The organism is Cuneatibacter sp. NSJ-177 (assembly GCF_022867805.1).
GTDB lineage: Bacteria > Bacillota > Clostridia > Lachnospirales > Lachnospiraceae > Pseudolachnospira.
The window spans coordinates 403701-865073 of the sequence record NZ_JALIFO010000006.1; the positions used below are offsets into that span (position 1 = coordinate 403701).

Below are 461373 nucleotides of genomic sequence, written 5' to 3' on the forward strand. Positions count from 1 at the left end.
GGTACTGTATGCCGGTGGATCTGCCGTTTCGGTCCCACGATGAAATTTTGCGGTATGAGGAGATAGAGCGGGTCTGCCGCGCGGCGGTCCGGGCGGGGATCCGCCATGTCCGGGTGACCGGCGGGGAGCCGCTGGTGCGGAAAGGCTGCCTGGATTTTTTGGAACGGCTGAAACAGATGCCGGGGATCGAGACCGTGGCGGTCACCACCAACGGGGTTCTGCTTGAGGAAGCGGCGCCGCGGCTTGCGGCCATGGGGATTGACAGCGTGAATATCAGTCTGGATACCCTGAGGGAGGATACCTTCCAAAAGATTGCCCAAAGGGATTTATTCCGGGAGGTGTGGAAGGGGCTGATGACAGCGATTGAAGCCGGACTTCGGGTCAAGGTGAACTGTGTGCCCCAGAGAGGCGTGAACGACGGGGAACTGGAAGCCATGGCCCGCCTGGCCGAACAATACCCCATTGACGTTCGATTCATTGAAATGATGCCGATGGGATATGGAGATGAAACCCCGACAATCGGGAGCGAAGAAATAGAAGAGCGTTTCAGGGCGGCATTTCCAGGCCTTCAAGTCTGCGGGGAGCGGCGGGGATTCGGTCCGGCTCATTATTACGAGGTGCCGGGGTTTCAAGGGAAGATTGGGATCATCGACGCGGTCAGCCATTGTTTCTGCCAGGAATGCAACCGGATCCGCCTGAGCAGCGAGGGGTTTTTAAAGCTTTGCCTATACTACGATCAGGGCGTGGACCTGCGGGCTTTGCTCCGGTCCGGAGCTGCCGATGAGGAGTTGTTCCAGGCGATCAAACAGGCGGTTGCGCAGAAACCGGCGCGCCATGGGTTTGACTCCGGGCGGCGGGAGGAATCCCGGACTATGTCCCAAATAGGAGGTTGAGATGGGTAAGATCATAGCAATTTGCATCAGTGATGTGCGGGGAATTCAAAAACATCCGGTGGATGAGGTGGTTTTGGAGCCAGAATGCGGGATCACCACCGACGCGCACCGGGGAAATTGGCACCGGCAGGTCAGCCTGCTCTCCGCCGGGAAGATCGAGGAGTTCAACCAGCGCGGGGCCGGTGTGACGCCGGGGGCTTTTGGGGAAAACCTGGTGGTCGAAGGGTTTGACTTTCGGAATCTGCCGGTGGGCACCCGGTTTACCAACGGGGACGTGGTGCTGGAAATGACGCAGATCGGCAAGGAATGTCACACTCACTGCCAGATTTATCAAAAGATGGGGGAGTGCATCATGCCGAAGGAAGGCGTTTTTGCAAAAGTGATCCAAGGGGGCAGGCTTCATGCCGGCGATGAGCTTACGGCGGAACTGCCCCACGCCGGTAGGCCCTTGACGGCGGCGGTGCTTACCCTGAGCGACAAGGGAGCCCGCGGGGAGAGGAAGGACGAGAGCGGCCCGCTGATCGCCGCGCGCCTGGAGGAAGAAGGTTACGAGGTGGTGGAAACACTGATCCTGCCGGACGAGAGGAAACGGCTGGAGACAGAGCTGATCCGTCTCTGCGACGGGCGTCAGGTGAACCTGATCCTGACCACCGGCGGCACGGGCTTTTCCGAGAGAGACCAGACGCCGGAGGCTACGATGGCGGTGGCGACCCGGAATGCTCCGGGCATCGCGGAGGCGATCCGGGCCTATTCGATGCAGTTTACCAACCGGGCGATGCTGAGCCGGGGAGCTTCGGTGATTCGGAATCAGAGTCTGATCATCAATCTGCCGGGCAGCACGAAGGCGGTTAAAGAAAGTATGGATGCGGTTCTTCCCGCATTGAAACACGGCCTGGAAATCCTGAAAGGGACGGCCGGGGAATGCGGCAGAAAATAAGACGTCTCCCTAGGGAGACCAATGGAAGGTAAGAAAGGAGTACGAGTTATGAAAAAAGGAATTTCTATGATGCTGGCCGGCATTCTTGCCATGGCCGTGCTTGGGGGATGCGGATCCTCCAATGAGGGTACTACAGGGGCCGCTTCGACGGCGGCGGTGACAGCTACGGAGGCGCCCACAACGGCCGCCGCGACTACTGCCGCGTCCGCATCCAAGGAAAAAGTTACGATTTTGGTGGCGGCGGCAGCCAGTCTGGAATACTCTTACACGGAAAAACTGATTCCCATGTTCCAGGAAAAGTACGACTGGATCACTGTGGAGGGAACCTACGACAGTTCGGGAAAATTACAGACCCAGATTGAGGAAGGCCTTGCGGCTGACGTATTTATGTCGGCGGCGACGAAGCAGATGACAGCGTTAAAAGATGAAAATTTGATCGACGCGGGCTCCATTGTGGACTTGCTGGAGAACAAGATCGTTGTGATCGTCCCGGCGGATAAGAAGGACAGCATCACCACCTTTGAGCAGATCGCCGATGTGGAGACCGTAGCTCTGGGGGATCCGGAGAGTGTCCCGGTCGGCCAGTATTCAAAGGAAGCTCTGACTAACCTGAACCTGTGGGATACGGTCTCCGCAAAAACCAGCTTCGGCACCAACGTGACGGAGGTTTTAAATTGGGTGGCGGAAGGCAGCGCGGATGCCGGTATTGTGTATGCCACGGACGCGGCTACCACAGATAAGGTAGCGGTGGTGGCCGAGGCTCCGGAGGGCAGCCTGGAAAAGAAAGTGATTTATCCGGTCGGGATGGTGGCTGCTTCCGAGCACTCGGAGGAAGCGAAGCTTTTCATCGAGTTCCTGCAATCCGAGGAAGCGATGGCTGTCTTTGAGGAATATGGCTTTTCAGCCAACAAATAAGGAGCGGTGCGGATGGATTTCTCACCGATTCTAATATCCTTAAAAACCGCATCTTTGTCCATTGTGATCACCTTTTTTCTGGGAATTGCCTGCGCCAGGCTGGTGGTCCGGTTAAAGCACGACAAGCTGAAAATGGTTCTGGACGGCATTTTGACACTGCCTTTGGTGCTGCCTCCGACGGTCATGGGATTTTTCCTTCTGTATGTGATTGGCGTGAAGCGGCCAGTCGGTGAATTTTTCCTGGAATATTTCGGCGTGAAGCTGGCCTTTTCCTGGACGGCCACCGTGATTGCCGCCGTGGCGATCTCCTTTCCCATGATGTACCGTTCGGCCAGAGGGGCCTTTGAGCAGGTGGATCAGAACCTGGTTCATGCGGCCAGGACCTTAGGCATGTCGGAGCGGAAGATTTTTTGGAAAGTCATGATGCCGCTGGCGCTGCCCGGCGTGGCGTCCGGCGGCGTGCTTTCCTTTGCCAGGGGCTTGGGTGAGTTTGGGGCGACGGCCATGGTGGCCGGAAATATCGCTGGAAAGACCAGAACCCTTCCGCTTGCCGTGTATTCCCATGTGGCGGCCGGAAATATGGAAGGTGCGTATCAGTACGTGGCGATCATCGTAGTGATTTCCTTCATGGTTGTGGTGAGTATGAATTATTTTACGATGCGGGGGAGCGTATACGGAAAGCGGAAACGGAGGAGGGAACCATGAGCCTGGAGGTGTCCATCCGTAAAAAATTGAAAGGGTTTTACCTGAATGTTTCGTTTGCCCAGGAGGGCCAGGTAAATCTGGGGATTTTAGGCGCGTCGGGTTGCGGAAAGAGTATGACGCTGAAGTGTATCGCCGGTATTGTGACGCCGGATGAAGGTCGAATCGCCGTGAATGGAAGAGTCCTCTATGACTCGGAGAAAAAGATCAATCTGCCGCCGGGAAAACGCAAAGTCGGCTATCTGTTTCAAAATTATGCGCTGTTTCCCCATATGACGGTGGAACAGAATATTGCCTGCGGCTTTGGAAACAACGGCGGCGGGAAGGCGATCATCGAAGAGCTGCTTGGCCGGTTCCAGTTGGAAGGGCTCGGCGGCAGGTATCCGGGGGAACTGTCCGGAGGACAGCAGCAGCGGGTGGCGCTGGCGCGGATGCTGGCAGGGAATCCGGAGGTGATTCTTCTCGACGAGCCCTTCTCGGCTCTGGACGCCCACCTAAAAGAAGCCATGCAGATTCAGATGATAAAATCTCTGGAAACCTGGAAGAAGGATGCGATTCTGGTCACCCACAGCCGGGATGAGGCATACCGGATCTGCCGGGATCTGATGGTGATGGAAAGCGGCCGGGAGGTGGCTTTCGGCAATACAAGGGAGTTGTTCCGGGATCCGAAGACGTTGGCCGCGGCCCGGCTGACCGGCTGCAAAAATATCTCCAGGATCCGGCGGCTGGGGGATCATCAGCTGGAGGCTCTGGATTGGGGCGGAGTGCGGCTGATGTCGAAGGACGAAGTGACGGAGGAGATCCGGTTTGCCGGCGTGCGCGCTCATGATTTTCATCCGGCGGACGGCTGTGCGGAAATGGTGAATCGAATCCCAGTCCGGCTTTCGGAGCTCACGGAGGCTCCGTTTGAGATGGTGATACTCTTTTCCTGCGGGGCGCAGGCGGAGCATGAAATCTGGTGGAAGGTCAGCAAACCGGATTATCGGGGCATCCCGGAGGATCTTTCGGTAGCGCCGGAGGATATCTTGCTGCTCCGGGAGTGACATTACAGAAAAAAACAGACGGAAAAGCCATAGGATCATCCGGACAGACGATCCTATGGCTTTTTTCTTATGGGGATTTTATCTCGTCTTCATCGGCAGGAATCCCTTCGGACTCCGGAAAGTTTGCGAGAAAATAAGACAGCAGACGGGCTGCCGAGTCCAGCTTACTCCACAGGTCTTTCATCCTCCGGAGCGCCGTCTTCCTTGGCTTCCACAGGTTCAGAAACCTCGGCTCCGGTAATGAATCCAGAAGCTTCGTTTCCTGCTGCCGGAGGGGCGCCGGCAAGGTCTCCGGTTCCGGGGGTGAGGGTTCCGCAGCAGGGTTTACAGGGTGTCTCGCACTCTTCTTTCAAAAATTCCTCATACTTCGGCGGTCCAAGCTCCAGCGGCTTGATAGACAGATCCAGCAGATCACCGGACACAAAGTCCATGCAGATGGTGTCGGCGGTGGGCTGCAGGCAGGCCTTCGGAACGGCTGCCTTGCCCTGGTGAGGGATTTTGTACTGAGAAAAGTATATGCTTTTCACGTAGAGGCTGAGGCCAATCGTGGCAGTCCGGGTGGTCAGATCGAAATCCAGAATCTTCGGGATCGCAATCAGGTTCAGGCCTTCGCGCACCACGTTGGAATCCGTGTTAAAACCGGTAAACTGGATCGTCGGGGTTCCGGCATAGGTGCAGGAGCTGGCGACTCCGTAAGGGGCGAAGATTTCCAGCTCAACGGAGTTGGGGTTGGTATCCTCGTCAAAATAATCATAATCAGGAGTTGAGGTGCTTCCCGGCAGGTAAACCGCGGTGGCGGTTTCGGTTGCCAGAAGACGGTTGGCACAGTCGTACAGGTTGAAGACGAATGTGACGGTCAGGTTGGTCAAGGAGACCAGATAGCAGTTGGGGCGGCCATTGATCGGAGTTACCGTGGTGGCCATAGGCCCTGTGGTATCAAACGTTACATTGATTACCTGGGCGGAAATACAGGCGACGGTTCCGGTCAGGGTAGGGAAATCAATGGGAACCGCACGGCACAGGTTGATGCCAAGCTCATCGTAGACCACCGGCGCAAGCAGCGTCAGGGTGTCCGGGTCGCCGCACATCGGATTGGTGCAGACGTCATGGCATTTCCCCTTCGTGTGAACCCCATTGCTGATATAGCGTTTCGGACGGCATTTACAGCCGTTTTGTTTGCTCTTCGGCATTTGGTGAATGTCCTTTCCATTGGAATGCTTACTTTATCCTATGCCTTCGGTTTCTTTTTGTTCGCCCTGTGTGCATAAGATAATAACAAGATAATTGGGAAAGAAAGGTGCAAATATGAATGAGATCTATCAGCGGGCCGAGGGAGGCCAGATCGCTTTGTACCAGGAAGGGAATAAAGTGATGGCGGCCTGGTTCGCCCTGCGCCGGGGCGTCCAGCCGGTACAGCAAAAAGGCGACTGCCTGGGAGGCTTGACCTCGGTTTTGTTCCAGGGGAGCATTTATTTTGCCTATGAAAATCTGCAGCACCAGGTGGCGGTGGATATCCTGGGAGGCGGGAGGGAGAAGATCGTCTTAACGGAAGGGACGGACCGGTGCAAGTTCAGCAACTTGATTCTGGCTGTCAGAGGGGAACTTTTGATCTTGCTTTACCAATCCCTGAATCCGGTCAAAGGGCGGTACGAGATTCACGCCGTGGCGCCGTATCTGCCGGAGCAGTCCGTCATGATCCGGGAGTGCGGGGAGGCTCCCAACAGGCTGAAACTGCTGGAATGGGAGAAGGAACAGTACCTCCTGACCGGCGGGGACCTGGCGGGCGGCGGAATGATATACCGCTGGAAGGCGGATACGGAATGGGAAGTTATGGAAGGATCTAAGTGGCTGAGGGAGGAAGAAACAATCCGCCGGCAGATAGAACAGGACGCGGAGACTAAGCGGCTCAAAGATGAATGGGAGGAGGAGGCAAGAAAAAACCAGGAGAAGCGGGAGGAGGAGATCCGGCGGCTGCAGGCGGAGCGGGAGGCGGTTTACCGGGAGCAGATGGAAGAACTGAGAAAGGAAAAGGAGGAACTGATGGAGAAAAGCAGGGAGGAATCAGACCGTCAAAGGGAAGCTAAAGAGGAAGCCTTCCGCGTCTTGAAAGAGCAGGCGGAGGCGGAAAAAGAGGAGCTTATGGGTGCCCTTGAGGCGAAAGACGAGGAAATCCGCCTTTTAAGGAGCGATCAGGCGCGGGCGGCGGCCGCGGATCAAAGAATTCTTCGGATCAAAAAGGAGTATGAGGCGCAGCTTGAAAGCGCCCGGATTCAGTACAATGAGCTGGCGGGCACGGCGGCCGAGCTCCAGAGGATCGGAAAGATGTGGCGGGATAAGTGTTATCAAATGGAAGGACGCGACCTGGAAAACGATTCCGACCGTTCATAAAAATTTCAGATTCCGATCCCTTGTTGACATTTCCTGGATCTGTTATAATTCTTGTGATTGAAGAGACGAGAATTCGAGATGAATCGAGAGATAGAAAATGAGGAGTGAAGAAAACTTGCAAAGCAGGGACATGAGACTGGTGGACCTGCACGCTCATACTGACTGCTCCGACGGGACGTTAAGTCCCGCGGAGCTGATCCATCTGGCAAAGCAAAAAGGCCTGTCCGCAATCGCCGTGACGGATCACGACACCACAAGAGGGCTGACGGCCGCCATGGCGGAAGGAGCGCGGATCGGGATCGAAGTGATTCCCGGCATCGAGTTCAGCACCAGCCTGGAGGAAAAAGAGATCCATATGATCGGCCTGTTTTTGCGGCCGGAGTGCCCCAAGCTTCAGGAAAGTCTGGAGGAAATGCGGAGAGACCGTCTTGAGAGAAACCGGAAATCCGTTCGGAAGCTTCAGGAGGCGGGCTTTCTGATCTCGGAGGTAGATCTGGGGCGTTTCGGCGGCGAGGCGATATTGACCAGGGGACATATCGGAAAACTTCTGGTGGAGCGAGGCTATGCGCCGGATGTAAAGACAGCGATCCGGACCTACCTGACCAGAGGCGGGGCCGGGTATGTGAAACGGAAAACGCCGCCTCCTGCGGAGGCTATCAAACGGATTCACGAGGCGGGAGGCCTGGTTTTCGTGGCCCATCCCCATCAGATTTCCCGGAAAGACCCGGAGGAGAGCCTTCGGATCTGCCGGGATATCATAAAAGCGGGAGCGGACGGCCTGGAGACTCGCTATTGTGAGTACGATGACTGGTGGAGGGAGCGGACGGAGGCCATCGCGGAGGAGTTCGGATGCCTGCGCTCCGGCGGCAGCGATTTCCACGGTTCCCTGAAACAAGGGTTGGAATTGGGGAGCGGCTACGGAGATCTTGCGGTGCCCTACTGGTTTTTGGAGAAAATGAGAGGGGCTTTGTAGACATTTTCCTCCATTTATGCTACACTAAAACAGACGGCGCCAGGGATAAGTCCGGCGCGGAAAAATACGAATTTGAGGGAGAAATTCCATGGAAAAACAGAGGAGAGTCCTGCTGAAATTGAGCGGGGAGGCTCTGGCCGGAGATAAGAAAACCGGATTCGATGAGGAGACGGTGCGCCGGGTGGCGGCCCAGGTGAAGCGCTCGGCAGAGGCCGGGATCCAGATCGCCATCGTGATCGGCGGCGGGAATTTCTGGAGAGGGCGCAGCAGCAATGCCATTGACCGGGTGAAGGCGGATCAGATCGGGATGCTGGCGACGGTGATGAACTGTATCTATGTGTCGTCCCTGTTTCAGCATCTGGGAATGAAGACAGAAGTGTTCAGCGCTTTTCCGATCGGCGGAGTGACGAAGCTTTTCACGAAAGAAGAAGCGGAGGAAGCTTTGACCGCAGGGAAAATCGTATTCTTTGCCGGAGGCACCGGCCATCCGTATTTTTCGACGGATACCGGGGTGGTGCTCCGGGCCATCGAGATGGAGGCCGATGAAATCCTGCTGGCGAAGGCGGTGGATGGCGTCTACGACAGCGATCCGAAGACCAATCCGCAGGCGAAAAAATTCGACACGATCACGATCGAGGAGGTCGTGGAGAAAAAGCTCCAGGTGATTGACCTGGCGGCTTCGATCCTCTGCCTGGAAAACCGGATGCCGATGGCGGTGTTCGGCCTGGACGGAGAGGACAGCATTACCCAGGCGATGATGGGACATATTACCGGTACGCGTGTGACCGTTTAAGGAGGAAGTTATGGACGAGAGATTACAGGTTTACGAAGAAAAGATGCAGAAAACCCTGAACAACCTGCTGGAGGAATTTTCGACGATCCGGGCCGGGCGGGCCAATCCGGCGATTCTGAATAAACTGACGGTGGACTATTACGGTTCGGCGACGCCCCTCGCCCAGGTAGCTACCATCTCGGTGCCGGAGGCACGGATTCTCCAGATCCAGCCCTGGGACAAGACATTGATCAAAGCCATCGAGAAGGCGATCAACATGTCGGATCTGGGGATCAACCCGAATAACGACGGTTCGATCATCCGCCTGATTTTCCCGGAGCTGACCGAGGATCGCAGAAAAGAGCTGGCAAAAGATATCAAGAAAAAAGGCGAGGCCGCCAAGGTGGCGGTGCGGAACATCCGCCGGGACGCCAATGATAAGGTGAAGAAGCTGGAAAAAGGCGGGGAGTTCACTGAGGACGATGTAAAGTCTGCGGAGGAAGATATCCAGAAGATGACCGATAAATTCATCGGAAAAGTGGATAAGGAAACCGAAGCGAAGACAAAGGAGATTATGACGGTTTAAGCTGTGCTACGGCAAGGACCGGGTTTGTGAGGAAAAAGAGTCATTCTGAGCGAGAAGGCGGGGGAGATATCCTTCGGGCGCGTCTGCCCTCAGAATGGCCTTTTTCCTGTTATGAAGCTTTGCGAAAGGAAAAACTTATGGAAGATTTACGGGTTCCCAACCACGTAGCGATTATACTCGACGGAAACGGCCGCTGGGCCAAGGCCCACGGACTTCCCAGAAAGCTGGGACATAAGGCGGGCTGTGAGAATCTGGAACAGATCGTGGAGGACGCCGCCAGGCTCGGCATCGGCTATCTGACCGTCTACGGCTTTTCCACGGAAAACTGGAAGCGGTCCGCCGATGAGGTCGGCGCGCTGATGCAGCTGTTCCGCTACTATATGAGAAAACTGCTGAAAGTCGCCATGGCCAACAATGTGCGGGTGAAGATGATCGGCGAGGAGAGCCGGTTTGACGATGATATCATCGACGGAATCGATACCCTGGTGCGGGAGACAAGAAACAACACGGGGATGACTTTTGTGATTGCGGTCAATTACGGCGGCCGGGACGAGATCACCCGCGGCGTGCGGCGTCTGGCGAAGGATGTGGCGGCCGGATCGCTGAATCCGGATGCGATCACCGAAGAGACCATCCAGTCCTATCTGGACACGGCTGAGATTCCGGATCCGGATCTGATGATCCGAACCAGCGGAGAGCAGAGGCTCTCCAATTATCTGATGTGGCAGATGGCCTACACGGAACTTTATTTTACCGACGTGTACTGGCCGGATTTCCACAAAGAGGATTTGGTCCGCGCGATCGAAATCTACAATGAGAGAGACCGCCGGTTCGGCGGCCGTTAGGAGAGAGTTATGTTTTGGGTGCGATTCCGCAGCAGCGTGCTGCTGATGCTGGTGACGATTTTCCTGCTGGTGATGGGGGGCAATGTTCTTTTTGCCGGGCTCCTTCTCATATCATGGATTGGGATGATGGAGCTCTACCGGATCTTTGATTTTCACAAATCCCTGCTTGGGGCCGTGGGCTATCTGGCGGCGGCCGGGTATTATGCGCTGATCTATTTCGGAAAACAGGATTTGGTGCTATTGGGGCTGGTCGGATTTCTGATCGCTCTGATGGCGGTCTACGTGCTGACTTTTCCGAAATATAAGGCAAACCAGGTGATGGCCGCGTTTTTTGGTTTGTTTTACGTGGCCGTCATGATTTCCTTTATCTATCGGGTGCGGATTTCGGAAAGCGGGGCGTTTTTGGTCTGGCTGATCTTTATTTGTTCCTGGGGTTGTGATACTTGTGCCTATTGTGTGGGCATACTAATCGGGAAGCACAAGATGGCTCCGGTGCTGAGCCCGAAAAAATCCATCGAGGGCGGCGTCGGCGGCGTGCTGGGCGCGGCTCTGATCGGAGTGATTTACGCGGCTGTTGTGAAGGAGCATATTACGATTTTCACAAGCCCGGTGTTCAGTGTCGCGGTGCTTTGCGCGGCGGGGGCCGTGATTTCCCAGATCGGGGATCTGGCGGCATCGGCAATCAAGAGGAATACCGAGATCAAGGATTACGGGAAGCTGATTCCCGGCCACGGCGGCATCTTGGACCGGTTTGACAGCGTGATCATTACGGCGCCGATTATTTTTGCCCTGATGCAGGCGTTTGGCTGATCCGCAGGGGAGGTACCTGATGAGAAATATTGTGATACTTGGCTCCACGGGTTCCATCGGCACCCAGACTCTTGAGGTGGTCCGCGCCAATGGAGACCTTGCGGTCACCGGCCTGGCCGCCGGATCCCGGACCGAGCTTTTGGAAGAACAGATTCGAGAGTTTCACCCGTCCGTCGTCTGCGTCTTTGACGAGAAGGCGGCGGGAGAGCTGGCGGTCCGCACGGCGGATCTGCCAGTCAAGATTGTCACCGGCATGGACGGCCTGATCGAGACGGCGGCGGAGCCCTCGGCGGATCTGGTGGTGACGGCTGTGGTGGGCATGGTGGGAATCCGTCCGACCATGGCGGCCATTGAGGCGGGAAAAGACATTGCCTTAGCCAACAAGGAAACCCTGGTGACGGCGGGGCACCTGATCATCCCGCTGGCAGAGAAAAAAGGTGTGCGGATCCTGCCGGTGGACAGCGAGCACAGCGCGATTTTCCAGGTGCTTTCCGGGGAGAGAGGGAATGCGGTTAGCCGGATTCTCCTGACGGCCTCCGGCGGTCCGTTCCGCGGCTGGACCAGAGAACAGATGAAAAACGTCCGGGTGGAAGATGCCCTGAAACACCCGAATTGGACCATGGGAAGGAAGATTACGATTGATTCCGCCACCATGGTCAATAAAGGACTGGAGGTCATGGAGGCCGGATGGCTGTTTGGCGTGCCCCTTTCCCGCGTGGAGGTGGTGGTGCAGCCCCAGAGCGTAATCCACTCCATGGTGGAATTTGAAGACGGAGCCGTGCTTGCCCAGCTGGGGACGCCGGATATGAGACTTCCGATCCAGTACGCCCTGTACTATCCGGAGCGCCGGGATCTTTCCGGCGGCCGTCTGGATTTTCGGGCGATGGGGCATATCACCCTGGAAGCGCCGGATCTCGTGAATTTCCGCGGCCTGGCGCTGGCTTACCGGGCCGGTGAGACTGGGGGAAGCCTTCCCACAGTTTTCAATGCGGCCAACGAATGGGCGGTGGCGCGTTTTCTGAACCGGAAAATTGGATTTTTGGAGATTACGGATTCCATCGAGGCTGCCATGGAGGCCCACCGGGTGATCCCGAATCCATCGGTCTCCGAGATTTTGGAGACCGAGGCCTCGGTCCGGGAGTTTTTAAACCAGCGAAGCAAGTTTTAGGCTGCTGATCCGGAACTGCGCTTTTGCAGGATAGGGAACCGGAACAATTATAGAAAGTAGGGTATAAGTTTTTGAGTATTCTGATTGCGTTTCTCGTATTTGGCTTTTTGATTTTGACTCATGAGCTCGGTCACTTCCTGCTGGCAAAAAAAGCCGGCATCGGCGTGATCGAATTTTCGATCGGCATGGGACCGAGGATCGTCAGCAAGCAGATCGGGGAGACCAAATATTCGTTGAAGTGGATCCCCTTCGGCGGATCCTGCATGATGGTCGGCGAGGACGCCGAGAGCGATTCCCCGGACGCCTTCAACAAAAAGTCGGTTTGGGCCCGGATTTTGGTGGTGGCGGCCGGACCTTTGTTCAATTTCCTGTTTGCGTTTCTCCTGGCGTTGGTAGTCATTGCCATCGCCGGGGCGAATCCTGCCAAGATCTATCAAGTTCAGTCGGGATACGGCGCGGACCAGGCCGGTCTGCAGCCGGGCGACGTGATTCAGGAGATCAATGGAAAAAGTATTTCCCTGGGTCGGGATATTGACCTGTATTTTCTGAACCACCCGATGGACGGCAGTAAGATCGCCGTTACCTATGAGCGGGAGGGGAAGGAATATACGGTGCAGCTGGACCCCAACTATACGGCTTACCGGATGGGGATCAGCTATTATGCCACCGCGGACCGGCCGTCGTTTTCTGAAGTCACGGAGAATTCTCCGGCGGCTAAGGCCGGGATCGAGGCCGGCGACGTGGTTGTCAGTATCAATGGGACTGCGGTTGCCACAGGCGAGGAGATGGCCGCCTACCTGGCGGAAAATCCCATCGACGGCACTCCTTTAAAACTGATTTTGGAACGGGACGGAAAACAGAGGGAAGTGTCGCTGACCCCGGAGAAATACGAGGGAACCACTCTTGGCCTGAAGGCCAGCGATTACCGGGAAAAGGCAGGCGTGCTGGAGGTTTTAAAAGGCGGCGTACAGGAAGTCCGGTACTGGGTTTCGTTCTGCCTTACCTCCTTAAAAATGCTGGTGACCGGCCAGGCCGGGATCAAGGATATGTCGGGGCCGGTGGGAATCGTGTCCCTGATTGATACGACGGTGGAGCAGAGCCGGAGCGACGGAGCTCTCTACGTCTTCCTGAATGTGGTGAATCTGGCGATTCTCCTCAGCGCCAATCTGGGCGTCTTCAATCTGCTTCCCATCCCTGCGCTGGACGGCGGACGCCTGGTCTTTTTAGTGATCGAAGCGCTGAGAGGAAAACCGGTTCCGCCGGATAAGGAAGGCATGGTGCATACGGTGGGCTTTGTGCTGCTGATGCTTTTGATGGTGGTCGTCTTGTACAATGATATTGCGCGGCTCTTCGGCTAGCGCGGGAGGAGACGGATGAGAAGAAAGTCGAAAAAAATTTGGATCGGAGGAATTCCAGTGGGCGGCGGCGCTCCGGTTTCCATTCAATCCATGACCAATACGAAGACGGAAGATGTGGAGGCAACGGTGGCCCAGATCTTGGCTCTGGAGGAGGCCGGTTGCGAGATCATCCGCGCAACCGTGCCGACGCCGGAGGCGGCTTTGGCATTTGGGCGGATCAAACAGAGAATCCACATCCCGCTGGTGGCGGATATCCATTTTGATTACCGCCTGGCCATCGCAGCCGTGGAAAACGGAGCGGATAAAATCCGGATCAATCCCGGAAATATCGGCGGCCGGGAAAAAGTGAAAGCCGTGGTGGACTGCGCGAAGGAGCGGAATATTCCGATCCGGGTCGGCGTCAACAGCGGCTCTTTGGAGAAAAACCTCCTGGAAAAGTACGGCGGCGTCACGGCGGAGGGGCTGGTGGAGAGCGCCATGGACAAGGTGCGGATGATCGAAGACCTGGGCTATGACAATCTCGTGATCAGCATCAAATCCTCCGATGTGCCGATGTGCATCCGTGCCCATGAGCTGATTGCGGATCAGACGGATCTGCCGCTCCATGTGGGAATCACAGAGGCCGGTACGGTGAAGAGCGGCACCATCCAGTCGGCGGTGGGACTCGGCGCGATCCTCTCCCGCGGCATCGGCGATACGATCCGGGTTTCCCTGACCGGCGACCCAAAAGAGGAGATCTTCGCCGCGAAAAAGATTCTTCAGGCGCTGGGACTCCGGCAGGAAGGCATCCGGGTCGTGTCCTGCCCTACCTGCGGCCGGACTAACATCGATTTGATCGGGCTTGCCAATCAGGTGGAAGAGATGACTGCCCGCTATGATTTGAATCTGAAAGTGGCCGTGATGGGCTGCGTGGTGAATGGGCCGGGTGAAGCAAAGGAAGCGGATCTCGGCATCGCAGGCGGAAAAGGCGAGGGACTGTTGATCCGAAAAGGGGAAATCCTGCGGAAGGTGCCGGAGGAGGAGCTTTTGTCGGCGCTGGAGCTGGAATTGGCCCATTGGGAGAACGAGAATGAATAAAAGTTTTTGGGAAGTCCTTCCCAATTTGCAGACCGCGGACCACTTGATGCAGCTGCTGGACCGGGTGTCGGTGACCAGGGTGACCATGCCGAGGGACCGGAGCATGATCCGGATTTATATCGAATGCCGCGAGCTCATTGCAAAGCGGGATATTTACATACTGGAAGCTGCGATCAAAAAGCAGTTTTTCGCCCATAAAAATGTAACGGTTAAGATTTATGAGCGGTATGAGCTGGGAGAGATGACCGCCGAGGAAGCCTTGACCCGCTACCGGGACAGCATCCTCCTGGAGTTAAAGGGCTGGCATCTGATGGATTACAACCTGTTTCGGACTGCGAAGATGTCCTTTGCTGATCCCCAGGTGCTGGTTTTGGAGGCGGAGGACAATATCGTCAATCACGCCCGCAGCCAGGAGCTCTGCCGGATTTTAGAGAAAATTTTCAATGAGCGTCTGGGGATTCCCCTGGAAGTCCGGTGCCACCTGGGCAAGGTCGTGCATAAGTCCTGGAATCAGCTCAGCGAGGATGCGATGCTAATGGAGGCGGCCGAGATCAGCCGCCATGCCCTGGAAGCCAAAGCCGGTGAGGATGCGGTGGCGGCCAAGGAGCAGAAAAAGCAGGAGTACCGCCGGACGCCGCGGGCCAGACAGCTGGAGGAATCCGAAGGCTACGGCCGGGATTTTTCCGACGACCCGATTTCCATCGACCAGATCGTGGAAGAGATCGGAGATGTGGTGATTCAGGGAGAGATCATCAAGGTGGACACCAGGGTGATCAAGACCGGAAACTGGATCGTCACCTTTGTGGTGACGGATCATAGGGATTCCATCCTGGTGAAGATTTTCTGCAAGCCGGAGGAAAAAGACGGCCTCCTTGGGCTGGTGAAGGAAGGCCAGTGGGTCGCGGTCAAAGGCCGCACGGTGCTGGACAAGTTTGACAAAGAACTGACCATCGCTTCGGTCCAGGGCATCAAAAAGCTGGATCACGGATCCGGCGGCCGTCAGGATAAAAGTCCCGTCAAGCGGGTAGAGCTTCACTGCCACACGAAGATGAGCGATATGGACGGCGTTTCCGACGCCTCCGCCATTGTAAAGCGGGCTGCGGCCTGGGGACAGAAAGCCATTGCCATCACGGACCACGGCGTGGTCCAGTCTTTCCCGGAGGCCATGCACACCGCAGAAAAACTGGATATTAAGATCATCTACGGCTGCGAAGGCTATCTGGTGGACGATCATCCGGGGGATACCGTGGAGGATATCAAAAAGGCGAAAACCTACCATATCATTTTGCTGGCCCAGAATGATATCGGACGGATCAATCTGTACCGGATGGTGTCGGAATCCCATCTGACCTATTATCACCGCCGCCCGCGGATTCCCAAGAGCCTGCTGACGGAGTGCCGGGAGGGGGTTGTCGTGGGTTCCGCCTGCGAGTCGGGAGAGCTGTTCCGGGCCATCGTGGAGAAGAAGCCGGAAGAAGAGCTGATTTCCATTGCGAAATATTACGATTATCTGGAAATCCAGCCGGTCGGCAACAATGAATTTATGATCCGGGACGAGAAGTATGAGGCCAAGACCCTGGAAGACCTGCGGGACATGAACCGAAAGATCGTAGACTTGGGCGAACAGCTGGGGAAACCCGTGGTGGCCACCTGCGACGTCCATTTTCTGAATCCGGAGGATGAGGTTTACCGCCGGATCCTGATGAAAGGCAAAGGGTTTGCCGACGCCGACCTCCAGCCGCCTTTGTATCTGCGGACCACCGAGGAAATGCTGGAAGAGTTCTCCTATCTCGGAAAAGAAAAGGCCGAGGAGATCGTGATCACCAACACCAACCGGGTGGCGGATTCCTGCGAGAAGATCCTTCCGGTCCGGCTGGACAAGTGCCCGCCGGTCATTGAGGGATCCGAGGAGGAGCTCCGGGATATGTGCTATCAGAAAGCGGAGAGTATCTACGGAAGCCCGCTGCCGTCCATCGTTTCGGAGCGTTTGGAGAAGGAATTGACCTCTATTATCGGAAACGGTTACGCGGTCATGTATATCATTGCCCAGCGCCTGGTGAAAAAATCCACCGACGACGGGTATCTGGTGGGATCCCGTGGGTCCGTCGGCTCGTCCTTTGTGGCGACGATGTCGGATATCACCGAGGTAAACCCGCTGAGCCCCCACTATGTCTGCCCCCACTGCAAATACAGCGACTTTGATTCCGACGAGGTCAAAGCCTACGCCGGAAGCGCCGGCTGCGACATGCCGGATAAGGCGTGCCCGAAGTGCGGGACGCTGATGACAAAAGACGGGTTTGACATTCCTTTCGAGACGTTTCTCGGCTTTAAGGGGGACAAGGAGCCGGATATCGACCTGAACTTTTCCGGCGAATACCAAAGCCATGCCCACGACTACACGGAAGTGCTGTTCGGGAAGGGACATACCTTCCGGGCCGGGACCATCGGCACGCTGGCCGAGAAGACCGCCTACGGCTTTGTGATGAAGTACTACGAGGAAAAAAATATCATCAAGCGCCGCTGTGAGATCGAGCGGATCGCGGCAGGCTGCGTCGGCGTGCGCCGGAGCACCGGACAGCATCCGGGCGGCATCGTGGTCATGCCGAAGGGGGAAAACATTTATTCCTTTACCCCGATCCAGCATCCGGCCAATGATATGACCACCAACACGGTGACGACCCACTTTGATTACCACTCCATCGACCAGAACCTGCTGAAGCTGGATATCCTCGGACACGATGATCCCACCATGATCCGGCGTCTGGAAGATCTGATTCACATCGACGCACGGACGATCCCGCTGGACGATCCGAAGGTCATGTCTTTGTTTAAGGACACTTCGGCACTGGGCGTAACTCCGGAGGACCTGGGAGGCTGTAAGCTGGGCGCTTTGGGAATCCCGGAGTTTGGCACGGACTTTGCCATGCAGATGCTGATCGATTCCCAGCCCAAATGCTTTGCCGACCTGGTGCGGATCGCCGGGCTGGCCCACGGCACGGACGTATGGCTGGGGAACGCGCAGGATTTGATCCTTTCGGGCAAGGCCACGCTGCAGACGGCCATCTGTACCCGTGACGACATCATGCTGTATCTGATCTCCATGGGCATGGATAAGAGCCTGTCCTTCAATATCATGGAGAAGGTAAGAAAGGGAAAAGGCCTGACGCCGGAGCACGAAAAAGCCATGCGGGAGGCCAATGTGCCGGATTGGTATATTGATTCCTGTAAAAAGATCAAATATATGTTCCCGAAGGCCCACGCGGCGGCCTACGTCATGATGGCCTGGCGGATCGCCTACTGTAAGGTCTATCATCCGCTGGAATACTATGCGGCATTTTTTGGCATCCGGGCTACCGGCTTTAACTATGAATTGATGTGCCGCGGACGGGACATCCTGGAAATGAATCTGAAAATGTATAAGAGCAACGGAGACAATCTGACGGAAAAAGAAAAGGTCACGCTCCGCGATATGAGGATCGTCCAGGAGATGTATGCGAGAGGCTATGAATTTATGCCCCTTGACATTTACCGCGCCCACGCCACCCACTTCCAGGTGATCGACGGAAAGATCATGCCTTCCTTGAGCAGTATCGAAGGAATGGGAGAGAAGGCGGCCGAGGCCGTGATGGAGGAGGCGAAGAAAGACCGTTTCCTCTCAAGGGAGGATTTCTGCCAGCGCACCAAGACCAGTAAAACCGTGGCCGATCTGATGGCGGATATGGGACTTTTCGGAGACCTGCCGATGACCAACCAGATCTCGTTGTTTGATATGGAACTTCTGTAAGGGCCGGAGGGTCTGAAAAGGGAGGAAGTTATGTGGCTTCTTTTTGCAGCTGGTTCCGCAGTGTTTGCAGGTTTGACGGCAATACTTGCGAAGCTTGGCATGGAAAAGGTGAATTCCCATTTGGGGACGGCGGTCCGCACCTGCGTGGTGGCGGTCTTTGCCTGGCTCTTGGTCCTGATCTCCGGGGCTTTCCGGGAAATTTCTGAGATCAGCGGGAAAACCTTGCTGTTTTTGATTCTCTCCGGCCTTGCGACCGGCGGTTCCTGGATCTGCTATTTCCGGGCTTTACAGCTTGGAAATGTGAACCAGGTGACTCCCATCGATAAGTCCAGCACCGTATTGACCATGGTGCTGGCCTTCTTCCTGTTGGGCGAGCCCCTGGGGATCTGGAAACTGTTCTGTATGATTTTGATGCTGGCCGGAACCTACCTGATGATTGAAAAAAAAGCAGCGGACCCAGAAAAGAAGGAAGAAAACGGCTGGCGGTGGCTGATCTATGCCATAGCCTCCGCGGTGTTTGCGGCTTTGACTGCGATTCTTGGAAAAATCGGAATCCAGGGGATTGATTCCAATCTGGGAACGGCGATCCGCACTTTGGTGGTGCTGGCGCTGGCCTGGGGAATCGTATTTTCGCTGGGGTTACAGAAAGGGATCTCTTCCCTGACCCGGAAGAACTGGGTTTTTCTGATCCTGAGCGGCCTCGCCACCGGGCTTTCCTGGCTTTGCTATTACCGGGCCCTCCAGGAGGGGGAAGCCAGTATTGTGGTGCCGATTGATAAGCTGAGCATTTTAATTACGGTGGCGTTCTCGGCATTGATTTTAAAAGAAAAGCTTTCGGGAAAGGCGGCGGTGGGACTGGTCTTGTTGACGGCCGGCACGCTGCTCTTGCTCCGATGAATTACGGGAGAGAAAAGATGAGTGAAATGAAGAAGGTTTTGACGATTGCAGGTTCGGATTGCAGCGGCGGCGCCGGGATTCAGGCGGATTTAAAAACGATGTCCGCCCATGGAATGTACGGCATGAGCGTGATCACTGCCCTGACGGCGCAGAATACCACCGGTGTCTATGGGATTCAGGAGGCGAGTCCGGATTTTGTGGCGCAGCAGATGGACTGCATTTTTACGGACATTGTCCCAGATGCGGTAAAGATCGGAATGGTCTCCAGCGCGGCCCTGATTGACGTGATTGCGGATAAGCTGGAAGAGTATCACGCGAAAAACGTGGTGGTGGATCCGGTGATGGTCTCCACCAGTGGAAGCAGGCTTTTGGCAGAAGATGCCGCAAAACAGCTGATTTTGCGTTTTCTGCCGCTGGCCGTGGTGATTACGCCGAATATTCCGGAGGCGGAGGTGTTGTCCGGCCGGAAGATCCAGACCGTAGAAGATATGACGGCGGCCGCTGCGGAGATCGGAAAGAACACAGGGAGCGCGGTGCTGGTCAAGGGCGGCCATCACTTGAACGACGCCAATGACCTGCTGTACCAGGCCGGAAAGGCAACCTGGTTTTACGGGGAGAGGATTGAGAATCCCAATACCCATGGAACCGGATGCACCCTGTCATCTGCGATTGCCTGCGGCCTGGCGGCGGGACTGAGCTTGGAAGACAGCGTCCGGCAGGCGAAAGCCTACATATCCGGCGCGCTTCGGGCCAACCTGGATCTGGGCAAGGGCAGCGGGCCGATGAATCACTGCTTTTGCTTTGAGGGCTTTCATCTCGGAGAGTGACGGCTGCCGGACGAAAAAAAATGGATTAATTTAACTTTGACCTAACCTTGCTTTTGCTATAATACCGGTAAAGATTAACGCAAAAGAAAGGGGATTCGTTATGAAATTTCGATATGTAACCAGGATATTGGCCGTGGTTTTGAGCGTCAGCCTGCTATTTGGCGGGTGTGCTTCCAACAACCGGACGGCGGGGTCTCAGGCAGGAGGAACGGAGAACTCCCAGGTATCCCCAAAAGATCCAGTAAAAGACTTGGGCACTGGGGATACAAAAATAGCCGCGCCAGCCGGCGATGAGCTGCTGACATTGGGAAAGGCGGCTGATTTTCTGCTCACGGCCGCGGCAAAGTACAATAAGAACCTGCCCAGCCGCGAAGAGCTGATGGACAATTTTATCGGCCTTGGGGAGAACGACGAATTACCGCGGCTTCAGGCTTTGATCATGGTTAGCCGGGCGTTCGGCGAGCTTCCCGCACCAAAGGGGAATGCGGCGCGCCTGGCGCCGGAAGCGGTGGATCTCTCCCAGGTGCCGGAGTGGGCGCAAGAAGAGCTGGAGAATTTGAAAAAGGGCGGTGTTCTGGCTCAAAGCGACCTTTCTGCTGCGCTGGGGAATTCAGATGAAATGGGTCAAAGTGACGCCGGGGCTGGACAAACGGGAGACCAGGCGGCGGATCCTGCCGGAGGCCGGAAAGAAACTTTGGGGGCGGATTCGGATCAAGTCATGACCGACCGGATCGATCCCGGCGCGTCGGATTCTGTGGAAGGAGAGAGCGGGGCATCCGCGGAGGCTTCAAATCCCAAGGAGACGAAGCAGAGCGGCGGCGCAACCGGTAAGGAGCTGAAAATTCTGCTGAACCGGATTTACGCCCTGTACGGCACGAATTTAAAAGATGATTTCTATACGGCGGTCAATCAAAACGCTCTTCTAAACAAGGAGATACTAGACGGAGAGACCGACGCGGGCGGCCTCTATGATCAGACGATCACCGTGCAGAAACAGGTGGACGGCATTATTAAAGAGATTGTCGAGGGCAGCGGCTATGCACCCGGCAGCAGAGAGCAGAAAATCAAGGATTTTTATGAGAGTGCCGTGGATTTTCAGAAGCGGAATCAACTGGGAGCAGAGCCTCTCAGGAAATATTTGAATGCGATCGACAGCGCATCCAATTTAAAAGAATTGAGTGAGGCCCAGGTCCTTTCTCTGCGTGAGACGGCGTCGGGCGGTTTTCTTGCCATCGCTTATATGGGGGATATGCGGGATTCTCGGAAGATAATTCCCACGTTGATGCCGCCGGCGGAGCCAATGGACGACGAAGAGATGGAGCAGTTAAATATCCGGCTTCTTGTTCTTTCCGGGGAATCAGAGGAAGAGGCGGCCGCACATAGTAAGGCATACCGGGAATGGATGGAGGCGTTGGCCGAATATGCGCCTGCGCCCGAAGACTATGGCGATCCCAGTAAGATTACGCGATATGTCACGTTGAAGGAGCTTCAGGATTTACTTCCGGGAATGGATGTCAAGGCGATTATTGAAGCGTCCGGGGATGAGATTCCAACGGAATTCTGCCTGATGTCTCCCACGCTGTTTGAGGGATTCGGAACGTTAATGCAGGACGAAAAATATCTGCCTGCCATCCGGACGGCGTTAAAACTGAATTTGCTCAATGCCAACTATACAAACCTGAGCAAGGACTTCCTCGATGCGTTTGATGCCTATAATCAAAAGACCATGGGGCAGTCACCCAGCAACAGCACGCCGGAGGAGATTGCCTATGCCATGGTGAAAAATTCCCTGGGAACCGAGATCGACCGCCTGTATGCAGAGAGGTATTTCTCCCCGGAGGCGAAAAAGGGCGTGGAAGATATGATCAAACAGTTCATTTCCGTCTATAAGGAACGCATTCAGAAGCTGGACTGGATGGGGGAAGAGACCAAAAAGGCAGCGATTGAGAAACTGGATTCCATGAAATTCTTTATCGGCTATCCGGACCGGTGGGACGATACGCTGGATCAGCTGGAAGTGACGGACCATTACTTTGAAAATCAAGTTGCGGTGGCAAAACTCACCCAGCAGCGCAACAGGGAAGAAGCCGCGGCCAAAAACGAAGGCAGGCAGAAGACGGATATGAGAATTCCGGTGGCCACTGTAAACGCGTACTATGACCAGTTTACCAACACGATGTGTTTCCCCGCTGGAATTTTGCAGGTGCCTTCCTACGATGTGAATGCTTCTTTAGAGGAAAATTTGGGCGGCATCGGAGCTACCATTGCCCACGAGATTACCCATGCCTTTGACAATAATGGGGCGAAATACGATAAAAATGGGCAGCCGAATAACTGGTGGAGTCCGGAGGATGAACAGAAATTTCAGGAACTCTGCGGGAGAGCAGCGGCATTTTACGATGGATTCGAAGCTGCCGCGGGCATCCCGATCAACGGAGAGCAGACTTTGGGAGAGAATATTGCGGATATCGGCGCAGTGGCCTGCGCTCTGGAAGTGCTGAAAAAAATGGAAAATCCGGATTATGACAAGTTCTTCCGGGCGTACGCCGAAGGATGGCTCAAGTGCACGACCAGAGCCCGAGCGGAGAGCCTGGCCGAAGTCGATGAGCACAGTTCCAGCAACCTCCGGGTCAACCGGGTGCTCTCCAATTTCCAGGAATTTTACGATACCTATGGCATTCAGCCGGGAGACGGCATGTACGTGCCTGCCGGGGATCGGATTCAAATCTGGTAGGGAAAGCTAGGAATAAAAAATCTCCGTCAAGGTGAGCCCCTGGGGAGGCGCCGTAAAGCCCGCGTATTTCCGTTCCCGCGCCTTTAGGATGGCTGGGATCTCTTGAGGGGATCGCTGGCCGGATCCCACCTCAAGCAAGGTGCCCGTCAGGATTCGGACCATGTGATAGAGAAAACCATTTCCCTGGAAGGTCAGCCTCAGCTCGCCGGGAAATTCTTCAAAACGGATTTCATCCAGACGGCGCACCGTGGATTTTTTGCTCTTTTTTGCGCAGAAACTTTGAAAGTCGTGGGTTCCGGTCAGGAAATCCGCGGCTTTCTTCATGGCGGAAAGGTCCAACGGCTCCTGCCATGCGGTCATGTACTTCCGCTCGAAGATATGTCTGGCCGGATCGGTGGCAAGCCGGTAGCAATAAGTTTTTCCGATGGCGTTCAACCGGCTGTGAAACCGGTCAGAAGCAGGGACGACGGAGACGATTCCAATGTCCTCCGGAAGATAGGCGTTCAAATATGCCCGGATTTCCTCCGGGCTTTTTTCTGTCTCAAGCCGTACGTTGGCGATTTGCCCCAGGGCGTGAACACCGGCGTCCGTGCGGCCGGCCCCCTGGATTTCCACCGGAATATCTGTCATCCGGCTCAGCACCCCTTCGATTTTTCCCTGGATGGTGTCTGCGTTTCCCGACTGTCTCTGCCAGCCGGCATAGCGGGTTCCGTCGTACTGAATGGTGAGACGATAGTTCATCTTCGCAATCCTCTTTTCTTTTATTGAGCCCCCCAATCTGTCTAAAGCTCCCGGTAGTAGGGGCAGATATCCACGTATTCCCCATCTTTTCGCCGGAATCCGCCGGGGATTGTTCCCAGCTGGATAAAGCCCAGCTTTTCGTAGAGACGGCGGGCAAAGGTATTTTCCTTCACGACAGCGTTATACTGCAAAATCCGAAACCCCTGTTTTTTGGCCTGTTCGATGGAGTCCGCCACCAGCCGTTCTCCGATCCGCTGTCCCCGCATGCCGGGACAGACCGCATAGCTGGCGTTGGCGATATGGCCGCATCGGCCGATATTGTTGGGGTGTAGGATATAAAATCCGAGAAACGAACCAGTATCCGCGTCCTCCGCAAGGCCGCAGTACGTCTGGGAAGAAAAAAAATCCCGGCTGCCTTCTTCTGTCAGCCCTTCTTCCTGGGGAAAAGCCTGGCCTTCTTCCACGATTTGATTCCAAAGTTTCCGCATCGAATCCAGGTCGGCGGTTTGATAACTGCGCAGAATCAGATTCATGCTGCGCCCTCCTTTGTGGTTGAAAAGTATAATGAAAAATATCAGCTTTGCTGATATTTTTCATTATAGCACAAACTTTGCCGCGAGAAAAAGCCTTTTCTCCGCACAGCGCTCTTTTCCTGCGTTAAACCCGCATCATCCGGTAGCCGACTCCTACGTGCGTCTGGATATACTTCGGGGCGGACGGGTCCGCTTCGATTTTTTTTCTCAGCGTGGCCATGAATACGCGGAGGGACGCCACGTCGTTGTCCCAGGCGCTGCCCCAGATTTCCTTGGTGATGGTTGTGTGCGTCAGCACCTTTCCGGCATTTTTGGCGAGAAGGCATAAAATCTTATACTCCATCGGCGTCAAGTGGAGCTCTTTTTCTTTGACATAGACGCAGCCGGCCGCATAATCGATCCGCAGATCCCCGTTGGTGAACACCATATCCCCCGGCGCGCTGCCCCCGGAATCGTAGAGTCTCCGGAAGGTGACGCGCAGGCGCGCCAACAGTTCCTCCACGGAAAACGGCTTGGTCAGATAATCGTCCGCCCCAGCGTCCAGAGCTTCAATTTTGTCCGTGTCCTCGCTTCTCGCGCTGATCACGATGATCGGCATCTTAGACCAGGTTCGGATCTTCCGGATGATCTCGATTCCGTCCATGTCCGGAAGCCCTAAATCCAGCAAAACCACGTCCGGATTGTGGGACACTGCTTCTAAGATCGCCGTTTCTCCGGTGGGCGCGGCCTGGAACCGGTAGCGCTGTGTCTCTAAGGTGGTGGTAATGAGGTTCCTTACCGCGGAATCATCCTCTACCACAAGAATAAACGGTTTATTCATGTAACGTTACCTCCTCAATCGGCAATGTAAAAGTGAAGACGGCGCCGTGCGGGGCATGGTCCGAGACCGAGATCGTCCCTCCGTGGGCGTTGACAATGGATTTACACAGGGCCAGGCCCAGCCCCAGGCTGCGGCGTCCGTCGGCCACCTGGGCTCCTGTGGTGTAGAACATATCGAAAATGTGTTTCTTGGCTTCGTCGGAAATACCGTCCCCGCTGTCGGAGACGGATACGATGGCCTGCCCCTTGGCCTGACTGGTTTCTATGATAATTTCCGAGCCCTTGGGGGTATATTTGATGGCGTTGTCCACCAAATTGATGATTACCTGCATGATGAGGCGGGCGTCAATCTTGACCAAAAGAAAAGAATCGGCTGCCTTCAAGGTAATCTTGTGTTCCTTTCTTCTGCGGTCCGTGTGCTGCAGCGCTTCTGAGATGATCTCTTCTAAAAGCTCTGTGGTCCGTTTCAGCTTCATGGAGCCGTCCTCGATCCGGGTGACGGAGAGGAGATTTTCCACCAGATTGATCAGCCATAGCGAATCGTCGTAGATATCCGTGTAGAGCTGTTTCCGTTTGGAACGTCCGATCTCCTCCTCGCTGGACAGGAGAATCCCCGCATTGCCGGAGATGGAGGTTAAAGGTGTACGCAGGTCGTGGGAGATGGAGCGGAGCAGATTGGCCCGCAGCTGTTCATTTGTGGCCAGCAGGGCGGCTTCCTCCCGCTCCCGCGCTGCCTTTTCATTTTGCAGTGCAAGGGCGCATTCCCCTAAAATGGATAGCATAATGCTATTTTCAAAGGCGTCGAGAGGCGCGCCGGCTGCGATTCCGATCACGCCGTAGACCTCCCGGCCGACTCTCACTGAGAGATAAAGGCATCGGGAATCGCCCAGGGTATCGGTGGTCGCTCCCGCGCGCTTGTTGTTATGAAAAACCCAGGATGCCACGGCGCGCTCATTGCCGCCGGCGTATTCCGGGGGAACCGCCTCTTGGGGAGCCCCGGCGCCGTCCCTGGGGAAAAATTGGGGGCCGGAAAGTTTTTTCTCAAAAACCCGGTAGAACAGAACGTCTCTTTTCAGCAGTTTGGTCAGTTGCCGGCAGGTTACGGAGATGATGCCGTCCGGTTGCTTTTCACTTCCCAGCAGACGGTTGGTGTCAAACAGGATTTTCGTCCGGTAGGCGGTTTCCGCTGACTGTTTGGCCTGCCGCTTGATCCTCACCGCCAGAGAGCTGGTCAAAAAAGCCGAGACGAACATGATCAGAAAGGTGGCGGGGTAACCGGCGTCGTAGGCGTGAAGCGTGTACCGCGGCACGGTGAAAAAGAAGTTAAAGAGCAGGACGCTGATCAGGGAACTGATCAGGCTGTAAACCCGCTGCGGGGTAATCACGGCGATCACCAAAACGCCGAGAATATACACAGTGATGATATTGGCTTCGCTGAATCCGAAACGGAAGAACAAAAAGCCGATAGCCGTCGATCCGGCCAGCACCAGGAGACTCTTCATTAGATCGGTCACGGAAAACCGGACTTTTTGTGAAACCTGCTTTTTTTGCTGAGGGGGCAGTGTATTTTGATCCGGAATGATATAGATGTCCAGGTCAGGAGCCAGCTGCGTGATTTTTTCTGTCAGAGGCTGGCGGGTGAAAAAGAAGCGCCGTCTGGCGCTGCTTCTGCCGAGCACAATTTTAGAAATGCCGGAGAGCCTGGCAAATTCTGTGATCTGATAGGCAATGTCATCCCCGGAAATCGTCTCAATCGCCGCGCCCAGCTGTTCGGCCAGCCGGATGTTTTGGCGCAGCCTCTCTTTATCCTCCCCGCCCATCGCAGGACTCTCCGGCGTTTCCACATACAAAGCGGTGAAGCTGCCGCGGAAAGCGCTTGCCATCCGGGCGGCAGTACGGATGATTTTTCCGTTGGAGGGGGAGGAAGAGAGGCAGACCAGGATGTGCTCCTCGGTGAAACGGCTGTTGGATTTCCTGCCGGATTGCCGGGAGATCTTATTGACCCGGTCGGCGCAGCGGCGCAGGGCGATCTCCCGGAGCGATTCCAGATTCTGCACGGTAAAAAAGTTGCCGAGGGCTTTTTCCGCCTGGGCCTTCCGGTAGACCTTTCCTTCGCTGAGACGGAGGATCAGCTCTTTGGGCTCAATATCCACCAGCTTGACCTGATCCGCCTCGTCGAAGATGGAATCTGGAATCCGCTCTTTCACCGTTATCCCGGTGATGGAAGCCACCAGGTCGTTCAGGCTTTCCAGGTGCTGGACATTGACGGTGGTATAGACGTCGATTCCATGACTCAGCAGTTCTTTGATATCCTGATACCGTTTCCGGTGGCGGCAGCCGTCCGCGTTGGTGTGGGCCAGCTCATCCACTAGAATCAGCCGGGGGTTCCGGGCAATCGCGGCGTCCAGGTCGAATTCATGTAGCCGGATCCCGCCGTGGACGATCTCCTGGGTGGGAAGAAGCTCCAGACCATCCAGCAGCCGGGCCGTCTGCGGGCGGGCGTGGGGTTCCACATAACCCGCTACTACGTCCATCCCCTGCTGCGCTGCTTCCTGAGCTGCTTTCAGCATGGCGTATGTTTTGCCGACCCCGGCCGCATATCCAAAAAAGATATACAGGCGGCCGCGGGCCCTTTCCTCTTTTTCCGTCTGAATCTGCTGAAGAAGCTCGTCGGGATTTTTTCTGGTCTCTTCCACGTGTATCACCTCCATCAATCAGAGTATACTGGATCTTCACTAAAATTCGCATTAGGGATTTCGGTGGGAGATTAAGATTACATAAATACCGGGCTTATAAAATCCCGTCCAGCATCAGATTTACTTTCAGTACATGGACGGTTTCCTCCCCGAAGAGACCGAGGAACCGGCCGGTGGTGCATTGATCGATGATTTCCAAGACCTCCTGCTCAGAGATCCCTCGGGCTTCGGCGATCCGGGGCGCCTGGTACCGGGCTGCGGCCGGGGAGATGGCGGGATCCAAACCGCTGCCGGAACAAGTCACGAGGTCGACCGGAACGGCGGAATCCTCCATCGCCGGGTTTGAGGCCCGGAGTTTTTCCACTCGCTCCGCCACCAGCTTTTCATACTCCTTGCTGGCGGGGCTCAGGTTGGAAGGCGACGCATAGAGAAGCGTCTTTCCTTCCGCGTCCTTGTAGGTGGAAACGTCCAGATTCATGATTCGCCCCCACAGATGAGCGTCGTCCGTGTACTGCTGGCCCAGAAGTTCGCATCCGTATTTTTTTCCGTCCACTTCGATGATGCTGCCGTTCGCCTGATCCGGAAAGATCAGCTGGGCGATGCCCGTCACCAATGCGGTGTAGAAAATCCCGCAGACAAAAGTAAAGATCAAAAAGATGGCAATTGCCTTTGGCAGCACAGCTTTTATCGTTTTCATTTTTTCCTCCTTATACCAATCCGAACCAAACCAACAACAGATCGATTCCTTTGATGCACAAAAACGGCGTGACCAGGCCGCCCAGGCCATAGACGAGCAGGTTGCGGGAGAGCAGTTTTCCCGCCGGGTATTCCCGGTACTTTACGCCTTTTAAAGCCAGTGGGATCAGGGCGATGATGATCAGGGCGTTGTAAATAATCGCCGAGAGCACCGCGCTCATCGGAGAGTGCAGGCCCATGATATTCAGGCTGGAAAGACCGGGGTAGAGTCCCACGAACATGGCCGGAATGATTGCAAAATATTTCGCCACGTCGTTGGCAATGGAGAAGGTGGTCAGGCTTCCGCGGGTCATCAAAAGCTGCTTGCCGATCCGGACAATGTCGATCAGCTTGGTGGGGGAGGAGTCCAAATCCACCATGTTTCCCGCTTCCTTCGCCGCCTGGGTGCCGCTGTTCATGGCGACCGCCACATCAGCCTGGGCTAGGGCGGGCGCGTCGTTGGTGCCGTCTCCGGTCATGGCCACCAGATGGCCTTTTTTTTGGTAATCCCGGATCATTTGCAGCTTCCCTTCCGGCGTCGCCTCAGCCAGGAAATCATCCACGCCGGCTTCGGCGGCGATAGCAGCGGCGGTCATCGGATTATCCCCGGTGATCATAATGGTCTTAATGCCCATTTTTCGAAGGGCGGAAAACTTTTCTTTGACCCCTTTCTTGATGATGTCTTTCAGGTGAACGACGCCGAGAACCTGGTGATTTTTTGCCACCACCAGCGGCGTGCCGCCCTGGGAGGCAATGGTTCTGACCAAAGCGTCGCATTCGCCCGGATAGGTCCCGCCTTTTTGGATCACATAATCCCGCACTGCGTCGGCTGCGCCCTTTCGGATCTCATTGCCTCCGAAATTTACTCCGCTCATCCGGGTTTTGGCAGTAAAGGGGATGAATTCCATCTTTGCGTCGGATAGGCGCCTCTCCCGGATTCCGAATTTTTCTTTGGCCAGGATGACGATGCTCCGGCCTTCCGGCGTCTCATCTGAGAGGGAAGAAAGCTGAGCCGCATCGGCCAGGTCTTTTTCGCTGACTCCCCCGACCGGCAGGAAGGCGTCCGCTTGCCGGTTTCCAAGAGTGATCGTGCCAGTCTTATCCAGCAAAAGGACATCCACATCCCCGGCGGCCTCGATGGCGCGCCCGCTCATGGCCAGAACGTTAGCCTGGTTCAGGCGGCTCATGCCCGCAATGCCGATGGCGGAGAGGAGAGCTCCGATGGTGGTGGGCGCCAGGCAGACCAGCAGAGCCACCAGAGTGGTGACAGAGGTTGGATTGTCAATCCCAGCCTGCTTCGCGGAAAACACGGAGAAGGGATAGAGGGATACCGTGACTAATATAAAGATGATGGAGAGGGCGATTAGAAAAATCTGCAAAGCAATTTCATTGGGAGTCTTTTTTCTGGATGCGCCCTCGACCATGGCGATCATCTTGTCGAGGAAGCTTTCGCCCGCTTCGCTCACGACTCGGATGATGATCCAGTCTGAGAGAACCGTGGTCCCTCCGGTGACGGCGCTACGGTCGCCGCCGCTTTCCCGGATCACCGGCGCGGATTCCCCGGTGATGGCGCTCTCATCCACCGAGGCCGCGCCCTCGATGACCTCGCCGTCCGACGGGATCTGTTCCCCGGCCTTCACGATTACGAGATCGCCCTTTTTTAAGGAGGCGGAAGGAACATTGGTGACGGAATCTTTTTGTCCGGTGGAGGGAATCTTGTGGGCCTCCACATCTTTTTTGGAAGCCCGCAGCGCATCCGCCTGGGCCTTGCCGCGGCCCTCCGCGATAGCTTCCGCAAAGTTGGCGAACAGTGTGGTAAACCAAAGGATGACGGCGATTGCCAGGGTGTAGCCTGCCGGCGCGTCCTGGATCCCGAAAAGGGAGGTCATCCACAGGCCGGTGGTCAGGATCGCGGAAAGATAGACCAGCAGCATCACGGGGTTTTTCGCCTGGGTGCGGGGGCTCAGTTTGAGAAAAGAGTCCTTGACCGCCCTGCCAAATATTTTTTTATTGACAAAGGCATTTTTTTTCTGTGCAGTCATATGAAGAACCTCCTTATGCGATACTGCTGAAAAACTCTGCGATCGGTCCCAGCGCCAGCGCCGGGAAGAAGCTGAGTGCGCCGACCAGAAGAACAATGAGAATCAGCAGAAAAACAAACATGGCGTTGGTGGTGGAAAGGGTGCCCGACGTGGCGGCAACTTTCTTTTTTCCCACCAGGCTCCCGGCGATGGCCAGCGTGCCGGCGATAGGGAGAAAGCGGGCGAACAGCATCACAATCCCCAGGGACAGGTTTAAGAAAACCGTATTGGCGTTGAAACCGGCAAAGGCGGATCCATTGTTGCCGCCGGCCGAAGTATAGGCGTACAGCAGTTCGGAAAAGCCGTGGGCTCCGCTGTTGTTCAGGCTGTCCGCCACTTCCGGAACAGCCGCTGCGATCCCGCTGCCAAGCAGAATCGCAATCGGGGTGGCCAGGCAGACCAGGACCGCCCATTTCATCTCATAGGGCTCGATCTTTTTGCCGAGAAATTCCGGCGTCCTGCCCACCATCAGTCCGGCGATGAACACGGTCAGGATTGCAAAAGCCAGCATTCCGTAAAGGCCGCAGCCGACGCCGCCGAAGATCACCTCGCCCAGCTGCATCAAAAGCATGGGAATCATGCCTCCAAGCGGAGTGTAACTGTCGTGCATGGAGTTGACTGAGCCGTTGGACGCCGCGGTGGTGAAAGCAGCCCAGGTGGCGGAAGAAGCGATGCCGAAGCGTGTTTCCTTTCCTTCCATGTTGCCGCCGGCCTGATCGATCATGGAAAGATTGACTGAGCCTTCCTGGGCCAGCTGCAAAGTGGCAGCCTGTTCATTGACGGCCACGATGGCAAGCGCTGCAGCAAGACAAAGGAACATGGCCATGAAAATTGCCACCCCTTGTTTTTTATTCTTGATGCAGCTCCCAAAGGTAAAGCACAGAGCGGCCGGGATCAAAAGGAGAGAGATCATCTCCAGCAGATTGGTAAACGCATTGGGATTTTCCATCGGGTGGGCGGAATTTACCCCCATATAGCCGCCGCCGTTGGTTCCCGTCTGTTTAATCGCCACCTGGCTGGCCGCAGGGCCCATGGGTACAAACTGTTCGGTCACGATCTCGGCTCCCTCCACCTTGACGCCGTCCACGGTCACCGTCTGGGAGGCGAGATCAATCTCAGCGTGATCCAGGATCTCACCTTCCGCGTTTACCGCCACCGGCTCTAGGAGCGGTACGGTCTGACCAGGGCTCAGATTTTGGATGACGCCGCCGCCAGCCAGGGCCACTGCGATCACAAGATTCAGCGGGAGCAGGACATGAATGGTGATTCTGGTCAAATCCACCCAAAAGCTGCCGAGTCCTTTGGACTTTACTTTCTGGAATCCGCGGATCAAGGCAAACAAAACGGCGATGCCGGTGGCGGCGGAGACAAAGTTCTGGACCGTCAGGCCGAGTGCCTGGGACAGGTAGCTGAGAGTCGACTCTCCGCTGTAGGCCTGCCAGTTGGTGTTGGTGATGAAACTTGCCGCCGTGTTAAAGGACAGATCCCATTTGACACCGGAGAGCCCTTGGGGATTGCCGGGCAGGACGCCCTGTAAAAGCTGGAGCAAAAACAGGAAAACCAGTCCGGAGCCGGAAAAAATCAGGACGCTTGCGCAGTATTTTTTCCAACCCATCTCTTCGTCTTTTTTGACGCGCATGATTTTGTACACGGCGTTTTCACAGGGGGTGAGGATGGGGGAGAGAAAGGTTTTTTCTCCTTCCATCACTTTTTTTATGTAGGCCCCCAGCGGGATTGCCAGTACCACCAGGATGGCAAGATAGAGAATATACTGGATCACGTTGCTCATTTTTGATCGTCTCCCTTCATTAAGATGACCACATAATAGATCAGAAGTAATGCGGCGCTGCTGCCGATGATGCCAATCATGAAATTCATATCGTGTTCCTCCTTCGTGAACCGATTCTATCATTTCCTTTATAAAAAAGGCATTAGCGGGCCGGGCGTGAGATTAAGATCGCATTAAAACGTCACAGCCAGCCCAAAAGCAGGGCGAGGGGCAGCAGAACAGCCGAAGTGCAGGCGAAGACCGCAGCCAGAATGAAAAACGGCATCCCGACAAAGAGGCAGAAAATGGACAGATAGGGATGAAGCCTGGCAAAACCGGCGGCGCTATGGTTCAAGTGATTTTTGTCAATATGGATAATTTGTAATATGTGCAGCATCAGAATCCCTCCTATGAGGGGATCTTATCATTTCCGGCATAAAAACGGTAAAAGAGAACGGCGGGAAAAATAAAGGTAGGATTAAGAGAACGCGGATTAGGGATTGACAAAAAGAGGAAAGTTTGTTATGCTTCTTATATACCCCATGGGGGTATATAAAACCACCGGTTTTTCGTATGAGAGAATGGTTTTCCACACATACTAGAAAAAAGCGGAGAAAGGATGGAAGAGGTATGATCACCGAAGTTTATAATATTGAAGGTATGAGCTGTGCCGCATGCAGCAGCGCGGTGGAGCGGGTGACGAGAAAGCTGCCGGGCGTGGAGGCCAGCATGGTGAATCTGACCACGGCGAAGATGACGATCACCTATGATCCGGAAAAGCTTTCAAGGGAACAGATCGAGGCGAAGGTGGAGAGAGCCGGATTTCACGCCAGCTATGCGCCCCCGGAGGCAAAACGGGAGCAGGACATGGAACTTTTTGAGAAGCAGGAGGAGGCTTTGGAACACAGCAAGCGCCGCCTGATTGTAGCCATTGTTTTTGCGGTGCCGCTGCTCTACATTTCCATGGGGCATATGCTTCCGTTTGAGCTGCCTCTGCCCTCCTTTTTAAGAATGGACGAAGCGCCGTTTAACTATGCGCTGATTCAGCTGATTCTGACCGTGCCCGTTTTGATTGCCGGACAGAAATTTTATATTGTGGGATTTCGAACCTTGTTTAAAGGCCACCCCAACATGGATTCTCTGGTGGCGATCGGAACCTCCAGCGCCTTCCTTTACAGTTTGTTTATGACGGTCCGGATCCCGGCGGACGTCCACGCGGTTCACAATCTCTACTATGAGTCGGCTGCGGTGGTGGTTACGCTGGTCATGCTGGGGAAATTCATGGAGAGCCGCAGCAAAGGAAAAACCTCTCAGGCGATCCGGAAGCTGATGGAACTGACGCCGGATACGACGCTGCTCTTGGTGGACGGCGTGGAATCCGAAGTGCCGACGGACACGGTGGCGGCCGGAAGTCTTATCCTGGTGAAGCCCGGAGCCAGAATTCCCCTGGACGGTGTTGTGGTAAGCGGCGTCAGCAGCGTGGATGAATCCATGCTGACCGGCGAGAGCATCCCGGTGGAGAAAAAAGAAGGGGACGCGGTCATCGGCGGCAGCGTGAACTTCAACGGAGCCATGGAAGTGGAGGTGACGCGGGTCGGCAAGGAGACCACGCTTTCGAAGATCGTGCAGCTGGTCGAGGACGCCCAGGGCAAGAAAGCTCCGATCTCTAAGATCGCGGATTTGGTAGCCGGATATTTCGTCCCTGCGGTGATTGCGATTGCGCTGGTCGCGGCTTTAGCCTGGGCCATTTTGGGCGGCAAGGAGCTGTCTTTTGTGCTGACGATCTTCGTATCGGTGCTGGTGATCGCCTGTCCCTGCGCCCTGGGACTTGCGACGCCGACGGCGATCATGGTCGGAACCGGCGTCGGCGCTAATCATGGGATTTTGATCAAGAGCGGCGAGGCGCTGGAGATCATGCACAAAACAAATGTGGTAGTATTGGATAAAACCGGAACCATCACGGCGGGAAACCCGCAGGTGGTCGATGTCCTGACCGGAGACCCGGAGCTGGTGCGGCTTGCCGGAAGCTGCGAACTTTTGTCGGAGCATCCGCTGGGCGAGGCCATTGTGGCCTATGCCAGAGAGCAGGGACAGGAATTGACCAAGCCGGAGAGCTTTACGAGTATTACCGGAAAAGGCATTCAGGCGGTTTGGGAAGGTCATGAGGTATTTATTGGGAACCGGGCGCTGCTTGCCGAAATTTTCTCTCAGATCCCGGAAGGGCGTGTGATGGATTTTGCAGAGGAGGCGGCGAAAAAGGGCCAGACGCCGATGTTTGTGGCAGTGGACGGGGAACTGCGCGGGATCCTTTGCGTCGCGGACACGGTAAAGCCTACCAGCGCGGAAGCGATTGACCGGATGAAAAAAGCCGGTGTGGACGTCTATATGCTGACCGGCGACAACCGGGCGACGGCGGACGCCATCGGAGCCCAGGTTCATCTGGATTCCGAGCATGTGATCGCAGAAGTTTTGCCCGGTGACAAGTCTTCTGTCGTAGAAGGGTTGCAAAAAAAGGGCTGGACGGTTATGATGGTAGGAGACGGCATCAATGATGCCCCGGCGCTGGCCCAGGCCCAGGTGGGCGTGGCCATCGGCACCGGCAGCGATATCGCCATCGAGTCTGCAGACGTGGTGCTGATGCGGTCGGATTTGATGGACGTATACCGGGCCAGAGAGCTGAGCCGCCGGACCATTAAAAATATTCATGAAAATTTGTTCTGGGCGTTTTTCTACAATACGCTGGGGATCCCTGTTGCGGCAGGCGTCCTTTATCTTTTGGGCGGCCCGCTGTTAAGCCCGATGATCGGCGGATTCGCCATGTCCCTCAGCTCCGTATTTGTGGTTGGAAATGCGCTGAGGCTGCGGGGAGTCCGTTTATAGGAGGAGTTCGATGGATTGCTGCTGCACGAGAAAAAAGCACCGGGAGGACGACGAATACAAGGATCTGATTCACCGGCTGAACCGGATGGAAGGACAGATCCGGGGTATTCGTTCCATGGTGGAGGACGAACGGTACTGCGTCGATATCCTGACCCAGGTTTCGGCGGTGAAATCGGCCCTGGACGCGTTCAGCCGGGTGCTGCTGAACAATCATATTAAAAGCTGTGTGGTGGAGGACATTCAAAGCGGCCGGGAAGAGGCTGTGGATGAACTCTGCCAGGTCATACAGAAATTGATGAAATAGGAGGAAGAAAAGATGACTGTTTTAAATGTACCGGAAATGCACTGCGAGAAGTGTGTGGAGCGGATCAACAAAGCCTTGACCGAAGAAGGTTTGACTTTTTCCGTCAGCCTGGCGGACAAAACCGTTTCCGTGGACGGCTGTGAGAACTGCATCGCCAAGGCAAAAGAAGTCCTGGACGATCTGGGCTTTACGGCAGAGTGAAGCGAGGCGATTGGCTCCTGATGGGAGGCGTGGCACTGTTGGCCGGTGCCGCGCTTCTTTGGATTCAGCTGACGAAAGAGGAAGGCGCGCAGGTCGTCGTAGAGGTGAATGGAGTAAAGACCGCTTCCTACCCTCTATCAGAGGATAACAGCGTCACCATAGAAGGTTTCGGCGGAGGCGCCAACCTGCTGGTGATCGAAGATCACGTGGCGACGGTGGCAAAAGCCAGTTGTCCGGACCAGTTATGCGTCCATCAGCCGGATATCCAGTATCAGGGGCAGACCATCGTCTGTCTCCCCAACCGGGTTGTGATCTCCATTGAGGGCGGAGATGAGGCGGATGTGGACGGCGTCGCAGAGTAGGGAGGACATATGGCGGGAAAGCGGGTGGCGCAGTACGGCCTTCTGGTCGCGCTGGCGCTGGTTCTCAGTTACATAGAAGCGCAGATTCCGGCGTTTTTCGTAGTGCCCGGAATGAAGCTTGGCCTGACCAATGTGGTGGTGCTGGTGGCGTTGTACCGGATGGGGAGCAAGGATGCGTTGATTTTAAACCTGGTTCGGATTCTGTTGGTGGCGTTTACCTTCGGCAATACGTTCAGCATGCTGTACAGTCTGGCGGGCGGATTTTTCAGCTACCTTGCTATGCTGGCCGGGAAAAAGAGCAAAGCATTCAGCGCCGTGGGCGTCAGCGTGCTGGGCGGCGTGGCCCATAACATCGGCCAGATCTTGGTGGCGATGGCTGTGCTGGAGACGGGAAAGCTGGTGTATTACCTGCCGTTTCTTCTGGTCTCCGGTCTCGCCGCAGGCGTGCTCACCGGCGTGCTGGGCGGACAGCTGATCCGGCGGCTTCCGGGGCGAAGTCTGTAATCAGAGGGACAAACTCAAAGAAAAGGGGTAAAAATGCAGATAAAAATGACGGTCCGGCTTTTGGATGAAAACGGAGAAAAAGCATTCGGAACCGGCGTGGCTTTGCTGCTCCGCCGGATTGAATCCACCGGATCGCTGAATCAGGCGGCGAAATCCATGGAGATTGCATACAGCAAGGCGTGGAAAATCCTGCACAATGCGGAGACCCTTCTGGGAATCTCCTTTGTGGAGAAATTCATCGGCGGCGCCCATGGCGGGGGCTCCCGGCTGACAGATGAGGGGAGAGCGTTTTTGGAAAAATACGAAGTCTTTTCCCAGGAGGCAAACCGGCGGACGGAAGACTTGTTCCGGCAGATGTTCCCGGAGGCTTTGGACTAAGAAATTTTTTTGACATTCGTTATATTTTTGAAAGGACAACGAAGAGATGAAGGAAAATCGGATTTTTTGTAAAGGCGGCGGCTGCACGGCGAAGCTGGGACCGGCGGCGCTGCAAAAAGTGCTGAAACAGCTTCCAAAATTTGAGGACCCCAATCTTTTGGTCGGATTTGAGGGCAGCGACGATGCCGCGGTCTACCGTCTGACCGATGAGCTGGCCATCGTGCAGACCTTGGATTTTTTTCCTCCCATGGTGGAAGACCCCTATCTTTTCGGCCAGATCGCGGCGGCCAATGCGCTGAGCGATGTGTACGCCATGGGCGGGACGGTAAAGACGGCGCTAAATATCGTCTGCTTTCCAGAGACCGAGGATTTGAACTTGCTGGGAGAAATTCTTCAAGGGGGAAGCGATAAAGTCCGGGAGGCGGGAGGCGTGCTCTCCGGCGGACATTCGATCGCGGATGAAGGAATCAAGTATGGTCTTTCGGTCACCGGCGTGATTCACCCTGGGAAAATTTTGAGGAACAATACCTGCCGCCCCGGCGACCAATTACTCTTAACCAAGCCGCTGGGGGTGGGGATCGTCACCACGGCGGACCGGGTGGGGGAAGCCTCCGAGGAGGCGAAAAAGCTGGCGGTCCGGTCCATGTCTTTCTTGAACCGGAGAGCGTCGGAGATTTTACGGGAATATCCGGTGCATGGGTGTACCGATGTGACGGGATTCAGTTTTCTGGGGCATCTCATGGAGATGCTGGACGGAGGCTATACGGCGGCGGTGGACAGCGGCGCGGTCCCCTACATCCCGGAGGCAAGAGCCTACGCGGACGAATTTTATCTGACCGCCGGAGGGCAGAGGAACCGGAACTTCCTGGGGGATTTGGTGGAGTTTCGCCGGGAGGATTTTGCGATGGAGGAGATTTTATTCGATCCTCAGACCAGCGGCGGTCTTTTGGCGGCGCTTTCGCCAAAGGACGCGTCGGAGGCGTGTAAAAGAATCGAGGAGCTGGGGCTTCCCTGCGGGATCGTCGGGGAGGTTTTTCCGGGAGAGAAGAAGATTCTGGTTAATTGATGAAAATAGAGAATCGAAAGGAGAATGGAAAAATGAAGACAATCGAAGTAGACGCAAGGGGGGAGCAATGTCCGATTCCCATGATCAAGGCCAAAAAGGCCTTGGAGGAGCTGGGCGGAGCCGGAACGGTGCAGATCCGGGTGGACAATGAGATCGCGGTGCAGAACCTAAAGAAGATGGCGGCGCAGAAAAAGCTGGGCTTTCAGTCTGAGAAAAAAGGCGAGCGGGACTACCAGGCGGAATTAAAACAGGATTCCCTTCCGGAAGCAGCGGATGGAAGGGGCGGCGCGGAGCAAACGGGCGGCGAGGCGGTCTTTCAGGAGACGGAGGAGTCCTATATGAACTGCGCCGTGGGACCGCAGAAACACCTGGTGGCAGCCGTGGGCAGCCGGTTTATGGGGGACGGATCGGAAGAGCTGGGACGGATTTTGATGAAAGGATTTCTCTTTGCCCTCAGCCAGCTGGATGAACTGCCGGAGACCATTCTGTTTTACAATGGAGGGGCCTATCTGACCACAGAATGCCCGGATTCTCTGGAAGATTTGAAAGCCATGGAAAATCAAGGGGTGGAAATCTTGACTTGCGGCACCTGTCTCGACTATTATGGACTGAAAGAGAAATTACAGGTGGGCGGAGTGACGAATATGTATCAAATCGCGGAAAAACTAGCCGGGGCCACCCAGGTCATTCAGCCGTAAGGAGGAGACAATGAGAGAGATCATTGTGGTCAGAGGAGCAGGCGATATCGCCAGCGGCACGATCCACCGTCTGCATCGCTGCGGTTTTCGCGTTCTGGCTTTGGAATGCGAAATGCCGGCGGCGATTCGCCGGGAAGTGTCATTTTGTGAGGCCGTATACGATGGGGAAGCAGAAGTGGAGGGGGCGGTTTGCCGGAAAATCGAACAGGTCTCCCAGGCGGAAACAGTCTGGCAGGCTGGGAAGATCCCCCTTTTGGTGGATGAATCCGGTTCCTCGGTTTCGCTGCTCCGGCCGCGCGTTCTGGTGGATGGGATTTTGGCGAAGAAAAACCTGGGAACCAGCCGGTCCATGGCTCCTTTGACCATCGGACTGGGGCCCGGCTTCACGGCCGGACAGGACGTGGATTACGTGATTGAGACAATGCGGGGACACGATTTGGGGCGGATCATCACCCAGGGACAGGCGCTGCCGAACACCGGAACCCCTGGACTCGTCGGCGGGTTTGCGAAAGAGCGGGTGATCCACGCCCCGGCTTCGGGCGTAATCCGGAATCAGGCAAAAATAGGGGATCTGGTGGAAAAGGGCCAGACGCTGGCGATGATCGGGGATACCCCGATTCCGGCCAGCCTGACCGGCGTGCTGCGCGGGATCATCCGGGATGGTTATCCTGTACCCCTTCGTATGAAGATCGCCGATATCGATCCGCGGGGGTCGGAGAGAAAGAACTGCTTTACCATCTCAGACAAAGCCCGCTGCATTGCGGGGAGTGTTCTGGAGGTTATCTGCCATGATCTATCTCGATAACGCCGCCACCACGCTGCGTAAACCGGAATCCGTGATTTTAGCCGTGGCAAATGCCATGGGAAACATGGGAAACAGCGGCCGGGGCGGTTATGCGGACTCCCTTACGGCCTCAAGGATGATCTATGAGGCCAGGGAGGAGCTAGCGGATCTGTTCGGCTGCCCGCAGGCCGATCATGTGATCTTTACCTGCAATGCAACCGAAGCGCTGAATATCGCCATTCAGGGGCTGTTCGGCCCAGGGGACCATGTGATTTCCACGGATTGGGAACACAATTCAGTGCTGCGGCCGCTGTATCTGTTGGAAGAGCAGGGGCTGGAACTTTCCTTTGTCCCCAGCGACGCCAAGGGACGCCACCGGGAGAGCATGTGGGAGCAGCTGATCCGGCCTAATACCAAAGGGATTGTCTGTACCCATGCCTCCAACCTGACTGGAAATCTGCTGGATTTGAAGAAGGCCGGGCGGTTTGCGAAAAAACACGGGCTGCTGTTCGTCGTGGACGCCTCCCAGACCGCCGGAGTCTTTCCGATCGATATGAAGGAGATGCAGATCGATGTGGTCTGTTTTACCGGGCACAAAAGCCTGCTGGGTCCTCAGGGGACCGGGGGGCTTTGCGTCGGGGAAGGGGTGAAGATCCGTCCTTTGAAGGTGGGGGGAACCGGAATCCTTTCCTATGAGAAAAGGCAGCCGGAAGTCTATCCGACGGCCTTGGAGGCGGGAACCTTAAACGGGCACGGCATCGCCGGACTTCTGGCCGGGGTCCGGTATGTGAAAGAATATGGGATCCAACATGCCAGAGAAGAAGAGCAGCACCGGATGAGAGAATTCTATGAGGGAGTGATCCAGGTTCCCGGCGTTACGGTCTACGGGGATTATTCCAGCTGGAACCGGGCTCCGGTGGTGGCGCTCAACGTCTGGGATTATGATTCGGCGCTGGTCAGCGATGAGCTGGAGGTGCGGTTTGGGATCGCCACCAGGCCGGGAGCCCACTGCGCGCCGCGGATGCACCGGGCTTTGGGGACGGAAAAACAGGGAGCCGTGCGTTTCAGTTTTTCTCATTTTAATACGAGAAAGCAGGCGGAAGCGGCTGCGGCGGCGATCCGGGAGATTGCCGGAGAGTAGGTTTCAAAGCGTATTGCGGAAAAAGCCGGGAAATCAAGGGAAAAGCAGCGGATCAGGGAGGGGAACGGTGAGGGAAAAGACACGGAAATTGGTGATTACCTTTCACACGACAACGGATGCCATGGCCATGGAAAAATTTTGCCGCGGGAAAGGGCTTCCCGGCAGGCTGATCCCGGTGCCCCAGCAGATCTCGGCGGGGTGCGGGATGGCCTGGCGGGCGGAGCCTGGGGAGGAGCCGTCTCTCCGCCAAGCCATCGAGGCGGCTGGACTGACGGTGGAAGGCTATTATGAGGTGCTGATGTAGATGAGAGTTTGGGATCAAGAGGGAAAAAAGCGGTGGTCGCTGACCGAGGCGCTGGCCCTGGACTGGGAACGGCATTCCGTGATCGCTGTGGTCGGAGGCGGCGGAAAGACCAGCCTGTTGTTTCGCCTGGCGGAGGAATGCCGGGAAGCGGGAAAAACGGTAGCGCTGACCACAACCACCCATATGGGAAAGCGGAGTGATTTCCCGATGGCGGCTGGTGGTGCAAAAGAAGAGATCTTTAATCTGCTGCAACAGGAAAAAGTGGTGTTGGTGGGAGAACAGGATCAAAAAAGCTCGGAAAAAATTTCGGGAGTGGATTTAGATACACTGAAATACCTGAAAAAATCGGCGGATGTGGTGCTGGTGGAGGCGGACGGAGCCAAACGAAAACCTTTGAAAGCACCGGCAGATTGGGAACCGGTGATTCCCGCGGACAGCGATCTCATCATCGCTGTGGCGGGAAGAAGCGGAATCGGGGGACGGATTGGGGACGTCTGCCACCGGCCGGAATTGGCCGCCGCTATGCTGGAAAAATCCATCAAAGACCGGGTGACCCCGGAGGATGCTGTGAAACTGGCTGTCAGTGAAGCCGGTCTTCGCAAACAGGTGAATACAGAATTCCGGGTGTTGGTCAATCAAGTCGACACAAAACCGGACGAGGAACTGGCCCGCCGGATGGCGGCGCTGTTTCAAAAAGCCGGCGTCATCGCGGCCTTTTCCCATCTCCGGGATTCCCTGGCATTGATTTTGTTAGCCGCAGGCAACAGCGTGCGTTTCGGCGGAAATAAGCTGCTCTACCCGGTGGAGGGAGTCCCGATGTACCGCGCCATGCTGGAGAAAGGGCTGGCAGTGGACGCAGACCGCCGGATTTTGGTCACCCAGTACGAGGAGGTGGCGGAGACCGGTAAGAGGATGGGGTATGCGGTGGTGAAAAATCCGGCTCCGGAACGTGGAATCTCCTCTTCGATCCGGCTGGGCGTGGAGGCGGCCGGGGATGCGGAAGCCTACTTGTTCGGCGTGTGTGATCAGCCGTATCTTCGCGCCTGGACCCTGGGACGCCTGACGGAGCGGTACCAGCTGGGGCCGGAGAGAATCGCGGCGGTCCGAAGTGGGAGCCGGATGGGGAACCCCAATATCTTTTCCGCCCGGTACCGGCAGGAATTGTTGGAGCTATCCGGGGATACCGGCGGAAAAGCAGTGATGAGGCGGCATCCGGAGGATGTGGCATTTGTGGAGGCAGGGGAACGGGAGCTGGTGGATTTGGATGTGAGGCCGTAGAAAAGTGAGCTTCCAGCATTTGTCTTATTCTTGTCGTGCCGGTTAGAACAAAAAGCAGGAGCTGCTGCAATGAAAGTTTTGCAGCAGCTCCCGTTGGTTTTTTATGCAGAGCCAGAACCGTTATGCAGGGCCAGAACCGTGTCTTCATGGCTCTGAACTTAGGCGGGGAAGATTTTTCCCACTACCGGTCAGGCAAAGAATTTCTGCCAGTAGCCGACCACGAAGATCAACAGAATGATGACCGGAAGCACATAAGCCATATAAAACTTGGTTTTTTGCGGGAATTTGATTCCTTTTCCGGCGTCCGCTTCCGCAATGAAATTCTTCCATCCCCAGCCGCACTTTCTGGTGATGAACAGAAGGTACAGGCAGCTTCCCAGAGGAAGCAGATTGTTGGAGATGATGAAGTCTTCCAGATCCATAATCGTGCTTCCGGCCCCCAGAGGCTGTACACCGCTCCAAATATTGAAACCAAAGACGCAGGGCAGGGAGAGGATCGGAATCAGGACCAGGTTGAAGACAACTGCCTTTTTCCGGCTCCACCCCCACAGATCCATGGCAAAGCCGATCAGGTTCTCAAAGATGGCGATGACCGTGGACAGTGCGGCGAAGCTCAAGAAGATAAAGAACAGGGTACCCCAAAGGCGGCCGCCGGTCATCTGAACAAAAATATTCGGAAGCGTGACGAACACCAGTCCGGGGCCCTGGCCGGGATCCACGCCGAAAGAGAAGCAGGCCGGAAAGATGATCAGGCCGGACATCAGGGCCACCAGGGTATCGAGTACTTCAATATGGATCCCCTCCCCGGTCAGCGAGCGGTCTTTTCCGATGTAGCTTCCGAAGATTACCATGGAGCCCATGCCGATGCTGAGGGTAAAGAAAGCCTGGCCCAAAGCCGCATAGATGGCTTCCCCCAATCCGGCTTCCACCATCTTGGAAAAATCTGGCACCAGGTAGAATTTTAAGCCTTCTGCAGCTCCTTCCAGAGTAAAGCTGCGGACGCAGAGCACGCCCATGATGACGAAAAGAGCGGCCATCATCCATTTGGTGATGCGCTCCACTCCCTTTTGAAGCCCCAGGCTGCAAATTCCGATCCCGATCAGGCAGACCAGCAGCATCCAGAAAATCATGGTGACGGGCCTTGCCTGCAGGCCTGTGAACGCCTCCCCCACCTGGTCCGCATTCATCCCGCGGAAGCCGCCGGAGGCCATCTTAACCGTATAATAGAGCATCCAGCCGCCGATCGTGGTGTAGAACATCATCAGCAGATAGTTCCCGATCACGGCGGCGTAGCCGTACAAGTGCCATTTGGTACCCTTTGGCTCCAGCTCTTTAAAACAGCGGGCAATGGATTTCCGGCTGGCGCGGCCCATGGAAAATTCCACCACCATGACCGGCAGTCCCAAGATCACCAAAAACAGCAGGTAAACCAGGACAAAGGCGGCTCCGCCGTACTTTCCCGTAATATAAGGAAAGCGCCAGACATTCCCCAGGCCGATCGCACATCCGGCTGAGATCAGAATAAATCCCAGCCGGGAGGAAAATCTCTCTCGTTCTTTCATGTTCCCTACCTCTCACTTTCACAAAAATATGGTTGTTTTGCGTTGAAGCGATTGGACATTAACGCCAAGACGCTTTAACGCGAAAAAGGAGCAAGGGGAAAAAAGAAAGGATTTCCAACCGGTGAAATCCTTTGACCTGGGAAAGCTCCCTTTGTGTGTATTCTAACATAAAACCATAGGGGTGACAAGCTCGAAAATCAAGGGGACGGCTCTTGTTTCATGAACCAGAGGGAGCATGGAAAGGAGCCTTTTCCTGATGATAGGCTTCGGAGCGGGCTGTGATAAAATCGATTAGGTCCATGGGAACCGATTCCTGGCAGAGCAAAAGGAACGGCCAGGTATAGGGCGGCCGGCCGATATAAAATCCTTGGACCTGGGAGCGAAAATCGCTCTTTTTTAAAATGGATTCGGGAATCAAGGTAAGCATGTTTTTATTCACCACCAGTTGAAGCGCTGTATTGTAATTAAACACGCTGACGATTTCCCGTGGTTTGAGACAATAGCTCTCCAAAATGTGTTGGGCAACCATATGGATCCGCTGCTGTTCATTTAGCACCACCATTCCCTGACGCTCTATTTCATCCAGGCAAAGAAAAGGATAGGAGGAAGCGTCCGATGTATTGTTGTCTTTTAGCCTGGACAGATCGGGGTGCCTTTGGGAGGCAATCATTAAAATGGGCTCTCGTTCCAGTTCAACAAAGCGGGCTGACGGTTTTTGCAGAGGAGCGTTTAAGATACAAACGTCCAGCTTTTTTTCGTAAAAAAGCCGTTCCAGCAGGTAAGAATATTCCAGTTTGATTTCTAATTCGAAATCCGGAAAATGTGATTCTGCCTCAGGAAGTATCTGGGAGTAGAGATACAGTCCTCTTTCCGGAGCGATGCCGATCCGTATCTTTTTTTTAAAAGGCGCCGTGGTCCGCTGGATTTGCCTCAGCATTTTTTGCTCCAGCTCCTGGATCTGCTTTAAATATTGGAGGTATCGTTCCCCCTGCGGGGTCAGGCGTATGGGCAAGGTCTTTCTGTTGAAGATGGAAAATCCCAGTTCCCGCTCGACCAGATTCAGAATCCGGCTTAAGGCCGGTTGGGATATATAGAGCTGCTCGGAGGCCTTCGAAATACTTTTTAGTTCGTCTATCTTCAAAATATAGTGCGCATATTTTAATTCTCTCACGGAAATTCCCCCTTTGCACCTATAACAAAAATGGTATATCCGGCTATATCGGTTTTGGCATTGGCACTTTTTATTGGATTATTATACAATTACATTGTAGATATTGCAATATCCAAATTTTATTTCTGTAATTTTCTGAATGATTAAAACGATACAATTCGTTATTTGGAAAGGAGCTGTTTTGTGAATCAGATAGAGCGAGTAGAACGGGCGCTTCAACGCAAGAAGCCGGATCGTATCCCCTTTTCCTTTTGGACTCATATGGCGGGGGTCGATCTGGACGCAGAGGCGCTGGCCGACAAAACATATGAATTCTGCCGGGAATATGATCTGGATTTCATCAAGACCATGAACAACGGAATGTATTCGGTGGAGGATTATGGATGCAGCCTGGATCAAAGTCAGGTTGCCGCCGGCGGGGTGACAAAGATTTCTTCAACTCCGATTCAAAGCGTGTCGGACTGGTCAAAAATCAAAACATTAAGCCTGAATCAAGGGGCACTGCGGCGGGAACTTCGTTCCTTGGATTTTCTGGTAAAGAAAACCAAAGGAAGAATCCCTATTGTATTTACGATCATGAGCCCGATGACCACAGCGGAAAAGCTTTCGAGGGGAACGGTGTTACAAGATCTGAAAGCCGGGAGAGAAGCGGATATTTTACCCGCGCTGGAGGCAATCACCGAAACCACCTGCCGGCTGGCGGAAGAGGGAATCCGGCGGGGGGCCGCAGGGATCTTTTTTGCATCCGACATGTGTTTTTACGGGGAAAAGGACGAGGCATTTTGCGAGAAGTACGAAAAACCCTTTGATCTTCAAATCCTGAAAGCCGCTTCGGGAGGTTGGTTTAACGCCCTTCATGCCCACGGAGACCAGATTCTATTTTCTTTGCTGAAAGACTATCCGGTGCAGGCGTTCAACTGGCATGTCGGCGAGTCTCTTCCAGACATCGATGAGGCGGCGGACGTTTTAACCGGCGGGCTGATGGGCGGGTTAAACCGAACGGATGTGACCCAGGGAAACCGGACGGCTCTGTTTCATCAGATCTACCGGATGCTGAAGGAAACCAAAGGGCGAGGCTGTCTGGTGACTCCAGGCTGTGTGGTCCGCCGTCCCTATGCCCCAGAAACCATTCACTTTATACGTAAGGCGCTTAGTCAGCTGGAACAACAGATGATCGTACAGGAGGAAAGCGTATGACAGAAAAAGAATATGTGGCCGGAAGGGCCCGAAAATTTATTGCATGGATGAAAGAACAAAAGCTGGATGCCGCGGTTATTTCCCGGCCAGAGGATATCTTTTATTTCAGCCGTTTTAATCCGATTATTGCGAGCAAACCGCCCTATTTTATCTTTACTGCGGAAGGGCGGGCCTGTCTTCTGACCCAGAGCCTGCGTCTGAACCATGCCAGAGAGGAAAGCGCAGTAACGGATATTCAAGGCTATGGCGTTTGGGGCGATATCCCCATTCTGGACGGGGATCCCATCGGGGCCATAGCAAAGATCATCGGGGCAAAGAACGGTAAAATCCGCCTTGGCGTGGAGTACGGAGCGTTAAACCTGCTGACTTATCGGAAACTGACGGACGCCATTCCGGTTGGCGAGACGGTGGATGTGTCCGGGCAGGTGGAAAAAATGAAGCAGATTAAAGATATTTATGAGATCGGACATATCCGCAAAGCTTCTGCTCTGGCGGACGTCTGTGCGGATACCATGCGTAAAGAGCTGGCCGCCGGGGAAACGGAAGCGGCTGTGTGTGTGAAAGGTCATTACGCCATGAAGAAATACTGGCTGACGCATTTTCCGGAAGAAGAAATCGCTGGCTTCTCCGAGGGAGGAATTCTGGACGCTTTAATGTGTTGGTGCAACTCAGGATCCCGCATTGCCTTTGCCTGCGACTGTCCGAAACCGCAGCTACCGAAAAAAGGAGAGCTGGTTGTCTCTTACATCTGGGGAAAGATTTCCGGTTATCATTCCGAGGTGGAGCGCACCTATTTTACGGGACGGCTGGACGCTCTAAGGGAGCGGGCGGTGGCAACGGTGCAGGAGTCCCGCACGGCCATGCTGGCGGCGTTGAAACCTGGAATCACTTTTGGGGAGCTGTTTGAAGTAGGATGCGAGGCCTACCGGCGACATGATCTGGAGCAGATGATACCAGGCAGTTTCGGCCACGGCATCGGACTTTCGGCCCATGAATCTCTCGGAATCGGCAAAAATCGCAGGGAAGTGATACAGCCGAACATGGTATTTACCGTGGAGCCGGGACTTACCTCCTTAGAGTGGGGCGGAGGCCGCATATCGGAGACGGTTCTGGCTACGGAGGATGGATATGAACTGTTGACCAAAGCGGACGCTTCCATCTGTTCCGTCCGTGAATGACGTCGGGGAGTTGTGGGAGAACGGAAGAAAATCTGTAGAAGAGAAAGGAGAACATATGAGTAGAGAGACAAGACGGGAAAAAAATTGGCTGGACCGAGCTTTGACGCGGATTGAAATCGCAGGAAATAAAATCCCCGACCCAATGATCCTGTTTTTGGGGCTGGCGGTTGCCGTGGTACTTCTCTCTTTTCTGCTGTCCAAGCTGGGCGTTACGGCGGTCCACCCTGTCACCCAGGATGTGGTGGAGGTAAATAATCTGCTGTCCGTCAGCGGACTGGTGAATTTTATCAGCGGAGCCACAAATACTTTTTCCACTTTCACCACAATGACAGTGGTTCTGGTGGCCATGCTGGGCGTAGGTATCTGTGATTCTTCCGGATTTTTCGGCGTTGCCCTCCATTCCTCCATGGCGAAAATCAGAGGATCACGGATTAAGACCACTATTATTTTTGCCTTTATCTGCGTAATGGCTGATTTTACCGGAGGGACCGGTTTTGTGGTGATGCCGCCTCTTGCCGCCATCATTTTTGCCTCCTTGGGGCGAAACCCTTTGGCAGGAATGCTGTGTGCCTACGCCTCGGTGTCCGGCGGGTTTTGTGCGAATTTGTTGATTCAGTCCATGGATATCCTGAACAGCAGCTATACGCAGCAGGCCATTGACTTGATCGGATTTGACCTTACGGTATCCCCGGCTATGAATTATTATTTTGCGGCGGCGGCTACTTTTGTTCTGACTGCGGCGTCTGCCTTTGTTACGCTGAAAATCGTGGAGCCGCGCCTCCCTTACAAACCGGAAAAATTGGCGGAACGCACCGATATCGGTCCGGGAGAGAAAAAGGCCATGAAATACGCACTGATTGCCTTTGGTGTATTTATCCTTTTCCTTTGTGCCGGCGCAATCCCTTCCAACGGATTTCTGCGGGATGCAGAGGGAGCGGCCCTGAGTTCCTCCGCGCCACTGATGAAAGGATTAACTTTTCTGATCGGTTTGATGTTTTTTATTCCGGGAGCCATCTACGGCCGCAAATCCGGGACTTTTAAAAACAGCAAAGACATCATCAATGCTCTGGGGAAGGCAATGGCAGATATGGGGCCTTATATTGCTCTTTGTTTTGTGATTTCTCAGTTTCTGGGATTGTTTAGCGCCTCCAATCTAGGTATTATCCTCGCGGTGAATGGGGCGCAATGGCTGGAGAGTGCGAATTTTCCGATTGCGGTGACGCTGATCCTGTTCGTTCTTTTCTGCGGGATTTTAAACCTGTTCATGGGTTCAGCCTCTGCCAAATGGGCGATCCTGGCCCCGGTGTTCATTCCGATGTTCCTTTTATTGGGGTACCATCCGGCTTTGATTCAAATCGCCTACCGGATCGGCGACGCTTGTACGAATCCGATCAGTCCTTCCTTGGCCTATTTCGGAATCCTGCTGGCCAATGCGAAAAAGTACGATAAGAACGCGGGAATGGGTACCTTGATGGCGAATATGCTGCCGTACACGATTTCCTTTACGGTGCTGATGATTCTCCAACTTTTGGTCTTTTATTTTTTCAAGCTTCCGCTGGGACCCGGCGCGCCGATCCTTCTTCCGTAAGAAAGAGCCTGGAAATGACGAAAAAACGTTGTTTTCCAGGCTTTCTTAATGGGGTGAAAAGATGTCTTGCCTGAATGGCGGTAGCTCATAAAGAAACAAGCATCAAAACTATGTAAATGGAACCATTAAAAGTCTTAAAACCGGGAATACAGAGATTGCAGCTTGTATGATTCAAAAGTTTACGGGAGGCGACTTATTTCAGATAGAGCCTATCCAGGAATACTCCAAAGATTATAACGGTATCGCACAGGCACAGGCGGATCAACGGCGGGATGCCAGACCAGAGTTGAAGCGATACCCTGAAAGCATAGACTCCTATGACACGATTTATTTGGGGTTCCCAAACTATTGGAGTGCCATGCCGAAGGCAGTCTTTACCTTTCTGGAACATCTTGGTTTTTTAAGGAAAGATTATCCGGCCCTTTTGCACCCATGAGGGCAGCAAAATGGGAGGCAGCGAAAAAGATATTCGCCGAATTTGTCCCAATGCCAGTGTGGAAAAAGGTCTGGCAATTCATGGGGGCGGTGTGGCAAATGCTGAGCCGGAAATTCTGGCATGGCTTAAACATTTTAACCATAAAGGAAATATGACCTGAACTTTGAAAGGAGCACAAGAAAATGATTTTAATAAAACTTATACGCTTTCAAATGGCGTGACGATTCCGAAGCTGGGCTTGGGAACTTGGCTTATTTCAGATGATACCGTGGCCGACGCTGTTCGTGAGGCAGTCAACATCGGATACCGGCATATTGATACGGCACAGGTTTATGAAAATGAGCGTGGCGTGAGTTAGGGAATCCGCACCTGCGGCGTTTTGCGGGAGGAACTGTTCATAACCACAAAGCTAGCTATCGAAGCCAAAACCTATGAGGAAGCTGCCGCTGCAATCAACGGTTCATTGGAAAAGCTGGGACTTGACTACATTGATCTCATGCTCATTCACAGTCCTCCGCCGTGGGCGGATTTCCGGGGCAGTGATTATTCACAGGGAAACCGAGAGGCATGGAGAGCGCTGGAAGATGCCTACAAAGCCGGAAAACTCCGGGCAATCGGTGTATCTGATTTTAATGAGGCAGATCTTGAAAATATCCTTGCCTCTTGTTCTGTAGCCCCGATGGTAAATCAGCTTCTGGTTCATATCGGTAATACTCCGAACGCTTTGATGGCCGATTGCCGCAGCAAGGATATTTTGGTAGAGGCATATTCTCCGGTGGCGCATGGTGAGATTTTGAAACATTCCGAGGTAGCAGCAATAGCGGAGAAATACGGCGTATCCATTCCTCAGCTTTGTATCAAATATGATTTTCCGGAGGGCAGTGCCGCAGGAGATGTGTTTTACAATATCTCTTTCGGACAATCCCCTTATTATAAGCATCAGGGCTGGCTGTCAGGGCGAGTGACAACAGATGATAACTTTACCTTTGGCAAGAAAGGAGAATTGACTGAATGGCAGAGAAAAAAGATTTGAGTGTACTTCCGCAGTTTTTAAAACCGGAAGTGACGGAACGTGCGGCAGAGCATTTCAAAGATGGCGTGTTTGAATTTGGTTTTGATACCGAGGAACATATCGCCGTGGAGGGCAACACGGTTTCCGCAACACCATCTTCTTTATGGATGACGGATTCTCAGGAACGAGTTTTCAAAGACCCGGATTTCAGAAAATGATGAAATATGTGGAGGACTATTCTGTTTCCACTCTGATTGTCAAAGACCTGTCCCGGCCTATGATGTCCGCTTTATCGCAATCAATGATAATGTGGACAGCGCCAAAGGAGAGAATGATTTTGCCGTTTTCAAAAATGTGTTCGAGAACAAAGGTTGTTAGTGTAGGGTATGAGAAAAGCACAAGAAGTCCAGTAACCATGCGGGGTGTGGGCATACGGCTTTTAGCGGCAAAGACAAATTGGCAAGCAAAAGCGAAAAGGAATAAACCGAAAAGCGCTGAGGGCTGATGGTACAAGCCATTGGCGCTTTGCCTATCTTTTTCGCACGGTTCATGGTAGAATAAACATAGAAAATGACAGAAAAGAGGCATGCAGATGAGTAACGAATTAATACAACCTCAGAATACCGAAATTATCATGTATCAGACGGAAGATGGTCTGACAAAAATAGATGTTCAGATGAGCGATGAAACCGTCTGGCTCACCAGGGAACAAATGGCCGAACTGTTTCAAAGAGATAGAAGTGTGATTGGAAAGCATATAAAAAACATTTTTGATGAGGGTGAATTGCGGAAGGAATCAGTATGGGCAAAATTTGCCCATACTGCCGAAGACGGCAAGGTCTATCAGGTGGATTACTATAATCTGGATGTCATTATTTCCGTTGGATACAGAGTAAAATCCCTGCGCGGCACGCAGTTCCGTATATGGGCAAATTCTGTACTCAAGGAATATTTGATCAAGGGCTTTGTCATGAATGATGAGCTTCTGAAAAAAGCAGGCGGTGGCAATTACTTTGATGAGCTACTCGAGCGTATCAGGGATATCCGGTCTTCGGAAAAAGTATTTTGGAGGAAAGTGCTTGATATTTATGCGACTAGCATGGATTATGATCCCCGAATGGAAGCATCTGTTTTATTTTTCAAAACAGTTCAGAACAAAATGCACTGGGCCGCTCACGGTCAGACGGCGGCAGAAAAAATATATTTTAGTGCGGACAGCTCTAAACCCAATATGGGACTGTACTCTTTTAGCGGAAGTCATCCGACACAAGCGGATGCTTTGGTAGCGAAAAACTATTGCAATCAGGAAGAACTAGAAGCACTCAACGGGATCGTTTCCGCCTACCTTGAATTTGCCGAGATGCAGGCAAGACGTCATATACCGATGTATATGAAAGACTGGATCGAAACTCTGGATGGATTTTTGAAGCTATCTAAGCATGAAATTCTTACGGGAGCAGGACGAATTAGCGCTGTGATGGCGGAGAAAAAAGCAAAGGAAGAATACCATAAATTCAGATCATTACAAGATAGCCAGCTTGCAAAATCAGATAAAGATTTTATAGCCGCGTTAGAAATTGCGGAAAAGGCATTGACCGAAAATGAAACGGATAAAGAATTATGATCAAGGAGAAAAGCACTTATAAAGTCGGTATTTATGCCAGAATCAGTAAAGACAACGGGTGCACCGAAATATCCGAAAGCATTGAAAACCAGAAAGAGTCATTAAAGAGCTATGCAGAAAGCAGGCGTTGGTCGGTTATCAAATATTATGTGGATAGAGGTTGCTTAGGGACAAATTTTGAGCGGCCGCCCTGCAGGAGATGCTGGCTGATGCAAAGGAAGATCTCATTGATTTAATTCTTGTAAAAGATTTGAGCAGGCTTGGCAGGAATCATTTATTGGTAGGTGCTTTGATTGAAACGATACTCCCGGAAATGAACTGTCGTTTTATTGCGCTACCTGATCCGGAGACCGTTTCCATTGTCAAGCGTATTTTTCATATGAGATGTATGGGCAACAGCTTTCGCAGTATTGCCGCAGCGCTCAATCAGGAGGGGATTCCCTCGCCAAGAACTCTTTACTATCAGCAGCTGAAGAAAAAAAATATTTTTTTCTAAAAAGTGGTTGACATTTTTCGAATCCTTGTCTATAATACATTTTGTTCGCGGCTCACAAGAGCACAGCAACATGGTTCCTTGGTCAAGCGGTTAAGACGCCGCCCTCTCACGGCGGAAACAGGGGTTCGATTCCCCTAGGGACTATTTAGCCACAAAAGATTTTATCTTTTGTGGCTTTTTATTTGATAGGAAATTCCTTTGGAATTTCCTATCAAATAAAAAGAACGCTCCGCTATGGATGCACAGGGTCTGCCCCTTAGGGTACGCAAATGCAGATGAAAAAGCCAGAGACATGGGAAACAGGTCTCCGGTTTTTTAAAGAATCAGGAAACGAAAAAACAGCCTCCCGCATGAGAAGCTGTTTTCCTCGAATCGAATTCGATTTCGTCGAGGCGACAGGATTTGAACCTGCGACCTCTGCGTCCCGAACGCAGCGCTCTACCAAGCTGAGCCACACCTCGAAACCTCTGCTATTATATCTAGTCCAAAAGAATTTGTCAAGCAAAATTTTTATCTTTTTTAAAAAAATTCAAAAAAGCCTTGAAATCCGCAGGGAAGGGTGTTATACTGCCATATGGTAAATGTTGAATAGTAATAAGGTAGAAGAGTGGACGCGAGTCCACTCTTTGAACGTATTAAGGAAGAAATTTCGGAAAGGGGCGCAGGATTTGGCGAAAAGGGAAGATTACGAGCGGAAGACGGAGGAACTGCTTACACCCATACTGGAGGCGAACGGCTTCGAGCTGGTGGATGTTGAATTTGTAAAGGAGGGAAGCAGCCGATATCTGCGGGCCTATATCGACAAACCCGGCGGAATCACGATCGACGACTGCGAGCTGGTAAGCCGGAGTTTGAGCGATGTGCTGGATGAAAAAGACTTTATTGAAGAAGCATATATATTGGAAGTCAGCTCTCCGGGGCTGGGACGTCCGCTGAAAAAGGAGAGAGACTTTGCCCGCAGCATCGGCGAAGAGGTGGAGATCCGTTGTTTCCGGCAGGTGGACGGGGAAAAAGAGTTTACCGGTATCCTGACTGATTACGATGCGAAGACCGTCACAATACAGGAAAATGAAGAGACCAAGCGGACCTTGGAGCGGTCGAATATCGCCCTGATCCGCCTGGCGTTTGACTTTTAAAGGAGGAATAAGGAAAAATGAATAAGGAATTACTGGAGGCTCTGAATATACTGGAGAAGGAAAAGGACATCAGCAAAGACACGTTGCTGGAGGCCATTGAAACTTCCCTGCTGACGGCCTGCAAAAACCACTTTGGAAAGGCGGACAATATCAAGGTTCACATGGATCCGGAAACCTGCGACTATGAATTGTACGCAGAAAAGGAAGTGGTGGAGCTTGTCGAAGATCCGGTGCTTCAGATCAGCCTGGAGGATGCCAGAAAGCTAAGCGGCACCTACAGCGTCGGCGATATTGTGCGTCAGGACATCAAGTCCAAGGAATTCGGCCGGATCGCCACCCAGAATGCCAAAAATGTGATCCTCCAAAAAATCCGTGAGGAAGAGCGCAAGGTTGTGTTCGACCAGTTCTACGCCAAAGAACGGGAAGTTGTGACCGGTATTGTTCAGCGCTATATTGGAAGAAATATCAGCGTGAATCTTGGCAAGGCCGACGCCATGCTCAATGAAAACGAACAGGTCCGCGGCGAGGTCTACGAGCCGACCGAGAGAATCAAGGTCTTTATTCTGGAAGTAAAGGATACCACCAGAGGCCCCAGGATTCTGGTGTCCCGGACGCATCCGGAGCTGGTCAAACGTCTGTTTGAAGCCGAGGTGGCGGAGATCCAGGAGGGAATCGTGGAGATCAAGGCGATTTCCAGAGAAGCCGGTTCCCGGACCAAGATGGCGGTTTGGTCAAATGATCCGAACGTAGATCCGGTCGGAGCCTGCGTCGGTGTCAACGGCAGCCGTGTGAACTCTGTGGTGGATGAGCTGCGGGGCGAAAAGATCGATATCATCAACTGGAGCGATAATTCCGCCGAGCTGATTGAGAATGCGTTGAGTCCGGCGAAAGTCATCTGTGTCCTGGCCGACGACGATGAGCGAACCGCACAGGTGGTGGTTCCCGACTATCAGCTGTCTCTTGCTATCGGTAAGGTTGGGCAGAACGCCCGTCTGGCGGCCCGCCTGACCGGATATAAGATCGATATCAAGAGTGAGACGCAGGCCAGGGAGAGCGGTCTCTTTGAGGAGATCGGGTACATCGAAGATTATTACGAGGAAGGCGGAGAGGACGAAGGAACCCCCGAAAGTTTCGAGAATCCAGAAACCGCCGGACTGGAATACGAGGATGTTCCGGAGGCATATGATTTCGATGATGCGTTTCAGCCGGAGGAGATCCCGGAGCCGGACGAAGAGAGATAGGAAGTGAGTGCGTGGGTACAATTCGGAAACAGCCCCAGCGGGCCTGCATTGGCTGCGGGGAAATGAAAGATAAAAAGAAGCTGATTCGCGTGGTAAAAACGCCGGAAGGCGAGTTCGTTCTGGATACAACCGGAAAAAAGAACGGGCGCGGCGCTTACCTTTGCCCCTCGGAAGAATGTCTGGAAAAGGCAATCAAGACCAAAGGTCTGGACCGGTCCTTTAAGATGGCGGTGCCGAAGGAGGTCTACGACAGGCTGAGAGAGGAGTGGAACGCTCTTGCATCAAAATAAGGCAATGTCCTATTTAGGCCTGGCGGCCAGAGCCAGGCATATCGAAAGCGGAGAATTCTGTACCGAGCGGGCCGTAAAAAGCGGCAAAGCAAAGCTGGTTCTCGTGGCCGAGGATGCTTCGGCAAATACAAAAAAAGCGTTCCGCGACATGTGCGCCTATTATCACACGGATCTGCTGATTTTTGGAGATAAGGAAAGCCTGGGCCACGCCATCGGCAGAGGAGCCAGAGCATCTCTGGCCGTGCTGGATGAGGGCTTGGCAAAAGCGGTGAAGGAGCAGTTGACAGACAGGAATCAAGATGGAGGTAGTGAGCATGGAGAATGATTTGAATAAAGAGGAATTGATAAAAGAACCAAAGAACACTCCGGAAAAGGCCGGAGAGGGAGAACCGAAAAAGAAAAAGATTACGGCGGTGTTCCGGAAACAAAACAGTACCCAGAACAGTTTAAAATCCCGTCCGAACGGAGGCGCGCCGAGACGTTCTTCTGCGAAACCGGCAGCGGATCGGGCAGCGAAGACGGATTCGGAAAAAGCAGGAAAGCCGGCTGCGAAACCGGCCAGGCCCGCCGCGAAGCCTGCGGCTGAGAGACCTGCGCCGCGTCCCGCCGCTAAGCCAGCGGCTCCCGCGGCAAAGTCAGAAGTTAAGGCGGAGACTAAGCCGGTGGAGACGGCTCCCGCAGCGAAAACTGTGGAGGAGAAGGCGCCGGAAGTGAAAACGGCCGCCCCTCGTTTTGTGGATATGGAAAAAGTAAGGGAGGCGGACCGCGCCGCGTCCCGTGCGGCGGCCGCAGCCAGAAACCGGAGCAATGAGCGCCGGAACGGAAGCCGCAGCGGAAATAATACCGGGGACCGCCCGCAGGGAGGCTACCGTGGGAGCAATACCGGGGACCGCCCGCAGGGAGGCTACCGCGGAAATAATACCGGGGACCGTCCCCAGGGAGGCTACCGCGGAAATAATACGGGAGACCGGCCGCAGGGAGGCTACCGCGGAAACAATACCGGGGACCGTCCCCAGGGAGGCTACCGCGGAAATAATACGGGAGACCGTCCCCAGGGAGGTTACCGCGGAAATAATACGGGAGACCGTCCCCAGGGCAGCCGTGGACCGGCAGGCGGAAGACCGGCCGGAGCCGGAGACCGTCCCCGCACCGGCGGAGCGGAGTTCGGCGGAATGGCGAAACCCAGCGCCAAGAGCCCGAAGAGCACCAATACCAAGGGGAACAGCCGCTATGATAAGAAGAACAGTGATGAGCTGAGACGGCCCGGCGGAAAGCAGGTTTCCAGCAAGGATCTGTCGAGACCCGCGCGGCCGCAGAGACAGGAGCCGGTGGAGCCTGAGATCAAAATGATCACCCTTCCGGATAAACTGACGATCCGCGAGCTGGCAGACAAGATGAAGATTCAGCCTTCCGCGATTGTGAAAAAGCTTTTCCTTTCCGGCAAGATTGTGACGGTAAACCAGGAAATTGACTATGAGACCGCAGCAGATATTGCGGTGGAATTCGATGTCCTGACGGAGCAGGAAGTGAAGATCGATGTGATCGAAGAGCTGCTGAAGGATACCACAGAGGATCCGGAGACCGCCCTGAAGTCCCGCCCGCCGGTTGTCTGCGTGATGGGTCACGTAGACCATGGTAAAACTTCTCTGCTGGACGCCATCCGGAAGACCAATGTGATCGCGAAGGAAGCCGGCGGCATTACCCAGCACATCGGCGCCTATGTGGTGGAGATAGGCGGCGAGAAGATTACCTTCTTAGATACGCCCGGACATGAAGCCTTTACGGCAATGCGAATGCGCGGCGCAAAGTCCACGGATATTGCGATTCTGGTTGTGGCCGCGGATGACGGCGTGATGCCTCAGACCATCGAGGCTATCAACCATGCCAAGGCGGCCGGCGTGGAGATCATTGTCGCGATCAATAAGATTGATAAGCCCGGCGCCAATGTGGAGCGGGTGAAGCAGGAACTGGCGGAGCATGAGATCGTGTCCGAGGACTGGGGCGGAAAGCATATTTTCGTGCCGGTATCGGCAAAGACCGGCGAAGGCATTGACACTCTGCTGGAGATGATTCTGCTGGCGGCGGAACTGCGCGAATTGAAGGCAAATCCCGACCGGAATGCCCGCGGCCTGATCATTGAGGCCCAGCTGGATAAGGGCAAAGGCCCGGTGGCTACGGTTCTGGTCCAGAAGGGAACGCTGCATGTCGGAGACACCGTGGCGGCGGGACCTTGCTTTGGTAAAGTCCGCGCAATGATGGACGACAAGGGACGCCGGGTCAAGGAAGCGACGCCCAGCGTGCCGGTGGAAATTCTCGGCCTGAACGACGTTCCCAATGCCGGAGAGGTATTTGTGGCCACTGACAGCGAGAAGGAAGCCCGCACCTATGCCGAGACCTTTGTGGCGGAAGGCAAGAAGAACCTGCTGGACGACACCAAGGGCAAGCTTTCCCTGGACGATTTGTTCTCCCAGATCAAGGCCGGCAATGTAAAAGAACTGAACCTGGTGATTAAGGCAGACGTACAGGGATCTGTGGAAGCAGTGAAGCAGAGCCTGGTGAAGCTCTCCAACGAGGAGGTCGTGGTAAAGGTGATCCACGGCGGTGTCGGTACGATCAACGAGTCCGATGTCTCCCTGGCAGCCGTATCCAATGCGATCATCATTGGCTTCAACGTCCGTATGGATGCAGCGGCCAAGGCGACCGCAGACCGCGAGCAGGTGGATGTCCGCCTGTACAAGGTCATCTATCAGGCCATTGAGGATATGGAGGCAGCAATGAAGGGCATGCTGGATCCGATCTTCGAGGAGCAGGTGATCGGCCACGGTATTGTGCGTCAGACCTTCAAGGCGTCCGGAATCGGAACCATTGCCGGCGCGTTCATTCTCGACGGCAAGTTCGTGAGAAACTGCAGCTGCCGGGTCAGCCGCGACGGCGAGCAGATCTACGACGGCCCGCTGGTTTCCCTGAAGCGGTTTAAAGACGATGTAAAGGAAGTGGCCACCGGTTATGAGTGTGGTCTGGTGTTTGATAAATTCAATGATTTGAAGGAGGACGATTCCATCGAGGCTTATATGATGGTGGAGGTTCCCCGCACCTGATTTCCGAAGCAGACGGCTCTGTGAAATCCGGTGTACAAAGCAGAAGCAAGGAGCAAGAATGAGAAAAAATAGTATCAAAAATATCCGTATCAACGGAGAGGTTCAAAAAGAGCTGAGCAACATCATCCGGGGCGAGGTAAAGGATCCGCGGATTCATCCGCTGACCAGCGTCACCTCGGTGATCGTGGCTCCGGATCTGAAGACCTGCAAAGCCTTTATCAGTGTGCTGGGCGATGAAGCTCAGGCTGCGGATACGCTGGCTGGTCTTCGGAGCGCCGAGGGCTTTATCCGGAGCCAGCTGGCCCGGAACCTGAACCTGAGAAATACACCGGAAATCCGGTTTATTCTGGATGAATCCATCGCATATGGCGTGGAGATGTCGAGGAAGATCGATGAACTGACGGGAGGCAAGGATGAGACGGATTGAGGAGGTACTGGACGGGGCGGAGAAAATCTGCATCACCGGCCATATCCACCCGGACGGGGACTGTGTCGGTTCCTGTCTGGGACTGTACAATTATATCCGTGAAGTCCGCCCGGATCTGAGTGTGACGGTATATCTGGAGCCGTTCTCCGAGAACTTTTTGTTTCTCCGGGGAGCGGACCGGGTGGACCACACGTACCCGGATGCCGGGCCGGCCGATGTGTGCCTGGCCCTCGACTGCGGGGACAAGGAGCGCCTCGGCGCGTCCGGAAAATATTGGGATGCGGCAAAGCGAAAGGTCTGCATTGATCATCATGTGACCAATACAGCGTTTGGAGATATCAATCAGGTTTGTCCGAAAGCCAGTTCAACCAGTGAAGTACTCTTTGAGCTGATGGAAGAGGAGCGGATCACCAAGGAGACGGCCGAGTGCCTCTATCTCGGGATCGTCCACGACACCGGGGTTTTCAAACATTCCAATACGGCCGGGCGGACCATGGCGATAGCCGGAAAGTTACTGGAAAAGGGCGTTTCTTCTTCCTATATTATTGATGAAACATTTTATAAGAAGACGTTTCCCCAGAACAAGGCTCTGGGCCGCGCGCTGGCATCCGCCAGACTTTTACTGGATGGAAAATTTATCGCCGGAGCCGTGACAGCGGACGACCTGAGAGAACTGGGACTGCTGCCGCGGGAGCTGGACGGGATTGTCGATCAGCTTCGTGTGACTTCCGGCGTATGCGCCGCTGCGTTTTTGTATGAAACCGGAGAAGCCGGACAGGAATGGAAGGTCAGTCTGCGCGCCAATGACGGCGTGGATGTCAGCCGGATCGCAACGCTCTTTGGCGGCGGCGGGCATGTGAAGGCAGCCGGCTGCACGATGCACGGAGAGTGGAGTGAAATTGCCGGGCAGCTTGCCCGTCTGGTCGAAAAACAACTGTGACGGATGAATCGAATATGGATGGAGTTATTAATATATATAAGGAAAAGGGATTCACGTCCCATGACGTTGTGGCAAAGCTCCGCGGCATTCTGAAACAGAAAAAGATTGGACATACTGGCACGCTGGACCCGGATGCGGTCGGCGTGCTTCCGGTTTGTCTGGGGAAAGCGACAAAGCTTTGCGATATGCTGACGGATACAACCAAAGAATATCGAACCGTGCTGCGTCTGGGAGCGGAGACCGATACCCAGGATATGACCGGGACGGTTTTAGCCGAGCGGCCGGTGAACTGCACGCTGGAACAAGTCAGAGAGACAGTTTTCTCTTTTCTTGGCCCCTACGAGCAGATTCCGCCGATGTATTCCGCTTTGAAAGTGAACGGGCAGAAACTTTGTGATCTGGCCCGGCAGGGGAAAACCGTGGAGCGGAGATCCCGTGCGGTGGAGATCTTTTCCATCGAGGTTCACCGGTTGGAGCTGCCCCATGTAGAAATGACGGTATCGTGCTCCAAGGGCACCTATATCCGCACTCTGTGCCATGACATCGGACAGGCCCTGGGCTGCGGCGGAGCCATGGAAGAGCTGATCCGCACCCGCTCCGGCCGGTTCCGGCTGGAAGAAGCGCTGACCCTTAGCCAGGTGGAGGAACTGCGGGATGCCGGGACATTGCCGGAAAAGATCCTGCCGGTGGAGCGGATGTTTGATCACTTGCCGGAGTACCGCTGCGAGGAAGCTCAGGAGAAGGTTTTGAGGAATGGGAACCCTCTGCAAATCTGCGGCGGCTCTTTGGAAGCCGGGGAGTATCGGGTCTGGGATTCCTTTGGGAATTTTGTGGGGATCTACCGCTATCTTCCGGAGGAGGGGGTTTTAAAGCCCCGAAAACTGTTTTTTGTTTCATAAGAAATTCCTTTGGAATTCCCTATGAAACAAAAACGCTCCGCACACACTTTGGTCTTTAAACAGAGAATATAAACCAGCGGATTAGGGAGAAAATGGTGAAATACATTCATGATACCACGGATTTTCGGCTGGAAAATCCTTCGATTGTAACGTTGGGAAAATTTGACGGTTTCCATCAGGGCCACCGAAAACTGCTGCGCCGCGCAGCGAAACTCAAACAAAAGGGAGAAGACTTGGTTGTATTTACCTTTGCGATTTCTCCTCAGAGCTATTTGTCGGGGCGAACAGGGGACTGCCTGACCACTAGAATGGAAAAGATACGTCTGGCCGAATCCTTGGGAGCCGGCGTTTTGATTGAATATCCTTTTACCGACCAGGTCAGGCGCATGGCGCCTCTGGATTTTCTGGAAAATGTCCTGACCGGCCAGTGCCGTGCTTCGGAGATCGTGGTCGGGCCGGACTGCCATTTTGGCTACGGAGGCCGCGGAAACGTGGGGCTGCTTCAGGAAATGGCAGGCGCGTTCGGCTACTCTTTGACGGTGGTGGAAAAAGAGCTTTACCACGAGGAGGCAGTCAGCAGTTCCCGGATTAAGGATTGCCTCCGGCAGGGACAGATTCGGGAGGCCAACCGGATGCTGGGCTATTGCTACGGTGTCCGCGGGCCGGTGGTTCACGGAAAGCGCCTGGGACGGACGCTGGGCGTTCCAACCATCAATCAATGCGCTCCCGAAGAACAGCTGATGCCGAAGTCCGGCGTCTATCTGGCGCGAATCTCGATTGTCGGGGGGATCTATTTCGGCGTGGCCAATGTGGGCCGGAAACCGACTATCGACGGGGAGCGGCCGGTGGGGGTGGAAACCTATTTGTTTGACTTTTCCAGGGATGTTTACGGAGAAGAAGCCAGAGTGGAATTTCTGGAATTTTTAAGGCCGGAGAAAAAATTTTCGTCGGTGGAAGAATTAAAGGGTCAGATCCTTTCCGACGAGCAGGAAGCAAAGCGGATCTTGGAATCTCTTGGAAAAAATAAATTGGGAGGTTGACAAAGGGAAGGATACCTGTTATCATTGGTATGTAACAAATGTAACAAATCTGTAATAAATGAGCTGGGGGTGTGAATTTGACTCGGCGAGGAAAAAAACAGCTGGGAGTCTTAATTACCTTAAGTGCCTGTTTGGCGGCCGGACAGATTGTCCTGGCGGCGGACAAGCCTGCCAATGAAAATTCTCTGGTCATCGGCGGAGCCGCTGCAGTGATCAGCGGTTACACCGGCGATACGGCCGGAACAAACCATACAAAAGCGGAGAGTCAGCCGCAGACACAGCCGGCGCCAACCGTACCGGAAAAGCAGGCGCAGGGCCAGAAATTGGCGATTGTCGGCGTGGCGGAGAAACAAGTGACCACGGAACCGGAGACGGAACCTCAGACTGAGCCGGAGACGGAAGCGGCGCAGCCGGCAGAGACGGCGGCTCCCGAAACCACGGCGGCGCCGGAGACATCGGCCCCGGAGACAACCGCAGCGCCTGAGACGGCGGCGGAACCGGTGGACACGGAGGAACAGCAGCGCCAGGCAGCAGTGGACAAGTATGAAAAACTTGGTTTGGCGGACGCCGGATATTCTTATCTGAATGTGCGGGAAGAAGCCGGTACCAGCGGCAAGATCATCGGCAAGATGCTGAATAACTATGCCTGCGAGATATTGGACACTGTAGAGAAGGATGACGGATATTGGTACAAGATCAAATCCGGATCCATCGAAGGTTATGTCTATGCCGACTATATCCTGACCGGAGACGATGCGAGACAGCAGGGCAAAGAAGCCGCGGAAAAGCGGGCCTTGATTTTGACCGACACACTGAATGTCCGTTCGGAGCCGAATACCGAATCTGCGATCTGGACCCAGGTGGATAACCATGAACAGTTTGACGTGGTTCAGGAGCTGGACGGCTGGTATGAGATCGAGCTGGACAGTTCCACCGGATATATCGTCAGCGATCCTTCCCTTGTCAGCGTACGCTATACGCTGAACACGGCGATTCACTTTACGCCGGAGGAGGAAGAAGAGAAGAAAGAGCAGTCCCTGAGAAGCCAGATCGTAAACTATGCGATGCAGTTCTTAGGAAACCGGTACGTGTGGGGCGGCGAGAGCCTGACCAACGGCGTGGATTGCTCCGGATTTACGATGAAGGTTTACGAGCACTTCGGCATTTATATGAGCCACTATACCGGTTCACAAGCCCAGGAAGGAAAGAAGATCAGCTTCTCGAATTTGAAGAAGGGTGATTTGATCTTCTATGCAAAGAACGGAACCATCAACCATGTCGCCATGTATATCGGCGACGGGCAGGTAATCCAGGCCAGAAGCAAGCGCCGCGGAATTACGATCACCGAGTGGGATTACCGGACGCCGGTGAAGGCCGTAACGTTCTTGGACGATTGATCTTTTGAAGGAAAAATGATATTGAAATGATGAAACACGCCGCCCGGCCAATGATGACCGTGCGGCGTGTATTTTAATTAATAGGAATACCTTCTTCTTTACAGATATTTTGCCGTAATACTGTCCGGGGCCGCCCGAAGCTGTTCCGGGGTGCCCTGAAAGATCAGGCGGCCTCCCTTTTCCCCGCCTTCCGGACCGAGATCAATCACCCAATCGCTGTTTTTGATCAGCTGCTGGTTGTGTTCCACCACAATGACCGTATTCCCGGCGTCCACCATGCGGTCCAAAAGCGCCAGGAAATGTTTGATGTCCTGGGGGTGAAGGCCGGTGGTCGGTTCATCCATCAGGTACAAACTCCTTTTTTCTGGGGAACTGCTAATCAGTTCCCTGGCAAGCTTCAAGCGCTGGCACTCCCCGCCGGATAACGTAGTGAGGGATTGACCCAGCTGCAAATACCCCAGACCGGCGTCTGCCAGAATCCGGAGAATCCGAAGGATCCGGGGCTGGCCGGTGAATACTTGGATGGCTTCCTCCACGGAGAGGTTCAGGATATCCTTGATGGAAAGTCCCTGATACAATACGTCCAGAACCTGCGGCTGAAATTGATTTCCTCCGCAGACCGGACAAACTACCCTTGTGTCGGCGAAAAACAGCATGGAGTTATCCACGTAGCCCAGGCCCTCACAGTTTTCGCATCTGCCTCCAGGCGTGTTGAAGGAGAAGTGTTTCGCGGTCAATCCGGCTTCTTTGGCAGCGCTGCTCTTGGCCATAACGGAGCGGATTTCTGTGTAGACCTCTGAGTAGGTTGCCACATTGGAGCGTTTCATCTTTGTGATTGGCGCTTGTCCGATTTCCACCACCTGATCAAAGGCATCTAGACCGATGACTCGATTCCTTAACGATCCGGCGTTCCCTCTGGCCAGCACTTCAAAGATCAGAGTCGACTTGCCGGAACCGGATGGGCCGGTGACGGAAATGAGGCAGCCTGTCGGGATTTCCACCGTCAGATTTTTCAGATTGTACCGGCTGGCGTTTTCAACGCGGAGGATCCCGCCGCCTTTCCGGAATCTGGATTTCCCAGCCGGGGGATTTTTGAGATAGGCTCCGGTCAGCGATGTCTCCTCATTCTTGATTTCTTCCAGCGTCCCGCACGCCAGAATCTCACCTCCGAACTTCCCGGATCCGGGTCCCATATCCACCAGGTAATCTGCGGATGCCATGATGTCCATGTCGTGTTCGATGACAATCACGGTATTTCCCAGATCACGCAATTTTTTCAAAATGACCACCAAGCCGGCGGTATCCTTCGGATGAAGTCCGGCCGTGGGCTCGTCCAAAAGGTAGATGATACCGGATAACTCGGAGTCCACGGTGGCGGCGAGGCGCAGGCGCTGCAATTCCCCGCCGGACAGTGTCAGGATTGTACGGTCCAAGGTTAGGTAACCGAGTCCGACGCGAAGATAGCGGTCCAGCTTTGTTTCCATATCCGTCAGGTACGCGCGTACCAGTTCCAGATGCCGCGGGGGCAGAGACGCCCGCAGTTCCCGCACCCACTGAACAAGTCTTTCCAGCGATACAACGGAGAGTTCCGGCAGACGGACATGGGACACGGTCACATTTCTGCTCTGCTCGCAGAGGCGCTCCCCATGGCATTCGGGACATTCCGTCACATCATAGTAGGGGCTAAGCTGAGCAGCGTCTTTTGTTTTATCCGCCAAACGCCGCCGCAAGATCGGAAAGACACCTTCGAACTTTCCCGCCATCGTGTTTTTCGGCGGCTTTTGATCGGGAAATGCCTGGCGGACCGCCTCGCACTCTACACCATGGAACAGGATCTCCCGCTGGATCTTGCTCCACTGCCGGACCGGGAGATGGGCGGCGTCCGGAAGGCCGTAATGCCGGAAAGCTTTGTACAAAATCGAGGTTTGATACTGGCCGTACTGCTTTTCCCAATAACTCACGGCGCCTTCTTCCAGCGGCAGGTCTTCCTGGATCACCTGTTCTTTTTTTATAATGTGAATGTTTCCCAAGCCTTCGCAGGCGGGACAAGCGCCTTCTTTGGTATTAAAGGAAAAATTAGTGCGGGTGATCTTGTCCATTCTCCTTCCGCAGTGATCGCAGTACATATAAACATGGAAATCCTGGCCCTTCTTTTTGGTTTCCTCTTTGCAGTCCGCGGAGGAGATGATTGCCCCGCAGTAAGGACAGGCGCGGACTCCCAACTTTTCGTAAATCATCCGCAGGTCAGTGTAGACGTCCGTCATGGTTCCCACTGTGGACCTGGGGTTTTGATTTCCGTACGTCTGGGAGATGACAATCGCAGGCGACGCTCCCCGGATTCGTTCCATCTTCGGTTTGTGAATCCCTTGAAATGCCATTGCCTCCAGATATTGCCGCTGGCATTCGTTGAACAGAACATCGATCAGCAGAGTGGATTTGCCGGAGCCAGATAGTCCGGTAAAGACGACGAGTTGATTTTTGGGAATGGTCAGGGAGATGTTTTTTAGGTTGCCCTCGTATGCACCGGTGATTTCAATATTGTTCACAAAGTCCTCCTTGCCGGAGAATTTGCCGGATCGTGCGGACGGCAAATTCATATTTGAGTAGTGTCTTTTTATTATAGAACAAGAGTTGGTAAATAAAAAGATAGTAGAGAATACAATTTGCACAATCGTATCCAAAATAAAGACGATCAGCCAATACACTTTTAAAATTGTTCGGAATACCACCCATTGGAAGAAGAATTGCATTGAAGCTTTTTACGTTTTGTGTTATGCTGAGTCTAACAGTATCGGACTAAAAACAGATTTTCCTTTTTTGTATTCGATTCGAATGGATGCGGAAGGGATGGCATGACGGCTTTTGGAGGCCGGATGAGGCTGTGAGATGAGACCAAAAGGAATAGAGAAGGCGCGAAGGGATCAGGACGGGTTCACGCTGGTAGAAGTTATCGTTGTCTGTACGATGATGGCAATATTGGCGGCTGTCTTGATTCCTTCCTTTATTGGATATCTGGAACAAAGTAAAGCGAAGGAATGCGAAGCGAACCGCAAAGCATTGGTGCTGCAGCTTTCCGCAGCGAGAATCCGAAAACCGGAAACCACGGTGAGTGAGATATTGGCCGGTGAGGACGGGAAAGAGATTACCTGCCCGTCCGGAGGCGTTTATTCGGCAGCGGATGCCGATACCGTGGTCTGTAGCATCCATGGGAAGGATGCCGCCGCTCCGGGGGAGGCGGAAACGGTGGAAAAGGGCGAACCGGACCGGCCGGGAGATCTTCCGACGGAACCGGAGACCACGCCGGAGGAAGAGGAGAGCACGGAGCCCCAGCCAACAACGCCGGAGGAGGGGTTGGAGGTGTTGGGGGGAAGTTACCGGGAGCTGTATGAATATTGCAAAAAATATGAATTTGACCGAACGGTAACTTTACCTGCCTGGAGTGTATTTTACGATGAGACAGGGTTTATCTGCATCACCAATAACACCAGCTTCTGGTCTGGGGCAATCAAGAATAAAGACGAAGTTTCTAAATTGCCGAGGGATAATCATGGTTCCATGTGGGTACTGGATGTGGATCCGATCCTCGACAGCGCAGAACGTTTTGAGGAACAAAAACATAAAGTAAAAACTGGGTCGGTGGCTTTTTACCAGGGGAAATACTATGCGGCCGGCGGAAGCTGGATCAGCTGGCCCCCCACGGGTGCGGATTGGCATGAATTGCAGTCGCCTGGGAACTGGCGGCCAGAGTAAGAAAGTGAAATAAAAGAGGCTATTATGAGACAACCGCAGGACAAAAATCGAACAAAGGGTTTTACCCTGGTCGAGATGATTGTGGTCGGCGTGATTCTTGTGATTCTGCTGTCGGTGGGAGCCGGTGCGATCGTGAAATATCAGCATTTCTCGATGTATAAGCAGAATAACGAGTACGCCAGGACCCTGTTCAGCTCGGCCCAGTCTGCGTTGTCCTATTATCAGTCGGGCGGGGGTTTAAAGGAGCTGGCTGAGAAGGTGAAAACCCCGGAACATAAAGTGAGCTCCGGCACGGCAGGCGAGCCGGGCGATTGGTATTACCTGGAGATCAAAAAGGGGGATGATTTGGAAACAAATCTTCTCTATCAAATTCTGAAAGACTATGTCTACCTGGAGGCAGTCTGGGATGCGGCGATCCGGCTGGAGTTTAATCCGGATACGGGAGCCGTTCTTTCTGTCTGCTATAGCGACCGGGCGGACCGATTTGATGAAAATCCTCTCTCCGCCGGTTTAAGAAGCGGCGTTCTTGGCGTGTCCGGGCGCGCGGAGGAGGACTGGGACAGTCTGCGGCAGAAATATATCCTTGGCTATTACAGTGCTTCGGCGCCGGAGGAAATTCCGGATGCCGGAGACTCGGTGGATGTGACGTCCGTGGAGTGGAGCAATGGGGAGGAACTTCGCCTGCTCTGGACCGTGGATGGGAAATTGCCGGCGGAACAGTATCGGTATCAGGTGGCGTTGTTCCAGGAGACGACATACAGCCCGAAGGTAACGATTCAGTTTGACGGCACGTATCTGGCGGACGAAACGCCGGCGCTGGCCTCGACGGACTGCACTGTGACCTGGCAGGACGGGACGGAAAAGACCTTTGCCTGCCGGGCGGCAAAAAAGGACGGCAAGATCATGCTGGTGCTGGATTCTGTGGATCTGGCGGCAGCCAGGCAGCAGGATGCGGGCAATAAGGAGAGCAGCGCATACGACGGAACTTACAGTATCATGCGGCTGGGCTTAGAGCCCTCCCAGCGGATTCTGGCCACTGTTTCCGCCTCGGCGGAGGGAGTGGTATCGGGAATGAGCGCCACCACGGCCACCTGGGAGCAGCCGGTTTTGGGGAGCTCCAGCAAGGAAGAGATCCGTGAATATCAGGTGGAAAATGTAAGACATTTGTTTAACCTTCGTTTTTTGGAAGCAGGCGGGACGCAGCATTCCTATATTCAGAAGACGGATTTATCCTGGGGCGGGGAAAACGGTCTTTTGACAGCCGGGTATGTCTACGACGCCTGCGGTATTGTGACCGCGGACTCCGGCGCAGCCTTCCCGACCATTCCGGTTTTAAATGCAGGCTCTTCTTACCAGCCGGAGGCGGTTCAGATACTGGCGGACTTTTGTTTCGGGTCGAGCCGGCCGCTGAGCGAGGCGACACAGGAAAATGCGGTGGAAAAGAGCGGCCTGTTCGGAGAAAATAAAGGTGAAATTCGGAATCTGACGCTGAAAAACAGCACATTGCGGCCGGAATTTGTCAATGATGCCGGTCTCGTCTGCGGGTATAACACCGGTGTAATCGAAAATATTACGGCACAGCAGGTCTCGGTAACCATGGTTTCCGAGGATGCTTATTATGCGATTACCAATCTGGGCGGAATTGCCGGGACGAGCGATACCACGATTACCAACTGCAAGGTGGATGGGATTTTCTCTCTGGGCGTCCAGGGCACTGCCGGCGGAATTGTGGGATATGGGAAGGAAGACATTGCCGGTTGCACGTTTCAGGGGGAACTGACGGTAATGGGCGCCGGAAGCGGCGTTGGTGGAATCGCCGGGGTCCTGGAAAAGAATGTGGAAAATTGCCGTTTGGGCGATAAGGAAAACCCTGTTACCCTTGAGGTGGACAGTGTGGACCGGAACAATGCCGGGGCTGCTGTCGGCGGTGTTGTCGGAGTTTCCCGCGGCAGCGCGAAAAACTGCGAATATTGGGGAAGCCTGTCGGTGGGGGAGGAAGCGAAACTTGCCGGTGGTATTTTGGGTTCTGTGACCGGGACGGCAGAGCTTTGTTCCTATTATGGCGACTTGCTGGTGGAGTCGGAATCGGCACAGCAGATCGGAGGAATCGCAGGGACCGTGGGAGGCGGACTGATTCAGTGTTCCTTCGAAGGAAATCTGGAAACAAATTCTGCGGATTATTTGGGAGGAATCGCCGGAACGGCGCAGCTGGATATCAGGGAATGTTCTTTTAAAGGATCCATTCTAGTGACGTCTGCGCAGATGTTTGGCGGAGTGGCTGGCGAAGCCAATGGAAACGTAATCCAGTGTTCTTATCTGGGAACCGCAGAGGCGGAATCGGCGAATCAGGCCGGAGGCATCGCGGCAGCCGCCAATCAGGAATTGAGTCAGTGCGCAGTCGGCAGCGAAGAAGAACCTGCGGAATTTACCGTAAAAAATGGGTTCGCCGGTTCCGTAGGAGGCCTGGCAGGCGTTTGCCAGGGTAAGTTAAGTGAAAGCTCTTACTGGGGAAACATTTTCCTGGAAGGAGGAAAAGGGCTGGGAGGCATCGCAGGTATGGCGATGGATGAAATCACCAGTTGTACGTATCAGGGGGAGATTGCCACGAAGACCACGGGAAATGTCGGCGGGATCGCAGGAGAAAGCTGGGGAGATATCACAGGCTGCCGGATCCAAGACAGTAAAATTGCCGTGGGGAACAGTATGGCGGTGGGCGGAATCAGTGGTTACAGCCACGAAACCATCTCCGATTGCACGGCCCAGGAGGTGGAATTGAACGCCCAGGAAGGCTCCACGGTGGGCGGCATTGCCGGCAGCAGTTATGGAACCATCAGCGGCTGTTCTTATCAAGGATCCATTCAAAACGAAACCAACTCTCCTGGCTACAGCGCCGGAGGCATTGCCGGAGCGGTGGAGGATAATTCCAAACAGGTTCTTGCCTGTGATTCTGACGGCAGCTTGACAGGATTTTCCGGTCAGGAGCTGGGAGGAATCGTGGGAAGCTGGACCGGCGATGGCGAAGTCTCTTCCTGTGTGAACCGAATGAATATCACAGGCGGCTCCGCCAGCGCAGGGATCGTCGGAGGCCAAACGACGGAAGGATCTTTGACCATCCGTCAGTGCCGGAATTACGGAAAGCCGCTGGAGGCGCTGGTGGAGCCGGCGGAGACTGCCGCGGAGAAACTGCCGGAATTTGAATTCAGCGGGATCCTGGGGTACCGGATGGAAAGCTTGAAGGCGGAGACCAGCATTTTAGACTGTTACGGGGTATCGGATGTGAAGTATCCGATTACGCGGTACACGGTTCAGGCGGAACAGACCCGTAAGAAAGAAGATCTCGTTTCCGATCAGGATAATTATTATTTCGTCGAGCCGGAGAATGAGATTCGAGTGATTGAGATCGACGCCCCTGCCCCGAAGTGGAATTGGTTTTATGAGAGTTTTCTCAATACAAACAATCCATATGCAAAGGATCGGATGCTTACGCCGTCGGGAAATTATTTTTATTGGATTGATGATACTTCCGCCAAGTCCTACGAGATCACTTTTACATTTTCGGATACGGTTGAGCTGGAGAGTCTTCAAGTTGATTGGAGATTCGGGAGCGCTATTTTATCCCGGTTTACCAAAGAATATGAATTTGAAATTTGGGGCGGAAACGAGGGAACCTTCGAAAAAATTTATGATGGTACATGCGGACAGGCGAACGGTTCTTCCCACGGGGTCAGCGGAATAAGATTTGCCCCTTCCGCCGGTATGGACCAATTAAAGATATCCTTTCAGGCGACCACATCCGGATGGCTCATTAACTCCGGGATCTGGAGCGTCCGCTTCAACCCGTCCGATGATCAGCAGGCCGTCCGGGATTACGGCGCCGGCATTCCCCTGGACGTCCGTCAGGATCCGGATCAGACCTACCGCGGCGATTACCGCGGGAAGCCGGGAAGCAAAGTAGCCGGAATGGAGATTCATCCGCACCTGTGGGCCTGGGAGGGCACCGGCCAGGCGGTGAGCAACCGGGAAGTGTTTGACCAGATCGACCCCTATCTGTATCTGCTGGTAAGCAATTACTCGCTTCCGGAAACGCCTGGGGCCCCGGATGTGACACAGAAACCTTCCGGGGAATCATCCACACAGGAACCCTCCGGTTCTCCGGAGAGTACTGCTGAAGCCGGAACTTCTGCGGTTCCCGAAAGCTCGGACACCGCTGCGTCGTCTGAAAGTCAGGGACCGGAGGAGAGCGGGGAGGAAAATACATCCGGATCGGAGTCCTCCTCCACAAGCAGTTCCACTCCATCGCAGGATCCTTCTTCCACGGGAAGCTCTATCCCTTTGCAGGGGTCTTCTTCCGCTCCCAGTGAAGAGGCGTCCCCTTCTATGCAGAGCGGAATACAGGAAGGAGGCGGTTTAGATGGCTGAGAAGAAAAAATCCAGGCCGCATCCAGATTCCAATACCCGCGGGGCGGCGATGATTGTCGTGCTCTGCGTAATGGCGGTTTTGCTGGCTTTGTCCCTGACCATGCTGTTTGCAGCCTCTTCCGTAGTCGGCACTGCGAAAAAGAGTGCGGCCTTTGACCGATGCCGGATTCTGGCGGAATCGTTCAGCGACCTGCTGGAGAAGGACACAGTCGGAGAAAAATGGCTGGTGGAGAGCAGCTGGCCGGAAAAAGATAGAGAGGCACTGCGCTATTTTGCCATGCGTTCCCTAAGGTCCCGCTTGGAGGATGGAACCAGCGCCGGGATTCCTTTCTATGACAATACGACCATGAATACGACAGGGGTCAGCCTGGAGGAACAGCAGAAGGCGGAAAAAGAAGCCGAGAAATCGGCGGTCGAATACGAGCTGATGATCTCCGACAGCGATGTATTGAATGTTAACGGCTACACCATGCAGGTGAAAGTTTATCTGGAGGGAAACGCCGCGTATCTCGAAAAACAGAGGAAAGCGCAAGAAGACAGCCACAGCTCCGACTGGGAATATTACCGGGCTTTGGCATATCATGGAAATGTGCGGCTGATGACGCTGGTGACGGCGGAGAAAGGGGAGACCTCGTACCGCCTGAAAACCACTTACCGCCCGCAGGTCCTCCTGAAGTCGGAGGGCGCCGGTTCGGCCCCTCAGATCACATGGCAGTGGGAAGTGGAGGGGAGAGAGACATGAAGAAGAATGCGAAAAGCGGATCCTCCCTGGTGTCGGTCATCGTTGCCTTTGCCGTGCTGATGATCGGAATCGCTATGTTCACGACCACGATGCTGACATCCCTCAAAGCTGCGGAGACGGCCCGGCTGCTGCGGCAGAAGGGACGGCAGGCAGCGGAGAATTATTATCTCGGCGGAAGCGGAGCGCGGGATCCCTACTATGATTCGGACGGTTCCGGAAATCCGATTTTATTCCGGCTGAAAGCGGCGGATGGAAGTGATTTTGTGGTCTCCGGCGAAGTGATGACCTACACGGAGAACAAAGGGGAAGAAGAGGAATACGCTCTGTACTATTTTGCCCCGCCGCCGGAGGTGAGCCCATGAAAAAGCGAGGGAACCGACGGGCCGGCTATACGCTGGTGGAGCTGATTGTCAGCTTTGCCCTGATTGGAATTTTTCTGGTGGCGGCGTCCACGGTGATCGGAAGTTTTCTTCGGATCCAGGCCAGGGTATCCGCCCAGGCCGATGCCCAGACTCTGTCCGATACTTTGCTGAACACGATTTCCGAGCCTTTGGTATCCATGCGGTACAATGAGGACAAGTGGAGCATCGAAGAAGGATCCATCCAGTTCCAGGACAAGGAAGGCCGGATCGTAAAGATCCGGGCGGAGGACGGAAGATTGGTCTTTGACTATGTGGAGAATGTCTCCACTCCCGGAGCGGTGCGGCCGCTGGCGGAAAAAGTCTATATGGGAAATGAGATCACCGAACTGAAATTTTCTCAGGACGGGGCCAATATCACGATCCGTCTGACCCTGCAAAACCAAAACGGATTTATTTGGGAAGACGGGAGAACCATTCGGTGTTATAATTGGAAGAAGTAACTGAACAGGCATAGGAAGGGAATTTTCCTTTTTATGATAGATTTAAGATGTGGGAACCAAAAAGATTGGAGGATGAGACATGAATTTATTTGCAAAAGCAAAAGCTGCGAAGGAAAAACGCGGCAGCAAAAAAGGTTTTACCCTGGTAGAGCTGATCGTTGTACTGGTTATTCTGGCGATCCTGATGGCGATTCTGGTACCTTCGCTGGTAAAATGGATCGATAAGGCGAAGGACAAACAGATCCTGATCGACGCGCGGACAGCTTATCTGGCGGCGCAGACGATTGCTTCGGAGAAGTATGCGAAAACCCCCACGATTAGTGGTTTTACAGCGGATGAGCTCAAGGAAGTAACTACTTTGGCTGAGGTGGCTGAGGGAAGTGTTACTGGTGTTGTGATTACGGGAGGTAAAGTAGTTAATCTGACGTACACCGAAGGTACTAAGACGGTAGCGATGACAGGTGGCACTTGGGGAGATGTCAAGGATGTAACAGCATCAACGTAAATAACCTGATTTTCCCGCGGCAGGCCCGTTCCACGGGCCTGCCCGCCCTACTAAACTTCCAAGAAACGGAGGAGTCTACCCATGGCAAGAGATGACACAAAAAAACGCCGTCTGCCCTTTACCCCACATCTGCTGATTACTTTGGCGGCGCTCTGTGTGATTGCTCTTTTGGTGCTTCCTCTGTTCACTCATTTCCGCCGTCAGGCGGAAGCCAGAACGGTGTTGAACCAGGCAAAGAATGTGGAGCTGGCGCTCCGCCTTTTAGGCCTGGAAAGTTATGGCGAGAATAGCCCTCTGACGGATCATACCCGCCTGAGTGGCCTCACTTCCCAAACCGAGAGGGAGCTTATGGAGCTGACTGGCTGTGAAGGCCAGCTGTATCTGCTTTCGTGGGATTCGGATGCCCACCGGCCTGCGGAATTCCTGTATCGGGAAGGGGAGTATCTGGTGACCTTTGAGAGGGAGGGGGAGGAATCTCTTTCCTGGGAGGTTAACCGTCTTCAAAAGATGAAGGCCGGAGGCCAGACGGAAGAATAGCCGGAAACGCCGCCTTGCCTGCTGTTTGTTCCCGGCAGGAGCGGAAGTCTCTCGCTGCGTCTGGCGATGGCCAAAACACAAAATAAGAAAGGAGGGGAGGAGCCATGGTTTTTGTATTGTATCTTATTTTATATGGTTTGCTTTTTGCCGTTGGTGCCTGCCTGTATTCCTTTTTAAATGTAATTATCTACCGGATTCCGCGCGGAGAAAGTTTTCTTCGCGGAAGAAGCCGGTGTCCTTCCTGCGGCCGGGAGCTGACGGCCGGGGATCTGGTTCCTATTTTCAGCTTTCTCTTCCTTCGGGGGAAATGCCGCACCTGCGGCGAAAAAATCCCGGTGAGAGACACCCTGACGGAAGGTTTCGGCGGGGCGTTGGCCTGCCTTTGTTTCTGGCAGTACGGGGGAAGCCCGAAAGCGATTTTGGCTTTTGGGTTCCTTTTTCTGCTGACGGCCACGGCTTTGATCGATGCGGATACCATGGAAATTCCGGACGGATTCTCCATCGGTATTGCCCTTCTCGGTGTGCTCGCGTTTTTCATTTTTCCGGAAATTGATGGGAAGGCGCGGCTGATCGGGGCGGTTGTGGTCAGTCTGCCGCTTTTTCTGCTCACCCTCTTGATTCCAGGGGCTTTTGGCGGCGGCGATATCAAACTGACCGCGGCGGCCGGCCTGTTTTTGGGGTGAAAACTGGTCCTGATTGCTTTGATGCTGGCGATTTTATCCGGCGGCGGCTACGGGGCTTATTTATTGGCGAAGAAAAAACTGGGGCGCAAGGATCATTTTGCCTTCGGCCCTTTTCTGTGCGCCGGCATGGGAATCTCCCTGCTCTGGGGAGAAGCATTGCTGGCGTGGTATTGGAGCTTGTGGTGGTAATCGGGAGGTCAGAGTATGGCGATCTATCAGTATAAAGCCAAGACGGCGGAAGGAAAAACCGTCAAAGGCAGTATCGAGGCACCGGATGAAAACGGGTTTTATGCCCGCCTGAAGGAACAGAATTATTATGTGATTTCCTGGTCCGAGGCTGAAAAAAAGCAGAAAACCCCAAAGCTGAAACCAAAGCAGCTGGCGGAATTCTGCCGTTCTCTCGGCACGCTGCTGGCGGCCGGCGTCTCTTTGGTGCGGGCCCTCGGCATTGTTTCCCAGGAAGAGGCGTTGAAAGAGAACCAGAGAAAAATCTATGAGAATCTCTTGGCCAGCGTCCGCCAGGGCAATACATTGTCGGATGCCATGGAGGCGCAGGGGGATTCCTTTCCTCAGCTGCTGGTCCATATGACCCGTTCCTCCGAAGCCAGCGGGAACATGGATCAGGTGTCTATGCGGATGGCGTCCCACTATGAGAAGGACTACCGGCTCCGCTCCAAGGTCCACGGAGCCATGATCTACCCGTGTATCTTGGGATTTCTGATTGTGGTGGTGGTGGCGTTTATCTTTACTTTTGTGATCCCTCAGTTTTCCGATATGTTCGCCCAGATGGAATCCCTTCCTCTGCCGACCAAAGTGATTATGGGCCTCAGCGATTTTCTTTCGAACCATTGGATCGCAGCGATTCTGGGGTTGATCGGGCTGGTGATTTTGATCCGGATGATTTTCCATATCCCGGCCGTTCGACTTTGGAAAGACCGGACCAAGACCCGGATGCCTTTGATCGGAAAGCTGTTGAAGGTAATCTATACGGCCCGTTTCGCCCGCACGCTGAGTTCGCTCTACTCATCGGGCATCCCGATCGTGACAGCGCTCCAGATCGGAAAAAAGACGGTGGGAAATGCCTACATAGAGGCCCAGTTTGACCGGGCCATCGACCAGGTGCGGTCCGGCGAAAAGCTTTCCGACGCCATCGGCGGGATTGACGGTTTTGTACGCAAACTGATGGAAAATGTGCGGATCGGCGAGGAGACCGGAAGCCTGGACGGCATGCTGGATTCCATTGCGGACACGCTGGATTATGAATCGGAGATTGCCATCAACAAGATGGTCTCTTTCCTGGAACCAGTTATGATCATTTTGATGGCTTTGATCGTAGGGTTTGTGATGATTTCCGTGATCCTTCCGGTCTACAATTCCTACGGCAGTATCGAAGCGTCCGCATACCACTGAGAAAGAAGGAAAATTTGAATATGATTACCTCTATCTATCTTTCCAATCGGAATATTCAGGTGACACTCGGAGATCGGGGAAAGACCGGTCAGGTTAAGAAATCTTTCTCGGTCCAGATTCTGGAGGGGAGCCTGCTGAACGGCATGGTGACGGACGAGGCGGAGCTGACCAGACAACTGGAAGAAATCTGGAGCAAATACCAGCTGCCGAAAAAGAATGTGGAACTGGTGGTGGACAGCTCCCGCTGGGTCTCCAAAGTCGTGACGGCGCCCCAGGCCAAACCATCGGTTATTTTAAAGAATCTCCCTCTGGAATTTGCAGATTCCGAGCGGCAGGAAGATGCCTGCTATGATTATATGACGCTGCGGAAGCTCCCGGAAGGGAAATTGCAGGAAGTCATGGCAATCATGGGGGACTCTGCTTATGTGGAAAACTACTGTCAGATTTTCCAGCATATCGGCGTGGAGCTGACGAAAATGACGTCGGCCCGGACCAGCGCGATTAAGCTTTTAACCCCGCTGCTGGCGCCCAAAAAGCAGACCTGCGTGGTGATGATTCTGGACGGATCGACGCTAAACAGCATGCTCTGGCTGAACGGCGCTTTTGCCTACGTGAATAAAAAACGGCTGTTTTGCGAACGGGGCGGGGCTGAACTGGGAATGGAGCTGGTGCGCAACATCAGCAGTATGATCCAGTTCCATGCCTCTCTGAAAAGCGGCCAGGAAGTAAAAAGTGTATACCTGTGCGGGGTCAGCGAGACAGAATTGGACCTGTGCCGGGATAGCGCGGAGGCAGCCGGCTTTTCGCTGGGGATCAACCGTCTGCCAAGTCCGGAAGAGTCCGAAATTTATTCGGCGGGAAATCTTTACGAGGCGCCGAAAGATATCAATCTGATCCAGGTGCGGAAAAAGCAAAAAAAGGCAGACGGCGGCTTAAAAAAAGCGCTGCGGTTCTGGGCCTTTCCGCTGATTTTGCTGGGAGTGCTTCTGGCGGGATTCGCCGTGATCTGGGGGATTAATTTCAGCAGAGAGAACACGGTAAAAGAGCTGGACGCCTATCTGATGGATCCGGAAAATTTGGACCGGCTGTCGGAAGCAGATGAATTGGAGATGGAGAACCAGGCGCTTTTATCCATTGTGAATCAGCTGGAACAGGCTTCGGAACTGGTGAAATCCTATCCGTGGATGGATACCCAGGTGGCGCTGGCGGTGGAGACCAGCTGCCCTTCCGGTCTGACCGTGGAAATCAAAAGTTATGCAGCGGAAGAAGGCAAGCTGACCATGGAAGCCACTTTCGTCGATGTCACGAAAATGAATCAATATGTGGATGCACTGTCCGAGGCAGGCTGTTTTGATGCGATCGGCTACTCTGGATATGCACTAAAAGGCGACGGAGCCTATCTGGCCACAGTGACGGTGGTTTTGTCGGAAGAAGCGGGAAAGTAGAAAGGAGGAAACAGCGATGAAATTGACAGATCGGGATCAGAAACTTTTGCGTTTTCTTGCGGTTTTTCTCCTGGCGGTAGGCTTTACCTACTTTATCCTTTTGCCTGGAATCGAAAAGTCGGAAGATTTATCTCAGAAAATTTCCGACCGGGAACTGCAAAAATCAGAGATGGATATGAAACTGGCCCTTTTGCCTCAGATGCAGAAGACCAACGAGGAGATGATTCAGAGAAGGGAAGAGGCCGCCGGGCTGTTTTTGCCCCGGATGTCCAGCCAGAGGATTGACCGGATGCTCTTGGAAATGCTGCAAGCCTGTGGATTGGAAGCGATGAATATGAATATTTCCATCTCGGAAGAGGCTTTCACATTGGAACCGTTTCCAGGTTCTGCCCTGGCGCAGGAGCAGGCGGTCTCCGGCGGTTCTGCGGGCGGTACGGAAACCACGGATGGAACAGAAGCCGCGAACGCCAGTCAGGAAACCAAGTTTTCCGCGGAGCAGCTTCGCTCCGCTAAGGTGGATCTGACTGTTGCGGGCGAAGAGAACGCCTGCCGGCAGCTATTGGACCAGTTTTGCGAGAATACGCCGGCCTTCCGGGTGGTGCAGTATTCCAGAAGCAGAAAAATGATCAACGGGCAGGACAGCGGATTCGTCCAGCTGAATGTCAGCCTGGAACTTCTGATGATGCAGGAGTAGGCGGGGGGATAAGACATGAACCAGTTTAAAAACATCCCGATTGGGGAAGTTTTAAAAGAATATGGATACATCACGGAAGAGCAGATCAAACAGGCCCTGGCCTACCAGAAGGAAGAAAAGGGAAAGCGCCTCGGAGCGATTCTGATCGAGAAAGGGTTCATCACCGAAGCAAAGATGCTGGAGGCATTGGCCCACCGTCTGGATTTGCAGATCGTTTCCATGGACGGTATCTCCGTGGACGCCTCGGCCGTCGCGTTGGTTCCGGAGCCCTTGGCGTCAAAATACGGCGTCCTTGCCGTCTCCAAAAAGGACCATCTGCTGACGGTTGTGACCAATGATCCTCTGAACTTTTACGGCCTGGAGGATATCCGCCAGACCACAGGGCAGGAGTTGGAAATCCGGCTCTGTGAAAAGGGACCGCTGGAAAAAGCGATTCAATACTATTATGCCGAGGTATCGGCTCAGAAAGCGGCCAAATTTGCCAACAGCAGCGCGGAAGCCGCGGGCCCCCTGGAAGAGATCGAGGTGGAGGACGGCGACACGCCGATCATTAAACTGCTGAATTCCCTGGTGCAGCGGGCCTACACGACGACGGCCAGTGATATCCATATCGAGCCTTTTGAGCATCAGACTTTGGTGCGGATGCGGATCGACGGGACGATTGTGGATTATGTGACCTTGCAGCGGTCCATCCATGCTCCGCTGGTGGCCCGGATCAAGATTCTTTCGAATCTGGATATTGCCGAACGGCGGATTCCCCAGGACGGCCATTTCCGGATGAAAGTGGAGGATGGTTTTATCAATATTCGTGTCTCCACCATTCCCACCGTATTCGGGGAAAAGGTAGTGCTCCGTCTGCTGGCCAACAATGCGGTGATCAGCTATGCGGAATCCTTTGGCATGGAGGCGGAAGACTATCGGAAATTCCAGTCGATACTCCGTTCGCCCAATGGGATTATCTACATGACCGGCCCCACCGGCTCCGGAAAAACCACGACCCTTTATATGATCCTGGAGGAACTCGCGAAGAAACAAGTGAATATTTCTACGATCGAGGACCCGGTGGAAAAGAATATGATGCGGGTCAATCAGATGCAGGTCAATCCGATGGCGGGGCTGACTTTTGAGGCGGGCCTTCGGGCGCTGCTGCGGCAGGACCCGGATATTATCATGGTCGGAGAGACCCGTGACTCGGAGACCGCCAGCATTTCCATCCGCGCCGCCATCACCGGGCATTTGGTCCTGTCCACCCTTCACACCAACGATGCGTCCTCCACGGTAGCCCGGCTGATGGATATGGGTATGGAGCCTTACATGATCTCCAGCGCTCTGGTGGGCGTGGTGGCCCAGCGTCTGATGCGGAAGCTTTGCCCGGAATGCCGGGTGGCCGACGTGCCGACAACAGAGGAACACCGTTTTCTGGGGGAGGGGATTGAGACCGTTTATCGGGCCAAGGGCTGCCGCCACTGTAATCACACCGGATACCGCGGGCGGACGGCGATCCATGAGATCCTGATGATTGACGAGGAGATCCGGAAGATGATCCACCGGAAAGCGTCGGCGGGAGAGATCAAGGAATATGCGGTTCGGGAACAGGAGATGCACCTGTTAAAAGAAAGAGGCCTGGATTTGGTGGCAAAAGGCGTTACTTCGGTGGAAGAGCTGCTGAAGGTTGCCTACTACTCATAAGGAATGGAACAAGGATGACCATAGAAGAGATGATTTTGGAAGCCCGTGCAAAGGGCTGCTCTGACATTCATTTGTCGGAGGGCATGCCGGTGTTTTACCGGATCGATGGAACGCTGGCGGAAGCCGGGCTCCCTCTGGGAGAAAAAGAAATCCGCTCTATGATTTTAAACGCGCTGAGCGAGGAGCAGCAAAAACGGCTTGCGTCGGGACAGGATGTGGATTTTGCCATCCAGACCCCGGACGGCTGCCGGCAGCGTGTGAATGTGTTCCGCCAGCAGAAAAAGCTGGCGGCAACGATCCGCCTGTTAAACGACCGGATCCCAAGCCTGGGAGAACTGAAACTCCCGAATATCCTGCAGGAGCTGGCCAGCCAGCCGCGGGGACTGATCCTTGTGACCGGGCCTACCGGGAGCGGGAAGTCGACAACCTTGGCTGCCATGGTTGAGTATATCAATGAGAGACGGGCGGATCATATCGTGACCATCGAAGACCCGATCGAGTATGTGTTTACCCGGAAAAAGGCTTTGGTTCACCAGCGGGAAGTCGGGGAGGATACGGATTCTTTTGCCGCTGCGCTGCGCTCGGTGCTCCGGGAAGACCCGGATGTGATTCTGGTCGGGGAGATGCGGGACTATGAGACAATTTCTGCGGCCGTGACCGCGGCGGAGACCGGACATCTGGTGCTTTCGACGCTTCATACCACCGGGGCGGCCCAGACCATCGACCGGATCGTGGACGCCTGTCCGGCCGAGGCCAAGAACCAGGTGCAAATCCAGCTGGCCGGGATCTTAAAAGGCGTTGTGACTCAATGTCTGATTCCCTCATTACAGGGCGGGCGGATCGCGGCCACGGAGGTGCTGACCGGAACCGATGCGGCTTTGAATCTGATCCGGGAAAACAAATGCCATCAGATGGGGACGGTGATGCAGTCCGGCGCGGCCTATGGAATGCACACGCTGAACAAGGATCTGGTGCGTTTGGCCACGGAAGGGAAAATTTCGGTGGAAAATGCGTTCCGGTATTCCAACAACCGGAAGGAATTGGAGCAGATGTTTTAAGGATAGGAGAAAAAGGAAGCTGTGCTGGCCTCGGAGTCAAAGTTCGGACCGGCACGGCTCTTTTATTTCCTGTGAATATCAGCGGCGATGGCGGGAAGGCACAGCACGGGATGGTTACCAAAAAGTGCGTACTTTACGATTCCGGTCGTTTCGTTTATAGTAGAGGATAGAAGGCCCGCAGAGGGAGTGTCTGTCAGGGACGGCACAGGCGCGCCGGATCAAACCGGTTTGTCCGCTTTTTGAGGAATTCCTTCTGCGGAGAATGGGAGGGCGCTATTTTGGATCAGGAGAAAATAAGGGAGCTGGCACGGCGGCTGGAATGCGCGGATGCCGTGGTGATCGGGGCCGGGGCCGGCCTGTCCGCATCCGCCGGAATGGATTACGCCGGTCCGCGGTTTCAAAAGCATTTTGCCGATTTCATCGAGAAATATCATTTTTCGGATATGTATTCCGGCGGTTTCTATCCGTTTTCTACCTTAGAAGAGTATTGGGCCTATTGGAGCCGGTATATCTGGATCAACCGGTACCAGGATCCTCCGAAGCCGGTGTATCGAGATCTCCTCCGGCTGGTCGGGGAAAAGGACTATTTCGTTCTGACCACCAATGTGGATCACTGCTTTCAAAAAGCAGGCTTCGACAAAAACCGCTTGTTTTACACTCAGGGCGATTACGGTCTTTGGCAGTGCTCCCTACCCTGTCATGCGAAGACCTATGACAATGAGAATACGGTCCGCCGGATGGTGAAAGAGCAGAAAAATATGCGGGTTCCGTCAAAGCTGGTGCCTGTCTGCCCAATCTGCGGCCGGCCGGTGAGTATGAATCTGAGGGCGGACGATACCTTTGTGGAAGATGATGGCTGGCGTCTTGCAGCAGGACGGTACGCGGAGTTTTTAAGGAGGCAGGAGGGGAAAAGCGTTTTATTCCTGGAGCTTGGCGTCGGAGGGAATACTCCGGGAATTATTAAGTATCCCTTCTGGCGGATGACGTACCAGAATCCCAGGGCAACCTATGCCTGCATCAACCAGGGGGAAGCGGCGGCACCGGATGAGATAAAGGAACGCTCTGTCTGTATGGATGGGGATATTGGGGAGGTATTAAAACAACTAATTTAAAAACAACAGATTCAACGCTATTTTGATACCAGAGCGCATTTTCTGTGATCCTTGCTGTCTCCTGTTTCGTTCTACTTATTCTAACCATTTTTGTTGACAAGAACGGTTAGAATGAGTAAAATGTGGTTAGAATAAAATCAGGAGGCAGTCAAATGATTTTTCAGGAAAGCGAAACGGTTGAATTGAAAGCAATCGTGGTGGAGGATATAAAAAAAGAAATCGTTGCTTTCGCAAACTGTGAGGGAGGCAAGCTGTACATTGGCGTTCAAGATGATGGAACTGTATCAGGATTGGATAATCCGGACGAAACTTCTTTGCAAATCAGCAATATGGTTCGGGATGCAATCAAGCCGGACTTAACGATGTTTCTTCACTATGAAACATTGACGGTAGCCGGTAAGAAAATTGTTGCAGTTGATATTCATCAAGGAACAGAGAGGCCATATTATATTGCCAAAAAAGGTCTGCGCCCGGAAGGCGTCTATGTCCGTCAGGGGTATTCCTCCGTTCCGGCTACCAATACAGCAATCCGTCGCATGATTAAGGAAACAGACGGCGACCGCTTTGAGGAAATGCGGTCTTTGGAGCAGAATTTGACATTTGAAAGTGCGAAAAAGATATTTGCCCAGCGGCATGTAACGTTTGGACCTGTACAGATGAAAACACTCGGATTGGTAACGCAGGATGGTGTCTATACAAACTTAGGGCTGCTGCTTTCAGACCAATGCGTGCATACAATTAAGGCTGCTGTTTTTCAGGGGACGAAACAAAACGAATTTAAGGATCGGAAAGAATTTACCGGTTCTTTATTTCAGCAGATGGATGAAGTTTATGATTATATTGATTTCCGTAATCAGACACATTCTACCTTTGAGAAGCTGTATCGTATTGACAGACGGGATTATCCCGAAACCGCAGTAAGGGAGGCTCTTTTGAATCTCCTGGTTCATCGGGAATACTCGTTCCGTGCCAGCTCCTTCATCAGTCTTTACACAGACAGACTGGAATTTACCTCTATTGGCGGTTTGGTAAGCGGCGTAACTTTAAAGGATGTAACAATGGGGATATCGGTCTGCCGGAACGTGAAACTGGCAAATATATTTTACCGTTTGGAACTGATAGAAGCATATGGAACAGGGCTTATAAAAATCATGGATGCCTATGAGGGAACCGGGATGACACCACAGATTGAAACATCTGACAATGCGTTTAAGATTATTCTCCCAAATTTGAACGTGATTTCAGAATCAGTAAAACAGGCGCAGACCGGGTCAGAGAAAGACACATCAGAAAAGAAAGTGATTGCTTTGACAAAAGAACGGGGATTTATTACAAGAAAAGAAGTTGAAATGCTGCTTGATATGGGACAGTCATCATGCGGACGTCTGTTAAGGAAAATGACAGAAAATGGCCTGCTTATTCAAGATGGAAAGGGAAAGAACACCCGATACAGCCTTCCACGATAAAATTCCTTTGTGCCGCAACAGATCGCCGGCCAGTCGATCTGCCTGAAGGCAGATATCGGACAGGTTTTAGAGCAGATGATAAGGAGGAAAACCCTATGACACAGGAGGAACGCAGGATCCAACTGATCCGGATGATGCAGGAAGAAATGCCGCAGTACGGTGAATGGGAAATTCCCGGTTCAGAGGGGGAGCAAAAGCGGCTCCTCCGTTCGCTGATGAACCTCCGTCCGCCGATGCCGGCAGGCCTGGAATTTTTAGAGCTTCAAGACGCTTATCTGTCGGAGGAGAATGAAAAGCGCGGTATCATAGACAGCGCTGTCTTCACCCCGACAGGCCGGGATGGCCGCATCTTTCTCTGGCAGGGAGATATTACCAGGCTGAAGATCGACGCGATCGTCAACGCGGCCAACAGCGCATTGCTTGGATGTTTTCAGCCCTGCCACTCCTGCATCGACAACGTCATACATTCCAACAGCGGAGTTCAACTGCGCTTAAAGTGCAATGAAATGATGAGTGCCCAGGGGCATGAAGAACCAACTGGGCAGGCAAAAATTACACCGGCCTACAATTTGCCCTGCCGGTACGTTCTGCATACGGTGGGCCCGATCATTCAAAGCAGAGTCACGAGAGAAGATCGAAAACGGTTAGCCTCTTGTTACCGTTCCTGCCTGGAACTGGCGGCGGAAAATGGACTGAAAAGCATTGCCTTTTGTTGTATCTCAACTGGCGTATTTCATTTTCCCAACGAAGAGGCGGCAGAGATCGCCGTGGAAACAGTCAAAGGATTTTTACAGGCGGACAATCGGATCCGGCAGGTTGTATTCAATGTTTTTAAAGATACAGATCTGGAAATTTACCGCAGATTATTAGGGGAAGTCAAATAGCATCCCAATGGAGATACGCGAACCATACGTAGAATGTTTGGATTGCGGGGAAATGACAAACATAAGCATTTTCTGACATGGTAAATTGCCGTCATAAAACGTATCTCTAGAAAGGCAGCGTCGCTTATCTGTTTAGCGCGGAGTTCTTTGATACGATGCTTACCATTACAGACCCTTTTTCCGCGCCCTGGGAGAAAATCCCCGGCGCTTATGGTAAAATCTATGAATATGCGAACGAGCATCATATTTTAGCCAAAAGTTATGAGAACCGTATCTGTATGGAAGAAATTTATGAAAAAAATGGCGTTACTTATATGGATGTCTATGTTCCCATCGATGAGGGATCCCATTAATCGATTGACGGCGGACCGCCTGCGGGTATTAAACCGGCAAAGGAGCCATGAAACAAAAATTATGGCGAACCGCCCAGGCACAGCCTGTTACGGCCTTATGAAAAGGAGATAAAAGAATGAATCATGTTTCACATTTTTATGGAATGATTCAAAAGGAGATGGCGGTGACGCTTGCTACGTCATCCGATCAAAGCGTCACCATGCGGTTAGTCAGCCCCGTATATTACAAGGGAAACATTCTAATCTTTACCGATCCCGGTTCGACGAAATATCAGCAGCTAAAGAGCAACCCTCATTGCTGCATTGGCGCCGGAAATTATTTTGCAGAGGCCAAGGCAGTGTTTTTAGGTTCAACCATGCTGGACGCCAACGAGAAATTGAGAGCAGTTTACTGTGAAAAGTTTCCCGGCGCATTTGACGAAGGTGTTGCTCTTGGCGGCAGAGACGCTGAATTTGTGCTGCTTATGCCCACGAAATTAAAGGGCTGGACTTTTGAGGGCGACACTCCCAGTGCAGAGGGCGTACCAACAATCCCGTTTGAAATCAATGTGGAAAGCGGCCCTGTTTTATTATAAATAAAAAGGATGGTTTCTAATATGCAGGCGATTTGAATTGCTGGATTTACAAAAATGAAAGCGGTTATCAGCCGGATAACGAATGTTCAGCATTTTAGGCGGGGAAATTCCCCGCCATTTTTTTCCGGTACCGCCGCATCAGGAACACGACAAGCACGGCGACAATCACCTCGGTCAAAGGCATGGAAAACCAGATCGCATCCGCCCCGATCAAAGCGGGCAGCGCGTAGATCAAAATGCCGCTGACCACCAGGCCCCTGGTGACGGAGATCAAAAAAGTCGCGCCGGGCTTCATCAGGGATTGGAAGTAGTAGGTGGAAAAGATATTAAAAGGAAGCAGGAGAAACGAAATCCCATAGCTTCGCATGATAAAGGGCGCAATCCGGTAGATTTCCTCGGTCGGGGCCATAAAAATGCGGATAAAGCCGTTGGGGATAGCAAAAATCAGGGCGGTCCAGAACAGGCTGAAAAACGCCGTAGAATAGAGGGCATATTTCAGGGTCTCCTGGATCCGGTCCCATTTTTTGGCTCCAAAGTTTATCGAGAATAACGGCTGGGATGCCTGCCCCACACTGTAGGCGCAGCACTGGACAATGGTGCTGATATTGACGATCACACCGTATACGGAAAGCGCTTCGTTGCCCAGATATCGGACAATCTGGCGGTTAAACAGCATGGTTAAAATTCCCATCGCCACATCGATGAAAAAGGTGGAAAAGCCGGTCACGAGAATCTTTTTCAGCTTTGACGCAAGGCGTTCGGGCCGGGCCAGGCGCAGGGTGTTTTTCTTGGAGAAAAAGTGGGTCAGCATCACCAAAAACGTGATCAGCGCGCCGATCGCCGTGGCGAGGCCCGCGCCGAAGATCCCCATGTCCATGGTAAACACAAAGAAATAATCGCCGAACACGTTGAAAAGTCCGCCGGCCAGCACCGCCGCTGTGGCGAGCCCCGGATGATTGTCATTTCGCAGAAAAGCCGCCAGCATCTGGTTGAACAAAAAAAGCGGCACGGCGAATTTGACCGGTTGGAGATACCGCTCCGCAAGGGCCAGCAAGCCATCCCCTGCGCCGAACAGGGTCAGCATCTGCGTGTCAAACAGCGCGATCACAATCCAGCTGAGCGCGGCAAAAAATACGGTTCCAATCAGCGCGGAGGTAAAGTATTGATTTTCTTTCTTCTTTTCCCCGCCGCCTTTCGCCGCACTGTACAGCACGGATCCGCCGATCCCCGTCAATAATCCCAGGCTGTAGATGATATTCCATACCGGGGCGACCACGGCCAGGGCCGCGGTGCCGTCGGGGCCTTGGTACTGCCCGACGATCGCCATATCCACAATTCCATAGATTGAGCTGATCATTGCGCTGCCGAAAGCGGCGCTCAGATACCGAAAATAAGTAGATTTGATTTTACCATTCAATAAATCCATCGCATCTTCCCCCTATGAAACAAAAAAGCTGGATAAGAAACAGGCTTTTCAACCTGTCACCTTATCCAGCTTGTCATTTCTAAACGAATGACTCGCCCTCCGAGTGAGCAGTACATATTATACAAAACAGAGATTTCTTTGTCAAGTCAAAACCACAGTTTTTTCTGTTACAAAAGGCAGAGCGAAAGCGCCGGGATGTAGGTGATCACCAAAAGGGCAACGAGAAAGGCTCCGATAAACGGAAGCGACTTCTTTCCCACGGCCATCGGGTCCGCGCTGATCATGGGCGCGGAGATGAATAGGTTCATCCCAAAAGGCGGTGTCACAAAGCCGATGGCAAGATTCGTCACCATGATAACTCCCAGGTGGGTGGTGTCGATGCCGAGCGCCTGCGTGATATTTAACAGCATGGGCGCCAGAATCATGACGGCCGGACCGGCATCCATCACCATTCCGATGATGATCAGGATCACGTTCAGTATCAGCAGGAAAACAATTTTGCTGTCCACGATGCCGGACAGGAAAGCCGTCAGCTGCTGCGGCGCCTGCAAGAGAACCATGATTTTGGCGAAGGCCATGGCCAGTCCCATCATCAGCCCCAGAGGGGCATAGGAAGTCAGCGCCTGCTTAAACAGGCCGTAGAGCTGTTTCCATGAGATCGTCCGGTAGATGAACAGACAGACCAAAATGGAGTAGAAGACCGATACGCAGGCAGCCTCGGTGGGCGTTACGATTCCGGAATAGATGCCTCCCAGGATGATCACCGGTGAGAGGAGGGCCCAGAAGCCGTCCAGAATGACATGGAGAAAACCGCGTCTCCGCAGGCTCTGGTACTTTTCTTCTATTTTTTCCCGGTCCTCCCCGTGTTTCCGGCAGAAAAACTGAACGTAGACGATAATGCAGAGGGCGATCAGAATTCCAGGGAGAATCCCGGCTAAAAAGAGGTTTCCGACCGAGATGTCCGTGACCAGGGCAAAGGAAATAAACGGTACGCTGGGAGGGATGATCACGCCCAGGCCGGCCGAGGTGGCGACCAGGGCGGCGGCGAAGACTTTATCGTATCCCAGGGAGGTCAGAACCGGGATGCACATGGCGCCGACCGCCGCGCAGGTGGCGGTACCAAAACCGGAGATCGCGCCGTAGAACAGACAGGTGACCACGACGGCGCAGGGCATGCCCCCTTTGATTTTTCCGATGAATACGGCAAAGACGTCGAACAGCTTTTCTGACAGCCCGCCTTTGGCCATGATCGCGCCCGACAGCATAAAAAGCGGAATGGCGATGACCGTCGTGGTGTTCAAACCCGCAAAAATAGAACGGTAGACAAAGGCAAGGTTTCCCTTAAAAGCAGGATCCAGCAGGCCGGGGAGTATGGTGGAAAAACCCAGGGAGACTGCGATCGGAACGGATAAAAACAAAAGTACGAAGAAAAAGGCAAAAACCAGCAGACTCATACCAAAGGCTCCTCCTTGTTTTCTTTCTGTTTTGACAGACCGCAGAGCGCCTGGATCTGCCGGATGATTCCGCAGGCAAAGCCGATGGGCCCGGCCAGATAGAAGATCCACATGACCCAGCCGGTGGCGGAAGACGTCTGCCCTTTTTCATAGCAGGTGATTGTGACCTGAATCGAGGCGTAGAGCAGCAGCGCATAAAAGACGATGGACAGGAGGCCGGAGAGGTACTCCAGAACCCGGACCGCTTTTTGGGGCAGCAGATTGGTGATCAGGGTCACCTGCAAAAGGTTATGATTCTTAATACAGTAGCCGATCCCCAGGAACGCGGAATAGATAAAGGCGTAGCGGCAGAATTCCTCCGGCCAGGGAAGGGCCTGCTTAAAAACGTAGCGCATGATGACTTGAAGCATCATCACGCAGGAGAGCGCCGCCATGGCGGCAATGCTGACGGCCTCTTCAAAATAGGCATCCAGCCATTTCAGAACTTTTTTCATGTTTTTCCTCCCTTGTCATTTTATCTGGAATCATGATTTATTTCATCATATAATTGAGTTTCGATAATGTCTAATATATAATGAATTATAGAATGATATCAAAATTGTTATTATACACAAAAGGAGGAAAATCATGGAACTGCATCAGATGCGATATTTTATGAAGGTGGCGGAATTGGAGCACATGACGCAGGCGGCCAATGAGCTGCATGTGGCGCAGCCCGCGCTCAGCAAGACGATTAAAATGTTGGAGGAGGATCTGGGAACGCCTTTATTCGACCGGCTGGGAAACAAAATCCGGCTGAATCAGGCCGGCCAGATTTTTCTGGATTATGCCAAAGGAATGCTGGCGGCCGAGGAAAATGTCAAGCGGGAACTGAATGAGTACCGGCAGACCGAGATGGCGACGATCACCATCTCCCAGAATCTGTCCTTTGAACTGATCTATCTGGCCATCATTGAATTCAATAAGATTTATCCCAGCATCCACTTTGAGTTTACCCCGTTTACGGCTCCGGATGGGAATCTGCCGATCAAGCATGATTTTGTGATTTTTGCTTCCGTCCAGGAAATGGAGGAGCCAGACTGCAAGACCGTGCTCTCGGAGCGGATTCAGCTGGGAATTCCTTTTAACAATCCTTTGGCCCAGAGGAAAGAGATCGCTTTAAAAGAAGCGAAGGATGAGAATTTTATTTTTACCCATCCGTTTCATTCCGTGCTCAACGATATCATGCTGATGCAGTGTGAGCTCAATGGATTTTCTCCGAAAAAGTTTATGATGACGGCCACAAGAGACGATGTCACCTATATTCTGCGCAATGGGATGGGAGCGACCTTCGCCCCGGAGCTGACCTGGTATTATATGATGCGGGAGACTGGATTTGCCCTGATTCCAATCGCGGATCCCGTATGCCGGCGGCACATCAACGTGCGGTGGAAAACCAGCGGGTATGTTTCCAAGGCGGCCCGGCTTTTCCGCGATTTTATCCTGGATTTTGTCCCCCAGGAGATTGCCGCGGTGCGGAAAGGAAATGGTTTGGAGGAATAAATAAAGGAGGAGCATGCCAAAAAGATTATCAAACAATATAGAATTATATATTAGACATTATGATAAACCGCGCCTAAAATAAGGGTCAGAATTAGCTGCGCAGCTAAAGAAAGTCTGCCGGGCAAAATGCCCGAATTTTATATATCACAGGAAATTCTTTTTCATCAGTCAAGGGGGTTTTTAACGATGGAACATTCACAGCTCTTAAAAGAGCGGAAAGTCCTCCAAGCAGGCCAGCGCGCAGTGGATCCGTCACAGTTTGCAAAGAGTTTTACCGATGTTTCTTATGCTTCGGACAGCGAAGACCAAAAATTGGACGTGTTTCTTCCGGAAGCGGAGGGCGTATGGCCGCTGGTTGTATTTGTACACGGAGGCGGGTGGTATTTTGGAGGGAGAAGGGAAGAGTGTATTTCTTCCGTATTTAAAATCGTATCCCAGGGGTATGCGGTGGCGTCCGTGGATTACCGTCTGGTACCGGATGTGGAGTTTCCGGCTCAGATCCATGATGTCAAGGCTGCGATCCGGTATCTCAGAGCCCACGCGGAAGAATTGCAGGTGGATACGGACAAAATTGTCATCTGGGGAAATTCGGCCGGAGGGCACTTATCCGCCTTGGCAGCCGCCCGCGGCGACTTCCCGGAACTGGAGGATCTCTCCATGGGGAACGCCGGATATTCCAGCCGGGTGGACGGGCTTTTAAGCTGGTACGGCGTCTATGATTTGCTGACCCATCAGTCTCAGCTGAAGGAGGTCTTTCCCGATCAAGAAGGAGCGGAAGACGACGCGGTACCCGCTATGCTGGGAGACGGGAATTTTGAGGAGAAAGCGTGGAAGGCTTCCCCGATCCGGTATGTGACGGAGGATTATCCGCCTGCCTTGATTCAGCAGGGGAAAGCAGACCGGCTGGTTCCTTATCTTCAGGCTGAGGAATTCTGCCGGAGGATCCGCGAGGTCTGCGGGCCATCGCGGGCGGTTGTGGAATACTTTCCGGCCGCGGGTCATGGGGACCCTCAGATCAAAGCGGATTCCAATATTCTCCGGTGCGTCCGGTTTTTGGACGGGATTTATTTTGCAGATAAACCTTGTACGTATCCGCGCCCAGCGCTGCCGGAGCTCCATTTTGTGGCCAGCACCTGCAGCCGGATCGATCCTTACGAGGCGGTTTGAGAGGAGAGACAAGGATTTCTTACATCGGAGTTTCCACAAAGAAAATGTTTTTTGCTGCGGATGGTTGAGATAGGGAAGCACTGGCCGGACGGCCCGGCTTTCCATGTCTTACAGGAATATAAGAAAAGGAGAACAGGATATGAAAAAAGGAATGGCAATGTTGATGGCGGTCTGCATGACCGCGGCGATGACCGGCTGCGGAGGAAATGGAGCTGCTGCGACGACAGCGCCGGGGTCAACGGCGGCGACGGCTCCGGCAGCGACCACGGCGTCGGAGGAAGAAACCACGGCGGCGCATGGTGAGGCTGCCACGGCAGCTTCCGGCGCACAGGCGGGAAGCCTGATGACCATTGAGGAGGCCTGCGCGGCAGCGGTCGGAAATCTGAATTTGAATGAGGCCGATTTCGCGGATCTGGATCCGGTTACCCTGACGATTGCAAGTTCCGCCTCATCCTCGAACTTTGGCTACACCGTGATGACGGAACTGGCGGATGCGGTCAAAGAGAAAACAGGCGGAAAATTGAATTTCAACATCGTCTGGGACGGAACCTTGGGCAGCGACAATGAGCTGACCGAAAGCTGCGAGGCCGGCGATATCGATATCGTATTTGAGTCGACGTCTTCCCTGGCCAATTATATCCCGGAATCCGCTGTTTTCGACATGCCGGGCCTGTTCACCAATGTGGAGGAAGCCACGAAAGCCTGCCGGGCATTTTTAGACACCTGGAATGAGATCTGCGCCAAGTACGATCTCTACACCCTGGATTTGACCTGCCCGATGTTCCGCGCCTTTTCCTGCAACAAGGAAGTGAAGGCTCCGGAAGACTTCTCCGGCATCTCGGTCCGCTGCGCAGAGAACAAATATTATCAGGCGTTTTACAGCAACTTAGGGATGAGCCCAACGCCCCTTGCATACTCTGAACTTTACATGGCTCTTTCGCAGGGCCTGGTGGGAGCACAGGACAATCCGATTTCCGTGATCTATGCGGCGAAATTTTATGAGGTGCAGTCCCATTATATGGAGATCAATGCGATTGGCTATGCCTCCAACCTGCTGATCAACAAGGACATCTACGAAGCTCTGGACCCTGCCTACCAGGATGCGTTGAAACAGTTTGCGGTCCAGTTTTACGACGGGGAAATCAACGGCCAGGCCTATGCCGATCAGGAAGCCTTTGACGCGATCGGTGATGTGATGACTGTGCTGCCTGTCACCGGCGAGATCCAGGCGGCTGTGGCTGAAGCCGGCCAGCCGGTATGGGAGATGGTGGCCCAGGATGTGGGGCAGGAAATTGTGGACAAATTCCTTGCCTGCGCCGGAAAGTAAAGACGAAAAGAGGGGCTGTCACAAAAGTGATATGCCCCTTTTGGGTTAAAACGTAATATCCTGAGGATTCCATCCCAGAATCGAGACCCGCCGTACCATTTGGTAGTAGAAGACCCCTCCTTTTTCCCGGATTTCCGACCGGATTTGTTTCAGAAGAGCTTCCGGGATACAGCCGGGACCTGGAAGCGGGGGAAATATTTGATTCAGGATTTCCTCCGGGGAATGCCCCACATAGTCTTTTCTCTCAATGTCGTATTTTACTTCCGGATTTGCCCCTGCGTCATAAAGAATATTAAAATGGACATGAAAGCCAAACAGGCGGCCGTTGGGTTCATTGTAGATTCTTCCGGGATTCTCTCCGGGGGCGGAGAGGACGCCGGGATTTTCATGGTAATTTTCTTCCTCCAGAGGAGCCACGTTCCAGAGGGAATAGCAATATTGAGAAGCCGCCTTGCTGAACCCCAGGATATCGCTCTGACAAGGGGCGTGTCTGGCAGCCGCGATATCGCAGATGGGAAAGTCTCTTCCCGGCTCCATCTCGTACCAGTTGCCCAGAATCGGTACAATATTGGAAAGGCCCTGGGATCTGGCTTTTTCCATCAGGATATTCAGCATGGCCTGACTGCTGTCCAGCGCATAGACTTTTTTTGCCCGCCGGGCCAGGGGGAGCGAAAGCGGGCCGGTTCCGCAGCCCACGTCCAAGACCGTATATTCCGGCCTCAGCCTGGTCATCAGGCGGACCTGCCGCTCTCCGGCGTCCCCTTCCCGCCGGGCGCGCTGTTCCCACTGTCCGGCGCCGGCATCCCAGCGGAGCGCTTCTTCCCGGTCCTTCCTGCGGACGCCCCAGACATTCATTTTTTCGATCTCCCGCCAATTCAGCCAACGTTTCATCTGATTTCCTCCTCCAGCAGGTCGAAACGGATCTCATTGGGGTCCCATCCCATAACGGATATGGAGCGGGTCCTCTCCAGCAGATAGCAGCCGTCCTCCTGCCGGACGGCGTTCCGTTTGACGTACTCCAAGGCAGCCTCATCGGTTCGCCCCGGAAAACAGGCGAGGGCCAATTTCTCCCAGGTTTCGCCGCGCAGAATTTCGCTGTCGGATACGTATTGAATTTCCGGATGGGCGCCCAGCTCGTAGAGCAGGTTGAAATGGAGATTGATGCCGTACAGCCGTCCGTCCGGCCTCTCGTCCCAGTTCTCTTCCTCCCGCTCGGATTTCAGCCAGCGGCCGCGGGAGCGGCCGAAAAGCGAGCTCCAATCTTGCTTCTGCTGTACCATCCAGAGCGAATAGCAGTATTTTCTCGCGCACCGGCTGAATTTCAAAATGTTGCCTTGCGCGGGAGAGTGTCGTGTCACCGCAATATCAGCTTTCGGGTAGTCAAGTCCCGGCTCCATATGGTTCCAGTTCCCCTGGATAAAATCGACGTTCTTTAGGCCGGAGGCCTGAACCTTTTCTTTGGCAAATCTCAGCATATTCTCACTGAAATCCAAAGCCGTGACTTTTTTAGCCCTGGCGGCGAGCAGGGCGGTCAGGGGGCCGGTGCCGCAGCATACGTCCAACACCGTATCCTCTTTTGAAATCGCAAGGGCTTCGGCCTGCTTTTTCGCGAAGGCTTCTTCTTTTTGGGAACGTTTTTCCCAGCCGTCCGCGCCCTGATCCCAGAGTGCTGCCACAGCGTCGTTTTTTCCTCTGACTCCCCAGTCATTATGTTTCTCCAATTCCAGCCAGTTCGCCCAAAACATGGATTTTCCTCCTATTAATTTGCTGTTTCTCTTCCGGCAGGGTAGAGGACTTTTTCCAGCTGTTCTTCGGAAAGCTCATATCCGTAGAACGTCGAGAAGAAATCCTTTACGGTTTGTTCCGCATCGTATTGATACACTTCCGGCTGAATATAGTTTGCGGCCCACTGCCAGACCAGAGGATTTTCCGCATTGGCCAGGCCGGAGCAGGAAAGTCCGTAAGGAACAACGTAGAGTGCGCCGTCTTCGACCGCTTTTAAGGAACGGTACTCGTCGCCGGAGAGGAATTCCAGTGTCTGTTTACTCTCGCAGAAGATGATATCCGGGTTATAATTCAGCAGTTCCTCTGAGGTCATCTCCGCCGCGTAGGCTTCGATGCCCGCCAGCTCTCCGATGTTAATACCGCCGGCTGCGGTGATCCATTTTTGAGGCATGGAATTTGGTCCGCATACAGCGCTGTTTCCTCTCATGTAGGCGACTTTTGGTTTCTTTTCCTCGGCAATGGAAGCGCTTCGATCCGCCACATCCTTCATGATCCCCTGGTAGAATTCCTGATAAGCTTGTACCTTTTTCCCGGTATCTCCTCCCAGGGCGTCGCTGACCAGCTGCATGGTCTGGATTAGCTCGCCGTCGTCCTTCAGGTTGCAGAGGGCGACCGTAAAGCCGCTGTCTTGAAGCCGGACGGACAGATCATTGCTGGGTGTGGTTCCGTAGATCAAGACGAGGTCCGGATCGATGTTGAGCAGAGATTCCAGGTTCATGTCATTTTCCCCGAACGTTTCCAGCCCGTGAAGCGAGGGGAACATGGCGTGCATAAGCGTGCCTTCGGAGCAGTCGGCTCCCTGGCCGAGAGTTGCCACCGCAGACGGGCCGCCGACAATCAGCGTGATCTGAGTCAGGTTTCCTTTTCCGGAGGCGATGGTCCGGGTGCCGGCAGGGATCTCAACAGAATTTCCCTGCATATCCACGATGGTACGTGTGGCTCCTTCTGACTGCGCCGCAGAGGCGGATGGTTCCGCCGCAGATGTGGCCGTCTGTTCAGCGGCAGTAGGGGAAGCGGCTGTGGCAGCGGCGGTTGTGCCTGCCGTACTGGAATTTCCGGCGCAGCCGGACAGAGATGCCGCAGCGAGAAGCATTGCCGCCATGACGGCGGCCCATTTTCTGTTTTTCATTTTTCTACTCCTTTTTCTTTATGAATCGTTCTCTCTATGCCGGTGGACGGGATTTCGCCTTCCTCCCGCAGAGGGATACAGATTTTTCGATTGATATCTTCTCCAAACCCGCGGATCCGGACCGGCACATGATAGATGGAGTGCAGATTTTCTTCCGTGATCACTTCCTCCGGCTTTCCCACGCTGGTGAAAGTTCCCTGATTCATAATCGCAACCCGGTCCCCGATCAAAAAGGCGTGATCCGGGTTGTGGGTCGTCATCAGAATGCCGACTCCCCGTTTTTTCATCTTTAAAATCAGATTCAGCGTTTCCATCTGTTTGCCAAAGTCCAGGTGAGAGGTCGGCTCGTCCAAGAGAAGAAAATCCGCTTCCTGAGCGACGGCCCGCGCCAGCATCACCATCTGGAGCTGGCCCCCGGATAACTGATTGCAGGGCCGGTGAAGGACGCCTCCGAGATCCAGCGCTTCCACGGCCTCCATCACTTTATCGTAGTCTTTTTTGGCAGGCCGGTTCATACTGTTCAGGTGAGGAGTGCGCCCCATCAGGATTAAATCCAGGACCTGGTAAGGGAATACCAACTGGTAGGTTTGGGGAATGTAAGCGATTTTTTTCGCCAGCTCCTTCGCGTCGTAGCTGCGGATATCTTTTCCATCCAACTGTACCCGGCCATTGAGAAGCGGATGCAGGTTCATGATGCCTTTTAGCAAGGTGGATTTTCCGATTCCATTGGGCCCTAAGATGCAGAAAATCTGATCGGTTTCTATGTCACAGGTTAAATGGGAAAAGATTTCGGCCTTTCCGTCGTAGGAAAAAGTAGCGTCTTGAATCGAAATCACGGACATCACAGCCACCCCTCTTTCGCCCGTTTTAAAATCAGCAGGAAGATCGGGGCCCCGATCAGGGAGGTGACGATTCCCACGGGGATTTCCGCCACCAGGAGGGTCCGGCAGACCACATCCACGATCATCAAAAAGACCGCCCCGACGAAAAAGGCGCAGGGGATCAGGCGGCGCGTGTTAGGGCCGATCTGCATCCGTGTGATCTGGGGGATGATGACCCCGATCCAGCCGATCATGCCGCAGACGCAGACGGATACGCCGGTGATCAGCGTGGAACAGACAATGATGAGAAGGCGTGTCCGGGCTATATTTACGCCGAGAGTCTTGGCTTCATCGTCCCCCAGGGCCAGCACGTTCATCTGCCAGCGCACCCGCAAAAGGAGCAGCAGGCAGACGGAGATGAGGGGGATCAAAAGTCTCAGGCTGGAACCGCTGATTTTGGCAAAGGATCCCATCAGCCAGAATGTGATCTCCGGCAGCGCTGTCTCGGTCGGAGCGATGTATTTGATGATGGAAAGTCCCGCGGAAAAAATGCTGGAGACAACGCTGCCGGCCAGAACCAAAAGCAGCGTCTGATTGCCCCGCAATAGTTTGCTCGACAAATAGGTCAAGGTGACGGCCAGCGCGCCGCTGCAGAAGGCGAACAAGGTGGTAAAGCCGGATCCGAGGGTCAAAAGAATGCTGATGGATGCGCCGAAGCTGGCGCCGGATGACACTCCCAGGATGGATTCCGAGACCAGCGGATTTCGGAACAGACATTGATAGCTGGCGCCGGATACAGCAAGCCCGCCGCCGATAAAGATCACGGCGAGAATGCGGGGAACCCGGATCGTCCAGATGACCGTTTCCACATTGCTGTCCCAGGTCACAGGAATCGGATTGGCTAATGCGTAATCCAGAGAGGGAAAAATTTTTGCGGGAAGTTCCAAAAGATCGAAGAATCGATCTACTATTCCGTGGAGAAAAGCATAAAACACTTCGGTTCTCGTGCAGGAGTACCGCCCGGAAAGAATGCAAAAAAGAATGGTCACAGCCATGGCGGCGGTGATGATAAACGCAGCTTTCCAGAAGAAGCTTTTTTCCTGTTCTTCGATTTGTCCGGCCATACCCGGACCTTTGTTTCGCGGTACATTCGCTGTCCGATATAACTTTTTCACTTTCCTATTTCCTGCTCTTAACTTTATTTATTCTTTGAAACAAATAACGAAAAATATTGTACCATGTAAATTTGGGAAATACAAGATGATATAGGGATTTAATGGAAAATATAAAAATATCAAAGAATTAATTAAAAAAATATGGAACGGAAAGAGGGGAAAATTATTTTGATTTGAGGGGAAGAAGAGAAAAGCGGCATCCTGGCCGAGGGAATGATTGGAGACAGGAGGGAGAGCTTTCCGGCTCCGCCGTTGATGAAAGAACGGCGGAGCAATGGGAATGGGAATTACATTTCCGTTTCTTCGCCGGTCAGACCGTGGTATTGGCGGCAGAAATCCAAGAAGTGAAGAGCAACCGCCGAACGATTTCCTTCCTTTAAAGTAGTGACTGCGCGGGTGCAGAGAAAATTCCGGTCCACACAGCCTTTGGCTGTCAAAATCGGCCGGCAGAATAAGGCGTCGGTTTCATACTGGGCGGCATTGTCTGTGGTGATCACCGCGAAGGCATGTCCATGCTCCGCCCACATCAGCGCGTTGGTGCGGCTGGTGGAAATGCTGAGAATCTGCGGGGTAAACCCACTACGCTGGCAGGCGTCCGTAAAACGTTTATATACGCCGGGAGTGATGCTAAGCGGGATATTCTTAAGCTCTTCCAGGTGAATTTCTTCTTGATCCGGCGAGATCCATGGATTGTCCCGGCGGCCGGAAACCATCATCTGCTCGGTAAAGGATAAATGAGCGGTTAAAATCGGAGGCAGGATCCGGGAGGTGCGAATGATCCCGACCTCGATGACGCCATCCTTCAGCAGATCGATTAAATCATTGGAGGAGGCTTCGTAGAGTGTGAATTGGATGTCCGGATTCTCCTCATGAAAGTGGATCAGAAGATCTTCGAAAAAAGGATCCGGATATGCCTGGGTGATGCCGAGACAGAGCGTTCCCCGGATCCCTTTGACGCAGGCGCTGATTTCTTTATAGGCGGCGTCCTCCAGGTAAATCATGTGCTTGGCTTTATCGTATAGGATTTTTCCCGCGTCGGTCAGTTCCATCTGCCTGGTGTTGCGCACAAACAGCGTGGCGCCGAAAGTCTCTTCAAAGTGCTTCAACTGATTGGTCAGGGCCGGTTGGGCGATATGCTGTTTCAGCGCTGCGGCGGAGAGGCTTCCGGCCTCCACAATGGCGACATAATTTCGGTAATGCTCCAGATTCATACTCATGCCTCCTTTCCTAGCTTGATTATACAAAAATATGGTCTGCAATACAATATAGAAAAAAAGTAATTTATAACGTGACGTTATAGATTCTATCGTTTTTTGTTATTTAACATTTTGGCTGATTCGTGTTATATTATCTGTAACCAGCAAGGAGCTGACTTGTCTTGCCGGACTTCTGTAACACTGCTTCCCTCATCATCAGGGCGGGAAATGGTAAATCCATCTGCCATGTGGGTCTGCCATTTCCCATCTGTCAAAAGTCCGGACAGACAGGAACGGGAGTGATGAGAGGACGAAGTAGGGCGTCCTTATGTAGACGCAGAAGAGGCTTGCACCGGCTGCGGACTGTGTGAACAGCGCTGTCCGGATTTCGCAATCCGTGTGGAGTATAGAAAGGCTGTCTGAGTGTCATATTAAATATAGAAAAAAAGAAACCGATTGCGTTCCTACCGAACGAAAAAACTATTTGCCTATCGTTTTATCCGAAGGCGCCGGACCGATTTCCTGACAGGCACAGGAGACGGAGCCGGCGTTTTTGGGGCGGATAACGTTAAAAAAAGATATTTACATTCCGATTGAATTATGCTATACTACACTAGTATTACGCCGCGGCCAAGCTTTTGGACACTCCGACCAAAGCTTAGCGGACGGTAAGAATTATATTTTAGGAGGAAATCAAGATGATTTCAAAGGAAAAGAAAGCTGAAATTATTGCCGCATACGGCAGAAAAGCGGATGACACCGGTTCGCCGGAAGTGCAGGTTGCCCTGCTGACCGAGAGAATTACGGAGCTGACCGAGCACCTGAAAGAGCATCCGAAGGATCACCATTCCCGCCGCGGCCTGTTGAAGATGGTAGGTCAGAGACGTGGTCTGCTGGATTATCTGAAGAGAAACGATATCGAAGGCTACCGGCAGCTGATCGAACGCCTGGGTATCCGTAAGTAATAGCGTACAGGCTAGGGTGGAGAACGCTTTCCACCCTAGCTTTTGTATATGTATAGGAAATTTCTGCTAGGGGAAAGAACTTCGAGACCACTGAAAAGGGTACGGGCTTCGTGCATTTTTCAGTAGTTTCGATGATTCTCCCTGGCAAGATTAGTAAAAAGGAGAAACAAATATGTACAAGAGTTACAGTATGGAACTGGCCGGGCGTACGTTGACCGTAGAGATCGGCCGCGTGGCTGCTCAGGCGAGCGGGGCCGCTTTGATGCACTATGGCGATACCGTGGTGCTTTCCACCGCTACCGCTTCCGACAAGCCCAGGGAGGGGATCGACTTCTTCCCGCTCAGCGTGGAGTACGAAGAAAAGATGTATGCGGTGGGCAAGGTCCCCGGCGGATTTAATAAGAGAGAGGGAAAAGCCAGCGAACATGCGGTCCTGGTTTCCCGTGTGATCGACCGCCCGATGCGTCCTCTGTTCCCGAAGGATTACCGGAACGACGTGACGCTGAGCAACCTGGTCATGAGCGTGGATCCGGACTGCAATCCGGACGTGGTGGCGATGTTAGGTTCTGCGATCGCGACATCCATCTCGGATATTCCCTTTGACGGCCCGATTGCGGCGACGATGGTCGGCATGATCGGCGGGGAACTGATCTTTAACCCGACGATGGATCAGAAAAATGATTCCGAGCTGGCCCTGACTGTCGCGTCCACCAGAGAAAAGATTATCATGATCGAGGCTGGCGCCAATGAGGTGCCGGAGGACAAGATGCTGGAAGCCATCTTTGCCGCCCATGACATGAACAAAGAAGTGATTGCCTTTATTGACCAGATCGTGGCAGAGTGCGGAAAGCCGAAACACGACTATATCCATGTTTCAACTCCGGACGACCTGTGGGAGGATATGGTATCCTTTATCACCCCGGAGGATATGGAAGAGGCTGTGTTCACCGACGTGAAGCAAGTCAGAGAAGAAAACATCCGTCAGATCAAAGACAAGCTGGCTGAGCGCTATGAAGAGGCTCATCCGGATTGGATCCCGGCCATCGATGACGCTGTGTATAAATATCAGAAGGTGACGGTCCGCAAGATGATCCTCAAGGATCAGAAGCGTCCGGACGGCCGCGGAATCAAGGAGATCCGCCCGCTTCACGCAGAAGTGGATATTCTTCCCCGCGTACACGGTTCCGGTATGTTCCAGAGAGGCCAGACCCAGATCCTGACCGCCGCGACCCTGGCGCCGATGTCTTCGGCACAGAAGGTAGACGGCCTGGACGAGTCCGAGACCAGCAAGCGCTATATGCACCACTACAATTTCCCGTCCTGGTCGGTCGGCGAGACCAAGCCTTCCAGAGGTCCGGGACGCCGTGAGATCGGACATGGAGCTCTGGCGGAGCGCGCCCTGATCCCGGTGCTGCCCACCGTGGAAGAGTTCCCTTATGCGATCCGTACGGTTTCTGAGACGTTGGAGTCCAACGGTTCCACGTCCCAGGCCAGCGTTTGCGCCTCCACTCTTGCTCTGATGGCGGCCGGCGTTCCGATTAAGCGGATGGTGGCTGGTATTTCCGTCGGCTTGGTGACTGGCGACAGCGACGATGATTATATTGTTTTGACCGATATTCAGGGCCTGGAAGATTTCTTCGGCGATATGGACTTCAAGGTGGCCGGTACCCATAAGGGAATCACGGCGATCCAGATGGATATTAAGATCCACGGCCTGACGGATCAGATCATCCGCGAGGCGATTGCGAGAACCAAGGAAGCCAGAACCTATATCCTGGATGAAGTGATGGCTCCGGTTATCTCCGAGCCGCGCAAGGAAGTCAGCAAGTACGCTCCGAAGATCCGCCAGATCATGATCGATCCGGAGAAGATCGGCGATGTGATCGGCAAGCAGGGCAAGGTGATCAACAAGATCATCGAGGATACCGGCGTTCAGATCGACATCGAGGACGACGGCAGCGTAGCAATCTGCGGCACGGATCTGGAGATGATTGAGAAGGCGGTTCACATTGTGGAGACGATTGTTCACGATGTGGAGCCCGGCCAGATCTTTACGGGCAGGGTGGTCCGGATCATCAATATCGGCGCATTCGTGGAGCTGGCTCCCGGCAAGGACGGCATGATCCACATCTCCAAGCTGTCCCAGAAGCGGGTGGCAAAGGTCGAGGACGTGGTGAAGGTTGGCGACGAAGTCACCGTCAAGGTATTGGAAGTCGACAAGATGGGCCGCATCAACCTGTCCATGAAGGATGTCGAGCAGAAAAAATAAATTCGGATTTCTCCGATGAGAGAAACCGGAATTCATACGAGAAGTAAAAGGCAGGACGTTTTTGTCCTGCCTTTTTTGTTTCATAGGAAATTCCTTTGGAATTCCCTATGAAACAAAAACGCTCCGCTATGGATGCACACGCAAATGCAAAGGAAGATGTCGCTGACGCGACGCATTTGCGGCGCAGAATTTCGCGGAGCGAAATTCTTTGTTCCGGATAATCCGCGGTCTGTCCCGGATGTCTGCCGCACCGTCTAACAGCCGGCCTCATCGGCAAACAATATTTTTTCCTGGCGGACAGAATAGTAGTAGATTTCATTGGACAGCCATTCTTCCGCTGACACAGTGGTGGTATTGATCTCCACCAGCATGTCATGGAGTTCAGCGGGCGGAACGCCGGACGTCTCCGGAATCAGGATAACTTCATGGATACTGCTGGGCAGAATAAAAAATCCACAGTCCCATTCGGCGGCAAACTGCTTCAGCAAGTCCTCCTGGAGAAGACCTGCGGCGCCGAGATAGCGGTGGGCGTTGGTCAAAACAAACATGGGAAGCTCCGACGGGTCTCCGCAGAGCTCGCGGATTAAAGCAGGAGTATCCGTACTTTCTTCTTCCTGCCGGAAATTGGAGATTTCTTCCCGTATAATTTGATAGATGAGAGCGTCCAGCGGCAGGAGCATCGGCTCCAAAATATGGGAAGCATTTTGAATCGTATCCATCTGCAAGGTTTCGGGCGAGACGTCCCAGAGTTTCAGATGCTTATTTTGGATCAGAGCCGAAGCCGGTGGATAACCAGGAGAAAAAAAGCACAGACAAGAGACCACCGCCAGGTCCAGGAAAGCCTGATACGGCGCTTGTTCTAAGAGCGTCTGGTTCCGGTTCCGGTGAATGAGCTTTGGCGCCAGATATGGCCTGGCATTCGGATAGGAGACGGCGCGGGAAAAATCCCAAGGGCACTTTCCCGCGGCAAATTCGCAAGAACGGATGATCTCTTCCAGAATCTTGTCTTTGTCCTCTCCCTGCTGATACCGTTTCCAGCAGTCAGAAAAATAGATGGCCGGGCAGGCGGACTCTCCGGCGGACAGGACACAGATCGTATCAACCGGTATGCCATTGTTTTTTGGAAATTGATGGAGATGGACCTCAGCTGTACCGTCAAAAGCGGCGCGGAGCCCGTCCAGAAAATAGTGAAGCAGTTCTTCGTATCCCATTGGATAACCTCCTGAAATCATATTGTCCCAGGTGGAGGTTGTGTGTAGGTGGGATAAAAGGTAAGATAAACGGACGGCGGTGAGAAGAAAAATGCCGCCTGACAGGGAATTCCTCTGCGAAAGATGCTTTCATTATAAGCTGGTTTCCGGGGGAAGTCAAGCCTTCTGTACCTCTAATTGATTCTGTTCTCTGTATTTGCCTGGTGTCATGCCAAAGTGCTTTTGAAATATCTTATAAAAATATCCCTTGTTATGATATCCGACGCACTCCATTATTTCGTCGATGCAGCAGTCCGTATGCAGCAGGAGTTGTTCTGCGCGGTTGAGACGAACTTGCTGAAGATAGTAGGAGTAGGTCAGACCAGTTTTTCTTTTGATCAGCCGGTTAAAATAATCTGCCTGAAAATGAAAAATTTCTACCAGCTGCTGAATTGTGACGGTATCGCAGTTTTGCTGGATATAAGAAGAAATTTCTTCAAAAATAACCCAATTCATGGCATTTTTGTATTCCTGTGAGAGGGAAAAATCATACTGAATGCTCAGGGTGTGGAGAATGCGAAAAAGAAGTCCTCTACAAATATACTTGTAGCCAGTGTTACGAAGCGACAGTTCTGTTAAAAGCATGACAAGGCATTCCTCCATATCCTGCACAGCTCCGTCATTCGGCTTAAAGTGTAGATACTGGTGAATATCTTTTTGCTTTAACAATGCGGAATGTAGAAAAGCATGGATTTTTTGCGGGATGGCGGTCGCGTCGTTCATCAGTTCCGTAAAGATATTATTGGTAATTCCGAGAAAAACAATTATGGAATTCTGAGCCAGCAGATAATCTTGATGCAGGCAGTTCTTGTCGATCAGACAGAGTTCCCCTTTCTGAAATACTACTTTTTTTCCAAGAATTTTTTGATGAAATTCCCCTTCTACAATATAAGCAAGTTCAATATAATCATGTGTGTGAAGCTGCGTTTTTTCACCAGGGACGAAGGAAAAATGATAACTGAAGGGTTCCGGGGCCGGATATAGTGTGGCGGATAGTTTAGAAGAGGCATGTAGGTTCCAGCAGAGCGCAAAAACTGGTTCTTGTTCTGGAAATGGATGAGTTTTAATTTCTTGGACGGATTTCGAATATTCAGGGCATATGAGACGGGAACCCAGAGGATGTTCTTTTTGAAGATACAGAGAAGCCGAATCTGTAATTTCCCGGCATAATTCCAGCAAAGTCATTCCAAAATCCTCCCTTCGAGAGCAGCTTAAAATAGAAAAGTCTTCATGAAAGCAGCTGTAGCAGTTCCTATATTCTAATCTGTACGTATTATAACACAATTATTTTTGATTAGGAAGTCGGAATAGGTAACTTTTTGCTAAAAATAGCGGCAATTGTAAAATTGCGATATATGAAGGAACGGCTTATAATTAAAAAAAAGTTGAGAGAAATAAAGAATGATTTGGGGAAGAAGTGAAAATACATGGAAAGAGAGAAAATGGTTATCGAAAATGGGAAGGCGATTCTCGGGATTGAATTGGGCTCTACACGAATAAAAGCAGTTTTGATTGATGAAATGAATCATGTGCTTGCATCGGGCAGCCATACTTGGGAGAATCGTTTGGAGAATGGAATTTGGACTTACGCACTGGATGACATTTGGACAGGTCTCAGGAACTGCTATGCAAAGCTGAATGCAGAAGTTTGTGAAAAATACGGCGTGCCTTTGAGACGGCCGGGCGCGATTGGATTCAGCGCGATGATGCACGGATACATGGCTTTTGATAAAGCGGGCCGCCTTCTTACGCCGTTTCGTACATGGAGAAATAGCACGACGGGGCCGGCGGCGGAAGCGCTAACCAAAGCATTTCGTTATCCTATTCCCCAGAGATGGAGCGTCGCTCATTTATATCAGGCTATTTTAAATAAAGAGGCTCACGTGAAGGATGTGGCGTTTTTTACGACGCTTGCCGGATATGTTCATTGGCAGTTGACGGGGAAAAAGACTCTGGGAATTGGAGATGCGTCCGGCATGTTTCCTATCAACTTAGAGACGAGGAATTATGATGAAGACATGCTGGCCGCTTTTGACTCCCTGACTGCCGATTATGATTATGAATGGAAGCTGAAAGAAATTCTTCCACAGGTATGTATCGCAGGCGAGAGCGCAGGGGTTCTTACGGAGCAGGGGGCAAAGCTTCTGGATGAGAGTGGCATTTTGGAGCCGGGAATTCCGTTTTGTCCTCCGGAGGGCGATGCAGGAACCGGTATGACGGCGACAAACAGCATAGCGAAGAGGACAGGGAATGTGTCGGCGGGCACATCTGTGTTTGGTATGGTGGTTCTGGAAAAAGAACTGAAAAAGGTACATCCGGAAATTGATCTTGTAACAACGCCGGATGGGAAACTGGTCGCCATGGTGCATGCCAATAATGGTACCTCGGATTTGGATGCCTGGGCGGGGCTGTTTCGAGAATTTGCCGAAGCGCTTGGAGCCGAGGTGGAGCAGAATCAACTCTTTGAAATTTTGTATGGCAAGGCTTTGAAGGGAGAGGCAGACTGCGGCGGAATGCTGTCCTACGGTTATCTTTCCGGCGAAAGTATTACACAAACGGAAGAAGGTAGACCGATGTTTGTGCGTCTTCCATGGGGACGATTCAATCTGGCGAATTTTATGCGGACCCATCTGTCGGCAGCGTTTGCTGTGCTGAGACTAGGAATGGATATCCTGTTAAAGGAGGAACAGGTCGCACTGGACAGGGTCTTGGGTCATGGCGGTTTGTTTAAGACAAATGAGGTTGGCTCCAAATTGCTTGCGGCAGCGCTTCATACGCCGGTGTCGGTTATGGAAAACGCCGGAGAGGGCGGACCGTGGGGGATGGCGCTTCTTGCCGCTTATATGTGCCGCAGAAAACCAGGAGAGAGCTTGGAACGATACTTGGAAAAAAACGTGTTTTCGGGAGAGCAAGGACGCTGTGTAAAGCCAGATGCAAAAGATGTGGAAGGCTTTGAACTCTTTATGGAGCGTTACAAAAAAGGAATCGCCATGGAGCGAATGGCGGTTGAAAATTTTGTATAGGAGATGGTGGGCTGTGCTGGAGCAACTGAAACAGAAAGTATATGAAGCGAATATGCTTCTTCCAAAGTATAAGCTTGTAACCTTTACGTGGGGAAATGTCAGCGGAATGGATCGGGAAAGCGGTTTTTTTGTTATTAAGCCCAGCGGCGTCGCGTATGAAAGGCTGGAACCGGAGGATATGGTCGTCGTTGATCTTCAGGGCAGAAAGATAGAAGGGCGGTATAATCCCTCGTCTGATACGGCGACCCACGCGGTGCTATACAGTAGGTTTCCAGGTATCGGCGGTGTAGTACATACGCATTCCCCCTGGGCGGTCAGTTGGGCTCAGGCGGGACGGGGAATTCCATGTTACGGGACGACGCATGCCGATTATCTCTACGGGGAGGTTCCCTGCGTGCGAAATTTAACGGAAGAGGAGATTGCGGGGGATTACGAAAGGAACACGGGACTGGTGATTGCAGACGAGTTTGAACGTCTCCATATTGACAGCGAGGCGATGCCTGCTGTGCTTTGCAGGAGTCATGGACCTTTTACGTGGGGGAAGGATGCGCATGAGGCGGTGCGTCATGCCGTTGTACTGGAAGAGGTGGCAAAAATGGCGGCGTACAGTGAAGCCATCAATCCTCATGGCAAACCTGTCTCCCAAGAACTGCTAGACAAACACTATTATCGAAAGCATGGAGCAAATGCCTATTATGGACAGCCGGGAAAAAAGTGAGCCGGGGAATGTGCAAAAACACCTGAGAAGCTAAGCCGCGGAGGATAGAACGATGCTGAAAGTAACACATAACACACTTGAAATTTTTCGTGAAGGCGAGATCGTTCGGGTGGAAGCTTATGGGCCGGACGTTGTCAGGGTGCGCGCTGCGGCAGCAAGGATGAAAAGCCAGGACTGGACGTTGCTGAAGCCGGCGGATGCGGAAGTCCAAATCCGGAAAGAGGAAAATGGCTATACGCTCCAAAATGGAACGATCAGCGCAAAAGTCACAAAGGATGGACAGATTTCTTTTTGGAATCAAAAAGGAGAGCTTCTTTTGAAAGAACTCTGGCAATCGGAACGGGATCTGGATGCGCGGAAGCTGAAAGGCAGGACAGGAGACCTTTTCTATATCGAGCAGTGCTTTCATGCGGTAGAGGGAGAACACTTTTATGGACTGGGTCAAGAGGCGCATGATTTATTTGACCTGAAAGGAGCCGTGTTGGATTTGTGTCAGCAAAATACAAAGAGCACAATTCCATTTGTGATTTCATCAAAAGGCTACGGCTTCCTGTGGAACAATCCGGCAATCGGCCGCGTGGAGTTCGGGACGTCGCGGACTCGTTGGGTTGCAGAAGCGGCCAGCCAGCTCGATTATCTGGTGATCGGAGGAGACCTGCCGTCGGAAATAGAAAAAAATTATTGTAAGATTACGGGATACGCCCCTGAACTTCCGATGTGGGCGACAGGCCTGTGGCAGTCTAAGCTTCGCTATGAGACGCAGGAAGAACTTTTGGAGACGGCTAGAGAATACAAGCGAAGAGGCATCCCGATTTCTTTAATTGCGTGCGATTACTTTCATTGGCCCCAGCAGGGGGAGTGGAAGTTTGATCGGACATACTGGCCAGAACCGGAGATTATGCTGCGGGAATTAACCGAGATGGGTATAAAGCTGCTGGTATCGATTTGGCCGACGGTAGATCCGCGGAGTGAGAATTTTTTTGCAATGCGGGATCAGAACATGTTGATTCGCACGGAACGGGGACCGGGGCCGCTCGTATACTGCAGAGGCCCGGAAACATACTATGACGCTATGAACCCGGATGCGCGCAGTTTTGTGTGGGAGAAGGTGAAGCAGAATTACTACGAGTTGGGCGTGCGGCATTTTTGGCTTGACGAGGCGGAACCGGAAATTGGCCCGTATGATTATGATAATTTAAGATATTGGGAAGGCAATGGACTGGAAGTCAGCAGCCTGTATCCGTTTTATTATGCAAAAACATTTTATGATGGGCAGAAAGCGGCGGGACAGGACGAAGTGGTGAATCTGATTCGATGTGTATATACGGGAAGTCAGCGCTTTGGTATCGTTTTATGGTCAGGGGATATATGCGCAGATTTTGACAGCCTGAGACGGCAGATTAAGACGGGATTGCACGTGGCGCTAAGCGGGATCCCGTGGTGGACAACGGACATCGGCGGTTTTCATGGGGGCGATCCGGATTCGCCGCAGTACCGTGAGTGCTTTATCCGTTGGTTTCAATTCGGAGTTTTCTGCCCGATTTTCCGGATGCACGGGTTCAGATGCCGGCCGGACAGACCGGTATCGCCTCCGATCACTCTGGACGGTTTCTGTCATTCGGGCGGTCCGAATGAACTCTGGAGTTATGGAGAAGAGGCATATGAAATCATTCGGAAATATGTGATAATCCGCGAGCGGATCCGGCCCTATATCCACCTACATTTGCGCAAGGCGTCAAAAGATGGCACGCCTTTGATGCGTCCGCTCTTTTATGATTATCCGGCGGAAGAATATTATGATATTTTTGATCAGTATATGTTTGGACCGGATATTATGGTATGCCCCATTTATGAAGCTTCAGTGCAAGAGCGAGATGTGGTCTTACCAAAAGGCGCGGACTGGATCGATACCGAGACCGGAATAACCTACAAGGGCGGACAGAAGGTCAAAGCCAGTGCGCCGCTCAAAACCATTCCGGTATTTCTTCGAAAGGGGACAGATCTGACGTATAGGATGTTTCGTTAAAGAGTTGCACATTATTGCCATTGGCAATCAATGATAAAATTTAAGAAAGGGGTACAAATTATGGAAAAAAAGAATAGGAAGATGCTAACTGTTTTCCTTACAACGGCGCTTGCAGTGTCATCACTGGCTGGTTGCGGGAGTTCGGGTGGAGAAAAAACAGCAGCAGCGGGAACAACAGCAGCGCCAGGAACGGCGGCAGTGTCAGGAACGGCGGGGGGCTCTGCGGAGAATACAAGCTGGGAAGGCGCATCAAAGGCGGCGGAGTTGAGCGGCAAAGTCACTTACATGCACTCAGGAGACGACTATGAGCGCGAAATGTATGCGAATGTATTTAAATCTTATCAGAAATACGCTCCCAATGTGGAAATTGAACAGATGTACGTGCCCTCAGATTATTCGACAAAGCTGAAAACATTGGCGACGGCGGATAACCTTCCGGATCTTTTCTGGGCAAGCGAGTCGACCGTGAAAGATTACAATGACGCTGGTATGCTCGCCAACATGAATGATATGCTGGCGGAGTATCCGCAGCTTACGGAAGATATCATCGACGGCGTTCTTGATTTCGGCAATATCGATGGAAACCAGGTCGCATTTCCGAAGGATTGGACCTCCTACGTTATGTATATCAACCGGGATTTGTTCGCGGAGGCGGGCGTAGAGGTCCCGACAAACGACTGGACGGTGGAAGATTACAAAGAGATCGCAGCGAAGCTGACACAGAAACGGGACGACGGTACGGTGGATGTTTACGGTACGGCTGTCAACAACTACCGCGCAGATTGGATTAACTGGATGGGCAACTACGGTGCGGAGTGGTTCAAAGACGGAAAGTCGAACCTGTCTTCTCCGGAGGCGCTGGAGGGCTTAAAGGTTATGTCGGATGTCATTGAAGCAGGCTCTGCCCCTTCCCCTGGCTCCGTATCATCCACCGGGGACAGCGAAGATCGTCTTTTTATAATCGGAAAAGTTGCCATGTACCCTTCCGGACGCTGGGTTATTCCTTCCTTCCGTTCAGAATGTGATTTTGAATGGGAGGCATTGGAGATGCCGAAGGGAACTACACGTAGCTGTCCGTTCATCTGCAGCATGGTATGTATTTCTGATAAAAGTGAAAACAAGGACATCGCGGCAAACGTTTTGTCTTATCAGATGAGTGACGAGGGGCTGAAGCTCGTGATGGAATCCGCCCTTTCGCTTCCGGTATACTCTGATTTGATGAAAGATGAAAGCTTTGTGAATACGCCGCCTTCGGCAGACGCGTTTATCAATTCAGCGGAGTATCTTGGAAGTTCGTCACAGCTTGCAGTAAGCAAGACAGGGAAGTGGGCGGAATACAATTCGATGATAGTAGCCGCTCTTTCTGACGCCTTTGAAGGAAATACAACGATTGAAGAGGCGGTTTCGAAGATCGACGAGCAGGCAAACTCGACATTGTTCAATTAAACGGTTGTTTCTTGAACGCATCCTGCTGTGATGCAGGATGCGTTCCTCTGGTGCGCCTGGCGGCGAACCCTATCTCTAGTATATCGAAGGGAATTGCCTGGGAGGATGAGGCGAGGAGAGAATATGAGTAAAGTGAGACTTTTGAACAAAAAAACTGGCGGTTTGACATTGAAGCAGAAAGAGGCGGCAACAGGCATAGGGTTTATTTTGCTGCCGTTGATCAGTTTGGCGGTCTTGATGTATTATCCGATTATTCGTTCGTTTTTTATTAGCTTTTTTGATTGGAATCTTCTTTCGGATCCGGTATTTAACGGAGGCGAAAACTACAAGACGCTGATGAAAGACGAAGTGTTTTTTCAGTCGTTGAAAAATACACTCCATTGGGTTGTGATGTATGTCCCCATGTCTGTTATCACATCGTTTTTACTGGCGCTTTTATTGGACCGGAAGCTCAAGGGATCGGGCTTTTTTCGAACGATGTACTATTTACCGGTCGTATGTCCCATCGTGGTGGTGGCACTTCTTTTCGTCTGGATTTACAATACGGATTATGGTATTTTGAACTTTATTCTGAAAGAATTGTTTCACATAGATCCGATTGGCTGGCTGACCGATACAAGATATTCCCTGTTTGCGATTGCCGTCATGTCCGTATGGAAATGGGCGGGATATAACATGCTGATCTTTCTTGCAGCGCTGCAGGGGATTGATGAGAGTTTATATGAAGCGGCGGCGCTCGATGGAGTGAAGCCAATGACGCTGCTGTTTAAGATCAAGATTCCGTTGGTAATGCCGTCCATTTACTTCGTGATGCTTACCGCGGTGATCGATGCCTTCCAGATGTTTACGGAAATCTTTATTATGACAAAGGGAGGTCCGGGATATTCCACATATACGGTTTCCTATTACCTCTGGTCGAACGCATTTGAGTATAATAAGATGGGCTACGCATGCGCGATGGCGGCGGTCATGTTTGTGATTATTATGGTGGTCACCCTGGTACAGAATAAGCTTATGAATAAAAAGGTCCAGTATGACGCATAGAGGAGACCGGAAAAAATGGTAAAAAAGAAAAGAAGCAATTTTTTGGCCTATGTGGCAGTTATTCTTGTGGCGATCGTGGTTATCCTGCCGTTTGTGTGGATGGTGGTGTCAGCGTTCAAAAGCCAGAGGGAACTGTTTGCGTTCCCGCCGACATTTTTCCCAACTGAATGGAAATGGGAAAATTTTGTGGAAGCGGCATCCAGAGGGAGTATCAGCTTCCTACATATGTTTTTCAATACGATGAAAATAGCCGTGCCTTCGACGGTGTTTAACATTATCTTTTCTTCTTTGGCAGGCTATGCGTTTGCACGCTTAAGATTTCCATTCAGAGAAAAAATTTTCATGGCGTTTCTGGCCGCTATGATGGTTCCTTTTGCTATTACGCTGATTCCTAGATTCCTGATGTTCAAGGATTTGGGCTTTTATGACACGTATGTACCGTTGATCGTGCCGGTGATGTTTGGAACTCCGTTTTCGATCTTCCTGACAAGGCAGTTTTTCATGACGCTGCCGAAGGAGCTGGAAGAGGCGGCTATTGTCGATGGGTGCAGTCATGTACGTATTTGGGCCCAGATTTTTATGCCGTTGTGCAAGCCGATTATCGCTACATTGACGGTATTCCAATTTCAAAGTTCGTACAATGATTTTATGGGACCGGTGATCTACATTGCATCCGATGCGAAGTTTACGATACAAATGGGCTTGTCTTCGTTCCGGAATTCGTTCACCTCAAGATACGACTTAATTATGGCAGGTTCTATCCTTGCGTTGATTCCGGTTGTGATTATATTCATCTGTTGTCAGAAATATATTGTGCGCGGAATTGCCATGAGCGGCTTGAAAGGATAAGAAGTTTAGAAAAGATTCTGCCGGGACCGTTCGGGTACGGGAGAATTTTTTCTGTTATCACTGGAGAGATAAGATGATTGAAGTAAATGGACTTGTAAAAAAATATGGAAAGAAAACGGTTCTGAATCATGTGAGTTTCAAGGTGAACGAAGGAGAAATTCTCGGATTCCTCGGTCCAAATGGCGCAGGAAAATCCACGACAATGAATATTATTACTGGAAATATATCGGCGACGGAGGGGACGATTGCGATTGATGGAAATGAGATCCGGGAATCGCCGTTGGCTGCCAAAAAAAAGCTGGGTTATCTCCCGGAGCTGCCTCCGCTTTATCCGGATATGACGGTAAAAGAATATTTAAGCTTTGTCTATCGTCTGAAAAGGTGCGGGATTACAAAGAAAGCGCATCTGGAAGAGGTGTGCAGCGCAGTTAAAATAACGGATGTATACAACAGAGCCATTAAAAATCTGTCGAAAGGCTACAAACAACGGATCGGAATTGCGCAGACGCTCATTGGGGCGCCGAAAGTATTGGTTTTAGATGAACCGACAGTTGGACTTGATCCGAAGCAGATAATTGAGATCAGAAATTTGATTCGACAGCTGGGAAAAGACCGCACGGTTATTTTGTCCTCGCATATTTTATCGGAAATACAGGCAGTCTGCGATCGGGTGGTTCTCATTAACGATGGAAAAATTATCGCGGACGATACCACGGAAAGCCTTTCGAACAGGCTGGAAGGCAATTGTCTGAAAATCCGGGCAGAGGGAAAGGCAAAAGAAATTGAGACTGCCCTGAGAAATCTGAATGGAGTTAGGAGCGTACAGCGCCTTGGCTGCAAAGAGGAAGGCTGCTGTGAATTTGAAATACGGGGGAGGGAACAGACGGATATCCGGAGAACCGTCGCCGGTTATTTTAAGAACAGCCCTTGGCTTTTGCTGGAACTTTCCGTCGCCGGCTTATCACTGGAAAACATTTTCTTGAAATTGACTGGGGAAAGGATAGAAAACGGGGAGGATGAACTTTAATGACGGCGATTTTTTTGAGAGAATTACATTCTTACTTTATTTCTCCGGTGGGTTATGTTTATTTGGCTGCTTTTTACGCTTTGGCTGGTTATCGGTATGCGGTTTTAATATTGGGAGGCCAAGCGGATATGAGCGCGGAATTTGCTTTTTTATTTACCATGATTCTGTTGCTGACGCCGATTTTGACGATGCGCCTTATCAGTGAAGAACGAAAGCAAAAAACAGAACAGCTTTTATTTTCTGCACCGATTACTCTGGGAGGTATTGTCGCAGGAAAATATCTGGCTGCGGTTGCCGTTTATGTGGCGGGTGTTGCGGTGACCGTATTTCAAGCGCTTTTGCTTGCCCCCCACGCGGAGTTTAATTGGATGATTTTTTGGGGGAATTTTTTAGGAATTCTTTTGACTGGTATGGCGAGCATTGCGCTTTGTATGTTTATCTCTGCTCAAACGGAAAATCAGATCATCGCAGCGATCGGCGGACTTGCATCGATGGTTATGGTGCTTTCCTTAAATTCGCTTGCCGGCCTGATCGCTTTTGAGCCTGTACAAAATGCGCTGTACAGCGTATCCTTTTATACCCGCTACCATAATGTCACAATGGGGATTTTTAAGCTTTCGGATTTGTTTTTCTTTGTCAGCTTTGCAGCGGTATTCTTTTTACTTACGACACGTTCGCTAAAAAAAAGGAAGGGGGCGCTTGCTACATCCATTACGATTTTAAGCATTGCGCTTATTGTCGTAATGAATATTACTGTTGGCAGACTAAGCGACCGGTTTGATCTATCGGTGGATTTGACGGCGGACAAACGCTATGCGATATCCGAAGATACCATACGTTATCTGGAAAATTTGGATGAAACGGTTAAAATCACGGTTCTTGTGGATGAAGAATCGATGGCCTCCGGGAGCTATTATATTGTGCAGGCGTATCAGAATCTTTTGCAATATCAGAGGAATTCGCAGCACATTGATTTGCAATTTGTGGATCTGATAGACAACCCTACGTTTGCCTCAAAATATGAGGGCTTGAATTTACACTCCTATGATATTGTGGTGGAACAGGGAGAAAGGATTGAAATTCTTTCGTTTGCAGAGCTGTATGGATATAATCAAAGTGGTTCGCAGATTGTATCTTCAAAAGTCGAGCAGATGGTGACGAATGCAATTGTAAGCGTCACATCAAAAGATAAAGCGGTTGTATCCGTATTGACCGGATATGGCACTGTTAAGCCGGTAGAACTAGTAGAGCTTCTGGAATCCAATCGGTATGAGACAAGGGAATCTTCTCTTTTGACAGATAAAATGGACCCGGATGCGTCGGCGGCCATTCTATTCGCACCGCAGTCGGATCTGGAAGAAACAAGCTTAAATAAACTGGAGAAATGGCTGGATCATGATGGAAGACAGGGAAAGAGCCTTTATATATTTCTAGATCCTTCCATTCCCAATATGCCGAATTTCGAAGCGTTTCTGGAGGAATGGGGAATTTCTCTTGGGGAGGGATACGTGTTTGAATCCAACGGCAGCCTTTATTATGACAAAATTTATTATCCGGTCGCACAGTACGCGGATATGGAGTATGCTTCCGGCATGACAAGCAGCGACCTGACGATTATGGCGCTTTGCCGCCCGCTGGATCTTTTGTTTGAAGAAAAGGAGAACTATAAAACGTCTGTACTTTTAAACTTTTCGCCGGCATCGGGGAGCGCAAAGCCTGGGCAAACCAGTATTCATCAGGAAGACGTAACGGGAAATGTCAAGGGAATGGTGATGTCAAGCCATAGCTTGTATGGCGCGGAAGTGACCAGTTCTCATATTGTCGTCTCCGGATCGGCTCTTGCTTTCAGCGGAAGCCTGGTATCCGGCAGCACATTTGCAAATGCAGATTATATCTTAGGCGTATTCAAAAAACTTACGGGAAACTCAGATCATTTGAGTCTTGTACCGAAAGATTTGTCTGTACCGACGCATACGATAACCAGCGCAGGGGCGAGCGCCTATACATGGTTTTTTATGATTATCCTGCCGCTGCTTGCGTTGGCAGGCGCGGCGGCGGTGTGGCTTTATAGACGACATCGGTGAGCGAGGAGAGAAAACGGATATGAAGAAGCAATGGCTGGCGCTTGGAGTGATTTGCCTTTTCCTTTGCCTGTTTTCCGGAGCGCTTTTTCTCATCCCGGAGTCCGAGAGGGATGAAAAGGAGCCGCCGGATGATCTAAGGCTGGTAGCTGAAACTCAAACAATCCTTTCCGTAAATGTGAAAAATGCGCAGGGTGGGTATGCGGCGGCGTGGGAAGACGGGAAAGTGAAAATAGAAGGACTCGAAGAAATTCCGATAAAAGATAAGGCAATCCGGGAAGTGACGGAAAAAACCGCGTTTATTCAGGCAGAAAAAGAGATTCCAAATGGTGAAGGAAGGCTTTCGGATTTTGGACTGGAGTTTCCGGAGGCGGAAGTGGAATTTGTGTTTGAGGAAGCCGGTGAGGAAACATTGCTGATCGGACATAAGGTTCCGGATACGAACGCAGAAAGCCGGTATATCCTCTGGAAGGAGAAGGTATACGTCGCAACAGAAGCAGCGCTTTCCCCCTTCTTTTTCGGCCGGAATGATTTTGTTTCTGATGAGGTAAGCCCGGCATATCAGGATTCCCAGGCTTCCATTCTGGTCCAAAAGATATCGCTGACGAGAACGGAAGGAGAAACAATCGTGATAGAACTGGCGGATAGTTCTAAAATAGCAGGCTACTTGGTGAATTCTTATCAGCTTACTTCTCCGTTGGAATATCCGGCCAGAGACGATCTTTCTGAAAATTTCCTCCCTTCGCTGTTTGATATCACCGCATGGAAGGCGGTGGAACTCTATCCAGGTGAAAAAGAACTGGAGGAATACGGGCTGCGGACGCCATACGTGAAAGCAGAGGTCACCTATCTCGTTTCAGGCTCGGAAAATAAAAATGCGGAGAGGACGTTTACGCTTTCGGCCTCTAAGCCAGATGAAAACGGCTTGGTATATATCACAAGGGACAGTATTCCGGTTATCTATCAATGTACGTCCGCAGAGCTTGAATGGCTGGATGCCGACGAAAAAAAATTGCTCAGCGGTGCAATCCTGTCACCGGCAATTCGTTCGCTGTCAAAGCTGACAGTGAAGGCGGCTGAAAATACCTACGAGATTATCCTGAATCATATGGGAGAAGAAAACGAGGAAGTTTTTTGCAATGGAAAGAAGGTGGATTCGGACAGTATCCGCAACCTATATTATATGATGATCAGCCAAACGGCGGACGAGATATTATTTTCCGATTTGCCCGATACGGACAGAATGAAAAAAAGAGCGGAAATTATTTATACCTACGTGCAGGGAACTGCAAGCGACCATGTAATATATTATGAAGAATCCACAAGGAGGCTTTACGCGGCTCTAAACGGAGAGGAAAGAGGCTACCGGCTTTCTTCCTCCGGTCTGGAGAAAATCCTTTTTAATCTGGAAAAGCTGTCAGCCGGGGAAAAAATCGAAGCCAGATATTAAGTTTCGGCGTCCGCGGAGGTTTCTTTTTCGGCCGTAGCTTTTGCATCGAGGGCTTTTTTAAACGCAGGCTCTAAGAGCCGTTCGGAAGAGGCGGCAAAGCAGGCGGGCAGCAGAAAGCCGGACACCGGGATAAGAAAAAATGCGACCGCGCAGATGAAAAATATGATGATTAAAAGCAATGTGAAGCCTGGGCGCGTAACCGCAAGGGCCACTGAGTTTTTCAAGACGTCTTTGGTCGTCATGTAAAACCTGGATAAAACAGGGAAGGCATAGGTTGCAATGATGAAAAGGAGGAGAAGATCCAAGATAGCGATGGCAAAATAGAAGTAAGCGAGCAGATTGCCCTTTGGAAGGCTATTTGCGAAGAGGTAACATACCACTCCGAAAACAGCGGCGGGAATACATAAGAGCGTCAAAAAAATGCCTTGCTTTAAATTCACGCGAAAGGATTTCCAAAATGTGGAGAATACATATCCCTCGTTTTGGCAAATCACTTTATGTGTCGTATGATAAAGCGCGCAGGACGAAGCGCCGATGGTTATTACAGGAAGGCTGAACGCTAGCCATAAAAGACTGACGAATAGCATATCGCAAAACTTGTTTAAAAGTTTAAATATCGGCCCTTCAAGACTAAAAATCTGATTCATATGAGATTCCCCCTTCAGTTGTATGACTTTATTTTACTATAATACAACTGGCGTTCCGTGTCAAGTATGAGGGGAAATGGCATAGAAAGAGAGGAAAATAATGAGCGAAATCAAGAGCACATTGGCGGCGCGGGAAATCATTCTAAAAGACCTGGCGGCGATTTATATCGGAAATCTGAACACCGTAGACAACGATCTGATTCTTCCCAAAACCGGTAAATATGGTTCCAGTTTCTGCTGGAGTACCAATGAGAGCCGATTCATCGATGAAACCGGAAAGGTGCACCGGCCCCTGCATGGAATGGGGAATCGGAATGTTACGTTAAAGGTGACTGCTGCCTATGAAGATGCAGAAATGGAAAAAGAATTTCTTGTTACCGTGCTTCAGGAAGCAAAAGAGACAAAGATTGTTTCGGTTCGGGACGTCAATGTATACGCAAAGCCGTATGAAAGGGCGGAGCTTCCTTCGGTGGTCATTGTAGATTGTGCAGACGGACGCAGAATGACTCTGCCGGTCGCCTGGGATTTATATGAGCCATTGTCTTATGAAGGAACGGTTTGCGTGGCCGGAAGCATTATGGAAGGTGAAAAGAGGGCCAGAGCGATCATCCATTATGGCGAAAGGAAACCGGAAATCAATGTTCCATGTGAGAAACTGCGATATTATCCCATTACGGACGTAAAATTGCTTGACGGGACTCTGTATTATGAATATCAGCAGGATATGCTTACCTATCTGCTGAATTGTGACGATGACCAGATGCTTTATAATTTCCGAAAAGCAGCCGGTCTCGATACACTAGGCGCACCGCCGATGACAGGATGGGACGATGAGAAATGCAAGTTGAGAGGCCATACGACAGGCCATTACCTGTCAGGCCTTGCGCTCGCGTGGGGAGTTTCTAAGGATGACCGGCTTTTTAGAAAACTGGTCTATCTGGTAGATGAATTGCAAAAGTGCCAGGAGGCATTCGCGGAATCCGGAAACTGTCACCGGGGTTTTTTGAGCGCATACTCGGAAGAACAGTTTGACCTGCTGGAACAGTTTGTAAAATATCCGGAAATATGGGCGCCTTATTATACACTCGATAAAATCATGTCGGGACTCTGCGACTGCTATGAAATTGCAGGGATAGAAAAGGCAAAAGAAATTCTGACATTAATGGCCGACTGGGTATTTGAACGTTTGTCACGCCTTTCCAAAAAAACATTGGATCAAATGTGGTCCATGTATATTGCGGGAGAATATGGAGGGATGATTGGCACCATGGTAAAGGTGTACCGCCTGACAAAATCCGTCCGTCATTTGGAGGCTGCAAGACTGTTCGATAATGAGAAACTTTTTATTCCGATGGAAGAAAATTGCGATACGCTGGAGGATATACATGCGAACCAGCATATCCCGCAGGTCATTGGTGCAATGGAGCTGTTTCGCACGACAGGGGAGGAGCGATATTGGAAAATAGGAAAACACTTTTGGGAAATCGTCACGGGCGGACACATCTACTGCATAGGCGGCTTGGGAGAAACAGAGATGTTTCATCGTGCAGGCACCACGTGTTCTTATTTGACGGAAAGAGCGGCGGAAAGCTGCGCAAGCTACAATATGCTCCGCCTAACAGGACAGCTTTTTGCATATACTGCAGATGGAGATATGATGGATTATTACGATAATACACTTCGTAATCACATCCTGACATCGTCAAGTCATGCCTGCGATGGCGGGACGACATATTTTATGCCGTTAGAAGCCGGTGGATCCAAAATGTATTCTACGGAGGAGAATACATGTTGCCATGGAACCGGGATGGAAAGCCGCTTTCGTTACATGGAACATATTTACGCCTACAGTGAAGATTTCGTATATATTAATCTTTTCATTGATTCTGAATTGTCCGGAGAGGAAAACCTTGAGATACGAAATGCCGAGGAAGACAAAATCAAAATTTTCTGCCGGAAAGATATGAGCCGGAGGCTAAAACTTCACATTCCGGAGTGGGCGCGGAAAAACTTTGCGGTTTGGGTAAATGGGGCAAAAGTGAAGGCTGCGGAGCTGGAGAAGGAATATTTTACAGTTCCGGGCCTGCGCCGCGCCGGAGATGAGATTGTCATTCATATGCCGATGGAGCTTCGCCTGATCGGGAACCATTCCGACAGCAGCTTTGTAAATATCGCATATGGCCCGTATATCCTTGCAGCATTGTCGGAGGAAAAGGAGTTTCGGACAGTCCCGAAACTTTCTGATCTGAAGCCGGCGGAGGGAAGGCTTCTTTTTGAGGCGGACGGGATTCGGTATCTGCCTTTTGCAATGGTGGATACGGAAGCGTACCATGTATATTTTAAAAAGAGAACCGATTAATCATTATAAATCAGGAGGAGAGAGATGAAAAATATACCAGATGTAAAAATTGGGATTGTTGCAGTCAGCCGCGACTGTTTTCCAGAGAGCCTGTCGGTATCCCGTAGAGCAGCTTTGGTAAAGGCTTATCGGGAACGCTATGCCGCAAATGAAATTTATGAATGTCCGGTCTGCATTGTGGAAAGCGAGATTCAGATGCGGGAAGCGTTGGAGGATGTAAAACGGGAAGGCTGCCAGGCGTTGGCCGTATATTTGGGAAATTTTGGGCCGGAGATTTCAGAAACCATGCTGGCTCAGGAATTTGACGGCCCGGTAATGTTTTTGGCTGCGGCGGAGGAAAGCGGCGGAAATCTGTGTCAGGGGCGCGGAGACGCTTATTGCGGGATGTTGAATGCCAGCTACAATCTGAAACTGAGAGGCGTGCGGGCTTATATTCCAGAATATCCGGTGGGGGATGCGGATGAGTGCGCCTGTATGATTCACGAGTTTCTTCCGATCGCCAGGGCGCTGGTTGGCTTATCTCAGCTGAAGCTGATCACCTTCGGGCCGCGGCCGTCGAACTTTTTCGCCTGCAACGCTCCGATTCAGGCGCTTTGCCGGCTGGGGATCGAGATAGAGGAAAATTCGGAACTGGATTTGTTTGAGGCGTTTCACCGTCATGCCGGAGATCCGCGGATCCCTGATCTTGTAAAAGAGATGGGAGAAGAGCTGGGGAGCGGAAATGGCAAGCCGGAAATCCTGCCGAAGCTGGCCCAGTATGAACTGACCCTGCAGGATTGGATCGAAGAGCATAAGGGTAGCAGGGAATCGGTGGCGATCGCCGGAAAATGCTGGCCAGCCTTCCAAACGCAATTTGGTTTTGTTCCCTGCTATGTGAACAGCCGCCTGACCGGCAGAGGGATTCCCGTATCCTGCGAGGTGGACGTCTACGGCGCCCTCAGCGAATATATAGGGGCCTGTGTCAGCCTGGACGCAGTAACGCTGCTGGACATTAATAACACGGTTCCGAAGGATATGTACGAGGAAGAAATAAAAGGAAAATTTCCTTACTCTTACACGGATGTCTTTATGGCCTTTCACTGCGGCAACACACCTTCCCGGAAGCTGTCGTCCTGTTCTATGAAATATCAGATGATTATGGCCAGAAATCTGCCGGAGGAAGTGACGCAGGGAACATTGGAGGGCGATATTATGCCGGGCGGCATCACCTTGTTCCGTCTGCAGAGCACGGCGGATAATATTCTTCGCGGGTACATTGCCCAAGGGGAGGTGCTTCCGGTGGCCTCGCGTTCTTTCGGCTCAACTGGCATATTTGCCATTCCGGAAATGGGAAGATTTTACCGCCATGTGCTGATCGAAAAAAATTATCCGCACCATGGGGCGATTGCATTTGGCAGCTATGGAAAAGCTCTTTACGAAATATTCAAATACCTGGGGATTCCTTCGGATGAAATTGGATACAACCAGCCGGCAGGCGTCAGATATCCCACGGAGAATCCTTGGAAATAACGGAAGACGCTTAACCGCTCGAAAATATGGACAGAATATTTTCCTTATTAAAAAGGAATCGAAAAATCCGCATAAAAAATGGATTTTTCGATTCCTATATAGATACCAAGCCCTCTCGTTGTGCGGGACTTTGTCTACCGTCTGCCTCCCGGTTATTCACCAGGGGCAAAAAAATTTGCAATATCTTTCTGGAAGATCTGAGGATCTTTCTCACACCAAATTTCAATCAGTTCGGTAAGAAGATCTTTAAAAGCTTCCTCCCGGCTGACCAACGGATGGTATAAAAAGCTGCGGCCTTGGCGATACATATTCAAAGCCTTCTTTTTTACCAGGCGGGTCAGAAAGGTTGACACAGTCTGCGGTTTCCAGCTCTTTTGATACCGATGGTTTACCAGATCCATAATTTCCGGCAAAGCCATATCATAATCGGTAGACCATATAATCATCATTACTTGACTTTCACACTTGGTTAATTCCATTTTAATTCCCCTCCTGTTTTCTAACATTATACTATAATCTACATAGAAATAGAGTTGGTAAATAATGGAATTAATACACATAAAAAAGAGGCGGCAGCATAAGAAATGAAAAAGTAGGATCTTGGGAAGCGTGTCCAGTTTCAGGCAGTGCGAAAGGAGCGCGCCGGTCTGCCGGGCCAAAATGGATTTGGCTTGGGAAGTTGGGATTGCCTATCTAAGGGGTTATTGATCGGAGCAGCCGTCTTGCGTTAAGGCAGTAATATTGGCATGGACCTCGCAGACAGCACGATGGGCCAGGATACTCGCAAGCATGTCGGCAAGGGTTGTCAGGTCTGCGGAGAGGACGGCAAGTTCTTCGTCTGTCAGGCAATTAGATAGTTGACACGCAATCGTAGAGAGAACATAGAGATCGGAACAATTCATGGATGATTCCCCAATGGTTTTGTATTAGAATATGCGATAAAAGCAAAGTGGGAACAATCATTTGGCAGATAATAAATTCTGGAAAACCGGAGAAGGGGAGGACCAGTTTTTCCTTTGCAGAAGAGGGGAGGGGCGTGCCGCAGGACGAAAGAAAAATTGGATCAAGAAAAATCCCCCGGAAGATGGCTGAAACCGCCGCCTCCGGGGAATTTTACATCACACTGCAATGAATAAAAAGAATGGAGACAACAGGACTCGAACCTGCGACCCTTTACACGTCAAGCAAATGCTCTCCCAGCTGAGCTATGTCTCCATCGCAGACTATTCTACCGGAAAAAGCAGAAAAAAGCAAGTGGAAATTTCATTTTTTTTCGGAAAATGTTTTTTCTGTTCAAAGAAACGATTTCATGTTATACTAGCCGCAAAAGCAGAGGAGTAGGGACGGCAGGTGGAAAAGTGGATTTCAGAAGCAACCAAAAAAAACTGGAAACGTCTGTATGGGGATATTCCGGAAGGGCGGCTGACGGCGAGAGCGAATAAATCCCTGTCCAAACGATATATTCTGCCGGAGGAAATGCTGACCTGCAAAGAAAACCGGGAGCTGGTTCAGCGTTTGGCCGAAATGACGGTGGCGGGCGGGTGTGAGATAAAGGATGCGTTATATACGGTAGGAATCCGCCTGCTAAAAGAAGCTGGACTCTGGGAGAAAAGAGAGGAGAGGCCGAAGTTAAAGCGCTTTTTGAAAAAGGAAAGGCGCCCCCAGGTTCCTTTCCTGAAAAAATGCCCTCTGCCAAAGGGCGAGGAGGACTTCCTGGGCCTTTTTTATCAGTGCCTGAGGAGAGAAGGGGAAAAGAACCGGCAGGGGGCCTACTATACGCCGCCGTCTTTGGTGGAGCGCATGACCGCCTCCCTGGATCTTTCCGATGGAAAAAAGCTGTTGGATCCCTGCTGCGGAAGCGGAGCCTTTCTTTTGGGCGCAAAAGCAGGGGCGCCGGAGCAGCTCTTTGGCTTTGATATCGATCCGACCGCTGTGATGATCGCCGGTTTTAATTTTTATCTGCATTTTCCGGAGGACGATTTTGAACCCCAGTTGTTCTGCCTGGATTTTTTGAATCCCCCTGTGAGACTCCGAAAAAAATGGACCGGTCCGTTTGACTATATTGTGACCAACCCGCCCTGGGGATCCGCCGCGGAGGAACACGCGGAAGTGCCGGAAATTATATCGGGGGAAAGCTTTTCCCTTTTCCTGGTCCGGGCTTTTCACCTCCTCTCGGAGGGAGGGGAACTGAGGTTTCTTCTGCCGGAATCTGTCCTGAACGTGAAGCTGCACCGGGATATCCGGCGTTTTTTGCTGGAGCAGACTTGTTTAGAGGAGATTGCTTTTTGTCCGGAGCGGTTTGCCCGGGTCTCTACAAGGGCTGTGTTTTTTTCGGTAAAAAAGGAAGCGCCTAAAAGAGAAGTCCGGATTGTCCGGCCGGATGAAACTTACTTTGTGCCGTGTGAGTTCCTGCGGATGGACGAGAATTTTGTTTACCGTTTATGGCGGGACCGGGACCGGAGGATTCTCACGGAAGTCCTCGCGCGCGGCCAGGTTTCCCTGGAGGAAAGTTTGTGGGGACTGGGCCTGGTGACTGGGCACAACAAAGAATTGCTTTCCGACCGGCCAGGGGAGGGGCTGGAGCCGGTCTATACGGGAAAGGAAATTCAACCGTACCGCCTGCTGCCTCCGGTCAAGTTTATCTGCTATAAAAAGGAAAATTTACAGCAGTCGGCAAGAGAAGAGCTGTACCGTTCTCCGGAGAAGCTGGTCTACAAATTCATTTCCAGCAGTCTGGTTTTTGCCCACGACACATCCGGCAGCCTGCTTTTAAACAGCGCGAATCTTTTGATCCCGAAAGTTCCGGGAATGTCGGCGGAAGCTTTGCTTGTTTTTTTGAATTCAGAGCTTTACCGGTATTTATACCGGCGGCTGTTCGGTGAGATCAAGATTTTGCAGGGGAATCTGAAAAAACTTCCGCTTCCTCTTTTAAACAGGCAGGAAAACGAGACGGCCGAAGGGATCTGCCGCGGGATTTGCCGGGGAGGGCCCCGCGCGGAAGAATTGATCGAAGAGGCGGACCGCTTTGTCTATGCCTGTATGGGTGTAAGGGAAGAAGACCGCAGCTATATTCACCAATGCCTTTCCCTGGAAAAGGGCTGAGCGTCCGGGACCGCTTGTCTCCGGAAAAAAAGTGTAGTATAATGAACCAAACAACAGATAAACGGGGGAATGAAAATGGGAGCAAAAAAAAGTTGGGTCACTTTCATCGCCGCGATGTCTTTGCTGTTGACTGCGTGCAGTCAGGAAAGCGGCGCAAGCGCAGCAGAATCAAATACCGGAATTACAGAAGAAGTGATAGAGACCATGGAAGCAGAGACGTTCCGGGTCAGCCAGGAGATCTCCCTTCCGGGAGCTTCGGGGGGAGAGAGGACCGGGGAGCCGGTCACCGTCCGCTTTGCGGGGGATTTTTGTCTGGCGGAAGGGTTTGCAATCACCGAAGCGCTGGACAGACGGGGGGACATCCGGGAATGCTTTTCCGACGATCTCCTAAAACTAATGTCCGACGCGGATCTCTTTATGCTGAACAATGAGTTTACCTACAGCGACCGCGGCACGCCCACCGAGGGGAAAGACTGGACATTCCGCGCCGGGCCGGAACGGGTTTCCGTTCTCAACACCCTGGGCGTGGATATTGCGGGCCTTGCCAATAATCACGCCTACGACTGGGGAGAGGACGCTTTGCTGGACACGGTGTCCACCCTTCAAAACGCCGGGATTGTGACGGTGGGGGCCGGGAAGAATTTGGAGGAAGCCAGAAAGCCCGCCTATTTTACGCTGCAGGGCAGAACCATTTCGGTGGTGGCCGCCACGGCGGTGGAGAAAGTCGGAGACCGGGAATATGGGATGACAAAGGCTGCCACGGCGGATTCCGCCGGAGTGTTCAGCACCATTGATCCGGCAGACTGTGTGGATACAATCCGGGAGGCCAAGGCAAACAGTGATTTCGTGTTTGTCTATGTCCACTGGGGCACGGAGATGACCACGGAGATTGATGCGGATCAGAAAGATTTGGCAAAGGCCTATATTGACGCTGGCGCCGATGCGGTGGTGGGGAATCATCCCCATGTGCTGCAAGGCTTTGAGTATTATAACGGAAAACCGATTTTATACAGCCTGGGAAATTTTTGGTTCAACAGCAAGGACCGGGAAACCTGCGTGCTGGAGTTTGCCATTGACCCCGAGACCATGGAGGCGCAGATGAAATTTTTACCGTGCCTGCAGTCGGATTGCTATACCAAGCTGATCACCGAGGAATCGGAGAAAAGCCGGATGATTCGTGAGATGACGGAGATTTCTTTCGGGGGAGTTTCCATCGATGAAAACGGAATTGTGACGGAGGGAGAAGGATGAAACCAGCAAAACGGGTGGAGGATTCCATCACGGAGCAGCAGTATCTGCTGACGCCCGGACATTTGAACCATTATGGACGTCTGTTCGGCGGCCAGCTGATGATGTGGATCGACGAGGTGGCCGGAATCGTGGCGAGACGCCACGCTAACAGCCTGATCACCACGGCTGCCGTGGATAATTTGCAATTTAAAGGACCTGCCTACTGCGAGCAGGTTGTGGTTCTGGTAGGACGGATTACCCATGTGGGCCGCTCTTCCATGGAAATCCGGGTGGATACCTATGTGGAAGATCTGGACGGCACCCGCCGGGTCATCAATCGGGCCTACTTGGTGGAAGTCGCCATCGACCGGGAGGGAAATCCGATTGAAGTTCCGGGACTGATCTTGGAGACGGAGGTCCAAAAGGCCGAGTGGGAAGGGGCGGAGCGCAGAAAGCGGCTCCGCATCGAGCGGAGGAAAGAGTGCTACTGATTTAGGTATTCCGATGAACGTATTCCAGATCCATCATGAGATTGATCAAGTGTTTGCTGTGGTTGTCCAGACGCCGGTATTTGGTCAATACCTTGTCTTCACTGGGCAGGTAGCTGCGCTCGGCGTAGGCCAGGATTCTGGCGGAAAATCCTCTTAAAGCCGGTTCCGGTTCGGAAAAGCCGAGAAGCAGACAGAGACTGGTGCCGTAGATACTGGCCAAATGGAGCAGCTTGTTTAAGGGGATGTTGTGGATTTCCCCTTTCTCATAGCGGTGAAGGGTTGTTTTGTGGATATGGGTCAGCTGAGCAGCTTTTTCCAGAGTGTATCCACTTCTTTTTCTTGCATCTTTCAGATTATCGCCGAGGAACATGGCTGGATCACCTCGATTTAAAAATGTAGTGTATTTATTATACGATAATTGTAGAAAAAAGAAAAGAGGAAAAATGAAAAAAAGTGATTTTTTTCGGGCGATCATATAAAAAATCAATGGGAAATAATGAAAAATCAATGGATCACATTAAAAAAACATGGTAGACATATCAGAAAAGACGTGATAAAATGAAATACGTTAATCCGTTAAAGGGGATGGAGGAGGCAGTGATGGAGAAGAAAATTGTGTTGTCGGTGCTGGTGGAGAATTCGTCGGGTGTTCTGAGCAGAGTCGCCGGGCTTTTCAGCCGCCGGGGATATAATATCGACAGCTTGACGGTGGGGGAAACCCAGAATCCGGCCTTTTCCCGTATGACGATTATCTCCACCGGTGAGGAGGATGCGCTGGAGCAGCTCCAAAAACAGGTGAAAAAACTGGTGGATGTGGTGGATGTAGAGGAATTGCAGCCGGATGCGTCGGTCTGCCGGGAACTGATTCTTGTGAAGGTTCAGGTGGGACCGGAGGAGAGACAGCAGGTGTTAGCGATTGCCGACATTTTCCGCGCGAAGATTGTCGATGTGGCGGAGAGTTCCTTGATCGTGGAGATGACCGGGAATCAGAACAAAATCGACGCTTTCCTGCGTCTGCTGGAAAAATTTAAGCTGCTTCAGGTGGCGAGGACCGGAATTACGGGACTGGCCAGAGGCATGAAAGATGCGTAAGCTACAAAATTTTTTACATATTATATGGAGGTAACACTATGGCAAAGATTTATTATCAGGAAGACTGCAATCTGTCCTTACTGGAAGGCAAGAAAATTGCCATTATCGGTTACGGCAGCCAGGGTCATGCGCACGCGCTGAACCTGAAAGAGTCCGGCTGCGATGTAATCGTAGGACTGTATGAAGGCAGCAGATCCTGGGCAAAAGCTGAGGCGCAGGGCCTCAAAGTATATACGGCGGCAGAGGCGGCTAAGATGGCTGATATCATCATGATTCTGATCAATGATGAAAAGCAGGCAGCGCTCTACAAAGAGTCCATCGAGCCCAACCTGGAAGAGGGCAACATGCTGATGTTTGCCCACGGCTTTGCCATTCATTTTGGACAGATCGTGCCTCCGAAGAATGTGGACGTGACGATGATCGCGCCGAAGGCTCCAGGCCACACGGTGAGAAGCGAGTATCAGATCGGAAGAGGAACTCCCTGCCTGGTGGCCGTTCATCAGGATTTCACTGGAAAGGCCAAAGACATGGCGTTGGCTTATGCAGGCGCTTTGGGCGGAGCTAGAGCCGGTGTTCTGGAGACCACCTTCCGCGTGGAGACCGAGACGGATCTGTTCGGTGAGCAGGCGGTACTTTGCGGCGGTGTTTGTGCGCTGATGAAAGCCGGATTTGAGACGCTGGTGGAAGCCGGCTATGCTCCGGAAAACGCATATTTTGAGTGCATTCATGAGATGAAGCTGATCGTGGATCTGATCTTCCAGAGCGGTTTCGCCGGAATGCGCTATTCGATCTCCAACACGGCTGAGTACGGCGATTACATCACCGGACCAAAGATCGTGACCGACGAGACCAAGAAAGCCATGAAGCAGATCCTGTCCGATATCCAGGACGGTACCTTTGCGAAAGACTGGCTGCTGGAGAACCAGATCGGCAGTCCGCACTTCAACGCGATGCGCAAGCAGCAGGCAGAGCATCCGGCAGAGAAGGTCGGCGAGCAGCTGCGTAAGCTGTACAGCTGGAACGAAGAAGGCAAGAAGCTGATTGATAATTGATTGACGGATCAATAAAATGATTGGGACGGGCTGCTGTGCTACAAGTCCTTGAGACAGCAGCTCGTTTTCCCTGTTCATGAAACAAAGCATTCACCTGTGCCCTGGCGGGCTTGGTTCGATGGGTTTCATAACGATGATGGAAAGAAAGGGATTCAAATGAATCAGGTATTTTACAAGAGCACGAGAAGTGACAGCGCTCCGGTGACCGCGAGCCAGGCGATCCTCCAGGGATTGGCGAAAGACGGCGGCCTGTACGTTCCGGAGACGGTGCCGAAGCTGGATGTGCCGATGAAAGAGCTGGCAGGGAAACCTTATCAGGAGGTGGCCTATGCGGTGATGAAACAGTTCCTGACTGATTTTACAGAGGAGGAACTGAAGTCCTGCATTGCCCGCGCTTACGACAGTAAATTCGATACGGAAAAGATTGCTCCGCTGGTTCCGGTGGAAGACTGCTATTATTTGGAGCTGTTTCACGGCGCTACGATTGCATTCAAGGACATGGCTCTTTCGATTTTGCCCCACCTGATGACGGTGTCTGCAAAAAAGAATGGGGTGAAGAATGAGATTGTCATTCTGACCGCTACCTCCGGCGATACGGGAAAAGCTGCCCTGGCGGGTTTTGCCGGTGTGGAGGGCACCAAAATCATTGTCTTTTATCCGAAGGACGGCGTCAGCCCGATTCAAGAAAAGCAGATGGTCACCCAGCGGGGGGACAATACCTTTGTGGTTGGGATTCACGGCAACTTTGACGATGCTCAAAACGGCGTAAAGGCTATTTTTAACGACCGTGAGCTGGAAAAGGAACTGGACGCGGCCGGATTCCAGTTTTCATCGGCCAATTCCATCAATATCGGACGCCTGGTGCCGCAGGTGGCTTACTATGCCTATGCCTACGCGCAGCTTTTGGACCGCGGAGAGATTGCCGACGGGGAGCCGATGAACGTGGTGGTTCCGACCGGGAATTTTGGCAATATCTTGGCGGCTTACTATGCCAAGTCTATGGGAGTTCCGATCGAAAAGCTGATCTGCGCTTCCAATGAAAATAAGGTATTGTTTGACTTCTTCCGCACCGGTACCTATGACCGGAACCGGGATTTCATCCTTACCAGTTCTCCTTCCATGGATATTCTGATTTCCAGCAACCTGGAGCGCCTGATTTATAAAGTGGCCGGGGAGAGTGCGGAGCAGAACGCGGCCTTTATGAAACAGCTGGGTGCGGAGGGCGTCTACACGCTTCCGGAGGAGATGCGGGGACAGTTAAAAGACTTCTACGGAAACTATACCGATGAAGCCGGGACGGCGGAAACGATCCGGGAGGTCTATGAGAAGACGGGATATATCATGGACACTCATACGGCGGTGGCCGCTCATGTGGCGAAAACTTACCGGAAAGAAACCGGAGATATCACGAAGACCGTCATTGCCTCCACGGCAAGCCCCTATAAATTTACGCGCAGCGTCATGTCGGCCATTGATCCAAAATATCAGAAAGAAGAGGATTTTGCGCTGATCGACGAGCTGTCCCGCCTGTCGGGCACGAAGATCCCCCAGGCCATTGAGGATATCCGCTCAGCGCCGGTGCTGCACAAGACCGTGTGCGAAAAAGACGAGATGATAAAAGTGATTCAATCGTTTTTAGGAGTATAAGAAAAGAGCAGCCTTTCGGCTGCTCTTATTTGTTCAAAATTTATCAAACTTAACATGAATATTATAATAATCTTTAGAAATAGTCTTTTTAAATTTAGTATTTGTATGAAAAATTAGCGGAGAATAAGTTGACATCCAACGGGAATCGTGGGAGAATGTACAAAGAGAACAGGAAATTGGGAGGTTACTTTTTATGTCTACACAAGCAGGTTTTGCGAGAGAGGAAATTGGAGCAAAGAGCTCCTACTTCAGCAAGACGAGAACCATCATCGAGACCGCCTTTTATGGCAATAACGTCGTTAAGGTTCCGAGCCTTCGGATGGCCTATGAGCTGGCAAAGAAATCACCGGGCACGATTGTGACCGACATGCCGGTTTTCCATGGTGATACTTTTGGCTTGCCGACAGATGCCAAGGTGTTGCTCTGCAACGATGGGGCGGTGACAGGACGGACGGCCGTGGCCAGAAGAATTGCCGGGGAACCCGGTGTGGATACGGCGGACCTGGACAAGAAGCTGATGGAAGCCGTCTATGAAAGCCGGTTTCGGAAAATGTATCACGCCGAGGTGTACATTGGACTGGATCCGGAATTCATGGTTAAGGCGCATTTGCTGGTCCCGGAAGGATTTGAGAACAACCTGTATAACTGGATGCTGAACTTCCAGTACCGTTCCGATGAGTATGTCCGGATGTACAAGCAGTCCCGTCCGATCGATAAAGAGGGCGATATTTATATCTTTGCGGATCCCTACTGGCAGCACAGCGAGCATCCCAATGGACTTGCCTATTTCAACACGGCGCAGAACTGCGCATCCATTTTAGGAATGCGGTATTTCGGCGAGTTTAAGAAAGGTACGCTTACCATTGCCTGGGCGATTGCCAGCCGGAACGGCTATGTATCCTGCCACGGCGGGCAGAAGCGGTATAATCTGCCGAACGGAAAGAAATATGTGGCCAGTGTATTCGGACTGTCCGGATCCGGAAAATCCACGATCACGCACAACCGCCACAATGATAAATATGATATTACGATCCTTCACGATGATTCCTTCGTCATTAATTCAGAGACAGGCTCGTCCATCGCACTGGAGCCGACCTATTTTGATAAAACCGCGGATTACCCGCTTTCCTGTGATGCCAGCAAATATCTGCTGACCGTCCAGAACTGCGGAGCCACTCAGGATGAGGACGGCAAGATCGTTTTGGTGACCGAGGACGTCCGCAATGGAAACGGCCGCGCAATTAAGTCAAAACTTTGGTCTCCGAACCGGGTGGACAAGATCGAAGAGCCGGTAAATGCGATCTTCTGGATCATGAAGGATCCGACGCTTCCGCCTATTTTAAAAGTAAAAGGCGGCGCTTTAGCCTCCGCCATGGGCGCGACCCTGGCGACGAAGCGGAGTTCTGCGGAAAACCTGCTGAAAGGCGTTGATATCAACGCGCTGGTTTATGAACCCTACGCAAATCCGTTCCGTACCTACCCGCTGAAATATGACTATATTAAATTTAAGCACCTGGTGGATGAGAGAGGCATTGACTGCTACATCATCAATACCGGGGACTTTATGGGCAAGAAGGTGAAACCCTCTGATACCCTGGGGATCATTGAACATATCGTGGAAGAGAAAGCGGACTTCAAACCTTGGGGACCTTTCAAAACTCTGGAGATCATGGAGTGGGACGGCTTCGTGCCGGATATGAACGATAAGGAGTATCTGCAGAAACTCCAAGAAGGCATGAAACGCCGCCGTCGTTTTATCAGCATGAAGTATACGGAAAAGGAAGGTTATGATCAGCTTCCCTCCGAGGCGCTGGAAGCCATCGAGGAAGTGATTCAGCCTCTCTGCGATTTGGTGTAAAAATCTGACTCCTGCGGAGTCTGGGCTTTCCGTCCGTTTCTTATGAGCGTCGGAGCGCAAGAAAAAGTCCCGGCACACAATTTTCCGTGTGCCGGGACTTTTTATTTGCGCTCTGTAGGAGATCCATGGTTTTAACCGGACCTACAGCAGGATACGGAACGGTTTCAGGACAAAACCCAGTACATGCCAGAAGATTTCCTTTCCAACGCCTGCCTCCTCAACGGAAAGGTGTTCCGGCTTTTCGTATCCGTCCTCCGTCACCTTCCAGGAGTCGGCCACCATGGGAAGCAGATAGCCTTCCAACTGCTGGTTCAGCTCCTCGCTGTCGATGGCCAGCATCAATTCCGTGTCGACATAGGTGCTTCTCAGATCCAGATTATAGGAACCAACCAACGTCATCCGGCCGTCGATTAGCACGGATTTTCCGTGGGAGGAGGTTCCTCCGGCATATTCGTAGACAGGAATGCCAGTTTTGACAATACTGCTCTTTTTCCAGGTATAGTCGGAGGAAGCCACCACATTGTCCCCGTTTTCCCTGGCGTTCAGGAGCAATTTGCAGTCGGCGTTCCCGCCGGCAAGGCGGCGCAGTCCGTCCAGCATTTCAGAAGAACAGACTGCATAAGGCGTCTGAAAAATCACCCGGTCCTTGGCGTTCTCCATCAGTTTTTGTATCTGGTACCAGACCAGAGGGGATTTGCCGCCGATTCCGGTGTCCCCGGAAATCAGGGTGACTTTATGAGCCGGCAGGGTAGAATCTTCAAAATGACTGTCTTCCGTGAACAGATGAGGCCATTTCTCTTTCATTGCAGACAGATGTTCCGCAAGCAGCCGGCCTTCCCGCTGTGAATCTTCTTTTTTCTGCTCCGGGTCCCGCGAGGTAAATTCCGCGCAGTCTTCCGAAGCCCATATTTTCTCAAAATAGTCTTTGACCTGATTCAGAGAGCTCTCCGTGGAGTTTTCTTTTCCGTGGGCGGTGTTATAGATAAGAACTTCCCGGTCCAGGCTTTTTCCGTCGGTGGGATAATCACCGAGGAAGTAGTCGAAGGTATTTCTCCCACCCAGGATATAGCCGATGTCGTCGGCAATCACATACTTATCGTGCATCCGGCCGTGATAAGTCCAGGGCATCAGGAGATTCGGGCGGTTATAGAGCCGGATTTCAATGTTCGGATGGGCCGCCAGCAAATCGAACGGCTGATTTCCTTCCATGCGGAGCCTGCCGCTGATGCCGTCCACCAAAATTCGCACCGAAACGCCCCGGTCGGCGGCTTCCAGAATGACCGCGGCCAGGTCGTCCATGCTGCTGCCCTGGCGCATATCAAAGGTGGTTAAAATCAAGGAATTTTTCGCCCTGGAAATCAGGCGGATTCTCTCGTCGAGCGCTTGCTCGCTGGTCTCCAGAATAGCGGCCCGGTCCACGGAATTCCCGTCCCCATAAAAATCCTCCGCGGCAAAGTTGCTTACGTAGAATGGATTCACCTCCGGGTGCAGCCAAAATGGGAGGCACATTCCTACGATGATATAGCAGAGAAACAGCAAAACGACGGTCAGGATTATTTTTTTGAGAGTCCAGAAAGGGTGCTCTTTGTTTTTCTTCCGTTTCTTTGTCTTCTTTTTCTTCGTCTGTGTCATGACTTCTCCTTGCAGAACGCTTCCGGCGTTCGCATTTACCATTTTCTCACATGTATATGTATGTATTCGACATTATATCACAAAGAACCGGTAACTTCCAGGAAGATTTCTCCGGGTTTGACAAGCGGTGCAGAATCCGGTATGCTAATGTTGTCAGACGTTTTGTTACAAAATGGATACAATTGGAAGATAAAATAAAAATGGACGGGTAATATAGCGGGGGCCGTTCCTGGATCTCAATTATCCGGGGTGAAAAAGGGGAATTTTCAGCGGCCGCAGCGCAGGAAAACGGGGAGGAAATGCGATGCTGGAAGTGTTGATTGTGGAAGATGAGAAACCGATCCGGGAGCTTTTGGTCATGAGCCTGACGAAGGCAGGGTATGACTGCACGGAAGCAGCGGACGGCCTGGCCGCCGCCAATCTGCTGGAAAACCATACATACGATCTGGCGCTGCTGGATATCATGCTGCCGAAAGTCAATGGCTATGAGCTCTTGGAATATATCCGGCCGGTGGGGATTCCGGTCATCTTCCTGACTGCGAAAAATACGGTGGACGACCGGGTCAAAGGACTTTTGGCAGGCGCGGAAGACTATATTGTGAAGCCCTTTGCCATGGCGGAGCTGCTGGCCCGCATGGAAGTGGTGCTCCGGCGTTTCCACAAGGTGGATTCTCACCTGAGCTACGACGACTATGAGATTGACCTGGACTCCAGAAAAGTGACCGGGCCTGAGGGCGAGATTGCCTTGACGCCCAAAGAGTTTGATCTATTTGTCCTGCTGGTGCGCAACCGCGGGGTAGCCTTGTTCCGGAGCCGGATCTTTCAGATCATCTGGGAGACGGATTTGGATGGGGACAGCCGCACCCTGGACCTGCATATTCAGCGTCTGAGAAAAAAATTACAGCTGGGAGAGCGGTTGAAGACGGTCTACCGGATCGGCTACCGGCTGGACTGAGCGATAGGAGGTTTCCTTGAAGTTTCGTACGAAAATACTTCTGGTCAATCTGATTTTGATTGCCGCGGCCTTTGCCATCAGCGGAACCCTTTTGTTGAACCGCAGCTATCAGGCGCGCCTGAACCGGGAAATCACCGGGGCCATGGATGAAAACCAGATGATCCAGGCGTCCGTGGAAGCAGAGGTCATCAACCGGATTCTGCGCGATGAATTTACCGGCGGAGCCGATCAGTGGCGGACGGTGGGACAGACGGTAAAAGATACGCTCCAGGGGACCGGGGCGTGGTTTCAGATTTTGGATCAAAACAAACAATTGCTCTACGAAGGAGAACTGCAGGCTCTTCTGGAAGAAGATTCCGGTTGGCTGAATCAAGTGAGCGAAAACCTGACGGAGGGGAAAAAGCAGTACGTCATCTATCCGGAGGGGGACAGCCGGATCGTCGCCGCCGCCGGTATGATGGTGCTGGATGAAAAGCAGTATTATGTGGTGAACCGAAAAGATATCACAGAAATTTTCTCCGAGCGGGACCAGCAAGTAAAATATTATCAGGTCATGACCTTGACGGCGTTGACCGTGTGCGGGCTTTTGATCTATTTGATTTCCGGCTGGCTGATGAGGCCCATCGTGCGGCTCAGCGCAAAAGCGGAAGATATCGCGGAGGGGAACTACGGGAGCCGCGTGCGGGTGCGCACGGAGGATGAAATCGGACGTCTGGGCCGGGATTTTAACCGGATGGCGGATACGGTTCAGGAGCATGTCCAGGAGCTGGAGGATGAAAACCGGCGGAAGGAAGATTTTGTGGCGAATTTTACCCACGAACTAAAAACGCCTCTGACTTCTGTGATCGGTTATGCAGAGATGCTCTCCTCCCAAAACCTCAGTGAGGAAGAGCGGGCCATTGCCGCCAACTACATTTTTAAAGAAGGGCTGCGCTTAGAAGCCATGTCCATGAAGCTGTTTGATTTGATCTTGCTGGACCGGGAAGGCCTGGAGCTGAAGGCGGTCTATATGCCGGACTTGATGGATTCCATAAGGGAGAGCGTGGAGCCTTTGATCACCGGCGATGAAAAACAGTTGGTGGTCCGGCCGGTTCCCGCCTACATCCGGGGGGACGCCACACTTTTGAAGACCGTATTTATCAATATGCTGGACAATGCGAGGAAGGCTTCCCCGAAGGGAGGGAAGATCGTGTTTGTCGGAATGGCTGCGGAGGAGGAAGTGACGCTCCAGGTTGTGGATTTTGGAATCGGAATTCCGCCGGAAGAGGCCAGCCGGATTACCGAGGCGTTTTATATGGTGGATAAATCGCGGTCCAGGGATGCGGGAGGCGCGGGACTTGGCCTGTCCCTGGCGGCGAAGATCTTAGAAAAACATGGGGCAAAACTAACCATTGAAAGCGAGGTCGGCAAGGGAACCGTGATGAATGTTTGCTTCCGGAGGGAGGCGGATATCTATGAGGAGTGAGGCCAAAAGGGGGGCGGCAGGCCGGACAATCGCTGCCCTTGGTTTGACTGCCCTGGTACTGGCGGCCTGTCTGATTCTTCCGGAAAATCTATTGCAGGCATGGGATCAGGAACGGCTGGGCGCCGTCAGGGAGGCGGATACAGAATATTACAGCAGGGAGATGGCGGCTTATACCGGAGAACTCAATCTGTACCGGAAACTTTTACTGATGCAGGGGGTATGGAAAAGTGAGAAGCGTTTTGTCACGGAGGGAACTTACCTGAAGTATGAATTTGTGGATGACTCAAATATCCCGATGGATTCGCTCAACCAAACGCAGGCAGGGGCTGTCTTAAACGAAACGATCATGCAGATTCAGGACGTCCTGATCCAATCGGGGGTGGAAATCCGCGACACGGACGGTGCGGTGAAGATCTATGAATATCAGGATACGGAGCTGGGGAAATACCGTTTTTCCGTGGCGGATTTGAACGTGACGATGTGGATGTCAACGGCTGCGGAGGTTCCTTATCCGGGGGGTGTTTCGAATGAAGCGGAGGCTTCCAATGCGGCGGACCGGAAGGGAAATATCCGCTGTCTGATAGATCTGGAAAATGGCGATATTCTGGCGATGCAGCTGTCTTTGGAGATGGAAGAGAGCGGGTGGATGGCAGACTGGATCCCGGCGATAAAAAGGATGGTTTTTCAAGATGATATCGATTGGACCGGTGTGGATGTTTTGGAAGAGGACTGGTTTCCTGAGCCGATGGGATGGGAGCGCTCGGCGGATTTTACGATTTACAGTCAGAATTATAAACTCCGGCGGGAAAGCACATCCACAGAATGGATTTACTTAGTGATCCAGAATGATACGGAGGGCCTTACTTTCTTTTACAGTCTGGACAAAAAGGAAACCGCAGCATAGCGTTTTTTAATCCGTTCAGACCGGTAGGAGGAAACGGCGGGGGACCGGCAGAGAGGGGGCGGAAAACATAGGGAGAAAACGGAAAATAAAGATCAGGATAGGCAGGGGAAAAGAGGCGCTGGTCTATGGATTGGCCGCTGCATTTTTGGCCGTTTGTCTGATTTTGCCCGGCAATGTGCTCCATGTCTGGGAGGCGAAACAACTGGGCTCCATTTTGGAGGCGGATAAGGAATATTACAGCAGGCAGATGGCAGCTTATACCGGCGATCTGAATCTTTACCGAAAGCTGTTGATGACCCATCACATCTGGAAGAGTGAAAGAAAATTGGTGACGGAGCAGAATTTTTGGTCCTACGTGTCTAATGGTGATGTGACAGATAACGTGGAGGGGATGGAGAATACTCAGATTAAAAATACGGCAGTCCTGCTGGGAGAGGTAACAGAAAACTTATATTATTACTTGAGGCAGACGGGAAATTGGTATTTTTATCCGGATGCCAAGATTCGGGTATACGAGTATCAGGATTCCGTGTTGGAAAAATATTGTTTTCAAACGGTGGAGGCTGTTATCAATTTTACTCAGATGGAATCTATGGACAGCACTCAGATACGGCTGGTCTGTGATCCGGAGACAAATATCATATTGGCGATTTACGTGGGAAAAATAATAGAAGAAACATTTTTACTGGCGAATGGGATGGAGATTGTCGCATCTTACATGCAGTACGATACGGATACCGGCGTGGAAAATAGGTTTCCGGATAGCCTGGCGAAATCACTGAAAAAGCCGGAGCAGCGATTTCCTGAGCCGGATTTTTGGGAGCAGCCGGAGGATTTCCAAGTTTATGAGCAGTACTATGCTTCTTGGATAGAAAATTCGGATCATGAGAAAATTGTGGTTGTGGCACAGGATGATTCGGCAGGGTTTAAAATATTCCTGAGCCCAAAGGAGTGAGCCAGTGGAAAATTGTTGGATGCCCTTGCAATCTAGTGTTCGATATGTTAGAATAGAAACAGAACACATGTACGGGTGAAGGGTATGCTGATACAGGAGAATTTATCGTTGCAACAAAAATTAGAGATTCTGGCGGACGCCGCCAAATATGATGTGGCCTGCACGTCCAGCGGCGTGGACCGAAAAGGGCGGAAGGATGCGATGGGAAGCGCGGTTTCCTGCGGCATCTGCCACAGCTTTGCGGCGGACGGCCGCTGCGTTTCGCTGCTGAAAATTCTCCTGACCAATGAATGTATTTACGACTGCAAATACTGTGTCAACCGCATCTCTAATGATACGGTCCGCACTTCTTTTACGCCGGAAGAGATCTGTACTCTGACCATGGAGTTTTACCGGCGGAATTACATTGAGGGACTGTTTTTAAGTTCCGGAATTCTGCGCACGCCGGACTACACGATGGAACAGATTTACCAGACCTTGTGGCAGCTTCGGGAAGTGCACCGGTTTTGGGGGTATATCCATGTCAAAGCGATCCCAGGAGCCGATCCGGCCCTGATCGAGCGGGTCGGCCATCTGGCGGACCGGATGAGCATCAACTTGGAGCTTCCCACCGGGGACGGATTGCGGAAGCTGGCGCCGGGAAAGACCAGGGAGAAGATCCTGACGCCGATGAGACAGATCCAGCACGGCATCCACGATAACCGGCTGAAGCTGGAGGATCAGAAACAGGAAAAAAAGATCTTTCTTCCCGGAACGCCGGAATCCGGAGGGGCTCCGGCCAAGGTGAAGAAAAAGGCCGGCCTGCCTGCTCCGAAGGGTATGCTCCGCTATGAAGAAAAGTCGAAATTTGTCCCGGCCGGGCAGAGCACGCAGATGATTATCGGGGCCACGCCGGAGACAGATCATCAAATCCTTTCGGTCACCGAGGCGCTTTATCACAGATTTGAGTTGAAGCGCGTTTTCTTTTCCGCCTACACGGCGATCAATGACGATTCTTTCTTGCCCGCGCTTGGGACAAGGCCTCCGCTTCTAAGGGAGCACCGCCTCTATCAGGCGGATTGGCTGCTCCGGTTTTACGGCTTTGAGGCAGGGGAGCTTTTGACGGAAGAAAAGCCCTATTTTAATGAAGCTCTGGATCCGAAATGCGATTGGGCGCTGCGCCATCTGGAACTGTTTCCGGTGGAGGTGAACCGGGCCGATTACATGACACTTCTGCGGGTGCCGGGGATCGGGGTCAAGTCAGCCAAACGGATTTTACAGGCGAGGAGAAGCGCGAAGCTGGATTTCCCAGATTTGAAAAAGTTCGGCGTTGTCTTAAAGCGGGCTTCTTATTTTATTACCTGCGGCGGAAAGATGATGGGAAATACGCCGATTGAGGAGGACTTTCTGACCAGGGCGCTGACCGCAGAGGACCGGGTTAAAAACCAGCGGATCGCCAATGCCGGCGCATTCCGTCAGATGTCCCTGTTTGAGGATTTCCATGTGGAAAATCCATCGCCGGGGCCAGATGATGTTTGGAAGAGCCTAAGCGGCCAGCTCTAGGAGGAAACATGGAAAACGAGTGGGAAAAGACCATCTATGTCTGCGGAGAGGAACTGGAATCCATACTGACGGCGGTTTACGATGCCTGGGCATCCCGAAAGGGCCATTCCAGGGTTAAAATAGAGATGGAAAAAGAAGATACGATGGAGCTTTTCGCTACCTATGTTCCGGTAAAGCAGGATCCGGAGAAAGCGGAGAAGGTGATGCGCTCGATCCGAAGGAAGATCGGGGAGGAAGCCTGGTCGATGGTATATCGGGCGGCGCTTTCCGAGCATGAGAGCAGGGCGGATGATATCTATCGTTTTTTGATCGGTGGTTTTTACTATGGGCCCAAGGCTCTGAAAATGTTGGCGGAGCCTGCCGTCTACCGTCTGATGGAACTGAACCGAGCGGTGGGGAACGAGTCTCATTTTTTTAAAGAGTTTCTCCGGTTTGACGAACGGGAGGGACATGTGCTTTTTGGCCGGATCCGCCCAAAAAACAATGTCCTTTCTTTAGTTATGCCGCACTTTGCCGATCGGCTCCCGAAGGAAAATTTTCTGATTCTGGATACCGGACGGGCATCGGCAGGCGTCCACCCGGCCGGAAGAGAGTGGTATCTGACCAGCCTCAAACCGGAGGCGGCGGAGGCGTTGATGGCCGCCAAATCCGACGGCTACCGGGATCTTTGGAAGACCTTTTACCAGGCGATCGCCATTGAAGAACGGAAGAATCCGAAACTGCAGCGGAACATGATGCCTCTGCGCTACCGGGAGTATATGACCGAATTTTTGGAGGACTAGAAGGTGTCTCCTATTTGGTCATGATCTCTTGATAAAAAGCGATCCAACCAATTCAACCACGAAGACTCTTAGGATTATATCGCAAAAAACCAAAAAAGTTTTGCATATTTTGTTATACCTAGAACCATTTGCAAGACGACTTCTTTTATGTTAAACTATTTTTTATAGCTATGAAAAAAATGGGGAGACAGTCCCCAAGCGAGAAGGAGCGAAGCGGAATCTCGCTTTGAGCGCTGCGGACTGGGCTCTGGCTGGTCCAATAAAATTGAAACAGGATTGTGACGCCAACTTCATTGGCATAAGAAAAAGGATTCATGGAAGGATGTGAAAACATGAAACGTGTCTTTTTGATTGTACTGGACAGCTTCGGCGTAGGAGAAATGCCGGATGCTGCCGATTTCGGGGATAAGGGAAGCAATACGTTGGCCGCAGTGTCGCGGGGAAAAGGCTTTGCCATGCCGAATATGGCGAAACTCGGACTTTTTTCCATCGACGGAGTGACTGTTGGCCCCGCGGTCGAAAATCCGGAGGGAGTCTTCGGGCGGTGCGCCGAGGCTTCCAAGGGCAAGGATACCACCACCGGCCATTGGGAGATTTCCGGAATCGTATCGAAAAAGCCGATGCCGACATTTCCGGACGGCTTCCCGGAAGAACTGCTGAACAAATTGTCGGAAGCTACGGGAAGAGGGATCCTCTGTAACCGTCCCTATTCCGGTACGGCTGTCATACAAGATTATGGCGAAGAACATGTGAAGACGGGGGATTTAATTGTCTATACCTCCGCGGACAGCGTGCTCCAGATTGCAGCCCATGAATCCGTGGTGCCGGTGGAGACCTTGTATGAATACTGCCGCATGGCGCGGAAGATCTGTCAGGGGCCTTGGGCGGTGGGCCGCGTGATTGCCAGACCTTTCGAGGGAGAGCCGGGACATTTTACCCGGACGTCCCGGAGGCATGATTTTTCTTTGGAACCGCCGGAGAACACGATGTTGGACTGGATCCGCGAGGACGGAAAAACCGTGCTTGCAGTGGGAAAGATCCGGGATATCTTTGCCGGGCGGGGCATCAGCGAATTTGTTTTTACCGGTGGAAATCAGGAAGGAATAGAGAAAACTCTTACTTACATGGACCGGGATTTCGAGGGGCTGTGTTTTACCAATCTGGTGGATTTTGATATGCTGTACGGCCATCGGAACGATGTGGACGGCTATGCGGCTGCCCTGACGTATTTTGACAGCCGGCTCCCGGAGCTGCTTGCGAAATTGAGGGAAGAGGATCTGCTTTTGATTACGGCCGACCATGGCTGCGATCCCTCGACAAAGTCCACCGACCATTCCAGGGAATACATTCCCATCGTGATGGCGGGGGCTCCTTTAAAAGCAGGTGTGAACTTAGGAACCAGGAGTACGTTCGCTGATATTGGCGCGACCGTCCTCGATTATCTTCACGTGCCCGGAGAGACAGCGGGCGTCAGTTTTTATCAACAGATCCAAAAGAACTAGGAAGGAGACTGGAGTATGGATAAGAAAGAAGTTTTGCGGAAGGTAGATCACACCTTGCTAAGCTCCACAGCGACCTGGCAGGAAATCCAGCAGCTTTGTGATGATGCGATCACCTATGAAACAGCCTCCGTCTGTATCCCGCCCTCTTATGTGAAGCGGGTGAAAGATTATGTGGGAAACCGTCTGCGGATCGGAACCGTGGTTGGTTTTCCCAACGGTTACAGCACCACGTCGGTTAAGGCCTTTGAGGCGGATGACGCGCTGAAAAAGGGCGCGGATGAACTGGATATGGTCATCAATCTGGGAAACGTGAAAAACGGGGACGACACCAGCATTTATAATGAGATCCGGACGCTGAAGATGCTTTGCGGGCAGAGAGTGCTTAAGGTAATCGTCGAGACCTGTTTCTTGACTCAGGAAGAAAAAATCCGGCTCTGCCGTGTGGTCACCGAGGCAGGCGCCGATTTTATCAAAACCTCCACCGGTTTTGGCCCCGGCGGAGCCACCTTTGAAGATGTGGCGCTGTTTGCCGAACACGTGGGACCGGGAGTCCGGATTAAGGCAGCCGGAGGAATTCGTTCCTTTGAGGACGCGGAGGAATTGATCCGCCTTGGCGCATCTCGCCTTGGCACCAGTCGCCTGGTGAAGCTGATGAAGGAGAAAAAGGGATGAACCAAAAGGCATTGGTTGAGGCCGCCTTTGCCATGCTCCCGAAAGCGTACGCTCCTTATTCCCATTTTCACGTCGGCGCGGCTCTCCTGACCAAAGACGGGGAAGTATTCACCGGCTGCAACGTGGAGAACGCCAGCTATGGGGCGGCGATCTGTGCCGAACGGACGGCTTTTGTCAAAGCGGTCAGTGAGGGAAAAAGGGAGTTTCAGGCGATCGCAGTGGTCGGCGGGAGAGAGGGAGCCGTGGCGGATTTCACGCCTCCCTGCGGGATCTGCCGCCAGGTAATGGCGGAGTTTGGCGGGCCGGATTTTCAGATTTTGCTGGCGAAATCCCCGGAGGAAATCCGCTGCCTGACTTTGGCGGAACTGCTTCCGGAGGCTTTTGGCGGAGCGCAGCTGGAAAAGGAGGATGGTTCCGATGCGGATGTATGATCTGATTGAAAAGAAGAAACGAGGAGAGGCTCTGACCGAAGCGGAGATTTCGTACATGGTCCAGGGGTTCGTGGAGGGAGAGATCCCGGATTATCAGATGTCCGCCATGCTGATGGCGATCTGCTTTCAGGGGATGACCCCGGACGAAACCTCGGCGCTGACCCTTTCGATGGAGCATTCCGGGGATGTGATGGATCTCTCCCCGATTCAGGGATGCAAAGTGGATAAACACAGCACCGGCGGCGTCGGAGACAAGACGACCTTGATTTTGGCCCCCATCGTAGCCGCCTGCGGCGGCCGCGTCGCAAAAATGTCGGGCCGGGGACTGGGCCATACCGGCGGCACCATTGATAAATTAGAGTCGATTCCTGGATTTTGTACCTCTTTAGACCGGGAGGAATTTTTCCGAATCGTGAACGAGACCGGGCTCTGTGTCATCGGCCAGACCGGAAATCTGGTTCCGGCGGATAAGAAGCTCTATGCCCTGCGGGATGTGACGGCAACGGTGGACTGCATCCCTCTGATCGCGTCCTCCATCATGAGCAAGAAATTGGCGGCCGGGAGCGATGCGATTTTGCTGGATGTAAAAACCGGAAGCGGGGCCTTTATGAAGACACCGGAGGAAGCGGCGAAGCTGGCGGAAGCCATGGTTTCCATTGGAACCGCGGCCGGCCGCCGGGTGGTGGCCATGATCACGGAGATGGATATTCCCCTGGGCCGCATGGTCGGCAATGCGCTGGAAGTGTCGGAGGCCATCGCAGTCTTAAAAGGCGGCGGGCCGGAGGATTTGGCGGAAGTCTGCCGGACCCTTGCGGCGGAGATGCTGATTTTGGCCGGAAAAGCGGAGCCGGGGACGGCCGCCCGCAAGGTGGAAGAGACCATTTCGAGCGGCAGGGCGCTGGACCGGTTGAAGGCGATGATCAAGGCCCAGGGCGGAGACTCCTCCGTGGCAGATCATCCGGAGCGTCTGCCCAAAGCTCTTTTTCACCATGAGGTAAAGGCGCCTGCAGGCGGCTATGTAAATCATATGGACGCAGAAGGGATCGGCCTGGCCTCCATGATGCTGGGAGCCGGGAGAAGCCGGAAGGAGGACGTCCTCGATTACGGGGCTGGTGTGGAGCTTGTAAAAAAGACCGGGGATGCCGTAAAAGCGGGGGAAATCTTGGCGGTGCTCTGGGCGGGAAACGAAGGGCTTTTTGCGGAGGCGGAGGCTCGTCTCCTTTCTTCCTATGAAATCAGCGGATGCCGTCCGGCGCTTCGTAAACGGATTTTAGCGAAAACCGATGTCAATGGCACCCGGTTCTTTTGAGCTGTAAATGTTATGAAAATTCAGCAGGCCATCCGCAAAAATTTTTGTTCCTAGGATGATTCCTGCCGGTTATCGTTAACTTGAATTGTAGCTGCAAACCCAAAATCAGGAAGGAAAATCAGTTGTAGAAACAGATTTTTTGTGATATACTATCTACTGGAAACAGAGTACGCTTTGTTTTCACTCAAGGAAACAGAAATAAATTTTTCCTGGGGTGTTCGCACATTCCTGTATTTTTGAACCTACATGTTGACCTTCGGGATTCCTATATTGCCGCATCGATGTCAGGCCTCCTTTGAGTGGAAGGCAGGAATGCGTGCTGCGGTTACCCACCTAGCTTTGCTAGGAGTCAAAAAACAGGAAAACGGCATTCTGGGAATTGAAAACAAGCGGCGAAACAAGCTGCACGAAGAATAGAAAACAGCGGATGCAGCAGCTTCCGCTGTTTTCTATTCCGGTGGTATGCCTAGCGGCAACGGCGTCCGCCGCGAACGGAAAAATATTTGCGATCCTGACTTCTAGGATCGGTCAAGCCTTCATACCTTGTCTTTAAGACAGGATATGGAGGCTTTTTTATGCGTTATCCCGGAAGAAGAAAGAAGAGCGGAGGAATGGTTTTTCCGGCGGTTGCCGCCTTGCTTATTGTTACGGCTGCCATTAATTTCTGGTTTGGCTCAGAGACGGCCGGCGCCGGAGAGGAGAGCAGCGAGGCGGTCACGGAAAACACGAATCCCTCCGGGAACGGGGAAGAGACACAGACTTCCCAGGAAGATGGACAGGACCAGCAGCCGCAGGACGAGCCGCAGGCGGCGGTGATCCGTGTCGCCTTGTTTGGTGATGACTACGGTTCCCTGTATCAGGAAGAAATCCGGATCAGTTCATCGGAAGCCTACACGCTGAGCTGGAACGGCGGGGAGCGGCAGATGCCTGGAGACTCTATTTTGACTCTGGCGCCGTCCGACGAGTGTTTTGCGGGCGGATCGGCCCGCATCCGGGGAACCGCCGGACTGCAGCTTTTGAGTTCCCATCGGGAATGCGGCTATCCTCTTTATCCAGGGGAGATGGAAGTGATTCCCGCAGAGGGGAAATTAGCGGTCGTCAATGAGGTATCCCTGGAAGATTATCTCTGTCTGGTCGTGCCGGGAGAGATGCCGGTTTCCTACGGGCTGGAAGCTTTGAAGGTCCAGGCGGTCTGCGCCAGAAGCTATGCCTGGTGCCAGATGCAGGGGTACGGCGTTCCGGCGCTGAACGCTCATGTCGATGACAGCACCAATTTTCAGGTTTACAACAACCAGGATTCCAGTGAGAAGGCCGACGAGGCGGTGAGGGCCACGGCAGGACAGGTGCTGAACTATCAGGGGGAGACGGTCAACACGTATTATTATTCTTCTTCCTGCGGCTCTTCTACGGATATGGATGTCTGGAAATCGGACCCGGCGGAATACCCTTATTTCCCGGCGGCCTGCCTCAACGCTTCGCGGGATACACCGGATCTGACCGACGAAGCGGCATTCCGCCAATTCATTGACGATCATACGGACAGCTTTGACCAGGAAGACGGCTTTTACCGGTGGCAGGTGGATCTTCCGAAAGACGCGCTGGAGAGCTCCGTCAACAAATATTTGACGGGACACAAAATGTCGTCGGTGGGTGAGATCGCGGCGCTGGAGGTGACGGAGAGAGGGGCAGGCGGTATCATTCGGGAACTGACCGTGACCGGGAGTGAGGGAAAGGCGGTTTTGAGCCGGCAGGAAGCGGTCCGCAAGGCGCTGGGGAATTCTTCGATGGAAATTACCCAGCACACCGGCTATGTCGTGAAGGGGTGGTCCATGCTTCCCAGCGCATTTTTCTACCTGGAACGGCTGGAGGAAAACGGATCTCTCAGCGGCTACCGGCTCCACGGAGGAGGCTACGGACACGGCGTCGGCATGAGTCAAAGCGGAGCGGGCGGGATGGCGGAAGCCGGATACACCTACGATGGGATATTATCCTATTTTTATCCGGGAACGGAGCTATTCCATATTTATTGAATTTTTATATCATTTCATTTAAAAAAAGAAGGCAGACAGATCGTCGAATTTTATTTGTATTATTGACATGATTCCCTATTTGGCATATAATCAAGACGTACTATAGGCCGGCCAAAAAATACAAAAAACCAATCGGCCTGTAAAATAAGGAGGATGATTCCAATGGCTAAGATTCAGATGAAGACGCCGTTAGTCGAGATGGACGGCGACGAGATGACCAGAGTTCTGTGGCAGTGGATTAAAGATGAGCTGCTGCTGCCCTTCATCGACCTGAAGACCGAGTACTACGATCTTGGGCTGAAGAAGAGAGACGAGACGAATGATCAGATTACCGTAGACGCTGCCAACGCGAACAAGAAATACGGTGTTGCTGTTAAATGCGCTACGATCACTCCGAATGCGGCTCGTGTAAAAGAGTATGACCTGAAGCAGATGTGGAGAAGCCCGAACGGAACGATCCGTGCGATCCTGGACGGTACCGTATTCCGCGCTCCGATCTTTGTTAAGGGAATCGAGCCTTACGTAAAGACTTGGAAGAAGCCTATCACGATTGCCCGTCACGCTTACGGCGATGTTTACAAGGGCGTTGAGATGAAGATCGATCAGCCCGGCGTTGCTGAGCTGGTATTCACCGCTGCCGATGGCACTGTTACCAAGGAGACCATCCAGAAGTTCGAGACTCCTGGTGTGATCCAGGGTATGCACAACATGAGCAAGTCCATCCGTAGCTTTGCTAGAAGCTGCTTCAACTATGCTCTGGACACCAAGCAGGATGTTTGGTTTGCCACGAAGGACACCATCTCCAAAAAGTACGATCATACTTTCAAGGATATCTTCCAGGAAGTATTTGAGGCTGAGTACAAGGAGAAATTCGAAGCTGCTGGCCTTACATATTTCTACACTCTGATCGATGACATTGTAGCTCGTGTTATCCGTTCCGAGGGTGGTTACATCTGGGCTTGCAAGAACTACGACGGCGACGTTATGTCCGATATGCTGGCTACCGCTTTCGGTTCCCTGGCTATGATGACCTCCGTTCTGGTTTCCCCGGACGGCAACTATGAATATGAAGCTGCTCATGGCACGGTTCAGAGACATTACTATGCTCATCTGGAAGGCAAGAAGACCTCCACGAACTCTGTTGCTACGATCTTTGCTTGGTCCGGTGCTCTGAGAAAGCGCGGCGAGCTGGATGGCATCAAAGAGCTGCAGGAGTTCGGCGACAAGCTGGAAGCTGCTACGATCAAGACCATCGAAGAGGGTATCATGACCAAGGATCTTGCTTCCATCACCACGATGCCGAAGGAGAGCGTAACTCAGGTTAACAGCGAAGAGTTTATCAAAGCGATCAGAAAGAATCTGGAAGCTGCTCTGTAAGAATTAGGATTGAAGCGCAGGATGCGGGAACGCATCCTGCGCTTTTTATTCAATTTTCACGCTTTTTTCAGTGGGAAGGTGATTTCAGGCCGGAAGATAGCGGAATCCGTCGGAATGCCGGGTTGCAACTTGACCGAAAATAGTGTAGGATAAAAGAATCAACCAATCGGAGTCAAAGGAGGAAACCGGATTGCTGTATCAAAATTGGATGCTGGGACACCGGGTGGAGCTTCCGGAAATGCTGGACGGCCGGGAGCGGCGAGCTCTGGTACAGAGGCGTCTTCTGGAAAACTACCAGAAAACTCTGGTTTGCTTTACTCTAAACATTGCGGGGCCGGTCAAGGTATTTCCCTTGTCCGAGGAAGCCTTTTCGATCGGGCGGCAGAGGATCGGGGACGCGCTGGAGCGGGCCGGTATGCGTGTGGTGGAAGAGGAAGTGCTGTCCTGCGCGTATGGAACGGAATCCTATTGGGTGGTGCAGGAGAACGCTTTGGAGGTAAAGCGGGTTCTGACGGAGATCGAAGAGAAAACACCGCTGGGCCGCCTGTTTGATATCGATGTACTTTGGCCCGATGGGAGTAAAGTGTCCCGTCAGGACATCGGATATTCCCCCCGCACGTGTATAATCTGCGGCGAACCGGCATCGGACTGCGCCGGCGGGCGTGTGCACTCGGTGGATGAACTGCAAAAAAAGACCACGGAGATCATTGCGGATGAGATCCGCCGGATTGGAGTGTCTCCTCAGATGGCCGGCCGGGTTTGCCGGATGGCCATGCTTCACGAGGTGTATACGACGCCGAAGCCGGGCCTGGTGGATCAAAATAACACGGGTTCCCACCGGGATATGGATGTGGAATTATTTGAAAAGAGCGCCCGCGTCCTGGAATCCTATTTTGTGCGCTGCGTTGAGGTGGGGGAGGAAAACGCCAGTTTGCCGCCCCATTGTCTGCTGAAGGAGCTGCGGCCTTTGGGGATTCAGGCGGAGCGGGATATGTTTCAGGCGACCGGCGGAATTAATACCCATAAAGGGATGATTTTTTCTCTGGGGATTCTTTGCGGCGCGTTAGGCCAGTTCCTGGGGAGAGGCGAGAAACCAGACACGGCATCTCTCTGCAAAAGAGCCGGTGAAGTGGCGTATCCGGCCTTGGAAAAGGACCTTGCCGAGCTGAAGATGAGACCGGCTCAGACGGCCGGGGAACGGCAGTTTGCGGCTCACGGCATTGCCGGGATCCGGGGAGAAGCGGCGGGAGGATTTCCTTCGGTGCAGGAGTACGGCCTTCCGGTTTTACAAAGAGAGATGGCGGCTGGAGCCGGTCTATACCGGGCGGGCGCAGTAACATTGCTGTATCTGATTGCCAATGTGGTGGATACCAATATGATTTCACGTTCCAGCTATCAGGTTCAGCAGGAGCTTCAAGACCAGGTGGCGGAGCTGTTGGAGAAGGACTCCTCTCCAACAGACGAAGAAATCCTTGCGCTGGACGGCCTATTTATTGAAAAGAATGTCAGCCCTGGGGGCTGTGCGGACCTGCTTGCCATTTCCTATTTCCTGCTGTTTTTGGAAGAAATCCTTTAAACAGAGGCGGGGAAATTATTCGGTGCCAGGTGATCCGCAGATCCAAATTGGAAGAACGATAGATCGGTAAACAAAAAGCTGCTTTCCTCGATGCGTTTTGAGGAAAGCAGCTTTTTAATTCCAATCCTTTCGCTTATTTCTTCGATTCGTTATTCCCGGACGGATTTCCATGCTTTCTGCGAAGGAAAACCAGAACCAGGACAATGCCCAGGGAAACGGCAAAGACGGCGCTGAAGACCGGCAGAGACAGCGCCGTGTCCCCGGTTTTAGCTCCCTTCCGTTCGGTCTCGGAGGTGGTAGGCGTTCTCTCTTTTTCTCCCGTGGAGGAGGCCGGATCGGATGATTCCTTGGTTTCCGGAGGCAGCGTCGGCGCGATCTCATCCGGATTGGCAGTGGATTCTTCTGTCTGGGACGTCGGTTCCGTCCCTGCCGCGGAGGTGGGTTCCGATTCTTTTTCGGAATCCAGATAGATCAGGGTGTAGGTGGAAAAACGGCCGGACCGGATAGTGACGGAGGTTTCGGAATGATCTAAATCTTCCAGAAACGTGGTGGTCAGCGCACCTTCGGACAAATGGGTGCGGAGAACCGCAAAAGAGCGTTGGATCGTTTCCGGCGGCATCAGGCTTTCCGGGATGGTGAAGACGAGTTCCAGAGGAATCTCCAGTTCATTAACCGTCTTTTTCACTGCCGGTTCGGTGTCATCGGCCCGAAAATAGATTTCTTTCTGGATGGAAACATCAAAGTGGCTTCCTATCTGATACTGATTCAGGGCCGGAGTCAGAGCGGCCAGCTCATCATCACCGACCTGTTCCTTGGCTGAGGCAATCAGCTTTACCACATAGCGCTCCGACGAACCATCCATTAAGTCCTGCGCCTCCGCTGCGGTCATGCCGGTAAGAAGATACGCTTCCTGGCCGGCGGAAAGCGGTGCAGACACGCCCTCAGTGACTTCCGTGCGCACTTCCACTGCAGGAAGCTGAAGGAGTGCATTGGCTAGAGTCTTTTTGGTTTCCTCGGAAATTGTTTTTTGTTCCTCCTCATTTAAAGCTTCGTATTGCAGCTTCGTATGCAGGATATTTCTGGCGTCCTGACTGGTCTGGACCGAATCCGGCAGCGTACCGGCCAGATCGGTCACGTCGCTGGCTGAAATCGGCTCGAATACGGCGTGAACCGTTACATCCTCGGAAGCCTTAAGATCCAGGTACGAGCAGATAATCTCTTCGGCCGGCCTCAGTTTGGAGGTGACGTCCACCCCGTTTAGAGACACGGATTTTAGTTGATAGCCATAGGCGGGGGTAAAGGTCAGGGTCTGGCCATCCGCCGGAAGATAGTTCTGGTCGGGTGTAATGGCTCCTGGGCCTTCGGTCTCTGTCCGCAGACGATAACCGGCGACTCCGGTAACCACGGCGGTTCCGGTGATCGGATCTGCCTTATAGTTCTCGGTGTCAGCAGGCGTATAGGTATAAGCCGCGGTCTGTTCTCCGTCTGCCAGCACAGCGTCCGGGGTATCCCAGATCAGCGTTCCCGGCGTGCTGCCGGGGCTTAACATCAGATTCAGTTCGGACAAAGGCGTTCCGATCAATGCTTTTTCCTGGAAAAACGGAGTACAGACGGGATTCGCCTTTCGGATGGTCAAATAGGTGGCAAAATAGTCGTACCATGCGCTCATAGACCACTTCCCGCGGTATTCGGGATGCGCCTTATCATACATTTGTACATAACAGACATACATTCCGGAGTCACTGACATTTTTTACCGGATAAACGAAAGGATCGTCGCTGACATAGAAGAATCCGCCGTTGTCCTTTAGCGTACAGTAGAGGAAGGTGTAGGGACCGTCGTCTCCGGCGAGAGGATGGCTGGCCGTGCAGCGGATATATTCGGTCTTTCCATCATAGTCCTTTGTGGGCGCTTCCTCGAATGTAATGGTAGGAGCGGAGAGGGAGCAGGAATAATAAAGGGCATTTCCCGTTACCACGCTGGCCGGGGTGATGACTTTTCCTCCCTTGCTAAAACTCCAGCCGGTATCATATCCGGTCTTTTCCTCTCCGTAAGCGGGAAAAGAAAAACTCGGATCCGGTTCCCATCCGTTTTCCGTCTGATCATAATGGACCGGACGGTTAAACAGAACGTCGCGGGTGGTCAGAGTCTGTTCTTCTGCATCCAGAAAGGCGACTGTGACCGGGTAGCCGCAATAAGTCCGGGTGCTTTTGACCAGCTTCGTGAGATCCGCGTCATAACGCTCTTTGGATGGAAATACAGCGGCGTTTAACTTGGCTCCCAGAAGGAAATTATCGGAATAAGTCACATTTCCGTTGTCCGGCAGGTAGATGGTGTGAATCCCGGAGCCCTGGAAAATTTGGGCGCCCAGATTCGCCGTGAGATCGGGAATTTTTACCCACCCGGATAACTGGGTACAGTTTTGAAATACGAAACCGCCCAGGGAGGTCAGGGCATCCGGAAGCTGAATCGCTGCGGACGTCTCTTCTTTGCCGGCCACTTTTACTTTTTGCAGCTGGCCGCAGTCCTGAAAGGCAGAGCCGCCAATGCCGGTAATCCGGCTGGAAAGGATCACCTCACTGAACTGATTTCCCTCAAAAGCGTGAAAATCTGCGATTTCCGTTACGGATTCCGGGATGCGCAGCGTTCCGGTGAAATGACATTCCATAAAGACCTGGCTGCCGAGCTTCTGGAAGGATGAATTCTCCGGAAGCTTTAACGCGCCGTTAAAGCCGCAGCCCCGGAAGGAGTTGTTTCCAATGGTTCCGACACTGTCGGGAAACGTGAGGCTTCCGGTCAGCGCGCTTTGGAAGGTAAAGGCAGTCTCGCCGACGGATTCCAGGCCGTCCGGAAAGGTCAGCGTACATGCCTCCATTTCACTGTACAGAGAACCGTAGGCGTAAAATGCCTGGGCCCCGATTGACTTCAAATGTTTGGCCTGGGAGAGATCCAGGCGGCGTACCCGCACCTTCTCGTACTTGTTCCCTAAAAAAGCTTGATAGCCGATCTCCGTCACAAAAGTGCCGTTAATTTCATCCGGGATAACAAGGTCGGTATATTTCAGCCCATTCTCTTCCGGCAAACTGTCCAGATAGGACTGCTGGAATCCGGTGATCGTTCCGCCGGAAACTGTAAACTGGGTGGCGGTATCCGCTGGTTTCTGGGCAAACTCCAAGGATTTTAGAGTATCTTCCAGGGAAGCTTCGGTTTCTGCGCTCCCTGCGGAGGAGGAAAGCGTAACATTCGGGGCGGCAGAGCCGTCCGTGTTTTCCACGCCGGAATTTTTCGCAGGATTCCCGCCGGCTTCGTTGTCCTGGTATTCTAAGGTGTCCTCTGGGCCGGTGCTTTTCGATGGGGTTTCGCCCTTTCCGGTATCCGGATTTTCTAATGTGTTTTCTTCCCCAGAGCTTACCGCGGGTTCTCCGGTGATTCCGGTATCCGGATTTTTAGAAGAATTTTCTTCCCCGGAACTTTCCGAAAGCTCCCCGGCCGTAGGTTTTTCCTTGGCGTCATCCGAAGGAACCTCAGCAGGGGCCTGGCTGGTTCCTTCCCCAGCCGGGTCAGGGGGCACGCCGTCCGCTTCGCTGGTCGGCGCTTGAGCCGCAGGTTTGTCTTCCTCTGCCCGGACCGGACTGAGCCCGGCAGCTACGGACAAAAAAAGAGAAAAGCTCAAAAGTACGGCAAGTCCTGCCGCAAATTTGTGTTTCATAGTTCCCCTCCTATTCTTCCGCCAGACAATCATTCGCCCATGTCTGATAAGCGGAACATCTTTATTCCATCATACCTCGTTTTCAATTTTTATACAATGACCGAAGTTTTGTTATGGTGACAAAAATTTACCGAAATGTATTTTGTCTAAACAATTCTTGGTCAATCCCCCAGGCACTGAAGCAGTAGGTTCCCAAGGGCGAGAGCAGCCTTGGACCGGTAAGCAGCCGGCGGATAGATTAAGCCCAACTCCAGGAAAATCCCCTCCGGATCCAGGGAGAGATAGGCCACGTTTGGGTAAGCCTCCGCACAAGAGTGGTAGGTGAATGCGAGTCCCAGGCCTTCCCTCGCCATAGCGGCGGCAAAGGCCGCGGTAATGTTGGTGTTCTTCACCAATGGTTCCAGCTTTGCATTTTTAAACTGTTTCCGACTGACACTGCCGAGAATCGTATCAAAATCGCTTAAAATAAATTCAAAACGGGCGGCGTCTTCCAGCTTAACCCAATAACCGGGGCCGTTTTCCTTGGGGCGGGCAAATTCCATCACGGGATGTTGTTGATTGGCGACGATCAGGATTTCATCCCGCTTTAGAAATTTGCTCTCGCATTTCAGCCTGCTTAAAGGCAGTGCGGTTAAGGCAAGATCCAAGGTTCCGTTCAAGAGATCTTCTTCCAGCGCCATACTGTTTTTTTCCACGATCTCCACATGGACGTTGGGATATTTTTGATAAAACAGTTTCAGCGCAGGAGGCAGCAGATAACTTCCCCGAAAGGAACTGATGCCAAGGGTCAAGCTGCCTCCTTGGAGCTCTTCCCGGTCCCAAAGTTCCCGCTGTACCTGGCGGTAATGCTGAAGTATCTGCCGGGCATGTTCGATAAAAAAGGCGCCGGATGCGGTGGGGCGCACGCCTTGGGAAGTGCGCACAAATAAGGTGATGCCAAGTTCCGATTCATATTGCTGCAAAAATTGGCTGAGACTGGACTGAGCCATGTACAATTTGTCTGCGGCTCTGGAGATGCTCCGCTCCTCGGCGATGGTGATGATATAGGTTAATTCTCTTAAATCCATGGGCACGGCTATCGGTTTTTCCGATACCTCCTATTCATTTTTTTCTCTTTCAGAGAGACTGGTTTCTAGTATAAAATGGGGACAAGTAAAAGTAAATACGTATTTAAATATATTATTTAGGAATGTATGGAAGCAGTAGTTGAAAGTTTTTCGTTCCGCGGGCGGAAAGCTTTTCCATAAGTTTAAGGAAATGTTCCATGAAAAAGGAGGAACCAATGGGCAAAATTACATTAAAAGGTGTCATTGACATGCACGTCCATTCCAACCCGGATATCCGGAAACGAGCCTACGACGACCTGGAACTGCTGGAAGCCGGAGTCCGCGCCGGAGCCCGCGCCATCGTCATTAAAACCCACCAGGGCGCCACCATGGACCGGGCTTATCTGTGCAACCGTTATAACGAGCGAGTGCACGGCGGGGACAATGATTTCACCATGTTCGGCAGTATTACGATGAACCGCCAGGTGGGAGGGATCAATCCTGTCGCGGTGGAAGTCGCCTTAAAGCTTGGGGCAAAGGTGGTTTGGCTGCCGACCCAGTGGGCGGGCAATCATCGGATCAAGATGGGGATCAGTCCGGACGGCTGTGTGGAAGTTGTGCGGGACGGAAAGATCGTGCCGGAACTGAAAGAGGTCTTTCGATTGATCCGCGAATATGATGCGGTGCTGGGGACCGGACATGTTTCGCCGGCGGAATGCTTTACCGTGGTGGAAGCAGCAAAGGATGCCGGTCTCTCCAAAATCGTGGTCACACACCCGGAATGGTCTCTGGTCGGGATGAGCCTGGAGGATCAGATTCGGATTGTGAAAGATTATGATGTGATTTTGGAGCACTGCTATGCGCAGCCCTTGGGGGGCGGAAAGTATAAGAGCAATCTGCCGGACAACCTGGAAGCGATTCGGGCCTGCGGATATCGGAATATTTTGGTCAGCACCGACGGCGGACAAGTGGAAAACCCTCGCTGGGAATTGGCGCTGGAAGAGTATATTCAGTATCTGGCGGATGCGGGGATTCCGGAAGAGGAGATTTCCTATATGACGCGCGAGCTTCCGGCCCGTCTTTTGGGTTTGGATCAATGAGATTGGATCAATAGGAGGGAAAAACAATGTTGAGTGTTGTGATTGTGGGAGCCATCGCGGTATCGGTTGCGATTGGGTATAAGACGAAGTATAATACGGGATTGTTCGCCATCGTGTTTGCCTATCTGATCGGCTGCTTTGCCCTGGGGATGAAGCCGAAGGCCGTCATTGCCGAATGGCCGGTCAGCACCATGTTCGTGATTTTCAGCGTGTCGCTGTTCTATAATTTTGCCCTGGTCAACGGAACGCTGGAAAAGACAGCGCGTTACCTGCTTTATGCGTGCCGGAGATTTCCCGGACTGCTGCCGTTCGCCCTTTACCTGGCCAGCGCCGGGATCGCAGCTCTCGGCGCAGGTTTCTTTACCGTCATGGCGTTTATGGCTCCGATCACGCTGCTGATCTGTGAGGAAGCCAAGATGGACAAGCTGGTCGGCGCTGTGGCCGTGAACTGTGGCGCACTGTCCGGCGCGAATTTCATGACCAGCGGCAGCGGCATTATTTTCCGCGGCCTGATGGATGAGGCAGGTATGAATGAGATGTCTTTCCACTACTCTGCGGTCATCTTTGCCGCAAGCGTGATTTTTTCTCTGCTGCTGATCGCTGCCTTCCGCTATATTCCAAAGAAAAACCGGAATATTGGAAAAGGCGTGTTCTTCGAGAAGCCGGAGCCTTTTACTCCCCAGCAGAAAACCAATCTGTATCTGATCATCGCAATGATCGTGATCGTGTTGATCTTCCCGGTGCTGCATATTATTCTGCCGGATGTGGAAGTGATTACCTTTATCAACAGTAAAATGGATGTAGGACTGGTTGCGGTTTTGTTTTCCGTGCTGGCTCTGTTCCTGAAACTGGCGCCTCAAAAGGATGTAATCGCAAAGGTTCCGTGGAATACGATCATTATGATCTGCGGGGTCGGCATGCTGATCGGCGTGGCCATTGAAGCCGGCACCATTGACCTTTTGGCCGCCTGGGCTGGTTCCAGTCTGCCGGTATGGCTGGTGCCGGTTGCCTTCAGCATTGTGGGCGCAATCATGAGCTTTTTCTCCAGCACCCTGGGCGTGGTATGTCCGGCTTTGTTCCCGCTGGTGCCTGCCCTGGCGTCCGCCACTGGGATCAACCCGCTGATCCTCTTTGCCTGCATTGTAATTGGAGCGCAGAGCTCGGCTATTTCCCCTTTTTCTTCCGGCGGCAGTCTGGTGCTCGGCTCCTGCGCCACGGAAGAAGAGCGAAATGTCATGTTCCCGCGCCTGCTGTTTTTGGCGGTTCCCGTCAGCGTGTTATCGGCTACGGTATTTAATACTGTGATGTCGTTTGTCCTGTAACAGCGCTCGCTTCGGTATTTTTGAGAAACGCAGAGGATGTCCTGTGGAAAAAGGACGTCTTCTGCGTTTCTTTTTCAAAAAGGATCCAGATTTTGCCTTGTGTCATGGGACGGGCTTTGTTATAATAGTTCTGTGTTGCTTTGTCTGGGAAGGCAAAGAAGGTAGGAAGGGAGATTTCATGCAGGAAGAATTAAAATTTGCAGTCCTGATTGATGCGGACAATATTTCCAATAAATACATTAAAATAATTTTGGATGAGATCGCAAATTACGGGATTGCCACTTATAAAAGAATTTACGGAGACTGGACGGATACCCGTCTGGGCTCGTGGAAGCCGGTGCTTCTCGACAATTCCATTGTGCCGATTCAGCAGTACAGTTACACCACCGGGAAAAACTCGACGGATTCTGCGATGATCATTGACGCGATGGATATTCTGTACTCCAAAAGCGTACAGGGATTTTGCATCGTCTCATCGGACAGCGATTTCACCCGCCTTGTGGCAAGGCTGCGGGAGTCCGGCATGAATGTGATCGGGATGGGGGAGAGCAAGACGCCCAAGCCCTTTATCGCCGCCTGCAACCAGTTCAAGTATCTGGATATCCTGCTGGCCAACGCCAATAAAGCCGAGAAAAAGGCCCAGGCACCGTCTCCGGCGGCTCCGGCGAAGGAAAAGGAGAAAGAGCGGGAGAAGGAAAAGGAGCGCTTTCGGACACCTGCCAAGCAGGAGCTAAAGATGGCGGAAATCCCGGAAGAGGAAAAGCCCGCGGAACCAAAGACAAATCTGGAGATGATCAAACAGGCGATCCGTTCCCTGGTGGAAGAAGGGTCGGATGAGGATGGCTGGATGTTTTCCGCGGATCTGGGAAATCAGCTGGCAAAACGGTTTCCTGATTTTGACGTCCGGAATTTTGGCTTTACAAAGCTGACGCCGTTTATCGAGTCCCTGAAAATATTTGAAGTCAAGCGGACCCGTTCCAGCGGCAACCGGAACGTACAGCTGGTTTACGTGCGGAACCGGCCGGTAGAATAAAACGAATCTCGCCGGAGAAGGCTTTCTTCCCCGGCATTTTTGTTGGCTTTTGCTGTTTCTTGTGAAAATTTGGCGAGACCGGCAATCGGATGGTTGACATGCTTCGCCAGGAAATGCTAAGATAAGGAGTCGTAGAAAACAAATATGGCTCGCATTTAGGAGGAAAGAAAATGGGTGGCTTTTTTGGAGTTGCCTCGAAAGAGGACTGCGTCTTTGACCTCTTTTTCGGCACCGATTATCATTCGCATTTGGGAACACGCCGCGGCGGCCTTGCCGTCTACGGGGAAAACGGTTTTGACCGTGCAATTCATAATATAGAAAATTCTCCTTTCCGCACCAAGTTTGAAAAGGATATCAATAAAATGACCGGAACCATGGGGATCGGCTGTATCTCCGACTATGAGCCGCAGCCCTTGATCGTCCGGTCTCACCATGGCACTTACGCGATCACGACGGTCGGCAAGATCAACAACAGCCAGACCATCGTCGATACCTTGTTCCAAAACGGATTTTCCCATTTCCTGGAAATGAGCGGAGGGGATATCAATCCGACGGAGCTGGTGGCTTCGATCATCAACCAGAAAGAGCACCTGGTGGATGGAATCCGTTATGCGCAGGAGTTGATTGAAGGCTCTATGACCATCCTGCTGATGACGCCGAAGGGAATCTATGCGGCCCGCGACCGGCTGGGGCGCACTCCGGTGGCGATCGGTAAGAAAGAGGGAGCCCACTGCGTCTGTTTTGAAAGCTTTGCCTATCTGAATCTCGGCTACACCGTGGAGCGGGAGCTGGGTCCGGGGGAGATTGTGGTGATTACCCCGGATCACGTGCAGACGCTGGCGGAGCCGGGAAAGGATATGAAGATCTGCACGTTCCTTTGGATCTATTACGGGTATCCATCCTCTTCCTATGAGGGAATCAGCGTGGAGGAGATGCGGTACCGCTGCGGCGCCAAGTTGGCGGCCCGCGATGACGCCGGGCCGGATATTGTGGCAGGGGTTCCGGATTCCGGCACGCCTCACGCGATCGGCTACGCGAATGAATCCGGGATTCCATTTTCCCGGCCCTTTATCAAATATACGCCTACCTGGCCCCGTTCCTTTATGCCGTCGATTCAGAGCAAGCGGAACTTGATCGCCAAGATGAAACTGATCCCAGTACACGATCTGATCCAGGGAAAGAGCCTGCTTTTGATCGACGATTCCATCGTCCGCGGCACGCAGCTGCGGGAGACCACGGAATTTTTATATCAAAGCGGGGCCAAAGAGGTCCATATCCGTCCGGCTTGTCCGCCGTTGCTGTACGGCTGCAAATATTTAAATTTTTCCCGTTCTACCTCGGAGATGGATCTGATCACGAGACGGGTCATCGAGAAGCTGGAAGGCGGGGACGTGACGGACGAAGTTCTGGAAAAGTACACGGATCCGGATTCGGAAGAGTATGCGGCGATGCTGGAGGAAATCCGCAAGGAGCTGAATTTCACCTCCCTGCGCTATCACCGTCTGGACGATATGATTGAGTCTGTGGGGCTGGATCCCTGCAAACTCTGCACCTATTGCTGGAACGGAAAAGAGTAAAATCGATACGGCACAGCTTTTCGACTGCCTTTTACCTGTGTGTTTGCCTGTAGACAGACCGGGGAAGGGGGATCCGGGCTGTGCCGTTTGAATTTTGAGATGCCCTTGTCAGGGGGCTTTCCCTGTGCTACGATAGGGACGACGACCGTGAAAAGGAGAAGTTTCATGAGCGGATTAAATCAAACGTTATTGAATCAAGTGCGGCAGTTCCGGGAACGGCATGCCGTGCCGGAAACGGCGAAAAGCCGGGTGGCGCAGCCGCCGATCCCCTACTTTGGGGATGAAATTTTAGAGATGGCAGTGACTGCCTTGCTGAAAGGCGAAAACATTCTGCTGACCGGAGGCAAGGCGACCGGGAAAAATATCCTGGCGGAAAATCTGGCCTGGATGTTTGGACGGCCCGTTTACAATATTTCTTTCCATGTCAACACGGACAGCAGTTCGCTGATCGGTACGGATACCTTTGTGGACAATCAGGTGAAGCTGCGGCGCGGCCCGATCTATCAGTGCGCGATGTACGGTGGGTTCGGTATCCTGGATGAGATCAATATGGCAAAAAATGAGGCGGTTTCCGTGCTGCACGCCGTCCTGGATTACCGCAGAATGCTGGATATTCCAGGATATGAGAAGGTTCCCCTGGCGGAGGAGACCCGCTTTATCGGGACGATGAACTACGGCTATGCCGGAACCAGAGAGCTGAATGAAGCGCTGGTGTCCCGGTTTTTGGTGATCGACATGCCGGAGCCGGAGGAGGATACGCTGGCGCAGATCTTCCTGCACCTGTTCCCCAATATCCGGACCGGGGCGCTGAAGCAGTTTATCGGTCTGTTTTTAGATCTCCAGGCAAAGGCGGCTCACGGGGAGATTACGACAAGGACGTTAGACCTGCGCGGGATGGTCGGGGCTCTCCGCACCGTGGAGATGGGGCTTTCTCCGAAAAAAGCTGTGACCATGGGAGTGACCAACAAGACATTTGATCTGTTTGAAAAAGAGATTGTGGGAGATGTGGTGCGGACCCGGATCCCGGACGGGTGGGGCAGAGAGGACGTATTCGAATGAGTTTTCAGTGGGAAAACCGCTTGAAAAATATGATGTGGACCGTCAGCGGCGAGTATGAGCAGGGCGGGAGCGCGGCGGAGGAAGAGCAGGAGCCAGAAGCGGGGTCCGTGGACATTGCCCTGTACGATGCTGTCAAGCAGGGAGCGCTGACCCGGTATTTCAACCGGGACGAGCTGTCCTTTTACCTGATCAAGAAGATCTATCTGGGGGCGGAGGAAGGAAAGCTGCTCCGTTTGGCGCGTTTGGCCGCAGACAGCGCCACCGCCCGGCGGTTGATGGCGGAGCGGGCCGGAATCGCTTCGATCCGAAAGGCCGCCTTTGCCGAGACGCTGGAAGCACAGTTCGGCACGCTGGTGAAAGATGAGATCGGGCGCCTGACCATCCAGTGGATGAAGCAGGAGCTGAGCGGACCGTCCGCTGTGACTAAGCGGGAAGAACAGGCGTTGTCTTTGCTGGCGCGGCTGCAAGATTCGTCTGATACCCGAATGCTTCTTAAAACCATTGACCAGCTTTATAACTTGCTGGGGGATCCCCGGTTTGAACAAAAATATGGGGATCTGGATCAGGTCCTTGCCGTCACGCTGGACGACTTAAAGGAGATGGACTGGCGGGATTTCCTGAAAGAAGAGGCTCTGGAAGAGGCGTTGGAGGCCTACCGGAGACAGCTTTCTAACCAGGCCGGAGAAGTTCCCGGTACGGACCGGAAAGCGCCGCGGCAGGGGAGCTGCCCCACGGTGATTCAGGTGGACGAGGAAGCGCTCCAAAAACGGCAGACGTATGTGGAGCTGAACTTTGGCCCTTCCTGCCTTCCGGAGGCGGAGACCAACCGGCTGAACCGTCTGCTCTGCCGGGGAGCCCATGATCATTGCCGCCTGCATTTCACGGAAGGAATCTTAACGCATCCATTAAAGCGGAATTATCAATATCAGTATGCGAGAAAGCAAAAGGAACAAAATGAGATTTATTACCGCCGGCATGCCGCGCTGACAAGGAAAAGTGTGGTTATTTTGACCTCCCTGCTGAAAAAATCCCTGGTGCGCCGGAATGAATCGGAATTTGCCGCATCGGAGTCGGGACGGCTGATCCCAGCGAAGCTATGGATGGTAGGGCGCACAGAGCCGCGCCGTTTGTTTTTAAAAGAAGAAAAAAGAAATCAGGAAGACTTTGTGGTGGATATCCTGATCGATGCCAGCGGTTCCCAGCGAAAGCGTCAGAGCCAGGTGGCGGTTCAGGGGTATATCATCAGCGAGACCCTGAGCGCTCTTTCTATTCCGCACCGGATTTTGAGTTTTTGCAGCTTTTGGGATACCACGGTCTTGCACCGTTTCCGAAACTATGAGGACGGGCCGGAGGCGAATTCCCGGATTTTTGACTTGTTTACCTCCTCCAATAACCGGGACGGCCTGGCTATCCGGGCGGCTGCCGAAGGACTTTTGCGGCGGCCGGAGGACGGAAAGGTCCTGATCGTGCTTAGCGACGGGAGACCCAACGACCGGGTCGTAAGCCGGGGAGGAATCGAGAGCCCGCGGATGTATGCGGACGCCTACGCCGTAAGGGATACCGCCTATGAGGTGAGAAAGATCCGTTCCCGCGGCGTGTCGGTGCTGGGGGTTTTTGCCGGGGAAGAGGAGGATCTTCCGGCGGAACGGCGGATTTTTGGCAAGGACTTTGCCTACATTCGGGACATCTCCGGCTTCTCCCATACGGTCGGACGGTATTTCAAGCAATTAATCGAAGAAGCGGAATAGGGGCGAACTTCCGTCGCGTCTATTCCGCTTTCAACCAAAGGCCGCGAGGCCGCCGGATTTTATAATCCGAACCCTTCCCTGTAAATCTGGGCGATCTGTTCTTTGGCAGGGGGAAGCAGGGAATTGGGAATGTTTCTTCTGCCGCTTACCTCCTCGCTGTAAGTTTGGATTTCCTCTTCGGAAATAAGTTCTTTCTCTCCCAGAAGTTGATCCAGACAGGCCTGGAATTCCAGGGAGTCTTTCATTCCGAGAGCGTCCAGAATGCTTTTTACAGTTTCCGGGTAAACCGTTTCCGTCAGGCGGAGATAGCCGCCGAGACAGATCCCATTGGCCCGTCCGTGGGGAATTCCTTTATAATAGGTGAGGGAATAGCCCATGGCATGGACCGCGGTTGTGCTGGTGTGAGCCAGAACCAGCCCGCCGAGCAGAGAGCAGTACATCAAAGATTCCCGGTCTTCATAGGAAAAGGTTCCGAGGGCCAGGGCTTTCCGGCAGCGGCTGAACGCCTGGATCCCGGAGAGGGCGATGGCGGTGATCATCGGGTCGCCCTGCTTTGAGAGGATTCCTTCCACGGAGTGCGACAAGGCGTCAATGGCTGTCCAGCGGGTGGTGGCTGTGCCGACGCCGAGGGTAAAGGCAGGATCCAGGAAAGCGGCCTTCGGGTACAGGTACGGCGTCGAGATGCTGGATTTGGATTTTGCAGCATCGTTCATCAAAACGGCGTATTCCGTGACTTCGGACCCGGTACCGGAGGTGGTCGGAACCATCAGCAGCGGCAGGGTTTTATCCTGATAACAAGTCCCATCAAACAGTTTCTCGTCCGGAATATCCTGATTGGCCAGAAACGCGATGGCTTTGGCGGTGTCCATCGGGGAGCCTCCGCCGATGCCGATGACAAAGTCGGCTTTTTCTTCTTTTAAAAGGGCCAGGCCTTCCCGGACAGAGGGGATGGTGGGATTGGTTACGGTCCGGTCGAAGATGCACCAGGACTGATTCTGTTCTTTTAATACGGCGCAGACCGCGTCCAGAGAACCGTTTTTGCGGGCGGAATGGCGTCCGGTGACGATCAGCGCCTTTTTGCCGCATTCCCGGAAAACTTCCGGGTGGGCAAAAAGGCAGTCTCTCCCAAAGAAAATCTGCGTTGGGTTATAATAGCTGAAATTCATAAAATCCTCCTTCTATCCTAGGTTTTGCAGCGGTTAGATACCGAACAGCAAATTAGAACTCTAAATCGGTAAAATAGTGGAAAGGCCTGGAAATGTCTAGCGCCATTATAGCATGATTTCCAAAGGCCGGATTATTTGTTTTTTATAAATGCTTATATCTTTACAGACGGATCCGCTTGTCCGTATGAAAGTTGGAAAGGAATTGAGATGGAGATGACTGAGAAAAAATGGAACCTGGAATTGCTGCATCTGGGGAAGATGCGCTGTAAAAAATCCCGTATGATCCTCACCGAAAACCCGGAGGAGGAAATCGATATTCCCGTATCCGCCGTTTTGCTGCGCCATCCGGACTACGGCAATGTGCTGTATGATACCGGAAACGCTGAAGATTGGAGCGAATGCCTGCCAGAATCCATCCAGCAGGGATTTCCGGTGACGGAGTGGGTTTCCATCCGGACCGCTCTGAAAAAAAAGGGGCTGTCTCCGGAGGAGATCGATGTTTTAATTTTATCCCACCTCCATTTTGACCATGCCGGAGGCCTCCGGGAATTTGCAGGAACAAAAGCAGGAAACGCCGTCCGGATTTCCCGTTCAGAGCTTTCCCACGCGTTGGTCAAAGTGTTTACCGGAACCGTGGGAGGCTATGTGAAATCTTTGATCGATGTGCCGGGGATTACGTATCAGCCGGTGGATCAGGATACGGTTCTCTTTCCCGGCCTAACACTTTTTTTGCAGCAGAGTCACGCGCCGGGGCTGATCGGACTGGAGGTGGAGACGGAGAACCGGGGAACCGTGCTCTGCGTCAGCGACGCGGTTTATCTCCGGGAAAATGAGGAGAAAGAGCTGCCGCCGGACAGCCCGAACCGAGAAGTGGCCCAGGGATTTCTGGAGCATTTGAAACTGCTCCAAAAGCGCAGGGAACAGACCGGGGCGGTGATTCTTTACGGCCATGATTTAAAGCAGGAAGAGCAGTGGATAGAGGAAGAGGAAAGCGATCGGTGAAAGGAAAAAGGATGTTCAGGCGATGGAAGAGGAATGGACCTACGTCGGTTTTCATTGTGAAAAAGGATCGGAAGTCCGAGGAAAAGAAAAAACGCTTTCAGGAGTTATTGGAGCTGGTCCGGGAATATGCAGTCCCGCGCAAAGCCCCTCTGACGACAGAGGAAATGATGGAGCATTTAAAAACTTTTTATGAGGCGGTGGAGATTCCGGCCTCGCCGGGGCAGATCTGGGCCATGAAAAGAAATGTGATTTCCAATTTTTTCCCAGAGATTTTGCCCTTTCCTGTCCGGCCCCCCAAGGGAGCGGGAAAAAAAGAACTGCTGACATGGGCGGAGCAGGAAGAGAAAGAGAACGGGGCGTTCATCGACCGGCTCTCTCCGGATGAGCTGGGGCTGGTTCTGCATGTGTTTCGGATCCCGGAGCAAAAAAAGCAGGAGTATTGGGAAGAGGAGGATCAGACGGATCAGGATCTTTTGATCGAGTGGGAGGAGAGGACCGGACACATGACGGTCAGCGGGCCGGGCTGCCGGAAACTCGGCGACGAGCTGATTTTGTGGAAGGGAGTCACCAAAGAAGACTTGGAGAAGGAGACGCCGGTGTTTTATTCCTATGCGGCTGCTCTGCGGGATTCCGGCAGGCTGGACCGGGGAGAACTGCCATGGTGATCAGCGCCAGCCGCCGCACGGATCTTCCCTGTTTTTATTCGGATTGGTTTTTCCGCCGTCTGTCCGAAGGCTATGTATGCGTGAGAAATCCGTTCAACGCCCGCCAGGTCAGCCGGATTTCACTGGATCCGCAGGAGGTGGAGGGGATCGTGTTTTGGACGAAAAATCCTCTGCCTATGCTGAAACGCGTCTCCGAACTGCCGCCGGTCCCTTCGTATTTTCAGTTTACCCTGACCGGCTACGGCCGGGATGTGGAGCCGGGCCTTCCGGATAAGCGGGAGGTTTTGATTCCCGCCTTTCAAGAACTGTCGCGCCGTCTGGGGCCGGGGCGGGTGGTGTGGCGGTATGACCCGGTCTTTCTCAGCCCCGATTACCCTGCAGAATATCACAAAAAGGCCTTTGCAGAGATTGCCGGACGCCTTGCCGGCTATACGGATGAGGTGGTGATCAGCTTTTTGGATCTTTACGTCAAAATCAGAAAAAATGTCCGGGATCTGAACGCGGCCGTGGGGGAGGAAGAGACGCTCCGCGAATTGGTCCGGTATTTCGCAGGGATTGCAAAACAGTGCGGGATGACGATTGTTTCCTGCGCGGAGGAGATGGATCTTTCCGGCGAAGGGATTGCCCACGGCTCCTGCATCGACTCCGTCCGGCTGAAGCATCTGGGAGCCGCCCGGCTGAATGGAAAAAAGGATTCCGGACAGCGCGGCGCCTGCGGCTGCATCAAAAGCGTGGATATCGGGACCTACCACACCTGTGGAAACGGCTGCCTTTACTGTTACGCCAATTTCAGCCCGGAACGGGTGAATCGCCAGCGTGAGAAATACCGGGAGGGATCTCCTCTGCTGTGCGATGAGCTTTGGGATCAGGACACTATTAGGGAACGGAAATGACGAAATACATTTTTCGGATAAATATATCCAATATATGATTTCATAAGTATTTTCAATATGAAACCTACGTTTTTTATGCGTAAATCCGTTGCATTTTCAGACAAGCGTGTGTATAATGAAAGTGTTTAAAAATGATTTACCTCTGTGGGGGTAAACAAAACAATGAGGAGGATATCTCATGGAAGTGAAAGGCACGGCGATGGCTGGAACGCTGGAATCCAGTGATGCCCAGGTTACAGTAGAGCCTGGCACCAACGGAATCGAGCTGACCATCGAAAGCAGCGTAATCAATCAGTATGGAAGAAAGATTCGCGCGACGGTAATGGAGACCTTAGAGCGTCTGGATGTAAAGAATGCTAAGGTGACCGTAGTGGATAAGGGCGCACTGGACTGCACCCTGAAAGCGAGAGTGGAAGGCGCGGTATTCCGTTCGAACGGGATCACTGAAAACCTGCCGTGGGGAGGTGCTATTAGATAATGAATCCGAATTTAAACAGATTAAGAAGAAGTATGATGTTCCTGAACTGCCAGAAACCTGGCCTGATCAAGGATCCCTATATCTATAAACCCGACTCCATTATGCTGGACCTGGAAGACGCTGTTGCGGAAAACCAGAAAGACGCCGCCAGATATTCCCTGTACCATGCGCTGCAGGAGATCGACTACCGCGGAGTGGAGAGAGTCGTTCGTATCAATGGTCTGGATACCCCTCACTGGAAAGAAGATGTGCGTGTCTGCGTAGCAGGACGCTGCGATTCCATCCGTATCCCGAAGGTAGAGAGCGCTCAGGACGTCGTGACGATTGAGAAGGCGATGGAAGAGGCGGAAGAAGAGTTCGGCGTGGAGAAGGGAAGCATCCTTCTGATGGCTGCCCTGGAGTCCTGTAAGGGCGTAATCAACGCTTACGAGATCTGCCAATCCTCCCCGCTGCTGTTCGGCGTGGCTCTGTCCGGCGGTGACTACACTAAGGATCTGCAGACCACCATCTCCGGCACCGGCGTAGAGTTTACTTGGGCCAGAGGCATGATGATCAACGCGGCCCGCGCGGCTGGCGTACAGTGCTTCGATACGGTATTTACGAACCTGGATGACATGGACGGCTTTATTGCAGAGACCAAGATGATCAAAGCCATGGGCTTCGACGGAAAATCTATCGTGAACCCCAGACAGATCGAGCCGACCCACAAGATTTTCACCCCTACCGAGAAGGAAATCATCAAGGCGGAAAAGATTGTCAAGGAAGTCGACGAGAAGAAGGCCCTGGGCATCGGCGTATTTACGGTTGACGGCAAGATGATTGATATTGCGTTCTATCCTGGAGCGAAGAGAACGATTGAGCTGGCCAAGGCTGCCGGCGTATATGAGGGGGATTTGTAAGATGATTAATGCTGTAGGTAGAGATATTCCTGAAAAAGTATTGCAGGATACTGGTATGAAAGTATTCCAGGGCGCCTATGCTCGTCACAACCAGACTTATAAAAAGGCTGCCCCGACGGTCCGCGGAGTTGTGGATCCCAATGAGAGCAAGATGGTGGAATCCATCGCAGAAGTTCTGAAAAAGTGCGGAATCAAAGATGGTATGACCCTTTCCTTCCATCATCATTTCCGTGAAGGCGACTATGTGGTAAACATGGTCATGGAAGAAGTACATAAGATGGGCATCAAGGACATCACGATCTGCGCCAGCTCTCTGGGTAAGGCGCACAATCCGATCGTTCCGATGATCGAGGACGGTACGGTCACCGGCATCCAGTCCTCCGGCGTCCGCGGCAAGATCGGAGAAGCGATTTCCACCGGTAAGCTGCAGGGCTACGCGATCATGCGTTCTCACGGCGGCCGTGTCCGCGCCATCGAAGAGGGCGATGTGCATATCGATATCGCTTTCATCGGCGCTCCGACCTGCGACGAGTACGGCAACATGAGAGCTGTCGGCGGAAAGAGTGACTGCGGCGTTCTGTCCTACGCGGTGGTGGATGCAATGTATGCCGATAAGGTGGTTGCGATCACCGATACCCTGGTTCCTTATCCGAACCTTCCGGCCAGCATCTCCCAGATTTATGTGGACTACGTTGTGAAAGTGGATGAGATCGGAAACCCGGCCAAGATTGCGACCGGCGCTGCGAAACCCACTACGGACGTTCGTAAGATCATGATGGCGAACTACTGCACCCAGTTCGTAATCAACACCCCTTACTTCAAGAATGGTTTCACCTATCAGACCGGTGTCGGCGGAGCTTCCATCGCTTCCACGATTTCCCTGGGCGAGATCATGAGAGAAAGAGGAATCAAGATGGGCCTCGGCCTCGGCGGTATCGCGGGTCCGATGTGCAAACTGCTGGAGGAAGGCCTGATCGAGAAACTGGTAGATACCCAGGACTTCGACCTGACCGCCATCGAGTCCATCAAGAACAACCCGAATCATTATGAGATCACTGGTTCCGAGTATGCGAACCCGATGAACAAGGGCGCGTATGTCAACCAGCTGGATTTCGTGATTCTGGCATCTCTGGAAGTAGACGTAAACTTCAACTGTAACGTGGTAGTGGATTCCAACGGCATGGTTACCGGTGCTCAGGGCGGACATCCCGACACGGCTGCCGGCGCGAAGTGCACGATCGTTATCGCTCCGCTGTTGCAGGGCCGTACCCCGGCGATCTGCTCCAATGTAACGACAGTTACCACTCCTGGTGAGACGGTTGACGTTGTCATCACGGACTATGGTATTGCCATCAACCCTCGCCGCCAGGATCTGATCGAGGCGATGAAGGGTGTCAAGCTGCCGTTCAAGACCATCGAAGAGCTGCGTGACATTGCTTACTCCATCGTTGGAGAGCCTGAACCGGTTGAGTTCGGCGACAGAGTCGTTGGTATCATCGAGAGCCGCGACGGCACGATCATCGACGTAGTTCGTCAGATCAAGCCTTTTGAGTTCAACGACTAATCATACTTTCATAAGAGAATGATAAAAAGACCGGCGTCCGTAGAGGGCGCCGGTTTTGCTATTCAAGCAGTATTCATATTTTGTATCAAAGAGATGCGGAGTCCTTGTCCTGCCGGATTCTTGGCAGATTCCAGCGATAGTGGGCCGCCAGCAGCCGGATTAAGAAGATCACGAATCCGCCTGCGATCATGGAAGGGATATCTCCGATGGCCTGCCGCAGATAAATACAGGCCAAAGCGCCGACGAGCGAGGCCACGGCGTAGACATGCTTGGAAAAAATATAGGGAACCGAACCGGCCAGCACATCCCGGAGTACTCCGCCGCCGACACCGGTGATCATGCCGACGAAAAGCAGGAGGAAGGTACTTTCATAGGAAGCGGAGACGGCCGTGTGGATTCCGATTACCGTAAAAGCGGCGAGACCGATGGAATCACAGGTGGTCATCACCCGTTCATAGAGGCAAAAAAAACGCCTTTGCAGAATTGCCTGATTGTGATACACGATCACAAACAACAGCGTGGAGATGGCGGCGGCGCAAAGCGTGTAGACCGGAGCCTGGAACGTACTGGGCGGATTGATCCCCAAGGTCACGTCCCGGATGACCCCTCCGCCGACAGCCGTCACGATCCCAAGTACATTGACGCCGAACAGATCCATTCCCTTCCGGATTCCGGTTAAGGCCCCGGAAGAGGCGAAAGCAAGAGTTCCCATAATTTCCATCAAAAATACGGCAAGAGCAGAATAACTCATTTTCCATGATCTCCAGTCATTTTCTAGCAGTTCCATTATACATTGGTAAAATAGGAAAAGCAACGCATCGCACCTAGGAAATTTGGAGGGGATTGGAGATTGCATCCTGATCTTTTTTGTGTTAAACTAAATGCAGAAAATGTCGAATTTTAGGGAAAGAAAGAACAGGTGTGTAGGGGGACATCGTATGAAAAAAGGATTAGGATTATTCGTCTTGGCCGCGGTTGTTTTTACAGTCGCATGGGGGCAGCCCGTTTACGCCGAAACGGAAGAAAACCCGGTTATTGAAACCGGCGTCTGCGCAGGCGAGGTGGATTTGGGCGGCCTGACAAAAGAAGAAGCCAAGGAAAAATTGGATGCCTACTATCAGCAGTTGGCGGAGTCGGCCTTCACGGTCACCGCAGACGGCCGGCCGGTGGAGACCACTCTGGCTCAGCTGGGCTTTTCGTGGGACTCCGAATCCGTGGCGGAGGAAGCGGTCCGGCAGGGAAAGGGCGGTTCGATCTTAAGCCGCTATATCGAGCGCAAGGATCTGGAGAACGGGGAAGTTAATTTAACGGTTCCCTATACTCTGGATACCAAGGCGGTGGCCGCTTTTGTCGGAGTACAGGTGGCTGCTCTCGACACGCCGCCTCAGGATGCCACGATCACACGGGAGGACGGCGCTTTTGTCGTCACCAGTGAGATCAATGGATTGCAGACCAACAAAGTGGAGACCGTCAAGGCGGTGGAAGACGCCGTTGCCCAGCAGTTGGGAGAGAACATGACGGTGGAAGCCATCGCAGAGGTTACAAAGCCGGCATGCACCAGCGAGGTTCTGAATCAGATTCAGGATCTGCTGGGAGATTGCACCACGGATGTTTCCGGAACGGACGCCCGTTATACCAATGTGAAGGTGGCGTCGGGAAATATCAATGGCAAGGTTTTGATGCCGGGCGAGTCTGCGTCGGCCAGTACCATGATGAAAAAGAGAACAGCGGCCAACGGATACAAAAAGGCGCCGCAGTATGTGGATGGAAGATCCGAGGATGCTTACGGCGGAGGCGTCTGCCAGGTGTCGTCGACGCTCTATAACGCTTTGCTGGATGCGGAGCTCCAGATCGACGAGAGGCATCCCCACTCGATGCTGATTTCTTACCTGAAGCCTTCCAAGGATGCCGCGATTGCGGACGGCGCCAAGGACCTGCGTTTTACAAACAACACGGAAAATCCGATTTATATTGAAGCATATTGTTCCGACCGGAAACTGACCTTCAATATCTATGGTGTAGAAACCAGACCGTCCAACCGCGAAGTGGTCTATGAATCCCATACGGTTTACCGCAGCCAGCCTGCGGACATCATTAAATATGATCCCAGCCAGCCGGTGGGGTATACTTCCTCCACAGGGCAGCGCCATCCGAACGCCAAGTCGTATCTGGAAAAGGTGGTCTATGTGGATGGACAGGAAGTCAGCCGGGAGCGGCTGCACACCGACAGCTACAGCAGCTCGGTGAAGACGATTATCCAGGGGACCGGCGGGGTGGATCCCAATGCGCCGGTGGATCCGGTGACGCCGGATCCTCAGCCGAACCCGAATCCTTCGCCGAGTCCGGATCCTTCGCCGAGTCCGGATCCCGCGCCTGACCCGCAGCCAGATCCAGAACCTGCTCCGGAACCGGAACCTGACCCGGAGCCTGCGCCAGATCCAGAACCTGCCCCAGCGCCTGAGGAAGGTGGAGCGGAAGCCTGACGGTTGACAGACAGGCGGAGATCCCCTTTTCGTGGGGGAAGGAGAGCCTGACTGAGAGCGGCAAGAAAAAGAGAATATGGATCAAAACAGCCTCCGTGAAATTTAAGGAGGCTGTTTTTTGTTCGATAGGAAATTCCTTCTTCTCCTTCGTTCACTGGGAAGGGAGGCTGCATTCCCGGTATTCTTGTCAATGCGAGGAAGTTTCTTTGAAATCGAAAGTTTTGGGCGGGTTTCTTCCCAAATAAAGTAAGATATGTTATACTAATAACAAACTTAGTCCGCTGCGGGGAGAGGGGAAGAGCCTTCCGCCGGCAGCAAAGAATTTCGCCTGCGGAATTCTTTCAAAGAAATCATTTGGAGAAAGGGGTGACCAATATGTTAAAAAATTTGGTCATGCGTGACGCGGAGGAGAAAGACGTTCCGGTCATGTATCAGTTTGCCAGGGAATTGGCAGAGTATGAAGGCATGGGGGAGGAAATGGTGGCAACCGAGGAATCCTACCGGGAGTGGATTTTCCAGAAAAAATTTGCCCGCGCCAAGATTGCGGAGCTGGACGGAGAACCAGTTGGATGGATGGTGTATTGGTGCACGTTTTCCACTTTCCTTGGGAAGAGCGGTATTTTCCTGGAGGATTTGTACGTCAGCCCCAAACATCGGAGAAAAGGAATCGGGACCGCGATGCTGCAATACCTGGCGAAACGGGTGGTGGAGACGGGATGCGGGCGTCTGGAATGGGCCTGTCAGGACTGGAACGCGCCGACGATCCGTTTCTATAAATCTTTTGGGGCAAAAGCCATGCGCCAGTGGAGCAGTTACCGCCTGGACGGAGTGGAGCTGACGCAGCTGGCCGGGATACAGACGGAGGGAAGCGGCGAGTGAATCGGGAATTGACGAAAGCACTGTGGAGCGATGCGCTGGAGTTTTTCCGACAGGCCGGGGAGAACCGGGTAGAGCCTTCCTATGCTCTGCGCGAAGACCTGGCCGGTCTTCGGATCTATGAGGAACCGATTTTTGCAGTGGCCGGCGCCGGAGATGTGATGTTTGAGGGTTTGAAACAGGAACATGCCATTGGACCTCACTATTTGACGCCGAAAGAATGGCTGCCCTCTGCGCTTACCGTAGTGGCCTATTTCCTGCCGTTTTCTGAGACGGTCCGCCGCAGCAACCGGATCCATCCTTCCCACCCATCCACCGAATGGCAGCACGGGCGGATTGAAGGCGAGCTGATGAATACGGTGTTTCGCCGTTACATCGCAGCCTGGCTGAGGGAGCAGGGATTTGAAAGCCTGATTCCCGGAGAGGATCCCCGCTATCAGGTGCGCGAGCCGGTCAGCAGTAATTGGTCGGAGCGGCATGCGGCTTATATCGCGGGGCTGGGAACCTTCGGGATGTCTAAGGGCTTGATTACAGAGAAGGGAATTGCCGGGAGAGTGGGGACTGTGATCACCTCGGCTCCTCTCGCGGTGACAGAGCGGCCCTACCATGATCTCTATGAGTACTGCAATCGCTGCGGCGCTTGTGCGAGGCGCTGTCCGGCGGGCGCTATCACTCCGGGACCCAACCTGCATAGCTGTAAGAGCAATCCAGCCTGCGGAGATTTTTTACAGCCGCTGAAAGATTGGTCAGCCGCAGGAGGCGACACGAGACCGCCGGAGGAGCAGGACGAATATCGCCCGGAAAAAATGAGAATTCGTTTTGGATGCGGGAAATGCCAGGCGGGCGTGCCCTGCGAAAGCCGGATTCCAAGACAAAGAAGCGAATAGATTTTCCGGGATGAAAAGAAAGGGCATTGTAAAACCGTAGGTCAGAAGCAGCCGGAGCGGCGGTTCCTGAGAGGTGGTCTGCAATGCCCTTTTGAGGTTTTGACGTGAAAACGGGTTCTAATCAAAATTTATCAGAGGCAGGAGATCTTTGGAATGAGGTTTTCACTGTCTCGCTGAACGTTCCCATGTAGGTCAGGCGCGCTCGGCAATTTTGCTGACGCCGACAAAAATTTCCGATATTTTAAACCAGGTTGCGTAATCGGTGATGCCTGTGGCAGGCAGGCCGAACACCGACTGAAATTCCCGCACGGCGTTTTTGGTCGCTTCCCCGTACATCCCGTCTACGGTAATGCTGGGGATTGCGGGATAAGCGGTGCCGATCGTGTTCAGCTGTTCCTGGAGCTGATAGACTTTCTGGCCGGATGAACCAATGTCCAGGTTGGTGCCGGGCCAAGAGTACGGAATACCGGCGATTTCCTCCGCTGTGTTGATATAAATGGAGCTTCCATAATAATTTCTCAGGATATCGATCGCCGAATAACCTTGGTCTCCCAGGGCCTTGGATCCCCACTGGCTCAGCCAGTTGGGACAGGTTACGTTTTTTCCGTCGCAGTATTGGGTGAAGATCGGCTGTTTCACATTAGGCCGGGAGAGATAGGCGGTGAAAATCTCATCAACCACTTCCGAGATACTGTCAAAAACCGGCCGGCCAAATACGTATTTTTGATCGTAGGCCGTGGATGTGGTGATGGTGAAGTCAAATCCTTTATTTCGATACCATTCTGTGTAGACCCGGTTCAATGTGAACGACATGATGGCCAGCACATTGGCGGTGATGGTGGACCGGGGCCAGGTGGAGTAGATTTCACTGCTGGCTACATTTTTAATGTAGTCCTTATAGGGGACGAAGTAGTCGGGCGCGGAGCTGTTGGTAGGGACGCCGTCATGAACGACAACGGTTTCCGGCACAACGACCCGGCTGAGGACGATCTCTCCGGTTTCGTTCACTGGTTTGATTTCTTCTTCCGCAATTTTAGGAGGAAAATCGCCGAACAATGTATTGGGCGGAATCACAATCGAAGAGGGCGCTTCCACCGAGCCCAGAGGCCGGAGAATCGCCGTCTGGATGGATTTTTGTCCGGAGAATACCTCGGAACCCTGAATCGTCAGAGTCTGATAGCCCTCCGCCCGGACAAACAGGCTGTACTCGGAATAGGGCTGAATGTCTCCCGGTTCCATACTGAGCTCCACCGGAGGCGCCGGCAGGGAAATGATCTCGGTCTGGCCGGAGGTGTCGGTGGACAGTGATTCGGTCACGGGAGCCGCCTCTATTTCCTGAGTCGGCTGGATTTCCACCTGGGCCCCGGATATGGGAAGTCCGGTGAAATCGGATAGGACGGTTACCTGAAAAGTGCCGGAATCCAGCAGCTCCTGACTGGTTAGGATAGGATAAGCCATGAGAACTTCCTTATGAATATCATTATTATCTAGTCTATGATGGGGAAAGCCAGATATGATTCCGCGTGAGCAGAAAAACGGAACGGCTCTTGCAATCTCAGCGGGATCGGGTTATAATCAGGAAAAATGTTGGAAAGTGAGAGACAAATGAAAAGAATTCAGTTTGGGCAGATGTCCGAGTCCCGCCAGATGGGGATTGTTTTGGCTTTGGCGGGTGGATTCATGGATGCCTATACCTATACGATCCGCGGACATGTATTTGCCAATGCACAGACTGGAAATATTGTACTGCTGGGACTCAATCTGGCGGAAAAAAACTGGGCGGGAATGTTTTCTTATCTGATTCCGATTCTGGCGTTCTTGGCCGGGATTTTTATCGCGGAGTTTGTCAGGGGAAAGTTTCGGAACAATGCGTTTCTCCATTGGCGTCAGATCTGCGTGGCCATTGAGATCCTGCTTTTGATTGCGGTGGCGTTTCTTCCGCAGTCGATGAATATGGCGGCCAACATCACCGTATCTTTTGTCTGCGCCCTACAAGTGCAGAGTTTTCGGAAACTCAATGGAATTGTCTGTGCGACCACCATGTGCACCGGAAATCTGCGGAGCGGGGCGGACCTCCTCTGTCAGTATTTCCGCACAAAAGACGTTTCCTTGCGCAGAAAAGGAATGCAGTATTTTCTCGTGGACGCCATTTTTTTGCTGGGAGCCGTGACAGGCGTCCTCTGTACGAACGGAATGCGGGAGAGATCTATGCTGATTTGCTGCGGGATTTTGCTGGTTGGCTTTCTGATTATGTTTATCCGGGAGGATTTGCCTCTGGCGGAGGAGAGGGCCAGGGACTAGGCCTGGTTCATCTCTGACGGGATCTAGGGCGGAGTCTTTTTATGCCATAGGAATTTCCTATCAAATGAAAAAAGGAGAATGCCGCCCTCTGGCAGCATTCTCCGAAATGTAAGGAATGGATGATCGAGAAAAGGTCTTAGCCCTCGATGGAAATATATTTGCTCTGTTCCGGCTGGGGAGCGGGCTGTTTCGGGAAGACGAGGGTCAGGATGCCGTTTTCAAAACGGGCCTGAATATCCTCCTGGCGCAGAGCCTCTCCAATATAGAAACTTCTGGCGCAGCTGCCGGCATAGCGTTCCTGCCGCAGGAAGCCGTTTTCCTCTTCTCTGCTTTCTTCGCTGCCGATGGCCTGGACGGTCAGCGTGCCGTTTTCCAGCTTCACGGAAATATTTTCTTTTTTATAGCCGGGAAGCTCCATATCTAATACATAATTGTCGCCTTTTTCACGGATATCGGTGCGCATCACGCTGACCTTCCGGGCATTTGCCTTTTCCGGAGCCGTGCGGGTGCTGTTCCACGGATCTTTCATCCAATCGTCCAATAAACTTTCGCCAAAGAATCTAGGGATTAACATGATTTATCCTCCTTATTATCGTCAGGCAACCTCAATTGACCGCCCTGTAATTGTTTGTTTTTCTCTTACGGCATCAGTATAGTACGGATTGTTAGCACTGTCAAGAGGTGAGTGCTAATTTTAGAAAATGTTTAGAAAGAAAAAGAAAACCGGAAGAAACCATAAGAAATCGGGGAAACAGTTGCTTTCAAAAGAGAGGACATGCTATAATAGGAATACTTGACGGACGGTTTTTGACCGGATGAGAACGTATGCCGTGTGATCTTGGAATCTTTTACAGGGCAGAAGGAGGAAGGAAGATGAAAGTATTATTGATCAACGGGAGCCCTCATGCCGGCGGCTGTATCTATACGGCTTTGTCGGAATTTGCCGGGCAACTGCAAAAATATGGGGTGGAGACCGAGATTTTTCAGATTGGAAAGGAACCGGTCCGAGGCTGCATCGACTGTAAAGGCTGCTGGGGAAAAGGGCGCTGCGTGTTTGACGACAAGGTGAATGTGTGCATTGACAAGATCATCGAGGCGGACGGCCTGGTGGTTGGATCTCCGGTTTACTTTTCCGGGATTACCGGGAGTCTGAAATGTCTGCTGGACCGTGTCTTCTACGATGCCAAACGGCTGTTTTCCTATAAGCCCGCCGCCGCTGTGGTGAGCTGCCGTAGGGGAGGCGCCGGGGCGGCTTTTGAACAGATCAATAAGTACTTTACGATTTCCTCCATGCCGGTGGTGTCGTCTCAGTATTGGAACAGTGTCCATGGGGATACCCCGGAAGAGGTGAAGGCAGACCTGGAAGGCATGCAGACGCTGCGGATGGCCGCCGACAATATGGCCTGGCTGTTACAGTCCATCGCAGCGGCGAAGGAGGCCGGGGTGAAGCTGCCGGAAAAAGAAAAACGGGTGAAGACCAATTTTTACAAACCGGAATTGCCCCAGGTTACGGAGTAGTCGCGCGGTAGCCCGGCGGTGGGAGAATGTGTGCGCTTTGCCGGAGGCAAAGGAAGAGAGAAATAGGAATTAGGAAGAGAGAAAGAGTACGAATGGAAACAGAAGGACGAAAGATGTGGAGGGCGCTGTATCCGGCTCTGGCTTATTGGGGAGTTTCCATGTTGGTCTCCATGCTGTTCAGCGCAGGCATCCTTGCTTATGTCATCTCCCAAAACGGATTGATGAGCGTGGATTCACTGATCGAACAAGCCGTGCTTGTCATGTCGGATTACATGTATGAAATGAATATTGCCAGCGCCTTGGCGGGCCTGCCTTTGATGCTGTTGTTCCGGCGCTGGGATAAGAAGCGGGCTGCCCATATGGGAGGAGAGCGCCGGTTCGAGAAGGTAAAGCCTGGGGAGTATGTTCCGGTTTTGATTCTCGGAGTATCCGCCTGTATCCTGCTGAATAACCTGATGAACCTCAGCGGCCTGATGGGGGTGTACCAGGAAACCGCGGACGAGCTGAGCGGCGTCCTCTATCAGGGACACCTGGCGGTTGAGATTCTGGGCGTCGGCCTCCTGGTCCCGGCAGTGGAGGAGCTGGTGTTCCGCGGGCTTACGATGACGCGGATGGAAGAATACTGGGGCAAACGAAATGCAATCCTCCTTTCCGCCTTTCTCTTTGCCGCTATCCACGGAAATATCCTGCAGGGCCTCTATACCCTGCCTTTGGGGCTGCTGCTTGCTTATGTGTATGCCAAATACCGCTCTTTGGCCGCGCCGGTTTTATTCCATATTGCGGCCAATCTGATCTCGGTTACGGCATCGGAGCTGGGATACCTGGATTTCATGGCAAAATCCGAACCGCTCTACTGGGCGATCACGGTGGGCATGGCGGTGGTGGTGCTGGCTGCGCTCTATGCGATCCAGAACCGCATCTTTGTGAAAGAGATTACCAAACAGCCGGAAGCTCCTTCGGATGGCATTTGATGTCCATCCCACGGTAATAGCCGAGCACTTCTCCGTCGGTGTGAAGCGGCAGCGGCGTGTTTAGGCGAAGCGAGGCCTCCCGGCAGCGGATCTGCCGGACGCCGCGAAGCCGGACGTGGCGGCCGCCCAGCAGGGCGAAGAGAAGGACAAGGGTGAAACGGAGTCTGGATTTTGCGGTTACGACGCACAAATCCAGATATCCGTCATCAGCCTCTGCTCCGGGGGCAAAAGGAAAGCCGCCGCCTTCGTAGGGAAGGTTGTGGCAGGAAACGAAGGCGATATTTTTGAGCGGGATCGTTTCCCCGCCCTCTATTTTTAAGGTTCCGTCGGTGAGACGGCAGAGGATAATCTGTTTGATTCCGATCAGAAGGTAGGAGATTTTACCGAGATGAAGGGCGTTAAACAGATTTTTTACTTTGGTTTTATTGATATTATGACAGACAGCCGCGTCGTACCCCATTCCGCAGCTGACGAGAAAACGGCGGGAGGCTGGCCGGTTTTCTTCTCCGTAGAGGACAGCGCCGTAATCCAACTGGTAAAAATATTTGGGGTTCAGGATGTGATCCAGAGCCTGTTTGGGCTCCGGTGGCAGTTTCATGCCGCGGGCAAAGTCATTTCCGGAACCGGTGGGAAGGTAGCCGAGGATCGGGGCGTTTTCCATGTGGAAACCGTTCAGAGCCTCATTGAGGCTCCCGTCTCCGCCCATGACCGCGACGATCGGGGCGGGATCTTCTTTTTCTTCCGTCAGCTTCGCGGCCAGCTTGATTCCGTGTCCGGGATATTCCGTGAGAACGCATTGGTAGTTCAGGTCTTTGGGAAGAGAAGCCTTCAGATCTCTCCAGATTTTTTTCCCTTTCCCGGAGCGGGAGTGGGGATTGATGATGAAACGAAGCATAGCGAGTCCTCCTTTTGTTCAGTATAGCACACAGAGCGGAAAGTTGTGCCGTTTTACGAGAAAATTTTACAAAAAAAATTGCAGGAAATGCTTGACAATTTTACAGGAAACAAGTATACTATCTAAGCGGTCGGCAAACAAGACGAGCCGCGGACATGGGGTCTTAGCTCAGCTGGGAGAGCATCTGCCTTACAAGCAGAGGGTCATAGGTTCGAGCCCTATAGGCCCCAGACCCAAATATGGCGGAGTAGCTCAGTTGGCGAGAGCACACGGTTCATACCCGTGGTGTCAGGGGTTCAAATCCCTTCTCCGCTACGCCTTATATACAATACGCCGAGACAGAGGGCAGCCCTCTTGTCTCGGCATATTTGTATTTCTGACACACAAGCGTTTCCGATTGCTTTTGGCTTATCGAGCAAATCGAAATTTTCTTGAAATGAAAATCAAAAAGACTTTATCTGCAATATTGTCCCGCATGTGGGTGCAAAATGTGTGGGATGATCAGCATAGGAGATGACTTACAGCGCACAGCGGGAAATAAAATTCCGGTATTCCGGTGGAATATGGCGCAACGTCATATTGCTGATAATAAATTACTCCATGGCAAGACTCCAAATAGAAATTATTTTCGTCAAACGCACTTCTTGACAAAACTCTGAAATCATCAAAAAATGATCCCGGATTTGCGCTTAATCTTTCTTCAATTTGTTGATTGATACAATTTTGAAGTTGAAATAATGAAGAAGGAAAGAGCGGGTATATGTCGTTAAGTTTTATTCTAGTACCAGTATTAAAATTCCATGTATCAGATGTTCGTTTTGTTTCTCCGTGAGCGCCGCCCATATAGGTGTAGGTGTCTGTGTAAAGGCTAACAATACATTGGGCGTTATACGTTATTTTGTATGATGAAACAAAAGTATAGCTGTTTGCCGGCTGACCCTCTTGACTGTATTTCAAGTCATTAACTGCCTGTTTAAAAAGTGTGTTTCGGCAATAATCCTCAGCTCTTTTAGCGGCACTGAAGTAATAATCATTTATGATTTGTGCAGCGGAGACATCACATGATGTATGGAAAGAGGGATAGGAAATTTTATAATCAAACACAAATGTGTTATCAAAATACATTTTATCTTCCAAAGTCTTTCGAGCGACAATCTGCATAACAGCCTCTAACGAAAGGAGTTATATTAGTCTATTCAAAAGGTTAGAGGCGGTGAAAAGATCCATGTATTGATATCCGGATACAGAGCTGGTCATCTCAGCGGCGGCCTCTGTCCGCTCTACGGTCAACAATCTTTTTTCTTTCCGATCATCTTCCAGGAAAGCGCTGGCGCCTGCCCCGGCCGCCCCCGTTAACGAAGAAGCGGTGGATTCCTGCGTGAAAGCGTTTGTGTTTTTCGTCTCATCGGAATCAGAGGAAAAGACAAATTTCCAGAGCAAAAAAACAGCCAGCGCACAGATGGCAAGTGCGATTACAGCGAGAATGACTCCTCGTTGAATGTTCTGACGTTTCTTTTTACGTCTGCTGCGCACGCTTTGCCGAACCACCCGCTCACTGTAGGAGACATTTTCCTGCCTCGCTCTTCCTGAATTCTGGGTTTGGAATTGGATCTCTCCGCCCCGTTCCTGGGTTCTCATACCACTGTTTTGACCGGCGGGTCTCCGTCTGGCAGGCTGGCCGGTATTTTTCGCCCCTGCGTTCCGATCATTGGGGTCCGGCCCGTCCTGCTGAGGAATTCTCATTTTCACCCGGCAGTCATAGCAGAGATAATATCCGGGGTATTTCGGTGTGGTTACCATTTGTTTTCCGCAATGTGGACATTTCATTGTTTCTCCCCCAACACGTAAAATTTGATGGATACGGATTCACCGTCTCCAAACGTTCCATCTGGCTTTCCCAGATTCCCCTTGTCGTCCAATAACAATCTGAGTATAACATGAAAAAAATATAATTTCAAGAATATTTAAAAACATTAGTTTCGGAGCCTCGCGCGAATCAAAAATAGAAAAGAACGTCAAAGATTCACAAGCTGTTCCGTATAAAGTCAGGAATCGGAAACCGGTATTTAAAATTTGCACACCATCTAAAAATTAACCACTGATTTCCCCGGACAACCTTGCTATAATTTTCATACAGGTTCCGATTCGGAGCAAGAAAAAGGAGGGTAAAAGATGGAGTACAGGAGGAATGGGAAAAAACGATGGTGCAGCCTTTTGCTGGCGGTCTGCCTGACGCTTAGCCTTACGGCCTGCAGCAGCGGTGCGGCGGCAACCACGCAGGAAAGCACGGTTCCGGCCGTGGAAACAACGGCGGCAGCGACGACGGCAACAGCGGCTCCCACCGAGGCGGCAACAACGGCGGAGTCCGTAAAAGCAGATGTTCCGGAGAAATCTGACGCATTGGCGGAGCCCATGTCCCGCCCGGTACGGGTGGCCAGTATCTGTCTGGCGCCGGGCTATTCCACAGAGCCGGATGCGATTTTAGCCGAGATCGACCGCGTAGGCGCAAACGGTGTGGATCTGGTGGTGACGCCGGAAGTATGGACCGGAGAGACGGCGGAGCCGGATGGAGAGGATTATACCTCGCCGGTGCTGGACCGGGCCAAGGAAGCTGCAAAAAAATACAGCACCTATCTTGTCGTCTGCATGGGAAGATATGCCAGTGACAAAGAATCCCAGGCAGCGCGGGATGCCGATACGGATGGCGTCTGGAAGGACGTGAAACGTTTTAAATACAACAGCTGCTTCCTGATCGACCGGGAAGGAAAGATTGTCTATATTTACGATAAGGTTTATCCGTATCCTCCGGAGTTTAATACGGCGGACGGTGTGGAGATGAATTTTAAGGAGATGACCGAGGCTCCCATGCAGGAAGAAGCGACGCTCCCCGGAACCCATGCAGGGATCTATGACTGTGATTTCGGCAGACTGGGCCTGGCGATCTGCTTTGACATGAATTTCCCTGAGCTGTGGCGTCAGATGGCAATTGAAGGGGCCGAGCTGGTGGTGTGGCCTTCCGCCTACTCCGGCGGAAGGAACGCAAGCGCGCGGGCGGCGGCCAACAATTACTATATTGTATCCTGCACCGGCATCGGAAAGGGAGACTGCCGTGTGGTGGATGTCAACGGAGACGAGCTGATCGTTCAGTATCCGGAAGCGGGCGCGGTGACCAACACGGTGGAGGTGACTTTGAATCTGGACCGCACGGTCTTCCACAAGAACTTTAACGACGGCAAGATTGAACAGATCTTGAAAGATTATCCAGGAAAGGTGGAGGTCGATAAATCCCTTTATTACGAGGAAGAGTGGATGATTCTCTGGACTACCTCGGACGGCCTGACCGTAAAAGATCTCTGTGAAGAATACGGCCTGGTGCCTCTTCGGGAATTTAAAACCACAGCGGTGGGCGATTATGTGGACGGCCTGAGAGGCGGCCATATCTATTGGAACGAGTGAAAGAGATGAGATTGGTGGGGAACTTTGCGAAAGCAGGTTCCCTGCCTTTTCGGCGTTTGGTGAAAGGACGATCGGAGAATGGGAAAATGGCGGAGATGGGGTCTGCTGCTCTTTCTGCTATGCCTAAACGGCTGCGCTGGAAAACAGGAGGATCCCTATGTGGTAGGAATGTCGGTAATGGCGATGGGAGCGCCGTTTATGGAGGGAATGGTGCAGGGCGCCCAGAAGGAGGCAAAGGCCCAGGGAATCCAGCTTGTGGTCTGTGATGCTTATGGGAACATGGAAAAGCAGATGAACCAGATTGCGGATTTGGTGGCAAGAGACGTGGATGCCCTGCTGATTCAGCCGAAGGATATCGGCTGCCTGGCTTCCTCGGCGGAAAAGGCAAGGGAGAATGGGATACCGGTTTTTTGTATTGATACCAATCTGGAAAGCGACGCGGTAGCTTGCTGGATCGCCTCGGATAACCGGGAGATGGGAAGGGAGGGCGCCCGGCTGCTGGCGAAGCTTTTGTACGGGAGGTATGGAGCTTACCAGGGAAAAGTGGTGAATTTGATGGCGTCCCTGACTTCAACCTCAGGCATCCAGCGTTCCGAGGGGTTTCTGGAAGTGATGCAGGATTACCCTGAGATCGAGATTGTCGCCACGCAGAATACCGATCTGTATTTGGAGGAGGCGCTGACCGTCACTTCGAATCTGCTGCAGAAATTTCCGGACTTGGATGGGATTTGGTGTGCCGGGGACAATGCCGGACTCGGCGTCATCCGCGCAATTGAACAGGCGGGCCGTTTTTATCCGGCAGGCGAGAAAAACCACATTTACGTCGTGTCGGCGGATGGGGCGGCAGAGGCCCTGGAAGCGGTCCGAAACGGCGAGATGGACGCCTGCGTGTCCCAGAACCCGGTTCATATGGGACAGGCTGCCATGGGACTGATTGGGGAGTGCCTGCGCACGGGTGAACTGCCGGACAAGCCTTTTTACGACTGGCCGTTGTTTTTGATCACACCGGAGACAGTGGACTCGAAGGAGCATCAAAAATATGGGATCTGGTCGGAGGAGCTGCAATGAAACGAGGAAAGAACGGGAAGAAAAAGGGGACTGGCTGGCTGCCTCTCTTGATCATGCTGGCGTCCCTCCTTGTATTTTTTGGCGTGATGGCGGATGGGTTTTGCACGGCGGCCAATCTGATCAATATTTTGTTGCAGAGCAGCACGATGGCGATGGTGGGGATCGGCCTTTCCCTGGTATTAATCGGCGGGAACTTTGATTTTTCCTGCGGCGCCGTCATCGCATTCACGGGGTGTATGTGCGCCCGCCTGCTGGCGGCGGGGATCCCCTCCGGCCTTGTCCTGATCGCGGGGGTGCTGCTGGGGGCCGTACTGGGAGCAGTAAACGGAATCTGTGTGGTGTGGATTCCGGTATCCTCCTTTTTGCTGACGATGGTGACCTCCCTGATTTTCCGCGGCTGCGCTCTGGCGCTGGTGGGGAGTAAAAATTTATACGGCCTGCCGGAAAGCTTCTGCTTTCTGGGAAGCAGTGCAGTCTGCGGTATTCCAGTACCGGTATTGGGGACGGGAATTTTACTGCTGCTGTTTACCTTGCTTTTATCCGGGACAGTCTACGGACACCGGCTTTATGTGACCGGAGGCAGTAAAAAAACGGCAAGAATGCTGGGATTTGAGCCAAAGCACGTGACTTTTGTCTCTTACGTTCTTTCCGGGAGCCTGGCTGCTGCCGCCGGAATCGTGCTGACCGGGAGGATGGCCTCCGCCAATGCTTCGATGGGGGAAGGGGTGGAGCTCTATGTTCTGGCGGGCCTTGTAATCGGCGGAGTCTCCATCGGAGGAGGGCGAGGGAAGCTGCCCCAGGCGCTGGCAGGCGTTCTTTTAATCGGGGTGCTGGTCAATGGAATGAACTTCCTGGATTTACCGCCCCATTACGGGGATTTAATCCGAGGACTTTTAATATTGTTCGCCCTTTCCTGCGAAATGCTGCGGGGAAAAGCCGGAAGAGAAAGAGAGGAAATGGATGTATCGTTTGATCATCGCGGATGATGAAAAGAAAATTTGTACGCTGATCCAAAAACTGGGATGCTGGGATGCGCTGGGAATCGAAATTGTTGCCGTCTGCGGGGATGGGCTGGAGGCGTTGGAGAGCATTTTAGAGAAAGACCCCGATATTGTTCTTACGGATATCCGGATGCCGGGATTGGACGGCTTGGAACTCGTGAGGCAGGCGGCGGAGAAAGGGAAGCATCCCTATTTTATTGTTTTAAGCGGCTATCAATATTTTGAATATGCCCACACGGCGATGAAGTATGGAATTGCCGACTATCTGCTCAAGCCGGTCAGTGGGGAGGAATTAAATCAGACCTTGAAAAAAACTTGCGAGAGCCTGGCGCAGCGCCGGAAAATCCGTCAGGCCGAGGAGGAGCTGGAGCAATGGAGAAAGCATCAGCGCCAAGATCAATACGAGAAGCTGTTTCGGGATCTGCTGGATCCGCCGGAAGCTGTTTCGGATCATCCCGGAGAGTGGAAAGAAAAGTACGGCCTGGACTTTTCCTATTCCCGGTCTCAGGCTTTTTACCTTGGCTGCGGGGCAGCCGGGGACATGGATCGGATCTCCTTCGGGCAAAAAATTTTGGAGCTGGGGGAGAAGGTACTGAACGGGGAAAGAATCCTGGCGTTCCTGGGAATCTGTGAAGACGGGATCGGCGGAGTTTTAAATTTTGAACCGGAACGGTCGGACGGGGCAAGGAACCGCCTGGACGCCTTTTTTCAGGATGTTCTCTCCTTGGCCCGGCGGCAGGGGCTGCGGACAGTGACCCTTGGGGTCGGGAGCGTGGCAGACGCTCTCTCCGGTCTGCCTTCTTCAATGGCGTCAGCCAGAGAGCGGGAGCGGGCGAAGGCAGTGTTGGGAGGAAACCGGATGATAAAAGAGGAAGACTGCTGTTTTTCCCGTCTGCCTCTGGAAATGATCCTGGATAAAAAGCGCAGGAAGGCGTTTGAGATTTGTCTGGAATCTTTTAATCCGGAGAAAGCGGCCGCCTGGTTTGACAGCTGGGAACGGCTGGAGCAGGGAAAGCCCCGGATCGACCCGGAGCGGCTTTTTGAGATCCGGGAGTGGGTTTTGGAGCGGTTTCGGGATTTTTGCGGCGCCGTGGAAGTAATTGGGGCCGGCCGGAAAGTGGATTGGATTCGAAAGCAGACCGGTCAGGCGGCGGGGATCTCGGAGTTCTTTCTTTTGCTCGCGGAGGGCATTGTTCCGTTTTTGGGAGAACTTCGGGATCAAAAGCAGCAGGAGGAGAGCCGTCCGGTTCGCATGGCAAAGGCTTTTATCGAAGAAAATTATCGGCGTCCCCTGGGGCTTGCCGAGGTGGCCGAGGCGGTGGGACTGTGCGAAGCCTATTTTAGTTCTAGTTTCAAAAAATATACGGGAACCTCTTTCACGGAATATCTGAATGAAGTAAGGATCCGGGCGGCGAAAACGTACCTGCGAACCACCGCCTATACCAATGGGGAGATTGCGGACCTGGTAGGATATGCAGATGACAAATATTTCTTGAAAGTATTTAAGAAAAGCACGGGAATCCGTCCCGGAGAATACCGGAAACTTCATTACAGGGAGGGGGGAAGACATGGGATGTAATCAAAAGGTGACCGGCCCTGCCGCGTGGTACGGTTCGGCAACCGCACTGCTGCTCCTTTTTCTTTTGTGGGCGATGGGTTACCGGATGGGGGCCCTTGGCCTGCTCTGTTTTTTCCTGGCGGCAGGACTGGTCTGCTCGGAAAAATGCCGCCGCAGGCAAGAGGCCCGCTGCCGCAGGGAGACACAGATTACGGATTGGGTCAACAGCCCGGAATTCCTTCGGTTTTTTACCGGGGAGGAGGGACCGGAACTGGTTCCGGAGCCGGTCCGAAAAGCAGTTTTTTCAGCCAGGGAGGCGGGACGGAGTAAAAATCAGTCGCAGTCGCTGCGGGCTCAGATGGAATATGCGGCCTTGCAGAGCCAGATCAATCCCCATTTTTTGTATAATACTCTGGATGTCATCCGGGGGCAGGCGCTGGAAATTCAGGCCCAGGAAATTGCCTTGATGACGGAAAAGCTGTCCCGCTTTTTTCGGTACAGCATCGGGAAAAGAGGCGACCTGGTCACACTGGCCGATGAGCTGAAAAACACGGAGGAGTACTTTTATATCCAGCATTTCCGGTTCGAGGACCGCTTCACATTGACTGTGCTGGGGGAAAAGGAGGTTATTGAGAACTGCTATATCCCGAAAATGACCTTTCAGCCCATTGTGGAGAATGCGATTTTTCACGGTCTGGAAAAGAAACGGGGAAAAGGCAGGGTAACCATCCGGATTCAAGCCCTCGCCGGGCGTCTGGAAATTCGCATCGCGGATGACGGCATAGGGATGACGAAGGAGAAGGCGGAGCGGATTATGGAACGGCTCCGCCATCCCGAATCGCAGCGCCCGGAGCCGGGAAAAAAGCATGGGATTGCGCTGATCAATGTGAACCGCAGGCTGAAATTGCTGTTTGGGGAGGAATATGGCCTCCACATCAACAGTCTGGAAGAGGTGGGCACGGAGGTGGAAATCAGCCTGCCCTATGTGGACGATGAATCCAGACAAAAATACCGGAGCATACTGCCGGAGGAAGGGGCCGCAGAGTGAAAGAAGAGTATCTGCGCCTGGTTCATGCAGAAGGAAATGGATGGAAGGATGTCAATTTGACCCTGATCCGGGGAGAGATCGTATTTTTGGCAGATCCCGGAAGAGACGGAGCGCGGGTTTTCAAGGATTGGGCGGAGGGAAAAACAGGGCGGATGAGAGGCTCCTATTTTCTGAGAGGGGAAAAGATACCGGGCTCCTGGTTTCCCGGTCCGGATGCTGTAATCCTGGATGGAACCATGCGGTATTCCGGCGCGGTGAGCGTGGCACAAAATCTGTACGGCGTCGGGCCGGAGGGCGGCTTTTTCCGGGGGAAACGCAGGATCGGGCGACTGGCGGATGCCGCTTTAGTGGGAGCGGGGCTGGAAATTTCGCCGCACCGGCCGGTTTGGGAATTGAATCCGTTTGAGCAAACGCTGCTGGGACTTGCGGATGCCTGGAAGAAAAAGGCCGGAATTTTGATCTTGGACGGGACCGGCAATTCCTTTGGGGAAGCGGAATATCAGTATCTGGGGGAGCGGATGTCCCGGCTGACGGAGCGGGGGACCTGCGTTTTGATTCTGGCGGACCGAGCGAATCCTCTCCTGGAATGGGCGGACCGATCTGTTTTACTGGAAGACGGAAGAGACCGGATGGTTTTTTATGAGCCGTCGAAACTGCGCCGGTATCTGGAACAGAAAAGGCAGCCGGGCTCTTTGCCGGAAGACACGGCGTCAAGGGGACGGGAAGTCCCGCTGGACTTATCTTTTTCAGGCGGGATTACAGGCATCCTGGCTCCCGAATGGGGATTGCAGGAGACGATGCCTGCATATTTAAACCATTTGTCCGGGGCACTTTCCCTGCCGCTTCCTTTTTCTCTGGACCGCCGGAGATGGAAAAAAGAGCGAGTCGCCTATGTGCCGGAGGACAGCGGGCATTTCCTCTTGGAGGATCGGACGCTGGGAGAAAATTTGGCAGCCGCCATGACTTCCGAAATCACTTATCCCTGGGGGTGGGTAAAAAGAGGGATGCTGTCTTATCTTGCCAGAGAATTTGCGGAGCGTTTTTCCTGGACCGGCGAAATCCCGCCGTCCGGTTGGAGCGCGTCGGAGAAAAAATGGATTTCGATCTGCCGGATAGCATTCGCGAACCCAAGATACCTCTTACTGGAAGAGCCTCTAAAAGCCGCCTCGGAACAGGAAAAACCCGTCTGGATGGGGTATCTCTCGGAACTTGCGTCGGAAGGCTGCCGCGTCGTTCTCTTATCCCGAAAACGCGAAGAACTGTTCCGCTGGTGCGATACCGTGATCGAGGTGAGCCGGGAACAGGAAATTGGGGCAAAAAAGATCGCCCTGCGGAAGGAAACGGGGAGGGGCGGGCGATAAAAAAGAGGCTCCGGATGGTCTCATCGGACCGCTCAGAGCCTCTTTGGGATGTGATTTTTTGCCGGATCGCCGTCAGGTTAACACTTTTTCATAGATCAGCCCCAAGAGAAACCAGCCTGGGGCATAATCCAGCCGGATTACCCCATCTACATTCAGCTTGGCATCGCTGTAATCCCAGGGACAGACATCGTGTTTTTTTAAGAATTTGCCGGTTATAAATTCTGCGCCGTAGATCAGGCAGGTATAGATACTGCCCCTGACCCAAAAGGGTTTTTTCTTTACCACCTTGGCAACTGGTTTTAAAAGCGCCGCGGATCCGTAGATCGGGAACATAAAGAGGGAAGTTTTTCCCATTAGCTTGTGGTCAAAGTCAGGGCTGGCCAGGGTATGCAGGCTGGTATAGATCAATTCCCAGCACCAGCCGATGACTCCGCACCGGATAAAATTACTTTTCATACGCAAAGTATTCCCAGGCGCACTGCAATTTATAGCGGAAAATTTTTCCGATCAAAGAGAAAACAGCGGACGGCGGGGCGGATCATTGACCGCCGGCCGGAGGTTCGGGCGTTTCCGCCGGTTTCAGTTTTCGGAACAGCCGCATTAAAACAAGCACCGCGGCAGCGGACAGGATGATTTCTGCGGTAAGCTGCGCATAGGCAAGACCGTACAGAGGGAAAATCAAATTTAAAAGAAACAGCGCGGGAATCTCCAGCACGATTTTCCGGAGAATAGCAAAAAGGAAGGATTCCCGTCCCATCCCGGTGGCCTGGAAAACGCCTACCGCCAGGAAATCGATACAAAGAAACGGCAGGGCAAGGCAAAAACCATGGAGGAAGCTGGCGCCGTAGGCGATGATCTGTTCGTTTTTCATGAACAACCCGATCAGACCTTCCGCTCCGATATAGTAGCCCGCAGCGACGGCCAATAAAAACGATACGGCGAGTTTGGCTGAAAAAAGAAGAGTCTTTTTCATGCGGTGAATATTGCCGCTGGCGTAGTTATAGCTGATCAAGGGCATAATTCCCTGGGACAAACCCATGGCGATGTACATCGGCACCATGTTGATTTTCTGCGTAATCCCCATTGCGGCCACCGCATCGGAGCCGAAAGAGGATGTGAAATTGTTCAATACCGTCATTCCGGTTACGTTCAGCAGGTTCTGGATGGAAGCGGGAATCCCCACGCCGCAAACGCCAACGAGAATCGTTTTTTTCAGGCAGAACATCCGGGGGCGGATACAGACATAAGTATTTTTTCTCTTGCCATACAGCAGGACGAAGAAATAAACGCAGGCCACGCAGTTGGAAAGGAAGGTGGCAAGCCCTGCTCCTTCCGCGCCCATGTTCAGCCCCCACGGAAGGATGAAGATGGGATCCAGGATGATATTTAAGAGGCAGCCGCTCATCGTGCCGATGCTGGCGTGCAGGGCTGACCCCTCTGCGCGGATCAGATAGGCCATCACCACATTCAAAATGGATGGCACGGCTCCCAGGGAAACAGTCCATTTGGCGTAAGCCGCCGTGGTCGCCGCTGTCTCGGTGCCGGCCCCCAGCATGGGCAGGAGCTGCGGCTGAAACGTGGTGTAGAGAAGAGAAAACAGGAGGCCGAAAAAGATGGAGCAGTAAAAACCAAAGGCAGAGCTTCGGTAGACCGTATCGTAATCTTTTCTGCCGAGGGCCCGGCTCATCATGCTGGAGCTGCCCACGCCGAACAGGTTATTAATGGCGTTGAAGGCCAGCAGAAGAGGGGCCGCCAAGGTGACGGCCGCATTTTGTATGGGGTTATTCAGCATGCCGACGAAATAGGTGTCGGCCAGATTATAGAGAACCATAACCAGAGAACTGAGAATGGTGGGTACCGCCAGTTTACCGACTGCCTGAGGAATCGGCGTCCGCTCAAACAAGTCAATTTTATTTGTATGATCCAATTTTGTTTCCTCTGTATTCCATTTTTGTCTGTTATCCTGAAGCCATTATACTCCTTTTATCTGCTGGGTTCAAGAAGGTTTAAATGCTGGAGGCGGGAAACAAAAACACTTGACATACAGCAAGATCTGTGCTAGTATGTGAAAAAATTAAAAGCGTTGATGGAGAAAAGTAAAGCAGTCTGCTGTTCCAGAGAGTGAGGGTAGGTGAGAGCCTCGCGCCAGGGATTGCCGGAAAGAACACTCCGGAGCTTCAAACTGAAACCAAAAGGGAGTAGGGGAGACGGGATGCTTCCGTTACAGGGCTAGCGTTTCAAAGGCGAACGCGAAAAGGAGGCCGTAGGCAAGGCGGCAATTTAGGTGGCACCGCGGATAGGCAGCTATTCGTCCTGAATTTGATTCAATGGGACGAGGAGCTGCCTTTTTGTTCCCGGAAAGAGAGGATTTTTTATGTGTGCAATCTTTGGTTATGTAGGTCACGACATTCCGGTGGAAACTCTGCGGGACTATCTCCTGCGCACGGTGCGGCGCGGGCCGGACGATCAAAAACTGGTGGAAACGGAGTTCGGGGCGATTGGCTTTGACCGGCTGGCAATCATGGACTTGTCGGACGATGGGATGCAGCCCTTTGAGAGGGACGGCAGCTGGGTGGTCTGCAATGGGGAGCTGTACGGTTTCCGCACAATGAAAAAGGAGCTGGAAGCGGAAGGCTATGAGTTTCACAGCGAATCGGACTGTGAACTGCTGCTTCCCCTGCTCCAAGAATACGGGCTGGAAATGTTCCGCCATCTGGACGCGGAATTTGCCTGCCTGATCTATGACGCAGCCTCCCGGCGCGTGATCGCGGCTAGGGACCCCATCGGTATCCGCCCGCTGTTTTTCGGCTATTCCGAAAGCGGGCATATTGCCTTTGCCAGCGAGGCCAAATGCCTTGTGGGCTGGGTGAAGGAAGTTTTCCCGTTTCCGCCCGGCTGTTATTACTGCGAGGGTAAATTCGTCCGCTATGCCGATATTGCGGCAGTCGCCCAGTACCGCCATGAAGAACTGGATACGATAACAAAAAATATACGGGAAAAACTGATTGCCGGTGTGGAGAAAAGGCTGGACGCGGATGCACCCATGGGATTTCTGCTCTCCGGCGGCCTGGATTCCAGCCTGGTCTCGGCGATTGCCGCAAGAATTCTAAAAAAGCCCATCCGCACCTTTGCGATCGGGATGGATACGGATGCCATTGACCTAAAGTATGCAGGGCAGGTGGCGGAGTATCTGGGATGCGAGCACACCGAAGTGATTATGACAAGAGAGCAGGTGCTCCGGTCTCTGGAGACAGTGGTCGCAGCGCTGGGGACTTACGATATCACGACGATCCGCGCCAGCATGGGGATGTATCTGGTCTGTAAATATATCCATGAGAACACGGACGTCCGCGTTCTGCTGACCGGAGAGATCTCCGACGAATTGTTCGGATATAAATACACAGACTTTGCGCCGAGCGCCCAGGCGTTCCAGGAGGAGGCGGAAAAACGTCTCCGGGAGCTGCATTTCTACGATGTACTCCGGGCGGACCGGTGTCTCGCCGATAACAGCCTGGAAGCAAGAGTGCCTTTCGGCGATCTGGATTTTGTCCGCTATGTCATGTCCATTGATCCGGAAAAGAAGCAGAACCGGTATGGAAAAGGAAAATTTCTGCTTCGGAAGGCATTCGAGGAAGGGGGCTGGCTGCCGGAGGAGATCCTTTGGAGGGAGAAGGCGGCGTTCAGCGACGCGGTGGGCCACAGCATGGTGGATGATCTGAAAGCGTACGCGGAGAGTCTCTACACAGACGCGCAGTATGAGGAGAAGAGAAAAAAATATTCCTTTGCCCGGCCGTTTACCAAGGAGAGCCTTCTCTACCGTGAAATCTTTGAACGGTACTACCCCGGCCAGGCAAAGATGATTCCGGATTTTTGGATGCCGAACCGGTCCTGGGAGGGCTGTGATGTGGATGATCCCAGCGCCAGAGTGCTGAAGAACTACGGGGACAGTGGAAAATAGTGGGAATATTCCGAAAAAGAGCGAGGAAGGCGGTAAAGAGAAGAAACAAAAAAGAAAATAAGGATGTTTGACAAAAGAGACGGAAATTTATATAATGTAATAAATTTTATAGATTCGTGAAAAACAGATTATCATACGAAGGAAGCGAGAGACAGGATGAACCTGCAGCAAATCACCTATTTTAAAGTCATTGCGGAGTTGGAGCACTATACGCGGGCGTCGGAACGTCTTTTAATTTCCCAGCCCAGTCTGAGCTATGCGATGTCCGAGCTGGAGAGGGAGTTGGGGGCGCCGCTGTTTCAAAAAGCAGGCAGGGGTGTGACGCTGACGAAATACGGCAAGTCTTTTTTAAAGCATGCGGAGCGGTCGCTTTTGGAATTGGAGGAAGGAAAGCAGGAGATCGCGCGGATGCTGTATCCGGACCGGGGGACCATTGTCCTGTCCTATGCCAGTTCCATGGGATTTAATTTCATCCCCTATATCGTCAGTTGCTTTTACGAGGAAGCCGGGAATAAGGAGATCGAGTTTATCTTTGAGCAGAGGCCGACTCCGGAGACGGTGAAACTGTTTCAGGATGGAATCATCGATATTGGCTTCGGTTCCAAAACGGACAGTCCGGACATGGTTTTTTCGCCGATCTACACAGAGCGCATGGTGGTTGTGGTGCCTTTCGGCCATCCCCTCGCCGGCCGGAAATCCGTACGCCTGGAGGAGATCGAGGGGGAAGGCCTGGTGACATGGAAAAAGTGCTGCGCCAGCAGGCTTGAGATTGAGCACCTGTATGAACAGGTGGGAATCACGCCGCGGATCGCCTATGAGGTGCAGGATGAGGTGATGATTACGGGAATTGTGGCAAAAGGCCTGGGAGTCGGGATCGTCCCCCGCCTGCTGGGGCGGGACTACCAGAATGTCACGATGCTGGATATTGAAAATCTGGAGGCCAGCCGGACCATGTATATGATCTGGCCGAACAATTATTTTTTCTCCCCGGTGGCCAGGAAATTCCGGGATTTCGTGATCCGGCGTATGGCAGAATTCCGGGAGGAGACCGTGCGGTTTTGAAATTTTGACTAGGGCAAAACATAGGGAACAGCTTGTAGCGATACAGGCTGTTTTTTTGTTTAATTAGGAAGTTTTATTCAATCATAGAACCTGTCTATCATTCCGATAAAGAGCCGGTATTTGTGCTAAATGAGAATACACGTTACAATCATATCAGAAAAAGCGGAACAGAAACGAAGAAAATATATATGTATTCTGTCTAAAGAGGAGGAAACAAAATGAACTCGTATGAGCGGCTTCGTGCAATGGTGGAGGGACGACCGGTAGACCGTCCCGGTGCAACGATCTGGAAACACTTTTTCCTGGAGGACCGGGTGGTCGAGGACTCGGTGAAAAAGCACACGGCCTTCCAGGAGCAAAACCAGTGGGATCTGATCAAGATCATGTCCAACGGGGTTTACTTTCAGGAACAGTACGGGGCGGACATCACCTGGTCCCGCCACCAAAACGATTTCCCTTCCACCAACAAGCGGATTGTCAACAGCCCCAGGGGCTTCCGGGATTTAAAGCCCGTGGATGTAAAGACTGGCGCGGTGGCGCGGGAGGTGGAGGTGGCAAAACGCTTGGTGGACAAGTACCATGGGAAGGTGCCGGTATTGGCCACGGTCTTCACACCGGCCACCTATGCCATGGAGCTTTACAACGGCTGGCAGAACCCCTGGCCCTTTGCGGATTTGATCCGGTATTACAGGGACGACCTGGAGGCGGGCTTAAAGGTTATCACCGAGGTGACCCGGAATATCATCGAAGAGTTTGTGAAAGCCGGAGTCGACGGAATCTTCTATTCCAGCCAGTTCATGAACGATAAACTGTTTACCCCGGAGCTGTACCGCCGTTTCGGAGTCCCCTATGATCTGGCAGCCTTTGAGCCGGCTGTAGGGAAGACCTGGTTTAACATGATGCACGTCCACGGCCAGACCAATCTGTTCATGGAATTTGCCGCGCAGTATCCGCTGGAAGCCGTGAACTGGGAGGACATCATCACCAATGTTTCCCTGAAAGAAGGAGCGGAGAGAATGCCGGACAAGGTGGTGGTCGGCGGCGTGGAGCGCTGGCAGGATTTCCGGGTGGAAGACCGGGAACAGCTGCTGAAAAACATGATCGCCCGCGTGAAGGCGGCCAGCGAATCCGTTCCCAGCGGGAAGCTGATCATCGCGTCTGGCTGCGCTCAGGGAAGTGATATTCCGGAATACCGGTTCAACACGTTAAAGGAAGCCATGGATCTGGTCTTCGGACCGGACCGGTAAATCCGGCGGATGCAAGTACAGGACAGAAGGAGGAAGAAGAGATGAAAGAGAAGAAAATGAGAGCTATGGCGATCGTTCTGGCGGCGCTTTTGATTTCCGGCTGCGGCGTAAGCGGCGAAGGGACGACGGCGGCATCATCAGCCGGGACGGCGGCCGGCACTACCGAGGCTGCGTCCACGGCTCAGGAAGCCACCGGCGGGACAGGGAACATCACCAAGCACACGCTGGCGGCCTCTGTGCCCCTGACCGGCACCATGATGCAGTACGGAACCTCCTACAAAAACGCCATGGAGATGGCGGTGGCGGACTTTAACGCGGCCGGCGGCCTGAACGGCGAGGATGTGATCCTGGAGGTCTATGACGACAAGGGAGAGCAGAAGGAAGGTATCAACGTAGCCAATATGATCATTGGAAACGAGGACACCTTCGCCATGATCGGAAGCTACGGTTCCAGCGTTTCCATGGCGGCGGCCCCGGTCTATCAGGAGGCAGGGATGCCGATGATCTCCCCCAACACCTCCCACCCGGATTACCCCGATATGGGAAGCATGATGATTCCTTTGGCATGTAAGTCGGAGGTCGTGTTCGGCGAGGTGGCTCAGAAATTATTTGATCAGTTCGGAGCCTGTAACCTGGCTGTGATCTATCAAAACACGGATGTGGGAATCACTACATTGGACGCGGTGAAGGAAAGATTTGAATCCCTTGGCGGGACTGTCTGCGCGGCGGAGACCTTTGTCCCCAACCAGACGAAGGATTTTACCCCCCTGCTGTCAAAAATCAAAGCAACGAACCCGGATATCCTGTTCCTCGTGGCCGAGTACAGCGACGGCGCGTCCATTGTTCTTCAGTCCAAGCAGCTTGGGATGGAGGATGTGCAGCTGGTCGGCGTGGGAAATGTATTTAAACAGGAATTTTTGGATCTGGCCGGAACCAAGGCAGACGGCATGCTTTTGATGGGAATCAGCCGTATTTACACGCCGGAAATCATGGAGAGCAGCAGTTTTGGCACGTATACGGAAGACATTGTCAAACGGTACAATGAAACCTACGGCGCTAATGGCATTGCCTTCGACAACTTTGCAGCGCTGGCTTATGACGCAGCCATGGTGGCCATGAATGCGGCGAAAAACGCAGGAACGGACAACACGGAGGCGTTGGTTCAAGAGATTAAGAAGCTGAATATCCCGCTGTGCGCCGGGGACGCCCATTTCGATGAAAACGGCGATTTGATCCGCGAGATCTTTGTCTTCTCGGTTCAGGACGGAACGTTTGTGTTCGAGGCCAGCAAGTAAGGGCGAAAGAGGGGGCATGCCATGTTTTTACAGCAGCTTATCAATGGAATTACCATCGGCAGCACCTATGCGCTGGTCGCGATCGGCTATTCAATGGTATTCGGCGTACTGGAATTGATCAATTTTGCCAACGGCGCCGTGTATATGCTGGGAGGTTACCTGACTCTGATGCTGTACACCGGCCTGGTTGGAAATTTCGGACTATCCTTTGCCCTGGGGATTTTGCTGACAGGGGCCATCGGGTACTGCATTGACCGGTTCGGGCTCCGGCGCCTGAGAGCGAAAAAGGTGCCGAAAATCACCGGACTGATCACCACGCTTGGAATTTCCACGATCATTGAAAACGCGGTGCGGATTTTCTTCGGGAGCGAGACGAAGCCCTATCCCAACAGGATAGACTTCGGCCAGATTACGTTGGGAGGGGTGACCATCTCCTCCTCCCAGATGATCATTTTGCTGGTCTCGGTCTTCTTGATGACCATTACCTCCCTGATGGTCTACCGGACAAAGATGGGAAAGGCTATGCTTGCCATTTCCCAGAGCCAGGAGGCTTCCCTTTTGATGGGAATCAATGTGAATGCGATTATCTCCCTGACCTTCATCATCAGCTCGGCGCTGGCAGCGATCGCCGGAACCATGGTCGGAATGTACTACCAGAACATCGATGCGTCCATGGGCTTTTCCGTCGGCATGAAGACCCTGGCCTCCGCCGTTTTGGGCGGTGTCGGCGTCCTGCCGGGTGCCATGGTCGGCGGTGTTTTGATGGGAGTATTTGAAACCTTGGGAGCCAGCTACATCAGCTCCGGCTACCGGGACGCAATTTCCTTTGCAATTCTAATTATCGTGATCCTATTCAAGCCGTCCGGGCTTTTCGGACGCAAGCAGATCACTAAGGTATAAGGAGGGCGGCATGAATAAAATTTTTGAGTTTTGCGCGCGGAATACCTGGAAGCTTTTGGGGACTCTGCTGGTTCTCTTAGCGGTATTTCCGTTCGTGTTCACCTCCTCCTATATCCTCCGGATCGCGATCACCGTGCTGATGTTTATCGTGCTGAGCCTGAGCCTGAATCTGCTGATCGGCTATCTCGGGCAGATGTCCATGGGACACGCCGCCTTCTGGGGAATCGGGGCTTACACCGCGGCGATTCTGTCCACCAAGCTGAATGTCAGCTCCCTGGGGACCTTCCTTGCTGCCATGCTGGTGGCCGGCGTTTTCGGATTGCTGCTGGGGCTCCCGGTATTGAAACTAAAAGGCTATTATCTGACGGTGGTGACCCTGGGTTTCTGTGAGATTATCCGTCTGGTGGAGCTGAACTGGATGGATTTGACCCGCGGATCCCTTGGGATTGCCGGGATCCCGCCGCTAAACTTCTTCGGCAAAGCCTTTAAGAGCAGCCGGAGCGTGTACTTTATCGCGCTGCTCTTGGTGATCTTTACGGTCTATCTGGTGCACAGCATCATCAACTCCCGGATCGGCCTTGCCATCATGGCGATCCGGGACGACGATGTGGCGGCGGCCTCCATCGGCATCCATGTCTTTGTGTACAAGGTGATGGTCTTCATCATCGCCGGTATGCTGGCCGGGCTGGCGGGAGCGTTTTACGCCCATTACATCAGCTTTATCGATCCCAGCGGCTTTACGACCGGCCAGTCCATGGAGCTGGTGATTTTGGCCATCTTCGGCGGCCTGGGCAGTATTCCTGGCGCGATTTTAGGGGCTACGATTCTGACTGTTCTGCCGGAGACTATGCGGGCGCTGATGGAATATCGCGGGATGATTTACGGCATTATTATCGTTGTCATGATGCTGGTGAAACCGGACGGGCTGCTGGGACGGGTGAACTTTAAGTACATCCGCCAGCGCCTGTCGGCGGAAAAGGCGAAGAAGCAGGAGGGGAAAAGCCATGAGTGAGGTGTTAAAGGTTGTGGATGTGACACAGCGTTTCGGCGGCCTGGTAGCTCTGGCCGGCATCCATCTGTACATCAAGCCAGGGGAGATCGTCGGCATCATCGGGCCAAACGGAGCCGGGAAGACAACGCTGTTCAACGTCATTACCGGAATTTATCACCCGACCGAGGGAAAGGTCTATCTGGAGGGCGCCGACATCACCTCCTATAAAACCCATCAGATCGCCAAGGCCGGATTTGCCAGAACCTTCCAGAACATCCGGCTGTTCGGTAAGCTCAGCGTCATGGACAACGTGATCGCCGGGATGCACACCTGCCGGAAGACCAATCTGCTGGACGCGATTCTCCACACAAAGCGCCGCAGGCGGGAAGGGAGAGAGGCCCAGGAAAAAGCAGAAAGCCTGTTAAAGCTGATGGACCTCTGGGAGGACCGGCATTCCCTTGCGAGCGCGCTTCCCTACGGCCATCAGCGCCGGCTGGAGATCGCCCGCGCCCTGGCCACGGAGCCCAAGCTTTTGCTGCTGGATGAGCCCGCGGCTGGGATGAACGAGCAGGAGACCCTGGAACTGAGGGAAATGGTGCTGCAATTAAAAAAGATGGGGCTGACGATTCTCCTGATCGAACACGATATGAAATTTGTTATGAACATCTGCGAGAGAATTTATGTGCTGAACCATGGGGAGCTGATCGCCCAGGGAACACCCAAACAGGTCTCCCAGGATCAGGCGGTAATCGAGGCATATCTGGGAGAGGAGGAGTGAGGAAATGCTGCGGCTGGAACATGTGGTAGTCAATTATGGAAGCATCCAGGCTCTGCGGGACGTGTCCTTCACCGTGGAGGAAGGCGAGATCGTCACTCTGATCGGCTCCAACGGGGCGGGGAAATCCACAACCATGCGGGCGATCACCGGGCTGAAAGAACTGTCCGGCGGGAAAATTTACTATGAGGACCAGGATATCAGCGGTTGGACGACCCGGAAAAAAGTAGAACATGGGATCATCCTGTCCCCGGAGGGGCGTCAGATCTTTCCCCGGTTTTCCGTACTGGAAAACTTAAAGATGGGAGGGTACCTGCGGACCAAGGCTCAGTGCGAGGAGACGCTCCAGGTGGTCCACGAGCTTTTTCCGATTTTAAAAGAACGGGAGGGACAGGCGGCTGGCACCCTGTCCGGCGGCGAACAGCAGATGCTGGCAGTGGGCCGGGCCATGATGGGAAAACCGAAGCTCCTGCTGTTAGATGAACCATCCCTGGGACTGGCGCCATTGATCGTAAAGGATATTTTTCATCTGATCAAGCAGATCCGGGAAATGGGGACCACGGTCCTTTTGGTGGAGCAGAACGCCAGGAGCGCTTTGAAAATTTCCGACCGCGCCTATGTGCTGGAGACAGGGAAAATCGTGCTTGCGGGAACCGCCGGGGAGCTTTTGCGCTCGGACGAGGTTCAGAAGGCTTATCTGGGAATGTAAAGGAGAAAATATGGTTCGCATTGTGATCATCGGAAGCGGAGATATCGCGAAAAAGCGTCATATTCCCGGTATCCTTCAGACTTCCAACGGGGAAATTGCCGGCTATTATAACCGCAGCCGGGAACATTCAGAGGCGGCCGCCGCCCAGTGGGGAGGCAAGGTCTATTCTTCTCCGGAAGAGATTTGGAAAGATCCGGAGGCGGACGCGGTGCTGGTCGCCGTGCCGACGCCGGCCCACTATCCCCTGGTAATGGACGCTCTTCGGGCAGGAAAGCATGTGCTGTGCGAAAAGCCCCTGGCTTTGAACAAAGAAGAGGCAAAAGCCATGGTGAAAGAGGCGGAAAAACAGCAAAAAAAGCTGATGGTCTGCCATGTCCAAAGACTGTATGCGCCCCACGAGAAGGCGAGAGAGCTGATCCGGGACGGGGTTCTGGGTAAAATTCTTACCTTCCGCACCTTTCTGGGAGTGAAGGGAGGCGCTGCGGTGGACGGAAAGACGCCCTGGAAGAATGCGGTGGCGGAGCTGGGCACCCACCGGATCGACCTGATGCGGTATCTGCTTGGGGCAGAAGCCAAGAGGGCGTTTGGCTGCCTGGTGCGGCTGGAAGAGACAAGCCCGGAAACTCCCGCCATTACCGGGGAGGACAATGCGTTCTGCCTGGTGGAATATGAAGGCGGCATCTACGGGATGATGGGGTTCAGCCGCACCAGCTATGGGGCGAGCGACCGGACCACCTGGATCTACGGCACCGAGGGCGCCATGACGATTTACGGGGAGCAGAGCGCTCTTCGCCTGGACCTGCGGGACGGAAGGAGACTTGACTTCGACTTTCCGGTGGAGGACCAGAAAAAATTAGAAATTACCCGGATTCACCAGATGTTCTGCGACTGCGTGGAGCAAGATACGGAGCCGGCGATTTCTGGGGAGGACGGTCTTGCCGCCATGCGGCTGGTGGACGCTCTGCGAAAATCCCAGGATGCCGGCGGGTGGGTCCCGGTGGAAGGAAAAGAGGAAACGATAGAATGATTGGACTGGGAGTGGCAGTGGCGGAAAGGGTGCCGGAAGGGACGCCTGTCCTGTTTCAGGGAGCCTTTTCCGAAACAATAAAAAAAGCGGCAAAGATCGGTTTTGACGCGCTGGAAATCCATGTGCAGAATCCGGAGCTGGTGGATGCGAAGGAGTGGAAGCGGCTTTGCCGGGAATACAACATCCAGGCGGCCTCCCTGGCTACGGGGAGCGCTTACCTGATGGAGGGGATCAGCCTCAGCAGTCCGGAACCGGAGAAACGCCGCCGGGCTGTGGAACGGATGATGGGACATATCCGTCTGGCAAAGGAGTTGGGGGCGATCGTCACGATCGGTGTTCTGAAAGGGCTGGCATCCGAGTGCGCGGGCCGGGAGGAGTTCGAGAAGAATTATCGGGAAAGCCTGGAGAAATGTATCACGTATGCGGAGGAAAAGGGCGTGACGCTTGCCATGGAATGCGTAAACCGAAAAGAAAGCGACACGTTCCACACCATAACCGAGTGTGCGGAATTTGCCCGAAGCTTCCGGTCAGAAGCCTTCCGGATCTATATTGACACGTATCATATGGATTTGGAAGAGACTGATATTCCGGGAGCGATCCGCGGGGCCGCGGACATGATCACCTACGCGCAGGTCTCTGACCGGAACCGGAAAGCTCCGGACGGAAAACATTGTGAAATCCGCCAGATGACGGATACCTTAAAAGAAATCGGATATCAAGGCTTTCTTTCCCTGGAATGCCTGCCCGATCCCACGGCGGAGGAGGCGGCCGCAAAGGGGCTGGCCTTTATGAGAAATTTAATGAGGGAATAGGAAGAGGGAATTTTCATGCAGAAAACGAGCGTAAAATACCGTACCTATGTACAGATTCTGGCGGAGGAGCTGGTGCCGGCCATGGGCTGCACGGAGCCGATCGCCATCGCCTACGGGGCTGCGAAGGCCAGGGAAACTTTGGGGAGACTTCCGGAGAGGGTACTGGTTCAAGTCAGCGGAAATATCATTAAGAACGCGAAGAGCGTGGTGGTGCCCAACACCGGGGGCCGGAAGGGAATCGAGGCGGCCGCGGCCGCCGGCATTGTGGCAGGAAAGGCCGGCCGGGAGCTGGAAGTGATCGCTCAGATGGAAGAGCGGGACCGGCTTGATATCGACGCTTTCCTGCGAGAACATCCGGTTCAAGTGGAGGGGCTTGAGGGAGGATTGACCTTTGACGTGCGTGTGACGCTCTGGGCGGGAGAGGATCAGGTGAAGCTTCGGATCGCCAATTACCACACGAACATTGTCTATCTGGAAAAAAACGGCGAGGTTCTCCATCGCCTGCCCGTGGATGGGGAGGAAGAAAACGGTTTGGCGGACCGGAGCCTGCTGAATGTTTGGGATATCTATGATTTTGCAGAGACCGTGGATTTGGCCGACGTGCAGGAAGTGATTGGCCGCCAGATCACCTATAACATGGCCATTTCCCAGGAGGGCCTGACCGGAAATTACGGCGCAAATATCGGAAAAGTACTGCGGAATACTTACGGTTCCGAGGATGTTGTAATCCGGGCGAAAGCGGCGGCCGCTGCCGGATCGGACGCCAGGATGGGCGGCTGTGAGCTGCCGGTGGTGATCAATTCCGGAAGCGGAAATCAAGGAATCACCGCGTCGGTGCCAGTGATCGTATTTGCGGAGGAATGGGGGGCCAGCCGGGAAAAGCTTACCCGCGCCCTGGTGCTCTCCAACCTGGTCACAATCCATCAAAAAAGCCGGATCGGCCGCCTGTCCGCCTACTGCGGGGCCGTCAGCGCCGGGGCCGGAGCCGGGGCGGGCATCGCCTACCTGGACGGCGGATCCTATCAGGATATCATCCACACGGTGGTGAATGCCCTGGCGGTTGTATCCGGGATCATCTGCGACGGAGCCAAGGCATCCTGCGCGGCGAAAATTGCGGCGGCCGTGGACGCCGGTATTCTCGGCTACCATATGTACCAGGAAGGGCAGCAGTTCTACGGAGGGGACGGTATCCTCTCCAAAGGAGTGGAGGCAACCTTGGAAAACGTGGGACGGCTGGGGAAAGTCGGCATGAGCGGGACGGATCGGGAGATTTTAAAGATCATGCTAAAGGAGAAGGCTTGATTTGTTCCATTTTCGACCCGGACACGCCTGCGCCGGCCGGGAAAAAACTCAAATAAAGATCAGAGAAGGAAAGAATCGGTAAAAAGTGTTTTTACCAGTCCTTTCCTTTTTTCTTGATCAGAAGAATCGTGCGGCGGATTTTGGCAAGGAGCAGGCAAGAGGGGCGGTCTGCGAGACTTGATTTCCCTCTCCTCTCTATGCTATATTAGACAAGACTGGAGAGAAGAGGGCTGCATTTGATCTGCCGGATCAGGCCCTTAGAGAACGATGAAGACAATAATTGATTTACAAGTGCAAATTTTTCTTTTGGTGGCAATCGGATTTTTTCTGACCCGGAAGGGGTGGGTGAATGACACGACCCAAAAGCAGATGGTGGATATTGTTTTATACATCATCCTCCCCTGCAACATATTCCGTTCCTTTCTCAGCATCGAGATGACCGCGGATCTCCTGAAAAAGACTGCGGTGGTGGGGATCGTGGCGGCGGCCATGCAGTTTTTCTACATGTTCGCCAACCGATTTCTCTATGTCCGATTTAACCGGAGCAGAGCCCTTTTGCTGAAATACGCGACCCTCTGCACCAACTCGGTGTTTATCGGCCTGCCGATCATCGAAGAAGTGCTGGGAACCGAGGCACTGCTCTACGCGTCCATCGCCCTGATTCCCCCGCGGATTGTGATGTGGACGGCGGGGCTGTCTCTCTTTACCGAGACGGACCGGAAGACAATGGTTCGGACTCTGGCCTTGCATCCGTGTATCCTGGCCGTGTTTCTGGGCTTTCTTTTCATGGGGATGAACTGGGGGTTGCCTGCAGCTCTGGACCGGACTACTCTGGGTCTCAGCAGTTGTACCACCTCCCTGTCCATGGTGATGGTTGGGTGTATCTTGGGAAAAGTGGATCTGCGCAAGATTTTTGACTGGTCGGTGTTCTATTACAGCTTTGTCCGTCTGCTGGCCCTCCCGTTCTTCTTCTATGTGGTACTGCGGCTTCTTCAGGTGGACGGCATGGCGATCGGCGTGACGGTTCTGATTGCCGCGATGCCCGCGGGGAGCAGCACGGCGATGCTCGCAAAGAAATATGATCAGGACACGGAATACGCCTCCAAGTTGGTCTGTGTGTCGACGCTGTTGTCACTGGTGACGATTCCTCTGTTTTCTATCCTTCTCCACGGAGGGATGGGCTGACCGTAACTTCCAGATTTAAGCATGGAATTTTAGCAAGAGATGCGATATAATAAAGAAAAAAAGAAAATTAATAGGTAAACGGAGAAAATATAGAGACGAAATCAAACGTGGGAAAGGAGGAAAATGGAATGCCTGAAAAAGAGCAGCCGAACCACCAGGGCAATGCCTGCAAAGAAAACGGAATCGAGGTAAAAAAAACCTGCTGCGGAATCTGTAATCAGTATTCCCACTGCGGGATAGACGCCTATGTCCGGGACGGAAAGATCATCCGGGTGGAGGGCTCCTCCGATAATCCCCATTCCAAGGGGCAGCTCTGTGCCAAAGGCTCCGGAATCCGGCAGTATGTATACAACAAAGACCGGGTCCTCTATCCGCTTATGCGGGTGGGGGAAAAGGGAGAGGGGAAGTTTGAACGGATCAGCTGGGAGGACGCATACCGGATAATCGCGCAGAAACTGACGGGATACAAAGCTGCTTTTGGGCCGGAGACCGTGGCTTTTTTCTCCGGTTTTTCCAAGTGGTTCCGGCCGCCCCTGCGGCGTCTTTCCGAAAGCTTCGGAAGCCCCAACTATATTACGGAGGGCAGCGCTTGCCAGGAGGCGCATAAGATGGCCTGGTGGCTGACCTTCGGAAAAATTGGAGGGGCGGACGTGGCCAATGCGCAGGTGGTCTTGGTCTGGAGCAAAAATCCGTTTTATTCCACGTTGGAGGACAACCGAGGTTTTTACGAGCAGTTTGAAAAAGGAAAAATTTTCATTGTGGTGGACCCCCGCAAAACCTCTTTTACACAAAAAGCCTGTCTGCACTTACAGCTGCGTCCGGGGACGGACGGCGCCCTTGCTTTGGGGATGGCCAATGTGATCATACAGGAGGGGTTGTATGACAGAGAGTTTGTAGAGCAGTACGTAAAAGGGTTTGAAGAATATGCCCAGCTTGCGGAACGCTATACTCCGGAGCGCACGGAGGCTCTTACCGGTGTTCCGAAGGAAAAGATGATCCGCGCGGCCCGGCTTTACGCCACCGCCAAACCGGCGGCCATGATCACCTCCGCCGCCCCGGTGGTGCATCATGTAAATGGAATCCAGAATTACCGGGCGGTGATTTCCTTGGTGGCCCTGACCGGAAATTATGACATTACCGGGGGGAACCGGGTGCTGCCTGTGGGCTATCTGTTGGTGACGGGCTTTACGCCCAGCAATGTGGATGCGTATATCGGGGAGCGCCATGTGGGTATTCCAGCCATGGGGCACCGGGAGTTTCCCGTATGGGCGGAATATACCCCGGAGCAGGGCCAGGCCATGGTGCTGCCGGACTATATCTTGAAGGGAAAACCGTATCCGATCAAGGCCGTTTTTGCCATGGGACTCAATCATATGATGTGGCCGGACAGCACATATATGCTGGAAGCGCTTCGAAAACTGGAATTTTTTGTGGATACGGAGCTCTTTTTGACAGAAACCGCCCGTTACGCAGATCTTGTTCTTCCTGCCTGCAGCTCGGTGGAGCGCAGCGATGTAAAAATTTTTGCGGACGGTTATGTGCAGTGTTTTCCTCCGGCAATCAAGCCTTTGGGGGAATCCAGACACGACATCCAGATTATATTTGAATTGGCGGAGGCGCTGGGACTGGAAGATCCCCATCTCAGGATGGGGTATGAGGAATATATGGATTTTATCCTTGCACCGACAGGCCTGACCGTAGCGGAAATCCAGAAAAACGGCGGGATTATGAAAACAAAACATACCCTTCCGCCGTACGAGGAGAAGAAATACAAAAAGAAGGGGTTTCCCACCCCCAGCGGGAAAGTGGAACTGCTCTCCAGTGTGCTGGAGCGGTATGCCGGTGAGTTTGGATACGATGTTCTGCCGGAATACCGAAGCTACAGTCAGATCTACCCAAGGTTCGCCGAGGGAGAATGGCCGCTGCTGATGGATACCGGCTCCCGCAAGCCTCAGTTCATTCATTCCCGTACCTTCCGGATGGAGTGGATCGCTGGGTTGGAGGGAACGGATCTGCTGGACATCCATCCGGAAGATGCGGGGAATCTGGAAATCAAGGATGGCGACCGCGTGCGGATCAGTACGCCCTCCGGCAGCGTGGAAGCCACCGCGCATCTCACGGCGACCGTGCTGCCCGGCGTGGTTCATATGTACCATGGAAATGAGAAGGCCAATCTCAGCTATCTGATGGCCCATGATTTCCTCGACCCGATATCTGGTTACCCTGGTTATAAAAGTTTTCCTTGCCGGGTAGAAAAGCTGTGAGCGACAGGAGGCGCCTATGTCTAAGATCGTATTGGATCTGAATCCGTCCCGGTGCGTGTGCTGCTATGCCTGTGTGGTGGCCTGCCTGGATCAACATTATAACATCGAGGAATCCGGCCCCCCGCTTCGGAGAGCGGTTCGGATCGAAAGCAAAGAGGGAAAAATCTCCTGCGTGTCAGTGGGGTGTATGCACTGCGCGGACGCTCCCTGTATGACGGCCTGCCCCACAGGCGCAATCTACCGGGATGAGGAGACTGGTTTGGTGCAGGTTCAGAGCAGCCGGTGCGTGGGCTGCCGGAAGTGCCGGCGCGTATGTCCTTTTGGCGCCCCTCAATTTACGGAGGAGAAAAAGATGGTGAAATGTGACGGCTGTCTGGAACGGGTCCGCCACGGACTTCTCCCCGTGTGCGTGCAAACCTGTCCTTCCGGGGCTTTGTCTGTCCGGGAGGAAGACGGTCTGGAACGCACCGAGCGGGTACGCCGCCTGCTGGCCGGGGAGGAGCTGTGAGGGGGAGAGCCGGTAGCGGAAAAAACGCAGAACAACGGTCTGCTTCTTCGGTTGGAATCCTAGTACTGGCCGGCGGCGCGGGTAGTCGGATGGGCAGGGAGAAATCTACCTTGTCCTTGGACGGGAAGACGTTTCTTTCTGTTATAACGGAACAATTCCAGGATTTCCCGGAGCGCCTGCTGTCTGTCGGTCAGAAGGAGCTTCTGGAGTGCCATGGATTCCATCCCGTATTAGACCGGTATCCGGGGTGCGGTCCCATCGGCGGGATTCACGCCGGACTTCTGGCCTGCCGATCCGCCTATCTCCTGGTTCTCGGCTGTGATATGCCTTTTTATCCGGCCGCTTTGGCCCGCTATTTGTCGTTGTTTCTGGAGGAGGGGGTTGATGTGCTGATCCCCGTGGACGGCGGCGGGCGGAGCCATCCCCTGGGAGGAATTTACGCGAAATCCGTGGCGCCGGTACTGGAACAACAGATTCGGGAAGGCGATTACCGCCTTCAGTCAGCCCTAAAAAAGCTGTCGGTAAAAAGAATTCCCCTTGATACATCGGGATTTTCGGATCAGGCGCTGTCCAATATCAATACGCCGGAGGACTATGCCGCTATGTGCGGCGGGAAGAGCTTATGAAAAACAGAATTTGTTATCTGAACGCACGAGACCGGCTTCTGGAACTTGCGGTCCCAGTGGGAGTGGAACCGGTTCCCTTGGAAAATTGCAGGGGGCGTGTGCTGGCATTTGATTTTACGGCCGGAGAAGACGTCCCTTCTTTTGCGCGTTCCGCCTTTGACGGATATGCGCTCCGGTCGGAGGATAGCCTGCCTGCTTCTTCCGAACGGCCGGTTACTTTGAAACTTTTGGAAGAGGTGCGGGCCGGGAAGGTGCCCAGCTGTACAGTGACTTCCGGAACCGCCGTAAAAATACTGACGGGAGCGCCCATACCCCAGGGAGCGGACGCGGTGATCCCCTATGAAAAGACCCTGTACACGGCGGAAACGGTGACCTTGCGGTCGGCTGTCCGGGAAGGCGAGAACGTGATCCCTGCCGGGGAGGACATGCAGGCGGGCCGTCTTCTGGCAACGCGGGGAACCGTGATCGACGCGGGCTTGGCCGGAGTGTTGGCGGCCCAGGGGGTAACGGATCCGGCCGTGTACCTTCGGCCGAACATCGGCCTGATCTCCACCGGGGATGAGCTGGTGGAGCCAGGGGAGACGGTTCCGCAGGGAGCACTAAGAAATTCCAGCCGCTATTTGCTGGCGGCTGCGCTGGAGGAGATGGGATGCCAGCCGGTTTATCTGGGACTTGCCGGCGACCGGATGGAGGCCATAGCGGACCGGATTGCGGACGGGATTTCCCGCTGTGATGCGGTACTCTTGACAGGAGGTGTTTCCGCAGGGGATTATGACCTGACTCCGGCCGGGATGCGGATGAGCGGCGTGGAGATTTTTGTACAAGGAGTGGACATGAAGCCGGGGATGGCCTGCGCTTACGGCGTGAAGGACGGCCGGCTGGTATGCGGTTTGTCAGGCAACCCGGCTGCCGCTGTCACGAATTTTTACGCGGTTGTGTGTCCGGCATTCCGGAGGATGTGCGGAAGAAAGGATCTCATACCCGAAGAAATCTTGGTCACCCTGCTGGATGCCTTTCCCAGGAGCAGCCGGTCCACACGCCTGCTGAGAGGACGGCTGGACCTGTCGGAGGGCGTGGCCGGGATGCGGCTGCCCTCCGCCCAGGGGAATGCGGTGATCAGCAGTTCCGCCGGCTGTAATGTGATCGCCGTGGTACCTGCCGGAAGCGGGCCGATTCCGGCAGGTACTGTGCTGAAAGGATTTCTGCCGAACGGCGTCTGAGAGAAAGGAATAGGAGGCAATGTTTATGACGGTTCCTACCGTAGGGTTTGCCGGATACTCCGGGTCGGGAAAAACCACTTTGATTGAACAGCTGGTGAGGAGCCTGAAAGCGCGGGGGCTCCGGGTTGCGGTGATCAAACATGATGTCCACGATTTTGAGATGGACCGGGAGGGAAAAGATTCCTGGCGTTTTTCCCAGGCGGGAGCGGACATTTCGTTGCTCTGCTCGCCGCAGAAGGTGGCTTTTGTGGAACAAAAAAGCCGCCCTTTTCCTCAACTTCTCTCCCTAATTCAGGATGTGGACTGGATCTTGGTGGAAGGTTATAAATCGGAGAATTTGGCGCAGATCGGGCTGTACCGCCGGGCGTCCGGGAAGCCGCTTCCCCATCCGCCGGAACACTATGCGGCCATTGTCACCGATGAGGATTCACTGAGGCCGCAGGTGCCGGTATTCCGTTTTGAGGAGATATCAGAGATCACAGATTTTTTGCTCAAAAACCGGCCGCTTTTTACAGGCTAGTTGCCGTGACTGAGCTCTTTTTCCCCTTGACAAATCTAAAATCCCTGTTATAATGGCCTCATAACTGCATGACGAATGGCAATGACAGGAACTAGTAGCAGAAGCAGGACCCACAGAAAGCAGCCGGATGATGAGAGGCGCGGGAGACCATTTTTGTGAATACATCCTTGAGCCGCTCACCGAACGGATGACAAGTAGGCTGAGTCGCGGGGCGCGCGTTACAGCGCCGGAGTATCCCGGAGAGATCCGATGTACTCGGTAAGACCGGCTGTGTGAACAGACGGTGAAGTAAGGTGGTACCACGAGCATAACCCTCGTCCTTTCAGAAGGACGAGGGTTTTTTGTTTATAGGAAATTCCAAAGGAATTTCCTATTTCATTAAAAAAACCAATGTCCTTCCTTCGGTTCAAAAAAGATAAGGAGAAAGAAAAGATGAAAATTTACGAAGAACTGCAAGCGCGGGGCTTGATCGCCCAGGTAACCGATGAGGCGGAGATCCGCGAACTGGTAAACAATGGGAAAGCCACGTTCTACATTGGCTTTGATCCCACGGCGGACAGCCTTCATGTCGGTCATTTTATGGCTCTTTGCCTGATGAAACGCCTGCAGGAAGCGGGAAACCGTCCCATCGCCCTGATCGGCGGCGGCACCGGCATGGTCGGAGATCCTTCGGGCCGGACGGATATGCGCCAGATGATGACGGTGGAGACGATTCAGCACAACTGCGACTGTTTCAAGAAGCAGATGAGCCGTTTCATTGATTTTTCAGAGGGCAAGGCCCTGATGGTAAATAACGCCGATTGGCTGCTGGATTTAAATTATGTTGAGCTGCTCCGCGAAGTGGGATCCTGCTTCAGCGTCAACCGTATGCTGACGGCCGAGTGCTACAAACAGAGGATGGAAAAAGGCCTGAGTTTCCTGGAGTTTAACTACATGATCATGCAGAGCTACGACTTTTACGCCTTGTATCAGAAGTACGGCTGCAATATGCAGTTCGGCGGCGACGATCAGTGGAGCAACATGCTGGGCGGCACCGAGCTGATCCGCCGGAAGCTGGGCAAGGATGCCTATGCGATGACGATAACCCTGCTCTTAAACTCTGAGGGCAAGAAGATGGGCAAGACCCAGTCCGGAGCGGTCTGGCTGGATCCGGATAAGACGACGCCCTATGATTTCTACCAGTACTGGAGGAACGTGGCGGACGCCGATGTGCTGAAATGCCTGCGGATGCTGACATTCCTCCCCATCGAGCAGATCGACGAGATGGATCACTGGGAAGGCAGCCAGTTGAACACCGCCAAAGAGATCTTGGCCTTTGAGCTGACAAAACTGGTGCACGGCGAGGACGAGGCAAAGAAGGCCGAGAGCGCAGCCAAAGCCCTCTTTGTAGGAGGAGGGGACTCCGCCAATGTTCCGACTGCCGAGCTGGAGGAAGCGGACTTTACCGACGGATCCATCGATATTCTGGCGCTTTTGCAGAAGGCCGAGCTGGTCCCCTCGAAATCGGAGGCCAGGAGAGCGGTGGAGCAGGGCGGCGTGACCGTGGAGGGCGAGAAAATCACGGATATCCATAAGACCTTTACGGCGGAGGACTTGAAGGATGGAATCATGGTAAAGAAAGGAAAGAAAAATTTCCGGAAAGTGATTGCAAAGATTTGATGTAAAACAGTAAGAAGGAATTTCCTACGAAATAATAAAGGAACTGCTCCTGTGTGACAAAGTCACAGACAGAGAGCAGTTCTTTTGTTATACTAAAGCCATCCAATCAAACAAAACAGCTTTTTCGAAAGGAGCTTTCTTATGGCAAAACAAATTACGACAGCAAATTTTCAGCAGGAAGTTTTGGAGTCTTCGGTACCGGTCCTCGTGGATTTTTGGGCGACCTGGTGCGGCCCGTGCCGGATGCTGGGGCCGGTGATCGAGGAGCTGGCCGAGGAGGCCGACGGCTATGTGGTCGGGAAGGTAAATGTCGATGAAGAACCGGCGCTGGCCGCCCAGTTCGGCGTCCGCACGATTCCTACGGTCATCCTGTTTCAAAACGGGAAAGCGGTAAAGCAGTCCGTCGGCGTACAGCCGAAAGCATTCTTCCAGCAGATGCTGAGCGCCCAATAAAAGGAAATCGTGATCAATATGAATCAGCGCACCATCTCATAGAGCTTTTTCCGGTCCAGAATTTGGATCTCCCCCCGAAGCACTCCCAGGCAGCCGGTTTTCGCCATCTGTTTCAGCGTCCGGCTGACGGCTTCGCGGGCGCTGCCGATGGACTGGGCAATCTGTTCATGGGTCAGGGAGAGGGTGGATGTCTTCAGCCTTGCGGATTCATCCAGCAGGAAGGAGGCAAGCCGTTGTTCCAGACTGAAAAACAGAAGACGTTCCACAGCCCCGATGACATCGGAGAAGCATTCGGTGGCGGAGCGATAAATAAAATTTTCCACATAGATATTATTTCCCATCAAAACGGACAGGCATGAGGACGGCAAGATCAGCACCTCGCTGTCCGTTTCTGCATCGATTTGGACTTCAAAGGTGATCGCGGACAGCACGCAGGATGCAGAGAGCACGCATGGCTCCCCGGCCGTAACGCGGGAAATCGTGGCCTCCTTTCCTTCCTCCGAGGAGAGATAGACCCTCAGCACGCCGGAGGTGACGAACAGGATGCCGAGGCATCCGTCGCCGGCGGAGCGAATGGCCTGACCGGCGGAATAGCGGATGGTTCGAACCTGATTTTGGATCAGTTCTTTTTCGTCTGATGTTAAATGCTCTTCAAAAGGAAAGTGAAAATCCGAATTATTTTTCATAGTAGCTCCTTATTGGATGCCGTGTCTGAGACATCCCTCCGCGAAGGATATACGCTCTGCGGGCGGCAGAGCGCGTTTCATTCATTTGCTTTGTGGCCATTATATCATGAAAAGAACCAGAGTGCCACCGGATGAAAGAAAAAGGCTCCGAGTACAAAAGAGCGAAATTCACAGTGGGATTTTTGGCTGTTTTATGCTAAAATAAATTCTACAGGGTAGGGAAAAGTAACTGGTTTCGGAAACGAGGGGTATATGAGAAAAAGAAGCGTGGTGGCATTGACAGCAGCGGTGAGTATCCTACTGGCGTCCTGCGGAAACGGCGGCCCGGCATCGACAACGGCCGGTTCTGATAAAAAAACGGAGCCGGTCACCAAGATTGAAATAGGAGGGCAGCCTGCCGAGATGGGACCGGCGGAGCCGGTTACGCTGAACGTGGTCACCACCTATGCGGATACGGACAGCAATGCGGGAAATTTCCAGACGGCGGTGGCCGAGTGGGAGAAGATGACCGGGCACGGCGTGAACGATGGATCCGCTGTCTCCAACGAAGCGTTCAAAGCCCGCGTTCAGGCCGATTTTGAGAATGGAACAGAACCGGACGTCCTTTTCTATTTTAACGGAAGCGGCTCTAATAATTTTGTGAAGAGCGGAAAAGTAGTCCCTTTGGAGGAAATTCGAGCGGAATATCCAGAGTATGCCTCCAACATGAACGATTCTCTGATGGCGCCTTCCCCGGTGGACGGAAAAATCTATGCCGTGCCGGTGAATGGTTATTGGGAGGCACTGTACGTAAACAAAACAATTGTGGAAAGCTGCGGATTTTCTGTCCCCGGCCCGGATACGGCCTGGGATGAATTTCTGGAGATGTGCGGGGGGATCCGGGAAAAAGGATATACTCCCATCGCTGTTTCCCTGGGAGAGGTTCCCCATTATTGGTTTGAGTTTACCATCTATAATCATTTGAATCCGGCCAAACACAGCGTCCTGCCGTCATCGGCTGAGGATGAGTACGGCCTTGCGTGGCAGGCGGGACTGGAAGATATCAAACGTTTGTATGAGGCGGGGTATCTGCCGGAAGATACTTTGACCGCGACGAATGATGAGATTTCCGATCTGTTTTTGCAGGGGCAGGCGGCATTTTTGCTCGATGGGTCCTGGAAAGTCGGCAGCATTGTAAAGAGTTTTCGCACGCCGGACCAGGCAGAGGCGGATGAGACCAAGCTGCAGAATTTTACGATCACCTATGTTCCCGGCGCAGGAGAGCGGAAGAGCACCGATATCATCAGCGGACTTTCCTCTGGTTATTATATCACCCGGAAGGCCTGGGAAGATCCGGAGAAACGGGCCGTCGCCGTCTCCTTTGTGGAATATATGACCAGCGCGGCCGTGGTGACTAGATTTGCCGGCACCGGCGCAACCGCTTTAAAGAACGGTGCGATGATTGATGAAGACAAGCTCTCCTCCCTGGAGCGGTCTGGGATGGCGATGTTAAAAGGAATGACAGGGACTGCGGCGGTGACCCAGGATAATTTGACCGATGGCGCGAGAGAATGGCTGTTTGCCCAGATCCCGGAGATTGTCACGGTCCAGGCGGAGATTCCGGAGGTTGTGGAGCAGGCGTTACAGAAGAATGCGGGGTAAGAGGGTTAAGGCTGCGGGCAGGGAAAAGGCGCGGCCTTTTTTAAGCGTCTGCCGGAGATTATGACAGGAGGAACGGATTGATATGAGCCGGATGAGCGACTGCATCCTTTGCCCGCGGGAGTGCCATGCGGATCGAACAGCGGAGGAGCGCGGATACTGCGGGATGACCGACCGGATGAAAATTGCGAGGGCGGATCTGCATATGTGGGAAGAACCTTGTATCTCTGGGGAGCGGGGATCCGGGACTGTGTTTTTCACCGGATGCCCGCTTCGCTGTGCATTTTGCCAGAATCACGAGATTGCCTGCGACCGTATGGGCTGGGAAATTTCGGCGCAGGAGTTGTCCGATATTTTATTTCGCCTAAAAGAAAAAGGCGCCGCCAATATCAATTTGGTGACTCCGGGACATTTTGCAGAGCCGGTTGCGGACGCGTTAAAGGAAGCCAGAAACCATGGCCTTGACCTGCCGGTGATCTGCAACACCGGCGGATATGAAAAAAAGGAGACCCTGCGTCTTTGGGAGGGACTGGTGGACGTCTATCTCCCGGATTTTAAATACATGGATCCAAGGCTTGCGGAGAAATACTCCCACGCGCCGGATTATCCGAAGGCGGCAAAGGAGGCGTTGAAAGAGATGGTGCGCCAAGTGGGCGTATGCGAGTTCAACGAGGATGGGTTTATTCAAAAAGGAGTGATTGTCCGCCACCTGATCCTGCCGGGCCATACCAGGGATTCCAAAGACGTGCTCCGCTACTTGTTTGAGACCTACGGCCATACCATCTACCTTAGCATTATGAACCAGTATACGCCGATGAAATGGATGGGGGAGGATCAGGACCTGTCTCGGAAGGTAACCCGAAGAGAATATCAAAAAGTGATCGACTATGCCCTGAAACTCGGTGTGGAGAACGGCTTTATCCAACAGGGGGAGACGGCTTCGGAAAGTTTCATTCCTCCTTTTTCCGGAGAACGGCCCTGGTAGGAGCAGAGGCCGTTCTCTGATTTCTCAGGAAAAACCGGGATCAGTCTTCCGGCTGAAAACGGCGGGGATCCTTTTTGGCCGCCCGTTTTTTGGGCTTGGGCGCGGGGAGCTCCCGCCAGGTCTCCTGGACGAGAAGGGTCATAAGCTCGGAATCGTCGGGGTTCTCAATCAGAAAATAAGGTTTGGCCCCTTCGTAGGGAGGGGCTTCGATGGGGTCAGACAAGATTCGTGCTCCCGCTTCCGTTATTTTTACGTAGAATTGATTGTCACAGATCAGGCCGATGATCTTGCCGTCGCAGTAGATGCCGTATTCTCCGAACATCTTGAGGCTGCGGATCGCACCGGCGCCGCTTAGCTGTTCGGTGATGTATTGGACAAATTCCGGACTGGATGCCATTTTTTACCTCCAAATTTGATGTAATGAGTCGCCTTACAGCGGTGCAAAAGGATATCTTCCTTAACTGTTTTTTTTTATTTTTTAGCCGGTGGTAAGAGGCGAGAGAAAAGAAGAGCGCTGCCGGGAAGCAGAGTTTCCTGTTCATCCGGGGTACCACGATGGCCAGGGATGCCTGTTTCTTCGGCGGCGCTTTTAACGGGATCGGATAAACCGATTAGTTATGAGTTGCCTTCTGATCGCAGTAGATGCAGCGGTACACGCCGCTTTCCCGGTCGGCCAGCTTGAACACATGATCCAGCTCCTGCTCCGTGGAAGTGATGCAGCGGGGGTTCTTGCACTTGACGACATTGACAATTTTTTCCGGGAGCTCCAGGCGCTTCTTTTCTACGGTCACATCATTTTCAATGATATTGACCGTAATGTTCGGGTCGATATAGCCCAGCACATCCAGATTGATATCAATGGTATCATTGATTTTGATGATATCCTTTTTCCCCATCTTATTGCTCTTTACGTTTTTGATGATGGCTACGCTGCAGTCCAGGCGGTCCAGGTTCAGATACTGATAGACCTGCATCGCTTTGCCTGCCTGAATGTGATCCAACACGATTCCTTTTTCAATACTGTCGACTTTTAACATGATTGCCTCCTATTGTTCTACCTTCTTGTCCAAACCTAAAAGCTTCAGCATCAGGGCCATCCGCACGAATTTTCCGTATTCTACCTGATCGAAATAGACGGCGCGGGGATCATTGTCGACTTCGGTCGCAATCTCATTGACTCTGGGCAGCGGATGCAGAATTTTCAGATCCGGCTTGGCGTTTTCCAGCTTCTCCAGCGTCAGTATGTAGGTGTCTTTTAAACGGATATAATCTGCTTCGTTGAAGAAGCGCTCTCTCTGTACGCGGGTCATGTAGAGAATGTCCAGATCCCCGATCACCGCATCCATCTCGGAAACCTCTTCAAAGGGGATATTCTTTTTCAGCAGAGTTTCTTCTTTAATATAATCCGGAATTTGCAGTTCAGGCGGGGAGATCAGAATGAATTTCACGTTTTCATAGCAGGATAGCTGTTTGATCAGAGAATGTACGGTACGGCCGAATTTCAAATCACCGCAAAATCCAACGGTCAGATTGTTTAAACGTTTTTTTGTCTCCTTGATGGTCAAAAGGTCCGTCAGAGTCTGAGTCGGATGATTATGGCCGCCGTCGCCGGCATTGATAACCGGAATGTTAACATACTGGGAAGCGACAAGAGGAGCGCCTTCCTTGGGATGTCTCATGGCGATGATATCCGCATACTTGGAAACCGTGCGTGCGGTATCAGCCACGCTTTCTCCCTTGGCAGCCGAACTGGCGTCAGCAGAAGAAAAGCCAAGTACGCTGCCCCCAAGCTCCAGCATTGCTGCTTCAAAGCTAAGACGGGTCCGCGTGCTGGGCTCATAGAATAAGGTCGCCAATTTTTTTCCTTTGCACACCTCCGAATATTTCTCTCTGTTTGCAATGATGTCTTCCGCTAAATCCAGGATTTCGTCGATTTCTTTCAGACTTAAATCCGTCGGGTCAATTAGATGTTTCATAAATGCACCTGTCCTCCCTATGGTAATCTTCACCCTTTCGGGCAAATTTTTTCAATTATATAATTTTTTGTCGTACCTTGTCAAGAGGAGAGGGAAGAAAAATTCTGGAAAAAGGAATGTATGAAAAAACAGCGGAAGGGAAAGCATAACATTAAAATTTGATGAGGTAAAAAAGGAGGAAACAAGTGGCAGCAATTCATGTAAAAAGTGAAATTCAGCCGTTGAAGAAAGTGCTTTTGCACCGTCCCGGCAGAGAAATCGAAAAGCTGACGCCTTCGACGTTGCATCACCTGTTGTTTGACGATATTCCCTATTTGAAGATAGCCAGAGAAGAGCACGACGCATTTGCGGATCTTCTGCGCGCCCATGGGGCAGAGGTGGTCTATCTGGAAAATCTGATGGCAGAGGTGATTGCAAAGGAACCGGACATCCGGGATAAATTCCTGATGCAGTGGATTACGGAGGCAGGTATTTCCACGGAAAAATGGCAGCGCCGGATTTACGACTATATGATGCAGTTCCAGGACGAACCGCTGGAGCTGGTACAGAAGTCCATGGAAGGCCTGATCCTGGGGGAGGTTTTCTTTAACAAGAGCGAGTCCCTGGTGGATATGATGAGCGAATCATCCAAAGTGCTGATCGATCCCATGCCCAACCTGTATTTCACCCGCGATCCCTTCGCCTGTATCGGGGACGGCGTCAGCCTGAACCGGATGTATTCCATCACCCGCGGCCGCGAGACGATCTACGGGGAGTATATCTTCAAATATCACCCGGATTTTGCCGGTCAGGTGGATCTCTACTATGACCGCTATGCGCCGTTCCACATCGAAGGCGGAGACATCTTAAATCTGAGCGATACGGTGCTGGCTGTGGGAATCTCCCAGAGAACTCAGTCGGATGCCATTGAGCAGCTGGCGAAAAATGTGTTTTCCGACGAACTGGCTACGATTGATACGATCCTGGCCTTTGACATTCCGGACAGCCGTGCGTTCATGCACCTGGATACGGTGTTCACTCAGATCGATTACGACAAGTTTTCCATTCATCCGGGAATCATGGGGCCGCTGGTCGTGTATGAGATCACCAAGGGCCACGGTCCGGATGGTCTGAAAGTGTCCCGTGTGGAGACAAGCCTGGAGGAAATTCTGGAAAAACATCTAAAAATTGACAAGGTAACCTTGATAAAATGCGGCGGAAATGATAGAATTGCCGCAGAACGTGAACAGTGGAACGATGGTTCCAATACGCTTTGCATCGCGCCTGGCGTAGTAGTGGTTTACCAGAGAAACGAAGTCACAAATCATTTGATGCGGGAAGCAGGAATCACGGTGCTGGAGATCCCAAGCGCCGAGTTGTCCCGCGGCCGCGGCGGCCCCCGTTGTATGAGTATGCCTTTGGTCCGGGAATCCTGACCAGGCGGTTGGCTGTGCGGAGCAAATTAAGATCAAGAAGGAGATTAAAACATGGCTGTTAATTTACGCGGAAGAAGTTTTTTGAAGCTGTTGGATTTTTCCCCGGCGGAGATTCGCTATCTGCTGGATTTATCGAAAAATTTTAAGGATATGAAGCGGACTCATACCCCCCATAAGGTATTGGAGGGTCGAAATATTGTGCTGCTTTTCGAGAAAACCTCCACGAGAACCCGCTGTGCCTTTGAGGTGGCGGGGATGGACTTGGGCATGGGGGTGACCTACCTGGATCCGGGCAGCTCTCAGATGGGGAATAAGGAGAGCATTGCGGACACGGCGCGGGTGCTGGGCCGCATGTTCGACGGAATTGAGTACCGCGGGTATAAGCAGGATCTGGTGGAAGAGCTGGCGAAGTTCTCTGGCGTACCGGTCTGGAACGGCCTGACCGATCAGTTCCATCCGACCCAGATGCTGGCGGATCTGCTGACCATCGAAGAGAAGCTGGGCCGTTTGAAAGGCGTGAAATTCACCTATATGGGCGATGCCAGAAACAACATGGGCAATTCCCTGATGGTGGCCTGCGCGAAGATGGGCCTGCATTTTACGGCCTGCGCACCCAAGGAGCTGTTCCCGGAGGAAAGCCTGGTGGAGGTCTGCAAAAAGCTGGCGGCGGAAAGCGGCGGCAGCGTGACCTTGACCGAGGATGTGGAAGCCGGCACCAAGGGAGCCGACGTGGTCTATACCGACATCTGGGTATCCATGGGCGAGCCCAAGGAGGTTTGGGAGACCAGAATTAAACTGCTGCAAAAATACCAGGTCAATGCCAAGGTTATGGCGAACGCAGGTCCGGAGGCGATCTTTATGCACTGCCTGCCGTCCTTCCACGATACCAAGACAGCGATCGGCGAGGATATCCATCAGAAATTTGGCCTGACCGAGATGGAGGTTTCCGACGAAGTCTTTGAGTCCAAGCAGTCGGTGGTATTTGACGAGGCGGAAAACCGGATGCACACGATTAAAGCAGTGATCTACGCGACTCTTTGCTAGAAAAAAGCAGGGCCACCTGGGGCAAAATCGGGATAGACGGGGAAAGATTGAAACCGAGTCCCAGCCTACCGGCGGCTGATGTAAAATAGATGCAGATTTTAGACGGTGCTGAAAGCAATCGGCGATGAGGCTGCCGCAAAACGATGAATTCCACAGGATAGGGACTATGGTTCAATCTTGTATGAAGCATTCGTTTTGCGGCAGTTTTTTATTCGATGATGCGAAAATGTAGAGTAAGATGTCGTTGACGCAGCGCACTTGCGGTGCAGAATTTTGCAGAGCGAAATTCTTTTTTTGATGGTAAATAGGAGGAAATTATCGGCAGTACAGAAATGGATGATTCAGCGAAAACGGGGAAAACTAGGAAAAAGAAGTGTGGGCAACTGCACGGATGGAGGAAAAAATGGAACATAAAAAACGAAAAGCGCTGCGGATGCCGACCGCCTACAGCATCCTTCTTTTGCTAATCATTTTCATTTCCTTGCTGACTCATCTGATTTCCGGAGTCCGGGGAGCCACCCTGGCGGAGGTGGTGATGGCAATTCCGGAAGGTTTTCTGGACGCCATCGACGTTTGCCTGTTTATCCTGATTCTGGGAGGATTCCTCGGAATGGTGGCGAAAACCGGCGCGTTGGACGCAGGAATTGCTTCTGTGGTCAGGCGTTTCCAAGGCCGTGAGATGGTTTTGATCCCTATTTTGATGCTCTTGTTCTCCCTGGGCGGAACCACTTACGGCATGGCGGAAGAAACCATGGCTTTCTATGCGCTGATTACAGCGACCATGATTGCCGCAGGGTTTGATGCGATGGTCGGCGCGGCGACGATTTTGGTCGGGGCCGGCGTCGGCGTTCTGGGTTCTACGGTGAATCCTTTTGCGGTTTCCGCTGCAATTGACGCCTTAAAAAGTTCTGGAAACGGGATTGAGATCAACCAGGGTGTGATCATTTTAATCGGCGTGATTTTGTGGATCACTTCCTTAGTGGTCGGTACGATCTTTGTCATGCGGTACGCCAAAAAGGTGAAATCTTCCGGGCATTCGATCTTAAGCCATGCCGAACAGCAGGCGGCTAAAGAAACCTACGGCGAGGGCGGTGACAAAGGCGGCGAGGCGGTGCCGGAAAAGCTGCCGAAACGCCAGCGTTTTGTTCTGGTGGTTTTCGCCCTTTCCTTTTTGATCATGGTCGTCAGCCTGATTCCCTGGGAGAGCTTTGGAGTGACCATTTTTCAGAATACTTCCCAACTGACCGGAATCAACCTGGGTGAATGGTATTTTCAGGAATTGCAGGCTTGGTTCCTTCTCTCCTCAATATTGATTGCGTTTGTGGCCAAGGTCCCGGAGCGAGAGGCAATCGGCGCATTCGTGTCCGGTGCAGCCGATATGATTGGCGTTGTATTTGTCATTGCGGTTTCCCGCGGGATCTCGGTGATCATGAGCACAACAGGTTTGGACCTCTATGTGCTTGATCACGCTTCGCGGGCTCTGGCGGATGTGTCGCCGATTTTGTTTGCCGTGGGCGGATACTTTATCTATATTGGCTTGTCCTTCTTGATCCCGTCCACCTCAGGTCTGGCCGCGGCATCGATTCCAACTTTCGGAGGATTGGCCGCCAGCTTGGGACTGTCCCCGGAGGTCATGATTATGATTTTCTGTGCGGCTTCCGGCGTGGTGAATATGGTAACGCCGACCAGCGCCGTGGTGATGGGCGGTCTTTCCATCTGCCGGATCGAGTGGCCCACCTGGCTGAAATTTGTGGGGAAGCTGCTGGTGGTGTTGATTGTGATCAATTTGATCATTCTTTCGGCAGCGATGTTGTTTTTCTAAAATAATATCTGAAACAGGCTTTCCGGCCAGGAGATGAATGGAAAGCCTGTTTGTTGGTTGAACCAGGTGATGGAAAGATACGGAGGGAAGGACAGAGACTTGATTTCATAAATATCTCTGTCAAGCCTCTTTTTTTTGTGCGGCAAAATAGGAGCAGTTATAGAGATAGGCCGGATCATTTGGCTTTAGAGCTCCCGCTTTTTCGTTCCAAGTCTCAGCCTTTTCTCGTTCTCCCAGATGGTCATAGCAGACGCACAGCTGCATGCAGGGGATATATCCATAACAGTCGATCTGGCAAAATCCTCCGTTTTGAGGGGCGGGATTGCTAGCGGCAGCAGTCTCATACCAGAATGCGGCGGTCCGGTATTGTCCGTGGGAAAGGAAAACTTTTCCTATTTCGCAACAAATTTCGGCGCGCGGTACATCATAGGTGAAGCTGCGCAGCAAGGTGGCCAGGGCGGCGTCCGGTTTTCCAAGGCGTTCTTGACAGCGGCATAGGTCGAGGCAAGCGGAAATCTGATTTTCCACCCAGCCTTGCCCGCCATCTAAAAATTGGAGAAACGCCGCCTCGGCCGCCGTGTCGTCTCCATTGTACATGAGTTCACGGGCGTAATAAAATTGCTGACGGGAGTCGAGCGTTTTTCCATCCGCAAGCATTTTCCGGAAAATACGGAGGTTCCGTCCCTTTTCAGTAGGATGCAGCTTTCGATGTTCAATGTGGATGTCAAAATACCCGATACTTCCTTGAGGGACGATTATTTCGTGAATTTCACCGGTCCAATGATATTTCAGGGAAGTACGGACGATGCGTTCCCGGTAATAGGACAGAGTGGGATTTCCTTGTGCGTCAAATGCTACGTCGTATCGGAGAAAAGCCATATCGGTGGAAAGCGTTTCTTTGAGCTTTTGTAGTTGAAAACGGTTTTTTTCAGACAGATAATCGTCAGCGTCGAGCCACATGGTGTAATCCATGGTAGCCTTAGAAAAGGAAAAGTTGCGGGCGGCGGAGAAATCGTCACTCCACGGAAATTCATAAACATGAGTGGTAAACTGTCTGGCAATATCCTGAGTTCTGTCGTCGGAACCAGTGTCTACAATGATGATTTCATCCGCAATTCCTTCCATACAGGACAAGCATCGTGCGAGAACGTCAGATTCATTTTTTACAATCATACAGAGACTCAAGGTCATATTAAGGATCCTCCTGCTATCAAAAAATCCCACCGGAGCCGTGGGGCAATCTGCCTGCGGCTCCGGTGAGACAGTTTATAGGTTACTTCGTAATTACTTCCATTTTACAGTTAGAGACAAAGGCAGGATTGCTGTTATTAGGGCCGGCAATAACCGTCATGCCGTACTCATTCTTCAGGACTGTACCTTTTGCTACTGTCTGCCCGCCGGAATTGATACTGACGCCAGTGGTTCCAACCGGCAGATAAGCGCGTATTGCCGCCTGGCAGTCGGCATCGCATCCCGTAGGTGCAGGAGTCGGCTGAGGCAAATAAGTGATGCTATTGTTGTAGGTGCTGCTGGTAATCCAGACAGCGGCGATTCGGCACAGGGAAACCGCTTCATCCGGGTTTCCGTGCGTATCATTTAACTGGAATAGACCAGAATTCGGATTACTGTTCGGCGCGGGCAAAAGAGCGCCCGGACGGCCGCTGGCATTATTTCCGCCTTCCATCGCAACGATGAGGTTATCGTTCGGGTAGAGCTGAATCAACTGTTGTAAAACGTGGCGCATTTGCTGAACACAGGCACATTCAACCGGCGTACAGGCTGCACCGGTAGGACCGGTGGGCCCGGTAGGACCAGTGGGGCCTGTGACACCAGTTCCGGTAGGGCCGGTAGGGCCAGTAGGGCCAGTGGGGCCGGTAGGGCCAGTAGCGCCAGTAGCGCCAGTTCCGGTGGGCCCGGTAGGGCCGGTAGGGCCAGTAGCGCCAGTTCCGGTGGGCCCGGTAGGCCCAGTGGGGCCTGTGGCACCAGTTCCGGTAGGGCCGGTAGGGCCAGTAGGGCCAGTGGGGCCGGTAGGGCCAGTAGCGCCAGTTCCGGTGGGCCCGGTAGGCCCAGTGGGGCCTGTGGCACCAGTTCCGGTAGGGCCGGTAGGGCCGGTAGGGCCAGTAGCGCCAGTTCCGGTGGGCCCGGTAGGACCAGTAGCTCCAGTAGGACCAGTGGGGCCAGTGGCACCTGTTCCGGTGGGCCCGGTAGGCCCAGTAGCGCCAGTAGCGCCGGTAGGCCCAGTAGCGCCAGTATGGCCAGCAGCGCCGGTAGGGCCAGTAGCCCCGGTAGCACCAGTGTGTCCGGTGGGCCCAGTAATGCCTGCTAATCCGGTAGCGCCGGTAGGGCCGGTAGCGCCAGTAGGACCGGTGGGCCCAGTAGGCCCGGTCGGTCCGCCGGAAGGGCCGGTGGGGCCGGTAGGACCAGTAGGCCCGGTAGGACCAGTAGGCCCGGTAGGGCCGATCGCTCCCCGTTTCCCTCTGGGACCATGGCATTCACAGGAATCCTGACAACCCCAAACGGAAGCGAATTCCTGGGCAGTTAGGTCCTTTTTTTCGCGTTTATGAAAAAACATAGCATGAATCTCCTTAACGTTCTCTTTTTAGAATATGTTCGAAAGAAGGGTTGGTGTTCTTAAGACAAGTAACTTGCGGCCGATTCTCTAATTTTTCCTGACACAATTTTAGCTGCCGCAATGGGATTTCCCGGTAACATTCCGGAGCAGAAAACCCTCCCTTTTGGGTACAAAGCTGGGATTGTAGTGCCTGGCGGTACCACCACGCCGCCGTCTCATAGTTCCGGTGATCGATGAAATACTGCCCTAAATCACAGCAGATTTCTCCTCGCGGAATATCATAGGAGAAACTTTTCAGGAGTGCTTCGGCGCGTTCCTCCTCTTTTCCGACGGCGCGATAGCATTCTGCCAGAATGCGGCAGGCTTCGATTTTGTTTTCCACCCATCCGTCCGGCCGGTCCAGAAAATGTAAAAAGATCTCGATGGCTTCCGCATACCTCCGGAAATAATACAGTTCCCTGGCATAATAAAACAAGTCTCTAGGAGAGAAGGTTTCTTTCTCGCGGCGCATCTCTTCATATATTTTTAGATTTCGATCCGTGTAGATGGTCGCCTCTTTTCGATGTTCAATGACAACGTCACCATAAAGAACCCTGCCGACGGGAGGGACGGCTTCATGGACCCGGCCGGAAAATCGATAACCGGCATGGTTTTTCCAGATTCGCTCTCGGTAAAAAGAACAAGAGGGGATTCCGGCCTGATCGAATCCCATCTCATATTTCAACATTACCAAATCAATGGAAGGGGTGAGTTTCTTTTTGAGCTCAATCAGCCGAAGCTGATTTTCCGGCGTCAAAACATCGTCCGCGTCCAGCCAGAAGCAATAGTCCATTTCTGCATGCGAAAGAGAATAATTGCGGGCGGCAGAAAAATCATTGCACCAAGGGAAGTCATAGATGCGGGAGGTAAATTGTCCGGCGATCTCTTTTGTCCGATCTTCGGATCCGGTGTCCACAATAATAATCTCATCAACCGCATCCTGGACGTTTTTCAGACAGCGCGCTAAAACGCTCTCCTCATTTTTTACAATCATGCACAAACTGATCGTGGCCATTATTTCCCCATAATTCGAATTTCTATTTATTTTATTTCAAGCCTTGGGAATAGGTTCCGAAACAGAAGCGAAGAAATAAGGTTTTTGCTCTTTCTTTCGAAAAAAGGAGATTTTTATTTTAAAGGATCGGTATTTGGAAATGAAAACCAAGGATTCGACGCTTGCAATTTGCATTGTTTAAATGTATAATTATACTAAATTAACGTATAAATTCTCTGCGCTTCGATAAGGCAGGGCCAGGGCAAGAAGCAGGAGGCAGCATGACTTCCAAGGAAAAGAAAGATGGCAAAGATGCCAATAGCATGAAAATGACGCGGCGGGAAGCGATATTAAAGTTGATCGCAAGCGAAAAGATAGCAACGCAGAACGAGCTCTCCAAGCGGTTGGAGGAGGAAGGCTTTCCGGTAACGCAGGCCACGATTTCCAGGGACATCCGGGAACTGCGTCTGGTAAAGACAGCCAACAGCGACGGAGGCTATCATTATGAGGTCGGGAAACCTTCGGGGAAATATCACGCGCCGCATAAATTTTATTCCATCTATCAGGCTGCGGTGCGGGATGTGGATTCGGCTCAGAATCTGGTGGTGATTCACAGCGATACAGGAATGGCTCAAGCGGTCTGTGCAACCATGGACGCGATGGAGTGGCCGGGAGTACTCGGTACAATCGCGGGCGATGATACGGTATTAGTGGTAACCAGAGATGAAGCGTGCGCCATGGAGTTGGTGCAGACCTTAAGAGAAATTCAAAAGGGGCAGTAAAAAAGATTCGTTTGATTTGTCAAAAAGCCGTGTCAAGCGGTACAATAAGGAGGGGCTGTATGAAGTTAGGCTTTATCGGGACGGGAATTATCAGCAGCGCGTTGGTGACCGGTTTCTGTGAAAGCGGCCGGGACGTGTCCGTACTTGTGTCTCCCAGAACGAAAGAACGGGCGGAAGCCTTGCGGGATCGATATCCAGATCAGGTGCGGATCGCCTTGGAGAATCAACAGATTGTGGACGAATCGGAATGGATTTTTTTAGCCGTGCTTCCGCAGCAGGCCATGAAGGTTTTGGAGGAGCTGCATTTTGGCCCGGAGAAGAAACTGATCAGCCTGGTTCCCTCCCTGGATATGGAGGAAGCGTCGAAGCTGACGGGACCGCTGGCTGTGTTTGCGGACGTGGTTCCGCTTCCCTTTGCAGCGAAGCGGATCGGCCCGGTGGTGTTATATCCGCCGGTTCCGGAGGTGAAAGAACTGCTTTCCATCCTGGGTACGGTTGTAGAAGCTGAGACGCGGGAGCAAATGTCGATCCTGCGCACTTCGACGGCCTTGATGAGCCCTTATTACATGCTCTTGAGTAAAGTGGTATCCTGGTGCGAGTCCAAAGGACTTAAGGAAGAGAAGGCGAGGACTTATTTAACTTCCTATTGGGGAGCTTTGTCCCAGATGGCGGCGGAATTCCCAGGGCCTTTGGATGAATTGGCGAGGGAAGCGACTCCGGGGGGCCTGAACTGGCAGGCGCTGAATGATCTGGAAGAGAAAGGGGCGCTCGACGAGTGGCAGAAGGTTCTGGATCCGGTTTTAGAGCGCGTCAGAAAGAAGTAGGATAGGTATAGCAGATGGAAGAGGAACAAGAAGAGATTGTCAGCGGATATTGCCGGGCCTGGAATCAGAGCCGAACGGTTGTCTGCGAGTACCGGGAAAGCAGAGAAGGGATTTTGTTGGTGACGGACTGCGATTATCCTAACTGTGTACACAGCGGGAGCTGTGAGGTAATAAAGAAGGTCCGTCAGGACGTATAGGATAAGCGGATCTGGCCGGGCGGAAGAAACGAGAGTAACGATTGAATGCGGTTTAGCCGCAAGATCTATCAGGGATGCTGGGAAGGAAAAAGCCGGTTCCAGCGTCCCTTTTTATTACACAAGAATCTTCCGAAGGGGATTTTCTCGTTGTTTGAGCGCGGGAACCAAAGGGAGCATGGATTGAGGGCGGTTTCAGAATAACGATTGACAGGAGTGAGAAGATTTGAAAAGTTCCGAAGCACAGCGAAAAGGAAGAGGGATGGCATCTGACGAAGACGTCAGTTCGATGGCGGATTTATCGGTGGAAGAGTGGATCGGAATCCTGCATGGCAGCGAGCCGGTAAAAAGGACTGCCGCCGCGGTTTGTCTTGGTTCTGCCGTCGGTCAGGCAGACGGCGAATTGCTGGCGCAGCTGTCAAAGGAGACATGCCTTTATACTCGCCTCGCCATCTGCGAGAGCCTGGAACGCGGGGGGAGGGAGACGGCAAGGAAGATGGCTGCCAGCCTGGGAAAGATCGGGAGCAATCAGCACAAAAAACTTCCGGCACGGGTATCGGCAAAGAAATCTTTTCCTCTGCCCAGGGACCTGATGGCCCGCAGCCTGGGAAAAATGGATACTTCGGTTTTTCCTGTGCTGCTGGAAGTCCTGGAGAAAGGTAAAACCGAACAGATCTTAGAATGCCTGGACGCGGTCGGCTATCTGGCTTTCTATCACCGAGAATTGGATACAGAGGAAAATGGCAGGAAAGTCATGTCCGTCTCCGACAGGCTGGGGGATAATCCGATGATTCAATGGAAATTGATTTTGTGCCTGTCTGCTTTTTCCTGCTGGGAGAGCAGATCCTACTTATCCCGATTTGCGGGGGAGCCTTCGATCCTGGGGGAGGAAGCCAGGCGCTCCCTTCACATTTTGGAAAGCCGCCCGTCCGATATAGTTTGACATTTTTTGGCGAATACGCTAGAATGAAAAATAGCTTCAGGATGAAGCAAAGTTCGGGCTACCGTCGTTTTATGAGCGGCGGAGGAGCGCATTAAAAAGAAATGGAATGTGATAGGTGCCTGTGTTCTTTCATCGCACAGGAGAATAGGGAAGCGGGTGAAATTCCTGCACGGTCGCGCCGCTGTAAAAGGCAGGGACATTCAAAAAGCCACTGGGTAACCGGGAAGGCGAATGTTCGGGATGCCTTGAGTCAGAAGACCTGCCTGTCACATGAAATTGGCATTCAGTTACGAACGATGGCTGGGTGTTGGGCAGAAAAAAGCGTGCCTGCTTTTTATGTCCGGACGCCTGCTGACGCAGGCTTTTTTTTCGGCCGGAGATCGGGTCGGCCTCCGCCGTAAAATCAGGTGAAAGGAGAAAAAAATGACCAAACTGCAAAAGAAATTTGTCTTTGCGGCCGGCGCACTGGCGGTGCTGGTCGGATTCTCGCCCTCGGTGCAGGCCATGCACATCATGGAGGGATATCTGCCGGGAGGCTACTGTGTGCTCTGGGGAGCCCTTTGCCTGCCGTTTTTAATCGCGGGTTTTTTCTCGATTCGGAAAAAACTCAATGAGAACCGCCGGTCCTTGACGGTTCTGGCAATGGCCGGCGCCTTTATCTTCGTGATTTCCTCGCTGAAGATTCCTTCGGTAACCGGAAGCTGCTCCCACATGACCGGAACTGGGCTGGGCGCAATTTTATTTGGACCTGCCGCGGTCAGCATTCTCGGCATCATTGTCCTGCTGTTTCAGGCGATCCTGCTGGCCCATGGCGGGCTGACCACCCTTGGAGCCAATACCTTTTCCATGGCGATTGCCGGACCGCTGGTCTCTTTTGGTGTGTATCAGCTTTGCCGGAAGTTAAAGGTAAACCGGTTGGTGGGAATCTTTCTGGCGGCGTTTCTTGGGGATCTGTTTACCTACTGCGTGACGGCCGGACAGCTCGCGATCGCTCACCACGCCGATACCACGTTTTTCGGCGCGCTTGGGGAATTCATGCTGGTATTTGCGCCGACTCAGCTGCCGCTCGCCGTCATTGAAGGACTGCTGACCGTCGTTGTCATGATGGCGCTGGAAAACTATGCCAAGCCGGAGCTGAAGGCAATCGGCTTTTTGAAATAAGGAGGGGGAAAAATGAAAAAAATTGTAATCACATTGTTGATTGCCTGTGTGCTGATTGCTTTTATCCCGCTCTTTGCCAAGAAAGACGGCGAATTCGGCGGATCCGACGACGCGGGCAGCACGGTGGTGGAAGAAGTACATTCCGGATATGAACCCTGGGCGACCCCGATCTTAGAAAAGATTCTGGGCCGGGAACTTCCTGGTGAGGTGGAAAGCCTGTTTTTCTGCCTTCAGACCGGAATCGGCGTCGGTATCATTGCATTTATCATGGGACGCCTGGTAGAGCGTAAAAAATGGATGAAGGAAGAAGGGGCGGAATGATTGCCATTGATAAGCTTTGCTATCAATCCAAGCTACGCTATGAAAACGCCGGAGTGAAATTTGCATTTGCAGGGGCTACGCTTTTGATCTGCGTGGTGAGTCGTTCGCCTGTCATTGCAGGGATCACGCTGGCGGTCAATGGGATTCTCACCGTATACAAGGGGGGAATCCCCCTTTTTCGTTATTTGAAATATTTGACGCTTCCCTTGGCTTTCTTGATTTTCAGTACGATTGCGATCCTGGTACGATACCGGGAGATCCCTCTCGATCTTTTTGCGATTCCAATTGGAAACCATTATCTGACGGGCAGTTGGAATTCTCTGAAATATGCAGGGCAATTGATTTTTACTGCGTTGGCAGCGGTTTCCTGCCTCTATTTCCTATCCTTCCACACCCCGATGCCGGATATTTTAAATGTTCTGCGCGCCATGCACTGCCCGCGCATCTTGATCGAACTGATGCTTTTGATTTACCGGTATATCTTTGTTCTGCTGGACACGGCGTCCGCGATCACCACGGCGCAGCACAGCAGGCTGGGGAACCGGAACTACCGGACCTCCCTGAAATCGTTTGGAAATATGGTCTCGGTTCTTTTTATCCGTGCGATGAAACGCTCCGGCGCTCTCTATGATGCTATGGAGGCCCGCTGCTATGACGGGGAGATCCGGGTTTTGAAGGAAAATTACCCACCGCGGAAAAAAGCGATTGCCGCGGTGATTTTATATGAGGCGGCTCTGCTTTTGATCTGGCTGCTGGAGAGAGGATGATTCACATGAAAGATGTTGTGATAAAAGCGGAGGATATTTATTTTTCCTATGACGATGAGAAATCGCATTCCCTGAACGGGCTTTCTCTGGAGATTGAGCGCGGAAGAAAAGTGGCGGTTATGGGGGCCAACGGTTCCGGAAAATCCACGTTTTTCCTGACCTGCAATGGCATTCACCAGCCTTCCCGCGGAACTTTGTATCTGGACGGCAAACCCATTGCCTACAACCGAAAGGGCCTATTGGAGGCCCGCAAAAAGGTGGGGATCGTCTTTCAGGATCCGGACAACCAGCTTTTTTCCGCCAGCGTCTATCAGGAAATTTCTTTTGGGATTCTCAATCTGGGAGCCGGGGAGGCGGATGCGGAAAAAGCCGTGGAGCAGGTGATCGAAGAACTGGAAATCTCACCGTTTCGCCATAAGCCGACCCATGCGTTAAGCGGGGGGCAAAAAAAGCAAGTGTCGATTGCCGACATCCTGGTCATGGACCCGGAAATCATCATATTCGACGAACCGGCGGCCGCGCTGGACCCCAAACACAGCCGCATGGTCCGCGGGATTGTGGACCGGCTGTCCGAGAGAGGGATCACGATTCTGATTTCCACCCACGATGTGGATTTTGCTATGGACTGGGCGGATGAGGTTTTGCTGTTTCACGAAGGCAAGGTGAAAATGCACGGATCGCCGGAGCAGGTGTTCTCCAATCCTTCGGTGCTGGCTCAGACAAACTTGGAGCAGCCCGCCTGTCTCCAGCTTTTTGACAGCTTGTGTAAAAAAGGCATTTTGAGCGCATCCCTCCCGGTTCCCCGGAATCTGAAAATACTGGAGACCTACATCGAGCAGATTCAGGACCGGGCTTATCGGGGAAATGCAGGGGAGAAGAGGGAGCGGAAACAGGCAATCCTGGCGGTCAGCTTCGGCACCACCTGTGAGGAGGCCAGAAAATCAGCGATTGAAGCGGTAGAACAGGAGTTTTCGGAGGCGTTCCCCGGCTGGCCGGTCTACCGTGCCTGGACCAGCGGGATCATCCGCCGGAAACTTCGGGAACGGGAAGGGCTCCTCATCGACAGTGTGCCGGAGGCCATGGAACGGATGCGGGCGGACGGGATCACCGATGTGCTGATCCAGCCGACCCATATGGTCAATGGCATCGAAAATGAGAGGATGAAGGCGGACGCCCTAGCCCGACAGGAGGAGTTTCTCTCCCTTACTTTTGGAGAACCTCTTCTTTCCGGCACGGCGGATTGTGAGGCTGTGATCCGCGCAGTGCAGGAGGGATTTTCATCCCTTTCCAGGGACGAGGCGCTGGTACTGATGGGACACGGCACCACGCATCACGCGAATTCCGTCTATGCGGCGCTGGACTATCAGTTTAAAAACTCCGGAAGTCCCAATGTCTATCTGGGGACGGTGGAGGCATACCCGTCGATGGAGACGATTCTCAGCATGCTGAGGGAAGCGCGCCCCACCCGCATCACGCTTGCCCCGTTTATGATCGTGGCGGGGGAACATGCCAGAAATGATATGGCGGGGGAAGGAGAGGAATCCTGGAAAAAACGGCTGGAGAAGGAAGGCTTTGAGGTCGCCTGCGTGATGAAGGGGCTGGGAGAGTATCCGGCGGTCCGCAAGCTCCTGGTCCGCCATCTGAAGGAAGCCTGGAACCTTCTTCATTTATCCTGACAAAATATACTCCGTTCTGCGAAAATCTGCGCACACATGCGTGGGACAGCGAACTCTTTCTTATAAAAAGCAGACTCCCAACCAGACGGCCGTTTCTTAACGGAACGGTTTGCTGGTTGGGAGTCTGCTTTTTTGGTGAACGGTATTGGATTTTATGTTTATTTTAGGAAGCCGTTGACAATCTGAGCTTCTGCTTCCTGTTCGGTTAGACCTAGGGTCATCAGCTTTATGATCTGTTCCCCGGCGATCTTTCCGATTGCAGCTTCGTGGATCAGGGCGGCATCCGGGTTGTTGGCAGTGATCTCCGGGATGGAGCTGACCTTGGCGTTGTCCATGATAATGGAATCACACTCGGTATGTCCGGCACATTTGGCATTTCCATAGATCTTTGCGATAAAGGTCTGAGTGGAATCCTCTTTAGCCACGGAACGGGAGAGGATATTGGCGCTGGAGCCGTCCCCGTTGAGGTTGGCGATGATTTCACTGACGGCGTCCTGTGTTCCGTGGGTCAGGAGGCGCTCTTTGATCACCAGTTTCGCATCGGCGGCCAGATCCACGGCGGTGCTCCGCTTCGTGGAGTCCACGCCTTTGATCTGAACCATCTCCATCTCCATGTATCCGCCTTCTTCCATATGGACCTCGGTGGTCGGATTCATGATGCGCTTCCCGCGGCCGTCGCCGCTTCCGTAATGCTTCTCAACATATTTTACTCTGGAATTTTTTCCGACAAAGAAACGGTGAATGCCGTCGTGCTGGGACGCCGCGTCGCCGCCGTTGTGGATGCCGCAGCCTGCTACGATCGTCACGTCGCAGTCCTCGCCGATATAAAAATCATTGTAAACCATTTCGGTAAGCCCGCTCTGGCTCAGCACCACAGGGATATGCACACTTTCTTTTTTTGTGTGCGGTTTAATATGAATATCAATGCCGGTCCCGTCTTCCTTGGAGACGATCTCGATGTGGGCCGTGTTGTGGCGGGTCGCCAGCTGGCCATTGGCCCGGATATTAAACGCGCCTTCGGGAACCTCATGCAGCCCCGCAATCTCTTCCAACAGGCGCAGTTGAATTTCGTCTATTCCCTGCATTTATTTGTCCTCCTGATAAAACTTGCATGCGTCCACAGCGGAAGCGGTTCCTAGGATTTCCGGCAGAATCCGGTCCTTTGGCCCTTCTTTGGTCACTTGTCCGTCTGCGATCACCACGATGCGGTCTGCAATATTCAAGATGCGCTCCTGATGCGAGATGATCATGATGGATCCCTGGGTCTGTCTGCGCATTTTTTCAAAGACCTGTATCAGGTTCTGGAAGCTCCAAAGGTCGATACCGGCTTCCGGTTCGTCAAAGACCGAAAGCCTGCTGCCTCTGGCCAGTACGGTGGCGATCTCGATTCTCTTGAGTTCTCCTCCGGAGAGGCTGGAGTTCACTTCCCGGTTAATATAATCCTTGGCGCAAAGGCCCACCTCGGAGAGATATTCGCAAGCGTCGGCGGGAGCTAATTTTTTCTTGGCTGCCAGGCGGATCAGATCCAGGACCTGAACCCCCTTAAAGCGCACCGGCTGCTGAAAGGCAAAGCTAATCCCCATGTTGGCGCGCTCGGTGATGTTTTTTTCCGTGATGTCCACGCCGTCAAAGTAAATACGGCCGGAGGTCGGTTTTTCAATCCCTGCAATCAGCCGGGCCAGGGTGGATTTTCCTCCGCCGTTGGGGCCGGTGATTACCAGAAATTGATTGTCTTCGATCTTCAGACTAATGTTCCGGATGATGCCGATTTCTCCCTTTTCCGCCGGCACGTCAAAGGAAATATTTTCTAGCGTAAGCAATGGTAATCCTCCTTGTAAGTTCGGAACGGCTGCCCGTCCGGGATAAAAAGAATTTCGCTCTGCGAAATTTTGCGCCGCAAATGCGTCGCGTCAGCGACATCTTCCTTTGCATTTGCGTGTGCTTCCTTAGCGGAGCGTTTTTTTGTTTGATAGAAATTCCTATCAAACAAAAAAGGTGCTATACTGCGCCCTGAGGGAGAAATCCCCTAATTTCACAGTATAGCACAGGTGAGTCGCGCTGGGCAAGGTTTTCCCGGCGTTATTTCTTTATTTTTCGTCAGAGTTTTGTTTGTTTTAGAAAAATAGGCGGAATTTCTCACGGCCTCTTTCCGGCAGATTTCCTTCCGGCTACTTTTTGTACAAAATCCGGATGGAATTCAGCACACAGAGCATGGCGACGCCGCTGTCGGCAAATACGGCCATCCACATGGATGCTTCTCCGGCGAGCCCCAAAACCATGACCAGTGCTTTGACGATTAGGGCAAAGACAACGTTCTGCACGGAGATCCGGCTGGTCGCCTTGGCAATCTGGAGCGCCTGGGGAATTGCACTCAGGCGGGAGGTCATAAAGACGGCGTCGGCGGCCTCAATGGCAGCATCGGCTCCGCTGCCCATGGCGGCGCCCACATCGGCTCCGGCCAGAACCGGCGCGTCATTGATGCCATCCCCGATAAACATGACCGGGCCATAAGTTTTCCGGACTTCCTGCAAAGCCGAAAGTTTTTCCTCCGGAAGCAGACGGGATCGGTAGCTGTCAACACCGGTTTCCTTTGCCACGCGGGCTGCGCCTTCTTCCGTGTCGCCGGTCAGCATAACGGTCTTAAATCCGTCCGCCCGCAGCCTTGCGATGGCAGCGGCGGAATCTTCCTTTAGCTGATCGGAGATGAGGAGCCGCCCCGCATAGGCGCCGTCTCTCGCCAATAACACTTCACTGCCGGAAGGATCCGAGAGTGACGGGTAGGGAATCTGTTTCATCTCCAGGAGACGCCGGTTACCGCAGAGCACTTCGGAGCCTTGAATGCGCGCCAGAATGCCTTTTCCGGCGATTTCTTCTATGTTTTCCGGCGTTGCCGGGGATATGCCCCTTTCAGCTGCGGCGTCGCGGATACTTTGGCCGATGGGGTGCGTAGAGGAAGTCTCGCAGGCAGCGGCCAGGCCAAGGAGCTCCTGCTCGGAAATTCCGGCCGCTGCTTCACAGGAGCGCAGAGCAAAGGTTCCTTCGGTGATGGTTCCGGTCTTATCCATGACAATGGCTTTTACCCTCCGCATTGCTTCCAGGGAAAGCCCTCCTTTAAAAAGGATCCCCCTCTTGGAACCTGCTCCGATTCCGGAAAAGAAGGCCAGGGGTACGCTGAGCACCAGGGCGCAGGGGCAGCTGATGACCAGGAACGTCAAAGCCGTGTACACCCAGTAATTCCAGTCTCCTGTGAGGAAAGAGGGGATGAGGGCGGTGCCAAGCGCCAACAACAGGACAATAGGCGTGTAAACTCTGGCAAAGCGGGTGATGAAACGTTCCATCTGCGGTTTGCCGGCAGCAGCATTTTCTACAGATTCCAGAATACGGCTGACCATAGATTCGGAAAGCGGCTTTTCTACCTGAATCTTTAAAAGCCCCGAAGTGTTGACACAGCCGGAAAGAATGGAAGATCCCGGCGCTACGGCAACCGGTACCGGCTCGCCGGTGATCGGCGAGGTGTCCAGCCGGCTTTCGCCCTCCACAACCGTGCCGTCCAGCGGAATACGGTCTCCGGGACGCACCAGAAGGAGGTCTCCGGGAACCGCATCTTCAGCGGCAATGGTCTCTGTGCGGCCGTTTTCCAGGCGCTGCACGGTTTCCGGGCGAAGATCGGCGGCGTCCATGATCTGCTTTCTGCTCCGTTCCACCGCGCGTTCTTCGAAATATTCACCGATCCGGTAAAAAAGCATAACGCCGACGGCTTCGCCGAATTCCTGGATCACAAAGGCTCCCAGGGTGGCGACGCTCATCAAAAAGTTTTCGTCAAAAATTTTACCGTGGAGCAGATTCGTTCCGGCCGTCTTTAGAATCGGCGCGCCGAGAACCAGATAAGCAACCAGGAACAGGATGAAGGAGAGTGTGGAATGAAATTCCGTCAGTTCCCCGGCGATAAATAAAACGGCTCCTGCAATCAATGCGGTCAGTGGATGAGCCAGGAGCTTCCGAAGAGAAAAAGAAGTTTTCCCGCCAGCAGCCTGCTCTTTCAATTCCCGCCGGTCTCCTGAGTGGCTCTCGGAGAAGCGGTCTCCGGCCTGCTTGCTGTTTTCCGGAGAGGGCCCCTGCTTCTCGCCGTGTTCGTGCGCGTGATTCAAATGACCGGCGGCGTTTTCGGATGAGGAAGGGCGTCCGCCTTTTTTCTGGGTGATCACCACGCCCGGCTCCGCCGCCTCGGCCACTGCCTGAATCTTTGAGAGCAAAGCATCCGGATCCTCGGCGGTAATGCGGAGCTGATTAGTGGCAAAGGTTAAGACTGCTTCCTGAACTTCCGGTATTTGATTGATCTTACGCTCAATGTTGGCAGCGCAGTTGGCGCAGTCGATATTGTAAATGTAATAGACCTTTTTTACCAGAGAAGCGCCGTCACCGTGCGAATGCCCCTGCTCCCCGTCATGGCTGGCATGCGGATGATTCTGTTCCGGCTCATGAGGATGCTCGTGATCGTGGCCGCAGCCACAGTCGGAATGGTGATGCGGATGTTCGTGCTCATGGCCGCAGTCACAGTCGGAATGCTCGTGGTGATGCTCATGGTCATGGCCGCAGTCACAGTCGGAATGTCCATGTTCCTGTTCTATTTCACAGGCGGAATTTTCTGGATGGCTGTGTGCGTGGGCAGGAGCCGGAGGGCGGCGTTCCCGCTTAGGGGTGATAGTCACGCCAGGTTCGACGGCTTCTGCAAGCGCCTGGATTTTGGGAAGCAGTGCGTCCGGGTCTTCAGCGGTAATACGGAGCTGTTTGGTGGCAAAGGTTAAGATTGCTTCCTGGACCTCAGGCATTTGGTTGATTTTATGCTCAATTTTGGCGGCGCAGTTGGCACAGTCAATGGATTGGATGTAGTAAACTTTTTTTTCCATAAAATCTCTCCTCACTGGAATATGAATATATGAATTCTTGTTCATATAATAATATATATAAATCGCTTTGTCAATAGGAAAGAGAGAAAAAATGAGTCTTGAAATGATTTTTGACGGAACAAGAAAAATGATTTTCTTTTCTGGTATGATATGGTATAATGTCGCCAGACATTATACCGGCCCGAAGCGGAGCGATACTATGTCGGAGACATAGTATCATGAGAACACTTGGTCAGAATCCGTTGAGCTCAGGGAGAATGGCCGTGTCGTGTCGGAGGGGAATCGTTTCGTGAGAGTTTTATCGGCCTAAGTGGGAGAGAAACTCTGCAAGCCGAATGGAAAATCACCAAAGTGGGAGGCCCCCTCATTTCAGCGAATCATTTAGTTTTCTTAGGTTGCGCAGAAAAGCGAAAAATTATTTCCAGTAATCTACAAAGATCTTTCCTCGAATCGGAGTATATGTTATAATATCGAAAGACATTCAAAGGATACCCGCCGGCCTGCGGCAGAACATGGCGAGGCGTGTGGTATCATGGCTGAAAAGCGGCTGCTTTGCGCTTTTTAGTTAGAACGAAGAAAGACTCGCCCGCAAGGGTGAGGAAGGGGAGTACACATGAAGAAATGGTTTCGATGCGTATTGTTTCTTTGCGTCGGATTGCTCCTTGCGGGCAGTACGCTGGTCTATGCAGAGCCGGCTGCGGATCCGCTTTGGACAATAGCCGGAGAGAAGGTAGACCCACCTGAGGTCAATTCTCCGACAGCAATTTTGATTGACAAAAAGACAGGCGTGATCCTGTATCAAAAAGACGCCAACACTGCATACCATCCAGCCAGCATTACAAAGGTCATGACAGCACTGTTGACTTTAGAAAATTGCTCTATGGATGAAACGGTGAAATTTTCTTACCGCGCAACCCACGAATTGGAAGACGGCGCGACGCATATCGCCAGAACAGAAGACGAAGAAATGTGTGTCAAGGATTGCCTCTACGCGCTTCTTCTGGCGTCCGCCAACGAGGTGGCTCAGGCTCTGGCGGAGCACATTTCGGGAACCATCGAAGATTTCGGCGTAAAGATGACGGAGCGGGCCAAAGAACTGGGCTGCACCAACACCAGTTTTAAAAATCCTTCCGGCCTGAATGACGAGGATCATTTTACCACGGCCCATGATATGGCAATTATTATGAGGCAAGCTTTAAATACGCCGGGATTCCTGGAAATTGATTCTACGACAGTCTATGAAATTCCTCCCACGAATAAACATTCGGAAAGTACCTGGGTGGCGACGAAACATCCTCTTTTAAAGGGCGGGGACACTCCCTACGACTATGCTATCGCGGGTAAAACCGGTTATACGCAGATCGCGGGAAATTCTCTGGTGACCTACGCAAAAAAAGACGACGCAGAGCTGATCTGTGTTATCATGAACAGTCAAAAAGGCAACCGGTCCAGCGATACGAAGAATTTGTTTGAATATGGCTTTAACAATTTTACCTGGTATTCGATGGCGGATGACGCAAGGCAGCGTTTGGCAGAAGGGTCCGACGCGGACGGACCTCAGGTTGAATACACGGTCGCGGAAGAGGATGCTTGGGTGGTTCTGCCGAATTCGGTAAAGCCGGAAAACCTGACGGCAAAGGTCGAACAGACGGAAGGAGCGGACGGCTTTTCTGGAACCATAGCTTATAGCATCAATGGAGAAAAGGCCGGAGCGGTTCATTTCTCCGGTACGGTTCAGCAACCGGTTACGCAGGCAACAGAGCCGGAGACAACGACGCAGGCCCCGGAATCTGAGTCGGAAGGCGGATTTTCTTGGATGAAGATTTTAATGTGGGTTGGAATCGGTCTTGCCGTACTTCTTGTGGCATTCGGGATCTTTTTTGTGGCGTATAACTGGCAGCAGATCAAGCACAGACGCCGTTCCCGCAGCCGCTATAAGAGAAAGCGCCGTCGCCGCCGCTGGTAATTCATCATCCGCAAAGGCGCGCTTATTTTTGGGGTTTCCCATCGGACGGACTTACAAGGGCCAAAGGATGCAAAACTGGATGAAATAGGATCAGCCGCCGGCTGATTGTCAAAATAGGGAGCTGCAAAAAGAATTGTAACTTTTTGCAGCTCCCTTGGCGTTCACTGGCTTTTCCTATCCCAGCCGCGTTGCGCGAGAATCAATCCTCCTCCACAGTAAAGATCTCTTCAATGGGAACGCCGAAAACTTTGGCAATATTCCAGGCCAGAACCAGGGAGAGAACAGGGCAGCCCGTAGGACGGATTCGGTGAGGAAGACACAGAGAGAACGGAGATAGATATGACAAGACTGTCGAAAAATAAAATTTTGAGCGGCTGCAGCAGCGCTGCTCTTTGTGAAATCTTGTTTGGTTTTAGTTATCTGTTCACGAAACAGGCAACAGAGTCGGCAAGCGTAATGACGCTCCTTTGCTGGCGGTTCTTGATTGCCTTTGCGGCCATGAGTTTTTGCCTGCTCACTGGAATTGCCCGCATTCATTTAAAAGGGAAGAATCTCCTCCCTCTTTTCTGTATCGCAGTGTTTCAGCCCACGATCTATTTTATAGCGGAAACTGTGGGAATCGGAGCGACGACAGCCTCGGAGAGCGGTTCTTTTTTGGCGTGCATCCCGGTCGGAACATTGTTGGCATCGTCCTTGATTTTGAAGAAAAAGCCGAAAAAGATGCAGATCATCGGAATTACGGTTACCTTGGCCGGCGTTTTGGGCTGTGTGCTGGCAAAGGGGATGGAGGCGTCATTCTCGTTATCTGGGTATTCGATGCTGCTGCTCGCCGTCGCCTCCTATAGCCTATACTGTGTTTTTGCAGAAAAGGCGGATGGTTTTACGGATTTTGAGAAAACTTATGGGATGATCGCCATGGGTGCCGTGGTATTCACAGCCATTGCTGTTTTTCAAAATCAGTCGGCGGGAACCTTAACGGAGTTTTTCAGGCTGCCGTTCTCAGACCAAAACTTTCTGATTGCTGTACTCTATCAAGGGCTGGGATGCTCTGTGTTCGCGTTTTTCTTATCCAACGCAGCGATCAGAAAAATCGGGACGAACCAGGCGTCTTCTTTTGTCGGGCTTTCCACGGCGGTTTCTATCCTGGCCGGAGTTTTAATCCTGCAGGAACCCTTTTCCTCCCCTCAGATCATCGGGACGATCGGGATTGTCGGAGGGGTATATCTGGCCAATATCAAGTGACATCTGGAGGGGAAAACTTCGGGTATTTCCAACGTTTTCGGGATTATTCTTCCTGCATAGGCGCCACGATCAGAGCGCATTCCGGCTGATCCACTGGTATGGGAGCGCGGGACATTACGATCAGCCCCGTATTAAAATCGACCCGGAAAAAGGTCAGCGTGCTGGAATCGTAGTTGGTGCAGAACAAGTGCTTTTCATCCGGAAATACGCAGACATCCGTCGGGTACTTCCCGCTGATCGGAAGGACGCTCATCTGACGCAGAAGTCCGGTTTCCCGGTCCCTCTCAAAGATTCCCAGGCTGTGGTCTCCGGCGTTGGTGCACAGCAGACGGTCGCTGTCTTTTGCAAATTCCATGGTGACAGCGGCGCTGTAGTCGTTGAATTGCTTTCCCAATGTGGAAATGGCTTGGATCTGTTCAAACACCGGCTGTTTCCCGGAACCGTCATAAGTATAGACAGAGATCTTGTTGCTCAGCTCTTTGATTGTATAGAGGTACTTCCCGTCCGGTGAGAATAAGAGGAAACAGGGGGCTGCCTGGAGACGGCAGCGGATCACATCGACCGGGGTCAGCTCGCCGGTCTCATGGTGAAAACGGTAGATTTTAATCTGGTCAATGCCGGAATCTGCAACGCAAAGATATTTTTCATCCGGAGTCAGGACTGCGCAGCGCACATGGGGACGGAGATTCCTCTCAGCCACGCTTCCAGGCCCTTTGTGGAAGATTCCGTCTGCAATCGGGCCCACGGAGCCGTCCTCGTTGATATGCAGAACTGTGATCTTTCCATCAAAATAGCCGGAGACAAAAAGAAAACGGTTGTCGGCTGTGGTCGACAGATGGCAGCCCCGCATTCCGCGGATGGCGGCTGTGTTCAGGCGCCGCAAATTTCCATCGGGCAGGATCCGAAAAGAAGCCACTCCCTTATCCGTGGCTGCATACAGGTATCTCCGATCCGGAGACGTTATTAGGTAAGTTGCATTGCTGACTTCGACTTCCCCACGTTTCTTTAAGTCCCCGCGTTCTACATCTACATCGAAAATAGTCAGGCCTTTGCAGGTATTGATATCCGTATAAGAACCGACGTAGGCAGTATAAAATTGGCTCATGGCAGCCTCCTTCCGGAGTGAAAGAATTTTCATTTCATGCCCATTATATCATAGAACTGGAAATTTGTTAAGATTCCGGAGGAAAACTATTGACAGAAGAAAGGCTCTGAGATAATATGTATCTTGCAGTTTAGAATTACTAAACTTTATGTTTAGCTTCTGCTTCTTTCGGCAGGCGCTTGGATCAGAAAGCAGGTGGAGCGATGGATATTGGACCGAAGATCAAGGAACTCCGGGTGAAGATGGGACTGACGCAGGAAGAACTGGCGGACCGGGCGGAGCTGTCGAAGGGCTTTATCTCCCAGCTGGAAAGGGATTTGACTTCGCCTTCGATCGCGACTTTGACCGATATCCTGCAGTGCCTGGGTACCAGCCTGAAAGATTTCTTTGACGATTCCGCGGAAGAGCAGATTGTATTTCAAAGGGAGGATTTTTTTGAAAAACTGGATTCGGAACTGAAAAACCAGGTGGAATGGATTATTCCCAATGCCCAGAAAAACCAGATGGAACCGATTCGCCTGACACTTAAAAAAGGCGGATCCACTTATCCGGATAATCCCCACGAAGGGGAGGAGTTTGGTTACGTGATCCAGGGGGCCGTGACAATTCATTTGGGAAAACGCACATATAAGGCAAAAAAAGGGGAAGCTTTTTATTATAGGCCGGATCAGACCCACTATCTCAGTTCCCTGTCCGGCGCAGTAATCATTTGGGTCAGCACGCCGCCCAGCTTTTAAAACGCGTGGATTTACATAGGAGGAGAGTCGGGATGGGTTCATTGATTGATTTAGTGAAAATATCGAAAAGCTTTGACGGCGCCAAGGTGCTGGACGAGCTGGACCTTTCAGTGCAGGAGAACGAATTTATTACGCTGCTGGGTCCGTCCGGTTGCGGCAAGACTACAACGCTCCGGATCATCGGGGGATTTGAAAAGCCGGACGAGGGACAGGTTTTGTTTGAAGGAAAAGACATTGCGGCCGTGCCGCCCAATAAACGGCATCTGAACACCGTATTCCAGAAATATGCCCTGTTTCCTCATATGAATATTGAGGAAAATATCGCTTTCGGGCTGAAAATCAGCGGAAAAAGCAAGAATTATATCCGGGATAAGATCCGATATGCCTTAAAGCTGGTCAACCTGGACGGCTATGAAAAAAGGAGCGTGGCGTCTCTTTCCGGCGGCCAGCAGCAGCGGATCGCCATTGCCAGGGCCATTGTCAATGAGCCGCGGGTCCTCCTGCTGGACGAGCCTTTGGGCGCTCTGGACCTGAAACTCCGCCAGGATATGCAGTATGAACTGATCCGCCTGAAAAATGAGCTGGGCATCACCTTTATTTATGTCACCCATGACCAAGAGGAAGCGTTGACCATGTCGGACAAGGTGGTGGTGATGAACCAGGGCTATATCCAGCAGATGGGGACGCCGGAGGAAATTTACAACGAGCCGGAGAACGCGTTCGTGGCGGATTTCATCGGGGACAGCAATATTCTGAACGGAATCATGCTTCAGGACCGCCTCGTGGAGATTCTCGGATATCAATTTGCCTGCGTGGACGAGGGATTTGGCCGGAATAAGCCTGTGGATGTGGTAATCCGGCCGGAGGATATTGTATTAAAGCAGCCGGGGGAAGGAACCTTGGACGGCGTGGTTTCCCATCTGATTTTTAAGGGCGTCCACTATGAGATGGAAGTTCAGGCAGGCGGTTTTGAGTGGCTGATTCAGAGTACAGGCTGCTATCCGGTCGGAACGCCGGTCAGCATTTCCGTGGATCCGTTTAACATTCAGATCATGAATAAACCGGCTTCGGAGGATGAGGAGGCGATCGGTGTCGATGAGTAGAAAATTATTGGCAGGGCCCTATCTGATCTGGATGATCTGCTGCACGGTCGTGCCTTTGGGGATGATCGTCTATTACGGTCTGACCGACCGGAGCGGCGCTTTTACGTTCGCCAACCTGTCCGCCATCACGGTCCCGGCCCATGCGAAAGCTCTTGGCCTGGCTCTGCTGCTGGCGGTGATCAGCACTCTGATCTGTCTGATTTTAGCTTATCCCCTGGGCCTGATCCTGCGGAAAACCGGACTGGGCCAAAAAGGCTTTGTGGTGTTTCTTTTCATCCTCCCGATGTGGATGAACTTTCTGCTTCGGACCATGGCTTGGCAAACTATTCTGGAAAAGCATGGAGTGATCAATGGAATCCTGTCCTTTTTGGGGCTTCCCAGCCTGCGGCTGATCAACACGCCAGCCGCCATTGTCATGGGCATGGTTTACGATTTCCTTCCCTTTATGGTGCTGCCGGTCTATAATGTGCTGATGAAGATTGACAACAGCGTGGTGGAGGCAGCGCGGGATCTGGGGGCAAGCAACCGGCAGATTCTGTTTAAAATCCTGATTCCTCTGAGCGTTCCCGGCATTGTCAGCGGCATCACCATGGTGTTCATCCCATCGCTGACCACCTTCGTGATTCCCAATATGCTGGGCGGCGGCAAGTTGCTTTTGATCGGAAATATCATCGACCAGGAGTTTACCGTGGGATCCAACTGGCATCTGGGCTCTGGCCTTTCCCTGGTGATGATGGTCTTTATCCTGATCAGCATGCTGTTTCTGGCAAAATTCGATAAAGGCGGGGAGGGGAATGCGTTCTGATGAAGAAAATAGTGGAGCGTTGTTATTTGGGAATCATCTGCGTGTTCCTGTACGCGCCGATTTTTACCTTGATGGTGCTCTCCTTTAATGAGAGCAAGTCCATGGCGAAGTGGGGCGGTTTTTCCCTTCGCTGGTACCAGGAAATGTTCCAGGATGAGGCGATACGGGAGGCGATCTGGAATACGCTGGCGATCGCGCTGATCTCCGCTGTGGTGGCGACCCTGCTGGGAACACTGGCCTGCATCGGCATCCAGAAGATGAAGAGCAGTTCCAGGGCGGTCATCTTGATGCTGAACAATATTCCAATGGTCAATTCGGATATTGTGACCGGTATTTCCCTGATGTTGATTTTCGTGGCCTTTGGGATCTCCCTGAACCGGAATACGGTGCTGATCGCGCATATCACCTTTTGTATTCCCTATGTGGTTCTGAGCGTGCTGCCGAAAATGAAGCAGGCGGGGAAAACCACTTATGAGGCGGCATTGGATCTGGGGGCGACCCCGATCCAAGCTTTTATCAAAGTGGTGCTGCCGGAGATTCGTCCGGGCATTGTCTCCGGGTTTCTGATGGCGTTCACCATGTCGGTGGACGACTTTATCATCACCCATTTCACAAGAGGCGCCGGTGTCAATACGCTGTCCACCCTGATTTACAGCCAGGTTAAAGTGGGAATCCGCCCGTCGATCTATGCCTTGTCGACGGTGATGTTTGCAACCGTATTGATTTTGCTGATCGTCGCCAATTTCCTGCCGGGCTACCGGGAGAAGCGGACGAAAAAAGCCGGAGGCTGAGGAGGTAGTTTTGAAAAAATTTATGCTTTGTTTCTTTAGCCTGTTAGCGGCCGGAAGCCTTGCCGGGTGCGGCAGTTCCCCGGAATCCGCAGGCGGGGAGAACGGACAGGTGTATATCTTTAATTACGGGGACTATGTTGCTCCGGAGGTGATCCGGATGTTTGAGGAAGAGACCGGGATCGAAGTGATCTATGATACTTACGACACAAACGAGGAGATGTATCCGGTGATCGAATCCGGCTCCGTAAGGTACGATGTGGTCTGCCCTTCGGATTATATGATCGAAAAGATGGTGAAAAACGGCCTGCTGACGGAGATCGACTACGCCAATGTCCCCAATTTTGACTATATCAGCGAGACTTGCCGGAATTTCTCCGACAGTTTTGATCCGGGCAACCGCTATTCGGTGCCGTACAACTGGGGTACCGTAGGGATTTTATACAATACGGAGGTGATCCCGGAAGGATCGATTACCAGCTGGGCCGATCTCTGGAACCCGGCTTACACTGACGAAATTTTGATGCAGGACAGCCTGCGGGACATCTATATGATTGCATTTAAGCGGATGGGCCTCTCCTGCAATACTACCGATGAGGAAAAGCTGGCCGAGGCCACGGAGCTTTTGGTCGAGCAGAAACCTTTCGTCTATAAATACGTGAATGACTCGGCGCGGGATTTCCTGATCGGGGAATCTGCGGCGATCGGAGTGATTTATTCCGGGGAGGTTCTCTACTGCCAGGATGAAAATGAAAATCTGAAGTACGTGATCCCGGAAGAGGGAAGCAACGTCTGGCTAGATTCCTGGGTCATTCCGAAAAATTGCCGGAACAAGGAGAATGCGGAAGCCTGGATTAATTTCATGTGCCGCGGTGATATCGGCATGATGACTTATGAATACCTGACATACCCGACGCCGAATACTGAGACCATGAAGCTGATGAGTGAAGAAGAATTGGAAAACGAGGCTCTGTTCCCTCCGGAAGAGATCCTCGCGCGGTGTGAAGTCTACCATTACCTGGGAGAAGAAATGGATGACCTTTTCAGCAGCTATTGGAAAGATTTCAAGTCGCGGTAAAAAGTGATAGACAGATGGCAGAAAACATGCTATCCTACCCCTATATCGGGCGCTGCCCATGACAATTAAAAAAGGTGTGTCCAAATAAAAGGAAAACTGCCGAAAGTAATCGCAGGACTGTCAACCAGTCCTGCCATGCTTTCGGCTTTTATTTTGTCAATACAGAAGCGTGCCCAAGAGGGGGGAGCGCCGAGGGGGGCCGTTCGGGCATCGCAACGCTGAGATCGGCCCCCTTGGCATAATCACACAAGGAGGATAAAAAATGTATGTGATGGTGGACAATTATGATTCTTTTGTCTATAACCTCGCCGTCTACCTGGAATGTCTGGGAGGCAAGGTTACCTTGTTCCGGAACGATAAGATTTCCCTGGAATGGTTGGAGTCAGCCTGGGTGTCCGGGATGCTGGAGGGCGTGATCCTCTCCCCTGGACCGGGAAGCCCATCCGGCTGCGGGCGCTCCGGCGCCGTCCTGCGCCGGATGATGGGAAGAGTTCCGGTTCTTGGCGTTTGTCTGGGACATCAGGTGATCGGCAGTGAGCTGGGCGCTTCGGTAAAAAAAGGGGACCGGCCGATGCACGGCAAAGTGACTTGGATTCGAAACGAGGGGCTCGGACTGTTTGCCGGACTGCCGGCGAAGTACCAGGTGACCCGGTATCATTCCCTGGTTGTCAGCCAAAATCAGCTGCCGGACTGCTTGGCGGTAGATGCGGTGGCGGAGGACGGCGCGGTCATGGCCATCCGTCACAAAGAACTGCCGGTCTATGGAGTGCAATTCCACCCGGAGGCTGTGCTGACCCAATATGGGCCGGAGCTGCTAAGAAATTTTATGAATATATGCGAAGAATGGAGGGAGAACCATGGGAACAAAGGTGACGGCTCTGAAGGAGTATTGTCAGCTGGCCGATTTGTTTGAGGGGTATCGGGAGGAACGTCCGGCTTCTTTTCTTGACTCATCCTTGAAAAACAATATGGGACGTTTTTCCGTGATAGGACGGAAGCCCTGGCTTATTTTGCGGGAGGAATCGGGGATCCTGTACGAGAATGGAGCGCGGACAGAAGGGACGATGGAGGAGCGGCTTGGCCGTGTCATATCCGACTGCCGCGAGGACAACCTGACGGAGCTGCCGTTCCTGTCCGGCGGGATCGGATATTTTTCTTATGATTATGGGAGAAAGTTTGAACAGATTCCCACCCGTCACTCTAAGACGGATGGAGTACCGGAGGCAGTTTTTGTCTTTTACGATGAATACTTGATTGAGGATTTTCAGGCAAAACGCATTTATCTGACTTCCGGGGAACGGTTCCGCCCATTAGAGAAGGCGGCGGCGGAAGCGGAGCGGGACATCCGAGATCATCTCCCGTCCCCTGTTCCAGCCAAGAATAAGAAACAGGCAAATTTTTCCGCCAATTTTGAAAAGGAAGAATACAAAGCAGCGGTCCGCCGCATGATGGAGTATATTGTGGAGGGAGAGATCTACATCGCCAATATGACACAGCAGCTGACGGTGAAAAGCAGCCGGAAGCCTTATGAGGTGTTCCGCTATCTGCGCCGGTACAACCCGTCCCCTTTCGGTGGATTCCTGGACTATGGGGATTTCCAGATTCTCAGCGCTTCGCCAGAACGGTTTCTGCGGGTGAAGGATTGCGTTGTGGAAACACGGCCGGTCAAGGGAACCCGGAAGCGGGGAAAAGACCCGGAGGAGGATGCGGCCCTGCGGCGGGAGCTGGAAGAATCGGACAAGGACCACAGTGAGCTTTTGATGATCGTGGACTTGGAGAGGAATGATCTGAACCATGTCTGCCGGCCGGGCAGTGTGCAGGTGACGGAACATTTTTCAGTGGAGGCCTATGCCACCGTCTTTCATTTGGTCTCTACAATCGTGGGTAAACTGAGGGAAGGGAGAAGCGCAGTGGATCTGCTTGCCCCTGCTTTTCCCGGCGGTTCTATCACCGGGGCTCCCAAGATCCGCGCCATGGAAATCATCGATGAATTGGAGCATGGGCAAAGAGGCATCTACACAGGGAGCATGGGGTATCTGGGCTTCGATGGAAGCTGTGACTGGAACATCGTGATCCGCACGGCGCTGCACCGGGACGGCACGTACACCCTGGGGGTGGGTGGCGGCATCACCTGTGAGTCCGATCCGGAATTTGAATATGAAGAGACACTGCAAAAAGCCAAGGCTTTGCTTGAGGCGCTCTCGGAGGAATAAGGAGGAAGTCATGATTTACGACGAAGGGTTTTATTTTGGCCTGGGGGCCTTTGAGACAATCGCAGTCGAGGACGGCATTCCGCTGTTTGCGGAAGCGCATTGCAACAGGCTGCGGGAGGCGCTTGGATTTTTGGGCATTCCTGTGCCTCCGGAGGCTTCCTGTAATGTGATTCGCCGGGAGGCGGAACAAAACGGAAGCGGCCGGTCAGTGCTGAAGCTTGCGGTGTCCGCCGGAAACGCGGTATACAGCCGCAGAAAAAATCCGTATGGTTCGCAGGACTATAAAAAGGGGTTCTCTGTGGCGTTCAGTCCAATTCTTCGCAATGAGACGTCCCCGTTTGTCCGCTATAAAACTCTGTGTGCCGGGGAAAACCTTTGGGAAAAGCGGAGGGCTGCGCAGGAAGGCTTCGATGAGGTCATTTTCGTTAATACCAGGGGAGAGCTGACTGAGGGAGCCGTCACAAATCTGTTTTTGGTGCGGCGGGGAGAGGTTCTCACGCCTCCTGCATCATCCGGCCTTCTGCCTGGGATCCTGCGCCGGTGTCTCCTAGAGCGGCTGGGGGTGAAAGAGCAGACGCTTTATCCGGAGGACCTCTCCACTTGCGACGAGCTGTTTTTGTCAAATTCCCTGATGGGGATTATGCCGGTGCGCAGCGTGTGGAAGCATGTCTTTTCGAGGCGGGCGGTTTCGGACCGGCTCAGGGAGGAGTACCGGAAGCTGGCGGAAGCGGAGAAGAAACGTCTCCTCTAAGGCGCTGCGCTTATGAGGAAGGTTCCTTTGAAATCGCCCCGGAACGGAACAGGGCAAACTTGGCGCAGGCCGGTCCGATCAGTTCATAGAGCACCGACGAGGAGAGGATGATGGTCAGGAGCAGATTGCCTTCCTGTGTCGGGAGAATCCGCTGTCCCAGGAAGGCAAGGCCGATGGCGACTCCTGCCTGGGGAACCAGAGCAAAGCCCAGATAGGTGCGGACGCCGGATGAAGTATCCTTATTCATACAGCCGAGGTAGGCTCCCAGGTATTTTGCCAGGATCCGAATGATAAAATAGGCGACTCCGGCGACGCCGACCACGGTCAAGGTTGTAAGATCCAGATTCAATCCGGAGACCACAAAAAAGAGCGAGAGTATCGGCGGGGTAAAATTGTCCAGCTGTAAGTAGAGACTGGTATCGCCGGTCTTGTTGGCATATACCGCGCTGAAAAGCATACAGGCAAGCAAGGGGGAAGTGTCGAAGGCGGCGCAGATTCCTGCGATTCCCAAAAGCATGGCCACAGCCAGGATCAGCCGGTTGTCACGGCTGCGCTTTGGGGAGAGGAGGCGGGATAAAAGCAGCGCGCAGAGAACACCGAGTACCAAAGCTCCCAGATTGTAGAGAATCGGCAGCATCATGCTGGAAATAGAAAAGCTGCCGGTTTTGTTTCCGGAGAGCAGGGCGGCGGCGGCACTGAACACCAAAAGACAGACCACGTCGTCCAACGCCACGACCTGGAGCAGCACATTGACAAATTCTCCTTTGGCATGGTATTGCTGGATCGTCATGATGGTGCTGGCCGGCGCGGTGGCCGTGGCGATGGCTCCGAGAAGCAGGGAGAAATCCCATTCCATCTGGAACAGAAAGTGCATTGCCAGGGTGATGGCGGCACCTGCGGCCAGGGACTCCCAGAGAGTGATCCGGATTACTTTCAGGCCGGTGCTGCGGATGACGTCCCGCAGAAAATATTTTCCGACGCTGAAAGCAATAAAAGAAAGCGCGATATCGCTTAAAAACCCCATATGAGCGATCAGCTCCGCCGGAACCAGGTTCAACACGTGGGGGCTTAAAAGCACGCCTGCGATGATATAACCGGATACGTTGGGGAGCCGGAGCAGTTTGGTAAAACGGGTCAGCAAAAAGCCGGAGAAGAGCAGAAGCGAAAGTGTAATCAGTACGGCTGTATTGCTGTTGAATCCTTGGTATAATTGAACCATCTTGCCCTCCTAAGCAATCTGAAAATTTTGAAAACCAGATTGCTTTTTCCTCTATCGATGCTATAATTATATCAGATTAAAAAATAAAAGATCATGATGATATTTTGCAGGAGGATAAGGAAAACTTATGGAGGTGGGAAATGCTGGATCCAAAACTGACCACGCTGCTCAAAGTTTATGAAACCGGAAGCTTTACCAGGGCGGCCGAACAGCTATCTCTGACTCAGCCCGCCGTCAGCCAGCATGTGCGTCAGTTGGAAAATGAGCTGAAAGTGAAGCTGTTTAACCGGGGGGAGGGACAGCTGCGCCCCACCAGAGAAGGGGAGATCGTAATCAAGTATGCGAAACGGATGTGTTCTCTTTACCAAAATATGCTGCAGAATATTGCAGATGAAAAAAAGCAGCTGACCAAGCTGACCATCGGCATCACCCACACGGCGGAGAGCAGTGCGATCGCCGAAGTTCTGGCCACATACGGCAGCGAGAAAGAAGATGTATCCATAACGATGCTTTCTGACTCCATAAATAATCTTTATGAAAGGGTCAAAAATTATGAGGTGGATCTGGCTGTTGTCGAAGGAAAAGTGACCTGCGCGGGACTTCGCTCGGTGCTGCTGGACACCGACTGCCTGGTTTTGGCTGTCTCCAACAGCAATCCGCTGGCAAAGAAAAACATTGTCACTCTGGAGGAACTGAAGCGGGAGCGGATGATTCTGCGGCTTCCCAGCTCCGGGACCCGAAACCTTTTCGTGGCCCATCTGGAAAGCCAGAACATGTCCATCGATGAGTTTAATATTATCCTGGAGGTGGACAATATCGCCACAATCAAGGATCTGATCCGGCGGGATTTCGGTGTCTCCATTCTGGCAAAGAGCGCCTGTATGGATGAGTGGAAGAAAAAAAAGATCACAGTGCTTCCGATTGAAAACCTCAGCATGATCCGGGAGATCAATCTGGTTTATGATCCGGACTTCGACCATCGGGAAGTTTTGCAGGATATCATCAAAATTTATAATGAACGAGTGCGGCTGTACCAGGTATGACGGCCGGGAAGGAGAGAGATGGTAAGTGAAGATTATGCCACCCGCGCCATTCGGGATATGGTGCGCGCGCTGGGGAAAATGGTGTTGAATGAAGAGCTGATTCGCTATGAGCTGCCGGAGGAGGCGGAGGATTCTGCGGAGGATGCCCTTTACCGGAAACTGCTGATCTTGGCGGATTCCGGAGAGATCAATGAAGCGGAAAATCTGCTGTCCGAGGAGCTGGATCCGGAAAATCCGGAACATTTCCGGCTGGCCATGGCGTTTTACCTGCATCTGAACGAGATGGCGGAGGATTTCTTAGATGACCATGACTACAGCAAGGAAGAGATTGCGGACGGGGCCAGGAGCGTGGGAGAAGACTTCGGTTACCGGTACGATTTTGAACTGCTTCTTTAACGGCCGGAGCGGAGACAAGGAGGAGTATGAAAGAAAAGACAGGGAAGAGAACGTGTTGGCTTGTCCTTTTGTTTGTCCTGTTTTTTGCCGCTTCTTGTGGGCCTGCCGCCTCCGCGGGGAAAGTTCCCAAGTGCCAGGTGGAGCTTTCAGAGGATCGGGAGCTTTCCTTTTACTGTCCGGAGGGCTGGGAGTATGAGGCAAGTCGGGAAGAATCCTTGGAAGGGGACAGCTCTCCCGGATCAGAGGTTTTTGTGTATGTGGAGGGGGACCGGGAAGAGACGCTCCGTCTTTACTACAGCCATTTTACAATCTATCCTATGGCGGACCACCAAGGGGTGATGACCGATTTTCGAACCGATTGGGGCGTGAAGGGGGAATTGTATTGGAAAGAGACCGGCGAGGGAGACATCCGGCTGGAGATGATTTTAGGCGATCAGCACTACGGCGCCGAAGGCATCCTTTCCAAAGCGGTTTTTGAGCGGCAGCAGGAGGAGATCATGGCCTTGCTCCAGAGCTGCCGGTTGAAGGGGAATTTTTCTATGGAAATCACGGATGGGATTATCCTGATTTTTGGCCTTTACCAACTGGTGGCCGGAGCCGTAGTCTATCTGGATTTGAAAAAAGGGAGGGCGGTGCCGGAAGAAAAAAGACGGTGGTTAAAGGGCGTCCGCCCGGAGATGGAGCAAACCTATATGGGACGGTCAATCGCCGTCGGCGTGGCGCTGCTGATCGTGTTTGTGTTCCGACTGTTTTTGACCAGCCGGTATGTCTGGGGAAGCGACATCAGGAGTCTATCCGGGGCCGCCGGCCTTTTCATTTTTCTTGGGATCTGCTATTTTTGGGTGGACCGGCCCTGCCGGGAAAAACAGGTAAAAACCTGGGGCCGGGGATCGGAGCTTATCCTGTGGCTGATCGCGTTCAGCATGATCTTGTCGGTTCTCTGGCTGAAAAGTGTGTACCGGCTGCTGTGCTTGGATCCTTTGAATTTGTATTGGATCGGTTTGGCCGGGGCGCTTTTATTCTTACTTACCCGGAAAAAGAAATATTGCTGGATCGCCTGCGCGGTATCCCTGGCATTTTTCTGGGGAATGCTTTTGACAAGGATGCCTTCCCTGTCTTATCCGGAAGCACTGGCTTTTGCCGAAGAACAGCTGGGGGATGCAGCCGTGTACCGACAGGAAATCTCTTCGGTCTATGGGGCCAGCTGGAAGAAGGATCCTTTTTGGGGCTGGAGAAAGCCGGGATATTTTCTTCGGTTCCAGGTGAATGGGGTCGACCGGGATTATCTGGTGGACCCGTTTGAAGAGATCCTTTATCCGCTTCAGGAGGAGTAGAAAAAGGACGCTGCAAAATAGAACTTGCAGCGTCTTTTTTTGTGCGGTTTTATGCCATATTCTTGACCGCCGTCGCCAGCATCAGCTTGATCCGATTTAGCTGATTGACTTCGCTGGCCCCCGGATCATAGTCCACGGCAATGATGTTGGAGTCCGGGAAGCTGCGCCGTAGCTCTTTGATCACTCCCTTGCCGACCACATGATTCGGCAGGCAGGCAAACGGCTGGGTGCAGACGATATTTTTGGCCCCGCTGTGGATCAGTTCAATCATCTCTCCGGTCAGGAACCAGCCCTCCCCGGATTGGTTGCCGATGGAGACAAACGGTTCGGCATAATCAGCCAGCTGGCGGATCTTAGCCGGAGGCGTAAAACGCTTGCTGGCTTTCAGGGCGTCCGCCGCCGGTTTCCTTAAGTATTCCAGGAAACGGATTCCCAGAAGGCCCGTGTAGGCGGAGGATTTCTTCCCGCCGAGATACTTGGCTTTGAAATCCCCGTCGTAGAAACAGTAGGAGAGGAAATCCATCAGGTCCGGCATCACAGCCTCAGCGCCCTCCCGCTCCAAAAGCTCCACCAGGTGATTGTTGGCGAGGGGCAGGAATTTCACCAGAATCTCTCCGACGATGCCGACTCTGGGCTTTTTCAGGTTTTCATCGATCGGAAGCTCGTCGAATTCCTTTACGATGTTCTGGATATTCCGTTTGAATTCTTTCATTCCCCAGCCGCCGCTTGTCAGAGAACGGACGCAGTTCTGCTTCCATTTCTCATGCAGCGCATTGGCGGAGCCCGGCTCTTTTTCATAAGGGCGTACCCGGTAGAGCACCCGCATGAAGACGTCGCCGTAAATGATGGCCTGCATGGCCCGCACCACCATGGCCGCCGAGTAATGGAAACCGGAGTTGGTCTCCATCCCGTTGACGTTCAGGGAGATGACCGGAATATGGGCCAGACCCGCTTTCTCCAGCGCCCGGCGGATGAAAGCCAGGTAGTTGGAAGCACGGCAGCCGCCGCCGGTCTGGGTCATAATGATAGCCAGCCGGTCGGTGTCATATTCTCCGGACAGGATGGCGTTCATCAGCTGTCCGACCACGATTAGGGACGGGAAACACGCGTCATTGTTGACATATTTTAAACCGGTGTCGATGGCCGCCCGGTCGCCGTTGTCCGGAATCACCACGTGATAGCCGTACTGGTTCAGGGCGGGCTGGAGCAGATCAAAATGAATCGGCGACATCTGCGGGCAGAGAATCGTGTAGCCGTCTTTCTGCATCTGATCCGTAAATTCCGCGCGGTGGTAGGCGGAGGTGATGATTTTCCGTTCCGTCGGACGCTCCGTCCGGATCCGCAGGGCGGAGAGCAGAGAACGAATCCGGATCCGCGCTGCGCCAAGGTTGTTCACTTCATCGATTTTGAGGACCGTATAAATCTTTCCGGAGTGGGTCAGGATGTCGCTGACCTGATCCGTGGTGACCGCGTCCAGGCCGCAGCCGAAGGAGTTCAGCTGGATCAAATCCAGATCATCGCAGCCTTTGACATACTGGGCCGCCTTGTAGAGGCGGGAATGGTACATCCATTGGTCATTGACGATCAACGGCCGTTCCGGATCCGCCAGATGGGAGATGGAATCTTCCGTCAGCACCGCGATGCCGTAGGAGGCGATCATCTCCGGGATTCCGTGGTTGATTTCCGGGTCGATGTGATAAGGACGCCCGGCCAGCACGATCCCGTGCTTTTTATTTTCTTTAATCCAGGCGAGAACCCTTTCCCCTTCTTTTTGCAGGTCGGTTTTGGCCTGGATCAGTTCCGCCCACGCCGCATGACCGGCTTTTCTTACCTCGGATGCCGGGATGGCGAATTCTTCTTTGCAGACTTCCTCCAGACGCTTGATGGCTGTCTTTTCATCGGTGAAGGCCATGAATGGGTGAATAAAACGGATTCCATCGGCCTTGATCCCCTCCACATTGTTTTTGATATTTTCCGGGTAGGAGATAACGATCGGGCAGTTGTAATGGTTCTGCGCTCCCTTGGCCTCCGTCCGCTCGTAAAAGACGGAAGGATAAAAGATGGTTGAAATCCCCTGATCTAGCAGCCATTGAATATGCCCATGGCTGATCTTGGCCGGATAGCACTCGGATTCGCTGGGAATCGACTCCATCCCCAGTTCATAAATTTTCCTGGTGGACTTGGGGGAGACAACCACCGAAAAGCCCAACTTTTTGAAAAATGTGGCCCAGAACGGGAAGTTCTCGTACATGTTGAGGACCCTGGGGATTCCGATCACCCCGCGGGGCGCGTCCTCCTTGGAGAGCGGCTCATAGCCGAAAATCCGGTTGAATTTATATTCAAACAGGTTCGGAACCTTCTCCGAAGCCCGTTCCTTTCCCAACCCTTTCTCACAGCGGTTCCCGGTGACGTAACTGCGTCCGCCGGGGAACCGGTTGATCGTCAGAAGGCAGTGATTCGTACAGCCCTTGCAGCGGGTCAGAGAAGTCGTAAAGCTCAGCTTTAAGATCTCATTTAACGGGAGCATGTGGGTTTCTTTTCCCTGTCCCCGCTCTCTGGCGATCAGGGCGGCTCCGAACGCGCCCATGATACCGGCGATGTCGGGGCGGACCGCGTTGCAGCCGGAAATCTTTTCGAAGCTCCGGAGCACGGCGTCGTTGTAGAATGTTCCGCCCTGTACCACGACATTTTTGCCGAGATCTTTCGGATCGGTGATTTTAATTACCTTAAATAAAGCGTTTTTAATGACCGAGTAGGCCAGGCCCGCCGAGATGTCGGAAACCGGAGCCCCCTCTTTTTGCGCCTGCTTTACATTGGAATTCATGAATACCGTGCAGCGAGTGCCGAGGTCGATCGGATTTTGGGCAAACAGCGCCTCTTTGGCAAAGTCCTCCACCGTGTAGTCGAGGGAGTTGGCAAAGTTCTCGATGAAAGATCCGCAGCCCGACGAGCATGCTTCGTTCAGCAGAATCGTGTCGATGGTCTGGTTTTTAATCTTGATACATTTCATATCCTGGCCGCCGATATCCAGAATACAGTCCACGTTCGGGTTGAAGAAGGCGGCCGCATAGTAGTGGGCCACGGTTTCTACCTCGCCTTCGTCCAGCATCAAAGCGGACTTTAACAAGGCCTCCCCGTAACCGGTGGAGCAGGAATAGGCAATCGAGGCGTCGGAGGGCAGCAGGTTTTTGACCTCCTCCATCGCGTGGATCGTCGTGGTCAGCGGGCTGCCGTTATTGTTGCTGTAAAAGGAATAGAGCAGGGTGCCGTCCTCGCTGACCAGGGCCAGCTTTGTGGTCGTGGAGCCGGCGTCAATGCCCAGATAGCATTTTCCGTGGTACTGGCTGAGGTAGCCCCGGTTGACCTTATGGCGGTCGTGGCGGGCCCGAAAGTTTTGATATTCCTCTTCATCGGCAAACAGCGGTTCCATCCGCTTTACCTCGAAATCCATCTGGATCCCGGCGGTCAGGCGGCGGATCATCTCGTCGATCTCCACCTCCGTGTCCTGGCTGTTCATCGCCGCGCCGATGGCGGCGAACAGGTGGGAGTGGTCCGGAGCGATCACCTGCCCGTCGGAGAGGTGAAGGGTCCGAATGAAAGCGGTCCGCAGCTCCGAGAGAAAATGAAGCGGTCCGCCGAGAAAAGCCACGTTTCCGCGGATCGGCTTGCCGCAGGCCAGGCCGCTGATGGTCTGGTTTACCACAGCCTGGAAAATCGAGGCCGACAGATCTTCGCGGGTAGCCCCTTCGTTGATCAGAGGCTGGATGTCGCTCTTTGCGAACACGCCGCAGCGGGCCGCGATCGGATAGATCGCCTTATAATTTTTTGCGTACTCGTTGAGTCCAGAGGCATCGGTCTGTAAAAGAGCCGCCATCTGGTCGATAAAAGAGCCGGTTCCCCCGGCACAGATTCCGTTCATCCGTTGGTCGACGCCGCCGGTGAAATAGATGATTTTAGCGTCTTCGCCACCGAGCTCGATGGCAACGTCGGTCTGCGGCGCAAAGTCCTGTAAAGAGGCCGCAACCGCGACCACCTCCTGGACAAAGGGAACCTGTAAATGTTTCGAGAGCGTCAGCCCGCCGCTGCCTGTGATGACCGGATGCAGGGTGACAGAACCTAAAGAGGCTTTGGCCCGCTGCAAAAGCTCTGCCAAAGTCTCCTGAATGTGGGCCAGATGCCGTTCGTAATCCGAAAATAATACTTTATATTCCTGGTCCAGAATCGCAATTTTTACGGTTGTGGAACCAATATCAATCCCTAGGGAATACTTGGGTGTCATGATAATCCTCCTCACTTTTCACCATAATACGTTATATCCTTTTTCCCCCGGAAATACAAGTTAAAATTCATAAACAAACCCTGAAAATCTACAAAACGCGACAGGGGCGTAGGAGACAGCTGGAAAAAGGGTTAAATTTTAGTAAAATGGCTGGGAATGATTTGACAAAATTGAAAAATCCCCCTATAATATAGTTTAATTTTCTAGCCTGAGATGGCTAAAAACAATGAAAAATATGGAAAAACCGGGGTGTTCACCGGATCCGTGTTAAGAAATGAGGGCAACATGAATTTTATCAACAAGCTGGAACGGAAGTTTGGGCGTTTCGCAGTGCACAATCTGATGATTTATCTGATTGCGATGCAGGCGCTCGGGTTCTTTTTGCTTAACAGTAATCCCGCTTTTTATGTAAATTGGCTGAGCTTGGATATTTCAGCCATTCTGCATGGCCAAATATGGCGGCTTGTGACCTTTTTGATTTTTCCTTCGAATACAAGTATCGTATGGTTTCTTATCAGTTCCTTCTGCTTTTTCTCGATTGGAAGACTGCTGGAGCAGATGTGGGGGACATTCCGTTTGAATCTGTATCTGATTGTTGGTATCATCGGAATCATCATCGGGACTTGCCTGATCATTCCTTTTTATGGATCTTATCTTGCCTCTATCGCAGCTGCCGGCTCTTCCACGCAGCTATATTTGTCCATGCTGCTTGCCATCGCTGCGACGATTCCGGACGCACAGTTTTTCCTGAATTTTATTATTCCGGTGAAAGCAAAATGGCTGGGAATCTTTTATGGTGTGCTGTTGGTCTATGACTGCATCAAGGGCACCTGGCCCTCCCGTATCATGCTTGTTATGACCCTGCTCAACTTCATCCTGTTTTTCTTCCTGTACCGCAAGCCGGTGCAGCAGGCGAAGCAAGTCAAGCGCAAAGTCGTCTATCAGCACGAGGTGAAACACTCTGCGTCTGGCCCCCGTCACCGCTGCGCGGTCTGCGGCCGGACGGAACTGGATGATCCGACACTGGAATTTCGTTATTGTTCCAAATGCGAGGGGAATTACGAATATTGCCAGGAACATCTCTATACCCATAAACATGTGACGAAAGGAGACGGCCAGGCATGAAGAAGAAAACAAAGATTATTTGTACGATGGGACCGAATACCGAAGATCCGGCGGTGATGCGCCGCTTGATGGAGGAGGGGATGGATGTCGCCCGCTTTAATTTTTCCCACGGCACCCACGAGGAGCATAAGGCGAAGCTGGACCAATTAAAAAAGCTTCGGGAGGAGATGGATCTCCCGGTGGCGGCGCTGCTCGACACCAAGGGGCCGGAGATCCGCACCGGGCTTTTGGAGGACGGCGCGCCGGTGACGCTTTTGGCCGGAGAGGAATATACGCTGACGACGAAGCCGGTAATAGGAAATGGAAAAATCGGCCATATTACTTATGAAGGCCTCCCGGAAGATGTGGGGCCGGGGAACTTTATCCTGATCGACGATGGCCTGATCCAGCTTGTGGTCAAGGAGGTCACGGACACGGACATCATATGTACGGTGAAAAACGGCGGACAATTAGGCCAGCAAAAAGGCGTCAACGTGCCCGGCGTTAAGGTTCGCCTGCCTGATATCACGGAACAAGACCAGGATGACATTGCTTTTGGAATCGAACAGGGCTTTGATTTCATTGCTGCGTCCTTTGTCCGAAATGCCAACTGTATCCGCTCGATCCGGCGGATTTTAAACGCCTTTGATTCCAAGATTCAGATCATTGCGAAGATTGAGAACCGGGAAGGCGTGGATAATATCGATGAAATTCTGGATGTCTGCGACGGCGTCATGGTAGCCAGAGGGGATATGGGCGTGGAGATCCCGCCGGAAGAGGTTCCTTACATACAAAAGGAAATCATCCGCAAATGCAATGAGGCATCAAAGCCGGTGATCACCGCCACCCAAATGCTGGATTCCATGATGCGAAATCCCCGGCCGACCCGTGCCGAGGTGGCGGACGTCGCCAATGCGATCTATGACGGGACGGATGTGATCATGCTGTCCGGAGAGACGGCCGTGGGGAAATACCCGGTTGAGGCCGTGCAGATGATGGCCCAGATCGCCCGGACCACCGAGGCGCATCTGGATCATGAGGCCTACCGCCAGCGCAAGCTGAGCCGGCACAAGGCCAGCGTGACCAATGTGGTTTGTTACTCGTCTGTATCAGCGGCGACCCAGCTGGAAACAAAGGTGATTCTAGCGCCGACCATGTCCGGTTATACGGCAAGGATGCTGTCTAAATGGCGTCCGGCCGTGACCATTCTGGGGATGACGCCCAACGACCGGGTGCTTCGCCAGCTGCAGCTCCTCTGGGGCGTGAAACCGGTCAGGATTCAGTGGGAAAGCTCGACGGAGGACCTGATTCCCGCCTGTCTGCGGGAAGCGCGGGAGCACGGATATGTGACGTCCGGTGAACGCGTGGTGGTTACCGCGGGCGTTGTCAACGAGCCGAAGGAACAAATTCGCGGTGTCGGCTCCACCAACATGATGCGGATTTTGGAAGTAGACTGAGGAGTTAAGAGGCAAAAGAATCATGAGAAAATCAACATTTGTGACAAAGGAGCAGCTGGAGCAGATTGTTTCCAAGTATCCGACCCCGTTCCATCTTTACGATGAAAAGGGGATCCGGGAAAACGCCAGACGGGTCAAAGAGGCATTTTCCTGGAATCCGGGCTACAAAGAGTTTTTTGCGGTCAAGGCCAATGCCAATCCGGTGATCCTTCAGATTTTAAAAGAGGAGGGCTGCGGCTGTGACTGCTCCTCCTTTACGGAACTGATGCTCTCGAAGGCCTGCGGCATCACGGGAGAAGACATCATGTTTTCTTCCAACGATACACCGGCGGAAGATTTCGAGTATGCAAGAGCGCTGGGGGCGATCGTCAATCTGGATGATATCACCCATATCGAATTTCTGGAGCAGCACGGCGGCATCCCGGAGACTGTCTGCTGCCGTTATAACCCCGGCGGGGTTTTTGAGTTCGGCAACGGAATCATGGACAATCCGGGCGACGCCAAGTATGGTATGACCACGGAGCAGATGTTCGAGGCCTACCGGATTCTGAAAGCAAAGGGCGTAAAACGGTTCGGCATTCACGCATTTTTGGCCAGCAATACGGTGTCCAACGATTATTATCCGGCGCTGGCGAAGCAGCTTTTTGAGCTGGCGGTCCGCCTGGAGAAGGAGACCGGGGCCGATATTGCCTTTATCAATCTGTCCGGCGGCGTAGGGATTCCTTACCGGCCCGACCAGGAAGCGACGGATATTATGGCGGTCGGTGAGGATGTGAGGAAAGTCTACGAGGAAGTGTTGGTGCCGGCCGGCATGGGCGATGTGGCGATTTACACGGAGATGGGGCGTTTTATGATGGGGCCCTACGGCTGCCTGGTGACCCGTGCGATCCATGAAAAGCACACCTACAAAGAATATATCGGCTGCGACGCCTGCGCCGCCCATCTGATGCGGCCTGCGATGTACGGCTCCTACCATCACATTACGGTGATGGGAAAGGAGGACGAGCCCTGCGATCACAAGTACGACGTGACCGGCTCTCTCTGCGAGAATAACGACAAATTTGCCGTGGACCGGATGCTGCCGGAGATTGAGAAGGGCGATCTGCTGGTGATTCACGACACCGGGGCCCATGGATTTTCCATGGGGTACAATTATAATGGAAAGCTGCGGTCCGCTGAGATCTTGCTGAAAGAGGACGGTGGGACCAGTCTGATCCGCCGGGCGGAAACGCCGCAGGATTTGTTTGCGACTTTGGACGTGACGGGCGTAACGATCCCTTATGAGGATGAGAAATCTTTTCCGAAGGGTTGACAGAAACTACAGTTTCCAGTATGATAAAAGATAGAAAAATTGATCAGGCAAAAGCTCGAAGGTGGATTTCCGTCTTCGGGCTTTCCGGTTATCTTTTGGATGCAGCCGTGTGTATTTCAAACGGAATGCGCGGTGAAATATCCTTCTCTTGATCCAATTTCCGATTCGAGAATCACCTTCTTTATCCGGCTGGGGCCGGTCTGGATTTCTTCCTAAATTGGTTTACAGGCTCTTTTTTGCAGGACGTTTTCGCATGTTTTTCAGGAGCTGTGAATCACAATATTTCCTTTTTCTTTTCCCCTGTTTTCAGTTGACAAGTTCATGAAATTATATTACTATAGATGAGGAGACGAACATTAGTTCGTGATGGAGGATGAGATATGATCAGCGAAGAAAAATTAAAAGCTTTAAATGATGCGATGGCGCAGATTGAAAAAACATACGGCAAAGGTTCCGTTATGAAACTGGGCGATGAGAATGCCCATATGAATGTGGAGGCGATTCCGACTGGTTCTTTGAGCCTGGATTTGGCTCTGGGTGTCGGCGGGCTTCCGAGAGGACGTGTGATCGAGATTTACGGCCCGGAGTCCAGCGGTAAGACCACCGTGGCGCTGCGAATGATCGCCGAAGCACAAAAGCGGGACGGAATCGCCGGCTTTATTGATGCGGAGCACGCCCTGGATCCGAGGTATGCGAAGAATATCGGTGTCGACATCGATAACTTATATATTTCCCAGCCGGATAACGGGGAACAGGCTTTGGAGATCGCTGAGGCCATGGTTCGTTCCGGCGCTCTCGACATTATTGTCATCGACTCGGTGGCCGCGCTTGTACCGAAGGCGGAGATCGACGGGGAGATGGGGGACATGCAGGTAGGCCTTCAGGCCAGACTGATGTCCAAGGCTCTCCGGAAGCTGACTGCCGTGATCTCCAAGTTTAACTGTACCGTGATTTTTATCAATCAGCTCCGGGAAAAAGTGGGTATTTCTTACGGGAACCCGGAAGTCACCACCGGCGGCCGCGCGCTGAAGTTCTATTCCTCGGTCCGTCTGGAAGTACGCCGCGGCGAGGCATTGAAACAGGGCGGCGAAGTGGTCGGGAACCGTGCCAGGATCAAGGTTGTAAAGAACAAGGTGGCGCCGCCGTTTCGGGAGACCGAGGTGGATATCATCTTCGGACAGGGGCTGTCCAGCGAAGGCGATATTCTGGATTTGGCGGCAAAGGTCAACATTGTGGAGAAGAGCGGATCCTGGTATGCTTACAGCGGAGAGAAGATGGGTCAGGGCCGGGAAGCGGCGAAGAAATTCCTGAAGGAGAACCCCGCGATCATGGAGGAAATCGAGACAAAAGTACGGGCCTATTATGCCCAGAAGGACGAGCCGAAAAAGGAAAAAGCACCGGCGCCCGAAATGCCGGCGGAAGAGTAAGATTGTACTTGACAGGCACCGAAAAAAAGATTAAACTTTATATGTTGTATTAATATTTCGTGCAGAAATTTCTGCCGGCCGAATAGATATTTCGGTAACATGTACAATGAAAATCAAATAAGGAGGTGCTCCTGTGACAGAAATCATCATTTCTGTGCTGATTACTCTGGTCATTGCGGCTCCTGTTTCCTGGTTCCTGGCGATTTCGTACCGGAAGGGCGTCTATGAGAAGAAGATCGGCGCTGCGGAAGAAAAGTCAAGAGAGATCATTGATGAAGCACTGAAAGTTGCTGAGACAAAGAAACGGGAAGCTCTTCTCGAGGCGAAAGAGGAATCTCTAAAGACCAAGAACGACCTGGAAAAGGAATGCCGGGAACGTCGGGCCGAGCTGCAGAGAATGGAGCGTCGTCTTCAAAACAAGGAAGAAAATCTGGATAAGAAGACGGAAGCTTTAGAACGGCGGGAGAGCAGTTACACAGCAAAGGAAGAAAACCTGAACAAGAAGAACGCGGAAGTGGACGCGCTGCTTGAGAAGGAAAAGCTGGAATTGGAGCGAATTTCTGGACTTACCTCCGAACAAGCAAAGACCTACCTGTTGCAAACTGTTGAAGAAGATGTAAAACATGACACCGCAAAAATGATTAAGGAGATGGAAGCGAGAGCCAAGGAAGAGGCGAACAAGAAGGCGCGGGAATACGTAGTGACCGCGATTCAGAAATGTTCCGCCGATCATGTGGCTGAGACAACCATTTCCGTCGTGCAACTCCCCAGCGATGAGATGAAGGGAAGGATCATCGGTCGGGAAGGACGAAACATCCGCACGTTGGAAACCCTGACAGGCGTTGATTTGATTATCGATGATACGCCGGAAGCTGTCATTCTTTCCGGTTTCGATCCGATGAGGAGAGAGATTGCGAAGATTGCTCTGGAGAAACTGATTCTGGACGGCCGGATTCATCCGGCTAGGATCGAGGAGATGGTGGAGAAGGCGCAGAAGGAAGTGGAGACGATGATCCGCGAGGAAGGCGAAGCCGCTACGCTGGAAGTCGGAATCCATGGGATTCATCCTGAGCTGGTCCGCCTGCTCGGCAAGATGCGTTTCCGTACCAGTTATGGGCAGAACGCGTTGAAGCATTCCATAGAGGTTGCACACCTCTCCGGACTTTTGGCCGGAGAGATGGGATTGGATATTCGACTGGCAAAACGTGCCGGTTTACTTCATGATATTGGAAAAAGCCTCGACCACGAGATGGAGGGATCCCATATTCAGATCGGCGCAGACCTGTGTAAGAAATACAAGGAGTCCGCTGTTGTGATCAACGCAGTGGAATCCCATCACGGGGATGTGGAACCGACAAGTTTGATCGCGTGCATCGTGCAGGCGGCGGATACGATTTCCGCGGCCAGACCGGGTGCCAGACGCGAGACCTTAGAAACATACACCAACAGATTGAAACAGTTAGAAGATATCACCAACTCCTTCAAGGGAGTTGAGAAATCCTTTGCGATTCAGGCAGGTAGAGAAGTTCGTATCATGGTTATCCCGGATCAGGTCAGCGACGACGACATGGTGCTGCTTGCGAGAAATATCTCCAAGCAGATCGAATCCGAACTGGAATATCCGGGCCAGATCAAGGTCAATGTCATCCGCGAATCCCGTGTGACGGATTACGCAAAATAGGAACAAAATGAAAGAATGGCTGAGTTCTCAGCAAGCTTACGGCTTGCAGGGAACACAGTCATTTTTTATTTTCAGAACACGCTGGGCCTGTATTTCACACTTCCTCACCATTTCATTCTTTAGAAGTTCTTTCGATTTTTTTTCCGAATTTTTGTCCTCTTTCCGCCGAGGATTTTTCCCTTTATTTGATACCCTAATGGACAGAAAGGAAGTTCTTATGATGGGTAGAAAAAAGACACAGCAAACAAGGGAGAAGCTGATCCGGCAAAATCCTTGTCCCGACCAGGGATTGACCATAGAGCAGGCTGCAGAGCGTTACCGCAAAGGATACGATAACCGGACGCCGAAATCATTATCAAAGACCACCGGCCAGATCATCCGGGACAATGTTCTAACGTTTTTCAACTTTCTGTTTTTTTCACTGGCTTTTTGTTTGTTTTTAGTCGGCGCTTACACGGATATGATGTTTTTGATCGTGGTGATCGTCAATATCCTGATCGGCATCGTACAAGAACTGCGGGTCAAGAGAGTGCTGGATCGGATCTCCCTGGTCTCAGCGAAAAAAGTAACGGTAATTCGAAACGGGGAGGAATCCCAGCTGCCGCCGGAAGACCTGGTTCTCGATGATATCATCAGACTGCGGCCAGGCGCGCAGATTCCGGCGGATGCCGTGATCTGCGAGGGAACCGTGGAGGTCAACGAAGCCCTTTTGACCGGGGAGGCGGATGTGATCCGGAAAGGAGAGGGAGACTATCTTCTCTCCGGCAGTTTCCTGGTATCCGGACATTGTCTGGCCCGGCTGGACCGGGTCGGCGAAGATTCTTATGCGTCCGGACTGACCAAGGAAATGAAGAGGAAAAAGAAATACCGTTCCAAGATGATGAAAGCACTGGACCGGCTTTTAAAGATCGTCGGAATCGCCATTGTGCCGGTGGGTCTTTTGATGTTTGGAAAACAGGCGGTGCTTCTCCAGACCGGAATTTCCTATGCGGCCCGCTCCACCGTGGCGGCGGTGGTCGGCATGATTCCGGAAGGGCTCTATTTGCTGGTCAGCGTGGCCCTCGCGGTCAGTGTGATCCGGCTGGCAAAAAGCCGGACCCTGGTCCATGAATTATCCTGTATTGAAAACCTGGCGCGGGTCGATGTCCTCTGCCTGGATAAAACCGGCACCATCACCGAAGGCCGCATGGAAGTACAGAAACTGGTGGCGGCGGCCGGTTTTAGGGAGGAGGAGTTTCGGGAGCAGCTCTACGGCTACATCTGCGGGATGGATGGGGATAACGGAACCGCCCAGGCTTTGAAGGAGTGGATTCCGGAGGAAACGAAGGAGCTCTGCGGCTGCCGGAAAATCCCGTTTTCTTCCGAGCGGAAATGGAGCGCTCTATGTCAGGAAGACGGTACCTGTTATGCCCTGGGCGCGCCGGAAATTCTGCTGAAAGATAATCTGGAAGCGCAGGAAAGCATTTTAAAACAACTGTATGCGGATGGTAGGAGGGTTCTCCTGTTTGCGAAGGGCAAAAATCTAATCGGAGAGGCTTGCCTTCTGGGCGAGCCGGAACCGCTTGGTTTCCTGGTGCTCTCCGATAAAATCCGAGAACAGGCCGCCGAGACGCTGCGGTATTTTAAATCCCAGGGCGTGACGGTGAAAGTGATTTCCGGCGACAGCGCCGAGGCGGTGGCGCTGGTGGCAGGCCAGGCAGGCGTGGATCGGGCGGAACATTTCATCGATTTGAGCCGGATCACGGATGAGGAAGACTATGCACTTTTAGCGGAGCGCCACGGCGTGTTCGGCCGGGTGGCTCCGGAACAAAAGCAAAAATTGATCCGGGGCCTCCGGTCAAACGGCCATACGGTGGCGATGATCGGGGACGGGATCAACGACGTGCTGGCGTTAAAAGAGGCGGATTGCAGTATCGCCATGGCTTCGGGAAGCGAAGCGGCGGGCCAGGTAGCCCAGCTGGTGCTGCTGGATTCGGATTTTTCCGCGATGCCGCAGATCGTAAAAGAAGGGCGGCGCGTGATCAACAACATTGAACGGTCTGCATCCCTGTTCTGTGTGAAGAATATTTTTTCCTTTTTGATGGCGGCCATCTTGCTGTTTGCCGCGATTCCTTACCCCTTGCTTCCGGCGCAGATTACCTTGATCAGCGGTTTTCTCATCGGAGCCCCGTCTTTCCTGCTAACATTTGAACCCTCATATGAGCGGGTGAAGGGAGGCTTCCTCCGCAATATTTTGCTGAACTCGCTGCCGGGCGGGCTTGCCAACGTGCTGGTGCTTTTGACTGCGCTCTACTTTGGGACGTCGGCGGGACTTCCCTTTACAGAAATCTCAACCATCTGCGCCCTGCTGATCGGTGTTGTGGAATTGTTTGTGCTGGTATTCCTTTGCTGGCCGCTGAATGTTTGGAGGGCCGTGCTTTCCGCGGCCTGTGGGATTGGCTTTTTTATAGCGGCAGCCTGGCTGGGGCCTCTGTTTCATCTGACTGCACTCTCGGCGGCAGGAAAAGAATTATTTGTGGAGCTGGCGTTGTTTTCCTTGCCGGTGATGGGAGCGCTGGTATTTGGAATCAGCCGGATTAAAAGAGAAATCCTGGTCAAGAATGAAAAAAAGAGCAGGCGTCCGGTCACCGTGCGGAGCATTGGCTGAGAGGAGATCGCGATATGAGAGAGGATTATGGAATTCTGATGCCGGCCTACCGGCCGGAACCGGTGATGGTGGAATATCTGAAAAAACTGCGAGATCAATGGGATGGTTTGATTCTGTTGATTGACGATGGAAGCGGGCCGGACTACCGGGAACAGTTTCAAGCGGCAGAGCGGCTCGGCGTGGTGGTCTGCCGCCAGGAGAAAAACAGGGGAAAAGGCGCTGCAATTAAATTGGGGCTGACCTGGTGCCAAGAACACCGGCCCGAACTATCCGGTGTTGTGACCGTGGACTGCGACGGCCAGCACAGTCTGGAAGATGTGGAAAAAGTGCTGGCTGCGATGGACCGCAATCCCGGCAGCCTGATTCTGGGATGCCGCAGCTTTGGGGAGGGGACCCCGGTACGAAGCCAGATCGGAAACCGGATGACTTCAGCTGCGATGCGGATTTTTTATGGCATTTCCCTGGAAGATACGCAGACGGGGCTCCGCGGGCTTCCGGCATCCTGGTTTCCAGGGTTGCTGTCTCTTTCCGGTGAACGGTACGAATATGAGCTGAATATGCTGATTGCGGCCAGGCGGGAGGGGATCCCGATGGCGACCGTACCGATTCGGACCGTGTATTTCAATGAAAATGAAGGAAGCCATTACCGGACCGTGCGGGATTCCCTGAGGATTATGCAGGCGATCTGCCGCGGGCTGATCCAGTACGGTCTTTCTTCCGCCTTGTCGGCGCTGGTGGATGTGAGTATCTACGCCGTGCTGGTAAAATTCGTGTTCGTCGGAGCTCTCCTGTCAGAGCTCTCCTGTCAGAGCGCATATTCCTTGCCGCAGTCATTGCCCGGATTCTCTCCTCGGTGGTCAATTACAACTGCAACCGGCAGCTTCCCTATGTGCAGAACCGGAGATTATTCCCCACATTTGTGCGCTACTATACTTTATGGTCCATTCAGCTCTTTTCTTCCTTTGGCCTGGTATGGCTGGAGTGCCGGTATTTGGGGATTGATGAATTGACGGCGAAATTGGCGGCGGATCTTCTCTTGGCAGCTGTCAGTTATCAAGTGCAGCTCCACTGGGTATTCCGGGAGCAGGAAGAAGGAGAAGGAATATTGCGGAAACGGAGGGAGAGGGCTTGAAAATCTGGAATGGAAAAGCGTATGTGCTGCGGCGCATCGCACGATTGGGAATGGCAGGCTGGAACGTCGGCGGATTTGAGAAGACCGATTCCCCAGCGGTCTATCTGGTTCATCACCAAAACATGTTCGGGCCGGTGCATACGCTGGCCTTTCTTCCGGAGGAGGCCCATCTTTGGGCCTTGGCCCCGTTCTGCGAGCAGGAGAGCTGCCGGCGCCAATACGAGAATTACACTTTGACAAAACGCTTTGGCTGGCCGTCCTTCCTGGCCCGTCCCGCATCGTTTCTGTTCTCCCTTATCGTCCCCGGCGTCATGGAAGCCTTCGGCGCGATACCGGTTTACCGGGGGAGCCGGGAAATCCGAAAAACCATGGAGGAATCCGAAAAAGCTCTTCGCCGGGGAGAATCGCTGCTGATTTGCCCGGATGTGGATTACACGGACCGCAGTCCAAAGGTCGGCCGGATTTACCGGGGATTTCTTCATTTGGATCGAGAATACTTTCAGGAGTGCCAGGCCCACCTTTCTTTTATCCCGGTTTTTTGCAGTAAACAGGAAAAGCGGGTGGTATTTGGAAATGCCGTTCGCTTCCCCGGAAAAGAAAGCTTCCATCAGGAATGCTCCTTCATGGTGAACGCTTTGCAGGCGGAATGGAACCGGCTCGGCTCTCTGTGCGGAGACCTGGCGGGGAAGACGGAGGATGCTTTTTCCCAGGGATTGATTTGAAAGCGAAAAGAAATTATTTGCTAAATGTATGAGAGTCCTGCCTTCAAAAGAGAAACTTTCAATAATTATCCGTTCTGCATGGCTTCATAGGATAAAAAAATATATTTTATTATTGTATCTGCTTTTTTCTTGTGCTACAATAAGCGAAAATATATGCGGAAATTAAAATCTTTGGAGGATTGAAATATGCCTACAACATTATCGGAAAAAGCAAAGAAGGTAAAAAGTTCCTCGACGCTTGCCATCACTGCGAAAGCGAAGGCGCTGCGCGCGCAGGGCGAGGACGTTGTCAGTTTTGGAGCAGGAGAGCCGGATTTTCCCACGCCGGAGAACATCCGCGCGGCGGCCCATAAGGCCATCGACGCCGGAATGACCCGCTATACACCCGCATCCGGGACCGTAGAATTAAAAGAAGCAATCTGCAAGAAATTTAAAGAGTTCAACGGACTGGACTATCAGACGAATCAGATCGTGGTCAGCAACGGGGGAAAACATTCTCTGACCAATGTATTTGAGGCGATTTTAAATCCGGGAGATGAGGTGATCATCCCGGCGCCTTTCTGGCTCAGCTACCCGGAGATCGTACGCCTGGCAGGCGGCGAGCCGGTGATCTTGACCTGCGGAAAAGAGATCGGCTACAAGATGACGGCCGAGGCGCTGAAAGGGAAAATCACCCCGAAGACCAAAGCTCTGGTATTAAATACTCCGAACAACCCGACCGGGGCGATCTATACGAAAGATGAGCTGAAGGCCATCGGGGACCTGGCGGTCGCCTATGATTTTTATATTGTATCCGATGAAATGTATGAGAATCTGTTCTATGCGGAAGGAAAGCATGTCAGCATCGGATCCTTGAGCCCGGAAATCTATGAGAAGACCATCACGGTCAGCGGCGTGTCCAAGAGCTATGCGATGACCGGTTGGAGAATCGGCTATACCGGCTCTTCCAAGGAAATTGCGTCTCTGATGGGCAGCATTCAGAGCCATCAGACTTCGAATCCCTGCTCCATTTCCCAGGCTGCAGCGGTGGAAGCTTTAAACGGCGGTCAGGAGACCGTGGCGGAGATGAACGCGGCTTTCAACGAGAGACGCCAGTATATTCACGGCAGAGTCAATTCCCTTCCGATGATTTCAGCGGTGGAGCCCCAGGGCGCTTTCTACCTGTTTGTGGACTGCTCCGAGGTTCTGGGCAAGAAATATAAAGGAAAAGAGATCAAGGATGCGGCGGATATCGCAGCGATTTTGATCGAGGATTACAAGGTGGCCGTGGTGCCCTGTGCTGATTTTGGCTTTGCCGATCACCTGCGCCTATCCTATGCGATTTCGAAAGAAGAGATTGCGAAGGGACTGGACCGCATGGAAGAATTCCTGAAGACTCTGTAAGGAGGCGGCGATGGAAAAGGTAGAGCGGCTGAAACGGGAGCTGGCCTATACCGGCACTGTGCTGAAGGTATATAAGGATACCGTGCAGGTCCCAAACGGGAACCGGGCAGTATGGGATTACATCCATCACGACGGGGCTGCGGCGGTGGTTCCGGTCAGAGACGACGGAAAGATCCTGATGGTCCGCCAGTACCGGAACGCGCTGGACCGTTTTACCCTGGAGCTTCCGGCCGGAAAAGTGGACGAGCCGGACGAGCCCAGGATCGAATGCGCCAAACGGGAGTTAGAAGAAGAAACCGGTTACCGTAGCGATCATTTGGAACTTCTGATCACGGTCAACACTACAGTTGCTTTCTGCGATGAGCAGATCGAGATTTACCTGGCAAAGGATCTGACCGCAACGAAACAGAACCTGGATGAGGATGAAGAGATCGATGTGGAAGCCTATACCCTGGACGAGCTCTGCGGCATGATTTTCCGCAGGGAGCTAAGGGACAGCAAGACAGTAGCTGGCATCTTAGCTTACCAGGCAAAGTTGCAGGCTGAAAATAAAGGTTAAGACCGGAGGCCGCCAGAAGGACCTGGATATTTTGGCACGCTTGGCCAAGAAGGCACGCGCCGGATGTCATAATTTCATTCTTCCTGGAATAAGATAAAAAAAGTCTTTCCAGGGAGGGATTGAATTTGGAAAAGCGATTTACTTTGCAGCAGCAATTGGGGATGGTCCTTGCCGTGGGCTTTACGGCGGGGACCATTTTTGCGAATTTTCCCGGAAAGCCGTATGTAGGGGAAATCGGGATTTTGTCCTCCTCATACCGGGACTATCTTCTCGCCGGGGGATGGGACTTGCAGAAGCTGTTTTTGACATTGCTGGCGAGCCGGGTGGTGCCGGCATTGCTGATGGTGGTGCTGAGCTTTACGAAATGGAAGCTTCCGGCCCTGCGCCTGCTCTGTCTTTGGGCTTCTTTTTCTCTGGGGGTATTTTGGGCCGCCTGTATCCTGACCAGCGGGATTTCCGGGATCTTTGTGTTTTTTATGGCCTTATTTCCCCATGGACTTTTATTGTTCTGGGGATGGCTTACGATGACCAGGGTGATATTGGGGCGGAATCTGACGCTAAGCCACCTGCTGCCGCCGTTTTCTTTCCTTTTGCTCGGCGTTATCGCAGAGACTTGGATCCACCCGTATCTGCTTCGTTTTTTATTCCGGCTGGTGTTTCCATAAAAACACTTCTAAAATTGTCCCTCCGGCACTACAATAGTAAAAAAGCAATGGGATGTTCCTATGAAGAAAAAACGTTTGCTTTGTGCCTTCCTGGCCTTTCTTTTGTTGTTCTTATCGCCGGCCGCCGCATGGGCGGAACCGGAGGCGGAGACCGGGGGAGGTCTGTCCGTATCCGCTCCCTCCGTCATTTTGCTGGAGGCTTCCACTGGAACCGTGATTTATGAAAATAATGCGGATCAAGTGCTCCACCCCGCCAGCATCACCAAAATCATGACCTTGATTTTGATCTATGACGCGCTGGCCGAGGGAAAAATACATAAGGACGATGTGGTGAGAGTCAGCGAATATGCGGCTTCCATGGGAGGCAGTCAGGTCTTCCTGGAGGAAGGCGAGGAACAGACGGTGGACACGATGATGAAATGTATCTCTGTGGCCAGCGCCAACGACGCCTGTGTGGCAATGGCGGAGTTTGTATGGGGCAGCGAAACGGCCTTCGTGGAGAAGATGAACGAGAGGGCAGCCGGTCTCGGCATGGCGAACACCACCTTTGTCAACTGCTGCGGACTGGATGTGGAGGGGCATATGACCACGGCGAGGGACGTGGCACTGATGTCCCGCGAGTTGATCACAAAATATCCGGATATTTTCAATTACACGTCGATCTGGATGGAGAATATCACCCATGTGACGGCCAGAGGCAGCAGTGAGTTCGGCCTGACCAATACAAACAAGCTGATGAAGCAGTATACCTATGCCACCGGGCTGAAAACCGGTTCCACCGGCTTGGCGAAATACTGTGTATCGGCCACGGCCCGCAAGGACGGGGTGGATTTGATCGCTGTGGTCATGGCGGCGCCTGACTATAAGGTGCGGTTTAAAGACGCTATCACGCTGCTGGAATACGGATTTTCCACCTGCCGCCTGTATCAGGATACGGAAGGGGTGGAGCTGCCGGAACTTCTAGTGACCGGCGGTGTTGAGGAGAATCTGCCTCTGGCATTGGGCGGCACTTTCTCTTACCTCAGCACGACAGGGGATGATTTCAGCGGGATTGAAAAAAATTTGGAGCTGCCAGAGAATCTGGCCGCGCCGGTGGAGGAAGGCCAGGTGGTCGGAAAACTGCGTTATCAGATGGGCGGAAAAGAGCTGGGGAGCGTGGATATCCTGGCAGGAAAAGCCATCGAGGAGGCAGGATTCCTGGATTACCTGAAAAAGGCAGCGGGAAGTTGGCTTTTGTAGACAGCGGTTGCCAAAGGAAACAGGTTTGTGTTATAATAAAAATAATTGGAAAAGTGAAAGCCCGTCTGGTGTGGATCAACCCTCCCGGCTTTCACTTTTCCCCTGTGCATGGGCTTTGTTGTTTGTTACAAAAGATCCTGGAGGGATGGTATGGGACTCAGAATCTCGCGTTACCCGGTGGATTCCGAAAAGATTCCGGAGGAAATGAACGGGTATCGTATCGCGATGCTCGCAGATCTGCATGACTGTGCGGTGGGAAAGAATAATTCCCGCCTTTTGGCTGCGCTCCGGAAAGAACAGCCGGACTTTGTGATTTTGGCCGGAGATATGGTGGTGGAGAACGCGAAGAGATGCAGCGCCTGCCTGTCCTACCGGGCGGCGCGCGAGTTTTTGACGGAACTTGCGAAAGAGTTTCCCATCTATTATGGAATGGGAAATCATGAATCCCGCTGGAAGAAAAATGCGGAAAGCCATTCCATGACCTTTGAGAGGTACCGGCAGGAGCTGGAAGGCGTAGGGATCGTATTTTTGGACAATCTTTCGGTGGTGATCGGAAGCGGGGACCGCGGAATCCGGATTACCGGCCTGGAACTGCCGCTGCCGTATTACCAAAGGAAGATTCGGATCCCCAGGCTGACCAGCGCGGCGATTCGGAAGCTGGCCGGGGAGGCGGATCAGCAGCATTTTCAAATTCTTCTGGCCCACAGTCCCCAGTTTTTCGGCGCATACATGGATTGGGGAGCCGACCTGGCGCTGGCCGGGCATTTTCACGGAGGGATGATCCGTCTGCCGTTTCTCGGCGGCGTGATTTCCACTTATTGCCGTTTCTTTCCGAAATATGACCGGGGACGGTTTGTGCAAGGAGAGGGACAGATGATCGTCAGCGCCGGACTTGGGACCCATACCATCCCCCTGCGGATCAACAATCCGCCGGAATTGGTGATCCTCGAATTGAACCATAAATAATCGGGCGGAATGCCGCCGTAAAGGATAGCAAGATGGATTTGGAAATAAAGCTGGAAGTATTCGAGGGGCCGCTGGACCTGCTGCTTCACCTGATCGACAAAAATAAAGTAAATATCTATGATATCCCGATCGTGGAGATTACCGCTCAGTACCTGGACTATGTCAGGCAGATGGATAAAGAAGACCTGGATTTGGTCAGTGAGTTTTTGGTCATGGCCGCGACCTTGCTGGACATCAAATCGAAAATGCTTCTCCCCAAGGAAGTGGACGAGAGCGGGGAGGAAGAGGACCCCAGAGCCGAGCTGGTGGAGCGTCTGCTGGAATACCGGAAATTCAAATATATGAGCGGCGAGCTGAGAGACCGCGGCTTTGGGAGCGAACGGCTGCAGTTTAAGGAACCGACGGTCCCGAAAGAAGTCGCCTGCTACAAGCCGCCGGTGGACTTGGACGAGCTTTTAAAGGATGTGACCATGCTGCGCCTTAAAGCGATTTTTGATGAGACGCTCCGCAGGCAGGCGGATAAGGTGGATACGGTTCGAAGCCAGTTTGGAAAAATTGAGCGGGAAACCATCCAAATCGGCGACAAGATCTCCGATGTGCGAAGGAAGGTGGCGCGGGGAGGACGGTATTCCTTCCGCCAGCTTTTACATGCAGGGGCGACAAAGGTGGAGATTGTCGTGACCTTTCTGGCCGTGCTGGAGATGATCAAGATCGGGGAGATCCGGCTGACCGAGGACAGCACGCGGGATGATATTATCATTGAAGGGAATGGATAAGATGAATTACGAGGCGATGATAGAGGGGATATTGTTTACGATGGGGCAGCCGGTGGAACGGGAATCCCTGGCGATGGCCCTGGAACTGCCGGAGCCGATGGTGGAATCCCTGGTCGCATCCCTGATGGAAAAATACGAGGGCGAGGAGCATGGGCTGAAGATTATCCGCCTGGAAAACAGCTACCAGATGTGCACCAAGCCGGAGTGCTACGAGCCGCTGATTAAGATCGCCTCACGTCCGAAGAAGCCGGTGCTGACGGATGTGGTGCTGGAGACGCTGGCGATCATCGCCTACAAGCAGCCGATTACCAAGCAGGAGATCGAACGGATCCGCGGGGTCAGCTCGGATCATGCGGTGAATAAGCTGGTGGAATACGGCCTGGTCTGCGAGGCGGGCCGGATGAACGCCCCCGGCCGTCCGATTTTATTTTCCACCACGGAAGAATTTCTGCGCCGGTTCCAATTGGATTCCCTGGAAAATCTGCCGGTGCCGGATCCGGAAAAACTGGCGGAAATCCAGGAGGAAGTGGCGGAGGAAGCAAAAGAGATCGACGTACCGGTTTGAGACCGTCTGCAAGATGAGGATTGCCAAACGGCAGGTTCCGTGATAGGATAGTGGATAAGCGTTTTTGTGAAATCAGAAAGTAAAGAATGAATTTGGACAGGAAAGCGAAGGGTTAGACACATGAAGAAGGTAGGTTTTATTGGCTGTGGAAATATGGCGATGGCGATGATCCGGCAGATCATCAAGAAAGGACTGTGTGAGCCGGAAGACATCGTCGCCTCAGCGCTGCGCTGGGAGACTCTGGAAAAAGCCCACAATGAGTTGGGAATTTCCGTGGCCCATGACAACCGCACTGTGGTGCGGGAGGCGGATATCGTCTTTTTAGCTATCAAACCGCAGGATTATAAAAATGTGATCACAGAGATCCGTTATGAGATCGACAAACAGCTGATCGTGACGATTGCGCCTGGAAAAACCCTGAAATGGGTGAAAGAAACCTTTGAGCGAGATGTCAAGATTGTCCGGACCATGCCGAACACCCCGTCCCAGGTAGGGGAAGGCGTCACCGGAGCCTGCAAGAACTCTTTCGTGACGGATGCGGAGTTTGCCGAGATCATGAAGCTTCTCTCCAGCTTCGGCGAGGCGATCCATGTGAAGGAATCGGTGATGGACGTGGTGGGAAGCGTTGGCGGCAGCGCGCCTGCCTTGGTGTATCTGTTCATCGAAGCCATGGCGGATGCGGCGGTGGCCGACGGGATGCGCCGGGATCTGGCTTACCGGTTCGCCACCCAGTCGGTGCTGGGAAGCGCGAAGATGGTCCGGGATTCCTGTCTGCATCCCGGAGAATTGAAAGACCAGGTTTGCTCGCCGGGCGGAATCGCCATCGAAGCGGTGCTGGAACTGGAGCGGCACAATTACCGCAGTGCTGTGATCGAGGCGGTGCGCGCGTGCACGAGAAAGTCAAAGGACTTGTTCTAAAAGCCCTGGTCTGAGGATTTTAATCCAAAGGTTCGTCCAAGTGGCACTACAAAAAAGAAAGGCTGGAAGCCGCCTGTTTCGTGGGGTTTCCAGCCTTTCTTTTTTGATTATGCCGGACTACCCAGCAATTCTCACATGGCCGGTGTCCTGGATTTTTTCTAAGTTTGCGTCGTTGTATGAGCAGTAAAATTGAACATTCATCCTCTTCCCTCCTGTGATCCCTTAAGCAATGAATTGATACATCATAATATAATGGCAGATACTTCCCCCCATCACGAACAGGTGGAAAATTTCATGGGAACCAAATCCAGGATGCCTGGTATTAAAAATAGGAAGTTTCAGAGCATAAATGACTCCCCCGACCGTATAGATAACCCCTCCGGCCAGCAGCCAGCCGAAAGCGGACGGGGAGAGCAATTCCAAAAGTTCCCGGAAGGCCAGCAGGCAAACCCAGCCCATGGCGATATAGATGACGGAAGAAAACCATTTCGGACAGGTGATCCAGAAAGCCTTGATCAAGATACCGGCCAGAGCGATTCCCCAGACCAGCAGGCAGAGCCTGGTTCCCAGCGGCTGCGGGAGAACGCAGAAGCAGATCGGGGTGTAAGTGCCGGCAATCAAAATAAAGATGGCCATGTGATCAATTTTCCGGAGAACCCGGTTCACTTTCTCTGAGATATCCAGGGAATGATAGGTGGTGCTGGCAGCGTAGAGCAGGATCATACTGCAAATGAAAATGGCCAGGGAAGCAATTTGAACAGGGCCGGCGTCTCTGGCTGCCTTGATCAAAAGCGGCAGCGCCGCAATGGCGGCGGCAACCATGCCGATAAAATGGGTAATTGCACTTCCAGGGTCTTTAATAGCGGTTCTCATAGATGTACCTCCTTGAAGAAAAAATAAAACATACTATATAATCTAGTATTTGAAACTATGTATCGGATATACATATATTACAACAAATAAAAAGGAAAATCAATAGAAAAGAGGAAAAAAATTGAATTGGATGGAAAGCGGAAAGGAAACGAGGGGGATAAAAAAATAGAATGGAAAATAAAATAACTGATAATATATGGCAAAGAAAGAAAAAAACGAGTAGAAAAAAGAAATTTCCTTGCAATCAAGGGAGCTTTCGCGTATAATAGATATAAAATTGCGACCGGTGGATGGAGAAAGGAGCAAGGCTTCCAATGGAGAACTATCTGTGCTTTCGCATGAACGAATCCTTTTTTTTACTTCCGCTGGCAATGGTAGTATGGATTCTTCCGGGAAATCAAAACAATCTTCCGGAAGAATGGGAGAATGAAGTCGTAGTGCGTATTTGTTGCCCTGAAATCGGAACTCAGGATAGCAGTGTTTACCGGATTTTATTTCAGGACAGCGGCGCTTGCGCAGAAATCTGCGCGGACCAAATTCCCGGAGTAGTGGAATTGTCTGCGGAGCGGATGCTTCTCGTCCCGGATACCGTAAAGGGAAACGAAAACATATGCCTCAGCCGGGTGACCTTTGTGAAGGAGATCCAGGGCTGGGCTTTTTTGCTAGATACAACGATGTTGGTCAGGATGGGGAAGGAATTCGGGGATGAGGAGTAATGGGGAGGACGGCGAGGACTGCTCCTTTTTCGAAGGGAATGGGAATCTGCCGGATCGGATTCAAATAGGCATGGAATCCCTGGGACGGTATTTGGGAGCCGGCCAGAAAAGATCGTCATCGCCAATGTGATCCATCTGGCGCAAGGTTATTTGTATGGCCGTCCGGCCCCATTTGGAACTTATGGAGATGGCTGCTGAGGCAGGAAGGAAAGCGGAGATGGAGAGGGATGAAAATCGTATGCAGTCGGATGTAATTCGCCTTTTTTCCGGAGAATCCTCCCTCGATATCCGGAGGGACCGGATCAAACTGATTTTGACGGAGCCGGAGCTGATTGCCGTGCCGGGGGCTCCGGAAGAGATTGCCGGGATGATTTATTATGAGGAAGAAATGCAGCCTGTATTTTATCTGGACAGGCAGTACCGGCCAAAACGTGCCTGTATTGTACTGATCCGTGAGCCGGACGGGTCTATGTACGGCGTGCTGGGAGAAAAGGTTGCCGGGGGAGAAGAAAGTGATACGTTTTACGGATCGGGAATTTGAAATGTTAACGGAATACGTCCGCAGTCAGACCGGGATTGATCTTTCTAAAAAAAGGGTCCTGGCGGAATGCCGTCTGTCCGGAGAGATGGAGAAACGAGGAATCCCATCGGTCACCGAACTTTTGAAGCAGGTAGAAAGGGACAAGACAAAAAATCTCCAGGCGATGGTGTTTAACTGTCTGACCACGAATTATACTTTTTTTCTGCGGGAACCGAAACATTTTGAGTTTCTGGAGAAGGTGATATTGCCGGAGCTTATGGAGAGCCAAAGGATCCTTACCTATAAGATCTGGAGTGCAGGATGTTCCAGCGGAGAAGAATGCTATACTTTGTCCATGCTGCTGGAGGATTACCAGTTGCGGGGCGGCGTCCTTCCCGCTTATCGTATTTGGGGGACGGATATCGCGGAGCCGGAATTGCAGCGGGCGAGAGAAGCCAGATATCCGATTTGGGAGCTGGAGCAGATTCCCAGCGGCTGGCTTCGGTTTTGCAGGGAGGAGAAGGACGGCCGGTTTTTTACCCTGACCCCCAATATTCGGAATCATGTGGGGTTTCAACGGGCAAATCTGCTCGATGGGAGGATCAGCCAGGGACCCTTTGACCTGATTTTCTGTCGGAATGTAATGATCTATTTTGACGATGAATCCAGAAAAAAACTTCTGAACAGGTTGTACCGCTTGCTGAAACCGGGAGGGTATCTTTTTCTGGGACATACAGAGCTGCTGACGAAGAATCATGTACAATTTCAATATGTTTATCCGGCTGTCTACCGGAAAGCGGTGGAGGAGACCGGGTAGGATAAGAGGGGGGCGCGCAGTTGGCAGAGCCGAAAAAGGTTGGGATTTGTGCGGAAACCACGGGCATACGAAAATTTCTCTGGGAAGCCATAGAGGTGGGGGGCCTAAGACCAAGAGGGCTGGGAGATCTGCTGTCACAGGACGCCGGAAATATGCTGGAAGGGCTGTCCTGCGTGGTGGTGGGCGGTCATACAGAGGCATTTTTAAAACGGATTCGGGAGCGGATCGAAGGATATACGTCGATCCCCGTTATCTTACTGGCGGATGTGTACATCAAAGAAAGGAGTACGCTGCAGGCGGAATGGATCCACCTGGAAAGCTTTGAGGATGAAAAGAGCCGGTCCGGAGCAGGAAAAGTTCTCCAGGTTAAAATTAAGGCAGGGAACGCCAGACGGAGAGAAGCAGTCAACTCTCTCCCTAGCCGCTGCCTGGTGGGGATCGGATCGTCGGCAGGCGGCCCGAAGGCGCTTGCCGCCATCTTGAAAAATTTGACAGAATCCTGCTGCGGCATTTTGATTGTTCAGCATATTGCAAAAGGCTTTTCTCAGATGCTGGCGGAATACCTCAATGCTGTGTCTGCAATGCGTGTCAAGGTGGCGGAAGAGGGAGAGGTGGTGCGGGACGGGACGGCATATCTGGCTGTCCATGGACAGCAGCTGACGGTTGAGAAAAAAGGAGCCTTATTTCTGATGCACCGGTTATCGGAATCAACGCCTCAGGATTTTTGTCCGTCGATCGATATGCTGTTCCGGTCCTTGGCAGTTTCAGCCGGAGAGCGTGCGGCAGGAATCCTGCTGACCGGTATGGGAGAAGATGGGGCAAAGGGCTTGCAGGAAATGCGAAGCGCCGGCGCATATACAGTGGCTCAGGACCGAGAGAGCAGTGAAATTTACGGGATGCCGAAGGCGGCGGTGGCACTGGGCGGTGTCTGCCGTCAGTTGCCTCTTTCTGAGATTCCGGCGGCTGTGATGGAATTTGCGGGCCGGTGGAGGCATGGATAAAGAACTCGGTAGAAATGGAAACGGAATATGGGACAAGAGGGGAATACGGAGAAAAAATTGAGATTGCAGGACGAGAGTTTGTTTTTGGAGCTCGGAAATGTGGGGACAGGGAGTGCAATGACCTCTTTGTCTAATATGTTAGGAACGGAATTGATTTATACCCCGCCGGAATTATTGGAGATGCGGTATGAGGATCTGTCCCGTTGTTTTTTGGATCCGGAAGAAAGTGTAGTGGGAGTGCTGGTCCCTTTTGAGGGGGAGGCGTCTGGACTTTTGATCTAGATTTATCGTTTGAGCACGGCAAAAAAGATTCTGAATGGCCTGCTGGGGCCGAACCGTGACGAAGAGAGGGAATTGGACCGGGAGGGGCTGGATTTGCTCCATGAAATCTCGAACATCATGACATCCTCATGCCTCCTGGTCCTATCTTCCTATACGGAAAGCCGGATCCGGGTACTGGAATTTGCGGTTTTTCGCGGATATGGCCGGATCAATCCTGACGAAACTGTTCGGCACGGCGGCCGAGGCCTGCGGCGCAGGAGTTGGGCGTTCCAGTCGTGTCAGAGGACACCGGGGAAAATTACGGAAGAAACGCATACTTTTACACAGGCAGCGGAAGATTGGAGATCGAGACGGCTAATCATTCCAGCTATATCATTTGAGGAGGAAAGCATGAAGAAGTCAAGGATAAAGGATTACAAGGTTGGAAAGAAACTGTTCGTTTCCTACGCCGCGATCATTGTTTTATACGTCATTACGGTTGCAGCCGCCTTAATTGGGATTATCAGCGTGTCAAATACCATTCGTTCCTTTCATCAGGATGCGTTCGAGGTGGTCTATACGTCGATGGATATGAGATTTGCCATTCAGGGGATTGGGCGGGATATTCTCGATCTGGGTTCTGCGATGGACAGCATCGATGAGGATCAGAAACTGGAGGAGGTAAAGAACTATGTCCAGATTTTGGATCAGGGTATCGAAACGCTGAAGGTAAAGATGCCGGAGAATGAAAAAGTCCGCGCGTTGGCGGGCTACCTCGCGGATGTGGCCCCTAGCCGGGATGAGGCGATTCGGATCTTGGAATCCGGGTCGATGGAAGGCGTTTTGACTATTTACAATGAAGAGTATGAACCGAATGCGATTTTGGCCAGAAACACTCTGAGAGAAATCAGTGATTTATCCGTCGAGACAGCGGAGGCTTATCTCGGAGACACACAGACAGTAAAAAATCAGATGATTTTGACCATGGTTCTTCTGGCTGCCTTGATTATCCTGGTTTCCATCATGCTTTGGAGCCGGATCACCAAAAGTATCACGGAGCCGATGAAGGAGATCCAGGAAGCGGCCAGACAGCTCTGCGGAGGGAACCTGTCGGTCGCTCTGAACTATCAGGCAAAAGACGAACTGGGAGACTTGGCCGACAGTATGCGGGAGACGACAACGGCCCTGAGCCAATATGTCTCAGAGCTGGATCAAGGACTGCATGCCATCGGTGATGGAAAATTAAATTATCACTCGGAGGTAAAATTCCGCGGCGATTTCCTGGCCGTCAGCAATGCAATGGAGCGGATTACCACCCTGCTGAACCATGCGATCCTCCAGATCTCCAATACCGCGGATCAGATCGCAGGCGGCGCAGAGCAGGTGGCAAACGGAGCTCAGATGCTGTCCCAGGGGGCGGTGGAGCAGGCGGGATCCATGCAGGAGCTGGCGGCAAACATCAATGAGATCTCCGACGGCGTCCGGAATAACGCAGATGATTCTGTGAATGCCAGCCGGAAGATCAACCAGGTGAACGGCTTGCTGACCGACAGCAGCGGGGCAATGGGGGAACTGATTAAAGAAATCCGAAATATTAATGAGAATTCCATGACCATTGGAAAGATTGTTAAGGAAGTGGAGGATATCGCTTTCCAGACCAATATTCTGGCGTTGAACGCTTCGGTGGAGGCGGCAAGGGCCGGGGATGCCGGCCGCGGGTTTTCTGTGGTGGCCAATGAGGTGCGACATTTGGCGGCGAAGACGACCGAAGCGTCCAAGATGATGGCAGGTTTAGCGCAGCAGACGCTGGCGCAGGTGGAGAGCGGTACCAGAGCAGCGGATCGTGCGACCACCTCCATGGACCATGTCGTGGATGGGACGCAAGAAATTATTGAGATGGTGGATCGGATTTCAGATGCCTCCGTGCGCCAAGCCGACTCAATTGTTCAAATCCGGCAAAGTATCGAGATGGTATCAGAGATTGTTCAGGGAAATTCCGCGATGGCAGAGGAAAGCGCGGCGGCCAGCGAAGAATTGTCCGCTCAGGCTCAGGTACTGAAAAAATTGGTGGAGGAATTTGAACTGTGATGAGAGAAAAATCAATTTTGATTGTCGACGACGCCGCTTTTATGCGGATGATGCTGAAACGGGCGATTCTGGGATCAGGAGAGTATCGAATTACGGAGGCGGAAAACGGGGAGAAAGCCATGGAATTATTCCGGGAACAAAAGCCGGATCTGGTTCTGCTTGACATTTCCATGCCAGGGATGAGCGGGATCAGCGTGCTAAAGGAGATAAAAAAAGCCGATCCCGCCTCCCATGTGGTAATGTGTTCGGCAGTAGGTCAGGAAATGATCATCCGGGAGGCAATCGAAGCGGGAGCCATGGATTTTATTGTAAAGCCGTTTAAACCGGAGCAGATTGCCCAGGTTCTGGCGCATGTGTTTTCCTGACTTTTTTGTCGGAAAATGATTTCAGGAGGAAAGAGTAAAACCATGGATCAATATTCGGATTTAAATAATACGGCTAAGGAGATATTGGCTGAGATCGGAAACATCGGAACCGGCCATGCGATTACCTCTTTGTCCGAGATGATCGGCCGCCGGATCGATATGGATTGCCCCAGCGTCCATATCCTGGAGTACCATAAAGTTCCGGAGCTTTTAGGCGGTGTGGAGCAGGTACAGGCCGGCGTGCTTTTGCAGGTGACCGGGGATATCAGCGGGATGTTCATGTTTTTAATCAGCGAGTCCTTTCTAAAAATCATGCTGCAGGAACTGACCGGCGTGAAGATCGAGGATGTAGGCCGTTTGGAAGAGATGGAGCGTTCGGCCGTATGCGAGATGGGAAACATCATGTGTTGTTCCTATATCAATGCTCTGGCTCAGATGATGAATTTTAAGATCGACGTGTCGGTGCCGGATCTGTGTGTGGATATGACGGGCGCGCTGTTGAGCGTGCCGATGATTTATTTTGCCAATATCAGCGATGAGCTCTTACTGATTCAGGCCAGTTATCATTTGGGAGATCTATCCGTCGTCAACAATGTGCTGTTTTTGCCGGAGATGGAATCGCTGAAACGAATTTTTGAGGCGCTGGGGGAAAGCTATGAGGGATGATCCGGTAGTCATAGGGATCGCCCAGGCCGGCGTTCTCAGGGAAACCGGGCATTTGGTGTCATATGCTCTGGGATCCTGCGTTGGGATCTGCTTATATGACAGAGAGCGCTGCGTGGCGGGAATGGTACACGTCATGCTTCCCGGCGAAGAAGCAGCCATCGACCGGAAAAACCCGTTTAAGTTTGCCGACAGCGGATGCCGGGAACTGGTGAGACTGATGGTGGAGCGGGGCGCTGAAAGAAGGCATATCACAGCAAAAATAGCAGGCGGGGCGTGCATGTTTCAAGGAGAAAGAAGCTTAGGAGCCATCGGCGAGCGCAATGTGCAGGCGGTGAGAGAGACTTTGAGGCTGCTTCATATTCCGATATTAGGGGCGGATACCGGAAAAGATCACGGTAGAACCATTGATTTGGATGCCGCTACGGGGATTCTGACGGTGAAAACCGTCAGACTTGGGACTTTGACTTTGTAAGACCCAAGTTACTGGAAAGGAGAAAAGAGATGACAGGCAGACAGACGATACTGGTGGTGGACGATAGTTTGCTCGTATGCCAGCAGATAGAACGGGCTTTAAAAGAAGAATTTGGACTGGTGAAATGTCACACGGCAAAGGATACCCTGGAGACGCTGGAGCACCTGACGCCGGATTTGATTCTTTTAGATGTGATTCTGCCAGACATGGAAGGATACGATCTGTTTGCCCGGATCAAGGAAAAGGACACGAATCAGACTCCGGTGATCTTTATCACCTCAAAGGATTCAGAAGAGGATGTCATCCGCGGGTTTTCTATGGGGGCCAGCGACTATATTATGAAGCCATTTCGGGTGGAAGAGCTGAAGTCCAGGGTGCGGACCAGGTTGAGAGGCAAGCAGGAACAGGATGAGTTAAAGAGCATGAATGAAACTCTTCGGGTCAATATGGAGAAACTGAACCGTGTCGCTTACCGGGATGAATTGACCGGTCTGTATAACCGGCACTTTGTGGTGGAGAAGCTGGCTCCGGATCTGGAGAACACCAATCACCAGGACGCTTTGATTATGATTGACGTGGACGATTTTAAGCATGTCAATGATTCCTACGGCCACCCGGCCGGCGATATGGTGCTTGTCTGTATTTCCAATATTATGGAAAGCATCTGCCGCAGGCACAAAGTGGTGCGATGGGGAGGCGAAGAGTTTCTGGTCATTTTGATGGCTGTCACTGAGCAGGAAGCGTTTCAAATCTGTGAGGAGATACGGACGGAGGTCGGGCAATTTCCTTTTTTGCATGAAAATAAGCCCTTTTTCTGCACCATTACGCTGGGTCTTACGCAGTATGATAAATCCCTTAATTTCTGGGAAAATATCCGCTGCGCCGACCGGGCGCTGTACCGTGGGAAAAATGCCGGTAAAAACCAGACGGTGATCTATGGGGAGGACAGGAAAACAGGAGTATAAGGAGAATGGGATATTTTGAGAAAGACGCGGAAGAAATGCTGGATGTCTATTTGCTGGAATCCGAACAGCTGTTAGATCAGGCGGATTCGATTCTGCTCCGGGCGGAGGAACGAATGGGGTTTTCCAGCGAAGAGATCAATCATATCTTCCGCATTATGCATACGATGAAGAGTTCTTCGGCGATGATGGGATTAAACGAGCTCTCTATTCTTGCCCACCGGCTGGAAGATCTGTTTGATGTGTTCCGGAAAGACATGTCTAAGATGGAGGGATCGGAGCAGGCGGCGCTGGATCTGATCTTTGCCGTGTCGGATTTTATGAAAGCAGAGCTGAGCCGGATGCGCCTGGAATCTTATCAGCCCAGTCCTGTAAAAGGATTCGAGGAGAAAATCAGCCGCCTGATATCCGGGACAGCTCCGGAGAAAAAAACGGTCGTTCGAATTCAGTTTGAGCCGGACTGTCAGATGGAAAACGTCCGTGCTTTTTTGGTGGTTAGGCAAATTATGCCGTTGGTTCAGGAACTTACCTGTTACCCAGATCAGCCGGAGACCAATTCTTCCGCCAGCCAGACAATCCGTGAGGAGGGTTTTTGGATCTGCTTTCAGTCCGGCCAGATGGAGCAGGTGTTGGATAAAATCAAAGGGGCGCTGTTTGTTGAAAGCGTTAGTGTGGAGAAGACGTTTCCTTCGGGGAAAGACACGGAGAAAAGGACGGAGGAGGTTATTGCCGCAGGAGGCGAAACGGATCGTCAAGAGCCCCAGACACCCGTATGGGAAAATGCGGAAAGCGAGACGCCTCCTTCTTCCAGTGAATCTGTACAGCAGACGAGTCAGTTCATCAATGTACCGGTTCAAAAACTGGATGAGCTTTTGAAACTGACAGGGGAACTGATGATTGCGTTCCAGTCGGATTCTACGGCAAGAGGCGGGAGCTACTTAGAAAATCCGACGGACCAGGACCGGGATCGCCTGCGCCAGCGCCTGATGAAGGAACTGGAAGAGCTGACAATCTCGATTCGGATGGTTCCATTCGCCAGTGTGACGCCAAGACTAAACCGGATCGTCCGGGATATTTGCCGGAAAGAGCAGAAAAAGGTATCGTTTCTCGTGACTGGGCAGGAGGTCGAAGCAGACAAGAAAATTGTGGACCGCATTCTGGAGCCCCTGATCCATTTGATCCGAAATGCCGTAGATCATGGAGTCGAGACGCCGGAAGAAAGGCGGGCTCAAGACAAGCCGGAGGAGGGAAAAGTTGTTGTTTCCTTTGAAAATGCAGGCGGTGAGATTGTGGTCAGTGTCAGCGACGATGGAAGCGGATTTGATCTGGGACAGGTGATGGCAAAGGCAAAAAAGCGGGGGCTGCTGGACCGGCCGGAAGAACAGTACAGCAAAGAAGAGATTTTGGAACTCTGTCTGCTTCCTGGATTTTCAACCTGCGATCAGGTGAACGAGTATTCCGGACGCGGCGTTGGTTTGGACGTTGTGCGTCAGATGACGGAACAATTCGGAGGCCATCTTTATGTGGAGACGTCAGAGGGGTGTGGCAGCCGGTTTCATCTGCACTTTCCCAGAACATTGGCTCTGGTCGAATGTATGCGGCTGTCGGCAGGCGGGCGTTGTTTTGGCGTACCGTCCCATCAGGTGATGCAGTTTTACCCGTATCAGTCCGAACAGGACCGGATCCTTTTGCGGGAAAACGGCAGATACTGGATCCATGAGGAGCGGCTGATCCCTGTGATTTCTCTCCGCGAGAGCTACCAGATCCATGGGGATGGGGAGCAAAATCCGGTGATGGTCTGGGTAAAAGGAAGCAGCAGAGAAGCCTGCTTGATCGCCGATCACATCGAAGGCCAGGATAATATGGTGGAAAAGCCGGTTCCGCCGTTGTTTGGACGCCGTTTTAAGCAGGAGACGGGAATTTCCGGCATGTGCCTGTGGAGAGACGGCAGCGTCTGCCTTCAGCTGGATGTGGAAGATTTTATCCGGATTGCGGAAGAAAGGGGCGGTCATGAATGAGGAAAGAATGCAGCTGGGAGAACAGTTGAATATGGAGTTTATGACCCTTCAATCGGGGAACCTCTGCTGCGGCTTTGAGATGGCAGCCGTGGAAGAGATTCTCTGGAATTTTCAAATTTCACCGGTTCCCTGTCTCCCGGACTATTTTGAAGGGGTGTGTAATTGGAATGGTGATCTCATTCCTGTCGTTTCGCTGGAAAAATTGGCGGGAGAAGAAATAACGCCCGGAAATGTCCGCCAGGTTATCCTTTTGGTCAAAGCAGATGGATATGAGTGTGGTTTTTTGACAAGCGGAATGCCTCGGATGATTCAGGGGCAAAAGAACGGCCGTCTGACCGGAGAAACACCGGAATGGCTGGGAAAATGCGCGGTCAAATCGGTATATGGAGGAGAAATGGTTTTCTATGTATTGGATTTAGAAAAAACGTTGGAAAATCTGGTGGTTTACCGCTGAGAACAAAAAAGAGAGGGAGTATCGCAAGTTTACCGCAGCAAAATGATGACTGCCGTTCCTTGTAAGCGGCAGCAATCAGGAGAGCGCTGCAGGATCAATACTCCCTTTTGGAGGAAGCTGCCGTCCAATCGTCAGAATACCAATTCACATAAATCATAGGGGCCTTTGCTGAATAGGACAACGCCAATCCGAGTAAAGTCGGCTTTGTCCACCATTTTCTGCAGGGTCGGATTCTTCTGAAACGCATCAAAACGGACGGAGGTATATCCCTCTTTTCGAATCTTTTCACAGGCCAGGCGCACGGTTTCGGTCCCGATTCCCTGCCCCTGGAGCACATCTTTCACTGCCATTCGGCGGATGCAGCAAGGCTTCCCTTCCGAATCTTTCCAGTTCTTTTCATCCAGATACTGAGGCTCCTGAGCCTCGATGATCGTAATGTGGGCGGCAATCTCGCCGTCTTTTTCTGCGACGTATAAATATCCGTTGTCCAGGTCCTTTTGCATGTAGGCGGGAGTCGTGTAGCCGGAGTCCCACTGGACAATTCCCTCGGTGAACATTTTAACTTTTGCTCCTTCCAAAATCAGAGCAGCCGGTAAGAAATCAGCTTGCGTAGCTTTACGGATCGTGAACATGAAGACACCCCTTTCTGGCTTTGACCGGTAAGATTGTTTACACTGTACAATAGAATTGTGAGAGTATGATAACTGTTATGTTACCGTTTTGTGAAAATATCAAAGGGGCGCCGGGGCCGAGGGGAAGCGGGATCTTATGGGTGCTGTTCGGCATATTGGGCCATAAAACGGATGAATTCTTTCGCGCACTTGGACAGAAATTTATTTTTATTCCAGATCAGTCCCGTCTCCAGCCAGACGGGCTCCTCAAAAGGCCGGATTACGATACCGGGGTGACTATTGACCGACTCCGGCCGGTCGTTTAAGATGACGGAGACGCCGTGGTTTTGGGCCACCATCTCAAAAAGAGTGACCGAATGCTGGATCCGATGGCGCACACGCAGGGTCAGCCCATGATTGCGGAACTGTTCCTCCAGCATTAATTCCGTATAGGATTCCCCTTTTCAAAAGAGACACGTTGCTTTTTGAAATCGAAGATGGAATTCTCCCTCAGTCCCGCAGTTTTTTGTAGTCCTCCAGGAGCTGACCGCTTTCGATGACAAAGTTCCGGAAATTCTTGACGGCGGGCGTCATATAGCGGTCTTTCATCCAGGCAATGTGGATGTCCCGGACCGGGATATCGTTTTCAATAACCACGGCTTCGGTGGCATAATTGGAGGTGTCGGCGGCAGCTTCCGGCATCAAAGCAATGCCTAAACCCGCGGCGACCGCGCCGAGTATGATGGAGTCATGGAACGCCTCGAAGGAGATCTTCGGTGTGATGCCGACACTCTGGAAGACCTGATCGACGTAGCTCCGGATTTGGCACTGTGGATGATAAGTGATAAAGGTTTCCCCTTTCAGTGTGGTCAGATTTACAGATTTTTGCGAGGCCAATGGATGGTCTTTTGGAACCACCAGGATGGTTTTATGGCTGCCGATCTTCACCGAGGCGATCTCTTCATGATCAAAAGGCGTCGTAAAGGCAAGATCCGTTTCACCGGCAAGCAGATGTTCTTCGATCGTATGGGTGGCCAGCTGATCAAAACGGAAATGATTCTGCACCTTGCCTGTTTTCTGGAAGAACCGCGAGATGAGAAAGGGGACAAAGCCGCTGAGGGAACTGAGGAAGCTCAGGGAGATCATCCCGTTTTCCGGGCTGATGAAATCTTGCAGGCGGGAACGGCCCTCGTCGAGAATATCCAGGGAGCGGGTGACATAGTCCAGGAAAAATGAGCCGCAGCTGGTCAGCTTTACGTTGCGTCCCTGCCGGATAAAAAGAGATACGCCGAGCTCTTTCTCCAGATCCGTGATGGAATGGCTGAGACTGGATTGGGAAATATTCAGCTGCTGGGACGCCTTGGTATAGTGCTCCAGCTCGGCAATGGTTTTAAAATAGTAAAGCTGCTGTAGATTCATGGATTCACCTCCGTCCTTTTTATCATAATGCCTTCCGGGTATAAATTCAAGCAAAACCATGAGCAAAATCCATGGAAGTGATGAAAAAAAAACAATATATGCAAAAAAATCCGTACAATAATTTGAGAAAATCATTGGATTTTTCATTCCATTTATGGTACAAATATAAAAGTAGGATTTCTATATTTCTAAATTTGCAAAGGAGATTCTGAAATGAGATTAGAAAGCAAAGTAAAACTTGATGTGAGAGGCAAAGTCTTCGGCGGTGACAAGAACCTGTCCTGCATTCCGATGATTCCGGCTACCAGGGAAGCTCTGGTGGAGGAGACCAAGATGGTCGCTGCCTTGAATCCGGATATCATTGAATGGCGCGTAGATTATTATGACAAAGCTGGGGATGCTCAGTATGTAAAAGAGTCTTTGGAGGAGATCGGCCAGTATCTGAACGATATCCCGGTGATCTTCACGTTCCGTCATAAATGTGAAGGCGGCGCCAAGGAATATCCTCAGGATGTGAGACTGGCTACGATCAAAGCGGCCCTTGAGACCGGACATGCCGACATCATCGATGTGGAAGCCTGCAATGAGAAGGAATTCATCGATGCCGTAAAAGCTGCCGTTGTGGCCGCCGGTTCCAAGCTGATCCTGTCCTTCCACAACTTCACGGAGACCCCTTCCGAAGAGTTCATCTACAACAAGCTGATCGAAGAGAAAGAGCTCGGCGCTGACATTCCGAAGCTGGCCGTGATGCCGAAGAACTTCCTGGATGTGATGACTCTGATGAAAGCCACCTACCGCGCAAGGACCGAAGCGGTTGATCTGCCGATGATCACCATGTCCATGGGCGAAGTCGGAAAGATTTCCCGCGTGATCGGCGACCTGTACGGTTCCGATATGAGCTTTGTGGTCGGCAAGGCCGCCAGCGCTCCGGGACAGATTCCGGTTGCGATTGTAAATGAACTCTGGAAGCTTCTGGCTTAAGAAAAAGGAAAGCCATTTTTGATCTCTACATAAAAACTGCCCGGCGGTAACTTCTTCCTCGCCTCCGGGCAGTTTTCTTTGATTGGTTTGGGAACCAGACAGTCAGTTTCCTTGACCCAATATTAAGCCAGATAATTTTTCATCGTATTCAGCGCGTTTTTTTCCAGACGGCTGACTTGTGCCTGGGAGATGTGGATCTCTTCGGCGACCTCCATCTGAGTCTTGCCCTCAAAAAAACGCAGGTGAACAATATTTTTTTCCCGCTCCGGCAGACGGCGCATGGCCTCGCTGAGGGAGAGATTTTCCACCCAGTTGTCCTCCCGGTTCTTCTTGTCGCTGATCTGATCCATCACATACAGCGCGTCACCGCCCTCGGTGTAGACCGGCTCGTACAGACTGACCGGGCTTTGAATGGCGTCTAAAGCCTGGGTGATCTCGTCTTTATCGATGCCGATCTCCGCGGCGATTTCACTTAAGGAGGGTTCTTTCAGATTGATCTTGGTCATCTGCTCCTTGGCGGAAATGGCTTTGTAGGCGATATCGCGGAGAGAACGGGAAACACGAATGCTGTTGTTGTCTCTGAGATACCGGCGGATTTCCCCGATAATCATCGGCATGAACATGGGAGGGAGAAAAAAATTTTTTTATTCCTGGATATGCTCTAGTCCCTGATTCATGATGGTGCAGACATGCTGGTCCGCCAGCGCATAGTAGATGGTCCGCCCGTCCCGGCGGAACTTGACCAGCTGGCTCTGTTTTAATACCCGGAGCTGGTGGGAGACCGAGCTTTGGGACATGCCGATGCTGTCGGCGATATCCTGGACGCACATCTCGCCGTCCAGAAGCGTATATAAGATTTTTATTCTGGTCTGGTCGCCGAATATTTTGAAAAGCTCGGCCAGATAATAGAGTTCGTCGTCGGTGGGCATATCGGCTCCTTTCATTTTCTGCGGGGAATCAGTGTCCAAAGGGGATTTGAATTTTTTCATAGCGTATGATCGGATCGTCTTCTTTGGCAGCTTCCCGGTTGGGGGAAGTGTGAATCCGGTTCCGGATCGAAAGCATTCTGGCGTCGGTGGCAGCGATGGTGTCGGCGCATTCCCGCAGCTCTTTGATGATTTCTTCTTCATCCTCGATGGATTTTTTATATTTGAGCTGGTGCTCCAGGCTGGCCCAAAAATCCATGGCGATGGTGCGGATCTGGACCTCCACTTTCATATCCCTTTTGTGGTCGGAGAAAAAGACAGGAATTTCCACGATCAGATGCAGGCTCCGGTAGCCGTTCTCCTTGGGGGATTTTATGTAGTCTTTCTTTTCCAGAAGTGTCACGTCGTCCTGACGGATCAGCATGTCGGCAACGGCGTAGATATCATCGATAAAAGAACAGATCACCCGGATCCCGGCGACATCGTTGAGATTTTGCTCCAGGGAGGAGAAGGTCAAAGGCAGCCCTCTCTGCCGCATCTTGCGGACAATGCTGACCGGCTTTTTGATCCGGCTGCTGATAAATTCAATGGGATTCCTCTGATACCGGACGGAAAATTCGGAATTCAGTACCTCCAGTTTGGTACGGACTTCTTTGATCGCACAGTCGTACATCATCATCAGTTCCTGATACTGGACAGCCTGGTCTAAAAAGAGTGAGGCATTTTCCACAATCTCGGTCACATCGGTGTCACTGTAAACCTGAAGCGGTTCGGGAGAAGTTTTCTTCAGTAGATCTGGCATAGCATCCTCCGGGAATTGTTTGAATTGCATGGAAAATAGGAGTATTTTCCCAAACCATGTGATATTTAGTATAGCAATATCCTACAAAAAAAGCAAGAAAACTGTAGTGAACAAAAAATGAACCAAAAATGAAATCTTTGAATTTTTTGGGATCTATGCTATAATAAGCCATGCTGAATGAAAGAAAGAAAAACGAAGGAGTGAAAATCCATGGCAAATAAAATTCGAACCCGTTTTGCGCCGAGCCCCACCGGACGGATGCACGTGGGGAATCTGCGGACCGCACTTTACGCCTATCTGATCGCCAAACATGCGGGTGGTGATTTTATCCTGCGGATCGAGGACACCGATCAGGAGCGATTTGTGCCGGAAGCGCTGGATATCATTTACCGGACCTTAAAGAAGACCGGCCTGATCCACGACGAGGGCCCTGACCGGGACGGCGGCGTAGGACCTTACGTCCAGAGCGAGCGGCAGGCGAAGGGTATTTATCTGGACTACGCCAAGAAACTGATTGAAAAAGGGGAAGCCTATTATTGTTTCTGTGATAAAGAACGTCTGGAATCCCTGCGGCAGGTCATCGAAGGGAAGGAAATCGCCATCTATGACAAGCATTGCCTGAGCTTATCCAAAGAAGAGGTGGAGGCCAAGCTGGCCGCCGGGGAGCCCTACGTCATAAGACAGAATATTCCGAGAGAGGGTACCACCACCTTCCACGATGAGATCTATGGCAGCATCACAGTGCCCAATACGGAACTGGACGATATGATTCTGATCAAATCGGACGGTTACCCAACCTATAATTTTGCCAATGTGGTGGACGACCATCTGATGGGGATCACCCATGTGGTCCGCGGAAATGAGTATCTGTCTTCTTCCCCGAAGTATACCCGCTTGTACGAGGCCTTTGGCTGGGAAGAGCCGGTGTACGTCCACTGTCCGCTGATCACCGATGAGGAGCACAAAAAGTTATCGAAGCGCAGCGGCCATTCTTCCTATGAAGATCTGATTGACCAGGGCTTTCTCAATGAAGCGGTGGTCAACTATGTGGCGCTCCTTGGCTGGAGTCCGGAAGAAAACCGGGAGATCTTTTCACTGGACGAGCTGGTTGCGGCTTTTGACTACCGTCATATCAGCAAATCACCGGCGGTTTTCGATATGCAGAAACTCCGTTGGATGAACGGCGAATATATCAAAGCCATGGATGAGGAGGAATACTACGTCCGCGCGCTGCCTGTGGTGAAGTCTGTAATCAAGCGGGATCTGGATCAGAAGGCCATTGCGGACCTGATGAAGACCAGGATCGAGGTCTTTCCCGATATCGCCGGAGCCATCGACTTTTTTGAGGCGCTTCCGGATTATGACGTGGCCATGTACACCCACAAAAAGATGAAGACCAACTCGGAGAACTCCCTTTTGGCTCTCCAGGAAATGCTCCCTAGAATCGAGGCGCTAAAGGATACGGGACATGAGAGCGTGCAGGAGATGGTGGCCGCCTACGTGGCGGAAAAGGGAATCAAGAACGGTCAGGCGCTCTGGCCTCTCCGCACCGCTGTTTCCGGGAAGCAGATGACGCCGGGCGGGGCATATGAGATCATGGAGATTTTAGGAAAAGAGGAAAGCCTTCGCCGCATCCGCACAGGAATTGAAAAGTTATGTCATTCCATCCGTCCCAACTAGAAGCGATCCGCTGGGGAACTGGGCCCGCCTTGATTTTGGCCGGCCCAGGCTCCGGCAAGACCACAGTCATCACTCACCGGGTCCGTGCCCTTATCACCGAGCGCCGGGTGGACCCGTCGCGTATTCTTGTCATCACCTTCACGAAAGCCGCCGCTGACGAGATGAAGGAGCGTTTTCTCCGCCTGATGGGGGAGGAGAGGACTCCGGTGTCCTTCGGCACCTTTCACGCTGTCTTTTTTAAAATCCTTAAAATTGCCTATCACTACAATGGAAGCCATATTCTGCGGCCGGAGAAACGGATGGAGCTGATACGTCAGGTCTTTGATCAGGTGCGTCCCCAGGTGGAGGATGAGGCGGAATTTCTCTCGGAAATTCTGAATGAGATCAGCCGGGTAAAGGGTGACCGGGTGGATCTCGCCCACTATTACTCCAACCATTGCCCGGAAGAGGTGTTCCACGCCCTCTATCGGGGATATGAAGAAAAGCTCAGGGAAGCCGGACTGATCGATTTTGACGATATGCTCCGCCTCTGCGATGAGCTTTTGCAGGCGCGCCCGGATATTCTGGCGGCATGGCAGAAAAAATACCAGTATATCTTGATCGACGAATTTCAGGACATCAACCGGATTCAATACGAGGTGATCCGGATGCTTGCCGCGCCGGAAAACAATCTTTTTATCGTCGGGGACGACGATCAGTCCATCTACCGGTTCCGCGGAGCCAAGCCGGAAATTATGCTGGGATTTCCGAAGGACTATCCGGACGCAAAAAAGATCCTGCTCTCCGTCAATTACCGGTCCCGGCCGGAGATCGTCGAGGCCGCCGGCCAGCTCGTGATGCACAATGAGACGCGTTTCCGGAAATCCCTGTCGGCAGCGGCCGGTCCGGGTGGGAGGATCGTGGCAAAAGCCTTTGCGAACCCGGCAGATGAAGGCCGTCAAGTGGTAAAAGAGCTGCAAGAATATCACCGTCAGGGGATTCCCTATGAGGAGATGGGGCTTTTGTTTCGGACGAATCAAAATCCGAGGGGGATCGTGGAACAGCTGCTGCGGATGAACCTGCCGTTTTCCATGCGGGATATGGTCCCCAACCTGTATGAACACTGGATATCGGGAGATATTTTGACCTATCTTTTGATTGCACATGGCAGCAACCGGCGGGGGGATTTCCTTCGTATCATCAACCGGCCGAAGCGGTATGTCCACCGGGCGGCTTTTACGGAGCCGGAGGTGGATCTTCAAAAACTGAAAGAATTCTACCAAGATAAGGACTGGATGGTGGACAAGCTAACACGGCTGGAATACGATCTTCGGATGCTGCAAAAAATGACGCCCTTTGCCGCCATTAATTACCTGCGCAAAAGCGTCGGCTACGAAGAATATTTGAAGGAGTACGCCGGGTACCGGAGAATGCAGCCGGAGGAGCTTTTTGAAGTGCTGGACGAGCTCCATGAGGCGTCCAGGCCGTTTCGGAATCTGCCGGAGTGGATGGGCCATATCCGGGACTATACGAAAGAGTTAAAGGAACAAAAGACAGGGAGAGAGAAACAGGGCGGTATCGCGGTCTCGACCATGCACAGCGCGAAGGGTCTGGAGTATCAGGTGGTATATATCCTGGATGCCAATGAAGGGATCACCCCATACAAAAAAGCAGCGGGGAAGGCGGATCTGGAGGAAGAACGGCGTCTGTTTTATGTGGCGGCCACCAGGGCCAAACAGATGCTGCATGTCTACTGGACCAAAGAACATTACAATAAAGAACTTCCGGTTTCCCGGTTTGTGACAGAGCTGATCGGAAGCGAGGCCGTCCGGCAGGCAGAGGGAAAACGGGGAACGAAAATTTAGGAATATTGTAAGAAAATCAGAATCTCGGTTGTGCTAAAATGAAGGCAGACGTGATGGAACATCACACAAAGACCGTCAGTGGATGGGGGAATCAGATGGAAGGATATCAGATTGCTTGGGAGATTATTGGACAAGTAAAACAGGTCATACAGGGAAAAGACGCCTGTATTCAAAAGCTTTTGGCTGCGATGCTGGCCGGAGGCCATATTTTGATCGACGATATTCCCGGCGTCGGCAAGACGACCATGGCGTTGGCTTTTGCCGGAGCAATGCGCCTATCATACAGCAGGCTGCAGTTTACCCCGGACGTAATGCCCTCGGACGTGACGGGCTTCTATCTCTATGAGAAGGAGAGAGGACAGTTCCGGTATCAGCCGGGGCCGGTTATGTGCAATCTGTTCTTGGCGGATGAGATCAACCGGACCTCCCCGAAGACCCAGTCGGCGCTGCTGGAAGTGATGGAGGAAGGCCAGGTGACGCTGGAGGGGAAAACCCATCCTGTGCCCAAGCCTTTTACCGTGATTGCCACTCAAAATCCGGTGGGCTCCGCGGGAACGCAGCTTTTGCCGGATTCCCAGCTGGACCGTTTCGCCGTCTGTCTGACCGTCGGGTATCCGTCGCCGGAAAACGAGATTCAGATCCTGAAAGGCCGGCAGCGGGGCAATCCGCTGGAACTGGTGTCTCCGGTGGCGGATGGAAACTCCCTGCTCTATATGCAGCAGCAGGTGGAACGGATTTTTGTGCATGACGCGATTCTAAAATACATTACAGCCCTGTCCGGCGCGACGAGGGAGCATCCCCAGTTGGTGTTGGGGCTGAGTCCAAGAGCGTCTCTGGCTCTCAGCCGGATGGCGAAGGCTTCCGCTTATCTCAGCGGGCGGGACTATGTGCTGCCGGAAGATGTGGCCGCTCTTTTCCCGGATGTGGCGGTTCACCGTCTGCTGCCAAGTCCTCGTGCCAGAGCAGCTCATGTGACGGTGCGCGATATCATGGGGGAGATCTTAAAACAGGTGCCCAGACCGGCGCTGCGGGGGCGGTAAAATCCCCTGGCTTCCGGAGAGCCGGAAGTTCCGGCGGGACAGGGAGGAACATGAAAAATCGGATTGGTTATCTGTTCCTGGTTGCAGGAACCTTTTATTTGCTGGTGATGTATGCTGCAAAAGTTTTTTTGTTATTACTCCTGTTGGAATTGATTTTTCCGCTGTTTCAACTATTTTTTTTGCTGTTGCAGACGGCCGGCCTTCGGATTCGATGGAACGGAGACGGGGAAGAGCTTTCCTTCTGCCTGGAAAATCGGGGGGTGCTTCCGTTTTTAAAACTTTCGGTCCGGACCGTGGTGACGCATCCCTGGAGCGGAACTGTGCGGAAGATACGGAAAAAATTCATTGTGAATGGAAGGAGCAGCCAGGAAGTTTCCTTCCCACCGGGACAGCTTCCCTATGGACGCAGTGAAGTCCAGGTGGAGCATCTGCGGCTTTGGGACTATCTGGGGATTTTTTCTCTTTCCAAACGGGTGAAATTTTGCAAGGAAATCTATCTTCTTCCCGAACCGGTCCCAGTGGAGCTGTCCATCAGTGGAAGAACCTGGTCCTTTCGAACGGACGGTGATACATTTTCCAAGGACAAACCGGGGGAAGACCCGGCGGAAGTCTTCGGCCTGCGGGAGTACCAGCCCGGCGACCGGCTTCAGCGCGTGCACTGGAAACTTTCAGCCCGGTCGGAAGACTGGATGGTGCGGGAGCTCAGCCTGGCGGAGATTCCGCGGGTGCTTTTTCTTTTGGACCTGTACCGGGTTCCGGGGCTGACAGAGGCACAGTGCAGTGCGTTTCTGACGGCTGCTTTTTCCATCAGCCAGGCAATGGCCCTGGAAGGCTGCTGTCATGAATTCGGCTGGTTTGTTCCGGACGAGAATGCCTTTCAACTCGTTCGGATTCAAGAGCCGGAGCAGGTATGGGAAGCGGGAAAACAGTTGATGAAGGCGGATCTTTATGACGCGTCTATGGATCTTTTTGAACTGTGCCGGGCGGAAGGCCGTCTCGCGCGCTATGCCGGGATCCTCAGACTGACGATGGGATTGGAGCTGATCTACGGAGAAACACCGGTGGGGAAGCTGTCCGCAGAGACAATAAAAGAGAGTCTTTCACACTGTGGATTGGAGGTTTAAACGCACGGCTGTTTTGTGGCCGTGCTGCCGGAAAAGAATGGAAAGCAAAAGCATGGCGAACACAGAAAAATGGGACAGATTTTATCAGGCGGCGGAACTGCTCGGTCAGATGGTTTTTCTGGCAGGGCTTATTTCCGGCGTCCTTTTTTTCGGGGCCGAGGAACTGAACCTGCCCTTTCAGGCCGGGCCGCTGGTGGGGGCGATAGCCCTCGCTTCCGCCGCAGCCGTCTTTCTGTGCCGTCTTCCGGCGCCGGGAGGCTTGCTGATGCTTTTGGGTGCCTTGGGAACCGGGTTTTCTCTCTGGGCCTGGTGGGAGCCGGTCTCGATCGGAGCGCGGGCCGCAGTCTCTTCGTGGATCGAATTGTTTAACAGCTATTTTCATCAGTGGAAAGCCGGACCGGACATGCCGGAGCTTGCCGGAATGACGGAGGCAGCCAAGCGGCTGCTTCTCGCGGAGAGCAGTCAGACTTTCCTCGTGATTCTTGCGGTTCTACTACTTTTTTGGAGCGCCTTTTTTCTGATCCGGCTGGGGTCGCTGGTGCTCCCGCATACGTTGATGGCGCTGGAACTATTCTTTATTTTAACGGTTGGAGTGGTGCCCAAAAGCTACGGTGTGCTCTGGTATGGAATCTTGCTTCTTCTTTGGATCTGCGGAGGCGGAAGCAGAGGGCTGCAAAAGAGGGGAAAGTTTTGCCGGTGGCGATGGAGCAGGCCGTCCTTGTCGGCGGCAGTTTTTTCTTTTTTGGCGATGGGGCTGGCGTTTTTGTTATGCGCCGGCCTGCTGATGCCTCGGATGGAATCAGTTCTGGCCGACGGCAGCAGCGGAATGAAAACTTGGATCCGGGCGCGGCTGGAGGAAGCGGCGGACTGGGACGCTTTGTTCGGCAACAGCGCCCGCACCGGCGGCGTAAACGGGGGAGATCTCTCCCGGCAGGGGGACCGGATGGAGTCCGGAAGCGTGGCCCTTTCCGTGACGGTGGACGAAGTGCCGGAGAACGTTTTGTATCTCAAAGCATATGTGGGGAGCGACTATGAGGGGAGTTCCTGGGAAGCGCTGCCGTCCGGTTTACTGGAAGACGAAACCGGACTATCTGCCGAGACCGTCTGGGCGTTTCCGGTGGAGCTGCTGAAAGCCAGGGGAGCTTCTTTCCGCAATATGACCGTAGAACTTTATGATGCTGCCAATCAGTATCTGTACGCTCCCTATGGGGCGGTGTTGCCAGAGGAGATCCGGTACGTCGGCGACCAGTATCTTAGACGCTGGTCCAGCCGGGAAGATTCTTACTCCTACAGTCCGGAATTTTTATCCTTTTCCGGTGGGGCGGAGACGGAGTCAAAGGCGGAGGAGGCTTACGGGGAGTACGTCAGGAACCATTATCTGTCCGCGCCGGATTCCAAAGTCTGGGAGCCTTGGAAATCTTCGAAGGATAGGGGGGCGTCCCTGCCGGACTTGATCGGCGCCGTCCAGGATTATCTGGGGGATCAGGCCGTCTATACTCTGACTCCCGGAAACCTGCCGGAAGAGGAAGATTTTATCGAATATTTCCTGTTTCAAAACAAAAAAGGCTACTGTACTCATTTTGCTTCTGCCGCAACGGTTTTGTTCCGGCTTTGGGATATTCCTGCGCGGTATGTGGAGGGGTATATGGTATCTCCGGATGAATTTCACGATAATGGGGACGGAACCTGGACCGCCTGGGTGACCGATGGGAGCGCCCACGCTTGGACAGAGATCTATCAGGAAGGCGGGATCTGGTTTCCGGTGGAGGCGACGCCGCCTTACTGGAACCCGGAGAATCTGTTTTCCTCCGGTTCAGAACCGGAAGCGCCGGAGGAAGAGCCGGAAACCGAAGCGGTGTCTCTGGAAGCGCCGGAGGAAGAGCCGGAGACCGAAGCATCCGCTCTGCCAGAGCAGGAGAAGGAGACGCAGGCGGAAGAGCCGGAAGAACAAAAACGTATTTCCCCGGAATTTCCTTGGCTTTTGTTTGGAGCAGGGGCCGCCGTAGTGCTGGCGGCAGGTGGAACGGTGGGATGGAAACGGTCGAAGAGAAACAAGAGGCAAATGCGGATGCGGGACCCGAACCGCCGCCTGGCGCTCCTTGCTTTGGGGGAGGAAGCGGAACGGTTCTTATTTGGAGACGCGCAGACCGGGGCTCTGCTGGACTTTGATTTTGCAGAACAAGCCGCAGAAAAGACGGAAGGGATCGGCAGGGAGGAATGGGAAGAATTTTCTCATTTGGTGAAACGGGCACGTTTCAGCCCGCATCCGGTGGAGGAAGAAGAGTATCGGAAAGTACGGGATTTCTATTGGAAGGCCCAGGAACATTTAAAGAAGCCTTGCAATGGATGGACCCGGTTTTGGCGAGAGATCCCTAAAGAAGACCCTGCGCAGCATCGGTGAGTCCGGCTGTTTATCGCTGCTGCGGGTGAGGAGGCGGATTTCATAACGATAAACTGGGACGGGATTCCTTTCAAACACAAGCGGTTGATATTGGCGTGGGAAAATGCACCACTTCTGGTAGAGTCAAGCATTTGAGGGGGTAGTATTATATGAATCTTTCCTTTTAGAACGATGATTTTCATTGACTGTTTGGAAACGAGAGAAATGGTTGCAAATTGTATATGAAATATGATAAAATGAGACAACATAAAGGCGGGAAAAGGATTTGAAAAATTAAATAAAAAATTTGAGAAAAGATATTGACAAAAACAAAACCATCGTGTATACTAAAACCATCAAAAGAAAAAAGAGAAAAAGAGACGTCAAGAGAAAAGGGAATTCCCAATAAGCTTTTGAAATATGAAAGAAGGAGGTACGGACCACCTAAAACGTAAGACTAAGTTCCGCATCAGGCGGGACAGGATGTACGAAAGTACATTTTATATAGATTTCCAAGAGTACTTAACCGCAAAGATTATCGGATGAAGAAAGAACGGTTATGCAGATGGTGGATGAGCAGGTGCGAGCCGATAGAGTCCATGATTTGTGAAAACGACATCCGACCGGAAGTAAGAAGCAGAAAGGGTTGCGGTAAGGAAGCGGAAAGCGAAGAAAATTGAATACGGTTCAGGTCGACAATCACAAAGGAGGATTAGTCCAATGGACGAGACAGTTTAAAAGGCGGATACCGATGGAAATCGATATCCGCCTTTGTCATCATATATGGAGCAAAAATTCCGCTGAGCCCGGTCGCTAAAAGGTTTCTCTGTCTTGGGCGTTCCGCTTATTCCGGATCTGCCTCATCCGCGGGAACCAATTCATCGTATTCTTCTTCGTCCAGGATCTCATCGAACCGGTCAATCACAGCTTCATATTCCTCATCCCCCTCGATACAGCCTAAAACGGGCTGTCCGTCCGGAGTCTCGGAATAGCGGTAGAAGAAGATGTCGCCTTCTTCCTCGTCCTCCCCGTCCGGAAGAAGTGCGATATATTGTCTTCCGTCAACCGGGAAAATTGTCAGGACAGAGCAGACCAGCTGTGTCCCATCGTCCAGTTCCAGAGTCATGACCAGGTCTTCTCCATCGCAGCAGCCGCCGTCACAGCAGCCGCAGTCGCAGTCTTGTCCATTTTCCATCATGTTTGTTTTCCTTTCTGAGTGGGTAGTGTGGTTGAGTTTATCTTTTCCAGCAGAGCCGCCGCGGGCTCGAATCAGACATTAAAGCGGAACAAGATCACATCGCCGTCTTTTACGACATATTCCTTGCCTTCCAGTCCGACAACGCCTTTTTCTTTTGCAGCGGCGTAGGAACCTGCGTCCAAAAGTTCTTGGTAGTTTACCACCTCAGCGCGGATGAATCCTCTCTCAAAATCGGAATGGATCTTCCCGGCGGCCTGAGGGGCTTTGGTGCCCTTTTTGATCGTCCAGGCTCTGGTCTCCTGTTCTCCGGCGGTCAGGTAGCTGATCAGACCCAGCAGATGGTAGCTGGCGGTAATCAGTTTTTCCAATCCGGACTCTTTTAGTCCCAGATCCTCTAAAAACATTTTTTTCTCATCGTCCTCCAGCTCCGCAATCTCTTCCTCAATCTTTGCACAGATGACGAATACCTCGCTGTCCTCACCTGCGGCAAATTCACGGACCTTTTGAACATAGGGGTTGGATGTCCCGTCGTCGGCCAGATCGTCTTCCGTTACGTTGGCGGCGTAGATCACGGGCTTGGCGGTCAGGAGATTCAGGGAGGCGATCCGCTCCGCTTCTTCCTCGTCAGCCGGGACAAGGGTTTTCGCCGGCTTTTCTGCCTCCAGCCATTCTTTGACTTTATTCAAGGTCTCCAATTCGGCGGCGGCCGCTTTGTCGTTCCGGGCGCTTTTTGCGGTCTTAGAGATGCGGCGCTCCAGAATTTCAAGATCCGAGAAGATCAGCTCCAAGTTGATGGTTTCAATGTCCCGGAGCGGGTCAACGCTTCCGTCCACGTGCACCACATTGGAATCTTCAAAGCAGCGGACCACATGAACAATGGCGTCCACTTCCCGGATATTGGAGAGAAACTGATTTCCCAGCCCTTCCCCTTTGCTGGCGCCTTTGACCAGTCCTGCAATGTCGACAAATTCAATGACCGCCGGGGTGATTTTTCGGGACGTGTACATGTTTGCCAGAAGCCCGAGACGAAAATCTGGTACGGTGACGATGCCGATATTCGGGTCAATGGTACAGAACGGATAGTTGGCAGATTCAGCGCCGGCTTTTGTCAGAGAATTAAAGAGCGTGCTCTTCCCGACGTTCGGCAGACCGACGATACCTAGTTTCATATATTTTCCTCCACATTCTGATTCCGGCGGCTGGATTCGACAAAAAAGCGGTCTGGCCGGAATTCGATATTTTCTTGGATTTTGGGCATTCTTTCTATATTATATGCGATATTTAAAAATAACTCAAGTGCGAATTTTGTCGAAACCTCCCGACGCTTTCCTCCTGCTTTTATTTGCATTTTCCCTCGAATTTGGGTACAATAAAGCCAAGCGGCAAAAGAACAGACAGAAAACGACGGGAGAGATTTATGTACCGAAGAGAAGAACTCAGGCAAAAAATCGAAGATAAGAGGAAGGAGCTCAGCGAGACGATCGATCAAGGCGGCAGCGGAGATGACCTGTACCGGCTGAGCGTGGAGCTTGACCAACTGATTGCTCTATATATGGAGGAATAATAGCTCCTTGTCTACAAGCCCTTGTTGCCATGGCATCAGGGCTTATTTTTATGGGGAAAAACCTCGAAAAATCGAATGTTTTCCATTTTTTGCCAGCAGAAAAAAGCCGGGTGGATTTCAAAAAAAGGGTTGCCATTTGAAGAAAAGTTGTTTAGAATAGAGACAAGGTGGTGGAAAGTGGTAGAAAGTAGCGCGAAGTGGTAGAAGAGAGGTGAGTTTCCATGTTCATGGGTGAATACAGCCACACCATAGACGCGAAAGGGCGTCTGATTATTCCCTCCCGGTTTCGGGAAGAGTTGGGGGATAATTTTGTTGTAACCAAAGGGTTGGATGGCTGCCTTTTCGCCTATACCAATGAAGAATGGAAACACTTCGAGGAAAAGCTGCAGGCGATTCCCGTCAGCAATCAAAAGGGACGCCGGTTCGCGCGGTATTTTCTGGCGGGGGCCACTCTTTGTGAAGTGGACAAGCAGGGCCGGATCCTGATTCCGGCGAATCTGCGCGCCGCCGCCGCATTGGAGAAAGACGTCGTTTTGGCCGGTGTCGGCGACCGGGTGGAGATCTGGGACAAGAATAACTGGGCCGAGGCCAACACCTACGATGATATGGACGAAATCGCAGCGAATATGGAAGGATTAGGGATTTAATATGGAATTTCATCACACTTCTGTCCTGCTGGAGCCGTCACTTGATCATCTGGCTGTCCGTCCGGACGGCATTTATGTGGACGGCACTCTGGGAGGGGGAGGACATTCCTTCCACATTGCAGAACGGCTTGCTTCCGGTGGACGGCTGATCGGGATCGATCGGGATGAGGAAGCGATTCGGGCGGCTTCGGAACGGCTTTCGCCTTACCGAGACAGAGTAACGATCGTAAAGGACAACTATGGAAATATTCGGGACGTCTTAAACAGCCTTGAGATCCCCGGCGTGGACGGCATCCTTCTGGACTTGGGGGTATCCTCCCACCAGTTGGATACTGCGGAACGGGGATTTTCTTATATGGCTGATGCGCCCTTGGACATGAGGATGGACCAGGAAGAGCAAAAGACAGCGAGAGATATTGTCAATGAATACAGTGAAGAAGAGCTGTACCGGATGATCCGGGATTACGGAGAAGACCGGTTTGCACGGAGCATTGCCAGGCGAATCACAAAGGAGAGGGAGCAGGAGCCCATTGAGACAACCGGGCAGCTGGTCCACCTGATCGAGCAGGCGATTCCAAGAAAAGTACAAAAGACAGGAGGACACCCGGCGAAGCGGACCTTCCAGGCACTCCGGATTGAACTGAACCGGGAGTTAACAATATTAGATGAAGTCATCGAAACGATGATTGACTGCCTGAATCCAGGCGGCAGACTCTGTATTATTACCTTCCATTCGCTGGAAGACCGGATTGTAAAAGGCCGTTTCCGCACCGCGGAAGATCCCTGCATCTGTCCGAAGAATTTTCCGGTCTGCGTCTGCGGCCGGAAAAGCAAAGGCCGTGTGGTTACCCGGAAGCCGGTTTTGCCGGGCGAACAGGAAATGGAAGAAAATCCGCGGGCGAAAAGTGCAAAACTCCGCGTGTTTGAGAAAACAGAAGAAGACAATTAGGGGGCTGTTGAGAACGGCAGGCGAAGGCGCTGCCGAAAGAGAAGAAGAGAGTGGAGCGGGAAACCGCAGGTAAAAAAGTCCTTTCCATAGAATTTGAGAAAGGCAAGGAGGTTTTTATGGCAAATACGATGAGAAATACGGCGCCGCATCCCAGACCCAGGATGGTGGTAGAGGGGAATACGGTCCGCCGGGAAGAATATATCGAGAGAAAGAAGAAGCAGGAAAAAGAGAAAATTGCCCGGTCCACTCTTCGGAGAAATCGGGAGAAGGCGCTGCAGATCAGTATTCCCTATCTGCTTATGCTGGCAGCGGCAACGGTGGCGGTCGTGGCGATTTGCGTGAGCTATTTAAAAGTGCAGTCCAGCATTACCTCGCATCAGACGGCCATCGGCAAGCTGGAAAGCCAGCTTTCGACGTTGAAAACCAATAACAGCGCGACAGAAAGCAGAATCAATGCGTATGTGGATTTGGATTATATCTATAAAGTGGCGACGGAAGAACTGGGAATGACCTATGCTTCCGACAACCAGGTAATCTACTACGACAAATCAGAAAGCGAGTATGTGCGGCAATATGAAGACATCCCGACCAATTGATGAGAGAAAGGCCAGAAGTAAGAAAAACCGTTGGAAAACGTTCCGAAAATACATGCAGGCGAAGCTGCTGTTTACCTTTGTTGTGGTAGCAGCGGCTTTACTTGCTCTTAGCTTTATTTTGTTTTCCATTTCCGGAAATACGGGAGAAGATTATAAAAAGACTGTTTTGACGCAGCAAAATTACAGCAGCACGGTGCTGCCCTTTAAGCGGGGAACGATCATGGACCGGAACCACACGGTGCTGGCAACCAGCGAACAGGTCTACAATCTGATCCTGGACCCGAAGGTGATCCTGGCGGATGAGCGGGAGAATACGGAGACGACATTGGATGCGCTGGTTCAGTGCTTTGGCTATGACCGCGGCGAGCTTTCCGCCCTCTTGGATGAGAAGGCGGACAAGTCCTATGTCCGCTATGCAAGACAGTTAAGCGCGGACGACAAGACTAAATTTACGACCTACGAAACGGACTTTAACAAAAACGCCAAGAAAAATAAGACGGCGAAGGTGGCGGGCGTCTGGTTCGAACCGGAGTATAAGCGGGTCTATCCTTTCAACACATTGGCCAGCTCGGTTCTTGGCTTCTCTTCCAGTGACAGCAGCCGGGGAAACTGGGGGATTGAGCAGTATTATAACGAGGAGCTGGTGGGCACCAACGGCCGTTCCTATGGTTACATGAATAACGACGGTGATCTGGAACGGGTCACCAAAGAAGCGATCGACGGGAACACAGTGGTGACCACCATCGATTATACGGTTCAGTCCGCGGCGGAGCAGTATATCGCGGAATTTTTAACCGAATACAAGGCGGACAATGTAGGCGTTCTGGTCATGAACCCCAATAACGGCGAGATTTTGGGCATGGCGACCAGCAGTCCTTACGATTTGAATAATCCCGGCGACCTGACCGCCTTCTATGATGAGGCGGCGATCGCAGCCATGGATGACAAGGCAAAAAGCGAGGCTCTGGCCGGGATCTGGAAGAACTTTGCGGTCCAGGACGCCTTTGAGCCGGGCTCCACGGCTAAACCCTTTACGGTTTCGGCGGGACTGGAGGAAAATCTGATTAGCGCGGCCAGCGAATACATCTGCGACGGGGCGGAATCTTTTGGCAGCGGTTCCCATGAGGTGACGGTGAAATGCAATCAGGTTCACGGCCGGGTGAATCTGGAAGAATCCTTAATGTATTCCTGCAACGACGCTATGATGGCAATCGGGCAAACGCTGGGAAATGACATATTCAGCAAATACCTCAGCCAGTTTGGATTTGGAAAGCAGACCGGGATTGATTTGCCGGGTGAATCGCCGGGATTGGTCTACCAGCCGGAAAATATGGGTGTTGTAGACCTTGCAACCAACGCATTCGGCCAGAACTATAACGCGACAATGGTGCAGATGGCCGCCGCCTTTTCCTCAGTCATCAACGGTGGTTCCTACTATATGCCTCATATGGTGAAGCAGGTGTTAAGTCCGGAGGGCGATCTGGTGAAGGACGTGGAGCCGGTTTTGATGCGGGAAACCGTCAGCGAATCCACCTCGGAGTTTATCCGTACGTCTCTCTGGAAGACTGTGCTGGACGGTACGGGAAAAGAGGCCCAGATCGAAGGATACGATGTGGGAGGAAAGACCGGAACCGCACAGAAACAGCCGCGTGAAGATCACAAGTATTTGGTCTCCTTCATGGGTTTTGCCCCGGTCGAACATCCGGAGGTTGTGGTCTATGTCATCGTCGATAATCCGGAAAAACTGAATTTAGCGGAAGGCGAAGAGACAAACGTCAGCGCCAAACTGGCCATTGGAATCGAGAAAAAGGTGATGGAAGCCATCCTGCCGTATCTGAGTATCAGCATGTCCTCCGAGTATATCCCGGAGACCACTGCGGCAGACACGGAACCGGTGACACCGACGGAGCCGGAGACCGATGCCGCAGGAAATACCATCCCGGCATCCGCCAATCCCAGTGATGATGAGCGGGTGCAGGATGACGGAATCCTGAATGATCCTACGGAGAGCGCTGCCGCCTCATCAGAGGAATCTTCCTCGAAAGAGGGGGGGAACGGAGACGGGCCGCAGACGCCGGAGGATGACGGGTCCCAATCCCAGGAAGATCATACGACGGAAGAGGAGTAGGAATAAAAAGCGCTTGTCCTTCATATCATGGATTGACGGGATAAAAGGAGAAGCGTATGATACGAAACCGTGTGGTTCACAAACGGAAGATGCTCTGGGCGTTTCTGATCTGTGCCTTAGGCGTCCTGGGTTTAATCGGGCGCCTGGGGTATCTGATGATTTTCCGCTCGGAGCATTATGGCGTTATGGCGGAGGAACTGCATCAGCGGGAGCGAAACATCAAAGCGGCCCGCGGCACCATCTACGACGCCAAAGGGCAGGTACTGGCGACGAACCGGACGGTTTGCACCGTGTCGGTGATTCACAATCAGATTACGGATGCGGACGAGGTGGTCCGTGTATTGACCGAACAGCTCTCTGTGGATGAGGACAAGGTGCGGAAGGCCGTGGAGAAGTATTCGGCCAGAGAGATCATCAAGACCAACGTGGACAAAACCACCGGCGACGCGATCCGTGCCTGCAACCTGAACGGCGTCAAGGTGGACGAGGATTACAAAAGGTATTACCCCTATGATACCCTGGCGTCTAAGGTCCTTGGCTTTACCGGCAGCGACAACCAGGGGATCGTCGGCCTGGAGGTCATTTATGAAGAATACCTGAAAGGGCTGGACGGCCAGATCCTGACCATGACCGACGCCAAAGGCGTGGAGCTGGATGGGATGGCCGAAGAGCGGGTAGAGCCGATCCCCGGAAATGATCTGGTGGTCAGCTTAGACGCCAATATCCAACAGTACGCGGAGCAGGCGGCCAAAAAGGTGATGGAGGAGAAGAATGCAAAGCAGGTTTCCGTTATCCTGATGAATCCGCAAAATGGAGAGATTCTGGCCATGGTAAACGTGCCGGAGTTCAATCTGAATGATCCGTTTACGCTGAATTACGATCTGACGGAAGAGGTAACTCAGGAGGAAAAGCAGAACCTGCTGAATAAAATGTGGCGGAACGCCTGTATCAACGATACCTACGAGCCGGGATCTACCTTCAAGATTATCACCATGGCGGCGGCTTTGGAGGCGGACGTGGTGAGCCTGAACGACAGTTTTTACTGTCCGGGCTACCGGGTCGTAGAAGACCGGCGCATCCGATGCCACAAGGTCCAGGGGCATGGAGCGGAGAATTTCCTTCAAGGGGCCATGAACTCTTGCAATCCGGTGTTCATCGACGTCGGGCTGCGCCTGGGCGTGGACCGGTACTATTCCTACTTTGAGCAGTTTGGGCTTCTCAAAAAGACCGGGGTGGATCTGCCGGGAGAAGCGGGAACCATCATGCACCAAAAAGAAAATATGGGAGAGGTAGAGCTGGCGACGGTCTCTTTCGGCCAGTCTTTCCAGATCACACCGCTTCAGCTGATTACCACCGCCGCATCGCTGGTAAACGGAGGGCACCGGGTCACCCCGCATTTCGGGGTGAAGGTCGTGGGGAGCGATGGGGAAGTCAGGAAAACCTTTACATATGACGCAGAAGAGTCTATAATTTCAGAGGAGACCAGCGAGACCCTCCGCTATATTCTGGAGAAAGTCGTCTCAGAGGGAACCGGAAAGAAAGCCTACCTGGAAGGCTATACCATCGGCGGAAAAACCGCTACCTCAGAAAAACTACCCCGGCGATCGGGGAAATATATCTCCTCCTTTTTGGGGTTCTCCCCGGCCGAAAATCCACAGGTCATCGGCCTGATCACCATCGACGAGCCGGTGGGAGTCTATTATGGGGGCACGGTAGCCGCGCCGGTGATGGCAGATATATTTTCAAACATCCTGCCGTATCTGGGCATCCAGCCGAATGAAAGTTACGATTCGCAAACGGAATCGTAAAAAAATAATACACTTGGAGTGGAAAAATGAACAAAGATGTGATTGCAGCAGTCCTGATTGCTTTTGGAGTCAGCGCCGTACTTTGTCCGGTGCTGATTCCGTTCCTGAAAAAGCTGAAGTTCGGCCAGCAGGTCCGGGACGACGGGCCTCAGGCTCATCTGAAAAAAGCCGGCACACCGACCATGGGAGGTCTGGCTTTCTTGGCCAGCGTGATTGTGACATCCCTGATCTTTGTGGGGAAATATCCCCGCATTGTGCCGGTTTTGTTTTTGACCGTCGGGTTTGGGATTGTCGGGTTCTTGGATGACTACATAAAAATTGTGATGAAACGGTCGGAGGGACTGAATCCCGTGCAGAAGCTTTTGGGACAGTTAGTGATTACCGGGATCTTTTGCGTTTATATGATCAAGTATTCAGGGCTTGGTACCGTCATTCATATCCCATTCTTGGGAATCGACTGGGATATGGGGTGGCTTTATGTGCCGATGCTTTTCCTTGCGGTTCTGGGCACGGACAACGGCGTCAACTTTACCGACGGGCTGGACGGGCTGTGCACCAGCGTGACCATTCTGGTGGCTACTTTCTTTACCGTGGTGGCCATGGGGGAGGAGAGCGGAATCGCTCCGGTGACGGCCGCGGTCGTCGGCGCTCTATTGGGCTTCTTGCTATTTAATGTTTATCCAGCCAAGGTGTTTATGGGGGATACCGGGTCATTGGCTCTGGGCGGATTTGTCTCGGCCACGGCATTGATGTTGCAGCAGCCCCTTTTAATCCTGCTTGTCGGCTTTATTTATCTGGCGGAGGTGATCTCCGTCATGATTCAGGTGACTTACTTTAAAAAGACCCATGGAAAGCGGTTTTTCCGCATGGCCCCGATTCATCACCACTTTGAACTGGGCGGATGGTCGGAGACCCGCGTGGTTGCCGTATTTTCTATTGTGACGACGATACTTTGCCTGATTGCATACCTGGGTGTTTAACGGACGGAGGAAACAGAGATGAAGATCGAAAAAGCAGTTTTGGTGGCCGGAGCAGGGATCAGCGGAAAAAATGCCTGCCGGCTTTTGCTTGAAAAAGGAGTTAAGGCCGTCCTGTATGATGGAAATACCGGTCTCTCGGAGCCGGAGATCCGAAATGAGCTGGGAAATCCGGATGGATTTTCTGTTGTTCTCGGTGATTTGAAAGCTGAAACTTTGGCGCAGGCGGAGCTTTGTGTGATCAGTCCGGGGATCCCCCTTGACGCTCCCTTTGTCCAATTAATCCAGGCAGCGGGAATTCCGATCTGGAGTGAGGTTGAACTCGCTTATCACGTGGCAAAAGGACGGCTGGTTGCGATCACCGGGACAAACGGAAAGACAACCACGACGGCTCTGACCGGAAAAATCTGTTCGGATTGGCAGTCATCGGTGTTTGTGGTAGGGAATATCGGAAACGCCTACACAAAGGAGGCGTTAAAGACCGCGGAGGAGAGCATCACGGTGGCTGAGGTGAGCAGTTTTCAACTGGAGACCATCGACCAGTTCCATCCGCAGGTCAGCGCGATCTTAAATATCACGCCGGATCATTTGAACCGCCACAAAACCATGGAGAATTACGCGCTGGTGAAGGAAAGTGTAACCAAAAACCAGACGGCGCAGGATGTCTGCGTGCTGAACTATGAAGACGAGCGGCTGCGGGAATTTGGCCGCCAGGCAGCGCCGAGGGTTCTATTTTTCAGCAGCAAGCAGGAGCTTTCCGAGGGAGCTTACCTGGCCGGAGATGAAATTTTTCTTGCTCTAGACGGAAAAAAGACGCTGGTATGCAAGATCCAGGATTTAAACTTGCTCGGAGCGCATAATTATGAAAATGTAATGGCGGCTGTTTTGATTGCCGTGAGTTTACATATCCCGATGGATTCCATTCGGAAAAGCCTGCGGGAATTCCAGGCTGTGGAGCACCGGATCGAGTTTGTGGAGGAGAAGAACGGCGTCGCCTATTACAACGACTCGAAAGGCACCAACACGGATGCTGCGATCCAGGCGATCAAGGCTATGGTGCGCCCGACGGTGCTGATCGGCGGGGGGTACGATAAAGGGGCCGAGTACGACGAGTGGATCAAGGCGGCTTTGCCGAAAACAAAGCATCTGATTTTGCTGGGGGCAACCGCTGAGAAGATCGGGGAGACAGCGGAAAGATATCATATTCCGAAAATTTCCTATGTGGAAAATTTGGAAGAAGCCGTAAGACTTGCGGCGGAATGCGCGGAACCTGGGGACGCCGTGCTGCTCTCGCCGGCCTGTGCCAGCTGGGGGATGTTCCCCAACTATGAGGTACGCGGCCGCATGTTTAAAGACCTGGTTCGGGCTTTGTAAGAGGAAACGGCGCGTGGACGCGTGACAAGGATAGAAAAGGAGCGCCATGGGAAAAGCAAAACAGGCAAACAAAAAGAAAAAGAGCTTTTATGATTACAGTCTGCTGTTTGTAATCATCTTTTTGTCGTGCTTTGGGCTGATTATGATCTACAGCACCAGCTATTACACGGCGCAGTTGAAGCTGGGGGATGGAACCTATTATTTAAGACGGCAGGCGATGATCCTCCTGGGCAGTTTTGCCGTGATGATCTTTATCTCAAAGATTGATTATCACTTTTGGGCCAGGTTTGTGGTGTTTGCCTACCTGGCCTCGGTGATTATGATGGTGCTGGTCAATTTTACCCCCCTGGGGCGGGAGGTTAACGGTAAAAAACGTTGGCTTGGCATCTCCGACAGCATTTCCTTTCAGCCCACGGAATTTGTAAAGATTGCTCTGATTTTGGTTACGGCCTGCGTGATTGTGCGCCTGGTTAAACAGATCGATCACTGGAAAGCTACGTTGATTGTGTTTGGGCTTGCGATTCCTCCGGGACTGTTGGTTTTGATGAATAACCTGAGTTCAGGTATTATTATTTTCGGCATTGTCTTCGTCATGTATTTTGTGGCGAGCAAAAAGAAGCTGCGGTTTGCCCTCTTTGTCGGAGGCTTCCTGGCCCTTGCTTTTTTGGCAATTCCCCTGGGGGAACAGCTGGTGAAGGCAGGCGTGCTCCAGTCCTATCAGCTTGACCGGATCCACGTCTGGCAGAACCCGGAAGCGTTTGCCTCGGAGGGCGGCTTCCAGGTGCTGCAGGGGCTTTACGCCATCGGCTCCGGCGGACTGTTCGGCAAAGGCCTTGGGAACAGTATCCAGAAACTGGGATTTGTGCCGGAAGCGCAGAACGATATGATTTTTTCCATCATCTGTGAGGAACTGGGGCTTTTTGGAGCCGCTTGTCTGATGCTTTTGTTTTTATTTATGCTCCACCGTTTTTTGATTATCGCAAGCAATGCGCCGGATCTTCTGGGAGCGCTGATTGTGACCGGTGCCATGGGTCACATTGCGATTCAGGTAATTTTAAACATCGCGGTGGTGACCAACTCCATTCCCAATACGGGTATCACCTTGCCGTTTATCAGTTACGGAGGAACTTCACTTTTGTTCTTGATGGCCGAAATGGGGCTTGTATTGGGCGTTTCCAATCAGATTACATTGGAAACGCTGTAAAGAGATTGGCTTGTTTCTTTCTTAAGAGGAACGTCGGACGGGATTCTTGCATAGGATGATATATATTCTCCTTAGGGAGGGAATTTTTTGTCCGGGATAGGAATCGAGGGCGGCTGTCGTTTGACAGGGGAAATGGAGATACAGGGCTCAAAAAATGCGGTGCTACCGGTTTTGGCGGCATCCATTTTACATTCCGGCGTGACGGTGTTCACCCACGTGCCGGATATCGCGGATGTCCGTGCGAGCCTTGAGATATTGGAACTGTTAGGGGCCCGAACGGAGTTTCGGGATCACTTTCTTTGGATCGACGCTTCCGAAGCAGGACCCAGCGAAATCCCAAAGGAACTGGGGGAACGGATGCGTTCTTCCGTGTTGTTTCTGGGACCGCTGCTGGCCCGGTTTGGGGAAGGGGCTTTGTACCGCCCAGGAGGCTGCGCGATCGGAAAAAGGCCGGTGGACTACCATCTGACCGGACTGACGAGACTGGGGGCGGAGCTGTCCTGCGAGGGAGAGCGGATTCTGGCGTCGGCCAGGCATCTGACCGGATGCAGCGTTACTCTGCCTTATCCCAGCGTCGGGGCCACGGAGCAGCTGCTCCTTGCCGCCTGCGGCGCAAACGGGCCGACCCGGATTTTAGGGGCGGCCAGGGAGCCGGAAATCGTCACACTCTGCCGGTATCTGAAAATGGCAGGCGCCCAGATCGATGGGGAGGGCAGTACGGAAATCGTGGTTCACGGGTTTCGCCCGGTTGCGAGGGAAATCCGATTTCAGATTCCCGGTGACCGGATTGCAGCAGGCTCTTATCTGGCCGCTGCTGCCGTTACCGGAGGGCGGATCCATGTGGAGGGGATTCATCCCAGCCACCTCTGGTCAACCATCTGCGGATTTCGCCAAATGGGATGCGATTTAAGGCTGGACCCGGAAGGGATTTTTTTGTCGGCTCCGGAACGGTTAACCGCGCTGCCGTTTCTTTCAACGGATCCTTACCCTGCCTTTCCCACGGATATGCAGTCGGCATTCCTCGCCATGATGTCGCTGGCCGACGGCGAGAGCGTGATGGAAGAAAATGTTTTTGAGAAAAGACTGACCATGGCAAAAGAGCTGAACCGCATGGGTGCAAACATTGAGGTTGAAGGAAAACGCGCAAGATGTACGGGAGTGGAACGTTTGCACGGCGCCGAGTTACAGGGGGCGGACCTGCGCAGCGGCGCGGGACTGATCGCGGCAGCTCTGGCTGCGGACGGAGTCAGCACGGTGAACGGCTTTGAGCATGTGGAACGCGGCTATGAAAATATGGTGGAAATTTTAAAATCGCTGGGAGCGAAGGTTTGGAAAATAACGGAGTGACGGAATGAAAAAAAAACTGACGAGAAAGGGAAAGATCGGAATAGCTGTCATTGTGGCGGGGGTCGTGTTCCTAGCGGCCCTTTTGTCCGTGCAGGTAAAGACTGTGTCAATTACCGGCAATGAGTACTACAGCCAGGACGAGCTGGAAGCCCTTCTTTTTCCCGGACGGATGGACAAGAGTCCGCTGGTGATTTGGATTCGTCAAAAACTCGGTAAAAATCCGCCGGTACCGTTTGTGGAGAAGTATACGGTGAATTTAACCGGCCTTGCCAGCGCGGAAGTCATGCTCTATGAGAAAAGCATGATCGGATATGTGGAGTTTATGGGAAGCTATCTGTATTTTGATAAGGACGGCATGATCGTGGAGAGCGCTACAGAGCGCTACGGCACGCTGCCGAAAGTGTCCGGATTGGATTTTGATTACGCGGTGCTTCACCAGACTCTGCCGGTGAAAGATCCGGGGGTGTTTGCGGAGATTCTTCAGATTTCCCAGTATCTGGAGGGCAAAGAAGTGGTCTGGGGAGAGGAGACCGTCTCCCTGGGCGTGATTCTCGATCAGATCGGTTTTGACGGGAACGGCGATATCACCTGCGGTTTCGGTGATATCAAAGTGAGACTCGGCGGGAAAGAGCTTTTGGAGGGGAAACTTCGGGAGATGAAGGATATTCTTCCGCAGCTGTACGGAAGAGCGGGTACGTTATACCTGGATACCTATGACGAGAATGAGTCGGACCCCAGCTATATTTTTAAGTAGCAAGACCAGAAGGGCCCGGCTGGAAAATGCGGAAAAACTACCGTTTTCTTTCCTTTTCGAGCTGGAAGCTTAAGAAAAATTTATGAAAAAAACTAAAGGATAGCACTTGATTATTTTCTGGAAATCAAATATAGTATAAGGTACGAGTATATGAGTTTTGGACAAGAGAATGAAGTTGCAAGGAGGATATAGAGTTGCTGGAAATAAAGATTAACGAGTCCGAGAGCGCGGCGAAGATTATCGTGGTAGGTGTCGGTGGCGCCGGAAATAACGCGGTCAATCGGATGGTCGATGGAAATATTGAAGGCGTAGAATTCATTGGCATCAATACAGACAGACAAGCCTTGCAGATGTGCAAAGCCCCCACGGCGATCCAGATCGGCGAGAAGCTGACCAAGGGGCTTGGCGCCGGAGCGCAGCCGGAGATCGGCATGAAGGCCGCCGAGGAGAGTGAAGAAGAGCTGGCATCCGCCCTGAAAGGCGCGGATATGGTTTTCGTTACCTGCGGAATGGGTGGCGGGACTGGCACGGGCGCAGCCCCGGTGATTGCCCGGATCGCAAAGGATATGGGCATCCTGACGGTAGGCGTTGTGACCAAGCCGTTTCGTTTCGAGGCCAAGGTACGGATGCAGAACGCGATGGAGGGAATCGAACATCTGAAGGACAACGTGGACACGTTGATCGTTATTCCCAATGACAAACTGCTGGAGATCGTAGATCGCCGCACCACTATGCCGGAGGCCCTGAAAAAAGCCGATGAGGTTTTACAGCAGGCGGTCCAGGGCATCACGGACCTGATCAATGTCCCCGGCTTGATCAATCTGGACTTTGCCGACGTGCAGACTGTCATGACCGACAAGGGTATCGCCCACATCGGCATCGGCAAGGCGAAGGGCGACGACAAGGCCATCGAAGCCGTGAAGCAGGCTGTATCCAGCCCGCTTTTGGAGACTACGATCCAGGGCGCTTCCCATGTGATTATCAATGTTTCCGGCGATATCGGCCTGATGGAGGCCAACGAGGCGGCTACCTTTGTTCAGGAGCTGGCCGGAGATACCGCGAATATTATCTTTGGTGCAATGTACGACGAGACGGTTCAGGACGAGGCTACCATTACGGTGATTGCCACCGGCCTGATCGACAAAAACCTGGACGAGCCGGTGAAAAAGCCTGCCGCTGCGGCGGCTCCCGCAAAGCCTTCCTTTAAGGCGACCGCGCCGGTGATGAAGAACCTGACCAAGCCGGAGGGGGAGACCGCTGTCTCCGCGTCGGAAGAAGAAAAGCCTCTGCCCCATACCTTTATTCCGAGAAAGCCGATCAAGGCTCCGGAAGCCAGCGTAGAAGTGAAGAGCATCAATATCCCCGACTTCCTGAAAAGATAACATGAATCATGAGAAACCGCTGTTCCAAAAAAGGAACGGCGGTTTTTTCTGATTTCGGTCTCTGTCGAATTTTCCCGATAAAAAACACCGTTTTGCCGTGCTTTTTTGACAAACTCCGCGGCCCGTTTCCGTTACAATAAACCCATGCACTACACAGTCTATTTGGATTTGCTGTTTCTCGTAAATTTCACCGTGGATTTGTGGATTCTGCTGCTGGAACAAAAGCTGCTTCGGTTTTCTGCTTCAGGCTTCCGCCTGGCGCTCGGCGCAGCGTTTGGGAGCGGCTGGGTCTGTTTCCTCGTCCTGGTACCTCTGCCGCCGTTTTGGGAGCAAGCGCTTTCGTTTGTGGTGGCGGCCGCAGGAATCCAGTGGGTGACGTTTTCGATACATAGCGGGAAAACCATGGCGAAATCTGTCGCGGTTTTCTATTTTTTCGCCTTTTTATTCGGAGGGATCTTTTCTGCGGTTGCGGAGCGGACGGGAGGCGTACCGGCCTCTCTCTTGATTTCCGGCGGCAGCCTGATCGGATTTGCTTTGCTCATCGGCGTTTCCTGGTTCCAGGAGCGGCGGCGTGCAGAGGTGATTTCGGTTGAGCTGACCTGGAATGGAGTAACCCTATCGGTGAAAGGGCTGGTGGATACGGGAAACGGGCTCTATACGAAGGAAGGAAAGCCGGTTCATGTGTTGGATGCCTCGGCAGCATCCCCCTGGAAACGGTTTCCGCTGGACGGGGTAGTCTGGGTTCCTTACCGAAGCGTCGGGAAGGAAAATGGATTGCTGCCCGCCATTGTAGCCGATACCATGCGTCTTCGAGGAGGGCGCGTCGTGTCGCGGCCCGTCGTCGCATTTTCCAAATATCCTGTGAGTGAGAACAACCGATACCAAATTTTAATCCATTCACAGGAGGCTTTGCCATGAACGTAGATACCGCTGCTTCGAAATCCCCGTTTTCTTTTTCTCTGATATCCGGCTTTCGCAGACTGCTGATGCAGTCTCAGGGAGAAATTCATTATATTGGAGGGAGTGATATCCTACCGCCTCCTCTGTCGGCGGAGCGCGAGGCGGAGGCGATCGACGGTCTCACGGCCGGGGAAGAAGCAGCGAAGTCTCTTTTGATTGAGCACAATCTGCGGCTTGTGGTTTACATAGCAAAAAAATTCGACAACACGGGAGTGGGTGTGGAGGATTTGATTTCCATCGGAACGATCGGTCTGATCAAGGCCGTCAATACCTATAATCCGGTGAAAAAGATCAAGCTCGCCACCTACGCCTCCCGCTGTATTGAAAATGAGATTCTGATGTATCTGCGGAAGAACAATAAGACCAGGCTGGAGGTTTCCATCGACGAGCCTTTGAACGTGGATTGGGATGGGAACGAACTGCTTCTGTCCGATATTCTTGGTACGGATGAGGATGTGATCACCCGCGATATGGAGGACGAAGTGGAAAAGAGGCTTTTGAAGAACGCCATCTCCACGCTGACCGCCAGAGAACGGACCATTATTGAGCTTCGGTTTGGGCTGGAGAAAGAGGACGGCGACGAAATGACGCAGAAAGAAGTGGCGGATCTGTTGGGGATCTCCCAGTCTTATATCTCCCGTCTGGAAAAGAAAATTATAAAGAGGCTGAAAAAAGAAATTGTCCGGTTTGAGTAACGCCGGGGCTCTCTCTGAGGAGGGGGCCTTTTTTTGTTTGATAGGAAATTCCTTTTTATGTTTCGTTCTGCTGATCCGATTTCCTTTCTTTCGAATTTCTTTCAAAGTTCTTCCTTGTTTTTTCTTGTTCGCCGGACGTATTCCTTATGCTTTCTCTGATATCCTAATACTATCGAGAAAAAAGAAACATCCTGCGGGAGTGCCGGAATTCCACGCGTATGGATGGTTCGGGAGGAAAGGAGTCTGTAGATGGAAGCAGAAAGGCCGCGCCGAAAACTACTTGCCACCTGATGGGTCCGGATGTTATACTTTCCGGGATAATAGAAAAATCAGGGGGAGAAAGCAATGGAACAATATCACATTTTAGTGGTGGAGGACGATAAGGAAATCAGAGACGGCGTCGGAATTTATCTGAAAAATCAGGGCTATCAGGTTTTTCCTGCCGAAAACGGGCGGGAGGGCCTTTCGGTGCTGGAAAAGGAAACGATTCATCTGGCCATCGTGGATATCATGATGCCGGTGATGGATGGTATCACGATGACCATGAAGCTGAGAGAAACTTATGATTTTCCAGTGATTATGCTCTCGGCAAAGTCGGAGGAAATCGATAAAGTCACGGGACTGAACATCGGTGCGGATGACTATGTGACAAAGCCCTTTGCCCCGATGGAGCTGCTGGCTCGGGTCAATTCCCAGCTTCGCCGTTATGCCCGCTATCTGAAATTCGCAGGCGCCCAGGAGAACAGTCACATTCACGTGGTGGGAGGACTGGAGCTGAATGAGGAGACGAAAGAAGTGGTGGCGGACGGCAGGCCGGTGCGCCTGACGCCTTTGGAATTTAAGATACTAGCGTTGTTGATTCAATCGCCCGGCCGGGTGTACTCTGCGGATCAGATCTATGAAAGCGTCTGGAATGAAAGAGCCATTGCAACGGAGACGATCATGGTCCACGTCCGGAATATCCGGGAAAAGATTGAAGTCAACCCAAAGGAACCGAAATATTTGAAGGTTGTATGGGGAGTTGGATATAAAATTGAAAAGCAATAAAAAAGGACTGAAAATCATTATCTGCTGCGGACTGATGTTGATTTTAGGCGGAATCCTGGTGGCGCTCTATCCGTTCTTTTCCGATCAGCTGGAGGCGCAGGCCAAGGCAGACGCATCCAACGTTGTCACGCAGCGGGAGGATATCCGGGAGGAAGCCGTCGCCAATTATCTGAACCGCCTGTACTCCGGCGCGTATGGAATGTATTGGCAGTTAATGCAAAAAGAAGCGTCGTCCGTGATCTCACCCACGGATCTGATCTTCCAAGATCCCGATCGTGAGATCAGCGAGGAGAGCAGGGAATATTTCGACAGCCGGTTCGAAGATCTTTATACCAATTTTATGGACAGTATTGCCGAGAACGGCGGCAAATACCTGATCTTGGATGAGAAAACCGGGATTAAGCTGACCAACACCAAGGATGAGCTGGAGAGCATTGCCGGAGGTCAGACGCCCGCGTCGGGAGATGCCTGCTACGTGGCTTTCCGCTTTTTGGAATCCGGAGAACTGGAAGTGCCGGCTCTTACCATGGGAGATTGGCCGATGGAAAAGAGCCGGGAGCGGGTGGCGCTCAACACAGCCGGAACCATGCTGGATTCACTGGGAGAGTCTTCCTTTCGAGCCTATGAAGGTCTTGTGAAGGAACCGAAAAATATTTTGGTGGTTGTGACCTTTCCGGAAACACCGGTGTTGAGCGGTTGGTATGAGTATTATACGGGGGAGGCTTATGTCCTTTACAGCCGTACCCTCAACAGCGGCCTGGGGACTGCGGCGCTGGTGGGGCTGGCCATTGTGACATTACTGGCATTGCTCCTGCCGCTCTGGCGGACGCTGGGGGTGGGAGAAGGCAGATTCGGCCATATCCCTCTGGAACTCATTTTCACCGGCGGGTTGTTTTATCTCGGTATGATGGATATCGGAAGCGCCTTTTTCCTGATGATAGGAAATGTCTTAAACGGCAGTACGGCGGAGTCCATGGCTGCCGCGGGATTCTGGAGCCTTGGTGTGGATAACACCCAAAAGCTCCTGCTGGGATTCCATGTACTTTTGTGGGCCTTTGTTTTTGGACTTTGGTTCTGCCTGGTGCTTTCCCTTCGCCGCATCTTTGTGGTCGGCGTGAAGCGGTATCTGAAAGAACAGTGCTGGACCGTGCAGTTTTGCCGGTACCTTTGGAGGAAAATAAAATCTTTCTTTCTGCGTCTGGAACAGATCGACGTGACGGAACCGGGAAACCGCCGGCTCCTCTTGGCGCTGGGCGCCAATGCCCTGCTGCTTACCTTATTTTGCAGCATCTGGTTTGTAGGGATTCTCGGTATTTTGATCTACACCATTGTTATGTTCTTTGTACTTCAGCATTTCCAGGAGCGGTTCCGCAATCGGTACCAAGCCGTACTGGACGCCGCAAAGGAGATGGCGGAAGGCAATCTGGATGCGGAGTTTCCAGAGGAAGATCTGGGGACCTTTGAGCCTTTGAAACAGGAGCTGATTCAGATCCAATCCGGCTTTAAAGTGGCGGTTGAGGAAGAGGCGCGCAGCCAGAATTTGAAGACCGAACTGATCACCAATGTGTCCCACGATTTAAAGACTCCGTTGACGGCAATCATTACCTACATCGGGCTTTTGAAGGATGGGGCAGGCACCGAGGAGGAACGTCAGGGCTATATCGATACGCTGGAAAAGAAGGCGGCCAGGTTGAAACGCCTGATCGAAGATCTCTTTGAGGTCAGTAAGGCAGCCAGCGGAAACCTGAAGGTGGAAAAAGAGCCGGTGGATCTGGCGGAGCTGGTGAGGCAGGCAGCCTTTGAGATGGAGGATTCGATGGCCGATGCAGAACTCACTTTAAGGATTCACGTGCCGGAAGGAAAAATTCCATTGATGCTGGACAGCGGTAAAACTTTCCGGATTCTGGAAAATCTTCTCGGCAATGCAGCCAAGTACAGCGTGCCCGGCACCCGCGCCCATCTGGTTTTGGAGGATCTGGAACGTCAGGTGCGCCTGGAAGTCAAAAATGTATCGAAAAATGAACTGGATGAAAATCTGGATTGGCTGAAAGGGCGGTTTGTCCGCGGCGATAAATCCAGAAACACCGAGGGGTCTGGTCTGGGCCTTGCGATCGTCGAAAGTTTTGTGAAGATCCAGGGCGGCAGTTTTTCCATCGAGTCGGACGGGGATATCTTCAAGGCGATTGTGACCTTCCCGAAAGAAAAAAACGAAGAAATGAAAGAAGAGAGACCTTGACAAGGCCTCTCTTTTTTTGCGGTTTTTGGATTCGATTTTTTACCGGAAAAAGGAAGCGTTTGCATTGGAAAAAACGGAATAAATCACCTCGGATTCGTGCATGATTTAATAGTAGAAAAAGGAAAACCTATCTGAAGAGGAGGAGACTGTATGGCTGCATATAAAGTGGAAATCTGTGGGGTGAACACGTCCAAATTGCCGCTTTTAAAGAATGAGGAGAAGGATGCCTTATTCAAGCGAATCCTGGCCGGAGACAAAGAGGCACGGGAACAATACATCAAAGGAAATCTCAGGCTGGTTCTCAGCGTAATCCAGCGTTTTTCCGGCAATGGGGACAACATGGACGACCTGTTCCAGATCGGCTGCATTGGATTGATCAAAGCCATCGACAATTTTGACGTGACCCAGAACGTCAAATTTTCCACGTATGCCGTGCCAATGAAATAGGGAGAGGGAAAAACGGATGGCGCTGGATCTATTTCTCTGAGCGATAGAATTTTCGCAGGAAGGTTGACGAAGCCCCCGTTAGGAGCTATAGTAAATGTAAAGTAAACATTACAATGGATGGCTTATGATATTTCCCGTGTTTTTGACTGTTCGATCGAGGAGGTCTTCCTTTTTGAGGAGAGCCAGAGACGATCCTGGACGGAAAGGAGAAAAGGGTAGATGGCAATTAGAATCATTCGGATGTGGGACGATGAAATGCTTCGAAAGAAATGTAAATATGTGGCCGTGGTCGACGACCGGATCCGGCAACTTCTTGAGGATATGATGGACACTCTCCATGAGGCGGAAAACGGGGCTGCGCTGGCTGCAAATCAGGTGGGAATACTTAAGCGGCTGGTTGTGATCGATTACTGCGGCCAGCAGAGGAAGCTGGTCAACCCTCGGATCGTCGAGAGCAGCGGAACCCAGGAGTGCGTCGAGGGCTGCCTCAGCTTCCCCAACCGCTTTGTCCGGATCCTGCGTCCCCAGAAGGTTACGGTGGAAGCGTGGGATGAAAATGGGGAGACTGTTATCCTTACCGGGGAGGATGAGATGGCAAAATGTTTTTGCCATGAACTGGAGCATCTGGACGGCGAGATTTATCTGGACAAAGCGATCGGAGAGATCGAGGTCTGAGATTTATTTCCGGAGCGTTTCTTGTTTCAGCAGCAAAAGACCCAGGAGCGTGACCAGGCCTTCGGTGGCGGGGAAAGAGAGCCAAACACCCTGAATCCCAGCCAGATAGGAAAAAAGAAGCGCCATGGGCACCAGAACGATCAGCCCCCTCAGCAGGGAAAGGATATGCGCAGGCAGCGCCCGGTCCGTTGAGGTGAAGAAGATGGAAATCACAATATTTGTCCCCATGAAAAGGGCGGATGTAAAATACAATTTTAATCCCGCCGTTGCGATTTCCTGTAACTGTACATTCTGCTCGCTGTTAAAGACGCTGGTGATCGGGCCGGCAAACCAGAAGACGGCCAGGTAAATCAGTATTGACACAGCAAACACGGTTCGCAGGGTATAGCGAAGAAGCTGCCGGATTTTGACCGGATCAAAACAGCCGTAGGCCCGGCTGAGCAGTGGCTGGACCCCCTGAGCGATTCCCGTGTAGACAGCGGCGACCACAAGGGAGAGGTTGGCAATCACGCCGTAGGCGGCGACAGCCACATTCCCCTGAATTTTCAGTAAAATTGCGTTGTATACAATGATCACAATCCCAGAGGCAATCTCCGCCAGGAAGGAGGGGAAGCCTAAGGACAGGATGGGCGGGACCAGAGTAAAATCTGGTTTCGCTTTTTTGAAATGGAACGTGTTCTGCTTTTTCCACCAATGCCTGGATAATAGAAGCATACTGATCAGGGGCGCAAATCCGGTGGCCAGAACAGCGCCGAAAATCCCCATCTCCAAGGGGAAAATAAAAAGATAGTCTAAGAGGATATTGGAGAGGCTCCCACCCAGCATGGCCAGCATGGATAAGCGGGGATTTCCGTCGTTTCTCACAAAGCAGAGCAGGACTTCGTTGAGCAGGAATGCCGGAGAAAACAGCAGGATAACCGAAAGATAGGTGTTCGTCATTGCGAATACTTCGGAATCGGCGCCCATCAGCCTGGTCAGGGGGGCTGAGAAAAAAATTCCGGCCGTCAGGAAGAAAACGGCAAAGAGAGCGGTCAGGTAAAGGGTATTGGTGAACAGCCGGTCCGTATGGCCGGATGCCTGCTGCCCTTTTAGGATAGAAAATTTGGTTGCTCCTCCCATTCCCAGCATCAGCCCGTTTCCGTGGATGCAGCTATAGATGGGAAGCGCCAGATTTAAGGCGGTCAGCCCGTTCGCGCCCACTCCTTTTGAGATGAAGAAGGTGTCGGCGAGAATATAGCAGGATAGCCCGATCATTCCCAGGACATTGAAGGACGAATATTTGATAAACTCACGAAAGATAGACGGTTGCTTCATGGTTTCCTCCTGATATGGAATCCATCTTTGGAAAGCGGCGGGATTCCTGCTTTTTCGCAGGGAAAATAAAAAAACGCTGGCATTTCGTATCTTCAAAGGCCTAACGATACGAAATCCAACGGTGTGCTTACCCGGCGGCAAGTGAGAAAAGACAGATTCAATTGGTGTGGATTGATTATAGCAGATGGAAGGGGAAATGGCAAGAGGTCATTTCCCCTTCCGCAGCAGTTTTTACTCGCGCTCTCTCAGTTCGCCGGAGCGGTAGGCGGCCAGCAGTTCTTCCAGATCACGGATTTGCTCCTTTAAGAGCTTTCCGGTGTCTGTGTCGGCAACCACCTGGCGTTTGGTGACTTTTTCAACAACGAAGATCTCCGAATGGATATCGCTGCCGGTCCGGATCGCATCCTCGGTGGAGGTGAATGGCTCGTGGAAGACGAGTTTCAGACCGTAGGAATTGGAGATCAGTGTGTATCCGGCAATTCCGGTGGTGGACTGGTAGGCACGGGAGAAGCCGCCGTCGATGATCAGAAGTTTGCCGCCGCACTTGATCGGGGATTCGCCCTTTTTCTGCTTCACGGGCACGTGCCCGTTTACAATATGGGAATCCTCCGGCTCCAGGCCAAATTCTTCAAAGATTTTGTTGACGACCTCCTCATCGTTGTAAAGCTTATAATAAGGTGTTTTGGGCTCCTCATGGGACTTTTTATCTTTGATGAAGTACCGCTCAAAGGTGGTCATGCGCTCCTTGCCAAAGAGCGGGGAGGAAGCGCCGGTCCACAGATAATAAATGATATCCGTGGCATACATCTTTTCCGGTCCCGGATCCAGATAATAAGCTTTGCGGACATAATTGTCGAATACATCCATCAATTCTTTGCCCTTGTAGGTTTTTCCTTCCAGCTTTACCTCCCGGAAACTGCCGTCCGCATTCAGAGGAATGGATCCGTGGAAGAGCAGGTTGTTGTCATAGACCAGATAAAGGCTCCCTTTGCTCAGCAGGAAGCGGACATGCGCCTGCAGCTTGGAACAGCTCAGGAAGGAAGCTTGAAGCTTTTCCATCAGGATTTGTTCTGCTTCATTCAGCTTATAAGGGTCTTTCGGATCCACTGTGGGCAGATTAATGTCTTCCAGATCATAGGTCTGCCCATAGAGGGTGATTTTCTTGTTTTCATAGTCGATCTTATCAAGGAGCAGGCGGTCGTCCATGTGGAATTCCGGATGCCGTTTGATCAGCTGGCCTTCCAGCTTGAATTGCAGGATCGCTACCGCCTTGTGCATCTTGGTATCGGTGGGCAATTCCGTTTCATCATAGGTTTTCGGATCGTATTTGACTTTGAAGCAGGAGCAATCGTCATCACCGTAATATTCCAGGGCAAAACGCATCAGAGGGATCAGGTTGATGCCGTAGCCGTCCTCGATGGTGTCCAGATTCCCGTAGCGGGCGGTCAGCCGCAGCGCCGTAGCGATGCAGGCCAGATTGCCGCAGGCGGCGCCCATCCAGACCACATCGTGGTTTCCCCACTGAATATCCACGGAGTGATAGTTCATCAGCGTGTCCATGATGATATGAGGGCCGGGGCCCCGGTCATAGATATCGCCGAGAATGTGCAGATGGTTGACCACCAGACGCTGAATCGTGTGGGCGAAAGCGCCGATACACTCTGTGGCCCGTCCGGTGCGGATGATGGCTTCCAAAATGCCTTCATAATAGTTTTCTTTGTCGGTGGATTCATTGACCGCCACCAGTTCTTCGATCATATAGACAAAGGCCGGGTCAATGGATTTCCGGACTTTGGAGCGGGTGTATTTCATGGAGGCTCTGCGGGTCATCCGAATCATGCGTAAAAGCATGGTGCGGTACCAGTCGTGCATATTGATGCCGGTCGCTTCCACCAGTTTGATTTTTTCCTCCGGATAGTAGATCAGCGTGGCCAGATCGGTCTTGTCCTCCTGGGACAGCTCAAATCCGAATACATCGTCAATCTTGCTGCGGATGGTGCCGGAACCGTTTTTCAGAATGTGAATGAACTGTTCGTATTCCCCGTGAATATCCGTCATAAAATGTTCTGTGCCCTTGGGCAGCTGGAGGATGGAAGACAGGTTGATAATCTCCGTGCTGGCTTTGGCAATTGAAGGAAAACGATACGACAGGGTTTCCAGGTACTTCTTTTCTTCGTGGGTCATAAATGCTCCTTTCCCCTATGAAATGATCTTCCTCATTTTACCATAACTACAGAAAAAAAGCTATCGGATTTTCCTAAGCTGAGCATTGACGGGAAAGAAGAAATTGCTTATACTGTTACCATATGAAAAAGGTTAGGAAGCCGGATAGGGGATACCGGCATAAGAAACCTCAGGAGGAAAATAAATGCAGAAATTGAGCCAGGATACCATTTGTATCCAAGGAGGCTGGCAGCCGAAGAACGGCGAGGCCAGAATACTCCCGATCTATCAGAGCACAACGTTTAAATACAGCACCAGTGATTTCATGGGAAAACTGTTTGACCTGGAAGAAGAGGGATATTTCTATTCCAGACTCCAAAATCCCACCTGTGACGCGGTGGCCGCGAAGATCTGCGCCCTGGAAGGCGGCGTCGGCGCAATGCTGACTTCTTCCGGACAGGCGGCGACATTTCTGGCTTTATTTAATATCTGCGGGGCGGGCGACCATGTGATTAGCTCTGCGACGATCTATGGCGGCAGTTCCAACCTGATGACAGTTACGATGAAGAAAATGGGGATCGAGGTAACGCTGGTGGACCCGGATGCCAGCGAAGAGGAGTTGGAGAAGGAGTTCCGCCCCAACACCAAGGCAGTATTCGGGGAGACGATTGCCAACCCGTCTCTGGTAGTGCTGGACATCGAAAAATTTGCCCGCCTGGCCCATCGTCACGGTGTGCCGCTGATCGTGGATAATACCTTTGCGACGCCGATCAACTGCCGGCCTTTTGAGTGGGGCGCGGATATTGTGACCCATTCGACCACCAAATATATGGACGGCCACGCGGCGGCTGTGGGCGGCTGTATTGTGGACAGCGGAAATTTTGACTGGGAAGCTCACAAGGAGAAGTTCCCCGGACTGACGACCCCGGACGATTCTTACCACGGGATTATTTACACGGAGCGGTTTGGTAAGCTTGCCTACATCACGAAGGCCACCGCTCAGATGATGCGGGATCTGGGAACCTGCCAGTCGCCTCAGAATGCGTTCCTGCTGAATCTGGGGCTGGAGACACTGCATCTGCGGGTGCCCCGCCACTGTGAAAATGCGCAGAAAGTAGCAGAATATCTTCTGACCAGAGAAGAGGTGGCCTGGGTGAATTATCCGGGACTTCCGGACAACAAATATCACGCGTTGGCAGAAAAATATATGCCGAACGGAACCTGCGGCGTTATCTCTTTTGGTCTGAAAGGCGGGAAGGAAGTGGCGGTCCGCTTTATGGATCATCTGAAGCTGGGAGCCATTGTGACCCATGTGGCGGATGCCCGGACTTCAGTCCTGCACCCGGCCAGCCATACCCACCGGCAGTTAAACGAGCAGCAGCTGGTAGAAGCTGGGGTCCAGCCGGACCTGATCCGTTTTTCCGTGGGTATTGAAGGAGCCGATGATATCATCGCCGACATTGACCAGGCGCTGGCGGCCGGTAAGGAGTAAGAAATGCGTTATTTTGAAAAATCTCACAAATTGGACCATGTTTGTTATGACGTGCGGGGTCCGGTTGTAGATGAAGCGAACCGGATGAGCGCCCACAATATCGACGTGCTGAAACTGAATATCGGAAACCCGGCGCCCTTTGGATTTCAGGCGCCGGAGGAGATTATCCAGGATATGCAGGCTGGTTTGAAAAATGCCGAAGGCTATTCGGACTCCAAAGGCGTTTTCAGCGCCCGGAAAGCGATTATGCAGTACTGCCAGCTGAAAAAGATCCCGAATGTGGGCATGGAAGATGTCTACATCGGAAACGGGGTCAGCGAAATGATCATGATGGCGATGCAGGGGCTTTTGGACGACGGGGATGAAATTTTGATCCCTGCGCCGGATTATCCGCTGTGGACCGCCGCGGCCAACCTGGCGGGCGGCAAACCCGTGCATTATCTTTGTGACGAGGAGGCGGACTGGTTTCCGGACCTTGCGGATCTGGAAAGCAAGATTACGGACCGCACCAAGGGGATTGTGATTATCAATCCGAATAATCCGACCGGAGCCTTGTATCCCCAGGATTTGCTGGAGCGCATCGTAGAGATTGCGCGGAGGCATCAACTGATTTTATTCTCCGATGAGATCTACGACCGGCTGGTCATGGATGGGGAAAAGCATATTTCGATTGCTTCTCTGGCTCCGGATCTGCTCTGCGTTACGTTCAACGGTTTGTCAAAGTCACACCGGATCGCAGGCTATCGGAGCGGATGGATGTGCCTGAGCGGGGAGAAATCCCATGCAAAGGGCTATATCGAAGGGCTGAATATGCTTTCTTCGATGCGCCTGTGCGCCAATGTACCGGCACAGTTGGTGGTTCAAACCGCGCTGGGCGGTTATCAGAGCGTCGATGAACTGCTGCTTCCCGGCGGCCGGATCTATGAGCAGAGAGAATATATCTACCAGGCGCTCAATGAGATTCCGGGCGTGACAGCGAAAAAGCCGAAAGCGGCATTTTATATTTTCCCGAAGCTGGACGTGGCGCGTTTTGGGATTCTGAATGACGAGCAGTTTGCCTTGGATTTCCTGAAAGAGAAAAAAGTTTTGATTGTTCAGGGCAGCGGATTTAACTGGCCGCAGCCGGATCATTTCCGGATTGTGTATCTGCCGCGGGTCGACGAATTGAAAATGGCGGCGGGACGCCTGAGAGATTTCCTGGAAGGATACCATCAAAGGTGAAAAATCCGCATGGATTTTAGAGGTAATTAATTATAATTAAACAAGATATGAGGGGAAGGAAATGAAGAAAATGAAAAAGTATTTGGCTGTCCTGATGGCCTGCCTGCTGACAGTGGCAGGACTGGCGGGCTGTGGGGAAAAGGTTACGGCAACAGAGCTGGTCGACGCCATGAAAGCTCAGTGGGAGGACGCTTCTTCCATTGAAGCTGAGATGAATATCGACGGCACCATCAAAATTTCCTCCAATGGAATTTCTATGGAAATGATGCTGGAACTGGCGGGAAAACTTCAGACCGTCAAAGACAAGGGAAGCATCATCGACATGGGGATAACAGTGTCGGCTGCTGGACAGAAGCAGGCCATGGATATGCAGATGATCTCTGTTAAAGACGGCGATAAGGAGAAGGTTTACACTTATCAAAACGATATCTGGAGCTACAGCGAGGCGGATAAGGGCGACCAGGATTCCAGCAGCCAGTTGTCGAAGCTGATGAATGATAAGATGGAATGGACGCTGGAAAAAGATACGGAAAAGGTGGACGGTGAGGAAGCTTATGTTTTGACATCCACTGTAAATGGAAAGGATCTGATGGACGCATTCTCTGAGATGGCGGAAGTAAGCGAGAGCGACATCGAGGATATGGCGAAGGATGTGGACCTCTCCAAACTGAACCTGGACATTGTCTGGTTTATCAGCAAAGAGGATAAAACTCCGTTGAAAGCGGAAGTGGATTTTGGCGATTCCCTGAATCAGCTTTTTGAGGGCACGGAGCTGGCCGGAAGCAAGATCGAGCTCTCCTTTGAGATTACTGATTTTGGCTTTGACACGGTAAAGAGCATTAAGGTTCCGGATGAGGCCCTTGCGGCGGAGACACCCACGGAACCCGCGACGCAGCCGACCGAGACGGAGACGAGTCAGGTACAGTCCTCCGATGTTGGGACTTCCACTCAGCCCAGCACGGAAGACTATGAAGCGGCGGCCAAGGCGGTTAACGAGACCGGAAAGTTCTCTCTCTATGACAGTTATTCGGAATCCGGAATGACCGGAACATTGCCGGCTGGGTACCGCTGTGATTATGCTTCGGATACCATGGTCACTTTATCGGATGAATCCTATGAAGTGAATGTGACCTATACGCTCAATGGAAAATCGCTTTACGATGAGGAGGATCTGGCGTCGCAGGTCACCAGTTGGGTGGATTATATGAAGGAGGATACGGAGAACTATCAGAATGTAACGGCGACGGAGGTGCAAAAAGAGACCATCGGCGGCAAGGAAGTATCCTATATCCTGGTGACTTACCAGGCATTCGGCGATCGTCAGTACCAGGAGTATCACGCATGGGTAGACGGCGGCGCTGCATTTGGTATGGCAGAAATTGTTTCGTCCGGACCGGAAGCGACGGCGCAGGAGCTGATTACGCCGTTTGTGGAAGGACTTACTTTTTAAGATTGAGAGCGGGATTCCGAGGAAGCCCGCTCTCAATCTTTTTATCTTTCTTTTTTCAGATTCCGCTTGGCTGCATTCAATCCTCCGGTCATATGGCGGGTGCCGTCCAGAAAACAGGCGCGTTTTACGGCGTCTTCGCCAAAACGGCTTCGGATTCCGTCCACGGCATCGTCCAGCTTTGCCAGTTTCTCCCGCTTTTCCGGACTGTCGAACAGACTGTACTGGTGGATCTCCTCTTCGCATAGCCGGGAGGTCTGGACGCTGAGGAGCCGAATCGCCTGACGGCCCCATAGCTGGTCAAACAGACTGCAAACTTCTTCGTAGATCTCGGCGGTCACATCCGTGGGAGAGTCCAGAGTGACTTGATGGGAGCTGGTGACAAAATCGGAAGATAGGATCGAAACGGAGATCCGCGAGGCTTTCTTGGAGTCGGCGCGGAGCCGGGCCGCTACGGTTTCTGTCAGGGAGAGCAGGACTTGTTTTGCTTCTTCCGCGTTCGTCACATCGTGAGAAAGCGTGGTGGAATTCCCATAGCATTTCGTCTCCTCCGGCTCCGCCAAGACAGGGGAATCATCCAGGCCATTGGCGTAACGCCAGATGGTCTCTCCGTGCTTTTTCAGATGGGAGTGCAGCACGGAAGGATCTGTATTGGCAAGGTCACCGATGGTGTGGATGCCGAGGCTCCGCAGCTTTTTTTCCGCCGACTCCCCCACCAGATAAAGTTTTCCCACGGGAAGCGGCCACATTTTTGTTTGGATTTCCTCCGGGAACAGCGTGTGAACCCGGTTGGGCTTCTCAAAATCCGACGCCATTTTTGCTAAAAGCTTATTGGAGGATACGCCGATATTTACGGTGAATCCCAGTTCCCCTTGGATCGTATCTTTTAAACGGACGGCAAACTCAGTCAATGGACCGTAGAGCCGCTTTGTGCCGGTCATATCGCAGAATGCTTCGTCGATGGAGACCTGTTCAACGGCGGGGGCAAAGCGGAGAAGGACGTCGATAAAAGCTTTGGAACATTTTACATAGAGGGGAAAATCCGGCGGAACCACGACCAGTTCCGGGCATTTTTGGCGCGCGAAAAGGAGCGGCTCCCCGGTCCGGACTCCATATTTTCTGGCGGGAATGGATTTGGCCAGTACAATTCCGTGGCGCTTATGCTCATCTCCCCCGATCGCGGAGGGAATTTCCCGTAAATCCACCAGGGATCCCTGTTCCCGGATCTGATAGACTGCCTTCCAGCTTAAAAATGCAGAATTTACATCGACATGAAAGATTGTGCGCTGCGGCATGCTTGCTCCTTTCCCTCCGGCTCGCTTTTGGGGATAAAGGTCTTTTGCCATCGTGCGGCCGGAACCAGTTATCTTTAGTATATCAGTACATTTGTTCGGTGTAAAGGGGGAGTTCTTCTTTACAAATGCAGTAGGATATGTTATACTTCAACAAGATCTGATATTTTATCCTTTTGCGCAGGTCTGCGTATGATGATTTCTTTTATTTTCCCACTGGCTCTCCGAGGAGGAGAAGCGTGTATACCAAAGTAAATAGTATGATGGTCCAGGGAATCGACGGGCTTTTTATTTCGGTGGAAACCGATGTGTCCGCAGGCCTGCCGGAGTTTTCTATGGTTGGCTATCTGTCGTCTGAAGTCCGGGAAGCGAGAGAGCGGGTTCGAATTTCTTTGAAAAATTCTGGGTTTGCTCTGCCGCCCAGACGGATTACCGTGAATCTGTCGCCGGCGGATCTGAGAAAAGAAGGGACTTCTTTTGATCTGGCTGTGGCCCTGGGAATTTTGGCTTCCTACGGACATTTGCCGGAACAGTGCCTGCGCCGTCTGGCCGTGATCGGAGAACTGGGGCTTGACGGAGGCGTCCGGCCGGTGCCGGGCGTACTTTCTATGGTAGGGGCCGCCAAAGAGGCTGGGGTGTCCGGTTGTATTGTGCCGAAGGAAAATGAAGCGGAAGGCGCTCTGGTGGAAGAAATGGCAGTTGCCGGGGTGGAGAACCTGCCGGAGGCGGTTCGGCTGCTTCAGACGCCCGGAGCCTGGCAGGAGCGAATCCGGGAACCGGTGTGGACGCCGGAGGACCGGCCGAATTATGGCGAGGATTTTTCGGAGGTGAACGGGCAGATTGCGTTGAAACGGGCGGCTGAGGTAGCTGCCGCCGGCATGCACAATCTCCTCATGATTGGTCCGCCTGGTTCCGGAAAAACCATGGTAGCCCGCCGGATCCCGACGATTCTCCCGGAATTGACGAGAAAGGAGAGTCTGGAGGTTTCAAAAATTTACAGCGTCTGCGGCCTTCTGCCGCCCGACCGGCCGCTGAAGACGGAACGGCCGTTTCGGGCACCTCACCACACCGCGTCCTACCAGTCTTTGGTCGGCGGCGGCCGGGTTCCGAAACCTGGAGAACTCTCACTGGCCAACCGCGGCGTGCTGTTTCTGGATGAACTGCCGGAATTTCCCAAAGTGTCTCTGGAAGTTCTCCGCCAGCCTTTGGAGGACCGGGCCGTTAGAATTTCCAGGGTGCAGGGCTCCTACCTGTTTCCGGCGGACTGTATGGTGGTAGCTGCCATGAATCCCTGCCGGTGCGGCTACTATCCGGATCGGAGCCGGTGCCAGTGCGGCGAGGCGGAGGTGAAACGTTATCTCCGTCGGATCAGCCGGCCGCTTTTGGATCGGATGGACCTCTGTGTGGAAGCGCCTGCCATTGGCTTTGAAGCGGTGCGCGCGGAGGGGGAAAATGAGACTTCGGCGCAAATCCGGAGCAGGGTTAGGGAGGCGTGGGAACGCCAGAGGCATCGGTTAAGGGATGCTGGAATTGATTGCAATGCACAGATGACGGGACGGCATGTGAAGACATATTGCCGTTTGGACGAGCAGGAGGAGTCCATGATGGCGCATATTTTTGAAAAGCTTGGTTTAAGCGCCAGGGCCTATTATCGGATTTTGAAAGTGGCGAGGACCATCGCAGATTTGGACGGTGAAGATAAAATTATGGAGCGTCATCTGGGAGAAGCCCTTGGATACCGGGGGCTGGAGCAGCGGTTTTGGGGGTGAAATATGACAAGAAAAGAAATCTGGTATTGGATGAGCGGACTGTCTTCCTGGGGAGGCCGCACCATACAAAAGCTGCTGAAAGAGTTCGGAAGTCCGGAGGAGATTTTTGCATCGAAAAAACTTCCGGTGACTCCGGCGCAGCAGGAAGAAGCCGATGAAGCAAAGCGGAAGGCAGTGACATTCCCGGAGGAGCTTCGGGTCTGGGAACAGCAGGGCGTCCGTTTCCTGACTCAGGATGAGGAGGAATTCCCCAAGCGGCTGGCAGGCCTTCCGGACAGCCCGTTCTTTTTGTTTGTGAAAGGGAGTCTTCCTCCGCCCGGACCGGCGGTGGCGGTGGTCGGGGCGCGGAAATGTACGCCTTATGGGATAGAACAGGCGGAATTTTTCGGACGTTTTTTGGCGGAGCAGGGAATCTGTGTCATCAGCGGAATGGCGCTGGGGGTGGACGGAAGCGCCCAGTGGGGAGCACTTCGGGCAGGAGGCTATACCTGCGCGGTTCTGGGGACCGGAATCGATGTCTGCTATCCGGCCAGCCACCGGCAGCTCTACGAAGAATTAGAAAAATCCGGAGGGATTCTCTCGGAATACGGAGCAGGAGCGCCGCCACTTCCTTACCATTTCCCGCTCCGGAACCGGATTATCAGCGGGCTGTCGGATTTGGTGCTGGTGGTGGAGGCAAGGAAGAAGAGCGGTTCCTTGATCACAGCGGACTGGGCATTGGAGCAGGGAAAGGACGTGCTGGCGCTGCCCGGCCGGATGGGATCGCCGCTGAATGAAGGCTGCAACCGTCTGATCCGCCAGGGCGCGGGAATTGTTGCGGAGCCGGAGGATGTGCTGCGGGCGCTGGGAAGAGAGAAACAAGATCGAAAGGAAGCGGAAGAGGCAGAGCTGCCGCCGGATGAAAAAGAGATTTGGGACTGCCTCGGCACGGATCCAAAACATTTGGAGCAAATCTGCCGGGAGACCGGCTGGGAAGTGGGTGCGGTTTTGCTGATTTTGCTGCGGCTGGAAATGAAAGAAAAGGTGCGCCAGGTCGGTGGGAACCAATACCTGCGCATCTTATAGAGGCGGTTTCAGGGGAGGGGCGATGACAAAGGTATTCTTTTTCTGCTTCGCCATGTAGAGAGCGCGGTCTGCAAGTTCAAACAGCTGGGAATAATGGTCTGCCTGATCGGGATAGATCGCGCAGCCGATACTTTTGGCGATCTGGGAGGAGGCGGAACTCTCTAAAAAAGCAGTGATTTTGCCGGAGAGAAAATGGATGTCCGGGATATCCCGCACCAGGACAAAAAACTCGTCTCCTCCCCAACGGCCGATCACGTCGCTTTTCCGGAAACATCTTTTCAGGTCGGCGGCGGTTGCCTCCAATACCCGGTCTCCGACCTGATGGCCGCAGATATCGTTCACATCTTTAAAATCATCCAGATCAATGATCAACAAGGCGTGCTTATCCTGAGGATGGCTGCTGCATAGGATGGACTGGATCCGGCTCTCCGCATATTTCCTGTTCCAAAGGCCGGTCAAAGGGTCTTTTTTGGCATCGGCCTCATATAAAACAGCCTGCATCTTGATGTCGTGAATATTGGAAATGGTTCCGATCATATGGTCGGGAACGCTGCCTTCCGGAACCGGGATCAAATCAACTTTACACCATACACAATCGGTATTCCCGGCCTTCATTCTGGCGTAATAGGAGACCGACTTTCCGGTCCAGACGGTCTGAATGGCGCAGACTGTGGACTCCTGGTCGTCCGGATGGGAAAAATATTTTGCAATTTCCTGCCGGTATGCTGCGGGAGGAAAGTCACGAAAGCGGTTGATTTCGGAAAGGATTTCCTTATCTGGTTTTCCAAAGACAGCCTGGGCGTTTTCCAGGAAAATATAAAGCTGGCGATTCAGATCCACTTTAAAAACACAGATACCGGCGGATTTCAGAGCAACCTGAAAGATCTCTTGATATTCCAGCAGCGTCTGCATCGTTTGTTCTGAGGGGGGTTCGTTAACTTTTTCCATGGTAATACTCCTGAATCATCTGATTTATGGCAATAGAAAATATCCTGCTGCACAAAACTCCCTGTTCTGCTCCGCCTTGCCTTTTTATGGCATTCGTTGCGCTACCAAAACAGCGGGAAATCCGAATTTGGCTGCGCTCTGTCTTAACAAAACTATCTGCGACACTTTGCTCCGCAAGTAGTTTTCATTATACCACAGATGGAAGAAAATGGTATCCTCGTTGACGGGAACTTATCGACAAGAAAAGTGGGAAATTCGACAGGGCACTTGACAACAAGAGATAAATGTGATATTTTGAATCCAGGCTGTACGACTGACGGAAGTGGAAGTGACCACATGGAGTGCAGCAGAAAAGAGCCGACCGTCTGGGCAAGGAGTCCGGGATGGTGGGCTCTTTTCTGCTCTTTACTGTGAAAGTCCCGGCAAGCGGCGATTGCGGGAGGGCATGGCACGAAGCAATCGACTTTCACGGTAATAATAAACGCTCCGCTAAGGCTGCACACGCAGATGGAAAGGAAGATGTCGCTGACGCGACGCATTTGCGGCGCGGGCTTTCGCAGAGTGAAATTCATTTTTATATTGATTAAGGAGGCAACTGAAATGAAAGAAATGGAATTGAAGTATGGCTGTAATCCAAATCAGAAACCGGCGCGCATCTACCAAAAGGACGGCGAGCTGCCGATCACGATTCTGAACGGCCGGCCGGGCTACATCAATCTGATGGATGCCTTTAACAGCTGGCAGTTGGTGCGGGAACTGAAAGAAGCGACTGGACTTCCCGCCGCTGCATCCTTTAAGCATGTCAGTCCTGCCGGAGCCGCCGTGGCGGTGCCGCTTGATGAAACTCTGCAGAAGATTTATTTTGTGGAGGGCGTCCCCCTGACTCCGATGGCTACCGCTTATATCCGCGCCAGAGGGGCAGACCGGATGTCGTCCTATGGAGATTTTGCGGCTTTGTCGGATGAGTGCGATGCTCAAACTGCCGCATACCTGGCAAGAGAGGTTTCGGATGGCGTCATCGCTCCGTCCTATTCCGCCGAAGCGCTGGAAATCTTAAAAAAGAAGAGAAAAGGAAATTATCTGGTCATGACGATGGACCCGGATTATGTGCCGGCGGAAATTGAGACGAGAGAGATTTTTGGAATCACCTTGGAGCAGAAGAGAAATAGCATTAAACTGGATGCGGAAGTGTTGAAAAACATTCCGACGAAGAATAAAGAGATTCCGGAATCTGCGGCCCGTGATCTTTTGATTTCTCTGATTACCTTAAAATATACGCAATCCAACTCCGTCTGTTATGCCAAAGACGGCCAGGCAATCGGCATCGGCGCTGGACAGCAGTCCCGCGTTCACTGCACCCGTCTGGCCGGCAATAAGGCGGACGTATGGTTCCTTCGCCAGAATCCAAAGGTTCTGAACCTTCCGTTCCGTGAGGATATCAGACGCCCGGACCGCGATAACACGATTGATGTCTATGTCTCGGATTTTTCTGAGGATGTGTTGAAGGATGGGGCATGGCAGCAGGTATTTACCGAGAAGCCGGAACCGTTAACCGCTGAGGAAAAGAAAGCTTGGCTGGCGCAGCTGTCCGGCGTGTCGCTGGGATCCGATGCGTTCTTCCCGTTTGGAGATAACATTGAGAGAGCTGCCCGCAGCGGCGTCCGTTATGTGGCCCAGGCTGGCGGATCCATCCGGGACGACAATGTGATCGAGGCCTGTGACAAATATAATATCGCAATGGCCTTTACCGGCATTCGTCTGTTCCATCATTAAAATGTAAGATAAAACCGCTGCCAGAATGCGGATTGCCTGTGGCAAAAGGAAGGCTGACAAGAGTTTTCTTTTGTCTGGGGAACCTGATTTTTGCAGCGGTTTTTTCATCCTATAAGGAAGAAAGATTTTTGCAAATGCCGAGGATTAGTCTTGCTTTTCCGGAAAAAATGTTGTATAGTGGTTTCGTTTCATGTCAAAAAGCCATAGGAAACTATTATAATATAGAAGAAAGTATACGGCAATAAGGAGTAAAGCGCGTGGCACAAAACTTAATCATTGTAGAGTCACCGGCAAAGGTGAAGACGATAAAAAAATTTCTGGGTTCCAGCTACGATGTGGAAGCTTCCGGCGGCCATGTCAGGGATTTGCCGAAGAGCCAGCTGGGCATCGATGTAGAAAATAACTATGAGCCGAAATATATTACCATTCGCGGAAAAGGCGATGTTCTGGCAAATCTGCGGAAAAAAGCCAAGAAGGCGGATAAAATCTATCTCGCAACTGACCCGGACCGCGAGGGGGAAGCGATTGCCTGGCATTTGCAGGAAGCTTTAAAGCTGGAAGAAAAAAATGTCCGCCGCATCAGCTTTAACGAGATCACAAAAAATGCGGTGAAAGCTTCGCTGAAAGCACCGCGGGCGCTGGATCTGAATCTGGTGGACGCGCAGCAGACCAGGCGGATGCTGGATCGTATGGTTGGCTACAGCATCAGTCCGCTGCTCTGGAAGAAAGTGAAACGAGGTCTGTCCGCCGGACGAGTTCAGTCCGCTTCACTTGCAATGGTCTGTGAGAGAGAAGAAGAGATCAATGCGTTTGTACCGGAAGAATATTGGACCTTGGATGCACTGCTTGCGATCAAAGGGGAAAAGCATCCGTTGACAGCTCGCTACAGTGGAAAACGGACCCTGGCATCGGAAGAGGACATCAAGGCTCTGATGGAAGAGGCAGGGCAGGAGGAATTTGTGATCTCCGAGATCAAAAAATCTTCCCGGAGCAAGAAATCCCCGCTTCCTTTTACGACCAGCACCCTGCAGCAGGAAGCTGCGAAGACCCTGAACTTTTCAACGCAAAAGACCATGCGGATCGCCCAGCAGCTCTATGAAGGCATTGACGTCAAAGGGAGCGGCACCATCGGAGTGATTACGTATCTGCGTACGGACTCCACCAGAATCGCAGACGAGGCCGACGCAGCGGCGCGGGCGTATATTGAAGAGCATTACGGAAAAGAGTATGTGGCCGAGGGAGCCATCGCCGGGAAGCAAAAAGGCAAGATCCAGGACGCCCATGAAGCCATCCGTCCGACGGATATTTCCCGGACGCCGGCCAGTTTAAAGGATTCTTTAAGCCGGGAACAGTTCCGCCTGTATCAGTTGATCTGGCGCCGGTTTGCCGCGAGCCGTATGCAGGACGCGCGCTATGAGAATACGACGATTAAAATCAAAGCCGGAGAGCATCCTTTTTCGGCGTCCGCCAATATTCAGACGTTCGACGGCTTCCTTTCCGTTTATGACGGGGAGGAGGAGAAACTGGAGAAGCACAGTCTGGTGCAGAAGCTGACGAAGGAATCCGAGCTTTCGTTAAATGAATTTGATCCGAAGCAGCATTTCACGCAGCCGCCTGCTCATTTTACCGAGGCCAGTCTGGTCCGCGCGATGGAAGAATGCGGCATCGGCCGGCCGAGTACCTATGCTCCGACGATCACGACGCTGCTGGCCCGGCGGTACATTACAAAGGAAAACAAAAACCTTTATGTGACGGAGCTGGGTGAAGTGGTGAACGGAATTATGAAACGTTCGTTTCCCAGTATTGTGGATGAAGGTTTTACGGCCCGCATGGAATCCCGTCTGGATCAGGTGGCGGAAGGGGACGAGAGCTGGCGAAATGTGGTTTCCGGTTTTTATCCGACACTGAAACACGATGTGGATGTAGCGGAAGTAGAGCTGGAGAAAATTAAGATCGCCGATGAGGAAACCGATGTCATCTGTGAGCACTGCGGCCGCAACATGGTGATTAAATACGGTCCCCATGGAAAGTTTCTGGCTTGTCCGGGATTTCCGGAGTGTAAAAATACCAAACCGTATCTGGAAAAGATCGGAGTTCCCTGCCCGAAGTGCGGAGCGGATCTGGTGATTCGGAAAACAAAGAAGGGACGCCGCTATTATGGGTGTGAGAAAAATCCGGAATGCGATTATATGACTTGGCAGAAACCTTCCACTGACAAATCAGACAAAAAATAGAAACGTATTCTAATTCTAAAGAAAATATTAAGTTGGCAAAAAACTCTTGCAAAAAATGAGCACATGGTGTAGGATGTATATGTATTGTTGAATATTTGGATAGGAGGCAGAAAATGAGCGTACAACTACTCGACAAAACGAGAAAAATCAACAAGCTGCTCCACAACAACACATCCAAAGTCTTCGTTTTTAATGATATCTGCCATGTACTGAGCGATGCACTGGAATCTAATATCCTGGTCATCAGTAAAAAAGGCAAGATACTTGGCCTCGGCGAATATCTTACAGATGAAAATGATAAGACATGGAATGAGGTGCAGATCGGACAGTTTATTGATGAACAGCTGAATGAACGGCTGCTGAACATTTTATCCACCAAGGAGAATGTTCATCTGGAAACCCTGGGCTTTGAGAACGAAGAAGCCAAGGAGTACCATGTTATCGTAACCCCGATTGATATCGCAGGCGAGCGTCTGGGAACTCTGTTTATCTATAAGAAGAGCGCCCCGTACGAGATCGACGATATTATTCTGGCGGAGTACGGAAACGCTGTCGTTGGGCTGGAGATGTTACGTTCCCTGAATGAGGAGAGCGCGGAAGAGATCCGGAAGCTGCAGATCGTGAAGTCGGCGATCAGCACGCTGTCGGCCAGTGAATTGGATGCAGTGCAGCACATCTTTGAGGAGATGAAAGGCAGCGAAGGAATTTTGGTTGCCAGCAAAGTGGCGGATCGTGTTGGAATCACCCGTTCGGTCATCGTGAACGCGCTGCGGAAGCTGGAGAGCGCCGGTGTTATCGAGTCCCGTTCTTCCGGTATGAAGGGCACGTACATCAAGATTCAGAATGAACTGATTCTTGACGAACTGAATGCGTTGAAGGAGCAGAAATAAGTTGGTTTTGAAAAAAGGCTGCGCGGAGGAGTGATTTTCCGGGCGGCCTTTTTTCGCTCCGCTAAGGAAGCATAGGGTATGTCCCTTAGGGAACGCAAATGCAAAGGAAGATGTCGCTGACGCTGCATAATTTTTATAAATAAGGCTTGCTAAATTTTCCTTTTTGTGCTATACTTTTCCGGTCTGAAAATAGTAAGCGGTGAAAATACCGCTGGATTTTTCATGTATTGCGCCAGAGTGCTCCTTATGGGGAGAGCCGGCGCAGGAAGCTCAAAAAATCACGTGTGTGGATCAGCCGGTCGGTGCCGAGAGGTCTCCGGAGACGGAAGCACACGGAAGAAAAACCAAATGGAGGAAAAGACATGAGCGTAATTTCTATGAAGCAGCTGCTGGAAGCAGGCGTACACTTCGGACACCAGACCAGAAGATGGAACCCTAAGATGGCTCCGTATATCTACACGGAGAGAAACGGGATCTATATCATTGATCTGCAGAAATCCGTGGGCAAGGTGGACGAGGCTTATAACGCCATCGTAAATCTGGTAAAAGAGGGCGGCACGATCCTGTTTGTCGGAACGAAGAAACAGGCGCAGGATGCGATTCAGTCTGAGGCTGACCGCTGCGGAATGTTCTATGTAAATCAAAGATGGTTAGGCGGTATGCTGACCAACTTTAAGACGATCCAGAGCCGGATTGCCCGTCTGAGAGCAATCGAGAAGATGGCCGAGGACGGTACCTTCGACGTACTTCCGAAGAAAGAAGTCATTGCTCTGAAAAAAGAGTGGGATAAGCTGGAGAAGAACCTGGGCGGTATCAAAAATATGAAGAAGATGCCCGATGCGATCTTCATCGTGGATCCGAAGAAAGAAAGAATCTGTGTGCAGGAAGCCCATGCTCTGGGAATCCCGCTGATCGGAATTGCCGATACAAACTGTGATCCGGAAGAACTGGACTATGTAATTCCGGGTAATGACGACGCGATCCGCGCTGTAAAGCTGATCGTCTCCAAGATGGCTGACGCTGTGATTGAAGGCAGCCAGGGTGAGCAGATGGAAGACGGCGAACTGGAAGCAGTGAGCGAAGAGTTTGTAGCAGAAGAAACCGAAGCGGAGGAGAATTAATTATGGCAACAGTTACGGCTGCAATGGTAAAACAGTTACGGGAAATGACCGGAGCCGGTATGATGGACTGTAAAAAGGCTCTGAGCAATACCGATGGCGATATGGACAAGGCGGTAGAGTTCCTGAGAGAAAAGGGACTGGCTGCTGCTGCAAAGAAGGCAGGAAGAATCGCTGCCGAAGGTCTGGTAAAGGCGCTGGTGGAGAATGATAAGAAGGCTGTCGTTGTTGAAGTGAACAGCGAGACTGATTTCGTGGCGAAAAATGTGGATTTCCAGAATTATGTCGGCGAGGTTGCCGCTCAAGCGCTGGAGACGAAAGCACAGACCATCGAAGAATTTATGGCAGAGCCTTGGGCTCTGGAGCCTTCCAAGACGGTAGAGCAGGAACTTTCTTCCAAGATCTCTGTGATCGGCGAAAAGCTGAGCATTCGCCGGTTTGAGAAGATGGAGATCGAGAATGGCTGCATCGTGTCCTATATTCACGGCGGCGGCCGCATCGGCGTTCTGGTCGAGGCGGAGACCGATGTGGTAAACGAGGCAGTTAAGGAAGCCCTGAAGAACGTTGCGATGCAGATTGCGGCTCTGAAGCCCCAGTATGTAAGCCGCGACGAGATCTCCGACGAGTTCATCGAGAAAGAAAGAGAAATCCTGAAGACCCAGGCGAAGAACGAGATGCCCGACAAGCCGGACAACATCATCGACAAGATGATCATCGGACGTCTGAACAAAGAGCTGAAAGAGTTCTGTCTGCTGGATCAGCAGTATGTAAAAGATGGTGATCTGACTGTCGGCAAGTACCTGCAGCAGGTTTCCAAGGAAGTCGGCGGGGCGGTTACGGTAAAGAAGTTTGTCCGTTTTGAGACCGGCGAAGGCATGCAGAAAAAGGAAGAGAATTTTGCAGAAGAAGTGGCAAAGCAGATCGGACAGTAAAAAGTTTTCTGTGTGAAAGATTAGAAATTGTATCCCTGCAAATGGCGCAGACGTGCCGTTTGCAGGGATTTTGATTTCTTGATAAAATTCAAGCATGGATTCAAAGCAAATGGCTTGCATTCTGTTTCGAATAATGGTAAGCTAAAACAAAACGAAAAAGGACTGCCGGATCGTCCGATGAGGCGAAAGAAAAGAGACCGAATATGAATGATCAAGCGATACAGAGATTAAAAGATTGTGGTGTGGATGTAGATGGGACGGTTCGCCGTCTGATGAATAAAGTGGATTTATACGAGCGGCTGCTGCGGCGTTTTCCGGAAGATCAGAGCTATGATCAGTTGAAGAACGCATTGGAGGAAGGCCGTGTCGAGGACGCGTTTCATGCTGCCCATACGCTGAAAGGAGTGTCGGGCAATCTGGGCTTAAACCGGCTGATGGAGGCGGACAGCATTCTGGTTGAACTGCTGAGGAAGGGCGTGTCCGATGGAGCGGACGAGGCGATGGAAGCGGTGAGCGGCGCCTACCAAGAGACGGTGGAGGCCATTCGGGAGCTGTAGGCTTGCCGGCGGAACGAAAGAATGAAAAGAAAAAGACGGGGTCTTCTCATCATGAAGAAAGACGCCGTCTTTTTCTTTGTTTTAGCTGAGAGCCAGGCCGAATACCATTCCTCCGATCAGGATGGTTAAGATGGCCAGAGGCGCGATAAATTTCACCAGAACGCTCCAGATTTTCTTCAATTTGAAGGTATACGTGCCGTCTCGTTCTACCTCGGCGATGCCTTTCTTAGTGGTCCACACCCAGCCGACAAAAATACAGAAGGTCAGTGAGCCCAGAGGTGTCAGCAGACGGTCGGTCAAAAACTCCAGGAAGTCGCCGAAGGCCGGGAAGGTAACACCGTTGGCAAAATCAAACCAGATGCCTTTGATGGAGGCGTACAGCTGTGACAGAGTATAAAAGATACCGATGATGAATGTTAGAACGCCGATGATTGCCGTAGCCTTTTTGCGGGACATCTTCTTTTCTTCCGTAACATAAGCCACCGTGCCTTCCATGATAGAAATGGCCGAGGTCAGAGCTGCGAAGAAGAGAAGAAGATAGAACATGCAACCGAAGATGGGGCCGCCCGGCATCTTTTCAAATACGCCGGCCAGAGAGACAAAGGCGAAGCCGCCGCCCATGCCAGGTTCCACTCCTGTGGCAAAGACAGCAGGGATGATCATGAATCCTGCCATCAGGGCTACAATGGTGTCCAACGTACAGATCAGCCCGACATTTTTCACCAGGTTTTCTTCCTTTTTTAGATAGGAACCATATGTCACCATAATTCCCATTCCTAGGGACAGAGAGAAGAACGCTTGTCCTAGAGCCATCAAAACGGTATTAAAATTTAACTTGGAAAAGTCAGGTGTCAGGAGGTAATGCAGGCCTTCTGCAGCGCCGGGCAGCGTCACTGACCGGATGGTCAGGATGATCAGAAGGACAAATAAGCTGGGCATCAGAATTTTGTTGATTTTTTCAATCCCAACTTCCACTCCCTTGGTAATGACAAAGATGACCAGCCCCATAAAAATCAAAGGACAGATGATGGCGCCGAGCCAGGGAAATCCGTTTTGGCCCAGCATCTCATAAAAGAAGAGCTTGGGGTCCGCGAAAATTCTTCCTGGACATACGATGTAGCTGACGATATAATAGATCACCCAGCCGCCGACCTGCGAATAGTAGCCGAAAATCAAAAAGCCGGTAAAAACGCCGAGCCCGCCGACCCAGGAAAATTTTTTGTTCAGTTGGCGGAAGGCGCCGACTGCATTTTTCTGTGTGTTACGGCCGATGACGAACTCTGCCAGCATCGCGGTGGTTCCAATCACTGCGACGATGATGATGTAGATGATAATAAAACTTGCGCCGCCTCCATTGTAGGCTTTGCCTGGGAATTTCCAGATATTGCCAAGACCCACGGCGGAACCGGCGGCTGCCAGGATAAAGCCGAGACTACTGGCCCATTGGGCCCGGTGTTTTCCATCACCTGGTGTTTGTGACATAGTGTATCCCCCTTTTTCTCAATATGAATAATATATGGTTTTTAATTTATCACGTCACAGGGAAAAAGTCAAGGAAAAAAGGCGGCAGAGGCCGAAAACGGTGCAAATTCGTCGGATATTGCCTGGTCGGAAAACAAGGGGATAAATTGTTAATAAATAGGCGCATGAAATGAATCCTCCGTTGATTTTTTTTATGATCCATGCTATGATAAGACCCAGAATGTAAAGGAGAACGTTATGATTTCCTATATAAAAGGGGAATTGTCTGAGATCGCGGCAGACGGAATTGTCGTTGAGACCGGGGGGATTGGCTATGAGATCAAGGTCCCTGGCTCTGCGTTGCCGGCCCTGCCATCTCTGGGCAGTCAGGTGAAAATATATACCTATTTACAGGTCCGGGAGGACGGGCTTGGCCTGTTTGGTTTTTTAAGCAGGGATGACCTGGAAGTTTTCCGCCTCCTGCTGACGGTGAACGGAATCGGCCCGAAGGGAGCTCTGGGCGTGCTGTCCGTTCTCTCGCCGGACGATCTGCGCTTTGCCGTGCTCAGCGATGATATTAAAACCATTTCCCGCGCGCCGGGTTTGGGGAAAAAGACGGCGCAAAAGGTTATTCTGGAATTAAAGGATAAATTTAGTCTGGAAGATGCTTTCGAGAAAAGAATGGTCCATGAGGAGGCCATGCCGGGAACAGCTGTTGATGCGAAGGGCGAAGCGGTACAGGCATTGACGGCTTTGGGTTATTCTTCCTCGGAAGCGCTCCAGGCTGTCCGGAGCCTGCCGGATACGGAAGGTTTAGGCGTGGAGGAAATTTTGAAGCAGGCGCTCAAACGGATGGCGATGCTGTAAAGGAGAAGTATGGAACGGCGATTGATAACCACCGAGTTTACCGAGGAGGACCAAAAAATAGAAAATAGCCTGCGCCCGCAGAGCTTGGAAGAATATATCGGCCAGCAGAAGGCGCGGGAGACTCTGAAAGTATATATTGAGGCGGCCAAGGCGCGGGGGGAATCTCTGGATCATGTGCTGCTCTACGGCCCTCCAGGCCTGGGAAAAACCACCTTGGCGGGTATCATTGCCAATGAAATGGGGGTGAATTTGAAGATTACCTCCGGACCGGCGATCGAGAAACCCGGCGAGATGGCGGCAATCCTGAACAACCTTCAGGAAGGGGACGTGCTCTTTGTGGATGAAATTCACCGGCTGACCCGTCAAGTGGAGGAAGTGCTTTACCCGGCGATGGAGGACTATGCGATTGATATCGTGATCGGAAAGGGGGCTTCCGCCCGGTCGATCCGGCTGGAACTGCCTCATTTTACCATGGTAGGAGCCACCACCCGCGCAGGTATGCTGACGGCGCCTCTTCGGGATCGGTTTGGTGTGATGCACCGGTTGGAATTCTATTCTCCGGAGGAGCTCCAGACGATTGTGCTGCGCTCCGCCCATGTGCTGAAAGTAAAGATCGACGAGGACGGCGCTCTGGAGATTGCCACGCGGTCAAGGGGGACTCCCCGGCTGGCCAACCGGTTTTTGAAACGAATCCGGGACTTTGCCCAGGTTCGCTATGACGGCGAGGTGACCGGACGTGTGGCGCGGGAAACCCTGGACCTTTTGGAGGTGGATCCTCTGGGGCTGGACGCCATGGACCGGGCGGTTTTGACGATGATCATTGAAAATTTCTCCGGCGGACCGGTGGGCCTGGAAACTTTGGCCGCGGCCCTGGGAGAGGATGTGGGGACTTTGGAAGATGTCTGTGAACCGTATCTGATTCAGAATGGTTTTCTGAACCGGACGCCGCGGGGACGGACGGCCACGGAAAAAGCCTATCAACATCTTGGGCTTGGCATGCCGGATTCCCTGAACGGCAACTAGGACTTGTATTTTCTGAAAGGAGGCTTTATAATTGTCTCCAGAAGGCATTTTGATGCCGGTACGCGGGAGGCTTTTTACGGATGGCGGACAAAAATTATACGGATGTGACCATTGCCGGGAAAATATATACGCTGGGCGGATACGAGGATGAAGAATATCTGCAACGGATTGCTACATATGTCAACACCAAACAGAATGATCTGAAGAAAACCATGGGATTCCTTCGGCTGCCGGCGGATTACCAGAATGTGTTGACCCAGCTGAATCTGGCCGACGACTATTTTAAGGCCAGGAAGAAAGCGGCGATGTTGGAAGCGAAGGTGGAGCTTTTGGAAAAAGAAATCTATAATCTGAAACATGAACTGGTCACGAACCAGATGAAATATGAAAAAAAGCATGACTGATATCGAGGTTTTGGCCCCGGCAGGTTCCTTTGAGAGTATGGAGGCTGCGGTGCGGGCCGGTGCCGACGCGGTTTACATGGGCGGCGCCAAGTTCGGTGCGCGCGCCTATGCGGAGAATCCTGACGATTGCGGGCTTCTGCGCGCCATTGATTTTGTACATCTCCATGGGCGGAAACTGTATCTGACCGTCAATACCCTTCTGAAAGAAAAGGAACTGACCAAGGAATTGTGGAACTATTTGGCGCCCCTGTATGAACAGGGGCTGGATGCCGTAATCGTACAGGATTATGGCGTTCTTTCTTTTATCCGGAAACATTTTCCTGATATGGAGATCCATATCAGCACCCAGATGTTCGTAGCTGGTCCGTATGGAGCGGCTTTGGCGGAGCAGCTTGGCGCCTGCCGTCTGGTGCTTCCGCGGGAGCTTTCTCTTTCGGAGATCCGGGCGATCCGGGAAAAAACCGATCTAAAGCTGGAGGGATTCGTCCATGGGGCCCTTTGTTATTGCTATTCGGGGCAGTGCCTTTTGAGCAGCGTGATCGGAGGCCGCAGCGGAAACCGGGGCCGATGCGCGCAGCCTTGCCGTCTGCCCTATAATGGAAAAAATCTTATGAATTTAAAAGATCTCGGCACCTTGGCGATCCTGCCTCAAATTTTGGATGCGGGAGTTACGTCGTTAAAAATAGAAGGCCGTATGAAGGGCCCGCGTTATACTGCCGGGGTTGTGCATGTCTATCGCAAATATGTGGACCGGTATTTGGCCGGAGGCGGGAAAGATTGGAAGGTTGATCCGGAAGATGAGTGTTTGTTGAGAGAGCTCTTTGACCGGGGCGGTTTCACCGAGGGGTACTCCCTTCGGCACAATGGGCAAGATATGATCTTCACCGGGAAGAAACCGGAGATGCGCGTGGTGGATCAGGAGCGTTTTCGGTTCCTGGACGAGCAGTATTTACAAGGGGAAATCAAAGAAAAGCTTAAGGGAAATGTAAAGATTTTGAAAGAAATCCCTGCTACAATGGAAGTCATCTGGGGAAATCAAAAGGTGTCCGTAACCGGAGAAGCGGCGTCCGCGGCGGAGAAACGGCCGCTGGACGCAGATACGGTGCGCAGGCAGATGGAAAAGATGGGCGGTTCCGGCTTTGTCTGGGAGGAGCTTGCCATCGAGGTGGGAGAAGACGTTTTTCTTCCGATGGGAGCCCTCAACAGTCTGCGCAGGAAAGCGATTGATGCAATACAGGAGGCGCGGTGCCATGCTTATCAGCGTACTTTATGAAAATCCGTCTCACCTTGCGGAGCTTTTGACGATCCCGGAGGTGAGCGCAGTCTATCTGCCCGGAGAGCGTCTGAGCAGGAAGGAAGCGGCCGCGGCCGGGGAGTTGTGCCGGCAGGCCGGAAAAAAGGCGTATTATGCGTTTCCTTATGTATTTCGCCGGGAAGCGGCAGACTATTATGAGAAAGAAGCAGAAACTCTTCGGCAAGGGGGATGGGACGGTTTTTTGGTGCGGAACCTGGATGAGGCCGGTTTTTTGAGAGAAAAAGAGATATCCGGTTGTAAGATCTATGACGCCGGTCTGTACAGTTGGAACCGAGAGGCGATATCCGTATTTCATTCTTTGGGAGCGGATCTTTTGACCGCGCCCTATGAACTGAATGAAAAAGAACTGCGGGCCCGCGGTCTGGCCGATACGGAGGTTGTGATCTATGGGAGGCTGCCGGTGATGATTTCAGCCCAGTGCACTGCGTTGACCTCTTCGGGAACCTGTCAGAAAGGAAGCGGAGAGTATTCCTTTCAAAGACTCAAGGATCGGAAGGGAGCCATTTTTCTGGCTGAGAACCGGTGCCGCTTTTGCTATAATGTGATTTACAACAGCGTACCCCTCTGGCTTTTGGACAAGGCCGGGGGATTGGATCGGGTACGGTTTCATTTTACTTCGGAGAGAACCGGGGAGCCTTCCCGGTTCATACGAGAGTTCCTTTCGGGGCGGGCGGAACCGCCGGAGCATTTTACCCGCGGACATTTTACACGAGGGGTGGAATAGATGACAAATCTTGTGATAGAACTATCGAAATATTTAATGCTGCTGATCATGGTGCTTTACACCGGCTTGAATTTCTATGTCCTTCGCAAGCAGGATGTGCGATGGCAGAACCGGGTATGCCGCAAACAGGTGTTTCTAGTCTTTCTCCTGCAGTTCCTGGGGTATTTGATTATATATCTGAAAACAATGGAAATCCGGATGCTGATTTTTTATGGGATTCAGGTTTTGTTTTTCCTGATTTACTTTATCTTGTTCAAGACCATCTACCCCCAGAGTTCCCGCGTGCTGCTGAGTAACATGGTGTTGCTGTTTTCCATCGGGCTGATGATGCTGACGAGGCTGGATGTGGACAAGGCCGAAAAGCAGTTTATCATCGGAATGATCGCCGCAGCCGTGACGCTGGTGATCCCGGTTATCATCAAGCACATGAAAGCGCTAAGCAAGTGGGCGTGGCTCTATGCAGCTGTGGGGATTGCCCTCCTGCTTTTGGTGTGGGCGGTCGGCGATACCAACGGCGGCGCGCAGCTTCGGATCAGTATCGGAGGCTTTGCCCTCCAGCCTTCGGAGTTTGTCAAGCTGACCTTTGTCTTCTTCACGGCTTCCATGTTTCAGAAGGGGCAGTCCTTTGGCCGGATTGTGGTGACAACCGGGATCGCAGCAGCCCATGTACTGATCCTGGTGGCGTCCACGGATCTCGGAAGCGGGCTGGTGTATTTTCTTTCCTTCCTGTTCATGCTTTTTGTGGCTACGAGGCAGCCATTATATTTCTTCGGCGGCCTGGGAGCCGGGTGCGGGGCTGCTGCGCTGGCGTATAAACTGTTTTCCCATGTCCGGGTCCGCGTGGCCATGTGGCAGAATCCGTTCAGCGATTACGAGGGAAAAGGGTATCAGATGGCGCAGTCTCTGTTTGCCATCAGTTCCGGCAGTTGGTTCGGCCTGGGATTTTACCAGGGAGTTCCGACCACGATTCCGCTGAAAGAGAATGATTTTATTTTCTCGGCAATCTGCGAAGAACTGGGCGTGATCTTTGCAATCTGCCTGGTACTGATCTATTTGGGTTTTATTTTACAGATGTTTTGGGTCTCGACCTGGATGGACGAGCTCTTTTATAAAATTGTCGGCTTCGGGCTGGCGGTCATGGTGGGCGTGCAGGTGTTCCTGCACATTGGCGGGGTCACGAAAATGATTCCCTCCACCGGTATTACATTGCCGCTCATCAGCTACGGGGGCAGCTCAGTGGTCAGCACAATGCTGATCATCGGTGTAATCCAGGGACTGCACCTGATGAAGCAGAGGGAGGTGGAAGAGATTGAGTATGCGGCAGCAGCGCAGGACGAAGAAGATCCAGAAGAGGACTTTGAAGGCAGAAGGTAGGAGCCGGAAAAAGGTCAACCGGGAAATCGTGCTGGTGACCTATGTATTCGTCGGCCTTTTCCTGATTATGATCGGCTATCTTGGCTATTTTACCTATAAAGAAAGCGATACCTACCGGAATAATCCGTATAACAGCAAGCGGCAGCAGCTCTTTTCGGACCGCTATATCCGCGGAAGCATTGTGAGCAGCGACGGAAAGACTCTGGCAGAGACAAAGGTGGATGAGGACGGCAAGGAAACCCGGAGCTATCCTTACGGTTCGGTGTTCGCCCATGTGGTCGGCTACTCTACGAAGGGGAACACCGGCATCGAGTCCATTGCCAGCTCCTATCTGCTGAACACCCATATCAATCCGGCGCTCCAGATTCTTTACGAGTTAAAAGAGCAGAAAACCATGGGCGATACCGTGAAGACCACGCTGAACGTGAAGCTTCAAAAGGCCGCCTACGAAGCTCTGGGCGACAAGAAGGGCGCTGTGGTGGTGCTGAATCCAAAGACCGGCGCGATTCTTGCTATGGTCAGCAAGCCGGATTATAATCCCAATGAGATCAATGAAATCTGGGATGAGCTGGTCAGTGAGGAGAATAAAAATTCCAACTTGGTCAACCGGGCGACCCAGGGCCTTTATCCGCCGGGTTCCACCTTTAAGATTCTGACGCTTCTGGAGTATATTCAGGAAAATCCGGGAAACTATGAAGATTTTTCCTTTGACTGTGACAGTGTCTATGAGGTGGGAGATTACAGCATCAAATGTTCCAAACTGGTCAGCCATGGGGAGGAGGATCTGATCACTGCGTTTGCCAAATCCTGCAACGGCGCCTTTGCTTCTATCGGGCAGACCTTGAATTTCTCCAGCATGTATAAGCTCTGCGAGAAATTCGGCTTCAATGAAAAGCTGCCGACGGATCTTCTGAGCAATGCCAGCAGCTTTGTTTTAAAGGACAGCATTTCCGTTTGGGATGTTCTCCAGACCTCCATCGGACAGGGAAAGACGACGATCACCCCCCTGCACAATGCGATGATCGCAGCGGCCGTGGCCAATAATGGCGTGATGATGAAGCCTTATGTTCTAGATACCGTGGAATCCGAGAGCGGTACGGTGATTAAGAGCTTTTCTCCGGAGAATTACCGGACGGTGATGTCAAAAGATGAGGCTGCGATCCTTCAAAAATATATGCGTGCCGTGGTGACCGACGGCACCGGCTCCAAGGCGGAGGGCGACGGTTATCAGGTGGCCGGAAAAACTGGCTCCGCGGAGTTTGCCACCGGAAAAGAAACCCACGCCTGGTTCGTCGGATATGCCGATGTCGAGGATCCGGAAATCGTGGTCAGCGTACTGGTGGAGGAAGGCGGAAGCGGAGGATCTGCGGCGGCTCCGATCGCCAGGGCTGTGTTTGATGCGTATTACGGGGAAGAGTAACGGATCCGTGCGAGAGCAGGGGCCGAAAAAAGCGCTGTGTGACAAGAAGATAAAATTCTGTCACACAGCGCTTTTTTATTGCGCTCCTTCGTCACTCCATAAAAAGGCAGGAAGCCCGAACTCCGCTTTGCTCCGTTTGGGCAAAAATATCTGCTCTACTTCGTTCCGCAGCTATATTTTATTCCGTATCATTTGCTTACTCCGGCAGTTGATTCTGTATTCTCAGTTGATTCGATCAAAGTGACGGCGTATACCCGGTTGATCTGGGCGGGGTATGTTTCTGCGATCATGCCGTCATAGTAGACCCGCACCTCGTCTCCGACCTGAAAGGTACGGCCATCGCCTTCGATTTCCGTGAGCAGCGAAACCATCAAAAGGTCGCTGCTCCGATACTCATCTTCCTCCGGCCCGACTCGTACAAGAATCGTGTGTTCTGTCACCTTGGTTACAACTCCGGAAAAATTCGGCTCTTTTTCAGCATCCTTTAAGGTCATTTGAGAGGAACAGCCGGCCAGCAGCAATAAAGACAACTGCAGAGCAATGAGTTTTGTACAAACGGAACGAAGTGAAGTTCGGGATTTCCCTGGCTTTTTATGGAACGGCAAAGGCGCAGAAAAAGGAATACGGAAGCAAATTGTAATTTTTCGGCTCATGGACACCTCTAATACGTTTTTCTGGGCAGGACCTTTCTTCGGATATAGGAAAAAGTCTGATCCTGCCCGTATTTTGCCAGCATCCTTAAAAGCTTTTCCAAAAGCCGGCTGGTTTCCGGGTGCATCAGCATCTGCCCCTTCCCTTTCAGAAAATAGTTCAGCGGCATATCAGACGTGTAGGCCTCCTTATTGTAGGTCTGCGCCGCGGCGATCCGGTCGCAGAACATCTCTACCACATAGCGAAGCGGCATCTTTGTTCCGGCCAGCTGCCCTTTGGGCGCATCGAGCTGATAGTCCGTCCAATATTCATAATGATGTTTATTTCTTCCCTTGTGGTGCATCCAGGCTACCGAACAGCCGTTTTCCCGGCGTTCCTCGTCGTTGGGGCTTCGATTCCCCTGGTAATAGACCGCGCCCCTCCAAAATTCTGTGGGAGTGTATTTGGACAAGTCGTGCAGAAGGCCTTGCCGGTAGAGTCCAACCTGAAAGCAGTATTTCATCACCAGCAGCTTGTGGCTGGTGATTGTTTTGAAATGTCCCCAGACATTCATGAAAATACCTCCTGCGGGAGATTCCCGCAATTATCTTTTTTAGCATAGCATATTTTAGGGCCGGAATCAACGGCGGAGGCAAGAAATTCTCAGGCATATCCGACAGCGGGCCTGCATAACATTTTCTGTTACAGATTTTCAAAGATAACGGAATCGTGAGAATGAAGATAAATAAAAACCGCTGCGGAAACAAGAAAAGTTAGGAGGAATCAATATGCAGGATCAAAAAATTGACGATCAATTAAATCTGGCAATGGATGTAAGCGAGGAGGAGAGGAGAAAATCTCTGGAACTGGATGTGGGGTACCAGGAGAGGACGCGCAGCTGGCAGGTGATCGTCCGTTATACCGGCGATCTCGGAGCCTACGCAAGCGACGAGATCCAGATTGTTGAACTGCTGGGCGGCTATGCGATTGTCACCCTGCCGGAAGATCAGATTGACGCCTTTGCGGCGCTCCCGGAGGTGGAATACATGGAAAAGCCGAGAAGGCTCTTTTTCTCCGTGGATCAGGGGCGCAGCGTTTCCTGTATATCGTCCGTGCAGGCAGGGCCTCAGGGACTGCTGGGAAAAGGCGTGTTGGTGGCGGTCATTGATTCCGGCGTAGATTGGCGTCATTCAGATTTTCAGACGGAGGACGGAAAAACCCGTATCGTCCGGCTTTGGGATCAGACTTTGCCGGGGAGCCCTCCGGACGGGTACTCTTTTGGCACGGAGTATACGGAGGAAGAGATCAACGAGGCATTGGCCGGACGCAGGGAGATCGCAACCAGAGACACTTCCGGGCACGGAACCGGGGTTTTGGGAATTGCGGCCGGAAACGGCCAGGCCTCCGGAGGAAGGTACCGGGGAGTCGCGCCGGAAGCAGACATCCTGGTAGTGAAGCTGGGATCGCCGGAACCGGACGGCTTTCCACGTACCACGGAGCTGATGCAGGCCGTGGACTATGCGGTGAGAGTTGCGCGCAGCCGGAATCAGCCGGTGGCGGTCAACCTGAGCTTTGGAAACACCTATGGATCCCACGAAGGAAATTCCCTGGTGGAAACCTTTCTCGACACCATGGCGAATCAGGGAAGAGTGTCCATCGCTGTGGGCACCGGAAATGAAGGTGCCGACGGCGGCCACACCTCCGGAACGGTAAGAATGGGAGAAATAAAAGAGGTGGCGCTGGCAATCGGGGAGAACGAACTGACCACCAATGTGCAGCTATGGAAATCCTATGCCGATGAATTTGACGTGCTTTTGATCACTCCCTGGGGAACCGTGCTGGGGCCGATGCGGAGGATTGACAATGTGCAGAGGTTTTCCGCGAGAAATACGGAAATCTTCGTCTATTATGGTACTCCCAGTCCCTATAGCAGCGCTCAAGAAATTTATTTTGATTTTATCCCCAAAAGCGGAGTCCTGGACAGCGGTATCTGGACATTCCGCTTGGTCCCAAGACGGATTGTGACAGGCGCCTATGATTTCTGGCTGCCGAGCGGGCAGGTGCGCAACCCGGACACCCGTTTTCTGCGGCAGACGCCGGACGCTACCTTGACGATTCCTTCGGCAGCCGCCAAGGTGATTTCCGTGGGAGCCTACGACAGCAGCAACGATTCCTATGCCGCTTTTTCCGGCCGCGGCTATACACGGCAGACGAATCGAATCAAGCCGGACCTGGTGGCGCCCGGTGTGGAGATTATGACCACGGCACCGGGTGGCGGTTATCAAGAGCAGACGGGAACCTCCTTTGCGACGCCTTTTGTGACCGGCAGCGCGGCGCTGCTGATGGAATGGGGGATTTTAAGGGGATACGATCCCTATCTTTACGGGGAAAAGCTGAAAGCTTATCTGATCAGGGGGGCAAGGCAGCTCTCCGCAGAAGCAGAATACCCCAATCCCAGAGTGGGATATGGGGCACTTTGTCTCGCGGATTCTTTCCCGGCAGAGTAGCTTATTTTGTTCCGAAAATCCGGTCTCCGGCATCTCCCAGGCCAGGGCAGATGTAGCAGGCTTCATTGAGCCCGCGGTCCAGATGACCGATATAAATCTGGATATCCGGGTGGGCCTCCTGCAAACGCTTCAGGCCCTCCGGGGCGGCGATCACGCACATAAATTTGATCTTTTTCCCGCCGTGGGCTTTGATGAAGTTGACGGCGGAGACGGCGGAACCGCCGGTGGCCAGCATGGGATCCAGCACCACGATCGTGCGCTCCTCAATGGGGCTTGGCAGTTTGCAGTAATATTCATGAGGCTCATGGGTTTCTTCATCCCGGTAGAGGCCGATATGGCCGACCTTGGCGGTGGGAGTCAGATTCAAGATTCCATTTACCATTCCCAGACCGGCCCGGAGAATCGGCACGATCGCAAGCTTCCGGCCGCTGATGATCGGAGACTGGCAGGTCTCGATGGGCGTCTGGACCTCGATGTCCTCCAATGGCAGGTCCCGCAGGGCTTCATACCCCATCAGCGTGGCAATCTCTTCAATCAGCTTCCGAAATTCATTGGTTCCGGTACCAGCGTCCCGCAGCATCGTAATTTTATGCTGAATTAAAGGATGGTTCAGAATCGTAACATTTTCGTTCATGTTTCTCCTTTCTTTCGTAGCCTTTTCCTATGGTACCGCAAGGGTATCACTACGTTCTCGCTAGGCTTTTGGGAGCCGCGCCGCAGCTTGGCGCGCTCCCGCGAAGCACAGAAATAACCTGATTTGGGCTCCGGCTTCGCTCAGTGTTCACATTATATCATGGGGAAAATGGGAATGCAATGAAAAATGGGACAGGGCTGGAATTTATTAAGGTCTTCTTAATCTTTCTTGAATATTACTCCAAGTCATTGAATCGAGATTTCCAGTGTGTTAGAATGGGAGACAAAATGAGTTTTTGGGGGTATGAGCATGAGGAAGAGCGTCCTGGAATACCTGGAGGAGAGTACCCAGCGGGATCCGGATAAAACTGCCTTCGCCGATGAAAAGAAGTCGAATTCATATCGGGAGATACAAGAGCGGGCGAGACGCGCCGGCAGCGCCTTGGCAAAGCGGATGCCGCCCCGTACGCCGGTCCCGGTGCTGATGGAAAAAGGCGTGGACACAATGGCGGCTTTTTTGGGGACCGTGTATGCCGGCTGTTTTTATGTGCTTTTGGACCGGACCCAGCCGCCGGCCCGTTTGAATACTATTTTAAAAACGCTGGATTCGCCGGTTCTCCTGACTCATCCGGAGTACGGCGATCTTGCCCGGAAATTGGAATTTTCCGGAGATATTTTATTCCTAGAGGAACTGGAACAAGAGGAGCCGGAGGAAGCGATTCTTGCGGCGGTCCGGGAACAGGCGTTGGATACGGACCCTCTCTATGGAATTTTCACCTCCGGGTCCACGGGCGTGCCGAAAGGCGTTGTGGTCGGACACCGCTCTGTGCTGGATTTTATTGACTGCTTTACGGATTTATTCGGAATTACATCGGATGACACCATTGGAAATCAGGCTCCGTTTGATTTCGATGTATCGGTGAAAGATATCTACTCCACCTTAAAGGCCGGGGCAACCATGGAGATCATTCCGAAGAAGTATTTTGCTTTCCCAGCGGAGCTCCTGGATTATATCTGCGACCGGAACGTGACCACTCTGATCTGGGCGGTGTCGGCCCTCTGCCTGATCACAACTTTAAAAGGCGGACTGGATTACCGGGTGCCTTCGCAGTTGAAACGGGTGATGTTCAGCGGGGAGGCGATGCCGGTCAGCCATCTGAACGAGTGGCGCAGGCATCTGCCGGATACCATGTTTGTCAATCTCTATGGCCCTACGGAAATTACCTGCAACTGCGCATACTATATCGTGGACCGGGAGTATGCACCTGGTGAAGCCTTGCCGATGGGGCATCCTTTTCCCAATGAAAAGGTGTTCCTGCTCGATGAAGAAAATCGCGAGGTTACCCGCACCGGCCAACTGGGAGAACTCTGTGTGGCCGGAACGGCTCTCTCCCTTGGCTACTACAATAATCCCGATGCGACGGCCAAGGCGTTTGTACAGAATCCGTTGAATCCCCGCTACCTGGAACCCATCTACCGGACCGGAGACTTGGCCTATTACAATGATGAAGGGCTTTTGGTCTTTGCGTCACGGAAAGATTTTCAGATTAAGCACATGGGACACCGGATCGAGCTGGGGGAAATTGAGGCGGCTATGAGCGCGGTGCCTGGTATTGTCCGCGTCTGCTGTACTTACGACGAGGAGCGGCAGCATATCATTGCCAACTATGTGGGAGAAGGGGAGAAGCGCCAGATCGCCAAGGCGCTGCTGCAATGGATTCCAAAGTATATGCTACCCAATGAGTATCGCAAGTGGGACGAGCTTCCAATGAATTCCAATGGGAAAATCAATTACCGGAAGCTGAAAGAAGGGCGGGAGGGCGAGAGATGACGAACCAGGATTTGCTTGCACTTGCCGATACCTATGGGACGCCTTTTTATGTGTTTGACCTGGACGCTCTCGCGGATAGAACCAGGCGCATTCAAACGTTTTTTTCCGGAACCGCTTCGATCTGTTACGCGATGAAAGCCAATCCCTTTCTTGTGGGGCCGCTAAAGCCGCAGATCGAACGGTTTGAAGTTTGTTCTCAGGGAGAATTCCATATCTGCGAGAGAATGGGAATTCCGCGTAAAAAAATTGTCTTGTCCGGTGTCAGCAAAACAGAAGAAGAATTGATGGAGGTTCTGGAAGGAGGCGGCGCGGGGATTTATACCGCGGAATCCATCCGGCATCTCATTCTTTTAGAACAGTGCGGGGAACGAAAATCCGCTGTTTTGCCGGTACTGCTGCGCGTGACCAGTGGGAATCAGTTCGGCATGGACCGGGAGACGGTGAAAGATATTGTGAAAAGGAGAAAAGAGTATCCTTTTCTTCATATCATCGGATTGCAGTATTATTCCGGAACGCAGAAAAAGAAGCCGGAAAAGGTGGCGGATGAATATCGGAACTTCCTCCGGTTCGCCGGGGAGCTTCGGGATGAACTGGGCTTTGAGGCAAAAGAGCTGGAATTTGGACCCGGTTTTCCTGTCCCGTATTTTGCCGGAGAACGGTGGCCGGAAGAAGAGGAATGGCTGAACGCTCTGAAAGCAGCCATCGAGGAAGAACCTGCTCCCGTGAAAGTCACCTTGGAGATGGGACGGTTTCTCGCCGCGGAGTGCGGGACGTATCTGACCTCTGTGGCGGATCAGAAAAGAAATGAAGGAGAGAATTACCTGATCCTGGACGGCGGGATTCACCATGTGAACTATTATGGACAGATGATGGCGATGAAGCGCCCGGAAATGGAATTTTTGCCGAGAAAGGAAGGAGGCTCGCCGGAGACTATGTGGAACCTCTGCGGATCCTTGTGCACAGTGTCGGATGTGCTGGTAAAAGAGGTGCCGCTGCCGGGGCCGGAGATTGGGGACCGGATTGCGTTTCGGAAAATCGGTGCATACTCTGTGACGGAGGGCATCTATCTGTTTTTGAGCCGCGACCTGCCGAAAGTGCTGTTTTTCAGTGAAAAAGAAGGGCCTGTGCTGGCGAGGGACTCTCTGCCGACAAACGTGTGGAACAGCCCGAATGAGTTTAATGAAAGAAAGGATAGAAAGCAATGGAAAAGTTAATGGAGATTTTGGAAGAGATTCGTCCGGAGGCGGACTTTGAAAGCTGTAAGACCCTGATCGACGACGGGGTTCTGGATTCTTTTGATGTGATGTCGATTATCAGTGAGTTGGGCGACGAGTTTGATATAGAGATCAAACCTGCCGATGTGGTTCCTGCGAATTTTAATTCGGCGGAAGCCATGTGGGAGATGGTAAAACGGCTCCAAAACAAGTAGAATTGGCCGGGATTTCGTGCAATCATGAAACCCTCCCGGCAGCGGCAAACCTACCAATACGAAAAAACCGTTAGGGGGAAACTATGTCGTTTGTATCGACAAACTTTTTAGTCTTTTTACTGATCGCAGTGACGGGATATTATTTAATCCCAAAGAAATGTCAGTGGATATGGCTTTTGCTGTTCAGCTATGTGTTTTATCTGTCGGCTGGCGTGCAGATTTTGGGCTATCTGCTGTTTGCCACGCTCGTCACCTATGGGGCCGGTGTTTGGATCGAAAAGACAGATAAAAAAAAGCTGGTGATGCTGGCAGCTGTGTTGTTGGATTTCGGAATGCTGGCGTATGTCAAGTATTTCAATTTTGCCGTAGATAACCTGAATGCCCTGCTGGGCATTCAGATTGCCGAGAGAAATCTCCTTTTACCTTTAGGCATTTCTTTTTATACTTTCCAATCCATCGGATATGTGATCGATGTTTATCGCGGGAAGTTTGCAGCGGAAAAAAATCCTTTTCGTTTTGCCCTGTTCGTTTCCTTTTTCCCGCAGCTGCTGCAAGGGCCCATCGGACGTTTTGACCGCCTGGCCGGTCAGTTGTATGCGGAGCATACCTTTTCTTTTCAGAGGATAGAACGTGGGCTGCAGCGGATGCTGTGGGGCTTTTTTAAGAAGATGATTCTGGCGGACCGTCTGGCCGTGACCGTGGAAATCTTGTTTCGGAATTATACGATGTTCTCCGGTCTTCTCAATGTGATGGCAGTCTTATGCTATTCGATCCAGCTTTATGCAGATTTCTCTGGTGGAATGGATGTCGTGATCGGAGCGGCGGAGATGTTTGGCGTCCAAATGGATGAAAATTTCAAGCGGCCCTATTTTGCCCGGTCGATCTCGGAGTTCTGGCACCGCTGGCATATCACGCTGGGAACCTGGATGAAGGATTATATTTTTTATCCCCTGTCCCTTTCCCGCGGAATGAAAAAATTCGAGAAATTTGCCAAGAAAAAGGTGGGGAAAAAAGTCGGGCGGATCCTGCCGGTCTGCATCGCCAATATCGTTATCTTTCTGGTGGTCGGCATCTGGCACGGCCCGGCCTGGAAATATATCTGCTATGGATTATTTAACGGAATCATCATTGCATTCAGCAATCTGATGGCGCCGGTCTATAAAAAAGGACTGAACGCTTTTCACATTCCGGTTCAGAGCTGGTGGTGGAAAGGATTCCAGATGCTCCGGACCTTCGTTTTGGTCAATATCAGCTGGTTTTTCGATATGGGAACCGACGTAAAAGCAGCATTTACAATGATGCGTACTACGTTTCAGAATGTGTCCCTGCAGCCGTTCCGGGATGTGACCATGCAGAACATCGGCTTCAGCGGGGAGGACTTTTTTGTCGTGCTGTTTGGCTGTCTGGTCGTGCTGACGGTCAGTATCCTTCAGGAACGTGGTGTGAAGATCCGAGAGGCGCTGTCGGAACGAAACTGGTTTTTGCGCTGGGTCGCTTACGGATTGCTTTTGCTGGCCCTGCCGCTCCTTGGAGAAACCGGCCCGATAGGAGGTTTTATTTATGCGCAATTCTAAAAAAGCCTTAGTGCTGATCGGGTTTGTGTTGGTGTTCTGCCTGGGGAATTTTTTGATGAACCTCGCTCTCGTGGAGCCTTCTTATATGGGAATTAATTACCGGGTATTGAAGGAAGAGGGACCCTTTGACATTCTGCTTTTTGGCACGTCCCATGGGCAAAGCGGGATTGTGCCGGAAAAATTGGAACAGGAAACCGGGATGAAAACAATGAATCTCTGTGTGGCGGGAGAGTATGCCAAAGACAGCTATTACATGCTGCGCCATGCGCTGAAATATCAGAAGCCCAAAGCGATTTATTACGAGCTGGACTTCACCTATTGGCTGACAAAGCCGAATTATCAGTCCAATACGCTGCTGCGGGAGATGCCGTGGTCCTGGAATACCGTCCAGTATTTTTTTGACAAAATGGGGGACCAGGATTTTCGCGCCGTGTTTTTTCCCTGGATGTACACCCGCGATGTGATCAAGAACATGCCGGTATTGAAAAATTATGTCTATTTAAAAATTCAAAAGGCGTACCGGGAGAAGAAGCCGGAGAGCCTGTATGCCAAAGGTGCATATGACAATGGTTATATCCGGGGCGGGACGGTGCCCAATGACCAGAAAGCATCCTATTCTCCGCATCAATGGAACGCAGAATATAAAAAGATGGAAAAACATATCAAAGAGATGCGGTCCTATTTAAAAAAGATGATTGACCTGTGTCGGGAAAAAGGAATTCCCTTTACCATTTTTGTGACACCGATTCCGGAGGAGACCTTCCGGAGCGACGCGGCGAATCAGAAAGCTGTGGATGAGTATTTTAAAAAGCTGGCGGGGGAATATGGGGTTCCCTATTACAATCTGAATTATCTGCGCAGGGATTTGATTTCCCTTTCCGGCAGTGAGTTTCAGGATTGGGAAGGCCATCTGGGCGGTCTGGCGCCGAAGTTCAGCACGCTTTTGGGGAAAATGATCCGGGAGCAGATGGCGGGAACCTGGCGGGAGAGTGACTATCTGGATACCGGGAAATATGACGCCTGAGTAAGGATAACAGAAAAGAGAAAACCGCAGCAGGCAGGAGTATGTGTGAAAGTGCATCCCTGCCTGCTGCGGTTTTTAGAAAATGTAAAAAAGGAGCTCCTGCCAATACAGAAACTCCTTTTGCCTGCCGGTGGTGGGACTCGAACCCACACGGATATTCTCCACACGATTTTGAGTCGCGGTCGTCTGCCAATTCCGACACACCGGCAAATCACACTTGTATATTTTAGCATTGCTTCCCAATACTGTCAATCATTTTTTTAGAAAAACTTAGGGCGGCCGGTAAAACCGCCCTAAGCATGTTTCTTAATCCGCGTAATTATCAAAATAGCCCTGGATTAAAACAATCGGAGTGCCTTTGTCGCCGGAACCGGTGGTCAGATCACAGAGACTTCCCAAAAGGTCGGTCAGGCGGCGCGGCGTGGTTCCCTGGGTCTCCATCTTTCCCTTCAGGGATTCTTTAGGCTTATGGGCAATATAGTCTGAAATCGCATTGTTCAGAGCATCGCCCGACAAATCGGCAAAATTATTGTCCGCCAGGTATTTCAGCTTGACTTCATTGGGCGTGCCCTCAAGGCCTCTGGTATAAGCGGGGGAAACGACCGGATCGGCCAGCTCCCAGATCTTTCCGACGGGATCCTTGAAAGCGCCGTCGCCGTAGACCATCACTTCTACCTGTTTTCCCGTCGCTTCCTTTAGGAGCGACTGCACCTCTGCGACGAATCCTTCACAGTCTCTGGGAAATAGTTTTACTTTTTCTTCGGTGGCTTTATTGGATCCCAAAAGACCATAATTGGGATTGAAGCCGCTGGCGCCAATGGGGGCGGTCAAAATATCATCTAATCCCAGCACCGTCTGGGCTCCTGCCGCTTTCAGCAGGCGCTTGGTGCGGACGCGGGTGTGGATATCACAGGTCAGGACATTTTTCTGGTAGTCCAAAATCGAGCGGCAGTCATTGGCTAAAACGATTTCCACCTCGGTGCCTTCCGCCTGACAGAGCTCCTTGTAGTATTGGACATAGTCGACGCCGGTAAAAGGATGGGGATTTTGACCGAATAAATCGCGGTATTTCTGCTCCGAGAGGATATCGGCCCAGGGATTGATCCCCTTTTCATCGAGCTGATCCAGATTTACCAGATGATTTCCCACCTCATCCGAGGGATAGCTCATCATCAAGGTGATTTTCTTCGCTCCGCGGGCAATTCCACGCAGGCAGATAGCAAACCGGTTCCGGCTCATGATCGGAAAAATAACTCCGAACTCACCGGTCGGAAATTTCGCTCGGATATCCGCCGCGATATCGTCAACCGTCGCATAATTGCCCTGCGCTCTGGCGACCACCGCCTCGGTAATTCCGACAACGTCTTTATCCTGTAAGGAAAAATGCTCGCTTTTCGCCGCCTCCAGCACAGACTGGGCGACGATTTCCGCCAAATGGTCACCTTCGCGGATAATAGGGGCCCTGACGCCCCGGGAAATAGTTCCTATCATTCTGGACATTTTCATTCCTCCGTTTTTCAGGAAAGCTGTTCTCTTCCTATCGTACTGAATCTTTCCGTTGATTATTATAATATAAAATGGGAAAGATGTAAAATGCTATTTGAAAAGGAGGCATCCGTTGCCACAAAAAATATTTTATGATATGATACACACAATAGGGTTTCCGTGGAACATAGTTTGGAAACCGGAAATAGAGAGGCAGAACATGGCAGAAAAGATTGTATTGGTAGACGGACACAGTATTCTGAACCGGGCGTTTTATGGCGTGCCGGAGCTGAACAATTCCCAGGGCATCCCGACGAATGCAGTGTACGGATTTTTGAATATTCTATTTAAAATTTTGGAGGATGAACAGCCGCAGTATTTAGCAGTGGCCTTTGACCGGAAAGAACCCACGTTCCGGCATCAGATGTTTGAGGAATATAAGGGCACGAGAAAGCCCATGCCGGATGCGCTTCATGCGCAGGTTCCCCTGATGAAAGAAATGCTAGCCGCCTGCGGGGTGCCGATTTTGGAGCTGCCGGGGTACGAGGCCGACGATATTTTAGGAACCATGGCAAAGCGCAGCGAAGAACAAGGGATTGCGGTGACGCTGGTTTCCGGCGACCGCGATCTGCTCCAGATTGCATCGGATCATATCCTGATCCGGATTCCCAAAACCAAAGGCGGCCAGACCGTGACGGAAAATTATTACGCGGCGGACGTGAAGGAGAAGTACGGGGTAACGCCGGAAGAATTCATCGACGTCAAGGCCTTGATGGGGGATTCCTCAGACAATATCCCCGGCGTGCCCAGTATCGGGGAAAAGACAGCGACCAATTTGATCATGACATTTCACAGCATTGAAAACACGTATGCTCATCTCTCCGAAGTAAAACCGCCGAGGGCTCAGAAAGCTTTGGCTGAGCACTATGATATGGCCCAGATGAGCAAGACCTTGGCAAAAATATGCGTGACAGCCCCGGTCGAGTTTTCCTTGGAAGACGCCAGGCTTTCCAATCTGTACACCAAAGAGGCTTATGAGATGATGAGCCGCCTGGAATTAAAGTCATTGCTGAAACGTTTTGACACCAGTTCCTGGGACCAGGAACAAAAGGAAGAAAAAGAGATCTCTTTAAGGGAAATTCAAGATTTTGCTGAGGCGGAAGAGTTTTTCAAAGAGATGAAGGCATATCGTTCTTTTAGCGTACAGACGGTAGGAGATCCCGACGGCCTGCTGGGAGTCGTGTTTGGCCTTCCGGAGGAGCAGGTGGTTTACCTGGAATGCGGCGGCTTTCTGACCGCTTCCTACCTGGCGGACCAGCTGGATCAGCTGGCGGCAGGCGCGGATCGGGTGGTGGTGCTGAACCTCAAGGAGCTGTTAAAAAAACTGCCGATTTCCGAGCAGCCTTCTTATTTTGACGCCGGCGTGGCCGCTTATCTGCTGAACCCGTTAAAGAGCAGCTATGATTATGAGGATTTGGCCAGGGATTATCAAAATCAAACCATCCCCTCCCCGTCCGAACTTTTAGGGAAAACACCTCTTTCTCAGACCGATGAAACCGTCTTTCGGACACACGTATCCTATCTGGCTGCGGTGCCGTATTCGGCTGCGCCGGTATTGGCAGAAAAATTGAAAGAAACCGGGATGGAAGAGCTATTTCTTACCGTGGAAATGCCTTTGATTTTCAGCCTGGACCGGATGGAAAAGGCCGGTGTGCGGGTGGAGAGACAGGCCTTGAAGGAATACGGCGATCAGTTGGAAGGCCAGATCCTATCGCTGGAAAAAGAAATCTATGAGATGACCGGCCGGACCTTTAACATCAATTCGCCGAAGCAGCTGGGAGAAATTTTGTTTGGCGAGATGAAGCTTCCGGGCGGAAAAAAGACGAAAACCGGCTACTCCACATCGGCGGATGTGCTGGAAAAATTAAAGCCTCATGTCCCGGTGGTAGGGAAGATTCTGGAATATCGGACCTTGACGAAGCTAAAATCCACTTATGCGGACGGCCTCGCTAATTTTATCGGTCCGGACGAGCGAATCCACGGGACCTTTAATCAGACCATCACGGCAACCGGCCGTATCAGCAGTACGGAGCCAAACTTGCAGAATATACCGATCCGGATGGAACTGGGCAGGGTCCTCCGGCGTGTTTTTGTGCCGGAGGATGGGATGATCCTGGTCGATGCCGATTATTCCCAGATTGAATTGCGCATCCTTGCGCATATGTCCGGGGATTCCCGCCTGATTGAGGCATATCGGGAAGAAATGGATATCCACCGGATCACGGCATCTCAGGTGTTCCACATTCCGCTGGACGAAGTAACGCCTCAGCAGCGGCGGAATGCTAAGGCGGTGAATTTTGGAATCGTCTACGGCATCAGTGCATTCGGGCTTAGTGAAGATCTTAGCATTACCAGGAAAGAAGCGACAGATTATATTCAAAAATACTTTGAGACCTATCCTGGGGTAAAGGTGTTCTTGGACCATATGGTCAAAGAAGGACGGGAGAAGGGGTATGTGACCACATTGTTCGGCCGGAGACGCCCGATTCCGGAGCTGAAATCCTCCAATTTCAATCAGCGGTCCTTTGGCGAGCGGGTGGCGATGAATTCCCCGATTCAGGGAACGGCGGCAGATATCATGAAGATTGCTATGATCCGGGTGGACCGCAGGCTGCGGGAAGAAGGGTTTGCTGCCCGCATCATCCTGCAGGTTCACGATGAATTGTTGGTGGAGGCGCCTGTGGAAGAAGCCGGGCGGGTCAAAGCCTTGCTGGAAGAAGAGATGAGCGGGGCCGCTTCCTTTGATGTGCCTCTTGCGGTGGAAGTAGGAACCGGGCCGAATTGGCTGGACGCAAAATAAAATTAAAGTGTGACAGGGGCGGTTTGGCCCGGTTCTTTCAGCCTCTGGAAAACGTAAGGGGCGCGACAATCACTGCTGAAATTCTTTGAGCAAAATCAGAAAGGGAGAACAAGTACGGCATGAGAGTGATCGGGATTACCGGCGGCGTTGGTTCGGGAAAAAGCGCTGTCTTGGAAGTGCTGAAACAAGATTACGGAGCTTGTGTGATTCAGGCTGACCTGGTGGCCCGGAAGCTGATGGAGCCGGGCGGAGCTTCCTATGAGGCGGTGGTGAAAGCTTTTGGGCCCGCAATTTTAAATGGGGATGCAGAAATTGACCGGCCGAAGCTGGCGGAAATGATCTTTTCCGACGAGAAAAAGCGCCGGCTGCTGAACAGCCTGACCCATCCGCTGGTGGAGGCTGAGCTGCGCCGGCGGGTTTTGGACAATCCGGAGCGTCTGGTGGTGCTGGAGGCCGCTTTGCCCAACGAGGCCGGATTTCGAACTATGTGCGAATCCGTCTGGTATATTCATGCGCCGGAACCGGTACGGATCGCCCGCCTGCAAAGGGACCGGGGCTATTCGGAGGAAAAGTGCCGGGAAATAATGAGAAGCCAGTTTTCGGAAACGGAATTCCGAAAAGTCAGCGACGTTGTGATTGAAAATGGCGGGAGTCTTGAGGAAACCAGAGCGCAGATTCAAAAGATTATGGATTGCGGGAACGGATAAGTTCTGCTATACTGAATGAGTTATACCGGTGCGGGCATAACCCAATGCAGCGGGGAAAGAAAGGCAGAACAATGAGACTGGTTAGTTTGGCGAGCGGAAGCAGCGGAAACTGCATTTACATAGGCTCCGACGAGCATCATATTTTAATTGACACCGGAATCGGCAGAAAACGGGTGGAAGAAGGACTGGCTGCCCTGGAGCTTTCTCCGGCGGATCTGGACGGCGTGCTGATCACCCATGAACACAGTGATCACATCAGCGGTCTGGGCGTTTTGGCCAGGAAATACGAGATACCGATTTACGGTACGGCAGGTACGCTGGAACGGGTGCGGCAGGTGAAAAGTCTCGGAGCTTTTCCCGGCGACCTGTTTCATTCGATCCGGCCCGGCGAGGCGTTTTCTTTCGGCGATCTGGACATTCACCCTTTTTCCGTAGACCACGATGCGGCCGACCCTGTGGCATATCGGGTGGACTGCAAGGAAAAGTCTGTTGCGGTCGTGACGGATCTGGGCGAGTATCATCCGGAGACCGTGGAGTGGCTGGCGGATTTGGACGCCCTCCTGCTGGAGGCAAATCATGATGTGCGCATGCTGCAGGTGGGGCCCTATCCCTATTATCTGAAACAGCGCGTGATGGGAAAGCAGGGACACTTGTCCAATGAATCGGCCGGCCGGCTGTTGGCGGAGATCTGGCAGCCCCGATTGGGACATGTACTTCTCGGACATCTCAGCAAAGAAAATAATTATGCGGAACTGGCGTATGAGACCGTGCGGATGGAACTTGTAATGGGAGACTGCGGCTGCGGGAAAAATGACGTGTGCCTGGCGGTGGCCCCACGTTCCGGACGCTCGGATACGGTTCAAATATAGGAGGCTTGGATGAAAAAGACAATTATTACGGTAGTAGGAAAAGATACGGTGGGCATTATCGCCAAGGTGTGCACTTACCTGGCGGGGAATCAAGTGAATATCCTGGATATTTCCCAGACAATTATTCAGGGGTTTTTCAATATGATGATGATTGTCGACGCCAATGATTCGCCGAAGGCGGTAGGCGAGCTGGCGGAGGAGCTGGAACAGCTGGGCGAGGGGATCGGTGTGCGGATTCGCTGTCAGAGCGAAGAGATTTTTGAAAAGATGCACCGCATCTAGGCAGGAGGACAGCATGATAAACGTATGGGAAGTCAATGAGACCAATCAGATGATCGAGCAGGAAAAGCTGGACGTCCGCACGATCACGATGGGAATCAGCCTGCTGGATTGCTGTGACAGTGACTTAAAGCGGCTGAATGAAAAAATTTACGAAAAAATTACCCGCCTGGCGAAAAATTTGGTGCAGGTCGGGCAGGATATTGAGAGAGAGTATGGAATTCCGATTGTGAATAAGAGAATTTCCGTTACTCCGATTTCTCTGGTCGGAGGAGCTGCCTGTCATACGCCGGAGGATTTCGTCACGATCGCCGAGACCCTGGACCGGGCGGCAAAGACGGTTGGGGTGAATTTCCTCGGAGGATATTCGGCGCTTGTCTCAAAAGGAATGACGGCTGCAGACCGGAACCTAATCCTATCGATCCCTAAGGCGCTGGCCTCCACCGAGCGGGTATGCAGTTCCGTGAACGTCGGATCCACGAAAACCGGCCTGGACATGGATGCGATTCAGCTGATGGGCGAGATGATCCTGCAGACGGCGAAAGAGACAGCTGACCAGGATTCCCTTGGCTGTGCCAAGCTGGTGGTGTTCTGTAATGCGCCGGACGACAACCCCTTCATGGCAGGCGCTTTCCACGGCGTGACCGAAGGCGATGCCATCATCAATGTCGGCGTCAGCGGCCCCGGCGTGGTGAAGCGTGCTTTGGAGCGGGTGCGGGGAGAGAATTTCGAAGTGCTCTGCGAAACGGTCAAAAAAACGGCTTTCAAGGTGACACGCGTGGGTCAACTGGTGGCCCAGGAGGCATCCGCGCGTCTCGGCGTACCTTTTGGCATTCTGGATCTTTCCCTGGCCCCGACTCCTGCTGTCGGCGACAGCGTGGCGGAAATCCTGGAAGAAATGGGACTGGAATCCGTCGGCGCGCCCGGCACAACGGCTGCGCTGGCATTGCTCAATGATCAGGTAAAAAAGGGCGGCGTGATGGCGTCCTCCTATGTGGGAGGATTGAGCGGCGCATTTATTCCGGTCAGCGAAGACCAGGGGATGATCGACGCCGTGAACCGCGGCGCTTTGACCTTGGAAAAATTGGAGGCCATGACTTGTGTCTGCTCCGTGGGGCTTGACATGATCGCGATTCCCGGAAATACCCCGGCATCGACGATTTCCGGCCTGATTGCCGATGAAGCGGCGATCGGAATGGTGAATCAAAAGACCACGGCTGTGCGTGTGATTCCTGTGATCGGAAAGGGCGTCGGAGAGGTTGTGGAATTCGGCGGCTTATTGGGCTATGCACCGATCATGCGGGTGAATCCGCATTCTTGTGAGAAGTTCATCAACCGCGGCGGAAGAATCCCGGCTCCGATTCACAGTTTTAAAAATTAAAAAACAGCAAGTGAAGTGGTTTTGCTGGCATGCTTTTATGAGCGGAGAATGTGAGGGATGCTGCTAGGGTATAAAATCCTTTTCTTTGGTGAAGACTAGATATGAGATTAAAGAAAAGGAGGTAATCATTCATGCCCATTTTAGATTGCAGTGTGAATACTTGTGTACACTATGCAGATAACTGCTGCTGCCGGAGAGAGATCCTGGTAGAGGGAACTCATGCCCATTCGGAAAATGAGACTTGCTGCGGTAACTTCGATGAAAGACGGGAAGGCTGCTGCGAGAACTCCGCAAAAGAAGCATGTATGCAGCTTGCAGTTGGATGTGAAGCCATCAACTGTGTGTACAATGAGAATCGGAAATGTAATGCAGAGCATATTGGCATTTCCGGCTCGAATGCAAAAATCGCGGATCAGACCATGTGCGCCAGCTTCCGTGCGCGCTAAATCACCGATTCACAAACGACAGAAAAAAAGCCGCCTTCCCTGGGGAGGCGGCTACATAAAAATGGATTGAATCGGGACATGATGTTTTGAGTGAGGAAACGTGTGTTTCAATCAAAACCAGGGGTGTTTGTGCGGACGAGAAAAGTATGGAAAAATGAAAGTTCTGAAAGTCTGTAAAAATTCCTTGACAAATATCAGGAAGAATGTTATTATCTTAATGTTGTCAATTTATGAAAAGCAGAGTATCCACTCTCACCTTAGCACTTTTCGTGACTTGGGTTTTTGGGAACTTACATGATAAGTGTAGGATTTGGTGGATAGTCTGACTATTCACCTTTTTTTGTGGCAATGACGCGGCTATGCTTGGGCCGCAAATTGATAGGCCACAGCTGTCAGGCAATCGCAGGAACATTATTTTAGGAGGTATACGGCAATTAGCGATCTATTGATTAACGGGAAAATCGGTGACAGAGAAATTCGTCTGATCGGAAGTCAGGGACAACAGGTTGGTGTGATGAATTCCAGAGAGGCTCTCAGAATGGCCAGAGAAGAGGAGTTGGATTTGGTCATGATTGCTCCGACTGCTAATCCACCGGTTTGCAAGATTATCGATTATGGGAAATACCGGTATGAGCTGTCCCGCAAGGAGAAAGAAGCCAAAAAGAAGCAAAAGATCATCGAAACCAAGGAAGTTCGTCTGACTCCCAATATTGATGAGAACGATTTGAACACCAAGGTAAAGGCGGCCAGAAAGTTCCTGGAAAAGGGCGACAAGGTAAAGGTTACTTTGCGTTTCCGCGGCCGTGAGATGAGCCATATGGGCCAAAGCCGGCACATCCTGGATGATTTTGCGGAAAAAGTGGCGGATATCGCAACTGTCGACAAAACGCCTAAGGTCGAGGGCAGAAGCCTGGTTATGTTCTTAAGCGAAAAACGCTAGACAATACAATCTGAAGGAGGACATAGAGATGCTGAAATTAAAGACGAAAAGAGCCGCTGCAAAGCGTTTCAAAAAGACCGGTACCGGTCAGCTGAAGAGAATGAAAGCCTATAAGAGCCACATTCTGACGAAGAAGTCCCAGAAGAGAAAGAGAAATCTTCGGAAAGCAGCCATGACCGATGCGACCAACGCAAAGGTTATGAAGAAGATTCTGCCCTACTAATAGTTGAAAGGAGATTACCGAAATGGCAAGAGTAAAAGGTGGCTTAGGCGCCAAAAAGAGACATAATCGTGTATTAAAGCTGGCTAAGGGATACCGTGGAGCCCGCTCCAAACAGTATAGAGTTGCAAAGCAGTCCGTGATGAGAGCCCTGACGAGCTCCTATGCAGGCCGTAAGCAGAGAAAGAGACAGTTCCGCAGCCTGTGGATCGCCCGCATCAACGCAGCAGCCAGAATGAACGGCCTTTCCTACAGCCGCTTCATGTACGGTCTGAAGCAGGCCGGCGTGGAGATGAACCGCAAGATCCTGGCGGACATGGCTGTCAACGATGCCGAGGGCTTTGCTAAGCTGGCGGCAATGGCGAAAGAAAAAATTGCGTAATTTTTCCTAAACCAATCTTGACAAATACGTCAGATTATGATAAAGTACACAAGGGCATGAGAAATGCCCTGTGTTTCGGAGCGTGGCTCAGTTTGGTAGAGCGTCCGGTTAGGGACCGGGAGGTCGCAGGTTCGAATCCTGTCGCCCCGATTTTTTCTTTGCTCTTTTGCAGAGAAAAGGTTTGTGTCTGTAGCTCAGTTGGATAGAGCAACGGCCTTCTAAGCCGTGGGTCGGGGGTTCGAATCCCTCCAGGCACGGTGAAGCTTCTGGATGTTTGGTCCGGAGGCTTTTTTTGTGCTTGGGGGAGTGAAGGGGTGTGTAGGGGAGAATAGTTAACAAAATAGTAATATTGCTTCGGGCTTATCCGGCAGAGCGTTTTATGTAAACACCAACAATGTTAATCCTGGTACTTTTTTGGAGGCAAATGGATGCAAATTAAAATAGATTTGTTGGCCACAAGTGATTCATGTAGTAGTGAATCAATTGGCGGAACTTCGACCGTAACCATTACCGCATCACAAATGCCAGCACATACTCATACATTCACCGGATCTTCTGTTACCACGAGTTACGAAAGTACAAGTCATACACATACGATTACAGCGAAGGGTTTCAATTCAAATATTGGAGGCGGAGGTGCTCATGATAATATACCTCCGTATTTAATCGTTTACATGTAAAAAAGGACTGCCTAAACCTTTATTCTTAAGCAGTCCTGAGCCACATATAACAGGTGATATATGGAGGAAGAATGCCTTGAGCGGAAGATAACTTTGAGCTTGTTTCAGGAGATTCCGCCCCACTATTTGCGTTAGAAGCTGTGTTAGTAGTTAACGTTACTGAATTCGTTCCAGGTGAAGCAGCCCCTGTATTTCCATGATTGTGAGCCCCATTGCCACCATAGTATGATGTGGCTCCATTGAAGCCTGAAAATCCTGTTACATTCGTTGCGTAGCATCCAGCTAAGTGTCTTCCAGGATTTGCGCCTTCTACCGTATCCGACTTATATGCTTCAAACCCATATGTATGATTATGAGATGGTACTTCGGATATAGTTAGTATATGATTTCCTGTTGAATGGTTATGGCTATTTACAGTATGGGTATGACCATTCACGGTATGGGTATGGGAAATTGTGTGGGTGTGACTGCTTACCGTATGACTATGGCTAAGGTTTATTGTTTTTGAACCTCCAATTTTTTCTACAGTGGAGAAATCAGAATCTGAAGAATTAACTCCGACCGGAACTCGCCCACTTCCCCAAGCTTCCCAGGTGCCACCGAAGAGCGTCCCTGGGTTGGTGGAACTAGTACTCATATAAACCGAACCTACTGGATAGACTCTCAGCAGTAAATCACTATTTAGCTGACTAATCTGATCCTGTATATTAGCAGTAACACCCTTGAGATAACCCAATTCTGTGGCGGTCGTAGTTGAGGCACTGACTTTGCCGGAACTGTTGCTGACAAGGACACGCTGAGTGGTTAAGTTGGAGGTTGCTATCGTACTGGCAGCACCAGAAATAAGATTCTGCTTATTCGTTAGGCTGTCACATACCTCATTGATTGAACTTGTCACGGAGGTTTTGCTCTGCGTTTTCAAGGAGGAGAGATCGCCAATTTGGTTTGACAGTAGATTACCTTGTGTGGCGTCCAACGCTTTTCCTGTTGTGGTCGTTGTAAGATTATTAGCCAGAGCAGGTGTATCGCCCTTATCCCCTTTTGGCCCTTGCGGTCCAGTGGGACCAACAGGACCGGTTGCGCCGGTGGCACCTTTTGCTCCAGTGTCCCCTTTTGGCCCCTGGGGGCCAGTTGCACCAGTGGTACCTTTTTCACCGGTATCGCCCTTATCCCCTTTCGGCCCCTGTGGTCCGGTGGGCCCGATAGGGCCAGCGGCACCCGTGGAACCTTGTGCTCCTTTCGGTCCAGTCAGGTTTGACACATACTGCCATTTCGCAGAAGCAGCGGGGCCGGCAACCGTACATTTATATGATCCGCCAGTCCCGGTATTGAGATAGCAGTCTCCAACCAGGGCAGAGGTTACACCGGATGAGGGGAAAATCATATCAGATGTAGAAGTACCAGTAATTCCGGTACCCGTAAACCATTGAGTGCCTCGTGTGCCGGTATCCCCTTTCGGGCCCTGAGACCCGGTTGCGCCGGTATCCCCTTTCACTCCAGTATCCCCTTTTGGACCTTGAGGACCAGTCGCCCCTGTGGCACCTTTTTCGCCGGTGTCTCCCTTCAAACCTTGAGGCCCGGCTGGCCCAATATCACCCTTTGGCCCTTGGGGAACAGTAAAATCAAAAATGGCGTCATTCTGGTTTCCTCTATTTGTCACTTTTGCACTGGAGCCTGGAGAACCGGTAGAGACCATACCAATTGTAACAGTAGCAGTATCACCTTTTTCTCCCTTGATTCCCTGGGGAATGGTAAAATCAAGCACAGCGCTCGATGAGTTGCCACTGTTTGTCACATTAGCGGAAGAACCAGCAGTGCCTGTTTTTACCTGACCGACTGTGATGGATGCAGCGTTCCCTTTTTCACCTTTTGGGCCCTGAGGGCCCGTAGCACCGATAAATTCACCTGCGGACAATTTTTTCTGTACTTCGCCGGCGACAGCGTTTGCATGGCTGGCAGCTTTTTCTGCGGTATTTGCAGCCTCTTTTGCCAGGCGTACTTCCCCGGCGTATTCTTCGGCTGCTGAGGCAGCAGCTTCTGCTCGATTGAGAGCCGCTAATGCTTCCGGTGTAACATCGCCGGTTTCTCCCTTTTCTCCGCGTCCAACTGCAATATGGCTAGATAAATTTTCTGCTTCTTTTATAGATACCTTAATCATTGGTTACACCTCCCAGAATGTGAAAATAGCATGGTCCGATTACCGTATCAATTCGTCCGTCCATAAGGTTGCATTGCACATCGTAAACGTATTCTCCACAGGGCAGATTCGTGTCGGAGGAGGTAAGCTGTATTTTACAGCCTCCGTTTTCAAAAGCGGTGATGACCTTTTGAATCGCAAATTCGGAGTCAGTGAGGTGCTTTTTGATCGTCAGATATACACAATCACCTTTTTGGAGGGTATAGTTGTCAAAATGGAGATCCAGAATGGCAGTGTCCCCCTGTATGATACGAATATTGTTTTTTTTATCAATCTGAAACATTACGTCTCCTTTCATAATAGGTTGATCCAGAATTATCTGGTCTACAAGAGTTTTCTGAGTGTGGCTAAAATGCTAGATCGAAAGAAACTGTTAGCGGCAATAAAAAGTAAATACTTTAAATGTTAGATACAGCAAAGATCTACATAGAAAGAAATGAAAAATAGATACAGCAAAAAGTGAGTGGTCGAATACAAGGCGTACAGCCCCTATTGTGCAACAGTTCATCAGAAAGGCGAGAAACAGCTTTTCCTCTGTAAAGAAGAAGGTAAGGAGCACCTTGTTGGATTCCCTGGAGGAATGTACGGTATCCAACTCTGTAAAGCGGGAAAGGTGAAGTTCTGAGAAATCGGTATAGGTACGATTCATAAAAACAGTCCGGTCATTAATCTGGGTCTTGTGGAACTTCCTTGGTCTGAATTTCACTTTCCGCTTAAGATCAATATTTCTGGCCGTAAATAATCCCATATCCAGATAAGTGTATACAGTACGAACGGACAGACAGGTCCAGTTCCAGATGATTGGCCAGGATCTGATAAGGCGATTGCCCCTGTTCGATAAGCGGTGAGACCACAATGTCCTTCTGATAAAATATCCGTGCAGGACGAATCAAACGTGTTATCGTATACAGCTAGACCGTATCAGCCGTTCTATTCTGGACTTCGCTAATATGATGGAAGTCTTTCAGGAATATAACGTTGAGTTTGTTTCATCAACAGAAAAGTTCGATACCTCAACACCAATCGGATGAGCCATGCTGAATATCTGTATCGTATTTGCACAATTGGAACATGAAACTATCCAGAAGCGTGTCACTGACGCTTACTATTCCAGAAACAAAAAGGGATTCTTAAAGGGTGGTCGTGTTCCATATGGATTCCGGTTAGAGCCGATCATGATAGAGGGTATCTCAACTTCCTATTATGCTCCTATTGAAAAGGAACTGGAACAGATTGAATTGATCTACAATCTCTATACTGACGGTATTAAGGAAGATGGCAGCCTGTATTCGTTCAGGGATATTTTGAATTACCTGATTGATAACGATATCCCCCATTTACGTGGTGGGTATTGGACAGTGCCGCTGATAAGCTCCATCCTTTCCAATCCGTCTTATGCGATTGCCGATTTAAGCCTGTATGAATTCTTTGACAGTCAGGCAGCAAATATCATCAATCCCGTGGAATTATGGGAGGGAGGGAATGGCTGCTATCTGTATCAGGGAACGGTTTCAAAGTCCAAAAGCAAGAATGACCTTAAAGATAAGGAAATCGTGCTTGCACTACATAAAGGACGCATACCATCCCATATATGGATCGAGTGTAGGCTTCGCTGTATGAACCGCCGTCAGATGGCAACAACAAACAAAACAAAAAGCTCTTGGCTCGTTGGAAAAGTCAAATGCGGTAACTGTGGTAAAAGTTTACAGATCAGCCCATCCAGAATCAGCAAGAAAACTGGTAAACAGATTCGCTATATGAATTGCAGCTTTAAATATACTACCAGAGGTTTGGGGTGTAAGGGTACAGAAAGTACACTTTACGCCGACCATCTGGAAAGCTACGTGTTAGATCAGATCAAAGCCAGACTGGAAGAATTTGAAGGACTGAAAGAAAACGATAACCACACGAATCCATAATTGAATGAGAACAAAATCCGTCTTGCACAGCTTGATAAGGAAATTGACGACCTGCTTTCAAAAGTAGGCAGCGCAAATGCCGTACTCATGTGGTATATCAATGAGAAGATTGAAAAGCTGGACGCTGAACGCAGGGCTTTAAGTGAAGAAAATCTGTCTATGACGGTCAGCCAGTCAACAGACACCATGAACGCTATATTTAATCATGTGGCAGCATGGGAAGAAACAGCCTTTGAAGATTAGCAGAAAGTATTGGACGCTTTCGTTAAGGTTATCAAGATAGCAAACGGAAATATAGAAATGACATGGAACATTTAGGATTCCATGCCATTTCTGAAAGAGATTATTTAACCAAAGTGATTTAAAAGTGTTGGCTTTGGTTTATGGTGATCATTCCAAATCAGAAATATAATGCTGCTGCGCTTCGTAATTCTGGGGATTACGAAGGCGCCATTGCGGCTTTTACGGCTTTAAAAGAATACAAAGACGTACAGACTCAGGTATTAGCAACCTATTATGCAAAGGGCCAGGCGTGCCTTGAAGTGAAAGACTATGCAGGCGTAGCAAAAGCCTTTTCCCATGCAAAAAACTACGAAGATGCAGAGAGGATGATACTGGCTACCTATTATGTAAAGGCCCAGGCATGCCTTGAGGCGTAAGACTATGCAGGCGCAGCGATTTCCTTTGGAAAAACTGGAGATTTTAAAGATGCGAAAGAAAAAAGTGCCGCGTTATGGAAGGACAGCTTTGCAGGTGAAATGAATGCGATTGCCGCGGGATTGTGCCATACTGTCGGTTTAAGATCGGATGGCTCGGTTGTGGCTGTTGGCCGGAATACCTTTGGTTAGTGTGAGGTTTCCGGATGGTCAGATGGTCAGACATTGTAGCGGTTGCTGCCGGAAACTTTTATACTGTTGGTTTGAAATCAGACGGAACGGTGGTCACTGTTGGCAATAATGATGAAGGTCAGTGCAATGTTTCTGATTGGACTGATATTGGAATACCCGGCTGATTCCCTTCGTTCTCTTATTGTGTGGATCTGGCTATCTTGCCCTTTTCTCCAAAAACTCCTCCACCCCAAGGGTTTTCGCCAGTGCGGCAATGTCTTTGCCGACATACAGCAGGATCGAAGCGTTCATAATCATATCCGGGGTGATGCCGAGAGAGGAGAGGTCGGTAACCTCAAAACAGTAACTGAGACTTACAAAGGAAAATCCCACGATAACCGCTTTGATCAGCCCGGATAAGAATCGTTTACGGCTGAAACGGCAATTTTTTCTGCCAATTTGATTATAAGTACCAAGCATGATATTGACGGTCATAGAAAGTGCCAGGACCGAAAGATCTTTTCCTAAATTGTACATATAAGGTCCTCCTATTCTTCACTGAGTCCGTGTACTTCCAGAGAGCGAACCTTTTTCATCAGCGTTTTGACATAACCGTTGCCGTGGAAAAGTTCTTCATAGGTTTCAAAAAGTTCTTCCAAGGATTGTAAACGGTTGGCTGAAATAGAACCGTCAGAAATCGCCTCCTCAGAGGCGCGGACGATGGAGTGACGGATTTGTTTTAAGTTGACTTCATTTTGCATTTCATTGATTTGTTTGATTTCCATCAGCGTCTGCTGGATTTCTTCGATTGCATCGTCATGCGTTTGAACCAGCTGCTTGTATTCGGCATTTTCTTCCTGAATACGGCGTGTTTTATCAAATAATTTGTAAAGTTTTACAGTAAGCCCGGCGGTGACGCCAAGTACCGTACCGATCGCAAGAAGCACACCAAAAAAATCAGCTGTGCTGATGGAAGATAGAAAATTCCAGATGGTTACGGAGGTTTCCATAACATAGGTCACCCTTCCTTTCTGTTAATGATTGGTTAACGCGGTAAAAGTAGCAGGTCCGCAGCGGCCGTCTACTTCCAAGTGATTCGTTTTTTGGAATTGCCGGATTGCGGATTCGCAACCTGCTCCGCAATGGCCGTCAAAGCCCTGAGGGTTTAAGCCATGCCCATATAAAAGCCCTTGGATGATGAACGCAGGCGGACCTTGCACACCCTGGCACACAGTGTGATAAGTGCGGCGGGAGGCCGGGCCAAAGCTTCCGTCAACGGAAAGCCTTGCGTCATAGGTGGAATTTAAATATTCCTGCATGGCCATGACAGCCGCTTTTTTTGTCAGGGGGCCCAGGCTTCCGTCAATGGCAAGCCCAATGGGGAGACGAGAGTTCAGCCAGAATTGGAATTGCTGAACGGGAGAAAGGGTGGAGACTGGGGCATTCTTTTTCTGATATTCTTCCGATAAAAGGAAACCTTTTCGGATTTCATCCAGTGACATTCCTTCCTTTCTCCTTTTTACCCAATCGGTAAACCCTTGGGGATCCGGTTCTCTTTGAAGAAGTTTACGGTAAAGGGAAGTGATTTCATTTTCAGCGGAGTTTTCCTCCTCCATAACTTTTTCATCAGAAGAAGTATCAAACAGAAAACGGCGGACGCAGATGAGGCCTTTATTCTTTAATGCGGCGGAACGGGAAGGCGTTGCCTGGCGTTTCGCACAGTAGGCCGGTAGATCCTTGACGGTGCCGCCGAGTCCGGAGCCATGCCCAAAGCATTTTCCGTTTCCGATATAAATTTCCACATGGCCGACTCCCTGGGTGCGGCCGGCATCGTTTCCTCTGAAGTAGAGATGGTCGCCGATTTCCATTTGCTTTTCATCCGGAATTCCGTTTTGAATATTCAGTTTTACCGTTTTTCCAACGGGAGATTCTAATTGGGCCTCGGTATAATCTCCGATATCAAGGTGAAATAATTTTTTCAGCCAATAATAAGGGGTCGATGAACAGTCGCCCCAGCCGGATTCGATGAGGTAACGTTTGTTTTCTTGCTGAGAGTATTGGTTTTTCTTTTCACGGCTTAAAAGTGCCTGGCGGTAGGCAGAACGTTTTTCTTGGAGTGTCATTTTGAGTTCTCCTTTGAAGAATATAATTTGTTGATTTGTAATTAGTAGATGGAAAAATGTTGCAGCAATCTATTTTTTAGCTTCTTTTAACTTTTCAATTTCTTCCTTTAGCATAGCGATTTCTTTTTCCTGCTTTTGGACCACTGCAATGATAGGCGCGATAAATTCCTCGTAGCGTAGGCCATAGATATATTCACCTTCCACAATACGTTCTTGCCGTTTTCCATTCTCATCCGTGTATTTTTCAACTTTGGGAGATTTGATAAATCCCGCAAAGTCCATATCGTCCATCTCTGCGGCCGGCAGGGCTTCTTCCTCTAACTGCTGTGCGACCATCCCTGTATGTGTTCTTCCGGAATCTCCATCAATAAATTTGTAAGAAACTGGTTCGAGCGCCATGATAAATTTTGTCATCTTTTCCGGGTTCAGTCGAAAAACGTCTTTTTTCAAATTCCTGTCCGAAGTAGAGACAGTACTGCTCTGGGAATAGATTTGTCCCCAGCGGTAGGTAGGTGTTCCCAAGTTAAGCATACAATCGATATCGGGACCAAATTCCCATAACATATCTGCTCGGCTTACCCCATAATAAAGATAATATTGTTGTTCAGTAGAGGCACCAAAGTATAGTCGCTGATTATCATTGCTGAAGATTCGGGCACCTTTGCCGGTAGAATTCCAATAGATCGTGCGGTTAAAAGGCAGAATGAGATCTCCGTTTAGATTGCCGCCGGATAAAGGGAGGTAGCTATGAGAGTGAGAAGCCGCCGCATATTTGGACGACAGTGATTTTCCGCCTTCCGATATCGTCCCGGATGCGGAAAGATTACTGCTTACGGATAGCCCTCCATTGACGGAGAGACTTCCGCTTATCGATCCTCCGCTGGTGGGAAGATAGCTGTGGGAATGGGAGGCTGCCGCATATTTACTGGACAAAAGAGTTCCATTTTCTTTAACGCCGCCACTGGCCGTTAAATTTAACGTATTGGAACCGTCCGCAATAATTCGTGCCGTGTAATCCGAGGACGAGTTGCCATGATGAAAATTGATGAAAGGCGTTGTAGAATAAAGCTCCAGACCACTTCGAGCAGTCAAAGAACCTGAAACATCCAATTTTTTATAGAAATATCCGTCAAAGTCAACTTCGAATCCATTTCCAATGGAACCTTTCCCAAACGCAACACCTTTGTCTTCCTTGAAATCAACCAGATAAAAAAGTGATTGTATACTGGTAGATTTTGTGTCCGCTGCTGTACTGCCGTTGACGCTATCGTAGATATCCAGGAAGAAGGTATAAGCCTTTTCGGTGGAAAAGATAGCAGCGGCAGCACCATTTTTGATTTCTTCATTTGTGAAAGCAATATTTGCAAGACCGGCTGTTTCTGCGTTACCTTCGTAGGTGGCAAGGGTGAGAACCGTGCTGCCATAGGATAATTTAACTGTAGCAGTATTGGAAAAGTTGTTTTTGGAAGGTTTAAAATAAGTTGCATTAAAACTGATAATACCTTTTGTATGATCCGTTTGATCTCGGCTAATTTGAAGATTGGTTATTTTGGGCAGCTCATAATTGTAGACTGTGACTGTTTTTGAAAGTGTCTTAGAGTAACCACGGGTATCTTCCAGATAATAAACAATCGTATAGGTGCCCGCAGATGTAAGCAGAACATTAGAGAAGGAGTTTCCATAATTTGTTCCATTGATGGTGATCTTTTGTGTTTTGATATTTGCCCCGTATTTTCGCTTAATTCCGGAAAATGAGCCGGAGATCATGGATCTGTTTTTCAGACAAAATCCACTGTAAGTATTTCCTGTTGATAAATCTCCGCTGAACTCTGGGGTGTAATTGAGGTTGGAAGGCAGGGAGAGCGTCAAATTTGCAGAGGAGGAGCCGACAAGGGTACTGCCGCTGTAAGTCAATACCGTAACAGTACCGGTACCACTTTTGGAAGAAGGAATCTGCGGAGAGTAGGTGTCGATATTTGGCTGAAAGGTGTAGGAAGAATTTCCGTCTACTCCCAATGATGCAATTTGAGAGGAAAAAGATCCAAAGGAAAAGTTGATCCGATAATTTAGAAAACGGCTGTTTCTTGAAATATTGATATTCGTGGTACTGCCCATATTTATGCTGGAAGAACTGAGAGACATGGAAGCAGCAGGGATCTTTGCTGTAAAGGTTTTGGACATTCCGCCGATGACATTGTTGACAGTTCCGTAATACGTTAGCATGTGAGTGGTTACGGTTACGGAAGATAGATTTTTTAGGTACATATACTCAACAATTTTCCAAGGGACAGTTGCCGCCAGCGTAGTATCCACGCCGTCCTGCAGAAACACTGTGACATCCTCATTTTTAGCATTTTTGACTGTCATGGAAATTCTGTGTTGATAGGATGACGAATATCTGGAAATAGAATACGACTGGGTTTGCCCAATATACAGGGAGCTGGAACCGATGTTGAAAGTGGATCCACGGGGAATCGCATTGCAGATATGATTTCCGCTGACTTCCAGGGGACTGATGCTGCTGGAGTATGAGTTGGTATATCTGGCAGAGAAAGAAAAGGACTTTGTTCCGTCTGAGTTATGCCCCACAACTGTTGACCCGGAGGCCAGTACATAAGCATTGTCTTCTCCATTTGGCGGCTTAACCGTTCCAACCCTCGTTTCATTAAAGACCTCTCTGCCATCTATGGATACTACCACCCTGTTTCCTTCTTCACGGGAATAGTTGCTATGGTAGCTGTCATTTCGATACAGGCTGAAAGTCCAGTTTATTGTTGAAGAATTGGCATTAATGTCGTTGGATTCTATGATGGCGAATTTCCCTATGTAAGCTGAGTTTGAGCTTGAGGGATTATAATAGTTGTAACTTCCCATTATTTCACTTCCTTTTAAGAGCTTTTAAATGATAGAGTAAGATGTTCTACGGAGCCGCCGGATTCATCAGCGGACAATCGTTTCTCCCAGGTATAACTGCCAATTTGAAGAGTATCTGAGATCAGGGATTTTTGGAAATCGGATTCTGAAACTGCGAGATGCTTAGAGGTAAAATAGGAAGAGATTACATTGTCTGATACCATATCCTGAAGCTGCTCCTCAGTGAAGCCAGTGGTTCCATTTTTCCAGATTGGCTCCTTAGAGAAAATGATAGCATTTGCGGAAATCGTTAAAACTACCGAGTCTGTTGCGCCGAGCTGTGACGGAAGAAGAAAACTGATGTGTTTGTCGTCGAATTCCATCGTGCGCTTGATCGTGGCGATATCACTGGACAGCGTTTGATTCGTTTTATTTTGAATGTACTCAGAAAAAGCCCATCGTATTTTGGTGTATGCGGTGAGTGCCTCTAGAAATTTCTTATAAAGCTCCTGAATGGTTTCTAATTTCGCATCCAGTTCATGATCATAAGGATTCTGTTGATAGAGGGTTAAAAGTCCGGATATTTGACTTGTAAGAGAATCAAAATACCCTGGATTACCTTCTTCTGAGTCGGGAGTGATCAACTGCCGGTAGAGCGCTTCATATGTTTGGCCGAAGGGCTTGCCTTCATAAAGTTCATTTTGATACTCAACTGGAATTTCAGCTAGATTTAAATGATTTCCGATGACATCATTCTTTTTCAATGTCAATGTATTCAGAAGATCGGAGTATCTGTTTACAGCAATCGCATTATTTTTTAACAGCTCTGTGATGTCATTTGTCAGATAAGACTGATATGCCGCCGTGAAATTTTTCAGCGCTTCTTGATAGACAGAGAATTTTAGATCGACTTCTCTTTTTTCTTCAGGTTTGATCAAACTGTCCTGGGCGGCCAGGCGAATGGCAGTGGTCAGGCTTTCGTAGGCAGTGTCGTATTCACTTTTGACATTACGAAGTTCCTGCTGAGCTTCTTTCGAAATACTGCTTTTTTCGGTCAAATAGGTATATTCTTGGTCAATTCGAGCCTTCTCTGAACTAAGATAGTTTAACTGCTGGTATAAAATTTTGGACTCGTTTTCGTTCAGGATTCCTTCTCGGAAACTGGTTGTCAACGTGTTCTCAACCTGGGACAGCGATTCCCTGAGCTTGTAGTTTTCATAGTAGTTTTTTGTCTTGAATGATACCTGGAATCTAACAGGATCTGTTTCTGTAAAATATAAGAAAATCGGAGCTTGGAACGATTCTATATGATACAAGGTATTTCGGCTTTCCTGGGAGAAAATATGAAACACGGGAGCCTTTAATGTATAGTTCACAGTTAGAGGATTCCCATCCGCCTGGCATTGAGCCAACCACGCCTGAAAATCTTCCGTCGAGGAAAAACGGGAATCTTGGAAAACCAGACAGCATTCCGCCTCCGGCGACAGTACATCGGAGAGATAGACCGAGGCATCACTGGCGGTTTCTTCCGACACCCCGGTGTAATAATTTGACAGGCAGCCGCCGGTCAAGGAGGCGGAAGTCTGTAGCGGAAGGCAGAATCGACCGTTTTGGTAGGTGAAATTCTCCTCTCCGGTCAGTACGATGGAATCGATTTGCTGCAGAATTCCAAGTTCTCCGTCTTGCTCCAAAATCTCATCGCAGGTATCGCCGACAGAGCGAAGCGGGGAGGAGAGGGGGAGATGGATTTTTTGAACCAGGCCAGTTTCTGACTCCATGTTCTCTGACGCACTGCAGATGAAATCAAGAAATCCGGAATCCCCGATGCTTCGGATGGCGCAGGGCGATTCCGGAGCAGGGGGATATTCCTGCGTGCTGGATCCGGACACGAATTCCAGCCTGATGCAGCCTCCAGCCTGAGCATGCGAACAAATGATTTTTCCGTTCTCGGATGTATGCGAACAGATATTTTCTGTATCCTTCTTGGCCTCCTCGACAGCCTCATCCTTGATGTTTTCCAGATACTGTTCTAGGGTGATCCCACCGCTGCTTCCGCCAGCGTTTAAATGAAAGGAGTCCACGTCAATGGTCAGGCCTGAACCGGGAATCAGCTGAAGATTCGGTGTCAGGATGGAACCGTCGGCCCCCAGGTAAGTGCCCTCCAGAATCTTGGTGTTGTCCTCACTTTTTCGAAAGTGGGGACTTCTCAGTGCATCCGCGTCAATGATCCATTGACCAATGGAAGCGCCTAGCGCGTACAGGTCGTCTACCAAAACCGTATCGGCGATCAGACCGTATTGATAGGTGACACTTCCGTCGGTGTGCTTTACTTCGATTTTTCCCAGGACGCTTCGGATTGTCTTCCAGTAATCGTCTGTGAAAAGAATCTTGTTTTTCTGGATCAAAATTTGCTCTGGCTCGAAATCACCGGCGGTTTTGCGCGCTCTGCCCCAAAGACCGTAGCGGTCGATGGTGATTTCTTGGTTGTCGTCATTATAAATGCCGGAGAGGGCGGCATTCAGACCATGCTGGATCATTTCCTGGACAAACTGGTAGGCGGAATCGTAGTTGTCTTTTTGGGCGGCGATAGACTGAAGGCTTGCCGCGGCGCTGGTGGCGCTGCCAATCTGCCGGCCGATGTCATCCATATCACTGTCACTTTCCACCCGGTCAGAGAACGTGAGATGCAGTTCTTCTGGTTTGTCATAAGGAATCTCAGCGCCGATGATCCGGATCTTTTCGGCATAGCCCTCGTGCACTTCCAAAGTCATAAAATTGCCGATATCCAATGTTTCCCTGGCAAAGTCAAATTCTTTCCGGAGGGCGGGATTGGAAATTTTACAATCCCATGTAACATGGGGACGGCAATTCTTTTTTAACTCTTTTTCTGCCTGTGCGATCAATTCCCTCGTGATCTCCATTCGATCCGCATAGGAATCCAGATCCGTGGCGAAATAATTATCGTTGGAATACTCGTCTTCCCGAATAAAAGACTGAAGTTCCCGGAAGGATGAGAAGACCTTGTTGTCCAGCTCATCGCCAGCCAGTCCCAGGGAGGAGAAATACTCTCTCAGGCGCGTTTTCACATCACAGCTCTGGCGGAGTTCGGTTTTTTCCTGGTTTAGAGCTGAAATTTCTGCGGTTAGAGCATCAATTTGTGTTTTACGCTGCTCCAGTGCAGCGCGGGAGGTGTCCAGAATGACGAGCATCTGTTCATAAAGGGGATCCGCTGTCTGTTCTGCTTGGATCCGGGCGGACTTTGCTTCGTCATAAGCGTCATAGATTGCCTGAAGATATGCCTGACCGTAATTAAAGCGTTTTTCTGCCGGAACCGACCCGTCATAAGATTTCCAGGAAAATGTACTGGTTAATTCATTGCGGGACATTTGGTTGAGCTCGGTTAAAGTGCCGTCCTCTTCTTTGGTCTGGCTTTGAGGCACGGAGTGAAGACACTCATTTAAAAGTGTGTTTTTGTCTTCCCAGAGCAGCAGCTTTTCCCCGTATGTTTTCGAAGCGGCTTCATAAAAAGCGGAGTAGGAATTCCAAGCGTCAATGGTATCCTGATTCATATACCTGGTATTCAGAAAATAATCCAGGCAGATCAACTGACCGGACGGGGATGGAATTACGTCCTCCGTATAAATTCCATCTCCCCCGGATATTTTTAAGGCGGTGACAATGGAATCCTCGTCCGCTTCGATCTGGATTTGCTGATTCAGGTTCTCGAAGGAAGCATAAATTCCAGTATCCCTACCGTAGTCGGAGAGAAGATAACAGGTGATGATTCGCTCCTCTTTTCCATAGGAAAAGAGAAGATCGTATTCTTCCTGAAGGTCACAGAGAAAGCTGCGGACACTCTGACGGTTCAAATCGTAGGTGGGATAACGGCCGCACAACTTGGCGTATTCTTCCGAGGCGCCCCCCATCTTAATCTGCCATCCGGTTCCGCTTAAGGCCCGGTGCAAAATACTGTGTTCCTTGTCGGATTCGTCAAACAGATGGGAACGGATATAATTTCCGTCCCCATCTGTTTCATCGCCTTCTTCAAAGGTATTGGCCTGGAAACTGTCCAGATAGCGGGAGTCTAATTCCGTCTCCCAGGAAGTTCCGGATACCCTCTTTTCTTCAGAACCGTCCGAGGAAATTTCTACAGATATGGAAAAGTGGCCGTGAGGAGGAAGATCGATTAATTGAAGTGTCTCCAAAGCTTCATAGCATGGGTTCTCTTTTCCCTGAAGAAAGCGGGGAACTTGAAACGAAATCGTATTGAGATCGTTCAAGTGTTCTGTTACGGTAAGATCGGTGACAAAAAGCCGGCCGATGGTTTCTAGATTCCTTTTTTGAAGATATACGTCCGGCACGGCAATCTTTCCCTGAGCGTCATGGTAAAAAAGACTCATATCATACACCTGCCTTTCTGGGCTCCCGGTAAGTCAGCGTGAGGGATGCGTCGCCCTCCACCAGCAGTTCATTGGCCCCATCCGTTAGGGAAATCCAATTTTTATCAAAATCATCAAGGATCACATGAGAGGGAAGAGAAGAGAGAAGACCGGAACCGGTTTTCTCCATCGTTAGTTTTTCACCGGCTGAAAGGTTATGGAAGCGGGAGAAAGAACCGTTCGTGAGATTTTGAATGGAAAAATTTCCGGGAGCGTTGGCGGTAAGAACCAGGTGGGGATAAATCGCGTCATTGGAATCAGAATCGACGTAGATTGTTGTGACGCCTGCGGACAGCTTGGCTGTGATTGGTGAAGAAAATCCAAAAGGAGAGTCGGCTGTAAACTCGACGGTAAAGCCAATACAATTACCTCCCAGCATTTCTTTTTCCAGGCTGGTTACATGGACAAAATAAGAAATGCCAAAGGAATCGTCCCAGTCCGTATCGTAATCTTCAAAATGGAATTCCTGAAAGTCCGGACAAGCCGTCAGCCATTTTGCCAGAGCCCGTTCCTCATCGCGAGAGATCAGGTGATTCGGTCCACAAGTCTTTCCAATAGAAACGGAGAAGGTGATAGGAGTTTCATACTTGCTTCCGGCCACCTGCCAGCGGTAGTGGGCCGGAGGCTTTTCTGTCGTATACGAAGGCACATAGGGGAGAGAGATACTGGCCTCACCGCCACCATCAAAAGAACAGAGGCTAAGGCCAAAGCTTTTCAGAGATAAGTCTCCAAATACAAAGCTCGTTGCTGTAGTCATGCGCTCATCCCCTTTCTTTCGATGCCAAGGTCTTCCAGTCTTCGCGGATGGATAAAATTTCCCGGTATTTGGCATCGCTGTTTCTCTTGATTTCCTGGGCTTCCTTTAATACTTCCCGAAGTTCTCGAAGAGCTGTTTTGCAGGCTTCATGGCCCTCGGAAAGGCGCCGGTTTTCCCGGCGGAGGCGCTCATTGTCTGCTTCCAGAATTGTCAGTTTTTCTTTTAATGTCATAAATCCTCCTTAATCTGAAAAGGGCCTGAGGAAAGGGAGATTGCTCCTCAGGCCAGAAATGATATTGCATGGCAATATACGAAAACATTTTGCTTTTTCTATCTTCTTACGGTATAAGACTGGATGGATTTCTTCATATCCCGCCCAAAATTCTTTAATTGCTGATCCATCTGTTTGGTCATACGGGCAGCCACTTCGTCGGTGGCAATGCCGTCCACACGGACAAGAGGAGCTTCAATAGGAATGGTAATGTTTGTGACAGGAGACACAGCGGGAAGAGCATGTCCCGGCAGTCCAATCCCTTGAATGAAATCCTCCGGCCGGTAAGCGCCCCAAGCAAAAAGATTTCGGCTCAGATCCGCATTGGGGATAATGTCACCGGCCGCTACCGGAGTCAAAACCGCCCGGCGGTTGGGGGAAATTACAATCTCATCGCCGTTGCCGTCGGAGGTCCAGGCCCAGGAGGATGCACCGGCCCGGCGCGTGCCCGCGGCGTAGCGGCGGAACCATTTTGATACAGCCCAGCCGGTGAGGCCTCCGCCGCGGATCTTCAGCCAGTGACCGTCGTCTTCCAGAACCTCTACTTCTGTTCCGTTGGGGAGGGCTCCCAATAGATTTCGGCTATTGGAGGAGGACTGGCTGGAACGGATATTGACCCCGCTCTTTGCGGTGACGACAGCATTGGCGGAGCCGGAAGCACCACTTTCGCCGTGCATCCGCCGGTATTCTTCTGAATTCAGGAAGCCCTGCCGGACTTCCTCGGCGGACATGCCGGAAGCCATCGCAGCCAACCAACTGGCCAGACCGCCGGCGTCTGCTTCCCGGCCCAAAAGATCACGGTAGAGACCAAGAATATAATTCTTATCTTTGTCTACGGCAGCCGAAACCTCGTCGGAATTGGTTCCGTTATTAACCTGGCCGCTTTGGATCGTCCCATTATTCTGTTTGGTTACGGCTTCATTTTGTTTGTCAATGGAATGCAGCATGGACTCTGTGGCCTGAGCGACCCGCGCCGCCATTTCGTCGTAAGCATTGGACATTTCTTCCAGCCGGGCGGTGACAGATGCACCGGCGTCGGCTACCGTACCGGAGTAACTGGTGACAGCATTGCCGGCGGTGGCCCACACATCAGTAATCACTGTGCTGATCTGATAGCCGGTTTCGCCGGCCAGTGTCTCAAGACTGCTTTGGACAGTGGAGACATTGCTGTTAATCTCGGAGGTCAAGTCACCGAGAGCTGTTTTGGTGTCCTTGGCATATTCGTCCAGGGAAGTCTTGAAGTCCTCAAAATCCTGGTCCAGGACATCGACCTGAATCTCATATTTTTTGTCAGCTTCCGTGTCCGCCAGCTTTTCTTCGGCATCAGCCAGATCCGCCTTCAACTGTTTGCGGCGTTTCTTGGCATAATCGGAGTCGTTTCCTTCCAGCGCGGCCAGTTGGCGCTCCAGCTCTTGAATATTACCAGTTTGCTCGGCAATGTTTTTCTGATATTCCGCCTCTTCTTTGGTGGTTTTCAGAGCTTCCTTGCGCTTGTCCAGGATTTCCTCGTAGGCGTCTGCTTCCGCGTCCAGCTTATTCTGGATCAGGTCCATCATCTCGTCTTCATAGGAATAGGCATCCGAGATGGCGTCCCGGTAGTTGCCCATCAGTTCATTGCGCTTTTCCATGTAAGCGTTGTAACCAGAATTTCCCATCTGATTTGCGCCGCTTTTTGCAGCCGCGGCATCCAGATCCTCCAGAGCCTTTTGGTATTCTTTCATGGACTGCCTGGCGATCGCAAGTTTTTGCGCTATAAGCCCGGCAGAGGCGATGCCGGCCTCCGTATAAGCTCCCGTTGATTGATCTACCAGATCCTGGCGTTCCAAGAGGCCCAGTAAAAAGTCTGTTTCATCCGTTAAGTTCTGAAAAGCGTCCAATTTACGTTCCAGATGATCCCATTTGATCTCGTCCATGGCCTGCTGCATTTCCAGGATATTTTTGGTGCAGCCGTCAATGGCATTGGCATTATCCAGGATCTGCTCCGTCAGATCATACCAATCTTCGGAGCCCTTAACAATGGTACCCTGGGCAACTTCCTTGTCGAGAAGCGTCTGCAACTCGCGATTGGCGGCTTCCAGAGAACTCCGTTCCTGTTTGGAAATTTCCTGCATCCGCTGATAATAGGCGCTTCCAATGGAGTCTCCCCGCGCTTCCAGGAGATCCAGCTGGGTTTCATAGCGGGAACGCTTTGAGTCCAGAAGGCCGTTCTGGTTTTCCAGGTCGGTTTGGAGATTTTCCAGCTTTGCCTTGGCATTCTCACGAATCGCATCGGTATAGTCGTCCGCAGCCTCAGAGGCCTTCTGATAAGCTTCCTTGCTGGAAGAAAGGAGCGCATTGTATTTTTCCGCTAGGATCAAGGTGTCTCCGGAGAGAGAGGAAGTATCGATTTTCTCTTTTGCCTCAAAGGCGGAGAGAAATTGATCGCCGGTGGCATTTTTCAGCAGGCCGATTTGAATCGCCAGCTGGGTATTGGCGTCGACCAAAGTGTTGTTGAAGATATCCAGCTGATTTTTCAGATTCTGGGTTTGCTGATCCAGAAGATTGTTTTTTTCCGTGAGACTGAGAGAATGTTTGTAGGCGCTTTCCAGCCGGGACATGGCATCGTCCAGGCGGTCGATCTTCTCTTCGGCCTCCTCCAGGCGGAGATTAGCGAAATCTTCTGCAGCGTTTCGGATGTCATCCCGGAGCCCCACCAGCTCGTCGGAGCAGTCCTGGGCTTTGTCATAGAAATCCTGGAAGGTATCGATCGCTTCCTTCAAGTCCTCATCCGTGATGGTTTCCAGGTCAATCCGGCCGGAACGGACCAGCTCCTTGTACTCGTCGGAGAGGCCAGAGGAATCCGCCTGCTGCTGATACCGTGCAGCGGCTTCCGTGAGAATCCGCATGTGTTCGGTCATGTTTTGGAAGGCTGCGTCAAAATTTGCCTTTTTGGCAGCAACGGATACGGCGGATTCCACAGCATTCAGGAATTGTTCGGTGCGGGCTTTCAGGACATCCAGCTTTCGGACAATCCAGTCGACTAATTCTTCGAAGGAATCTTCGGCATCGGAGACTGCTTTAGATTTGGAAGATGTTGATTTGGAAGTTTTCTTTTCGCTGACAGAATTAGAGTCATTGGAAGAACCAAAGGCAGGAGATCCACCGTAGCCTCTTAGAAACGCATCGCCTGATTTTGAGAAGGTTCCTTTTGAGTAAGCCTTTCCCCGCCCTCCCCCGGAGGTGACGTATCCGTTTTTGAACAGCTCTTCGGTTTGTCTGTGATTAAAGACGATGGCGCCTTTAGGGATCGTGGCAAATTCTGCACCGCGATCTCCTACGGTCCAATATTTATCGCCATAGACGATAAGTTCTTGGCCTAATTCACCTGTTAATGCGGTTTCTCTTTGGCTGGTACCCCATTTACCTCTAGCATGGGCGGTTCCGTTATGGAAGCCACGCCCTCCGCCACGAGACGTTCCTCCTGTTGAAGGTTTGTTCTCTGTGGAGGTTACACTATTCGTGGAAATCGTATTGATCTTAAAAGTGGCGCCCAGCGAGGCAAGGGCTTGAACAGCAGCAATAGCAGCAGATAAGGAGATTAACTGAATTTGAGCATTAAATGTGCTTAGCTGGAAGTCTTTTGGCCTGAGGATAAAGCTGGTTAACTGTTGGACGGTAGTTATTATCTGATTAACTGCAGTTGTCGCAGGATCACTATTAAAGCTGTTGATCTTTTCTAAGGAACTTTCCAGGTTCGTGATTCGGTCTTGAGTTTTCTGATAATCGGTGGACCCTGGTTTCTGCTTGCTGAGTTCCTCCTTCGCACTGCTGATTTCATTTTCCAGATATTCTTTCGCAATCTGGATATTCATTTCCGTCGGTTCGGTTAGCCCCTGCTCAATTTCGGCGATTTGATCGAGTAAGATATCAGCATTTGCTATTAAATTGATTTTTTGCTCATCGGTTATTTCAGATGAATTGATCTGCTCAATTAAGCGGTCATAATTTTGCCGGAGATTCGCCAATTTCTCTGTTTCAGAATCATAAGTCAATAATCCTTCAGCTATTGGCTCTGCAAGCTCCGCCTTAACTCGCCTGATCTCCTCCAAATTTTCTAGAACCTGAGAAGTGCGTTCCTGATCTTCCTCAGAAGTGCCATTCCAGCTTCCATCCTCGATCATGGAAGCTTTGGTGGCAAGCGCTTGGGCTTCCAGCAGTTCCAACGCATTATAGTTGTTGGCGGCATTGTCAATTAATTCATCGCTCCAATCAAATGTTTGACCAAAGGTATAGGATTCTAAATCGCCAAATAAAGAGAGGGCAGTTTCCCGCGTTAAATTCAACTGATCAACGAAGTTTTCCAGCTTGACGCCTTCTGCTACTTCAAAATGTTCAGTATCGCCGACTAGCAGGCCCTTTTCAAGAGAATCTTGGACAAATTTCGTGATTCCCTCGTCATCTCCCGTAAAATATCTTTGCAGGGTGTCGTCATAGTATTTTTTCATACTGGCAACCCCTTGGTCAATTATATCTTCCGGAATCAGGAGGCGAGCGCCGGCTTCAAATTCGGCAGTACCAAATCGTTGTTCAGAAAACCCTTTTTTTAAGTCCTCCATTGCCGATAGACCTGTGTTATATTCGTCTTCAGGGCTAGGAGCAGATTTGGAATTCCGGTAATTGTCAAAGGCATTACTGGTGCCGAGGAGCTGTTGTTCCAGCAGATAGTATTGGTTAATTTCGGAAGCAATGGTTTCCATCTCGGCCAGTGTCGAGGATACTTGAGATTGAGTGGCCGTATTATAGTTGTCATACCCATCAAGAAGATTATTCAGTTCTTGATTTAGTTTGTGGTATTCCAAATATTTATTGGCCTTTCCTTCTTCAATCTTGGCTTGTATTTCTTTTTCCCTTGACTCGGTAAGCTTTGCAACTGATTCCTCATGGAGCGTAATGCGGTCGCCTTCTACGGAAAGACAGCCGGCATAATCGCTGGAATAACCGATTAACTGTTTATATTGATCAATGGAGAGCGTAGAATTCTGATTGGCAATTTGGGAAAGCAGTTCCTGTTCTTCTGCAAAAGTGCCGACATTAGTTGTAAGCGCAGGAATTTCAAGTTTTGTCTTTTGAAATTCATCAACAGCATTTTGGAAATCTTCTAAGGTCCAGGAGCCAGATTGGTTGCTGGCTATAAGTGTGTAAACAATTTCAATCGTTTCATCTGAAGCCGTGAGCAGATATTCCAATAGTGGGTCTCTGTCGGTAGACATTGCAGCGGCGCTGCCTAGTGGAGCCAACAGATTAAGACCTTGATCCGCAGCTAGTTTTGACAAAATTGATGTGCGCATTTCCGGAATGCTTTTTTCTATACCTGCGATAGCACCAAACGGATCTAGTACGGCAATACTTTCACGGAACAAGTTATCAAGACGACTGGCGAGAGATTCATATCCTTCGATCACCATACCGGTTTCGGAATCATAAAGTGCTGCTGATGCGGTGATTAAATCGGAAATCTGACTTTTTATATTAGCTTCATTGTTTTCTACAGAAGCTTTGATCGCATCCCTTTGCGGCTGATCATCGTTCCGGACTGCTGAGGCTAGTTTGCTCTTTAGATCTTCCAGAGTTTCAAGATCATTGTAAATTTTATCAATTTGATCTACATATTCGAATGATGGAATTTGGATTACATTACCAGGCCCCTTCTCAAAAGTTGTTTCTCCAACTTGGACGGCTTCTTTTTGTGTGATAGACGCTGCCGCGTTGGCAGCGTTGTCCTTGGCGACCTGATCTTGCGCAAGCTTTTTTAAGGCCAGCTGACGTTCCATTTGCGCCGTGATATTTTCCAGCCGACTCAGTTCCTGTTGCTCGGAAAATGTCAAAGGGGCTTTATTTTGCAGTTCCTCCATCCGTTGTTTGACTTCAGATAGATCATCATTCAGCGATCCGATTTCAGAATGTAGAGATTCAAGTTTTACCTGTGTTTCTTGGATACTTTCCTGAGCACTTTTGGATGATTGAAATATACTGGAGACAATGCCGAGAACTACGACACCTACTCCCAACAGGCCAAGTTTTGGTAAAGTTAGCATGTCGTTGTAAAAACAGTTGCCTATCTGTTTTTCTTATGGTATTGTAAATGGAAAGTAAATAAACCATTAAACGTGAGGAGAGGTAAAGTGAATAAAGTAATGATAACGATGGGGTATAATTTTGAGGGGTATCGAATTGTAGAATATTTAGGGATTGTTGCGGTAGATATGATTATTGATCCTAAGGATGTGAGGCAGTTTGGAGAAAAACATATAAATGAAGTCTATACTAGAATGAGAGAGGATGCTATAAAAATTTTGAAACAAAAAGTCATTGATTTAGGAGGGAACGGAATTATAGGTTTCAATAACTATATTCAATCCCCTAATCCGGCTTATCCTAGGGGGTTTTCTTGTATGGCTACGGCGGTACGACTGGAATAAAACAAAATTATATCTGCCTAGGCAAACGGTTGGCAGTTGCCGATAATTTTTTGTTATATACATGGACTATACAATAAAAGCACACCCATTAAGGTAGGATGTACTCCAAGGATGGGTAGTCTCTGGGCATTTTCTCCTGTTAAAAACTCTTATTATGTGTTAACAACTTATTCAGTTTAGCCAAACAGCTCTGTCAGATAAACTTTATAAAAGTATTTTGACTTATATCTTTCATGGCGAATGGCAGGAGAATGTGCTGCTGATTGAGTTGTGCCTTGTGGCGCGAAAAACAGATTTTCCAACCTTTCCGTTTGTCGTTACCGACTTCGTTTTGGTTCTATTTTTCTTCCCTGTTCCAGCAATATGAGAAATTATAAACTCATATCGGGTTGATTCCCGTTACTCCTTTCCGTGACGTATACGGATTTTTCTGGAATTGTATCCCACCCCATTTTTGTAGGAGTCTTTTCCAGAATAGCCCTGTTATCCAAAACTTGGTTGGTATTGAGCTGATGTTATTGTATCCCAGGAGGATACAACACCGGTTAAGCCGGAAGCAATACTGCCAAACGCGGATGCAGTTTGCAGCAGGCCACCGGAAGCATTTTTCGATTCTTTTCCAACTCCGGCTAACCCGGAGCGCATGGAATCTAATTGACGACTGATCTTGCTAAGTTGCCTTTCGAGTTTTTCCGTCTGACTGTTGATATCTCCGTTGAACTGTAACTCTAGTTCAACGATCCTTTTTTGTGTCAGAGAATTCAGTTGTTCCTGGGCGGCGCTGTCGTCCAGTTCAACCAATAGTGTTTGACTGGGATTTTGTGCCATATATAACTCCTTTCGATGAGAAGAATGGGCTCCTTTTGGAGCGGTTAACGTGTGACATCTATGTAATATCTTTCCCAGTTAAGAGTGAATAGGCAAGCCTCTAACAGAGGAAGGATTTGTTGTCGTTCTAAGAGATCTGTCTGTGAGAAATTATAGAATGAAATTTTAATACGTCTCTTTGGGAAAGGTGATCCATGAGAGAAAGTTTATGTTCCAGACTGCCGTTAACAAGATCGATCCCTCTGGCTTGTTCGCCGTATGTGGAGATAAGCTGCTGCTGAATATCAAAAAGCTGGGATTTTGCTGATAGAGTCTCTGTTTCAGATAAGGTACCGGAATCTAAAGAATCTCTTAGTTCTTGTATTTTGGATTTTTGACTATCAAGTGTAGAAACACTGGATGAAAATGCTTCCGCGGATTCCCTGGCAGTTTTGACTGCTTCCTCTTTGTAATGAATTAAATAACTGATGCCATTGGAGATGAGACTAAAAGCAGCGCTGATTCCGGCACTGATGCCGAAAGACATAAGGCCGTTTAGAGCGGTGGAGGCAAGTTGGGTACCGATGGCAGCCTTTTGGGCAGCAGCGGCTTGCTGATTGAGGTGTTGGTTGAGACCGGCGATTGAGTATTGAGATGCGTCTGTTGTGCGCATGTACTGTTTTGTGGATTCGTCAAGGCTTTTAAATCGACTAAAAGCTTTATCAAGTCCTTTGCTTTGTGCTACTGAAAAAGCTTTTGAAATTTTACTTTCTTGGTCAATACCAATAGTATGCGAATTTCGTGGAATATTAAAAGCGTTGGACATCGTTAATTTGTTGGTTTTTTCGTCTCTTGCAAATTGCAGGCTGTAATATTGTTTACAAAGTACTGTTGTGATGTTATATTTATGTAAACTATATTGTAAAATGAAATTAGGAGGTAAATTTATGGAAGATTATGTAGGTGTGTGTTTGAATTGCGGAGATGTTGATTTTGATACAGAAAGATGTCTTTTATGTGGAGGAACATTTGTTAAAACAAATATAAAAAAAGAAAATTACATTGATGCCATAAACGTTTGGGATGAAGACATAATTGATAGATATCTGGTCTGGAGGTATATAAATAAAATAGATGATCCGGATATATCTAGGGTAGAGCTGGAAAACATGTGGATTTGCCCAAGATGTGGAGATATGTTAAGCGAGGCCAATACGAAAAATTGTATCTATTGTGGATGCACAATGGTTCCAACGAAGTACACAATAGAATACATTTTAAAAATGACTGAAAAAGATTATCCAAAGTTTATGAAAAAGATTTTCAATGAGTATTGTTACCATAACCCCTTGTTTGATAAAATAGAATTTCATCGCCGCAGAATTGAAAATGGTGAGGAATCAGACCCTAAAAAAGAGTTAGCCGAAATGATCAGTGAAGCAAACAAAAAGTCCTCATGGGGCCTAGCCATGGATCCAATGGAACTGGCAGGATATTGCACAACTTTTGATGATAATGATGATTAAAGAAGATGCTCCTGCGGGGGCTTCTTCTTTTGTATACAGAAAATTTCCTCCTCACTTTATGCCTTCTATACAAATCTTCCAGGCACCGGAAGCCACAACAGCACATGGCATACGCATAGAGTATGCCCGTATTCCCGTGATGTGCGCACGTTAGCCCTGACTATGCCATCCGGAAGCAAATGCTCCCGTCAACCATTATAGTCGATGAACATTCCTCTCCAGGAAAAGAGGCTTTGCTGCAGATTACCCTGTCCGCCGCCTTGTCACGATCCCCGGTCCCTTTCAGGCCGGCCGCCGCAGAATGAATGATATTTCCTGATCTTCTGCGGTTTCGTAACGGCGGATTATGGTTCACCCTGTCCACGAATACGAGATGGAGCGCAAAAGCGCCAATTTCGGTTGTTTCCTATGCAGTCCCTTGTGTCACATAAAGACACTCGTTCCGTGTTACCACCGGACTGCAGCGGGCCATTTATTAAAAAATAAACCAGAAGGGAGCATTTAACCCCTCACCCGCGTCTTTTGCAAATGAATTAGATAAAGCGAGAAGTGCACGGCCTTGGGCAGAACTATCCAAAAGTTGTTTTCTGGAAGACTCCGTATTAGATGAGGCTGTATTTGTTTGGATATTGATAGATCCAGTACGAATTTGTGGGTTTTTAAGAATGTCTGCGCCTTCGCCGGTTAATTTGACCTCCAGTTCCACAAATCGCTTTTTTGTTAGAGAATCTAATTGTGTCTGAATTTGTCCCAGATTGGTGATTTGTAATTGGCCGGACATAGAGAGCTTGTCGCCTGAACGCGATTGATTGTTGCTTGATTCTTTCGTCCCAGATGAATTGGTTTCAGGCTTGAGCTTTGTTTTTTGTGCCATAAAAAAACTCCTTTCAGTATTTTGAGAGGCTCCCAGAGGGAGCAGTTAATAAAGAAACATTTATATTAAATCATTCCCAGCACGGATAGAACGTGGTAAGTTCCGGTGGGAGATTGATGAGCGATCGTTTTCATACTCGATAGTTCTTGATTTAGTTTGTGGTATTCCAAATATTTATTGGTCTTTCCTTCTTCAATCTTGGCTGTATTTCTTTTTCCCTTGACTCGATAAGCTTTGCAACTGTTTCCTCATAGAGCGTAATGCGTTCGCCTTCTACGGAAAGACAGTCGGCATAATTGCTGGAATAATCGATTAACTGTTTATATTGATCAATGGAGAGCGTAGAATTCTGATTGGCAATTTGGGAAAGCAGTTTCTGTTCTTCTGCAAAAGTGCCGACATTAGTTGTAAGCGCAGGAATTTCAAGTTTTGTCTTTTGAAATTCATCAACAGCATTTTGGAATTCTTTAAGGTTCAGGAGCCAGAGTGCATGCAATGGAGAAATAGTTGTCTATCTATTTTTTTTGTGATATGGTAGGCATATAAAAATGAAGCAAAAATGACAGGAGGTCGCTAGGTATTGAGTGAGGTATTAATAACAACAGGATACAATTTTGAAGGGTATCATATCGTAAAATATTTAGGTGTTGTATCAGCAAACTTGAATCCTAAATATTATTTAGGTGATATGTTGAAAAAGGTCGATGTAGATAATGTTTTTAAGAAAATAAAAGCTGAAGCATTGGAAAGATTGACGGAAGAAGCAATCGCGTTAGGTGGGAATGGGGTGATAGGATTACAATGGCATCAATTTGAGTTTGGAATAGTTCCTTGTTTATCATGTATTGCTACAGCAGTTTTGCTCGTAAAAGAAAAGAATTAAATCTGCCCTAGACAAACGACTGGCAGAGTGCCGATAATTTTTAGAGAAACATGGACTATACAATAAAAGCACATCCACTGAGCAGAATGTACTCCAAGGATGGGTGGTCTCTGGGCATTTACTTTTGTTAAAAAACTTTTAATATGAGTCGACAATTTATCATGAAAACAACTAACTTATTAATCCTTGGAAACCATTCCTTGTACAGATAGCATGAAAATTTCCAGGAAGAAAAGGTTTTCTTCTCTTTCAAAATCGACCGTATCCCTTCGTATCTAAAACTAACTGCAATTCTTCCCTCTTCCATTGTCCCTCCTCAAAACAGGAGCTATAATAACTCTAACAAATAAATCCATCAACATATCCCCACTGTTTTGAAAGGAGACCCCATGCCATACGCTCTAACCCACGCCGCCATCTTCGACGGTACCAATACCGACGAACTCCGTCTTGACCAAACAGTCCTCATAGACGGCGAGACCATCACCTCTATTCAGGACGCCTCCCTCCCAATCCCGGAAGGTTACGAGATCCATGATCTGACCGGAAAGTTCCTTCTCCCCGGCCTGATCAACCTCCACGCTCATCTGTTCGGCACCGGAAAGCCAAGCAAAACACTGGCCGGGGAAAGCGGCTCCCAGAAGCGGATGGTTCATTTTGCCAATTCCCGTCTGGGCCGTCCGGTAATTGATGGGATGGTCAAAAAACATGTGCAGACTGCCCTGCATGCCGGTGTGACCACGATCCGTTCCTCCGGAGATTTTGCCTATTCCGACGTGCGCACCCGTGATAAGATCCGCGCCGGAAAATTGCTTGGTCCGCGTCTGCTGGTTCCAGGACCGGCGATCACTTGCGTCGGCGGCCACGGGGACGGTACCTTTGCCGTCACCAGCAACGACCCGAAAGAATTGGCCGGATATGTGGACCGAAACGCTTCCCACAAGGTGGATTGTATCAAGATCTGTGTGACCGGAGGCGTGATGGATGCCAAGGTGAAAGGGGAGCCCGGCGAGGTAAAGATGACTCCGGAACAGACGAAAGCGGTCTGCGGCCGGGCCCATGAATTGGGGTATCACGTGGCGTCCCACACGGAGAGCAGCAAAGGCATTAAAGTCGCGCTGGAAAATGGAGTGGATACAATCGAGCACGGCAGCTTTTTGGATGAGGAGCTGGTTGAATTGTTTCAAAAGACCGGCGCCGCGTTCATCGTCACCACATCCCCGGCTTTGCCGCTGGCCAAACTTCCGACCAGCATCACGATGCTGAATGATCTTTGCCTTTATAATTCGGAGGTCGTGATCGACGGGATGATTGCCGGTGCAAAAAAGGCAATGGAAAACGGAATCCCAGTGGGACTTGGCACCGATGAATCCTGTCCGCTGGTGACTCCTTACGATATGTGGCGGGAAGTGGCCTATTTTGCTAAGTTCTATGGCGTTTCCAATAGCTACGCCCTGCACACGGCTACGCTAGGAAATGCAAAGATCATCGGCCTGGACGCTGAGACCGGTTCAGTGGAAGAAGGCAAGTGCGCGGATTTGATTGTGGTGGATGAGAATCCTTTGGAGAATCTGGAGGCTCTTCGGCAGATGCGTCATGTGATGGTGCGGGGACATTGGCTGGAAACTCCGGCGGTAGAGAAGAATGCTCAGATCGAAGAATGGCTGGATTCTTTGATGAAATAAGAGGGGCGGGACTGGCTTTTGTCAGTCCCCTTTTTCATCTGCTCCCGGTTCCTCTAATTTGTATTCGCCGCTGACCTTCTGGGCAATGGTGCGAATAGCATCTTCCATTTCATCCTGATTGGAAAGCATCTTTCGGTTGAGGGCGGCGATTTCTTCCGGCGTCATCAATTCGATCACCTTTTCAGCATATTCATTTTGCTTCTTTTGATTTTCCAGAAATTCATCCTGTTTTTTCAAAAGATCTTCTTCCTGCTTCCGGATGAGAAGTTCTGCCTCCAGGGCCTCCGCCAGTTTTTTCTGTACCGGTGAAGCGGCTGCTATGAGGCGCTCCCGGTGGAAATCTGCCAAGTCGCGGGCGCAGTCATCCACCTCTGTCAGAAGCCAGGAAAAGCGGTTTTCCTCAAAAAGGGAGCGGAGCTCCTCATCTTCCATACAGTCATAGACCGTCTCACCCTCTTCATAGGTAATGCCTTCGACACAGAGTGTAAAAAATCCGGCCATCAGGGCTTCCAGAGCGCGGTAAGGGGTGTATCGGATGGCGTCGTCCTTTTCTGTATCAAAATAGGAATCGGCGACAATGGTGATAAAGCGTTCTCTTTCCGGGAAAGAAAGGTGTTTTTTTACGTGGATTTTTTCTTTTTTCATAGCTGACAGCTCCTTTATAGTTTTCTCTCGCACCAGAGCCGATAGAGCTCCTGGAGGGCGGAGGTTTTCCGCCAGACAAATACCAGCCGGTCGTCGGAACCGCAGATGATATCCATCAGCAGTCCGTCGGCTTTGCCGGAGTTTAAATATTTGTAATTCTGCTTCATATTAGGGATGAGCAGACAATCCTCCATTTCATAAAAACAATGAAATAGTTCACTGTATGCACGCATAGACAGTTCCTCCTGAATATTAAAAGAATCCGGCGGGCCGGATTTCCTGCGCCGCTGTGAAGCGGCATTTTTTTGGCACAGCTTGCCCCAAAGGGGAGATTCTGTGCAAATAAAGCGGAGCGTTTGAAAGGAACAGGATGCAGGTTTATCGATTACAAAAAAATAGGCATAAGGGCATCCAAAGAATAGGATGCTCTTATGCCTAGGATAAGAGTGGAAACGGCCAGCCTGGCCGCCGTACAAAGAAAATCCTATTCAATCGCAGGAAAGGGGATCAAAAAATCCGTCTTTCCTCAGCGTTTCCGCTTTCGTTAACATATTAGTTCGCTGCCGGATCTTCTCCGAGAATTTTCATTAGTTGCTGCCGTACGCCTTCCCGGCACTCATCCAGGGAAAAGTCAATCCGGGAGAGCTTTTCCCTGGCGGCTTTCCGGGACAGGTATCCGTCCCGGTAGTCACAGAGGAGGAGAAACAGCTGGTAGTGCTCTTTGGTATCGGTAATCGAGCGCCAGGGGGTGAAGGAATGTTTTTTCAGACAATCGTCACAGGTGTGGTAGCGGCGGCCGCAGATCAGGCAGCGGTGATTCAGCTCACTGGCCATTTATCCTGCAATATAAATATTGAACAGGCGCTTCTCCAGATCGCAGTAATCCTGCATCATCGTCATGCTGAACGGATGTCCACCGTCGGTTGTGAAGCTAAGATCCATATCGGGTTTCAGCTTGGCATTCGGGAATACCACGTAAGCATAATAAGTCTTTGCGGAATCGCAAACATCTTTTCCCATAACCTCCATGACAAACTTGCCGGCGGTCGTGAAATTAGAAGCACTGTTTTCCAGTACCACTGCCTTGTCAGTCTCATATTCATAGAAAACGGCAATCATTCCAGTTACGCCAGTGGGAACTGTGATTGTTTTGGTAGCAGCGTCCAACGTAAAGGTGGAAGCGGAAAGCGTAGAACCCTTCGCATACTTGGTGCCCAGAGAGCTGTCATTTTTCAGAGCATAAATGTATTCGATCTCGTTGCCAGCCGGACCGGCAGGAACGTGTTCCAGTTCGATTTTTCCTTCTTTTACAAGGCACTGCTGGTAGGCAGGTACACAGATTTTAATGTCTTCATCAGCCAGCTTTTTCTCAGAACCAAACTGAGCCGCCGCCAAATTCGTATCGAACAAGGCATTGGAAGCGGAGAATTCCGCGCTCTTGGAACGGTCAAACTTCATGATCACGCTGCCGATGGCGTCCGTCACGTCCGCAGACTCGCTGGTCATGCTCAGGCTGGCGTCTTTAATCTGAGTAATGGACCACAGCACCTCGCCGGTTTCGGGAGAGAACATCGTACCTCTTCTGACACGGTCAATAACAAAATTGTTTAAATCGAAAGCCATAATTTTTTCCTCCTTACAGGGTCCGGTACTTTAATCCAAGTCCCGGAAATAGTTGAGTTCTTTTTTGTTGACCTTTTTCAGGTCGATGCCAAAGCCGGAATATCCGCTCTGCAAGAGCAGATCCGTATTTTTTATCGAAGGAATGCGCCGGACGCTGTCCATAAAGGCCAGGAGCTTCATGTCCCAGACCGTGTTATGGTTGTAGCCGAAGCCCTCCATGCCAAGCATGGTAGAAATCAGAGGCATCAATGAAGATTCATATTCTTTGTTTTTTTGAAGCTGGAATTCTTCTTCCGCTTCCTCTAAGAGCGCCTTATGCGTGAATTCATTGCCGGAGATTTCTACATGGCGTTTCAGGCCATGAACTTTCCGCAGAAACGAGACCATCAGTTCATGGATGGAGGCATCAATAATCGAATTGGTATCCGGATTGTACAGACACAGCTCGCCGTTTTCCTGATTGAGATACCGGCCATAGGTTGAGAGGTCCAAAGACCCCAAAAGCAGGCTGGTATCTTCTTTTTGGAAGCTCTTGGCATAGAGCAGGAACAAATCAAAATCGGAAATTTCTTCCCAGTTGATTCCTTGCAGGTGGAGCTGATATTTGCAGTCGGTCGGGGTGGCACAGAGCATATGGACGACAGTAAAATATCTCTGTTCACCGAAATCTGCAATTTCTCCCAGGGTTGGCTGGTGAATCCGAATGAGGTCATTGATGACATAGTCCTCGCCGCGGTAGATTTGCAACATATCATTTTTCATCGTTTGGCATTCAAGTCCTTTGTCTCGAAAATCAGCCGTCGGTAGTAGTACGAGTCCTCAATGGCGCCTTCCCGGCTGCTGACGAGAGACAGCGGACCAAATCCTCCAAGATCGGAGCGTCCGTTAAATTTCTCGTCCAGAAGGCGGGCAATGGCGTCATTGCGGCTTTCGGTATTTTCCCCTCCTTCAATTAAGATGTGGGTGGGTGAGGAGAAAATCCAAAGCTCCAAAGTAGGCCGTACCCAAGCTTTCCCGGAAACCGAGGGGAAGAGATGCACCTGAACGGTGAGATAGGTTGGAATAGAAGTGTTGATTTCCGGCAGCTTTTTATAGGGGAAGAGGCAGCTTCCGGGAAGCGTCTCGGAACTGCTTTCAATGAGCGCTGTCAGCGCGCTGTCGGCGTTGATTTCCTGAATGACTTGATTTTTTAGATTTGTAATAATAGAACTGGTGGCTATGGTTGGCACCTCCTTTGATAAAAAATTGATTGGATAAAATAAGGGAGCGGCCGGAAGGCGCTTCGGGGATGACGCGTTCTTCCGGCCGGATGAGATATGGGAAGGAGAAAGGCTTTGGCAGGTTTCTTTCTCCCCTAAAGAACCAGAACGGATGTTCGATAAAAGCGCGCTTATTCGTGGGTTCTTCCATGTTCTGGAAACTGGTTTCGGAAAGAGAGGAGGGAAATTTGTAAGTTTGGGACGGGCTAGGATTCGAAAGGGCATTGTTTTGAAAAATGAAACCCGTAAATAGAGATTTCTCCGTCCTCTTGCTCCGACAGCATTTCCACCGGTCTGGCGCTTTCTTGTATTAATTGGTAGAAATCCAGGTTCGGACAGCCAAAGAGCAGGCGCAATGCCGTTCGTCCGGTCAGACGGTGTTCTGGTTTTTCACAGCAGGACAGAAGGTGGAGCATGGTGCTCGAATTCATTTTTCGGCTTTGGATATAGTCGGAAGCCTGACGGCGGAGTTCCTCCGCCCGGACCCTTTTCTCCTCGGAACTTGAAGCTTCGGAGGCATAAATCCGATTGATTTCCAACCTGGTTTCTTCTAATAATGAAAAGATTTTTTCAACCTGGCGGTAATTGACCTCGGAGGAACGGTACTCATTCTTATTGAGGATTTCGGAAAAGGGGAGAAATTCCTTTTTCTGATTGTTCCGACCGTCGGTCCGCTGAAAGGAGTTTACACATTTTTGAAGGTAGTCCATGGAGGTTTCATGGCGCTGATAGTTCTTCTTGGCCGGATCATAATAGCCCTTGGTTTTTGCAATATGAGCAAAAAAGTGCGGCTTGATCGCCCGTCCTTCGGCATCTTCCCGGTGGTATTTTTCCCGGATTTTCTTGAGCTCTGCCGTGCTGTCGATGACAAACTCTTTTTTTGCCTTGTCAATCTCAATTCCGGATAGGATATCCAGTTGACAGATATCCCGATAAATTTCCTGAATTTCTTCCCAGGACGCCTGATGGTTCATCTTATCCCAGAGCAGGGAATTTAACTCTTGAGACAGGTTCACAATTTCTCCGATTTTGTTGGTGCTGGTACGGATATCCAGGTCGGCTTTTTCTGCGCTGGTAAATTTCCGCTTCCGTTTTTGGGACGCCGCATGATTGACCGGGACCAAAAACTCATCGTAGTGAAGCCTGGCCGCGGCGATCAACGTCGGATCATCGGTGCAGAGCAGGGAATCGGAGTCAAAATCTGATCCACTGTTGCGGTCCAACACGCTTTCCCCGATGGAATTCATACAGAGGATCTCCGGCGTCAGATTCAGATAACGGTCAATGGCTTCGTCCGCCACATTTTCCGGAAGCCATACATTGGAAATCGTAATGTGCGGAGAGCGGCTGCACAGGATCGTCTGCTGATAAGGAAAGCGAGTGCTGTGGACATGCCCGGCGCCAAGGCGGGAGACGCCGTCAAAACGGCCGATACTGGCGAGCAGCATTTCCAACGGGTTTCCCAGCAATGTGGAATAATTGCCATTGACCAGCACATGCCCCTTTTTTAAGTTCTTGACAAACGCTTTGGTCAGTTCTCCTTTGAACTCATGGTAGCTTTTGGTCTCCGCAAAGCGTTCGTTCAGTCCCAGCAGCCGGAAAATAATCTCGTTTTTCGAATGCAGAGGCCCCTCCGGCAAAACGGCGTCAACCGGGTATTTGACATAGTAGCGGACCACAGCAGGATCTCTCTTCAAACGATGGAGATAGTCCAGAGAGGGGGTCAAAAAGCGCTTCATGTCGTCCTCGCTCAGGTGAAGAGTGTTTAAGAGCTGGTAGTGGGTGGAAACCATACGCCCGCCAAAATAGTGTGTCGGTTTTTCGTATTTTACAATACCGAACGCAGGCTCCAGTTGATCCAGCCACTGATCGAAGGTCCCAAATTTCAAATATTTGATGCTGCTGGGCGTTGTGATCAGCTTCACTTCGTCCAGCGTTCGGGCACGGGTGACTCCATTTAGCTGGGCGACTTCCGTAATCCCGTTTTCCTGGAACCAAAGTGACAGGTTGGCGTTAAAGCAGCAGGATTTGAAAAAACGATTGCGGAGCAGAAGCATACCTTTCTCTTCGTATTTTCCAAATAAGCTTTTGTCCATCAGCGACTGGCCGTCAAAAATACTGTTGCGGATTTCGGTATCGGCTTCCTTGGTGGACAGCCAGGTTCCTTCGATGGTTGTCTCCATGGCCCGTTCTTTAAAAACGCTCTCATAATCGTCGATCAGGAGAATGTTTTCCGGACGGATCGTCAGGGTGTCTAAGATCGAGGAGGTGGTCAGAGAGATATAGGATTCCCAGGCAGCCAAATCCACGGGCTGCCCCTTTTTTAGTTTGAATCCGCAGCATTCCCAGCGGTGCATCTGCCGGTACAAGCGTTCTTCAATAAAGAGGCATTTGCCGACGCGGGCGGAGCCAGAGGAACGCTTGAAGCGGACATAGGGAATCCCGTTGCAGATAAAACCGTTCTCGTAAAGCTCTCCTCGGAGCTCTGAGACTGTCATCAGGGTCGGAATGCGTCCGGGCTGATAGCTGACGCCGTCGTAGGTGAAAAAACCTTCTGCCAGCGCCGGTTCCGCCGGTGCACTGACGGGGACTCCGGTTTCCACTGCCAAAAGCATTCCGTCCTTCATGCAGATATGGTCGGTGAAGACCAGCTCTCGCGGGTCCACCCCTTCCCGGACATAGACGCCGGGCCGGACATGGTTGAACTGCTTGACATTATAGTGGAAAGTGACGTTGATGACGCGGGTCGTATACTCGAAACCATTTTTCCAGAAAGAAAAGCGATTGTTCCGGCAGACCTTTTCGTAAACTTCGCGCAGTTTTCGAAGTTCCAGGCTCTCATCCAATGTGTTGATGAATTTCCGGAGGCGGAGGGATCCGTCCGGACGGGTGATCTCATAGCCGGATGGATTTCCGGCGAGATGGTTGGCAAGATAAATGTCTTTGGCGTCAAGGGAGAGGATCCGTACGCCAGCGGGATTTCCTTCGATGGTTCTCACTCCTTACTGTTAAAACTCGGATTTCTATCATCCGTGGATAAGCAAAGCTGACGCAAGGCGAAGCATGAACTTTTTGCAGTCTGGTTAAGCTGTGTTCAACTGTTCTTCGGAATACTGCGACTGATATTCAAAAAGCTTCGCCATGCAGCTGCTTTTTGTGTGAGGCTGCTTTTGGGTTTTATTTTTCCTCATAGACGTTGATTTCTTCGATGTAGGTATCATAGGGACTGTCGGTGCGGCACCAGGTAGGCGTGCGGCGGGAGCGGTGGTCCGAAGGAGGATAAAAGTCCTGCGCCCTGAGAACCGGGGGACTTTGACGGTGATCGTATTTTGCCATATTCTGGCGGATGGTATGGGTAATATTGCCGGAACCGGCAGGGATTTTTTCATTCTGATTTTGCTGCATAGCTTTCCTTCCTTTCTGTTTCATTTCAAATGAGGACGGAAGGGCGCTGGGGAGAAGTAAAAACAAATATAGAACATATATTCGATTTTTGCTGGGTAAGGAGAGTATACCCCGGATCGAGACATTTGTCAAGAGAGAAAGTTGTAGGTTGATTAGAGTGTTAAATGATAAAGTATAAGGTAGAAATGGCTGATTTTACTGATGGTATTGGTATAAAAACAGAAAAAGATGGAACAAAATTAAATTCAAAAATTTGTATTCGTTCGTATTGACTTCCCGGAGAGAAGATGCTATAATACAGAAAACGAACAAATGTTCTTTTGGATAAACCAATTAGAGCGAGGACAAGGCCGCCGCTGGGGAGAATGTGGGGGCAGGAAACTTAGCAATACGATCACTGGGGCGAGGACTTATCCACCTTAGTCGATTAAAGAGAGTGCACGGAATGTGAGACGCCGTTTCATGACAAAGCAGCAGACCGATGCCGGAGATTTCTTCTATAAGACAGGAGGATGCAGAGACTGTATTTTGTAAATGAAAAAACCAAGAGAGTTTTCGTCAATCGGAAGGAAAGGACATTTTATGAGTGCAGATAATGGAATTTACATACTGGCGGCGAAGGATCAGTACCGGGTGGCCCATGCCCAGGGCATTGACAATATTTACTGGTCTTTTTCAGAAGGATACTGCGGAGACAGGATTGTGCCGACGAGAGCGCTGGAAGTGTGGGGAAATCTGCCCCATACCGGCGATGCAGGGACCGCGATTCAGGTGGCGGAGAGAATCCGGAAAAAGATTCCGGTCTGTGAGTATGGGATCTGCGTCATTCCATTAAAGATGACCTGGAAAGACCTACTGCAAGAAGCCAAAGACTATGCAGGGGAGGAGCTGCGGTATCTGGAAGAAAACGGCTGCTGTTTTGAGGGAAACCGCAGGCTGCTTTGGGATATCCGGCGTGGGAAGATACGTTAAAGGCGGCCATTCGGCCGCCCCTTCAATCTTTCATATCGTCGATAATCGTTTCTATCATCTGTTTTTTTAGATAAACATCGAAACCCAGCATACATACCATGGCAAAATTTTGCAGGTATTCCCTGGATTCCTCCGGGACATCCGGGAAGGATTTTTCGGCCAGATTGATTTTTCCGAGAATGTCTTTGTAAAAAGGCCGGAACATCTGGGTTTCCAGGAGAACGATATCCTTATAGATATCTTTCATGCTGGGCCCTTCTTCCGCGGTGTTGCCGAAGTAGTGCTCATTGAGTGGATTCAGCAAGGTCTGGATATCGTTGATGGATAAAATATTTTTCAGGTAATAAATAAAAATTAAAAGAAGAAGGTGTTCCTGGCTGTACTTTTTCTTTTCTGAAGGGGGCAGCAGGTTGTTCTTCGTGTAATTATTGATCATGGTCTTGGTCAGGATCTTGTCGTCTGGATGGCGTTTGAATTCTTTCAGCTTTTCATCCATAAAAGTAGTGACCTGGTCCATGTAAAGATCGATATTCGGGAGCATGGACGGCTTGATATAAGCAAGTTTACCGTATTTCTCCAGCAGTTTTTCAAATTCTCTTGAATGCGCCATTCCTTAGTACCTCCATGTTCCCATTATATAGTAATTAAAACCAGATTACAAGCTTTTCTTACAGTGAAAGGGAGGTGCAAACCATACCTGTTATCATTCACTATCACAATTCCGCAAGATATTATTGGGCATTTTTGCACAAATATCCTGAGTCAGATGGCGCGAAACGGTGAGTTTTATTGTTTCTGTGCATTACGAAGCGCGTTGCTGTTCATGGAACTATGTTTTTTCGGGTCCGTGAATAGTAACTTACAACTCAGGGTGTAAAGGTTACATGAATCTCCACGATTTCGCTGTTGGTTCCCACCCGCATATTGGGTCCCCAGAGTCCGAGACCGGAGGTTACGATAGAGGTCATGGATTCGACTGTCAGACGGCCATAGGAATTTTCCCACATGGCCTGGATCAGCAAAGTAAACGGCCACAGCTGACCGTCGTGCGTGTGGCCGGATAAGTCCAAATCCACACCAGCTTCCGCCATCTCGGCGAGATCCCGCGGCTGATGATCCATGGCCAGAACCGGCTTGCTAAGGTCCAGGTGTTTGGTTAGTTCCGCCGGGGTCAGACGTCCGGAAGTCTCTGTTTTTTTGACGCGGCTCCGGTCCTTTCTCCCGATTAAATAAAACGAATCGTCGATGAGCACGGATTCGTCTTCCAGCAGCCGGATCCCGGCCTGGCTTAGAAAATCACGCAGCCGTTCGTCGTTGGTTTTCTTTTTGCCTTGAAAAGTAAAACCCAGCAAAATGGGCTCGTCTAAGTCGTGATTTCCATAGCAGGCATAGATCCCATAGCGGCTTTGCACTTTTTGGAACAAAGCGATCAGGTGCTCCGGATCCTGAATGGCACCGTAGTCATTGTCAAAGATATCTCCGGCGATACAAACCAGATCAGCGTCCATGGCGTTGATTTCCTCTACCATTTTTTCTATGTGGTGGACTCCGATGCTGTATCCCAAATGAAGGTCAGAGACAAAAGCTATCGTGAGGTCTGAATTGTTTCCTCCGGATTTTGCGATCGCAACATCATACTCTGTATGGTAGACCGTACCCGCGTGAAACGTGCCGTAGATGCTGACAGCCAGGATTGTGACGGCCAGAGTTCCGCCTGTCAGGGCAAGTACCTTGCGGGATTGCAGGAATTCAGGACGGACGAGGTGCGTCTTTTTCAGAATCAGACGTACCGCTTCCAAGATAAGGGAGAGCAGGATAATGTAAAGAAAAACACCGAGCCAGAAATTACTGACTCTTTTCATGAAAAATTCATAGGGCGTGGATTCCAGAAAGAAGGCGGCCACCGGGGAGGCTGCGAGACTCCAATAGACCGCCGCGTCCGCGATCAAAAACCAACGGCCCTGCAGCAGGCGGGTACAGGAACCCATCCATTGGTAGCTCCGTCGGAACAGGTAGTAGCAAAAAAATAGATAGACAGGGAGAATCAATATCAGTAACAATTTTATTCCTTCTTCCTAATACAATATTTTATGGTTCCAGCGTCTGACAGCCAGTCAGTCTCTTTTATGTTTCACTTGTTTTATAGCTGCCAAATCGATTCAATGGCGAGGCTGTTTCGGCTGGCGCTCGGATCAATCGTTACAGGGAGTTTCCTCGATCCGTAACAGGGAAGCTTCCGGGCGCGCTGCCTGACGATATTATATCATAGCAACTTTGGAACCGCAATCATAGGGAGAAATCAAACTTTTGTCGGAAAGAACCATGGACAGCGAATCTGGAATATGATATGATCATAGACAAAAGGTTTCATACCACAGGAGGGATAGAGCGATGGGAATCATTCAAAGATTTTCCGACATTATGTCGGCCAATATTAACGCTTTGTTAGATAAGATGGAAGACCCTTCCAAGATGATTGATCAGTATCTGAGAAATCTGGAGAGTGATCTGGGAAAGGTAAAGGCAGAGACGGCTTCGGTTATGGCGGAGGAGACCCGTTCGAAGCGGGCTCTGGACGACTGTGACAAAGAAATCGCGAAGATGCAGACTTACGCGGAAAAAGCGATCATGGCCGGAAACGACGCGGATGCCAGGAAGTTCCTGGAGAAGAAGAGCCAGCTGACGGAGACCAGGGCAAACCTGGCGCAGACCTATGCGGCAGCAGCCGATAACGCGGCTAAGATGCGTCAGATGCACGATAAGCTTTGCAAGGATATCGCTGCGCTGAACGCAAGAAAAGATTCGATCAAGGCTAAGATTGCGGTGGCAAAGACTCAGGAGAAGATCAACAAGATCGGGGCCAGCGTGGCGGGAAGCCAGGAGAATATGTCCGCATTTGACCGGATGGAGGCAAAGGCCAATCGGATGTTGGATGAGGCCAATGCGATGTCGGAGCTGAACCAGACCGCGTCGGATCCGGATGGCATTGACGCGCTGGCAGAAAAATACGATTCCGCGCCGGCTTCAGCTGTGGATGATGAACTTGCCGCATTAAAAGCAAAGTTGGGGAAATAAAGAATGGGATTGTTCGGCGGTTCCTCCGTGATCGAGTGGGAAGAATGTAACAGCGATACGATTTTTTGGAAGTGGCCGGATACGGAGATCAAGAAGGGCAGCCGCCTGGTGGTCCGGGCCGGACAGGATGCCATTTTCATGGTGGACGGAAAAATCGAGGGGATTTTTCAGGATGAGGGCAGTTATGACATAGAGTCAGATATCGTCCCGGTTTTGTCTACACTGAAAAATTTTCGGTTTGGTTTTCGTTCCAGCCTCCGTGCGGAAGTCCTCTTCGTCAATGTCAAGGATTTTACGGTAAAGTGGGGGACCAGAGGAGCAATCATGATCCCTCTGGACGGACTTCCCGGCGGGCTTCCGATCCGCGCGTTTGGTACCTTTCAGTGTCGGGTATGCGATTACATCAGCCTGATTGACCAGGTCGCCGGTGTCCGCCAGCTTTATGCGGTCGGCGATGTGAAAGATCGGGTGTCCGCCTGCCTGGATCCGCTTTTGATGAAGTGGATTGTGCAGGAGGGAAAGGACATCTTTCACCTTCAGGCCAGTTCGGCTGAGATTGCCAAGGGAATCTGCGAAGACCTGGATATGCAGATGCGGGATATTGGAATTGCCGTTGATGAATTCTACATACAGAATGTATCTTATCCGGAAGATGTGCAGGAGATTGCGAAACAGGCGATCAGACAGAACTTTACCGGTTCTGCGCCGGCAGGGGCAAAGCCGGCAGGCGGATCTGCACCGAATTTTTGTCCGAACTGTGGTACGGCGGCAGGCGGAGCTAATTTTTGCCCAAATTGTGGATATAAGCTGCGTTAAGTTTCGATTCATCTGGATTGCGGAGCAAGCATGAGGTCCGCATCTGTTCAAAGATAAGATTCCTCCCAAATGGCAGGGGTCTTATCTTTGTGTACGTTCCTGAATCAAATGGGATGCAGCGGTAATTGGAAGGCCCGGCCTGTCAGAGGACGCTGTGGAGAATAGGGGACTTTGAAGATCAGGCCGGCATACCCGGTAAATTTTCCGAAAGAAAACGGACATGAAGGAGATATTTCATGAGTACGATTTATGATACATTAAATGAAAAACAACGGGAAGCGGTGTTTGCCACCGAGGGTCCTGTTCTTATACTGGCTGGGGCGGGTTCTGGAAAAACCAGAGCTTTGACGCATCGGATTGCTTATCTGATCCATGAAAAACATGTGGCTCCGTGGAACATTTTAGCGATTACTTTCACTAATAAGGCTGCGGAGGAGATGCGGGAGCGTGTCGATGACTTGGTGGGGCATGGTGCAAGTCAGGTTTGGGTTTCCACGTTCCATTCCATGTGCGTAAGGATTCTGCGCCGCCATGCAGAGCTTTTGGGCTATACCAATAATTTCAGTATTTACGACGGCGACGACCAAAAAACCTTGATGAAGCAAGTGTTGAAAAAGCTGGATGTGGATCCGAAGATTTATAAGGAAAAGGCGATGCTGGGGCAGATTTCCTCGGCTAAAAATGAGCTGATTTCCTCGGACGCTTTCTATTCCATGGCTGCCGGAGATTTTCGTAAGACACGGGTGGCGGATATCTATGCGGAGTATCAGAGCCAGCTGAGAAGCAATAACGCCATGGACTTTGATGATCTGCTGGTGAAGACCGTAGAACTTTTTGAACTGCACAGTGAGATTTTGTCGGATTATCAAGAACGGTTCCGCTATATCATGGTGGACGAATACCAGGACACCAACACTGCCCAGTTCCGCCTGCTTTCTTTCTTGGCGAGAGCCCACAAGAACCTCTGCGTGGTCGGCGACGATGATCAGTCGATCTACAAGTTCCGCGGTGCGAACATCCAGAATATTTTAGACTTTGAGAAAACTTTTCCCGGCGCGAAGGTGGTCAAGCTGGAGCAAAATTACCGGTCCACGAAAAATATTCTGGAAGTGGCAAATCACGTAATCCGGAATAATCAGGGGCGCAAAGAGAAAGCGCTCTGGACGGAAAATGAAGAAGGCGTCAAGGTTTCTCTGCGCCAGTATGAGACTGCCTACGATGAGGCGGAAGGGATTGTCCGGGATATTTTGAAGAACAAGGAGAAATATCCTTTTGGAAAATGTGCGGTTTTATACCGTACCAATGCCCAGTCCCGTCTGTTGGAAGAAAAATGTGTATCTCACAACCTCCCTTACCGTTTGGTCGGCGGGGTGAACTTCTATCAGCGAAAGGAAATCAAGGACATTGTTTGTTATCTGAAAACAATCGATAACGGACAGGACGATCTGGCGGTACAGCGGATCATCAATGTGCCGCGGCGCGGAATCGGGCAGACCAGCATTAACAAGGTGGCGGCTTATGCTGCCGACTATGGTATGAGCTTTTATGACGCTCTGACTGAGGCGGAGCGTGTGCCGTCTCTGGGAAAAGCGGCCGGCAAGATTCAGGATTTCATCCATCAGATCCAGACCCTGCGCAGCCAAGCCGAATTTTTGACTGTCAAAGATTTGCTGGAAAGCGTGCTGGATTCGACGGGTTACCGGGCGGAGCTGGAGGCAGAAAATACGGTGGAGTCTCAGACCCGTCTGGAGAACTTGCAGGAGCTGGTCAATAAAGCGGCGGATTTCGGCGATGAGCCAGAGGATGCAGGCGCTTTGGGCCGGTTCCTGGAAGAAGTTGCGCTGGTCGCCGAGGTGGACAGCTTGGATCCGGAGGAGGAGCGGGTGGTACTTATGACCCTTCACAGCGCAAAGGGACTGGAATTTCCCAGAGTATATCTGAGCGGCATGGAGGATGGTCTCTTTCCCAGCAGCCTTTCGATCATGTCGGATGACCCGACGGACATTGAAGAGGAGCGGCGTCTTTGCTATGTGGGAATCACGCGTGCCAGAGAGGAACTGACGCTGACTGCTGCGAGGCAGAGAATGACGAACGGCGAGACCAGGCTAAGCCGGGTGTCACGCTTTATCGAGGAGATCCCGAAGCAGCTTCTTGCCGGAGAGGACCGTCCGGTCAAGAAAAAGGACGGAGTGTCGGCTTTGGAGAAGGGACATGGCGGGGCCTACCGGCCGAAGCCTACGGTTTTGACCTCGCAGACCACGGCTGCTTATCTGGGAAAACAGTTTACAGTGGAAAAGACCTCCAGCCTGGACTATGGAAAAGGAGACCGGGTGCGTCATGTGAAATTCGGTGAAGGAACCGTACTGGATGTGGAGAATGGCAAGAGAGATTTTGAGGTGACGGTTCAGTTCGACCGGGCCGGCGTGAAGAAACTGTTTGCCTCTTTTGCCAAATTGGTGAAAGTGTGACGGCGCAAAGGGAAAAAATAAAAAAATTTATAACATTTTTATAGTAAATTTCTCCAAAAGATGGTATACTACTACCATATAAAAGGGATTTGATGGAAACACGGATTCCTTTTATAAAATCCAATCCAGGAAAGGGTGAATAAGTACGATGAGTAAAGTTGAAGAGATGCTGGCAGCCAGCAAACTGAACAGTCTTTTGCATAAGCAAGAGGAAGATCAGAAAACAAAGCATGTAGTCTGCACGATTCTGACGATCATTGGAATTGTGGCAGCCGTTGCGGCGATTGCTTACGGCGTGTATCGTTTCTTTATCAAGGACGACTTCGATGACTTTGATGACGATATCTACTTTGATGATGACGATATGGATGAGTTCTTTGAAGATGATGACGATGAGTCTGAGGAAAAAGACGATAAGCCTGAAAAGTAAGAACATGGCCAAAATGAGATAGGGGCTGCTGCAGAATGTGCAGCAGCCTCTTTTTTATTCGATAGGAAATTCCTTTGGAATTGCCTATCGAATAAAAAGCGCTCCGCTAAGGAGGCGCAGGGCCGTCCCCTTGGGGCTTCCGTACTAAGGAAAATAACCGCTGGCGCAGCGGTGCTCCGGCGGGTGTGCGCAAAGCGCACACTTGGTTCAATCAAGAGGCGGCAGATAAGAGAAAGGCGGGGGATCTCTGCTTCATCGTGCGGAAATCATATGATCCGTTGTTTTTATCGTACAGTGAAAAATCGTAATAAAAAGAGTAAGGAGCTTTTATTTTAATGAAAAAGGGCACAAGAATAGAAGGTATTGTAGAGAAGCTGAATTTCCCGAACAAGGGGATTTTACATATAGACGGGCGGAAAATGACAGTGAAAAACGTACTGCCCGGCCAGAAAGTCGCCGTTATGGTGACCAAAGGCGGAGAAAAGAGGCTGGAGGGAAGAGTGTTGGAGATTTTGGAAAAATCTCCGGTGGAGACGGCGGAACCCTGCCCGCATTTTGGACAGTGCGGAGGCTGCTGTTACCAGACAATTCCCTATGAGGAACAGTTGAAGATCAAAGCGGAACAGGTGGCGGCCTTGCTTCGGCCGGTGTTGGGAGAAGCTTTTTCTTTGGAAGGAATCCTGCCAAGCCCCCGTCCGGCGGAATACCGGAATAAAATGGAGTTTTCTTTCGGGGATGCGGTGAAGGACGGCCCGATGACGTTAGGATTGCACAAGCGCGGAAGCTTTTATGATATTGTCAATGTGGACGGATGCCGGATCGTGGATGAAGATTATCGGAAAATTTTAAAAGCGGTGCTGAATTATTTTGGGGACAAGCAGGTTCCCTTTTATAAAAAAATGCTGAAAACCGGGATTCTGCGGCATCTCGTGGTGCGGAAAGGGTGGAAGACCGGAGAGCTTTTAATTCTGCTGGTAACGGTTCCGGGATATGTGGTAGAGCCAGACTTTGCAGAGACACTTCTGTCACTGCCTTTGGACGGCACAATAGCCGGAATTTTGCATGGGGAGAACGGGAGTGTGGCCGATGTGGTGAAGTGTGAGAAGGTCCATACCTTGTTTGGTAAGAATTATTTTTATGAAGAACTCCTGGGGCTTCGGTTTCGCATCACACCGTTTTCCTTTTTCCAGACAAATTCCGCCGGAGCCGAGGTGCTTTACCGTGCCGCCCGCGAGTTTGTGGGAGCAATTAAGGGGCAGCGTGTGTTTGACCTGTACAGCGGAACCGGGACGATTGCCCAGATTCTCGCTCCTGTGGCCGAGGAAGTCATTGGAGTGGAGATTGTGGAAGAAGCCGTGGAGGCAGCCCGGCAGAATGCCGCGGAGAATGGGCTATCCAACTGCAAGTTTCTTGCTGGGGATGTGCTGAAGGTACTGGATACCATCGAAGAAAAACCAGATATGATCGTACTGGACCCGCCGAGAGATGGGATTCATCCAAAGGCAATGGAGAAGATTTTGAAATACGGGGTAGAGCGGATGGTGTATATCAGCTGTAAACCGACTTCGCTGGCTAGAGATTTGGAGATCTGCCTGGCAGGAGGTTACCAGGTGGAGAGGGTGATGTGCGTGGATATGTTCCCAGGGACGGCGAATGTGGAGACGGTAGTACTGCTTTCCCACAAAAAACCAGACAGTCATATCAACGTAAAAGTCGAGTTTGGCGAGGGTGAGGGCAAAGTGCCGTTAAAGGCAATCTCCGAAAGGGCAGAAACCTATAAGCCAAAAGAGCGAGTTACTTACAAAATGATAAAAGAGTACATAGAAGCAAAATACGGCTTCAAAGTACATACTGCATATATTGCGGAGGTTAAGAGAGATTTAGGCTTGCCGATGTATGATGCTCCAAATGCGGTAGAGGAATTAAAACAGCCGAGGAAACACCCTACACCAGAAAAGGTAGAAGCAATCAAAGATGCATTGAGACATTTTGAGGTAATTTAATAATGATGAGCGTATCATTAAAAACAGTGGTACGCTTATTTTTTTACATATTTGTCTTTTTGTTAACCAATATTTTATCCAGTTAAAAAAGCAGAGGGGAGATTTTGTGCTAAACTGCCCAGTTGATATAATTAAAAGCGTTCACTTTGCTATTATTGACTCAAAGAGGAAAATCGAGTACAATATAGTAAAGTGCCAAATCATTAATTTGATTAAGGGTGATTAAATAGAGGTGAGGATATGCTTCAGAATAAAGATATTGAGACACTGAGAATGTTGTTTAGTAGCCATAATTATGTTATGACTACTGCTGAACTTACAGCTTCAAAGTTATACTATGCAGATATAAAACAACTTTTAGACGAAGGATTGATTGAAAGAGTCAGGCGAGGTTACTATCATTGGACTCAAGGTTGTGGAGAAAGCGAAGTTGTCATTATCAATCGATTGTTTCCCGATGCAGTGCTCTGTATGGAGACTGCCCTATTTTATTATAGATACAGTGATAGAAATCCTATCGAATGGAACTTTGCAATAGATAAAAATGTCTCTAAGCGGCGAACAAAAATCGATTATCCGTTTATAAAAGCATATCGTGTAGAGTCAGAGTTTGTTACGCTGGGCGAAACCGAGGGTGAAATTGATTTCCACAAAGTCCGCATTTATGACCGTGACCGTACTATTTGCGATGTGCTGCGAAATATGAACAAGATGGATAAGGAGATTTTTAATAAAGCAGTACAGGGCTATGTAAAAGACCCTAAAAAGAATATACCGAATCTTATGGCATATGCGAAAGTTTTGCGTGTGCAAAAGCGTGTAAAAGAATTGATTGGAGTGTGGTTGTAATGGCAGATATAGCAGCGTCTGTTTTGGCAAAGCTTAGAAATAAAGCAAAGGCTTCTGGAATTAGTTATCAGCAGTGTCTACAGCTTTTTATGCAGGAGGAATTTTTGAGAAAACTTTCGAAATCTGGATACGATGATTTTCTTGTATTAAAAGGCGGGCTGTTTATCTATACTCTTACAAACTTTGAAAGCCGAGCCACCATTGATGTTGATTTCCTGCTACGTGGATATTCAAATTCAATAGACAATGTTAAGGATTTGATTTGCAAAATAATTGACACACCGACGGGCAATGATTATATCAAGATGACTGCAAAAGGTTTTGAGGAGATTTCTCCGCAGAGAAAGTATCACGGTATCAGCACACAGATTATTGGACAGATAAAGAATGTACGAGTACCGTTCAATGTCGATATAGGTGTAGGAGATGTTATTGTACCAAAGGCAGAACAGCGTAAAATCAATACTCAGCTTCCAGACTTTGAAGCTCCTGTAATAAAAACATATTCCATTGAAAGTACCATTGCTGAAAAGTTTGATGCCATTCTGCAACGTTTTGAGCTAACAGGCAGAATGAAAGATTTTTACGATATTTATTATCTTTCAAGAACATTCGATTTTGAGGGAGCTAAATTGCAAGCAGCTATCTTTGATACCTTGCAGCGGCGTGGCACTCCTTATGACAGAGATAGCTTCAAACGGATTGTTGCCCTTGCCGAAGATGAGGATATGCAGAAGCGGTGGAAATATTTCTTGAAGAATATTAAAGATGACACGCTAGAATTTACTATTGTGATTGATGAAATACAGAAATTCCTTGAGCCTGTATTTGAGGCAATAGTGAATGAAGATGAATGGCAAGAACAGTGGAACTTCATTATGAAATGGAATAAAAATGAAAGGAGTCTTAATTTATGAGTATTGTACTTACCGTTGAACAGCGTGAGCAAGCAGGTTCTGACTCCTATAACAGATTCGAATATCAAGTCCATTGGATTGTGTGCCATATAATAGGTAAACTTCAAGATGATGCAGAGTGTATTGTCTTTTGTGAATTTCACGATGATATGGCAGAGTTTTCTCCCGATAATCAGCAGTATCAGTTTTATCAAATAAAAACAAAGGAAGACCCATCTGATTGGACTATTGCAGAAATGTCTAAACGTGAAAAAAAGAAAAGTGGTGGCTATAAAAAGTCTTTTTTAGGATTTGTTTTTTACAATTATCTAACTTTTAGCACAGAGTGTTCACATTGCCATTTTGTATCAAACAATGATTTTGATAAGGAAGTTTTATCTTGGCAGGCAGTTATTGAAGACGGCAAGAAGTTACAAGTAGAAGACATTACACTATATCAAAAAATCAAAGACAGAATAAAAGATGAATTTACCAATGATATGCCAAGCAATTTCGATTCTGTATTTGATGCGTTTATACAAAATACTTTTGTTCATAAATCCGATTTGCAATTAGCGGCATATGAAAATCAAACTAAGGGAGAATTTTTCAATCACTTAGCCGATAAAAATATTCCGACAAATACAGCAAATTTTATTTTCCAACAATTGCTAAATGATGTGAGAAAAAAAAGTAAAGAAAAAATTAAAGTACCTATTAGTATGAAACGCTTAGTTGAGAAAAAAGGAATCGATGTTGCTCAAATAGGCAGAAAAATTGATGGTAATATAAAAAACAGTGGCAATTATGATGAATTTTACCAGTATTTATTAAATCAGTCCTTAACGAAAAAAAATATTCGTCGTATTGAAGCCGCAAAAACACTTCACGATGCGAGATGGCTTGATGTTAATGATGTAAAATACCAAGAGATTGTTGTAGTGTTGCGACAAGTGATTTCTACATATTTTGAAACATCAGATACAGTCGGATTTGATGATGAATTGAAAAGATTGTGTAGTCAAGAACTAAAGAAGAATAATCTGTTATCAGAGTCACTTGATAAATCGTTAGTTGAGGTGTTGTATTATGAGCAAAAATATAGTAGAAACAATTAAACAAGAGCAAAAGTATAAGATGCTAATTAGAAATTTACGAAAGCAACAGGAGAACAAAAATAATGAAAAGGCTAACGATAAAAAAACTGATAGTAATCAGTCAAAGTGAGTCTCGCTCGTTAGAGGTTCCTTTTGAAAATGGACTTAATATTATTTTAGGTGGAAATAAAACAGGAAAATCTTCAATTATTAAAAGTATATTTACGACTTTAGGGTGTGAATGTAAAAGCGTTGAAGCTGATTGGAAAAAACTTATTTCTTCTTATTTGTTGTTTTTCAATTATGGTGAAAAACAATTATGTATTGTTCGTCAAGGAAAAAAATTTCAGATTTTTGAATATTCTGGCGATACTTATTCTTGTGTTATAGAAACGGAAGCATTTCACGAATACAGCAATTGCTTAATGGGTATTTTGGAAATCAATATGCCTTGCATTTCTAAAGATGGAAAACAATTCAATGTTACACCACCGTTACTATTTAGATTTCAGTATATTGATCAAGATGACGGATGGAGTAAAATAGCAGATTCCTTTAATAATGTTGGATACATTAAGGATTGGAAACCAAACACAAATAAATATGTTTGTGGATACCTTGATGATACTTATTACAAGCTTCAAGCACAAAAAACAGAACAAACACTTATAAAAGATGACAAGAAAAAAGAATTAAATTACAATCAAAACTTCGTTTCTCGTATATCATCTACATTAATGCAAATAGAGGATTTGGAATCCGTTGATGAAGTTACAACAAATATTGAGTCTTTGCTCGCTAAAACGGAAGAATTAAGAAAAGTGCAATTTTCTTACAATGCAGAGATGACAGTTTTAGAAAATGATATATATGTTAATCAACATAAATTGCATACAGTAGAACATAGTCTTGCGGAAACCCAAAAAGACATTGAGTACGCAATGAGCCAAGACGATGAGTTGGTTTGCCCAATTTGTGGTACTATTTATTCCAATGGGTTAGATAATCAATTAAACATAACGTCTGACTATGCTCATTGCGAAAAACTTATTGAAGAATTAAAAAATAGTATATCTGTTTCTATAGGAAAATTAGAGGAATTTAAAGAAAAGAATAAAGCTGTTTCTTTAGAAATTCAGTCGAATAAGCAGAAAATACAAAATTCTCAGGAGCTTTTATCATATTCTTCATTTTATAAGAATAAAGGGCAATATGAAATATATGAATCTTGTAAAACACAGTTAGATGACATTCAAAGAGAAATCGATTCCTATGTTTCAAAAATTGCACTTATTGACGAGAAGATAAATGAACAGAAATCAAAAGAGCGTTCTAAAAATATACGCGAGGATATAGAAGGCTATTGTCGTACATTGGCAGATGCAATAAATCTTCCAAAGACTTTTATACAACTGAGAGATTTTGTTCAAATAATAAACCGTACGGGCAGTGAAACTCCACGCTTGGTTTATATGTACCAATCTGCACTATATCTTTATAATTTAAGCAGAGCATACAGCCCATTCAATTTTTATGTGGTTGATACGCCTAATCAGCAAGGACAGGATGCTGATAATTTAAAAAGCATCTTCAAATCATTAGAATTGTTTTTATCTGATGAGGGACAAGTTATTATTGGAACAGAACGAGAAACTGGAATGGAAGAAAAAGCGAGCAATGTTATAAAACTCACTGAAAAACGTAGATGCTTAAACAATATAAATTACAACAAACATCTTGAACTGTTGGAAGAATTGCAAAAAACTGCAATTAGTTGGGCTGCAAATAATTACAAAATGCAAAATGAAAAGTAGACATAGAGTAGAACGTTTTTGAAACCATCACTTCAGAGAAAAAATGAAAATTTGTGGGAAAAGGGTTGCACGAACAGTCTTTGTACTGTAGAAATATTGCCCATATTTCCGTGATTTTGTGGGGATATGTTTTAATTTGGTACTCATGTGGAGACGGTTGCGCTTCTATCCAAATTCAAACCAAAAGAACCTATTTCGCTCAATCTGGAAGAGATGAATTAACCCACTGAAAAACCGCAAAGTATCTTATAAAAAAGTCAACTCACAGATATTTAAGTAAAAACGATCCACGTTGATCAATCGATATACCGCCCAGCTGAAACGCAAAAACAATCAGTTGAGCGAGAAAACGGGAATCAGCCTAAATCCGAGTGATCCGGACAGCCGCAGCGTCTGCGGGAGAAAACGACAGCGATTCCAGACGCATCAAAGCCGATCGGGATGTGAGCAAACTGGAATCAACCAAATAAATGAAGCAAATCGTAGAAATAAAGCGCGAATATTTCTTTCTGCAATCCAGATGATACATAACTCTACCTCTGAGGGGTGTTAATTATCTCCCAATCATTATACAATTATTTCAAGAAGGTAATCCATAAGGAGGCAATTATATGGATCTAGTTAAGATTGGGAAATATATTGCAGTAAAGCGGAAGGGCCTGGGCCTGACTCAGAAACAAGTCGCCGAGAAACTTGGCATGAGTGATAAGTCTGTTTCAAAATGGGAACGCGGCGTGTGCCTGCCAGATGTCTCCGTCTATATGGAACTGTGTGATTTGTTAGGTATTGGGATCAATGAATTTGTAGCAGGTGAGGATATTAGTCAGGAGAATATAAGAAAAAAATCGGAGGATAACTTGATTCAAGTAGCCACGGACAGTAAGCAGCGGCAGAAACACTTAAAACGGGTTATTGCGGTTCTTATTATTCTTGCCATTCTTGCCACCGCAACGATTGGAGTCGGTATTTACCAGTTTATCCGGCCGCAAAATTACATTCTTGCGGTAGATCAGGACAGTGTAGAAATGAAAACTGCACAGCTGCTATCTGGAGTAGACGGCGCATTCCTCTTTCGATATACGGCAAGCGATCAATTCAAAACATTAACGCTTTATATTTCAGAGTATCAGTCGGGAGAACGAATCAGTAAGGAAAAAATGGTGGCATCCTTTGAGGACACTGGGGCGCCGTCGAATGGGATGATGATCATTGTTCCGGATTTTGAAAAGTTTACCGTAAAAGTGGTTCTTGCAGATGATTTTTCAAAACTATCAACGGATATTCCAATTCTTGATGATGTGCAAGATAGGGCTTATTATGGAAGAAGTGCAACACAAATAGAAGAGAAAACCGAAATAAAATATGAGGAGGAGCAGGGCCTGGTAGCACTAATTTATGATAATGACTCAATGAGCGTTATTCCTATCCAAGAATTTGAAAGAGGAGAAGTCCGTTCGGATAATGATTACATGTACTATTTTTCTTGTCAATTTGGTAAATGAACCGGCGCAATGTCTTTTCATTTTTTTGTGATGCAGGGGAACAGCAGCTGCCAGGAGGAGATAAGTGCCCGGAAAAGCGGGAAGTGTGCCCTATGAGTGGATGATGCAGAGGAGAAGCCAACGGCAATCGTACTGGACGGGTGTGGAAAGGATGTACTAATGGTGAAAACAATGACGGCATGGGAGACTTTGCCCACCCGTCGCGATCCTTGCCGGGGAGCAGTTGAAGGCTGATCCGAATCCATGGAGCAGATAGCGTTTTTTCTGCAAAAGGGAGAAAATTAGGCCGCCTCAGAAAAATGGATACAGGTTTTGGAATCCGATGTAAATGCCCATGTCCCCGGTTGTTCTGGTTAGGTGTTAAACAGTGGCATCGTTACAATAAAACAGATAGGCGCGGACCATTTTTATGTAGAGAACGGCATATCTGTTTTTGTTTTTCAGAAATCCTTTGATTTTCATCCATTATCAGTTATAATGATACGGAACAAATCAAAATTGGGATTGTCTGAATATAAAAAAGAAGCGCAGGGGTGAAAATTCCTTATTAAATGATTCAGATTCAACGCCAGGAAAGTAAAATTGCGACAAATCCCACACGGACAGCGGTTAAAAGCAGTATGGAATTGAGGAGTTAATGTAACATGGACGAGATAAAGCAGTACAAAGAGCGGCTGCAAATTGCCTTGAAAGCTGCCAAGATTTGCATCTTTGAGGTTGATTTGCTGCGGCAGTTATATACTTTTTTTGAAAATGCGGAAGTGATATTCGGCATTTCCGGAGAAAAAATTTTAAAGGATGTAAGGCCGTATAGCCAATTGGATCCGGAATCGTACCGGCTGGCGGTAAGCGAATATTTTTCTCATCCGGATGATATGGACGTGATCGAGGGAGCCTTTCGGCATGTTTTGAGCGGCATTCCGGCTACATACGAGGCGCGCATGAAGGCAGGGGGATCCGAATATGTGTGGTGCAGAGTGGACGTGGTGCCCATATTGGAAAACGGAAAGCCTGTGAGAATGGTGGGAGTGATCACGGATATCCGGGATATCAAAGAAAAGACGGAACGCCTGAAGAACGCCATCCACTTAGATAACTTTACGGGCCTCTATAATAAAGGGCATACCATCGCTCTCATAAACCAAGTCATGGAACAGAGACAGCACGAAAAACATGCCTTGGTCGTATTGGATATTGATAATTTTAAAAATTTTAATGATCAGTACGGTCACAGCGAAGGCGACAAGATTATACTGACAGTCTCGCAGCATATCAAAAAGGCATTTCGGAAGTCTGATATTGTGGGGCGGTTTGGCGGGGACGAATTTATTGTGTTTGTTCAGGATTTCGCCAACACCCAATGGCTGCGCGGAAAGTTAATTCAGCTGACCCGCTTGGAGGTGGATGGATATGTCTGCACAAACAGCATAGGCGTTGCTTTCTTTCCGCAGGACGGGGCTGATTTTAATGTATTATTTAAGAATGCAGATGCCGCCTTATATCACGCGAAAATTGAGAAAGAAAGGCTGATATTTTTTTCTGAGATGCAATAAGGCGAACGTGGTTTCAGCATAAAATTTATCAGTGAGACAACGATTGGATTTTGGGAAAATATCATTTCATCAGGATCCCGGATCTCCGGTCAAACGAGGAGGTATCTGAATTTGCCGATGACCTGCCGCGGGCTTCAGTTCCGGCAGGTTTTTTTGTTTCATAGGAAATTCCTTTGGAATTCCCTATGAAACAGACATGTCTGCTTACGCAGACATCACCATGAATGAAAGTCGATTGCTTCGTGCTGTGCACTCCCGCAATCGCCGCCGGTATTCACAATCCGGCCTTACGGCCTTCTTGTTCATACCGGCTTGCCCGTCAAATGTCGGTGCGAAGCGGCAAGCAAGCTTGCCCATTCACACCGCCGCTTGCCGGGACTTTCACAGTAAACAAAAAAACGCTCCGCTATGGAGGCACAGGGTCTGCCCCTTAGGGTACGCAAATGCAAGGGAAGATGTCGCTGACGCGACAAATTGCGGGGCAGAATTTCGCAGAGCGGAATCCTTTTTAGTAGAACGAAGCAGAGTTCAACGGGCTAGAAAACCAGCCTGTCTGAAAGGAGAATTGGATACAACATGAAAGATCCAGAAATTATTCTAAGAGCATACCGTCCCGATGATTTGTCTCAAATTGAACAGCTATTTTATGACACTGTCCACACGGTCAACGCAAGAGACTACAGTCCGGAACAAATTCAGGCGTGGGCTGCCGGTCGGATCGATCGGGAAGAATGGAACCGGTCGCTCCTGGAGCACAGGAGTATTGTCGCGGTAAAAGGCCGGGAGATTGTCGGTTTCGGAGACATCGATTCAACCGGCTATCTGGACCGGCTTTATATCCATAAAACGTATCAGGGACAGGGGATCGCCACGGCTATCTGCGACCGGTTGGAGAGCGCTGTAGCAGAGGGGTGCATCCTGGTACATGCCTCTCTCACGGCGCGGCCGTTTTTTGAGAAAAGAGGATACCGGGTGAGAAAAGAGCAGCAGGTGGAGAGAAGAGGCGTCCTGCTGACCAACTTCCAGATGGAAAAGAAAATTGAGCGGCCGCCCCGATTTGAACCGAAAAGCTCCGAAAGCATAAGATAATATATAGCGATCAGAATAAGGAGCTTTTTATGAAACGAGCAGTACAGTTGGAACCGGCCGCTGAGGCAGTCAGCATTGCCAGCGAAACGTGTCCTAGAATTTATCAGCTTCCGCCGGCGGAGGGGCGGAAGGTACTGGAAGAGACGCAGGACTCGCCTATCTGTATGTGGCCGGCTCAGATCGATAACACAGCAGTTATAACCAAACGGTGGGGACGTGTGCCGGTTTACCTGGTAAAACCAGAAAATGTCTGCAACCCGGCGGATGTGATCTACTACATTCACGGAGCCGGCTGGGTTTTTGGAAGTTTTCATACCCATGAAAAACTGGTCCGGGAACTGGCGGCAAGAACCGGATGTATCGTGATTTTTCCGGAATACGCCAGGGCGCCGGAGGCCAGATATCCTATTGCCATCGAACAGTGCTATGCCATTCTCGGAAGTCTGCCGGAGCTGGTTTCCCAGATTGGATGTACCATGAATCCGGAGACTTTGACTGTGGCAGGCGACAGCGCAGGGGGCACGCTTGCCATTGCGATGACCTTGCTGGCTAAGTTCCGTAAAGGACCCAGGATCCAAAAACAGCTGTTGTTTTACCCGGTGACGAATGCCTGTTTCGACACGGAATCCTATTGTATGTTTGCGGAAGGCTATTACCTGTACCGGGACGGCATGAAATGGTTTTGGAACCAGTACGCACCTTCCCAAAGAGACCGCAATCAAATCTTTGCATCTCCGCTGCGGGCTGATGTCTCCCAGCTTCGGGGACTTCCGGAGGCCATGATTATCAATGGGGAGGCGGACGTTCTGCGGGATGAGGGTGAAGCTTATGCCAGAAAGCTCCGATCCGCTCAGGTACCGGTGATTGCGGCACGGTTTCAGGCGATTATCCACGATTTTGTTATGTTGAATTCTTTGGATGAAACCAATGCCTGCCGGGGGGCCATGGATCTTTGTACCGAGTGGATCTGCCGGAGAAATTTTGAGACCAGAAAGAATCCTGACTGCTAACCGGCTGCGGGATCAGGACCGGGCTTAAGCCCTGACGGAGGAAGCACGGCGGAGAGCATATGGCAGCGGGTCATAAACTCTCCCGGCCTCCGATGGCGGGAGAAAACGACAGACATAAATAAGGACAACACAGGCCGAGAACTCATGTCCCATAGAAGCAGGGCAAAACCCGGACAGTAAAATCTTCTGGTAGCACGGCAAGAACGGGTATGATACAATCAAGAAAAGCGCGAGCCGCCTGTATCCACGAAAGGCCTGAAAGCTGCTGGGGAGAGGCGGATGATGAATCAAACGCTTGCGGCAAACGCGTATCAATCCGCAACGGAAAATAGGAGGAAAATTAAATGAAAGAAAATAAATATGACGACGAGATCTTTTTTCAAAAATACAGCGAGATGGACCGGTCCCAAAAGGGGCTGAAAGGAGCCGGAGAATGGACAGAGCTTCAAAAAGTTTTGCCCGACTTTGAGGATAAAGAAGTGCTGGACCTGGGCTGCGGCTATGGATGGCATTGCCTGTATGCGGCCCAACACGGCGCAAAACATGTGCTGGGCATTGACATTTCTGAAAGAATGCTTGCCGTGGCCGCCGAAAAAAACAGTCATGAAGGCATTGAATACCGATGCGCCGCTATGGAGGACTTGAGTTTTCCTGCTGAATCTTTTGATATCGTGATCAGTTCCCTTGCTTTTCATTATGTGAGAGATTTCCGTGCGTTGGCGAAGGAGGTCAGCCGGTGGGTCCGCTCCAACGGCAGGTTTGTATTTTCTGTGGAGCACCCTGTCTTTACCGCTCATGGTACTCAGGACTGGTATTATGATAAGGAAGGGACGATCCTCCACTATCCAGTGGATCGCTATTTTTACGAAGGACAAAGGGATGCGGTGTTTCTTGGGGAGCATGTGGTCAAATATCACAGAACGCTGACGACCTATCTGAATACTTTGCTTGAGAACGGTTTTGAGCTGAGGAATATCATTGAACCGCAACCGCCGGAGGACATGCTTTCGATTCCAGGAATGGCGGATGAAATGCGGAGGCCCATGATGCTGATTGTGTCGGCGCAGAAGAAGGCGGTATAGAATTTTGCATTTTGCGGGAGTGGAACACGGAGATAGAAACACGAGGATTGCCGCCTGAAAAGAAGCGGGGAGCGGAGCTTGATGAAAGAGGCAGAGGAGAAAATATGGAACGCTGCGGATGGTGCTTATGCAATGAGAAGATGATGAAATACCACGATGAAGAATGGGGGGTTCCGCTTTTTGACGACAGAAAGCAGTTTGAATTTCTGACATTAGAGGTAATGCAGTGCGGCTTGAACTGGAACATGATGATTCAAAAAAGAGAGATCTTCCGCCAATGTTTTGAGGATTTTGATTATGAAAAAATAGCAGGTTACGGCGAGGCGGATCAGGAGCGGATTTTATCCACTGAGGGGATGATTCGGTCCCCCAGAAAAATAGCTGCTGTGATTCAAAATGCAAAGTCCTTTCTGAGAATCCGAGAGGAGTACGGTACCTTCAGCCAATATATCTGGAAATTTTCCAAAGGAAAAACCCTTCTTTATGCAGGGCATCAGAAGGGGATTCTTCCCGCGAAAAACGCGCTGTCAGATCAGGTGAGCCAGGATTTGAAAAAGCGTGGATTCCGGTATCTGGGTTCTGTTACGGTGTATTCTCATTTGCAAGCTTGCGGGATCATCAACGATCACCTGGAGACTTGTTTCCGCTATGCGGATCTTATCAATCATTATCCGACGGCGCGGAAACGAAATCCCAGGACAAAGGCGGAATGACATAAGAGAAGTCCTTCAGATCAGTAGAAAATCTCATAGACACCGAGACCGATCATCAATAAATCGGCGAGGGGCTCCGCAAAGCTGCCGACAAAATCAGAGAGACGGGAACGGCCGATCCAGTTTCCCAGATATAAAAACAGCATGCAGACGAGGAATGAGCAGAGCACAGTGGAAAAAACCGGAAGCCCGGTGATACTGGCGCCGATTCCCAGTCCGGCGTTATTGAGTGTCAGGGCAAAACCAAGAAAAATGGTTTTTTTGAGGCTTAATTCGCTGACGACGGTTTCTTCCGGCTTTTTCCGGATAAAATGATCGATCAGAAAGTGAATTAAGCCGACGGCGCCGATCAGCATAATGATGATACAGCCGAGAATGCTGGCAAGGCTTTCCGGAAGAAAGTGGAGAATACTTTTTCCGAATACCATGGACAGGACGGTTCCGATCAGGGAGATCATCCCGACGATCAGATTTGAGTACCATCGGATCGGCATTTTTTTCATTCCAAAAGACAATCCGGCCACCAGGCTGTCAGCGTTGCACGACACCGCAAACAACAGGGCCGACATCCAATGCAGCTCCATAAAAACAAGGTCCCTTCAAATTGTTTATGAAAAAGAATGTTACACTCCATTATATTTCCGGATGGTTGGTCCGGTTCCGTATTGTTTGGGGATTCCGAAACGCAGTGGATAAATGGAGGATCCGGGGCGAATATTTGAGAGGAAAAAGAAATGACAGAAAGAGAACGAATGTTGGCAGGGCTGGCTTACTGGGCCGGCGAGGATTCTTTGGCGGGAGAGAGGAGAAGGGCAAGGCGCCTCATGGCCCAGATCAATCAGACTTTGCCGGAGCAGGAGGAGGAACGCCAGGCGCTGTTCCGGGAACTGCTGGGAAAGACGGGAGATGCGTTTTATATTGAACCTCCGTTTATCTGTGACTATGGCAGCCAGATCTCTTTGGGAGAAGAATTTTATGCAAATTTTGAATGCCTGATTCTGGACACCTGCCCGGTTGTGATCGGGGATCATGTCATGTTCGGCCCCAGGGTTTCCGTCTACACGGCGTGCCATCCGGTGGATGCCGCGGTCAGAATCCGTGGATTAGAGCTGGGCAAACCCGTTTTCATTGGTAATTGTGTCTGGGTCGGTGGCAGTACGGTGATCAATCCAGGAGTCACGATCGGGGATAATACAGTGATTGGTTCCGGTTCCGTCGTCACAAAATCGATTCCTTCCGGCGTAGTGGCGGCCGGGAATCCCTGCCGCGTCATTCGGGAAATTACCGAGGAAGAGAAGCTTTTTTGGTTAGAGTGGGAACAGCAGTATCAAAACAGCGGCCATGGAGCAGGTTTCTCTTTGTCCGGCAGGGAACTTTCCGAATAGGGAAAGGCAGGAGAGGGCCGCGGGGAAAAGAACGGCGGGAGAAAACAGGACGCAAAAAGGAACATGACAGACAGATGTCCGGTTTCCTGCGGTAAGATGGTTCGAAAGAATGACGGCGGAAGGAGAATACGTATGAACTGGAGCGAACAGTTTCCGGCGGACAGCAAGCCGGACCCGAAGCAAATTGGAGAGTTTATCGATAGCCCGATGTGGACTGAGCTGATTCAGTTTCTGGAGAAAAATTACCAGATTCGGCCGAATATCGAGTATAGCTGCTGCTCGATGGCCCGCGGCTGGAATGTGAAATACAAAAAAGCAGGCCGCGCAGTCTGTACGCTGTACCCGGATCAGGGAAAATTTACCTGCCTGGTGTCGATTGGAAATCGGGAAGCCGATGAGGCGGAGGCTGCATTGTCCGTCTGCACGCCATATGTGAGAGAGCTTTATGAAAATACGAAAACTTTTCAGGGCAGCCGGTGGCTGATGATCGATGTGACCGGCGAACCGGTCTTGCAGGATGTCAAACGCCTAATTGAGATCCGGGTGAGAGCCGGACAAAAAAAGAAGGAGGCATGACGGATGGGAGAGTTGAGAAAGATTCCCGGCGTGGGAAAAGAGACGGAAAAAGATTTGATCTGGCTGGGATATCCGACCATCGAGTCCCTAAAAGGAGCCGACCCGGAACAGATGTATGAGACGGAATGCCTTCGGAAAGGCTGTCGGGTTGACCGGTGCCAGCTATATGTCTATCGCTGCGCGGTATATTATGTATCCACGGAAAACCCGGAACCGGAAAAATTAAAATGGTGGAATTGGAAGGATAAAAGCTCCTTGTGATAAAACTCCCGCTTTTGACAGATACTAAGCGGGAGTTTTATGATTTGGAGGGCGATATGAATTATCTCTGGGACGATGAAATTCCCCGCCGGCAGTATCCGGCGTTAAAAGGGGACAGAAAGACAGATGTTCTTATCATCGGAGGCGGCATGGCTGGTGTGCTCTGCGCATACCGCCTGAAAGAGCTGGGCGTGGACTGCCTGCTGGCGGAGGGGGGGCGGATTGGAAACGGCATCACACGGGGAACCACCGCGGTTTTGTCTGCTCAGCATGATAAGCTCTATCTGGATATTGTGCGCCAGTTCGGAGAGGCCAAGGCAAAGCAGTACCTGGAGGCCAATCTGCGAGCTGTGCGCCGCTACCGGAAATTGGCGGAAAAATACCCCTGCGATTGGGAGGAAAAGCCTTCCTACATGTACACCCACGGCGACACGGAAAAGCTTCGCCAGGAGGCAAAGACCGTAGCGAGGCTTGGTTTTCCGGCTGAATTTGTCCGGGAAACACCGCTGCCTTTTCCCGTTGCAGGAGCCGTGCGCTATCCGGAAATGGCGCAGTTTCATCCGCTAAAATTCCTTTTGGGAATTTCTGAAGACCTGCCGATACTGGAGCACACCTTCATCCGGGAGATCAAAGGGACGACAGCGATCGCAGACGAAGGCTCCATAGAGGCGAAGAAAATCATTGTCGCTACCCATTTCCCGATCCTGAACCGGAAGGGCTTGTATTTTATGAAATTGTATCAAAAACGGTCCTTTGTGGTGGCGCTGGAGCGGGCGGAGGATGTACAGGGGACGTATGTGGGTACGGCGGAGTCTAGCATGTATCTTCGGAATTACAAAGACCTGCTGCTGGTGGGAGGAGGCGACCATCGGACTGGAAAGAACGGCGGCGGCTTTGATGCAGTGCATGAATTTATTCAGAAGCATTTTCCCGATGCGGTGGAGCGTTATGCCTGGGCGGCCCAGGACTGTATGAGCCTGGATGAGATTCCCTATATCGGCCGGTATAGCCCGTCGGCCCCGGATCTTTACGTGGCTTCCGGGTTCAATGAATGGGGCATGTCCTCTTCTATGGCAGCGGCGGAGATTCTGGGCGATTTGATCTGCAATGGTCAGAGCGCATATGCTCCGGTTTTTTCTCCGGACCGCAGCATGATGCGGGCGCAGCTTTTCAAAAATATGGGGGAAACCCTGATCGACTTTATGTTTCCGACGTTTCGCCGCTGCTCTCATCTGGGCTGCGCGCTGAAATGGAATCCGTCCGAGCATACCTGGGACTGCCCTTGTCATGGTTCCCGCTTCAGCGAGCAGGGCGGCGTCATGGATAATCCGGCGATGAAAGATATTTTCCGCAGCTAGAGCCATTTACTTTCTCCGACAGTTTTCAACAAAATTCGTATTTTGTATTCGCAGAACCATTTTTTGTTGCTGAAAACAGAATGCTGTGATAAAATGAAAGAAAGAAAAAACTTGTACAGGAAATGTGCAAAAGGAGGCAGGGATATGGCTCATACGATTATTACCTTTGGACGGCAGTACGGGAGCAATGGCAGAAAGATTGCCCAGGAATTGGCAAAGCGCCTGGAAATCCCCTACTATGACAAGGACCTGATTTATCTGGCTTCGGAGAGCACGGATATTCCTCCGGAAGTATTGGCGAAAGTGGACGAAAAGAAGGCCAGTGATTGGCGGCGTCCAGTGGACGATCCCTATCAGATGCAGCACCGGTTCCGCTTTTATCCGATGAATGATCTTTTGTTTGAAACCCAGGCGAAGATCGTGCGGGAGATCGCGGAGAAGGAAGACTGCATTATTATTGGAAGGTGCGCCGACCATATTCTGAAGGATCACCCCGGCTGTACCCGTGTCTTCGTCTATGCGCCTCACAGCGCCCGGGTCCGCAATGTGATGGACCGGGAGTCTCTCCCGATTGAGACTGTGGAAGAGCTGATCCGGGAAGTGGATAAGCAGCGCCGCACTTATTACAATTATTATACGGATGCGAAATGGGGAGAGAAAGAAAACTATGATCTCTGCATTGACAGCAGTAAATTTACGATTGAACAGGTGGTAGACTTGCTGGAGGCTGTCTACCGCAGCAAGAAGTAGAGCAATAAATGGAGGCCGGGCGGCGGAAAGTCCGGCCTTTTTCCGTTTTATCTTCGGTGCAGCCGGAAAACGGCGGCAAAGTTTAGAAAATTTTTCGTTTTCTTTTCTTTTTTCGTCTCTTTCTGTTCAAATTCCGTTTGATGTTGCGAGGTATAATAATCCTTAATGAGAGCAAATCGATTCAGGCTTTGCCGAATGATACGAAGGATCAAAGCGGCGGGGGAATGCTGCCGCCAGATTTTGTTTTGAGAGGTTTGGGGAAATGAGGAAGGATGGAAAAAAGAAGAGAATTGGGATATGGGTTGGAATCGTACTGATCCTCTTGGTCATTGGGGCTGCGGCTGTTCTCATCTTGCGGCCGGATTGGCGCTTTTGGGCCAAAGAGCAGATCTTGGCTTTTTTCCGAAAGGCGGATTGGGAGGAGAAGGAGTTCGAAGATTCTGAATTGCTCCGTGTCTCCCCGGATGAATTACAGGAGATGGACGGGATCCAGTGGAACGACGCATTATATCTGGTAAACCGGGACCATTTGATTCCATCCGATAAACAATTTGACCTGGTTTTCTATAAAGATACGGATGTCCGGATGAACGCCTGCATCACGGAAGCCTATTCCCGGCTCAGCGAGAAGGTAAAGGAGGCCACCGGGGACCGTCTGTTTGTTCGGAGTTCCTACCGGGATAAGGAAGCACAGGCCGCGGTTTTGCAGGAAAACCCGGAGACTGCGACCGAACCCGGCGCCAGCGAGCACGAAACCGGACTGGCCCTCGACGTTTATGTCAGCCAATACGGGGGATACGGTTTTCTGAAATCCCCGGCCGGACAGTATGTGAACAGCCGCTGTTCGGAGCAGGGCTTCATCATTCGCTATCCTTTTGGAAAATCCGAAATCACCGGAGTGGTTCATGAACCGTGGCATATTCGTTATGTCGGGATTCCCCATGCGGAGCTGATCTACCGGAGGGGCCAGACCTTGGAAGAATACCTGGACAGCCTGGAAATCGGGGGGTTTTACCAGTACGGGGATTCTCTCATCACGAGGCAGCGCATGTCGGAGGAGATCCGGCTGCCCAAGGATGGATCTTCCTGGACGGCGTCGGAGGATGGCATGGGGAACGTGGTATTGACCGGAAACAGTCGAAAAACAGCGGCAGAAGGCGGATGATTTTACGCGTCTGTTTTTCGTTGACAATCCCGCATCATTGGAATAAAATAAGGGAACAATAGGAAGAACCGGTAATTCTTCCCGTATGGGTTGGAGCCGGTGGGAAAGGAGGCTGACATGGAGGAGATTCAGAATTTAGTCGAGAGGCAGAGGCAGTTTTTCCGGACCGGGAAAACCCTTCCCCTTCGGACGAGGCAGGCGGCTTTGATGCGCCTGGAAGCATCGGTGCGACGGAATCAGGCGGAGATCTGCCGTGCTCTTTCCGAAGATCTGCACAAATCGGACATCGAAGCGTTTATGACCGAGATCAGCCTCGTATTGGGGGAGATCCGGAAGTTGCGGACTCATCTGGAACGCTATGCCAGGCCCCGAATCGTACCGGGATCCCTGCCCCAGTTTCCTTCCTGCGGGATTTTAACGAAAGAGCCTTTCGGGGTAGCGCTGATTTTAGCTCCGTGGAATTATCCGTTTTTACTGTGCCTTCAGCCCTTGGCCGGAGCTTTGGCAGCGGGAAATTGTGCGGTGGTGAAGCCTTCGGCCTATGCGGGAGCCACGGCTGCTGTGGTGAAGAAGGTGATCCGGGAGGCGCTGCCGGACCGGCTGGCTGCTGTGGTTCGCGGAGGACGGCAGGCAAATCAGGATTTGCTGGATCAGAAATTCGATTATATCTTTTTCACCGGAGGCGTTACGGTGGGAAAGCTGGTGATGGAGAAAGCGGCTGCCCATCTCACTCCGGTGACCCTGGAGTTAGGAGGCAAGAGCCCCTGTATTGTGGACCGGAGCGCGCGGCTCAGCCTGGCGGCTAGACGGATCGTCTTCGGGAAATTCCTGAATTCCGGACAGACCTGCGTAGCCCCGGACTATGTGCTGGTGGATGAGGCGGTGAAAGAAGAATTTTGTTCTCTTTTGAAGCTTTGGATCCGCAGGCTTTATGGAGCGGAGCCGCTGGAAAATCCCGATTATCCGCGGATGATCAACCGGAAGCATTTCTGCCGGGTCCGGAGGCTGATGCGGGGAGAACACATCCTGACCGGCGGAGCGAGCAGGCCGGAAACGCTACAGATTGAGCCAACGGTGATCTTGGCGGAGGCATCTTCTCCTTTGATGCAGGAGGAGATCTTCGGGCCGGTGCTTCCGATTTTGACCTACCGGAACCTATCGGAAGCGGAAGCTTTTATCAGGGACCGGGAAAAACCGCTGGCGCTTTATCTGTTTACGGAAGATCGAAATGTGGAACGACGGATATTGAGAAACGTATCTTTCGGCGGAGGCTGCGTCAATGACACCGTGCTCCATCTGACTTCCGGTCATCTGCCCTTCGGCGGTGTCGGCGGCAGCGGGATGGGACGGTATCACGGAAAATACAGCTTTGATACGTTTAGTCACGAGAAAGGCGTGGTGCGGGCGTCGTCTTGGATCGATCTGCCGTTTAAGTATCCGCCGTATACGAAGAGCAAAAAAAAGCTGATTACAATGTTTTTATCGTGACGGGATAGACAGGGGGATGGAGGAATGGGTATGTTGATTTTAGCATCGGGGTCGCCGCGCAGAAAAGAACTTTTGGAGATGGTGGGAAGACCGTATCAGTGCGAGCCATCGGAAGCGGACGAGACGGTTCCGGAAGGGATGGAACCGCAGGACATACCGGAATTTTTGGCGGTGAAGAAGGCAAAAGCCGTATTGGCAAAACATCCGGAGGACATGGTCCTGGGGGCCGACACGATTGTGGAGCTGGACGGACAGGTATTGGGAAAACCAGGAACGAAGGAGGAAGCGGCGCAGATGCTGCGGATGCTGTCCGGGGAGACTCACATGGTGTATACCGGCGTCGCCATCCTTTCGGCGGGTCAGGAAGCACATTTCACCACCGTGACAAAGGTGGAATTTTATCCGCTTTCGGAAGAAGAGATTCAGGAGTACATTGCCACGGGGGAGCCCATGGATAAAGCGGGCGCCTATGGGATTCAGGGAAAAGGCGCACTGTTGGTAAAACGGATCCACGGTGATTTTTACACGGTGATGGGGCTGCCGATCGGCGAGGTGGAACGCCATCTGAGGCGATTGGAGCAGCAGGATTAAAGGAGAGGCCGCCGGATTCCGGCGGCTTTATTTGTGTGAGGAGAGTATGAAAAAAACGATCGGAATCGCAGCCCATGTGGACGCGGGCAAGACGACATTTTCAGAACAACTTTTATTCCGGACCGGCAGGATCCGGGAGGCGGGCCGGGTGGATCATCAAACCTCCTGCTTGGACACCCATTCGATTGAGAAAGCGCGCGGGATCACGATTTTTGCCGATCAGGCAGTGTTTTCCTACCGGGATGATACCTATTATTTATTGGATACGCCGGGGCATGTGGATTTCTCCGCCGAGACCGAGCGGGCGATGGCGGCCATGGATGCGGCCGTGCTGCTGATCAACGGCAGCGCCGGCGTGCAGGCCCACACCATTACCTTGTTCCGGCTGCTGGCGCGTTATCAGGTGCCGGTTTTGTTTTTTTTCAATAAAACCGATTTAGAAGGCTATCGCAGGGACTTGGTACTGGATGAGCTGAAAACCAAGTGCGGAGGCGATTACTTGTTTCTGAAAGACGGGAGCGATATCCGGTCGGAGCGCGCCGCAGAATTCGCCGCTGAGCGGGACGATGCGCTGCTGGAGGCCTATTTGGAGGGAAATCTCCGGCCGGAGACCGTGAAAGACAGCCTGCGGGGATTGGTCAGGGAGCGAAGGTGTTTTCCGGTCTGTGAAGGATCTGCCTTAAAGGGAACCGGCGTGGGCGAGTTCTTGGAAGTATTGTCAGAACTGACGGAAACCAGCTATGAAAGAGAAGCTGTTTCCCCCTTTTTGGCAGAGGTCTATAAAATCCGGTACGATGATAAGGGAAATCGGGTTACTTATATGAAACTGAAAGCAGGGCGGCTCCTGGTCCGCCAGGAGTTCCGGTTTCCGCTTGGAGACGGCGTTTCTGCCGAAAAAGTCAATGAGATTCGTGTCTACCAGGGAAAGAAGTACGAGACGAGGGATCAGGCGGAGGCGGGCGATCTGGTGGCAGTGACCGGTCTGAGGACGCCGGGGTGTGGATGGAGGATCACGAAGGCGGGCTGTGAGCCAGAGGAGCGCTATCAACTGGCCCCGGCCCTGCAGGCGGCGGTCCGCAGCCTGGACGGAGCGGATCCGGCCCATCTGATGGAGGCGCTGCACCGGTTGGATGAGGAAGATCCGATGCTTTCTGTGAACTGGCAGCGGGCCACCGGGGAGATTTTGGTCCATGTGATGGGGAAAATTCAGCTGGAGGTTTTAGAACAGCTGATGCGGGAGCGGTTCGGCATGGCGATTGAGTTCCTGAAACCGGAAATCCCCTACAGGGAAACCATTGAAAAATCGGTGGCCGGGTACGGCCATTTTGAACCGCTGCGGCATTTTGCGGAAGTTCAGGTGCGGCTGGATCCGGGAGAGCCGGGGAGCGGGATCACTTTTTCTAGTGAATGCTCTCCGGATTCCCTGTCCCAGAATTATCAGCATCTTGTTGAAGTCCATGTCAAGGAAAAGGAGCATGCGGGGATTTTGACCGGCAGTCCGCTGACGGATGTCCGCGTGGTGCTGCTCCACGGGAGGGCCCACGAAAAGCACACCGAGGGCGGCGATTTTCGGGAAGCGACTTACCGGGCGGTCCGGCAGGCGCTGGAAAAATCCCAGTCGGTGGTGCTGGAGCCTTGGTATCACTTTGATATTTATGTGGAGGCCGGTGTGATGGGCCGCGTGATGACCGATATCACCAAGCGTTCCGGTGAATGCCGTCCGCCCCGGCAGGAGGGGGATTTGGTACATATCGAAGGGGAAGGGCCGGTGGAGACTTTTCTCGATTACAGCAGCGAACTGATTTCCTTTACCGGAGGAAGGGGCAGCATCAGCCTGATGCCGGACGGCTACCGGCGCTGCCATAACGAGGCGGAAGTGATCGCCGCCATCGGCTATGACAAAGAGGCGGATACGGAAAATCCGTCCTCCTCCGTGTTTTGTGCCAAGGGGCTGTCTTTCCTGGTTCCCTGGCAGGAGGCCGAGCAGTATATTTCCACAAAGGCCAAGGAAGCACGAAAAGTTCTCGAATCGGTGAAAAAACAATAGCAAAACAGGAAGTTTTGTGATATATTGAACCGAGGACTATTTTAGGAGGAGAACGATGATCTACCAAAACGTTCTGGAAGCGATCGGGGAGACACCTCTGATTGAGCTCCAGCGGATGAACCGCCCGGAAGCGGCGCGGGTATTGGTGAAATATGAAGGCTTGAATGTAGGCGGTTCGATCAAGACACGGACCGCTTTGAATATGATTGAAGCGGGCGAGAAGGCCGGACAGATCAACAAAGACACGGTTATTGTAGAGCCGACCAGCGGCAACCAGGGAATTGGGCTGGCGCTGATCGGGGCTGTGCGCGGCTACCGGACTGTGATTATTATGCCGGACTCTGTCAGTGAGGAGCGCCGCCTTCTGGTGCAGCATTATGGTGCCGAGGTGAAGTTGATCCACGATGCCGGGGACATCGGCACCTGCATTGAAGAATGTGTGCAGACCGCTCTGCGGATGGCGAAAGAAGATCCCCATGTGTTTGTCCCTCAGCAGTTTTCCAATCCGGCGAACCCGGAAGTGCACCGGAGACACACGGCGAAGGAAATTTTAAAGGCGGTGGACGGGCCGGTAGACGGCTTTTGTTCCGGAATCGGCACCGGCGGAACCATCACCGGGATCGGCCAGGTACTGAAGGAGGCAAATCCGCAAATTGAAATCTGGGCGGTGGAGCCGGAGAACGCGGCAATTTTGGCCGGCGGAAACGTTGGGTCCCATCTGCAGATGGGAATCGGCGACGGGCTGATCCCGGATAATCTGGATCAGAAGATTTACAGCGACATCTATGTGGTTACCGATGAGGAGGCGATTCGGACCGCACAGGATCTGGCTTGCAAGGAAGGGCTGATGTGCGGGATTTCCAGCGGGACGAATGTGGCCGCGGCTTTGAAGCTGGCGGAGAAGCTGGGAAAAGGAAAAACCGTGGTGACCGTGCTGCCGGATACGGCGGAGCGGTATTTCAGCACACCGTTGTTCGAAGACGAAAAGACAAGATAACTGAAAAGAGCAGAAAGAAAAGGCGGCCCCTCCAAAAGAGCCGCCTTTCAAACGCGCGTTTACCTGGATACGCCGTATTTCCCCGTAGCAGCGTCGCGGAAAAGGGGAATTTTAGGCGGGTAAAAGGTGAAGAGGAAGAAGAGCAGCAGGATAACCAGCAGAAGCGGGCCGGCGAGCGCGGGGTAAATGCCGTTTAAGTAAAAACCGTGGCGGAATCCGTAAAGGCTTGCACTGTAGGCGGCCATCGCACCGGCGAAGAAAGTTCCGATATCGAGGGGGAGATAATTCTGTTTCAGGACGCTGGTATAGGAATAGAAAAGCCCGATGGTGGTCAAAATTCCTATCAGAAGAGCGGTAAGCTTTACGGCAAAGAAATTCGGAAGGTCTTTTCCGTAAACCGCGTATTCGACGGCGGAAAACAGGAGATAAGGCATGGCGATAAGCTTTTGGTGCTCCCAAACGCTTTCGTTGGCTGCGGAAAACAGGGCGACGCAGCGGCGTCCCCCGGACCAATGGTAGGTAAAGTGCAGGAGCACTCCGAGGATAAAAGTAAAGAACATGCCGGTCATGTGCCAGAATTTCAGGCTCATAGAGACCTCCAAAGTTTCGCTTGCGTATATTTTATGCGCTGCCGCCTGTCCGGGTTCTGATTTTTTCCCCGGCGGTTGCGGAATCGCGTTTCTTTCGATATAATGGGAATGAAAAATGCCAAGGATGATTGACAATAAGGAGATTACAGATGAGACAGATTGCAAAATTTCATAAGGTGAGCCGGGAACGTTTCCTTGCGGATTGGACGGATACGTTTGGAGAGGACGGCGCGGCTGCCTATGACGGCATACGTCTGCCGGCGCGGGCGACCAAGGGTTCAGCAGGATATGATTTTTATACGCCCTGCCCGGTTCATCTGGCGCCCGGAGAGACAATGAAGATTCCGACTGGGATTCGGGCTGAGATGGAGGAAGGCTGGGTGCTGCTGATTTACCCCCGCAGCGGCCTGGGATTCAAATACCGCCTCCAGATGGACAACACGGTCGGCGTCATTGACAGCGACTATTTTTATTCAGATAATGAAGGCCATATCTTTGTGAAGGTGACCAACGATTCCCGTTCCGGCAAGGAGATCGATCTTCCCGCCGGCGTTGGTTTTGCCCAGGGCATCTTCATGGAATACGGCATTACCGTGGACGATGCCGCGGAAGGAATCCGGAACGGAGGCCTCGGCAGTACGACCCGGAACGATTGACGGGAGAACAGAATGATTGAAATAAAAGAAGAGCAGGAGCGGGTGATCCTAATCGGCGTTGCCACCGGGAGTATCGACAGCATGCAGGAATCTCTGGATGAACTGGAAGAGCTGGCAGAAACCGCCGGTGCGGTGACATTGGAAAAAATCATCCAGAGCCGGGAGCAGATTCATCCGGGGACGTATCTGGGACGGGGGAAACTGGAGGAGGTCCGGGAACGGATCCGGGAGCTGGGGGCCACCGGCGTGGTCTGCGACGATGAGCTGAGCCCGGCCCAAATGAAAAATATGGAACAGGCGCTGGACATTAAGGTGATGGACCGGACCTTGGTGATTCTGGATATTTTCGCCAAACGGGCCACATCCAGAGAAGGGAAAATTCAGGTGGAGCTGGCGCAGCTGCGGTACCGGGCCGTCCGTCTGGTCGGGCTTCGGGATTCCCTGTCGCGCCTGGGCGGCGGGATTGGCACCAGAGGGCCGGGGGAGAGCAAACTGGAGACGGACCGGCGGCTGATCCACGAGAGGATTTCCTGGCTGAAGAGAGAGCTGGAAGACGTGAAGCGCCACCGGGAAGTCACAAGACAGCAGCGAAGCCGGAACCGGATTCCCGTGGCCGCCATTGTCGGCTATACCAACGCGGGAAAGTCGACACTTTTAAATGCGCTGACCGGCTCCGACATTCTGGCGGAGGATAAGCTTTTCGCCACTCTGGATCCTACGACCAGAAACCTGGCGCTGCCGGCCGGGGAGGAGATTTTGCTGACCGATACGGTTGGTTTTATCCGAAAGCTGCCCCACCATTTGATTGAAGCGTTTAAGAGCACTTTGGAAGAGGCAAAATATGCGGATATCATCCTTCATGTGGTGGACAGCAGCAGCCCCCAGATGGATGTGCAGATGTATGTGGTATATGACACCCTTCGGGAGCTGGGGATCGGGGATAAGACGATTGTGACCTTGTTCAATAAATGCGACAAGGTTGTCGAGATGCCCCATCTTTATGATTCGCGGGCGGATGATATTTTGATGATTTCCGCGAAAACCGGTCAGGGGCTGGATGAGCTGAAAATTGCTCTGGCCAATTTGCTCCGGGAACGGAAAGTGTATGTACAGAAGGTATTTCCCTATACGGAGGCAGGGAAAGTCCAGGTGATCCGCAAGTTTGGCCAATTGCTGTCCGAGGAGTATGAAGAGGACGGGATTCATGTGACCGGCTATGTACCGGCGGAAGTATACAGCCGGCTGTAACAGCTTTTTCGGCCTGGGCCGGGAGAGATTCCCGGCAATATACGAAAATGCGGGATGGTTCTGCAACAAAATGTGACCTTTTGTTGCGGGATCATCTTTTTTATTTCTGGTAGAATAGAAGCAAAGTTGGGACGGCCCCTTTTTTGGGGGATCGGAGAGGAAGCGGGAAGATGAGCGGCAAGTGGGGGATCCTGGCGGATCGGTATGAGAGAATTTCCCATCTGGGAAAGGGAGGGAACGGAACGGTCTTTCTGGCAAAGGACCGGCATCTGGACTGCTTTGTTGCGGTCAAAGAAGCGGATAAGGCGCATCCCGAAGCCGTGGAAGCCCTGTTCCGGGAACGGCAGGTATTAAAAGGGCTTTGCCATCCGGGAATCCCCAAGGTATTGGATTTCCTTGAAGAGGAGGATACTTTCTTTCTGGTGACGGAGTGGGCAGAAGGAAAGAGCATGGAAGAGCTCGGCGGGGAGCAGGAGGAGGGGCGGCCGGATCTGATTCAAATTCAAACTTGGTTTTTGACGGTCTGCCGGATACTGGAGTACCTGGAGACCCGGAATCCTCCGCTGATCCACGGTGACTTAAAACCGGAACATCTGATTGCAGATGGAGAGGGCGGGGTGATGCTGATCGATTTTGGTTCGGCTTTTGCGCTGGGGACAGAGCCGTCCGGACAGGGGACCCAGGGATTTGCACCGCCGGAATTTTATCCGGAGGAAGAGGGAAAGCCGGAGATCTCCTCCGATCTTTACAGCCTCGGCGCTTCGCTGCGCCGGATCCTTGCAGGCAGGAAAATTCCAGGAATCTGGACCTATATAATTTGGAAATGTATGCGGAAAAAGCCGGGAAAACGCTGGAAAAATGCGGGATCGCTCCGGCGTTTTTGGGGTGCTGGAAGATATTTCCATACAAGAAAAGTATAAGAAAAACGCCAGAAAATTACCATATATTCCATCTTGGGGAATTGACACCTACTATATATTGTGCTATAGTGTAGGAACAGAATGGATGGAGGAAATAGTCATGTTTCAAGTAGTAAAAAGAGATGGAGAGGTAGCGGACTTTAATCTGAGAAAAATTTCTTCTGCGATCCGGAAAGCATTCGAAGCGACCGGAAAACAGTACAGTGATGAGATTATGGAGCTGCTTGCTCTGCGAGTGACCGCAGATTTTCAGGAAAAAATCCAGAATGGAAGAATTACCGTTGAGGAAATCCAAGACAGCGTGGAGCATGTGTTGGAGCAGACCGGCTACACCGACGTGGCGAAGGCTTATATTCTATACCGGAAGCAAAGAGAAAAAATCCGCAATATGAAGTCGACGATTCTGGACTATAAGGATGTCGTTAACAGCTACGTAAAAGTGGAAGACTGGCGGGTTAAGGAAAATTCCACGGTAACCTATTCGGTCGGAGGCTTGATTTTAAGCAACTCCGGCGCGATCACCGCCAACTACTGGCTTTCCGAAATCTATGATGAGGAAATTGCAAACGCCCACCGCAACGCGGATATCCACCTGCACGACCTGTCGATGCTGACCGGCTACTGCGCGGGATGGTCCTTGAAACAGCTGATTCAGGAAGGACTGGGAGGAATCACCGGAAAGATCACGTCTTCCCCGGCGAAGCATTTGTCCGTGCTCTGCAACCAGATGGTGAACTTCCTCGGCATCATGCAGAACGAATGGGCGGGCGCCCAGGCATTCTCTTCGTTTGACACCTACCTGGCTCCTTTTGTCAAGGTGGACAACCTCTCCTATGAAGAGGTGAAGAAATGTATTGAATCCTTTATTTACGGCGTGAATACACCGTCCCGCTGGGGGACCCAGGCGCCTTTCTCCAACATCACTCTGGACTGGACCGTGCCGAACGACCTGGCGGAGATGAACGTCATCGTAGGCGGCAGGGAGCTGGATTTTAAATACAAGGATTGCAAAAAGGAAATGGATATGGTCAACAAGGCCTTCCTGGAGATCATGATCGAGGGGGATGCCAACGGCCGCGGATTCCAGTATCCGATTCCGACGTATTCCATCACCAAAGATTTTGACTGGAGCGATACGGAGAACAACCGTCTGCTGTTTGAGATGACGGCGAAATACGGCACTCCTTATTTCTCGAACTATATCAACAGCGATATGGAGCCCAGCGACGTCCGCAGCATGTGCTGCCGCCTGCGCCTGGATCTCAGAGAGCTGCGCCGCAAATCCGGCGGTTTCTTCGGCTCTGGAGAGAGCACCGGTTCCATCGGCGTGGTCACCATCAACATGCCGCGGATCGCTTACCTTTCCAAGACACCGGAAGAATTCTACCAGCGCCTGGATAAGGTCATGGATATCTCGGCCCGGTCTTTGAAGATCAAGCGCCAGGTGATTACCCGTCTGCTGGATGAAGGGCTGTATCCTTATACCAGGGCTTACCTTGGAACTTTTGACAACCATTTCTCCACCATGGGACTGATCGGAATGAACGAAGTGGGCTTGAACGCCGCTTGGCTGGGAGAGTCGATGGCCAGCGAGAAGACCCAGGAATTCACGAAGGAAGTGCTGAATCACATGCGCGAGCGCCTGGTGATCTACCAGGAGAAGTACGGCGACCTTTACAATCTGGAGGCAACGCCGGCCGAGTCGACTTCCTACCGTCTGGCAAAGCATGACCGCGAGCGCTGGCCGGAGATCAAGACTGCCGGAGTGGAGGGCGATACCCCTTACTATACCAACAGTTCCCACCTTCCGGTGGAGTATACGGCGGACATTTTTGACGCACTGGATATTCAGGATGAACTCCAGACGCTCTATACCTCCGGAACCGTATTCCATGCGTTCCTCGGCGAGAAACTGCCGGATTGGAAGGCAGCGGCCAAGCTGGTCCGGGTGATTGCTGAAAATTATAAGCTTCCCTATTATACGCTGTCTCCGACTTACTCCGTCTGCAAGGAGCACGGTTACATCAGCGGAGAGCATTTTGTCTGCCCGAAATGCGGAAAGACCGCTGAGGTTTACAGCCGGATTACCGGCTACTACCGTCCGGTGCAGAACTGGAATGCCGGTAAGACACAGGAATATAAGAACCGTCGTACCTACATCATGGAGCAGTCTCACCTGCGCAGGAGCGGCGTGGCGGGCAATTATGTGACTATTGGAGCGAAACCGGTGCAGGCGGCCAGAGTGGAAAACCCCAAGGCCAGAAAATATCTGTTTACGACGAAGACCTGTCCGAATTGCCGGATCGCCAAGGAATTCCTGAAGGAAGAGGATTATATCCTGATCGATGCGGAGGAGGAGCAGGATCTGGTGGAGAAGTATGGCATTCGCCAGGCTCCCACGTTCGTGGTGGACGACGGACAGAGCCCGAAGATCTATGTCAATGCGTCCAATATCCGCAGATACGTGGAAAAAGAGTAGAGTAGTTCAAACATTTAAAACAATGGAGGCCGGCCCGGCGGGTGCGGCCTCCGCCTTTTTTACCGAACCATTTCCAGCGTTTGGTGAGAGAGCCGGGAAGGCCGGCACAGTTGGGAGGAGAAATGGAAGATCGCTTAAAAAAACAGATGGACTTTATCCTGGAGATTGACAAGCAAAAGGAGATTATTCGCCAGACGTACCTGGCGGACGGGAGCCGAAAAGAAGGGGATGCGGAACACGCCTGGCACCTGGCGGTGATGGCGCTGCTGTTTGGCGAATATGCCGAGGAGCCGGTGGACCCGCTGCACGTGATGTCCATGGTGCTGATCCATGATCTGGTGGAGATCGACGCCGGCGACACTTACGCCTACGATGCTGCCGGCAATGAGACCAAGAGGGCGCGGGAGGTGAAAGCGGCCGGCCGGATCTTTGGGCTTTTGCCGGAGGATCAAAGAGACAAGCTGAGAGGGCTATGGGATGAGTTTGAGGCCATGGAGACGCCGGAAGCGCGGTTTGCCAATTCCCTCGATAAGATCCAGCCGATCCTTTTGAACGTGGCTTCCGGCGGAAAGGCATGGAGCGATCATGGCGTCAGCGACGGACAGATCTACGGCAGGAACCGCCGCACGGCGGAGGGATCTAAAACGCTGTGGGAATACGCGAAAGGTCTGGTGGAGCGGTTTGTAGAAAAAGGGGTCATCCGCAGGGAGGACGAGAAGAGCGAATCACGCTAGGAGCCGGGAAAGCATGGGATAAAATAAAAGAGAATTTCGCAAAGCGAAATTCTGCGCCGCAAATGCGTCGCGTCAGCGACATCTTCCTTTGCATTTGCGTACCCTAAGGGGCAGACCCTGTGCATCCATAGCGGAGCGTTTTTTGTTTCAAGGGAATTCCAAAGGAATTTCATTGAAACAAAAAAGCTATGCAAAGCAGAGAGCGGATTCCCGGTTTCTGCTTTGCATAGCTTTATATAATAGGCAGTGAAAAAAGCAGCATTTCTACTTTTTTTAACAGCAGAAGAAGCGTCCGTATCCGCCGCAGCACAGGTTCATAGCGCAGATACTGCAGCAGATGGTGTTAAAATCCATCGTAGGCCGTCCGCCGTACCGCTGTCCCTGCTGCTGATACCAGCGTCCGCCGGATTGCAGCTGCTGAACCAGCATCTGGTATTCCTGATTGTCCGGTTCCATGGAGAGCGCCTGTTTGGCATAAGAGAGGGCGTTGACATTATTGCCCATGCCGCTGTGGCAGATGGCGCAGAAATAATACCAGCGGGCCGGACGGTCTTTCATGCCATCGAGAACGTTCAGCGCTTCCTCATAGTGGCGGGCATTGATATAATTGGCAGCTGCCTGGAGTTTCTGGCCGGTTTCGCCGGTGTAGGTCTCCTGGCGCTGGCCTTGCTGTTGGCCCTGTCCTCCAAAATTTCCCCAGAAACCGCCTCCGAACGGCCCCCAGAAGCCGCCGAACGGATTGTCGTCCTCATCCGCATAGCCACGGCCCTGGCCACCGTATCCGCTTTGCCCATAGCCGCCGCCGTACCCACCCGCGCCGGAGGAATCGGCGGAGCCACGGTAGCCCTGCTCGCGCTCGTGCATGATCTGCTCGTATGCCTGCTGGACTTCTTTGAATTTTTCTTCGGCTTCTGCTTTATTCGGGTTGTTGATATTTGCGTCCGGATGATACTTTCGGCTCAGACGGCGGTAGGCTTTTTTTATGTCGTCGTCGGAAGCTGTGGTAGGAACGCCTAGCACCTGGTACGGATCAGACATGTTTCTGGTTCTCCTTGATTTTCTCGTACTTGCTCCAGACACCGGAGTAAAGCACATTACGTAGTATAGCAGTATTTTTTAAAATAGGCAACTGTTCAAATGCCAAAGAACATTCTCCCATCATCATGGTCAGAATATCTTCGGCGTTCTTCGAAAAGCCTGGTTGGCGTGACATGGCCTCCCAGGGATTGTACAGTCCGTTCTTCCGGTCCTTGTCAATGTCCTCCAGCGCATCCATCAGATAGATGAATTTTCCCAGGAAAAATCCCATCCGCCGCAGCAAAGAGGACCAGGTGTCCTCCTGATAGACAAAGAGTTCCCCCAGCATCTCACCGGTCAGGCCCGCGACATAATCCAGATCTTCCGCGGCCTCCTGTTCGCAGCGGCCCAGACGGCGCAGATAGCGGCGCACTGCCTCGGTCTGACGGGGATAGCGTTCTTTGATCTCCCCCACGGCTGGCCGCAGGGAGACGGCGAGAATCCGGCTTTTGACGTTGCGGTCGTCTTTCCAATCGTCCATTAGATTATAATAGGAGAGAAGCAGGTTCATGTCCGCTGCATAGTCCAGATACTCATTTTCATAGGTGGGATGTTTCGCGGCCGGGTGGAGCAGGCACACGCGGTTGACGTGCTCTGTCTTTGGCTCATACAGGCCGGTCAAGAGCATAGCCAAAAACGTCATATCATAAGAAAGGGTCAGCTGCGCCCGTTTCCCCAGACGTTTTTTCAGAGCATGGCAGAGACCGCAGTAATAGGCGCGGTAGACGTCGAAATCTTTTACTAAAAGCTCCGGTTTGTTTACGGTGATATATCCGAACATGTCCGGCGTCTCCTTTCCTGGATTTTATTGAGATATCCTGCCGAATCCAAATCAAGTCTTCTTAATGAATTCGTGATGGCATTTCGGGCAGGTAATGCTGATCTTTCCCTTGCCGCGGGGAACGCGCACTTTTTGGTGGCAGGAAGGGCAGCGGTAAATACGAAAATTTTTATCCCTTGCCGCGGTGCGCGCGCCCCGGAAGAAACCGGTTACCTTTCCTCTTATCTCCAGGTATTTTAAATTTTCCTGATAGCGCTTCTGGTGGTTCCGTGACAGGACGCGGAAATAATTCCAAATCAGAAGAACAATCGTCAGCCAGTACCAGAGACTGTCGCGAAGAATCATATAAAGCACTAAAGTGACAATGCCGCATCCCATGATGAAGCGGGACAGTTGATCTGCGCCGTAGCGGCCCATCATGAACTGACGGAATCTCTCTTTCATAAAACAGGTACCTCCCAAATCCTTCGGCCCATTCCGGGCGCTTTTGTTTCTTCTTCTATTATAAAGGGTAAATATGATGAAAGTATAAAAAACTTCAGAAAAATTTAAGGGTTTTCTATAAAAAATCTTTTCTAGTATACGCTATACTGGAAAAGAATTCAACAGGTGATGGAGGGATAATTCTTAAATTTTGGGAAAATATGGGGAACCAGAGCAAAGCATGCGGCGTGAAAATTTGTTTGCCATTGTAAGAAAAACATGGTATGCTGTAAATATTAAAGAAACATAAAGGAATTGTGAAAGGAATCTAAAATGTCGAATGAATTTCTGCGGACGGAGCTCCTTTTCGGGCGGGAAGCCATGCAGAAACTGGAATCATCCCATGTAGCTGTTTTCGGGATCGGCGGAGTGGGGGGACATGCGGCGGAGGCACTGGCCCGCAGCGGAATCGGAGCGCTGGACCTGATTGACAATGATACCGTATCCCTCAGCAACCTCAACCGTCAGATCGTCGCCCTGAGAAGTACGGTGGGGCGGTATAAGGCCGATGTGATGAAAGAGCGGATCCAGGATATCAATCCGGAGGCAAAGGTCAGGGCTCTGCGGCTTTTCTATCTGCCAGAGACGGCGGATGAGCTGGATCTTGGCAAGTATGACTATATTGTGGATGCGGTGGATACGGTGACCGCAAAGCTGGAACTTGCCGTGAGGGCAAAAGCGGCCGGCGTGCCGCTGATCAGCTGTATGGGGGCGGGGAACAAGCTGGATCCGACCGCGTTTACGGTGACGGATATTTCGAAAACTTCCGTATGCCCGCTGGCACGGGTGATGCGGAGAGAACTAAAGAAAAGAGGGATCACCTCCCTGAAGGTGGTTTATTCGACGGAGCCTGCCAGGACTCCGCTTCCTTGTGAAGAGGGGGATGCGCGGCGGGCCGTGCCGGGAAGCGTTGCTTTTGTTCCTTCCGTGGCAGGGCTGATCGCTGCCGGTGAAGTAATCCGGGATTTGATATGCCTGGTGTAACGTATGTCGTATATTATGGAATGAGATAGGAGAATAAAGTGGCAAAGAGAGTATTAATAATTGGAGACAGTACCTGTGATTTGACCCCTGAAATGCGTGAGGCGCTTTCCGTTGGCTTTATGCCTCTTCCGGTCAATGTGGGAGATGAACCCCGAAAAGATATGGAAAATGTATTTCCCCAGGAAATTTTTGATTATTACAAAAACACCGGCAAGCTCTGCACAACGTCGGCGCCCAACACCAATGATTATCATGAATTCTGGAAGCCAATACTAGCGGAGAATCCGGATGCGGAGATCATCCATTTTCATATCAGTTCGGAGATGACCAGCACCTACCTGGCATCATACACGGCTTCCCAGGAATACGACAACGTGTATTCCATTGACACCAGAAGCGTGTCGATCGGTGTGGCGCTCTTGATTCTGGAAGCCTGCGGGATGCGGGATAGCGGAATGAGCGCGCCTGAGATTGTGGAAGCGATCAACGCCATGAAAGAACGGGTGCAGGTCAGCTTTGTGGTAGAATCCATCGAGTATCTCTGGAAGGGCGGCCGGTGCAGCAATCTGGCCGGTATGGGAGCCAGCCTGCTGAAGCTTCGTCCGGGCATCGATATGGTGGAGGGGAAGCTGATGGCAGGAAAGAAGTACCGGGGAAGCAACCTGTCCGTCTACCGGAAGCTGATCGAACAGGCGTTGGCGAACCGGACAGACGTGGATCCGAAGCGGATCTTTGTGGCGAACACCAGCTTTAATCCGGAGATCAACGCCCAGATCGAAGGTTTTATCCGGGAATGCCAGCCGCAGGTTCAGGAAGTAATCACGTTACAGCCTGGCTGCTCGATCTGCGTTCATTGCGGGCCGGGAACCATCGGCGTGGCATATTTGACGAAAGAATCATAATTCGCTGGAAAGGGATCTTTCAGGAGGAACAGTCATGGTGGAAGTACGGGAGGTGCGTACCCGGAAAGAGCGGAAAATTTTCGCGGGATTCAATGAAAGGATGTACCGGAACGTACCCCAGGCAATTCCCGATATGATTTCCGATGAGAGGGATAATTTTAATCCAAAGAAAAACCCGGCGTTTGCGTTCTGCGAGGTGAAATGCTGGCTGGCCTTTCGGGATGGAGAGCCGGTGGGGCGGATCGCCGGGATTGTAAACCGGGCGGCCAATGAAAAGTGGAAGACCAAGAGAATCCGATTTTCCCGCGTTGATTTCATCGACGACCGGGAAGTCTCGGAAGCCTTGTTTCAGGCGGTGGAGGAATGGGGGCGTTCCCTGGGGCTTCAGGAGATTCACGGTCCGATTGGGTTTTGTGATATGGATCAGGAAGGGATGCTGATCGAGGGCTTTGAGGAAGAGGGGATGCTGATCACCATCCACAACGCCCCCTATTACCGGGAACATTTGGAAGCGCTCCACTATCAAAAAGACGTGGATTGGCTGGAATTCCGGATCCAAGTCCCGGAGCAGGGGCCGGAAACATTGCGGCGCCTGAATGAGAGAGCGCTAAAGCGCTATCATCTGCGCCTTTTGGAGGTGAGATCCCGAAGGGAAATCAAGCCTTATATTGTCAAGGCGTTTGACCTGCTGAACCGCACTTACAATGGCCTTTACGGCACGGTGCCGCTGACCCCGGACTTGATCCGGAAATATTACCGCCAATTCATGCTGCTGATTAACCCGGCTTACGTAAAACTGCTGGTGGATGAGGAGGATTGCCCCGTTGGCCTTGGTTTTGCGGTGCCGTCTTTGAACCGGGCCGCGAAAAAGAGCAAAGGCAGGCTTTTCCCCTGGGGATGGTACCGGATCCTGCGGGCCCCCTTTCAAAATGCGGAGATCCTGGACCTGTATCTGATTGGGGTGGCACCGGAGTATCAAAACAAAGGGTTGACCGCGGTCCTGCTCTACGCCATGGCGGAAGAAGCCAGGAAGCGAGGGATTCGATTTGCAGAGACCGGCCCGGAGCTGGAGAGCAACCGCCAGGTGCAAGGGCTGTGGAAATTCTTTGAGACAAGGCAGCACCGGAGAAGACGGTGTTTTGTGAAATCCTTGGAAATCTGAGAAATTGTCAATTAGGGAAACGATCGATGGATCTTCCCATTTGAGGGGTGTCGCACACAGTTGTGAATAACCCCTTTTTTGTTTCATAGACTGCGCGCAGCAAAATAACTCCGTGCCTTGACGGAATTTCAACCAGCGTTTATAATGAATAGAAACATCTCCATTTTTAGGAAAAAGCAAGGAAAAGCAACAAAAAAGGACGGATCATATGGGAGAGAAAGAGAAAAAAGAACAGAAGGAGCAAATAAAACCGCAGGGGCAAAATAAAGAGACAGAAGGCGCTGTCAGTGAAACCTGGGCGGAAGAAACGATGCAGGAACTTTTGGATTTTTGGGAAGAACAGGGAGTCTATATTCGGGAATGATCCCAGAAGAAAGAGGATGCCGGCACTCGCGTGCCGGCGCGTTATGAAAAAAGTTTTGTTAGTCGTCATGTTCATTTGCTATGGTTAAATATTAAATAAGAATTATGAAATTTTTTCATTGATTATATGAACAAAATGTAAACTTTTCAGAGAAAGGGGAAACGATGGAAGAGAATACCGTTTCTAAAAACTTTATTGAACAGATGATTGATCAGGACCTGAAAGATGGCGTATACGATCACGTGCAGACCCGGTTCCCGCCGGAACCCAACGGATATCTGCATATTGGACATGCCAAATCGATCCTGTTGAATTATGGGCTTGCCAAAGAGTACGGCGGCAAGTTTAATATGCGTTTTGACGACACCAATCCAACTAAGGAAAAGCTGGAGTTTGTGGAGGCCATCAAAGAAGATATCAAATGGCTGGGGGCGAACTGGGAAGATCGTCTGTTCTTTGCCTCGGACTATTTCGAGGATATGTACGAGCTGGCTGTCAAACTGATCAAAAAGGGAAAAGCTTACGTGTGTGACCTGACTCCGGAGGAGATCCGGGAGTACCGCGGGACCCTGACGGAGCCGGGAAAAGAAAGCCCCTACCGGAACCGGCCGGTGGAGGAGAATCTGGAGCTTTTTGAGAACATGAAGAACGGCAAATACGCCGATGGGGAGAAGGTGCTGCGCGCAAAGATCGATATGGCCTCCCCCAATATCAATATGAGGGATCCGATTCTCTACCGCGTGGCCCGGATCAGCCACCATCGGACCGGGGATCAGTGGTGCATCTATCCAATGTATGATTTTGCCCATCCCATTGAGGACGCCCTGGAGCATATTACCCACTCGATTTGTACCTTGGAATTTGAAGATCACCGTCCGCTTTACGACTGGGTGGTGCAGGAGTGCGAATTTTCGGAGCCTCCGCGGCAGATCGAATTCGCCAAGCTTTACCTGAAAGATACGGTTACCGGAAAGCGCTACATCAAGCGCCTGGTGGAGGACGGCATCGTGGACGGCTGGGATGATCCGCGCCTGGTCAGCATCAGCGGGCTGCGCCGCCGCGGATATACGCCGGAGTCAATTCAGATGTTCGTGGATCTGTGCGGCGTCTCCAAAAGCCAGAGCGTGGTGGATATTGCGATGCTGGAATACTGCATCCGCGAAGATTTGAAACTGAAACAGCCTCGGATGATGGCGGTGATGGATCCGGTGAAGGTCGTGATCGACAATTATCCGGAAGGCCAGATCGAATATATGGATGTGCCGAACAATCTGGAAAACGAGGAGCTGGGCAGCCGGAAGGTTCCCTTTGCAAAAGAGCTCTATATTGAACGGGACGATTTCATGGAGGAGCCTCCGAGAAAATATTTCCGTTTGTTCCCCGGCAATGAAGTCCGCTTGATGAACGCTTATTTTGTGACCTGCCAGAGCTATGAGAAAGACGAGGACGGCAAGGTCACGGTGATCCACTGCACCTATGACCCGGAGACCCGCAGCGGCAGCGGTTTTACGGGGAGAAAAGTGAAAGGCACGATCCACTGGGTGGCGGCTCCCACCGCGAAATTGGTGACGGCCCGTCTTTATGAAAATATTGTAGACCAGGAGAAGGGGATGTTTGCCGAGGACGGGACGCTGAACCTGAATCCGAATTCCCTTGTGGTGCGGGACGAGTGCTATGTGGAACCGGCGTTGGCGGAAGCCGTGCCTGGGGATCGCTTCCAGTTTGTGCGGAACGGTTATTTCTGCGTGGACTCGAAAGATTCCAAGCCGGGGAACCCTGTTTTCAACCGGATTGTATCCCTAAAGAGCTCCTTTAAAATTGAGAAAAAAGTATGATGGAATTGTTGATTCCTCTATCCGATAAATCTGCTCCTTTTTATGAGCAGATTTATCGTTTTATCAAAGAAGAAATCCGGCAGGGGAGAATCGCAGCCCACACAAAGCTGCCCTCGACCAGGCGGTTGTCGGATCGTCTTGGAGTCAGCCGCAGTACGGTTCAGCTTGCCTATGACCAGCTGGTGGCCGAAGGCTATCTGGAACCGGAAGCCTGCCGCGGTTATTTTGCGGCGGAGATTGACGTTCTGCTTTCGCTGGGGGAAGAGCGAACAAACCTTCCGGAGGCGGAGGATCCTGCACAAAAGGGCGGGCAGGAAATGGAAATTGATTTTTCTCCAAGGGGAATTGACTTAGACAACTTTCCGTTCAACACCTGGCGGAAGCTGTCCCGCGAGACTCTCACCATGGCGAATAAAAATCTCTTTACCAGCGGCGACCCTAGGGGAGAGCCTGCGCTGCGCCAGGCGATCTGCCGTTACCTGCAGTCGGCGCGGGGCGTATTTTGCCGGCCGGATCAACTGATCGTCGGGGCAGGGAGCGAATACCTGCTGATGCTGCTGAATCAGATTCTGGGGAACCATGTGATTGCCATGGAAGATCCCACCTATAAACAGGCTTACCGGGTATTCCGGCGGCTCGGCCATCCGGTGGTTCCGGTGCCCATGGATAAAAGCGGCATGGAAATTAAAGCCCTGCGCGAGTCGGACGCGGAGATTGCTTATATCATGCCCTCCCACCAGTACCCGACCGGCATTGTGATGCCGGTCCGGCGGCGGCAGGAGCTTTTGGCCTGGGCCGGGGAGGCGGACGGGCGGTACATTATTGAAGATGATTACGACAGTGAATTTCGGTACCGGGGAAAACCGATCCCGGCTCTGGGCGGTTCGGACCGGGAAGAACGAGTGATTTATCTGGGCACGTTTTCCAAGTCCGTGGCTCCGGCGATCCGGGTCAGCTTCCTGGTCCTGCCGGAACATCTGGTTCTGCGGTATCAGGAAAACTGCGGGTTTTACGCCTCAACCGTATCCCGTGTGGATCAGGAAATTCTGCGCCGCTTTTTGGACGAGGGGCATTTTGAACGCCACCTGAACCGGATGCGCGGGCTGTACCGCAATAAACATGACAAACTGCTTTCCGAGCTGGAGCGGCTGCAGGATCGGTTTTGGGTCCAGGGAGACATGGCCGGTCTTCACGTCTTATTGGAGTCAAAGGCCGGAAAGACCGAGCATGAGCTGCTAAAAAAGGCGGAACAGGCGGGAATTAAGGTCTACGGCCTGTCCTCCTACTTCCTGGCCCAGGATGAGAGGCAGAGCCATACGGTGATCTTAGGCTACGCCAATCTGACGCCGGAACAGATTGAGGAGGGCATTCAAAGGCTGAATCAGGCTTGGAGATAAAAGATAAAAAAAGAATGTCAGAATTGATAGACGGCAGGGAAGCATGTTCCTTTTCGGAAGTGATTCCCTGTTTCTTTTATTTCCCAAACCTTTCGCCCCGTGTTTTGGGCGGTTGTGTACGAGGCATGGAAAATCACCGGCGGGGCCTTCCGGAGCGCTGTTATCTGGGGGAAATCTGCGGGAAAAAAGTATTTTCTTTGCGCTTCCTTTATTCTGAATGGATTTACGTGGAAACGGGAATACGATACAATAGAAGTGAAAAATAGCAAGAAGCAGGAGGGAATGGATGGATTTTTATCTGCTGATCGCAGGCTTGGTTTGTATCCTTTCTATCATTGGAGGGAAATTTTTCAACCGGATCGGGGTTCCAGGGCTTTTGGTGTTTTTGGGCCTGGGCCTGTTGTTTGGCTCCGACGGGCTGTTCCGCATCCCATTCGAAAATTATGGGATCATGGAAAAAATAAGCACCATAGCGCTGATGTTTATCATGTTTTACGGCGGCTTCGGCACAAATTGGAAGACGGCCAGGCCGGTGATTTTTCCGTCCACGCTGCTGGCTACGGCCGGCGTTGTGATTACGGCTCTTTTGACCGGTGTATTTGCACATTGGGTTCTGCGGTGCAGCCTGCTGGAAGGGCTGCTCTTGGGCGCGGTGGTTTCCTCCACCGATGCGGCATCGGTATTTGCCATCCTGCGTCAAAAGCAGCTGAACCTGTCCGGAGGGCTGGCGCCGATTTTGGAAATTGAAAGCGGAAGCAATGATCCCTTTGCCTATCTGCTGACCGTGGTTCTGCTGGGAATCATGGGAGATTCCAGCGGAACCTCTGTTCCGATGGTTTTGTTCCTTCAAATCTTTTTAGGCTGTCTCGCCGGTGGAAGCATCGGGTTTCTCGCCTCTTTCTTGATGAGGCGGGTGCGTCTTTCGGAAAATGGGATGCAGTATCTCTTTGTCGCAGCAGTGGTGCTCCTATCTTATGTGCTCCCGGTGCTTGGCGGCGGCAATGGCTTTTTGAGCGTTTACATTACCGGGATCTTCATGGGAAATCAAAAGCTCCCTCATAAAGGGGAGCTGGTGCATTTCTTTGACGGAATCACCGGCATGATGCAGCTGATGCTATTCTTTTTGCTGGGACTTTTGGCGGAGCCTTCCCGCCTCCCCGGAATCTTATTGGCGGCGCTGTTGATTGCGCTGTTTTTGACTTTTGTTTCAAGGCCGGCCGCCGTGTTTGCCCTGACGGCTCCCTTTTCTTTTTCGATCAGAGAAAAAATCTTTCTGTCCATGGCCGGACTGCGCGGCGCGGCTTCCATTGTGTTTGCCATCTATGTGGTGATCGGCGATGTGTCGACGAAGAATGATATTTTTCACATTGTGTTCTGTATTGCCCTGCTTTCGGTGGGCATTCAGGGCAGCATCCTGCCCTGGGCTGCGAGAAAGCTGAAACTGATGGATGAGGAGCAGGATGTTAATAAGACGTTCAGTGATTATCAGCAGGAAACCGGCGTCACCCTTTTGGAAATCCGGGTGGATGAGAAATCGCCGTGGGCGGAAAAGACTTTAAAAGAGATTATCTTTCCGCCGGGAATGCTTGCGGTGATGGTCCGTCGGGGAAAAACCACGATGATTCCCCACGGGGATACCATCCTGCATCCAGATGACCTGTTGGTTTTAAGCTGCCTCAGCTACGCGGATACTTCGGATGTGAAACTGCAGGAGGTCGAGATTGGAGAGCACCATAAATGGAACGGAAAGAAACTCCGCGACCTGAAACTGCCCCGCCGCCAGCTGGTTGTCATGGTGGAACGGAAGGGGGAATATCTGATCCCGGACGGAAACACGGAGATCATGAAACGGGATGTGCTGGTGCTGTGCGAGAGCAGAGGACTGGAGAAAGCAGAAGTGGAAGGAACGGCTTAAAGCAATGAAAAAACATCGGAGGCGAAAACGCTTCCGATGTTTTTGATACGGCGGGCCGGTAAACCCTGTGATTGAAATGCCCGGCCTTACGATGGAACGGGACTTAGTCCCGGATCTCTTCCGATACGTCCTCAGCCGTTTCCGTGACGGTCTCTTTGATCTCGCGGGCAGCGGCTTTCACCTGACCTTTGACGGCGTTTGCCTTATCCATCATCTCTTCCATATTCTCCTGCAGGTCTTCTTTGGCATCGCAGGCTTTCTCTTTCAGGCCGCCGGCGACATCCTGTGCGGTGTCTGCGGCGCAGTTCACTTTATCTTTGACGGCTTCCTTGACTTCCCCGGCTTTCTCCTTCGCCTCTTCCTTGAAATCGTCAAACAGATCCTTCAAATCTTCCTCAAAGGTATCTCCGTTTTCATCTTCCTGTTCAATTTCCACTTTTAATTTATCTTTTTTCATCAGATAGGTAATGCCGCCGACAATCGCTGTAGTAACGGCGGTGAAGCAGACAAATTTTCCGAATTTCTTCATGTGAATACAATCCTTTCTAAGTTTAATATTTCAATTCTTATATCTTCCCACATCAATGCGGGCCCCTTTTTGGCAATGGAATTCCTAATTGCCCGAAAGGGTATGATATCATAAGTTAATAACATTGTAGTATAAAAGAAGAGAATTGAAAAGGGGGAAAAATGAAAAAACAAAAAAAAGAGAGAAAAGAAGAGATATCAAAAGAAACATATATAAAAAGTGGAAAATTACACGGAATCAGGAAGTTGCATTTCCGGCGCTAAATGAATAATATATACACAGTAATTAGCACTCGACATAATTGAGTGCTAACAGAGAAAAAAGATATGGTAAGAACAGGAGGACAGACATTATGAAGTTATTACCTTTAGGCGACAAAGTCGTATTAAAACACGTAGCGGCCGAAGAGACCACCAAATCCGGCATCATCCTGACCGGAGCTCCGAAGGAGAAACCTCAGCAGGCGGAAGTCGTTGCGGTTGGCCCCGGCGGAATGATTGACGGCAAGGAAGTGAAGATGGAAGTAAAACCCGGCGACATGGTCATCTATTCCAAATATGCAGGGACCGAAGTAAAGCTGGATGAGGAAGAATATATCGTTGTGAAGCAGAGCGACATCGTTGCAATCGTAGAAAAATAAGGAGGCTGATTCATCATGGCAAAGGAAATCAAATACGGCGCAGAGGCTAGAGCTGCTCTGGAAGCCGGTGTAAACAAATTAGCAAATACCGTTAGCGTAACTCTTGGACCGAAAGGCAGAAACGTTGTTTTGGATAAATCCTTCGGCGCACCCCTGATCACCAACGACGGCGTGACCATCGCAAAGGAGATCGAGCTGGAAGACGGTTTTGAGAATATGGGCGCCCAGCTGATCAAGGAAGTTGCTTCCAAGACCAACGACGTGGCCGGCGACGGCACCACGACCGCTACGGTTCTGGCTCAGGCGATGGTAAACGGCGGCATGAAGAACCTGGCTGCCGGCGCAAACCCGATTATCCTGAGAAAGGGTATGAAGAAAGCGACCGAGAAGGCTGTGGAAGCCATCAAGGAGATGAGCAAACCGATCAGCGGAAAGAATCAGATCGCCCGCGTGGCAGCGATTTCCGCCGGCGATGATTCCGTAGGCGAGATGGTTGCTGAGGCCATGGAGAAGGTTTCCGGAAACGGCGTCATCACGATTGAAGAGTCCAAGACCATGCAGACCGAGCTGGATCTGGTGGAAGGTATGCAGTTTGACCGCGGCTATCTGTCCGCTTATATGTGCACCGATATGGAAAAGATGGAAGCAAATCTGGAAGATCCCTGCATCCTGATCACCGACAAGAAGATTTCCAGCATCCAGGAAGTTCTTCCTTTGTTGGAGCAGGTGGTTCAGAGCGGCAAGAAGCTTCTGATCATTGCTGAGGACATCGAAGGCGAAGCCCTGACGACCCTGATCGTCAACAAGCTGCGCGGCACGTTCACCGTAGTCGGCGTGAAGGCTCCTGGCTATGGCGACAGAAGAAAAGAAATGCTGAAGGATATCGCTATCCTGACCGGCGGCCAGCTGATCTCCGAGGAGCTGGGCTATGAGCTGAAGGATGCGACCATGGATATGCTGGGCCGTGCGAAATCCGTGAAGGTTACCAAGGAAAATACGATCATTGTGGACGGTCTGGGAGCTCCGGAAGAGATCCAGAACCGGATCGGCCAGATCAAAGCTCAGCTGGCTGAGACCACTTCCGATTTTGACAGAGAGAAATATCAGGAGAGATTGGCCAAGCTGTCCGGCGGCGTAGCGGTAATCCGCGTTGGCGCTGCAACGGAGACCGAGATGAAGGAAGCGAAACTTCGCATGGAAGACGCTCTGGCGGCTACGAGAGCAGCTGTGGAAGAGGGCATCATCGCAGGCGGCGGCTCCGCTTATATCCATGCGGCCAAGGAAGTTGCGAAGATGGCGAAGGATCTGACCGGAGACGAGAAGACCGGCGCAGAGCTTGTTCTGAAAGCTCTGGAAGCTCCTCTGTACCATATCGCTGCAAACGCTGGCCTGGAAGGCTCCGTCATCATCAACAAGGTAAGCGAGTCCGAGGTTGGCGTAGGCTTTGACGCTCTGAAGGAAGAGTATGTCAACATGATCGAGGCTGGTATCCTGGATCCTGCCAAGGTAACCAGAAGCGCCCTGCAAAACGCAACCAGCGTTGCCTCCACGCTGCTGACCACTGAGTCCGTGGTATCCACGATCAAAGAGCCCAAGGCTCCGGCTATGCCGGATCCGGGAATGGGAATGATGTAATTCCTTACCCAGCGGGAAAGAATACAAGGTTGGATCAACCAAGCGAATAATAAGAGCTGCTCCGTCGGTGCATCCGGCGGAGCATTTTTTTTCATAAGAAATTCCTTTGGAAATTCTTTCTTTCCGCCGGCGGTTCCTATCCGTCAACGGAATTTTCTAAGAGCAGTTCTTCCGGTTTCCGGCCGGAAAAAACCTCCGCATAGCGGAGCACCCGATAAGAAAAAACCATGCGCTGCTGTATGTTGCCGTCGGTGAGATCTGCGTGCACCAAGGCTTTCAGCTTTTCCACCTTGGCGGCCACTGTATTTCGGTGCATGTAGACGGCGCGGGCTGTCTGGGAAATATTACAGTTATTGAGGCAATAGTGATAGAGGACGTCCAGGAGGTCGTCCTTTTCTTTTTTGTCGTGCCGGTAGACTCCGATCAATTCCGGCTGGGTCAAATAGATCAGATCCTCATGGCCGACCAGCGCCGTGTAGGAGCGGCAGCAGAGATCGATGGTCAGATACTCGGCGCAGTCGTCGAAAAAGAACGAACGGTTTTCTTCCCCGCGCCGGAGTATTTTCATCAGACTCAGGGCTTTCCGGGTCAGCAGCAGAGCGGTCCGCATCTGTCCGCGGCGGCTGGTGGGAGTGCCGGTCAGCGCAAGAGCGTCCCACTTTTTTAACAGTTCCTGAAGCCGATTTTGTTCCGGCAAAGGATCTTCGGGCGGAAAACGGTCCGGGCGGCTCTGGATCAAAACAATCTGGTTTTGGAAAATAGTCCTGCTGTGGCCGGGAAATAAGGCCCCTAATTCATCCAAGAGCACAGGGGCTTCAAGGAAGGTGCGCGCCGGATTTACAAACTCTACGAGAAGAATACGGTAAAAACGCTCCGGCGGGCATTCCAGGGAAGAAAATAGGCGGGCGATGGCATCCGGATCCCGCAGCCCTTTTTCCAGGATTTCATGGAGGAGAAGGTACAATCCGTTTCTCGGTCCGGGATCAGGGATTTCTTTGTTTTCCAGGCGGGCCAGAGCGCGGCAGAGCAAATGGAGCAGCGTGCGCGCGTCAAAATCCATATCTTCATTTGGCATCCAGAGCAGTAGATAGGCGGCGCAGCCTGGTTTTTTCTGGGTGCGGTACAGAAGACAGCAGTGATTCCTGTAATGAAATTTCAGATAGCGGGGAGGGAGCGACTCTCCGTTTTTTTGATTCATTTTTTCCAAGAAGTCCCGGAAATCCGGAGGCAGGGAACCAGCTGTCGGGAGTGATCCGGACTCACCGGGAGGAAACTCAAAATCAAAGGAACCGGACGGGAAAAAATGTTCATCCAGAAAGGAAACGGATGCCCCGGTCAGCCGTTTGACGGCGGCGGCGAGATCGGAGAGGGAGGCCCCTTTTCCGCAGGCTAAAAGGAAAGTCTGATTCCATTCTTGATAGAGCAGCAGGGTATCGGAAAGGATGCGGTAAAGAGAAAACAAGTCAAGACTCGTCCCGATCAGATTGAAACCGGATGGGAAAGGCCCTGGGGGGATCCGATCCCCGGCGTCCGCGAGGAAAACAGTAGCACCGCCCCACCTTTCTTCCTTTTCCCGGAGAATCCGGCGAAAATCCGCCTCTGTCCCCAGATACACAGCGTGGGAGATCGGGCTGCTCCCCGTTTCCAAAAAGCGGATGGACCGAATATCGCCGGGAAAGGGTTGAGCGATCTGCTGGTAACAAATGTGGTTTTGCATGGGATGAAGCCAAAAACGGATGTGTGACATGGCAGCCTCCTAAACGGACATCTATGAAAGTCGATTGCCCTGTGCCGTGCACTCTAGCAATCGCCGCCGGCATTCACAATCCGGCCGGTTCCTAAATCATAAGAAAATGAGGAAAAGAAAGCAAGGAATTCCGGGAAGGCGCCATAACTTTGTACAAATATTCTGCCGGAACTTCAGAAGCTTGTGCACCGGTGCACAGGCGGTAGCCGGGCGGACAGCGCTCTTTCACAGAAAACAAGGAAAAAAGGATTCGCAGTTGCCTTTCTTTTCCTTGATTCGATATGATGAATCCAGGATATCAACCGAAAAGGAGGATACACATATGACAGACCGAATCAAACGGCTGCGGGAAGCCCTGCGGGTGGAAAAGTTCCCGATCTGTGTGGAGAAGGCGCAGATCATTAAGGAATCCTTTGTGCGAAACGACGGCTGGCCTCAGATCATCCGGCGGGCCCAGGCCACCGCCGACTATCTGGACCGGCGGACCATCTTCATCGAGCCGGACGAGCTGATCATCGGCAATATTGCTTCGAAGCCCATGGGCATGGAGCTGGGGTCCCTGGGGCCCGGCTGGCCGGACGAGGATTTAAAAGACTTGCTGGACGGCGGACAGATCACGATCAGTGAAGAAGATTACCGGACCCTTCGGAGCCTGGACGACTATTTTCTTGACAAGGGGAGAACCCAGGACGAGCGCCAGGGCTCCTATTACGGGGACGACCGCCTTTGGCCTTTTATCCAGTGCGGTTTTCTCTGCCCGCCATGGCAGCAGAAAAACCAGGGGAGAGGCCAGGGGGCGGCCGGAGTCGGCTGGGGCCTTGGCATGGGGCCCACCAGCTTAAACTGTCCGGATTATGAGAAGGTGATTTTTACCGGTTATCGTTTTATGATCGAGGAGGCGGAGGCCAGGCTGCGGGAACTCCGTTTTTATGACGCGGATTCGGTGCGGAAGGCGGACTTTTATAAAGCCTGCCTGATCGGCTTTCCGGCCATGATCCGGCTGGCCAACCGCTATGCGGACCTGGCCGAAGAGATGGCGGAGGAGGAGCCCTCCGGTCAGCGGAAAGCAGAGCTTTTGGAGATGGCAAAAATTTGCCGCCGGGTGCCGGAGTACCCGGCCCAAACCTTCCGGGAAGGGGTCCAGGCCTTTTTCTTCTACTGGATTCTGATCGGTTCCGGCACCACGCCGGGAGGCCGTTTCGATCAATATCTGTATCCCCTGTACCAGGCAGATATCGAAGCGGGCCGGATTACCAGGGAAGAAGCGCTGGAACTGTTGGAGTGCCTGCGCCTTAAGATTATGCAGATGAATTTTGTAGGCGGAGGGAAAGGCCAGCGGGAGAAATGGGCCGGCATGGCCCGGTGGCACAATTTTGTGATCGGCGGCTGTGACGAGGAGGGGAACGACGCCACCAATGAGCTGACTTATCTCCTGTTGGAGGCGGCGAAGGAGGTTCAGACGCCCCATAATACGCTGACGGTCCGGGTCAGTGAGAAGACGCCGGATGAACTGATGGTTAAGGCCATGGAAGTGGTGCGGACCGGCATCGGCATGCCCGCTTTTATCTCCGAGGATTGTTATATTGAATTTTTAACCGGGGAAGGGATCCCCCTCAAGGAAGCCAGAAAATTTGCAATCGCCGGCTGTATGGATATCATGCTGCCGGGAGCGTCCCGGAATCAGGCGTTCGGCATGATGCTGGTGCCGATGATTCTGGAATTGGCCCTGTTCGACGGGATTAACCCGCGGACGCAGACCAGACAGGGGCCTTCGACCGGGCTGCTCAGCGATTTTAAAACCTATGAGGAATTCTACCAGGCGTTCCTGAAACAGGTGGAGCATATTGTCGGGCAGGTGGTGGAGGAACACAATATTTTGATCATGGCCCAGCGGGATCTGTATCCGGATATTTTCCACAGCGCCTTTTTGCAGGACGGGATGGAGGTGGCCCACGATGGTCTGGACCGCAAAATGCCCTTTGAGAACGGGGCCGCCGTCAACGTAGTCGGCATGGCTAACACCATGGATTCTTTGGCTGCGATTAAAAAGCTGGTCTTTGACGAGAAGACGGTGGACGGGGCCCGCCTTTTGGACGCTCTGGGGGCGGATTGGGAAGGATACGAAGAGGTGAGGAAGGCGTGTCTGGACGCCCCGAAGTACGGCAACAATCTGGATGACGTGGATCAGATCGGCGCCAAGCTCTGGCATGATATCGGACAGATCGTCCGCACTTTCCGCTCCGCTTTCGACGCTCCGGTGCTTCCGACCGCCATCTCCATTACGGCTCACGCGCCGGGAGGCGCTCTGACAGGCGCCACACCCGACGGCAGACGGCGTGGGGAGACCTTTGCGGACGCCTCGATCTCTCCGGTTCAGGGAAAGGATGTAAACGGCCCTCTGGCCGTGCTGCAAAGCGCGATGAAACTTCCGCAAAATGAGTTTATGGCAACGCTGATGAACATGAAGTTCCATCCCTCGGCCCTCAAAACCGAGTCGGATCTGAGAAAGCTTGGCAGTATGGTAAAGGCCTACCTGACCCACGGGGGAAAGCAGATCCAGTTCAATGTGACCAGCAAAGAGACGCTTTTGGCCGCGAAGAAAGACAAGGAGAAATACCGGGATCTGATTGTCCGGGTAGCCGGTTACAGCGCCTACTATGTCACTTTGACCGAGCGGGTGCAGGATGAGCTGATCCTGCGGACAGAACAGATGCTGTAGGAATTTGCGGCGGCAGTCGAGGATTCTCCCAATAAAAGGACGCGCCTGCCAGGGAACCGGGATAACATCCCTTTTCCCTGACAGGCGCGCTTTTTTATTTCATAGGAAATTCCTTTGAAATTCCCTATGAAACAAAAAACGCTCCGCTATGGAGGCACACGCAAATGCAAAGGAAGATGTCGCTGACGCGACGCATTTGCGGCGCAGAATTTCGCTTTGCGAAATTCTTTGTTATTATATCTGAATTTTCATCTTCTTCTTAAAGCTTCAGCTGATGTTTCAAAATTTTCTCATAATAGCTGACAATCTGGCAGGATAGAAGCAGGCTCAGCCGGAGATAGCCATCATCCAAATCCATGTGGGTCAGCTCCAGGATCCGGTGGAGCTGGTTGCGGACCGTATTCCGGTGCATGTAGAGCATATCCGCGGTCTGATTTACGTTACACCCGTTCAGGAGGTAGCAGAACAAGGTGTGGCGCAGGTTGGTCCCGTTGGTCTTGTCATAGCGGGTCAGGCAGACGATGGAGGGGTGGGTCAGATAGATGACGTCGTCGTGGCCGAAGATGTCCAAAAACGCGCGGGCGCACAGGTCGATCACATGGTAAGTCTGCATACGCAGACAGGAAAGAAAACGCTTTTCCGGGTACAGCGCCCGGCCCAAGGTGCAGGTTCTCCTGGCAAGCAGAAGCTGAGTGCGCAGCTTTTCCCAATACTTGGTCAGCGTGCTGGTGCCGGCGTAGGCATTTTTTTCTTGCAGCCAGAGCCGGAATCGTTCGTCCGTCAGCAAAGGGACGCCGTCGGCCGTGTTGGTTTCATTGGTAAAAAGCAAAACCAGAGCGTCTTTGCAGCAGCCGATGTTGTATCCCGGCAGGATCTCTAAAAGCTCCTCCCGCAGCGTACGCAGGTAGAGCGCCAGGCTTTCCGCCTCCGGGAAGGCGATATAGAGAAAACCGACGTACCGTTTAATCGGAAAGGGAAGAAGCTGAAGCTGCTCATCCATCAGATACGGGTCGGTCATAGAGTTTTCCAACAACGCCTCCAACAGCTGATCACAGGGGGTCGGAGGAGGAAGGCGGTGGAAGCTTTGGCGAAAGTCCAAATGCTTTTCCCACTGCCCTGCAATGATGAACAAAAAGTCATCCGCCGGAATGTCGATGGAGAGCGCGTCCGCATAGATCAGGAGTAGGAGAATGGAGTAATTCATCGCGTCCGTCATGGAGCGAAGGACATAGGAATAGCCATTTTCAAGCTTTCGGTAAAGCGGACGGCGCAGCCCGCCTTCCGGAATGCTTATTCGGATCTCCTCCGGCAGGCAGCGGCGGGTTTTCAGCCGCTCCGTGTAATCGTTGTGGAAGGCGGAAGTGGAGTAATCCATCAGAATCGCGTTGGCGGCGGAGTAGACGTAGACCGCACAGCCCGCGGTTTGGGACAGCGCAGGCAGAAACGTCCGCACATCCGCGTAAGTGAAGGCATTGTTCAGCCGGGAACGCCAAATATGGTACTGGTGGAAACAACTGAGGAACTTGGCGTAGACGTCCATGGTCCCGGCTGAGGTGAAGATGATGTTTTCCACGTGGATTTTCAGCCAATTGGCGTCGGGAAATCCCATGGATTCGGTGAGGACGGCTGTGGTATGAGGCTTGGGCGGACACTTGGCGGCACAATCGCAGACCGTTTTATAAGTCCCGATCAGGATCATGTGCTCGGTGCACTCCGAGACAGAGGAGGACAGCAGAATCGTGCTGTCCGAGGCCAGATAGGGGTCGGTGATGTGGCGGTAGAGGATCTGACCGCTCAAGTGTTTTAAGATCGGATCAATGTACGGCATGGGGCGCCTCCCGAAGATAAAGTCTTAGCTGCATTATAAGCGGGCGTGAAAGAAAAATCAATCGGATTGTGCAAGATGAACAAGGAGAAATTGTGAAAATTGGAAAAACGTATAGAAATATGTGAGAAAAAGACGATGGATTGACGAAGAAAAAGTCAAAATGGTATAGTCTAAGCGATGTAAGAACAAATAGACAGTATTTGACAACATGAGAATTCTGATTGTGGTTTGCGGCTGCCGTTTGGCGGGGCTGAAAACCGCAGCAAAATCTGAAAAAGGTGGACTCCATGTCATTGACAAACACATTGATAGAATTTTGCAGCAAACTGACCTATGACCAAATTCCGCCGGAGGTGACGGAGGTTCAAAAAACCGCTCTGATCGACGCTTTGTCCGTGATGGTGGCGGCGACCAGGCTGGAACCGGCGTGCCGGAAGTTTACCAGTTATGCCAAGCGGTATTCCGGACCGGGCCGGTCCACCCTGCTTGGCGCAGAGGCGAAGGTGTCGGCCCCCATGGCCGCCCTGGCCAACGGCGCGCTTTCCCATGCCATGGATTTCGAGGACTCCCATGACACGGCCTTTGTCCACTCCAATGCGGTCAGCGTGCCAGCGCTTCTGGCTGTTGCCGAAGAGATTGGCGGGGTCACGGGGAAGGATTTGATCACAGCTATGGTGATCGCCAGCGAGATGACCTGCCGCCTTTCCGGAGCGCAGAAAGAAGACTTGCTCCAATACGGCTGGTATATGCCTCCCATCCACGGAGCCATGGGAACGGTTC

At 51.7% G+C, this 461373-nt stretch carries 410 protein-coding genes, 8 tRNA genes, 1 other RNA gene, 8 pseudogenes, 2 riboswitches and 2 other annotated features (2 of these 431 running past the window's edge); of the genes and pseudogenes, 321 read left to right on the forward strand and 106 right to left on the reverse strand.

Annotated elements, in window-relative coordinates; genetic code table 11:
• The 5 genes in view from moaA to MUB23_RS09815 are tightly spaced (at most 48 nt apart) and all read left to right on the forward strand, a layout consistent with a single transcriptional unit that may run on beyond the window.
• Positions 1-893, forward strand: partial view of a GTP 3',8-cyclase MoaA gene (moaA, locus tag MUB23_RS09795; RefSeq protein ID WP_244800307.1) — the 3' portion only. Its footprint begins 73 nt before the window's first position; 893 of the gene's 966 nt are visible here — the last part of the coding sequence; its start codon lies off the left edge, out of view; the stop codon is at positions 891-893.
• A gap of 1 nt (position 894) precedes the next feature.
• The gene (locus MUB23_RS09800; RefSeq protein WP_244800308.1) at positions 895-1830 is read left to right on the forward strand and encodes an MOSC domain-containing protein; all 936 of its coding nucleotides are present in this window, start codon (positions 895-897) and stop codon (positions 1828-1830) included.
• Positions 1831-1878: 48 nt separating this feature from the next.
• Positions 1879-2745 (forward strand): molybdate ABC transporter substrate-binding protein, encoded by an 867-nt coding sequence (gene modA / locus MUB23_RS09805; protein ID WP_244800309.1) that lies wholly within the window; start codon positions 1879-1881, stop codon positions 2743-2745.
• Positions 2746-2757: 12 nt separating this feature from the next.
• Positions 2758-3450, forward strand: a complete 693-nt coding sequence (gene modB, locus MUB23_RS09810) for a molybdate ABC transporter permease subunit (RefSeq protein WP_244800310.1) — start codon at positions 2758-2760, stop codon at positions 3448-3450.
• Entirely contained in the window at positions 3447-4490 is a 1044-nt protein-coding gene (locus MUB23_RS09815; RefSeq protein ID WP_244800311.1) for a sulfate/molybdate ABC transporter ATP-binding protein, read from the forward strand. The genes modB and MUB23_RS09815 overlap by 4 nt, the downstream gene beginning before the upstream one ends.
• Before the next feature lie 164 nt (positions 4491-4654).
• On the opposite strand, the gene MUB23_RS09820 is transcribed toward MUB23_RS09815, so the two are convergent.
• The gene (locus tag MUB23_RS09820; RefSeq protein WP_244800312.1) at positions 4655-5680 is read right to left on the reverse strand and encodes a hypothetical protein; all 1026 of its coding nucleotides are present in this window, start codon (positions 5678-5680) and stop codon (positions 4655-4657) included.
• 115 nt (positions 5681-5795) lie between these two features.
• Between MUB23_RS09820 and MUB23_RS09825 the strand changes: the two genes are divergently transcribed.
• The 13 genes from MUB23_RS09825 (at position 5796) to MUB23_RS09885 (ending at position 22709) form a co-directional block, all read left to right on the forward strand.
• Positions 5796-6878 (forward strand): hypothetical protein, encoded by a 1083-nt coding sequence (locus tag MUB23_RS09825; RefSeq protein WP_244800313.1) that lies wholly within the window; start codon positions 5796-5798, stop codon positions 6876-6878.
• Positions 6879-6975: 97 nt separating this feature from the next.
• The gene (locus tag MUB23_RS09830; protein ID WP_244800314.1) at positions 6976-7851 is read left to right on the forward strand and encodes a PHP domain-containing protein; all 876 of its coding nucleotides are present in this window, start codon (positions 6976-6978) and stop codon (positions 7849-7851) included.
• Between the two features lie 88 nt (positions 7852-7939).
• Positions 7940-8644, forward strand: a complete 705-nt coding sequence (pyrH, locus tag MUB23_RS09835) for a UMP kinase (protein ID WP_244800315.1) — start codon at positions 7940-7942, stop codon at positions 8642-8644.
• Positions 8645-8654: 10 nt separating this feature from the next.
• Positions 8655-9209 carry a ribosome recycling factor gene (gene frr, locus MUB23_RS09840; protein ID WP_244800316.1) on the forward strand — a complete coding sequence of 185 codons (555 nt, stop codon included), beginning with the start codon at positions 8655-8657 and terminating at the stop codon, positions 9207-9209.
• A 137-nt stretch (positions 9210-9346) separates the two neighbouring features.
• The gene (locus tag MUB23_RS09845) at positions 9347-10054 is read left to right on the forward strand and encodes an isoprenyl transferase (protein ID WP_244800317.1); all 708 of its coding nucleotides are present in this window, start codon (positions 9347-9349) and stop codon (positions 10052-10054) included.
• Between the two features lie 9 nt (positions 10055-10063).
• Entirely contained in the window at positions 10064-10864 is an 801-nt protein-coding gene (locus tag MUB23_RS09850) for a phosphatidate cytidylyltransferase (RefSeq protein WP_244800318.1), read from the forward strand.
• A gap of 19 nt (positions 10865-10883) precedes the next feature.
• Complete coding sequence (locus MUB23_RS09855) at positions 10884-12032, forward strand: 1-deoxy-D-xylulose-5-phosphate reductoisomerase (RefSeq protein WP_244800319.1); 1149 nt, start codon at positions 10884-10886, stop codon at positions 12030-12032.
• Between the two features lie 71 nt (positions 12033-12103).
• Positions 12104-13390, forward strand: coding sequence for an RIP metalloprotease RseP (rseP, locus tag MUB23_RS09860; protein ID WP_244800320.1), 1287 nt, complete (start codon positions 12104-12106; stop codon positions 13388-13390).
• 15 nt (positions 13391-13405) lie between these two features.
• Positions 13406-14467 (forward strand): flavodoxin-dependent (E)-4-hydroxy-3-methylbut-2-enyl-diphosphate synthase, encoded by a 1062-nt coding sequence (gene ispG, locus MUB23_RS09865; RefSeq protein ID WP_244800321.1) that lies wholly within the window; start codon positions 13406-13408, stop codon positions 14465-14467.
• Positions 14460-18251 carry a PolC-type DNA polymerase III gene (locus MUB23_RS09870; protein ID WP_244800322.1) on the forward strand — a complete coding sequence of 1264 codons (3792 nt, stop codon included), beginning with the start codon at positions 14460-14462 and terminating at the stop codon, positions 18249-18251. The genes ispG and MUB23_RS09870 overlap by 8 nt, the downstream gene beginning before the upstream one ends.
• Positions 18252-18281: 30 nt before the next feature.
• Complete coding sequence (locus tag MUB23_RS09875) at positions 18282-19148, forward strand: EamA family transporter (RefSeq protein WP_244800323.1); 867 nt, start codon at positions 18282-18284, stop codon at positions 19146-19148.
• A gap of 26 nt (positions 19149-19174) precedes the next feature.
• The gene (gene thiD / locus MUB23_RS09880; RefSeq protein ID WP_244801180.1) at positions 19175-19975 is read left to right on the forward strand and encodes a bifunctional hydroxymethylpyrimidine kinase/phosphomethylpyrimidine kinase; all 801 of its coding nucleotides are present in this window, start codon (positions 19175-19177) and stop codon (positions 19973-19975) included.
• A gap of 100 nt (positions 19976-20075) precedes the next feature.
• Entirely contained in the window at positions 20076-22709 is a 2634-nt protein-coding gene (locus tag MUB23_RS09885) for a M13-type metalloendopeptidase (RefSeq protein ID WP_244800324.1), read from the forward strand.
• A gap of 6 nt (positions 22710-22715) precedes the next feature.
• On the opposite strand, the gene truA is transcribed toward MUB23_RS09885, so the two are convergent.
• The 8 genes from truA to MUB23_RS09925 form a co-directional block, all read right to left on the reverse strand.
• Positions 22716-23450, reverse strand: coding sequence for a tRNA pseudouridine(38-40) synthase TruA (gene truA, locus MUB23_RS09890; protein WP_244800325.1), 735 nt, complete (start codon positions 23448-23450; stop codon positions 22716-22718).
• A 41-nt stretch (positions 23451-23491) separates the two neighbouring features.
• On the reverse strand, positions 23492-23983 hold the full coding sequence (locus MUB23_RS09895; RefSeq protein WP_244800326.1) for a GNAT family N-acetyltransferase: 492 nt from the start codon (positions 23981-23983) through the stop codon (positions 23492-23494).
• 124 nt (positions 23984-24107) lie between these two features.
• On the reverse strand, positions 24108-24803 hold the full coding sequence (locus tag MUB23_RS09900) for a response regulator (RefSeq protein WP_244800327.1): 696 nt from the start codon (positions 24801-24803) through the stop codon (positions 24108-24110).
• A complete protein-coding gene (locus MUB23_RS09905) occupies positions 24796-27498 on the reverse strand; it encodes a sensor histidine kinase (RefSeq protein ID WP_244800328.1) in 2703 nt (900 codons plus the stop codon). The genes MUB23_RS09900 and MUB23_RS09905 overlap by 8 nt, the downstream gene beginning before the upstream one ends.
• A 94-nt stretch (positions 27499-27592) precedes the next feature.
• Complete coding sequence (kdpC, locus tag MUB23_RS09910; RefSeq protein ID WP_244800329.1) at positions 27593-28195, reverse strand: potassium-transporting ATPase subunit KdpC; 603 nt, start codon at positions 28193-28195, stop codon at positions 27593-27595.
• Positions 28196-28205: 10 nt separating this feature from the next.
• A complete protein-coding gene (gene kdpB, locus MUB23_RS09915) occupies positions 28206-30275 on the reverse strand; it encodes a potassium-transporting ATPase subunit KdpB (RefSeq protein WP_244800330.1) in 2070 nt (689 codons plus the stop codon).
• Positions 30276-30288: 13 nt separating this feature from the next.
• On the reverse strand, positions 30289-32103 hold the full coding sequence (gene kdpA / locus MUB23_RS09920; protein ID WP_244800331.1) for a potassium-transporting ATPase subunit KdpA: 1815 nt from the start codon (positions 32101-32103) through the stop codon (positions 30289-30291).
• A 181-nt stretch (positions 32104-32284) separates the two neighbouring features.
• Entirely contained in the window at positions 32285-32479 is a 195-nt protein-coding gene (locus tag MUB23_RS09925) for a hypothetical protein (protein ID WP_244800332.1), read from the reverse strand.
• 233 nt (positions 32480-32712) lie between these two features.
• Between MUB23_RS09925 and MUB23_RS09930 the strand changes: the two genes are divergently transcribed.
• The 12 genes from MUB23_RS09930 to yqeC all read left to right on the forward strand — a co-directional run bounded on the left by MUB23_RS09930 (position 32713) and on the right by yqeC (position 41982).
• Entirely contained in the window at positions 32713-34962 is a 2250-nt protein-coding gene (locus MUB23_RS09930) for a heavy metal translocating P-type ATPase (RefSeq protein WP_244800333.1), read from the forward strand.
• A gap of 10 nt (positions 34963-34972) precedes the next feature.
• A complete protein-coding gene (locus MUB23_RS09935; protein WP_244800334.1) occupies positions 34973-35266 on the forward strand; it encodes a metal-sensing transcriptional repressor in 294 nt (97 codons plus the stop codon).
• Positions 35267-35278: 12 nt separating this feature from the next.
• Entirely contained in the window at positions 35279-35467 is a 189-nt protein-coding gene (locus MUB23_RS09940) for a heavy-metal-associated domain-containing protein (RefSeq protein WP_244800335.1), read from the forward strand.
• Positions 35468-35487: 20 nt separating this feature from the next.
• On the forward strand, positions 35488-35829 hold the full coding sequence (locus MUB23_RS09945) for a NusG domain II-containing protein (protein ID WP_244800336.1): 342 nt from the start codon (positions 35488-35490) through the stop codon (positions 35827-35829).
• Positions 35830-35838: 9 nt separating this feature from the next.
• Positions 35839-36333, forward strand: coding sequence for a Gx transporter family protein (locus MUB23_RS09950; RefSeq protein ID WP_244800337.1), 495 nt, complete (start codon positions 35839-35841; stop codon positions 36331-36333).
• Between the two features lie 33 nt (positions 36334-36366).
• Positions 36367-36711, forward strand: coding sequence for a winged helix-turn-helix domain-containing protein (locus tag MUB23_RS09955; protein WP_244800338.1), 345 nt, complete (start codon positions 36367-36369; stop codon positions 36709-36711).
• Positions 36712-36757: 46 nt separating this feature from the next.
• Complete coding sequence (gene selD / locus MUB23_RS09960) at positions 36758-37777, forward strand: selenide, water dikinase SelD (RefSeq protein ID WP_244800339.1); 1020 nt, start codon at positions 36758-36760, stop codon at positions 37775-37777.
• A gap of 32 nt (positions 37778-37809) precedes the next feature.
• Positions 37810-38475, forward strand: a complete 666-nt coding sequence (gene yedF, locus MUB23_RS09965; protein ID WP_244800340.1) for a sulfurtransferase-like selenium metabolism protein YedF — start codon at positions 37810-37812, stop codon at positions 38473-38475.
• A gap of 10 nt (positions 38476-38485) precedes the next feature.
• Positions 38486-39280: a selenium-dependent molybdenum cofactor biosynthesis protein YqeB gene (gene yqeB / locus MUB23_RS09970; RefSeq protein WP_244800341.1), complete on the forward strand. Its 795-nt coding sequence runs from the start codon at positions 38486-38488 to the stop codon at positions 39278-39280.
• Positions 39264-40400, forward strand: a complete 1137-nt coding sequence (locus MUB23_RS09975) for an aminotransferase class V-fold PLP-dependent enzyme (RefSeq protein ID WP_244800342.1) — start codon at positions 39264-39266, stop codon at positions 40398-40400. Before yqeB ends, MUB23_RS09975 begins: the two co-directional genes overlap by 17 nt.
• 67 nt (positions 40401-40467) lie before the next feature.
• Complete coding sequence (locus MUB23_RS09980; RefSeq protein ID WP_244800343.1) at positions 40468-40704, forward strand: DUF3343 domain-containing protein; 237 nt, start codon at positions 40468-40470, stop codon at positions 40702-40704.
• On the forward strand, positions 40705-41982 hold the full coding sequence (gene yqeC / locus MUB23_RS09985) for a selenium cofactor biosynthesis protein YqeC (protein ID WP_244800344.1): 1278 nt from the start codon (positions 40705-40707) through the stop codon (positions 41980-41982). It abuts the gene before it with no gap.
• 188 nt (positions 41983-42170) lie between these two features.
• On the opposite strand, the gene MUB23_RS09990 is transcribed toward yqeC, so the two are convergent.
• Complete coding sequence (locus MUB23_RS09990; protein WP_244800345.1) at positions 42171-43544, reverse strand: sodium-dependent transporter; 1374 nt, start codon at positions 43542-43544, stop codon at positions 42171-42173.
• Positions 43545-43761: 217 nt separating this feature from the next.
• Positions 43762-44715, reverse strand: coding sequence for a LysR family transcriptional regulator (locus MUB23_RS09995; protein WP_244800346.1), 954 nt, complete (start codon positions 44713-44715; stop codon positions 43762-43764).
• Between the two features lie 183 nt (positions 44716-44898).
• On the opposite strand from MUB23_RS09995, the gene MUB23_RS10000 reads away from it, so the two are divergent.
• The 12 genes and pseudogenes from MUB23_RS10000 (at position 44899) to MUB23_RS10050 (ending at position 52390) form a co-directional block, all read left to right on the forward strand.
• On the forward strand, positions 44899-45912 hold the full coding sequence (locus MUB23_RS10000; RefSeq protein WP_244800347.1) for a uroporphyrinogen decarboxylase family protein: 1014 nt from the start codon (positions 44899-44901) through the stop codon (positions 45910-45912).
• On the forward strand, positions 45909-47090 hold the full coding sequence (locus MUB23_RS10005; protein ID WP_244800348.1) for a M24 family metallopeptidase: 1182 nt from the start codon (positions 45909-45911) through the stop codon (positions 47088-47090). The genes MUB23_RS10000 and MUB23_RS10005 overlap by 4 nt, the downstream gene beginning before the upstream one ends.
• A 55-nt stretch (positions 47091-47145) precedes the next feature.
• A complete protein-coding gene (locus tag MUB23_RS10010; RefSeq protein WP_244800349.1) occupies positions 47146-48678 on the forward strand; it encodes an AbgT family transporter in 1533 nt (510 codons plus the stop codon).
• Between the two features lie 166 nt (positions 48679-48844).
• Positions 48845-49114, forward strand: coding sequence for a flavodoxin (locus MUB23_RS20010; RefSeq protein ID WP_334302787.1), 270 nt, complete (start codon positions 48845-48847; stop codon positions 49112-49114).
• A 10-nt stretch (positions 49115-49124) separates the two neighbouring features.
• Entirely contained in the window at positions 49125-49274 is a 150-nt protein-coding gene (locus MUB23_RS19820) for a hypothetical protein (RefSeq protein WP_330641848.1), read from the forward strand.
• 57 nt (positions 49275-49331) lie between these two features.
• A pseudogene (locus MUB23_RS10020) lies at positions 49332-50147 on the forward strand (aldo/keto reductase).
• A complete protein-coding gene (locus MUB23_RS10025) occupies positions 50126-50344 on the forward strand; it encodes a hypothetical protein (RefSeq protein WP_244800350.1) in 219 nt (72 codons plus the stop codon). Before MUB23_RS10020 ends, MUB23_RS10025 begins: the two are co-directional and overlap by 22 nt.
• Positions 50290-50486 (forward strand): annotated as a pseudogene (locus tag MUB23_RS20105) (recombinase family protein); the annotation flags it as partial. The gene MUB23_RS10025 and the pseudogene MUB23_RS20105, both read left to right, overlap by 55 nt.
• Before the next feature lie 226 nt (positions 50487-50712).
• Positions 50713-51750: a virulence RhuM family protein gene (locus MUB23_RS10035; RefSeq protein WP_244800351.1), complete on the forward strand. Its 1038-nt coding sequence runs from the start codon at positions 50713-50715 to the stop codon at positions 51748-51750.
• Positions 51747-52036 (forward strand): annotated as a pseudogene (locus MUB23_RS19830) (recombinase family protein); the annotation flags it as partial. The gene MUB23_RS10035 and the pseudogene MUB23_RS19830, both read left to right, overlap by 4 nt.
• 27 nt (positions 52037-52063) lie before the next feature.
• Positions 52064-52246 carry a recombinase family protein gene (locus MUB23_RS19835; protein ID WP_330641885.1) on the forward strand — a complete coding sequence of 61 codons (183 nt, stop codon included), beginning with the start codon at positions 52064-52066 and terminating at the stop codon, positions 52244-52246.
• A 72-nt stretch (positions 52247-52318) separates the two neighbouring features.
• A tRNA-Glu gene (locus MUB23_RS10050) sits at positions 52319-52390 on the forward strand.
• Positions 52391-52633: 243 nt separating this feature from the next.
• Here MUB23_RS10050 and MUB23_RS10055 read toward each other — a convergent pair.
• Positions 52634-52707 (reverse strand) — tRNA-Pro (locus MUB23_RS10055).
• 207 nt (positions 52708-52914) lie between these two features.
• Between MUB23_RS10055 and rimP the strand changes: the two genes are divergently transcribed.
• The 10 genes from rimP to MUB23_RS10105 all read left to right on the forward strand — a co-directional run bounded on the left by rimP (position 52915) and on the right by MUB23_RS10105 (position 62714).
• Complete coding sequence (gene rimP, locus MUB23_RS10060) at positions 52915-53382, forward strand: ribosome maturation factor RimP (RefSeq protein WP_244800352.1); 468 nt, start codon at positions 52915-52917, stop codon at positions 53380-53382.
• Between the two features lie 17 nt (positions 53383-53399).
• Positions 53400-54623 (forward strand): transcription termination factor NusA, encoded by a 1224-nt coding sequence (gene nusA / locus MUB23_RS10065; RefSeq protein ID WP_244800353.1) that lies wholly within the window; start codon positions 53400-53402, stop codon positions 54621-54623.
• 11 nt (positions 54624-54634) lie between these two features.
• Positions 54635-54913 (forward strand): RNase P modulator RnpM, encoded by a 279-nt coding sequence (rnpM, locus tag MUB23_RS10070; protein ID WP_244800354.1) that lies wholly within the window; start codon positions 54635-54637, stop codon positions 54911-54913.
• Positions 54900-55238: a L7Ae/L30e/S12e/Gadd45 family ribosomal protein gene (locus tag MUB23_RS10075; protein WP_244800355.1), complete on the forward strand. Its 339-nt coding sequence runs from the start codon at positions 54900-54902 to the stop codon at positions 55236-55238. Before rnpM ends, MUB23_RS10075 begins: the two co-directional genes overlap by 14 nt.
• The gene (gene infB / locus MUB23_RS10080) at positions 55228-58011 is read left to right on the forward strand and encodes a translation initiation factor IF-2 (RefSeq protein WP_244800356.1); all 2784 of its coding nucleotides are present in this window, start codon (positions 55228-55230) and stop codon (positions 58009-58011) included. Before MUB23_RS10075 ends, infB begins: the two co-directional genes overlap by 11 nt.
• 58 nt (positions 58012-58069) lie before the next feature.
• Complete coding sequence (rbfA, locus tag MUB23_RS10085; protein WP_244800357.1) at positions 58070-58438, forward strand: 30S ribosome-binding factor RbfA; 369 nt, start codon at positions 58070-58072, stop codon at positions 58436-58438.
• Complete coding sequence (locus MUB23_RS10090) at positions 58425-59378, forward strand: DHH family phosphoesterase (protein WP_244800358.1); 954 nt, start codon at positions 58425-58427, stop codon at positions 59376-59378. The genes rbfA and MUB23_RS10090 overlap by 14 nt, the downstream gene beginning before the upstream one ends.
• Positions 59379-59392: 14 nt before the next feature.
• Complete coding sequence (truB, locus tag MUB23_RS10095) at positions 59393-60277, forward strand: tRNA pseudouridine(55) synthase TruB (RefSeq protein ID WP_244800359.1); 885 nt, start codon at positions 59393-59395, stop codon at positions 60275-60277.
• A 95-nt stretch (positions 60278-60372) separates the two neighbouring features.
• Complete coding sequence (locus MUB23_RS10100) at positions 60373-61317, forward strand: bifunctional riboflavin kinase/FAD synthetase (RefSeq protein ID WP_244800360.1); 945 nt, start codon at positions 60373-60375, stop codon at positions 61315-61317.
• A gap of 77 nt (positions 61318-61394) precedes the next feature.
• On the forward strand, positions 61395-62714 hold the full coding sequence (locus MUB23_RS10105) for an SH3 domain-containing protein (RefSeq protein ID WP_244800361.1): 1320 nt from the start codon (positions 61395-61397) through the stop codon (positions 62712-62714).
• A 98-nt stretch (positions 62715-62812) separates the two neighbouring features.
• Here MUB23_RS10105 and MUB23_RS10110 read toward each other — a convergent pair whose 3' ends face one another.
• Positions 62813-65260: an ATP-binding cassette domain-containing protein gene (locus MUB23_RS10110; protein ID WP_244800362.1), complete on the reverse strand. Its 2448-nt coding sequence runs from the start codon at positions 65258-65260 to the stop codon at positions 62813-62815.
• Between the two features lie 340 nt (positions 65261-65600).
• On the opposite strand from MUB23_RS10110, the gene MUB23_RS10115 reads away from it, so the two are divergent.
• The 19 genes from MUB23_RS10115 (at position 65601) to MUB23_RS10205 (ending at position 84898) form a co-directional block, all read left to right on the forward strand.
• Positions 65601-66464, forward strand: a complete 864-nt coding sequence (locus MUB23_RS10115; protein WP_244800363.1) for a type II secretion system protein — start codon at positions 65601-65603, stop codon at positions 66462-66464.
• Positions 66465-66488: 24 nt separating this feature from the next.
• The gene (locus MUB23_RS10120; protein ID WP_244800364.1) at positions 66489-70883 is read left to right on the forward strand and encodes a type II secretion system protein; all 4395 of its coding nucleotides are present in this window, start codon (positions 66489-66491) and stop codon (positions 70881-70883) included.
• Positions 70876-71625, forward strand: coding sequence for a hypothetical protein (locus MUB23_RS10125; RefSeq protein WP_244800365.1), 750 nt, complete (start codon positions 70876-70878; stop codon positions 71623-71625). Before MUB23_RS10120 ends, MUB23_RS10125 begins: the two co-directional genes overlap by 8 nt.
• On the forward strand, positions 71622-71987 hold the full coding sequence (locus tag MUB23_RS10130) for a type IV pilus modification PilV family protein (protein ID WP_244800366.1): 366 nt from the start codon (positions 71622-71624) through the stop codon (positions 71985-71987). The genes MUB23_RS10125 and MUB23_RS10130 overlap by 4 nt, the downstream gene beginning before the upstream one ends.
• A complete protein-coding gene (locus MUB23_RS10135; RefSeq protein ID WP_244800367.1) occupies positions 71984-72487 on the forward strand; it encodes a type II secretion system protein in 504 nt (167 codons plus the stop codon). The genes MUB23_RS10130 and MUB23_RS10135 overlap by 4 nt, the downstream gene beginning before the upstream one ends.
• Before the next feature lie 79 nt (positions 72488-72566).
• Positions 72567-72992, forward strand: coding sequence for a type II secretion system protein (locus tag MUB23_RS10140; protein WP_244800368.1), 426 nt, complete (start codon positions 72567-72569; stop codon positions 72990-72992).
• A gap of 81 nt (positions 72993-73073) precedes the next feature.
• The gene (locus MUB23_RS10145) at positions 73074-73529 is read left to right on the forward strand and encodes a hypothetical protein (RefSeq protein ID WP_244800369.1); all 456 of its coding nucleotides are present in this window, start codon (positions 73074-73076) and stop codon (positions 73527-73529) included.
• Between the two features lie 104 nt (positions 73530-73633).
• Positions 73634-74212 carry a prepilin peptidase gene (locus MUB23_RS10150; RefSeq protein WP_244800370.1) on the forward strand — a complete coding sequence of 193 codons (579 nt, stop codon included), beginning with the start codon at positions 73634-73636 and terminating at the stop codon, positions 74210-74212.
• A gap of 21 nt (positions 74213-74233) precedes the next feature.
• Complete coding sequence (locus MUB23_RS10155) at positions 74234-74401, forward strand: hypothetical protein (RefSeq protein WP_244800371.1); 168 nt, start codon at positions 74234-74236, stop codon at positions 74399-74401.
• Between the two features lie 15 nt (positions 74402-74416).
• Positions 74417-75622: a type II secretion system F family protein gene (locus tag MUB23_RS10160; RefSeq protein WP_244800372.1), complete on the forward strand. Its 1206-nt coding sequence runs from the start codon at positions 74417-74419 to the stop codon at positions 75620-75622.
• 20 nt (positions 75623-75642) lie between these two features.
• Entirely contained in the window at positions 75643-77067 is a 1425-nt protein-coding gene (locus MUB23_RS10165) for a hypothetical protein (protein WP_244800373.1), read from the forward strand.
• Positions 77068-77083: 16 nt separating this feature from the next.
• Entirely contained in the window at positions 77084-77761 is a 678-nt protein-coding gene (locus tag MUB23_RS10170; protein WP_244800374.1) for a hypothetical protein, read from the forward strand.
• Between the two features lie 15 nt (positions 77762-77776).
• Entirely contained in the window at positions 77777-79450 is a 1674-nt protein-coding gene (locus MUB23_RS10175) for a GspE/PulE family protein (protein ID WP_244800375.1), read from the forward strand.
• Between the two features lie 14 nt (positions 79451-79464).
• On the forward strand, positions 79465-80508 hold the full coding sequence (locus MUB23_RS10180; RefSeq protein ID WP_244800376.1) for a type IV pilus twitching motility protein PilT: 1044 nt from the start codon (positions 79465-79467) through the stop codon (positions 80506-80508).
• Positions 80509-80786: 278 nt separating this feature from the next.
• Positions 80787-81620 (forward strand): SIR2 family NAD-dependent protein deacylase, encoded by an 834-nt coding sequence (locus MUB23_RS10185; RefSeq protein ID WP_244800377.1) that lies wholly within the window; start codon positions 80787-80789, stop codon positions 81618-81620.
• Between the two features lie 152 nt (positions 81621-81772).
• A complete protein-coding gene (locus tag MUB23_RS10190; RefSeq protein ID WP_244800378.1) occupies positions 81773-83086 on the forward strand; it encodes an RNA-binding domain-containing protein in 1314 nt (437 codons plus the stop codon).
• A gap of 95 nt (positions 83087-83181) precedes the next feature.
• Positions 83182-83970 carry a protein-ADP-ribose hydrolase gene (locus MUB23_RS10195; protein ID WP_244800379.1) on the forward strand — a complete coding sequence of 263 codons (789 nt, stop codon included), beginning with the start codon at positions 83182-83184 and terminating at the stop codon, positions 83968-83970.
• Between the two features lie 155 nt (positions 83971-84125).
• A complete protein-coding gene (locus MUB23_RS10200) occupies positions 84126-84323 on the forward strand; it encodes a hypothetical protein (protein WP_244800380.1) in 198 nt (65 codons plus the stop codon).
• Positions 84324-84439: 116 nt separating this feature from the next.
• Complete coding sequence (locus tag MUB23_RS10205) at positions 84440-84898, forward strand: pyridoxamine 5'-phosphate oxidase family protein (protein WP_244800381.1); 459 nt, start codon at positions 84440-84442, stop codon at positions 84896-84898.
• 94 nt (positions 84899-84992) lie between these two features.
• On the opposite strand, the gene MUB23_RS10210 is transcribed toward MUB23_RS10205, so the two are convergent.
• From MUB23_RS10210 to MUB23_RS10220, 3 genes are all read right to left on the reverse strand, one after another.
• Positions 84993-86324: an MATE family efflux transporter gene (locus MUB23_RS10210; RefSeq protein ID WP_244800382.1), complete on the reverse strand. Its 1332-nt coding sequence runs from the start codon at positions 86322-86324 to the stop codon at positions 84993-84995.
• A gap of 167 nt (positions 86325-86491) precedes the next feature.
• Positions 86492-87778, reverse strand: a complete 1287-nt coding sequence (locus MUB23_RS10215) for a TRAP transporter large permease (protein ID WP_244800383.1) — start codon at positions 87776-87778, stop codon at positions 86492-86494.
• Positions 87775-88272, reverse strand: coding sequence for a TRAP transporter small permease (locus MUB23_RS10220; RefSeq protein ID WP_244800384.1), 498 nt, complete (start codon positions 88270-88272; stop codon positions 87775-87777). Before MUB23_RS10220 ends, MUB23_RS10215 begins: the two co-directional genes overlap by 4 nt.
• Positions 88273-88405: 133 nt before the next feature.
• Between MUB23_RS10220 and MUB23_RS10225 the strand changes: the two genes are divergently transcribed.
• The 3 genes from MUB23_RS10225 (at position 88406) to MUB23_RS10235 (ending at position 91814) form a co-directional block, all read left to right on the forward strand.
• Positions 88406-89320, forward strand: a complete 915-nt coding sequence (locus tag MUB23_RS10225; RefSeq protein ID WP_244800385.1) for a LysR family transcriptional regulator — start codon at positions 88406-88408, stop codon at positions 89318-89320.
• Between the two features lie 186 nt (positions 89321-89506).
• Entirely contained in the window at positions 89507-90487 is a 981-nt protein-coding gene (locus MUB23_RS10230; protein ID WP_244800386.1) for an alpha/beta hydrolase, read from the forward strand.
• 139 nt (positions 90488-90626) lie between these two features.
• Positions 90627-91814 (forward strand): TRAP transporter substrate-binding protein, encoded by a 1188-nt coding sequence (locus MUB23_RS10235; RefSeq protein ID WP_244800387.1) that lies wholly within the window; start codon positions 90627-90629, stop codon positions 91812-91814.
• Positions 91815-91859: 45 nt separating this feature from the next.
• Here the strand turns inward: MUB23_RS10235 and MUB23_RS10240 are convergent, their stop codons facing one another.
• The 6 genes from MUB23_RS10240 to MUB23_RS10265 form a co-directional block, all read right to left on the reverse strand.
• Complete coding sequence (locus tag MUB23_RS10240) at positions 91860-92705, reverse strand: class I SAM-dependent methyltransferase (protein ID WP_244800388.1); 846 nt, start codon at positions 92703-92705, stop codon at positions 91860-91862.
• Entirely contained in the window at positions 92702-93559 is an 858-nt protein-coding gene (locus tag MUB23_RS10245; RefSeq protein ID WP_244800389.1) for a class I SAM-dependent methyltransferase, read from the reverse strand. Before MUB23_RS10245 ends, MUB23_RS10240 begins: the two co-directional genes overlap by 4 nt.
• Positions 93560-93573: 14 nt before the next feature.
• On the reverse strand, positions 93574-94728 hold the full coding sequence (locus tag MUB23_RS10250; protein ID WP_244800390.1) for an ABC transporter substrate-binding protein: 1155 nt from the start codon (positions 94726-94728) through the stop codon (positions 93574-93576).
• A complete protein-coding gene (locus MUB23_RS10255; protein ID WP_244801182.1) occupies positions 94725-95570 on the reverse strand; it encodes an ABC transporter ATP-binding protein in 846 nt (281 codons plus the stop codon). Before MUB23_RS10255 ends, MUB23_RS10250 begins: the two co-directional genes overlap by 4 nt.
• A complete protein-coding gene (locus MUB23_RS10260; protein WP_244800391.1) occupies positions 95570-96724 on the reverse strand; it encodes a FecCD family ABC transporter permease in 1155 nt (384 codons plus the stop codon). The genes MUB23_RS10255 and MUB23_RS10260 overlap by 1 nt, the downstream gene beginning before the upstream one ends.
• Positions 96725-97011: 287 nt before the next feature.
• Positions 97012-97935 (reverse strand): LysR family transcriptional regulator, encoded by a 924-nt coding sequence (locus tag MUB23_RS10265; RefSeq protein WP_244800392.1) that lies wholly within the window; start codon positions 97933-97935, stop codon positions 97012-97014.
• A 309-nt stretch (positions 97936-98244) separates the two neighbouring features.
• Here MUB23_RS10265 and MUB23_RS20110 point away from each other — a divergent pair.
• The 3 genes and pseudogenes from MUB23_RS20110 to MUB23_RS10275 all read left to right on the forward strand — a co-directional run.
• Positions 98245-98343 (forward strand): annotated as a pseudogene (locus tag MUB23_RS20110) (4Fe-4S binding protein); the annotation flags it as partial.
• Positions 98344-98618: 275 nt separating this feature from the next.
• Positions 98619-98885 carry a 30S ribosomal protein S15 gene (gene rpsO / locus MUB23_RS10270; RefSeq protein ID WP_244800393.1) on the forward strand — a complete coding sequence of 89 codons (267 nt, stop codon included), beginning with the start codon at positions 98619-98621 and terminating at the stop codon, positions 98883-98885.
• 172 nt (positions 98886-99057) lie between these two features.
• Positions 99058-101154 carry a polyribonucleotide nucleotidyltransferase gene (locus tag MUB23_RS10275; RefSeq protein ID WP_244800394.1) on the forward strand — a complete coding sequence of 699 codons (2097 nt, stop codon included), beginning with the start codon at positions 99058-99060 and terminating at the stop codon, positions 101152-101154.
• 254 nt (positions 101155-101408) lie between these two features.
• Here the strand turns inward: MUB23_RS10275 and MUB23_RS10280 are convergent, their stop codons facing one another.
• Entirely contained in the window at positions 101409-102365 is a 957-nt protein-coding gene (locus tag MUB23_RS10280; RefSeq protein WP_244800395.1) for a DUF5688 family protein, read from the reverse strand.
• Positions 102366-102521: 156 nt separating this feature from the next.
• The gene (locus tag MUB23_RS10285; RefSeq protein WP_244800396.1) at positions 102522-103589 is read right to left on the reverse strand and encodes an AraC family transcriptional regulator; all 1068 of its coding nucleotides are present in this window, start codon (positions 103587-103589) and stop codon (positions 102522-102524) included.
• A 242-nt stretch (positions 103590-103831) separates the two neighbouring features.
• Here MUB23_RS10285 and MUB23_RS10290 point away from each other — a divergent pair, with 242 nt between their 5' ends.
• The 9 genes from MUB23_RS10290 (at position 103832) to MUB23_RS10330 (ending at position 116068) form a co-directional block, all read left to right on the forward strand.
• The gene (locus MUB23_RS10290; protein WP_244800397.1) at positions 103832-105427 is read left to right on the forward strand and encodes a xylulokinase; all 1596 of its coding nucleotides are present in this window, start codon (positions 103832-103834) and stop codon (positions 105425-105427) included.
• Positions 105428-105440: 13 nt separating this feature from the next.
• Positions 105441-106145 carry an L-ribulose-5-phosphate 4-epimerase gene (locus MUB23_RS10295; RefSeq protein WP_330641851.1) on the forward strand — a complete coding sequence of 235 codons (705 nt, stop codon included), beginning with the start codon at positions 105441-105443 and terminating at the stop codon, positions 106143-106145.
• A 52-nt stretch (positions 106146-106197) separates the two neighbouring features.
• Entirely contained in the window at positions 106198-108171 is a 1974-nt protein-coding gene (locus MUB23_RS10300) for a glycoside hydrolase family 31 protein (protein WP_244800398.1), read from the forward strand.
• A gap of 198 nt (positions 108172-108369) precedes the next feature.
• On the forward strand, positions 108370-109617 hold the full coding sequence (locus MUB23_RS10305) for an ABC transporter substrate-binding protein (RefSeq protein ID WP_244800399.1): 1248 nt from the start codon (positions 108370-108372) through the stop codon (positions 109615-109617).
• Positions 109618-109740: 123 nt separating this feature from the next.
• Complete coding sequence (locus MUB23_RS10310; RefSeq protein WP_244800400.1) at positions 109741-110661, forward strand: carbohydrate ABC transporter permease; 921 nt, start codon at positions 109741-109743, stop codon at positions 110659-110661.
• Positions 110662-110676: 15 nt separating this feature from the next.
• On the forward strand, positions 110677-111510 hold the full coding sequence (locus MUB23_RS10315) for a carbohydrate ABC transporter permease (protein ID WP_244800401.1): 834 nt from the start codon (positions 110677-110679) through the stop codon (positions 111508-111510).
• A gap of 73 nt (positions 111511-111583) precedes the next feature.
• A complete protein-coding gene (locus MUB23_RS10320) occupies positions 111584-112537 on the forward strand; it encodes an ABC transporter ATP-binding protein (RefSeq protein ID WP_244800402.1) in 954 nt (317 codons plus the stop codon).
• The gene (locus MUB23_RS10325) at positions 112537-114621 is read left to right on the forward strand and encodes a DUF7088 domain-containing protein (protein ID WP_244800403.1); all 2085 of its coding nucleotides are present in this window, start codon (positions 112537-112539) and stop codon (positions 114619-114621) included. Before MUB23_RS10320 ends, MUB23_RS10325 begins: the two co-directional genes overlap by 1 nt.
• Before the next feature lie 19 nt (positions 114622-114640).
• Positions 114641-116068, forward strand: a complete 1428-nt coding sequence (locus tag MUB23_RS10330) for a DUF4340 domain-containing protein (protein ID WP_244800404.1) — start codon at positions 114641-114643, stop codon at positions 116066-116068.
• On the opposite strand, the gene MUB23_RS10335 is transcribed toward MUB23_RS10330, so the two are convergent.
• Complete coding sequence (locus tag MUB23_RS10335; RefSeq protein ID WP_244800405.1) at positions 116065-116715, reverse strand: YesL family protein; 651 nt, start codon at positions 116713-116715, stop codon at positions 116065-116067. The two genes, MUB23_RS10330 and MUB23_RS10335, sit on opposite strands and share 4 nt — an antisense overlap.
• Before the next feature lie 100 nt (positions 116716-116815).
• Between MUB23_RS10335 and MUB23_RS10340 the strand changes: the two genes are divergently transcribed.
• Complete coding sequence (locus MUB23_RS10340) at positions 116816-119074, forward strand: beta-L-arabinofuranosidase domain-containing protein (RefSeq protein ID WP_244800406.1); 2259 nt, start codon at positions 116816-116818, stop codon at positions 119072-119074.
• Between the two features lie 24 nt (positions 119075-119098).
• Complete coding sequence (locus MUB23_RS10345) at positions 119099-120583, forward strand: L-fucose/L-arabinose isomerase family protein (RefSeq protein WP_244800407.1); 1485 nt, start codon at positions 119099-119101, stop codon at positions 120581-120583.
• Between the two features lie 152 nt (positions 120584-120735).
• Here MUB23_RS10345 and MUB23_RS10350 read toward each other — a convergent pair whose 3' ends face one another.
• The 3 genes from MUB23_RS10350 to MUB23_RS10360 form a co-directional block, all read right to left on the reverse strand.
• Complete coding sequence (locus MUB23_RS10350) at positions 120736-121062, reverse strand: BlaI/MecI/CopY family transcriptional regulator (RefSeq protein ID WP_244800408.1); 327 nt, start codon at positions 121060-121062, stop codon at positions 120736-120738.
• A gap of 222 nt (positions 121063-121284) precedes the next feature.
• Positions 121285-121485: a DUF6774 domain-containing protein gene (locus MUB23_RS10355; protein ID WP_244800409.1), complete on the reverse strand. Its 201-nt coding sequence runs from the start codon at positions 121483-121485 to the stop codon at positions 121285-121287.
• A 240-nt stretch (positions 121486-121725) separates the two neighbouring features.
• Positions 121726-121798, reverse strand: a tRNA-Val gene (locus tag MUB23_RS10360).
• A 135-nt stretch (positions 121799-121933) separates the two neighbouring features.
• Here MUB23_RS10360 and MUB23_RS10365 point away from each other — a divergent pair.
• The 3 genes from MUB23_RS10365 to MUB23_RS10375 all read left to right on the forward strand — a co-directional run bounded on the left by MUB23_RS10365 (position 121934) and on the right by MUB23_RS10375 (position 125406).
• Positions 121934-123685, forward strand: a complete 1752-nt coding sequence (locus MUB23_RS10365; protein WP_244800410.1) for a TaqI-like C-terminal specificity domain-containing protein — start codon at positions 121934-121936, stop codon at positions 123683-123685.
• Between the two features lie 75 nt (positions 123686-123760).
• Positions 123761-124936: a CapA family protein gene (locus MUB23_RS10370; RefSeq protein WP_244800411.1), complete on the forward strand. Its 1176-nt coding sequence runs from the start codon at positions 123761-123763 to the stop codon at positions 124934-124936.
• Positions 124933-125406: an acyl-CoA thioesterase gene (locus tag MUB23_RS10375; protein ID WP_244800412.1), complete on the forward strand. Its 474-nt coding sequence runs from the start codon at positions 124933-124935 to the stop codon at positions 125404-125406. Before MUB23_RS10370 ends, MUB23_RS10375 begins: the two co-directional genes overlap by 4 nt.
• Before the next feature lies 1 nt (position 125407).
• Here MUB23_RS10375 and MUB23_RS10380 read toward each other — a convergent pair whose 3' ends face one another.
• On the reverse strand, positions 125408-125776 hold the full coding sequence (locus MUB23_RS10380; protein ID WP_244800413.1) for a helix-turn-helix domain-containing protein: 369 nt from the start codon (positions 125774-125776) through the stop codon (positions 125408-125410).
• Between the two features lie 230 nt (positions 125777-126006).
• Here MUB23_RS10380 and ilvN point away from each other — a divergent pair, with 230 nt between their 5' ends.
• From ilvN to MUB23_RS10400, 4 genes are all read left to right on the forward strand, one after another.
• On the forward strand, positions 126007-126498 hold the full coding sequence (ilvN, locus tag MUB23_RS10385; RefSeq protein ID WP_244800414.1) for an acetolactate synthase small subunit: 492 nt from the start codon (positions 126007-126009) through the stop codon (positions 126496-126498).
• Positions 126499-126536: 38 nt separating this feature from the next.
• Positions 126537-127550, forward strand: coding sequence for a ketol-acid reductoisomerase (gene ilvC / locus MUB23_RS10390; protein WP_244800415.1), 1014 nt, complete (start codon positions 126537-126539; stop codon positions 127548-127550).
• A gap of 156 nt (positions 127551-127706) precedes the next feature.
• Positions 127707-129197, forward strand: coding sequence for a threonine synthase (gene thrC / locus MUB23_RS10395; RefSeq protein WP_244800416.1), 1491 nt, complete (start codon positions 127707-127709; stop codon positions 129195-129197).
• A gap of 193 nt (positions 129198-129390) precedes the next feature.
• Positions 129391-131055 (forward strand): phosphoenolpyruvate carboxykinase (ATP), encoded by a 1665-nt coding sequence (locus tag MUB23_RS10400; RefSeq protein WP_244800417.1) that lies wholly within the window; start codon positions 129391-129393, stop codon positions 131053-131055.
• A 141-nt stretch (positions 131056-131196) separates the two neighbouring features.
• Here the strand turns inward: MUB23_RS10400 and MUB23_RS10405 are convergent, their stop codons facing one another.
• Complete coding sequence (locus MUB23_RS10405) at positions 131197-132687, reverse strand: phospholipase D-like domain-containing protein (RefSeq protein WP_244800418.1); 1491 nt, start codon at positions 132685-132687, stop codon at positions 131197-131199.
• Positions 132688-132991: 304 nt separating this feature from the next.
• Between MUB23_RS10405 and MUB23_RS10410 the strand changes: the two genes are divergently transcribed.
• The 14 genes from MUB23_RS10410 (at position 132992) to citG (ending at position 148187) form a co-directional block, all read left to right on the forward strand.
• The gene (locus MUB23_RS10410; protein WP_244800419.1) at positions 132992-133642 is read left to right on the forward strand and encodes a response regulator transcription factor; all 651 of its coding nucleotides are present in this window, start codon (positions 132992-132994) and stop codon (positions 133640-133642) included.
• 16 nt (positions 133643-133658) lie between these two features.
• On the forward strand, positions 133659-135107 hold the full coding sequence (locus tag MUB23_RS10415; RefSeq protein WP_244800420.1) for a sensor histidine kinase: 1449 nt from the start codon (positions 133659-133661) through the stop codon (positions 135105-135107).
• Entirely contained in the window at positions 135097-136011 is a 915-nt protein-coding gene (locus MUB23_RS10420; protein WP_244800421.1) for a hypothetical protein, read from the forward strand. Before MUB23_RS10415 ends, MUB23_RS10420 begins: the two co-directional genes overlap by 11 nt.
• A 130-nt stretch (positions 136012-136141) precedes the next feature.
• On the forward strand, positions 136142-136966 hold the full coding sequence (locus tag MUB23_RS10425; RefSeq protein ID WP_244800422.1) for a hypothetical protein: 825 nt from the start codon (positions 136142-136144) through the stop codon (positions 136964-136966).
• A gap of 84 nt (positions 136967-137050) precedes the next feature.
• A complete protein-coding gene (locus tag MUB23_RS10430; RefSeq protein ID WP_244800423.1) occupies positions 137051-138508 on the forward strand; it encodes a putative DNA modification/repair radical SAM protein in 1458 nt (485 codons plus the stop codon).
• Between the two features lie 8 nt (positions 138509-138516).
• The gene (locus tag MUB23_RS10435) at positions 138517-139290 is read left to right on the forward strand and encodes a TIGR03915 family putative DNA repair protein (protein ID WP_244800424.1); all 774 of its coding nucleotides are present in this window, start codon (positions 138517-138519) and stop codon (positions 139288-139290) included.
• Positions 139291-139622: 332 nt separating this feature from the next.
• Positions 139623-140792, forward strand: a complete 1170-nt coding sequence (locus MUB23_RS10440; RefSeq protein ID WP_244800425.1) for a phosphopentomutase — start codon at positions 139623-139625, stop codon at positions 140790-140792.
• 15 nt (positions 140793-140807) lie between these two features.
• Positions 140808-141464 carry a deoxyribose-phosphate aldolase gene (deoC, locus tag MUB23_RS10445; RefSeq protein ID WP_244800426.1) on the forward strand — a complete coding sequence of 219 codons (657 nt, stop codon included), beginning with the start codon at positions 140808-140810 and terminating at the stop codon, positions 141462-141464.
• Entirely contained in the window at positions 141461-141895 is a 435-nt protein-coding gene (locus tag MUB23_RS10450) for a cytidine deaminase (RefSeq protein ID WP_244800427.1), read from the forward strand. The genes deoC and MUB23_RS10450 overlap by 4 nt, the downstream gene beginning before the upstream one ends.
• Entirely contained in the window at positions 141882-143204 is a 1323-nt protein-coding gene (locus MUB23_RS10455) for a pyrimidine-nucleoside phosphorylase (protein WP_244800428.1), read from the forward strand. The genes MUB23_RS10450 and MUB23_RS10455 overlap by 14 nt, the downstream gene beginning before the upstream one ends.
• Positions 143205-143407: 203 nt before the next feature.
• A non-coding RNA gene (ssrS, locus tag MUB23_RS10460) (6S RNA) lies at positions 143408-143587 on the forward strand.
• A 192-nt stretch (positions 143588-143779) separates the two neighbouring features.
• Entirely contained in the window at positions 143780-145234 is a 1455-nt protein-coding gene (locus MUB23_RS10465; RefSeq protein WP_244800429.1) for a SpoIID/LytB domain-containing protein, read from the forward strand.
• A 162-nt stretch (positions 145235-145396) separates the two neighbouring features.
• On the forward strand, positions 145397-146611 hold the full coding sequence (locus MUB23_RS10470; protein ID WP_244800430.1) for an NADP-dependent isocitrate dehydrogenase: 1215 nt from the start codon (positions 145397-145399) through the stop codon (positions 146609-146611).
• A gap of 190 nt (positions 146612-146801) precedes the next feature.
• A complete protein-coding gene (gene citG, locus MUB23_RS10475; RefSeq protein ID WP_244800431.1) occupies positions 146802-148187 on the forward strand; it encodes a triphosphoribosyl-dephospho-CoA synthase CitG in 1386 nt (461 codons plus the stop codon).
• A gap of 133 nt (positions 148188-148320) precedes the next feature.
• Here the strand turns inward: citG and MUB23_RS10480 are convergent, their stop codons facing one another.
• Together MUB23_RS10480 and MUB23_RS10485 are read right to left on the reverse strand one after the other, a co-directional pair.
• Entirely contained in the window at positions 148321-151896 is a 3576-nt protein-coding gene (locus tag MUB23_RS10480; RefSeq protein ID WP_244800432.1) for a leucine-rich repeat protein, read from the reverse strand.
• 161 nt (positions 151897-152057) lie between these two features.
• Positions 152058-152963 carry a LysR family transcriptional regulator gene (locus tag MUB23_RS10485; RefSeq protein WP_244800433.1) on the reverse strand — a complete coding sequence of 302 codons (906 nt, stop codon included), beginning with the start codon at positions 152961-152963 and terminating at the stop codon, positions 152058-152060.
• A 215-nt stretch (positions 152964-153178) separates the two neighbouring features.
• Between MUB23_RS10485 and MUB23_RS10490 the strand changes: the two genes are divergently transcribed.
• The 6 genes from MUB23_RS10490 (at position 153179) to MUB23_RS10515 (ending at position 160781) form a co-directional block, all read left to right on the forward strand.
• Positions 153179-154042: a DUF6282 family protein gene (locus tag MUB23_RS10490; RefSeq protein ID WP_244800434.1), complete on the forward strand. Its 864-nt coding sequence runs from the start codon at positions 153179-153181 to the stop codon at positions 154040-154042.
• Between the two features lie 26 nt (positions 154043-154068).
• Complete coding sequence (locus tag MUB23_RS10495) at positions 154069-155364, forward strand: SLC13 family permease (protein ID WP_244800435.1); 1296 nt, start codon at positions 154069-154071, stop codon at positions 155362-155364.
• A 178-nt stretch (positions 155365-155542) separates the two neighbouring features.
• Positions 155543-156397: an NYN domain-containing protein gene (locus MUB23_RS10500; protein WP_244800436.1), complete on the forward strand. Its 855-nt coding sequence runs from the start codon at positions 155543-155545 to the stop codon at positions 156395-156397.
• 170 nt (positions 156398-156567) lie between these two features.
• Positions 156568-157974, forward strand: coding sequence for an amidophosphoribosyltransferase (locus MUB23_RS10505; protein ID WP_244800437.1), 1407 nt, complete (start codon positions 156568-156570; stop codon positions 157972-157974).
• Positions 157975-158139: 165 nt separating this feature from the next.
• The gene (locus MUB23_RS10510; RefSeq protein ID WP_244800438.1) at positions 158140-159033 is read left to right on the forward strand and encodes an AAA family ATPase; all 894 of its coding nucleotides are present in this window, start codon (positions 158140-158142) and stop codon (positions 159031-159033) included.
• Entirely contained in the window at positions 159030-160781 is a 1752-nt protein-coding gene (locus tag MUB23_RS10515) for a cobaltochelatase CobT-related protein (protein WP_244800439.1), read from the forward strand. Before MUB23_RS10510 ends, MUB23_RS10515 begins: the two co-directional genes overlap by 4 nt.
• A gap of 59 nt (positions 160782-160840) precedes the next feature.
• Here MUB23_RS10515 and MUB23_RS10520 read toward each other — a convergent pair whose 3' ends face one another.
• Positions 160841-161947, reverse strand: a complete 1107-nt coding sequence (locus MUB23_RS10520) for an iron-containing alcohol dehydrogenase family protein (protein WP_244800440.1) — start codon at positions 161945-161947, stop codon at positions 160841-160843.
• Positions 161948-162160: 213 nt separating this feature from the next.
• Here MUB23_RS10520 and MUB23_RS10525 point away from each other — a divergent pair, with 213 nt between their 5' ends.
• From MUB23_RS10525 to citF, 6 genes are all read left to right on the forward strand, one after another.
• Positions 162161-162949 carry an N-acyl homoserine lactonase family protein gene (locus MUB23_RS10525; protein WP_244800441.1) on the forward strand — a complete coding sequence of 263 codons (789 nt, stop codon included), beginning with the start codon at positions 162161-162163 and terminating at the stop codon, positions 162947-162949.
• 11 nt (positions 162950-162960) lie between these two features.
• Positions 162961-163614, forward strand: a complete 654-nt coding sequence (locus MUB23_RS10530; RefSeq protein WP_244800442.1) for a hypothetical protein — start codon at positions 162961-162963, stop codon at positions 163612-163614.
• The gene (locus tag MUB23_RS10535; RefSeq protein ID WP_244800443.1) at positions 163608-164507 is read left to right on the forward strand and encodes a DUF1848 domain-containing protein; all 900 of its coding nucleotides are present in this window, start codon (positions 163608-163610) and stop codon (positions 164505-164507) included. Before MUB23_RS10530 ends, MUB23_RS10535 begins: the two co-directional genes overlap by 7 nt.
• A 178-nt stretch (positions 164508-164685) precedes the next feature.
• Positions 164686-164985, forward strand: coding sequence for a citrate lyase acyl carrier protein (citD, locus tag MUB23_RS10540; RefSeq protein WP_244800444.1), 300 nt, complete (start codon positions 164686-164688; stop codon positions 164983-164985).
• On the forward strand, positions 164985-165884 hold the full coding sequence (locus MUB23_RS10545) for an aldolase/citrate lyase family protein (RefSeq protein ID WP_244800445.1): 900 nt from the start codon (positions 164985-164987) through the stop codon (positions 165882-165884). Before citD ends, MUB23_RS10545 begins: the two co-directional genes overlap by 1 nt.
• A 1-nt stretch (position 165885) precedes the next feature.
• A complete protein-coding gene (gene citF, locus MUB23_RS10550; protein WP_244800446.1) occupies positions 165886-167448 on the forward strand; it encodes a citrate lyase subunit alpha in 1563 nt (520 codons plus the stop codon).
• A gap of 85 nt (positions 167449-167533) precedes the next feature.
• Here citF and MUB23_RS10555 read toward each other — a convergent pair whose 3' ends face one another.
• Positions 167534-168199, reverse strand: coding sequence for a trimeric intracellular cation channel family protein (locus tag MUB23_RS10555; protein WP_244800447.1), 666 nt, complete (start codon positions 168197-168199; stop codon positions 167534-167536).
• 187 nt (positions 168200-168386) lie between these two features.
• Between MUB23_RS10555 and MUB23_RS10560 the strand changes: the two genes are divergently transcribed.
• The 3 genes from MUB23_RS10560 (at position 168387) to MUB23_RS19840 (ending at position 171694) form a co-directional block, all read left to right on the forward strand.
• Positions 168387-169931 carry a VanW family protein gene (locus MUB23_RS10560; RefSeq protein WP_244800448.1) on the forward strand — a complete coding sequence of 515 codons (1545 nt, stop codon included), beginning with the start codon at positions 168387-168389 and terminating at the stop codon, positions 169929-169931.
• Between the two features lie 375 nt (positions 169932-170306).
• Complete coding sequence (locus tag MUB23_RS10565) at positions 170307-170810, forward strand: GNAT family N-acetyltransferase (protein ID WP_244800449.1); 504 nt, start codon at positions 170307-170309, stop codon at positions 170808-170810.
• The gene (locus tag MUB23_RS19840; RefSeq protein ID WP_244800450.1) at positions 170807-171694 is read left to right on the forward strand and encodes a 4Fe-4S binding protein; all 888 of its coding nucleotides are present in this window, start codon (positions 170807-170809) and stop codon (positions 171692-171694) included. The genes MUB23_RS10565 and MUB23_RS19840 overlap by 4 nt, the downstream gene beginning before the upstream one ends.
• A 192-nt stretch (positions 171695-171886) precedes the next feature.
• Here MUB23_RS19840 and MUB23_RS10575 read toward each other — a convergent pair whose 3' ends face one another.
• A complete protein-coding gene (locus MUB23_RS10575; RefSeq protein WP_244800451.1) occupies positions 171887-173152 on the reverse strand; it encodes a peptidoglycan-binding protein in 1266 nt (421 codons plus the stop codon).
• A gap of 147 nt (positions 173153-173299) precedes the next feature.
• Between MUB23_RS10575 and MUB23_RS10580 the strand changes: the two genes are divergently transcribed.
• Positions 173300-173995 carry a YoaK family protein gene (locus tag MUB23_RS10580; RefSeq protein ID WP_244800452.1) on the forward strand — a complete coding sequence of 232 codons (696 nt, stop codon included), beginning with the start codon at positions 173300-173302 and terminating at the stop codon, positions 173993-173995.
• A gap of 136 nt (positions 173996-174131) precedes the next feature.
• Here the strand turns inward: MUB23_RS10580 and MUB23_RS10585 are convergent, their stop codons facing one another.
• A complete protein-coding gene (locus MUB23_RS10585) occupies positions 174132-174569 on the reverse strand; it encodes an Hsp20/alpha crystallin family protein (RefSeq protein ID WP_244800453.1) in 438 nt (145 codons plus the stop codon).
• Positions 174570-174868: 299 nt separating this feature from the next.
• On the opposite strand from MUB23_RS10585, the gene MUB23_RS10590 reads away from it, so the two are divergent.
• Both MUB23_RS10590 and MUB23_RS10595 read left to right on the forward strand, forming a co-directional pair.
• Positions 174869-175513, forward strand: a complete 645-nt coding sequence (locus MUB23_RS10590) for a flavodoxin family protein (protein WP_244800454.1) — start codon at positions 174869-174871, stop codon at positions 175511-175513.
• Between the two features lie 92 nt (positions 175514-175605).
• A complete protein-coding gene (locus tag MUB23_RS10595; protein WP_244800455.1) occupies positions 175606-176484 on the forward strand; it encodes a CPBP family intramembrane glutamic endopeptidase in 879 nt (292 codons plus the stop codon).
• On the opposite strand, the gene MUB23_RS10600 is transcribed toward MUB23_RS10595, so the two are convergent.
• Entirely contained in the window at positions 176447-177379 is a 933-nt protein-coding gene (locus tag MUB23_RS10600; protein ID WP_244800456.1) for a diacylglycerol/lipid kinase family protein, read from the reverse strand. The genes MUB23_RS10595 and MUB23_RS10600 overlap by 38 nt on opposite strands.
• Before the next feature lie 157 nt (positions 177380-177536).
• Between MUB23_RS10600 and MUB23_RS10605 the strand changes: the two genes are divergently transcribed.
• Both MUB23_RS10605 and MUB23_RS10610 read left to right on the forward strand, forming a co-directional pair.
• Positions 177537-177609: transfer RNA gene (locus tag MUB23_RS10605), tRNA-Val, on the forward strand.
• Positions 177610-177620: 11 nt separating this feature from the next.
• Positions 177621-177694, forward strand: a tRNA-Met gene (locus MUB23_RS10610).
• A 186-nt stretch (positions 177695-177880) separates the two neighbouring features.
• Here the strand turns inward: MUB23_RS10610 and MUB23_RS10615 are convergent.
• Entirely contained in the window at positions 177881-178540 is a 660-nt protein-coding gene (locus MUB23_RS10615; RefSeq protein WP_244800457.1) for a DUF3298 and DUF4163 domain-containing protein, read from the reverse strand.
• 21 nt (positions 178541-178561) lie between these two features.
• Entirely contained in the window at positions 178562-179206 is a 645-nt protein-coding gene (locus MUB23_RS10620; RefSeq protein ID WP_244800458.1) for a hypothetical protein, read from the reverse strand.
• A 345-nt stretch (positions 179207-179551) separates the two neighbouring features.
• On the opposite strand from MUB23_RS10620, the gene MUB23_RS10625 reads away from it, so the two are divergent.
• The 6 genes from MUB23_RS10625 (at position 179552) to MUB23_RS10650 (ending at position 186871) form a co-directional block, all read left to right on the forward strand.
• On the forward strand, positions 179552-180835 hold the full coding sequence (locus MUB23_RS10625) for a carbon-nitrogen hydrolase family protein (RefSeq protein WP_244800459.1): 1284 nt from the start codon (positions 179552-179554) through the stop codon (positions 180833-180835).
• Between the two features lie 78 nt (positions 180836-180913).
• Positions 180914-181903 carry a sugar ABC transporter substrate-binding protein gene (locus MUB23_RS10630; RefSeq protein WP_244800460.1) on the forward strand — a complete coding sequence of 330 codons (990 nt, stop codon included), beginning with the start codon at positions 180914-180916 and terminating at the stop codon, positions 181901-181903.
• Positions 181900-182889 (forward strand): ABC transporter permease, encoded by a 990-nt coding sequence (locus MUB23_RS10635; RefSeq protein ID WP_244800461.1) that lies wholly within the window; start codon positions 181900-181902, stop codon positions 182887-182889. The genes MUB23_RS10630 and MUB23_RS10635 overlap by 4 nt, the downstream gene beginning before the upstream one ends.
• On the forward strand, positions 182864-184483 hold the full coding sequence (locus tag MUB23_RS10640; protein ID WP_244800462.1) for a response regulator: 1620 nt from the start codon (positions 182864-182866) through the stop codon (positions 184481-184483). The genes MUB23_RS10635 and MUB23_RS10640 overlap by 26 nt, the downstream gene beginning before the upstream one ends.
• A complete protein-coding gene (locus tag MUB23_RS10645) occupies positions 184473-185510 on the forward strand; it encodes a sensor histidine kinase (RefSeq protein WP_244800463.1) in 1038 nt (345 codons plus the stop codon). The genes MUB23_RS10640 and MUB23_RS10645 overlap by 11 nt, the downstream gene beginning before the upstream one ends.
• Positions 185507-186871: a hypothetical protein gene (locus MUB23_RS10650; RefSeq protein ID WP_244800464.1), complete on the forward strand. Its 1365-nt coding sequence runs from the start codon at positions 185507-185509 to the stop codon at positions 186869-186871. The genes MUB23_RS10645 and MUB23_RS10650 overlap by 4 nt, the downstream gene beginning before the upstream one ends.
• Positions 186872-186943: 72 nt before the next feature.
• On the opposite strand, the gene MUB23_RS10655 is transcribed toward MUB23_RS10650, so the two are convergent.
• Complete coding sequence (locus MUB23_RS10655; RefSeq protein WP_244800465.1) at positions 186944-187327, reverse strand: putative ABC transporter permease; 384 nt, start codon at positions 187325-187327, stop codon at positions 186944-186946.
• 82 nt (positions 187328-187409) lie between these two features.
• On the reverse strand, positions 187410-188798 hold the full coding sequence (locus MUB23_RS10660) for an MATE family efflux transporter (RefSeq protein ID WP_244800466.1): 1389 nt from the start codon (positions 188796-188798) through the stop codon (positions 187410-187412).
• Between the two features lie 147 nt (positions 188799-188945).
• Positions 188946-189190: a binding site (T-box leader), on the forward strand.
• Positions 189191-189245: 55 nt separating this feature from the next.
• Between MUB23_RS10660 and asnB the strand changes: the two genes are divergently transcribed.
• From asnB to trxA, 19 genes are all read left to right on the forward strand, one after another.
• Positions 189246-190829, forward strand: coding sequence for an asparagine synthase B (gene asnB, locus MUB23_RS10665; RefSeq protein WP_244800467.1), 1584 nt, complete (start codon positions 189246-189248; stop codon positions 190827-190829).
• Between the two features lie 156 nt (positions 190830-190985).
• Entirely contained in the window at positions 190986-191891 is a 906-nt protein-coding gene (locus MUB23_RS10670) for a LysR family transcriptional regulator (protein WP_244800468.1), read from the forward strand.
• 218 nt (positions 191892-192109) lie between these two features.
• Positions 192110-193138 carry a uroporphyrinogen decarboxylase family protein gene (locus MUB23_RS10675; protein WP_244800469.1) on the forward strand — a complete coding sequence of 343 codons (1029 nt, stop codon included), beginning with the start codon at positions 192110-192112 and terminating at the stop codon, positions 193136-193138.
• A 41-nt stretch (positions 193139-193179) separates the two neighbouring features.
• Entirely contained in the window at positions 193180-194433 is a 1254-nt protein-coding gene (locus MUB23_RS10680; protein ID WP_244800470.1) for an ABC transporter substrate-binding protein, read from the forward strand.
• Between the two features lie 21 nt (positions 194434-194454).
• Positions 194455-195333: a branched-chain amino acid ABC transporter permease gene (locus MUB23_RS10685; RefSeq protein WP_244800471.1), complete on the forward strand. Its 879-nt coding sequence runs from the start codon at positions 194455-194457 to the stop codon at positions 195331-195333.
• 10 nt (positions 195334-195343) lie between these two features.
• Positions 195344-196345, forward strand: a complete 1002-nt coding sequence (locus MUB23_RS10690; RefSeq protein WP_244800472.1) for a branched-chain amino acid ABC transporter permease — start codon at positions 195344-195346, stop codon at positions 196343-196345.
• Positions 196338-197102 (forward strand): ABC transporter ATP-binding protein, encoded by a 765-nt coding sequence (locus tag MUB23_RS10695; protein ID WP_244800473.1) that lies wholly within the window; start codon positions 196338-196340, stop codon positions 197100-197102. Before MUB23_RS10690 ends, MUB23_RS10695 begins: the two co-directional genes overlap by 8 nt.
• 4 nt (positions 197103-197106) lie before the next feature.
• Positions 197107-197808 (forward strand): ABC transporter ATP-binding protein, encoded by a 702-nt coding sequence (locus MUB23_RS10700; RefSeq protein ID WP_244800474.1) that lies wholly within the window; start codon positions 197107-197109, stop codon positions 197806-197808.
• A 10-nt stretch (positions 197809-197818) separates the two neighbouring features.
• Positions 197819-198835: a Gfo/Idh/MocA family protein gene (locus MUB23_RS10705; protein WP_244800475.1), complete on the forward strand. Its 1017-nt coding sequence runs from the start codon at positions 197819-197821 to the stop codon at positions 198833-198835.
• Entirely contained in the window at positions 198832-199647 is an 816-nt protein-coding gene (locus MUB23_RS10710; protein ID WP_244800476.1) for a sugar phosphate isomerase/epimerase family protein, read from the forward strand. The genes MUB23_RS10705 and MUB23_RS10710 overlap by 4 nt, the downstream gene beginning before the upstream one ends.
• Before the next feature lie 15 nt (positions 199648-199662).
• Complete coding sequence (locus tag MUB23_RS10715) at positions 199663-200949, forward strand: L-cysteine desulfidase family protein (RefSeq protein WP_244800477.1); 1287 nt, start codon at positions 199663-199665, stop codon at positions 200947-200949.
• A gap of 267 nt (positions 200950-201216) precedes the next feature.
• A complete protein-coding gene (locus MUB23_RS10720; RefSeq protein ID WP_244800478.1) occupies positions 201217-202134 on the forward strand; it encodes an AEC family transporter in 918 nt (305 codons plus the stop codon).
• A gap of 128 nt (positions 202135-202262) precedes the next feature.
• Positions 202263-204398, forward strand: coding sequence for a molybdopterin-containing oxidoreductase family protein (locus MUB23_RS10725; RefSeq protein WP_244800479.1), 2136 nt, complete (start codon positions 202263-202265; stop codon positions 204396-204398).
• A gap of 16 nt (positions 204399-204414) precedes the next feature.
• Positions 204415-204906: a 4Fe-4S dicluster domain-containing protein gene (locus MUB23_RS10730; protein WP_244800480.1), complete on the forward strand. Its 492-nt coding sequence runs from the start codon at positions 204415-204417 to the stop codon at positions 204904-204906.
• A complete protein-coding gene (gene mobA, locus MUB23_RS10735; RefSeq protein ID WP_330641854.1) occupies positions 204903-205532 on the forward strand; it encodes a molybdenum cofactor guanylyltransferase in 630 nt (209 codons plus the stop codon). Before MUB23_RS10730 ends, mobA begins: the two co-directional genes overlap by 4 nt.
• A complete protein-coding gene (locus MUB23_RS10740) occupies positions 205529-206752 on the forward strand; it encodes a molybdopterin molybdotransferase MoeA (RefSeq protein WP_244800482.1) in 1224 nt (407 codons plus the stop codon). Before mobA ends, MUB23_RS10740 begins: the two co-directional genes overlap by 4 nt.
• Before the next feature lie 25 nt (positions 206753-206777).
• Positions 206778-207272, forward strand: a complete 495-nt coding sequence (gene mobB, locus MUB23_RS10745; RefSeq protein ID WP_244800483.1) for a molybdopterin-guanine dinucleotide biosynthesis protein B — start codon at positions 206778-206780, stop codon at positions 207270-207272.
• A 72-nt stretch (positions 207273-207344) separates the two neighbouring features.
• Positions 207345-207597, forward strand: a binding site (T-box leader).
• 107 nt (positions 207598-207704) lie between these two features.
• Positions 207705-208931 carry a tyrosine--tRNA ligase gene (gene tyrS / locus MUB23_RS10750; RefSeq protein ID WP_244800484.1) on the forward strand — a complete coding sequence of 409 codons (1227 nt, stop codon included), beginning with the start codon at positions 207705-207707 and terminating at the stop codon, positions 208929-208931.
• Positions 208932-209072: 141 nt separating this feature from the next.
• Positions 209073-209384 carry a thioredoxin gene (gene trxA, locus MUB23_RS10755; RefSeq protein ID WP_244800485.1) on the forward strand — a complete coding sequence of 104 codons (312 nt, stop codon included), beginning with the start codon at positions 209073-209075 and terminating at the stop codon, positions 209382-209384.
• Between the two features lie 23 nt (positions 209385-209407).
• On the opposite strand, the gene MUB23_RS10760 is transcribed toward trxA, so the two are convergent.
• Positions 209408-210070 (reverse strand): Crp/Fnr family transcriptional regulator, encoded by a 663-nt coding sequence (locus tag MUB23_RS10760; protein ID WP_244800486.1) that lies wholly within the window; start codon positions 210068-210070, stop codon positions 209408-209410.
• Positions 210071-210322: 252 nt separating this feature from the next.
• Here MUB23_RS10760 and MUB23_RS10765 point away from each other — a divergent pair, with 252 nt between their 5' ends.
• Positions 210323-211711, forward strand: coding sequence for an ABC transporter substrate-binding protein (locus MUB23_RS10765; protein ID WP_244800487.1), 1389 nt, complete (start codon positions 210323-210325; stop codon positions 211709-211711).
• A gap of 82 nt (positions 211712-211793) precedes the next feature.
• Positions 211794-212693, forward strand: a complete 900-nt coding sequence (locus MUB23_RS10770) for a radical SAM protein (protein ID WP_244800488.1) — start codon at positions 211794-211796, stop codon at positions 212691-212693.
• A gap of 40 nt (positions 212694-212733) precedes the next feature.
• Here MUB23_RS10770 and MUB23_RS10775 read toward each other — a convergent pair whose 3' ends face one another.
• From MUB23_RS10775 to pyrB, 3 genes are all read right to left on the reverse strand, one after another.
• Complete coding sequence (locus MUB23_RS10775) at positions 212734-213090, reverse strand: TfoX/Sxy family protein (protein ID WP_244800489.1); 357 nt, start codon at positions 213088-213090, stop codon at positions 212734-212736.
• A 214-nt stretch (positions 213091-213304) separates the two neighbouring features.
• A complete protein-coding gene (locus tag MUB23_RS10780) occupies positions 213305-213730 on the reverse strand; it encodes an aspartate carbamoyltransferase regulatory subunit (protein WP_244800490.1) in 426 nt (141 codons plus the stop codon).
• A 9-nt stretch (positions 213731-213739) separates the two neighbouring features.
• Positions 213740-214669 carry an aspartate carbamoyltransferase gene (pyrB, locus tag MUB23_RS10785; RefSeq protein ID WP_244800491.1) on the reverse strand — a complete coding sequence of 310 codons (930 nt, stop codon included), beginning with the start codon at positions 214667-214669 and terminating at the stop codon, positions 213740-213742.
• A 185-nt stretch (positions 214670-214854) separates the two neighbouring features.
• Here pyrB and arcA point away from each other — a divergent pair, with 185 nt between their 5' ends.
• The 3 genes from arcA to MUB23_RS10800 all read left to right on the forward strand — a co-directional run bounded on the left by arcA (position 214855) and on the right by MUB23_RS10800 (position 218950).
• Positions 214855-216084 carry an arginine deiminase gene (arcA, locus tag MUB23_RS10790; protein WP_244800492.1) on the forward strand — a complete coding sequence of 410 codons (1230 nt, stop codon included), beginning with the start codon at positions 214855-214857 and terminating at the stop codon, positions 216082-216084.
• A gap of 51 nt (positions 216085-216135) precedes the next feature.
• A complete protein-coding gene (gene argF / locus MUB23_RS10795) occupies positions 216136-217128 on the forward strand; it encodes an ornithine carbamoyltransferase (protein WP_244800493.1) in 993 nt (330 codons plus the stop codon).
• Between the two features lie 403 nt (positions 217129-217531).
• The gene (locus tag MUB23_RS10800; protein ID WP_244800494.1) at positions 217532-218950 is read left to right on the forward strand and encodes a YfcC family protein; all 1419 of its coding nucleotides are present in this window, start codon (positions 217532-217534) and stop codon (positions 218948-218950) included.
• A 120-nt stretch (positions 218951-219070) separates the two neighbouring features.
• On the opposite strand, the gene MUB23_RS10805 is transcribed toward MUB23_RS10800, so the two are convergent.
• The 3 genes from MUB23_RS10805 to MUB23_RS10815 form a co-directional block, all read right to left on the reverse strand.
• Positions 219071-220141: a tetratricopeptide repeat-containing glycosyltransferase family 2 protein gene (locus tag MUB23_RS10805; protein ID WP_244800495.1), complete on the reverse strand. Its 1071-nt coding sequence runs from the start codon at positions 220139-220141 to the stop codon at positions 219071-219073.
• Between the two features lie 82 nt (positions 220142-220223).
• Entirely contained in the window at positions 220224-220694 is a 471-nt protein-coding gene (locus MUB23_RS10810; RefSeq protein ID WP_244800496.1) for a hypothetical protein, read from the reverse strand.
• Positions 220695-221535: 841 nt separating this feature from the next.
• A complete protein-coding gene (locus tag MUB23_RS10815; RefSeq protein WP_244800497.1) occupies positions 221536-222576 on the reverse strand; it encodes a glycosyltransferase family 2 protein in 1041 nt (346 codons plus the stop codon).
• 260 nt (positions 222577-222836) lie between these two features.
• Here MUB23_RS10815 and argR point away from each other — a divergent pair, with 260 nt between their 5' ends.
• The 8 genes from argR (at position 222837) to MUB23_RS19845 (ending at position 229223) form a co-directional block, all read left to right on the forward strand.
• On the forward strand, positions 222837-223337 hold the full coding sequence (gene argR, locus MUB23_RS10820; RefSeq protein ID WP_244800498.1) for an arginine repressor: 501 nt from the start codon (positions 222837-222839) through the stop codon (positions 223335-223337).
• Positions 223338-223396: 59 nt separating this feature from the next.
• The gene (locus MUB23_RS10825) at positions 223397-224161 is read left to right on the forward strand and encodes an NAD(P)-binding domain-containing protein (RefSeq protein WP_244800499.1); all 765 of its coding nucleotides are present in this window, start codon (positions 223397-223399) and stop codon (positions 224159-224161) included.
• A gap of 14 nt (positions 224162-224175) precedes the next feature.
• Complete coding sequence (locus MUB23_RS10830) at positions 224176-224358, forward strand: ubiquinone biosynthesis protein UbiE (RefSeq protein ID WP_244800500.1); 183 nt, start codon at positions 224176-224178, stop codon at positions 224356-224358.
• A 259-nt stretch (positions 224359-224617) separates the two neighbouring features.
• Positions 224618-225298: a hypothetical protein gene (locus tag MUB23_RS10835; RefSeq protein WP_244800501.1), complete on the forward strand. Its 681-nt coding sequence runs from the start codon at positions 224618-224620 to the stop codon at positions 225296-225298.
• Positions 225299-225394: 96 nt separating this feature from the next.
• Positions 225395-225579: riboswitch (cobalamin riboswitch) on the forward strand.
• 142 nt (positions 225580-225721) lie between these two features.
• A complete protein-coding gene (locus MUB23_RS10840; protein WP_244800502.1) occupies positions 225722-226459 on the forward strand; it encodes an energy-coupling factor ABC transporter permease in 738 nt (245 codons plus the stop codon).
• A gap of 12 nt (positions 226460-226471) precedes the next feature.
• Positions 226472-226780, forward strand: a complete 309-nt coding sequence (locus MUB23_RS10845) for an energy-coupling factor ABC transporter substrate-binding protein (RefSeq protein WP_244800503.1) — start codon at positions 226472-226474, stop codon at positions 226778-226780.
• Complete coding sequence (cbiQ, locus tag MUB23_RS10850) at positions 226777-227547, forward strand: cobalt ECF transporter T component CbiQ (protein WP_244800504.1); 771 nt, start codon at positions 226777-226779, stop codon at positions 227545-227547. Before MUB23_RS10845 ends, cbiQ begins: the two co-directional genes overlap by 4 nt.
• Before the next feature lie 5 nt (positions 227548-227552).
• Positions 227553-229223, forward strand: a complete 1671-nt coding sequence (locus MUB23_RS19845) for a sirohydrochlorin cobaltochelatase (RefSeq protein ID WP_330641855.1) — start codon at positions 227553-227555, stop codon at positions 229221-229223.
• A gap of 158 nt (positions 229224-229381) precedes the next feature.
• Here the strand turns inward: MUB23_RS19845 and MUB23_RS10865 are convergent, their stop codons facing one another.
• The 3 genes from MUB23_RS10865 to MUB23_RS10875 all read right to left on the reverse strand — a co-directional run bounded on the left by MUB23_RS10865 (position 229382) and on the right by MUB23_RS10875 (position 234130).
• Positions 229382-230308: a SufB/SufD family protein gene (locus MUB23_RS10865; protein ID WP_244800505.1), complete on the reverse strand. Its 927-nt coding sequence runs from the start codon at positions 230306-230308 to the stop codon at positions 229382-229384.
• Complete coding sequence (locus MUB23_RS10870) at positions 230309-231043, reverse strand: ABC transporter ATP-binding protein (protein WP_244800506.1); 735 nt, start codon at positions 231041-231043, stop codon at positions 230309-230311.
• A 348-nt stretch (positions 231044-231391) separates the two neighbouring features.
• Positions 231392-234130: a heavy metal translocating P-type ATPase gene (locus MUB23_RS10875; RefSeq protein WP_244800507.1), complete on the reverse strand. Its 2739-nt coding sequence runs from the start codon at positions 234128-234130 to the stop codon at positions 231392-231394.
• A 613-nt stretch (positions 234131-234743) separates the two neighbouring features.
• Between MUB23_RS10875 and MUB23_RS10880 the strand changes: the two genes are divergently transcribed.
• Both MUB23_RS10880 and MUB23_RS10885 read left to right on the forward strand, forming a co-directional pair.
• On the forward strand, positions 234744-236096 hold the full coding sequence (locus MUB23_RS10880) for a D-alanyl-D-alanine carboxypeptidase family protein (RefSeq protein WP_244800508.1): 1353 nt from the start codon (positions 234744-234746) through the stop codon (positions 236094-236096).
• A gap of 339 nt (positions 236097-236435) precedes the next feature.
• Positions 236436-237338, forward strand: coding sequence for a DMT family transporter (locus tag MUB23_RS10885; protein WP_244800509.1), 903 nt, complete (start codon positions 236436-236438; stop codon positions 237336-237338).
• Positions 237339-237381: 43 nt separating this feature from the next.
• On the opposite strand, the gene MUB23_RS10890 is transcribed toward MUB23_RS10885, so the two are convergent.
• A complete protein-coding gene (locus tag MUB23_RS10890) occupies positions 237382-238443 on the reverse strand; it encodes a lactonase family protein (protein WP_244800510.1) in 1062 nt (353 codons plus the stop codon).
• A 203-nt stretch (positions 238444-238646) separates the two neighbouring features.
• On the opposite strand from MUB23_RS10890, the gene MUB23_RS10895 reads away from it, so the two are divergent.
• The 8 genes from MUB23_RS10895 to MUB23_RS10930 all read left to right on the forward strand — a co-directional run bounded on the left by MUB23_RS10895 (position 238647) and on the right by MUB23_RS10930 (position 245918).
• Complete coding sequence (locus tag MUB23_RS10895) at positions 238647-239180, forward strand: helix-turn-helix domain-containing protein (RefSeq protein WP_244800511.1); 534 nt, start codon at positions 238647-238649, stop codon at positions 239178-239180.
• A gap of 32 nt (positions 239181-239212) precedes the next feature.
• A complete protein-coding gene (locus MUB23_RS10900) occupies positions 239213-240283 on the forward strand; it encodes an ABC transporter ATP-binding protein (RefSeq protein ID WP_244800512.1) in 1071 nt (356 codons plus the stop codon).
• Entirely contained in the window at positions 240276-241088 is an 813-nt protein-coding gene (locus tag MUB23_RS10905) for an ABC transporter permease (RefSeq protein ID WP_244800513.1), read from the forward strand. Before MUB23_RS10900 ends, MUB23_RS10905 begins: the two co-directional genes overlap by 8 nt.
• The gene (locus MUB23_RS10910; RefSeq protein WP_244800514.1) at positions 241088-241879 is read left to right on the forward strand and encodes an ABC transporter permease; all 792 of its coding nucleotides are present in this window, start codon (positions 241088-241090) and stop codon (positions 241877-241879) included. Before MUB23_RS10905 ends, MUB23_RS10910 begins: the two co-directional genes overlap by 1 nt.
• 22 nt (positions 241880-241901) lie before the next feature.
• Entirely contained in the window at positions 241902-242954 is a 1053-nt protein-coding gene (locus MUB23_RS10915; protein ID WP_244801185.1) for an ABC transporter substrate-binding protein, read from the forward strand.
• 262 nt (positions 242955-243216) lie between these two features.
• Complete coding sequence (locus MUB23_RS10920) at positions 243217-243867, forward strand: anthranilate synthase component II (protein ID WP_244800515.1); 651 nt, start codon at positions 243217-243219, stop codon at positions 243865-243867.
• Positions 243812-245167 (forward strand): aminodeoxychorismate synthase component I, encoded by a 1356-nt coding sequence (pabB, locus tag MUB23_RS10925; RefSeq protein WP_244800516.1) that lies wholly within the window; start codon positions 243812-243814, stop codon positions 245165-245167. The genes MUB23_RS10920 and pabB overlap by 56 nt, the downstream gene beginning before the upstream one ends.
• Positions 245168-245177: 10 nt before the next feature.
• Positions 245178-245918: an aminotransferase class IV gene (locus MUB23_RS10930; RefSeq protein WP_244800517.1), complete on the forward strand. Its 741-nt coding sequence runs from the start codon at positions 245178-245180 to the stop codon at positions 245916-245918.
• A gap of 10 nt (positions 245919-245928) precedes the next feature.
• On the opposite strand, the gene MUB23_RS10935 is transcribed toward MUB23_RS10930, so the two are convergent.
• On the reverse strand, positions 245929-247137 hold the full coding sequence (locus MUB23_RS10935; RefSeq protein WP_244800518.1) for a cation:proton antiporter: 1209 nt from the start codon (positions 247135-247137) through the stop codon (positions 245929-245931).
• A 140-nt stretch (positions 247138-247277) separates the two neighbouring features.
• On the opposite strand from MUB23_RS10935, the gene MUB23_RS10940 reads away from it, so the two are divergent.
• From MUB23_RS10940 to MUB23_RS10950, 3 genes are read left to right on the forward strand one after another with little or no spacing between them, the layout of a single operon-like run.
• Positions 247278-248180 (forward strand): LysR family transcriptional regulator, encoded by a 903-nt coding sequence (locus MUB23_RS10940; RefSeq protein WP_244800519.1) that lies wholly within the window; start codon positions 247278-247280, stop codon positions 248178-248180.
• 18 nt (positions 248181-248198) lie between these two features.
• Positions 248199-248576: a DUF6483 family protein gene (locus MUB23_RS10945; protein WP_244800520.1), complete on the forward strand. Its 378-nt coding sequence runs from the start codon at positions 248199-248201 to the stop codon at positions 248574-248576.
• Positions 248577-248602: 26 nt separating this feature from the next.
• Positions 248603-249910: a hypothetical protein gene (locus MUB23_RS10950; RefSeq protein WP_244800521.1), complete on the forward strand. Its 1308-nt coding sequence runs from the start codon at positions 248603-248605 to the stop codon at positions 249908-249910.
• 49 nt (positions 249911-249959) lie between these two features.
• Here the strand turns inward: MUB23_RS10950 and MUB23_RS10955 are convergent, their stop codons facing one another.
• Complete coding sequence (locus MUB23_RS10955) at positions 249960-254189, reverse strand: 2-hydroxyacyl-CoA dehydratase (RefSeq protein ID WP_244800522.1); 4230 nt, start codon at positions 254187-254189, stop codon at positions 249960-249962.
• A gap of 285 nt (positions 254190-254474) precedes the next feature.
• Here MUB23_RS10955 and MUB23_RS10960 point away from each other — a divergent pair, with 285 nt between their 5' ends.
• From MUB23_RS10960 to proC, 17 genes and pseudogenes are all read left to right on the forward strand, one after another.
• The gene (locus MUB23_RS10960; RefSeq protein ID WP_244800523.1) at positions 254475-255314 is read left to right on the forward strand and encodes a hypothetical protein; all 840 of its coding nucleotides are present in this window, start codon (positions 254475-254477) and stop codon (positions 255312-255314) included.
• Complete coding sequence (gene pyk / locus MUB23_RS10965) at positions 255311-256750, forward strand: pyruvate kinase (protein WP_244800524.1); 1440 nt, start codon at positions 255311-255313, stop codon at positions 256748-256750. Before MUB23_RS10960 ends, pyk begins: the two co-directional genes overlap by 4 nt.
• A gap of 22 nt (positions 256751-256772) precedes the next feature.
• The gene (locus MUB23_RS10970) at positions 256773-258062 is read left to right on the forward strand and encodes a diaminopimelate decarboxylase (RefSeq protein WP_244800525.1); all 1290 of its coding nucleotides are present in this window, start codon (positions 256773-256775) and stop codon (positions 258060-258062) included.
• A gap of 380 nt (positions 258063-258442) precedes the next feature.
• Complete coding sequence (recA, locus tag MUB23_RS10975; RefSeq protein WP_244800526.1) at positions 258443-259489, forward strand: recombinase RecA; 1047 nt, start codon at positions 258443-258445, stop codon at positions 259487-259489.
• A gap of 142 nt (positions 259490-259631) precedes the next feature.
• A complete protein-coding gene (rny, locus tag MUB23_RS10980; protein ID WP_442874111.1) occupies positions 259632-261170 on the forward strand; it encodes a ribonuclease Y in 1539 nt (512 codons plus the stop codon).
• 217 nt (positions 261171-261387) lie between these two features.
• Entirely contained in the window at positions 261388-263817 is a 2430-nt protein-coding gene (locus tag MUB23_RS10985) for a cation-translocating P-type ATPase (RefSeq protein WP_244800528.1), read from the forward strand.
• Positions 263818-263855: 38 nt separating this feature from the next.
• Positions 263856-264230, forward strand: a pseudogene (locus MUB23_RS10990) (glycosyltransferase); the annotation flags it as partial.
• 440 nt (positions 264231-264670) lie between these two features.
• Positions 264671-264949 carry a GtrA family protein gene (locus MUB23_RS10995; RefSeq protein ID WP_244800529.1) on the forward strand — a complete coding sequence of 93 codons (279 nt, stop codon included), beginning with the start codon at positions 264671-264673 and terminating at the stop codon, positions 264947-264949.
• Positions 264946-265671, forward strand: a complete 726-nt coding sequence (locus tag MUB23_RS11000) for a hypothetical protein (protein WP_244800530.1) — start codon at positions 264946-264948, stop codon at positions 265669-265671. The genes MUB23_RS10995 and MUB23_RS11000 overlap by 4 nt, the downstream gene beginning before the upstream one ends.
• 186 nt (positions 265672-265857) lie before the next feature.
• The gene (locus tag MUB23_RS11005; protein ID WP_244800531.1) at positions 265858-267054 is read left to right on the forward strand and encodes a pyridoxal phosphate-dependent aminotransferase; all 1197 of its coding nucleotides are present in this window, start codon (positions 265858-265860) and stop codon (positions 267052-267054) included.
• A gap of 10 nt (positions 267055-267064) precedes the next feature.
• Complete coding sequence (locus MUB23_RS11010; RefSeq protein ID WP_244800532.1) at positions 267065-267613, forward strand: NUDIX domain-containing protein; 549 nt, start codon at positions 267065-267067, stop codon at positions 267611-267613.
• A gap of 125 nt (positions 267614-267738) precedes the next feature.
• The gene (locus MUB23_RS11015) at positions 267739-268278 is read left to right on the forward strand and encodes a hypothetical protein (protein WP_244800533.1); all 540 of its coding nucleotides are present in this window, start codon (positions 267739-267741) and stop codon (positions 268276-268278) included.
• Positions 268279-268338: 60 nt separating this feature from the next.
• Positions 268339-269517, forward strand: coding sequence for a D-alanyl-D-alanine carboxypeptidase family protein (locus MUB23_RS11020; RefSeq protein ID WP_244800534.1), 1179 nt, complete (start codon positions 268339-268341; stop codon positions 269515-269517).
• A 150-nt stretch (positions 269518-269667) separates the two neighbouring features.
• Positions 269668-270483, forward strand: a complete 816-nt coding sequence (locus MUB23_RS11025; protein WP_244800535.1) for a metallophosphoesterase — start codon at positions 269668-269670, stop codon at positions 270481-270483.
• A gap of 32 nt (positions 270484-270515) precedes the next feature.
• Entirely contained in the window at positions 270516-271259 is a 744-nt protein-coding gene (locus tag MUB23_RS11030; protein ID WP_244800536.1) for a segregation and condensation protein A, read from the forward strand.
• Positions 271231-271824 (forward strand): SMC-Scp complex subunit ScpB, encoded by a 594-nt coding sequence (gene scpB, locus MUB23_RS11035; protein ID WP_244800537.1) that lies wholly within the window; start codon positions 271231-271233, stop codon positions 271822-271824. The genes MUB23_RS11030 and scpB overlap by 29 nt, the downstream gene beginning before the upstream one ends.
• A 120-nt stretch (positions 271825-271944) precedes the next feature.
• Positions 271945-272742 (forward strand): pyrroline-5-carboxylate reductase, encoded by a 798-nt coding sequence (proC, locus tag MUB23_RS11040; RefSeq protein WP_244800538.1) that lies wholly within the window; start codon positions 271945-271947, stop codon positions 272740-272742.
• A gap of 222 nt (positions 272743-272964) precedes the next feature.
• On the opposite strand, the gene trhA is transcribed toward proC, so the two are convergent.
• Positions 272965-273615 carry a PAQR family membrane homeostasis protein TrhA gene (gene trhA / locus MUB23_RS11045; RefSeq protein WP_244800539.1) on the reverse strand — a complete coding sequence of 217 codons (651 nt, stop codon included), beginning with the start codon at positions 273613-273615 and terminating at the stop codon, positions 272965-272967.
• A 314-nt stretch (positions 273616-273929) separates the two neighbouring features.
• Here trhA and MUB23_RS11050 point away from each other — a divergent pair, with 314 nt between their 5' ends.
• The 13 genes from MUB23_RS11050 (at position 273930) to MUB23_RS11105 (ending at position 283955) form a co-directional block, all read left to right on the forward strand.
• Complete coding sequence (locus MUB23_RS11050; protein ID WP_244800540.1) at positions 273930-274331, forward strand: hypothetical protein; 402 nt, start codon at positions 273930-273932, stop codon at positions 274329-274331.
• A gap of 217 nt (positions 274332-274548) precedes the next feature.
• Positions 274549-274872, forward strand: coding sequence for a hypothetical protein (locus MUB23_RS11055; protein ID WP_244800541.1), 324 nt, complete (start codon positions 274549-274551; stop codon positions 274870-274872).
• Positions 274844-275668: a CheR family methyltransferase gene (locus MUB23_RS11060; RefSeq protein ID WP_244800542.1), complete on the forward strand. Its 825-nt coding sequence runs from the start codon at positions 274844-274846 to the stop codon at positions 275666-275668. Before MUB23_RS11055 ends, MUB23_RS11060 begins: the two co-directional genes overlap by 29 nt.
• Before the next feature lie 20 nt (positions 275669-275688).
• Entirely contained in the window at positions 275689-276669 is a 981-nt protein-coding gene (locus MUB23_RS11065; RefSeq protein ID WP_244800543.1) for a CheB methylesterase domain-containing protein, read from the forward strand.
• Between the two features lie 57 nt (positions 276670-276726).
• Positions 276727-276951 (forward strand): chemotaxis protein CheC, encoded by a 225-nt coding sequence (locus MUB23_RS11070; RefSeq protein ID WP_244800544.1) that lies wholly within the window; start codon positions 276727-276729, stop codon positions 276949-276951.
• 260 nt (positions 276952-277211) lie between these two features.
• Positions 277212-277331 carry a hypothetical protein gene (locus MUB23_RS20115; RefSeq protein ID WP_442874109.1) on the forward strand — a complete coding sequence of 40 codons (120 nt, stop codon included), beginning with the start codon at positions 277212-277214 and terminating at the stop codon, positions 277329-277331.
• A 10-nt stretch (positions 277332-277341) separates the two neighbouring features.
• Positions 277342-279018 (forward strand): methyl-accepting chemotaxis protein, encoded by a 1677-nt coding sequence (locus tag MUB23_RS11075; protein WP_244800545.1) that lies wholly within the window; start codon positions 277342-277344, stop codon positions 279016-279018.
• Complete coding sequence (locus MUB23_RS11080; protein WP_244800546.1) at positions 279018-279383, forward strand: response regulator; 366 nt, start codon at positions 279018-279020, stop codon at positions 279381-279383. Before MUB23_RS11075 ends, MUB23_RS11080 begins: the two co-directional genes overlap by 1 nt.
• A 42-nt stretch (positions 279384-279425) precedes the next feature.
• Positions 279426-280049 carry a chemotaxis protein CheC gene (locus MUB23_RS11085; protein ID WP_244800547.1) on the forward strand — a complete coding sequence of 208 codons (624 nt, stop codon included), beginning with the start codon at positions 279426-279428 and terminating at the stop codon, positions 280047-280049.
• Positions 280039-280521, forward strand: a complete 483-nt coding sequence (locus MUB23_RS11090) for a chemotaxis protein CheD (protein WP_244800548.1) — start codon at positions 280039-280041, stop codon at positions 280519-280521. The genes MUB23_RS11085 and MUB23_RS11090 overlap by 11 nt, the downstream gene beginning before the upstream one ends.
• A 29-nt stretch (positions 280522-280550) precedes the next feature.
• Positions 280551-281486 (forward strand): GGDEF domain-containing response regulator, encoded by a 936-nt coding sequence (locus MUB23_RS11095; protein ID WP_244800549.1) that lies wholly within the window; start codon positions 280551-280553, stop codon positions 281484-281486.
• 5 nt (positions 281487-281491) lie between these two features.
• Positions 281492-283501 (forward strand): chemotaxis protein CheA, encoded by a 2010-nt coding sequence (locus MUB23_RS11100; protein ID WP_244800550.1) that lies wholly within the window; start codon positions 281492-281494, stop codon positions 283499-283501.
• Positions 283494-283955 (forward strand): chemotaxis protein CheW, encoded by a 462-nt coding sequence (locus MUB23_RS11105; RefSeq protein WP_244800551.1) that lies wholly within the window; start codon positions 283494-283496, stop codon positions 283953-283955. The genes MUB23_RS11100 and MUB23_RS11105 overlap by 8 nt, the downstream gene beginning before the upstream one ends.
• 131 nt (positions 283956-284086) lie before the next feature.
• Here MUB23_RS11105 and MUB23_RS11110 read toward each other — a convergent pair whose 3' ends face one another.
• The 3 genes from MUB23_RS11110 to MUB23_RS11120 all read right to left on the reverse strand — a co-directional run bounded on the left by MUB23_RS11110 (position 284087) and on the right by MUB23_RS11120 (position 285985).
• Positions 284087-284512 (reverse strand): GNAT family N-acetyltransferase, encoded by a 426-nt coding sequence (locus MUB23_RS11110; RefSeq protein ID WP_244800552.1) that lies wholly within the window; start codon positions 284510-284512, stop codon positions 284087-284089.
• Positions 284513-284721: 209 nt separating this feature from the next.
• Positions 284722-285006, reverse strand: a complete 285-nt coding sequence (locus tag MUB23_RS11115) for a LysR family transcriptional regulator substrate-binding protein (RefSeq protein WP_244800553.1) — start codon at positions 285004-285006, stop codon at positions 284722-284724.
• Positions 285007-285076: 70 nt separating this feature from the next.
• Entirely contained in the window at positions 285077-285985 is a 909-nt protein-coding gene (locus MUB23_RS11120) for a LysR family transcriptional regulator (RefSeq protein ID WP_244800554.1), read from the reverse strand.
• 213 nt (positions 285986-286198) lie between these two features.
• Here MUB23_RS11120 and aroD point away from each other — a divergent pair, with 213 nt between their 5' ends.
• Entirely contained in the window at positions 286199-286966 is a 768-nt protein-coding gene (gene aroD, locus MUB23_RS11125; protein ID WP_244800555.1) for a type I 3-dehydroquinate dehydratase, read from the forward strand.
• Between the two features lie 122 nt (positions 286967-287088).
• Here the strand turns inward: aroD and MUB23_RS11130 are convergent.
• The 3 genes and pseudogenes from MUB23_RS11130 to MUB23_RS11140 form a co-directional block, all read right to left on the reverse strand.
• A pseudogene (locus MUB23_RS11130) lies at positions 287089-287583 on the reverse strand (sigma-70 family RNA polymerase sigma factor); the annotation flags it as partial.
• Between the two features lie 27 nt (positions 287584-287610).
• Positions 287611-287895, reverse strand: a complete 285-nt coding sequence (locus MUB23_RS11135; RefSeq protein WP_330641858.1) for a metalloregulator ArsR/SmtB family transcription factor — start codon at positions 287893-287895, stop codon at positions 287611-287613.
• Positions 287896-287923: 28 nt separating this feature from the next.
• Positions 287924-288694 carry a GTP pyrophosphokinase gene (locus tag MUB23_RS11140; protein WP_244800557.1) on the reverse strand — a complete coding sequence of 257 codons (771 nt, stop codon included), beginning with the start codon at positions 288692-288694 and terminating at the stop codon, positions 287924-287926.
• A 210-nt stretch (positions 288695-288904) separates the two neighbouring features.
• On the opposite strand from MUB23_RS11140, the gene gltX reads away from it, so the two are divergent.
• The 5 genes from gltX to MUB23_RS11165 all read left to right on the forward strand — a co-directional run bounded on the left by gltX (position 288905) and on the right by MUB23_RS11165 (position 296783).
• Positions 288905-290374, forward strand: a complete 1470-nt coding sequence (gene gltX / locus MUB23_RS11145) for a glutamate--tRNA ligase (RefSeq protein WP_244800558.1) — start codon at positions 288905-288907, stop codon at positions 290372-290374.
• Positions 290350-292218, forward strand: coding sequence for an ATP-dependent helicase (locus MUB23_RS11150; RefSeq protein WP_244800559.1), 1869 nt, complete (start codon positions 290350-290352; stop codon positions 292216-292218). Before gltX ends, MUB23_RS11150 begins: the two co-directional genes overlap by 25 nt.
• A 95-nt stretch (positions 292219-292313) precedes the next feature.
• Positions 292314-293258, forward strand: coding sequence for an AAA family ATPase (locus MUB23_RS11155; protein WP_244801186.1), 945 nt, complete (start codon positions 292314-292316; stop codon positions 293256-293258).
• A gap of 50 nt (positions 293259-293308) precedes the next feature.
• A complete protein-coding gene (locus MUB23_RS11160) occupies positions 293309-294382 on the forward strand; it encodes a DUF58 domain-containing protein (RefSeq protein ID WP_244800560.1) in 1074 nt (357 codons plus the stop codon).
• Positions 294383-294434: 52 nt separating this feature from the next.
• Entirely contained in the window at positions 294435-296783 is a 2349-nt protein-coding gene (locus MUB23_RS11165; protein ID WP_244800561.1) for a transglutaminase family protein, read from the forward strand.
• 823 nt (positions 296784-297606) lie between these two features.
• Here the strand turns inward: MUB23_RS11165 and MUB23_RS11170 are convergent.
• Both MUB23_RS11170 and ychF read right to left on the reverse strand, forming a co-directional pair.
• On the reverse strand, positions 297607-297960 hold the full coding sequence (locus tag MUB23_RS11170) for a DUF1292 domain-containing protein (protein ID WP_330641860.1): 354 nt from the start codon (positions 297958-297960) through the stop codon (positions 297607-297609).
• A 71-nt stretch (positions 297961-298031) separates the two neighbouring features.
• Positions 298032-299129: a redox-regulated ATPase YchF gene (ychF, locus tag MUB23_RS11175; RefSeq protein WP_244800562.1), complete on the reverse strand. Its 1098-nt coding sequence runs from the start codon at positions 299127-299129 to the stop codon at positions 298032-298034.
• Positions 299130-299377: 248 nt separating this feature from the next.
• Between ychF and MUB23_RS11180 the strand changes: the two genes are divergently transcribed.
• From MUB23_RS11180 to def, 18 genes and pseudogenes are all read left to right on the forward strand, one after another.
• Positions 299378-299524 (forward strand): aspartyl-phosphate phosphatase Spo0E family protein, encoded by a 147-nt coding sequence (locus MUB23_RS11180; protein ID WP_244800563.1) that lies wholly within the window; start codon positions 299378-299380, stop codon positions 299522-299524.
• A 221-nt stretch (positions 299525-299745) separates the two neighbouring features.
• Positions 299746-300171: a division/cell wall cluster transcriptional repressor MraZ gene (mraZ, locus tag MUB23_RS11185; protein ID WP_244800564.1), complete on the forward strand. Its 426-nt coding sequence runs from the start codon at positions 299746-299748 to the stop codon at positions 300169-300171.
• 1 nt (position 300172) lies between these two features.
• On the forward strand, positions 300173-301120 hold the full coding sequence (rsmH, locus tag MUB23_RS11190) for a 16S rRNA (cytosine(1402)-N(4))-methyltransferase RsmH (protein WP_244800565.1): 948 nt from the start codon (positions 300173-300175) through the stop codon (positions 301118-301120).
• A gap of 116 nt (positions 301121-301236) precedes the next feature.
• Positions 301237-301716, forward strand: coding sequence for a cell division protein FtsL (locus MUB23_RS11195; RefSeq protein WP_244800566.1), 480 nt, complete (start codon positions 301237-301239; stop codon positions 301714-301716).
• The gene (locus MUB23_RS11200) at positions 301682-303844 is read left to right on the forward strand and encodes a peptidoglycan D,D-transpeptidase FtsI family protein (protein WP_244800567.1); all 2163 of its coding nucleotides are present in this window, start codon (positions 301682-301684) and stop codon (positions 303842-303844) included. The genes MUB23_RS11195 and MUB23_RS11200 overlap by 35 nt, the downstream gene beginning before the upstream one ends.
• Positions 303845-303933: 89 nt before the next feature.
• On the forward strand, positions 303934-305652 hold the full coding sequence (locus MUB23_RS11205; protein WP_442874112.1) for a peptidoglycan D,D-transpeptidase FtsI family protein: 1719 nt from the start codon (positions 303934-303936) through the stop codon (positions 305650-305652).
• A gap of 26 nt (positions 305653-305678) precedes the next feature.
• A complete protein-coding gene (gene mraY, locus MUB23_RS11210) occupies positions 305679-306632 on the forward strand; it encodes a phospho-N-acetylmuramoyl-pentapeptide-transferase (protein WP_244800569.1) in 954 nt (317 codons plus the stop codon).
• Positions 306633-306650: 18 nt separating this feature from the next.
• A complete protein-coding gene (gene murD / locus MUB23_RS11215; RefSeq protein ID WP_244800570.1) occupies positions 306651-308003 on the forward strand; it encodes a UDP-N-acetylmuramoyl-L-alanine--D-glutamate ligase in 1353 nt (450 codons plus the stop codon).
• A gap of 46 nt (positions 308004-308049) precedes the next feature.
• A complete protein-coding gene (locus MUB23_RS11220; protein WP_244800571.1) occupies positions 308050-309207 on the forward strand; it encodes an FtsW/RodA/SpoVE family cell cycle protein in 1158 nt (385 codons plus the stop codon).
• Positions 309208-309294: 87 nt separating this feature from the next.
• Positions 309295-310554, forward strand: a complete 1260-nt coding sequence (murA, locus tag MUB23_RS11225) for a UDP-N-acetylglucosamine 1-carboxyvinyltransferase (RefSeq protein ID WP_244800572.1) — start codon at positions 309295-309297, stop codon at positions 310552-310554.
• A 4-nt stretch (positions 310555-310558) separates the two neighbouring features.
• Entirely contained in the window at positions 310559-311308 is a 750-nt protein-coding gene (locus MUB23_RS11230) for a cell division protein FtsQ/DivIB (RefSeq protein ID WP_244800573.1), read from the forward strand.
• A 194-nt stretch (positions 311309-311502) separates the two neighbouring features.
• Complete coding sequence (gene ftsZ, locus MUB23_RS11235; RefSeq protein ID WP_244800574.1) at positions 311503-312690, forward strand: cell division protein FtsZ; 1188 nt, start codon at positions 311503-311505, stop codon at positions 312688-312690.
• A 144-nt stretch (positions 312691-312834) separates the two neighbouring features.
• Positions 312835-313608 (forward strand): sigma-E processing peptidase SpoIIGA, encoded by a 774-nt coding sequence (locus MUB23_RS11240; RefSeq protein WP_244800575.1) that lies wholly within the window; start codon positions 312835-312837, stop codon positions 313606-313608.
• Positions 313605-314345 carry an RNA polymerase sporulation sigma factor SigE gene (gene sigE, locus MUB23_RS11245; RefSeq protein WP_244800576.1) on the forward strand — a complete coding sequence of 247 codons (741 nt, stop codon included), beginning with the start codon at positions 313605-313607 and terminating at the stop codon, positions 314343-314345. Before MUB23_RS11240 ends, sigE begins: the two co-directional genes overlap by 4 nt.
• 345 nt (positions 314346-314690) lie before the next feature.
• Positions 314691-315392, forward strand: coding sequence for a response regulator transcription factor (locus MUB23_RS11250; RefSeq protein ID WP_244800577.1), 702 nt, complete (start codon positions 314691-314693; stop codon positions 315390-315392).
• Complete coding sequence (locus MUB23_RS11255; RefSeq protein ID WP_244800578.1) at positions 315379-317628, forward strand: sensor histidine kinase; 2250 nt, start codon at positions 315379-315381, stop codon at positions 317626-317628. Before MUB23_RS11250 ends, MUB23_RS11255 begins: the two co-directional genes overlap by 14 nt.
• Before the next feature lie 150 nt (positions 317629-317778).
• Positions 317779-318069 (forward strand): annotated as a pseudogene (locus tag MUB23_RS11260) (sigma-70 family RNA polymerase sigma factor); the annotation flags it as partial.
• Positions 318070-318294: 225 nt separating this feature from the next.
• Positions 318295-318750: a peptide deformylase gene (gene def, locus MUB23_RS11265; protein ID WP_244800579.1), complete on the forward strand. Its 456-nt coding sequence runs from the start codon at positions 318295-318297 to the stop codon at positions 318748-318750.
• A gap of 3 nt (positions 318751-318753) precedes the next feature.
• On the opposite strand, the gene MUB23_RS11270 is transcribed toward def, so the two are convergent.
• Positions 318754-320064 (reverse strand): MATE family efflux transporter, encoded by a 1311-nt coding sequence (locus MUB23_RS11270; protein WP_244800580.1) that lies wholly within the window; start codon positions 320062-320064, stop codon positions 318754-318756.
• A gap of 231 nt (positions 320065-320295) precedes the next feature.
• Positions 320296-322248 (reverse strand): fructose-1,6-bisphosphatase, encoded by a 1953-nt coding sequence (locus MUB23_RS11275; protein WP_244800581.1) that lies wholly within the window; start codon positions 322246-322248, stop codon positions 320296-320298.
• 184 nt (positions 322249-322432) lie between these two features.
• Between MUB23_RS11275 and MUB23_RS11280 the strand changes: the two genes are divergently transcribed.
• From MUB23_RS11280 to MUB23_RS11290, 3 genes are all read left to right on the forward strand, one after another.
• Positions 322433-323719, forward strand: coding sequence for an O-acetylhomoserine aminocarboxypropyltransferase/cysteine synthase family protein (locus MUB23_RS11280; protein ID WP_244800582.1), 1287 nt, complete (start codon positions 322433-322435; stop codon positions 323717-323719).
• Between the two features lie 3 nt (positions 323720-323722).
• Entirely contained in the window at positions 323723-324940 is a 1218-nt protein-coding gene (locus MUB23_RS11285) for a pyridoxal phosphate-dependent aminotransferase (RefSeq protein WP_244800583.1), read from the forward strand.
• A gap of 61 nt (positions 324941-325001) precedes the next feature.
• Positions 325002-326390 (forward strand): hypothetical protein, encoded by a 1389-nt coding sequence (locus MUB23_RS11290; protein WP_244800584.1) that lies wholly within the window; start codon positions 325002-325004, stop codon positions 326388-326390.
• Between the two features lie 41 nt (positions 326391-326431).
• On the opposite strand, the gene MUB23_RS11295 is transcribed toward MUB23_RS11290, so the two are convergent.
• Positions 326432-327682 carry a DNA polymerase Y family protein gene (locus tag MUB23_RS11295; RefSeq protein WP_244800585.1) on the reverse strand — a complete coding sequence of 417 codons (1251 nt, stop codon included), beginning with the start codon at positions 327680-327682 and terminating at the stop codon, positions 326432-326434.
• Positions 327683-327918: 236 nt separating this feature from the next.
• Here MUB23_RS11295 and MUB23_RS11300 point away from each other — a divergent pair, with 236 nt between their 5' ends.
• Both MUB23_RS11300 and dprA read left to right on the forward strand, forming a co-directional pair.
• Positions 327919-329448: a YifB family Mg chelatase-like AAA ATPase gene (locus tag MUB23_RS11300; protein WP_244800586.1), complete on the forward strand. Its 1530-nt coding sequence runs from the start codon at positions 327919-327921 to the stop codon at positions 329446-329448.
• Positions 329449-329451: 3 nt separating this feature from the next.
• Positions 329452-330513: a DNA-processing protein DprA gene (dprA, locus tag MUB23_RS11305; RefSeq protein WP_244800587.1), complete on the forward strand. Its 1062-nt coding sequence runs from the start codon at positions 329452-329454 to the stop codon at positions 330511-330513.
• Here dprA and MUB23_RS11310 read toward each other — a convergent pair.
• Positions 330508-331461 carry a sensor domain-containing diguanylate cyclase gene (locus tag MUB23_RS11310; RefSeq protein WP_244800588.1) on the reverse strand — a complete coding sequence of 318 codons (954 nt, stop codon included), beginning with the start codon at positions 331459-331461 and terminating at the stop codon, positions 330508-330510. The two genes, dprA and MUB23_RS11310, sit on opposite strands and share 6 nt — an antisense overlap.
• Before the next feature lie 299 nt (positions 331462-331760).
• A riboswitch (ZMP/ZTP riboswitch) is annotated at positions 331761-331839 on the forward strand.
• A 222-nt stretch (positions 331840-332061) separates the two neighbouring features.
• Between MUB23_RS11310 and MUB23_RS11315 the strand changes: the two genes are divergently transcribed.
• The 6 genes from MUB23_RS11315 to MUB23_RS11340 all read left to right on the forward strand — a co-directional run bounded on the left by MUB23_RS11315 (position 332062) and on the right by MUB23_RS11340 (position 338965).
• The gene (locus MUB23_RS11315) at positions 332062-333234 is read left to right on the forward strand and encodes a phosphoribosylaminoimidazolecarboxamide formyltransferase (RefSeq protein WP_244800590.1); all 1173 of its coding nucleotides are present in this window, start codon (positions 332062-332064) and stop codon (positions 333232-333234) included.
• Positions 333235-333491: 257 nt separating this feature from the next.
• The gene (gene topA, locus MUB23_RS11320) at positions 333492-335468 is read left to right on the forward strand and encodes a type I DNA topoisomerase (protein ID WP_244800592.1); all 1977 of its coding nucleotides are present in this window, start codon (positions 333492-333494) and stop codon (positions 335466-335468) included.
• Positions 335469-335581: 113 nt separating this feature from the next.
• The gene (gene codY / locus MUB23_RS11325) at positions 335582-336358 is read left to right on the forward strand and encodes a GTP-sensing pleiotropic transcriptional regulator CodY (RefSeq protein ID WP_244800593.1); all 777 of its coding nucleotides are present in this window, start codon (positions 335582-335584) and stop codon (positions 336356-336358) included.
• A 362-nt stretch (positions 336359-336720) separates the two neighbouring features.
• Positions 336721-337479, forward strand: coding sequence for a 30S ribosomal protein S2 (rpsB, locus tag MUB23_RS11330; protein WP_244800595.1), 759 nt, complete (start codon positions 336721-336723; stop codon positions 337477-337479).
• Positions 337480-337481: 2 nt separating this feature from the next.
• The gene (gene tsf / locus MUB23_RS11335) at positions 337482-338408 is read left to right on the forward strand and encodes a translation elongation factor Ts (protein ID WP_244800597.1); all 927 of its coding nucleotides are present in this window, start codon (positions 337482-337484) and stop codon (positions 338406-338408) included.
• 203 nt (positions 338409-338611) lie between these two features.
• Positions 338612-338965, forward strand: a complete 354-nt coding sequence (locus MUB23_RS11340; protein WP_244800599.1) for an Hpt domain-containing protein — start codon at positions 338612-338614, stop codon at positions 338963-338965.
• Between the two features lie 81 nt (positions 338966-339046).
• Here MUB23_RS11340 and MUB23_RS11345 read toward each other — a convergent pair whose 3' ends face one another.
• Positions 339047-340447, reverse strand: coding sequence for a sodium-dependent transporter (locus MUB23_RS11345; protein ID WP_244800601.1), 1401 nt, complete (start codon positions 340445-340447; stop codon positions 339047-339049).
• Positions 340448-340684: 237 nt separating this feature from the next.
• On the opposite strand from MUB23_RS11345, the gene ruvA reads away from it, so the two are divergent.
• The 7 genes from ruvA to MUB23_RS11380 all read left to right on the forward strand — a co-directional run bounded on the left by ruvA (position 340685) and on the right by MUB23_RS11380 (position 347553).
• Positions 340685-341293 (forward strand): Holliday junction branch migration protein RuvA, encoded by a 609-nt coding sequence (gene ruvA / locus MUB23_RS11350; protein ID WP_244800603.1) that lies wholly within the window; start codon positions 340685-340687, stop codon positions 341291-341293.
• A gap of 9 nt (positions 341294-341302) precedes the next feature.
• Positions 341303-342316 carry a Holliday junction branch migration DNA helicase RuvB gene (gene ruvB, locus MUB23_RS11355; RefSeq protein ID WP_244800605.1) on the forward strand — a complete coding sequence of 338 codons (1014 nt, stop codon included), beginning with the start codon at positions 341303-341305 and terminating at the stop codon, positions 342314-342316.
• Positions 342317-342396: 80 nt separating this feature from the next.
• On the forward strand, positions 342397-342720 hold the full coding sequence (locus MUB23_RS11360) for a cell division protein ZapA (RefSeq protein ID WP_244800606.1): 324 nt from the start codon (positions 342397-342399) through the stop codon (positions 342718-342720).
• On the forward strand, positions 342713-343993 hold the full coding sequence (locus tag MUB23_RS11365) for a peptidase U32 family protein (protein ID WP_244800608.1): 1281 nt from the start codon (positions 342713-342715) through the stop codon (positions 343991-343993). Before MUB23_RS11360 ends, MUB23_RS11365 begins: the two co-directional genes overlap by 8 nt.
• The gene (locus MUB23_RS11370; protein WP_244800610.1) at positions 343971-344759 is read left to right on the forward strand and encodes a hypothetical protein; all 789 of its coding nucleotides are present in this window, start codon (positions 343971-343973) and stop codon (positions 344757-344759) included. Before MUB23_RS11365 ends, MUB23_RS11370 begins: the two co-directional genes overlap by 23 nt.
• Positions 344760-346133 (forward strand): FtsW/RodA/SpoVE family cell cycle protein, encoded by a 1374-nt coding sequence (locus MUB23_RS11375; RefSeq protein WP_244800612.1) that lies wholly within the window; start codon positions 344760-344762, stop codon positions 346131-346133.
• Positions 346075-347553 (forward strand): peptidoglycan D,D-transpeptidase FtsI family protein, encoded by a 1479-nt coding sequence (locus MUB23_RS11380; protein WP_244801188.1) that lies wholly within the window; start codon positions 346075-346077, stop codon positions 347551-347553. Before MUB23_RS11375 ends, MUB23_RS11380 begins: the two co-directional genes overlap by 59 nt.
• 188 nt (positions 347554-347741) lie before the next feature.
• On the opposite strand, the gene MUB23_RS11385 is transcribed toward MUB23_RS11380, so the two are convergent.
• Positions 347742-348047, reverse strand: a complete 306-nt coding sequence (locus MUB23_RS11385) for a DUF3221 domain-containing protein (RefSeq protein WP_244800614.1) — start codon at positions 348045-348047, stop codon at positions 347742-347744.
• A gap of 167 nt (positions 348048-348214) precedes the next feature.
• Positions 348215-348757: a DUF5662 family protein gene (locus MUB23_RS11390; protein ID WP_244800616.1), complete on the reverse strand. Its 543-nt coding sequence runs from the start codon at positions 348755-348757 to the stop codon at positions 348215-348217.
• A 214-nt stretch (positions 348758-348971) separates the two neighbouring features.
• Between MUB23_RS11390 and MUB23_RS11395 the strand changes: the two genes are divergently transcribed.
• Positions 348972-350690 carry a S8 family peptidase gene (locus tag MUB23_RS11395; protein WP_244800618.1) on the forward strand — a complete coding sequence of 573 codons (1719 nt, stop codon included), beginning with the start codon at positions 348972-348974 and terminating at the stop codon, positions 350688-350690.
• A 1-nt stretch (position 350691) separates the two neighbouring features.
• Here MUB23_RS11395 and upp read toward each other — a convergent pair whose 3' ends face one another.
• Positions 350692-351324: a uracil phosphoribosyltransferase gene (gene upp, locus MUB23_RS11400; protein WP_244800620.1), complete on the reverse strand. Its 633-nt coding sequence runs from the start codon at positions 351322-351324 to the stop codon at positions 350692-350694.
• 309 nt (positions 351325-351633) lie between these two features.
• Here upp and MUB23_RS11405 point away from each other — a divergent pair, with 309 nt between their 5' ends.
• From MUB23_RS11405 to MUB23_RS11425, 5 genes are all read left to right on the forward strand, one after another.
• Positions 351634-353154 (forward strand): amino acid adenylation domain-containing protein, encoded by a 1521-nt coding sequence (locus MUB23_RS11405; RefSeq protein WP_244800622.1) that lies wholly within the window; start codon positions 351634-351636, stop codon positions 353152-353154.
• Positions 353151-354368: an alanine racemase gene (locus tag MUB23_RS11410; RefSeq protein WP_244800623.1), complete on the forward strand. Its 1218-nt coding sequence runs from the start codon at positions 353151-353153 to the stop codon at positions 354366-354368. The genes MUB23_RS11405 and MUB23_RS11410 overlap by 4 nt, the downstream gene beginning before the upstream one ends.
• On the forward strand, positions 354356-354583 hold the full coding sequence (locus MUB23_RS11415; protein ID WP_244800625.1) for an acyl carrier protein: 228 nt from the start codon (positions 354356-354358) through the stop codon (positions 354581-354583). The genes MUB23_RS11410 and MUB23_RS11415 overlap by 13 nt, the downstream gene beginning before the upstream one ends.
• An 83-nt stretch (positions 354584-354666) precedes the next feature.
• The gene (locus tag MUB23_RS11420) at positions 354667-356157 is read left to right on the forward strand and encodes an MBOAT family O-acyltransferase (protein WP_244800627.1); all 1491 of its coding nucleotides are present in this window, start codon (positions 354667-354669) and stop codon (positions 356155-356157) included.
• Complete coding sequence (locus MUB23_RS11425; protein ID WP_244800629.1) at positions 356144-357181, forward strand: hypothetical protein; 1038 nt, start codon at positions 356144-356146, stop codon at positions 357179-357181. Before MUB23_RS11420 ends, MUB23_RS11425 begins: the two co-directional genes overlap by 14 nt.
• A 125-nt stretch (positions 357182-357306) precedes the next feature.
• On the opposite strand, the gene MUB23_RS11430 is transcribed toward MUB23_RS11425, so the two are convergent.
• Together MUB23_RS11430 and MUB23_RS11435 are read right to left on the reverse strand one after the other, a co-directional pair.
• Positions 357307-357389: transfer RNA gene (locus MUB23_RS11430), tRNA-Leu, on the reverse strand.
• A 98-nt stretch (positions 357390-357487) separates the two neighbouring features.
• The gene (locus MUB23_RS11435) at positions 357488-358681 is read right to left on the reverse strand and encodes a coenzyme F420-0:L-glutamate ligase (RefSeq protein ID WP_244800631.1); all 1194 of its coding nucleotides are present in this window, start codon (positions 358679-358681) and stop codon (positions 357488-357490) included.
• Positions 358682-358886: 205 nt separating this feature from the next.
• Between MUB23_RS11435 and polA the strand changes: the two genes are divergently transcribed.
• The 11 genes from polA (at position 358887) to MUB23_RS11490 (ending at position 367007) form a co-directional block, all read left to right on the forward strand.
• A complete protein-coding gene (polA, locus tag MUB23_RS11440; protein WP_244800633.1) occupies positions 358887-361526 on the forward strand; it encodes a DNA polymerase I in 2640 nt (879 codons plus the stop codon).
• Positions 361527-361645: 119 nt separating this feature from the next.
• Positions 361646-362233, forward strand: a complete 588-nt coding sequence (coaE, locus tag MUB23_RS11445) for a dephospho-CoA kinase (RefSeq protein WP_244800634.1) — start codon at positions 361646-361648, stop codon at positions 362231-362233.
• A gap of 71 nt (positions 362234-362304) precedes the next feature.
• Positions 362305-363102 carry an MBL fold metallo-hydrolase gene (locus tag MUB23_RS11450; protein WP_244800635.1) on the forward strand — a complete coding sequence of 266 codons (798 nt, stop codon included), beginning with the start codon at positions 362305-362307 and terminating at the stop codon, positions 363100-363102.
• Positions 363103-363111: 9 nt separating this feature from the next.
• On the forward strand, positions 363112-363384 hold the full coding sequence (locus MUB23_RS11455; RefSeq protein WP_244800636.1) for an ACT domain-containing protein: 273 nt from the start codon (positions 363112-363114) through the stop codon (positions 363382-363384).
• 13 nt (positions 363385-363397) lie between these two features.
• Positions 363398-364762 carry a PFL family protein gene (locus MUB23_RS11460; RefSeq protein ID WP_244800637.1) on the forward strand — a complete coding sequence of 455 codons (1365 nt, stop codon included), beginning with the start codon at positions 363398-363400 and terminating at the stop codon, positions 364760-364762.
• Between the two features lie 131 nt (positions 364763-364893).
• Positions 364894-365208, forward strand: a complete 315-nt coding sequence (locus MUB23_RS11465) for a DUF1540 domain-containing protein (RefSeq protein WP_244800638.1) — start codon at positions 364894-364896, stop codon at positions 365206-365208.
• Positions 365209-365653: 445 nt separating this feature from the next.
• The gene (gene infC, locus MUB23_RS11470) at positions 365654-366148 is read left to right on the forward strand and encodes a translation initiation factor IF-3 (protein WP_244800639.1); all 495 of its coding nucleotides are present in this window, start codon (positions 365654-365656) and stop codon (positions 366146-366148) included.
• Positions 366149-366176: 28 nt separating this feature from the next.
• Positions 366177-366371, forward strand: coding sequence for a 50S ribosomal protein L35 (rpmI, locus tag MUB23_RS11475; protein ID WP_244800640.1), 195 nt, complete (start codon positions 366177-366179; stop codon positions 366369-366371).
• A 22-nt stretch (positions 366372-366393) separates the two neighbouring features.
• Positions 366394-366750 (forward strand): 50S ribosomal protein L20, encoded by a 357-nt coding sequence (rplT, locus tag MUB23_RS11480; RefSeq protein WP_244800642.1) that lies wholly within the window; start codon positions 366394-366396, stop codon positions 366748-366750.
• Positions 366751-366826: 76 nt separating this feature from the next.
• Positions 366827-366900: transfer RNA gene (locus tag MUB23_RS11485), tRNA-Pro, on the forward strand.
• 33 nt (positions 366901-366933) lie between these two features.
• A tRNA-Arg gene (locus tag MUB23_RS11490) sits at positions 366934-367007 on the forward strand.
• A gap of 448 nt (positions 367008-367455) precedes the next feature.
• Here the strand turns inward: MUB23_RS11490 and MUB23_RS19695 are convergent.
• From MUB23_RS19695 to MUB23_RS20120, 3 genes and pseudogenes are all read right to left on the reverse strand, one after another.
• The gene (locus MUB23_RS19695) at positions 367456-369588 is read right to left on the reverse strand and encodes a phage baseplate protein (RefSeq protein ID WP_280515731.1); all 2133 of its coding nucleotides are present in this window, start codon (positions 369586-369588) and stop codon (positions 367456-367458) included.
• The gene (locus MUB23_RS11500; protein WP_244800644.1) at positions 369581-369910 is read right to left on the reverse strand and encodes a hypothetical protein; all 330 of its coding nucleotides are present in this window, start codon (positions 369908-369910) and stop codon (positions 369581-369583) included. Before MUB23_RS11500 ends, MUB23_RS19695 begins: the two co-directional genes overlap by 8 nt.
• 183 nt (positions 369911-370093) lie before the next feature.
• Positions 370094-370496, reverse strand: a pseudogene (locus MUB23_RS20120) (IS30 family transposase); the annotation flags it as partial.
• 51 nt (positions 370497-370547) lie between these two features.
• On the opposite strand from MUB23_RS20120, the gene MUB23_RS20125 reads away from it, so the two are divergent.
• The 6 genes from MUB23_RS20125 to MUB23_RS20135 all read left to right on the forward strand — a co-directional run bounded on the left by MUB23_RS20125 (position 370548) and on the right by MUB23_RS20135 (position 372558).
• Positions 370548-370658, forward strand: coding sequence for a hypothetical protein (locus tag MUB23_RS20125; RefSeq protein ID WP_442874113.1), 111 nt, complete (start codon positions 370548-370550; stop codon positions 370656-370658).
• Positions 370659-370661: 3 nt separating this feature from the next.
• The gene (locus tag MUB23_RS11505) at positions 370662-371546 is read left to right on the forward strand and encodes a recombinase zinc beta ribbon domain-containing protein (RefSeq protein WP_244800646.1); all 885 of its coding nucleotides are present in this window, start codon (positions 370662-370664) and stop codon (positions 371544-371546) included.
• Positions 371547-371789 (forward strand): hypothetical protein, encoded by a 243-nt coding sequence (locus MUB23_RS11510; protein WP_244800647.1) that lies wholly within the window; start codon positions 371547-371549, stop codon positions 371787-371789. It abuts the gene before it with no gap.
• 140 nt (positions 371790-371929) lie between these two features.
• Positions 371930-372205: a hypothetical protein gene (locus MUB23_RS11515; RefSeq protein WP_244800649.1), complete on the forward strand. Its 276-nt coding sequence runs from the start codon at positions 371930-371932 to the stop codon at positions 372203-372205.
• A gap of 99 nt (positions 372206-372304) precedes the next feature.
• Positions 372305-372394: an RCC1-like domain-containing protein gene (locus tag MUB23_RS20130; RefSeq protein ID WP_244800651.1), complete on the forward strand. Its 90-nt coding sequence runs from the start codon at positions 372305-372307 to the stop codon at positions 372392-372394.
• 14 nt (positions 372395-372408) lie between these two features.
• Complete coding sequence (locus tag MUB23_RS20135) at positions 372409-372558, forward strand: RCC1-like domain-containing protein (protein WP_244800653.1); 150 nt, start codon at positions 372409-372411, stop codon at positions 372556-372558.
• Between the two features lie 31 nt (positions 372559-372589).
• Here MUB23_RS20135 and MUB23_RS11530 read toward each other — a convergent pair whose 3' ends face one another.
• The 8 genes from MUB23_RS11530 to MUB23_RS11565 all read right to left on the reverse strand — a co-directional run bounded on the left by MUB23_RS11530 (position 372590) and on the right by MUB23_RS11565 (position 388863).
• Positions 372590-372910: a hypothetical protein gene (locus tag MUB23_RS11530; protein WP_244800656.1), complete on the reverse strand. Its 321-nt coding sequence runs from the start codon at positions 372908-372910 to the stop codon at positions 372590-372592.
• 11 nt (positions 372911-372921) lie between these two features.
• Positions 372922-373383 carry a hypothetical protein gene (locus MUB23_RS11535; RefSeq protein WP_244800657.1) on the reverse strand — a complete coding sequence of 154 codons (462 nt, stop codon included), beginning with the start codon at positions 373381-373383 and terminating at the stop codon, positions 372922-372924.
• Positions 373384-373407: 24 nt separating this feature from the next.
• On the reverse strand, positions 373408-374496 hold the full coding sequence (locus tag MUB23_RS11540; RefSeq protein WP_244800659.1) for a peptidoglycan-binding protein: 1089 nt from the start codon (positions 374494-374496) through the stop codon (positions 373408-373410).
• A gap of 69 nt (positions 374497-374565) precedes the next feature.
• Positions 374566-377370: a DUF859 family phage minor structural protein gene (locus MUB23_RS11545; RefSeq protein WP_244800661.1), complete on the reverse strand. Its 2805-nt coding sequence runs from the start codon at positions 377368-377370 to the stop codon at positions 374566-374568.
• A gap of 14 nt (positions 377371-377384) precedes the next feature.
• Positions 377385-381749 carry a hypothetical protein gene (locus MUB23_RS11550; RefSeq protein WP_244800663.1) on the reverse strand — a complete coding sequence of 1455 codons (4365 nt, stop codon included), beginning with the start codon at positions 381747-381749 and terminating at the stop codon, positions 377385-377387.
• Between the two features lies 1 nt (position 381750).
• Entirely contained in the window at positions 381751-382545 is a 795-nt protein-coding gene (locus MUB23_RS11555; RefSeq protein ID WP_244800665.1) for a phage tail family protein, read from the reverse strand.
• 4 nt (positions 382546-382549) lie between these two features.
• Positions 382550-382777, reverse strand: coding sequence for a hypothetical protein (locus MUB23_RS11560; protein ID WP_244800667.1), 228 nt, complete (start codon positions 382775-382777; stop codon positions 382550-382552).
• 98 nt (positions 382778-382875) lie between these two features.
• Positions 382876-388863, reverse strand: a complete 5988-nt coding sequence (locus MUB23_RS11565) for a DUF4214 domain-containing protein (protein ID WP_244800669.1) — start codon at positions 388861-388863, stop codon at positions 382876-382878.
• Positions 388864-388977: 114 nt separating this feature from the next.
• Here MUB23_RS11565 and MUB23_RS11570 point away from each other — a divergent pair, with 114 nt between their 5' ends.
• Positions 388978-389274: a heavy metal-binding domain-containing protein gene (locus tag MUB23_RS11570; RefSeq protein WP_244800671.1), complete on the forward strand. Its 297-nt coding sequence runs from the start codon at positions 388978-388980 to the stop codon at positions 389272-389274.
• A 483-nt stretch (positions 389275-389757) separates the two neighbouring features.
• Here the strand turns inward: MUB23_RS11570 and MUB23_RS11575 are convergent, their stop codons facing one another.
• A complete protein-coding gene (locus tag MUB23_RS11575) occupies positions 389758-390102 on the reverse strand; it encodes a hypothetical protein (RefSeq protein ID WP_244800673.1) in 345 nt (114 codons plus the stop codon).
• Between the two features lie 127 nt (positions 390103-390229).
• The gene (locus MUB23_RS11580) at positions 390230-390907 is read right to left on the reverse strand and encodes a hypothetical protein (protein WP_244800674.1); all 678 of its coding nucleotides are present in this window, start codon (positions 390905-390907) and stop codon (positions 390230-390232) included.
• Positions 390908-391028: 121 nt separating this feature from the next.
• Here MUB23_RS11580 and MUB23_RS11585 point away from each other — a divergent pair, with 121 nt between their 5' ends.
• A complete protein-coding gene (locus MUB23_RS11585; RefSeq protein WP_244800676.1) occupies positions 391029-391607 on the forward strand; it encodes a hypothetical protein in 579 nt (192 codons plus the stop codon).
• 475 nt (positions 391608-392082) lie between these two features.
• On the opposite strand, the gene MUB23_RS11590 is transcribed toward MUB23_RS11585, so the two are convergent.
• Both MUB23_RS11590 and MUB23_RS11595 read right to left on the reverse strand, forming a co-directional pair.
• Positions 392083-392481 (reverse strand): hypothetical protein, encoded by a 399-nt coding sequence (locus MUB23_RS11590; protein WP_244800678.1) that lies wholly within the window; start codon positions 392479-392481, stop codon positions 392083-392085.
• Positions 392482-392632: 151 nt separating this feature from the next.
• Complete coding sequence (locus tag MUB23_RS11595) at positions 392633-392977, reverse strand: hypothetical protein (RefSeq protein ID WP_244800680.1); 345 nt, start codon at positions 392975-392977, stop codon at positions 392633-392635.
• Positions 392978-393061: 84 nt separating this feature from the next.
• Here MUB23_RS11595 and MUB23_RS11600 point away from each other — a divergent pair, with 84 nt between their 5' ends.
• Positions 393062-393364, forward strand: coding sequence for a heavy metal-binding domain-containing protein (locus MUB23_RS11600; protein ID WP_244800681.1), 303 nt, complete (start codon positions 393062-393064; stop codon positions 393362-393364).
• A 389-nt stretch (positions 393365-393753) separates the two neighbouring features.
• Entirely contained in the window at positions 393754-395049 is a 1296-nt protein-coding gene (locus MUB23_RS11605; RefSeq protein ID WP_244800682.1) for an amidohydrolase family protein, read from the forward strand.
• A gap of 21 nt (positions 395050-395070) precedes the next feature.
• On the opposite strand, the gene MUB23_RS11610 is transcribed toward MUB23_RS11605, so the two are convergent.
• The 8 genes from MUB23_RS11610 to MUB23_RS11645 all read right to left on the reverse strand — a co-directional run bounded on the left by MUB23_RS11610 (position 395071) and on the right by MUB23_RS11645 (position 401981).
• Positions 395071-395694, reverse strand: a complete 624-nt coding sequence (locus tag MUB23_RS11610; RefSeq protein ID WP_244800683.1) for a hypothetical protein — start codon at positions 395692-395694, stop codon at positions 395071-395073.
• Between the two features lie 14 nt (positions 395695-395708).
• Positions 395709-395927 (reverse strand): hypothetical protein, encoded by a 219-nt coding sequence (locus tag MUB23_RS11615; RefSeq protein ID WP_244800684.1) that lies wholly within the window; start codon positions 395925-395927, stop codon positions 395709-395711.
• A 319-nt stretch (positions 395928-396246) separates the two neighbouring features.
• Positions 396247-396528 carry a hypothetical protein gene (locus tag MUB23_RS11620; RefSeq protein ID WP_244800685.1) on the reverse strand — a complete coding sequence of 94 codons (282 nt, stop codon included), beginning with the start codon at positions 396526-396528 and terminating at the stop codon, positions 396247-396249.
• A complete protein-coding gene (locus tag MUB23_RS11625) occupies positions 396529-397317 on the reverse strand; it encodes a hypothetical protein (RefSeq protein WP_244800686.1) in 789 nt (262 codons plus the stop codon).
• Between the two features lie 30 nt (positions 397318-397347).
• Positions 397348-398079 carry a hypothetical protein gene (locus MUB23_RS11630; RefSeq protein WP_244800687.1) on the reverse strand — a complete coding sequence of 244 codons (732 nt, stop codon included), beginning with the start codon at positions 398077-398079 and terminating at the stop codon, positions 397348-397350.
• Positions 398076-398546, reverse strand: a complete 471-nt coding sequence (locus MUB23_RS11635) for a hypothetical protein (RefSeq protein ID WP_244800689.1) — start codon at positions 398544-398546, stop codon at positions 398076-398078. Before MUB23_RS11635 ends, MUB23_RS11630 begins: the two co-directional genes overlap by 4 nt.
• A gap of 236 nt (positions 398547-398782) precedes the next feature.
• Positions 398783-401575, reverse strand: coding sequence for a hypothetical protein (locus tag MUB23_RS11640; protein WP_244800690.1), 2793 nt, complete (start codon positions 401573-401575; stop codon positions 398783-398785).
• A 178-nt stretch (positions 401576-401753) separates the two neighbouring features.
• Complete coding sequence (locus tag MUB23_RS11645; RefSeq protein WP_244800692.1) at positions 401754-401981, reverse strand: hypothetical protein; 228 nt, start codon at positions 401979-401981, stop codon at positions 401754-401756.
• A gap of 582 nt (positions 401982-402563) precedes the next feature.
• Between MUB23_RS11645 and MUB23_RS11650 the strand changes: the two genes are divergently transcribed.
• Entirely contained in the window at positions 402564-402953 is a 390-nt protein-coding gene (locus MUB23_RS11650; RefSeq protein ID WP_244800694.1) for a hypothetical protein, read from the forward strand.
• Positions 402954-402975: 22 nt separating this feature from the next.
• Here MUB23_RS11650 and MUB23_RS11655 read toward each other — a convergent pair whose 3' ends face one another.
• Positions 402976-403563, reverse strand: a complete 588-nt coding sequence (locus MUB23_RS11655; RefSeq protein WP_244800695.1) for a DUF1836 domain-containing protein — start codon at positions 403561-403563, stop codon at positions 402976-402978.
• Positions 403564-403819: 256 nt separating this feature from the next.
• Positions 403820-405013, reverse strand: a complete 1194-nt coding sequence (locus MUB23_RS11660) for a metallophosphoesterase (protein ID WP_244800697.1) — start codon at positions 405011-405013, stop codon at positions 403820-403822.
• A gap of 331 nt (positions 405014-405344) precedes the next feature.
• On the opposite strand from MUB23_RS11660, the gene MUB23_RS11665 reads away from it, so the two are divergent.
• From MUB23_RS11665 to MUB23_RS11735, 15 genes are all read left to right on the forward strand, one after another.
• Entirely contained in the window at positions 405345-406028 is a 684-nt protein-coding gene (locus MUB23_RS11665; RefSeq protein ID WP_244800699.1) for a PspA/IM30 family protein, read from the forward strand.
• A 3-nt stretch (positions 406029-406031) separates the two neighbouring features.
• On the forward strand, positions 406032-406844 hold the full coding sequence (locus tag MUB23_RS11670; protein WP_244800701.1) for an SPFH domain-containing protein: 813 nt from the start codon (positions 406032-406034) through the stop codon (positions 406842-406844).
• Between the two features lie 236 nt (positions 406845-407080).
• Positions 407081-409312, forward strand: a complete 2232-nt coding sequence (gene pcrA, locus MUB23_RS11675) for a DNA helicase PcrA (RefSeq protein WP_244800703.1) — start codon at positions 407081-407083, stop codon at positions 409310-409312.
• A gap of 148 nt (positions 409313-409460) precedes the next feature.
• Positions 409461-409742 carry a DUF4366 domain-containing protein gene (locus MUB23_RS11680; RefSeq protein WP_244800705.1) on the forward strand — a complete coding sequence of 94 codons (282 nt, stop codon included), beginning with the start codon at positions 409461-409463 and terminating at the stop codon, positions 409740-409742.
• A gap of 335 nt (positions 409743-410077) precedes the next feature.
• On the forward strand, positions 410078-411745 hold the full coding sequence (gene rlmD / locus MUB23_RS11685) for a 23S rRNA (uracil(1939)-C(5))-methyltransferase RlmD (RefSeq protein WP_244800706.1): 1668 nt from the start codon (positions 410078-410080) through the stop codon (positions 411743-411745).
• Between the two features lie 240 nt (positions 411746-411985).
• A complete protein-coding gene (locus MUB23_RS11690) occupies positions 411986-412594 on the forward strand; it encodes a type IV toxin-antitoxin system AbiEi family antitoxin domain-containing protein (RefSeq protein ID WP_244800708.1) in 609 nt (202 codons plus the stop codon).
• Positions 412594-413511, forward strand: coding sequence for a nucleotidyl transferase AbiEii/AbiGii toxin family protein (locus MUB23_RS11695; protein WP_244800710.1), 918 nt, complete (start codon positions 412594-412596; stop codon positions 413509-413511). The genes MUB23_RS11690 and MUB23_RS11695 overlap by 1 nt, the downstream gene beginning before the upstream one ends.
• Positions 413508-414608 carry a dsDNA nuclease domain-containing protein gene (locus MUB23_RS11700; RefSeq protein ID WP_244800712.1) on the forward strand — a complete coding sequence of 367 codons (1101 nt, stop codon included), beginning with the start codon at positions 413508-413510 and terminating at the stop codon, positions 414606-414608. Before MUB23_RS11695 ends, MUB23_RS11700 begins: the two co-directional genes overlap by 4 nt.
• 62 nt (positions 414609-414670) lie before the next feature.
• Positions 414671-416401 (forward strand): hypothetical protein, encoded by a 1731-nt coding sequence (locus MUB23_RS11705; protein ID WP_244800714.1) that lies wholly within the window; start codon positions 414671-414673, stop codon positions 416399-416401.
• Between the two features lie 611 nt (positions 416402-417012).
• Positions 417013-417903: a helix-turn-helix domain-containing protein gene (locus tag MUB23_RS11710; protein WP_244800715.1), complete on the forward strand. Its 891-nt coding sequence runs from the start codon at positions 417013-417015 to the stop codon at positions 417901-417903.
• A gap of 644 nt (positions 417904-418547) precedes the next feature.
• Positions 418548-419456, forward strand: a complete 909-nt coding sequence (locus MUB23_RS11715; protein WP_244800716.1) for a GGDEF domain-containing protein — start codon at positions 418548-418550, stop codon at positions 419454-419456.
• Positions 419457-420032: 576 nt separating this feature from the next.
• A complete protein-coding gene (locus MUB23_RS11720) occupies positions 420033-420545 on the forward strand; it encodes a GNAT family N-acetyltransferase (RefSeq protein ID WP_244800717.1) in 513 nt (170 codons plus the stop codon).
• Positions 420546-420574: 29 nt separating this feature from the next.
• Complete coding sequence (locus MUB23_RS11725) at positions 420575-421555, forward strand: alpha/beta hydrolase (RefSeq protein WP_244800718.1); 981 nt, start codon at positions 420575-420577, stop codon at positions 421553-421555.
• Between the two features lie 344 nt (positions 421556-421899).
• Complete coding sequence (locus MUB23_RS11730) at positions 421900-422637, forward strand: class I SAM-dependent methyltransferase (protein ID WP_244800719.1); 738 nt, start codon at positions 421900-421902, stop codon at positions 422635-422637.
• A 104-nt stretch (positions 422638-422741) separates the two neighbouring features.
• Positions 422742-423350, forward strand: a complete 609-nt coding sequence (locus tag MUB23_RS11735; protein ID WP_244800720.1) for a DNA-3-methyladenine glycosylase I — start codon at positions 422742-422744, stop codon at positions 423348-423350.
• A gap of 20 nt (positions 423351-423370) precedes the next feature.
• On the opposite strand, the gene MUB23_RS11740 is transcribed toward MUB23_RS11735, so the two are convergent.
• Positions 423371-423934 carry a manganese efflux pump MntP gene (locus MUB23_RS11740; RefSeq protein WP_244800721.1) on the reverse strand — a complete coding sequence of 188 codons (564 nt, stop codon included), beginning with the start codon at positions 423932-423934 and terminating at the stop codon, positions 423371-423373.
• 150 nt (positions 423935-424084) lie between these two features.
• Between MUB23_RS11740 and MUB23_RS11745 the strand changes: the two genes are divergently transcribed.
• The 10 genes from MUB23_RS11745 to cysK all read left to right on the forward strand — a co-directional run bounded on the left by MUB23_RS11745 (position 424085) and on the right by cysK (position 433968).
• Positions 424085-424735 (forward strand): sugar O-acetyltransferase, encoded by a 651-nt coding sequence (locus MUB23_RS11745; RefSeq protein ID WP_244800723.1) that lies wholly within the window; start codon positions 424085-424087, stop codon positions 424733-424735.
• A 132-nt stretch (positions 424736-424867) separates the two neighbouring features.
• The gene (locus MUB23_RS11750; RefSeq protein ID WP_244800725.1) at positions 424868-425311 is read left to right on the forward strand and encodes a DUF3788 domain-containing protein; all 444 of its coding nucleotides are present in this window, start codon (positions 424868-424870) and stop codon (positions 425309-425311) included.
• A 3-nt stretch (positions 425312-425314) separates the two neighbouring features.
• Complete coding sequence (locus MUB23_RS11755) at positions 425315-425572, forward strand: helix-hairpin-helix domain-containing protein (protein ID WP_244800727.1); 258 nt, start codon at positions 425315-425317, stop codon at positions 425570-425572.
• Between the two features lie 56 nt (positions 425573-425628).
• Complete coding sequence (locus tag MUB23_RS11760; protein WP_244800728.1) at positions 425629-426930, forward strand: FAD-dependent oxidoreductase; 1302 nt, start codon at positions 425629-425631, stop codon at positions 426928-426930.
• Between the two features lie 144 nt (positions 426931-427074).
• A complete protein-coding gene (locus MUB23_RS11765) occupies positions 427075-427680 on the forward strand; it encodes a cytidylate kinase-like family protein (protein ID WP_244800730.1) in 606 nt (201 codons plus the stop codon).
• Positions 427681-427942: 262 nt separating this feature from the next.
• Positions 427943-428845: a M15 family metallopeptidase gene (locus MUB23_RS11770; protein ID WP_244800732.1), complete on the forward strand. Its 903-nt coding sequence runs from the start codon at positions 427943-427945 to the stop codon at positions 428843-428845.
• Between the two features lie 117 nt (positions 428846-428962).
• On the forward strand, positions 428963-430333 hold the full coding sequence (locus MUB23_RS11775) for an aldehyde dehydrogenase (protein ID WP_244800734.1): 1371 nt from the start codon (positions 428963-428965) through the stop codon (positions 430331-430333).
• Positions 430334-430363: 30 nt separating this feature from the next.
• Positions 430364-430924, forward strand: coding sequence for a Maf family protein (locus tag MUB23_RS11780; RefSeq protein ID WP_330641867.1), 561 nt, complete (start codon positions 430364-430366; stop codon positions 430922-430924).
• A gap of 46 nt (positions 430925-430970) precedes the next feature.
• Positions 430971-432971: a GTP-binding protein gene (locus MUB23_RS11785; RefSeq protein ID WP_244800736.1), complete on the forward strand. Its 2001-nt coding sequence runs from the start codon at positions 430971-430973 to the stop codon at positions 432969-432971.
• A gap of 55 nt (positions 432972-433026) precedes the next feature.
• Complete coding sequence (gene cysK / locus MUB23_RS11790) at positions 433027-433968, forward strand: cysteine synthase A (RefSeq protein ID WP_244800738.1); 942 nt, start codon at positions 433027-433029, stop codon at positions 433966-433968.
• Between the two features lie 59 nt (positions 433969-434027).
• Here cysK and MUB23_RS11795 read toward each other — a convergent pair whose 3' ends face one another.
• Entirely contained in the window at positions 434028-434558 is a 531-nt protein-coding gene (locus tag MUB23_RS11795; protein WP_244800739.1) for a DUF6512 family protein, read from the reverse strand.
• Positions 434559-434707: 149 nt separating this feature from the next.
• Here MUB23_RS11795 and MUB23_RS11800 point away from each other — a divergent pair, with 149 nt between their 5' ends.
• From MUB23_RS11800 to MUB23_RS11820, 5 genes are all read left to right on the forward strand, one after another.
• Complete coding sequence (locus tag MUB23_RS11800) at positions 434708-435214, forward strand: deoxyuridine 5'-triphosphate nucleotidohydrolase (protein WP_244800740.1); 507 nt, start codon at positions 434708-434710, stop codon at positions 435212-435214.
• 12 nt (positions 435215-435226) lie between these two features.
• Positions 435227-436462: a GTPase HflX gene (gene hflX / locus MUB23_RS11805; protein WP_244800741.1), complete on the forward strand. Its 1236-nt coding sequence runs from the start codon at positions 435227-435229 to the stop codon at positions 436460-436462.
• 170 nt (positions 436463-436632) lie between these two features.
• A complete protein-coding gene (locus MUB23_RS11810; protein ID WP_244800743.1) occupies positions 436633-437382 on the forward strand; it encodes a serine/threonine protein kinase in 750 nt (249 codons plus the stop codon).
• A gap of 100 nt (positions 437383-437482) precedes the next feature.
• Positions 437483-439861: a ribonucleoside triphosphate reductase gene (locus MUB23_RS11815; protein WP_244800745.1), complete on the forward strand. Its 2379-nt coding sequence runs from the start codon at positions 437483-437485 to the stop codon at positions 439859-439861.
• Between the two features lie 122 nt (positions 439862-439983).
• Positions 439984-440595: an HD domain-containing protein gene (locus tag MUB23_RS11820; protein WP_244800747.1), complete on the forward strand. Its 612-nt coding sequence runs from the start codon at positions 439984-439986 to the stop codon at positions 440593-440595.
• A gap of 273 nt (positions 440596-440868) precedes the next feature.
• On the opposite strand, the gene MUB23_RS11825 is transcribed toward MUB23_RS11820, so the two are convergent.
• Genes MUB23_RS11825 through MUB23_RS11835 form a run of 3 tightly spaced genes read right to left on the reverse strand, consistent with a single transcriptional unit; the run spans position 440869 to position 442897 of the window.
• Entirely contained in the window at positions 440869-441633 is a 765-nt protein-coding gene (locus tag MUB23_RS11825; protein WP_244800750.1) for a J domain-containing protein, read from the reverse strand.
• Entirely contained in the window at positions 441626-442453 is an 828-nt protein-coding gene (locus tag MUB23_RS11830) for a DUF5685 family protein (protein ID WP_244800752.1), read from the reverse strand. The genes MUB23_RS11825 and MUB23_RS11830 overlap by 8 nt, the downstream gene beginning before the upstream one ends.
• A gap of 51 nt (positions 442454-442504) precedes the next feature.
• A complete protein-coding gene (locus tag MUB23_RS11835) occupies positions 442505-442897 on the reverse strand; it encodes a zinc-ribbon domain-containing protein (protein ID WP_244800754.1) in 393 nt (130 codons plus the stop codon).
• Between the two features lie 312 nt (positions 442898-443209).
• Here MUB23_RS11835 and MUB23_RS11840 point away from each other — a divergent pair, with 312 nt between their 5' ends.
• The 7 genes from MUB23_RS11840 (at position 443210) to MUB23_RS11870 (ending at position 451495) form a co-directional block, all read left to right on the forward strand.
• Positions 443210-443920, forward strand: coding sequence for a tRNA threonylcarbamoyladenosine dehydratase (locus MUB23_RS11840; protein ID WP_244800756.1), 711 nt, complete (start codon positions 443210-443212; stop codon positions 443918-443920).
• 38 nt (positions 443921-443958) lie between these two features.
• A complete protein-coding gene (locus tag MUB23_RS11845; RefSeq protein ID WP_244800758.1) occupies positions 443959-444822 on the forward strand; it encodes a DegV family protein in 864 nt (287 codons plus the stop codon).
• Between the two features lie 34 nt (positions 444823-444856).
• The gene (locus MUB23_RS11850; protein ID WP_244800760.1) at positions 444857-445984 is read left to right on the forward strand and encodes a GNAT family N-acetyltransferase; all 1128 of its coding nucleotides are present in this window, start codon (positions 444857-444859) and stop codon (positions 445982-445984) included.
• 208 nt (positions 445985-446192) lie between these two features.
• Positions 446193-446348: a hypothetical protein gene (locus tag MUB23_RS11855; protein ID WP_244800762.1), complete on the forward strand. Its 156-nt coding sequence runs from the start codon at positions 446193-446195 to the stop codon at positions 446346-446348.
• A gap of 164 nt (positions 446349-446512) precedes the next feature.
• On the forward strand, positions 446513-448183 hold the full coding sequence (locus MUB23_RS11860) for a glutamine--tRNA ligase/YqeY domain fusion protein (RefSeq protein WP_244800764.1): 1671 nt from the start codon (positions 446513-446515) through the stop codon (positions 448181-448183).
• Entirely contained in the window at positions 448183-449580 is a 1398-nt protein-coding gene (gene pdxR / locus MUB23_RS11865; protein WP_244801189.1) for a MocR-like pyridoxine biosynthesis transcription factor PdxR, read from the forward strand. The genes MUB23_RS11860 and pdxR overlap by 1 nt, the downstream gene beginning before the upstream one ends.
• A 286-nt stretch (positions 449581-449866) precedes the next feature.
• Positions 449867-451495, forward strand: coding sequence for a potassium/proton antiporter (locus MUB23_RS11870; RefSeq protein WP_244800766.1), 1629 nt, complete (start codon positions 449867-449869; stop codon positions 451493-451495).
• Between the two features lie 103 nt (positions 451496-451598).
• Here the strand turns inward: MUB23_RS11870 and MUB23_RS11875 are convergent, their stop codons facing one another.
• Positions 451599-452024, reverse strand: coding sequence for a hypothetical protein (locus MUB23_RS11875; RefSeq protein ID WP_244800768.1), 426 nt, complete (start codon positions 452022-452024; stop codon positions 451599-451601).
• A 352-nt stretch (positions 452025-452376) separates the two neighbouring features.
• Here MUB23_RS11875 and MUB23_RS11880 point away from each other — a divergent pair, with 352 nt between their 5' ends.
• Both MUB23_RS11880 and groL read left to right on the forward strand, forming a co-directional pair.
• The gene (locus tag MUB23_RS11880) at positions 452377-452664 is read left to right on the forward strand and encodes a co-chaperone GroES (RefSeq protein WP_244800770.1); all 288 of its coding nucleotides are present in this window, start codon (positions 452377-452379) and stop codon (positions 452662-452664) included.
• Positions 452665-452679: 15 nt separating this feature from the next.
• A complete protein-coding gene (groL, locus tag MUB23_RS11885; protein WP_244800772.1) occupies positions 452680-454299 on the forward strand; it encodes a chaperonin GroEL in 1620 nt (539 codons plus the stop codon).
• Positions 454300-454435: 136 nt separating this feature from the next.
• Here groL and MUB23_RS11890 read toward each other — a convergent pair whose 3' ends face one another.
• A complete protein-coding gene (locus MUB23_RS11890; protein ID WP_244800773.1) occupies positions 454436-456046 on the reverse strand; it encodes a PucR family transcriptional regulator in 1611 nt (536 codons plus the stop codon).
• 322 nt (positions 456047-456368) lie between these two features.
• Here MUB23_RS11890 and MUB23_RS11895 point away from each other — a divergent pair, with 322 nt between their 5' ends.
• Positions 456369-458765 carry a pyruvate formate lyase family protein gene (locus MUB23_RS11895; protein WP_244800774.1) on the forward strand — a complete coding sequence of 799 codons (2397 nt, stop codon included), beginning with the start codon at positions 456369-456371 and terminating at the stop codon, positions 458763-458765.
• Positions 458766-459024: 259 nt separating this feature from the next.
• Here MUB23_RS11895 and MUB23_RS11900 read toward each other — a convergent pair whose 3' ends face one another.
• On the reverse strand, positions 459025-460593 hold the full coding sequence (locus MUB23_RS11900) for a PucR family transcriptional regulator (protein ID WP_244800776.1): 1569 nt from the start codon (positions 460591-460593) through the stop codon (positions 459025-459027).
• Between the two features lie 287 nt (positions 460594-460880).
• Between MUB23_RS11900 and MUB23_RS11905 the strand changes: the two genes are divergently transcribed.
• On the forward strand, positions 460881-461373 hold the start of the coding sequence (locus MUB23_RS11905) for an MmgE/PrpD family protein (RefSeq protein ID WP_244800778.1). Its footprint extends 887 nt past the window's final position; only the first 493 of its 1380 coding nucleotides appear in the window; it begins with the start codon at positions 460881-460883; its stop codon lies off the right edge, out of view.

Coding starts and splice junctions, on each gene's coding strand:
- MUB23_RS11380 (WP_244801188.1), top strand. CDS start 346,075: ATGCGGCAGCAGCGCAGGACGAAGAAGATCCAGAAGAGGACTTTGAAG.
- MUB23_RS10450 (WP_244800427.1), top strand. CDS start 141,461: ATGAACCAAAAGGCATTGGTTGAGGCCGCCTTTGCCATGCTCCCGAAA.
- mobB (WP_244800483.1), top strand. CDS start 206,778: ATGACGGTTCCTACCGTAGGGTTTGCCGGATACTCCGGGTCGGGAAAA.
- MUB23_RS10490 (WP_244800434.1), top strand. CDS start 153,179: ATGGGCAAAATTACATTAAAAGGTGTCATTGACATGCACGTCCATTCC.
- asnB (WP_244800467.1), top strand. CDS start 189,246: ATGTGTGCAATCTTTGGTTATGTAGGTCACGACATTCCGGTGGAAACT.
- cbiQ (WP_244800504.1), top strand. CDS start 226,777: ATGATTGCCATTGATAAGCTTTGCTATCAATCCAAGCTACGCTATGAA.
- MUB23_RS11665 (WP_244800699.1), top strand. CDS start 405,345: ATGGGAATCATTCAAAGATTTTCCGACATTATGTCGGCCAATATTAAC.
- mraY (WP_244800569.1), top strand. CDS start 305,679: ATGAACAAAGATGTGATTGCAGCAGTCCTGATTGCTTTTGGAGTCAGC.
- MUB23_RS10145 (WP_244800369.1), top strand. CDS start 73,074: ATGGCAAGAGATGACACAAAAAAACGCCGTCTGCCCTTTACCCCACAT.
- MUB23_RS11465 (WP_244800638.1), top strand. CDS start 364,894: ATGCCCATTTTAGATTGCAGTGTGAATACTTGTGTACACTATGCAGAT.
- MUB23_RS10345 (WP_244800407.1), top strand. CDS start 119,099: ATGAAAAATATACCAGATGTAAAAATTGGGATTGTTGCAGTCAGCCGC.
- MUB23_RS11835 (WP_244800754.1), bottom strand. CDS start 442,897: ATGAAAGAGAGATTCCGTCAGTTCATGATGGGCCGCTACGGCGCAGAT.
- MUB23_RS11250 (WP_244800577.1), top strand. CDS start 314,691: ATGGAACAATATCACATTTTAGTGGTGGAGGACGATAAGGAAATCAGA.
- dprA (WP_244800587.1), top strand. CDS start 329,452: ATGACAAGAAAAGAAATCTGGTATTGGATGAGCGGACTGTCTTCCTGG.
- MUB23_RS20010 (WP_334302787.1), top strand. CDS start 48,845: ATGATTCAAAAGTTTACGGGAGGCGACTTATTTCAGATAGAGCCTATC.
- MUB23_RS10835 (WP_244800501.1), top strand. CDS start 224,618: ATGGCATCTGACGAAGACGTCAGTTCGATGGCGGATTTATCGGTGGAA.
- MUB23_RS11155 (WP_244801186.1), top strand. CDS start 292,314: ATGGAAGGATATCAGATTGCTTGGGAGATTATTGGACAAGTAAAACAG.
- MUB23_RS10955 (WP_244800522.1), bottom strand. CDS start 254,189: ATGACACCCAAGTATTCCCTAGGGATTGATATTGGTTCCACAACCGTA.
- MUB23_RS10370 (WP_244800411.1), top strand. CDS start 123,761: ATGGGAGCAAAAAAAAGTTGGGTCACTTTCATCGCCGCGATGTCTTTG.
- MUB23_RS10545 (WP_244800445.1), top strand. CDS start 164,985: ATGAATCCGAATTTAAACAGATTAAGAAGAAGTATGATGTTCCTGAAC.
- MUB23_RS11365 (WP_244800608.1), top strand. CDS start 342,713: ATGACTGATATCGAGGTTTTGGCCCCGGCAGGTTCCTTTGAGAGTATG.
- MUB23_RS10920 (WP_244800515.1), top strand. CDS start 243,217: ATGTATGTGATGGTGGACAATTATGATTCTTTTGTCTATAACCTCGCC.
- MUB23_RS11830 (WP_244800752.1), bottom strand. CDS start 442,453: ATGTTCGGATATATCACCGTAAACAAACCGGAGCTTTTAGTAAAAGAT.
- MUB23_RS10675 (WP_244800469.1), top strand. CDS start 192,110: ATGAACTCGTATGAGCGGCTTCGTGCAATGGTGGAGGGACGACCGGTA.
- truB (WP_244800359.1), top strand. CDS start 59,393: ATGGATGGAGTTATTAATATATATAAGGAAAAGGGATTCACGTCCCAT.
- MUB23_RS09800 (WP_244800308.1), top strand. CDS start 895: ATGGGTAAGATCATAGCAATTTGCATCAGTGATGTGCGGGGAATTCAA.
- MUB23_RS11625 (WP_244800686.1), bottom strand. CDS start 397,317: ATGGCTTTCGATTTAAACAATTTTGTTATTGACCGTGTCAGAAGAGGT.
- trhA (WP_244800539.1), bottom strand. CDS start 273,615: ATGAGAACCGCTATTAAAGACCCTGGAAGTGCAATTACCCATTTTATC.
- MUB23_RS10290 (WP_244800397.1), top strand. CDS start 103,832: ATGGAAAGAGAGAAAATGGTTATCGAAAATGGGAAGGCGATTCTCGGG.
- MUB23_RS10470 (WP_244800430.1), top strand. CDS start 145,397: ATGGCTAAGATTCAGATGAAGACGCCGTTAGTCGAGATGGACGGCGAC.
- MUB23_RS10730 (WP_244800480.1), top strand. CDS start 204,415: ATGTCTAAGATCGTATTGGATCTGAATCCGTCCCGGTGCGTGTGCTGC.
- ispG (WP_244800321.1), top strand. CDS start 13,406: ATGAGAAGAAAGTCGAAAAAAATTTGGATCGGAGGAATTCCAGTGGGC.
- MUB23_RS11240 (WP_244800575.1), top strand. CDS start 312,835: ATGCACTACACAGTCTATTTGGATTTGCTGTTTCTCGTAAATTTCACC.
- thrC (WP_244800416.1), top strand. CDS start 127,707: ATGAATCAGGTATTTTACAAGAGCACGAGAAGTGACAGCGCTCCGGTG.
- murD (WP_244800570.1), top strand. CDS start 306,651: ATGAAGATCGAAAAAGCAGTTTTGGTGGCCGGAGCAGGGATCAGCGGA.
- MUB23_RS11715 (WP_244800716.1), top strand. CDS start 418,548: ATGGACGAGATAAAGCAGTACAAAGAGCGGCTGCAAATTGCCTTGAAA.
- MUB23_RS09870 (WP_244800322.1), top strand. CDS start 14,460: ATGAATAAAAGTTTTTGGGAAGTCCTTCCCAATTTGCAGACCGCGGAC.
- MUB23_RS11005 (WP_244800531.1), top strand. CDS start 265,858: ATGCCTACAACATTATCGGAAAAAGCAAAGAAGGTAAAAAGTTCCTCG.
- MUB23_RS11615 (WP_244800684.1), bottom strand. CDS start 395,927: ATGCGTGCATACAGTGAACTATTTCATTGTTTTTATGAAATGGAGGAT.
- MUB23_RS10155 (WP_244800371.1), top strand. CDS start 74,234: ATGCTGGCGATTTTATCCGGCGGCGGCTACGGGGCTTATTTATTGGCG.
- MUB23_RS09825 (WP_244800313.1), top strand. CDS start 5,796: ATGAATGAGATCTATCAGCGGGCCGAGGGAGGCCAGATCGCTTTGTAC.
- MUB23_RS11590 (WP_244800678.1), bottom strand. CDS start 392,481: ATGGCACAAAAAACAAAGCTCAAGCCTGAAACCAATTCATCTGGGACG.
- MUB23_RS11750 (WP_244800725.1), top strand. CDS start 424,868: ATGAACTGGAGCGAACAGTTTCCGGCGGACAGCAAGCCGGACCCGAAG.
- thiD (WP_244801180.1), top strand. CDS start 19,175: ATGAAGAAGGTTTTGACGATTGCAGGTTCGGATTGCAGCGGCGGCGCC.
- MUB23_RS11575 (WP_244800673.1), bottom strand. CDS start 390,102: ATGGCACAAAATCCCAGTCAAACACTATTGGTTGAACTGGACGACAGC.
- MUB23_RS10740 (WP_244800482.1), top strand. CDS start 205,529: ATGAAAAACAGAATTTGTTATCTGAACGCACGAGACCGGCTTCTGGAA.
- trxA (WP_244800485.1), top strand. CDS start 209,073: ATGGCAAAACAAATTACGACAGCAAATTTTCAGCAGGAAGTTTTGGAG.
- MUB23_RS10375 (WP_244800412.1), top strand. CDS start 124,933: ATGAAACCAGCAAAACGGGTGGAGGATTCCATCACGGAGCAGCAGTAT.
- MUB23_RS10310 (WP_244800400.1), top strand. CDS start 109,741: ATGAGTAAAGTGAGACTTTTGAACAAAAAAACTGGCGGTTTGACATTG.
- MUB23_RS10710 (WP_244800476.1), top strand. CDS start 198,832: ATGATTGGACTGGGAGTGGCAGTGGCGGAAAGGGTGCCGGAAGGGACG.
- MUB23_RS11585 (WP_244800676.1), top strand. CDS start 391,029: ATGGAAGATTATGTAGGTGTGTGTTTGAATTGCGGAGATGTTGATTTT.
- MUB23_RS10670 (WP_244800468.1), top strand. CDS start 190,986: ATGAACCTGCAGCAAATCACCTATTTTAAAGTCATTGCGGAGTTGGAG.
- MUB23_RS10640 (WP_244800462.1), top strand. CDS start 182,864: ATGTATCGTTTGATCATCGCGGATGATGAAAAGAAAATTTGTACGCTG.
- MUB23_RS11275 (WP_244800581.1), bottom strand. CDS start 322,248: ATGACCCACGAAGAAAAGAAGTACCTGGAAACCCTGTCGTATCGTTTT.
- MUB23_RS09845 (WP_244800317.1), top strand. CDS start 9,347: ATGGAAGATTTACGGGTTCCCAACCACGTAGCGATTATACTCGACGGA.
- rpsO (WP_244800393.1), top strand. CDS start 98,619: ATGATTTCAAAGGAAAAGAAAGCTGAAATTATTGCCGCATACGGCAGA.
- MUB23_RS11450 (WP_244800635.1), top strand. CDS start 362,305: ATGAGACTGGTTAGTTTGGCGAGCGGAAGCAGCGGAAACTGCATTTAC.
- MUB23_RS11310 (WP_244800588.1), bottom strand. CDS start 331,461: ATGGAAAAAGTTAACGAACCCCCCTCAGAACAAACGATGCAGACGCTG.
- MUB23_RS09875 (WP_244800323.1), top strand. CDS start 18,282: ATGTGGCTTCTTTTTGCAGCTGGTTCCGCAGTGTTTGCAGGTTTGACG.
- ruvA (WP_244800603.1), top strand. CDS start 340,685: ATGATTTCCTATATAAAAGGGGAATTGTCTGAGATCGCGGCAGACGGA.
- MUB23_RS11655 (WP_244800695.1), bottom strand. CDS start 403,563: ATGGCGCATTCAAGAGAATTTGAAAAACTGCTGGAGAAATACGGTAAA.
- MUB23_RS10590 (WP_244800454.1), top strand. CDS start 174,869: ATGAAAGTATTATTGATCAACGGGAGCCCTCATGCCGGCGGCTGTATC.
- MUB23_RS09930 (WP_244800333.1), top strand. CDS start 32,713: ATGATCACCGAAGTTTATAATATTGAAGGTATGAGCTGTGCCGCATGC.
- MUB23_RS10890 (WP_244800510.1), bottom strand. CDS start 238,443: ATGAGCCAATTTTATACTGCCTACGTCGGTTCTTATACGGATATCAAT.
- MUB23_RS10565 (WP_244800449.1), top strand. CDS start 170,307: ATGTTAAAAAATTTGGTCATGCGTGACGCGGAGGAGAAAGACGTTCCG.
- MUB23_RS10235 (WP_244800387.1), top strand. CDS start 90,627: ATGAAAAAAGGAATGGCAATGTTGATGGCGGTCTGCATGACCGCGGCG.
- rbfA (WP_244800357.1), top strand. CDS start 58,070: ATGAGAAAAAATAGTATCAAAAATATCCGTATCAACGGAGAGGTTCAA.
- MUB23_RS11140 (WP_244800557.1), bottom strand. CDS start 288,694: ATGCCAGATCTACTGAAGAAAACTTCTCCCGAACCGCTTCAGGTTTAC.
- MUB23_RS09945 (WP_244800336.1), top strand. CDS start 35,488: ATGGGAGGCGTGGCACTGTTGGCCGGTGCCGCGCTTCTTTGGATTCAG.
- MUB23_RS10090 (WP_244800358.1), top strand. CDS start 58,425: ATGAGACGGATTGAGGAGGTACTGGACGGGGCGGAGAAAATCTGCATC.
- MUB23_RS10005 (WP_244800348.1), top strand. CDS start 45,909: ATGACAGAAAAAGAATATGTGGCCGGAAGGGCCCGAAAATTTATTGCA.
- MUB23_RS11420 (WP_244800627.1), top strand. CDS start 354,667: ATGTCGTTTGTATCGACAAACTTTTTAGTCTTTTTACTGATCGCAGTG.
- MUB23_RS19835 (WP_330641885.1), top strand. CDS start 52,064: ATGAACTGTCGTTTTATTGCGCTACCTGATCCGGAGACCGTTTCCATT.
- MUB23_RS10915 (WP_244801185.1), top strand. CDS start 241,902: ATGCTTTGTTTCTTTAGCCTGTTAGCGGCCGGAAGCCTTGCCGGGTGC.
- tyrS (WP_244800484.1), top strand. CDS start 207,705: ATGAAAATTTACGAAGAACTGCAAGCGCGGGGCTTGATCGCCCAGGTA.
- MUB23_RS10195 (WP_244800379.1), top strand. CDS start 83,182: ATGACACAGGAGGAACGCAGGATCCAACTGATCCGGATGATGCAGGAA.
- MUB23_RS10190 (WP_244800378.1), top strand. CDS start 81,773: ATGATTTTTCAGGAAAGCGAAACGGTTGAATTGAAAGCAATCGTGGTG.
- citD (WP_244800444.1), top strand. CDS start 164,686: ATGGAAGTGAAAGGCACGGCGATGGCTGGAACGCTGGAATCCAGTGAT.
- MUB23_RS10315 (WP_244800401.1), top strand. CDS start 110,677: ATGGTAAAAAAGAAAAGAAGCAATTTTTTGGCCTATGTGGCAGTTATT.
- groL (WP_244800772.1), top strand. CDS start 452,680: ATGGCAAAGGAAATCAAATACGGCGCAGAGGCTAGAGCTGCTCTGGAA.
- MUB23_RS11740 (WP_244800721.1), bottom strand. CDS start 423,934: ATGGAGCTGCATTGGATGTCGGCCCTGTTGTTTGCGGTGTCGTGCAAC.
- MUB23_RS10230 (WP_244800386.1), top strand. CDS start 89,507: ATGGAACATTCACAGCTCTTAAAAGAGCGGAAAGTCCTCCAAGCAGGC.
- MUB23_RS10900 (WP_244800512.1), top strand. CDS start 239,213: ATGGGTTCATTGATTGATTTAGTGAAAATATCGAAAAGCTTTGACGGC.
- cysK (WP_244800738.1), top strand. CDS start 433,027: ATGATCTACCAAAACGTTCTGGAAGCGATCGGGGAGACACCTCTGATT.
- MUB23_RS11700 (WP_244800712.1), top strand. CDS start 413,508: ATGAGTATTGTACTTACCGTTGAACAGCGTGAGCAAGCAGGTTCTGAC.
- polA (WP_244800633.1), top strand. CDS start 358,887: ATGGCAGAAAAGATTGTATTGGTAGACGGACACAGTATTCTGAACCGG.
- rsmH (WP_244800565.1), top strand. CDS start 300,173: ATGGAATTTCATCACACTTCTGTCCTGCTGGAGCCGTCACTTGATCAT.
- MUB23_RS11695 (WP_244800710.1), top strand. CDS start 412,594: ATGGCAGATATAGCAGCGTCTGTTTTGGCAAAGCTTAGAAATAAAGCA.
- MUB23_RS10140 (WP_244800368.1), top strand. CDS start 72,567: ATGAATTTATTTGCAAAAGCAAAAGCTGCGAAGGAAAAACGCGGCAGC.
- MUB23_RS11890 (WP_244800773.1), bottom strand. CDS start 456,046: ATGTCACACATCCGTTTTTGGCTTCATCCCATGCAAAACCACATTTGT.
- MUB23_RS10410 (WP_244800419.1), top strand. CDS start 132,992: ATGCTGGAAGTGTTGATTGTGGAAGATGAGAAACCGATCCGGGAGCTT.
- MUB23_RS10715 (WP_244800477.1), top strand. CDS start 199,663: ATGCAGAAAACGAGCGTAAAATACCGTACCTATGTACAGATTCTGGCG.
- MUB23_RS10330 (WP_244800404.1), top strand. CDS start 114,641: ATGAAGAAGCAATGGCTGGCGCTTGGAGTGATTTGCCTTTTCCTTTGC.
- MUB23_RS09830 (WP_244800314.1), top strand. CDS start 6,976: ATGAGGAGTGAAGAAAACTTGCAAAGCAGGGACATGAGACTGGTGGAC.
- modA (WP_244800309.1), top strand. CDS start 1,879: ATGAAAAAAGGAATTTCTATGATGCTGGCCGGCATTCTTGCCATGGCC.
- MUB23_RS10895 (WP_244800511.1), top strand. CDS start 238,647: ATGGATATTGGACCGAAGATCAAGGAACTCCGGGTGAAGATGGGACTG.
- MUB23_RS11150 (WP_244800559.1), top strand. CDS start 290,350: ATGTCATTCCATCCGTCCCAACTAGAAGCGATCCGCTGGGGAACTGGG.
- truA (WP_244800325.1), bottom strand. CDS start 23,450: ATGAACTATCGTCTCACCATTCAGTACGACGGAACCCGCTATGCCGGC.
- MUB23_RS11385 (WP_244800614.1), bottom strand. CDS start 348,047: ATGACCTTAAAGGATGCTGAAAAAGAGCCGAATTTTTCCGGAGTTGTA.
- MUB23_RS11550 (WP_244800663.1), bottom strand. CDS start 381,749: ATGAGTCTTTTTTACCATGACGCTCAGGGAAAGATTGCCGTGCCGGAC.
- MUB23_RS09820 (WP_244800312.1), bottom strand. CDS start 5,680: ATGCCGAAGAGCAAACAAAACGGCTGTAAATGCCGTCCGAAACGCTAT.
- upp (WP_244800620.1), bottom strand. CDS start 351,324: ATGAACGAAAATGTTACGATTCTGAACCATCCTTTAATTCAGCATAAA.
- MUB23_RS10465 (WP_244800429.1), top strand. CDS start 143,780: ATGCGTTATCCCGGAAGAAGAAAGAAGAGCGGAGGAATGGTTTTTCCG.
- MUB23_RS11735 (WP_244800720.1), top strand. CDS start 422,742: ATGGAACGCTGCGGATGGTGCTTATGCAATGAGAAGATGATGAAATAC.
- MUB23_RS10720 (WP_244800478.1), top strand. CDS start 201,217: ATGAAGACAATAATTGATTTACAAGTGCAAATTTTTCTTTTGGTGGCA.
- MUB23_RS10405 (WP_244800418.1), bottom strand. CDS start 132,687: ATGACACAGACGAAGAAAAAGAAGACAAAGAAACGGAAGAAAAACAAA.
- MUB23_RS10825 (WP_244800499.1), top strand. CDS start 223,397: ATGAAGTTAGGCTTTATCGGGACGGGAATTATCAGCAGCGCGTTGGTG.
- MUB23_RS11055 (WP_244800541.1), top strand. CDS start 274,549: ATGGAGAGGGATGAAAATCGTATGCAGTCGGATGTAATTCGCCTTTTT.
- ilvC (WP_244800415.1), top strand. CDS start 126,537: ATGGCAAAGATTTATTATCAGGAAGACTGCAATCTGTCCTTACTGGAA.
- MUB23_RS11860 (WP_244800764.1), top strand. CDS start 446,513: ATGGAAGAGAATACCGTTTCTAAAAACTTTATTGAACAGATGATTGAT.
- sigE (WP_244800576.1), top strand. CDS start 313,605: ATGAACGTAGATACCGCTGCTTCGAAATCCCCGTTTTCTTTTTCTCTG.
- MUB23_RS09940 (WP_244800335.1), top strand. CDS start 35,279: ATGACTGTTTTAAATGTACCGGAAATGCACTGCGAGAAGTGTGTGGAG.
- MUB23_RS11850 (WP_244800760.1), top strand. CDS start 444,857: ATGGTGGAAGTACGGGAGGTGCGTACCCGGAAAGAGCGGAAAATTTTC.
- MUB23_RS11800 (WP_244800740.1), top strand. CDS start 434,708: ATGAGACAGATTGCAAAATTTCATAAGGTGAGCCGGGAACGTTTCCTT.
- MUB23_RS11505 (WP_244800646.1), top strand. CDS start 370,662: ATGCTGAATATCTGTATCGTATTTGCACAATTGGAACATGAAACTATC.
- MUB23_RS11025 (WP_244800535.1), top strand. CDS start 269,668: ATGGGACTCAGAATCTCGCGTTACCCGGTGGATTCCGAAAAGATTCCG.
- MUB23_RS10035 (WP_244800351.1), top strand. CDS start 50,713: ATGCAGATGAGTAACGAATTAATACAACCTCAGAATACCGAAATTATC.
- MUB23_RS10350 (WP_244800408.1), bottom strand. CDS start 121,062: ATGGAATTAACCAAGTGTGAAAGTCAAGTAATGATGATTATATGGTCT.
- MUB23_RS09895 (WP_244800326.1), bottom strand. CDS start 23,983: ATGAATCTGATTCTGCGCAGTTATCAAACCGCCGACCTGGATTCGATG.
- rpsB (WP_244800595.1), top strand. CDS start 336,721: ATGAGCGTAATTTCTATGAAGCAGCTGCTGGAAGCAGGCGTACACTTC.
- MUB23_RS11390 (WP_244800616.1), bottom strand. CDS start 348,757: ATGAATGTCTGGGGACATTTCAAAACAATCACCAGCCACAAGCTGCTG.
- MUB23_RS09935 (WP_244800334.1), top strand. CDS start 34,973: ATGGATTGCTGCTGCACGAGAAAAAAGCACCGGGAGGACGACGAATAC.
- MUB23_RS10120 (WP_244800364.1), top strand. CDS start 66,489: ATGAGACAACCGCAGGACAAAAATCGAACAAAGGGTTTTACCCTGGTC.
- MUB23_RS11425 (WP_244800629.1), top strand. CDS start 356,144: ATGCGCAATTCTAAAAAAGCCTTAGTGCTGATCGGGTTTGTGTTGGTG.
- MUB23_RS09955 (WP_244800338.1), top strand. CDS start 36,367: ATGCAGATAAAAATGACGGTCCGGCTTTTGGATGAAAACGGAGAAAAA.
- MUB23_RS10275 (WP_244800394.1), top strand. CDS start 99,058: ATGTACAAGAGTTACAGTATGGAACTGGCCGGGCGTACGTTGACCGTA.
- MUB23_RS11010 (WP_244800532.1), top strand. CDS start 267,065: ATGGAAAAGGTAGAGCGGCTGAAACGGGAGCTGGCCTATACCGGCACT.
- MUB23_RS09950 (WP_244800337.1), top strand. CDS start 35,839: ATGGCGGGAAAGCGGGTGGCGCAGTACGGCCTTCTGGTCGCGCTGGCG.
- MUB23_RS19695 (WP_280515731.1), bottom strand. CDS start 369,588: ATGATTAAGGTATCTATAAAAGAAGCAGAAAATTTATCTAGCCATATT.
- MUB23_RS11795 (WP_244800739.1), bottom strand. CDS start 434,558: ATGAGCCTGAAATTCTGGCACATGACCGGCATGTTCTTTACTTTTATC.
- MUB23_RS11720 (WP_244800717.1), top strand. CDS start 420,033: ATGAAAGATCCAGAAATTATTCTAAGAGCATACCGTCCCGATGATTTG.
- MUB23_RS10130 (WP_244800366.1), top strand. CDS start 71,622: ATGAAGAAGAATGCGAAAAGCGGATCCTCCCTGGTGTCGGTCATCGTT.
- MUB23_RS10960 (WP_244800523.1), top strand. CDS start 254,475: ATGAATTTTATCAACAAGCTGGAACGGAAGTTTGGGCGTTTCGCAGTG.
- MUB23_RS09815 (WP_244800311.1), top strand. CDS start 3,447: ATGAGCCTGGAGGTGTCCATCCGTAAAAAATTGAAAGGGTTTTACCTG.
- MUB23_RS10430 (WP_244800423.1), top strand. CDS start 137,051: ATGCTGATACAGGAGAATTTATCGTTGCAACAAAAATTAGAGATTCTG.
- MUB23_RS10700 (WP_244800474.1), top strand. CDS start 197,107: ATGCTGCGGCTGGAACATGTGGTAGTCAATTATGGAAGCATCCAGGCT.
- MUB23_RS10945 (WP_244800520.1), top strand. CDS start 248,199: ATGGTAAGTGAAGATTATGCCACCCGCGCCATTCGGGATATGGTGCGC.
- MUB23_RS11620 (WP_244800685.1), bottom strand. CDS start 396,528: ATGGCCAGTGAGCTGAATCACCGCTGCCTGATCTGCGGCCGCCGCTAC.
- MUB23_RS10575 (WP_244800451.1), bottom strand. CDS start 173,152: ATGGCTTATCCTATCCTAACCAGTCAGGAGCTGCTGGATTCCGGCACT.
- aroD (WP_244800555.1), top strand. CDS start 286,199: ATGAGATTAGAAAGCAAAGTAAAACTTGATGTGAGAGGCAAAGTCTTC.
- MUB23_RS10245 (WP_244800389.1), bottom strand. CDS start 93,559: ATGTTTTGGGCGAACTGGCTGGAATTGGAGAAACATAATGACTGGGGA.
- MUB23_RS10165 (WP_244800373.1), top strand. CDS start 75,643: ATGATTACCTCTATCTATCTTTCCAATCGGAATATTCAGGTGACACTC.
- MUB23_RS10250 (WP_244800390.1), bottom strand. CDS start 94,728: ATGAAAAACAGAAAATGGGCCGCCGTCATGGCGGCAATGCTTCTCGCT.
- MUB23_RS10485 (WP_244800433.1), bottom strand. CDS start 152,963: ATGGATTTAAGAGAATTAACCTATATCATCACCATCGCCGAGGAGCGG.
- MUB23_RS10600 (WP_244800456.1), bottom strand. CDS start 177,379: ATGCTTCGTTTCATCATCAATCCCCACTCCCGCTCCGGGAAAGGGAAA.
- pyrH (WP_244800315.1), top strand. CDS start 7,940: ATGGAAAAACAGAGGAGAGTCCTGCTGAAATTGAGCGGGGAGGCTCTG.
- pcrA (WP_244800703.1), top strand. CDS start 407,081: ATGAGTACGATTTATGATACATTAAATGAAAAACAACGGGAAGCGGTG.
- MUB23_RS11295 (WP_244800585.1), bottom strand. CDS start 327,682: ATGCCGCAGCGCACAATCTTTCATGTCGATGTAAATTCTGCATTTTTA.
- MUB23_RS11900 (WP_244800776.1), bottom strand. CDS start 460,593: ATGCCGTACATTGATCCGATCTTAAAACACTTGAGCGGTCAGATCCTC.
- MUB23_RS11725 (WP_244800718.1), top strand. CDS start 420,575: ATGAAACGAGCAGTACAGTTGGAACCGGCCGCTGAGGCAGTCAGCATT.
- pyrB (WP_244800491.1), bottom strand. CDS start 214,669: ATGAAACATCTAATTGACCCGACGGATTTAAGTCTGAAAGAAATCGAC.
- MUB23_RS09885 (WP_244800324.1), top strand. CDS start 20,076: ATGAAATTTCGATATGTAACCAGGATATTGGCCGTGGTTTTGAGCGTC.
- MUB23_RS10285 (WP_244800396.1), bottom strand. CDS start 103,589: ATGACTTTGCTGGAATTATGCCGGGAAATTACAGATTCGGCTTCTCTG.
- MUB23_RS10840 (WP_244800502.1), top strand. CDS start 225,722: ATGACCAAACTGCAAAAGAAATTTGTCTTTGCGGCCGGCGCACTGGCG.
- MUB23_RS11515 (WP_244800649.1), top strand. CDS start 371,930: ATGGTGATCATTCCAAATCAGAAATATAATGCTGCTGCGCTTCGTAAT.
- MUB23_RS10135 (WP_244800367.1), top strand. CDS start 71,984: ATGAAAAAGCGAGGGAACCGACGGGCCGGCTATACGCTGGTGGAGCTG.
- MUB23_RS11605 (WP_244800682.1), top strand. CDS start 393,754: ATGCCATACGCTCTAACCCACGCCGCCATCTTCGACGGTACCAATACC.
- MUB23_RS10690 (WP_244800472.1), top strand. CDS start 195,344: ATGAATAAAATTTTTGAGTTTTGCGCGCGGAATACCTGGAAGCTTTTG.
- MUB23_RS10585 (WP_244800453.1), bottom strand. CDS start 174,569: ATGTTAATCCCTAGATTCTTTGGCGAAAGTTTATTGGACGATTGGATG.
- MUB23_RS10555 (WP_244800447.1), bottom strand. CDS start 168,199: ATGAGTTATTCTGCTCTTGCCGTATTTTTGATGGAAATTATGGGAACT.
- MUB23_RS11415 (WP_244800625.1), top strand. CDS start 354,356: ATGGAAAAGTTAATGGAGATTTTGGAAGAGATTCGTCCGGAGGCGGAC.
- MUB23_RS11630 (WP_244800687.1), bottom strand. CDS start 398,079: ATGAAAAATGATATGTTGCAAATCTACCGCGGCGAGGACTATGTCATC.
- MUB23_RS11020 (WP_244800534.1), top strand. CDS start 268,339: ATGAAGAAAAAACGTTTGCTTTGTGCCTTCCTGGCCTTTCTTTTGTTG.
- MUB23_RS10625 (WP_244800459.1), top strand. CDS start 179,552: ATGGAGTACAGGAGGAATGGGAAAAAACGATGGTGCAGCCTTTTGCTG.
- MUB23_RS11770 (WP_244800732.1), top strand. CDS start 427,943: ATGAGGAAGGATGGAAAAAAGAAGAGAATTGGGATATGGGTTGGAATC.
- MUB23_RS10705 (WP_244800475.1), top strand. CDS start 197,819: ATGGTTCGCATTGTGATCATCGGAAGCGGAGATATCGCGAAAAAGCGT.
- MUB23_RS10025 (WP_244800350.1), top strand. CDS start 50,126: ATGGCAGAGAAAAAAGATTTGAGTGTACTTCCGCAGTTTTTAAAACCG.
- MUB23_RS11755 (WP_244800727.1), top strand. CDS start 425,315: ATGGGAGAGTTGAGAAAGATTCCCGGCGTGGGAAAAGAGACGGAAAAA.
- MUB23_RS11455 (WP_244800636.1), top strand. CDS start 363,112: ATGAAAAAGACAATTATTACGGTAGTAGGAAAAGATACGGTGGGCATT.
- MUB23_RS11855 (WP_244800762.1), top strand. CDS start 446,193: ATGGGAGAGAAAGAGAAAAAAGAACAGAAGGAGCAAATAAAACCGCAG.
- MUB23_RS10930 (WP_244800517.1), top strand. CDS start 245,178: ATGATTTACGACGAAGGGTTTTATTTTGGCCTGGGGGCCTTTGAGACA.
- selD (WP_244800339.1), top strand. CDS start 36,758: ATGAAGGAAAATCGGATTTTTTGTAAAGGCGGCGGCTGCACGGCGAAG.
- MUB23_RS10400 (WP_244800417.1), top strand. CDS start 129,391: ATGTCTACACAAGCAGGTTTTGCGAGAGAGGAAATTGGAGCAAAGAGC.
- MUB23_RS10500 (WP_244800436.1), top strand. CDS start 155,543: ATGCAGGAAGAATTAAAATTTGCAGTCCTGATTGATGCGGACAATATT.
- MUB23_RS10010 (WP_244800349.1), top strand. CDS start 47,146: ATGAGTAGAGAGACAAGACGGGAAAAAAATTGGCTGGACCGAGCTTTG.
- MUB23_RS10695 (WP_244800473.1), top strand. CDS start 196,338: ATGAGTGAGGTGTTAAAGGTTGTGGATGTGACACAGCGTTTCGGCGGC.
- MUB23_RS10355 (WP_244800409.1), bottom strand. CDS start 121,485: ATGAATTGTTCCGATCTCTATGTTCTCTCTACGATTGCGTGTCAACTA.
- MUB23_RS10240 (WP_244800388.1), bottom strand. CDS start 92,705: ATGAAACGTTGGCTGAATTGGCGGGAGATCGAAAAAATGAATGTCTGG.
- MUB23_RS10935 (WP_244800518.1), bottom strand. CDS start 247,137: ATGGTTCAATTATACCAAGGATTCAACAGCAATACAGCCGTACTGATT.
- MUB23_RS11875 (WP_244800768.1), bottom strand. CDS start 452,024: ATGAAGAAATTCGGAAAATTTGTCTGCTTCACCGCCGTTACTACAGCG.
- MUB23_RS11460 (WP_244800637.1), top strand. CDS start 363,398: ATGATAAACGTATGGGAAGTCAATGAGACCAATCAGATGATCGAGCAG.
- MUB23_RS10215 (WP_244800383.1), bottom strand. CDS start 87,778: ATGAGTCTGCTGGTTTTTGCCTTTTTCTTCGTACTTTTGTTTTTATCC.
- MUB23_RS11370 (WP_244800610.1), top strand. CDS start 343,971: ATGCTTATCAGCGTACTTTATGAAAATCCGTCTCACCTTGCGGAGCTT.
- MUB23_RS10805 (WP_244800495.1), bottom strand. CDS start 220,141: ATGACCTTGAGTCTCTGTATGATTGTAAAAAATGAATCTGACGTTCTC.
- MUB23_RS20135 (WP_244800653.1), top strand. CDS start 372,409: ATGGTCAGATGGTCAGACATTGTAGCGGTTGCTGCCGGAAACTTTTAT.
- MUB23_RS10875 (WP_244800507.1), bottom strand. CDS start 234,130: ATGGAAAAAAAAGTTTACTACATCCAATCCATTGACTGTGCCAACTGC.
- MUB23_RS10810 (WP_244800496.1), bottom strand. CDS start 220,694: ATGCGCCACGTTTTACAACAGTTGATTCAGCTCTACCCGAACGATAAC.
- MUB23_RS10510 (WP_244800438.1), top strand. CDS start 158,140: ATGAGCGGATTAAATCAAACGTTATTGAATCAAGTGCGGCAGTTCCGG.
- MUB23_RS10175 (WP_244800375.1), top strand. CDS start 77,777: ATGAACCAGTTTAAAAACATCCCGATTGGGGAAGTTTTAAAAGAATAT.
- MUB23_RS11205 (WP_442874112.1), top strand. CDS start 303,934: ATGCTCTGGGCGTTTCTGATCTGTGCCTTAGGCGTCCTGGGTTTAATC.
- recA (WP_244800526.1), top strand. CDS start 258,443: ATGATCAGCGAAGAAAAATTAAAAGCTTTAAATGATGCGATGGCGCAG.
- MUB23_RS10560 (WP_244800448.1), top strand. CDS start 168,387: ATGAAAAAAGGATTAGGATTATTCGTCTTGGCCGCGGTTGTTTTTACA.
- MUB23_RS10280 (WP_244800395.1), bottom strand. CDS start 102,365: ATGGGATACGAAGAACTGCTTCACTATTTTCTGGACGGGCTCCGCGCC.
- MUB23_RS10495 (WP_244800435.1), top strand. CDS start 154,069: ATGTTGAGTGTTGTGATTGTGGGAGCCATCGCGGTATCGGTTGCGATT.
- MUB23_RS10420 (WP_244800421.1), top strand. CDS start 135,097: ATGAGGAGTGAGGCCAAAAGGGGGGCGGCAGGCCGGACAATCGCTGCC.
- deoC (WP_244800426.1), top strand. CDS start 140,808: ATGGATAAGAAAGAAGTTTTGCGGAAGGTAGATCACACCTTGCTAAGC.
- MUB23_RS11095 (WP_244800549.1), top strand. CDS start 280,551: ATGACAGGCAGACAGACGATACTGGTGGTGGACGATAGTTTGCTCGTA.
- MUB23_RS10615 (WP_244800457.1), bottom strand. CDS start 178,540: ATGCAGATTGTCGCTCGAAAGACTTTGGAAGATAAAATGTATTTTGAT.
- rlmD (WP_244800706.1), top strand. CDS start 410,078: ATGAAAAAGGGCACAAGAATAGAAGGTATTGTAGAGAAGCTGAATTTC.
- mraZ (WP_244800564.1), top strand. CDS start 299,746: ATGTTCATGGGTGAATACAGCCACACCATAGACGCGAAAGGGCGTCTG.
- MUB23_RS11360 (WP_244800606.1), top strand. CDS start 342,397: ATGGCGGACAAAAATTATACGGATGTGACCATTGCCGGGAAAATATAT.
- MUB23_RS10115 (WP_244800363.1), top strand. CDS start 65,601: ATGAGACCAAAAGGAATAGAGAAGGCGCGAAGGGATCAGGACGGGTTC.
- MUB23_RS09975 (WP_244800342.1), top strand. CDS start 39,264: ATGATCTATCTCGATAACGCCGCCACCACGCTGCGTAAACCGGAATCC.
- scpB (WP_244800537.1), top strand. CDS start 271,231: ATGATATTATCATTGAAGGGAATGGATAAGATGAATTACGAGGCGATG.
- MUB23_RS11545 (WP_244800661.1), bottom strand. CDS start 377,370: ATGGGAAGTTACAACTATTATAATCCCTCAAGCTCAAACTCAGCTTAC.
- MUB23_RS11115 (WP_244800553.1), bottom strand. CDS start 285,006: ATGCTGGAGGAACAGTTCCGCAATCATGGGCTGACCCTGCGTGTGCGC.
- MUB23_RS10440 (WP_244800425.1), top strand. CDS start 139,623: ATGAAACGTGTCTTTTTGATTGTACTGGACAGCTTCGGCGTAGGAGAA.
- MUB23_RS11200 (WP_244800567.1), top strand. CDS start 301,682: ATGTGCGGCAATATGAAGACATCCCGACCAATTGATGAGAGAAAGGCC.
- MUB23_RS11535 (WP_244800657.1), bottom strand. CDS start 373,383: ATGGAAACCTCCGTAACCATCTGGAATTTTCTATCTTCCATCAGCACA.
- MUB23_RS10525 (WP_244800441.1), top strand. CDS start 162,161: ATGACTGAGAAAAAATGGAACCTGGAATTGCTGCATCTGGGGAAGATG.
- MUB23_RS10515 (WP_244800439.1), top strand. CDS start 159,030: ATGAGTTTTCAGTGGGAAAACCGCTTGAAAAATATGATGTGGACCGTC.
- pyk (WP_244800524.1), top strand. CDS start 255,311: ATGAAGAAGAAAACAAAGATTATTTGTACGATGGGACCGAATACCGAA.
- MUB23_RS11760 (WP_244800728.1), top strand. CDS start 425,629: ATGAATTATCTCTGGGACGATGAAATTCCCCGCCGGCAGTATCCGGCG.
- MUB23_RS10530 (WP_244800442.1), top strand. CDS start 162,961: ATGTTCAGGCGATGGAAGAGGAATGGACCTACGTCGGTTTTCATTGTG.
- MUB23_RS11810 (WP_244800743.1), top strand. CDS start 436,633: ATGAGCGGCAAGTGGGGGATCCTGGCGGATCGGTATGAGAGAATTTCC.
- MUB23_RS11085 (WP_244800547.1), top strand. CDS start 279,426: ATGGATCAATATTCGGATTTAAATAATACGGCTAAGGAGATATTGGCT.
- MUB23_RS11435 (WP_244800631.1), bottom strand. CDS start 358,681: ATGTCCAGAATGATAGGAACTATTTCCCGGGGCGTCAGGGCCCCTATT.
- MUB23_RS10910 (WP_244800514.1), top strand. CDS start 241,088: ATGAAGAAAATAGTGGAGCGTTGTTATTTGGGAATCATCTGCGTGTTC.
- MUB23_RS10595 (WP_244800455.1), top strand. CDS start 175,606: ATGGAAACAGAAGGACGAAAGATGTGGAGGGCGCTGTATCCGGCTCTG.
- MUB23_RS11135 (WP_330641858.1), bottom strand. CDS start 287,895: ATGCCCACCGACGACGAACTCTATTATCTGGCCGAGCTTTTCAAAATA.
- MUB23_RS10150 (WP_244800370.1), top strand. CDS start 73,634: ATGGTTTTTGTATTGTATCTTATTTTATATGGTTTGCTTTTTGCCGTT.
- MUB23_RS10815 (WP_244800497.1), bottom strand. CDS start 222,576: ATGGCCACGATCAGTTTGTGCATGATTGTAAAAAATGAGGAGAGCGTT.
- MUB23_RS19820 (WP_330641848.1), top strand. CDS start 49,125: ATGGGAGGCAGCGAAAAAGATATTCGCCGAATTTGTCCCAATGCCAGT.
- kdpA (WP_244800331.1), bottom strand. CDS start 32,103: ATGAGCAACGTGATCCAGTATATTCTCTATCTTGCCATCCTGGTGGTA.
- MUB23_RS11645 (WP_244800692.1), bottom strand. CDS start 401,981: ATGCAGCAAAATCAGAATGAAAAAATCCCTGCCGGTTCCGGCAATATT.
- rpmI (WP_244800640.1), top strand. CDS start 366,177: ATGCTGAAATTAAAGACGAAAAGAGCCGCTGCAAAGCGTTTCAAAAAG.
- MUB23_RS20130 (WP_244800651.1), top strand. CDS start 372,305: ATGAATGCGATTGCCGCGGGATTGTGCCATACTGTCGGTTTAAGATCG.
- MUB23_RS09850 (WP_244800318.1), top strand. CDS start 10,064: ATGTTTTGGGTGCGATTCCGCAGCAGCGTGCTGCTGATGCTGGTGACG.
- MUB23_RS11170 (WP_330641860.1), bottom strand. CDS start 297,960: ATGATGGAAAATGGACAAGACTGCGACTGCGGCTGCTGTGACGGCGGC.
- nusA (WP_244800353.1), top strand. CDS start 53,400: ATGAATAAGGAATTACTGGAGGCTCTGAATATACTGGAGAAGGAAAAG.
- MUB23_RS11110 (WP_244800552.1), bottom strand. CDS start 284,512: ATGTTCACCGAGGGAATTGTCCAGTGGGACTCCGGCTACACGACTCCC.
- MUB23_RS10225 (WP_244800385.1), top strand. CDS start 88,406: ATGGAACTGCATCAGATGCGATATTTTATGAAGGTGGCGGAATTGGAG.
- pabB (WP_244800516.1), top strand. CDS start 243,812: ATGGGAACAAAGGTGACGGCTCTGAAGGAGTATTGTCAGCTGGCCGAT.
- MUB23_RS10680 (WP_244800470.1), top strand. CDS start 193,180: ATGAAAGAGAAGAAAATGAGAGCTATGGCGATCGTTCTGGCGGCGCTT.
- citF (WP_244800446.1), top strand. CDS start 165,886: ATGATTAATGCTGTAGGTAGAGATATTCCTGAAAAAGTATTGCAGGAT.
- MUB23_RS11160 (WP_244800560.1), top strand. CDS start 293,309: ATGAAAAATCGGATTGGTTATCTGTTCCTGGTTGCAGGAACCTTTTAT.
- MUB23_RS11825 (WP_244800750.1), bottom strand. CDS start 441,633: ATGTCTGATCCGTACCAGGTGCTAGGCGTTCCTACCACAGCTTCCGAC.
- tsf (WP_244800597.1), top strand. CDS start 337,482: ATGGCAACAGTTACGGCTGCAATGGTAAAACAGTTACGGGAAATGACC.
- modB (WP_244800310.1), top strand. CDS start 2,758: ATGGATTTCTCACCGATTCTAATATCCTTAAAAACCGCATCTTTGTCC.
- MUB23_RS10200 (WP_244800380.1), top strand. CDS start 84,126: ATGCTTACCATTACAGACCCTTTTTCCGCGCCCTGGGAGAAAATCCCC.
- MUB23_RS11670 (WP_244800701.1), top strand. CDS start 406,032: ATGGGATTGTTCGGCGGTTCCTCCGTGATCGAGTGGGAAGAATGTAAC.
- MUB23_RS11375 (WP_244800612.1), top strand. CDS start 344,760: ATGACAAATCTTGTGATAGAACTATCGAAATATTTAATGCTGCTGATC.
- MUB23_RS09990 (WP_244800345.1), bottom strand. CDS start 43,544: ATGAAAGAACGAGAGAGATTTTCCTCCCGGCTGGGATTTATTCTGATC.
- argR (WP_244800498.1), top strand. CDS start 222,837: ATGACTTCCAAGGAAAAGAAAGATGGCAAAGATGCCAATAGCATGAAA.
- MUB23_RS10480 (WP_244800432.1), bottom strand. CDS start 151,896: ATGAAACACAAATTTGCGGCAGGACTTGCCGTACTTTTGAGCTTTTCT.
- MUB23_RS11105 (WP_244800551.1), top strand. CDS start 283,494: ATGAATGAGGAAAGAATGCAGCTGGGAGAACAGTTGAATATGGAGTTT.
- MUB23_RS10255 (WP_244801182.1), bottom strand. CDS start 95,570: ATGTCCGTGATTTCGATTCAAGACGCTACTTTTTCCTACGACGGAAAG.
- MUB23_RS10780 (WP_244800490.1), bottom strand. CDS start 213,730: ATGTTAAAAGTCGACAGTATTGAAAAAGGAATCGTGTTGGATCACATT.
- MUB23_RS11230 (WP_244800573.1), top strand. CDS start 310,559: ATGAAAAAAAAACTGACGAGAAAGGGAAAGATCGGAATAGCTGTCATT.
- MUB23_RS10865 (WP_244800505.1), bottom strand. CDS start 230,308: ATGCAGGGAATAGACGAAATTCAACTGCGCCTGTTGGAAGAGATTGCG.
- hflX (WP_244800741.1), top strand. CDS start 435,227: ATGATTGAAATAAAAGAAGAGCAGGAGCGGGTGATCCTAATCGGCGTT.
- MUB23_RS10830 (WP_244800500.1), top strand. CDS start 224,176: ATGGAAGAGGAACAAGAAGAGATTGTCAGCGGATATTGCCGGGCCTGG.
- MUB23_RS11285 (WP_244800583.1), top strand. CDS start 323,723: ATGCGTTATTTTGAAAAATCTCACAAATTGGACCATGTTTGTTATGAC.
- MUB23_RS09900 (WP_244800327.1), bottom strand. CDS start 24,803: ATGAATAAACCGTTTATTCTTGTGGTAGAGGATGATTCCGCGGTAAGG.
- MUB23_RS11710 (WP_244800715.1), top strand. CDS start 417,013: ATGGATCTAGTTAAGATTGGGAAATATATTGCAGTAAAGCGGAAGGGC.
- MUB23_RS11870 (WP_244800766.1), top strand. CDS start 449,867: ATGGATTTTTATCTGCTGATCGCAGGCTTGGTTTGTATCCTTTCTATC.
- MUB23_RS11560 (WP_244800667.1), bottom strand. CDS start 382,777: ATGACATTAAAAGAAAAACTGACAATTCTGGAAGCAGACAATGAGCGC.
- MUB23_RS11880 (WP_244800770.1), top strand. CDS start 452,377: ATGAAGTTATTACCTTTAGGCGACAAAGTCGTATTAAAACACGTAGCG.
- ychF (WP_244800562.1), bottom strand. CDS start 299,129: ATGAAACTAGGTATCGTCGGTCTGCCGAACGTCGGGAAGAGCACGCTC.
- MUB23_RS11395 (WP_244800618.1), top strand. CDS start 348,972: ATGCAGGATCAAAAAATTGACGATCAATTAAATCTGGCAATGGATGTA.
- MUB23_RS10760 (WP_244800486.1), bottom strand. CDS start 210,070: ATGAAAAATAATTCGGATTTTCACTTTCCTTTTGAAGAGCATTTAACA.
- MUB23_RS10645 (WP_244800463.1), top strand. CDS start 184,473: ATGGGATGTAATCAAAAGGTGACCGGCCCTGCCGCGTGGTACGGTTCG.
- MUB23_RS10340 (WP_244800406.1), top strand. CDS start 116,816: ATGAGCGAAATCAAGAGCACATTGGCGGCGCGGGAAATCATTCTAAAA.
- MUB23_RS10265 (WP_244800392.1), bottom strand. CDS start 97,935: ATGAATCTGGAGCATTACCGAAATTATGTCGCCATTGTGGAGGCCGGA.
- MUB23_RS10455 (WP_244800428.1), top strand. CDS start 141,882: ATGCGGATGTATGATCTGATTGAAAAGAAGAAACGAGGAGAGGCTCTG.
- MUB23_RS10125 (WP_244800365.1), top strand. CDS start 70,876: ATGGCTGAGAAGAAAAAATCCAGGCCGCATCCAGATTCCAATACCCGC.
- MUB23_RS10985 (WP_244800528.1), top strand. CDS start 261,388: ATGATGGGTAGAAAAAAGACACAGCAAACAAGGGAGAAGCTGATCCGG.
- MUB23_RS11030 (WP_244800536.1), top strand. CDS start 270,516: ATGGATTTGGAAATAAAGCTGGAAGTATTCGAGGGGCCGCTGGACCTG.
- MUB23_RS11180 (WP_244800563.1), top strand. CDS start 299,378: ATGTACCGAAGAGAAGAACTCAGGCAAAAAATCGAAGATAAGAGGAAG.
- MUB23_RS11220 (WP_244800571.1), top strand. CDS start 308,050: ATGGGAAAAGCAAAACAGGCAAACAAAAAGAAAAAGAGCTTTTATGAT.
- MUB23_RS10435 (WP_244800424.1), top strand. CDS start 138,517: ATGGAAAACGAGTGGGAAAAGACCATCTATGTCTGCGGAGAGGAACTG.
- MUB23_RS11050 (WP_244800540.1), top strand. CDS start 273,930: ATGGAGAACTATCTGTGCTTTCGCATGAACGAATCCTTTTTTTTACTT.
- MUB23_RS11815 (WP_244800745.1), top strand. CDS start 437,483: ATGTTTCAAGTAGTAAAAAGAGATGGAGAGGTAGCGGACTTTAATCTG.
- MUB23_RS11195 (WP_244800566.1), top strand. CDS start 301,237: ATGGCAAATACGATGAGAAATACGGCGCCGCATCCCAGACCCAGGATG.
- MUB23_RS10210 (WP_244800382.1), bottom strand. CDS start 86,324: ATGGATTTATTGAATGGTAAAATCAAATCTACTTATTTTCGGTATCTG.
- MUB23_RS11840 (WP_244800756.1), top strand. CDS start 443,210: ATGTCGAATGAATTTCTGCGGACGGAGCTCCTTTTCGGGCGGGAAGCC.
- rplT (WP_244800642.1), top strand. CDS start 366,394: ATGGCAAGAGTAAAAGGTGGCTTAGGCGCCAAAAAGAGACATAATCGT.
- yedF (WP_244800340.1), top strand. CDS start 37,810: ATGAAGACAATCGAAGTAGACGCAAGGGGGGAGCAATGTCCGATTCCC.
- infB (WP_244800356.1), top strand. CDS start 55,228: ATGGAGAATGATTTGAATAAAGAGGAATTGATAAAAGAACCAAAGAAC.
- MUB23_RS11745 (WP_244800723.1), top strand. CDS start 424,085: ATGACAGAAAGAGAACGAATGTTGGCAGGGCTGGCTTACTGGGCCGGC.
- MUB23_RS11610 (WP_244800683.1), bottom strand. CDS start 395,694: ATGAAAAAAGAAAAAATCCACGTAAAAAAACACCTTTCTTTCCCGGAA.
- codY (WP_244800593.1), top strand. CDS start 335,582: ATGAGCGTACAACTACTCGACAAAACGAGAAAAATCAACAAGCTGCTC.
- MUB23_RS11090 (WP_244800548.1), top strand. CDS start 280,039: ATGAGGGATGATCCGGTAGTCATAGGGATCGCCCAGGCCGGCGTTCTC.
- MUB23_RS11500 (WP_244800644.1), bottom strand. CDS start 369,910: ATGTTTCAGATTGATAAAAAAAACAATATTCGTATCATACAGGGGGAC.
- MUB23_RS11080 (WP_244800546.1), top strand. CDS start 279,018: ATGAGAGAAAAATCAATTTTGATTGTCGACGACGCCGCTTTTATGCGG.
- MUB23_RS10800 (WP_244800494.1), top strand. CDS start 217,532: ATGGAACATAAAAAACGAAAAGCGCTGCGGATGCCGACCGCCTACAGC.
- MUB23_RS09855 (WP_244800319.1), top strand. CDS start 10,884: ATGAGAAATATTGTGATACTTGGCTCCACGGGTTCCATCGGCACCCAG.
- MUB23_RS11775 (WP_244800734.1), top strand. CDS start 428,963: ATGGAGGAGATTCAGAATTTAGTCGAGAGGCAGAGGCAGTTTTTCCGG.
- MUB23_RS10325 (WP_244800403.1), top strand. CDS start 112,537: ATGACGGCGATTTTTTTGAGAGAATTACATTCTTACTTTATTTCTCCG.
- MUB23_RS11690 (WP_244800708.1), top strand. CDS start 411,986: ATGCTTCAGAATAAAGATATTGAGACACTGAGAATGTTGTTTAGTAGC.
- MUB23_RS11785 (WP_244800736.1), top strand. CDS start 430,971: ATGAAAAAAACGATCGGAATCGCAGCCCATGTGGACGCGGGCAAGACG.
- MUB23_RS10535 (WP_244800443.1), top strand. CDS start 163,608: ATGGTGATCAGCGCCAGCCGCCGCACGGATCTTCCCTGTTTTTATTCG.
- MUB23_RS10970 (WP_244800525.1), top strand. CDS start 256,773: ATGAGAAAATCAACATTTGTGACAAAGGAGCAGCTGGAGCAGATTGTT.
- MUB23_RS10180 (WP_244800376.1), top strand. CDS start 79,465: ATGACCATAGAAGAGATGATTTTGGAAGCCCGTGCAAAGGGCTGCTCT.
- MUB23_RS10885 (WP_244800509.1), top strand. CDS start 236,436: ATGACAAGACTGTCGAAAAATAAAATTTTGAGCGGCTGCAGCAGCGCT.
- MUB23_RS10580 (WP_244800452.1), top strand. CDS start 173,300: ATGAAAAGAATTCAGTTTGGGCAGATGTCCGAGTCCCGCCAGATGGGG.
- MUB23_RS10505 (WP_244800437.1), top strand. CDS start 156,568: ATGGGTGGCTTTTTTGGAGTTGCCTCGAAAGAGGACTGCGTCTTTGAC.
- ilvN (WP_244800414.1), top strand. CDS start 126,007: ATGGAGAAGAAAATTGTGTTGTCGGTGCTGGTGGAGAATTCGTCGGGT.
- proC (WP_244800538.1), top strand. CDS start 271,945: ATGAAGAAGGTAGGTTTTATTGGCTGTGGAAATATGGCGATGGCGATG.
- MUB23_RS19845 (WP_330641855.1), top strand. CDS start 227,553: ATGAAAGATGTTGTGATAAAAGCGGAGGATATTTATTTTTCCTATGAC.
- MUB23_RS10940 (WP_244800519.1), top strand. CDS start 247,278: ATGCTGGATCCAAAACTGACCACGCTGCTCAAAGTTTATGAAACCGGA.
- MUB23_RS11340 (WP_244800599.1), top strand. CDS start 338,612: ATGAATGATCAAGCGATACAGAGATTAAAAGATTGTGGTGTGGATGTA.
- MUB23_RS11680 (WP_244800705.1), top strand. CDS start 409,461: ATGAGTAAAGTTGAAGAGATGCTGGCAGCCAGCAAACTGAACAGTCTT.
- yqeB (WP_244800341.1), top strand. CDS start 38,486: ATGAGAGAGATCATTGTGGTCAGAGGAGCAGGCGATATCGCCAGCGGC.
- MUB23_RS10160 (WP_244800372.1), top strand. CDS start 74,417: ATGGCGATCTATCAGTATAAAGCCAAGACGGCGGAAGGAAAAACCGTC.
- MUB23_RS11270 (WP_244800580.1), bottom strand. CDS start 320,064: ATGAAGCAACCGTCTATCTTTCGTGAGTTTATCAAATATTCGTCCTTC.
- MUB23_RS10845 (WP_244800503.1), top strand. CDS start 226,472: ATGAAAAAAATTGTAATCACATTGTTGATTGCCTGTGTGCTGATTGCT.
- MUB23_RS10635 (WP_244800461.1), top strand. CDS start 181,900: ATGAAACGAGGAAAGAACGGGAAGAAAAAGGGGACTGGCTGGCTGCCT.
- MUB23_RS10685 (WP_244800471.1), top strand. CDS start 194,455: ATGTTTTTACAGCAGCTTATCAATGGAATTACCATCGGCAGCACCTAT.
- MUB23_RS11705 (WP_244800714.1), top strand. CDS start 414,671: ATGAAAAGGCTAACGATAAAAAAACTGATAGTAATCAGTCAAAGTGAG.
- MUB23_RS10320 (WP_244800402.1), top strand. CDS start 111,584: ATGATTGAAGTAAATGGACTTGTAAAAAAATATGGAAAGAAAACGGTT.
- MUB23_RS11580 (WP_244800674.1), bottom strand. CDS start 390,907: ATGTCCAACGCTTTTAATATTCCACGAAATTCGCATACTATTGGTATT.
- MUB23_RS11345 (WP_244800601.1), bottom strand. CDS start 340,447: ATGTCACAAACACCAGGTGATGGAAAACACCGGGCCCAATGGGCCAGT.
- MUB23_RS11075 (WP_244800545.1), top strand. CDS start 277,342: ATGAAGAAGTCAAGGATAAAGGATTACAAGGTTGGAAAGAAACTGTTC.
- MUB23_RS10205 (WP_244800381.1), top strand. CDS start 84,440: ATGAATCATGTTTCACATTTTTATGGAATGATTCAAAAGGAGATGGCG.
- MUB23_RS10905 (WP_244800513.1), top strand. CDS start 240,276: ATGAGTAGAAAATTATTGGCAGGGCCCTATCTGATCTGGATGATCTGC.
- MUB23_RS11540 (WP_244800659.1), bottom strand. CDS start 374,496: ATGACACTCCAAGAAAAACGTTCTGCCTACCGCCAGGCACTTTTAAGC.
- MUB23_RS11120 (WP_244800554.1), bottom strand. CDS start 285,985: ATGAATCTACAGCAGCTTTACTATTTTAAAACCATTGCCGAGCTGGAG.
- MUB23_RS11315 (WP_244800590.1), top strand. CDS start 332,062: ATGAAAGAAATGGAATTGAAGTATGGCTGTAATCCAAATCAGAAACCG.
- MUB23_RS10655 (WP_244800465.1), bottom strand. CDS start 187,327: ATGAAAAGTAATTTTATCCGGTGCGGAGTCATCGGCTGGTGCTGGGAA.
- yqeC (WP_244800344.1), top strand. CDS start 40,705: ATGAGAGTTTGGGATCAAGAGGGAAAAAAGCGGTGGTCGCTGACCGAG.
- MUB23_RS10880 (WP_244800508.1), top strand. CDS start 234,744: ATGAAGAAATGGTTTCGATGCGTATTGTTTCTTTGCGTCGGATTGCTC.
- MUB23_RS10770 (WP_244800488.1), top strand. CDS start 211,794: ATGAGCCGGATGAGCGACTGCATCCTTTGCCCGCGGGAGTGCCATGCG.
- MUB23_RS10775 (WP_244800489.1), bottom strand. CDS start 213,090: ATGGCATCCAGTCCGGAATTTGTCCAATACATCACCGAACAGCTAAGC.
- MUB23_RS11100 (WP_244800550.1), top strand. CDS start 281,492: ATGGGATATTTTGAGAAAGACGCGGAAGAAATGCTGGATGTCTATTTG.
- MUB23_RS10630 (WP_244800460.1), top strand. CDS start 180,914: ATGGGAAAATGGCGGAGATGGGGTCTGCTGCTCTTTCTGCTATGCCTA.
- MUB23_RS10220 (WP_244800384.1), bottom strand. CDS start 88,272: ATGAAAAAAGTTCTGAAATGGCTGGATGCCTATTTTGAAGAGGCCGTC.
- MUB23_RS10170 (WP_244800374.1), top strand. CDS start 77,084: ATGAAATTGACAGATCGGGATCAGAAACTTTTGCGTTTTCTTGCGGTT.
- MUB23_RS11405 (WP_244800622.1), top strand. CDS start 351,634: ATGAGGAAGAGCGTCCTGGAATACCTGGAGGAGAGTACCCAGCGGGAT.
- MUB23_RS10380 (WP_244800413.1), bottom strand. CDS start 125,776: ATGTTCCTCGGCGATAATCTGAAAGATGCAAGAAAAAGAAGTGGATAC.
- MUB23_RS10300 (WP_244800398.1), top strand. CDS start 106,198: ATGCTGAAAGTAACACATAACACACTTGAAATTTTTCGTGAAGGCGAG.
- MUB23_RS10725 (WP_244800479.1), top strand. CDS start 202,263: ATGCCTGAAAAAGAGCAGCCGAACCACCAGGGCAATGCCTGCAAAGAA.
- MUB23_RS10520 (WP_244800440.1), bottom strand. CDS start 161,947: ATGAATTTCAGCTATTATAACCCAACGCAGATTTTCTTTGGGAGAGAC.
- ruvB (WP_244800605.1), top strand. CDS start 341,303: ATGGAACGGCGATTGATAACCACCGAGTTTACCGAGGAGGACCAAAAA.
- MUB23_RS09925 (WP_244800332.1), bottom strand. CDS start 32,479: ATGCTGCACATATTACAAATTATCCATATTGACAAAAATCACTTGAAC.
- MUB23_RS11165 (WP_244800561.1), top strand. CDS start 294,435: ATGGCGAACACAGAAAAATGGGACAGATTTTATCAGGCGGCGGAACTG.
- MUB23_RS11290 (WP_244800584.1), top strand. CDS start 325,002: ATGAAGAAAATGAAAAAGTATTTGGCTGTCCTGATGGCCTGCCTGCTG.
- MUB23_RS10620 (WP_244800458.1), bottom strand. CDS start 179,206: ATGAAATGTCCACATTGCGGAAAACAAATGGTAACCACACCGAAATAC.
- MUB23_RS11780 (WP_330641867.1), top strand. CDS start 430,364: ATGTTGATTTTAGCATCGGGGTCGCCGCGCAGAAAAGAACTTTTGGAG.
- MUB23_RS11730 (WP_244800719.1), top strand. CDS start 421,900: ATGAAAGAAAATAAATATGACGACGAGATCTTTTTTCAAAAATACAGC.
- pdxR (WP_244801189.1), top strand. CDS start 448,183: ATGGAATTGTTGATTCCTCTATCCGATAAATCTGCTCCTTTTTATGAG.
- MUB23_RS11895 (WP_244800774.1), top strand. CDS start 456,369: ATGACAGACCGAATCAAACGGCTGCGGGAAGCCCTGCGGGTGGAAAAG.
- def (WP_244800579.1), top strand. CDS start 318,295: ATGGCAATTAGAATCATTCGGATGTGGGACGATGAAATGCTTCGAAAG.
- MUB23_RS11280 (WP_244800582.1), top strand. CDS start 322,433: ATGCAGAAATTGAGCCAGGATACCATTTGTATCCAAGGAGGCTGGCAG.
- frr (WP_244800316.1), top strand. CDS start 8,655: ATGGACGAGAGATTACAGGTTTACGAAGAAAAGATGCAGAAAACCCTG.
- MUB23_RS11410 (WP_244800623.1), top strand. CDS start 353,151: ATGACGAACCAGGATTTGCTTGCACTTGCCGATACCTATGGGACGCCT.
- MUB23_RS11650 (WP_244800694.1), top strand. CDS start 402,564: ATGAGTGCAGATAATGGAATTTACATACTGGCGGCGAAGGATCAGTAC.
- coaE (WP_244800634.1), top strand. CDS start 361,646: ATGAGAGTGATCGGGATTACCGGCGGCGTTGGTTCGGGAAAAAGCGCT.
- kdpC (WP_244800329.1), bottom strand. CDS start 28,195: ATGAAAACGATAAAAGCTGTGCTGCCAAAGGCAATTGCCATCTTTTTG.
- MUB23_RS10335 (WP_244800405.1), bottom strand. CDS start 116,715: ATGAATCAGATTTTTAGTCTTGAAGGGCCGATATTTAAACTTTTAAAC.
- MUB23_RS11820 (WP_244800747.1), top strand. CDS start 439,984: ATGGAAGATCGCTTAAAAAAACAGATGGACTTTATCCTGGAGATTGAC.
- kdpB (WP_244800330.1), bottom strand. CDS start 30,275: ATGACTGCACAGAAAAAAAATGCCTTTGTCAATAAAAAAATATTTGGC.
- MUB23_RS11765 (WP_244800730.1), top strand. CDS start 427,075: ATGGCTCATACGATTATTACCTTTGGACGGCAGTACGGGAGCAATGGC.
- MUB23_RS11530 (WP_244800656.1), bottom strand. CDS start 372,910: ATGTACAATTTAGGAAAAGATCTTTCGGTCCTGGCACTTTCTATGACC.
- MUB23_RS11555 (WP_244800665.1), bottom strand. CDS start 382,545: ATGACTACAGCAACGAGCTTTGTATTTGGAGACTTATCTCTGAAAAGC.
- gltX (WP_244800558.1), top strand. CDS start 288,905: ATGGCAAATAAAATTCGAACCCGTTTTGCGCCGAGCCCCACCGGACGG.
- MUB23_RS10950 (WP_244800521.1), top strand. CDS start 248,603: ATGAAAGAAAAGACAGGGAAGAGAACGTGTTGGCTTGTCCTTTTGTTT.
- MUB23_RS10765 (WP_244800487.1), top strand. CDS start 210,323: ATGAGAAAAAGAAGCGTGGTGGCATTGACAGCAGCGGTGAGTATCCTA.
- argF (WP_244800493.1), top strand. CDS start 216,136: ATGGCTGTTAATTTACGCGGAAGAAGTTTTTTGAAGCTGTTGGATTTT.